The organism is Bordetella flabilis (assembly GCF_001676725.1).
GTDB lineage: Bacteria > Pseudomonadota > Gammaproteobacteria > Burkholderiales > Burkholderiaceae_B > Bordetella_C > Bordetella_C flabilis.
Genome location: NZ_CP016172.1, coordinates 3,876,305 through 4,329,813, shown reverse-complemented (window position 1 = coordinate 4,329,813; position 453,509 = coordinate 3,876,305). Strand labels below are relative to the sequence as shown.

The 453,509-nt window shown below is 65.6% G+C and carries 426 protein-coding genes and 2 tRNA genes (1 of these 428 cut by a window edge); 270 read left to right on the top strand and 158 right to left on the bottom strand.

Features of this window, described 5'->3' with window-relative positions; genetic code table 11:
• Positions 1-143, top strand: the end of a protein-coding gene (locus BAU07_RS19200) for a hypothetical protein (protein WP_066661037.1). It extends 1,084 nt beyond the left edge of the window; the window shows 143 of its 1,227 coding nt (coding positions 1,085-1,227); its start codon lies off the left edge, out of view; its stop codon occupies positions 141-143.
• A gap of 149 nt (positions 144-292) precedes the next feature.
• Here BAU07_RS19200 and BAU07_RS19195 read toward each other — a convergent pair whose 3' ends face one another.
• Genes BAU07_RS19195 through BAU07_RS19175 form a run of 5 tightly spaced genes read right to left on the bottom strand, consistent with a single transcriptional unit; the run spans position 293 to position 5,264 of the window.
• Positions 293-1,060 (bottom strand): SDR family NAD(P)-dependent oxidoreductase, encoded by a 768-nt coding sequence (locus BAU07_RS19195; RefSeq protein WP_066661030.1) that lies wholly within the window; start codon positions 1,058-1,060, stop codon positions 293-295.
• 20 nt (positions 1,061-1,080) lie between these two features.
• Entirely contained in the window at positions 1,081-2,382 is a 1,302-nt protein-coding gene (locus BAU07_RS19190) for an MFS transporter (RefSeq protein WP_066661012.1), read from the bottom strand.
• A gap of 49 nt (positions 2,383-2,431) precedes the next feature.
• Entirely contained in the window at positions 2,432-3,247 is an 816-nt protein-coding gene (locus tag BAU07_RS19185; protein ID WP_066661010.1) for an SDR family NAD(P)-dependent oxidoreductase, read from the bottom strand.
• Between the two features lie 8 nt (positions 3,248-3,255).
• Positions 3,256-4,020, bottom strand: a complete 765-nt coding sequence (locus tag BAU07_RS19180; RefSeq protein ID WP_066661008.1) for an acetoacetate decarboxylase family protein — start codon at positions 4,018-4,020, stop codon at positions 3,256-3,258.
• Positions 4,021-4,031: 11 nt separating this feature from the next.
• The gene (locus BAU07_RS19175; protein ID WP_084025870.1) at positions 4,032-5,264 is read right to left on the bottom strand and encodes an alpha-hydroxy acid oxidase; all 1,233 of its coding nucleotides are present in this window, start codon (positions 5,262-5,264) and stop codon (positions 4,032-4,034) included.
• Between the two features lie 304 nt (positions 5,265-5,568).
• Here BAU07_RS19175 and BAU07_RS19170 point away from each other — a divergent pair, with 304 nt between their 5' ends.
• Positions 5,569-6,552 carry a GntR family transcriptional regulator gene (locus BAU07_RS19170; RefSeq protein WP_066661005.1) on the top strand — a complete coding sequence of 328 codons (984 nt, stop codon included), beginning with the start codon at positions 5,569-5,571 and terminating at the stop codon, positions 6,550-6,552.
• On the opposite strand, the gene BAU07_RS19165 is transcribed toward BAU07_RS19170, so the two are convergent.
• Positions 6,542-7,081: a DUF2244 domain-containing protein gene (locus tag BAU07_RS19165; protein ID WP_066661003.1), complete on the bottom strand. Its 540-nt coding sequence runs from the start codon at positions 7,079-7,081 to the stop codon at positions 6,542-6,544. The genes BAU07_RS19170 and BAU07_RS19165 overlap by 11 nt on opposite strands.
• 17 nt (positions 7,082-7,098) lie before the next feature.
• Positions 7,099-8,724 (bottom strand): cytochrome c oxidase subunit I, encoded by a 1,626-nt coding sequence (ctaD, locus tag BAU07_RS19160; protein ID WP_066661000.1) that lies wholly within the window; start codon positions 8,722-8,724, stop codon positions 7,099-7,101.
• Positions 8,725-9,024: 300 nt separating this feature from the next.
• Here ctaD and BAU07_RS19155 point away from each other — a divergent pair, with 300 nt between their 5' ends.
• The 5 genes from BAU07_RS19155 (at position 9,025) to BAU07_RS19140 (ending at position 13,486) form a co-directional block, all read left to right on the top strand.
• The gene (locus tag BAU07_RS19155) at positions 9,025-9,822 is read left to right on the top strand and encodes a gluconate 2-dehydrogenase subunit 3 family protein (RefSeq protein ID WP_066660997.1); all 798 of its coding nucleotides are present in this window, start codon (positions 9,025-9,027) and stop codon (positions 9,820-9,822) included.
• Position 9,823: 1 nt separating this feature from the next.
• A complete protein-coding gene (locus tag BAU07_RS19150; RefSeq protein WP_066660994.1) occupies positions 9,824-11,590 on the top strand; it encodes a GMC family oxidoreductase in 1,767 nt (588 codons plus the stop codon).
• Positions 11,591-11,599: 9 nt separating this feature from the next.
• A complete protein-coding gene (locus BAU07_RS19145; protein WP_066660990.1) occupies positions 11,600-12,550 on the top strand; it encodes a c-type cytochrome in 951 nt (316 codons plus the stop codon).
• 157 nt (positions 12,551-12,707) lie between these two features.
• Positions 12,708-12,881: a hypothetical protein gene (locus tag BAU07_RS27395; RefSeq protein ID WP_198168821.1), complete on the top strand. Its 174-nt coding sequence runs from the start codon at positions 12,708-12,710 to the stop codon at positions 12,879-12,881.
• Positions 12,878-13,486 (top strand): hypothetical protein, encoded by a 609-nt coding sequence (locus BAU07_RS19140; RefSeq protein ID WP_198168820.1) that lies wholly within the window; start codon positions 12,878-12,880, stop codon positions 13,484-13,486. The genes BAU07_RS27395 and BAU07_RS19140 overlap by 4 nt, the downstream gene beginning before the upstream one ends.
• Here the strand turns inward: BAU07_RS19140 and BAU07_RS19135 are convergent.
• Entirely contained in the window at positions 13,425-13,775 is a 351-nt protein-coding gene (locus BAU07_RS19135) for a c-type cytochrome (protein WP_066660982.1), read from the bottom strand. The genes BAU07_RS19140 and BAU07_RS19135 overlap by 62 nt on opposite strands.
• Before the next feature lie 95 nt (positions 13,776-13,870).
• Positions 13,871-14,128 carry a hypothetical protein gene (locus BAU07_RS19130; RefSeq protein WP_066660978.1) on the bottom strand — a complete coding sequence of 86 codons (258 nt, stop codon included), beginning with the start codon at positions 14,126-14,128 and terminating at the stop codon, positions 13,871-13,873.
• A 206-nt stretch (positions 14,129-14,334) separates the two neighbouring features.
• Between BAU07_RS19130 and BAU07_RS19125 the strand changes: the two genes are divergently transcribed.
• The 8 genes from BAU07_RS19125 (at position 14,335) to BAU07_RS19090 (ending at position 22,731) form a co-directional block, all read left to right on the top strand.
• On the top strand, positions 14,335-16,695 hold the full coding sequence (locus BAU07_RS19125; RefSeq protein WP_066660975.1) for a PAS domain-containing hybrid sensor histidine kinase/response regulator: 2,361 nt from the start codon (positions 14,335-14,337) through the stop codon (positions 16,693-16,695).
• A gap of 202 nt (positions 16,696-16,897) precedes the next feature.
• Positions 16,898-17,611 (top strand): succinate dehydrogenase/fumarate reductase iron-sulfur subunit, encoded by a 714-nt coding sequence (locus tag BAU07_RS19120; protein WP_157122340.1) that lies wholly within the window; start codon positions 16,898-16,900, stop codon positions 17,609-17,611.
• A complete protein-coding gene (locus BAU07_RS19115; RefSeq protein ID WP_066660962.1) occupies positions 17,611-17,958 on the top strand; it encodes a succinate dehydrogenase in 348 nt (115 codons plus the stop codon). Before BAU07_RS19120 ends, BAU07_RS19115 begins: the two co-directional genes overlap by 1 nt.
• On the top strand, positions 17,955-18,311 hold the full coding sequence (gene sdhC, locus BAU07_RS19110; protein ID WP_066660955.1) for a succinate dehydrogenase, cytochrome b556 subunit: 357 nt from the start codon (positions 17,955-17,957) through the stop codon (positions 18,309-18,311). Before BAU07_RS19115 ends, sdhC begins: the two co-directional genes overlap by 4 nt.
• Positions 18,312-18,408: 97 nt before the next feature.
• Positions 18,409-19,419 (top strand): Bug family tripartite tricarboxylate transporter substrate binding protein, encoded by a 1,011-nt coding sequence (locus tag BAU07_RS19105; RefSeq protein ID WP_066660954.1) that lies wholly within the window; start codon positions 18,409-18,411, stop codon positions 19,417-19,419.
• 86 nt (positions 19,420-19,505) lie between these two features.
• Positions 19,506-20,381 (top strand): fumarate hydratase, encoded by an 876-nt coding sequence (locus tag BAU07_RS19100; RefSeq protein WP_066660953.1) that lies wholly within the window; start codon positions 19,506-19,508, stop codon positions 20,379-20,381.
• Positions 20,382-20,383: 2 nt separating this feature from the next.
• Positions 20,384-20,998, top strand: a complete 615-nt coding sequence (locus BAU07_RS19095) for a fumarate hydratase C-terminal domain-containing protein (protein ID WP_066660952.1) — start codon at positions 20,384-20,386, stop codon at positions 20,996-20,998.
• Positions 20,995-22,731, top strand: coding sequence for an L-aspartate oxidase (locus BAU07_RS19090; RefSeq protein ID WP_066660949.1), 1,737 nt, complete (start codon positions 20,995-20,997; stop codon positions 22,729-22,731). Before BAU07_RS19095 ends, BAU07_RS19090 begins: the two co-directional genes overlap by 4 nt.
• Before the next feature lie 96 nt (positions 22,732-22,827).
• Here the strand turns inward: BAU07_RS19090 and BAU07_RS19085 are convergent, their stop codons facing one another.
• Genes BAU07_RS19085 through BAU07_RS19075 form a run of 3 tightly spaced genes read right to left on the bottom strand, consistent with a single transcriptional unit; the run spans position 22,828 to position 26,379 of the window.
• Complete coding sequence (locus BAU07_RS19085) at positions 22,828-23,610, bottom strand: sulfite exporter TauE/SafE family protein (protein ID WP_084025869.1); 783 nt, start codon at positions 23,608-23,610, stop codon at positions 22,828-22,830.
• A gap of 25 nt (positions 23,611-23,635) precedes the next feature.
• Positions 23,636-25,288: a thiamine pyrophosphate-binding protein gene (locus BAU07_RS19080; protein WP_066660947.1), complete on the bottom strand. Its 1,653-nt coding sequence runs from the start codon at positions 25,286-25,288 to the stop codon at positions 23,636-23,638.
• Positions 25,289-25,341: 53 nt separating this feature from the next.
• On the bottom strand, positions 25,342-26,379 hold the full coding sequence (locus BAU07_RS19075) for a Bug family tripartite tricarboxylate transporter substrate binding protein (RefSeq protein ID WP_084025868.1): 1,038 nt from the start codon (positions 26,377-26,379) through the stop codon (positions 25,342-25,344).
• A 195-nt stretch (positions 26,380-26,574) separates the two neighbouring features.
• Between BAU07_RS19075 and BAU07_RS19070 the strand changes: the two genes are divergently transcribed.
• Both BAU07_RS19070 and BAU07_RS19065 read left to right on the top strand, forming a co-directional pair.
• Positions 26,575-27,735: a LysR family transcriptional regulator gene (locus BAU07_RS19070; protein ID WP_084025867.1), complete on the top strand. Its 1,161-nt coding sequence runs from the start codon at positions 26,575-26,577 to the stop codon at positions 27,733-27,735.
• Between the two features lie 170 nt (positions 27,736-27,905).
• Positions 27,906-27,982 (top strand) — tRNA-Arg (locus BAU07_RS19065).
• Positions 27,983-28,033: 51 nt separating this feature from the next.
• Here the strand turns inward: BAU07_RS19065 and BAU07_RS19060 are convergent.
• The 7 genes from BAU07_RS19060 to BAU07_RS19030 all read right to left on the bottom strand — a co-directional run bounded on the left by BAU07_RS19060 (position 28,034) and on the right by BAU07_RS19030 (position 33,792).
• Positions 28,034-29,212, bottom strand: a complete 1,179-nt coding sequence (locus tag BAU07_RS19060; protein WP_066660945.1) for a tyrosine-type recombinase/integrase — start codon at positions 29,210-29,212, stop codon at positions 28,034-28,036.
• 407 nt (positions 29,213-29,619) lie between these two features.
• A complete protein-coding gene (locus tag BAU07_RS19055) occupies positions 29,620-30,024 on the bottom strand; it encodes a hypothetical protein (protein WP_066660936.1) in 405 nt (134 codons plus the stop codon).
• Positions 30,014-30,874, bottom strand: coding sequence for a DUF1643 domain-containing protein (locus BAU07_RS27595; protein ID WP_232338166.1), 861 nt, complete (start codon positions 30,872-30,874; stop codon positions 30,014-30,016). The genes BAU07_RS19055 and BAU07_RS27595 overlap by 11 nt, the downstream gene beginning before the upstream one ends.
• A gap of 2 nt (positions 30,875-30,876) precedes the next feature.
• Complete coding sequence (locus BAU07_RS19045; RefSeq protein ID WP_066660935.1) at positions 30,877-31,242, bottom strand: VVA0879 family protein; 366 nt, start codon at positions 31,240-31,242, stop codon at positions 30,877-30,879.
• Positions 31,239-33,146: a DNA cytosine methyltransferase gene (locus tag BAU07_RS19040; protein ID WP_066660933.1), complete on the bottom strand. Its 1,908-nt coding sequence runs from the start codon at positions 33,144-33,146 to the stop codon at positions 31,239-31,241. The genes BAU07_RS19045 and BAU07_RS19040 overlap by 4 nt, the downstream gene beginning before the upstream one ends.
• Positions 33,143-33,616, bottom strand: a complete 474-nt coding sequence (locus tag BAU07_RS19035) for a class I SAM-dependent methyltransferase (RefSeq protein ID WP_066660931.1) — start codon at positions 33,614-33,616, stop codon at positions 33,143-33,145. The genes BAU07_RS19040 and BAU07_RS19035 overlap by 4 nt, the downstream gene beginning before the upstream one ends.
• Positions 33,613-33,792, bottom strand: coding sequence for a hypothetical protein (locus BAU07_RS19030; protein WP_157122338.1), 180 nt, complete (start codon positions 33,790-33,792; stop codon positions 33,613-33,615). The genes BAU07_RS19035 and BAU07_RS19030 overlap by 4 nt, the downstream gene beginning before the upstream one ends.
• Before the next feature lie 117 nt (positions 33,793-33,909).
• Between BAU07_RS19030 and BAU07_RS19025 the strand changes: the two genes are divergently transcribed.
• Positions 33,910-34,140: a hypothetical protein gene (locus BAU07_RS19025; RefSeq protein WP_066660927.1), complete on the top strand. Its 231-nt coding sequence runs from the start codon at positions 33,910-33,912 to the stop codon at positions 34,138-34,140.
• A 26-nt stretch (positions 34,141-34,166) separates the two neighbouring features.
• Here the strand turns inward: BAU07_RS19025 and BAU07_RS19020 are convergent, their stop codons facing one another.
• The 9 genes from BAU07_RS19020 to BAU07_RS27820 form a co-directional block, all read right to left on the bottom strand.
• A complete protein-coding gene (locus BAU07_RS19020; protein WP_066660925.1) occupies positions 34,167-34,775 on the bottom strand; it encodes an ASCH domain-containing protein in 609 nt (202 codons plus the stop codon).
• Positions 34,776-34,777: 2 nt separating this feature from the next.
• Positions 34,778-35,116, bottom strand: a complete 339-nt coding sequence (locus tag BAU07_RS19015) for a hypothetical protein (protein WP_157122336.1) — start codon at positions 35,114-35,116, stop codon at positions 34,778-34,780.
• An 83-nt stretch (positions 35,117-35,199) separates the two neighbouring features.
• A complete protein-coding gene (locus BAU07_RS19010) occupies positions 35,200-36,036 on the bottom strand; it encodes a ParB/RepB/Spo0J family partition protein (protein WP_066660920.1) in 837 nt (278 codons plus the stop codon).
• Between the two features lie 543 nt (positions 36,037-36,579).
• Positions 36,580-37,242, bottom strand: a complete 663-nt coding sequence (locus tag BAU07_RS19005; protein WP_157122334.1) for a deoxynucleotide monophosphate kinase family protein — start codon at positions 37,240-37,242, stop codon at positions 36,580-36,582.
• Positions 37,239-38,129: a DUF2303 family protein gene (locus BAU07_RS19000; protein WP_066660916.1), complete on the bottom strand. Its 891-nt coding sequence runs from the start codon at positions 38,127-38,129 to the stop codon at positions 37,239-37,241. The genes BAU07_RS19005 and BAU07_RS19000 overlap by 4 nt, the downstream gene beginning before the upstream one ends.
• Entirely contained in the window at positions 38,130-38,477 is a 348-nt protein-coding gene (locus BAU07_RS18995) for a hypothetical protein (RefSeq protein ID WP_066660914.1), read from the bottom strand.
• A gap of 24 nt (positions 38,478-38,501) precedes the next feature.
• Positions 38,502-38,708, bottom strand: a complete 207-nt coding sequence (locus BAU07_RS18990) for a hypothetical protein (protein ID WP_066660912.1) — start codon at positions 38,706-38,708, stop codon at positions 38,502-38,504.
• Between the two features lie 277 nt (positions 38,709-38,985).
• Positions 38,986-39,246 carry a hypothetical protein gene (locus BAU07_RS18980; protein ID WP_066660908.1) on the bottom strand — a complete coding sequence of 87 codons (261 nt, stop codon included), beginning with the start codon at positions 39,244-39,246 and terminating at the stop codon, positions 38,986-38,988.
• Positions 39,247-39,441: 195 nt separating this feature from the next.
• Positions 39,442-39,777, bottom strand: coding sequence for a helix-turn-helix domain-containing protein (locus BAU07_RS27820; protein ID WP_179283299.1), 336 nt, complete (start codon positions 39,775-39,777; stop codon positions 39,442-39,444).
• Between the two features lie 83 nt (positions 39,778-39,860).
• Between BAU07_RS27820 and BAU07_RS27815 the strand changes: the two genes are divergently transcribed.
• On the top strand, positions 39,861-40,073 hold the full coding sequence (locus BAU07_RS27815; protein WP_066660906.1) for a helix-turn-helix domain-containing protein: 213 nt from the start codon (positions 39,861-39,863) through the stop codon (positions 40,071-40,073).
• Positions 40,074-40,146: 73 nt separating this feature from the next.
• Complete coding sequence (locus tag BAU07_RS18970) at positions 40,147-40,593, top strand: phage regulatory CII family protein (RefSeq protein ID WP_066660905.1); 447 nt, start codon at positions 40,147-40,149, stop codon at positions 40,591-40,593.
• Positions 40,594-40,834: 241 nt separating this feature from the next.
• On the opposite strand, the gene BAU07_RS18965 is transcribed toward BAU07_RS18970, so the two are convergent.
• Positions 40,835-41,185, bottom strand: a complete 351-nt coding sequence (locus BAU07_RS18965; protein ID WP_157122332.1) for a hypothetical protein — start codon at positions 41,183-41,185, stop codon at positions 40,835-40,837.
• A 416-nt stretch (positions 41,186-41,601) separates the two neighbouring features.
• Between BAU07_RS18965 and BAU07_RS18955 the strand changes: the two genes are divergently transcribed.
• The 30 genes from BAU07_RS18955 (at position 41,602) to BAU07_RS18815 (ending at position 67,009) form a co-directional block, all read left to right on the top strand.
• A complete protein-coding gene (locus BAU07_RS18955; protein WP_157122330.1) occupies positions 41,602-42,075 on the top strand; it encodes a hypothetical protein in 474 nt (157 codons plus the stop codon).
• Positions 42,072-42,479: a hypothetical protein gene (locus BAU07_RS18950; RefSeq protein WP_157122328.1), complete on the top strand. Its 408-nt coding sequence runs from the start codon at positions 42,072-42,074 to the stop codon at positions 42,477-42,479. Before BAU07_RS18955 ends, BAU07_RS18950 begins: the two co-directional genes overlap by 4 nt.
• A gap of 419 nt (positions 42,480-42,898) precedes the next feature.
• Entirely contained in the window at positions 42,899-43,078 is a 180-nt protein-coding gene (locus BAU07_RS27590) for an HNH endonuclease (protein ID WP_232338165.1), read from the top strand.
• Positions 43,079-43,268: 190 nt separating this feature from the next.
• Positions 43,269-43,769, top strand: coding sequence for a P27 family phage terminase small subunit (locus tag BAU07_RS27585; RefSeq protein WP_084025865.1), 501 nt, complete (start codon positions 43,269-43,271; stop codon positions 43,767-43,769).
• A gap of 38 nt (positions 43,770-43,807) precedes the next feature.
• On the top strand, positions 43,808-45,478 hold the full coding sequence (locus BAU07_RS18935) for a terminase large subunit (RefSeq protein WP_232338164.1): 1,671 nt from the start codon (positions 43,808-43,810) through the stop codon (positions 45,476-45,478).
• Positions 45,478-46,773, top strand: coding sequence for a phage portal protein (locus BAU07_RS18930; protein WP_066660891.1), 1,296 nt, complete (start codon positions 45,478-45,480; stop codon positions 46,771-46,773). The genes BAU07_RS18935 and BAU07_RS18930 overlap by 1 nt, the downstream gene beginning before the upstream one ends.
• A gap of 24 nt (positions 46,774-46,797) precedes the next feature.
• Positions 46,798-47,682 (top strand): head maturation protease, ClpP-related, encoded by an 885-nt coding sequence (locus BAU07_RS18925; RefSeq protein WP_066660887.1) that lies wholly within the window; start codon positions 46,798-46,800, stop codon positions 47,680-47,682.
• Positions 47,683-47,691: 9 nt separating this feature from the next.
• Positions 47,692-48,927: a phage major capsid protein gene (locus BAU07_RS18920; RefSeq protein WP_066660884.1), complete on the top strand. Its 1,236-nt coding sequence runs from the start codon at positions 47,692-47,694 to the stop codon at positions 48,925-48,927.
• A 71-nt stretch (positions 48,928-48,998) separates the two neighbouring features.
• Positions 48,999-49,328 (top strand): hypothetical protein, encoded by a 330-nt coding sequence (locus tag BAU07_RS18915; RefSeq protein WP_066660880.1) that lies wholly within the window; start codon positions 48,999-49,001, stop codon positions 49,326-49,328.
• Positions 49,329-49,330: 2 nt separating this feature from the next.
• Complete coding sequence (locus BAU07_RS18910) at positions 49,331-49,672, top strand: head-tail connector protein (RefSeq protein ID WP_066660877.1); 342 nt, start codon at positions 49,331-49,333, stop codon at positions 49,670-49,672.
• Positions 49,669-50,028 (top strand): phage head closure protein, encoded by a 360-nt coding sequence (locus BAU07_RS18905; RefSeq protein ID WP_084025863.1) that lies wholly within the window; start codon positions 49,669-49,671, stop codon positions 50,026-50,028. Before BAU07_RS18910 ends, BAU07_RS18905 begins: the two co-directional genes overlap by 4 nt.
• Positions 50,021-50,560 (top strand): HK97 gp10 family phage protein, encoded by a 540-nt coding sequence (locus BAU07_RS26895; protein ID WP_084025862.1) that lies wholly within the window; start codon positions 50,021-50,023, stop codon positions 50,558-50,560. The genes BAU07_RS18905 and BAU07_RS26895 overlap by 8 nt, the downstream gene beginning before the upstream one ends.
• The gene (locus tag BAU07_RS18900; protein ID WP_066665554.1) at positions 50,550-50,903 is read left to right on the top strand and encodes a DUF3168 domain-containing protein; all 354 of its coding nucleotides are present in this window, start codon (positions 50,550-50,552) and stop codon (positions 50,901-50,903) included. Before BAU07_RS26895 ends, BAU07_RS18900 begins: the two co-directional genes overlap by 11 nt.
• Positions 50,904-50,965: 62 nt before the next feature.
• The gene (locus tag BAU07_RS18895) at positions 50,966-51,619 is read left to right on the top strand and encodes a phage tail protein (protein WP_066660874.1); all 654 of its coding nucleotides are present in this window, start codon (positions 50,966-50,968) and stop codon (positions 51,617-51,619) included.
• On the top strand, positions 51,619-51,930 hold the full coding sequence (locus BAU07_RS18890; RefSeq protein WP_066660871.1) for a phage tail assembly chaperone: 312 nt from the start codon (positions 51,619-51,621) through the stop codon (positions 51,928-51,930). Before BAU07_RS18895 ends, BAU07_RS18890 begins: the two co-directional genes overlap by 1 nt.
• Before the next feature lie 62 nt (positions 51,931-51,992).
• Positions 51,993-52,238: a DUF1799 domain-containing protein gene (locus BAU07_RS18885; protein ID WP_066665553.1), complete on the top strand. Its 246-nt coding sequence runs from the start codon at positions 51,993-51,995 to the stop codon at positions 52,236-52,238.
• Between the two features lie 2 nt (positions 52,239-52,240).
• Positions 52,241-55,072, top strand: a complete 2,832-nt coding sequence (locus BAU07_RS18880) for a phage tail tape measure protein (protein WP_066660868.1) — start codon at positions 52,241-52,243, stop codon at positions 55,070-55,072.
• A complete protein-coding gene (locus tag BAU07_RS18875; protein ID WP_066660861.1) occupies positions 55,072-55,407 on the top strand; it encodes a phage tail protein in 336 nt (111 codons plus the stop codon). Before BAU07_RS18880 ends, BAU07_RS18875 begins: the two co-directional genes overlap by 1 nt.
• Entirely contained in the window at positions 55,408-56,688 is a 1,281-nt protein-coding gene (locus BAU07_RS18870) for a hypothetical protein (protein WP_066660860.1), read from the top strand. It begins immediately after the preceding gene.
• Positions 56,685-57,230 (top strand): hypothetical protein, encoded by a 546-nt coding sequence (locus tag BAU07_RS18865; protein WP_066660859.1) that lies wholly within the window; start codon positions 56,685-56,687, stop codon positions 57,228-57,230. The genes BAU07_RS18870 and BAU07_RS18865 overlap by 4 nt, the downstream gene beginning before the upstream one ends.
• Before the next feature lie 2 nt (positions 57,231-57,232).
• Positions 57,233-57,958, top strand: coding sequence for a phage minor tail protein L (locus BAU07_RS18860; RefSeq protein WP_066660858.1), 726 nt, complete (start codon positions 57,233-57,235; stop codon positions 57,956-57,958).
• 9 nt (positions 57,959-57,967) lie between these two features.
• Positions 57,968-58,744, top strand: a complete 777-nt coding sequence (locus tag BAU07_RS18855) for a C40 family peptidase (RefSeq protein ID WP_066660857.1) — start codon at positions 57,968-57,970, stop codon at positions 58,742-58,744.
• A gap of 12 nt (positions 58,745-58,756) precedes the next feature.
• Complete coding sequence (locus BAU07_RS27205) at positions 58,757-59,179, top strand: hypothetical protein (protein WP_157122324.1); 423 nt, start codon at positions 58,757-58,759, stop codon at positions 59,177-59,179.
• A 46-nt stretch (positions 59,180-59,225) separates the two neighbouring features.
• The gene (locus tag BAU07_RS18845) at positions 59,226-59,819 is read left to right on the top strand and encodes a tail assembly protein (protein ID WP_066660849.1); all 594 of its coding nucleotides are present in this window, start codon (positions 59,226-59,228) and stop codon (positions 59,817-59,819) included.
• 167 nt (positions 59,820-59,986) lie between these two features.
• Positions 59,987-63,382, top strand: a complete 3,396-nt coding sequence (locus BAU07_RS18840) for a TipJ family phage tail tip protein (protein ID WP_232338163.1) — start codon at positions 59,987-59,989, stop codon at positions 63,380-63,382.
• A gap of 14 nt (positions 63,383-63,396) precedes the next feature.
• A complete protein-coding gene (locus BAU07_RS18835; protein WP_066660845.1) occupies positions 63,397-63,813 on the top strand; it encodes a hypothetical protein in 417 nt (138 codons plus the stop codon).
• A gap of 250 nt (positions 63,814-64,063) precedes the next feature.
• Positions 64,064-64,594 (top strand): glycoside hydrolase family 19 protein, encoded by a 531-nt coding sequence (locus BAU07_RS18830; RefSeq protein ID WP_066660843.1) that lies wholly within the window; start codon positions 64,064-64,066, stop codon positions 64,592-64,594.
• The gene (locus BAU07_RS18825) at positions 64,594-65,070 is read left to right on the top strand and encodes a hypothetical protein (RefSeq protein WP_066660841.1); all 477 of its coding nucleotides are present in this window, start codon (positions 64,594-64,596) and stop codon (positions 65,068-65,070) included. The genes BAU07_RS18830 and BAU07_RS18825 overlap by 1 nt, the downstream gene beginning before the upstream one ends.
• Before the next feature lie 483 nt (positions 65,071-65,553).
• The gene (locus BAU07_RS27200) at positions 65,554-66,072 is read left to right on the top strand and encodes a hypothetical protein (protein WP_157122320.1); all 519 of its coding nucleotides are present in this window, start codon (positions 65,554-65,556) and stop codon (positions 66,070-66,072) included.
• Between the two features lie 145 nt (positions 66,073-66,217).
• Positions 66,218-67,009 (top strand): DNA adenine methylase, encoded by a 792-nt coding sequence (locus BAU07_RS18815; RefSeq protein ID WP_066660837.1) that lies wholly within the window; start codon positions 66,218-66,220, stop codon positions 67,007-67,009.
• Here BAU07_RS18815 and BAU07_RS18810 read toward each other — a convergent pair whose 3' ends face one another.
• The 5 genes from BAU07_RS18810 to BAU07_RS18785 all read right to left on the bottom strand — a co-directional run bounded on the left by BAU07_RS18810 (position 67,010) and on the right by BAU07_RS18785 (position 70,308).
• Positions 67,010-67,426, bottom strand: coding sequence for a type II toxin-antitoxin system HicB family antitoxin (locus BAU07_RS18810; RefSeq protein ID WP_066660835.1), 417 nt, complete (start codon positions 67,424-67,426; stop codon positions 67,010-67,012).
• A 61-nt stretch (positions 67,427-67,487) separates the two neighbouring features.
• On the bottom strand, positions 67,488-67,667 hold the full coding sequence (locus tag BAU07_RS18805; RefSeq protein WP_066660815.1) for a type II toxin-antitoxin system HicA family toxin: 180 nt from the start codon (positions 67,665-67,667) through the stop codon (positions 67,488-67,490).
• A 68-nt stretch (positions 67,668-67,735) separates the two neighbouring features.
• Positions 67,736-68,725, bottom strand: coding sequence for a non-homologous end-joining DNA ligase (ligD, locus tag BAU07_RS18800; RefSeq protein WP_066660812.1), 990 nt, complete (start codon positions 68,723-68,725; stop codon positions 67,736-67,738).
• Between the two features lie 3 nt (positions 68,726-68,728).
• On the bottom strand, positions 68,729-68,908 hold the full coding sequence (locus BAU07_RS18795) for a DUF3606 domain-containing protein (protein ID WP_066665552.1): 180 nt from the start codon (positions 68,906-68,908) through the stop codon (positions 68,729-68,731).
• A gap of 713 nt (positions 68,909-69,621) precedes the next feature.
• Positions 69,622-70,308, bottom strand: a complete 687-nt coding sequence (locus tag BAU07_RS18785) for an SOS response-associated peptidase (protein WP_066660806.1) — start codon at positions 70,306-70,308, stop codon at positions 69,622-69,624.
• Positions 70,309-71,178: 870 nt separating this feature from the next.
• On the opposite strand from BAU07_RS18785, the gene BAU07_RS18780 reads away from it, so the two are divergent.
• From BAU07_RS18780 to BAU07_RS18745, 7 genes are all read left to right on the top strand, one after another.
• Positions 71,179-71,415, top strand: coding sequence for a type II toxin-antitoxin system Phd/YefM family antitoxin (locus tag BAU07_RS18780; protein ID WP_066660803.1), 237 nt, complete (start codon positions 71,179-71,181; stop codon positions 71,413-71,415).
• The gene (locus BAU07_RS18775) at positions 71,412-71,807 is read left to right on the top strand and encodes a type II toxin-antitoxin system VapC family toxin (RefSeq protein ID WP_066665551.1); all 396 of its coding nucleotides are present in this window, start codon (positions 71,412-71,414) and stop codon (positions 71,805-71,807) included. Before BAU07_RS18780 ends, BAU07_RS18775 begins: the two co-directional genes overlap by 4 nt.
• 633 nt (positions 71,808-72,440) lie before the next feature.
• The gene (locus BAU07_RS18770; RefSeq protein WP_157122318.1) at positions 72,441-73,250 is read left to right on the top strand and encodes an SDR family oxidoreductase; all 810 of its coding nucleotides are present in this window, start codon (positions 72,441-72,443) and stop codon (positions 73,248-73,250) included.
• 123 nt (positions 73,251-73,373) lie between these two features.
• A complete protein-coding gene (locus BAU07_RS18765; RefSeq protein WP_066660797.1) occupies positions 73,374-74,294 on the top strand; it encodes an NAD(P)-dependent oxidoreductase in 921 nt (306 codons plus the stop codon).
• Positions 74,295-74,524: 230 nt separating this feature from the next.
• A complete protein-coding gene (locus tag BAU07_RS18755) occupies positions 74,525-75,397 on the top strand; it encodes an isocitrate lyase/PEP mutase family protein (RefSeq protein ID WP_066660793.1) in 873 nt (290 codons plus the stop codon).
• A gap of 90 nt (positions 75,398-75,487) precedes the next feature.
• Positions 75,488-76,453, top strand: coding sequence for a Bug family tripartite tricarboxylate transporter substrate binding protein (locus BAU07_RS18750; protein ID WP_066660790.1), 966 nt, complete (start codon positions 75,488-75,490; stop codon positions 76,451-76,453).
• 140 nt (positions 76,454-76,593) lie between these two features.
• On the top strand, positions 76,594-77,577 hold the full coding sequence (locus BAU07_RS18745) for a LacI family DNA-binding transcriptional regulator (protein WP_066660787.1): 984 nt from the start codon (positions 76,594-76,596) through the stop codon (positions 77,575-77,577).
• Positions 77,578-77,665: 88 nt separating this feature from the next.
• Here BAU07_RS18745 and argC read toward each other — a convergent pair whose 3' ends face one another.
• A complete protein-coding gene (argC, locus tag BAU07_RS18740) occupies positions 77,666-78,595 on the bottom strand; it encodes an N-acetyl-gamma-glutamyl-phosphate reductase (RefSeq protein WP_066665549.1) in 930 nt (309 codons plus the stop codon).
• Positions 78,596-78,713: 118 nt separating this feature from the next.
• Between argC and BAU07_RS18735 the strand changes: the two genes are divergently transcribed.
• Positions 78,714-79,604 (top strand): LysR family transcriptional regulator, encoded by an 891-nt coding sequence (locus tag BAU07_RS18735; protein WP_066660778.1) that lies wholly within the window; start codon positions 78,714-78,716, stop codon positions 79,602-79,604.
• A gap of 263 nt (positions 79,605-79,867) precedes the next feature.
• Here BAU07_RS18735 and BAU07_RS18730 read toward each other — a convergent pair whose 3' ends face one another.
• From BAU07_RS18730 to BAU07_RS18715, 4 genes are all read right to left on the bottom strand, one after another.
• Positions 79,868-81,277, bottom strand: coding sequence for a heavy metal sensor histidine kinase (locus BAU07_RS18730; RefSeq protein WP_066660775.1), 1,410 nt, complete (start codon positions 81,275-81,277; stop codon positions 79,868-79,870).
• The gene (locus BAU07_RS18725; RefSeq protein WP_066660772.1) at positions 81,274-81,948 is read right to left on the bottom strand and encodes a heavy metal response regulator transcription factor; all 675 of its coding nucleotides are present in this window, start codon (positions 81,946-81,948) and stop codon (positions 81,274-81,276) included. The genes BAU07_RS18730 and BAU07_RS18725 overlap by 4 nt, the downstream gene beginning before the upstream one ends.
• Before the next feature lie 134 nt (positions 81,949-82,082).
• Complete coding sequence (locus BAU07_RS18720; protein ID WP_066660769.1) at positions 82,083-82,856, bottom strand: alpha/beta fold hydrolase; 774 nt, start codon at positions 82,854-82,856, stop codon at positions 82,083-82,085.
• Between the two features lie 142 nt (positions 82,857-82,998).
• Positions 82,999-83,340: a hypothetical protein gene (locus tag BAU07_RS18715; RefSeq protein WP_066660766.1), complete on the bottom strand. Its 342-nt coding sequence runs from the start codon at positions 83,338-83,340 to the stop codon at positions 82,999-83,001.
• 353 nt (positions 83,341-83,693) lie between these two features.
• Between BAU07_RS18715 and BAU07_RS18710 the strand changes: the two genes are divergently transcribed.
• From BAU07_RS18710 to BAU07_RS18695, 4 genes are all read left to right on the top strand, one after another.
• Entirely contained in the window at positions 83,694-84,608 is a 915-nt protein-coding gene (locus BAU07_RS18710; RefSeq protein ID WP_066660763.1) for an NAD(P)-dependent oxidoreductase, read from the top strand.
• 134 nt (positions 84,609-84,742) lie between these two features.
• Entirely contained in the window at positions 84,743-86,134 is a 1,392-nt protein-coding gene (locus BAU07_RS18705) for an MFS transporter (RefSeq protein WP_084025861.1), read from the top strand.
• A gap of 10 nt (positions 86,135-86,144) precedes the next feature.
• Entirely contained in the window at positions 86,145-87,056 is a 912-nt protein-coding gene (locus tag BAU07_RS18700; protein WP_066660760.1) for an NAD(P)-dependent oxidoreductase, read from the top strand.
• Positions 87,057-87,079: 23 nt separating this feature from the next.
• Entirely contained in the window at positions 87,080-87,838 is a 759-nt protein-coding gene (locus BAU07_RS18695) for a carboxymuconolactone decarboxylase family protein (protein ID WP_084025860.1), read from the top strand.
• 22 nt (positions 87,839-87,860) lie between these two features.
• Here BAU07_RS18695 and BAU07_RS18690 read toward each other — a convergent pair whose 3' ends face one another.
• On the bottom strand, positions 87,861-88,655 hold the full coding sequence (locus BAU07_RS18690; RefSeq protein WP_066660755.1) for an N-acyl homoserine lactonase family protein: 795 nt from the start codon (positions 88,653-88,655) through the stop codon (positions 87,861-87,863).
• 273 nt (positions 88,656-88,928) lie between these two features.
• On the opposite strand from BAU07_RS18690, the gene BAU07_RS18685 reads away from it, so the two are divergent.
• Entirely contained in the window at positions 88,929-89,255 is a 327-nt protein-coding gene (locus tag BAU07_RS18685) for an NIPSNAP family protein (protein ID WP_066660752.1), read from the top strand.
• 531 nt (positions 89,256-89,786) lie between these two features.
• Here the strand turns inward: BAU07_RS18685 and BAU07_RS18675 are convergent.
• From BAU07_RS18675 to BAU07_RS18665, 3 genes are read right to left on the bottom strand one after another with little or no spacing between them, the layout of a single operon-like run.
• A complete protein-coding gene (locus BAU07_RS18675) occupies positions 89,787-90,527 on the bottom strand; it encodes a GntR family transcriptional regulator (RefSeq protein WP_066660737.1) in 741 nt (246 codons plus the stop codon).
• On the bottom strand, positions 90,508-92,058 hold the full coding sequence (locus BAU07_RS18670) for a fumarate hydratase (protein WP_066660733.1): 1,551 nt from the start codon (positions 92,056-92,058) through the stop codon (positions 90,508-90,510). Before BAU07_RS18670 ends, BAU07_RS18675 begins: the two co-directional genes overlap by 20 nt.
• A gap of 29 nt (positions 92,059-92,087) precedes the next feature.
• Positions 92,088-93,068: a Bug family tripartite tricarboxylate transporter substrate binding protein gene (locus BAU07_RS18665; RefSeq protein WP_066660732.1), complete on the bottom strand. Its 981-nt coding sequence runs from the start codon at positions 93,066-93,068 to the stop codon at positions 92,088-92,090.
• A gap of 164 nt (positions 93,069-93,232) precedes the next feature.
• On the opposite strand from BAU07_RS18665, the gene BAU07_RS18660 reads away from it, so the two are divergent.
• Entirely contained in the window at positions 93,233-93,475 is a 243-nt protein-coding gene (locus tag BAU07_RS18660; RefSeq protein ID WP_066660730.1) for a hypothetical protein, read from the top strand.
• Positions 93,476-93,490: 15 nt separating this feature from the next.
• Here BAU07_RS18660 and msrA read toward each other — a convergent pair whose 3' ends face one another.
• Entirely contained in the window at positions 93,491-94,216 is a 726-nt protein-coding gene (gene msrA, locus BAU07_RS18655; protein ID WP_066660727.1) for a peptide-methionine (S)-S-oxide reductase MsrA, read from the bottom strand.
• 243 nt (positions 94,217-94,459) lie between these two features.
• Between msrA and BAU07_RS18650 the strand changes: the two genes are divergently transcribed.
• From BAU07_RS18650 to BAU07_RS18630, 5 genes are all read left to right on the top strand, one after another.
• Positions 94,460-95,182: a response regulator transcription factor gene (locus BAU07_RS18650; protein WP_084025859.1), complete on the top strand. Its 723-nt coding sequence runs from the start codon at positions 94,460-94,462 to the stop codon at positions 95,180-95,182.
• Positions 95,183-95,201: 19 nt separating this feature from the next.
• Positions 95,202-96,740 (top strand): sensor histidine kinase, encoded by a 1,539-nt coding sequence (locus BAU07_RS18645; protein ID WP_066660718.1) that lies wholly within the window; start codon positions 95,202-95,204, stop codon positions 96,738-96,740.
• A gap of 160 nt (positions 96,741-96,900) precedes the next feature.
• Positions 96,901-98,529, top strand: a complete 1,629-nt coding sequence (locus BAU07_RS18640) for a glucosamine inositolphosphorylceramide transferase family protein (protein ID WP_066660715.1) — start codon at positions 96,901-96,903, stop codon at positions 98,527-98,529.
• A 556-nt stretch (positions 98,530-99,085) separates the two neighbouring features.
• Complete coding sequence (locus tag BAU07_RS18635; RefSeq protein ID WP_066660712.1) at positions 99,086-99,865, top strand: response regulator transcription factor; 780 nt, start codon at positions 99,086-99,088, stop codon at positions 99,863-99,865.
• A 246-nt stretch (positions 99,866-100,111) separates the two neighbouring features.
• The gene (locus tag BAU07_RS18630) at positions 100,112-100,774 is read left to right on the top strand and encodes a helix-turn-helix transcriptional regulator (RefSeq protein ID WP_066660710.1); all 663 of its coding nucleotides are present in this window, start codon (positions 100,112-100,114) and stop codon (positions 100,772-100,774) included.
• A 191-nt stretch (positions 100,775-100,965) separates the two neighbouring features.
• Here the strand turns inward: BAU07_RS18630 and BAU07_RS18625 are convergent, their stop codons facing one another.
• The 12 genes from BAU07_RS18625 to BAU07_RS18570 all read right to left on the bottom strand — a co-directional run bounded on the left by BAU07_RS18625 (position 100,966) and on the right by BAU07_RS18570 (position 114,000).
• On the bottom strand, positions 100,966-102,213 hold the full coding sequence (locus BAU07_RS18625; RefSeq protein WP_066660707.1) for a glycosyltransferase WbuB: 1,248 nt from the start codon (positions 102,211-102,213) through the stop codon (positions 100,966-100,968).
• Positions 102,210-102,770: a putative colanic acid biosynthesis acetyltransferase gene (locus BAU07_RS18620; protein ID WP_066660704.1), complete on the bottom strand. Its 561-nt coding sequence runs from the start codon at positions 102,768-102,770 to the stop codon at positions 102,210-102,212. Before BAU07_RS18620 ends, BAU07_RS18625 begins: the two co-directional genes overlap by 4 nt.
• Before the next feature lie 16 nt (positions 102,771-102,786).
• The gene (locus tag BAU07_RS18615) at positions 102,787-103,674 is read right to left on the bottom strand and encodes a glycosyltransferase family 2 protein (protein WP_066660701.1); all 888 of its coding nucleotides are present in this window, start codon (positions 103,672-103,674) and stop codon (positions 102,787-102,789) included.
• Positions 103,671-104,825 (bottom strand): glycosyltransferase, encoded by a 1,155-nt coding sequence (locus BAU07_RS18610; protein ID WP_066660698.1) that lies wholly within the window; start codon positions 104,823-104,825, stop codon positions 103,671-103,673. Before BAU07_RS18610 ends, BAU07_RS18615 begins: the two co-directional genes overlap by 4 nt.
• Positions 104,818-106,173 (bottom strand): O-antigen ligase family protein, encoded by a 1,356-nt coding sequence (locus BAU07_RS18605; RefSeq protein WP_066660695.1) that lies wholly within the window; start codon positions 106,171-106,173, stop codon positions 104,818-104,820. Before BAU07_RS18605 ends, BAU07_RS18610 begins: the two co-directional genes overlap by 8 nt.
• 9 nt (positions 106,174-106,182) lie before the next feature.
• Positions 106,183-107,100 carry a glycosyltransferase family 2 protein gene (locus BAU07_RS18600; RefSeq protein ID WP_232338162.1) on the bottom strand — a complete coding sequence of 306 codons (918 nt, stop codon included), beginning with the start codon at positions 107,098-107,100 and terminating at the stop codon, positions 106,183-106,185.
• A 10-nt stretch (positions 107,101-107,110) separates the two neighbouring features.
• On the bottom strand, positions 107,111-108,427 hold the full coding sequence (locus BAU07_RS18595) for a lipopolysaccharide biosynthesis protein (protein ID WP_066660689.1): 1,317 nt from the start codon (positions 108,425-108,427) through the stop codon (positions 107,111-107,113).
• Between the two features lie 33 nt (positions 108,428-108,460).
• On the bottom strand, positions 108,461-109,414 hold the full coding sequence (gene fcl, locus BAU07_RS18590) for a GDP-L-fucose synthase (protein ID WP_066660686.1): 954 nt from the start codon (positions 109,412-109,414) through the stop codon (positions 108,461-108,463).
• A 7-nt stretch (positions 109,415-109,421) separates the two neighbouring features.
• The gene (gmd, locus tag BAU07_RS18585; RefSeq protein WP_066660683.1) at positions 109,422-110,534 is read right to left on the bottom strand and encodes a GDP-mannose 4,6-dehydratase; all 1,113 of its coding nucleotides are present in this window, start codon (positions 110,532-110,534) and stop codon (positions 109,422-109,424) included.
• Positions 110,535-110,682: 148 nt separating this feature from the next.
• On the bottom strand, positions 110,683-112,107 hold the full coding sequence (locus BAU07_RS18580; protein ID WP_066660680.1) for a mannose-1-phosphate guanylyltransferase/mannose-6-phosphate isomerase: 1,425 nt from the start codon (positions 112,105-112,107) through the stop codon (positions 110,683-110,685).
• The gene (locus BAU07_RS18575) at positions 112,104-112,604 is read right to left on the bottom strand and encodes a GDP-mannose mannosyl hydrolase (protein WP_157122316.1); all 501 of its coding nucleotides are present in this window, start codon (positions 112,602-112,604) and stop codon (positions 112,104-112,106) included. Before BAU07_RS18575 ends, BAU07_RS18580 begins: the two co-directional genes overlap by 4 nt.
• A complete protein-coding gene (locus tag BAU07_RS18570) occupies positions 112,594-114,000 on the bottom strand; it encodes an undecaprenyl-phosphate glucose phosphotransferase (protein WP_066665545.1) in 1,407 nt (468 codons plus the stop codon). Before BAU07_RS18570 ends, BAU07_RS18575 begins: the two co-directional genes overlap by 11 nt.
• Before the next feature lie 242 nt (positions 114,001-114,242).
• Here BAU07_RS18570 and BAU07_RS18565 point away from each other — a divergent pair, with 242 nt between their 5' ends.
• The 5 genes from BAU07_RS18565 (at position 114,243) to BAU07_RS18545 (ending at position 121,576) form a co-directional block, all read left to right on the top strand.
• Entirely contained in the window at positions 114,243-115,379 is a 1,137-nt protein-coding gene (locus tag BAU07_RS18565) for a polysaccharide biosynthesis/export family protein (protein WP_066660672.1), read from the top strand.
• Positions 115,380-115,471: 92 nt separating this feature from the next.
• Positions 115,472-117,721, top strand: coding sequence for a polysaccharide biosynthesis tyrosine autokinase (locus BAU07_RS18560; RefSeq protein WP_066660670.1), 2,250 nt, complete (start codon positions 115,472-115,474; stop codon positions 117,719-117,721).
• A 9-nt stretch (positions 117,722-117,730) separates the two neighbouring features.
• Complete coding sequence (locus BAU07_RS18555) at positions 117,731-119,128, top strand: phosphomannomutase/phosphoglucomutase (RefSeq protein WP_066660669.1); 1,398 nt, start codon at positions 117,731-117,733, stop codon at positions 119,126-119,128.
• A gap of 55 nt (positions 119,129-119,183) precedes the next feature.
• The gene (galE, locus tag BAU07_RS18550; protein ID WP_066660668.1) at positions 119,184-120,221 is read left to right on the top strand and encodes a UDP-glucose 4-epimerase GalE; all 1,038 of its coding nucleotides are present in this window, start codon (positions 119,184-119,186) and stop codon (positions 120,219-120,221) included.
• Between the two features lie 176 nt (positions 120,222-120,397).
• A complete protein-coding gene (locus BAU07_RS18545; RefSeq protein ID WP_066665544.1) occupies positions 120,398-121,576 on the top strand; it encodes an AI-2E family transporter in 1,179 nt (392 codons plus the stop codon).
• Positions 121,577-121,825: 249 nt separating this feature from the next.
• Here the strand turns inward: BAU07_RS18545 and BAU07_RS18540 are convergent, their stop codons facing one another.
• The 4 genes from BAU07_RS18540 to BAU07_RS18525 form a co-directional block, all read right to left on the bottom strand.
• Positions 121,826-122,683, bottom strand: coding sequence for an NAD-dependent protein deacetylase (locus tag BAU07_RS18540; protein WP_066660666.1), 858 nt, complete (start codon positions 122,681-122,683; stop codon positions 121,826-121,828).
• Positions 122,684-122,689: 6 nt separating this feature from the next.
• A complete protein-coding gene (epsC, locus tag BAU07_RS18535; RefSeq protein ID WP_066660657.1) occupies positions 122,690-123,634 on the bottom strand; it encodes a serine O-acetyltransferase EpsC in 945 nt (314 codons plus the stop codon).
• 158 nt (positions 123,635-123,792) lie between these two features.
• Positions 123,793-124,629 carry an inositol monophosphatase family protein gene (locus BAU07_RS18530; protein ID WP_066660655.1) on the bottom strand — a complete coding sequence of 279 codons (837 nt, stop codon included), beginning with the start codon at positions 124,627-124,629 and terminating at the stop codon, positions 123,793-123,795.
• Between the two features lie 304 nt (positions 124,630-124,933).
• Entirely contained in the window at positions 124,934-125,746 is an 813-nt protein-coding gene (locus BAU07_RS18525; protein ID WP_232338161.1) for an SDR family NAD(P)-dependent oxidoreductase, read from the bottom strand.
• Between the two features lie 135 nt (positions 125,747-125,881).
• On the opposite strand from BAU07_RS18525, the gene BAU07_RS18520 reads away from it, so the two are divergent.
• Positions 125,882-126,904 (top strand): TRAP transporter substrate-binding protein, encoded by a 1,023-nt coding sequence (locus BAU07_RS18520; protein WP_066660653.1) that lies wholly within the window; start codon positions 125,882-125,884, stop codon positions 126,902-126,904.
• A gap of 8 nt (positions 126,905-126,912) precedes the next feature.
• A complete protein-coding gene (locus BAU07_RS18515; RefSeq protein ID WP_066660652.1) occupies positions 126,913-128,796 on the top strand; it encodes a TRAP transporter large permease in 1,884 nt (627 codons plus the stop codon).
• A gap of 51 nt (positions 128,797-128,847) precedes the next feature.
• On the opposite strand, the gene BAU07_RS18510 is transcribed toward BAU07_RS18515, so the two are convergent.
• Positions 128,848-129,756 (bottom strand): DUF72 domain-containing protein, encoded by a 909-nt coding sequence (locus BAU07_RS18510; protein ID WP_066660642.1) that lies wholly within the window; start codon positions 129,754-129,756, stop codon positions 128,848-128,850.
• Between the two features lie 146 nt (positions 129,757-129,902).
• Positions 129,903-130,352 carry a PA2169 family four-helix-bundle protein gene (locus tag BAU07_RS18505; protein ID WP_066660636.1) on the bottom strand — a complete coding sequence of 150 codons (450 nt, stop codon included), beginning with the start codon at positions 130,350-130,352 and terminating at the stop codon, positions 129,903-129,905.
• A 282-nt stretch (positions 130,353-130,634) separates the two neighbouring features.
• On the opposite strand from BAU07_RS18505, the gene BAU07_RS18500 reads away from it, so the two are divergent.
• Entirely contained in the window at positions 130,635-132,722 is a 2,088-nt protein-coding gene (locus BAU07_RS18500; RefSeq protein WP_066660634.1) for an ATP-dependent helicase, read from the top strand.
• 59 nt (positions 132,723-132,781) lie between these two features.
• Here the strand turns inward: BAU07_RS18500 and BAU07_RS18495 are convergent, their stop codons facing one another.
• A complete protein-coding gene (locus BAU07_RS18495; protein WP_066660632.1) occupies positions 132,782-133,012 on the bottom strand; it encodes a hypothetical protein in 231 nt (76 codons plus the stop codon).
• Complete coding sequence (locus BAU07_RS18490; protein ID WP_066660630.1) at positions 133,009-134,043, bottom strand: DUF72 domain-containing protein; 1,035 nt, start codon at positions 134,041-134,043, stop codon at positions 133,009-133,011. The genes BAU07_RS18495 and BAU07_RS18490 overlap by 4 nt, the downstream gene beginning before the upstream one ends.
• A 168-nt stretch (positions 134,044-134,211) precedes the next feature.
• On the opposite strand from BAU07_RS18490, the gene BAU07_RS18485 reads away from it, so the two are divergent.
• The 7 genes from BAU07_RS18485 (at position 134,212) to BAU07_RS18455 (ending at position 143,318) form a co-directional block, all read left to right on the top strand.
• Positions 134,212-135,249, top strand: coding sequence for a magnesium and cobalt transport protein CorA (locus BAU07_RS18485; protein ID WP_084025857.1), 1,038 nt, complete (start codon positions 134,212-134,214; stop codon positions 135,247-135,249).
• Positions 135,250-135,568: 319 nt separating this feature from the next.
• Entirely contained in the window at positions 135,569-136,105 is a 537-nt protein-coding gene (locus tag BAU07_RS18480) for a thermonuclease family protein (RefSeq protein WP_232338359.1), read from the top strand.
• 126 nt (positions 136,106-136,231) lie between these two features.
• Positions 136,232-138,472 (top strand): ABC transporter substrate-binding protein, encoded by a 2,241-nt coding sequence (locus tag BAU07_RS18475; protein ID WP_066660627.1) that lies wholly within the window; start codon positions 136,232-136,234, stop codon positions 138,470-138,472.
• A complete protein-coding gene (locus BAU07_RS18470; protein WP_066660625.1) occupies positions 138,469-139,446 on the top strand; it encodes an ABC transporter permease in 978 nt (325 codons plus the stop codon). Before BAU07_RS18475 ends, BAU07_RS18470 begins: the two co-directional genes overlap by 4 nt.
• A 5-nt stretch (positions 139,447-139,451) precedes the next feature.
• Entirely contained in the window at positions 139,452-140,978 is a 1,527-nt protein-coding gene (locus BAU07_RS18465; protein ID WP_084025856.1) for an ABC transporter permease, read from the top strand.
• Positions 140,975-142,684, top strand: coding sequence for an ABC transporter ATP-binding protein (locus tag BAU07_RS18460; protein WP_066660624.1), 1,710 nt, complete (start codon positions 140,975-140,977; stop codon positions 142,682-142,684). The genes BAU07_RS18465 and BAU07_RS18460 overlap by 4 nt, the downstream gene beginning before the upstream one ends.
• Before the next feature lie 169 nt (positions 142,685-142,853).
• Positions 142,854-143,318: a DUF1178 family protein gene (locus BAU07_RS18455; RefSeq protein WP_066660622.1), complete on the top strand. Its 465-nt coding sequence runs from the start codon at positions 142,854-142,856 to the stop codon at positions 143,316-143,318.
• Between the two features lie 22 nt (positions 143,319-143,340).
• Here BAU07_RS18455 and BAU07_RS18450 read toward each other — a convergent pair whose 3' ends face one another.
• The 4 genes from BAU07_RS18450 to BAU07_RS18435 form a co-directional block, all read right to left on the bottom strand.
• A complete protein-coding gene (locus tag BAU07_RS18450; RefSeq protein ID WP_157122314.1) occupies positions 143,341-144,168 on the bottom strand; it encodes a hypothetical protein in 828 nt (275 codons plus the stop codon).
• 714 nt (positions 144,169-144,882) lie between these two features.
• Positions 144,883-145,443 carry an elongation factor P gene (gene efp / locus BAU07_RS18445; protein WP_066660613.1) on the bottom strand — a complete coding sequence of 187 codons (561 nt, stop codon included), beginning with the start codon at positions 145,441-145,443 and terminating at the stop codon, positions 144,883-144,885.
• A 173-nt stretch (positions 145,444-145,616) separates the two neighbouring features.
• On the bottom strand, positions 145,617-146,729 hold the full coding sequence (gene earP / locus BAU07_RS18440; RefSeq protein WP_066660610.1) for an elongation factor P maturation arginine rhamnosyltransferase EarP: 1,113 nt from the start codon (positions 146,727-146,729) through the stop codon (positions 145,617-145,619).
• Positions 146,730-146,742: 13 nt separating this feature from the next.
• Complete coding sequence (locus tag BAU07_RS18435) at positions 146,743-147,945, bottom strand: DUF2863 family protein (RefSeq protein WP_066660607.1); 1,203 nt, start codon at positions 147,943-147,945, stop codon at positions 146,743-146,745.
• Positions 147,946-148,090: 145 nt separating this feature from the next.
• Here BAU07_RS18435 and BAU07_RS18430 point away from each other — a divergent pair, with 145 nt between their 5' ends.
• Complete coding sequence (locus BAU07_RS18430) at positions 148,091-148,861, top strand: DODA-type extradiol aromatic ring-opening family dioxygenase (protein ID WP_066660604.1); 771 nt, start codon at positions 148,091-148,093, stop codon at positions 148,859-148,861.
• A gap of 288 nt (positions 148,862-149,149) precedes the next feature.
• Positions 149,150-150,124: a Bug family tripartite tricarboxylate transporter substrate binding protein gene (locus BAU07_RS18425; RefSeq protein ID WP_066660601.1), complete on the top strand. Its 975-nt coding sequence runs from the start codon at positions 149,150-149,152 to the stop codon at positions 150,122-150,124.
• Between the two features lie 147 nt (positions 150,125-150,271).
• Here the strand turns inward: BAU07_RS18425 and acnA are convergent, their stop codons facing one another.
• The 13 genes from acnA to fdxA all read right to left on the bottom strand — a co-directional run bounded on the left by acnA (position 150,272) and on the right by fdxA (position 163,661).
• Positions 150,272-152,977: an aconitate hydratase AcnA gene (gene acnA / locus BAU07_RS18420; RefSeq protein WP_066665540.1), complete on the bottom strand. Its 2,706-nt coding sequence runs from the start codon at positions 152,975-152,977 to the stop codon at positions 150,272-150,274.
• Between the two features lie 253 nt (positions 152,978-153,230).
• Complete coding sequence (locus BAU07_RS18415; RefSeq protein WP_066660598.1) at positions 153,231-153,545, bottom strand: protealysin inhibitor emfourin; 315 nt, start codon at positions 153,543-153,545, stop codon at positions 153,231-153,233.
• Complete coding sequence (locus BAU07_RS18410; RefSeq protein ID WP_066660596.1) at positions 153,542-154,597, bottom strand: M4 family metallopeptidase; 1,056 nt, start codon at positions 154,595-154,597, stop codon at positions 153,542-153,544. Before BAU07_RS18410 ends, BAU07_RS18415 begins: the two co-directional genes overlap by 4 nt.
• A 98-nt stretch (positions 154,598-154,695) precedes the next feature.
• The gene (locus BAU07_RS18405) at positions 154,696-155,673 is read right to left on the bottom strand and encodes a branched-chain amino acid ABC transporter permease (RefSeq protein WP_066660594.1); all 978 of its coding nucleotides are present in this window, start codon (positions 155,671-155,673) and stop codon (positions 154,696-154,698) included.
• A complete protein-coding gene (locus tag BAU07_RS18400) occupies positions 155,670-156,554 on the bottom strand; it encodes a branched-chain amino acid ABC transporter permease (RefSeq protein WP_066660584.1) in 885 nt (294 codons plus the stop codon). Before BAU07_RS18400 ends, BAU07_RS18405 begins: the two co-directional genes overlap by 4 nt.
• A gap of 107 nt (positions 156,555-156,661) precedes the next feature.
• Positions 156,662-157,876: an ABC transporter substrate-binding protein gene (locus BAU07_RS18395; RefSeq protein WP_066660582.1), complete on the bottom strand. Its 1,215-nt coding sequence runs from the start codon at positions 157,874-157,876 to the stop codon at positions 156,662-156,664.
• Positions 157,877-157,931: 55 nt separating this feature from the next.
• Entirely contained in the window at positions 157,932-158,648 is a 717-nt protein-coding gene (locus tag BAU07_RS18390; protein WP_066660579.1) for an ABC transporter ATP-binding protein, read from the bottom strand.
• Positions 158,645-159,418, bottom strand: coding sequence for an ABC transporter ATP-binding protein (locus BAU07_RS18385; RefSeq protein WP_066660577.1), 774 nt, complete (start codon positions 159,416-159,418; stop codon positions 158,645-158,647). The genes BAU07_RS18390 and BAU07_RS18385 overlap by 4 nt, the downstream gene beginning before the upstream one ends.
• A gap of 146 nt (positions 159,419-159,564) precedes the next feature.
• The gene (gene nth, locus BAU07_RS18380) at positions 159,565-160,209 is read right to left on the bottom strand and encodes an endonuclease III (RefSeq protein ID WP_066660575.1); all 645 of its coding nucleotides are present in this window, start codon (positions 160,207-160,209) and stop codon (positions 159,565-159,567) included.
• A gap of 15 nt (positions 160,210-160,224) precedes the next feature.
• The gene (rsxB, locus tag BAU07_RS18375; RefSeq protein WP_066665539.1) at positions 160,225-160,920 is read right to left on the bottom strand and encodes an electron transport complex subunit RsxB; all 696 of its coding nucleotides are present in this window, start codon (positions 160,918-160,920) and stop codon (positions 160,225-160,227) included.
• Positions 160,921-160,988: 68 nt separating this feature from the next.
• Entirely contained in the window at positions 160,989-162,212 is a 1,224-nt protein-coding gene (locus BAU07_RS18370; protein WP_066660573.1) for a polyhydroxyalkanoate depolymerase, read from the bottom strand.
• Positions 162,213-162,457: 245 nt separating this feature from the next.
• Entirely contained in the window at positions 162,458-163,294 is an 837-nt protein-coding gene (locus tag BAU07_RS18365; protein WP_066660571.1) for a ferredoxin--NADP reductase, read from the bottom strand.
• Positions 163,295-163,337: 43 nt separating this feature from the next.
• Positions 163,338-163,661 carry a ferredoxin FdxA gene (gene fdxA / locus BAU07_RS18360; protein WP_066660569.1) on the bottom strand — a complete coding sequence of 108 codons (324 nt, stop codon included), beginning with the start codon at positions 163,659-163,661 and terminating at the stop codon, positions 163,338-163,340.
• 349 nt (positions 163,662-164,010) lie between these two features.
• On the opposite strand from fdxA, the gene pncB reads away from it, so the two are divergent.
• Together pncB and BAU07_RS18350 are read left to right on the top strand one after the other, a co-directional pair.
• Positions 164,011-165,207: a nicotinate phosphoribosyltransferase gene (gene pncB, locus BAU07_RS18355; RefSeq protein WP_066660566.1), complete on the top strand. Its 1,197-nt coding sequence runs from the start codon at positions 164,011-164,013 to the stop codon at positions 165,205-165,207.
• Between the two features lie 70 nt (positions 165,208-165,277).
• Positions 165,278-165,631: a RidA family protein gene (locus BAU07_RS18350; RefSeq protein ID WP_066660563.1), complete on the top strand. Its 354-nt coding sequence runs from the start codon at positions 165,278-165,280 to the stop codon at positions 165,629-165,631.
• Between the two features lie 18 nt (positions 165,632-165,649).
• On the opposite strand, the gene BAU07_RS18345 is transcribed toward BAU07_RS18350, so the two are convergent.
• Positions 165,650-166,483, bottom strand: coding sequence for a M90 family metallopeptidase (locus BAU07_RS18345; RefSeq protein WP_066660561.1), 834 nt, complete (start codon positions 166,481-166,483; stop codon positions 165,650-165,652).
• A 168-nt stretch (positions 166,484-166,651) separates the two neighbouring features.
• Here BAU07_RS18345 and BAU07_RS18340 point away from each other — a divergent pair, with 168 nt between their 5' ends.
• From BAU07_RS18340 to BAU07_RS18315, 6 genes are all read left to right on the top strand, one after another.
• Positions 166,652-168,880, top strand: coding sequence for a RelA/SpoT family protein (locus BAU07_RS18340; RefSeq protein ID WP_066660558.1), 2,229 nt, complete (start codon positions 166,652-166,654; stop codon positions 168,878-168,880).
• A gap of 93 nt (positions 168,881-168,973) precedes the next feature.
• The gene (gene argE, locus BAU07_RS18335; RefSeq protein ID WP_066665538.1) at positions 168,974-170,125 is read left to right on the top strand and encodes an acetylornithine deacetylase; all 1,152 of its coding nucleotides are present in this window, start codon (positions 168,974-168,976) and stop codon (positions 170,123-170,125) included.
• Between the two features lie 203 nt (positions 170,126-170,328).
• Positions 170,329-171,528 carry a tryptophan synthase subunit beta gene (gene trpB / locus BAU07_RS18330; protein ID WP_066660555.1) on the top strand — a complete coding sequence of 400 codons (1,200 nt, stop codon included), beginning with the start codon at positions 170,329-170,331 and terminating at the stop codon, positions 171,526-171,528.
• An 18-nt stretch (positions 171,529-171,546) separates the two neighbouring features.
• On the top strand, positions 171,547-172,404 hold the full coding sequence (gene trpA, locus BAU07_RS18325) for a tryptophan synthase subunit alpha (RefSeq protein WP_066660551.1): 858 nt from the start codon (positions 171,547-171,549) through the stop codon (positions 172,402-172,404).
• 37 nt (positions 172,405-172,441) lie between these two features.
• On the top strand, positions 172,442-173,317 hold the full coding sequence (gene accD / locus BAU07_RS18320; protein WP_066660549.1) for an acetyl-CoA carboxylase, carboxyltransferase subunit beta: 876 nt from the start codon (positions 172,442-172,444) through the stop codon (positions 173,315-173,317).
• Between the two features lie 308 nt (positions 173,318-173,625).
• A complete protein-coding gene (locus tag BAU07_RS18315; RefSeq protein WP_066660547.1) occupies positions 173,626-174,177 on the top strand; it encodes an acyloxyacyl hydrolase in 552 nt (183 codons plus the stop codon).
• A 223-nt stretch (positions 174,178-174,400) separates the two neighbouring features.
• On the opposite strand, the gene BAU07_RS18310 is transcribed toward BAU07_RS18315, so the two are convergent.
• Positions 174,401-177,598: an Rne/Rng family ribonuclease gene (locus tag BAU07_RS18310; protein ID WP_066660545.1), complete on the bottom strand. Its 3,198-nt coding sequence runs from the start codon at positions 177,596-177,598 to the stop codon at positions 174,401-174,403.
• 541 nt (positions 177,599-178,139) lie between these two features.
• On the opposite strand from BAU07_RS18310, the gene BAU07_RS18305 reads away from it, so the two are divergent.
• The 4 genes from BAU07_RS18305 (at position 178,140) to msrQ (ending at position 181,563) form a co-directional block, all read left to right on the top strand.
• Entirely contained in the window at positions 178,140-179,108 is a 969-nt protein-coding gene (locus tag BAU07_RS18305; protein WP_066660544.1) for an RluA family pseudouridine synthase, read from the top strand.
• 1 nt (position 179,109) lies between these two features.
• Positions 179,110-179,763, top strand: a complete 654-nt coding sequence (locus BAU07_RS18300) for an HAD-IA family hydrolase (RefSeq protein WP_066660543.1) — start codon at positions 179,110-179,112, stop codon at positions 179,761-179,763.
• Between the two features lie 142 nt (positions 179,764-179,905).
• Positions 179,906-180,871, top strand: coding sequence for a protein-methionine-sulfoxide reductase catalytic subunit MsrP (msrP, locus tag BAU07_RS18295; protein WP_066660538.1), 966 nt, complete (start codon positions 179,906-179,908; stop codon positions 180,869-180,871).
• A gap of 20 nt (positions 180,872-180,891) precedes the next feature.
• Positions 180,892-181,563 (top strand): protein-methionine-sulfoxide reductase heme-binding subunit MsrQ, encoded by a 672-nt coding sequence (gene msrQ / locus BAU07_RS18290; RefSeq protein ID WP_066660527.1) that lies wholly within the window; start codon positions 180,892-180,894, stop codon positions 181,561-181,563.
• A 143-nt stretch (positions 181,564-181,706) separates the two neighbouring features.
• Here the strand turns inward: msrQ and BAU07_RS18285 are convergent, their stop codons facing one another.
• The 3 genes from BAU07_RS18285 to BAU07_RS18275 are packed head-to-tail and all read right to left on the bottom strand — an operon-like array spanning position 181,707 to position 183,996.
• The gene (locus BAU07_RS18285; protein ID WP_066660521.1) at positions 181,707-182,627 is read right to left on the bottom strand and encodes an N-acetylmuramoyl-L-alanine amidase; all 921 of its coding nucleotides are present in this window, start codon (positions 182,625-182,627) and stop codon (positions 181,707-181,709) included.
• Entirely contained in the window at positions 182,624-183,376 is a 753-nt protein-coding gene (locus tag BAU07_RS18280; protein WP_066660518.1) for an SAM-dependent methyltransferase, read from the bottom strand. The genes BAU07_RS18285 and BAU07_RS18280 overlap by 4 nt, the downstream gene beginning before the upstream one ends.
• Positions 183,373-183,996 (bottom strand): Maf family nucleotide pyrophosphatase, encoded by a 624-nt coding sequence (locus BAU07_RS18275; RefSeq protein ID WP_066660516.1) that lies wholly within the window; start codon positions 183,994-183,996, stop codon positions 183,373-183,375. The genes BAU07_RS18280 and BAU07_RS18275 overlap by 4 nt, the downstream gene beginning before the upstream one ends.
• A gap of 362 nt (positions 183,997-184,358) precedes the next feature.
• On the opposite strand from BAU07_RS18275, the gene BAU07_RS18270 reads away from it, so the two are divergent.
• The 18 genes from BAU07_RS18270 (at position 184,359) to recO (ending at position 200,200) form a co-directional block, all read left to right on the top strand.
• A complete protein-coding gene (locus BAU07_RS18270; RefSeq protein WP_066660509.1) occupies positions 184,359-184,958 on the top strand; it encodes a YceD family protein in 600 nt (199 codons plus the stop codon).
• Between the two features lie 52 nt (positions 184,959-185,010).
• Positions 185,011-185,193, top strand: a complete 183-nt coding sequence (rpmF, locus tag BAU07_RS18265) for a 50S ribosomal protein L32 (protein WP_066660506.1) — start codon at positions 185,011-185,013, stop codon at positions 185,191-185,193.
• Positions 185,194-185,255: 62 nt separating this feature from the next.
• Entirely contained in the window at positions 185,256-186,320 is a 1,065-nt protein-coding gene (gene plsX, locus BAU07_RS18260) for a phosphate acyltransferase PlsX (protein WP_066665537.1), read from the top strand.
• Positions 186,320-187,309, top strand: coding sequence for a beta-ketoacyl-ACP synthase III (locus BAU07_RS18255; RefSeq protein WP_066660504.1), 990 nt, complete (start codon positions 186,320-186,322; stop codon positions 187,307-187,309). Before plsX ends, BAU07_RS18255 begins: the two co-directional genes overlap by 1 nt.
• Positions 187,310-187,335: 26 nt before the next feature.
• The gene (fabD, locus tag BAU07_RS18250; RefSeq protein ID WP_066660502.1) at positions 187,336-188,271 is read left to right on the top strand and encodes an ACP S-malonyltransferase; all 936 of its coding nucleotides are present in this window, start codon (positions 187,336-187,338) and stop codon (positions 188,269-188,271) included.
• A gap of 17 nt (positions 188,272-188,288) precedes the next feature.
• The gene (gene fabG, locus BAU07_RS18245; protein WP_066660500.1) at positions 188,289-189,020 is read left to right on the top strand and encodes a 3-oxoacyl-ACP reductase FabG; all 732 of its coding nucleotides are present in this window, start codon (positions 188,289-188,291) and stop codon (positions 189,018-189,020) included.
• Between the two features lie 225 nt (positions 189,021-189,245).
• Positions 189,246-189,485 (top strand): acyl carrier protein, encoded by a 240-nt coding sequence (acpP, locus tag BAU07_RS18240; protein WP_019936251.1) that lies wholly within the window; start codon positions 189,246-189,248, stop codon positions 189,483-189,485.
• Between the two features lie 181 nt (positions 189,486-189,666).
• Complete coding sequence (fabF, locus tag BAU07_RS18235) at positions 189,667-190,896, top strand: beta-ketoacyl-ACP synthase II (RefSeq protein ID WP_066660499.1); 1,230 nt, start codon at positions 189,667-189,669, stop codon at positions 190,894-190,896.
• Positions 190,897-190,907: 11 nt separating this feature from the next.
• On the top strand, positions 190,908-191,387 hold the full coding sequence (locus BAU07_RS18230) for a hypothetical protein (RefSeq protein ID WP_157122312.1): 480 nt from the start codon (positions 190,908-190,910) through the stop codon (positions 191,385-191,387).
• Positions 191,384-191,983 carry an RNA polymerase sigma factor RpoE gene (gene rpoE / locus BAU07_RS18225; protein WP_066665536.1) on the top strand — a complete coding sequence of 200 codons (600 nt, stop codon included), beginning with the start codon at positions 191,384-191,386 and terminating at the stop codon, positions 191,981-191,983. Before BAU07_RS18230 ends, rpoE begins: the two co-directional genes overlap by 4 nt.
• Before the next feature lie 12 nt (positions 191,984-191,995).
• Positions 191,996-192,514 (top strand): sigma-E factor negative regulatory protein, encoded by a 519-nt coding sequence (locus BAU07_RS18220; RefSeq protein ID WP_066660496.1) that lies wholly within the window; start codon positions 191,996-191,998, stop codon positions 192,512-192,514.
• The gene (locus BAU07_RS18215) at positions 192,514-193,614 is read left to right on the top strand and encodes a MucB/RseB C-terminal domain-containing protein (RefSeq protein ID WP_084025855.1); all 1,101 of its coding nucleotides are present in this window, start codon (positions 192,514-192,516) and stop codon (positions 193,612-193,614) included. Before BAU07_RS18220 ends, BAU07_RS18215 begins: the two co-directional genes overlap by 1 nt.
• Positions 193,615-193,651: 37 nt before the next feature.
• Positions 193,652-195,148 carry a DegQ family serine endoprotease gene (locus BAU07_RS18210; protein ID WP_066660487.1) on the top strand — a complete coding sequence of 499 codons (1,497 nt, stop codon included), beginning with the start codon at positions 193,652-193,654 and terminating at the stop codon, positions 195,146-195,148.
• A gap of 126 nt (positions 195,149-195,274) precedes the next feature.
• On the top strand, positions 195,275-197,068 hold the full coding sequence (lepA, locus tag BAU07_RS18205) for a translation elongation factor 4 (protein ID WP_066660485.1): 1,794 nt from the start codon (positions 195,275-195,277) through the stop codon (positions 197,066-197,068).
• 20 nt (positions 197,069-197,088) lie between these two features.
• Entirely contained in the window at positions 197,089-197,973 is an 885-nt protein-coding gene (lepB, locus tag BAU07_RS18200; RefSeq protein WP_066660483.1) for a signal peptidase I, read from the top strand.
• 1 nt (position 197,974) lies between these two features.
• The gene (gene rnc / locus BAU07_RS18195; RefSeq protein WP_066660473.1) at positions 197,975-198,733 is read left to right on the top strand and encodes a ribonuclease III; all 759 of its coding nucleotides are present in this window, start codon (positions 197,975-197,977) and stop codon (positions 198,731-198,733) included.
• Entirely contained in the window at positions 198,730-199,620 is an 891-nt protein-coding gene (gene era / locus BAU07_RS18190) for a GTPase Era (protein ID WP_066660468.1), read from the top strand. The genes rnc and era overlap by 4 nt, the downstream gene beginning before the upstream one ends.
• Positions 199,613-200,200, top strand: coding sequence for a DNA repair protein RecO (gene recO, locus BAU07_RS18185; RefSeq protein ID WP_066660463.1), 588 nt, complete (start codon positions 199,613-199,615; stop codon positions 200,198-200,200). The genes era and recO overlap by 8 nt, the downstream gene beginning before the upstream one ends.
• 10 nt (positions 200,201-200,210) lie before the next feature.
• Here recO and BAU07_RS18180 read toward each other — a convergent pair whose 3' ends face one another.
• From BAU07_RS18180 to BAU07_RS18155, 6 genes are all read right to left on the bottom strand, one after another.
• Positions 200,211-201,554, bottom strand: a complete 1,344-nt coding sequence (locus BAU07_RS18180; RefSeq protein WP_066660460.1) for an NTP/NDP exchange transporter — start codon at positions 201,552-201,554, stop codon at positions 200,211-200,213.
• A gap of 61 nt (positions 201,555-201,615) precedes the next feature.
• The gene (locus tag BAU07_RS18175) at positions 201,616-202,536 is read right to left on the bottom strand and encodes an aldo/keto reductase (RefSeq protein ID WP_066660457.1); all 921 of its coding nucleotides are present in this window, start codon (positions 202,534-202,536) and stop codon (positions 201,616-201,618) included.
• 119 nt (positions 202,537-202,655) lie between these two features.
• Positions 202,656-203,369: a Bax inhibitor-1/YccA family protein gene (locus BAU07_RS18170; protein WP_066660454.1), complete on the bottom strand. Its 714-nt coding sequence runs from the start codon at positions 203,367-203,369 to the stop codon at positions 202,656-202,658.
• 217 nt (positions 203,370-203,586) lie between these two features.
• Positions 203,587-203,874, bottom strand: a complete 288-nt coding sequence (locus BAU07_RS18165; protein WP_066660451.1) for a hypothetical protein — start codon at positions 203,872-203,874, stop codon at positions 203,587-203,589.
• Positions 203,875-203,904: 30 nt separating this feature from the next.
• Positions 203,905-204,369 (bottom strand): DNA polymerase III subunit chi, encoded by a 465-nt coding sequence (locus tag BAU07_RS18160; RefSeq protein ID WP_066660448.1) that lies wholly within the window; start codon positions 204,367-204,369, stop codon positions 203,905-203,907.
• A 29-nt stretch (positions 204,370-204,398) separates the two neighbouring features.
• Complete coding sequence (locus BAU07_RS18155) at positions 204,399-205,904, bottom strand: leucyl aminopeptidase (RefSeq protein ID WP_066660439.1); 1,506 nt, start codon at positions 205,902-205,904, stop codon at positions 204,399-204,401.
• 123 nt (positions 205,905-206,027) lie between these two features.
• On the opposite strand from BAU07_RS18155, the gene lptF reads away from it, so the two are divergent.
• The 4 genes from lptF (at position 206,028) to BAU07_RS18135 (ending at position 210,513) form a co-directional block, all read left to right on the top strand.
• Positions 206,028-207,158, top strand: coding sequence for an LPS export ABC transporter permease LptF (gene lptF / locus BAU07_RS18150; RefSeq protein WP_084026088.1), 1,131 nt, complete (start codon positions 206,028-206,030; stop codon positions 207,156-207,158).
• 245 nt (positions 207,159-207,403) lie between these two features.
• Positions 207,404-208,897 carry a CoA-acylating methylmalonate-semialdehyde dehydrogenase gene (locus BAU07_RS18145; protein ID WP_066660436.1) on the top strand — a complete coding sequence of 498 codons (1,494 nt, stop codon included), beginning with the start codon at positions 207,404-207,406 and terminating at the stop codon, positions 208,895-208,897.
• Positions 208,898-209,005: 108 nt separating this feature from the next.
• Positions 209,006-209,950 carry a CysB family HTH-type transcriptional regulator gene (locus BAU07_RS18140; RefSeq protein WP_066660433.1) on the top strand — a complete coding sequence of 315 codons (945 nt, stop codon included), beginning with the start codon at positions 209,006-209,008 and terminating at the stop codon, positions 209,948-209,950.
• A 245-nt stretch (positions 209,951-210,195) separates the two neighbouring features.
• The gene (locus tag BAU07_RS18135) at positions 210,196-210,513 is read left to right on the top strand and encodes a DUF2325 domain-containing protein (RefSeq protein ID WP_066660430.1); all 318 of its coding nucleotides are present in this window, start codon (positions 210,196-210,198) and stop codon (positions 210,511-210,513) included.
• A 159-nt stretch (positions 210,514-210,672) separates the two neighbouring features.
• Here BAU07_RS18135 and BAU07_RS18130 read toward each other — a convergent pair whose 3' ends face one another.
• Complete coding sequence (locus tag BAU07_RS18130; RefSeq protein ID WP_066660428.1) at positions 210,673-211,350, bottom strand: C40 family peptidase; 678 nt, start codon at positions 211,348-211,350, stop codon at positions 210,673-210,675.
• Positions 211,351-211,671: 321 nt separating this feature from the next.
• On the opposite strand from BAU07_RS18130, the gene BAU07_RS18125 reads away from it, so the two are divergent.
• From BAU07_RS18125 to ltaE, 11 genes are all read left to right on the top strand, one after another.
• On the top strand, positions 211,672-213,546 hold the full coding sequence (locus BAU07_RS18125; protein ID WP_066660426.1) for a propionate--CoA ligase: 1,875 nt from the start codon (positions 211,672-211,674) through the stop codon (positions 213,544-213,546).
• Complete coding sequence (locus BAU07_RS18120; RefSeq protein ID WP_066660421.1) at positions 213,543-213,950, top strand: GlcG/HbpS family heme-binding protein; 408 nt, start codon at positions 213,543-213,545, stop codon at positions 213,948-213,950. Before BAU07_RS18125 ends, BAU07_RS18120 begins: the two co-directional genes overlap by 4 nt.
• Positions 213,947-215,317, top strand: coding sequence for an MFS transporter (locus tag BAU07_RS18115; RefSeq protein ID WP_157122308.1), 1,371 nt, complete (start codon positions 213,947-213,949; stop codon positions 215,315-215,317). Before BAU07_RS18120 ends, BAU07_RS18115 begins: the two co-directional genes overlap by 4 nt.
• 87 nt (positions 215,318-215,404) lie before the next feature.
• Complete coding sequence (locus BAU07_RS18110; protein WP_066660418.1) at positions 215,405-216,415, top strand: 4-hydroxyproline epimerase; 1,011 nt, start codon at positions 215,405-215,407, stop codon at positions 216,413-216,415.
• 10 nt (positions 216,416-216,425) lie between these two features.
• Complete coding sequence (locus BAU07_RS18105; RefSeq protein ID WP_066660414.1) at positions 216,426-217,034, top strand: LemA family protein; 609 nt, start codon at positions 216,426-216,428, stop codon at positions 217,032-217,034.
• Positions 217,035-217,267: 233 nt separating this feature from the next.
• The gene (locus BAU07_RS18100; RefSeq protein ID WP_198168817.1) at positions 217,268-217,933 is read left to right on the top strand and encodes a TPM domain-containing protein; all 666 of its coding nucleotides are present in this window, start codon (positions 217,268-217,270) and stop codon (positions 217,931-217,933) included.
• A gap of 84 nt (positions 217,934-218,017) precedes the next feature.
• The gene (locus BAU07_RS18095; protein WP_066660411.1) at positions 218,018-218,635 is read left to right on the top strand and encodes a TPM domain-containing protein; all 618 of its coding nucleotides are present in this window, start codon (positions 218,018-218,020) and stop codon (positions 218,633-218,635) included.
• Positions 218,636-218,916: 281 nt separating this feature from the next.
• Positions 218,917-220,896: an acetate--CoA ligase gene (gene acs, locus BAU07_RS18090; RefSeq protein WP_066660409.1), complete on the top strand. Its 1,980-nt coding sequence runs from the start codon at positions 218,917-218,919 to the stop codon at positions 220,894-220,896.
• A gap of 16 nt (positions 220,897-220,912) precedes the next feature.
• Positions 220,913-221,665, top strand: a complete 753-nt coding sequence (locus tag BAU07_RS18085; protein ID WP_066660407.1) for an SDR family NAD(P)-dependent oxidoreductase — start codon at positions 220,913-220,915, stop codon at positions 221,663-221,665.
• A gap of 111 nt (positions 221,666-221,776) precedes the next feature.
• Complete coding sequence (locus tag BAU07_RS18080; RefSeq protein ID WP_232338160.1) at positions 221,777-222,670, top strand: DMT family transporter; 894 nt, start codon at positions 221,777-221,779, stop codon at positions 222,668-222,670.
• A gap of 17 nt (positions 222,671-222,687) precedes the next feature.
• On the top strand, positions 222,688-223,704 hold the full coding sequence (gene ltaE, locus BAU07_RS18075) for a low-specificity L-threonine aldolase (RefSeq protein WP_066660404.1): 1,017 nt from the start codon (positions 222,688-222,690) through the stop codon (positions 223,702-223,704).
• 73 nt (positions 223,705-223,777) lie between these two features.
• Here ltaE and BAU07_RS18070 read toward each other — a convergent pair whose 3' ends face one another.
• From BAU07_RS18070 to BAU07_RS18060, 3 genes are all read right to left on the bottom strand, one after another.
• Positions 223,778-224,674 (bottom strand): FCD domain-containing protein, encoded by an 897-nt coding sequence (locus BAU07_RS18070; protein ID WP_066660401.1) that lies wholly within the window; start codon positions 224,672-224,674, stop codon positions 223,778-223,780.
• 350 nt (positions 224,675-225,024) lie between these two features.
• Positions 225,025-225,906, bottom strand: a complete 882-nt coding sequence (locus tag BAU07_RS18065) for an NAD-dependent epimerase/dehydratase family protein (RefSeq protein ID WP_066660398.1) — start codon at positions 225,904-225,906, stop codon at positions 225,025-225,027.
• A 22-nt stretch (positions 225,907-225,928) separates the two neighbouring features.
• Positions 225,929-227,575 (bottom strand): electron transfer flavoprotein-ubiquinone oxidoreductase, encoded by a 1,647-nt coding sequence (locus BAU07_RS18060; RefSeq protein WP_066660397.1) that lies wholly within the window; start codon positions 227,573-227,575, stop codon positions 225,929-225,931.
• 99 nt (positions 227,576-227,674) lie between these two features.
• On the opposite strand from BAU07_RS18060, the gene BAU07_RS18055 reads away from it, so the two are divergent.
• The 21 genes from BAU07_RS18055 (at position 227,675) to BAU07_RS17955 (ending at position 252,269) form a co-directional block, all read left to right on the top strand.
• Positions 227,675-228,142, top strand: a complete 468-nt coding sequence (locus tag BAU07_RS18055) for an acyl-CoA thioesterase (protein ID WP_415830262.1) — start codon at positions 227,675-227,677, stop codon at positions 228,140-228,142.
• 140 nt (positions 228,143-228,282) lie between these two features.
• Entirely contained in the window at positions 228,283-228,981 is a 699-nt protein-coding gene (locus BAU07_RS18050) for a CoA transferase subunit A (RefSeq protein WP_066660393.1), read from the top strand.
• An 11-nt stretch (positions 228,982-228,992) separates the two neighbouring features.
• Complete coding sequence (locus tag BAU07_RS18045; RefSeq protein WP_066660391.1) at positions 228,993-229,658, top strand: CoA transferase subunit B; 666 nt, start codon at positions 228,993-228,995, stop codon at positions 229,656-229,658.
• Positions 229,659-229,951: 293 nt separating this feature from the next.
• Positions 229,952-230,728: an endonuclease/exonuclease/phosphatase family protein gene (locus tag BAU07_RS18040; RefSeq protein WP_418214867.1), complete on the top strand. Its 777-nt coding sequence runs from the start codon at positions 229,952-229,954 to the stop codon at positions 230,726-230,728.
• 49 nt (positions 230,729-230,777) lie between these two features.
• Positions 230,778-232,004, top strand: coding sequence for a cardiolipin synthase ClsB (gene clsB / locus BAU07_RS18035; protein WP_066660387.1), 1,227 nt, complete (start codon positions 230,778-230,780; stop codon positions 232,002-232,004).
• On the top strand, positions 231,985-233,013 hold the full coding sequence (locus BAU07_RS18030; protein ID WP_084025853.1) for a lysylphosphatidylglycerol synthase domain-containing protein: 1,029 nt from the start codon (positions 231,985-231,987) through the stop codon (positions 233,011-233,013). The genes clsB and BAU07_RS18030 overlap by 20 nt, the downstream gene beginning before the upstream one ends.
• A 380-nt stretch (positions 233,014-233,393) precedes the next feature.
• A complete protein-coding gene (locus tag BAU07_RS18025) occupies positions 233,394-234,275 on the top strand; it encodes a MurR/RpiR family transcriptional regulator (RefSeq protein WP_066660385.1) in 882 nt (293 codons plus the stop codon).
• Positions 234,272-235,249: an isoaspartyl peptidase/L-asparaginase family protein gene (locus BAU07_RS18020; RefSeq protein ID WP_066660382.1), complete on the top strand. Its 978-nt coding sequence runs from the start codon at positions 234,272-234,274 to the stop codon at positions 235,247-235,249. The genes BAU07_RS18025 and BAU07_RS18020 overlap by 4 nt, the downstream gene beginning before the upstream one ends.
• A 47-nt stretch (positions 235,250-235,296) precedes the next feature.
• Positions 235,297-237,273: a dipeptide ABC transporter ATP-binding protein gene (locus BAU07_RS18015; RefSeq protein WP_232338356.1), complete on the top strand. Its 1,977-nt coding sequence runs from the start codon at positions 235,297-235,299 to the stop codon at positions 237,271-237,273.
• Positions 237,274-237,341: 68 nt separating this feature from the next.
• Positions 237,342-238,898 carry a glutathione ABC transporter substrate-binding protein GsiB gene (gsiB, locus tag BAU07_RS18010; protein WP_066660380.1) on the top strand — a complete coding sequence of 519 codons (1,557 nt, stop codon included), beginning with the start codon at positions 237,342-237,344 and terminating at the stop codon, positions 238,896-238,898.
• A 93-nt stretch (positions 238,899-238,991) separates the two neighbouring features.
• A complete protein-coding gene (gsiC, locus tag BAU07_RS18005) occupies positions 238,992-239,912 on the top strand; it encodes a glutathione ABC transporter permease GsiC (RefSeq protein ID WP_066660373.1) in 921 nt (306 codons plus the stop codon).
• Between the two features lie 7 nt (positions 239,913-239,919).
• Positions 239,920-240,825 carry a glutathione ABC transporter permease GsiD gene (gsiD, locus tag BAU07_RS18000; protein WP_066660370.1) on the top strand — a complete coding sequence of 302 codons (906 nt, stop codon included), beginning with the start codon at positions 239,920-239,922 and terminating at the stop codon, positions 240,823-240,825.
• A gap of 5 nt (positions 240,826-240,830) precedes the next feature.
• Entirely contained in the window at positions 240,831-241,928 is a 1,098-nt protein-coding gene (locus tag BAU07_RS17995; protein ID WP_084025852.1) for a DmpA family aminopeptidase, read from the top strand.
• A 97-nt stretch (positions 241,929-242,025) separates the two neighbouring features.
• Positions 242,026-242,844: a M55 family metallopeptidase gene (locus tag BAU07_RS17990; protein WP_066660361.1), complete on the top strand. Its 819-nt coding sequence runs from the start codon at positions 242,026-242,028 to the stop codon at positions 242,842-242,844.
• Positions 242,845-242,852: 8 nt separating this feature from the next.
• Positions 242,853-244,652, top strand: coding sequence for an aminopeptidase P family protein (locus BAU07_RS17985; RefSeq protein WP_066660358.1), 1,800 nt, complete (start codon positions 242,853-242,855; stop codon positions 244,650-244,652).
• Positions 244,653-244,764: 112 nt separating this feature from the next.
• The gene (locus tag BAU07_RS17980; RefSeq protein WP_066660355.1) at positions 244,765-246,420 is read left to right on the top strand and encodes a CTP synthase; all 1,656 of its coding nucleotides are present in this window, start codon (positions 244,765-244,767) and stop codon (positions 246,418-246,420) included.
• The gene (gene kdsA / locus BAU07_RS17975; RefSeq protein WP_066660352.1) at positions 246,417-247,271 is read left to right on the top strand and encodes a 3-deoxy-8-phosphooctulonate synthase; all 855 of its coding nucleotides are present in this window, start codon (positions 246,417-246,419) and stop codon (positions 247,269-247,271) included. The genes BAU07_RS17980 and kdsA overlap by 4 nt, the downstream gene beginning before the upstream one ends.
• A gap of 52 nt (positions 247,272-247,323) precedes the next feature.
• Positions 247,324-248,610 carry a phosphopyruvate hydratase gene (gene eno / locus BAU07_RS17970; protein ID WP_066660350.1) on the top strand — a complete coding sequence of 429 codons (1,287 nt, stop codon included), beginning with the start codon at positions 247,324-247,326 and terminating at the stop codon, positions 248,608-248,610.
• A 72-nt stretch (positions 248,611-248,682) separates the two neighbouring features.
• Positions 248,683-249,018 (top strand): cell division protein FtsB, encoded by a 336-nt coding sequence (gene ftsB, locus BAU07_RS17965; protein WP_066660347.1) that lies wholly within the window; start codon positions 248,683-248,685, stop codon positions 249,016-249,018.
• A 165-nt stretch (positions 249,019-249,183) separates the two neighbouring features.
• A complete protein-coding gene (locus tag BAU07_RS17960; RefSeq protein WP_084025851.1) occupies positions 249,184-250,623 on the top strand; it encodes an IPT/TIG domain-containing protein in 1,440 nt (479 codons plus the stop codon).
• 335 nt (positions 250,624-250,958) lie between these two features.
• Positions 250,959-252,269, top strand: a complete 1,311-nt coding sequence (locus BAU07_RS17955; RefSeq protein WP_066660342.1) for a beta-propeller fold lactonase family protein — start codon at positions 250,959-250,961, stop codon at positions 252,267-252,269.
• A gap of 45 nt (positions 252,270-252,314) precedes the next feature.
• Here BAU07_RS17955 and BAU07_RS17950 read toward each other — a convergent pair whose 3' ends face one another.
• The 5 genes from BAU07_RS17950 to BAU07_RS17930 form a co-directional block, all read right to left on the bottom strand.
• Complete coding sequence (locus tag BAU07_RS17950; RefSeq protein ID WP_066660340.1) at positions 252,315-253,322, bottom strand: TadE family protein; 1,008 nt, start codon at positions 253,320-253,322, stop codon at positions 252,315-252,317.
• Between the two features lie 99 nt (positions 253,323-253,421).
• Positions 253,422-254,342: an Hsp33 family molecular chaperone HslO gene (hslO, locus tag BAU07_RS17945; protein WP_066660338.1), complete on the bottom strand. Its 921-nt coding sequence runs from the start codon at positions 254,340-254,342 to the stop codon at positions 253,422-253,424.
• Positions 254,343-254,423: 81 nt separating this feature from the next.
• On the bottom strand, positions 254,424-254,945 hold the full coding sequence (locus BAU07_RS17940) for a gamma carbonic anhydrase family protein (RefSeq protein WP_066660331.1): 522 nt from the start codon (positions 254,943-254,945) through the stop codon (positions 254,424-254,426).
• 16 nt (positions 254,946-254,961) lie between these two features.
• Positions 254,962-256,629: an acyl-CoA synthetase gene (locus BAU07_RS17935; RefSeq protein ID WP_066660329.1), complete on the bottom strand. Its 1,668-nt coding sequence runs from the start codon at positions 256,627-256,629 to the stop codon at positions 254,962-254,964.
• Positions 256,630-256,765: 136 nt separating this feature from the next.
• Entirely contained in the window at positions 256,766-257,653 is an 888-nt protein-coding gene (locus tag BAU07_RS17930) for a UDP-2,3-diacylglucosamine diphosphatase (protein WP_157122304.1), read from the bottom strand.
• Between the two features lie 236 nt (positions 257,654-257,889).
• On the opposite strand from BAU07_RS17930, the gene yddG reads away from it, so the two are divergent.
• Positions 257,890-258,801: an aromatic amino acid DMT transporter YddG gene (gene yddG, locus BAU07_RS17925; RefSeq protein ID WP_232338159.1), complete on the top strand. Its 912-nt coding sequence runs from the start codon at positions 257,890-257,892 to the stop codon at positions 258,799-258,801.
• A gap of 11 nt (positions 258,802-258,812) precedes the next feature.
• Here the strand turns inward: yddG and BAU07_RS17920 are convergent, their stop codons facing one another.
• On the bottom strand, positions 258,813-259,358 hold the full coding sequence (locus BAU07_RS17920) for an RDD family protein (RefSeq protein WP_066660324.1): 546 nt from the start codon (positions 259,356-259,358) through the stop codon (positions 258,813-258,815).
• A gap of 113 nt (positions 259,359-259,471) precedes the next feature.
• Positions 259,472-259,651 carry a hypothetical protein gene (locus BAU07_RS17915; RefSeq protein ID WP_232338380.1) on the bottom strand — a complete coding sequence of 60 codons (180 nt, stop codon included), beginning with the start codon at positions 259,649-259,651 and terminating at the stop codon, positions 259,472-259,474.
• A 182-nt stretch (positions 259,652-259,833) separates the two neighbouring features.
• Here BAU07_RS17915 and pxpB point away from each other — a divergent pair, with 182 nt between their 5' ends.
• On the top strand, positions 259,834-260,595 hold the full coding sequence (pxpB, locus tag BAU07_RS17910; protein WP_232338158.1) for a 5-oxoprolinase subunit PxpB: 762 nt from the start codon (positions 259,834-259,836) through the stop codon (positions 260,593-260,595).
• Positions 260,592-261,629, top strand: a complete 1,038-nt coding sequence (locus BAU07_RS17905; RefSeq protein WP_066660321.1) for a 5-oxoprolinase subunit C family protein — start codon at positions 260,592-260,594, stop codon at positions 261,627-261,629. The genes pxpB and BAU07_RS17905 overlap by 4 nt, the downstream gene beginning before the upstream one ends.
• Here the strand turns inward: BAU07_RS17905 and BAU07_RS17900 are convergent, their stop codons facing one another.
• The 7 genes from BAU07_RS17900 to BAU07_RS17870 all read right to left on the bottom strand — a co-directional run bounded on the left by BAU07_RS17900 (position 261,630) and on the right by BAU07_RS17870 (position 270,869).
• The gene (locus BAU07_RS17900; protein WP_066660318.1) at positions 261,630-263,138 is read right to left on the bottom strand and encodes a THUMP domain-containing class I SAM-dependent RNA methyltransferase; all 1,509 of its coding nucleotides are present in this window, start codon (positions 263,136-263,138) and stop codon (positions 261,630-261,632) included.
• A gap of 144 nt (positions 263,139-263,282) precedes the next feature.
• Positions 263,283-263,705: a CopD family protein gene (locus BAU07_RS17895; RefSeq protein ID WP_066660309.1), complete on the bottom strand. Its 423-nt coding sequence runs from the start codon at positions 263,703-263,705 to the stop codon at positions 263,283-263,285.
• 95 nt (positions 263,706-263,800) lie between these two features.
• Positions 263,801-265,060: a glutamate-5-semialdehyde dehydrogenase gene (locus BAU07_RS17890; RefSeq protein WP_066665526.1), complete on the bottom strand. Its 1,260-nt coding sequence runs from the start codon at positions 265,058-265,060 to the stop codon at positions 263,801-263,803.
• 80 nt (positions 265,061-265,140) lie between these two features.
• Positions 265,141-266,193, bottom strand: a complete 1,053-nt coding sequence (gene holA / locus BAU07_RS17885; RefSeq protein ID WP_066660307.1) for a DNA polymerase III subunit delta — start codon at positions 266,191-266,193, stop codon at positions 265,141-265,143.
• Positions 266,194-266,206: 13 nt separating this feature from the next.
• On the bottom strand, positions 266,207-266,896 hold the full coding sequence (locus BAU07_RS17880) for an LPS-assembly lipoprotein LptE (protein WP_066660304.1): 690 nt from the start codon (positions 266,894-266,896) through the stop codon (positions 266,207-266,209).
• Between the two features lie 11 nt (positions 266,897-266,907).
• Positions 266,908-269,571, bottom strand: coding sequence for a leucine--tRNA ligase (leuS, locus tag BAU07_RS17875; RefSeq protein WP_066660303.1), 2,664 nt, complete (start codon positions 269,569-269,571; stop codon positions 266,908-266,910).
• Positions 269,572-269,657: 86 nt separating this feature from the next.
• Positions 269,658-270,869, bottom strand: a complete 1,212-nt coding sequence (locus BAU07_RS17870) for an MFS transporter (protein WP_066660301.1) — start codon at positions 270,867-270,869, stop codon at positions 269,658-269,660.
• Positions 270,870-271,291: 422 nt separating this feature from the next.
• On the opposite strand from BAU07_RS17870, the gene BAU07_RS17865 reads away from it, so the two are divergent.
• Positions 271,292-271,543, top strand: coding sequence for a KGG domain-containing protein (locus BAU07_RS17865; protein WP_066660299.1), 252 nt, complete (start codon positions 271,292-271,294; stop codon positions 271,541-271,543).
• Positions 271,544-271,670: 127 nt separating this feature from the next.
• Here the strand turns inward: BAU07_RS17865 and BAU07_RS17860 are convergent, their stop codons facing one another.
• Positions 271,671-271,982 (bottom strand): hypothetical protein, encoded by a 312-nt coding sequence (locus BAU07_RS17860; RefSeq protein WP_066660297.1) that lies wholly within the window; start codon positions 271,980-271,982, stop codon positions 271,671-271,673.
• Positions 271,983-272,240: 258 nt separating this feature from the next.
• On the opposite strand from BAU07_RS17860, the gene BAU07_RS17855 reads away from it, so the two are divergent.
• The 3 genes from BAU07_RS17855 (at position 272,241) to BAU07_RS17845 (ending at position 273,845) form a co-directional block, all read left to right on the top strand.
• A complete protein-coding gene (locus BAU07_RS17855; RefSeq protein ID WP_066660295.1) occupies positions 272,241-272,666 on the top strand; it encodes an organic hydroperoxide resistance protein in 426 nt (141 codons plus the stop codon).
• 70 nt (positions 272,667-272,736) lie between these two features.
• On the top strand, positions 272,737-273,204 hold the full coding sequence (locus BAU07_RS17850; RefSeq protein ID WP_066665525.1) for a MarR family winged helix-turn-helix transcriptional regulator: 468 nt from the start codon (positions 272,737-272,739) through the stop codon (positions 273,202-273,204).
• Complete coding sequence (locus BAU07_RS17845; RefSeq protein WP_066660293.1) at positions 273,195-273,845, top strand: GntR family transcriptional regulator; 651 nt, start codon at positions 273,195-273,197, stop codon at positions 273,843-273,845. Before BAU07_RS17850 ends, BAU07_RS17845 begins: the two co-directional genes overlap by 10 nt.
• A 158-nt stretch (positions 273,846-274,003) precedes the next feature.
• Here the strand turns inward: BAU07_RS17845 and BAU07_RS17840 are convergent, their stop codons facing one another.
• Both BAU07_RS17840 and BAU07_RS17835 read right to left on the bottom strand, forming a co-directional pair.
• Positions 274,004-274,825, bottom strand: a complete 822-nt coding sequence (locus tag BAU07_RS17840; protein WP_066660291.1) for an amidohydrolase family protein — start codon at positions 274,823-274,825, stop codon at positions 274,004-274,006.
• Between the two features lie 59 nt (positions 274,826-274,884).
• A complete protein-coding gene (locus tag BAU07_RS17835; protein ID WP_066660289.1) occupies positions 274,885-275,871 on the bottom strand; it encodes a Bug family tripartite tricarboxylate transporter substrate binding protein in 987 nt (328 codons plus the stop codon).
• A gap of 407 nt (positions 275,872-276,278) precedes the next feature.
• Between BAU07_RS17835 and BAU07_RS17830 the strand changes: the two genes are divergently transcribed.
• On the top strand, positions 276,279-277,862 hold the full coding sequence (locus tag BAU07_RS17830) for an aldehyde dehydrogenase (NADP(+)) (protein WP_066660288.1): 1,584 nt from the start codon (positions 276,279-276,281) through the stop codon (positions 277,860-277,862).
• A gap of 126 nt (positions 277,863-277,988) precedes the next feature.
• On the opposite strand, the gene BAU07_RS17825 is transcribed toward BAU07_RS17830, so the two are convergent.
• The 4 genes from BAU07_RS17825 to BAU07_RS17810 form a co-directional block, all read right to left on the bottom strand.
• Positions 277,989-279,860: an ABC transporter substrate-binding protein gene (locus BAU07_RS17825; RefSeq protein WP_066660285.1), complete on the bottom strand. Its 1,872-nt coding sequence runs from the start codon at positions 279,858-279,860 to the stop codon at positions 277,989-277,991.
• A 69-nt stretch (positions 279,861-279,929) separates the two neighbouring features.
• Positions 279,930-280,100, bottom strand: coding sequence for a 50S ribosomal protein L33 (gene rpmG / locus BAU07_RS17820; protein WP_066346920.1), 171 nt, complete (start codon positions 280,098-280,100; stop codon positions 279,930-279,932).
• A 35-nt stretch (positions 280,101-280,135) separates the two neighbouring features.
• A complete protein-coding gene (gene rpmB, locus BAU07_RS17815) occupies positions 280,136-280,372 on the bottom strand; it encodes a 50S ribosomal protein L28 (protein WP_066660282.1) in 237 nt (78 codons plus the stop codon).
• A 305-nt stretch (positions 280,373-280,677) separates the two neighbouring features.
• Positions 280,678-281,895, bottom strand: a complete 1,218-nt coding sequence (locus BAU07_RS17810) for a Bcr/CflA family multidrug efflux MFS transporter (protein ID WP_157122302.1) — start codon at positions 281,893-281,895, stop codon at positions 280,678-280,680.
• Between the two features lie 143 nt (positions 281,896-282,038).
• Between BAU07_RS17810 and BAU07_RS17805 the strand changes: the two genes are divergently transcribed.
• From BAU07_RS17805 to BAU07_RS17760, 9 genes are all read left to right on the top strand, one after another.
• Complete coding sequence (locus tag BAU07_RS17805) at positions 282,039-283,292, top strand: class I SAM-dependent methyltransferase (RefSeq protein ID WP_157122300.1); 1,254 nt, start codon at positions 282,039-282,041, stop codon at positions 283,290-283,292.
• A 113-nt stretch (positions 283,293-283,405) separates the two neighbouring features.
• On the top strand, positions 283,406-283,780 hold the full coding sequence (locus tag BAU07_RS17800; RefSeq protein WP_066660274.1) for a tautomerase family protein: 375 nt from the start codon (positions 283,406-283,408) through the stop codon (positions 283,778-283,780).
• A gap of 99 nt (positions 283,781-283,879) precedes the next feature.
• Positions 283,880-285,061: an acetyl-CoA C-acyltransferase family protein gene (locus BAU07_RS17795; RefSeq protein ID WP_066660271.1), complete on the top strand. Its 1,182-nt coding sequence runs from the start codon at positions 283,880-283,882 to the stop codon at positions 285,059-285,061.
• 4 nt (positions 285,062-285,065) lie between these two features.
• Positions 285,066-285,836, top strand: a complete 771-nt coding sequence (locus tag BAU07_RS17790; RefSeq protein ID WP_066660268.1) for a class I SAM-dependent methyltransferase — start codon at positions 285,066-285,068, stop codon at positions 285,834-285,836.
• 253 nt (positions 285,837-286,089) lie between these two features.
• Entirely contained in the window at positions 286,090-286,956 is an 867-nt protein-coding gene (locus tag BAU07_RS17785) for a GntR family transcriptional regulator (RefSeq protein ID WP_084025845.1), read from the top strand.
• Complete coding sequence (locus tag BAU07_RS17780) at positions 286,907-288,244, top strand: malonyl-CoA decarboxylase domain-containing protein (protein ID WP_066660264.1); 1,338 nt, start codon at positions 286,907-286,909, stop codon at positions 288,242-288,244. Before BAU07_RS17785 ends, BAU07_RS17780 begins: the two co-directional genes overlap by 50 nt.
• Before the next feature lie 255 nt (positions 288,245-288,499).
• Entirely contained in the window at positions 288,500-289,321 is an 822-nt protein-coding gene (locus BAU07_RS17770) for an enoyl-CoA hydratase/isomerase family protein (protein ID WP_066660259.1), read from the top strand.
• A gap of 5 nt (positions 289,322-289,326) precedes the next feature.
• Positions 289,327-290,868 (top strand): malonate--CoA ligase, encoded by a 1,542-nt coding sequence (locus tag BAU07_RS17765; RefSeq protein ID WP_066660256.1) that lies wholly within the window; start codon positions 289,327-289,329, stop codon positions 290,866-290,868.
• Positions 290,869-291,065: 197 nt separating this feature from the next.
• Positions 291,066-292,040 carry a Bug family tripartite tricarboxylate transporter substrate binding protein gene (locus BAU07_RS17760; RefSeq protein WP_066660253.1) on the top strand — a complete coding sequence of 325 codons (975 nt, stop codon included), beginning with the start codon at positions 291,066-291,068 and terminating at the stop codon, positions 292,038-292,040.
• Between the two features lie 47 nt (positions 292,041-292,087).
• Here BAU07_RS17760 and BAU07_RS17755 read toward each other — a convergent pair whose 3' ends face one another.
• On the bottom strand, positions 292,088-293,044 hold the full coding sequence (locus BAU07_RS17755; RefSeq protein WP_066660250.1) for an aldo/keto reductase: 957 nt from the start codon (positions 293,042-293,044) through the stop codon (positions 292,088-292,090).
• Positions 293,045-293,321: 277 nt separating this feature from the next.
• Here BAU07_RS17755 and BAU07_RS17750 point away from each other — a divergent pair, with 277 nt between their 5' ends.
• The 10 genes from BAU07_RS17750 to pgsA all read left to right on the top strand — a co-directional run bounded on the left by BAU07_RS17750 (position 293,322) and on the right by pgsA (position 303,184).
• On the top strand, positions 293,322-294,314 hold the full coding sequence (locus tag BAU07_RS17750; RefSeq protein WP_084025844.1) for an ABC transporter substrate-binding protein: 993 nt from the start codon (positions 293,322-293,324) through the stop codon (positions 294,312-294,314).
• Positions 294,315-294,332: 18 nt separating this feature from the next.
• Entirely contained in the window at positions 294,333-295,220 is an 888-nt protein-coding gene (locus BAU07_RS17745) for an ABC transporter permease (RefSeq protein WP_066660247.1), read from the top strand.
• Position 295,221: 1 nt separating this feature from the next.
• Entirely contained in the window at positions 295,222-296,016 is a 795-nt protein-coding gene (locus BAU07_RS17740) for an ABC transporter ATP-binding protein (RefSeq protein ID WP_066660244.1), read from the top strand.
• A gap of 3 nt (positions 296,017-296,019) precedes the next feature.
• On the top strand, positions 296,020-297,174 hold the full coding sequence (locus tag BAU07_RS17735) for a patatin-like phospholipase family protein (protein ID WP_066660241.1): 1,155 nt from the start codon (positions 296,020-296,022) through the stop codon (positions 297,172-297,174).
• Between the two features lie 143 nt (positions 297,175-297,317).
• Positions 297,318-298,229: a winged helix-turn-helix domain-containing protein gene (locus BAU07_RS27580; protein ID WP_232338157.1), complete on the top strand. Its 912-nt coding sequence runs from the start codon at positions 297,318-297,320 to the stop codon at positions 298,227-298,229.
• A 91-nt stretch (positions 298,230-298,320) separates the two neighbouring features.
• Positions 298,321-299,049 carry a pyridoxine 5'-phosphate synthase gene (locus BAU07_RS17725; protein ID WP_066660238.1) on the top strand — a complete coding sequence of 243 codons (729 nt, stop codon included), beginning with the start codon at positions 298,321-298,323 and terminating at the stop codon, positions 299,047-299,049.
• Between the two features lie 112 nt (positions 299,050-299,161).
• A complete protein-coding gene (acpS, locus tag BAU07_RS17720) occupies positions 299,162-299,605 on the top strand; it encodes a holo-ACP synthase (RefSeq protein ID WP_066660235.1) in 444 nt (147 codons plus the stop codon).
• Between the two features lie 42 nt (positions 299,606-299,647).
• Positions 299,648-300,703 carry a beta-N-acetylhexosaminidase gene (gene nagZ / locus BAU07_RS17715; protein ID WP_066660231.1) on the top strand — a complete coding sequence of 352 codons (1,056 nt, stop codon included), beginning with the start codon at positions 299,648-299,650 and terminating at the stop codon, positions 300,701-300,703.
• Positions 300,666-302,489: an excinuclease ABC subunit UvrC gene (gene uvrC, locus BAU07_RS17710; protein ID WP_066660226.1), complete on the top strand. Its 1,824-nt coding sequence runs from the start codon at positions 300,666-300,668 to the stop codon at positions 302,487-302,489. The genes nagZ and uvrC overlap by 38 nt, the downstream gene beginning before the upstream one ends.
• Positions 302,490-302,611: 122 nt before the next feature.
• Positions 302,612-303,184 carry a CDP-diacylglycerol--glycerol-3-phosphate 3-phosphatidyltransferase gene (gene pgsA, locus BAU07_RS17705; protein WP_066660221.1) on the top strand — a complete coding sequence of 191 codons (573 nt, stop codon included), beginning with the start codon at positions 302,612-302,614 and terminating at the stop codon, positions 303,182-303,184.
• Between the two features lie 50 nt (positions 303,185-303,234).
• Here the strand turns inward: pgsA and queF are convergent, their stop codons facing one another.
• A complete protein-coding gene (queF, locus tag BAU07_RS17700) occupies positions 303,235-304,059 on the bottom strand; it encodes an NADPH-dependent 7-cyano-7-deazaguanine reductase QueF (RefSeq protein WP_066660218.1) in 825 nt (274 codons plus the stop codon).
• 163 nt (positions 304,060-304,222) lie between these two features.
• On the opposite strand from queF, the gene BAU07_RS17695 reads away from it, so the two are divergent.
• Together BAU07_RS17695 and BAU07_RS17690 are read left to right on the top strand one after the other, a co-directional pair.
• The gene (locus BAU07_RS17695; RefSeq protein ID WP_066660215.1) at positions 304,223-305,149 is read left to right on the top strand and encodes an ABC transporter ATP-binding protein; all 927 of its coding nucleotides are present in this window, start codon (positions 304,223-304,225) and stop codon (positions 305,147-305,149) included.
• Positions 305,146-305,907 carry an ABC transporter permease gene (locus tag BAU07_RS17690; RefSeq protein WP_066660212.1) on the top strand — a complete coding sequence of 254 codons (762 nt, stop codon included), beginning with the start codon at positions 305,146-305,148 and terminating at the stop codon, positions 305,905-305,907. Before BAU07_RS17695 ends, BAU07_RS17690 begins: the two co-directional genes overlap by 4 nt.
• Positions 305,908-305,989: 82 nt before the next feature.
• On the opposite strand, the gene lon is transcribed toward BAU07_RS17690, so the two are convergent.
• The 8 genes from lon to BAU07_RS17650 form a co-directional block, all read right to left on the bottom strand.
• On the bottom strand, positions 305,990-308,311 hold the full coding sequence (lon, locus tag BAU07_RS17685) for an endopeptidase La (protein WP_232338354.1): 2,322 nt from the start codon (positions 308,309-308,311) through the stop codon (positions 305,990-305,992).
• 116 nt (positions 308,312-308,427) lie between these two features.
• Positions 308,428-308,835 (bottom strand): Hsp20/alpha crystallin family protein, encoded by a 408-nt coding sequence (locus BAU07_RS17680; protein ID WP_066660206.1) that lies wholly within the window; start codon positions 308,833-308,835, stop codon positions 308,428-308,430.
• 279 nt (positions 308,836-309,114) lie between these two features.
• Complete coding sequence (locus BAU07_RS17675) at positions 309,115-309,312, bottom strand: hypothetical protein (RefSeq protein ID WP_066660203.1); 198 nt, start codon at positions 309,310-309,312, stop codon at positions 309,115-309,117.
• A 55-nt stretch (positions 309,313-309,367) separates the two neighbouring features.
• A complete protein-coding gene (locus BAU07_RS17670; RefSeq protein WP_066660200.1) occupies positions 309,368-310,123 on the bottom strand; it encodes a hypothetical protein in 756 nt (251 codons plus the stop codon).
• Between the two features lie 141 nt (positions 310,124-310,264).
• Complete coding sequence (locus BAU07_RS17665; RefSeq protein ID WP_084025843.1) at positions 310,265-311,020, bottom strand: peptidoglycan DD-metalloendopeptidase family protein; 756 nt, start codon at positions 311,018-311,020, stop codon at positions 310,265-310,267.
• Positions 311,021-311,110: 90 nt separating this feature from the next.
• Positions 311,111-312,556, bottom strand: coding sequence for a DegQ family serine endoprotease (locus BAU07_RS17660; RefSeq protein ID WP_066660198.1), 1,446 nt, complete (start codon positions 312,554-312,556; stop codon positions 311,111-311,113).
• 103 nt (positions 312,557-312,659) lie between these two features.
• A complete protein-coding gene (locus tag BAU07_RS17655; RefSeq protein WP_066660196.1) occupies positions 312,660-313,988 on the bottom strand; it encodes an ATP-binding protein in 1,329 nt (442 codons plus the stop codon).
• Entirely contained in the window at positions 313,985-314,644 is a 660-nt protein-coding gene (locus BAU07_RS17650) for a response regulator (protein ID WP_066660194.1), read from the bottom strand. Before BAU07_RS17650 ends, BAU07_RS17655 begins: the two co-directional genes overlap by 4 nt.
• A gap of 172 nt (positions 314,645-314,816) precedes the next feature.
• On the opposite strand from BAU07_RS17650, the gene otsB reads away from it, so the two are divergent.
• Both otsB and otsA read left to right on the top strand, forming a co-directional pair.
• Positions 314,817-315,563 (top strand): trehalose-phosphatase, encoded by a 747-nt coding sequence (otsB, locus tag BAU07_RS17645; protein ID WP_066660192.1) that lies wholly within the window; start codon positions 314,817-314,819, stop codon positions 315,561-315,563.
• Between the two features lie 94 nt (positions 315,564-315,657).
• Positions 315,658-317,073 (top strand): alpha,alpha-trehalose-phosphate synthase (UDP-forming), encoded by a 1,416-nt coding sequence (gene otsA / locus BAU07_RS17640; RefSeq protein ID WP_066660182.1) that lies wholly within the window; start codon positions 315,658-315,660, stop codon positions 317,071-317,073.
• 36 nt (positions 317,074-317,109) lie between these two features.
• Here the strand turns inward: otsA and BAU07_RS17635 are convergent, their stop codons facing one another.
• Positions 317,110-317,361, bottom strand: a complete 252-nt coding sequence (locus tag BAU07_RS17635; protein ID WP_066660179.1) for a hypothetical protein — start codon at positions 317,359-317,361, stop codon at positions 317,110-317,112.
• A gap of 203 nt (positions 317,362-317,564) precedes the next feature.
• Between BAU07_RS17635 and BAU07_RS17630 the strand changes: the two genes are divergently transcribed.
• Together BAU07_RS17630 and BAU07_RS17625 are read left to right on the top strand one after the other, a co-directional pair.
• The gene (locus BAU07_RS17630; RefSeq protein ID WP_066660177.1) at positions 317,565-319,604 is read left to right on the top strand and encodes an amylo-alpha-1,6-glucosidase; all 2,040 of its coding nucleotides are present in this window, start codon (positions 317,565-317,567) and stop codon (positions 319,602-319,604) included.
• Between the two features lie 32 nt (positions 319,605-319,636).
• Entirely contained in the window at positions 319,637-322,384 is a 2,748-nt protein-coding gene (locus BAU07_RS17625; protein WP_066660175.1) for an MGH1-like glycoside hydrolase domain-containing protein, read from the top strand.
• Here the strand turns inward: BAU07_RS17625 and BAU07_RS17620 are convergent.
• Positions 322,373-322,987, bottom strand: a complete 615-nt coding sequence (locus BAU07_RS17620; protein ID WP_066660174.1) for an LON peptidase substrate-binding domain-containing protein — start codon at positions 322,985-322,987, stop codon at positions 322,373-322,375. The genes BAU07_RS17625 and BAU07_RS17620 overlap by 12 nt on opposite strands.
• On the opposite strand from BAU07_RS17620, the gene BAU07_RS17615 reads away from it, so the two are divergent.
• Positions 322,972-324,699 (top strand): glycine betaine ABC transporter substrate-binding protein, encoded by a 1,728-nt coding sequence (locus BAU07_RS17615; protein ID WP_232338156.1) that lies wholly within the window; start codon positions 322,972-322,974, stop codon positions 324,697-324,699. The two genes, BAU07_RS17620 and BAU07_RS17615, sit on opposite strands and share 16 nt — an antisense overlap.
• A gap of 96 nt (positions 324,700-324,795) precedes the next feature.
• Here the strand turns inward: BAU07_RS17615 and BAU07_RS17610 are convergent, their stop codons facing one another.
• Together BAU07_RS17610 and BAU07_RS17605 are read right to left on the bottom strand one after the other, a co-directional pair.
• Positions 324,796-325,722 (bottom strand): Bug family tripartite tricarboxylate transporter substrate binding protein, encoded by a 927-nt coding sequence (locus tag BAU07_RS17610; RefSeq protein WP_066665520.1) that lies wholly within the window; start codon positions 325,720-325,722, stop codon positions 324,796-324,798.
• A gap of 232 nt (positions 325,723-325,954) precedes the next feature.
• Entirely contained in the window at positions 325,955-327,082 is a 1,128-nt protein-coding gene (locus BAU07_RS17605) for a mandelate racemase/muconate lactonizing enzyme family protein (protein ID WP_066660172.1), read from the bottom strand.
• A gap of 153 nt (positions 327,083-327,235) precedes the next feature.
• Between BAU07_RS17605 and BAU07_RS17600 the strand changes: the two genes are divergently transcribed.
• The 4 genes from BAU07_RS17600 (at position 327,236) to bglX (ending at position 331,702) form a co-directional block, all read left to right on the top strand.
• Positions 327,236-328,147 (top strand): LysR family transcriptional regulator, encoded by a 912-nt coding sequence (locus BAU07_RS17600; protein ID WP_066660170.1) that lies wholly within the window; start codon positions 327,236-327,238, stop codon positions 328,145-328,147.
• A 96-nt stretch (positions 328,148-328,243) separates the two neighbouring features.
• Complete coding sequence (locus BAU07_RS17595) at positions 328,244-328,828, top strand: NUDIX domain-containing protein (protein ID WP_066665518.1); 585 nt, start codon at positions 328,244-328,246, stop codon at positions 328,826-328,828.
• On the top strand, positions 328,825-329,244 hold the full coding sequence (locus BAU07_RS17590; RefSeq protein ID WP_066665519.1) for a DUF1810 domain-containing protein: 420 nt from the start codon (positions 328,825-328,827) through the stop codon (positions 329,242-329,244). Before BAU07_RS17595 ends, BAU07_RS17590 begins: the two co-directional genes overlap by 4 nt.
• Positions 329,245-329,386: 142 nt before the next feature.
• Positions 329,387-331,702: a beta-glucosidase BglX gene (bglX, locus tag BAU07_RS17585; protein ID WP_066660167.1), complete on the top strand. Its 2,316-nt coding sequence runs from the start codon at positions 329,387-329,389 to the stop codon at positions 331,700-331,702.
• Positions 331,703-331,807: 105 nt separating this feature from the next.
• Here bglX and folE read toward each other — a convergent pair whose 3' ends face one another.
• The 3 genes from folE to BAU07_RS17570 all read right to left on the bottom strand — a co-directional run bounded on the left by folE (position 331,808) and on the right by BAU07_RS17570 (position 334,619).
• The gene (gene folE, locus BAU07_RS17580) at positions 331,808-332,353 is read right to left on the bottom strand and encodes a GTP cyclohydrolase I FolE (protein ID WP_066660164.1); all 546 of its coding nucleotides are present in this window, start codon (positions 332,351-332,353) and stop codon (positions 331,808-331,810) included.
• A gap of 151 nt (positions 332,354-332,504) precedes the next feature.
• Positions 332,505-333,599, bottom strand: a complete 1,095-nt coding sequence (locus BAU07_RS17575; RefSeq protein ID WP_066660162.1) for a hypothetical protein — start codon at positions 333,597-333,599, stop codon at positions 332,505-332,507.
• Between the two features lie 102 nt (positions 333,600-333,701).
• Complete coding sequence (locus BAU07_RS17570; protein WP_066660160.1) at positions 333,702-334,619, bottom strand: LysR family transcriptional regulator; 918 nt, start codon at positions 334,617-334,619, stop codon at positions 333,702-333,704.
• 210 nt (positions 334,620-334,829) lie between these two features.
• Between BAU07_RS17570 and aceB the strand changes: the two genes are divergently transcribed.
• Positions 334,830-336,413: a malate synthase A gene (gene aceB / locus BAU07_RS17565; RefSeq protein ID WP_066660159.1), complete on the top strand. Its 1,584-nt coding sequence runs from the start codon at positions 334,830-334,832 to the stop codon at positions 336,411-336,413.
• Positions 336,414-336,492: 79 nt separating this feature from the next.
• Here the strand turns inward: aceB and BAU07_RS17560 are convergent, their stop codons facing one another.
• Positions 336,493-336,906: a gamma-glutamylcyclotransferase family protein gene (locus BAU07_RS17560; RefSeq protein ID WP_066660157.1), complete on the bottom strand. Its 414-nt coding sequence runs from the start codon at positions 336,904-336,906 to the stop codon at positions 336,493-336,495.
• Positions 336,907-337,113: 207 nt separating this feature from the next.
• Here BAU07_RS17560 and clpB point away from each other — a divergent pair, with 207 nt between their 5' ends.
• Positions 337,114-339,705 (top strand): ATP-dependent chaperone ClpB, encoded by a 2,592-nt coding sequence (clpB, locus tag BAU07_RS17555; RefSeq protein ID WP_066660152.1) that lies wholly within the window; start codon positions 337,114-337,116, stop codon positions 339,703-339,705.
• Positions 339,706-339,876: 171 nt separating this feature from the next.
• Here the strand turns inward: clpB and BAU07_RS17550 are convergent, their stop codons facing one another.
• The 3 genes from BAU07_RS17550 to glnE all read right to left on the bottom strand — a co-directional run bounded on the left by BAU07_RS17550 (position 339,877) and on the right by glnE (position 345,267).
• Entirely contained in the window at positions 339,877-341,415 is a 1,539-nt protein-coding gene (locus BAU07_RS17550) for an acetolactate synthase large subunit (protein WP_066660150.1), read from the bottom strand.
• Between the two features lie 118 nt (positions 341,416-341,533).
• Entirely contained in the window at positions 341,534-342,226 is a 693-nt protein-coding gene (locus BAU07_RS17545) for an epoxyqueuosine reductase QueH (RefSeq protein ID WP_066660148.1), read from the bottom strand.
• A gap of 113 nt (positions 342,227-342,339) precedes the next feature.
• Entirely contained in the window at positions 342,340-345,267 is a 2,928-nt protein-coding gene (glnE, locus tag BAU07_RS17540) for a bifunctional [glutamate--ammonia ligase]-adenylyl-L-tyrosine phosphorylase/[glutamate--ammonia-ligase] adenylyltransferase (protein ID WP_084025842.1), read from the bottom strand.
• Positions 345,268-345,353: 86 nt separating this feature from the next.
• Here glnE and BAU07_RS17535 point away from each other — a divergent pair, with 86 nt between their 5' ends.
• On the top strand, positions 345,354-348,992 hold the full coding sequence (locus BAU07_RS17535; protein ID WP_066660142.1) for a YhdP family protein: 3,639 nt from the start codon (positions 345,354-345,356) through the stop codon (positions 348,990-348,992).
• A gap of 22 nt (positions 348,993-349,014) precedes the next feature.
• Here the strand turns inward: BAU07_RS17535 and rho are convergent, their stop codons facing one another.
• Positions 349,015-350,271, bottom strand: coding sequence for a transcription termination factor Rho (rho, locus tag BAU07_RS17530; protein ID WP_066660140.1), 1,257 nt, complete (start codon positions 350,269-350,271; stop codon positions 349,015-349,017).
• Between the two features lie 82 nt (positions 350,272-350,353).
• Positions 350,354-350,680, bottom strand: coding sequence for a thioredoxin TrxA (gene trxA / locus BAU07_RS17525; protein ID WP_066660138.1), 327 nt, complete (start codon positions 350,678-350,680; stop codon positions 350,354-350,356).
• A 233-nt stretch (positions 350,681-350,913) separates the two neighbouring features.
• Here trxA and BAU07_RS17520 point away from each other — a divergent pair, with 233 nt between their 5' ends.
• The 8 genes from BAU07_RS17520 (at position 350,914) to BAU07_RS17485 (ending at position 360,499) form a co-directional block, all read left to right on the top strand.
• On the top strand, positions 350,914-352,929 hold the full coding sequence (locus BAU07_RS17520; RefSeq protein WP_066660136.1) for a DNA topoisomerase IV subunit B: 2,016 nt from the start codon (positions 350,914-350,916) through the stop codon (positions 352,927-352,929).
• Positions 352,930-353,000: 71 nt separating this feature from the next.
• On the top strand, positions 353,001-355,310 hold the full coding sequence (gene parC / locus BAU07_RS17515) for a DNA topoisomerase IV subunit A (protein ID WP_066660134.1): 2,310 nt from the start codon (positions 353,001-353,003) through the stop codon (positions 355,308-355,310).
• Between the two features lie 380 nt (positions 355,311-355,690).
• On the top strand, positions 355,691-356,257 hold the full coding sequence (locus BAU07_RS17510; protein ID WP_066660131.1) for a MarR family winged helix-turn-helix transcriptional regulator: 567 nt from the start codon (positions 355,691-355,693) through the stop codon (positions 356,255-356,257).
• The gene (gene ectA / locus BAU07_RS17505) at positions 356,254-356,796 is read left to right on the top strand and encodes a diaminobutyrate acetyltransferase (protein WP_066660128.1); all 543 of its coding nucleotides are present in this window, start codon (positions 356,254-356,256) and stop codon (positions 356,794-356,796) included. The genes BAU07_RS17510 and ectA overlap by 4 nt, the downstream gene beginning before the upstream one ends.
• A gap of 97 nt (positions 356,797-356,893) precedes the next feature.
• Positions 356,894-358,201 carry a diaminobutyrate--2-oxoglutarate transaminase gene (gene ectB / locus BAU07_RS17500; RefSeq protein ID WP_066660121.1) on the top strand — a complete coding sequence of 436 codons (1,308 nt, stop codon included), beginning with the start codon at positions 356,894-356,896 and terminating at the stop codon, positions 358,199-358,201.
• Positions 358,198-358,596: an ectoine synthase gene (locus BAU07_RS17495; RefSeq protein WP_066660119.1), complete on the top strand. Its 399-nt coding sequence runs from the start codon at positions 358,198-358,200 to the stop codon at positions 358,594-358,596. The genes ectB and BAU07_RS17495 overlap by 4 nt, the downstream gene beginning before the upstream one ends.
• A gap of 11 nt (positions 358,597-358,607) precedes the next feature.
• A complete protein-coding gene (thpD, locus tag BAU07_RS17490; protein WP_066660117.1) occupies positions 358,608-359,531 on the top strand; it encodes an ectoine hydroxylase in 924 nt (307 codons plus the stop codon).
• An 89-nt stretch (positions 359,532-359,620) separates the two neighbouring features.
• Positions 359,621-360,499: an MOSC domain-containing protein gene (locus BAU07_RS17485; RefSeq protein ID WP_066660115.1), complete on the top strand. Its 879-nt coding sequence runs from the start codon at positions 359,621-359,623 to the stop codon at positions 360,497-360,499.
• 24 nt (positions 360,500-360,523) lie between these two features.
• Here BAU07_RS17485 and sugE read toward each other — a convergent pair whose 3' ends face one another.
• Positions 360,524-360,841: a quaternary ammonium compound efflux SMR transporter SugE gene (sugE, locus tag BAU07_RS17480; protein ID WP_066660114.1), complete on the bottom strand. Its 318-nt coding sequence runs from the start codon at positions 360,839-360,841 to the stop codon at positions 360,524-360,526.
• A 126-nt stretch (positions 360,842-360,967) separates the two neighbouring features.
• Between sugE and BAU07_RS17475 the strand changes: the two genes are divergently transcribed.
• The 16 genes from BAU07_RS17475 (at position 360,968) to trmD (ending at position 379,257) form a co-directional block, all read left to right on the top strand.
• Positions 360,968-362,014: a CDP-6-deoxy-delta-3,4-glucoseen reductase gene (locus BAU07_RS17475; protein ID WP_066660112.1), complete on the top strand. Its 1,047-nt coding sequence runs from the start codon at positions 360,968-360,970 to the stop codon at positions 362,012-362,014.
• Positions 362,015-362,189: 175 nt separating this feature from the next.
• On the top strand, positions 362,190-363,446 hold the full coding sequence (locus tag BAU07_RS17470) for a D-amino acid dehydrogenase (protein WP_066660109.1): 1,257 nt from the start codon (positions 362,190-362,192) through the stop codon (positions 363,444-363,446).
• 4 nt (positions 363,447-363,450) lie between these two features.
• A complete protein-coding gene (locus BAU07_RS17465) occupies positions 363,451-364,791 on the top strand; it encodes an extracellular solute-binding protein (RefSeq protein ID WP_066660107.1) in 1,341 nt (446 codons plus the stop codon).
• A gap of 344 nt (positions 364,792-365,135) precedes the next feature.
• Positions 365,136-366,053 carry a TrbG/VirB9 family P-type conjugative transfer protein gene (locus BAU07_RS17460; RefSeq protein WP_066660104.1) on the top strand — a complete coding sequence of 306 codons (918 nt, stop codon included), beginning with the start codon at positions 365,136-365,138 and terminating at the stop codon, positions 366,051-366,053.
• 62 nt (positions 366,054-366,115) lie between these two features.
• Positions 366,116-367,684 (top strand): hypothetical protein, encoded by a 1,569-nt coding sequence (locus tag BAU07_RS17455; protein ID WP_232338154.1) that lies wholly within the window; start codon positions 366,116-366,118, stop codon positions 367,682-367,684.
• Positions 367,685-367,687: 3 nt separating this feature from the next.
• Complete coding sequence (locus tag BAU07_RS17450; protein ID WP_066660102.1) at positions 367,688-369,043, top strand: type 4b pilus protein PilO2; 1,356 nt, start codon at positions 367,688-367,690, stop codon at positions 369,041-369,043.
• Positions 369,030-369,548 carry a hypothetical protein gene (locus BAU07_RS17445; protein ID WP_066660101.1) on the top strand — a complete coding sequence of 173 codons (519 nt, stop codon included), beginning with the start codon at positions 369,030-369,032 and terminating at the stop codon, positions 369,546-369,548. The genes BAU07_RS17450 and BAU07_RS17445 overlap by 14 nt, the downstream gene beginning before the upstream one ends.
• A 37-nt stretch (positions 369,549-369,585) precedes the next feature.
• Positions 369,586-371,325, top strand: a complete 1,740-nt coding sequence (locus tag BAU07_RS17440; RefSeq protein ID WP_084026084.1) for an ATPase, T2SS/T4P/T4SS family — start codon at positions 369,586-369,588, stop codon at positions 371,323-371,325.
• A complete protein-coding gene (locus BAU07_RS17435; protein ID WP_232338152.1) occupies positions 371,318-372,517 on the top strand; it encodes a general secretion pathway protein in 1,200 nt (399 codons plus the stop codon). The genes BAU07_RS17440 and BAU07_RS17435 overlap by 8 nt, the downstream gene beginning before the upstream one ends.
• A 97-nt stretch (positions 372,518-372,614) precedes the next feature.
• Positions 372,615-373,220, top strand: a complete 606-nt coding sequence (locus tag BAU07_RS17430; protein WP_066660100.1) for a type 4 pilus major pilin — start codon at positions 372,615-372,617, stop codon at positions 373,218-373,220.
• Between the two features lie 25 nt (positions 373,221-373,245).
• Positions 373,246-374,325 carry a type II secretion system protein gene (locus tag BAU07_RS17425; protein ID WP_066660098.1) on the top strand — a complete coding sequence of 360 codons (1,080 nt, stop codon included), beginning with the start codon at positions 373,246-373,248 and terminating at the stop codon, positions 374,323-374,325.
• 119 nt (positions 374,326-374,444) lie between these two features.
• Positions 374,445-377,069, top strand: coding sequence for an alanine--tRNA ligase (gene alaS / locus BAU07_RS17420; RefSeq protein WP_066665515.1), 2,625 nt, complete (start codon positions 374,445-374,447; stop codon positions 377,067-377,069).
• A gap of 23 nt (positions 377,070-377,092) precedes the next feature.
• Positions 377,093-377,356: a sulfurtransferase TusA family protein gene (locus BAU07_RS17415; RefSeq protein WP_066660096.1), complete on the top strand. Its 264-nt coding sequence runs from the start codon at positions 377,093-377,095 to the stop codon at positions 377,354-377,356.
• Between the two features lie 121 nt (positions 377,357-377,477).
• The gene (gene rpsP, locus BAU07_RS17410) at positions 377,478-377,738 is read left to right on the top strand and encodes a 30S ribosomal protein S16 (RefSeq protein WP_066660095.1); all 261 of its coding nucleotides are present in this window, start codon (positions 377,478-377,480) and stop codon (positions 377,736-377,738) included.
• Between the two features lie 83 nt (positions 377,739-377,821).
• Positions 377,822-378,469, top strand: coding sequence for a ribosome maturation factor RimM (rimM, locus tag BAU07_RS17405; RefSeq protein WP_066660094.1), 648 nt, complete (start codon positions 377,822-377,824; stop codon positions 378,467-378,469).
• Positions 378,469-379,257 (top strand): tRNA (guanosine(37)-N1)-methyltransferase TrmD, encoded by a 789-nt coding sequence (gene trmD, locus BAU07_RS17400; protein ID WP_066660093.1) that lies wholly within the window; start codon positions 378,469-378,471, stop codon positions 379,255-379,257. The genes rimM and trmD overlap by 1 nt, the downstream gene beginning before the upstream one ends.
• An 87-nt stretch (positions 379,258-379,344) precedes the next feature.
• On the opposite strand, the gene BAU07_RS17395 is transcribed toward trmD, so the two are convergent.
• A complete protein-coding gene (locus tag BAU07_RS17395) occupies positions 379,345-382,221 on the bottom strand; it encodes a valine--tRNA ligase (RefSeq protein ID WP_066660090.1) in 2,877 nt (958 codons plus the stop codon).
• Positions 382,222-382,365: 144 nt separating this feature from the next.
• Here BAU07_RS17395 and ndk point away from each other — a divergent pair, with 144 nt between their 5' ends.
• The 20 genes from ndk to BAU07_RS17295 all read left to right on the top strand — a co-directional run bounded on the left by ndk (position 382,366) and on the right by BAU07_RS17295 (position 404,288).
• Positions 382,366-382,791: a nucleoside-diphosphate kinase gene (gene ndk / locus BAU07_RS17390; RefSeq protein ID WP_066660088.1), complete on the top strand. Its 426-nt coding sequence runs from the start codon at positions 382,366-382,368 to the stop codon at positions 382,789-382,791.
• Between the two features lie 21 nt (positions 382,792-382,812).
• Positions 382,813-383,979, top strand: a complete 1,167-nt coding sequence (gene rlmN / locus BAU07_RS17385) for a dual-specificity RNA methyltransferase RlmN (protein WP_066660087.1) — start codon at positions 382,813-382,815, stop codon at positions 383,977-383,979.
• Positions 383,976-384,467 carry a helix-turn-helix domain-containing protein gene (locus tag BAU07_RS17380; RefSeq protein WP_066660086.1) on the top strand — a complete coding sequence of 164 codons (492 nt, stop codon included), beginning with the start codon at positions 383,976-383,978 and terminating at the stop codon, positions 384,465-384,467. Before rlmN ends, BAU07_RS17380 begins: the two co-directional genes overlap by 4 nt.
• A gap of 76 nt (positions 384,468-384,543) precedes the next feature.
• Complete coding sequence (gene ispG / locus BAU07_RS17375; RefSeq protein ID WP_066660084.1) at positions 384,544-385,830, top strand: flavodoxin-dependent (E)-4-hydroxy-3-methylbut-2-enyl-diphosphate synthase; 1,287 nt, start codon at positions 384,544-384,546, stop codon at positions 385,828-385,830.
• A 51-nt stretch (positions 385,831-385,881) separates the two neighbouring features.
• A complete protein-coding gene (gene hisS, locus BAU07_RS17370) occupies positions 385,882-387,165 on the top strand; it encodes a histidine--tRNA ligase (protein WP_066660081.1) in 1,284 nt (427 codons plus the stop codon).
• Between the two features lie 59 nt (positions 387,166-387,224).
• A complete protein-coding gene (locus BAU07_RS17365) occupies positions 387,225-387,863 on the top strand; it encodes a YfgM family protein (protein WP_066660079.1) in 639 nt (212 codons plus the stop codon).
• A 5-nt stretch (positions 387,864-387,868) separates the two neighbouring features.
• Positions 387,869-389,026 (top strand): outer membrane protein assembly factor BamB, encoded by a 1,158-nt coding sequence (bamB, locus tag BAU07_RS17360; protein WP_066660078.1) that lies wholly within the window; start codon positions 387,869-387,871, stop codon positions 389,024-389,026.
• 20 nt (positions 389,027-389,046) lie between these two features.
• Positions 389,047-390,450 (top strand): ribosome biogenesis GTPase Der, encoded by a 1,404-nt coding sequence (der, locus tag BAU07_RS17355; protein ID WP_066660073.1) that lies wholly within the window; start codon positions 389,047-389,049, stop codon positions 390,448-390,450.
• Between the two features lie 17 nt (positions 390,451-390,467).
• Positions 390,468-391,538 (top strand): histidinol-phosphate transaminase, encoded by a 1,071-nt coding sequence (gene hisC, locus BAU07_RS17350; protein WP_066660059.1) that lies wholly within the window; start codon positions 390,468-390,470, stop codon positions 391,536-391,538.
• Between the two features lie 125 nt (positions 391,539-391,663).
• Positions 391,664-391,900: an RNA chaperone Hfq gene (hfq, locus tag BAU07_RS17345; protein ID WP_057652584.1), complete on the top strand. Its 237-nt coding sequence runs from the start codon at positions 391,664-391,666 to the stop codon at positions 391,898-391,900.
• A gap of 174 nt (positions 391,901-392,074) precedes the next feature.
• Entirely contained in the window at positions 392,075-393,181 is a 1,107-nt protein-coding gene (gene hflX, locus BAU07_RS17340; protein ID WP_066660049.1) for a GTPase HflX, read from the top strand.
• Entirely contained in the window at positions 393,147-394,439 is a 1,293-nt protein-coding gene (gene hflK / locus BAU07_RS17335; protein ID WP_066660040.1) for an FtsH protease activity modulator HflK, read from the top strand. The genes hflX and hflK overlap by 35 nt, the downstream gene beginning before the upstream one ends.
• A gap of 17 nt (positions 394,440-394,456) precedes the next feature.
• A complete protein-coding gene (gene hflC, locus BAU07_RS17330; protein WP_066660037.1) occupies positions 394,457-395,407 on the top strand; it encodes a protease modulator HflC in 951 nt (316 codons plus the stop codon).
• 221 nt (positions 395,408-395,628) lie between these two features.
• Positions 395,629-396,786, top strand: a complete 1,158-nt coding sequence (locus BAU07_RS17325; protein ID WP_066660031.1) for an ATP phosphoribosyltransferase regulatory subunit — start codon at positions 395,629-395,631, stop codon at positions 396,784-396,786.
• A gap of 71 nt (positions 396,787-396,857) precedes the next feature.
• Complete coding sequence (locus tag BAU07_RS17320) at positions 396,858-398,153, top strand: adenylosuccinate synthase (RefSeq protein ID WP_066660029.1); 1,296 nt, start codon at positions 396,858-396,860, stop codon at positions 398,151-398,153.
• A gap of 12 nt (positions 398,154-398,165) precedes the next feature.
• Positions 398,166-398,708 (top strand): phosphoribosyltransferase, encoded by a 543-nt coding sequence (locus BAU07_RS17315; protein ID WP_066660026.1) that lies wholly within the window; start codon positions 398,166-398,168, stop codon positions 398,706-398,708.
• A gap of 153 nt (positions 398,709-398,861) precedes the next feature.
• Entirely contained in the window at positions 398,862-399,074 is a 213-nt protein-coding gene (rpsU, locus tag BAU07_RS17310; protein ID WP_006218592.1) for a 30S ribosomal protein S21, read from the top strand.
• A 13-nt stretch (positions 399,075-399,087) separates the two neighbouring features.
• Entirely contained in the window at positions 399,088-401,097 is a 2,010-nt protein-coding gene (gene dnaG, locus BAU07_RS17305; protein ID WP_066660023.1) for a DNA primase, read from the top strand.
• Positions 401,098-401,875: 778 nt separating this feature from the next.
• Positions 401,876-404,149, top strand: a complete 2,274-nt coding sequence (gene rpoD, locus BAU07_RS17300) for an RNA polymerase sigma factor RpoD (protein WP_066660019.1) — start codon at positions 401,876-401,878, stop codon at positions 404,147-404,149.
• A 60-nt stretch (positions 404,150-404,209) separates the two neighbouring features.
• Positions 404,210-404,288, top strand: a tRNA-Ile gene (locus tag BAU07_RS17295).
• A 150-nt stretch (positions 404,289-404,438) separates the two neighbouring features.
• On the opposite strand, the gene BAU07_RS17290 is transcribed toward BAU07_RS17295, so the two are convergent.
• The 3 genes from BAU07_RS17290 to BAU07_RS17280 all read right to left on the bottom strand — a co-directional run bounded on the left by BAU07_RS17290 (position 404,439) and on the right by BAU07_RS17280 (position 407,676).
• Positions 404,439-405,269: a hypothetical protein gene (locus BAU07_RS17290; RefSeq protein ID WP_066660014.1), complete on the bottom strand. Its 831-nt coding sequence runs from the start codon at positions 405,267-405,269 to the stop codon at positions 404,439-404,441.
• A 247-nt stretch (positions 405,270-405,516) separates the two neighbouring features.
• Entirely contained in the window at positions 405,517-406,635 is a 1,119-nt protein-coding gene (locus BAU07_RS17285; RefSeq protein WP_066660011.1) for a hypothetical protein, read from the bottom strand.
• Between the two features lie 150 nt (positions 406,636-406,785).
• Positions 406,786-407,676, bottom strand: coding sequence for an inositol polyphosphate kinase family protein (locus tag BAU07_RS17280; protein WP_066660008.1), 891 nt, complete (start codon positions 407,674-407,676; stop codon positions 406,786-406,788).
• 300 nt (positions 407,677-407,976) lie between these two features.
• Between BAU07_RS17280 and BAU07_RS17275 the strand changes: the two genes are divergently transcribed.
• Positions 407,977-408,897, top strand: coding sequence for a glycosyltransferase family 9 protein (locus BAU07_RS17275; protein ID WP_066660005.1), 921 nt, complete (start codon positions 407,977-407,979; stop codon positions 408,895-408,897).
• Positions 408,898-408,941: 44 nt separating this feature from the next.
• Here BAU07_RS17275 and BAU07_RS17270 read toward each other — a convergent pair whose 3' ends face one another.
• The gene (locus BAU07_RS17270; RefSeq protein ID WP_066660003.1) at positions 408,942-409,895 is read right to left on the bottom strand and encodes a LysR family transcriptional regulator; all 954 of its coding nucleotides are present in this window, start codon (positions 409,893-409,895) and stop codon (positions 408,942-408,944) included.
• 343 nt (positions 409,896-410,238) lie between these two features.
• Between BAU07_RS17270 and BAU07_RS17265 the strand changes: the two genes are divergently transcribed.
• From BAU07_RS17265 to BAU07_RS27195, 17 genes are all read left to right on the top strand, one after another.
• On the top strand, positions 410,239-411,222 hold the full coding sequence (locus tag BAU07_RS17265; protein WP_066660001.1) for a Bug family tripartite tricarboxylate transporter substrate binding protein: 984 nt from the start codon (positions 410,239-410,241) through the stop codon (positions 411,220-411,222).
• 36 nt (positions 411,223-411,258) lie between these two features.
• Positions 411,259-412,734 carry an aldehyde dehydrogenase family protein gene (locus tag BAU07_RS17260; RefSeq protein WP_066659999.1) on the top strand — a complete coding sequence of 492 codons (1,476 nt, stop codon included), beginning with the start codon at positions 411,259-411,261 and terminating at the stop codon, positions 412,732-412,734.
• Between the two features lie 45 nt (positions 412,735-412,779).
• A complete protein-coding gene (locus BAU07_RS17255) occupies positions 412,780-413,763 on the top strand; it encodes a Bug family tripartite tricarboxylate transporter substrate binding protein (protein ID WP_066659996.1) in 984 nt (327 codons plus the stop codon).
• A gap of 28 nt (positions 413,764-413,791) precedes the next feature.
• On the top strand, positions 413,792-416,767 hold the full coding sequence (locus BAU07_RS17250; protein ID WP_066659993.1) for a xanthine dehydrogenase family protein molybdopterin-binding subunit: 2,976 nt from the start codon (positions 413,792-413,794) through the stop codon (positions 416,765-416,767).
• Positions 416,764-417,582, top strand: coding sequence for an FAD binding domain-containing protein (locus BAU07_RS17245; protein ID WP_066665514.1), 819 nt, complete (start codon positions 416,764-416,766; stop codon positions 417,580-417,582). The genes BAU07_RS17250 and BAU07_RS17245 overlap by 4 nt, the downstream gene beginning before the upstream one ends.
• Positions 417,579-418,097: a (2Fe-2S)-binding protein gene (locus BAU07_RS17240; RefSeq protein ID WP_066659991.1), complete on the top strand. Its 519-nt coding sequence runs from the start codon at positions 417,579-417,581 to the stop codon at positions 418,095-418,097. Before BAU07_RS17245 ends, BAU07_RS17240 begins: the two co-directional genes overlap by 4 nt.
• Positions 418,098-418,100: 3 nt before the next feature.
• Positions 418,101-419,660 carry an AMP-binding protein gene (locus tag BAU07_RS17235; protein WP_066659988.1) on the top strand — a complete coding sequence of 520 codons (1,560 nt, stop codon included), beginning with the start codon at positions 418,101-418,103 and terminating at the stop codon, positions 419,658-419,660.
• A 47-nt stretch (positions 419,661-419,707) separates the two neighbouring features.
• Positions 419,708-421,156 carry a UbiD family decarboxylase gene (locus tag BAU07_RS17230; RefSeq protein ID WP_066659985.1) on the top strand — a complete coding sequence of 483 codons (1,449 nt, stop codon included), beginning with the start codon at positions 419,708-419,710 and terminating at the stop codon, positions 421,154-421,156.
• Positions 421,153-421,755, top strand: a complete 603-nt coding sequence (locus tag BAU07_RS17225) for a UbiX family flavin prenyltransferase (protein ID WP_066659981.1) — start codon at positions 421,153-421,155, stop codon at positions 421,753-421,755. Before BAU07_RS17230 ends, BAU07_RS17225 begins: the two co-directional genes overlap by 4 nt.
• Before the next feature lie 58 nt (positions 421,756-421,813).
• Positions 421,814-422,620 carry an enoyl-CoA hydratase/isomerase family protein gene (locus tag BAU07_RS17220; protein ID WP_066659978.1) on the top strand — a complete coding sequence of 269 codons (807 nt, stop codon included), beginning with the start codon at positions 421,814-421,816 and terminating at the stop codon, positions 422,618-422,620.
• An 18-nt stretch (positions 422,621-422,638) separates the two neighbouring features.
• The gene (locus BAU07_RS17215) at positions 422,639-424,357 is read left to right on the top strand and encodes a GMC family oxidoreductase (protein WP_066659974.1); all 1,719 of its coding nucleotides are present in this window, start codon (positions 422,639-422,641) and stop codon (positions 424,355-424,357) included.
• 31 nt (positions 424,358-424,388) lie between these two features.
• Positions 424,389-425,765 (top strand): MFS transporter, encoded by a 1,377-nt coding sequence (locus tag BAU07_RS17210; protein ID WP_066659972.1) that lies wholly within the window; start codon positions 424,389-424,391, stop codon positions 425,763-425,765.
• Between the two features lie 3 nt (positions 425,766-425,768).
• On the top strand, positions 425,769-427,007 hold the full coding sequence (locus BAU07_RS17205) for an alpha-hydroxy acid oxidase (RefSeq protein ID WP_066659971.1): 1,239 nt from the start codon (positions 425,769-425,771) through the stop codon (positions 427,005-427,007).
• Positions 427,004-428,731: a thiamine pyrophosphate-binding protein gene (locus BAU07_RS17200; RefSeq protein WP_066659970.1), complete on the top strand. Its 1,728-nt coding sequence runs from the start codon at positions 427,004-427,006 to the stop codon at positions 428,729-428,731. Before BAU07_RS17205 ends, BAU07_RS17200 begins: the two co-directional genes overlap by 4 nt.
• A gap of 94 nt (positions 428,732-428,825) precedes the next feature.
• A complete protein-coding gene (locus tag BAU07_RS17195) occupies positions 428,826-430,856 on the top strand; it encodes an OPT family oligopeptide transporter (protein ID WP_066659969.1) in 2,031 nt (676 codons plus the stop codon).
• A gap of 115 nt (positions 430,857-430,971) precedes the next feature.
• Complete coding sequence (locus tag BAU07_RS17190) at positions 430,972-431,280, top strand: hypothetical protein (RefSeq protein WP_066659961.1); 309 nt, start codon at positions 430,972-430,974, stop codon at positions 431,278-431,280.
• A 212-nt stretch (positions 431,281-431,492) separates the two neighbouring features.
• Entirely contained in the window at positions 431,493-431,645 is a 153-nt protein-coding gene (locus BAU07_RS27195; protein ID WP_157122293.1) for a hypothetical protein, read from the top strand.
• Between the two features lie 59 nt (positions 431,646-431,704).
• On the opposite strand, the gene BAU07_RS17185 is transcribed toward BAU07_RS27195, so the two are convergent.
• Entirely contained in the window at positions 431,705-431,944 is a 240-nt protein-coding gene (locus tag BAU07_RS17185; RefSeq protein WP_157122291.1) for a hypothetical protein, read from the bottom strand.
• Positions 431,945-432,224: 280 nt separating this feature from the next.
• On the opposite strand from BAU07_RS17185, the gene BAU07_RS17180 reads away from it, so the two are divergent.
• From BAU07_RS17180 to BAU07_RS17170, 3 genes are all read left to right on the top strand, one after another.
• On the top strand, positions 432,225-433,481 hold the full coding sequence (locus BAU07_RS17180) for a D-alanyl-D-alanine carboxypeptidase family protein (protein ID WP_084025839.1): 1,257 nt from the start codon (positions 432,225-432,227) through the stop codon (positions 433,479-433,481).
• A 238-nt stretch (positions 433,482-433,719) separates the two neighbouring features.
• Complete coding sequence (locus tag BAU07_RS17175) at positions 433,720-435,321, top strand: MDR family MFS transporter (protein ID WP_066659959.1); 1,602 nt, start codon at positions 433,720-433,722, stop codon at positions 435,319-435,321.
• Between the two features lie 3 nt (positions 435,322-435,324).
• On the top strand, positions 435,325-435,780 hold the full coding sequence (locus BAU07_RS17170; RefSeq protein WP_066659956.1) for a MarR family winged helix-turn-helix transcriptional regulator: 456 nt from the start codon (positions 435,325-435,327) through the stop codon (positions 435,778-435,780).
• A 37-nt stretch (positions 435,781-435,817) separates the two neighbouring features.
• Here the strand turns inward: BAU07_RS17170 and BAU07_RS17165 are convergent, their stop codons facing one another.
• Genes BAU07_RS17165 through BAU07_RS17155 form a run of 3 tightly spaced genes read right to left on the bottom strand, consistent with a single transcriptional unit; the run spans position 435,818 to position 439,308 of the window.
• Positions 435,818-436,555, bottom strand: a complete 738-nt coding sequence (locus BAU07_RS17165) for a GntR family transcriptional regulator (protein ID WP_066659953.1) — start codon at positions 436,553-436,555, stop codon at positions 435,818-435,820.
• Between the two features lie 3 nt (positions 436,556-436,558).
• Positions 436,559-438,262, bottom strand: coding sequence for an AMP-binding protein (locus BAU07_RS17160; RefSeq protein ID WP_232338151.1), 1,704 nt, complete (start codon positions 438,260-438,262; stop codon positions 436,559-436,561).
• Positions 438,259-439,308 carry a cyclase family protein gene (locus BAU07_RS17155; RefSeq protein WP_066659946.1) on the bottom strand — a complete coding sequence of 350 codons (1,050 nt, stop codon included), beginning with the start codon at positions 439,306-439,308 and terminating at the stop codon, positions 438,259-438,261. Before BAU07_RS17155 ends, BAU07_RS17160 begins: the two co-directional genes overlap by 4 nt.
• Before the next feature lie 296 nt (positions 439,309-439,604).
• On the opposite strand from BAU07_RS17155, the gene BAU07_RS17150 reads away from it, so the two are divergent.
• Together BAU07_RS17150 and BAU07_RS17145 are read left to right on the top strand one after the other, a co-directional pair.
• A complete protein-coding gene (locus BAU07_RS17150; protein ID WP_066665512.1) occupies positions 439,605-440,540 on the top strand; it encodes a Bug family tripartite tricarboxylate transporter substrate binding protein in 936 nt (311 codons plus the stop codon).
• Complete coding sequence (locus BAU07_RS17145; RefSeq protein WP_066659943.1) at positions 440,537-441,259, top strand: SDR family oxidoreductase; 723 nt, start codon at positions 440,537-440,539, stop codon at positions 441,257-441,259. The genes BAU07_RS17150 and BAU07_RS17145 overlap by 4 nt, the downstream gene beginning before the upstream one ends.
• 87 nt (positions 441,260-441,346) lie before the next feature.
• Here the strand turns inward: BAU07_RS17145 and BAU07_RS17140 are convergent, their stop codons facing one another.
• Positions 441,347-441,505, bottom strand: a complete 159-nt coding sequence (locus BAU07_RS17140) for a DUF3309 family protein (protein WP_066659940.1) — start codon at positions 441,503-441,505, stop codon at positions 441,347-441,349.
• Positions 441,506-441,827: 322 nt separating this feature from the next.
• Here BAU07_RS17140 and BAU07_RS17135 point away from each other — a divergent pair, with 322 nt between their 5' ends.
• On the top strand, positions 441,828-442,106 hold the full coding sequence (locus BAU07_RS17135; RefSeq protein ID WP_066659937.1) for a DUF1488 family protein: 279 nt from the start codon (positions 441,828-441,830) through the stop codon (positions 442,104-442,106).
• Between the two features lie 27 nt (positions 442,107-442,133).
• On the opposite strand, the gene BAU07_RS17130 is transcribed toward BAU07_RS17135, so the two are convergent.
• Positions 442,134-443,567 (bottom strand): aminotransferase-like domain-containing protein, encoded by a 1,434-nt coding sequence (locus BAU07_RS17130; RefSeq protein WP_066659934.1) that lies wholly within the window; start codon positions 443,565-443,567, stop codon positions 442,134-442,136.
• A gap of 201 nt (positions 443,568-443,768) precedes the next feature.
• Between BAU07_RS17130 and BAU07_RS17125 the strand changes: the two genes are divergently transcribed.
• Positions 443,769-444,092 (top strand): hypothetical protein, encoded by a 324-nt coding sequence (locus tag BAU07_RS17125; RefSeq protein WP_066659929.1) that lies wholly within the window; start codon positions 443,769-443,771, stop codon positions 444,090-444,092.
• A gap of 5 nt (positions 444,093-444,097) precedes the next feature.
• Here BAU07_RS17125 and BAU07_RS17120 read toward each other — a convergent pair whose 3' ends face one another.
• Both BAU07_RS17120 and BAU07_RS17115 read right to left on the bottom strand, forming a co-directional pair.
• The gene (locus tag BAU07_RS17120; protein ID WP_066659926.1) at positions 444,098-445,723 is read right to left on the bottom strand and encodes an NAD(P)/FAD-dependent oxidoreductase; all 1,626 of its coding nucleotides are present in this window, start codon (positions 445,721-445,723) and stop codon (positions 444,098-444,100) included.
• A gap of 118 nt (positions 445,724-445,841) precedes the next feature.
• Positions 445,842-446,039, bottom strand: coding sequence for a hypothetical protein (locus BAU07_RS17115; protein ID WP_157122286.1), 198 nt, complete (start codon positions 446,037-446,039; stop codon positions 445,842-445,844).
• A gap of 162 nt (positions 446,040-446,201) precedes the next feature.
• Here BAU07_RS17115 and BAU07_RS17110 point away from each other — a divergent pair, with 162 nt between their 5' ends.
• The 4 genes from BAU07_RS17110 (at position 446,202) to BAU07_RS17095 (ending at position 447,413) form a co-directional block, all read left to right on the top strand.
• Positions 446,202-446,339, top strand: a complete 138-nt coding sequence (locus tag BAU07_RS17110; protein WP_066659922.1) for an entericidin A/B family lipoprotein — start codon at positions 446,202-446,204, stop codon at positions 446,337-446,339.
• Between the two features lie 117 nt (positions 446,340-446,456).
• Complete coding sequence (locus BAU07_RS17105; protein WP_066659916.1) at positions 446,457-446,672, top strand: hypothetical protein; 216 nt, start codon at positions 446,457-446,459, stop codon at positions 446,670-446,672.
• A gap of 53 nt (positions 446,673-446,725) precedes the next feature.
• Positions 446,726-446,920, top strand: a complete 195-nt coding sequence (locus BAU07_RS17100; protein ID WP_157122284.1) for a hypothetical protein — start codon at positions 446,726-446,728, stop codon at positions 446,918-446,920.
• Positions 446,921-446,945: 25 nt separating this feature from the next.
• Positions 446,946-447,413 (top strand): BPTD_2524 family lipoprotein, encoded by a 468-nt coding sequence (locus BAU07_RS17095; RefSeq protein ID WP_232338353.1) that lies wholly within the window; start codon positions 446,946-446,948, stop codon positions 447,411-447,413.
• Between the two features lie 78 nt (positions 447,414-447,491).
• On the opposite strand, the gene BAU07_RS17090 is transcribed toward BAU07_RS17095, so the two are convergent.
• On the bottom strand, positions 447,492-447,746 hold the full coding sequence (locus BAU07_RS17090; protein WP_066659904.1) for a hypothetical protein: 255 nt from the start codon (positions 447,744-447,746) through the stop codon (positions 447,492-447,494).
• A 66-nt stretch (positions 447,747-447,812) separates the two neighbouring features.
• Positions 447,813-448,067: a hypothetical protein gene (locus BAU07_RS17085; RefSeq protein WP_084025838.1), complete on the bottom strand. Its 255-nt coding sequence runs from the start codon at positions 448,065-448,067 to the stop codon at positions 447,813-447,815.
• Between the two features lie 104 nt (positions 448,068-448,171).
• Here BAU07_RS17085 and BAU07_RS17080 point away from each other — a divergent pair, with 104 nt between their 5' ends.
• On the top strand, positions 448,172-448,720 hold the full coding sequence (locus BAU07_RS17080) for a hypothetical protein (protein ID WP_066659902.1): 549 nt from the start codon (positions 448,172-448,174) through the stop codon (positions 448,718-448,720).
• Here the strand turns inward: BAU07_RS17080 and BAU07_RS17075 are convergent.
• On the bottom strand, positions 448,708-449,334 hold the full coding sequence (locus BAU07_RS17075; protein ID WP_066659899.1) for a TetR/AcrR family transcriptional regulator: 627 nt from the start codon (positions 449,332-449,334) through the stop codon (positions 448,708-448,710). The two genes, BAU07_RS17080 and BAU07_RS17075, sit on opposite strands and share 13 nt — an antisense overlap.
• A gap of 71 nt (positions 449,335-449,405) precedes the next feature.
• On the opposite strand from BAU07_RS17075, the gene BAU07_RS17070 reads away from it, so the two are divergent.
• Positions 449,406-450,683: an MFS transporter gene (locus BAU07_RS17070; protein WP_066659896.1), complete on the top strand. Its 1,278-nt coding sequence runs from the start codon at positions 449,406-449,408 to the stop codon at positions 450,681-450,683.
• Positions 450,684-450,761: 78 nt separating this feature from the next.
• A complete protein-coding gene (locus BAU07_RS17065; RefSeq protein ID WP_066659893.1) occupies positions 450,762-452,054 on the top strand; it encodes an aspartate carbamoyltransferase in 1,293 nt (430 codons plus the stop codon).
• Between the two features lie 98 nt (positions 452,055-452,152).
• Here the strand turns inward: BAU07_RS17065 and BAU07_RS17060 are convergent, their stop codons facing one another.
• A complete protein-coding gene (locus tag BAU07_RS17060; protein ID WP_066659886.1) occupies positions 452,153-453,055 on the bottom strand; it encodes a recombination-associated protein RdgC in 903 nt (300 codons plus the stop codon).
• A 153-nt stretch (positions 453,056-453,208) separates the two neighbouring features.
• Between BAU07_RS17060 and BAU07_RS17055 the strand changes: the two genes are divergently transcribed.
• A complete protein-coding gene (locus tag BAU07_RS17055) occupies positions 453,209-453,427 on the top strand; it encodes a hypothetical protein (RefSeq protein WP_066659884.1) in 219 nt (72 codons plus the stop codon).
• Positions 453,428-453,509: the final 82 nt, after the last annotated feature.

Here is a 453,509-nt window from a genome sequence, read left to right as displayed (position 1 = left end):
GCGGAGATCCCGCCAAGGGCATGCGCAAGGCGGCCGCCGCGGTCATCGCCGGTGAGGACAGTGCTGTCGGCAAGATCAAGAAGCTGGTCGGCGCGGATTCCGGCAGCGCCTTCGAAACCGCGATGCGCGCGCTGGATGCCTGAGCAGATCCGAGCGCAGCGGTACAGCGCCTCGGCCCGTTACCCGTGGCGCCATTGTCCGCGACAGGGCCCGTGCCCTTATGGCGCGGACCGGCGCACCTTTGATTCGTCGTTCATCGCGGTGCGCACGGACATTGCCTAGCTGAAACACACTACCCGCGCAGTACGCCCGCCGCCATGAAGCCGCCATCCACGTCGAGGACGTGGCCGTTGATGTAGGTGGCCTCGTCGCCGGCAAGAAAAACAGCGGCCCTGGCGACTTCTTCCGGCGTGCCATAGCGCGCGGCCGGGACGACATCGAGCCAGGCCCGCCGTGTCGCTGCGGAATGCGCGTCGCGGGTCAGCGGCGTCTCGATGGGTCCGGGCGCGATCGCATTGACGCGGATGCCGTGACACGCCAGCTCCACCGCCATGATGCGCGTCAACTGCGTCACGCCCGCCTTCATCGTGCCGTAGGCGGCCCGGCCGGTATTGCCACGGCTGCCCGATACGGAGCCGATATTGATGATGGAGCCCGCGACGCGGCGCGCCACCATGGCGCGCGCCACGCCCTGGGCCATCAAGAACGTCCCGCGCAGGTTGATTGCGTACATCCTGTCGAACAGGCTGACGTCGGTCTCCAGGAAGGGGGTGGTGGCGCCGATGCCGGCGCTGTTGACCAGCACGTCGATGTCGCCCGCTTCCAGTACGGCGTCCAGGACGGCCGCGATCGCGTCTTCACGCGCCAGGTCGGCTGCATGGGCGTGGGCGGGCCTGTCGCCCGCCACCGTGGCGAGCTCTGCCGCGACGCGGGCCGCGCCGGCCTCGTCGCGATCGACCAGCACGATATGGGCGCCCTCGTGCTGGCAGGCGTGCGCGATGGCGCGGCCGATGCCGCTGGCCCCGCCCGTAATCAGTACACGCTTTTCGGCCAGTCTCATGGCGGCTCCGGCGGCGTCCGTCAGCGCAAACCCGTGCGCAAGGTTTCCCGGTATGCCGTGGCGGCGACCAGCGTCAGGATGGCCGCCGCGATGACGAACCAGGCGGGCGACTGCAGATCGCCGGTGCGCGACACCAGGTAGGTGGCGATGAAAGGCGCCGTTCCGCCGAGCAGGGTCACGGGGATGTTCAGGCTTACGGACAACCCGGTATAGCGCAGCTTGGTCGGCAGTATTTCGGCCATGGCGCACAAGGCGGTCGCCGAGTGCGGCGCGAAGGCCAGTCCCATCAGGCAGAGCGCCAGCACGGTCTGGGTGAAGTCATTGGGATCGAGCAGGTGGAAGGCCGGATAGGTCACCAGCGCGATCGCCAGCGAGCTGGCGATCATCAGCGGTCGCCGGCCGACGATGTCGCTCAGGTAGGCGAAGAACGGCAGCAGGCAGCAGTAGAAGATCAGGCTGTACAGGTTGGCGCGTTGGGCGTCGGCCAGGCTGAAGCCGCGCACGACCGACAGATAGGTAGGCGAGTAGATGTAGTAGATATAGATGCACGCCGACGGCGCCGAAATCAGGCCCATGCCGATCAGGATCGCGCGCCATTCCTGGCGCAGCCCCGTCAGCAGCGGAGATTTCTCCACGTCATGGGTCTTCTGCACCGACGTGAAGTGGGGCGTTTCCTCCAGCTTCAGGCGCAGGTAAAGGCCGACGAATCCCAGCGGCAGGCCGGCCAGGAAGGGCAGGCGCCAGCCCCAGCTGTGCAGGTCCTCGGAACTCAGCAGGCTGGTCAGCAGGGAGGCCACGCCGCCGCCGACGAGCAGCGCCAGGCCGATGGTGAACGTCTGCCATCCGGTATACAGGCCACGCCGGTTGGGCGGTGCATATTCGGAGATGAAGGACGTGGCGCCGCCGTATTCCCCGCCGACCGATACGCCTTGGACCAGGCGGGCAATGGTCAGGATGATGGGCGCGGCCAGGCCGATCGATTCGTAGGTGGGCATCAGGCCGATGACGGTGGTCGATCCCGCGATCAGCAGGATCGCTGCCGACAACGGGACCTTGCGGCCGTAGCGGTCGCCCAGGTGGCCGAACAGGATGCCGCCCAGGGGCCGGGAGGCATAGCTGATGGCGAAGACGGCGAAGGTCAGCAGCAGGCTGGCAGCCGTGTTTCCCGCGGGGAAGAACAGCTTGGCGATGACCGAGGCGAAATAGCCGTAGATCACGAAGTCGAAGTACTCGATGAAATTGCCGATGCATGCCGCGATCAGGGCACGCTTGTGCTGCGCGGTAACGGGCGGCGCGCCGGCCGCCAGGACGGTGGTATTCATGTCGTTCTGTCTCCAGGTCTTGTACCTAGGGCTCGAGGCCCCGTTCGTGTCAGGCCACGGTGCTGCCGGCGTCCACCACCAGGGCGGCGCCATTGATGTGGCGGGATTCGGCGCAAAGCAGGAAAGCCACCGTGTTGGCGACATCTTCCGGACGTCCGTAGGGCAGGCGTACCGCGCGCGCGATGCCGATACTGCCGGTCGCATCGTCGTCGGCGCGCGCCTGGGCGGCCATCGCATCGATGGCTTCGATCATCGCTGTCTGGGTCGGCCCCGGGAGCACCGCATTCACGCGCACATCCGAGCCGGCGCATTCCAGTGCCGCCGTCCTCACCAGGCCCAGCACGGCGTGCTTGCTGGCGACATACGCCGCCAGGTGGGCGCGCCCGCGTATGGAGGAGGTCGACCCCATGGCGACGAAGCTGCCGCCATGGCGGCGCAGCGCCGGCAATGCGTGCTTCAGGCAGAGATAGGTGCCGACGACATTGACGTCCAGCACCTGCCGGAAGATGTCATCCGGGTAGTCCTCCATGGGCCGCACCACGCCCGGCACCCCCGCATTGGCGACAAAGCCATCGAGGCGGCCATGCCGCCGCAGCGCGGTATCGACCAGTGCGGCGGCCGTTCGCGGGTCGGCTGCGTCGCCCGCGGCGATATCCACGGCGGCGTCCTGGGGAAATCCGGCGGCTCGTTCGGCGTCCGGGGACGGCCGGGCACTGCGCTCGCAGGCATCCCGGGCCCGGGATGCTTCGGACTCGGTGCGGTCGGCCAGCACCAGATGCCAGCCCTGGGCAGCAAGTTTGCAGGCGATGGCGGTGCCGATGCCGCCGCCTGCCCCCGTGACGATCGCGACTGGGCGGGTGACCATGGCCGTCCCTAGGGAAGCAGGCGGGTGATCAGGCGCCGGTCTTCGACGGCGAAGCCGCCGCCGTAGACGTCGGAGGTCATGAAATGCGCGCTCAGCACTTCCGGCCGCAGGTCCGCGATGGGATCGTAGGCGCTGGCATGCAAGGTCCAGTCGATACGGCCGCCTACCGGCGCCGAATAGCGCAGCGGCGTGCGGCGGTAGACCACATCGGCGTACGCCACGGCCGGCCGCTCGGGATGAGGCAGGCGGCGTACATGGATTTCGCCGCCCGGTTGCTCCGCATCGTCGGTCAGCATGACCAGGGGGGCCTGCGGGTCCGGTGTAAAGCTGAAATCGACCAGGGGCACCTTGCGGCGACGGACCCAGCCGGACACTTTCCCGTCCGGCGTTTCCTCGAAGGCATAGTCCGTGTCCTTCTTGGTGTAGCCGAACAGCTCGCGACCCGCGCAAATCCCCATCGGGTCGCTGCAATACATGTAGATGTGCGTCTGCGTGAACAGGTCCTGGTAGCGCACCGGCACGGTCACCATCAGGTCGAACATCTGGCCCGCATGAATGGCCAGCGTATGGCCGGGCGAAAGCATGAAGCGGAAGGCGACGCGGTCATTCACCAGTTCGAAGGGCGTGTCGCTCAGGAGCGCCCGCACCTTGGCCGGATCCACCTGCGTGATGACTTCCAGCGTGCGCAGCGGGCATTCCCATTCCACCGGATACGCCGGCGAATAGGGTGGGTTGACCCCGCTGTTTTCGTGCATCTTGTAGTCGCCGAACATGGAACTCCTCCTTATGAGCAAGCCGAAAGACGATAGGCCGGTTCGGGCTCGCCAAGCCGCATGGCGGGCGCGTCGGCCGTGGATAGGGAAGGGAACAACCGATATGACGCGATGGCGTCTGCGTCGATCGCGTCCGCGGCCGTGATGCCGCACAGCGCCATCGTCGACTCGAATTCCTTGCGCAGCAGGTCCAGGCATTGCGTGACGCCATCCTGCCCGCCGGCCCCCAGGCCATACAGGTAGGCCCGACCGATCATGACGCCTCGTGCCCCGAGCGCCAGCGCCCGGACAATGTCCTGTCCGCTGCGGATGCCGCCGTCCATCAGCACCTCGGCGCGGTCTCCCACGGCCTGCGCGATCGCCGGGAGGGCACGGATGGAAGAAGGCGCGCCGTCGAGCTGGCGGCCGCCATGGTTGGACACCACAATGGCGTCCGCGCCCGCCTGCACCGCCAGGCAGGCATCCTCCGGGTCGAGGATGCCCTTGACCACCAGCTTGCCCTGCCAGCGATCCCTGACCCAGCGCACATCGTCCCAATCGACCGTGCGATCGAACTGGCGGCTGACCCAATCCGCGAAGCCATAGGTATCCGACACGCCGTCGGCATGGCCGACGATATTGCCGAAGGTGCGGCGCGGAGTACGCAGCATGCCCACGCACCAGCGCGGGCGGGACAGCATGGCCAGCAGGTTGCCTACGGTGAGCCTGGGCGGAACGGCCAATCCGTTGCGGATGTCCTTGTGGCGCTGTCCTTGTATGGGCAGGTCCAGCGTCAGTACCAGCGTGCTGCAGCCGGCGGCGCGCGCCCGGTCGATCAGCCGCGCGATGAAGGCGCGGTCTTTCATGATGTATAGCTGGAACCAGAAAGGCTGGCCCACGTGCCGCGCGATGTCCTCGAGCGCGCAGATGCTGACGGTCGACAGGGTGAAGGGCACGCCGGCCGCCGCGGCGGCCCGGGCGGCCAGGATTTCGCCATCCGGGTGCAGCATGCCGGCCAGCCCGGCGGGCGCCAGCGCCAGTGGCATGCTCGCCCCGTTGCCCAGCAGAGTGGTGCCGGTGCGGATATCGGCCACGTTGCGCGCGACGCGCTGTCGCAGCGTCAGGCGTGACAGGTCGCGGGCGTTGGCGCGATAGGTGGCCTCGGTCCACGAGCCGCTGTCGACATAGTCGTAGAAGATGCGCGGTACGCGGCGGCGCGCGATGCGTTGCAGATCGTCGATGCAGGTGACCGCGGGATGCTTCATCCGCGCGCTCCCGCGCCCGTGTACCTGGCCCGTGTCATGCCGTCTCCCATGTGCCGTTCCGTGTCGGTCCGTCCCGGGTGCGCCGCCTTGTTTTGCCAGCGCCGTCACGTTCCGGGGTTAGAATGTACATTGCATGCTATGTACGTTTGCAGATTAAAAGCGGTGCGTGCACATGTCAATACCCCACCGCGCGGGGAGGGCGGCGCGGCGGAAAGCCCCGGGCCGATGCGATACCATCTCGCATCGGCCCGGCGGTGCCGCTGCCGGTCGCCTGAGAGAAAGACCTTCAACTCGAACGTGAGCCATGTCGGGACTTGCAGAAAAGCAATCCATCCAGGACCGCGCCTATGGGCTGCTCAAGGAAATGATCGGCGATGGCCGCCTGTCGCCGGGCGAGCAACTGCTGGAGGCCCAGGTCGCCAAGGCGTTCGGCATCAGCCGCTCGCCGGCGCGGCATGCCTTGAAGACCCTGTGCTCGGAGAAACTGATACGCGAGGCGCAAGGCAGGGGCTATGAAGTCGCCGGCAAGGGCCGCAAGGCCTCCGCGCCACGCCGCCGCGCGGTGCTGGACACCGTCAAGATCCCCGCGGTGACGCAATGGGAGCGCATGTACGGCCAGTTGGAGCAGGAGCTGTGCGCGCGCGCGATCTTTTCTTCGGTACGCATCGTGGAGGAGCGGCTCGCCGAGCATTTCGGCGTCAGCCGCACTGTGGTGCGCGACGTCCTGGCGCGCATGCACAGTGTCGGCCTGGTGTCCAAGGACAACCTGGGGCGGTGGGTCGCGCCGCGCGTCACGCCGGAAAAAACCCACCACCTGTACGAACTGCGTTGGCTCCTGGAACCGCAGGCGCTGCTGCAGGCCGCGCCCCATGTGCCCGCGCAATACCTCGAACAGGCGCGGGCCACGGTAGTGGAATCCCTGGACGGTTTTCCGCGGGAAGGGTTCGACACCGACGTCATCGAGCACGACCTGCACGTGCGCCTGCTCGGCCATTGCCCGAATGAAGAGATCCTGCATGCGCTGGCGCGCACGCGCGTGCTGTTCGTTCCTACCCGTTATCTGTTCGATCCGGTCCTGCATATCCCCTTGGCGCTGATCGAGGATGCATTGCGCGAACACCTGCGGATCTATCAGCTCCTGCTGGACAGGAAAGCGCAGCAGGCGGCCAGTGCGCTGCGCGATCATCTGAAACTGGCGGACGACCGCTGGTTGCAGCGCTTCCAAGGGGCTGCCCGGCAGCCCCGCGAAGCGCTGCCGCCTTATCTCGTCAGTGCGCTCACGTCGTGATGTCGCGCAGGGCGCGGCGCAGTTCGCCTTCGAACGCGTCCCGCATCGCCGCCGAGGTGTACGCAGCCAGCTGGACGCGGGTGGCGCCGTGGTGCAGCCATAAGGTGTCCGGCGCCTCGGCCGGCTTGATAAGCCTGATCCGGCCCGCATCGAACATATAGCAGGTATGCACCAGGCCGCGGTCGATCTCCACGCGCACGCGCCGGTCCTGGGTGACCGCCACGATCTCGCCGTCGATGGCATGGCGGGCGTAGGCCAGGGCCGCGACGGCGATGACCACGAGCTCGGCGCCGCAGAACAGGGGGACCAGCCAGATGCCGCGTACCCAGCACGCCAGGGCCACCAGGGCAGCGAGGCTCATCAGCAGCGCGATGGCGGCGAGGTACTGAGGGGGCCGCAGGGAGCAATTGCGCTTGAGCCGCCACGCGCGCGGGCCGGCCGGGTCGCCTCCGCGCGTCCACCACACCGCGCCGGGAGGCGGAGCGGCGGACAGCAGCTCGTCGATATCCTGGGTGAAGCGCCTCATCATCGTGCTCGCAGGGGTTGCTACCTGACCTCGGGTGGCGTTTCAAAGGTGTGGAAGGGAGCGGGCGACGGCACCGACCATTCCAGCCCTTCGGCCCCTTCCCACGGGCTGGCGCCGGCCGGTCGACCCTTGCCCGCATAGCAGCGCAACACTGCGATCATAAACAGAATCTGCGACAGCCCGAACCACCATGCGCCTATGGTGGCAACCTGGTGCCAGGTCGTGAACTGCGGGGCATAGTCGACATAGCGGCGCGGCATGCCCGCGAGGCCGAGGAAATGCATGGGAAAGAAGGTCACGTTGAAAGAGATCAACGTCGACCAGAAGTGCCACTTGCCCAGCGTCTCGCTGTACATGTAGCCGGTCCATTTGGGAATCCAGTAGTAGGCGCCTGCAAACAGCGCGAACAGCGAGCCGGCCACCAGCACATAGTGGAAATGCGCGACGACGTAATAAGTGTCATGGACCTGGATGTCGATAGGCGCCATGGACAGGATCAGGCCGGTAAAGCCGCCGATGGTAAACACGAAGATAAAGCCGATGGCGAACAGCATGGGCGTTTCGAAACTGAGCGAGCCGCGCCACATGGTGGCCGTCCAATTGAAGACCTTCACGCCGGTTGGAATGGAGATCAGCATGGTCGCGTACATGAAGTAGAGCTGGCCCGTGATCGGCATGCCGGTGGTGAACATGTGGTGCGCCCAGACGATGAACGATAGGACGGCGATGGCCGCGACCGCATACACCATCGAGGCATAGCCGAACAACTGCTTGCGCGCGAAGGTCGGCACCACCGCCGATATGATCCCGAAGGCGGGCAGGATCATGATGTAGACCTCGGGATGGCCGAAGAACCAGAAGAGATGCTGGTACAGCACGGGGTCGCCGCCCGCGGCGGCATTGAAGAAATCGGTGCCGAAATGGCGGTCGGTGAGCACCATGGTGATGGTGGCGGCCAGGATGGGCATGACGCCAAGCAGCAAGAACGCCGTGATCAGCCAGGTCCAGCAGAACAAGGGCATCTTCATCAGCGTCATGCCCGGCGCCCGCATGTTCAGGATCGTGACGATGATGTTGATCGCCCCCATGATGGACGATGCGCCCATCAAATGCAGTGCGAAGATCGCCAGGTCCATGCCAGGGCCCATTTGCAGGGACAGGGGCGCGTACAGCGTCCAGCCGGCCGCCGTCGCGCCGCCTCCCACGAAGAACGATCCCGTCAGCAGGATGGCGCCGACCGGCAGCAGCCAGAAGCTGAAATTGTTCATGCGGGCGAAGGCCATGTCGGCGGCGCCGACCTGCATCGGCACCATCCAGTTCGCGAAGCCGACGAAGGCCGGCATGATGGCGCCGAAAACCATCACCAGTCCGTGCATGGTGACGAACTGGTTGTACAACTCGGGCTGGAAAAACTGGATGCCGGGCTCGAACAGTTCGGTGCGCAGCAGCAAGGCCAGTGTGCCGCCCTCCAGCAGCATGACGAACGAGAAGATCAGGTACATCGTGCCGATGTCCTTGTGGTTGGTCGCCATCAGCCATCGGCGCCAGCCGTGGGGAACACCGTGCTCATGGCCATGTCCGTGCTGGTGGCCGTGTTCCTGTCCGGGCGCGTGTGCGAGCCCTCGTCCATCCGTATAGGTGCTCATCGGCATCTCCGGTCAAAGGCGCGCCGGCGCCGCAAGCGGCGCGCCCATTCCGCGTCCACGGCCGCGGCCGTTCGGTCCGGTTGTGTGCGGCGTGCATTGCCTTGTCGCACTCCGCCTGTCGCGCCGCAGTCATATGATCCGCGCATTCGCTACAACGCGAAGTAAGACATACTCAGCGTCTGGGCAGGGCAGCCGGGCACGGCCGGCACAGCCGTCGCCTGCGCGGCGACGGCATTGTGCGCCTTCCCGAGGCGATGGGAACACCGGTTGCGCGAGCCGGCTCCGCTTCAGGAGCCCTCTATGACCCCTTCCCGACGTACCTTCCTCAAAAGCGCCGGCCTGGCCGCGGCCACTGTCTCGACCGCGCCGGCGGTCCTGGCCGCGACCCCGCCGCAAGACGCGCCTGCTCCCTATATATTCCTGACGCCGGAAGAGGCGGCCTTCGTGGAGGCGGCGACCGCGCGCCTGATTCCGGCCGACGAGGCGGGGCCCGGCGCGCGCGAGGCGGGCGTGCCGAACTATATCGACAAGCAGTTGGGCGGCGCATGGGGCGCGGGGGAACGCCTCTATCGCAGCGGCCCGTGGCGCCAGGGCGAACCCACCCAAGGCTATCAGTTGCCGTTCACGCCGGCCGAGCTGTTCCGCAACGCCTGCCGGGCGCTGCGCGACGAAGCGGCCAAGGGCGCCGTGCCTTTCGAGAAGCGGGACGCGGCAGCGCAGGATGCATATCTGCGCGACCTGCAGGAAAGCAAGCGCGACCTCAACGGCGTGCCCGCCAACGTGTTCTTCGAATCCTTGTGGGCCCTCACGGTGGAAGGTTTCTTCAGCGATCCTGTCTACGGCGGCAACAAGGACATGATTGCCTGGAAGATGCTGGGCTTTCCCGGTGCCTATGCGACCTACTACCACCTGGTGGACCAGCATGGCATTGCGTTCAACCGCGCACCGATGAGCCTGGCGGAGGACAGCCGCGGCGTGATCCACATCCACCCCGACGTGCCGGCCTCCCAGGGCAACGCCCAGTCGGGCATGCCGGGAATGCCGGGAATGCCGGGCCACGCTTCCCCCGCGCCGGCCGGCGCACAAGGGGGACGCTGACATGGCGACCAAACTGCCCGAAACGGATGCCGTGCTGATTGGCGTCGGCCTGGTGGGAACCATCCTGGGACGCGAGCTGATGCGAGCGGGCCTGCATGTCGTGGGGCTGGAGCGCGGCGAGCCCCGCTACACCGTGCCCGATTTCCAGGGCCCTTACGTGCACGACGAACTGCGATACTCCGTGCGCAAGGCGCTGATGCAGGACAACACCAAGGAGGCCATCACCTTCCGCAATAACACGCGCCAGGAATCGCTGCCGATCCGACGGTGGGAAAGCTTCCTGCCGGGTACCGGCCTGGGCGGCGCGGCGGTGCACTGGAACGGCCAGACCTATCGTTTTCAGGACACCGACCTGCGTATGCGCACGCGCACCATCGAGCGCTATGGCAAGGACTTCATGGCGCCCGACCTGTTCGTACAGGACTGGGGCGTCGATGCGGCGACGCTGGAGCCGTATTTCGATCGCTTCGAATACCTGCTGGGCGTAAGCGGCAAGGCGGGCAACCTCAAGAGCGGCAAGGTGGCGGGCGGCAATCCCTTCGAGGACCCGCGCACGCGCGACTACCCCACGCCGCCCATGAAGGAGCCGTATGGCTCGGCCATATTTCGCAAGGCCGCCGCCGAGCTAGGATACCACCCGTATCCGCAGCCATCGGCCAATCTCAGCCAGCCGTACACCAACCCCGAAGGCATGACGCTCAACACCTGCATGTTCTGCGGCTTCTGCGAACGCTATGGCTGCGAGCATTACGCCAAATCCTCGCCCCAGACCGTGCTGCTGCCCGTACTGCTCAAGGACAAGAACTTCGAGCTGCGCACGCAATGCCAGGTCTTGCGCATCAATATGGACGCCGCCGGCAAGCGGGCGACCGGCGTGACCTATGTGGATGCGGCCGGACGCGAGTTCGAGCAGCCCGCCAACCTGGTGATCCTGGGCGGTTTCGCGCTGAACAACGTGCGCATGATGCTGCTGTCCAAAATCGGCCAGCCTTACGATCCGGCCACCGGCCAGGGCGTCGTCGGCCGCGGCTACGCCTACCAGACGATGAGCTCGGTCCAGGTGTTCTACGACCAGAGCGTAAACATCAATCCATTCATGCGGTCGGGCGCCTGCGGCACGGTCGTTTCGGATTTCGTCTCGGACAACTTCGACCATGGGCCGCACGGTTTTGTCGGCGGCGCGTATTTCGGCGAGGTCATGACGAACGGCCGCCCCATCGAGTTCCACCCCACTCCCGTCGGCACGCCGTCGTGGGGCTCGGCGTGGAAGAAAGCCGTCATCAAGCACTACAACCACACCTCCGTCTTGAACGTGCATGGCAGTTCGGTCTCGTGTCGCGCCAATTACCTGGATCTGGATCCCACCTACCGCGACGCCTGGGGCCTGCCCCTGTTGCGGATCACCTTCGACTTCCACGAAAACGATCTGAAGATGTCGCGCTTCCTGACCGACCGGGCGCTGGAAGTCGGCAAGGCGATGGGGGGCAAGGAGGTGCATGGCGCGGCCCGCAAGGGACCGTACACCGTGACCCAGTACCAGACCACGCACAACACCGGCGGCACGGTGATGGGCGACGATCCGTCCACCAGCGTGGTGAACCGCTATCTGCAAAGCTGGGATGTGCCGAACCTGTTCGTGATCGGCGCCTCGAATTTTCCGCAGAACGCCTCGTATAACCCGACCGGGACCGTGGGCGCCCTGGCGTATTGGGCGGCGGACGCGATCGTGTCGCGCTACCTGAAATCGCCAGGTCCGCTGGCCGCATGAGAGGACACCATGACAACCTGCAAAACCCTATCCGGGTCGGTGGCGGTGATCCTGGCGAGCCTCCTTGCGCCGCCCGCCCTTGCGCAGACCGGCGCGGCGGGTAGCGCCGGCGCTGTGCCGGACCTCGCCGCCGGCGAGCGGATCGCGACCACGGGCAACCCCGCCAAGGGTGTCATCGCCTGCGTGACCTGTCACGGCGCACGGGGCGAAGGCAATGCGGCGAGCGGCTTTCCGCGCCTGGCGGCCCAATCGGCCTGGTACATGTCCGAGCAATTGGACAGCTATGCCGACGGCCGGCGCAAGAACCCCATCATGGAACCGATCGCGAAAGGACTCAGCGACAGCGAACACCAGGCGGTGTCGGCCTATTACGCCGGTCTGAAATCGCCGGCGTCTTCAGCATCCCCGGTTTCTCCGGCGGCTCCGGCCTCCGGCGGTGCTGCGCCGCCGGGGGCGGCAGGCGCGAAGCCCGCGCCGCAGGCCGCCAACCGGGGCCAAACCCTTTATGTGTCCGGCGACGAAAGCCTCCGTGTGCAGGGCTGTGTGAACTGCCATGGACCCGGTGGCGCGGGCGAACCGCCGGCCTATCCGTATCTGGCCGGCCAGCATGCTTCCTACCTGGCCGCGGCCCTGCGCGAATTCAAAAGCGGCGCGCGCACCAACGACGCCAGCGGGCAGATGCCCTATATCGCGCGCCAGCTCAGCGACAGCGATATTGATGCGGTATCGGCGTATCTGGCGCAATTGCCCTTGCCCCAGCGCGATGACGCCGCGGCCGCCGCCATCCGGCAGCGTGCGCGCGAAGGCGCGGACACGCCATCGGCCCGGCAGAGCGGGCCATCGGCCCCCACCGGCACCGGCACCGAGCAGGGCGCGCCCCTGACGGGCGGCAGCCAGGGGCCGGGCGGCGGAGGCGGCGACTCGGGCACGGGGCCTTCAGGCAGCAGTACCGGACGCTAACGTGAAAAGACGCTGGTCGAGCCGGGCTGATGTGAACAGACCCTGGTCGCGCCGCACTGGCGCACCCCAGGCCATTGCAGGGATAACGGTCTGCCCCAGGCGCCGTTCCTCCACGGACGACGACTGCCAGCCCGCCCCATTCATCGGGAGAACCACCATGCCGAACGCGACCGATCAACCCATGAGCCCCGGCGACCAGGCGCCGCCCGGCACGCCCGGCACCGGCGAGGTGCCGTGCCCGGATTGCGGCGGAACCGGCAGCAAGGGAGGCGGCATCTGCACGCTGTGCGCCGGCACAGGAAAGATTGTCAAGGCGGTGGGCGGCGCATGATGTCCGCGGAAGCGCGCCGCGCGGCCTATGGACGCGCGCTGGCCCGGCGCTGCGACGAACTCGGGGGCGACGCGGGGCGCCACGGTGCTGAACGGGGGAAGGGCCTGGCGCGCCTGGCCTGGTACTCCGGTGGCGTGGCCAGCGTGGTGTCCATGGCGGTGCTGGCGTACTTCGGGCACCGCGAGATCCGCAGCGCGCTGGCCACGGCCAATGCCCCCAGCCACTGGATATGGCGCGACGAGGCCCTGCGTGCCCGCGGCTTCACGCTGCGCCACACGGTAGCGGGCTACGTCATCCACCACGCGTCCTCGATTCTCTGGGCGTCGGTCTTCGAGCGGCTATTGCGGGATCCGCCCCACCACCCGGCGCGGGCGGGCGGCATTGCCCTGGCGGTGGCAGCCTTGGCGGCAACGGTGGATCTGAAGCTGACGCCACAGCGGTTCACGCCGGGTTTCGAACACCACCTCAGCGCCGGCGCGCTCGCCGTGATGTATGGCGCGTTCGGCGCGGCGCTGTTCGGCGTACACGCCTTGCGTGGCCGAGTCAGCGGCTGGGCGCGCCAGCCAGCACCCACTCCACAAGGACCTGTACATCGGCATCGCTGAGGCCGGGGTTCGGCGGCATGGGCACCGGCCCCCAAACGCCGGCGCCACCGGCCTTGATTTTCTGCGCCAGATGCGCACGGGCGCCCGCATCGTCCTTGTACTTGCTGGCGACGTCCTGGTACGAAGGCCCGACCAATTTCTTGTCGGCGGCATGGCAGCCCAGGCAGGCGTGCTGGGTAGCCAGTTGCGTGGCGCGGGCGACGTCCGGCGCGGCATGCGCGGCGGACAACGTATAGCCGAGCAGCAGCAGGGCGGTGAGGGTGGCGGAATGTGCGGCGATCCTGGGCATATCGGCTTCCTGATCAGGTGGACCGACGCAACGGCGTCGGGACAGGCCGTCGGCCAGCAGCCCGCATGCCTGCTGGTTCCCGCGGTGCGGCCATATCAGGTCACGGCCAACACCGGTTCCCCATCCTGTCTGACGGCGCATACGCCCAGCAATACATAGTGCGCGTGGCGTTCGGCTTCTTCCCGCGTCAGGAACAGCTGTGTGGCGGCGGCTCGCCACGCCAGTTCCTCTGGCTCCTCGTGCCTGCCCTGGCGCGACGTCGCGATGGCGACCGTATAACGGTGTTCGCCTTCGCACGTGACCCTGCAGAAGACGCGGTGGCCGTCGACCAGGATTTCCCCTTGCTGTGCCATGTCGCCCCTCCCCGGACCAGAGTGAGCGATGACGTTACGCCATTTTGCGCAAAACTGTGCTACTAACGGTGATCGGCGCGTTGTGCTCTCTGCGGTAAGACTGGGATGCCATCCTTTGGGTGCCATCCGTTGCGCGGCATTGCGCGGCACGGCCGGAAATTTGCTGATGCTTGCGCGGACGATGTGCAGACGCGGACGGAGGCACGATGAGCCAGGCGAAAGGCGAGCGCCGCAGGGAAGAGGAAGGAAATGACCGGGTCGCGCGTGCGCTGCTGAAGAGCGCCACCGATTTCGCGATTTTCACGATGGACCTGGACTTGCGGATCACCACGTGGAACGTGGGCGCGCAGAATGTGTTCGGGTGGACGCGCGAGGAGGCCCTCCGCCTGTCGGGGGACGTCATCTTCCTGCCGGAGGAGCGGGCGCAGGGCGTACACCGGCAGGAAGCCGAGACGGCACGCCAGCAGGGACGCGCCGAAGACGAACGCTGGCATGTGCGCAAGGATGGCTCGAAGCTATGGGCTTCCGGCCTGACGATGCGTATGGAAGACGAGCGCAGCGGTGAGCACACCGGCTACATCAAGGTCGTGCGCGATCGCACCGGGCAGCATCTCGCCGAAACGCAGGCCAGGGCCGTGGACGTGCGGTTCCGCGCCCTGGTGGAAAGCTCGCCGCAGATGACCTTCTTCGCCGACCCGGAGGGCCGCATCATCTACACCAGCCCCTACTGGGCCCGCTATACCGGCCGCGAGCAGGGCGACCGCCCGCCCGGCGACTGGACCGAGTTCATACACCCGGAAGACCGCGAGCCCATGCAGGCGGCGTGGCGACAGGCGCTGCAGACCGGTGTCGGTTGCGAGATGGAGATCCGCTTCCTGTGCGCCGCCAGCAATACCTGGCGCTGGTTCATGGCGCGCGCCGCGCCGATCGGCGGCCAGGCGCGCGAGAGCGGCTGGCTTCTCATCGCCTTCGACATCGACCTGGTAGTGGCCGCCCGTAATGCACTGCGGCATAGCCAGAAACTGCTGCTCAACGAGGTGGCGCGGGGCAAGGCCGAGCGCGACCGGACATGGCAGCTCGCCAACGACCTGATGGTGGTGACGGACTTCGACGGCTATATGCTGGATGCCAACCCCGCGTGGACGACCCGCCTGGGATGGCGGCATGAGCAACTGCTCGGCAGCAACGTGCTGGCCTTCGTCCACCCCGACTACACCGCCCTGGCGCAGACCCAGTTGCATCGCCTGCACCGTGGCCATGCCACGTCGCGTTTCGTCTGCGAGTGCAGGCATCGCGACGGCAGCTATCGGACGCTGTCGTGGACCGCGGTGCCGGGCGATGGCCTGGTCCACGCGGTGGCGCAGGACGTAACGGCCGAAAACGAGGCGACGGCGGAACTGGAAGTGGCCCAGGAAGCGCTGCGGCAATCGCAGAAGATGGAGGCGGTGGGCCAACTGACGGGCGGCATCGCCCACGACTTCAATAACCTGCTCACCGGCATCATCGGCGCGCTGCAGCTCATGCAGAAACGCGCGGAGCGCGGCATGCTGGTCGACGTCCCGCGCTATACCGAGATGGCCATGGAGTCCGCCAAGCGGGCCGCGGCGCTCACGCACCGCCTGCTCGCATTCTCGCGCCGTCAGCCGCTGGCGCCCAAGCCGACCCAGCCGAACGTACTGATCCGCTCGCTCACGGACCTGTTCGAGCGGACATTGGGCGAGAAAATCGCGCTGAAGATCCGTCTCCACGAAAGTCTGTGGCCTGTGCTGTGCGATGCGCATCAGTTGGAGAACGCCATCCTCAATCTGGTGTTGAACGCGCGCGATGCGATGCCCGATGGCGGCACCCTGACGATCGCCACCAGCAATACCGGGCTGGACGAGCGCGGCGCCACGCGCGCCGCCATCGTCAATGCCGGCGACTACGTGTGCATTTGCGTCTCCGATACCGGGCAGGGCATGCCGCACGACGTCGCGGCCAAGGCATTCGAACCCTTCTTCACGACCAAGCCGCAGGGCGAGGGCACAGGCCTGGGCCTGTCCATGGTCTACGGCTTCGTGCGGCAGTCCGGCGGCTATACGCGACTGGAAAGCCAACCCGGCGCCGGCACGGCGGTGCGCTTGTATCTGCCACGGCTCACGACGCCCATTCCGGAAGACGAGGAGCCGCCGCCGGCCGAACCCGTTGCCGCGGTGCGGCGGCGCCATCCGCTCGTGCTGGTCGTCGAGGACGACGCCCGCGTGCGAGAGCTGCTGTTGGAAGTCCTGCGGGAACAGGGCTGCCGCGTAATGGAGGCCGCTGACGGCCTGACCGGATTGCAACTGCTGAAGGACACGCCCGACATCGAGCTGGTGATCAGCGATATCGGGCTGCCCGGCATGGACGGGCGCCAGATGGTCGAGCGTGCGCGGCGCCGCCAGCCCAAGCTGAAAGTCGTCCTGATGACCGGCTATGCGCAGAGCCTGGCCTTGACGGAAGGCCTGCGCGACCCCGACATGGAACTGGTCACCAAGCCCTTCGGCATCGATGACATCACGCGTCGCCTCATGGCGGTGCTGGCGGAGTAGGCAGGGGGGAAGGCGCCGACCATCGCGGCTGCCCCTGGCCGCTGCGATCCGCACCGCAGCGCCGCCCGCGCCGGTTTCTATAAATGGTTCCTTTATCTGGACGCCATAAATATTCTCTTTTTCTTTCGAATATGGCATTCCACAATACCGGCACGCCTGGGGCGGCGGTGCGCGCCTGCGGGGAATGGGGATGCCGAACACCATGGACACGTTGCAAGTGAAGGTATGGCGCAGTGCGGGAGACGGTGGGTTCGTCACTTATCCGGTGCCGCGGCATACCAGCCAGACCGTACTGGATGTGGTGACCTACATCCAGCGTGAACTCGAGCCCGATCTCGGCTACCGCTATGCCTGCCGGGTGGGCATGTGCGGATCCTGCGCGATGACGGTCAACGGGAAGGCGCGGTGGACCTGTCGCACCCACGTGTCCAAGGTGGCGGCCGATGGCCGCCTGGAAGTCGCCCCGCTGTCGAACCTGCCGGTCATCAAGGACCTGGTGACCGACATGAGCGCCTTCTTCGACAAATGGAGCCAGGCCAAGGGCACTTTCGAGGGCGCGCAGACACGGCATGATGATTTCGCCCGCGTACCGCCCGCCTCGCCGCAACGGCAGGCCGTGGACGCCGGCATCGAATGCATCGGATGCGGCGTCTGTTATGCCTCCTGCGACGTCGTCACCTGGCGCCCGGATTATCTGGGGCCGGCAGCGCTGAACCGCGCCTGGACCCTGATGAACGACGAGCGGGACGTGCAGGGCTCCGAACGCTTGCGCGCGGTGGCCGGCGATGCGGGGTGCCATTCCTGTCATACGCTGGGCAGTTGCACCGAACGCTGCCCCAAGGCGCTGGCGCCCACCGCCGGTATAGCCGGGCTGAAGCGCATGGCGGCCAAGGCCGCCATGAAAGGAGAGCTGTGATGGCCGCGTTGAGCGTCCGGACGCAGGCGCGCCTGTGGTACCTGCAGCGTGTGAGTGCCATGGTCATGGCGGTGTTCGTCGCGGTGCACATCGGCATCATCGTCTACGCAGTACGTGGCGGATTGAGCGGCGGCGAGATCCTGGCGCGCACGCAGGGTAGCGTGGGCTTCGCGGCCTTCTACGGTTTGTTCGTGCTGGCGTGCGCGGTGCATGTGCCTATCGGATTGCTGCGCATCGCCGAAGAATGGCTGCGCTGGCGCGGGCCCTCGGCGGCGGTCGCGGCGCTGGCATTCGGCCTGTTGCTGGCCGGCATGGGCCTGCGCGCCGTGTACGGGGTGGTCGCATGATGCGCCGCAACGACGTGCGCGCGCGCAATCATCCCGCGTACTGGGCCTTCCTCGTGCACCGGTTGTCCGGCCTGGCGCTGGCGCTGTTCCTGCCCCTGCACTTCTGGGCGCTGGGCCAGGCCATCGCCGGAGAGGCGGCGTTGGACGGATTCCTGCGCTTCGCCGATCGTCCCTTGTTCAAGTTCGCGGAATGGGGACTGGTCGTGCTGCTGTCCCTGCACTTGATGGGCGGGTTGCGGATTCTGGTGATCGAATTCGCGCCCTGGCACCACCTGCGCAAGGATTGGCTGGCGGTAGGCCTGGGCGCGAGCGCATGTACCGGCCTGGCTTTCCTGCTGGCGCTGGTGCATTGACGTCAGGGTGTGGAGGTGCGAATCTGTCGCGCCGCACCCGCTTGCGGTACGAGCCACGCCATAGATGCGTGGCCACAATCCAAATGGAGACAAGCACATGCACGCCTATCTGTACACGCTATCCAGACATCCCAGGCATTGGCTGCACACCTGTATCCTGGCTTTCGCCATGACCGCGACAACCCTGTCGGGCGTGGTCTATGCCGACGAGCCGTGGCCCAGCAAGCCGGTGCGCATCGTGGTGCCCTTCACCGCCGGCGGCACCACGGACGTGGTGGCCCGTGTGCTGGGCGCACGCCTGGGCGAAATGTGGCATCAATCGGTCATCATCGACAACCGCCCTGGCGCCGGCGGCGCCATCGGCGCCACGATGACGGCCAAGTCGCCGCCGGACGGCTATACCTTGCTGATGGCTTCGGGCAGCATGTTCACCGTCAATCCTTACCTGTACCGCAATCTGCCCTACACGCTGAAGGACTTCGACTACATCACGAATGTCGCCAGCGGACCGATGCTGGTGCTGGTGAACGATGCGGTGCCGGCGCGCAGCCTCAAGGAACTCATCGCCCTGGCGAAGTCCCAGCCGAAGAAGCTGAATTTCGGCTCGGCGGGCAACGGCAGCCAGGTCCACATGGCCGCCGAAGCACTGGCCGAAGCCGCCGGCATCGACATCACGCATGTGCCGTACAAGGGCGAAGCACTGGCCTATAACGATCTGCTCGCAGGACAGGTGCAGATGGTGGTTGGCAATATCGCCGCGGCCTCCACCTTCGCGAAAAGCGGCCGTGCGCGGGCGCTGGCCGTCACCGGCCCGGCACGCTCGCCGATGATGCCCGACGTGCCGACGGCCAAGGAGGCCGGCCTGCCCGGCTATGAAACCGTGGGTTGGTTCGCCCTGGTCACGGCGGCCGGGACACCGCAGGACATCATCGACAAGGTGCAGCGCGATACCGCCAAGGTGCTGGCCGAGCCGGCGATCCGCGACAAGCTCGCCAGCCAGGGCATGACCGCCGTGGGCAACACGCCGGCGGAGCTGCGCAAAGGCATCGAGACCGAGTCGGCGAAATGGAAGACGGTGGTCAGCCATCGCAATCTTTCCATCGATTGAGCCGGCCAGGCCATGGCGGTGCGGCCCGGCCCCTGTCCGGGCCAGGCCATGGCCGCACGCACCGTACCGTAACCGGAGAAATACGCATGAAGCCAGACCTCGCGGCGGTCGAAGAAGCCGCCAAAGCACTCTACATCCGCGCGCTCAAGATGCTGCCGCCCGATATCAAGCAGGGCATCGACACCCTGGCCTCGCGCGAGCGCTCCGAAGTCGCCCGCGGCGTGCTTGAGACCATGCGTACCAATATCCGTGTGGCGGAGGACAACGACAACCTGCTGTGCCAGGACACGGGGATACCGATCTACAACGTCTCCATCGGGCGCGACGTGGATGTGGACGGCCATGCCCTGAAAGAGGCCATCCGCAAGGGCTGCGAACGGGCCACGCGGGAACACCCGCTGCGTTCATCGGTGGTGCATCCGCTGACGCGCCGCAATAACCATACGTCATGCGGCATCGAGGTGCCGGTGATCCACATCGACTTCGACGACACGCCCGAGCGGCTGTCCATCGAGATGATCCCCAAGGGCAGCGGCTCGGAGAATAATTCCTTCCTGAAGATGGCGGTGCCGGCCGAAGGCGTGGACGCCATCAAGACTTTCGTCGTGGACTGCGTCATCGCCGCCGGCGGCAAGACCTGTCCGCCGACCATCGTTGGGGTAGGGGTGGGCGGCACGTCCGACCTGTGCGTGGCGCTGGCCAAGCGCGCCGCCACCCGGCCCCTGGGCAGCCATTGCGAGGACCCGGAGGGCGCCGCCCTGGAAGCCGCCTTGTCCGAGGCCGTCAACCAACTGGGCGTCGGGCCGCAGGGCCTGGGCGGCGATGGCACCGCCTTTGCCGTGCATATCGAGCTGGCGGCCACGCACATCACCATGAACCCGGTCGCCGTGAACATGCAATGCCATTCGGCGCGCCGCTCGCGCGCGGTCTTCACGCCCCAGGGCACCGCCTACGGATTCTGACCATGGCCCATCATGAACTCAGCATGCCCATCACCGAGGCGCAGGTCCGCCAACTGCGCGTGAACGATACGGTGACCTTGCAACGCACGCTCTACGGCATCCGCGACGCGACGCAAATCCATATGTTCGATCGTGGGCGTACCACGCGCCTGGACTTGAACGGGCACGCGGTCATCCACACGGCGCCCAATGTACGCAAGGTCCCGGTCAGCGACGACTTTCCGGCAGGCTACCAGCCGGTCTGCATCGGGACGACCACCTCCGACCGCATGGAGCGCTTCACGCAACCGCTCATGGCGCAGTATGGCGTGCGGCTGATCATCGGCAAGGGCGGGCTGCGCCAGGCGTCCCAGGACGCCTTCCGGGAACTGGGCGGCGCCTACCTGGCCATCATCGGCGGCACGGCGGCGCTGGAGACCACCTGGATCGAGCGGATCGAGGATGTCGACCTGGACGACCTGAACCCGGAATCGCTGTGGCGCTTCCGCATACGCGATTTCGGTCCCTTGCTGGTCGCCATGGACAGCCATGGCGGCAGCCTCTACGACACGGTCAAGCAGGACACCGCGGATCGCCGCGCGGCCGTGCTGGCCAGCCTCGGAGTCGCCGCATCATGAGTCCGGCCGTACCGATCAAGCGGATGAAGACCGATATCCTGATCCTGGGCGCCGGCGGTGCCGGGTTGTTCGCGGCCCTGCATGCGCACCAGCGCGCCCCCGGGCTGTCCATCACGGTGGCGGTCAAGGGCCTGCTGGGCAAGTGCGGCTGCACGCGCATGGTACAGGGCGGCTATAACGTGGCGCTGGCGCCGGGCGACTCGGTAGAGCGGCACTTCATGGATACCATCGAAGGCAGCAAATGGCTGTCGAACCAGGACCTGGCATGGACCCTGGTCAGTACCGCCATCGAACGCATCCATGAACTGGAAAACGAACTGGGGTGTTTCTTCGACCGCAATCCGGACGGCACCGTGCACCAGAAAGCCTTCGCCGGGCAGACCTTCGACCGCACGGTGCACAAGGGCGACCTGACCGGCATCGAGATCATCAACCGCCTGTCCGAACAGGTATGGCGCCGCGGCATCGGGCGGCTGGAAGAGCATCGCGCGCTGGCGCTGATCAAGACGGCGGATGGACAGGCGCTGGCGGGCGTGCTGATGGTGGACGTGCGCAGTGGCGAATTCGTTTTCGTGCAGGCGCAAGCCGTCCTGCTGGCGACCGGCGGCGGACCGACCATGTACAAGTACCACACGCCGTCCGGCGACAAGAGCTGCGACGGCCTGGCCATGGCCCTGGCCGCGGGGCTGCCCTTGCGCGACATGGAGATGGTCCAGTTCCATCCCACGGGCCTGCTGGCCGGGACGGAGACGCGGATGACGGGGACCGTGCTGGAGGAGGGCCTGCGCGGCGCTGGCGGCTACCTGCTGAACGGCGACAAAGAACGCTTCATGCATCGCTATGACCCGCGCGGCGAACGCGCCACGCGGGATATCGTGTCGCGCGGCATCTATGCGGAAATGCGCGCCGGCCGCACCACCCCGAATGGCGGCGTCTACATCCAGATGGAACATCTTGGCGTGGACCAGGTCCGCAAGCAGTTCAAGGGCATGGTCGAACGCTGTGCCGACTGTGGCTTCGACCTGGCCGGCGGCCTGGTGGAGGTCGTCCCGACCGCGCATTACATGATGGGCGGCGTGGTCTTCGAGCCCGATTGCCGCACCGCATTGCGCGGGCTGTTCGCCGCCGGCGAGGATACGGGCGGCGTGCATGGCGCCAACCGCCTTGGCGGCAATGGCGTGGCCAACTCCACGGTGTTCGGCGGCATCGCGGGCGACAGCATGGCCGAATGGGTGGGCCGCGAGGGCGCCTGGCAGATTGCCGACGAGCACGCCATCGAGGTCGCCGTCCGCGACGCGCTGGCGCCTTTCCAGCGGCCTGCGCAAACGCTGAATCCCATCCGGGAAGCCTTGTACGACTGCATGTGGACCGATGTCGGCATCATGCGCGATGCGCAGGGGCTGTTGCGCGCGCGCGGCACGCTGGCGCAGTTGCAGGATCGCCTGTCCGGCGTCGGCGTGGCCGGTGGCGAGCGCGCCTTCAATCCGACCTGGCATGACTGGCTGAACCTGCGCAGCCTGATTACCGTCAGCCAGGTCATCACCGAAGCGGCGCTCGCGCGCGAGGATTCGCGGGGTGCGCATTTCCGCGAGGACTTCCCGCAGGCCGGCGAACTGGCCGGCTCGGCGTATACGGTCGTGCGCCGGCAGGACGACGCCACGCACATTACGCGCGAGCCGGTCCATTTCACCCGCGTCGCGCCGGGCGAAACGCTGCTCAGGAATGCCGCCTGAACTGCGCGGGGCGGCCGGCGTGGTTCGTCACGCGACTGCTTGGGCCGCGGCTTCGCCCGGCATCCGGGGCCTTCGGCGGTCGCGGCGGGCCTGCGCTCAACCGGCGAGGGCCCGTACCAGCAGGCTCGCACTGCCGATGATCAGCACGGTCCATAACAGCCGCCCGATGTAGGCCGGCTTGACGCGGTGACGCAACCACGTCCCGCATCGCAATCCCACCAGGCTGCAAGGCAATAGCCACGCGGCAAGCGCCAGGACGGCGGGGTCGAGCAGCAAGCCGGTGGCGGTGAACATGACCAGCCGGGTCAGGCCGGTGAGCATGATCAGCGTGCCGATCGTCGCCCGCAGTTCGTTGCGATCGCGCAGCCGACCGGCCAGATAGATGGTGTACAGCGGCCCTCCGGTTCCGAACATCGCTGTAAAGCCGCCGCCGCTGATGCCCAGCGGGATGGCCCAGCCGGGGGCGAGCGGCCGGAAGATATCGCTGGCGCGCAGCCGCCACAGCGAATACAGCAGGACACCCGCGCCCAGCACGATCAACAGCGGCCGTTCCGGCACCGACATCAGCAGTCCCAGGCCGATCAGCATGCCGAGCAGCATCCAGGGCGCCACGCGGCGCAGTTCAGCCATATGCACCGCGCTGCGGCTGCTGGCGCCCACCAGCATGCCGCCGATCATGTCGCAGATCAGCATGATGGGCACCGCGTGGTGCAGCGGCATCAGCTGGGTCAGCATGGGCATGGCCACGATCGCCGATCCGAAGCCCGTCATGCCGAAGATCGTATAGGCCATGGCGATCGCCGCCCCGGCCCCCAGCAGGGCCAGCGGCCCGATACCCGTGGCCGCGGGCCCCAGATGCACCACCAGGAAATTCCACATCGCCAGGGCGTCCTCGTGCTGCGGTTCAGGCCGTGGCTGGCGTGGCGGACGGACGGCTTATGTTGGGCGCGGCCAGTCCCTCGATCATGATGTTCAGGCACGCGGGCAGGCCCGAACGACGCGCTTCATCCACCGCGGCCGCCACCTGTCGCGGATCCGTGACCTGCCGGCCGAAGCCGCCGAAGGCCGCGGTCACGGCGTCATAGCGGGCGGGCAGCAGTTCGCAGCCGATGAGGCGGTCCGGCCCGTAGTCGCGCAGCTGGATCTGGTATTCCGCGTTCCAGCGCGCGTCATTGCCGACCACGGCGATGAAGGGCAGCTTGTAGCGCACGGCCGTGTCGATCTCAGCCGTGTGGAAGCCGAAGGTGCCGTCGCCCATCACCGTAACCACCGGCGCATGCGGCCGCGCCATGCGCGCGGCCAGCGCAAAAGGCAGCGCGGCGCCGATGGAGCCGGCGACGCCGTTGATGACGCGGGTCGGCGCGCTGAGGCAGGCCTGGGCCCACTGGCCGATTTCTCCGCCGTCGCAAATCAGCACGGAATCCGGGTCGCTGTCCAGCAGGCGCTGCAGCGGCGCAAGCGCCTGCACGGGATGCATGCGGTCCGGCATCGACGAGCTTGCCGTCTGCCAGTCGGCCGGCCGGTAGGCCACGGCATCGTGCACGTCGCGCGTCCAGGCGTCGTGCCGTCCGCCTGTCGGGGCCGCGGCCTGGATCAGCGCCTGCAGCGCCGAACGGGTATCGGCCAGCGCGCATTCCAGCAGTCGCGGGCCGACAGCGCGGCGGGTGCGTTCGAATTCCGCGGCTTCGGCATCCACCTGCAGGAATACGCAATCCGCCGCCAGAGCCGGTGCCTTGCCGAACTTCAGCGTGAAGTCCAGGCGCTTGCCCAGCAGCAGGATGCAGTCGGCCTGCGCCAGCACCTGGGCATAGGCGCCGAGAGCGGGATCGCCGATGCCGCGCGGGCTTTCCATGCCGATGACAGCGATACCGCAGGCGGCTTCCAGTTCGCGCGCACGGTCCCGCGCCGCACCCATCATCGCCGCCGGACCGGTCAGGATAAGCGGCCGTTGCGCCGCTTGCAGCCGGCGCAGCAGCGACGCCGCCACCTCGGGCGCAAGGGCCTGCGCGATCGCATCGAAGGACTGCGGCGCATCGGCCGGCGCGGCGCAGGCGGACTCCAGGGCGTCCGTGGGCAGGCCCAGGCTCACCGGCCCGGGGCGGCCCGAACGGGCGATACGGATCGCCGTGCCCACCTCCAGCGCCATGCGATCCGCGCTGGCCACCGTGCCCGACCATTTCGTCAGCGGCGCCGCCACCTCGGCCTGTCGCATCTCCTGGAAGGCGCCCATGCCGAGCTGGCCGTTCGGGGCATGCCCGGACAGCAGCAATACCGGCGCCTCGGCCATCTGCGCCGTGTAGAGCGCGGACACGGCATTGGCATGTCCGGGGCCGCCGGTGACCATGGCGACGCCGATCTCGCCGGTCAGGCGCGCCCAGGCGTCGGCCATGTGCACCGCGGCCCCTTCGTGCCTGACGTGGACCAACTGGATATCGGCGTCCAGGCAGGCGTTGAACACCGGCATGATGTGGTTGCCCGACAGCGTGAAGATGCGTTTGACGCCGGCACTGGCGAGAGTCTGTACCAGCGCGTCGGCGCCGTTGCGGGATCGGGTCATGATGCGGTTTTCCTCCTGTGATCGGTGGCGGGCGTCGCGGCGCAGTCACCGGCTTATTTGATCTGTATGCCGAGCTTGGTGCCGAGGTCGCTGAACATGCGGTACTGCTCCGACACGAATTGCGTCGTGTCGCCGGGCGACAGGATATTCGGTATCGAACCGATATTCTGCACCCCGGCCACCCAGTCCTTGTCTTCGGCGAGCCGGCCCAGCAGATTGGCCCAGCGTTCCACCAGCGGGCGCGGCATCCCCGGCGGGCCGTACAGCGCGCTCCAGCCGTTGACCCGTTCCAGTTGCGGGAAACCGGCCTGGCGGGCCGTGGGCACGTCCGGCAGCTCCGTCAGCGGCCTGGCGGTCGTCGTCACCAGCGCACGCAGCCGCCCCGCCTTCACATTGCCGATCAAGGCCGTGACGTTGTTGCAACTGAATTGCACTTCCTTGGACAGGACGGCCGCGGTCGCCTCGCCACCGCCCTTGTAGACGATTTCGGCGGCGGCATGTCGCGGCAGGCCCGCTGCATCCAGCAGCACCTGCGTAGCGAGGTTCAGCGCGGTCGCCGGGCCGGAAGTGCTGTAGTTCAGTTTGCCCGGTTGGGCCTTGATGGCGTCCAGCAGATCGCGCAGCGTGCGGTAGGGGGCGTCGCCATTGACGACGCAGACCATGGGGTTCAGGTCGAGCAGGCCCAGCGGCGTGAAGTCGTTCCACTTGTACTTCAGGCTGGGCTGCAGGGCAGGCAGGATAGCCTGGGGCCCGACGCGCGCCAACAGCAGGGTGTAGCCATCCGGCGCCGCTTCGCGCACGTACTGCGAGCCGATGGCGCCGTTCGCGCCTCCCTTGTTCAGGACCACCAGGGGCTGCGGCAGTATGCCGTGCGCTGCCTTGGCCAGATTGCGTGCCGCCAGATCGGCATCGCCGCCCGCGCTGAAGGGCACCACCACGGTAATGGGACGGTCCGGGTAGGCGGCGTCCGAGCCTTGGGCATGCAAGGGCGCACTACAGGAGATGCTCGCTGCAAAGGCCAGCAAGACCCGAGCGATAGGGCGGCGGGCGGCTGCCCGAGGTCGCGAAACGCGTACAGGGGTGGGTTCCATGCGGTCTCCTCCGATGGTGCGTGTCGTCGCCACAGGGCGCGACGCGTCGGCTGTTATGGCTGTTGTTGTGCGGGCCGCGCCCGCCGTGCGCTGCGGCAAGGAGGCCCGCCCCATTGTTCAGTTTCGGTCTATAAAGTAAAAGCTAGTAATTCTTCGGTCCAGCGAAAGGATTCGTTCATTGATCCAGGCTCCCCCATGTCGTCCATACGCACGCTGAAAACCTTCCTTGCGGTGGCCCGCCACGGCACGTTCGCCGCCGCCGGCAAGCACATCGGCCTGACGCCGGCAGCCGTCGGACTACAGATACGCGCCCTGGAAGAAAACCTGAACTGCCAGCTCTTCGATCGCAGCGCACGGGCCGCCGTGTTGAACCCGGCGGGCCGGGCGCTGGTGCCGGAGATCGCCGACATCGTGCGGCGCTACGACTCGCTCGGGGCGGAGGCCGGCGGCGATGGCATGGCCGGGACGGTCGTCATCGGCGCCCTGGTGTCGGCCCTGATGGGCGCCTTCGCCGACGCCTTGTGGACGGTGCGGCAACGTTATCCCAGGCTGGACGTAAGGCTGTTCGCCGGCCTTTCCAGCGATTTCGCGCTGCGCGTGGAACGCGGCGAACTGGACGCCGCCATCGTGACGCAGTCGCCGCGGCCCCTGTCGTCCAACCTGCTGTGGACCCCGCTCTATACGGAACCCATGATCCTCATCGTGCCCCGCAAGCCGCATTTCCGGCTGGCGGCAGGCATCGACGCGGTGCTGGCGGAATCGCCCTTCATGCGCTTCGACCGCAACACCTGGACGGGCAATCTGGTCCAGGAAGTGCTGGACCGGCTCCGCGTGCAGGTCCGGGACAGCATGGAGCTCAACTCCGTGGAGGCCATCGTGGAGCTGGTGCGGCATGGCTTTGGCGTGTCCATCGTGCCACGCCTGGCCAATGTGGCATGGGCCGAGGACCGGGCCTTGCGGGTCATTCCGCTGGGGGACGTCGATATCCAGCGCCGGGTGGGGCTGCTCGAACGCGCCGGCCATAGCCGCGCCACGTTCACCGACGCCATCAAGCTCTACTTCAGCCAGGTGTCGCAGGGTGGGGCGGCCGGTGGCCCGGGTCGGGACTCCGCGCGGCCGGGCGCCTCGGCGGCGGAAACCGGCAAACCGCCAAAGACGTCCGAGGAACCAAAGGAGCCAAAGGAACCAAAGGGGCAAAAGGAACTAAAGGGGCAAAAGGAACTAAAGGGGCAAAAGGAACCAAAGGGGCGAAAGGGACCAAGGGGGCTTGCGGGAGGCCGGCGACCACAGGGCTCCCGGGCGGCGCCGCCCCGTCCGCGGGATCCCGGCGGACGGCGTCGCGGGACGACGAAATGACCCAGCCCGCAACCGTGGTCCGGCCTACCGTGCCGACGACGGCGTGCCGGGTTTCTGCTATAGTCACGGTCTTCCTAGCCCTGCTGGCACGCCGTTCCCTGACGGAGGCCCATACAGCGGGGGACTTGAAGATCAAGATTTTTGTGCTAGAATCTTGCCTCTTTACCAAAGCGCCCGTAGCTCAGTTGGATAGAGTACTTGGCTACGAACCAAGGGGTCGTGGGTTCGAATCCTGCCGGGCGCGCCAGAATTTGTGAAGCAGTATCAGTGACTTAGAGCGGCCTGACGGTCTCCCCCGTCAGGCCGCTTTTCTTTCGCTGGGGGACTTCTGGGGGACTTGCTGCATCTGGATTGAGCGGACGAGGGCCAGTAGGTTGGCCGAATCGCCTGCTTCCCCAGGCTGCTTGATGAGTTCCAGCGCCTCATATAGCTCTCGAACCATGGCAATCGCGTAGTGATTCGTCATTCCCGCTTTGCTATGCCATAGGATCTCGTCCTGCGTGCGGGGCGCAACACCGGCATCCCGAAGGCGCATGCCGACGGTATGTCGCAGATCATGAACGTGCAGGTCGCCAAGGCCCGCCTTCGATCTTGCGTTCTGCCAAGCTGTGTTGTTCATCGATCCCACGGGTCTATGCTTGGCCTTGGTCTTTGAGCCGATCTTCGTCCGTTGCGCATAGGTGAATACACGGTCTGGGTGACGCCCGCGCTGGCTCTCAATGATCGACTGTGCCACGCTGTTGCACACCACGATGCGCTCCGCCTTCCGGCCTTTAACGTGTCTTCGCGGCACGACGAACACGGACACGATCAGGCCATCGGCCAATGGTACGCGCGCCTCCCAGTGCCAGCTCAGGTGCACCAGCGGGTCCTCTCGCAAGCCGGTGTTCAAGTTGAAGAGTGCCATCTTCTCCAGATGGGGTGGCATCAGAGGCAGTAGCGCCCGCTGTTCCGCCCACGATATGGGCCGTGGTGGACGCTTGTCGCTCTCATCCAGCATGGTCAGCTTCGGCGGATACTCCAACCAGGTCATGCCGTTCGGGTGGCGCCACACTGTCGCTGCGCGGTTGCAGATCGTCTGCACGATTGAAAGTGCGTCATTGATGGTTCCATTTTTGACGCCGTCCGCTATCCGCCGCTTCAGGAATGGCTGGAGGGTTTCATCCGATATTTCGTCGAGGGTTAAAGAGCCGCATTCTTCCACTACCGGTGTGAGCAGATAGCGGTCTGTCTCCCAAGAAGGCATTTCCTGTTTGAGAGTCAGGTGGTGTGCTGCAGCGAAGTCCAGCGTAGTTTTCGGGCGTTGTCCCAATGCGGTGCCGGCGCCGATCCTTGCTTTGGCGTCGATCAGGAATGCTTCCGCATCTTCATACCGCGCGAAACTGCGCTTGCGAATGCGCTGCTTTCGGTAGTAGGCATCAACCTCATACGTGCCATCGGCTGCGGGGTAGATGCCGGTCGTTTTGGAACGTCCCATGGTGTTCTTCCTTCAGGTTGCGCAGGACGCCCATTGCCCGCGGTAAGTTTATAACGATCCCAGGCGGCGTCCAGGTCGGCTCGTTCGTACACGATCGACGTCCCTGCGGGAATACCCTTGCCCGCCAACAGCGGCGCAATATGAGTGTCAAAAAAACGGCGCTTGATGCCAAGGTATTCCTGGGCTTCGCCGGTGCTGAAACAGCGCTTCTCCATTACGCGGCCTCCCAAGGAACTCCGGTGCCGCCGGCCGCCACACACTCCCCGTGGACCAGGCAAGATGATCCGGAGGTCGCTGGCGGCGTCCCCTCGGGCTGGCCGGGTCCACGCTGCATCTCTTCGAACGAGATGGGAGCGCCGCAGCGACACAGCTTTGGCCAGCATGGCCAGCAGTTCCAGACGTTGCCGTCACTGGACATCATCCCCTCCCAGCGCAGCGGCAGCGCGACGAAGATCACCTACGTATATGTTGTGCCGACTATCGATCCAACGGTTGTCCTTGATGTCTATCGTCCAGTCGGGCGCGGCAGCGGAGAACGGCCGCAGCGCCGCCTCCAGTTCCGCGATGCGGTCCAGCAGCGAAAGGACAGCCTTGGGGCTGGCGCGCTCGATGAACTCCTGCACGCCCGGGGCCATTGATACATCAGGCCACTTATCATGCGGATGCACTGTACCGCTCAGCGCGCCGCCGTCGCGGGTGTTCTGGCCGTTCTTGAACGTCAGGCGCCGATACGAGTTGGAGGTCCACCATTGCCAGTCCAGGCCGCCCGCCGCCTTCGCCGCTCTCCTGAGCAGTTCCTTGCTATCGTCCATCGCTGACCTCCCAAGGAATGAGCGGCGTGTCGTAGGCCAACATCAGCGGGTGTTTTGGGTCGCCGCTGGCTGTGAGGCCGAAATGCATGATCGGCTTGCGGGTGCCGCGGAGCAGCGAAAGTAACTCGTCAATCTCGTTGTGCATCGCCCGCGGCACCTTCTTTCGGTCGCCCCAGCAGGGCACCAGCACATCGGCCTCGGCGGCCATGGCCAGGATGTGGCGCTCGTTTTCTAGGCCAATGTCGCGCCAGCGCGTCGATCTGGCCAGCAGACGCACATCTGTCGCGCGCAGCGGCCATACATTGCCGACGATGAACCGGCTGGCGCCCCACCGCTTCGTGAAGCCGATCCACTTCCGCACCGTGGCATCGTCCATGCTGGCGTCCGCCGTGCTAGGGTTGATCCCGAAGAAGGCGTATACCGGGCCCACCATGCCGACAGTGCGCTCGAGGCGGTAGCGGTACGTGCCGCATGGCGAAAGGATTGCGCTCATCGTCGTTCCCGGCGCGTGGCGGCACGTCAGGCGCGCAACCTCGGCCGGATTTTCATTCCGCCATTGAGCCCAGGATGGGTCCGTCAGCTTGTGCTGCGTCCATTCCATGACGTCCGGCTTCGCGGTGAACGTTTGGCCGTCTCCGGCGGCGCAGTGCGCGCACAGACTGCCACCACCATGGGCATGGCAGAAATAGAGGCCGCAGCCGTCGTCGCCGCCATAGGGTTGCTGATGGCCGCACACGTGCGCGAGGCCGCGGTCGATCTGCTCACGGCAGCCGGGGTGATCGCATTCCGCGGGCACGCCGTAGCCGATATCGCGGCGCCAGTTCTCGTCGTATCCGATAGACCAGCCCATGGCTACAACCCCTTGCTGGCGCGGTGGGCCTGCGCCTCTTCGAGCATTGCCAGTTCGAAGCGCGGATGGTGCAGCCCGTCAGGCGTTATCACCTCTAGGCGGTGGGTCCGGAAGAGGCCGCCCAGGGTCCAGTCGCACGGCAATCCATCTGGCTGCCGCCGTGGCCCTGCTGCCCCGGTAAATCGACCGATGCAGGAGAAGCCGAGATACCGTTCCACCGCATCAAAATCCGGACCAGCGTCTGCGGCGATCAGCTCGCGCGCGGTTTGAAGGGTTGCGCACATGGGGCATTTGAAGACGATCACTTCGGCGCTTTTTGCCTGTGCCTTGCAGGCGGCGTGGAACTCGTCCAGAGTCATGGTGTTCATGCTGCGACCCTCTTTTCCTTTGCTTCCCGTGGCGTCCATGCCGACAGATCCGACACGTTGGCGCGGACGAGGGCCGCCGCAAGCGGCGGGCATACGCTGTTGCCGCACATCCGCACCTGTGCGTGCTTGGGAAGCCGGCGGCCGTTGATGGTGGGGGCGATGATGTAGTCGCCCGGAAAGCCCTGGGCGGCGTACAGCTCGTGCGGCTCCAGCATTCGCATGCCTATGTCGGCGATGACATATTCCTGGCCGGCGACCGTCACCAGGCCGATGCGGTCCTTGGTGGGGATGGTGTGCATCGGGTCCCGGCAGTCCTGATCCTGGCCGCCTTCGCTGTAGTACTTCACCAGGAACGCGCGCACGTCAGCGACATGGCCGCCGCCGGCGGTCAGCGTTGGCATGGGCTCATCGGTGGCTTGGCCGAACTGGTTATTGCGCAGCTTCGCCAGGTGCGACGTCACGACGCAGGTGTCGGCCTTCGCCGTCAGTGTCTGCGCCGGCTCGCCAGCATCGCGCGGGCGGCTTTGCCCGGCCCGACCGCCGCAGCCGACCAGCTGCGCAGCGACCACCGCGTGGTGGTCCACGGTGGTGGCCGTGTGCATAGGCCCACCCAGCGGCAGGCCGGGCCCGTCATAGTTGCCGCCATAGTGCTTGGCCAGGAAGGCGGAAACCAGGGCATGCTTCCGGCCCTGCGCAGTGACGGTGCCGAGCGGCTTGTGCAGGTCCAGGCACCGAGGCGCTTGGCCCGGCCGTTCGCCGAAACCTGCCTGCACCAGCGTTGGAGCAACGATGCCGGTGCCGTGCTTCCCGGTCAGCGTAGCGATCGGAGCATCAAGCGGCCGGCCTCGGAAATCGTCGCCCCCGTGGTTTACCTTAACGAGGCTGGGTGCCACGATCCCGACCGCATGCGGCGCGCCAGCGGGATTCTCCTTGGGACCCGCCGTAATGGTCGGCATCGGCTCGCCTAGGGCGGCCCCGGTCGATCCGGTCCGGAACTTCGTGATGTGGGGCACAACCACGTGCCGATGGTTTTCCGTCGTCAGCGCGCCAAACGGGCGGTTCGCCGGCACGGGCTTGCCCGAATAAACCGGACCGCCGGCGCCGACGATGAAAGGCTGCGCCGCGTCGATCACATAGCGTCGGATCCCCCGCGCGATTCGCCTCAGGGTGGCCTCGGCAAGGGGGCGCTGGCGCTCGAAGATCGACGGGCAGGGGATAGACCAGTCGATGCAGTCAGCCGCGGTGCGCCACGGCTTGCGTTGACCGGCCTGCACCTCGGGAGACGTGGGCGCGCCGTGCGTCGGCTCAGGCCATACGATCGGCTGACCATCGCATCGGGCGATCAGAAACAGGCGCTTGCGGATGGTCGGCGCGCCGTAGTCGCAGGCGCGCAGCTCGCGGTGTTCGACGGCGTACCCCTTCTCCTGCAGCTGGTGGATGAAGGACCGGAAGGTCTGGCCCTTACGCGCCGGGCAGGGCTGGCCGCTTTCCAGCAAGGGGCCCCAGGTCCGGAATTCCTCGACGTTCTCCAGCATGATGACGCGCGGGCGCACCAGCGCGGCCCAGCGCAGAACAATCCAGGCCAGGCCGCGTATGCGCTTGTCGCGGGGCTTGCCGCCCTTGGCTTTACTGAAATGCTTGCAGTCGGGGCTGAACCACGCCAGCCCGACCGGTCGGCCTTGGGTCGCCTCCACTGGATCCACGTCCCACACCGATTCGCAGTAGTGCCGCGTCTGCGGGTGGTTGATCTCGTGCATCGCCACGGCTTCGGGGTCGTGGTTGATTGCGATATCTACGCAGCGGCCAAGGGCCATTTCGATGCCGGTGGATGCTCCGCCGCCGCCGGCGAAGTTGTCCACGAGAATCTCCGGGTGAACGTCCAAGACGAACTGGTTGCGGATCATGCTACGTCCTTCATGAAGGTGATCCAGTGTGTATCGACGCGCTTGCCCGACTTGTGCCCAAAAAGAGGCCTCGCCATGGCCAGCGGCAAAATCTTGCTCACTGGGATCTGGGTTTCGTTCCATTTGAAAATTAGGAGGCCTTCGGGCTTGAGGACGCGGAAGCATTCGGCGAATCCGCGGCGCAGGTCGTCCTGCCAGTCATCGCCCAGCAGTCCGTACTTGGCCCGCAGCCAGCTATCCCGGCCGGCCCGGCGAAGGTGAGGCGGATCGAACACCACCAGGCGGAACGATTCATCGGCGAACGGCATCGCGCGGAAGTCCATGTTCAGATCCGGCGTGATGTTGAACGCGCGGCCGTCGCATAGGGTGTGCTGCTCGCTGCGGATGTCGCCGAATAGGACCCCCTGGTGCTGAGGGTCGAACCAGAAGCTGCGGCCGCCGCAGCAGGGGTCAAGGATGGCGGCGGTCATGCTGCGATCCTCCGATGTTGCTCGCGGCGCCGCTTCTCGGCGTAGGCCTTCCATTCGGCTTGAATCTCCTGATGCTGCTCCCAGCTCAAGCCGGGAAAAGGCCATGCCTCATAGGTCAGTTGTTCCGCGGACTTCGGCTGCTGTGGCTGTTGGTCGAATAGGGCGAGCTGGTCCACGTCAATCCTCCTGGCCCGGAAACGGCACATCGCGGCCCGGGTTCTCGTGCTTCCTGCCGCTGTTGCGGGACATGGCGGGGGAGCAGTACGATCGGCGGTTACGCAAAGGGGAGAACCATGGCCAAACCGGTAATCACACCGCAGCAGTTCATCGCCGAAGCAAATAAGCGGCTTCCGGCTAACGTGCAGTTGTTCCTGACACCGCGAGGCGCCACAATCGAGACGGCGACTGGGTACGACTGGACCAATCGAGACAGCCTTAACGCCGTCACTGCGGTCAAATTGGTGGTAGACCAGTTGGCCGAGCAATACGAGGTCCACCCGGCCTTGACCGTGGGCGGAGGATAGGGCAAAGGAGTTCTGTGGTAGGGCATTCATGCCTCGACCCTCCTAAACTCCACTACCCACACCCAGGGATTGGCGTTCCAGGACCGCGGTCCGTTGATGTCCAGCCAGAGGCTGCGAAAGTCATCGAGCGAAGACGAGTGGGGAGAGCTGCACCCGCACGGCTCAGGCTCGCTGCAGCTTAGGCAACCCCGAGCCAGTATGCCCTCGGCGCGCGCGTCGGCTGCGGTTATCTGCTGCAACCGTTCCACGCGCACGCCGGTAATCTCGAGGGTGATGCGGCTTGCGGCGCGGAGCATGTGGATAGAAGGAATCCACTTTTCCCCTGGGCTCAATTCGTGGCCATCCGCTGCGAAGGCTGCAACGTGCGAAAAGACACGTGGGCCCGTGGGATCTTCTGGGTTGATACGCCACGAGTTGAGGTGCGTTTCTCGCACCCAGAGCCGGTCGCCGATCTTCCCGTACCAGCTATTTCGATACTCCCCACGATTGATCTCGCCGGCCAGCTCGCACGGTGCCAGCGCGCAGCCGATATCGCGGTCCTTCGCGGGCTTCACAACACGGCGCGTCTGGGTCTTTGTGCCGGCCAAGATTGCCCGAACCATGGGAGCACTGAACAGGATGGGACGCTCGCGCATGGCTATACCCCCTCTTGCACGTTTGCGTCTTCGATTCGGTCCAGACGCTTCATCGCAAGGTATAGGTCAGTAACACTCAACCGGCCGAGCAGGGAGTCCATCGAATTGATGGCAACGCGAATCGGCGCCGACTCGTGCTCGGACAGCTTCAGTCCGGCCTCGACTTTGCGCATCACTTGGTTTAGCGCAGAAGCCCCGCCCGCGATCAGCCTTGCCTCTTGCTGATGCCGAAAGTCGTTTTCGAGCGCCAAGCCCACAACGTTGAAGATTCGCGCCAGGTTGTTGAACGCCTCGCTGTTGGGTTGGTTATCGAGGCACCACAGCGAGGTGTGCAGCAGCATGGAGAACTCGTCGCGGAGCGGCGCGCATACTGGGATGCGCTTAAGCATTGCCCTGTGTCGCCGGGCTTGGCGGTGGCGGTTGCTCATGGTGCGTCCTGGGCGGTGGCAGCAAAGCGGGGCAGGGTGGGCTCTAGCCCCAGCACCCAACGAAGGGCGTGCAACGACTCACCAGTCGAGCCTTCGATCGCTTGTGTGATTTCCTTCTTGGTGCGTGCCTTTGGCTTGTTGCTGTCGATGACCTTGGCCTGGCGTCGTGCCCGCTCGTGGGGCTTGACTCCTTCGCCAGCCGCGATTAGTTCGGCGACTTTTGCGCGCTGTACCTCGGGCGACATCCGCGCGAGTGCTTTGGCATGGGCCAGCCGGATCTTGCCGGCGTCGACGGCGTTCTGGACGGCGGCGCAGCATTCAAGCAGCTGAAGCGACTCGCGGACGGTCTGTGGTTTGACGCCGAAAAGAATCGCGATATCCTCTTCGGACCGGCCGAGGGATAGTTGTCTTGCCATCTTTTCCGCGCGCGAGATAGGTGTTTCCTGCTGGCGGATAGCGTTTTCGCTGGCAGTTGCAGCGGACAGCACGAGGGCGCGTTCCCGGAGACTCAATTTGCGGACAAAGCCCGGGATCAGCCGCATCGCCTCTCCGCGCTCTCGACGTCGGCGGTTCGCCTCACGGCAATTCTTCACCCGCTGCCGGCCAGTCACGACCTCGATCTCTCCGGTTTCCGGATTTTTGGTGACTTCGATCGGTACCAGGACGCCCTGATAGTCGATATTGCGCACCATGTTCTCATCGAGCGGCAGGTGCACGCGCGAGTCGTACAGTGGATTGGACTCGTCCGTGACAAGCACGAGCTCGTCAGGATCGAATGAGAGTAGGTTGCCTTTGCCCTTGGCGCCGTAGGCATCAATGCTGTTCTTTGCCATGAATTTCCTCTCGCTATTTATCGAGATAAGGTAGTGATTCACCGAGGTCGGTGTTGCCGGGGATGCTGCTGGCTATAGACTTGATGGGAGGCTGGCATGCCGCAGCCCTCGCCCCATTCAAGCGGAGCGCATTCGAAAGGGTGAGCTGGGTATGAGGGTGCGGACGGCGCGGCGGAACCACTTGAAGGGGGGCGTCCGGAGGGGCCGACCGCCTTTGTGCCTGGCGGGCTTGAGCCGCATTGCGTCTGGCGTGAGCTTGCTTCCAACGACCGTATGCGCCGGTCGGGGTCGTCGCCTTCCCGCTGATCCCATGCCCGATGCAGGTCCAAACCTTTCCCGTGTTCTCGAGCTCGACGGTGAATCCATCCGCATGCGCGCGGGCGAGAGCAGTCTGAGCAAGTGCCTGGGGCCCGCCGTTCTCATTGACGTAGATGTTTCTCGCACGGTGCGCCGTGATGCCAATCGCCGCGGCAATTTCTGGGAATGTCTGCCCCTCCTCACGGCGGCGCACGATATCGGCGTTGCGGTCTGCCTTACGCGTGCTCATGGTTGCGCCTGGGGACTCGGTGCGGTCGGGCGGCCACGCGTCCACAAGTCATGGACTTCGCGCATGAGTGCTGCAATGTCGCCGTCGTTATGTACGACATGGGCCGGCGATATCGCTTCAAGTTCGATCTCGCTGCGATGATTACCTGGGATTTGATCGGCGACAGCGCGACGGACGCGCCACACCTCGCCCCCCATATGCTTGATGAATGACGCTTCGTTCGAAAAGCGCACGTCGGTGACGACTATCCGGCGTACGCCCCGCCGCATCAGTGCATCGATGGCGTCATGGGCCAGCAGAGTCCAGTATTCTTCGCCATCCAAGGCGCGCCGGTACTCAGTCGCCCACCACCGCATGATCTGGCGGGGAGACCGCGGTGCGGATATGCACACACCGGCGGATGCCATCAGGTGGATGAATCGCGCATCGTCGGACCGGCCGATGGCCAATGCATGTGTGAGCTGCTCTTTTGTGATCCGGTTGCTGAGATCGCGGGGGTCTACACCGAACGAACGCGAAATTTCAGCCCGCAATGCATCGGCGAATGCGATCTTCGAAAAGCCGTAGGCGGCTGCCATGAGGTCGGCGCATGTGTCCTTGCCGGCGCCCGCGCGCCCGCATAGTCCAATCAGCCGAAAGCCATTGCGGGTTGAGGTCATTGGCCGAGCGTCCCGAAGAGCGGGGTGATACCCGTTTTTTCCCCGATCTGAGCCAGAACTTCGTCCACCGCATGGTCAACCAGCCGGTCTGGGCGGACCAGGTCATACCAGAGCGCCAGGGTGCCGGAGGCTTGGCGATATCGGAGCTTCGCTTCAAGCGGATAAGCGTCGCCGCGCCAGAATGGAGCCAGGCCCAGGCGGAACCGCTCGAAGGCCTGCATGCGAGTCACTGTCGCATCGTCGTCCTTGTCGGTGTACTCCAGCTGTATGCCGCCTGACTGCAGCCGAACATTGGACCGGATGCGCTTGTCCGATGACGCCTCAAATGCCAGCGCCATCTGCAACATTTCTCCCCCGGTTGGGAATCCGGCGCCGCCATCGGTGTCCGAGCCGGCGAAGCAGTGGATGTTGTCCTCGATAAACGAGGCGAACTCGACCTGGGACATCTTCTCGCCGTTCTTTCCCATCCAGGTCTTCCATTCGGGGCTGGCGGCGGGCGTGAACACTGCACGGAAGTCCTGCCACCCGGGGCTGGTGTCCGGGGCCCCGAACTCATGGTCATTGAATACGGCGGTGACGATAAGCGGAGTAGCCGCGTTCGCGGCATCCACCTTGACGTAGATCTGGGTCTGCGGCTCCTTGTGCTGCAGGACGTACTGCACGAACGAGTCGACAGTCCGCAATTGAACCGTTCCCCGCTTACGTGGCGGCGTAGCTGCAAGTGCGGCTAGCGCGACGTCGGTTTCAAGGCGATAGCCGTGCGGGACCGCGAAAAGGCGGCCGAAGTCCGTCTCGGCAATTTCTTCGGGCCTTTGGGCCAGCCGCGCAGCAGTCTCGGCAATGTTGGGGTCGGCAATGGATGTCAATTCGCCGTTGGGGTTGGGCATTTACTGTCCTCCGATGGAGCGTAGGGTGGCGCTGCCGGCTTGCGGCGGCAGCTGCTTGAGATCGAGGGCTTGCTGTCGCGGATCGCTCGGCGATAGTCGGCCCTCGGGGGTGGGGTACATCAGGGTGGTGAGCGGTGCTTCTTCGGGCTCGACTGTCGTGATCTTGTCGAGGATCTCCAAGGCGCCCGAGCGGCTGACCTTCCTGATCGTCAGTTGCAGCGTCAGCTTTCCGGCTTTACCGGTAGCGTCCACTGCCTGCACGACTGAAGCGAGGCTGCTTTGCAGGTCGGCAAGGAGGCAGCCCGCGCGCAGGTGCCCCAGGGTTTCTTCGATGGTGGGCGAAGACATGGTGGTCCTTTTGAGAGAGGTAAATCAGTCGCTGTCGCCGGCCTGGGCGCGCTTGACGTCAAAGCGTGGCCGCAGAATGGTCGGGCGACGTTGAAGGTCGGGGAGCACAGCGGCAGTGTTTTGGAGCGCGATGCGAAGCGCGGGGAATCGAAGCGCCGCGTCCAGGTCGCCCGTGCATCGGGCGGCCCGCATGGCCTCTTGGAGCGCTTCGCGGGTGACCTGGGAGGACATCGTTATCTCCGCGCGGAGAGAACTGGCGCGTCGAATACCGGTGCGATGACGGAATCGCCATCGGCATTCATTGAAAGGCACCCGTATTGGCCGGTGGAAGCGCGTCGCCAGAGCGTTGCGTGCGTTCCGCAGCTGCGCGCCATCATTGACTCCCGCTTCTGGTCGTAGGCACGGAACAATTTGGCGTCCCGGGCGCCGACGACTTGCCCCGCAACGAAACTTGCGCCGACAAGTGCCGCGACGAGGAGCGCTAACCCGAGTTTGTGCGAGCCCATGGTCAGTTGCGCTCCTGACCCTGGCGGACCAACTCGTTGAAAGAGTGCGGAGCGCCTTGTGTGCTGGATGGGTCCGCGATGACGAGGAGCTTCGCGTAATGCGAGCGCTGCTCGCGGCGGCCTTCCAAGTAGGACTCCAGAGCAACCCTGTATTCGGGGACCGTGAGCACGCCGAAATGGCTGGCCGCCCAGCGTTCGAAGTCCTCGTGCTCGGAACTTTGGTCTGGACGGGTGGTTGCTGCGTTGTCGGTTGCTGTTTTCACGCCGTATCTCCATGTGCTGTGGTCAGGCGACATGGAAATAATACGGATGTATTTTTATTAGGTCAATACAAAAGTATTTTTAGCGGCCGTGGGTCCGTTGCCCTATGCGGTCAAGTCTTTGTCCAGAACTCGGGATTGGTCCAAATAACGCGGTCGCTCAGCCTCCACCAGCGGCCGAACCGCTGGGGCGGGGCGTCATGCCCTTTTGGCGGCGGCTATTCGCGCCAGTTTCAGGCGCACGATAGCCGCAATCTCCTCTCGGTCATCCGTAGATAACCCCGCGTAGTCCTCTGGCGTTATGTCCGCAGGAAATGGCCAGAATGGAGCCGTCTCCCCACGGCCCGTCTCTAGCCATTCTGGGCGTACACCCAGCACTGCGGCAATCCGTACCAGGTAGCGGGATCCTTCGTTCCGTCCCGCTTCTATATGTCCGATCGTGCCTTGTGACAGTCCGACGCGCTTAGCGAGGTCGCCTTGCGTCAAGCCTTTCGATTTGCGTGCCTCGCGGATTCGGTCGCCGATGGAGCTCATGTCCCGATTGTCGGGGACAGAGCTAATACATCGGTATTCAAGTTCCGGTTGCTGAGAAAAATACATAAGTATTAGAATGCGCCATGGACACGAAAGACGTCGTCGCGGAATTGCGCAGCCTGGGTAAGTCCCAGGCTGCGATTGCAGCAGAGTGCCAACTCTCCCAGGGCGCCATCTCGCACATAGAGACAGGGCGAAGGAAGGAGGTGCGGGCGAGTACGCACGCCAAGTTGATGGCGGCCCTGCGTAAAGCCCGGCAGGCGCATGCCGCTGGACTTGCCGCAAATAAACCTTAGCGGCCGCGGTTGTTCTGTTGCAGCGCATCGTAACCGCGCTGCTCATCAGTAAATACGTTCGGAGACAGTGCACATGAACATCCTCGATGCGGCGTACGCAACGGTCCACGACTACCCCGGTGGAAGCGAGTCACTCGGGCCGCGGGTGAACGTCTCTGCCGCGGTGCTACGCAACAAGGTCAACCCGAACAACGACACCCATCACCTTACGGTGGCCGAGGCGCAACGCATAGTCGGCGTCACAGGCGATATGCGAATGATTGAGGCCTGGGCCCGCGAGCATGGCCGCGTGGTGGTCAAGGTTCCAGGCGCAGACGAGTGCGTGTCGGACATGGATGTTTTGACCGAGGTCGTATCGATGAACGTGCAGGTAGGGCACTACATGCAGGCCATTCATGCGGCGCTTGCCGACGGAAAGGTCGACAAGGCGGAGATCGCCACGATCCGAGAGAAGGCGATGGAAACTCAAGCAGAGGTCGCGCGGCTGGTCGCTTGTCTCGAAGGGATGGCAGAATCGTGAGCGCTCCGCTGGTCAGTCCGAGAGAGCGAGTCGGAGGCAGGCCTCGCGGCACGCTCGGCCCCTTAGCACGCCAAATGCTCGATGCTATTGCTACTGATGGCAATACAGCGCTCGAGCTCGCACAGGCATTGCAGATCAGCGTTCGCGCGGCTCGGTACACCTGCTGCCGCCTGGAAGCCGCCGGCTTGCTGAGGGACGGCGGGCGAGTGCCCGTCGCAGGTGCTCGACGGCCCGCGATCCGCTATATGCGGCCCGACCCGCGTTTGCCCGGCATATCTTTGCCCGCCGGGTTCTTCACCGCATGACGGCCGATCTTTTCGGCGCGCCTGCGCCACTTCGCCAGCCCGCCGGCAGGAAGCCGGCGACGACAGACGATAAGCGCTGGGTGCCCCCGATCAATCGAATGGTGCAATTGCCGGGTGGCCCAGCCTTCTATCACGTGGGCAGTCGGGCGCTCACGCGCGACGAGCTGTACCGGCTGACGGATTTTCGCCGTGCTGAACGTGAACGCCCAAACGACGACATCATTGTCATTCTCGATTGCCATCACGAGCCAGCCAGGGTGTACCTGGTTGCGCTGCCAATAAATCATCCCTCTCGCCTCGGTGCAGACGGGCGCCCTGATCCTTTGCGTCAGCCATTCTGGAAGCACGGAGAAGTGCTGCATATCCGGCCAGCAGGCCGTGCACCTCCGTAACTGTATCGGTAGGAAGGGGCGAAGAGGCTGAATACGCGGTTACCCCTTCCGAAATGGCTCCAAACCGGTCCCGAGGAGCAGCGTGGGTGCGAAAGGCTAGAGCGCGGGAGGGGCGTCTGTACGGACGTCGACAGTCTGGCCGACCACGGGGGCGTACACCGCTCGTGGGCCCTTCTGCATACGGTCGGCTCCGGCGCGGCAATGCAACAGGTCGAGCGCGATGGGTAGGGGGTGCTCCGCCCATCGCACCGATCTCACCAGCACAGCAATCGACATTGAACCAATGGTGTATCAGGGACACGGGGTATCTCATGAACGTTCTAAAGCTCTTCCCAGATGAAAAATCCGCGCGGGCGAAGCAATCAGACCCGGCGCCGGCGCATTCGTTCGAGCAATTTTGGGCCGCATGGCCGCGCCGGACCGCGAAACGTGCGGCGCAGAAGGCCTGGGCGCGCATGACACCAGACGAGCAGGCGCAGGCCATGGAGGCGCTGCCGCAGCATGTCAGATACTGGCGCGTCACAGGAACCGAATCGCAGTACATCCCGCACCCGGCCACTTGGCTTAACGGGGCACGCTGGGAAGATGAAATCGAGTTGCCACAGAAGGCCGCGTCGGCACAACGAGAATCGGGCCCGGGCTGGTGGACGTCGCACTCGCTCATGGAACGAAAGGGGCGGGATGTCGGGGTGGGGCCTGCCCGCGCGGGCGAAACGACCGACCAGTACCGCGCCCGGATTCAGCAGGCCATCGAGGAACAGGTGCGCTTTGGCAAGGTGGCGTGATGCAGCGGATCGAGTGGGTGCACCGGCGATTCGAGCAGTGGGCGCTTTGGGCGCATGGAACCGGAGGAGCCTATGGCGCGGCCGCGATGTTTAACGTGAACCGCGTGGACCAGACAGATGACGTCCGCGCCGGCATGCGTAACACCGATCCCGCGTTCAATGCTGAAGCCTTGGAGACGGATCGCGCTGTTGCACAACTGCCCGACGATTTGAAGCGGGCCGTAATCGGCGCGTACGTCTGGGAAGGCGGCATGCAGGTCGTCGCGGAAAAGCTTAAGTGCACGCGCGCGACGCTGCACCGGCGACTGTGCTGTGCGGACAGGCGTGTTATCGAATGGATCGACGCCCGCCGGGCGAGGGAAGCGGAGCTTCGCAAGAGGGGGGTTTTTGCAACTTATACATGACCCCCCATAATCCGCTACATTCCTGCGGAGCCCGCGACCTGAGAGAGATTCAGGCGCGGGTTTTTCGTTTGGCAGTGCCCGTAGGCGCAATCGGCAGGGCTTCCCCATGAGCCCGAGTCCCCCGCTGTGGCCCGCAGTTGAATTGCGTCAGGGCTTCTAACATGCCAACTGCTCGTCCACGTCCTTGTCGACACCCGGGGTGTGGGGCATTGGTGCGCGGTGGTGGGCTTTGCCCTGTCCATGATGCCGCGCGCCAGCGATTGCAACGCGAGCAGGACCAAGCACGGGGCAGTGCGGCCGCACGTGGATACACGTCCCGGTGGCGGAAGGCAAGCCAGACTTTCCTCAAGCAAAACCCACTTTGCGTGCACTGTGCCGCAGCAGGTCGAATCGAAGAGGCGCGGCTGACGGACCATGTCGTGCCGCATCGTCTGGGCCAGGCACTGGACGCGGGCAATCAAGACCTCATCGCGGTGGCGCAGCGCCTCTTCTGGGACACGTCGAACTGGCAGGGCCTGTGCTGGTCTTGTCACTCGATCAAGACGGCGCGGGAGGACGGCGGCTTCGGGCATCCGGCCCTGCGGCGTCATGGCTATTGATGGCCAGGCAGGCGGGACACGGCGGTGCACGTACGGTAGGGGGGTTGAAAGTTCGCGAGTTCGCGACTGAGACCGTCTGCCAAGCTGCGAATTTATGGCGACAGATTTTAGGAGGGGGGGGGTCAAACGGACCTCCTCGGATGAATAGGCGTGAGGCGTACCTCCTGCGCTGAGCGCGGTAGAGGCACACATGAACGGCAATCCTCCGAATCTGACCGTGATACCGGGCGGCGGCGGAAAGTCGCCGGCGGCGTCGGTCACCCAGGTTCGGTCACCGGACCGTCCGCCCGGCGACCTGACTGCAGACGAGATCAAAGTTTGGGACTACATCTGCGCCCAGCTGCGTGAAGCAGGGATCGAGCACACGACGTTTGGCTTGGCCGCCGTGATCGTGTGCAAGCTGTACGTGGATTGGCTTCGCGCGACGGCCGAGCTCGAAGAGATAAAGGTTGAACAGGGCGGCTCGTACATGGTCAAGACCCCCAACGGCTACGAGCAGCCGCACCAGGCCTTCTATGTCGCGCGAGATCTGCGCAAAGAACTGCTTACCTACCTACCGGAATGCTGCCTGACGATTCCATCCTTCGCGAACGTCCGAAGCAAGCTGGGCGGCGGCGGGCAGCTAGATCTGCCGTTCGCCGCCCTGGTGGACCACGCGAGCGCGGATCGAAAAAGCTACTCGAACGGGTAACCCCGCTTGCGATCCACGTCTGGGACACCGACTACGGTTTGCCGGTTCTGCGAGGCGAAATCCTGGTCGGGCGGCTGACGTACCTGGCGGTTGCTCGGCATTATCAGGACCTGTTGGACGGACCAGCGCGAGGGCTGGAGTTCAGCCCGGGACATGCCAGGCACGTCATCGACTTTATCGAGCAGCATTTCATCCATATCCGTGGGCCACTCGCTCGGAAGCCAGTCCTGCTGGACCCGTGGCAGAAGTTCTGGACCGCGGTGCTGTATGGGTGGATCAAGGCGGACACCGGGCTGCGCCGATTCAACACTGCGTATGAGGAAGTCGCACGGAAAAATGGGAAGAGCACGTGGAAGGCACCCCAGGCCGTCTACCTCTTCATGATGGACGGCGAAGTGGGCGCCGAGGTGTACACCATTGCCACGACGCGAGATCAGGCCATGGCGATCTTCAAGCCGGCGCTGGACAACGTGAAGCGCTGGGCACGTCAGTCGCCCGGTATTGCAAAGAGCTTCAAGATCCACGACGGGAAAAACCAGGAACAGATCACCTTCGATTCGTCTGAGCTGCGCCCCCTGCCTGCGAACGCCGATGCACTGGACGGCAAGAATCCGCACGCCACATTCGTCGATGAGCTGCACGCGCATAAGACGCCGGAAGTGTGGGAAGTCATGGAAAGCGCCCGCGGCTCACGTAGTCAGCCCTTGCAGTCTGCGATAACCACGGCTGGCTTCATCCTGGACGGTGTCTGCATGGATGTTCGGAGCTACCTGGTCAGCCTGCTCGAAGGAAGGCGCCAAGACGACTCGTTCTTTGGGTACATCTACACGCTGGACGAGGGCGATGATCCACTGGCGGAGCGCAACTGGCCCAAGGCGAACCCGGGGCTGGGGCTATCGAAGACGTGGGAGTACATGCGTTCGATGGCGAGGAAGGCAGCCGCACTTCCCAGCGCGATGGCGAACTTCAAGACCAAGGATTTGAATATCTGGTGCAACGACGCCGAGGGTTGGATCGACCTGGACGTGTGGGACAAGGGCGGCAAGAGATTCGACCCGCTCGAACTGCGGGGCCGGCGGTGCTTTGGGGGTATGGACCTGTCAGCGACCCGTGACCTGACGGCGCTGTCTTTGGTGTTTCCTCCAAATGACGAGGACCCGCACTGGTATCTCCTGGCCTGGGTCTACTGCCCGCGCGCAAAGGTGACCGAGCAATCGAAGGACGACGCGACTCCCTACGAGAAGTGGGAGCGCAGCGGGCACTTGACGGTGACGGAGGGTGATATCACGGACTACGTGCCAATGCGAGACCAGATTCTTGCCATCCGAAACTTGTACGACCTGGTGGAGATGGCCTACGACAAGTGGAACGCGACGCATCTGGTCAACGAATTGGACGAAGAAGGCGTACCGCTCGTGGAGGTGCCGCAAAACACGGCAGGCATGTATCCAGGATCGAAACGGCTGGAAGAGCTGGTGTACGGAAAGCGGCTGCGGCATGGAGGTAATCCGGTGTTGCGCAGCGCTGCGGCCAATGTGTCGCTGCTGTACGACACGAATGGCAACTTCAGGCCGGATAAGAAGAAATCCAGCCCGCGGGGCCGGATCGATCCGATCGTGGCAACTGTGTTGGCGCTGAGCCGCGCCGCTGTCTATGTCCATGAGGACTTGGACGGCTTTGTAAACGATCCTGTCATGGTGGGCGTCTGATGACACAAAAGAATCCGGGCCGGCTGAAGTCGGCCCTCATCAATTGGCTCGGAATTCCGATTCAGTTGACCACAAGCGAATTTTGGCAGGAATGGGTCGGGTCGTCGTCCAGCGGAAAGACTGTGTCCGAACGGACCGCAATGCAGATTTCCACCGTGTGGGCATGTGTCAGGCTCATCTCCGAGACGGTCCCCACGCTGCCTTTGAAGATCTACCGTCGCAGGCCGGACGGCTCCCGCGAGATTGCAACGGACCATCCGCTGTATCGAGTGCTGTGCAGGGCCCCAAACAAGGAGATGACGCCGTTTCGCTTCATGCTCATGATCGTGGCTTCGCTTTGCCTTAGGCACAACGCGTTCGTAGAGAAAGTTCGCATTGGTCGAAAGATCGTCTCGCTGGTGCCGCTGCTTCCTCAGTGCGTCACGGTCAAGCGCCTCAGCACCGGCGCCCTAGAGTACACGTACACCGAACCCGGCAAAGCGGAGCGGAAATTGGCCGAGGACGATGTGATGCATATCCGTGGCTTCGGCTTGGACGGCGTGTGTGGCGCTGATCCGCTGCGATTCGGCCGGGACGTCATCGGCTCGGCGATCGCGGCAGACGAGGCGGCAAGCGTAGTGTTTGCGAATGGCTTACAGACGGCGGGTGTGCTCACCCATGAGGCCGGTCTGCTGAAGCCAGCGCAACGCGACGAGCTACGGAAAAACCTCAAGGAGTTCGCGGGAAGCAAGAACGCGGGGAAGATGATGATCCTGGAGGCTGGCCTGAAGTACCAGGGGATCAGCATGGATCCGGAAGCGGCCCAGATGCTGGAGACCCGCCGATTCAATGTTGAGGAGATCTGCCGATGGTTCAAGGTGCCACCCTATATGGTGGGGCACACCGACAAGCAAAGCTCCTGGGCTTCCAGCGTGGAAGGCATGAACCTGCTATTCCTGGTCCATTCGCTGGCGCCCATGCTGGAGAACATTGAACAAGAGGTGCAACGCTGCCTCTTGGGCGCGGACAACGACGAGTTCTATGCCGAATTCAACACGACGGGCCTGTTGCGCGCCGACAGCGCAGGTCGAGCTCAGTTCTACATCCATGCTTTGCAAAATGGCTGGATGAGCCGAAACGATGTTCGCAAATTGGAGAACCTGCCGCCGGTACCGGGTGGAGACATCCTGACGGTTCAGTCCAACCTTATTCCGCTGAATCAGGTTGGGGCCGACGTACCGCCAGCCCAGCAGGCCCAGGCCGCCCTACGTGCATGGCTACTTCAGGGCGACGAACGCGAAGACAAGGCCGCGTAGCGGTCGAGCCACAAGGAACCCCTTATGAAAATTACCCGACTGCCGGGACTGCCGGAGGCCGCGATGCGTCCAGGCGTGCACTGCGAGATATCGGAACAGGTGCTGGCGCGCTGGAATCCGAGCATACAAGCGGCCGACGCCACCACCGACAACACCATTTCGGTGTTGGATGTGATCGGCCAGGACTATTGGACCGGTGAGGGCGTGACGTCCAAGCGTATCGCGGCGGCATTGCGGACCATCGGGGCTGACAAGCCCGTCACCGTAAACGTCAACTCGCCCGGCGGCGATATGTTCGAGGGTGTGGCGATCTACAACATGCTCCGCGCCCACAAGGGCGAAGTTACCGTCCGGATCCTCGGCATGGCTGCTTCCGCGGCGTCCATCATCGCGATGGCTGGCGACATCATCGAGATCGGGCGTCCGTCGTTCTTCATGATCCACAACGCATGGATTGTGGCGATTGGAAACCGGAACGACCTGCGAGATGCGGCGGAGTGGTTGGAGCCATTCGACCGTGCAATGGCCGACGTCTATGTAGCGCGTACGGGCCAGGATATCGGGACGATTCAGGCGATGATGGACAAGGAAACCTGGATCGGCGGAAACGACGCCGTGGACCGCGGATTCGCCGACTCGCTGCTTGATACAGAAGAGATCCAGGAATCATCGTCCACGCGGGCTCAAGCGCATGCGGCCGCCCGACGGCTGGATGTTGCACTCGCCAAAGCGGGCATGCCCCGCACTGAGCGGCGCAAGCTGCTGCAAGAAATCAAGAGCGGTATGCCTGGCGCTACCGAAACGGGCACGCGTGACGCTGCCAATCCCGCAGCCGCTTTGGCTGCACCGATGGCTGACCTGGAGCTGGCGATGGCTCGGCTCAGGCTGGCGGCAACCCTTCGACCATAGGAAATCACCATGTCCGACCACTCGGAACTTATCAACCTGCTCAACGACGTTACGAAGAAGCTGAACTCCAGTAGCGAGGAGTTCAGCCGCAAGGCCGAAGATGCGATCAAGGAAGCCAAGAACGCCGGCACCCTTTCTGCCGAAACGAAAGCTGCGGTGGACAAGATCGCCAGCGAGTTCAATGGCCTGCGCGCCGTGCAGGAACAGCTGAAGGCGGAACTTGGCGAGGCCGAGCAGGCCATCGCGCGTATTCCCGGCGGCGCCGGCAGCCAGGCCACGCTCAAGAGCTGGGGCCAGCAGTTGATCGAAAGCGAGAGTTTGAAAGACGTCAAGGCCCGAGTCAGCAGCAATGAACGGCTGCGCGCGAGCTTCGCCGTAAACGCGGCCCTTCTGAGCCCGGGCGTCGCGGAGGGTGTCGTCGAACCGCAGCGGCTGCCGGGCATCGATATGGCACCAAAGCAGCGCCTCTTCATCCGCGACTTGATCGCGCCGGGTCGCACCACCTCGCCGGCGATATTCTGGGTTCAGCAGACCGGTTTCACCAATCGTTCTGCTGTGGTGGCAGAAAATACCAAAAAGCCGGAATCGGAAATCACGTTCGCCACCAAGATCACGCCCGTGGCAACGATTGCGCACCTCTTCAAGGCGTCCAAACAGATTCTGGATGACTTTGCGCAGCTGCAGAGCCTTGTCGACGCTGAAATGCGCTTCGGCCTCAAGTTCTCCGAAGAACAGGAAATTCTGTTCGGAGACGGCACGGGCGTTCACCTGCACGGAATCGTGCCGCAGGCGTCCGCGTTTGACCCGGCGTTCACGCTGGAGAATCAGACGACGATCGACGATCTACGCCTGGCCATGCTGCAGGCGCAGCTGGCGCGCATCCCGGCGACGGGCCATGTTCTGCATTTCATCGATTGGGCCCGTATCGAGCTGACCAAGGACAGCCTGGGTCGCTACATCATTGGCAATCCCCAAGGCACGGCGGCACCGTCGTTGTGGAATTTGCCCGTGGTAGCGACCGAGATTGCTGCGTTCCAAGGCAAGTTCCTTACCGGCTCGTTCGCCTACGGCGCGCAGTTGTTCGACCGCGAGGATGCGAACGTCGTTATCTCCAGCGAGAACAACGACGACTTCGAGAAAAACATGATCACCATCCGCGGCGAAGAGCGCGTGGCCCTGGCGGTCAAGCGGCCTGAAGCGTTCATCTACGGCACGCTGACCGCTCCCGTCGCCCCCGGCGCTTAAGCCCTACCGCGCGGATTGTCCAACCGACGTGGGCGCCCGTGCGGCGCCCACACTCTTTTCAAGGTGATGCAATGAGCGATGCAGTCAAGGTCAAGACGCTCCGCCCGGTCCTCTTTGAGGGAACCGCCCGAACTGAGTTCACAACTACCGAACAGCACCGTCGCGAGCTCGTGGCAAGGGGGCTGGTCCAGCCGGACACGGCGGAAGCCATTCCCGAAACGGCGGTTGACTCTTCCACGCTTCTTTCCAAAACCGTGCCCGACGTGATAGACCAGGTCGGAAGGATCGGCGACGTGGAACAATTGACCGCTCTCCTGGACGCCGAGAAGTCCGCGAAGAACCGAAAGGGCGTCCTCGATGCGATCGAGGCGGCAATCGCCGCGTTGGGAACGAGGCAGTAGCGATGGCACTCGTCACGCTGGAGCAAGCCGTCGCCCACTTGCGGACTGACAGCACCGAGGATATCTCGATCTATTTGGGTGCTGCCGAGATCGCCGCCATGGAGTTCCTGAACCGTAGAGTTTATGAGGACGAACCCGCGATGGCTGCTGCAGTCCTCGCCGGTAAGGCGGGCGAGGATCCCATGGTTGTGAACGACATGATCAAAGCGGCAATCTTGCTGCTCCTTGGTCACCTTTACCGAAATCGCGAAGACGTGATTTCAGGTCAGACGGCTGCAGCGGTGCAACTGCCCATGGGGTCTAGGGCGCTGCTCCAGCCGTACCGTATTGGGATGGGCATATGAGCTTGGCAGCGGGTGATCTCACGCGCCAGATCCGAATTGAACAGCGCGTCTCCGGACAGGACGAGGCGGGGCAGCCCGTGGACGTATGGGAGCCAGTCGCCACTGTGTGGTCAAAACCTGTCGGCCAAACTGGCATGGGCGCTATCACCCGCATCCAGGAGAACGTCGCAGCCTCAATCAACGCCTATAGCTTCCGCATCCGGTTCCGAGAGGGGTTGGATGCCGGAATGCGCGTGATCCAACTGAAGAATGGCCAACCCATGGGAGATCCATTCGACATCCGGCAAGTTCGCATGGACTACGCGAGGCGGGACTGGACGGATTTGGTGTGCGAGCAGGGCGGTAGCAATGGCTAACGGAACGACTGCAAAGTTCGACACATCGGGCTGGGACGCTGCATTGGGAAAGCTGATGGGACCCGCTCGCGAAAGCCTCGCACGCTCGATGGCGGTTGCCGGCGGACAGGTACTGCGCGATGAGGCGAAGGCTCGCGCGCCAGTTGCGGCCGGCACCCTGCGCGACTCTATCTATCTCGCCTTCGAGGATGGCCGATCTACGCCGACCGTTATCCGGTATGCGGTGTCTTGGAATTCAAGTAAGGCCCCTCATGGACATCTGGTCGAGTTCGGCCACTGGAGATACAACAGGTTCATCGATGGTAAGCCGCAGAAAAGCCTGCTAGGCGGGAAAACCCGCGGCAATGGCCCTCAAGACCACGGCGGGCATGGCGCTTTAGATGATCCCGTTTGGGTTCCTGCCTATCCATTCTTGCGTCCGGCGTATACAGCGGCTCAGGGCCGCGCTAAGGAAGCGATGATAGAGCGAGGCAGGCAGCGGCTACCAGAACTGTTGCGTGGCACAGCAAGCGAGGGTCGCGATGAGCTTTGAAGGTGATTTTCACTCCCTGCTTGAGTCTTTCGCTGGCGGTAGGGTCTATCCAGACGTGACGCCTGCCGCCCCGGACTACCCTCTGATCGTCTACCAGCAAGTAGGCGGCTCCGCGAAGTGGTATGTCGAAAAGGCGCAGCGGGACAAGGATCATGCGCGGATCCAAGTCTATGTGTGGAGCCGCACCCGCTTGGAATCTAACGCCATTGCCCGCCAAGTGGAAGCCGCCATCTGCGCCAGTGAGTTTGCGGCTGAGCCCTACGGCGCTTTCACGGCGGTGTACGAGGAAAACCTGAATCTCTACGGAACCCGGCAGGATTTCGGCATTTGGCATCAACGGTAGATCAACGACCGCTTTCAACCCGCCCGGCCACGTGCCGGGTTTTTCTTTTGTGAGAGGAACCCATGTCTTCCATTTTCATCAACGGCACGAAATACGCTGTGTCGACGACACTGGCGGCGGCTATCCCGGTTACGGCGGTGTCCAATGCCAACCCCGCCGTGGCAACTGCCGTGGCGCCTCCTGCTGATGGCTCTATCCTGGTTATCGGGTCTGGCTGGTCCGAGCTCGATGGGACCGTGGCGCGCTCCGCGGCCGCCGATGCGGACAGCTTCACCCTTGAAGGGGTGAACACGACCAGCACCACACGCTTTCCCTCCGGAGAGGGCGCCGGCAACGTGCGCATCGCCTCTGGATTTGTGGGGATGGACCAAGTTACCGACGTGCAGACGGCCGGCGGGGATCCGCAATACTTCACATATCAGTACGTCGAAGACGCGAGCAGCCGGCAGCGCCAGAAACCGACCTTCAAGAATCCGATCACGCTGACGTTCTTGATGGACTATGACCCGGACAAACCGTGGTATGACGCCCTGATCGACGTCGATTTCGCGCGAGAGCCGGTGGTGGTCCGCGCCACGCTGCCCAACGGAGCCGTGATCCTCTACTACGGCTATCCGTCCTTCAACAAGGTTCCGACCGGTGCGGTGAACGTGAATCTTCAGAACACGTTCACGCTGTCCCTGCTCGCTGATCCGATCCGCTACGAGGCCGCCTGATGAGTTTCAAAGTCAAAGCGGATCCGACTTTTGACGGGACGATCACTATCGTAGGTCAGGGGCGCGAGCAGAAACTCGAAGTCACCTTCCGGCACAAGACCAGTACCCAGTACGCGGAGCTGCTCGCCAAGATGCGCGACGGAGATCTGGACTCCAGCGGCCTGGTCCTGGAGATCCTCGAGAAGTGGGACGCGGATGTGGCTCTGGATCGTGCCGGCGTCGAATTGCTTCGGGAGCATCAGCCCGGGGCAGATTTCGCGATCATCAATGCGTACGGCGAAGCCTTGGCGGTGGCCCGCAAAAAAAACTGACGGAGGCGGTGGAGGCGTTCTATTGGGCGCCGCCCACCGCCGAAGACTGCGCCAGATCTGGCATGCGCCTGGAGGATTATCCCCGACCCGTGGTGGAGCTTTGGCCGGACAGTGAATTGCCATTCAGCGTGTTCGCACGTAATCACACACAGTGGCGGATGGGCTTTTCAGGGCCAGTCGGGCTTGACTATGCGGTGATCTACAGGGATCTAGATCGTTTGCGGCTGACAGAAGATGAGTATGACGAAGCGATGGATGCAATCCGCGTCATAGAGCGCGCCGCCTTAGAGTATTTCCACAAGAGTTGAACATGGCAGAAGAAAGTCTAGGCTCCGCGAAGCTTGAAATCGTTGTTGATACGTCACAGTTCGACTCGGCGATCAAGGCAGCGAAGCGCAGCGTCAGCGATATGTCGACTGCCGCTCAAGCTGAGTACGCGAAGCTTAGTGCAGCACAGAAGCGCCAGGTCGATGGGCTGATCCGCCAAGCCGATACGCTGGGTTTGACGAGGCAACAGCAGATTGCCTACAACGCAGCACTGAAGAACGTCCCCGTAGCCATTCTGGACGAGCTCAAGACGAAGCTTGCAGCGACGGGTACGGCTGCGGCTGCGGCCGGGAAGCAACTTAATAGCTACGGGCTTAGCGCTGCCCAGCAGGCGGCGGCGCTTCGCGGCGTGCCGGCGCAGTTCACCGACATTGCTGTAAGCCTTCAGGGCGGTCAGAATCCCCTGACAGTCTTGCTCCAGCAGGGCGGCCAATTGAAGGATATGTTTGGCGGGATCGCGCCCGCGGCAAGGAGCCTTGCAGGCACCATTGTCGGCCTCGTAAATCCCTACACGCTGGCCGCAGGAGCTGTCGCGGCATTGGCGGCGGCCTATAGCGCTGGTTCCGGTGAATCGCAACAGTTTCAGCGTTCTCTGGCGCTGAGCGGCAATGTCTCGGGGCAGACCGCGAGCCAACTCTCCGACCTAGCCACCAGCATAGGCGGTGTCACCGGGTCCCGCGGTAAGGCAGTGGATGCGCTCAACCAGATTGCAGCCGCTGGCGCTGGTGCCGGCCAGAACATTGGCGCTATAGCCACTGCTGCGGTGGAGATGAATCAAGCCACCGGCAAGGCCATCGACGCCACGCTGAAGGAATTCGATTCTCTACGGACCAAGCCTGCCGAGGCCCTCGCGGCACTCAACGAGAAGTACAACTTCCTGACGGCAGCGGTCTACGAGCAGATTGCCGCTCTTGAACGGCAGGGTCGCACCCAGGAAGCGGTCTCTCTGGCGCAGGATACCTACGCCGCCGCCGTAAAGCGCCAAGCTGACGACGTAAAGCGAACCCTCGGGACGCTTGAGACCGCATGGAACACAATCACCTCCGCAGCCGGCAACGCATGGGAGGCGATGAAAGGTGTCGGTCGAGCTCCTACCGCCAGCGACCTCAACGCCCGTCTGCAGGACGCAAACGCACGGCTGGCGCAACTGAACGCCACCCAGGGTTTCGGCACGAATGCCGGCGGAGCGGCGTTCGGTGACGGTGGCAGAGCATCGAGGGGTGCCGCACGAAACATTGAGCGTGAACAGGCACGCCTGATCGCCGAAATCCAAATGCTTCAGCAGCAGGCGGATGAGGCGGCGATTATCGGTGTCGGCAAGCGCAGGGAAGCCGAAAAGATTGCAGCCCAGCAGCGGCTGGACGCTTTGAAGCAAGAGACCCAGACCAAGAAGGAACAGCGGGACAAGGAGATTGCGCAGGTTCAGCGGGACGCCCAATTGACTGGGATGAGCCTGATGGATCAGCAAAAGCTGATCGAACAGATCAATGAGAAGTACAAGGACCCCGCGGTCAAGCAGTACACAGACGATGCTGCCACGAAACTTCTACAGAGTTTCCGAGAGGGTGATGCTGCCCTCAAGGCGCAATTGGATAGCCAGGAGAAGCTTGGAACCTGGGCACAGAAGCGGGCTGAGTTCGAACAGCAGATTGCTGACCTGAAAACCAAGTCGGTTCTGACGGCTGACCAGAAGAGCCTGCTCGCCCGGCAGGACGAATTGCGCGCTGCGCTCGACATAAACGTCGCAGACGAGAAGGCGCTCAAGACTCGGCAGGAGAGCGTCCGGCTCGCGGCTCTGGAGCAATCCCTATCGTTGCAGCTTGCAAACGATAGGCAGCAGTATGGCGACCAGCTTGCAGCGTTTGGTCTGGGGACTAAAGAGCAGCAGCAACTTAGGTCTCGGCAAGGTTTGTACAGAGACTATTCCCGCCAACTAGACCAAGTAACGCTACAGCGCACGAGCGGGCAGATCAGCGAGGACGGTTTTCAACAGCAATCTGCCGCTTTGCGCCAAGCCTTGAATGATCGCCTCGGCGCACTGACCGACTTCTACGTGGAGCAGGACAAACTGCAAGGAAGTTGGGTGTTGGGGTTCGAACATGCGTACGCCGACTTCGTGGATCAAGGCGCCAGCGCTTACGAGCAAGCAGGCCAGGCATTCAAGTCCGTCACCGGTGGGATGGAGGAAGCGTTCTCAAACTTCGTCACCACGGGGAAACTCGACTTCAAGAGCTTGGCTAACTCCATCATTTCCGACTTGGCCAGGATTGCAGCGAAGCAAGCCATCGTTGGTGCGATTGGGAGCATCGCGGGAGCTATTGCTGGCGGTGGGAGCTCGGGGCTTGGCTCGGCAACAGCGGGCGATCTTTCCTCTGCGGGGATGGTGAACGGCGTTTCCTCGTCGGCTGGTGACTCCGGAATCATGTACTTCGATGATGGCGGCTATACCGGCCCTGGGGGCAAGTACGAACCCGCTGGGATCGTGCACAAAGGCGAGTATGTCCTTAATGCAGAGGCTACGTCTCGCCTAGGCGTGGCGGCCCTCGACAAGATCAACCGCGGCTACGCGGACGGCGGGTATGTGACGCCCCTGCGCACCTCGATTTCCAGTGGTCCTAGCGCTGGTCCAGGCGGCACGACGGTAAACCTGACGGTGAACTACCAAGCGGATGGTCAGGAGTCCCAGGAGGGGCAAGCCAACGACTTCGCCAATGGTTTGTCGGATGTAGTGCGCACATACATTGACCGGCAGATTGCAATGTCCTGGAAGCAGGGCGGCTCGAGTTGGAATGCCGTCAACGGGAGGCCCGCCTGATGGAAACATTCGCTTGGAAAACCATTGGGCAACCTGTCGGGACCATTACCCTCCGGACCCTATCGGCACAATTTGGCGACGGCTACAAGCAGGATGCGGCAGACGGAATCAACGCAAAGGTACAGACCTGGCCGATTCAATGCGTCGGGCTGACCCGCAGCGAGGCAAATCTGATCGTGGCCTTCTTCGACCGGCACGCTGGCTACAAGGCATTCCAATGGACCCCGCCTATCGGTGGGCCTGGGCTCTACAAGGTGGTTGGCTACAGCCCCAGTCCAGTGGGCGGCGGCGTTTACACGATCTCGGCAACCTTTCAACAGGCGTTCGCAGCGTAAATGGCTATTCAACAAATCAACGTCGGAACCGCCCCAAATGACGGAACCGGCGATCCAATCCGGACCGCGTTCGTCAAGGCGAATGCGAACTTTCAAGACCTTGACGGGCGTGTGGCCGCTGCTATCCCGACGAGTCAGCGAGGCGCAGTAAACGGCGTGGCGCCGCTGGGAGCAGACGCCAAGGTGCCGGCGGTTAACTTGCCGAGCTACGTCGACGACGTTGTCGAAGTACAGAACAACGCGGCTCTGCCTCAGCCTGGCGAGTCCGGGAAAATCTACGTCGTACTGAACGATTCAAGCGGCCTGAATAACGTTCAATATCGCTGGAGTGGTTCCGCATACGTTGAAATCGTTGCCAGCCCTGGCACGACCGACAACGTGCCTGAAGGGGTCACCAACAAGTATTTCACCGAAGCACGCGTACTGAGTGTCGTGTCGAATCGGTTGCGCGTTTATACGTACGCCGGCAGGCCCACGACCGATGTTGGTCCGATATACATAGTCGGTCTTGGTCCGTGCGAGTTCAATACTACGTTCAATGGGTATCTTCCGTTGGTGAGGTACGCCGACTGCTATGTGGAGGGGGGTGGGGCGGCCAATTCCGTTCGACTGTCGCGGTTCAGGGGCAGCCGACTGACCGTGCTAGACAAACACTTGCCGATCCCTGGATCTGGGGTTGAGATAGTCCCTACTGGAATAGTTCAGGGATCAGTCAACTATCTGTATGCGTACGACAACAGCGGTTCTTTGGGGCTGGAGTACAGCACTACGCCCGGCGCGGTGTACGCTGCTACCGGCGACGTGGTGAAGCCGGGCGATCCCTCCCGGCTGCTGGTTGGGTTTTTTACCATGGAGAGCAATCAGATCATTGACTCGCTGTCCGCGCGCTGCATTGGCAGTTTCTTCAATCGCCGTCCCAAGACTGTGACATCTTCGGTCCCAAGTGCGGCTACTGCCTCCACGACTCCAGTCTTTGCAACTGGACGACGCATAATGTGCTGGGCCGGCGAAACTCTCGACATGAAGGTAAGCGGAGCGGGAACAACCTCGCAAGCCCTGCAGGCCGGCTATTACGCGCTGGCCATCGGCACTACGAACATAGTGAGCTACCCAGGCATCGTACAGCCCAGTACTGCCAACCAGTTCTCAACTGCTTCTATGGACTTTGGGTTCACCAATACTGGTGATGCCGCGCTATCGGCCGGGGTGACCGTGTGGGTAGCATCCGGCTCGGTAGGCTGCCAATACCAGCTCAACTTTTCGGCCACGACACGACTATGAGCAAACAAATCGGTCCATCCTTTCTCGACGAATTGCGCTTGGCGGGAGTGTCCGACTGGCGCTTCGTGTGGTTTCCCGATGGCACCATTAATTTCGATGACCAGATGCCGCAAGAGGCCCGTCAGGAGGTGCTGTCAGTCTACGACGCTCACGTCCCAGTAGACCTGAACGTGGTGAAGCGCGACCAGGTCGCCCTGATCAACGCCGCCGCGCAATCCGCTATCGACGACATCATGTCGGTCTACCCAGACTTCGAAAGACTGACGTGGGCTACGCAGGCCGACGAAGCGAGGGCCTGGCAGGCCGCCGCGGAAGAAGACCGCGTGCCGGCGCTTGTTCCCTGGTGCGCGAACGCGGCGGCGAACCGGTTGGACACCGAGGGCAACCCCATGCCGCTGTCCGAGTTCATGGCGCGCGTCTCCGCCAAGGCGGACGCCTACAAGACGCTGTCGTCCCAGATCGCCGGTAAGCGCCAGAGCTACGAGGACGCCATCAGTGCTGCCACGACAGTGCAGGCAGTGAAAGTGATTGTCTGGGAGTAGCCGTGGGCATCTATTCGGACGTACAGAAGCTAGAGCCTGGCGCACTGGTAGAGCTCTTCACGCTCGACATGACCGCCATTGGTGGCGACATCATGCGATTCCATGGCTACACCCAAATCGGGCCGATCTGGTGGCAGGGAAACCAGTTTGACCCCTGGGCAATACAAGCGCAGGGTTTCGAACAAACGGGCCAGGGCCAGCAGCCGACGCCTACGCTCTCAGTTGGGAACATTGGGAGGGATGCGGAAGGAAATCCCATTCCCGGCGTCATATCGTCGCTATGCCTTGTGTTGGATGACCTCGTGGGTGCCACGATCACAGCGACCAGAACGCTCGGTCAATATCTTGATGCGGCCAACTTCCCGGGCGGTAACCCAACAGCGGATCCAAATGAACAGCTTCCGCCCGAGAACTGGATTATCCAGCAGAAAACAGCCGAGACGGCGGAGGTTGTGGAGTTCGAACTTTCGAGCCCGCTCGACTTCGCTGGTAAGCAGCTCCCGGGCCGGCAGATCATCGCCAATGTCTGCGGCTGGCTGCAAAAGGGGGGCTACCGCGGGCCGTATTGCGCCTATACGGGATCGCGGATGTTCGACATCCAAGGCAACCCCGTGAGCGACCCGGCGCTTGATAGATGCTCTGGGCTCATAACGGACTGCAAGAAGCGGTTCGGCGAGTACGAGATTATCAACTTCGGCGGCTTTCCTGCGGCCGATCTCATTCGCTGAGGGCGCAACATGAATCGCAAGACGATAGTGGCCATCCGCGCCCATGCCATCGCCGAATATCCCCGAGAGGCTTGCGGCCTGGTAGTGCTCGACGGCCAGACCGAAAGGTATATGCCTTGCCGCAACACTGCTGCCGGGACGGAGCATTTCATCCTTTGCCCGGAGGATTACGCAGCGGCGGAGGATGCCGGCCAGATTATCGCGGTCATTCACTCCCATCCGGACCAGAGTGCGGAGCCCAGTACGGCGGACTTGGTTTCGTGCGAGGCGAGCGGGCTGCCGTGGTATATCGCGGCGGTGGCAAAGGGCGTCGACGGAGTGGTGACGGCTGGCGAGATCCGCGGATTGGCCCCAGAAGGCTACCAAGCGCCCCTTCTTGGCCGCCCATTCGCGCATGGGGTTCTTGATTGCTATACCCTGGTGCGGGACTGGTACAAGCGGGAGCAAGGCATTGATCTACCGAATTTCGCCCGCCGCGACGATTGGTGGAACCAAGGCGATAACCTGTACGTCAAGCACTACGAAGAGGCCGGTTTCCGGCCAATGACGGAGGCCGAGCCGCTGCAAACCGGCGATGTGATCGTGATGCAGTATCGGTCACCCAATGACCCGAACCATGCTGGCATCTATCTGGGTACAGCGACTCTGAAGGAGTGTCCAGACCTACACCCGGTGCCGGATGCCATGCTGCACCATCTGTATGGGCGGCTTTCCGAGCGAGTGGTATATGGAGGTCATTGGCAAGAAATGACTCGGCTACGGTTGCGTTATAGTCGCGGAAAATAACGGGAGGCTGACATGCGAGCATTTCTCTGGGTAGCTTCATTGGCGATTCTGGCCGGATGTTCCACCACGCCGCCGGCAGAAAGCGATGTAAAGGTTGCTGGCGCGGAGCAGGTTTTGATGTTCGGTTCCCCGCCATCTGGTTCCTATACGACCGTCGTCGTGACCCGCGACAAAGGATACATTGGCAGCGGCTGCGCCATGGGGTTTTTCGTCGATGGGAAACTAGCTACGTCGCTCGCGCCGGCTGAGCGGGCGACTTTGTATATTCCGCCCGGCCCGGTTGTCTTTGGTACGGCGTACGTGGGCCGTGGCCTCTGTGATGGAACTGGAGGTCGGCGGGAGCGCGACGCGGTTCTTGTGCCAGACACAAAGAAGGCATATCGGATATTCAGCGACCAAGACGGCAACATCGACGTATTGCCTACCACGCTTTAAAAGCGTAAACGATCTGGAGAGGGCCGCCGCAGGGTGGCCTTTTTTTATGTCCGAGAAACTTAGAACGATACGGCTGTACGGCTCCTTAGGCACCAAGTTTGGAAGGTCTCACCGCCTGGCGGTGTCCAGCACCGCAGAGGCTATCCGGGCGTTGTGCGTGTTGCTGCCCGGCTTCGAGAAGGAGCTAACGAATAGCGAGTCAAAAGGCGTTGCATACGCTTGCTTCATCGGGCGCAGGAACATCGGGGAGGATGCCCTAGAGTTTCCGGTAGGCGAGGAACCAATCCGCATTGCACCAGTTATCACCGGCGCCAAGCGTGCAGGCTTATTGCAGACCATCGTAGGGGTCGTTCTCGTCGTTGTAGGCGCCGTGTTGACATATACCGGCGTCGGGGCCGCGGCTGGTGCGCCCTTGATGAAGATCGGTGCGGTGCTTGCCTTAGGTGGGGTGGTGCAAATGCTTTCTCCACAACAACGTGGACTCAGCGCCAAAGACGGACCAGACAACGGCGCCAGCTACAACTTCAATGGGCCGGTAAATACTACTGCGCAAGGAAACCCAGTCCCGTACTTCGCCGGAGAAGGGATTGTTGGCAGCGTAGTTATATCCGGCGGCATTTACGCGGAAGATCAGGTATGAAGAGCGGGAATTTCAAGCAACAAGAGCCGCCTTCGGGCGCCTTTCTTTATCCCCCTTCGTCTAGCGTCCCCCTGATTGGATACGGAGGTGGAGGCAAAGGAGACGACGGAGGCAGTTCGCCGGACGAAGCACCTGACAGCCTTCATAGCATTGCATACGCCCGCGTCGTGGACCTCATCGCGGAGGGAGAAATATACGGTCCAGTGCATGGCCCTGGGGGCGCGCTCAAGGACGTGTATCTGGACGGAACTCCCGTCCAGAACGAAGACGGTTCGATGAACTTCGGCAACGTCCAAATCGATTTTAGGTCGGGCACCCAGACGCAAGACCCCCTTCCGGGATTTCCCGCATCTGAGAACACAATTGCGCTCAATGTAGCCCTGACTTCTGCGCAACCATTCATCCGCTCGTACACGAACCTTCAGTTGTCGGCGGCTCGCATTACTCTTGCTGTAGGGGGTCTTAGTCAGGCCGACACATCGAACGGAGACATCAACGGCTACAGGGTCGAATACGCTATTGACCTGAGCACAGACGGCGGTGCATATCAACAGGTGCTTAGCTCTGCCTTCGACGGCAAGACTACCCAGCGTTACGCGCGTTCGCATCGGATAGATTTCCCCCGAGCAACGCAGGGCTGGAATATCCGCGTGCGCCGAATCACGCCGAACGCGAACAGCAGCACCATTCAAGACTCGACGTTCGTCGACTCCACTTCGGAGATCATCGACGCGAAGCTACGCTACCCGATGTCGGCACTTGTCGGCATCAAGGTAGACGCCTCGCAGTTTCAAAGTATCCCGACGCGAGCCTACCGCATGCGCGGTCGCATCCTGCGCGTGCCGTCGAACTACGACCCCGAGGCAAGGACCTACCTGGGCACTTGGGACGGTACCTTCAAGATGGCGTGGAGCAATAACCCCGCCTGGGTCTTCTATGACCTTGTGACGAATGATCGCTTCGGGCTCGGCGATGTGATTCCGCCGTCCTGGACCGACAAATGGGGTCTGTACCAAATCGGGCGGTATTGCGATGAATTGATCCCTGATGGTTTCGGTGGCATGGAGCCCCGTGCCACCTGCTTCGTCTATCTTCAGACTCGGGCCGATGCATGGAAGGTCATGCAGGATATGGCGTCCGTGTTTCGCGGTATGTCCTATTGGGCGTCAGGGACGATTTCTGCTGTGGCCGACATGCCTTCGGACCCGGTATATACGTTCACGTCGGCCAACGTCATTGATGGCAAGTTCAACTACGTCGGATCAGGCCTGAACACTCGCTACACCGTTGCGTTGGTGTCATGGATCGACATGACGGACATGGGACGGCAAAAGGTCGAGTACGTCGAGGACCGAGACGCCATTGCGCGGTACGGGATCAGGCAGATCGAGGCGACGGCATTTGCGTGCACCTCCAGGGGCCAGGCACATCGCGTTGGCAAGTGGCTGTTGCTTACGTCCCGCCTCGAAACCCGGTCGGTCACATTCTCTGTGGGATTGGATGCGTGCCGAGTTCGCCCGGGGAGCATCGTTCGCGTCGCGGACCAGCACTTCGCGGGGCGGCGTATCGGTGGGCGCATTCACGAGGCTACCTCGACCGTCGTAACGGTGGACGCCAACACGCTTGTACGGCCCGGCGACCGCCTTACGGTGAACTTACCTAGTGGTGTTTCGGAAACGCGTACCGTGGCTTCTGGCGTCGGTACCGCGCTTACCGCCGACATGACAACCATGACGGTGGACATGACGGAATGGAGCGCCGACATGGAGGGTCTGCCCGGCGCGGTGATACACATCACCGTCACGGTCCCCTTCTCGGAGGTGCCCGAGCCCGAAAGTACGTGGACGCTCGATTCAAACGACCTGTCGTCCCAGCTTTACCGAGTCTTGTCCGTGACTAGAAAGGAAGGCTTGTTGGCCGACATTTCGGCTATCGAGCACAACCCGTCGAAGTTCGACAATGTTGACTTTGGTACGCGGCTTGATTTTCCCCCCATAACAGTCGTACCTCCAGGTGTCCAGGCCCCACCCACCAATGTCCAGATCAGTGCCTACTCTGTTGTCGCGCAAGGCGTCGCGCAACAAACGGCGGTGTTCACCTGGACGGCCGCTGCGTCCGCGATTGCATACGAGGTGCAATGGCGGCGCAACAATTCGGATTGGGTTCCTGCGGGACGAGTTGGGACCACTCGGCTGGAAATCACGGGGATTTACGCTGGGGCGTACGTGTGTCGCGTTCGCGCTATCAATGCCATCGGCGCAACGTCAATCTGGGCAACCTCGACCGAAACACAGCTTGACGGCATACTTGCTCCACCTCCGGCAGTAACAAGCCTGACGGCGAGTTCGATCGTCTTTGGCATCCGTCTGAAGTGGGGCATCCCTCCCGGTCCGACCATCGTGGAGCGGACGGAAATTTGGTATGGACAATCTCCAGACCGAAGCCTTGCCATTAAGTATGGGGACTTTGCTTTCCCCCAGGACTCAACGACGCTCATGGGGCTTGCCGCTGGCGTCACGCTGTATTTCTGGGCGCGCCTAGTAGACAAGAATGGTCTTCCTGGCGAATGGTATCCGGTAGGCGCAGGGGTGCAGGGTACTTCGAGTTCGGACGCCACCGCGATTCTTGACTACCTCGCGGGCCAGATTGCCGCGACTCAGCTCGCCCAATCGTTGCTTCAAAGAATCGACTCTGGTGGAAACGCCGCGGTGATTGCCCAGGCGATCATCAATGAGTTGGCGGCGATGTACACCATCAAGACCCAGCTTACGGTAGGAGGGCAGCCTTTCCTTGCTGGCATCGGTGTGGGTGTAGAGAACAACCAAGGCATCATCACGTCGCAAATTTTGCTTTCAGCGCAACGCGTAGCGGTCCTTGATGAGTCTTCGGGCGCTTTGAAGACGCCGTTCGTGATTCAGAACGGCCAGACGTTCATCAACCAGGCATTCATTGGTGACGCATGGATCAACAATGCCATGATCGCCAATGCATCTATCACGTCGGCGAAGATCCAGAATGCACAGATACAGAACGCCCATATCGTCAACGCGAATGTGGACAGGCTCAAAATTGCGGGCCAGTCAGTCACAACATCTGCAGCCTTCGACTTCGGCTACTGGAGTGGACAGGTTTGGGACGGCAACTGGCGTAACCGAGGGAGTGGAAGCATCACGATTCCCGAAAACGCGCAGTTGATGGTGGTGATCCAGAACAGTTTCGATGATGGATTCACTATGAGCATTCCCACCGCGCTGTACGGGCCGAACAAGAGGAACTTCGACTTTCGAATCCTCCTGAATGGAGGGGATTTCGGTATGGCGGAGGTGCCGCGACAGGCTACACCTGTTTACCAGTACAACCCCGCTGGAGAGGGCGGTACCGACCAAATAGACCTTGTGAGCTACACCGTGGTGCCCGTATCCGATTGGTCATTCAGCTTTATGTGCTTCAACGTTGCGGGTCCGATTTCGGTCACCTTGCAGTATCGCTTGCGGCAGGAGACATCAGAAGCTCGGAGCATCAATTCCAGGACCCGCATGTTTCTTTTGTCCGCCTACCGATAAGTGAGGATGCACCCATGGATAGCCAAGAACCCTCCGTCGTGCCGGAAGAGGAAGTGCCCCTTCCTGTTGTGCAGCACTTCATCTGCTACGACCAGCAGACTGGCCGAATCATGTCTCAGTGCTCGGTCGCGGGCGACACGCTGAAGTTCATGCAGGAGTCGGGCGTTCCGATGATCGAGGCGGTGGCGGACCCGGCCGCCAACTACGTCAAAGATGGCATGGTAGTACCCAAGTTGGATAACCCGACCGTCGCGCAAGGTGGGGCGCTGGTGGGTCTGCCTGTGCCGTGCCAGATTCAGATCGGTACCAAGCTCTACGACTGCAACGAGGACCGCGCTGAGCTGGAGTTCGACGCCCCAGGAACATACCGAGTGCGCGTTATCGCCTGGCCCTACTTGGACAAGGAGTTCGTCTTTGAAAATCCAGCATAAGACAGTGGAGGGGGAGCAACAGCGCGCCGCCGCCCGTGTACGCCGTACCGCAAGGCGCGATGCGGGTGCGCTGGCGTCTGTGGTCGCTTCCTTAAGTCGGTGTCTACAAGCAAATGGCATCGTGCTGCCGGATGAGGTTTCACGGTGGCTCGGAGACCGGGACGCGCCTGAGCCCGGGGAGCCGGACACAGGAACATCGCGCATCGACCCCTAACCCGCTACGGCGGGTTTTTTTACGCCTGGAGAAAGCATGTTGAAGCAAGACTTCGCCGCGGCAGCGATGCTGTCAGTTTCCCTGGCGGACAAGTGGTATGAGCCTGTGGAGCGGGCAATGATGGAGTTCGCCATCGTGTCTCCCATGAGGGCAGCGGCCTTCATCGCACAAATCGGCCACGAGAGCGGCGGATTCCAGGACACGCGGGAAATTTGGGGCCCCACGCCAGCGCAAGAGCGGTATGAGGGCCGCCAGGACCTTGGCAACGTGAACCCGGGGGACGGGAAGAAATACATGGGGCGTGGGCTGATCCAGATCACGGGGCGGGCGAATTATGCCGCCGTCGCCCTCGGCCTGGGCCTCGATGTCTTGAGCAACCCAGGCCTGTTGGAGCGACCCATTCTCGCGGCGCGGTCGGCCGGCTGGTGGTGGTCCAGGAACGGATGCAACGAGATTGCCGACTCTGGTGACTTCGAGGCGCTTACCCGGCGAATCAATGGCGGCCTGAACGGCTATCCAGACCGCCTACACCGCTACAACATCGCCCGTGCGGTCCTGGGGGCGTAATGGACACAATGACGATGATGATGGCCACTATCGCCGCTGACGCCTCTTCCGCTGCGCTTTCAGGCGACACGTTGTCAATCCCACAAATCGCCGGGTATGTCGCTGCGGTGCTGATTGGCGGCGGGGCGGCGTGGAAGGTATTGCCCATTCTGCTGGCACGGTTGGCCGTATCGCTTGCAGGGGCGAAGTCAGAGAAGGATGCCATCGAGCGCTTGGAGGGGCAGCTTGCGGTTGAGCGGCTCGCTACCGAGGCAGCAAGGCAGGCGGCAAACGACGCCTACAAAGAGCGAAACGACATCCTGCGCGACCTGGGCAAAGTGCAAGCCGAGTTGGCCGGCCTGACGGAGCGCTCCAGGCAGCAGGCGGAAACCATAGAGCGCCAAAACCAGTTGATCGAGAAGCAGAGTCAGAGGATCGAGGCTCTCACCGGGCAGGTCCAGCAGCTACAGGAGGCCATCCATGGCAAAAGTCTTTGAATGGTGTGCGTGCCGGCATCCACGGCTGGCGCACTGGTGTCGGGCAGCCTATGCGTTCGGGCTGGTCCTTGCCATATTTGGCAGCGGTATTGCGGTGGGGTCCCTGGGCGCTTGGTCGAGGGCCCAGCAGGTAATCACAGCGCAGCGCGAGGATTACCAAGCCACGCTCACCCTGCTGTCTGGAAAGGTAGCCACAGCCGCAACGGCGACCCGTGAAGCAGCGTCGAAGGCTGCGGCGGCAGCCGAGACGGTAATGACCGCTTCGGAGACCGCAAAGAGTGCAACCGAGATCGCCCAGGAAGCGGCGGTTACGGCAAAGAGTGCCGCTCGAACCGCTGGTCAGGCCAGCGGCACCGCTAAGGCCGCGTCCGCCAATGCGGGGAGGGCGGCGGCCGTGGCAGAGGGGGCTGCGGGGACGCTTGACCGCGCCCTAAATCCGCCGCCCGCTCCGCCGGCTGAAGTTCCAGACTGGTTGAACACGCCATGATGGGCCTTGTAAATGCGGCGCTGCCACGCTGGATGTGGGTTGCTGCTGGGGGCGGGGCTCTTGTGGGCGGATTGGCGCTCGGCGGCTGGTGGCTACACCACGCGGGCTACCATCAAGGTCGTGCAGATGAAAAGCAAGCCGCACTGGCCGCACAGCAGGCCGCTCAGGAAGCCATGCAACAGGAGAAAGACCATGCGGATGCCAAATACCGCGGTGCCTTGCTGGCCCGCCAAGCTGTCGAAAAGAAACTGGAGGACGTGCAGGGCCGCAATACTGCCTCTGCTGCTCGTATCGCTGGCCTCTTGCAGCAGCTACACGACCGTTCCGAAGATACCGACGCCGGCGGCAGATCTCATGGCGCCGGTCCCGACTGGATCGGAATATTTGGGCAGTGTGTTGCCAGAGTTGAACGCCTCACAAGCCGACTTGGACAGGTGGGGGCAGACGCTGCAGGATTCGCTGACAAGGTAAATGGCCTACAGGACTACGTCAGGGCCATCAGCAGAGTGCCGTAGACACCTGCATTCGCAGGGACAAGAGGGGCGCCCAACGGGCGTGCGCGAACACGACCGGCAAGCGCCAACATGCAGAGCAAGCTGCAAGCCAGCCAAGGCCCCCCACTCACGCGTGAGCGGGCCGAGGTTAACAGATTGGTTTGCAATGACTCAACCCATCATCCCTTGGATCGGAGGCAAGCGGCGCCTGGCCGATCGCATCCTCCCGTATTTCCCAGAGCACAGTTGCTACGTCGAACCATTCGCTGGCGGTGCGGCTCTGCTATTTGCTCGCGGCCTGCCTGCCGAGGTGGAAGTGCTGAACGACATCAACGGCGAGCTCGTCAACCTCTACCGGGTTGTGCAGCATCACTTGGAGGAATTCGTGCGCCAGTTCAAGTGGGCGCTTTCGTCTCGTCAGGTATTCAAATGGCAGAAGGAGACCCGTCCAGAGACCTTGACCGATATTCAGCGCGCAGCTCGCTTCTACTATCTGCAGCAAAACGCCTTCGGTGCCCGCGTGGAGAGTCAGAGTTTCGGCACTGCAACCACGAGCCCACCGGGACTGAATCTGCTCCGACTCGAAGAGAGTCTCTCCGCGGCCCATCTACGGCTCGCGAGCGTCTATATCGAGAACCTGCCATGGTACGAGTGTGTCGAGCGTTACGACCGATCGCACACGCTGTTCTACATGGACCCTCCGTACTGGAAAACAGAGGGATATGGTTTCGACTTCCCCTTCGAAGAATACGAGCGGATGGCGGCGCTGCTTCCCAGCTTGAAAGGCCGGGCCGTTATCAGCCTAAACGACCATCCTGATATCCGGTCCGTCTTTCGGGATTTTCCAATTGAACGGACCGATCTCCGTTACACGGTTGGTGGAGGCGCCGGCGTGGAGCGTGGCGAACTCCTCATATTTAGCTGGGATATCGCCTCACAGCCGGCGAGCCTGCTGTGACTACGATACCGATAGTTCAAGCTCTTTGCCCATTGTGGCCAGCGCTTGCGCAATCGTGTCGATCTTGGTGGCGTGCTCCAGGTTTACGATGCGGTTCACTTCTTGGGGGCGGGTGCCCATGCGGCGCGCGAGTTCGGCCGGCGTGACGTGCTGGGCCAGCATTTCGTTGAGCAACAGCACCTTGGCCGAAACGCTGGCCGGTAGCGCCACCAGCACCTCACCGTCCCGAGCCTTGGATGGCGGAGGTACGGGGCGGCGGTCCTCGAAATAGAAGTCCATGGCTACCAGCAACGCATCCGCGGCCATTTCGCGTGCTTCTTCCACCGTCTCGCCCGCTGAATTGGCTTCCGGTATATCCCGGAACGTAACGAGGTAGCCAACCGTGTCCGGTTCAATCTTGGCTGGATAACGCAACATAATTCTCTCCCTGCATGGGGTGTGGTGAACGGCGAGCAGGAAGCCCCTTGCGGGGCCTCCCTTACTTCTTCAATCCAAGCTGCTTCAGGATCGTTCGCCTCAGCCCTTCGCCGATCTCCTGGCTACCGTGCCGAGGCAGGGTGGTTTGCTTGCCCTGGAAGTAGACTTTCGTGTGGCCTTTGCCTTCTTTGAAAGTCGCTCCCTGGTCCGCGAGCCACCGTCTGAACTCGCTCTGCTTCACCGCACCTCCCTTATCCGTTGAACATGGGGGAAGTATAAACAAAAATGTTTATAAAAACAAGGGGAGGTTTAGCGTATCCTTCTCGCGCGTTCGCCGGTCACCTTGCGCGCGGGCTTATCTTCGCGCACGCCTTGGAACGACGCCTGCCGCAGGATGCCGCCGTCTGTAATCGTCGTGTATGCCACTTCAACGACAAGCTCAGGCCTGACCCAATGCATGGTCGGCTTCGAATTGCCGCCCCAGCGGTCCGACAGCACGGGCTTTTCGATGAACGGCATTTCCTCGGTAGCCAGCGGCGTCAGGCGCTTCATCAGCATGTCGAGGGTGCTTCCGCTGAACCCAGTGCCTACGCGGCCTGAATAGCGCAGCCTGTCGCCTTCTCGCAAGCCAACGAGCAGGGCACCGAAGGCGTTGCGTGATCCGCCTGGATTGGTCCATCCGCCCACGACGAATTCCTGCCTGGGCCGGCATTTGAGCTTGATCCATGTGTCGGTGCGCCCCGCGCGATAGGGCGCGTCAAGGCGCTTGCCGATCAGGCCTTCCAGCTTCCGCTCGCACGCCTGCGCGAGCAGCGACACGGCATGGTCCCTGGATTCCACCTCAGCGACCGTGCTGCATATGATGGCTGCGTTCTCAGGCACCCCGGCCAGGACCGCCTGAAGCGCCTTTGCGCGCTCAACGAAGGGGTACGCACGCAGGTCCTTCCCGTTCCAATACGGGATGTCGAACGCCACATACTGCACTTGTTTCGCCACGCTCTTGTCCATGGCGTTCTGCAGGCGCTGGAAGCTGCTCACGCCGTGCTCGTCCATCACCACGATCTCGCCGTCGAGCCAGCCGGTACCGGTGAGTTTCAGCGCCTCGATGCGCTGCACCAGATCGGCAAGCTTCGGCGTCCAGTCCTTCGCCTCGCGGCTGAAGAACCGCACGCCTGATCCGTCGATGAGACATAGCATGCGGTAGCCGTCGAACTTCAGTTCGTAGGCGTAGCCGCTGGGTGGCGGCCCGTCCACGAGCGTGGCCAGCGGCGGCTTGATGAAGTCCGGCGGCTCTGGCATGGCCTACTTCTTCAGGATCGCGCGGACCTTGTCCACGGAATTGCTGCCGGCGTCCTTCACGGCCTGGCGCAACTGCTCCGGCGTGACGCCCAGCTCCTTGGTCCAGTACCGAAGCTCGTGCTCCTGTTCCAGGCTGATCCGTGAGCGATCGCGGGGCCCGCGGTCTTTCAGGTCGTCGGACATCTTCTTCTCCTTGTTGAATGCGGGAATACCGCGGAGCAAGGTGCGTGCCGTCCCCGTGGAAACTCGTTCCATGGCGGATGGCGCCCTCGTTCGCTCGGACTTGTAGGCCCGGAGGCGATCGCTCAAGGCTGCATAGAGGACGCGAATCACCACTGCGAAGACTAGCGGCCAGGTCGCGATGTGGATGTGGATGTGCATGGTGCCGGCTCCGGCTGTTGGGATAGCCGACATGCTGAGATTGGCCGATCGAGGTAAGCGCACATGATGTTGCGATGTGCCAACGATAGGCCGCAGAGCATCATGATCGCCGTCCGCCACGTGGTGTGCGCGGCGGCGGCCATGGCCAGGGTGGCCCTACGAATTGCGGGAACATTTCCGTTCCCAGCACAGGGCGGCGCTCGGCGGCCAGGCGCGCCGCCTGCCGCGTCCTGATGGAAAGCTCACGCTTTATGGCGGGTTCCGCCTCCAGGGCGACGCGAAGGTTGTTCAGGCCCAGGCCGACCGTGTAGTCAACGGGCTGGCCACGCATACGGTCCAAAAGGTCGTAAGCCTCGATCAGGCGTCCATGCAGCCGCGAGACTTCCCACAGCAGGCGCCGCACTTCGGGACACGGATTCGCATCCCAAAGCGCACGCAGCTCCCTATGGAAGAGGGCGGGATACCTGGAGGCCATGACTCTAAAACCACTGTACGGCCATCCAGTATATGCCAGCCTATTCCTCGTCGGTCGACACAGCCGTTTTGGTGACCGGCTCGGCCACCAATTGCTCAGCAGGGTACGGGTTCAGGAAGTCCGTGGTATCGGCCGCGGATGCCGTCAGCCAGTCGCCATACACACCATCCGGCAGGATCACGACCATGCGCTTTTCGTCGCCTGACTGGTGGTAGTCCTTGAATAGCGGGTGCTGGTCGGCGTTGATGGTGAGCATCGTGTAGCTTTCGACCCATTCCCCGGTCGCGGAACGCCACTTGTCCCACAGGCCTGCAATCCCGAGCGGCGCTCCGTCAGCCCGCCGGAATTGTGTGGCGACGGCCTTTCCGCTGCGCCAGTCTGGCTCGAAGATAGCCTCCGCTGGGATGATGCAATGCTGCGCGCGGCGCCAGGCGTTATCGAACGGATACTTCGTGGCTGCCGTCTCCGACCGTGCATTGATAGGTGCCTTCTTCCCGGCTTTGGACAGGTCATCCGCTTTGGCGCGGGCCGAGATCAGGCCCCAGTGGCCGACAACCGCCTCCCGCTCCGGTACCGCCTCGTCGCCCGACTCCCATTCGGCCGGCCGGCGCACGAACACGCCAGGGTAGCGCGGCCACATATCCGATTTCGGAATCGGGATGCCGCGGGCGCGGAAGTAGCGCTCCATCTGCTCGGCTTTCTTCAGGGCGGTGTAGTGGCTGCACATTGGTCGATCAGCATAGGCCGCGCGTTTTTAAAGGGCCGTTTACACAATGGCGGTTGATTCGGCTATAGCAAACTACTACCATTTGGGTATAGGGAATTACGTTAATGGTGATTCTGTCTATTTGACGCAGAATGGGCGGACCGTCACGGATAAACGACTCGGGGCAGCCGTCGCTGCCCCGAAGTAAAGTCAAGCTACTGACCTGATGAAGGTCGCCGGTAGCCAATCATGCTCGTATCCTCCTTTCCTGCACACCGTAGCAGGGTTTGGTGCCTCTCGAAGGCGAGTGTGAATCTGAGGGCCCGCACGCCAATGCGGGCTTTTTCTTTGGCTTCAACGTCTCGAACCACAAGATGTTGTGCCATCACCTCGACTGCTCACCAAATTCTAGTGTCGGTTCGGTGGGTCTACAAGCGTGAAGTGAAACGCGATACTTCTTTAAGTTGTCACCAAAAATTTCATTCACCGGGCGCAACGTCGAGCGTCGAAGTGCCTACTTCGATTTATGCACGGGTCTCTGCGGAATTGAATGCAAGGGAGCGCTGGGCATCAGTGGGGACTTCTGGGGGACTTGCATGTACAGGACTGCACATAAGAGTGCCAAAATGGGCAATGGGCACATCTGCAAGTTCTTTAGAATCAAGGCGTTAGACTAGCGCGCAAGGCTACGAACCAAGGGGTCGTGGGTTCGAATCCTGCCGGGCGCGCCAGAATTTGCAGTGAGATCAAGGGCTTCGAGAGAAATCTCCAAGCCCTTTTTTCTTTGCCTGAATATTTGGCTAGGCACGCCAAGCCCCTGTCGATCATAAAATGACCTGTTGTACTGGTCATTAGCGTAAAATGGCGATATGACCAACCAGGAGGTGTGCCATGGAAGGACACTGTGTATCCAAAACTGAGTTCAAGGCGCGTGCCCTGGAATTCTTCCGGCAAATAGAGGCGACGGGCGAGTCATTGATCGTGACCGACCACGGCAAGCCGGCGCTGGAAATCCGACCTTACCGGCCTCTTGAGCGCGACCCGGTCGAAGTGCTCCGAGGCTCCGTGGTCAAGTTCGACAATCCGACTGAACCTGTAGGCGAGGACGATTGGGAGGCTGCGCGGTGATTGTCCTGGATACCCATGCCTTGATTTGGTGGGTGAGCGGCGATCCGCAGTTGGGCGCGAACGCGAAGGCGGCAATTGCCGGTGCCCGGCGGGATGGGCAGATTCTGCTCTCCGCGATCACTGCATGGGAAATTGCCATGCTGGTGCGCGGAGGGCGGCTGGATTTGACCCAGGACGTGATGACCTGGCTTGACACGGTTGCCGATTTGCCGATGGTGCGTTTTGTGCCCGTGGACGCACGAATCTCGGTCCAATCGGTCGATCTCCCGGGCCAGTTTCACAAGGATCCGGCCGACCGCATCATCGTAGCCACGGCCCGGCATTTCGGTGTGCCGCTCGTGACGGCGGATCTGAGGATCCGCGATTATCCGCACGTGCAGTCGATCTGGTGAGATCGGACCACATCGGTTCCAAAAGCGAAGGCCGCCCAAAGAGGCGGCTTTCGCTTCTGGACGATGAGCAGTGGAGGGGGCGACGGGCTCCTTAGCCTGTTCCTGCGCGGCCCCGCTCGGATTTCCGTCCAACCTTCCATCCTCGCCGGAATGCCCCTAGGCGGCCTACAACAGAGCAGGCGCCGCGCCATGTCGGCGCAGGAGAGGAGGAGAGACATGCAGATCCACGCCGCTTTGCCGACCCACGTGTCCGCTTTACGGCCTGTGGCCCATGAGGCCAGCCTTATGAACGGCCTCTCTGCCGAGCCTCGGGCCGCGCCGATGCGATGCGTGAAGGCGCGGCCGCGCAGCCTCCGCGCCCAGGATAAAGGCGGACTGTGCGACTTCATGGCCGACCCATCCACGCGTTCATGTCCGCTCCATCGAGCTGCAGGCATCGCGCCGCATACTCCCACAACACGAAGCCGCGATCTTGGATGTCGCATAATTTACTATGATTGTATGATTGCATGAATATCGGCTTGCGACTCGCCGGGTCCCCATCGCCCCGCGTAACGTCCAGCAAACAGGCGACGTCCGCATGGACCCATGCACGTCGAAGCAACAAGGAGTGAGACCAACATGGCAACAGGCATGCAAGCAGACGAAGCACTCGCGCCCGGGTTGCGCGGCCGGCGCGCGCTGGTCACGGGATCTGTCGCGGGTCTCGGCTATGCCATCGCACATCGACTCGCGGCCGCCGGCGCGGACGTCGTGCTGCATGGCCTGGAGCCGGAGGCGGTGGCGCGCGCCGCCGCCGATCGCCTTGCGGGCGACACGGGCGCGCGCGTGCTGCTGTCCCGCGCCAACCTGAATGACGTCGGCCAGATCGAGTCCATGATCGATCAGGCCCGCCAGGAGCTGGGCGATATCGACATCCTGGTGAATAACGCGGTAGTCCGGCATTTCGCGCCCATCGAAACACTACAGCCGGCGCAGTGGGATGAAGCCCTGGCGGTCAACCTTTCCGCCGCGTTCCATGCCGTGCGGCTCGTGTTGCCGGCGATGCGGGCGCAGGGTTGGGGCCGCATCATCAATATGTCGTCCGTCTATGGGGCGGGCGCGACCGCGGATCGCATCGGCTATATCACCACCAAGACCGCGCTGGTCGGCATGACGCGCGCCATCGCCGTCGAGACAGCGCGTGCGGGCGTGACATGCAATGCGCTGATGCCCGGCACTGTGCCCAGCCCGCCCATCGTGCAGCGCATTGCCGGCATCGCGGCGAGGCAGGGCATCTCCAGCGCGGAGGCCGAGGCGCAGTATATGGAGGCCCGGCAGCCCACGGGGCGCTTCGTGTCGATGGACAGCGTGGCGGCCATGGCTTTGCTGCTGTGCTCGTCCGCCGGCGCCGATATCACCGGCGCCATGTTGCCGGTGGACGGCGGCTGGACGGCGGTCTGACTCGCATGCCCCGCCGCGGGCTGCATATGGGCGCGCGGCGTATGTGGGGAAGAAGTCCCCAAGTCTGGTGCGAATCATAATACAATCCTACAACTATTGACGCACGAGTGAGTGGAGACAGTAATGAGCGAACATGCAAAACCGGAATTGGGGTTCGTGGGCATAGGCCGCATGGGGGCGCCCATGGCCCGCCGCCTGCTGGAGGCCGGCTACCCCTTGACCGTCTACGACACACAGGCGGATGCCGTACAGGCGCTCGTGAGCCTGGGCGCGCGGGCCGCGAGTTCGCCGCGCGCCGTGGCGGACGCGGCGGCCATCGTCCTGGTCTCGCTGCCCAAGCCGGATGTGGTCATCGAGGTCGCGCTGGGCGCCCAAGGGCTGTTGCATGGCGAGGCGGTGAAGGTGGTGGTCGATCTGTCCACCTCCGGGGCCCAGGCCGCGCAGCGGCTGGCGCGGGGACTGGAGGAACGCGGCATCGCGGCGGTCGATTGCCCGGTCAGCGGTGGGGTTGCTGGCGCCACCAAGGGCAGCCTGGCCTTGATGGTTTCCGGTCCGCGTGGCGCCTGCGAACAGGTCGCGCCGGTCCTGGACACCCTGGGACGCCAGTTCTACATCGGCGAGCAGCCCGGCCTGGCGCAAACCATGAAGGTCATCAATAACCTGGTGTCCGTGACGGCGCTGGCCGTGACGTCCGAGGCCCTGGTGATGGGTGTCAAGGCCGGCCTGGACCCGGACGTGATGGTGCAGGTCATCAATTCCGGATCCGGCCGCAGCAATGCCTCCGAGGACAAGATCCCCAAGTATGTGCTGACGCGAAGCTTCGGCTTCGGTTTCGCGCTGGGGCTGTCCGCCAAGGACGTGGGGCTGTGCCTGACGGAGAGCGAAGCCATAGGCGCGCCGCTGCGCGTCGGCAGTGCCGTGCGCGACCTGCTCAACGATGCGCAGGCTCGGCTGGGCGCCGACGCCGACATGACGGAAATCGTGCGATTGGCCGAGGAGGCCGCCGGCGTCGAGGTGCGCGGGAAGGCGGCGGGACAGGGCTGAGGGGCGCGGTCAAAAAGGCGCCTGCTCAGGCTGCTGGCCAGGGCCGGCGCGACTGCCCCGGAGGGCGGGCTCGTGCAAAGGCGCCGCGCCGAGCAGGATCGGGACCGCCTGGCGCTGGCCGCCCGAGTCCAGCGCGCCCGCGCGTTCCGGCTGGAAAAACTTCTTGAGAAGCGACCATGGTATCGATACCATGAATTCCACCCAAACCACTTCGACATCCAGGACGCCTCATGACCCGCAATGAAAAATTTCGCGATTTGCTGAAGAAACCGCCCTTCGTCTGCATGGGCGCCCACGATGCCGTCACGGCCATGCTGGCCGAGCAGGCCGGCGCGCCCGCCATCTACGTCAGCGGCTTCGTCGCGTCGGCCATTGTGGCGGGCAAGCCCGATGTGGGACTGCTCTCCCAGACCGAGATGTTCGACCACATCCGCCGCATCTGCCGTGTGACCAAGGTGCCGGTGTTCGCCGACGCGGACACCGGCTATGGCGGCGTGCTGGATGCGCAGCGCACCATCCAGCTCTGGGAGGAGGCGGGCGCTTCCGTGCTGCACCTGGAAGACCAGGCCGTGCCCAAGAAGTGCGGCCACTTCGCCGGCAAGCAGCTCGTTTCCAAGGAAGAGATGCAGCAAAAGCTGCGCGCCATGCTGGATGCGCGCACCGACCCCAACTTTTTCGTTGTGGCGCGTACCGACGCCATCGCCGTTACGGGACTGTCCGACGCGCTGGACCGCCTGGAAGCCTACGCGGCCACCGGAGTGGACGGTTTGTACGCCGACGCCCCCGAAAGCGTCGACCAGATGCGCGAGATCGTGCGCCGGCTGAAGCCGCTGGGCAAGCCCATCCTCTTCAACATGGTGCGCTCGGGAAAAAGCCCCTATCTTTCGCTCAAGGAAGTCCATGACATCGGCTTTGACTACGCGCTGTGCCCGGTCGAGCCCATGCTGGCGATGCACAAGGCCGTCAAGGAAATGATGGAAACCTTCATGCGGGAAGGCTGCTCGACCAACGCCATCGCCGACCGCCTCACACCCTTCGAGGAATTCAACAGGTTCGTGGGGCTGGACCGCATCACCGAACACGAATCCAGGTACGCCAAATAGGCGTGCCCCACATCGCTTTTCCAACCACACACGACGTGCGCTGGCGTCGGCCCTTCCTGGCCGGCCCACGGCGCCAAGAGGAGACAAACCATGAAGCATTGGATACCCGCGACGCTTATCGCACCCGTTCTGGCCTTCGCCGCGACCACGGCCCATGCGCAGGCGGACAATTTCCCCGACAAGCCGGTCACCCTGGTGGTGCCGTATTCGCCGGGTGGGGGCAGCGACAACATCGCGCGTGCCACCGCCCACTTCCTGTCGCAGCACTGGAAGCAGTCCGTCATCGTGGAGAACAAGCCCGGCGCCGACGGCGTGATCGCGACCCGGCAGGTCATGCGTGCCGCGCCCGACGGCTACACGATGCTGATCTCCATTCCCGCTATCGCGGCACTCAAGTACATCAACAAGTCGCTCGACGCCGACCCCTTGGCGGAGCTGCGCCCGGTCAGCATGCTGGCGTCCGGGCCCACCGGGATCGTGGTCAAGAGCGGTACCAATATCCAGAGCATCGATGACCTCAAGCGCGTGTGCGGCAAGAATCCCGCCAGCTGCAGTTGGGCCAGCGGCGAGCCGTTCACGCTGCTCGCCGGCACCGGCCTGGTCGACAAGATGGGCCTGTCGGGCATGACGAACGTGCGCTACGCCGGTACATCGGCGGCGGTGAATGACATCATTGGCGGCCGCGTCACCATGGTCGTGACCGGCCTGTCCTCGGTGGTGCCCCACCACAAGGCGGGCACCATGAAAATCCTTGCCTTGAGCAGCGACAAGCGGCTGGAGCAGGTGCCGGATGTGCCGACCTATGCGGAGAACGGCTTGGGCGATGTCGATTTCATCAACAACTGGTACGGCATATTCGTGCCTGCCAAGACCCCGGATGCCGTCGTGAAGAAGATCGCCGAAGGCATGCGGCTGGCTGCACAGGATCCGCAGGTGCTGAAGGTGCTGCAGCCCTTGTTGATCCAGCCGGTCGGCAGCACGCCGGAGGCCTTCGCCGCGACGGTCAAGCGTGCCCAGGCAACCGTCGACAAGCTGTCCAGCCATCTGACCCAGTAGGTTGCGGTCGGGCGCCGGCGGGCGCGTTCCCGCCGGCGGTTCGCGTAGAATTCCCGCGGCAGGCGCATCCCGGCGGTATCGGCACGGCGGCGCAACGGGAAACGAGATTGGGCCGGAAAACAAGCAACCCTGAAGTCTCCATGAAAGACGTGGCGAGCCTCGCCGGCGTGTCGCCGATGACGGTGTCGCGCGCCATGCGCACGCCCGGAAAGGTGTCCCCGGATGCTCTCGCGCGTGTACGGAACGCCATCGAACGCAGCGGCTACGTGCCGAACCTCGTGGCCGGAAGCTTGTCGTCGAATCGCACCAATCTGGTGGCGCTGATCGTGCCCAGCCTGCGCAACGCGCTGTATGCCGAGATGATCCAGGGGATTTCCGACGTGTTGCGGCGTCACGGCTTCCAGTTGATGATCTCCGACAGCGGCTATTCCGACGAGCAGGAAGAGAATCTCATCGCCGCCTATGTAGCGCAACGCGTCTGCGGCCTGATCCTCCACAACACCCGCCACACGGCCCGCGCTGTCCAGATACTGAAGAACAGTACCGTGACGTGCATCGAGACCGGCAACCTGGCCGCGAACCCCATCGATGTCGCTGTCAGCTACTCGAACTATGCCGCCGGGGCGGCGATGGCGGACCACCTGGCCGGTCGCGGGTATCGGCGCATCGGTTTCGCCAGCCTGCCGGTGCGAGGCAACGACCGCCTGCGCGAGCGCCGGCGCGGCTTCCTGGCACGCTTGCGCAAGCTGGGGCTGGAGGTCCGCCCGGAACTGATCCTGGAAGCAGGCGCCGGCCTGGAAAGCGGCGCGCAGGCACTGGCGCGCATTGTAGATACGGACCCGCGTGTGGACGCGGTGTTCTTCGCGGGCGACGTGCTGGCCGCGGGCGCCCTCTTTGAATGCCAGCGCCGCGGCCTGGCGGTACCCACGCGTATCGCCGTGGCCGCCTCGGACGACAACGACCTGATGCAGCACACGATCCCGCCGCTGACGACCGTACGTTTCCCGCGCTACGAGATAGGCGTACGCAGCGCCGAGATCATCATCGCGCGCGCACAGGGACAGGCGCCCGCCAGCAGATCGGTGGACCTCGGCTTCGAGGTCATCCAGCGTGGCAGTACCTAGTGTCCTGTTCCGCCGATTCGGATGCGAAGCGGCCCCGCTTCCCCCAAGCGATGCCGTCTCCTGCGAAGGCTCCGGCGCGGCGAGTCGGTCAAGTCCCGGCCATCATCAGGTCCAGGTTCTGGACGACCGCGCCGGACGCGCCTTTGCCCAGGTTGTCGAAGACCGCCGATAGCAGGACTTGGCCGCGTTCCGCATTGACGAACACGCCCAACCTAAGGTCGTTGGTGCCATTCAATGCCTGGGGATCGAGATGGGTCATCGCTCGCGCCTCCGCGAGCGACATCACCTGGACATGACGGCCGTCCGAATAATGCTGCGCAAGGCACGCGTGCAAGCGGTCGCCGTCGACCCCGGCCGGGAGCAAGCGCAACTCGATGGGCACGGTAAGGACGATGCCCTGGCGGTAGGCGCCATAGGCCGGCACGAAGAACGGTCGAATCGAAAGTCCCGCGTGGAGCTGGATCTCGGGCGTGTGCTTATGCTCCAACGCCAGGCCGTACACCTGGGATGGCGCCACATCGGCCGCAGCGCCCGACTCGTGCGCCTCGATCGCGGCCCTGCCGCCCCCCGAATACCCGGAGATCGCGGAAACGGCCACGGGATAACCGCGCGGCAGCAGCCCGCTCTGCACGAGCGGCCGCAGCAGGGCAATCGCGCCGGTCGGATAGCAACCCGGATTGGTGACGCGCCGGGCCTGCGCGATCTGTTGCGCGTGTCCCGGAGCCATTTCGGGAAAGCCATACACCCACTCCGGCTGCGTGCGATGCGCCGAGCTGGCATCGATCACGCGCACATCCGGATTGCGGATAAAGCCGACGGCCTCCCGTGCGGCCACGTCCGGCAGGCATAGGATCGCGATGTCGCAAGCGTTGATCGCCTGCGCACGACGCTGTGGATCCTTGCGGTCCTCAACCGACAGCGTCAACAGCCGCACGTCGCTGCGATTGCGCAGGCGATCGTGGATCTGCAGGCCCGTGGTGCCCTGGTCGCCATCGATAAATACAGTCGGAAAACTCATGATGTCACGCTCACGCATTCAGTCCCGTGGTAGGCAGCACATCTTCCGCCACCGGGTAAGATAGGGAAAGTTGAATTTATTAAACGTCTGGTTCATTTTTCATGAATAAGGAACCCGAATGCGCGAGATCAGTCTGGACCGCCTGCGCACGCTCGTGGCGATTGCAGACCACGGCTCCTTCGCGGCCGCGGCCCGGCTGCTGCATCTTGCGCCGCCGACCATCAGCCTGCACATTGCCGACCTCGAGAGCCGTATCGGGGCCTCCTTGCTGTCGCGTCAGCGGGGCAATGTACGACCCTCGGCGGCAGGCGAAATGCTGGTGGAGCGGGCGCGCCGGCTGCTGGCCGAGGTCGAATCGACCCTGGACGACGTCAGCCGGCAGGCGCAGGGGCTAACTGGCCGCGTACGCCTGGGCGCCTCGACGGGCGCGATCGCGCATCTGCTGCCACAGGCCATCGCCCGGCTGCGTCGGCGGCACCCGGACATCGACGTGCAAATCGCGGTGCTGACGTCCCAGGAAACGCTGGCGCGCCTCGCACAAGGCAAGCTCGACGTCGGCCTCGTCGCGCTGCCGCAGGGGCCGGTCGCCGGACTGTCCATCCTGCCTTGGCGCCGCGACCCCGTCATGGCTTTCCTGCCCGCCGACTGGCGTCCCCCAGGCCGGGTTGCGCCGGCCTGGCTCGCCGAGCGGCCCCTGATCCTCAACGATGCCAGCACCCGCCTGGCGCGCCTTACATCGGAATGGTTCGCGCTGGGCGGCTACCGGCCCGTTCCCCGCATCGAACTCAATTACAACGACGCCATCAAAAGCCTGGTCGCCGCCGGCTATGGCGCGGCACTGCTGCCGCACGAGGCCGGTGCGCGCCAACCCGACCCACGCATCGCACTGCGGCGCCTGCGTCCGGCCCTCTGGCGGGAGCTCGGCATCGCACACCGCGCTCAACCTGCCGAACGCGCGACGCAACACGTCCTCGACGCCCTATGGGAAAGAAACCCCGCGCCAGGCTAGTCGCCGTCCAATGATCGGTTCGCGCACGCCACTTGGCCCGGCAGAATCGAATCCCTGGCGGCTGTCCACCGACCGGCCCGCAATCCAGGTCGTTAGCGCACGAATCCGCATGCGCCGCGCGTTCGCGGGCATTGCAAACTCTTGCTCCCACACCGCTGCCGATCGGAACGGCAAGAATCGATCCGTTCGCGGAAACCGTGGATACACGTTCGCCGGACGCCCAAAAAAACCAACATCTCGAGCAAAAAAAAACGCGCCTACCTTTACCCCGAACGCGCAGGAAACAGCAATGTGAACCGCGTCACACCACCTTCGCTCGTCGCCCGCCACGTCCCGCGATGCAGCGACATGATGCTGCGGACTATCGACAACCCCAAGCCACTGGATTCGGACGACCGATGCCGTGACGGATCCGCGCGATAAAAACGGTCGAACAATCTTTCCAACTGGGTCGGCGCGATGGTAGGCCCGCGGTTTTCCACGTACAGCGTCGTGCCGTCCGGTCCCTGCTCGGCAACCGTCAGCACTTCGGAATCCGCCTCGGCATACCGCACGGCATTCGCCAGCAGATTCGCCAACGCACGCCGCAGCAGCAGCGGGTCCGCATACACCGTCCCGGTCCCCTGGAACGTCAACCGGATACCGCGTTCGTCCGCCGGGCCTTCGAAATACTCCGCCATGCGTTCGAACTCGTCATCCAGCGGCAGCAGCTTGCGTTCGATCGCATGGTCGGCGTGTTCCGCGCGGGCCAGGAACAGCATGTTGTCGATCATCTTCGACAGCCGCTGCAACTCCTCGAAATTCGACCCCAGCAAGCGCTGGTAGTAGGCCATGTCACGTCGCTGGCTCAGGCCGACTTCCGTCTGTCCCAACAGGTTCCCGATCGGTGTGCGCAAATCGTGCGCCATATCGGCCGACACCTGGCTCAACTGCGTGAAGCCCCGCTCCAGGCGGTCCAGCATGCCGTTCAGTGCGCGGATCACCGCTTCAAGTTCTCGCGGCGCGTCGCCGGCATCGATACGCGTGGCGAGGCTGCCGATGCCGATCGACGACGTCTGCTCGGCCAGCCGGCGCAATGGTCGCATGCCGCGCCTGGCCAGGCCGTAGGCGATCAGCGCGGCCAGCACGGCGGCTCCCGATGCGAACAACAGGATCTGGTTGCGATAGTCGCGCAGCAAGCGCGTCCGCTCGGTCATCAGCCGGCCCGAAATGATCTGCAGCTCGCGCCCGGCGTCGGCAGCCTGCGCGTTGGCGGCGACGAAGATGAAGGGAGTCCCGTTGCTTTCCGTCTTGTGATGCACCGCGTCGAGCGACAGCGGCGTGGTGGTGGGTACCGGCGTCACCTCCGGTACGGCGGCGCGCCCGGGGTTGACCTCGATCAGGGGCGCTTCGCCCGGGAAACGCAGCACCAGCAGCGACTCGGTATTGCCCAGCATGTTGGCGAACAGGTGCGGCTTCTCGTTGATGAGGTTGCGCACGTCCACGTCCTGCATCAATGTCCGGATCTGGTCCACCCGCGTGACCAGCGCGGCGTCATCGCGCACCATCAATTGCGCTTCCAGGTTGCGGTACAGCACATAGCCGACGATGGCGAGCACGACGAATGCCAGCAGCGCGAACAGCAGCGCCAGGCGCGACGTCACGGAATGCGCACGCACGGCGCCGCGGCTCATGCCTCGTGCTCGCAGCGATAGCCCACGCCGTGCACGGTATGGATCAGGCGAGTCGGAAAGGGTTCGTCGATCTTCTGGCGCAGGCGCCGTACCGCGACGTCGACGACATTGCTATCGCTGTCGAAATTCATGTCCCAGACCCGTGATGCAATCAGCGACCGTGACAGCACCTGGCCCTGGTGCGTGACGAAAAACTGCAGCAGGTTGAATTCCTTGTTCGTCAGGGTGATGCGCGTTTCGCCCCGCACCACGCGACGCTTGGGAACGTCGATGCGCAGGTCCCCGACCGCCAGCATGTCTTCGGCGGGCTGTTGCTGGCCGCGCCGCAGGATGATGCGGATGCGGGCCAGCAATTCCGCGAACGAGAACGGCTTGACCAGATAATCGTCGGCACCCAGCTCCAGACCCTTGAGCCGGTCTTCCAGCGTGCCGCGCGCGCTAAGGAAAAGAACCGGGGTATTCATGCGGCCGGCCAGCTTCTTCATCACCGTCCAGCCGTCCATGTCCGGCATCATCACGTCGAGCAGGATCAGGTCATAGCGCAGCTCCTGCGCCATGTGCAATCCGTCGATGCCGTTGCCGGCCACGTCCACGACATAGCCGGACTCCGTCAGCCCGTTGTACAGATACTCGCCGGTTTTGGCTTCGTCTTCGATGACCAGGATTCTCATAGTGCTGTCCGTTATTGCCCATGCGGCATCGGGTATTGGCCATCGGCTGCCTGCGTCGGCGCCATATCCGGTCCAGGACCGCAGGAAGGCGCCGGTCATTCCGGCCAGGCGCCTTCCCGGGAACCAGGGCCGGGTTATTGCCCTGACTGCTGGGCGGCCTGCTCGATCAGGGCCGCGACTTCCTTGGGATGGGACTCATACACGGAGTGGCTGGCGCCGGGGATTTCCACCGTATGGCTATGCGCGCGCGCCGCATACATGCGTTCGAGATCCGGATTGATGATCTTGTCCGCCTTCGCAACCATATACCAGCTCGGCTTGTTCTTCCAGGCCGGGTCGGGGATCTGGGCGGTGAAAACTGCCGCCGAGGTCGGCATTTGCGCATGCGCCTCGAACTCGGCCTGGGCGCGCGGCAGGTCGGCGGCGAAGTCTGCCGGATAGTCGGCGGGGTTCAGGTACAGGAAGTTGTCAGGCGTCTTGACGACGGCCTTGGTGGAGTTCGGATATTTCTTGCCGTTGCTGGCTTCGGTCTCGCCGACGTCCAGCGCGTGGGCGGCGATGTAGACCAGGGATTTGACGTGATCGTCGTTGCCCGCTTCGGTGATGATGGCGCCGCCGTAGCTATGGCCGACCAGCACGCAGGGGCCGTCCAGTCCGTCCAGTACGCGGCGCGTCGCCGTGACATCCTCGGCGAAGGAGGTCAGCGGTTCCTGTACCAGCGTGACGTTGTAGCCGTCCTTGGTCAGGATGTCGTAGACGGGCCGCCATCCGGCGCCGCCGACGAAGGCGCCGTGGACCAGCACGACATTCTTGATGGGCGCGGCCAGGGCCGGGGCGGCGCCGGCGCCCAGCAGGGCAAGGGCGGTGACAGCCTGTACGGCCGTGGTGCGGAAAGAGGGAAGACGCATGACAACTCCTGGCTAAGGGGATCGGGTTAATTAATGATGGAAGTCCATCGCGATGCCAGTCTAAGAAGCCGCCGCCAACAGAAACGTGACCCAGCCATTACAAAAAAATGACGTCCGCGCTGTCCGGGACGGGCCGATGTCGCTAGCGCCGAGGCCGCTTGGTCTTGCCCTTGTCCTTCTCCATGGGTTCGAACAAGGCTTCCTTCCACATCCCGCGTTCACGGACACAGGGTTCGTCCGCCAGGTTGCGCAGAAATTCTTCCCATACTTCGCACAGCGCGCCATTGGGTTGCGGAAAGCGTTCCCGCAACTGTTCGGCCCGCAGCAGCATGGCGCGCATGCGCTTTATCTCGTGGAGCAAGGCCAGGATGTCCGCCCACACCGCCGTGTCCTGGTAGGAACAGGGGGCGCGTGTCGCCGAGGGTTCATAGCGCGCCCGGATCCGGGTCAAGGTTTCAGTGGGCAAGGGAGGTTTGAAGGCCATGGCGATACTGGATAAATGCTGGATGTATATCCAGTATATTCAAAGCCGGAAATGGGGCCGCGCAGGCGAGCCGCCCATGCCGCCAAGGCTGAGCAAGGCGCGAAGGTATCGGGCCTGAGCGGGGCCCAGGCCTGGCGCCATATCCCCTGCGCGGGCCTGCCTGGCGGCACCGCCCGCGGCCCCTGGGGACCTACCAGGCGACCGCTCGGCGCCTGCGCCGCCCGAGATCCTGCCCAACAGTGATAGCCAGGGTAAACCCTATATCAATAATATTGACGGATTGTATGACGAGAAGATAGTCTGTGCCTGGGTCCGGGTCGCCCGGACCGCACATCGCACACAAGGTAACTCAGATGACGCAACCCCAACGCATCGGCTTCATAGGTCTGGGCATGATGGGCGCCCCCATGGCAAGGTGCCTGGCCAATGCCGGCCACATGCTGTTTCTCTCCGATGCCGATCCGGCGCGTGCCGCGGGCTTGCAGACCGAATTGAACGCGGCGCCCCTGAGCGAGGATAACGCCGGCACGCTCGATGTCCTGATCACGATGCTGCCCAATTCCAAGATCGTTGAAAGCGTCCTGCTGGACGAGGCGGGCGGTGCTGGCTGGGCACACCGCCTGAAGCGCGGCGCCGTTGTCATCGACATGAGTTCATCCGAACCGGCCCGCTCGCGCACATTGGCGGGCACCTTGCGTGCCGCAGGCCTGTCATACCTTGATGCCCCCGTCTCCGGCGGCGTCAAGCGCGCTACGGACGGCACGCTGGCCATACTGGTGGGGGGGGACGCCGGCGTGCTGGAACGTTGTGCGCCGCTGCTGCGCGCGATGGGCAAGAGCGTCCTGCATATCGGCGAAGCCGGCGCGGGGCACGCCGCCAAGGCCCTGAACAACTATGTCTCGGCCGCCGGCCTCATGGCCACGGTCGAGGCCTTGCACGTTGCCGCCCGTTTCGGCATCGACCCGGCTGTCATGGCCGACGTGCTGAATGCATCGACGGGCCGCAGCAATACCTCCGAAAACAAGGTGAAGCAGTTCATGCTGAGCGGCAGCTATGCATCGGGCTTTGCCATGCAGCTGATGAACAAGGACCTGAAGATCGCCCGGGCGCTCGCGCGGGACATGGATTATCCCTTGCGCGTGGGCGACACCGTGACAGCAGTGTGGGACGAGGTATCGCAGCACGCCTCCCCCGCGACCGACCATACCGAGATGTATCGCATGCTCGCCGCCGCCGGCGACGCCGACGCCACGTCGCGCCGCGGCTGACAGATGCCTGGCAGCCGCGGTTTTTCGCGGCAAGCCCCGATTTCCCCGCTACATCCCCTCCGGGAATACGTCCCACGACGAGCCCGGCCGGCAAACCACGACAAGCGTCGACACAGACGCACACGGAGACCGCAATGAGCACCCCTTCCAGGACTTCTCTTTCGTCCCCTGCCGCCTTCGCCGGAGGCGCGCCGGCGCGGGACGTCGATACCGCCATCGAAGAGAAACGCCGCAATGCGATCAAAGGGGCTTTCTTCTCCGAATTCATAGACATGTTCGATATCTATCTGCCGGTGGTGGTGCTGGCGCCCGTGCTGTTTTATTTCCAGCCGCGCGACCTGGCTCCCGGAACGGCGACTATCCTGGCCTCGCTGGTGTTCATCACCACGCTGCTTGGCCGCCCCATCGGCGCACTGTTGTTCGGCATGGTGGCCGACCGTGTAGGTCGGCGCAAGGCCTCGATTTATTCGGTGTCCGGCTTCGGAGTGGTGACGCTGCTGATCGGCTTGCTGCCCGGCTACGAGCAGATCGGCATCGCGTCCTACCTGCTGCTGGTGCTGCTGCGCTTCGTCGACGGCATCTTCCTGGGCGGCGGTTATACCGGCGCGATGCCCCTGGCCATCGAGTACGCACGCAAGGACCAGCGCGGCTTCGTCGGCGGACTGATACTCGCGGGTTTTCCGGCGGCCTATGTGTGCATCAACCTGGTGGCCATGCTGATGTTCGCGCTGTTTCCGCTGGACGGCCCGCATTCGCCGTATGCGCAACTGGGATGGCGCATTCCGTTCGTGATAGGCGCGGTATTGGCCGGCGTGCTCGCCTGGTACTACGTGTACAAGGTCTCCGAGTCGGAAATCTGGCAGAGCGAAGTCAAGCGGGGCGGCGCGGCGCAGTCGCAAGCCGTGGAAAAGCTTCCTCTGATGGATCTGGTCCGCGGCAAGAGCGGGCGCAGCCTGCTGCAGGTGCTGCTGCTGATGACGGGCTTCTGGTTGACGCAGAACCTCATCACCATCTTCATGCCCACCGGCCTGCTGGTGCAGACCCTGCACCTGAGCGGCTTCCAGATGACGACGACGCTGCTTATCTGCTACGCCGTCCTCTTCTTTACGTACATCGGTTCGGGCATGCTGGGCCAGCGCATCGGGCGCCGCCGCTTCTTCGTCGTGGTCGGGCCGCTGATCGCCACGGTCGGCGCCTGGATCATGTATGTGCTGTCGACCGGGACGGGTATGTCGCTGCCGGTCATCGTGCTGCTGGTTTGCGTGCTGTCCGTGCTGGTGACATCACCCTGGGGCGTCATCGTGACCTACGTCAATGAACGGTTCGTCACCGATGTGCGCGCCACCGGCTTCGGGGTGGGATTCAGCCTGTCGGTGATCATCCCATCGTTTTATGCGTTCTATATGAACTGGCTGGGTCGCTTCATGCCGATGAGGGTGACGCCGGTGGTGCTGCTGATCATCGGCGGCTTGATCGGGATGCTGGGTGCCTTGATGGGGCCCGAGACCCGTGATGTGGATTTCTAAGGGAAGCATCATGCGCAAGGACAAAGTTGGTTTCATCGGTCTGGGCAATATGGGCGGCCGCATGACGCGTCGCCTGGTGGATGCCGGTATCCAGGTCATCGGCTACGATGCGGACGCCACGCGAGCCCAGGGCTGCGGCGCAACCCCCGCGGGCAGCATGCGCGAGGTGGTGGAGGCGGCGGACGTCGTCCTGATGTCCCTGCCCGACAGCCGCGTCGTCGAAGCGGTGGTGGAGGGCGAGGGCGGCGTGCTGGCGCATTGCCGCGCCGGCCAGGTGGTGATCGACATGAGCACGGCGGCCGCGAGTTCCACCATTCGGCTGCAGGGGCGTTTCAGGGACCGGGGGGCGTACTACGTAGATGCGGGGATATCCGGCGGCGCGGCCGCCGCGGAGAAGGGCGCGTTGACGTTGATGATCGGCGGCGACCCGGACATCGTCGAGGCCGTGCGCTGGGTATTCGCGCCCATCAGCACCAAGGCCTTGCGCATGGGCGACAGCGGCGCCGGCCACACGACCAAGCTGCTGAACAACTTCCTGAATGCCGTGAGCCTGGCCGCCACCGCCGAAGTCATGGTCGCGGGCAAGAAGGCCGGGCTGGACCTGCATCGCCTGCTGGAAGTCCTCAATAGCAGCAGCGGCGTGAACTTCGCCACACAGAACCGGTTTCCGCGCATCGTCGACGGCGACTATCTGGAGGGCGGGCTGACCAGCAAGCTGATGACCAAGGATGTCGTCCTGTATGTGGACCTGGTACGCGAGCTGGGCGTGTCATCGCTGAACGCCGCCGGTCCATTGTCCTGCTTCGGACTGGCGACGGCGCTGGGCTATGGCGACCAGATCAGCAACCGGGTGGTGGATGCGATAGGCGACGTGTCGGGCGGCGTTCGCCTGAAGGATGGCCAGCGGGACCAGGCGCGATGAACCAAGGGCAGGGAGACAGGAACATGGAACTGACCGAACAGCAACGCAGCCTGAAGGACGCGTTCGTGCGCCTGCGCGGAAGCTGGAGCGAGGAATGGGAGAGCATCCTGCGGCTCGATCCCGGCTTCTTCGAAGCGTATCTGAACCTCGCCGCGGTGCCCTGGAAGAAGAACCACCTGGAAGACAAGGTCAAGGAATTCATACACATCGCGGCCGATGCGGCGGCGACGCATCTCTACCGGCCCGGCATCAAGGACCATATCGAGGCCGCCATCCGCCATGGCGCGACCCGTGAAGAACTGATGGAAGTCATCGAGCTGACCAGCACCCTGGGCATCCACGCCGCCAACCAGGGCGTGCCGGTCTTGCTGGAGGTCCTGCAGGAAGAGGGCCTGCGCAGCGGGCCGGCGGCGCTGGACCCGCAACGCGAACAGCTCAAGCGCGACTTCCGCAAGAACCGCGGCTATTGGCATGAGACTTTCGACGGCCTGTTGGAGCTGGATCCGGAATTCTTCCAGGCTTACCTGGATTTCTCTTCGGTGCCCTGGCGCACCGGCGTGCTGCCGCCGAAGGTGAAGGAATTGATCTATTGCGCCTTCGATGCCTCGGCTACGCACCTTTACCTGCCGGGGCTGAAGCTGCATATGCGCAACGCCATCGGCTACGGTGCGACGGCGTACGAGATCATGGAAGTCCTGGAAATCGTCAGCCCGCTCGGCATCCATGGCGCGGCGGTCGCCGCCCCCATCCTGGAAGCGGCGTGGGCCGCGCGCCCGCGCTAGCGCGCGCCGCCACGGCCCATGCTCATTCGCGGGGCGGCACGTGCAGCACGGCGACCTGGCCGGCCAGCTCGGGCCGCGGCGGCGGATACCGCAGCAGTACCTGGGGATCATGCCCGGGGACGATATGCGCGTGCGTGTCGGCCAGGGCGTCCAGCCTGCGGTGGCCCTCCAGCATTTCGCCTACGTTGAACACCGCGGGAAAGGGCCTGCCTTCTTCCATGTTCCGGTAGTAATGCGTCGCGTCGGAGGCCAGCACGACCCAGCCGCGCGCGGTATGCACGCGCACCACCTGCAGTCCCTGGGTATGGCCGCCGACGCGATGCACCGTGATGCCGGGGGCGATTTCGGCGTCGCCGTCATGGAAATGCACCCGCCCGCGATAGACCTGCTCGACCATCTGGAGCACGTCGCGCAGGTTGAAGCTTTCGGCAATGCAGCGGTGCGTCATGTAGCGGCCGGTGGCGAATTCCATCTCGCGGTCCTGCAGGTGGAAGATCGCATTGGGGTAGGCCGCCAGGTTGCCGACGTGATCGTAGTGCATGTGGGTGACGATCAGTTCGCGCACGGAATCCACATCGACGTCCATCAGCTTCATGGCGTCGCGCATGGGATGGATGAGCTTGCGGCCGCGCGCGCGCGCCTCGTCGGCATCGAAGCCGGCGTCGACCACCCAGACGCGCGAGGCGTCGCGGATGAGCCATACGAAGTAGTCCATCGGCATGGGGCCGTTGTGCGGGTCGCCCCCCAGGAAATTGGCGCTGGCCGTGCGCTGGTGCTCGCCGTACTTGATGGCGAAGACTTCGTAATTGGGAAGCATGGCGGGTCTCCTGGTCCGGATGTCGGGATCGTGCGCCAGCATGCGGCAGCGCGAGGCGCGCTCCGCGTCCGCGCGCGGGGGTCTGGCGCATCATAGGTGTCGTAACACAGTCAGTCAATAAGACAATCGTCAAGCCGGCTTGCCGGGGGTATGATGCATCGCGCCCGGCCGCGCGCCTGCCCAGGCGCGCGGCCGGGCGGGGGCGTCCACACTGCGGCGCCCGCGCTAGGCGGAATGACCAACCGGGCGTTCCGGATCGATGGAGATGAACCGATGATTGTGGAAATGCGTGTGTATCACTGCGCCCCCGGCCGGTTGCCGGCCCTGAACGAGCGTTTCAGCACCATAACGCTGGGGTTCTTCAAGAAGTACGGCATCGAGCAGATCGGCTTCTGGACCACGGTGGCGGGTCCCAGCAACCAGGCGCTGACCTATCTGCTGAAGTGGGAAAGCCTGGCCGAGCGCGAGCAGAAGTGGAACGCATTCCAGGCCGATCCGGAATGGATCCGCCAGCGCAACGCGACCGAGGCCGAGAAGATCATCGTCGAGCGGGTGGAGAACCAGTTCCTGGCGCCGACCGCGTACTCTGCCCTGCGCTGACGCCGCCGGTCCCCGCGTATATCGAATGTCCGTCCCGCCGTCCGTCCCATCCTTTCCGGCCGGGCGGCGCGGTCACCCTGCGTAGCACTCGCCACCCCCAGGACGGCCGGACGCCCGAAAGCTCGCGTGTCTGCGCTGGCTGGGTACGCGGCTTGCTGCCCGAACTATTCCGTTCGGGAGAAGCAAGATGGAAACAGGTCGCGAAGGGCGCATGGTCATGCATGGTGGGAGTCTTTACCATTTCCGAACCCTGGAGCAGGCGGCAGGCTTCTTTCGCGGCCTGCAGGAAGGCAAAAGTATCGAATCGTGCCGCCAACGCTGGCGTCCCAGTATGGTCCGCGTGGCGGTGGGCGCGGCGCCCCGGCAGGGCGATCGTCCGCCACGGCCCGATGCGTCTTGCTGATCCAGGCAGGCAGAAACTACATGGCGCGCGCCCTGCCGTAGCTTGGGGGCGGGGCGCAACGCCGCCGCTGTGGCGCTGTCCGCATCACCCCCTGTCGCGTATCGCCGCAAGCCTGGAAGGCCAGGCCGCTACCGTGGCGTGTCGCTCTGGCGTTCCAGCACGGTGGTGTAGCTGAAGCGGTCCGCCGGGTGCAGGCTGACCGCCACCTCGAACAGGCTGCCCGACTGGTCGTAGTACTGACGGACGAACTCCAGTGCATGGGCGTCCGGTTCGGTCCCCAGGACGGCCGCGAGTTTGGCGGGCACGCCCACCGCCCGCACCGTCTGGCGCACTTCCTTCACCACCCGCCCGGTCGCCTGGCAGATGAGATCGCACACCAGCGCCTGCTGGGTATCGAGGGCGCGGCGTATCCGGGTGCCTTCTTCGTGCGGCACATACAAGTGCGACCACGCCAGCGGATAGTCGGGGGACAGCGGATTCATGCGCGAGGTCTGGATATGCATCCACCGGGCGCCTGGCGGCAGCCCCAGTTGCGCCGCCAGCGCCACGTCGACCACGATGGTGCGGGCGCTGTGGACCACTCTTTTCGTATCGGCCCCGTACTGGACCAGTTCTTCCACGGTGGAAATGGTTGGCCCGTATTCCGTGGCGCGCGGCGTCGCGGCTTCCACCCGCGTGCCGGCGCGCTTGCGCCGCGAGATCAGGCCCAGGCCCTGGATGTGGTCCAGAGCTACCCGCACAGTCCCGCGACTGACCCCATACTTGGCCGCCAGTTCCATCTCGGCGGGCAGGATGCCGCCCACGGGATAGACGCCGGAAGCGATGTCTTTGATAAGGGTCTTGGTCAGCTCAGCGTAGCGCGGCTCCATCGGATGGGGCGGCCTTCTCGGGGAAATTCGACCGGGCATTGTATATCGCGAACTTGTGCACGGACCCGCCTTGCGCGTCCAGCGCGACGGTGACCGGCATATCCCGCACCTCGAACTCGTAGATGGCTTCCATGCCAAGATCCTCGAAGGCAAGCACGCGGGCCGCGCGGATCGCCTGGGAGACCAGGTAGGCCGCGCCACCGACCGCGATCAGGTAGGCGCCGCCCGCCCGGGTGATGGCCTGTGCGGCCTGCGGGCCACGTTCCGCCTTGCCTATCGTGACCAGCAGGCCGGTACGCGCCATGAGCGCGGGCATGAACTTGTCCATGCGGTTGGCAGTCGTGGGACCAGCGGGCCCGACGGCCTCGCCGGCCACGGGATCGACCGGGCCGACGTAATAGATGGCGCGATTGCGCAGCTCCACGGGCAAAGGTTCGCCGCGTTCGAGCATATCGGCGAGGCGCTTGTGCGCCGCGTCGCGGGCGGTCAGCAAGGTGCCCGACAAGAGCAGCGTTTCACCCGCGCGCCATTGCGCCACGTCCTCGCGCGTCAGTGTGTCGAGGTCGACGCGCCGGCCCTCATCCAGCGGCAGCGCGTCGGGCAGGCCGGCCCACAGACCGGGATCCGGCGGCGTCAGCCGCGCCGGGCCAGAGCCGTCCAGCTCGAAGCTCACGAACCGGGTCGCCGCGCAGTTCGGCACCAGCGCCACGGCCTGCAGTGCCGCATGGGTCGGCGCTTCCGCGACCTTGACGTCCAGGACGGTAAGGTCGCCCCCCAGGCCCTGCGCCCCGATGCCCAATGCATTGATGCGTTCGTAGAGCTCCAGGCGCAGGGCTTCGGCCGGTGTCGACGCGCCGCGGGCACGAAGCACATCGATATCGATCGGCGCGAACAGCGCCCGCTTGGCGATGAACATGGCCTGTTCCGGACTGCCGCCCACGCCTATGCCCAGGCTGCCTGGCGGGCACCAGCCCGCGCCCATGCCCGGCAATTGGCTGACGACCCAGTCGGCGACCGAGTCGCTCGCGTTGAGCATGGCGTAGCGCGCCTTGACGTCGCCGCCGCCGCCCTTGGCGGCGACGGTCAGGTGCAGGCCGTCCCCTTCGACCATCTCGACGTGCAGGATGGCGGGTGTGTTGTCGCGGGTATTGATGCGCGCGCCCAGGGGCTCGCGGATGACTGAAGCGCGCAGCGGATTCTCCGGCCAGTTGTACGCGCGCGCCACGGCCTGGTTGGCCAGCGCCTGCAGGCTGGGTGTCGGGCCGTCGCCTTGCGCAAGCACTCGCGCGTCCATGCCCAGCCGCGCGTAGACGTGCACGATGCCGGTGTCCTGGCAAAGCGGCCGCCGCGCCCGCGCGCTCAGCCGGCTGTTGATAAGCAGCTGCAGCATCGCATTGCGCGCCGCGGGCTGCGTTTCGGCATCGTAGGCGCGGCGCAGCGCCCGCACGAAATCCGCGGGATGGTAGTAGCTGACGAATTGCAGCGCATCCGCGATGCTGGTGACGATGTCTTCGGCGTGTATGGTGCGCATGGGAATCCGTCGCGGGACTGGCCGGCCGGCTACTGCCGCGGAATGTTGGCCTGCTTGATGACTTCGGCCCAGCGCTTGACCTCTTCGGCCGTGAAGGCCTGGAAGGCGGCTGGCGCGTACTGGGCGGGGTCGAGCAGTTGGATGCCCTGTTCGCTCATCTTGCCCGTGAACGCATTATCCTTCAACGCGTGTTGCCACGCGGCGTACATCGTCTCGATGACCTTGGGCGGTGTGCCCTTGGGCGCGTACAGGCCATACCAGGTGGATGCCTCGAAGCCAGGCACCGCCCCTTCTGTCATCGTCGGTACGCCGGGGAATTGATCCATGCGCGTGGCCGAAGTCAAAGCGAGCGCGCGCACCTTGTCACCGCGCGTCTGCGGCAGCGCGGTGTTGGTCTGGTCGAACATCGCGTCGACCTGCCCGCCCATGAGGTCGTTCATCGCGGGGCCTGCGCCCTTGTAGGCGATGGGCGTGATCTGGATTCCCGCCTTGCCGGCGAACATGGCCGCGACGAGGTGCGACGTGGAGCCGACGCCGGCGTTGCCGAAGTTCAGCTTGCCGGGGTTGCCGCGGGCGTAGTCCACCAGCGTCTTCACGTCTTTGTAGGGCGAGCTGGCGCCGACCAGCAGTACCAGCGGTGTATCGGGAAAACGGAAGACCGCGTTGAAGTCTTTCACCGGGTCGTACTGCAGGCGTTCGTAAAGCGAGGGCGCGGCAGCCATGTAGCCCACGTGGCCCACCAGGAAGGTGTAGCCGTCCGGCGCCGATTTCGCCGCCTTCGCCGCGCCGATCGTGCCACCCGCGCCGGCGACGTTCTCGATAAGGATGGTCTGCTTCAGCTCCTGTCCCACACGGTTGGCGACGTTGCGCGCCATGGCGTCGGTCGGGCCGCCCGCGGCAAAAGGCACTATCCACGTAATGGCACGGGAAGGATACTCATCGGCGGCGACAGCGCTGGTGCCGACCGTCGCGCCCAACACGAGCGCCGCTGCGAGAATACGGGATTTCATTGCTCCTCCATGGTTTTATATGTACATATGAAATTAAATGTCTGTACATATTAGGAGGGCCGGACCGCACTGTCAATATCGCGGGCGAGGCATGTCCCTTGCTATGCCGCCATGAGCGCCGACCGGCGCATCGCCTTCATCGCCTTTACGCACGGAGGAACACCATGGACCAGCAGAAGGATCGCAACGGGCCCCGCCAGGACGGTATGTCGGCCCCCGATATCGAAAAGCAGGAGCGCGCCATGCCGGCGTCATCGTCTCCATCGAAAGAAGGGCCGCTGCGCCATCGCGCCACTCGGATGGACGGCAATCCCGGTCCCGTGCCCAGCGACGACAGCCCCACGGGCTTGAAGCCGCGCGACGATACGCCCGGGATTCTCGAGCGCAAGGAAGGTCCCAAGCCCTAGCCTGGGCGCAGCCCCCTAGTTCTGCGCGACCAATACCGGCTGGTCGCGGTAGGCCTGGGGAAACAGGCGCTGCAGATTGGCCACCTTGGGCAGATCGTTGTAGACGATGTAGGGATGGCGCGGGTTGTTCACCAGGAAATTCTGGTGATAGGCCTCGGCCGGGTAGAAGCCTTTCAAGTCTTCCAGCGTGGTCACGATGGGCTTGCCATATACGGCGGCCTGCTGCAATTGGGCGATATAGGCTTGTGCCACCTGCCGCTGCATGGGGTTCGCGACGAACAGCGTCGAACGGTACTGCGTCCCGGTATCCGGCCCCTGGCGGTTCAACTGCGTCGGGTCGTGCGCCACGGAAAAATAGATCTGCAACAGCTTGCCATAGCTGATCTGGCGCGGGTCGTAGGTGACTTGCACCGACTCCGCATGGCCCGTGCGGCCGCTGCCGACCTGCTCATAGTGCGCCGTGCCGGCCGCGCCCCCGGCGTAGCCGGACAGCGCCTGCGTGACGCCGCGTACATGCTGGAACACACCCTGCACACCCCAGAAACAGCCTCCGGCGAAGACGGCGGTTTCGGTGGTGGCGGTGGCGGGCGGTTCGTCGATCGCGGGCGCCGGAATGTCGACGGCGTCCTCGGCGGCCGAGGCGGGCGCCTGGAGGGCCAGTACGGCGGCGAGCGCGAGCGTCGCGCCGGCGGCCAGGGCGATGAAGGGCCATTTGCGATGGGCCTGGACGGATAGGGACATGATGACTCCTGGTGCGGTACTGCCGCACGGCGCGGCGCGGGCGGAGGGGCGCCCGGCCCGGGCCAGGCCGGAGGCGGGCGCCGCTCTCTCAGTGCATTGTCACGCGGCCCGCGTCCCGGCGTCTTCACGAAAACTTAAATAAACCGTGATACTGAGCAGCACCGTGGCGCGGGCCTGGCGCGCCGGGTGAAAATACCGGCGCGCCGTGCCGGCGCCGCTTTCGTTTCCTGTCCGATAAAGCCCATGACATCGCCCAAACGCATCCTGATTGTCGAAGACGATGCCGATATCGCCGACCTGTTGCGCCTGCATCTGCGCGACGAAGGCTACGAGGTCGTCCACGCCGCCGAAGGCGATGGCGGCCTGCGCCTGCTCGAGGCCGGCGGCTGGGATCTGCTGGTACTGGACCTCATGCTGCCGGGTGTCGACGGCCTGGAGATATGCCGCCGGGCGCGCGCGATGACGCGCTATACCCCCATCGTCATCACCAGCGCGCGCTCCAGCGAAGTGCACCGCATCATCGGCCTGGAGCTGGGCGCGGACGATTACCTGGCGAAGCCGTTTTCCATGCTTGAGCTGGTGGCGCGCGTGAAGGCGCTGCTGCGCCGGGTGGACGCGCTGGCGCGCGACGCCAGGATGGATGGTGGTGTCCTGCAACTGGCCGGTCTGCGCATCGACCCGCTGTCGCGCGAGGCGTCCGTCGACGGCAAGCCCGTGGACCTGACGCCGCGCGAGTTCGACCTGCTCTACTTCTTTGCGCGCCATCCCGGCAAGGTGTTCTCCCGCATGGATTTGCTGAACCAGGTGTGGGGCTATCAGCACGATGGCTACGAGCACACCGTCAACACCCATATCAACCGCCTGCGTCTGAAGGTCGAGGCCGATCCCACGGAGCCGCGCCGCATCCTTACCGTCTGGGGACGCGGCTATCGATTCGCCAGCCCCGATGTGGACGACGGGGCATGATTCTTCACAGGATGTACCCATGAGACTTCTGAGCCTGTCGCAGCGACTGTCGCTCGTGTTCGCCTTGTTGCTGCTGGCGTGCAGCGGCGCCTCGGCGTGGCTGCAGATCAATGCCAACCGCCTGCGCGAAGAAGAGACCGTACAGCGCCTTTCGAGCGGCCTGGCGCAGCATATTGCCGACAGCGCGCCGCTCATGGATGCCGGTGGCCTGCGGCCGGAGGCGGTACGCGAGCTCTTCGACAAACTGATGGCTGTCAATCCCAGCGTCGAGGTCTATCTTCTGGCGCCGGACGGACGCATCATCGGCGACGCCGCGCCCAGCGGGCACATCAAGCGTGACCGGGTCGATATCGCGCCGGTCCGGCGCCTGCTCGCGGGCGCACCCATGCCGATTTTCGGCGACGACCCGCGCAGCGATTCCGGCCGCAAGGTGTTCAATGCCGCGCCGCTGAAGGTCGAGGGGCAGGAGCGCGGCTACGTCTACGTGGTGCTGCAGGGCGAGGCGCGCGATGCGCTGGCCGCCAATCTGGCCGCCAATGCCGTCATGCGCACGACGCTATGGTCCATGGCGCTGGTCGCGCTGTCCTGCCTGATCGCGGGCCTGGTGGCGTTCGCCCTCATCACGCGACCCTTGCGTCGCCTGACGGCTATCGTGCGGACCTTCGACGGCAACGAGGGCGCGGCCACCGCCACCTTGCAGGCGGCGCCGATGGCGGCCATGCCTCCACCCGGTGGCGACGAAATCGGCGTGCTGGAGCAGGCCTTCCGCCAAATGGCGGCGCGCATCGCCGAGCAGTGGCGTGAGCTCAACCGGCAGGACCAGCAGCGCCGTGAACTGGTTGCCAATATTTCGCACGATCTGCGTACGCCGCTGACGTCCATGCACGGCTATCTGGAGACCCTGCTGGTCAAGGCCGACACGCTCGACAGCGACGAGCGTCGCCGCTACCTCGAGATTGCGCTTGGCCAAAGCCGCAAGGTAGGCCGCCTGGCTCAATCGCTGTTCGAACTGGCCCGGCTGGAGTCGGGATTGATCCAACCGGACAGGGAGATATTCGTACTACCCGATCTGGTTCAGGACGTCTTCCAGAAGTTCGAACTGGCGGCCGAGGCGCGCGGCGTCCAACTCTCGGCCCATTTCGATCGAGATCTGCCGGCGGTGGAGGCGGACGTCGGGATGATCGAGCGCGTGCTGACCAATTTGCTCGACAACGCCATTCGCCATAGTCCTCCCGGAGGAACGGTTGATGTCCGCATGGCCTCGGCGGGCGGCCTCGTCATGGTCACCATCGCGGACGACGGGCCGGGCATTCCCGAGCCTTTGCAGGCCGGCCTCTTCACCCGGGCCTCCGTTTGGCGCGCCGACCGCGCACAGACGGGCGGCCTGGGCCTGCTCACCGTGCACCGCATCCTGGCCCTGCACGCCTGTGCCATCCGCCTGGTCGCTGGCGTCCGGCGCGGCGCTGCCTTCGAGTTCGACCTTCCGGTGGCCCAAGCGGCCTCCCCCGATGAGCAGGGACGGGGCCGGCCCGGGGCGCCGGCTCCCGCGCTCGACTAGCCTGTCCATCCATAGATGTAGCCCCGTGCTTTCGACCTAATGTGCTCGCAGCGGTGATCGCTCGTCCGTCCTAGGATGAACGCCTTCTGGAGCTCACGCATTACTGCGCGCACTATCTTCGCGAAGTAGATATGACGTGAACGCTCAACTCGGATACGACATGGACAAAAAGACCGTTGCGTTGCTCGTGAATGCCACGAACCAGGCGGGGTGGGTTCACGATGTTGTGCAGTGGCTGTCGCGTGAAGAGGACTTTCACGTAGCGGCCTTGATCGTCGCCCGGTCGGAAACGCCGCCGGCGACACGCAACCTGCCGTGGACCCTCGACCCGCTTGGCACAGTGGCTCGGCTCGAAAGCAGGATGCTCGAAACCCGGCACCGCGCCCAACTGCAGACGCGCGATCTCAGGGAATCGGTGCCCGAGGGCACGCCTGTGCTGAACCTTGAGATAACCCAGGGGCCGCGCGGCTCCATCGCCGCCGACGCCGATCAACTGCGCGGGCTGATGGAACTACACCTGGATGTCATCCTGCTGCTCGGCGCGCCGCCGATAAGGGGCGAACTGGCTTCATTGCCGGCCCACGGCGTGTGGACGCCGGTGCATTCGGACCTCAAGGACCAGCACGATCCCTCCCACGCGGGCTTCTGGGAGGTCTACCAGCGCGCGGACCACACAACCGTCAGGCTATGGCGGCTGGGCGCGACCGAACAGGCCGACGAGCTGCTGGACGCGCGCAGCTTCAACACGGAAATGTTCTGGCTGAAGAACCGCGCCCGGGCCCTGAGCCTGACCAACCTGATGATTTTCGATACCCTGAAAACCGTGGAGCGACCGCAGCGGCGCAAGCAGCCCGCCGCGGGCCTGCAGATCCACACCGCGATGGTCCGTCCGCAGCCCGCGCAATGGGATGGTGCCGCCTACCTGGCGCGCCAGGCCTGGCTGGCATCCAGCCTGGTGCTGCGGCGGGCAATGAAGCGCAATGTGCGCTGGCGCATCGGCATGTGCCCCACCGGGCGGCAGGAGTTCGTCACCTCGGACGCGGCCGTGCTGGTGCCCCCGAAGGGACGATTCTTTGCAGATCCTTTCGTCTATACCCGCAACGGGCAGCCCTTCATATTTTTCGAGGATTATTATTTCCGCGAACGTAAAGGGAAGATATCGGTGGCGACGTATGTCGACGGCGCGTTCCGGTTTTTAGGCGTGGTGCTGGACCTGCCGTACCACCTGAGCTTTCCCTACATTTTCGAGTACGACGGGGGCACCTACATGGTGCCCGAAACGTGCGGTAACCGATCGATCGAATTGTGGAAGTGCGTCGAGTTTCCGCTGAAATGGGAGCTGCACGCCACCCTCATGGATAATATTTCCGCGGTCGATACGATCGTATTTCCGTACGGCGGCCATTGGTGGCTGTTCACGAATATCGACCGCACCGACGGCCAAAGCCACTGCGACGAATTGTTCGCCTTCTATGCCGATCGGCCGGATGCGACGCAGTGGACGCCGCATGCCCTCAATCCCATCATCAATAGTCCCATCAAGGCCCGCAACGCGGGAATGATCCTGGCGGCTGACGGCGGTGTGATCCGTTGCGCCCAGACCCAGGGCTTTCTGCACTATGGAAAAGGGGTGTCCCTGAATCGCATCGAGGTGTTGACACCTGATACGTATCGGGAGATCGACGGGCCGGTGCACTACCCCGAATTCCTGCGCAAGCCACTCGCCTCCATGCACCATTGGCATCATCACGGTGGGCATACCGTGTTTGACTTTGCATTTATGGAATAACAAGTACCGGCAATCGCTACCTCATGTAGCGTGCCGGTGGATCCTGACTTCCGCAGCGCAAATGCGGCGGTTCGTTGCTGTTAAAGGCGCGCCCCGCCGTCTCATCTCGCCAAACCTCCCTTGAATTACCGCACGGAGCTCAACATGAAGACACATCTCGCCCACCGGCACTTGCAAACGCTTGCACGTCGACTCCAATGACAACCTTTTCGGTTCCGCTTTTAAACCAGCTCCACGCAGGCGCATTTCGGACGCTTGTTTATTCGCGCAAAAAAAATCAGTAACGGCGGTTTGTGGTACGTGGTTGATACTAACGGATGACTTCGCTTCCTGTCGGTTTATGTCCATTGGACAAGCTTGATTTTGAGCGAGGCTGACCATAACATGAGTGCGTCATCCAAACGATGACTACCCAAGTTTCGGTCGGTTTCGCCATCATCTCGTCCATTGGTCGGCAGGGCACACCGAACAAGAAAACTAACCGCCGTGTGTTTGCGCTACGTACCATTCACTGCTGCACTCTTGTCGCATCTAATGATGTCTTATGGGGAAAGCTATGTCGAAAATGGTCTTGATCGAAGCTCATCCACTGCTTAGGCTGGGCTTGAGGCAAATTCTGGGCAAGGTTGAAGGCGTTTGGGAAATCGTCGGCCTGGACCTTGCCAACCTGGATGAAGCCGCCGAACTCAATCGCGGTGCCGAACTGCTTATCTTTGGCTTGCCCATCGAAACGGAAACGGGTTGGCAGGCCCTCGCCGATGTGCGCCGTGTGCTCGCGCCCAAGCGCATCCTGCTGCTGGTGGACACCATGCCGATGCAGGCGCTGTCGCGCTTGCCGGAAGGCAGCATCCATGGATGCCTGATGAAGACGGCCTCCATCGAAGTGCTGGAGGCGGCCATACGGCTGGTAATGGCGGGCGGCCAATGCTTTCCGAGTGGCCAGATCAGTCCAGCGGCGGCCGTGACGGAAGCTCCCGCCAGCACGTCTGCTGCGCACGTGCCATCGTCCAATGGGATCCTCGCCAACGGCGACGCCGACCATGCCGGCACGCCGAAGATGGCGATGCCTATAACGGCCGGTGCGCAGTTGCTGAAGATCACGCCGCGGCAATATGAGGTCCTGGTTCTGCTGTCGCGCGGTTATCCGATCAAGACCGTGAGCCGCATGTTGAACATCTCCGTAGCGACTGCCAAAACCCACGCATGCACGCTTTATCAGCGTCTGCAGGTGAAAAACAAGGGCGAAGCGGTATATACGGCCTTGCAGCGTGGCGCGACGCTCGATTGGGATGCGAACAGCGCCAACGGGGCGAGCTATGAGCGCAGTCGCTTGTAGCGCGTCGTAGGACACGCTGCGCGCGGTGTGCGCTTAAAAGCAAGCCTCACGAGAAATCGCGGCTTGCTTTTTTGCTTCTGGAATATGGCCATGCTCCACCATACCTCGGCCGTCGTCCGCAAGGCGGAGAGGCACGCAAGCGTGCCGCTGATACGATGGCACAGGCTGTTCCCGAGCGAACCCTGGTCAATCCGATCTTGTGTTTCTGCTGGGACGCTCCGCGCACCGTGAAGAGGCTCCCGGCGAATGACTACCGTCCTGATCGAGGAATATGCCATCCTGCGCATTGCCATCCAGCACATTTTGGAAACGGCACGCAGCCCTGAAAGCGTCATGGCGATGGCGCCTCAAAAACTTAATGAGATGTCGTTATCGCTGGTGCGACCTGTAGAGCTTCTGGTGCTCGGCGTGGCGGGCGTGGCGGAAGCGGATCTGCACACGCTGGGGACATCGCTCTCGCTGCTTGCGCCCCGTCACACACTGGTGCTGCACGACGCCCTGGATGCCCGCTTCATGCTGGAAGCCGCCAAGGCCGGCGTGTGCGGCCTGCTCCCCAAAGTATCGACGCCGGAGGCCATCACCGCGGCCGTGCACCTCGTATTGGCCGGCGGCCAATGCTTTCCTCGCACTATCGTCGAGGCCACGCAGGGCGCGCCCCATCTGCCGGGACGCGGTCATGCCGCCATACGGATGCTGACGCCGCGGCAGGAAGAGATACTGCGCCTGCTGGCCAAGGGCAAGACCATGCGCGAAATCAGCCGGGAAATCGGCATTTCCGTGGCCACGGTCAAAAGCCACGCCCGCACTCTGTACTGGAAACTGAACGCCCGCAACCAGGCCGAGGCGGCTTATATCGCCGTGCAGGAAGGCCTGCTGCGCGAGCCCGGGCCGGAAGAGCCCGCGAACTGAGATGGCGTCGCGGCGGCCCGCCGGTCCGTTATCGGGGGCGGGCGGCGGTATCGCCAGGCCGGTACGCTCGCACGCACGCGGGGCGTGCCGGGTTCGCCACGGGAAGCGCCTCGCACTTGAACGCGCGGTGATGCTGCGCTGGCCCTGGCGGCGGGTTCTGCGCGCCCATGGCCGTGCGGGCAACGCCTCGATCAGAAGGCCCTGGGCATCGGCGCCCGCGGCGCGCACAGCGTGGCAAGTTCCTGCTCGAAGGCAAGCAGGACATTATCGGTATGCAGCTGCGACTGCGCGTAGCGCCACGCGGCATCGCCCAGGGCCGCGCGCCGCTGCGGATTCCGCGCCAGCCTCAGCAGTGCGCGGGCCATGGCATAGGGATGCTCCGGCGGGACCACCGTGCCGCATTGCGCGACCACCGTGGCCAGTTCCGTATCCGGTGCCGCGCCGCAGATCACCGGCCTGCCGCTCGCCAGCATGCCGGTAAGCTTTGATGGCATGACCAGGTCGGCCGCGCCGGCACGCTGAGGCAGCAGATGGACATCCGCGCACGCGAGCAGGGCGGCCAGCCGGTCGGCCGGCTGCAGGGGCAGGAAATGTACGCGCGCGAGCTCCGCGCAACGCCGGTGCAGGTCGGCGCGTTGCGGACCGTCGCCGCAGAACACGAAGTGGATCTCGGTGCGGCGGCGCAGGATGCGGGCGACGTCGGCCAAGGTGTCCAGGCCCTGCTTGCCGCCCATATTGCCGGAATACATCGCGACCACGGCGTCGGCGGGAATGCCCAGCTCGCGCCGGTAATCATGGGCCGTCCTGCCCGCGCGCGCAGCGGCCACGTCTATCCAGTTGGGGAACAACGCCAGCTTCGATTCATCGACGCCCTTCGCGATCCCGCGTGCACGCATGCGGGACGAAATTGTCGATACGCGATCGAAGCGTCGCATCAGCCAGCGCTCCAGCGTGCTTACCATGCGCCGCAGCCCGCGGCCCTTGAGCAGGCCCAGCTCGAATGCCGCGTCCACCTCGTAGTCCTGGATGTGCAGCCATGCCTTCGCCCCGCACAGACCCGCGGCCGCGACGGCGCCGGGCGCGCAGAACAAGGCCGGCTCGACCACCAGTATCACGTCCGGCCGGCGCAGCCCGCACAGAGCCAGGAGCGGGAGGCTGGACAGGGCGAAGGTGGCCAGGTGCAGCAGCCGCTTGACGCCTCCCGGCGCAGCCGGAACCCAGAGGGGCGCCCGGTAGACCTTGACGCCCTGCCATGTATGGGTGGCGTAGCGGCCCGAGCGGTAGCCGGGCTGCACGCGCCACTGCGGGTAGTACGGCGGGGCGGCGATGGCCGTGACATCATGGCCGCGCGCGGCCAGCCACGCCGCCATCTCGCCGGTGTATTTGCCGGTGCCGGTCAGTTCCGGCGCGAAATTCAGCCCGTAGATGACGATCTTCATGGCTGTGCCGGCACACGTTCCCGGATGGGGCGGCAGGGCGTGCCATGGCAGATCATGTTGGGCGGCATGTCCTTGAAGACCGAGCTGCGTGCCCCGATCACCGCGTTGCGGCGTATGGTCACGCCAGGCGCGACGAAGACATCCGTGGCGATCCACGAGCCGTCCTCGATCACGATGGGCCGCCCGCGTATCGGGAACTCGGGCAGGCAGGCGTCGTGGTCGCCGGCGCACAGGTAGCTACGCTGGGAAACCACCGCGTGCGTTCCGATGTCGATGCGCGCCAGGCTGTAGAGCACGACGTCGTCCCCGACCCAGGAATAATCGCCGATGCGTACCTTCCAGGGGTAGGTGATCTTGGCAGTGGCGCGGACCAGCACCTTGTGGCCGATCTCGGCGCCGAACAGGCGCAGCAGGAAACGGCGGAAGCCATAGGCGAACTGCGGCGAATAGCGGAAGGCCGTGCTATGGACCATCCACCAAAGCTGCACGTAGAGCGCGTTCCTGCCGCGGAATCCGGCGGGCACCTGGAAGAGATTGAGGCGCTGAAAAGTATCCATGTCGGTTCCTAAGCCATTACCGCGTTGCACCAGGCACGGAACGGGCATCCGTTGCCACCGCGGGGGGAGTCATCGTTTCCTTGATCTCGCGCGCCTTCAGGCCGATCTGCCAGTAGTACATGGCGCGCGCAACCGCGAAGTCCAGGCCGGCCTTGCCGTCCAGGAATCCGAAGCACAGCACGTAGCTGTGCAGGAAGGCGGCAGGCGCCTTGAAGGGCAGCGCATTGAAGAGCCGCTTCAACGTGGCGCGGATCCCGACATTGGCTTCGCGTGGGTCGTTCAGCAGGCCCTTGACGCGCAGGTTGGCTTCCCAGTCGGAGTAGCGGTTGTGCTTGTCGAAGTAGTGGTACAGCGTGTCGTGGTCGTGATGGACCATGCGGTGCTTGAGGACCAGTACCGGGCCTTCCACGTGCGGCTGATAGTGGCCTTCGACCTCCCACATGTTCGCCACGTCCAGGTCGTTGTAGTCCAGGAAACGGCCCCGCGAACGGTGCATCAAGGCAAGCTTGTACACGCGGTGTCCATGGGACAGCCGCCTGCCGCAGAAGACATAGTCGAAGCCGATGAAGGCACCGCCCGCCCCTTGGGCGAAACGCGGCAGGCTGCCGGCGATTTCCTGTGCCAGGGCAGGCGTCATTTCCTCGTCCGCGTCGACGTACAGCACGACGTCGTGCGAAAAGGGCAGCTTGTCGAGGCACCACTGCTTCTTCTTCGGGTACTTGCGGTCCCATTGGAAGGACACCACGCGGGCGCCCAGGGCGGTGGCCATCTCGGCGGTGCGGTCGCTGCTGTCCGAGTCCACGACGAATACTTCGTCGAAGTCGGACAGTGCGCGCAGGCACTTCTCGATGTTGCGTTCCTCGTTCTTCGTCATGACGACGACGGATACCGGTATGCGGTTCATGTGCGTGCTCCTACGCGGTTCAGCGCTTTTCTTTGCAGCAGCGGTTCGAAAAGATCCACCACATTGCGGCAATGGCGTTCCAGGGAGAAGTCGGCGGCACGCTGGGGCCCCAGGTCCGCCAGGTGCTCACGGCGCGGCAGGTCGTTCGCCAGCGCACGGATGGTGCGGGCGACCGCGGCCGCGTCTCCCACCGGCACCAGCTCGCCGAACTTGCCTTCGTCCAGGATCTCGGCGGGGCCCGACGGACAGTCCGCGGCCACCACGGGAACTCCCAGGCAAAGGGCCTCCACCAGGACGATGCCGAAGCTTTCCCGCTCGGAGACGGACAGGAAGATATCGGCGCCCGCCAGCATGGGGAAGGGGTTGTCCACATGGCCGATCAGACGCACAGGGCTGCCCGGAAGCAGCCTGGCGATGCGCGTTTCCAGCTCCGCGCGCTGCGGGCCTTCGCCGATGATGGTGAAAACGATATTCGGGTCGTTCAGCAGTTTGGCGGCGTCGATCAGGGTCTGGAATCCCTTGTTGTGGACCAGCCGCCCGACCGCCACGACGTGCAGCTTGCCGTCGTCGGGCAGGGACGAGGTCCCGGCCCGCGCCTGGACCCGCACATCGTCCAGCGGGATCCCGTTGTAGATATGACGGCATTTGTCGTGCAGCGAAGGGACCATGGCGACCAGGTCGCGCACCACGCCGCGCGACACGCCGATGACGTCGTCGTGCGCACCGTAGCAAGCGCGCAGCAGCAGGCGCTTGAGCCCGCCCATGCTGGTCGAGCGGTAGTGGGCCGACGGGCTGTTGTGTTCGAACGCGACCGAGCGGAAGCTGCCCGGCATCAGCACGCGCGCCGCGGCCACCAGGATGTTGCAGAACAGGCCATGGGAGCACACCACCGCCGGCTTATCGCGACGTATGGTGTACAGCAACCTGAGCAGGGCCCAGGGCATCGAAAGCTGCATGGCGCGATTGCCCAGCTTGCGGGCGATGCTGCGCGTCACGCGGGCCTTGCTTGGACTGAACTCGTGCTCGATCTCCCGGACGCAGAAAAGCGAGGTGGACAGGCCATGCTTGGGAAGTTCCTCCAGCATGAAGTAGACGCAGCGGCCTACTCCGCCTCGATGCAGGTCGGGGGCGACGAAAAGGATATCAACCATGGTGCGGCAACCTCGGGAAGGCGGGTTTGCCGGGCGCTTGCCCGGGAATGTTCGGACGCGGGTCGCGGCGCGGCGGCCACGTGGGAGCGACCGGTTGGACCGGCGCGACCGGCCGGACGTCTTCAGCTTGGTAAGGGGCTGGCGCGGGACGGTAGTTACGCAGCAGGGACAGGCAATAGCACAGCAGGAAGCCGGTGAGCGCGGTCTTGGGCGCGTAGGCCAGGCCGCCGGACATCGAGTCGATCAGTATGTAGATGGGTGCGCAGGCGATCATGTAGCGCCGGTGCATATCCAGCAGCGGATCGCTGTAGCGGCGCGCCAGCGACATCAGGAGCAGCAGCAGGCAGGGGCCCATGATGACCACGGAGCCCACGATGCCGAACTTCATCAGGTAGAAGGCCCAGGAATTGTGCGCGAAGGTGCTCAGCTCGAAACCTTCTTCGCCCATGACCCAGCTACGGAATCCCGCGCCGTGGCCGAAGACCGGCTTTTCGCGGAACAGCGTCATCTGGCCTTCGTATTCCTGCACCCGGGCGCCATAGCTGGAGTCCTCGTCCAGGGCTTCCACCGTAAGCACGCGCTGCGCCAGGACGTCCAGATATCCGATCGCCGCGAAGACGATCAGCCCGCCCACGATGGCCGGAGCGAAAAGCATGGTGGCCTTGCGCATGGCGCCGACGCGGCCGCCCAGGACCACCGCGATGGCCACCGTGACGCCCAGTTGCAGGTACTGGCTTCGATTCAGCGAAAAGACCAGCGCCATGAACATGTACATCATGAGCACATAGGCGGTGCGCGACTTCAGCCCCAGGGCCTCGCGGAAGTACAGGATCGACACGATGGACATGGGCAGCGCCCAGATGCCCAGGTTCACGTCGCGCACGGGATCCACGGTACTGAAGCCCACGGCCTGCTTGGCCAGCATCAGCGTCGAAACCGTGATTCCGCTGATGACGATGGCCCATTGCAGCTTGCGATAGGCTTCGGGGCTGTCGATGTCCTTGTAGCAAAGATAGGGCGTCGCCAGGAAATAGAACACGATGCGCAGGTCGCGCGCGACGTCGCCCGGCTGGATGCCGGGGGGCGGCGGCGCCATGATGAGCAGGTAACCGGTGGCCAGCAGGTTCAGCCCCAGCAGCAGGGTGATGCGCGGCGGCGGCAGGCTGTAGGCGTCGGCGTCGGCCAGACGCAGGAATTTGACAAACAGGATGGCGACGAAGATCAGGTCGAAGATCGACAGCTTGAAACCACCCACGGCGATCACCAGGGCTTCGTTGCTCAGCGCCAGGGCGCTGAAGACGAAGGCGCACAGCAGGGGCAGGGTGGATATATGCCGGTAGCGTTGCATGGCGTGCCCTTAGTGCGCGTGCCAGTCGTCGCGACCGGCCACCTTGTGGAGAATCTTGTCGAACAGGTAGTCGATGTCTCCCTGCCGCGCATGCGCGGCCACCTTGGCGGCCCGGCACGACAAGCCGAACAGCGGACCCAGCCCACCTTCTGCGATGCGGATCTCGTTGACGATCTGCCCGCGCTCCCGCTCCAGCACGTCCTGCATCAGCGCGGTCTTGGTTTCGTCGTGCGTGGTGTATACGCCCATCGCGCTGGGGACGATCATGTTCGGTCCGTCCTGCAGCAACCGGCTCCATAGCTCGAGGTCCATGCAGTAGCGCATTTCCTCCTTGAGCAGGCCGTGCCGCTGCAGCGTGTCGCGGCGGAACAGGGCGACCTGGTTCGGGATGGAAGCCTTGATGACGGTGAGCTTGGCGCGTGTCAGCGGCGTATAGAACACCTGCCGGAAGATATGGTTGTCCGCATCGGCGATGAAGAGATGGCCGTTGACGATGGGCGGGCGGTGGCGCGCCGCGACGCGTGCCAGCTTGAGGAGGGCGCCCGGATAGTAGAGGTCATCCGAATTCTGCCAGCCGACATAGTCGCCGGTGGCCATGGCGAAGCCCTTGTTGATGGCGTGCGACTGGCCGCGGTCGGGCTGGCTCTCCCAGTAGGCCAGGTAAGGCTCGTATTTGCGAATGATGTCCACACTGCCGTCGGTCGATCCGCCATCGATGATGATGTATTCCAGGTTGGGATAGCCCTGGTTGAGCACCGACAGAATGGTGCGCTCCAGGAACTTGGCCTGGTTGTACGACGGCGTCACGACTGTAATCCGCGGCAGCCCGGCATCGGGCGGGGGCGGGGGGATATGCAGGCGACTGACAAAATCGACCAGGATACGAGTGGATTTGAGATGGCGCTTGCGCATCAAAGACCTCAGCATGTGCTCGAAACTACCGTGTAGCGGTTTGGGCGGGAATGTAGGGGCGGGGGCGAGACTGGCGCAGCGCCATGTAAATGCCGGCCAGCGTCGTCACCGAATACGCAATGCGGGCCCAACCGGCCGCGCTTTCGCCGAGGGGCGCGACCAGCATGAACAGCATGCAGACCATGCTCAGGCCCGCCAGTCCGTTCAGCACGGCCACCGCCTTGCCGTTGCCCATGCCCAAAAGGGAAAAGTGCGCCACCACGTTCAAGGACAGCAGCCCGGCCGCCGCGATGAGCAGGCGGAAGGTGGCCAGGTGCGCATCGCTGTAGGAATGTCCCAGCATCAGGGCCAGCAAGGGCGCGCTGATGGCGAGCGCGGCCGCCGTTCCGACCACGGACAGGGTCAGGTTGACGGCCATCAGGCGGCGGACCTCGCGTGCGACCGCGTGCACTCCGTCGGGGAGGGCGGCCAGGCGACTGATGCGCGGCATGGTCTTCTGGAAGATGGCCACGGACGCCGTATGGATCATCTGGCCGATCTGCGCGCCCACGGTGTAGATCGCCAGCGTGGCGGGACCCAGCAGCGATCCAACGAGGATGCGGTCCACCGAACCGAAGGCAACGGCGCTCAGGCTGTTCAGCCACGACCACCGCGAAAAACGGAAGGCCTCGCCCATGGCCCGGCGGTCCATCAGCGGCCGGACGCCATAGTGACCCTCCTGCCGCGCGAACAGGTGCATCTTGACCAGGCCGGTGACCAGCAGGCCGCCGGCCTGGGTCAGGCTTGCCAGCGTCGGGGATTGGGTCAGCAGCGCGATGGTGCAGGTCAGCGTGTATGCGATGAGCCGCCCGCTGACCTCGCATACCGCCGTGGTGGCGAAGGCTTCGCGCCCCTTCAGGCAGCCGGTGAACAGCTGGTCGAACTGCTGGCTCAAATACACGGCGAGCGCGGGCAGGGCCAGCGTGGCGACCGGGATGCCGCCGAAGGTCGCATGCGGCCACACCGTCGACACCAGGCCCCAGCCCGCCAGCGCGACGGCGGCGACGAAGGCGAGCGCGCAGGCGACCAGCGCAAAGCTGACGCTGGCGCCCCGCATGGCGCCGCCCGGCTCGTGCAGGCGTTCGGAGACCAGCTTGGTTCCCGTTACCGCGGCGCCCAGGTTGGCGACGTTGCCGAAGCCTGCCAGCGCCATGATCATGGCGAACTGGCCGAAGCCCACCGTGCCGAGCTGGCGCAGGAGCACCGGCGTGGCCGCCAGTGCGATCAGCGGCCCCAGCCCGTATTCCATCAGCCCCCAGAACGAGGCATTACCCGCGATGTACTTCCTGACGAGCGCACGCATGAGCGCAACTCCCCCGTGTGGTTGCGCGAAGCCTCAGGCCAGCGGTAGCGCCTGCCCGGCGGCATGGCGCAGATAGTGGTGGTAGGTGGCCTCTATGCCCTGGCGCAGCCCCATCTCGGCGCGCCAGCCCAGCGCCTCGATGCGGCTGACGTCCAGCAGCTTCTGCGGCGTGCCGTCGGGCTTGCCGGTGTCGTAGGCGAGTTCGCCGTGATAGCCGACGGCCTGCGCCACCATGGCCGCCAGTTCGGCGATCGACACATCCTTGCCGACGCCTACGTTGTAGATGCCTTCGGCCTGGTCGGATTCCATGAGCATCACGCAGGCCCGCGCCAGGTCGTCCACATACAGGAACTCGCGGCGAGGCCGTCCGGTGCCCCAGATCGTCACATAGGGCGCGCCCTGCTCGCGCGCTTCATGGAATTTACGGATCAGCGCGGGCAGGACGTGGCTGTTCTGCAGGTCGTAGTTGTCGTTGGGCCCGTACAGGTTGGTCGGCATGGTGCAGATATACCGGGTCCCATACTGGCGGTTATAGGCCTCGCAGAGCTTCAGCCCCGCGATTTTCGCGATGGCGTAGGGCTCGTTGGTCGGCTCCAGCGGACCCGTCAGCAGCGCGTCCTCCCGCATCGGCTGGGGCGCCATTTTCGGGTAGATGCATGAGGAGCCGAGAAACAGCAGGCGCCTGACACCCGCCGCGTACGCGGCATGGATGACATTGCATTGCATCATCAGGTTGCGGTACAGGAAGTCCACCGGATAGGTCTGGTTGGCCAGAATGCCGCCGACCTTGGCGGCCGCCAGGTACACCGTGTCCACCCGCTGCGTGCAGAAGAAGCGGTTGACCTGGTTCTGGTTTTCCAGGTCCAGCTCCTGATGCGTGCGGGTGACGATGTTCCGGTAGCCGCGGCGTTGCAACTCGCGCACGATGGCGGATCCCACCATGCCGCGTTGGCCAGCGACAAAGACGTGCTGATCGAGGTCGGCCATGGCTCCACTACTCCTTGTAAGCGTAGACTTCGTAGCCGTTCTGCTCGACCAGTGCGTCGCGCTGGGCCTCCTTGAGGTCGCTGGCGATCATTTCCTTGACCAGGTCGTCGAAACTCGTGCGTGGCGTCCAGCCGAGCTTCTCGCGCGCCTTGGTGGGGTCGCCCAGCAAGGTATCGACCTCCGTGGGACGGAAGTAGCGCGGGTCCACCCGCACGATGACCTGGCCCGGCTTGACGGCCTCGTAGGCCGGGCTGAGCAGGACGGTGGCGGTTTCGTTGACGCCTTCGCCTTCCCAGGCGAGCAGCAGTCCAAGTTCGCGCGCGGCCACATTGATGAAGTCGCGCACGCTGTACTGCATGCCGGTGGCGATGACGAAGTCTTCGGGTTTGTCCTGCTGCAGCATCAGCCACTGCATCTCGACGTAGTCGCGCGCATGGCCCCAGTCGCGCAGGGAGGAAAGGTTGCCCAGGTACAGGCAGCTTTCAAGGCCGAGCGCGATGCGGGCCAGCGCACGCGTGATCTTGCGCGTGACGAAGGTCTCGCCGCGGCGCGGGGATTCGTGGTTGAACAGGATGCCGTTGCATGCGTACATGCCGTAGGCTTCGCGGTAGTTCACGCAAATCCAATAGGCGTACAGCTTGGCGACGGCATAGGGGCTGCGCGGGTAGAACGGCGTGCTCTCGCGCTGCGGGACTTCCTGCACCATGCCGTACAGCTCGGACGTCGAGGCCTGGTACAGACGCGTGCGGTCCTCCATCTTCAGGATGCGCATGGCTTCCAGGAGGCGCAGCGTGCCCAGGCCATCCGCATTGGCGGTGTACTCCGGTTCCTCGAACGAAACGCCGACGTGGCTTTGCGCGGCCAGGTTGTAGATCTCGTCCGGCTGCACCGCCTGCACGATGCGGATCAGGCTGCAGGCGTCGGTCATATCGCCGTGGTGCAGGACGAAGTTGCGCGGCGTCTGGTGCGGATCCTGGTACAAGTGGTCGATACGAGCGGTGTTGAACATCGAGGCGCGGCGCTTGATGCCGTGCACTTCGTAGCCCTTGCCGAGCAGGAACTCGGCGAGATAGGCGCCGTCCTGGCCGGTGATTCCGGTGATCAATGCCCGCTTTGGCATGGTTGTGTCCTTAAGGCTGAGTGTCCGAGAAGGTTACTGAGGCCGCGCCCGCCGGGATATCGGCCGGAAGGTGTAAGGCGCGGCAAGGAAATGGGCGTAATAGCGAAAAGAATGCCGCCCGCCCGCGGGCGGGCGGGAGTGCGGCGGTTCAGACCCGCCCGTACATGTCCTCGAAACGCACGATGTCGTCCTCGCCCAGATAGGCGCCCGATTGCACTTCGATGAGCTCCAGCGGGATCTTGCCGGGGTTCTCCAGGCAGTGGACTTCCCCCAGCGGGATATACGTGGACTGGTTCTCCGTGAGCAGGAAGGTGCGGTCGCCGTTGTGGATACGCGCCGTGCCGGATACCACGACCCAGTGCTCGGCGCGGTGGTGATGCATCTGCGAGGACAGCCGCGCGCCAGGCTTAACGGTGATGCGCTTGATCTGGTAGCGCGGGCCCTGGCCGATGGAGTCGTACGACCCCCACGGCCGCCGCACTTCGCGGTGGTGAGCCATTTCGCTGCGGTGCTGGACGCGGAAGGTTTCCACCACGCGCTTGACGTCCTGGGTATGGTCCTTGTGGACGACCAGCACCGCATCCGCCGTTTCGATGACCACGATGTTGTCCAGGCCGATGGTCGCCACCAGCCGATTGGTGGAGTGCACCAGGCAGTTGCGCGAATCCTCGATCAGCACATCGCCCGTGGCGGAGTTGCCGTCCGGGCACTTCGCGGCGATATCCCACACCGCGTCCCAGGCGCCGACATCGCTCCAGCCGGAGTCCAGCGGTACGGCAACCGCGCTGTCGGTGCGCTCCATGACGGCGTAGTCGATGGAGTCGCTGGGGCAAGTGGCGAAGGCCGTGGCATCCAGTTTGAAGGCGACGTCGTCGCCGATGCCGTCGCGCAAGGCGGCGCGCACGGCATCCAGCATGGCCGGAGCGAAGCGCTCCAGCTCGCGCAGGAATACCGATGCGCGGAATGCGAACATGCCGCTGTTCCAGTAGTAGCCACCGTCGCGCAGGAACTGCGCCGCTCTCTCGGCGTCGGGCTTTTCGACGAAGGCCTGCACCTTGTGCCAGGCCTGCTCGCCGGGTTGCGTGCGCAGATAGCCGTAGCCGGTCAGCGGCGCGGTGGGACGTATGCCGAAGGTCACCAGGGCGCCTTCGCAGGCGGCCCGGTGCGCGGTGCCGAATGCCTCGCGCAGGGCCTCGCCTTCTTCCATCACATGGTCGGAGGGAACGACCAGCATGACGGGATCGTCGCCGTCGCGCATCGCGCGCAGCGCGGCGGCGGCGATCGCCGGCGCGGTGTTGCGGGCGCAGGGCTCCAGCAGCAGTTCGGCCTGGATGCCCGCCAGTTCCTGGATCTGCTCGGCCGCGATGAAGCGGTGCGCATCGTTGCACACGAGCAGGGGGCGCGTGGAGCCGGCGTTGGCGGCCAGGCGCATGACCGTGTTCTGCAACAGGCTGCGTTCTCCGGTCAGGCGGATGAACTGCTTGGGCAGCAGCTCGCGCGAGAGCGGCCACAGACGCGAGCCGGATCCGCCGCACAGGATGACGGGGCGGAACTCGGGATAGGGTCGAGTCATTGATGTTGCTCCGTGAAATAGGCCTTGGTGTAGGGGTGGACGTCGGCGTCGGCCGCCGCATCCTCGGGGGCGTCCCAGCGATAGCCCAGATGCTGGGTGGCGGGCAATGTCACGCCGAGAGGGCCGGCGGGCAATTGCAGGTGATAGGCCAGCACCACATAGTGGGTTGGCATGCCGGCTTCACCGGCGAAGTTGACGTCGTAGAAATGCTCGTACACGCCCTGCAAGCGCCATAGCTGAGGCGGCAGCGCCATGCCCAGTTCCTCGTGCATGAGGCGCCGCAGCGCCAGGGACAGGGTCTCACCCTTGCGGATGCGCCCGCCCGGCACGAACCAGTGGCCGGACGCGGGCGGGTTGCCGCGCAGGCCCAGCAGATAGCGTCCCCTGCCGTCGCGTACCAGCAGGTCGATGGAGACTAGCGGCAGCATGTCCACCGCCTCGCGGAACCGTTCCGTGCTGAGCCGGCCCGTCGACGGCCGCGGCTGTTCAGTAGACATTTTTTCCGGTCCAGCCCGACACCGCGGTCTTGGCGATGATGCGCAGATCCATCAGGAAGGTCCAGTTCTGGATGTAGTACAGGTCGAACTCGACGCGGTCGCGCATCTTGATGACCGTGTCGGTCTGCCCTCGATAGCCGTTGACCTGCGCCCAGCCCGTGATCCCGGGCTTGACGCGGTGGCGCATCATGTAGCGGGCCACCACATCCTTGTATTGCTCGTTGTGTTCGAGCGCATGCGGACGCGGCCCGACCACCGACATTTCGCCGCGCAGCACGTTGATGAACTGCGGCAGTTCGTCCAGGCTGGTGCGGCGCAGGAAGGCCCCGATAGGCGTGACGCGACGGTCGCCACGGGTGGCCTGCGTGACCGTGCCGTGCTCCTGGTGCACGGTCATGCTGCGGAACTTGTAGACCTGGAATACTTTGCCGTCCACGCCCAGCCGCGCCTGCGTGAACAGGACCGGGCCGCGCGATGTCAGCTTGATGGCCAGGGCGATGGACAGCAGCAGCGGCGAAAGTCCAAGCAGGACGAAGAAGGCGAACACGCGGTCGAAGACTTCCTTGGCCACGCCGCGTATGCCGGCGGCCGGCAGGCTGTTCAACTCGATGGCCGGCACGCCCAGGAACTCGTCGACACGATGGCCGAGCAGTCGTACCGACATGACATCGGGAATCCAGCGCACGTCGATGGGGTCATGGCGCAGGTGGTAGATTGCCTCGCGCACCAGCTGGCTGGCCTCCACGGGCAGGGCGATCCATACTTCGCGCACTTCGTGCTGGCGGATGAACGCGGACAGTTCGCTCAGCGCATGCAGCCGGTGCACGTTCGAAGGCAGGTTCTCCTTGGTGTTGACGTAGACCCCCGTGATTTCATAGCCGGTGCTGGGGGCCGCGGCGACGCGGCGCCAGAGGTCGTGACCGAGCGTTCCGAAGCCGATCATGACAACGTGCTTGCGATCCAGCCCGCGGTCGCGCGCCTTGCGCAGCAGGCCATGTACCAGCAGGCGTATCCCGATCAGGCCCGCCATGGTTCCGGCGAACCAGCACAGCGCCCATAAGCGCGATATGGACCCGACCTGGTGATTGAGGAAACTGACCAGGATGCCGAGCGCGAACACCGCGGTCCACGCCGCGACGCTGCGCGCGGCCAGGTCGAACAGGCTGCGGCCGCGCCATGATGTGTACAGACGGAATGCGGGAAACAGTGCCACGCTGCCGAGGCTGCATAGATAGACCAGCATCGCCTGTATCGAGGCCGTTTCCGGTCCTTGGCGGGCGTCCAGCCATGTAGTGGCGGCCAGCCCCACGGATGCCACGATGGCGGCATCCGTCAAACGAAACAGCAGGTTGGTGTCTGCCAGCCTGCCCGATACGTTCACCGATGACGTGTCCATGAATCGCTCCAGGCCCATGCGTCCGCCGCGGCCGGTTGGCCGCGCGTCGCCGCGTGTGGCAACCCGAACGATCATAGGGAGCGCCCATGCACGTCGAAACGTCCAAAGGGCTTATGCGAGGTATTAGGCCATCAGCCCAATGTGCGGCACCGCCGAAATCGCGTGGAATGTCGCAACCCGTTACGCGGCCGTAGTACCGCGAAACAGTAGGCCGACAGCCGGCCCTTAACAGTGGAACGCCAATGAATACGATCTTTCGCAAGCTTTGCCGAGCCGGTATGTTGGTAGCGCTCGTATCTACGCTAGCCGCATGCGCCTTCTCTCCTGGCATGCGCTATCAATCGGATTTTCTGGTCGATCCGAACGATCCGAACTCGCGCGTCGAGGTCAAGCAGATCACGCCGCAGCTTGCCATGGAGCAGGCCCGCTTGCAGGAACAACCGGTCGGTGACAACGTTCGTAAACTAATCGGGGTCGCCAGGCCTTACGTGATCGGGCCGGGCGACATCCTTTCTATCGTGGTGTGGGACCACCCCGAACTAGTTCTTCCGACGCAAACCTACAGCATCGGGACAGGACCCACGGAGGTGACCTTTGGCGATACGGGGGCTGGTATTCCGGGCTATCCCGTGTCATCGGATGGCACCATTCAGTTCCCCTATGTCGGCCTTATGAAGGTGGCCGGGATGACGGAGGCCCAGGTGCGCAATGCCCTGATACGCAGCTCCGCCAACTATATTCAGGATCCTCAAATCACGGTGCGCGTGCTAGGTTATCGCAGCAAACGCGTATACGTGGAAGGCGAGGTGAAGACGCCCGGCCCGATGCCGATCACCGATGTCCCGATGACATTGACGGAGGCGATCAACCGGTCCGGCGGCGTGCTTCCCACAGCGGATCGCAGCCGGGTCTATGTGACGCGCAACGGTCAGACGGTACGCGTCGATCTGCCCGCGCTGACGCAGGCAGGTATCGACCCGAACTCGATACTGCTGCAGTCCGGCGACATCGTGCGCGTGGTGCCGCGTGACGAGAACAAGGTGTACGTGATGGGAGAAGTAACGCAGCCGCTGGCGCTGATGATGCGCGACGGTGTGTTGACGCTCGGCGACGCGCTGGGCGAGACCGGCGGCCCCAGCCAGCTGACCAGTAATCCGACCAACATCTATGTTGTCCGTTCGATGCCCAACGCCACACCGGAGGTGTTCCACCTAGACAGCGCTTCGCCGCAGGCCATGGCGGTCGCCCAGAAGTTCCCCCTGCAGTCGAAGGACGTGGTGTTCGTCGACGCGGGCAACCTGGTGCGATGGAACCGCTTCATCTCGCTGTTGTTCCCGAGCGCGCAGACAGCCCAGACGGTTCATTCGATCAATCAGTAATCCCTCCGCGCGCGGCCCGCATGGCACTGCGATGCGGGCCGCGGCGTGTGGATACGTTCTGCATGCTCTTCCTTCCTACTAGCGAGTCGACAATGAAGCAGCCTCCTCTCCAGCTCGAATACGCCGGTGCCCGTACGCCCGACACCCCGATGATGTCTTACGTGGACGTATTGCTGGCGAACCGTTTCATGATCGTGGTGGTCACGGTGCTCGCCGCCTTGATCGGTGTGGCCGTCTACATGTTGAAGGCGCCTGTGTACCAGTCGGATATCGCGGTTCAGGTGGAAGAAGAAGTGCCCACCGCGGCCCGCAGCATGCTCGGCGACGTGTCGTCCATCTTCGATGTCAAGCAGGCCGCGTCGGGCGAGATGGAAATCCTGCGGTCGCGGCTGGTCGTCGGCCATGCCGTCGACTATTACCAGCTCTACGTCCACGCGACGCCGGATTACTTCCCGGTGGTGGGCCGCTGGCTGGCCAAGCACCAGGAGAGCTTTGCGTTGCCGCCCGCCTTGCTGCAGGCTATCCCCGGCGGGTATGCCTGGGGGGGCGAGCGCATCCAGGTGAACCGTATCGATGTACCGGACGACCTGATCGGCAAGAAACTGCGCGTGGTCGCGCTGGGCGGCGGCGCCTATGAGTTGATCGATCCGGTGCATGACCGCCGCTTCGAGGGCCGCATCGGCCAGCTCGAACGCTTCGAGGTGCCGGGTGGCGCGATCGAGGTGCAGATCGACGCCCTGCAGGGCCGGCCCGAGACGCATTTCACGATCGTGCGCGATTCCCGCCTGGAAGCCATCGAGTCGCTGCAGGCGCGCATGGGAATCTTCGAGCGCGGACGCCAGTCCGGGGTGATCGGCGTCACGCTGCAGGGACAGGACCCGGTCCTGACCGCGGCGGTGCTGAATGAAATCGGCCAGGAGTACGTGCGCCAGAATACCAACCGGAAGACGGCGCAGGCGGAGAAGTCGCTTGCATTCCTCGACCAGCAATTGCCGGTGCTCAAGAAGCAGCTGGAGGAATCGGAGGCCCGTTATAACGCCCTGCGGAATTCGCGCGGCACCATCGATCTCGGTGAAGAGGCGAAGCTGGTACTGGGCCAGTCCGTCGAGGCGCAGAACCGCATTTTCCAGTTGAAGGCGCGCCGCCAGGAACTGGTGACCCGCTTCGCCGGCTCGCATCCCAGCATCGAAGCCATCGACCGCCAGATCGCCTCCATCACCGGCGACCTGAACAGGCTGAACACCAAGATCCGCGGACTGCCGGATCTGGAGCAGGACGTGGTGCGCCTGACGCGCGACGTCAAGGTGAACACGGATCTCTACACCGGGCTTTTGAATAATGCCCAGCAGTTGCGCATGATCCGCGCGGGCAAGGTGGGGAATGTGCGGGTGGTGGATACCGCCGTGGCGGCCGAGAAGCCGCTCAGCCCGAAAGCGCCGATGGTGATAGGCGTGGCGGCGCTTGCGGGCCTGGTGCTGAGCGTTATCGTGGCTTTCCTGCGCAATGCGCTGTTCGGCGGACTGACGGATCCGGACGAGATCGAACGCTACACCGGCTTGCCGGTGCTCGCCACCGTGCCCTTCAGCGAGTTGCAGAACCGGCTGTGGCGCCGCGCCCGTCGCAAGAATGCGCGCATCCCGGCGTTGCTTGCGCAGAGCAACGGCAGCACCCCCCCGATCGAAAGCCTGCGCAGCTTCCGTACGGTGCTGCAGGTCGCCATGCGCGATTCGTCGAACAACATTGTCGTGTTCACCGGTCCCATCGCCGGCGTCGGCAAATCCTTCCTGTCGGCCAACTTCGCCTTCATCCAGGCGGCGGTTGGCAAGCGGGTGCTGCTGATCGACGCGGACTTCCGCCGCGGTACGCTGAACCGGTATTTCGCCACCTCGGCGGAGAACGGCTTGTTCGAAGTGCTTGCGGGGACCGTGCCGCTGGAGGCCGTCACCAAGCGCAACATCATGAACGGCGTGGATTTCATCTCCACGGGCAAGGTCACCTTCGACCCGTCTGAGCTGCTGGCGTCCGAAGCCTTCGGGGAATGCCTGCACGCCATGGCGGCGGATTACGACATCGTCATCGTCGATACCGCGCCGGTGCTGTCCTCTTCCGATGCCGCGGTGGTGGGCGCGCATGCGGCGGCAGTCATGATGGTGGTGCGTTCCGGGATGAACACCGTGGGCGAGATCCGCGAGACCGCCAAGCGTCTGCAACAGGCCGGTGCGCCGGTGGCGGGCGTGGTCTTCAACGGACTCAAGCTCCAGTCGGAGGGCCTGGGCTATCGCTCCAAGTACGGACCGTATCGCTATTCGCGTGCGTCGTACTACGGCGAAAACCAGCCGTAGCGGGGCACCATGGATTCATCGGGTGTGCCGAACCTGGAGTTCCCGGCCGAGGCGTTTCGCACGGACGATATTCGGGGGCGGGTGGGCCGCGATATCGACGCCCGCTTCGCGCATGCCCTTGGCGTCGCGCTGGCCGGATACGCGGCCGAACTGGACTGCCGCGCCATCGTGATAGGCAAGGACGCGCGCCTGAGCAGTGTGGAGCTCGCGGCGGCCCTCCAGGCCGGGGTGCGCGAAACCGGCATGACGGTGGTGGACATCGGCATGGCGACGACGCCACTGGTGTGGTTCGCGGCGCGCCTGACGGATACCGGCGCGGCGGTGTCCGTAACGGGCGGGCACGACAGCGATGCCTACAACGGCTTCAAGGTCATGCTCGACGGCGTCACGCTGGGCCGGCCCGCATTGCGCGCCTTGCGTGGCCGCATGCAGTCCGCGGGCGCCGGTGCGGAAACGCCCGGCGCACGGGCACAGATCGACGCGGGCCATTGCTACATATCGCGGCTGGCGAGCGATGTGCGGCTGGACCGCGCGATGAAGGTGGCGGTCGATTGCGGCCATGGGGTTGCGGGCGTGCTGGCCCCGGATGCCCTGCGCGAACTGGGCTGCGAGGTCACCGAGCTGGCGTGCGAGATGACCGGCGACTACCCCGCCGAGGCGGCCTCCCCCGGCGGCAGCCGCCAGCTGGCCGAACTTGTCGCCCACCTGCGCTATACCGATTGCGAACTGGGCCTGTGCATACCGGGTGACGGCGACCGGCTCATGGTGGTGAGCAGATCCGGCGCGACCATCTGCGCCGACCGGCTGTTGATACTTCTTGCGCGCCAGGTCCTGAGCCGGCGTCGCGGCTGCGTCATCCATGACGTCAAGAGCAGCCGCAACCTGGCCCGGGAAATCCAGGCATTGGGCGGAACCGCGGTGGTGAGCCGCAGCGGCGACGCTCATATCGGCGAGAAGATGCGCGAGACCGGGGCGCTGCTAGCCGGCGAGATGAGCGGGCGCATCCGCTTCAAGGATCGCTGGTACGGGTATAGCGACGGCCTGTACGCCGCCGCGCGCCTGCTGGAGATCCTGTCGCGCTACGAGGATGCCTCCGCGGTGCTGGACAGCCTGCCGCAATCCTGCGTGACGCCGGAGCTATGCCTCGACACGCCCGACGGCGATCACTTCCAGCTGGTCGAGGCCCTGCGCACGCAGGGCCATTTTCTGGGCGCGCGCGAAATCATCCATCTGGAGGGCGTGCGTGTCGAGTACGAAGATGGTTTCGGCCTTGCCCGTCCGTCCACCGCGCGGCCGGCGGTCATGCTGCGTTTCGAAGGCGACAACGGCGTAGCCCTGTCGCGCATCCAGGAGGATTTCCGGCGCCAGCTGCTGAGCGTGGCGCCCGGGCTGCGCCTGCCGTTCTAGGGCCGGTGCGGGGCCCCTTCCCAGTGTGTAAAGGCCTAGGCAAATAGGAGCAGGCATGGCATATCTCTTGGTCACGGGCGGCGCCGGCTATATCGGCAGCCACACCCTGATAGAACTCGTCGGGGCGGGCTACCAGCCCCTCGTCGTCGACAACCTGTGCAACGGCAGCCGTGACGCGGTGCGCCGTGTCGAACGGATCACCGGTGCCGAGATCCCGCTGGTGCAAGGCGACATACGCACGCCCGGATTCCTCGAAACCCTGATGGCGGTGCAGCGGCGCGAGGGCAAACCCATCGAGTGCGTGCTGCACCTGGCCGGCGTGAAGGCGGTGGGCGAATCCGTGAACGATCCGCTCAAATACTTCGACAACAATGTGGCGGGCACCATCGCCTTGCTCGCCGCCATGCAGGCCAATGACGTGCGCCGCCTGGTCTTCAGTTCCTCGGCAACGGTGTACGGCGTGCCGCGCTTCCTGCCCTTCACGGAATCGCATCCCCTGGCGCCGACCAACCCCTACGGACGCACCAAATTGATGGTCGAGGAAATGCTGCGGGACACCTGCGCGGCCGATGCCGCGTTCAGCGCGGTCACGCTGCGCTACTTCAATCCCATAGGGGCACATCCCAGCGGCCTGATCGGCGAAAACCCGCGCGACACGCCCAACAACCTGTTTCCCTACATCACCCAGGTAGCGGTGGGCAGGCAGCCCTACCTGAAGGTGTTCGGCAACGACTACGACACCGAGGACGGCACCGGCGTGCGGGACTATCTGCACGTCATGGACCTGGCTGCCGGACATGTCAGGGCGGTGGACTATGCGCGCGCGCATAGCGGGTTCGTCGCGGTCAACCTGGGCACGGGCAAGGGTACGAGCGTGATGCAGCTGGTGCGCACCTTCGAGCGCGTCAATGGCCTGCGCATTCCCTGCCAGATCGAGGCGCGCCGCCCGGGCGATGTCGATCGCGTCTGGGCGGATGCCAGCCTGGCGAGGCGGCTGCTGCGCTGGGAAACCCGGCACGGCGTTGAAAGCATGTGCCAGGACGGCTGGCGCTGGCAGCAATCCAATCCCCAGGGGTACGGCGCCATGCGCTGACGCCGCGGGCTGCCTGGGCACGGGGCTTGCTCTGCGGTCCCGTCTTCGCGGCCGTCGCCGTCTGGAACGTCCGGTATGCCACTGCGTTTTCGTCCCGTGCCATGAGTCCCCAGCCTCGCATTCCGCCCCGGCGTACAGGCCGTCCGGCCGCCGCGCATGCGCCTTCAGGTCCCGGCGTGTCTGGGCCGGGCGGGCGTGCACCTGAGACCCATCCCGCCCCGGCGCGGGCAGCGGCGCCGGCGGGGGACGCGGCACAGGCCGCGGCGACCGTCGCGCCTCCGCCGCGCGCCTTCGATCGGCGTCATGCGGCACTGTCCATCATCGCCGTACTCGCCGTGGTGTTCGCCTTGCAGCTGGCGCGCGACTTCGTCATCCCGCTGGTGATCTCCATCGTCCTGTCGTACGCCCTGGAACCGCCCGTGTCCTTCCTGCATCGCCGCCTGCGGCTGCCGCTGGCCCTGGCGGCCAGCGTGGTGGTGGCGGCGCTGGTGGCGCTTATCGTGGTTGGCGTGCTGTCCTTGCGTGGACAAGTATGGTCCATCGTCGATAGCCTGCCGCAGACGGCACAGAAGGTGTCCCGTACCATCGAGGGCTTCACAACCGGCAATGGCTCCATACTCGACAAGCTGCGCTCGGCGACGAATGCCGTCAGCGCATCCGAAAAGCAGCCGGCGGGCGGCGCGCGCGTGGTCGTGGAGCGTCCTGCCGACAAGCTGGAGGCCATGCTGCTGGCAGGCTCCATGGGTGTCGCCGCCTTCCTGGGGCAGGGCCTGATGGTGATCTTCCTGGTCTTCTTCCTGTTGCTGTCCGGGGATATCTTCAAACGCAAATTCATCAAGATATGCGGCCATACCCTGACGGAGAAGAAGATCAGCGTGCACATGCTGGACGAGATACACCGCTCGATCCGGCTGTACATGATGATGATGGTGGTGACCAATGTCCTGCTGGGGCTGTTGACCTGGGTGGCGTTCCGCTGGATAGGCCTGGACAATGCCGGCACATGGGCGGTGGTGGCGGGCGCCCTGCACGTCATTCCGTATTTCGGGCCGCTGCTGGTCGCCGTTTTCACCGGCGTGGCGGCCGTCGTGCAGTTCGGCGAGGTTGGGCCGGCCTTGCTGGTGGTCGGGGTCTCGCTGATGATCGCCTCGCTGATTGGATTCGTCGTGCAGACATGGATGACCGGGCGCATCGCCAGAATGAACCCCGTCGCCGTTTTCGTCATCCTGCTGCTGTTCACCTGGATATGGGGGATCTGGGGCACTTTGCTGTCGATTCCCATCGCGGTCATCGTCAAAGTGGTGGCGGATCACGTCGAGGGTTTTCAAGGCGTGGCCGAATTCCTGGGCGAGTAATCGCGTTGCGACCCCGCCCGGATGCATGGCATGCCGTTGTCCGGCCCGCATTGTTATCCCCAGCTTCTGTGGACAACCCTATGGATAGCATGGGCACAGGAGACAAAAACCCAATTGGAACAAGGGCTTGGCCCGGCAGGTCAAAATCGTCTCAGGTCCGGGAGCGGCGCCTGGGACGTCGTCCGGCCGGCGGTCAAGGTGCCCGTCCCCGGTATTTTGGCAATCGCTTTCCTGCCCATGCGCGCCCGCTCAGGCGGGCAATACAGGGTCGCGCACAGGCGTCGCGGGGAGCATGTCCAGGAGGCGGGACAGGGCTTCGCCGCAAGCCTGTTCGATTTTCAGGCTGAACAGCGTATCGGCGCGGGTCCGACCCAGGTTGATGGCGGCGATGGGCAGGCTGGCTCGGCTGGCGGCAGCGACGAATCGGTAGCCGGAATAAACCATCAGGGACGAGCCGACCACCAGCACCGCCGTGGCCCGGGCCAGTCCATCCTCGGCGCGCGCCACCCGGTCGCGCGGGACGGCCTCGCCGAAGAACACCACATCGGGTTTAAGGATGCCGCCGCACAGGGGACATGGCGGAACGCGAAAGCTGGAAAAGTCCAGGCCGTCCAGGTCGGCATCGCCATCCGGCGCATCGGTCGCGTCCAGGTCCTGCCAGTCCGGGTTCAACGATACGAGCTGATCCTGCATCGCGGTGCGGGGCAGCGTATGTCCGCACTCCATGCATCGCACCTGGTCCATGCGGCCATGCAGGTCCACGACCTCGCGGCTGCCCGCGGCCTGGTGCAGCCCGTCGACGTTCTGGGTCACCAGGACGGAAAACCGTCCCTGCAGTTCCAGTTCGGCCAGCGCCGCGTGTGCGGCATTGGGCGCCACGTTGCCGAACATCCGCCAGCCGATCATGCCGCGCGCCCAGTAGCGCGCCCGCGCTGTCGCGTCGTCCATGAACGTGCGGAAGTCCATCGGCGGGCGGCGCTTCCACGCACCCTCGCTGTCGCGGTAATCCGGAATGCCGGACCCGGTGCTGCAGCCCGCGCCCGTCAGCACGAACAGCCGGCGATGCGCCAGCACGAAGTCGCGCAGCGGATGCAGATCGCCCGCCATGGCTGTTCAGCCACCCAGGCCGGCGTCGGGCGACGCGTTCAAGGTCCCGGCTTGCGTGACGTTCGAGCCTGGCGGCACGTCGCGCGTCAGCCATACGTTGCCGCCGATGATGGAGCCGCGGCCGATGGTGATGCGCCCCAGGATGGTGGCCCCGGCGTACACCACGACATCGTCCTCCAGTACGGGATGGCGCGGCAGTCCCTTCTTGAGCCCGCCGTCTTCCCCGGGCGGGAAGCGCTTGGCGCCGAGCGTCACCATCTGGTAGAGCCGCACGCGGTCGCCGATGATCGCAGTCTCGCCGATCACCACTCCCGTGCCATGGTCGATGAAGAAGCTGCGTCCTATGGTGGCACCGGGATGGATGTCGATGCCGGTATCGGCATGCGCGATTTCGGCGACGATGCGAGCCAGCAGGGGAACGCCCAGGCGATACAGTTCATGCGCCAGCCGGTGATGAATCATGGCCAGCACGCCGGGATAGCACAGCAGGACCTCGTCCACGCTGCGGGCCGCCGGGTCGCCCTGGTACGCGGCTATCACGTCGGCGTCCAGCCGACGCCGTATCGCGGGCAACTGCGCGCCGAATTCGCGCACGATTTCCACCGCGCGCTGTTCCGTCTCCGGGCGTATGGCGCCGCGGTTGCGTTCCACGTAGTTCAGTTCCAGCCGTACCTGGTGCAGCAGCGCATCCAGCGCCGTGCCGATGGTATGGCCAACGTAGAAGTCCTCGACCTCTTCGCGCAGGTCGATGGGACCCAGGCGCATCGGGAACATCGCCCCACAGAGATCCTTGATGATCTGGCGCAGGCTTTCCTGCGAGGGAAATTCGCGTCCGCCAGCGTCGCGCAGGCGTCCCAGCGGCAGCCGCCATTCCGTTCGCACGGTGCGGAGTTCGGAGACGATGCGATCCAGGTTCCAGGAGGCGACGCTGTGGTTCAGGGGTGCATTCATGGCGCTGAGACGGCAAACGGGATTAGGGCGGCCGCGCAAGCGGCGACGCGCGGGTCCACGGCGGGTTCAATCGCGCGTGGACGGGTCTTGGTGCCTTAATGTACCGCGCCGCTCGCGGCATTGCGCCGGCAAACCTTGCGGTGGGCAGGGTTTATGGCTCAGTCAGCGCCCAGCAGGAGCCGGCGCGCGGCTTTCCAGCTGCCGGCATCCGGCGCGTAGAGCAAACCGCCGCTGCGGTGGGTCGGCTTGTACGCCGAGCCGTCGAAATGCGCGCAATAGCCGCCTGCCTCATGGTGCAGCAGCCATCCCGCCGCGTGGTCCCATGGCATCAGCTTTCCATACAGCAGCACATGCGCATGGCCGCTTGCGAGCATGCGGTATTCATGCGCCGAACAATTGAAGATGGTGGCCGACGCCAGCCCGAGGCTGTTGGCGTGCACCGTGCTGCGCAAGGGATCGTCCAGATGCTGCGTGGCAACCAGGCCGGTCATCTGGTCCACCGGCACGGGCGGGGCGACATGCAGCGGTGTCTGCACGCCGTGTTCGTTTTCCAGCCACGCGCCTTCGCCGCGCACCGCCATGGCGCTGTCCCGGCACATCGGGTCGTAGATGACGCCGGCCATGATTTCGCCGCGGCTCACCACGGCGACCATGACCCCGAACAAGGGCAGGCCCGCCACGTAGTTGCGCGTGCCGTCGATCGGGTCGATCAGGAAGGCCAGCTCCGCGTCGATCCACACGTTGAGCAGCGCGGGGTTGCGCGAACAGGCTTCCTCGCCCACCAGCACCGCGCCTGGGTAGGCACGCGCCAGGCGTTCGCCGATGTAGCGTTCCGCCGCTTCGTCGGCGTCCGTGACCAGATCGAGCGCCGAGGTCTTGTTGCGCACGGCATCGACGCCGAGATTACGGAATCGCGGCATGATCTCGGCGCCCGACGCTTCGGCCAGCAGCGCGGCGAGGCGTCGGGTTTCTTCACGGCTGAACGATCGAAGCATGGCTATCCCTTGGAGCGAATGCGAATCTACCATGGCATGGCGTTCTTTCGCCCCGGTGTGGTTGCGGCCGGCGGCCGGACGCTCCTGGGCCCATTCTGAGCGACGCCGGCAAGTGGTTGAGGCGCAAGGCTTTTTGCCGTCTACCCCAACACTATCCCAAGGGTTGTCCACAAAACATGGGGATAAAGCGCAGGGCCGGCGCTGGGCGGAAGCTGCGCGCCAGCGGCAAGTCCTTGCCCCTCAAGGGTTTTTTGGATTTGCCCGAGGGCTATCCCTAGGCTTGTCCACACAATGTGGGGATAAATCACGGGCGCACCAGGCCGCCCGCCGTAAAGCCGCCGTCGACGGAAACGACCTGGCCGGTGACGAAGCCGGATCGCCGGTCGTCCAGCAGCCAGGCGATGGGCCCGCACAATTCGTCGGGCTGCGCGTAGCGCTTCTGCGGCACGTGCTGCAGCCAGCGCTCGCGCGCTTCGGGCGTGTGCATGCGGCTGACCAGCGGCGTGTCGACAGGACCCGGCGCGACGGCGTTCACGCGGATGCCATATTCGGCCAGCTCCACCGCCATGACCTGGGTCAAGGTAATCACGCCGCCCTTGGACGCGCCATAGGCCGCCCGGCCAAGGTTGCCGCGGATGCCGGAGACCGAGGTGATGTTGACGATGGAGCCCTGGCCGCGCAACCGCATGCGGCGGGCCGACTCGCGCGCCACGATGAAAGTGCCGACCAGATTCACTTCGAGCGTCTGGCGCAGCAGCGCGGCGTCGGTCTCGAGGAAAGGCACATCGCGGCCGATGCCGGCGCAATTGACCAGGCCGGCCAATACGCCGAAGCCGTCGTCGATCTCCTCGAGGACCGCGGCCACGGCGGCTTCGTCGGTGACGTCCATGTGCACGCAACGCGCACGCTCGTGCGGCAGGGCGGCCCGCGCCGCTTCGATGTTCCGGGCCGCCACGTCCGCCGCGACGACCTTCCATCCTTCGCCCAGCAGACCGTGGGCCACGGCCAGGCCGATGCCCGACGCGCCTCCCGTCACCAAGACCACCTTGGCATTGCGCTCCATGTCTTCCTCCTTGTCGTTATGGGTGCCGCCGGCATGCGCCGCGCGGACATTCATATGATCTAATACTTTCGCCACGCGCGGGGAGGGCCGTGATTCTGGTTGCAGTGCCGCGGCGCGTTGGCGATACACCGGGGTCGTCGCCATGCGACGCCTGGAGCATGGGACCGGAGACAAACAAAAGGACATAGGATGGATACGACCCGACGCAAGTTGATGCTGGCCGCCGCCGGCGTGGGTGCAGGCGCGATGCTGGCTGCGACGCCGGCGCGCCGCGCGATCGCGGCACCCGAGTTTCGCTACAAATACGCCAACAACCTGCCCGCCACGCACCCCATGAACGTTCGTGCGAGAGAGGCAGCCGAAGCCATCGGCAAAGAGACCAACGGTCGCTTCGAGCTGGCGGTGTTTCCCAGCAGCCAACTGGGCTCCGACACCGACACGTTGAGCCAATTGCGATCCGGCGGCGTCGAGTTCTTCACGCTGTCGGGCCTGATCCTGTCCACGCTGGTGCCCGCCGCGTCGATCAGCGGCGTGGGTTTCACTTTTCCGAACTACGATGCCGTGTGGAAGGCCATGGACGGCGAGCTGGGTGCCTATGTGCGGCAGCAAATCCAGGCCAAGGGCCTGCTTGTCATGGACAAGATCTGGGACAACGGCTTTCGCCAGGTCACGACCAGCACGCGTCCCATCAATGGTCCCGCGGACTTCAAGGACCTGAAGATCCGCGTGCCTGTCAGCCCCTTGTGGACCTCCATGTTCCAGGCCCTGGGCGCGGCGCCCACCAGCATCAATTTCAACGAGACCTACTCCGCGCTGCAGACGCGGGTGGTGGACGGACAGGAAAACCCGCTGGCGATCATCCAGACCGCCAAGCTGTATGAAGTACAGAAATACTGTTCCATGACCAACCACATGTGGGACGGCTTCTGGTTCCTGATGAACCGCCGTGCCTGGGAAAAACTGCCTGCCGACATCCAGGCCATCGTGACGCGGCATATCAACGAGGCCGGCATCAAGATGCGCGCCGATGTGGTCGACCTGAACGGCAAGGTCCAGACCCAGCTGGCGCAGCAAGGCATGGTCTTCAATACGCCGGATCCGGCACCGATACGCGAAGCCTTGCGCAAAGCCGGGTTCTACAAGGAATGGCAGGCCAAGTACGGCGAGAAGACCTGGGGCGTGTTCGAGCAGTCGGTCGGCAAGCTGTCGTGAGGCGCGCCATGCCAACGCAGGCCGCAGAGCCTGCCGCTGCGCCGGTAAGCGGCGCGGCGGCGGCGCCTCGTTCGTATGCGGCGTCGCTCCACGCCGCGCTGGGCCGGTTGGTGGAAATACCGGCCGCAGCGCTGGTCGTGGCGGAGATCGTCATTCTGTTCGCCGGCATCGCGGCACGCTATGTCTTCCATGCGCCGCTGGTGTGGTCCGACGAACTGGCGTCCATCCTGTTCCTGTGGCTTGCCATGCTGGGGGCCGTGGTGGCCTTCCACCGCGGCGAACATATGCGCATGACTGCCATCGTCAATCGCGCTACGCCGGCGACGCGCGCCTTCCTGGACCTGGTGGCGATCGCGGCGTCCCTGGCCTTTCTGTTGATGATCGCCATGCCGGGCTACGAGTATGCAGTGGAAGAGCAGTACGTCACCACCCCGGCCCTTGAAATCGCGAATGTCTGGCGCGCCGCCGCGTTACCGGTCGGCACGGCCTTGATGATCGCCTTCGCCGTGCTGCGCCTGGCCGATCGCGTGCGCTGGAAGCTGGCGCTCGCAGCGCTGCTGCTGGTGGCCGCGATCGTCGGCGCCATGACGGCGCTCCAGCCGCTGTTCGCCGGCCTGGGCAATGCCAATCTGGTGATCTTCTTCGTCGGCGTCGTGGCGATCTGCGTGTTTGCCGGTGTGCCGATCGCCTTTTGCTTCGGCTTGGCCACCTTCGGTTATCTGGCATTGACCACCGGGACACCGATGATGGTGGTGGTGGGGCGCATGGATGAAGGCATGTCGCATCTGATCCTGCTGGCCGTGCCGATGTTCGTGTTCCTGGGCGTGCTGATCGAAATGACGGGCATGGCCGAGCGCATGGTGGGATTTCTCGCCAGCCTGCTGGGGCATGTGCGTGGCGGGCTTTCCTATGTACTGATCGGTGCGATGTATCTGGTGTCGGGCATCTCGGGCGCCAAGGCGGCCGACATGGCGGCGGTCGCGCCCGTGCTTTTTCCGGAAATGCGCAAGCGCGGGGCGCAAGATGGCGAACTGGTGGCGCTGCTTTCGGCCACCGGCGCGCAGACGGAAACCATACCGCCCAGCCTGGTGCTGATCACCATCGGCTCGGTAACAGGGGTATCCATCACCGCCCTGTTCACCGGCGGTTTATTGCCAGGGGTGGTCCTGGGATTGATGCTGTGCTTCGTGGTCTGGCGCCGCAGCCGCCACGAGCGCGCCGACGTGGCGCGCGCCAGCGGCAGCGAAATCCTGCACGCGCTGATGATCGCGCTGCCCGCGCTGGCCTTGCCGTTCGTCATCCGCGCGGCCGTGGTCGAGGGTGTGGCCACGGCAACGGAAGTCTCGACCATCGGCATCGTCTATTCCGCGCTGGTGGGATTGCTGGTCTATAGGCGCTTCGATTGGAAACGTCTATGGCCCATGCTGGTGGACACGGCGTGCCTGTCGGGGTCGATTCTCTTGATCATCGGCGCCGCGACGAGCATGGCCTGGGCGCTGACCCAATCCGGCTTCTCGCACCAACTGGCGGAGATGATGGCCCAACTGCCGGGCGGTGCCGTGACCTTCATGGCAGTGTCCATCGTGGCTTTCATCATCCTGGGCAGCGTGCTGGAGGGCATTCCGGCCATCGTGCTGTTCGGGCCCTTGCTGTTTCCCATCGCGCACCAGATGGGCATACACGAGGTGCACTATGCGATGGTGGTGATCTTGGCGATGGGCATCGGCCTGTTCGCGCCGCCCTTCGGGGTGGGCTATTACGCGGCGTGCGCCATCAGCCGGGTACCGCCGGACCGCGGCATGCGGGCCATCGTGGGCTACCTGGTATCGATCGCCGTGGGGCTGGTCATCGTGGCCGCCGTGCCGTGGTTGTCCATCGGCTTCCTGAAGTAGCCAAGTGACGCGCGGGGCTCGTGCGTGGGGGCGTCGACCGCGCACAGCCCCCTAGGCAACGGGGGCATCGAGATCGCGCAGGGCCTGCGCCAGGCCTTGTGCATTGCGCATGCCCTGATCTTCGAAATTGGTGTTCAGGATCACGTGCGTGCGCCCGGCGCGCTGCGCCAGTGTGCGCACCTGCCGCGCCAGCGCCTCCAGTTCCGCCGTGGTGTATTCATAGGTGAAGCGACTGGACGATGCGTCGCCGCCGCCTCCCCATGTGCGCGCGTTGCGCCCGTGCAGGCGTACGATCGCGAGGTCGGGGCGGGTGGTCTCCCACACCGCCGGAACGGTGTTCTCGAAACCCTGCGGGGCGTCCACGACGGTATGGATGGCACGAAGTTCGCGCAGGAACTCCAGCGTCCCAGCCGCCCGCGCCGGTTCGAACCAGCTGCGATGCCGGAGTTCCACCGAGGCGACATGGTCCTCCAACTGCGCGACGCAGTCCGCCACCCGCGCCTGGCCGCGGGGGTCCGCGCGTATCCAGGGCGGGAACTGGAAATGCACGGCGCCCAGTTTGCCGGCCATGCGTAGCGGCTCCATCGCGAAGATGAAGCGCCGCCACGCCTCTTGCCGGATATCGCGTGGCACCTGGTCGATAAAGACGGCGTCGCCCGCGCTGTCCGGCAGTTCGCGCCGCAGATCCGCGTCCAGGGCCGACAGCGGCGTCTGATGTCCCGTGAACAGGCGGAACGCCTTGATATTGAAGACGAAGCCGGGCGGGGTTCGCGTGGCCCAGGCTTGCGCGTTGAACGCCGAGGGCAGGGCGTAGAAGCTGGAGTCGACCTCGGCGATGGGAAAGCGCGACGCGTAATGCCGCAGCCGCGCTTCGGGCGTCACGGCGTCAGCGGGGTAGAAGCGACCGCAGGCAAGCAGGGTTCTGTCGGTCCACGAGGCGGTGCCAACGAGTATGGACATAGCCGCTACGATAGCCGAAGCCCCCGATGCGCGGTACGTCGCGTCCAGTGCGCGGGCTTTACTGCATGGGGTGGCGCCGCTGTGGCGCGGGGCCGCCATGGCGCGCTTGAAGCAGTATGGGCGCCACGGCGGGAACGACGTTCAGGTCAGGCGTTGTCGCGATAGCGGTTGCGCAGATCGCGGATCTGGTCGTGGTTGCGAAGCACCCCTTCGTATTGCTTCTGGACCAGGGCGCGGATGTCTTCGGGCAGGGGTTCGCGCAGGGCTTCCGTGTAGTCATGCTTGGCGACGTCCTCGCCGCGCTCGCATTCCTCCAGGATCGATGCGTCCGATCGGCCCGTCACCGCGGACTTCAGGTGCACCCAGCCCCGGTGTACCGCGCCTGCGACGCTGCCGCCCGTTTCCGGCTTGCCCCCCAGCCGGGTGACTACGGCTTGCAATTCCGCTGCGCCGGCAGCGCAGTCGTTGGCCCGGTTCTGGAACAGCCCGCGCAATTCCGGATTCTTCGTGTCCTCGGCAGCCGCGAGAAAGCCTTTTTCCCCGTTCTTGCTGGTTTCGACCAGGTCATTCAGTAGTTTGACGATACGGTCCGCCATGGAATTCTCCTTTATGGGTTGAACAAGCACGCCGCCCCACATGGCGCGTGTCGCAATGCACAGCAAGCGACATACCTATGGCCGGTTGCGGCGCGCGACCCGGCGGCGGCCGTTGAACTGAGGTTTTATCCAGTATCATTGCCGGGCCGAGGCTCCTGCAGCTCATCCGCTCCCAACCTGGAAACAGCGTCACCCTGGCGCCTTCGCGCGGGCGACCGGTCGGTCCGAAGGCAGTTGGCCAGGGCGATCCCTTCATCCCGTCATTTTCCATAGCCGCTCGTCATGTCCCAGCCCTCCGCCGTCTCCGGCGCCGATGCACCCGATCCCCTGGCCGACCTCAATCCGCGCCAGCGCGAGGCCGCCGACTACGGGGTGCGCGCGGCCGAAGCCGGGCCACTGCTGGTCATCGCCGGCGCGGGCTCGGGCAAGACCAGCACGCTGGCGCACCGGGTGGCGAACCTGATACTGAACGGAGCGGATCCACAGCGCATGCTGCTGCTGACCTTCTCGCGCCGCGCGGCCATCGAAATGGAGCGGCGTGTGGGGGGCGTATTGCAGAAAGTGCTGCGCATGCGGGCGGGACAGGTGCCGCCCGCCCTGCCATGGGCAGGGACTTTCCATGCCATCGGCGCCAAGCTGCTGCGCGAATGCGCCACCCGTATCGGGCTGTCCGAATCCTTCACCATCCACGACCGTGGCGATTCCGAAGACCTGATGGGAATGCTGCGCCATGAACTCGGCTTGTCCTCGACGGAGTCGCGGTTTCCCTTGAAAGGGACCTGCCTTTCGATCTACTCGCGCGTCGTGAACAGCCAGTCACCGCTCGATGAGCTCTTGCACGAGGTGTTCCCTTGGTGCGCCCAATGGGAAGCCGAGCTCAAGCGCCTGTTCCGCGCGTATGTCGAGGCCAAGCAGGCGCAGCAGGTGCTGGACTACGACGACCTGCTGCTTTATTGGTCAGAGATGATGACGCACGACGCCATCGCGCAGGATGTGGGCGGGCGATTCGACCATGTGATGGTGGACGAGTACCAGGATACTAACCGGCTGCAGGCGGCCATTTTGTTGGCCATGAAGCCGGATGGCCGGGGCTTGACCGTGGTGGGCGATGACGCGCAGGCGATCTATTCGTTCCGCGCCGCGACGGTGCGCAATATCCTGGATTTCCCCGGCCAGTTCGCCGCGCCCGCCAAGGTCGTGACGCTGGAGCGCAATTACCGCTCGACGCAGCCCATCCTGGACGCCTCGAACGCCGTGATCGCGCTGGCGCGCGAACGCCACGCCAAGCAACTGTGGACGGAACGCAAGTCTTCGAACAAGCCCAAGCTGGTCACCGTCAGCGACGAGGCCGGCCAGGCCCGCTGGGTGGCCGACCAGGTACTGGCGCAGCGTGAGGCAGGCGCCACCTTGAAATCCCAGGCGGTGCTATTCCGCGCATCCGGGCACAGCGCGGCCGTCGAGCTGGAGCTGACCCGGCGCAACATCCCGTTTGTGAAATTCGGCGGCCTGCGTTTCCTGGAAGCGGCCCACGTCAAGGACTTGATGGCGCTGCTGCGCTGGGCGCAGAACCCGCGCAGCCGCATGTCGGGATTTCGTGTCGCGCAACTCGTGCCGGGTGTGGGTCCCGCCACCGCGGCGCGCCTGCTGGATGCGATGGACGCGGCCACGGACCCCGCGGCCGCCCTGGCCGCCTTCAAGCCGGGAAGCGCCGCCCGCGAGGACTGGCAGGGCTTTGCCCAGGCCTACCGCGACCTGTCGGTCCCAGGGCTGACTTGGCCGGCGGACCTCGATATCGCGCTGCGTTGGTATGCGCCGCACCTGGAACGACTGTACGAGGACGCCAGGGTGCGCAAGGCGGACCTGGATCAACTGGCCCGTATCGCGGCCGGCTATGCGTCGCGCGAACGTTTCCTGACCGAGCTCACCCTTGATCCGCCGGACGCCACCAGCGCCGAATCGGGCCCGCCGCTGCGCGACGAGGACTATATGATCCTGTCCACCATACATTCGGCCAAGGGGCAGGAGTGGAAGTCGGTGTACGTGCTGAATGTGGTGGACGGCTGTATTCCCTCGGACATGGCCACGGGGTCGAGCGAGGAAATCGAAGAGGAACGGCGCCTGCTGTACGTCGCCATGACGCGCGCCAAGGAAGACCTGCACCTGATCGTGCCGCAACGGTTCTACGTGCACCAGCAGACCGGCATGGGCGACCGGCACGTCTACGGCTCGCGCACCCGTTTCATTCCGGACGAAATGTCGCCGCTATTCGAGCCCTTGCCCAAGGCGCCGGACTTGCCGCCGCTGCGCAGCGCCGCGGCGGCGCCGGTGGCCCAGGTGGATGTCGGCGCCCGTCTGCGCAAGCTGTTCTAGTGCCGGGGCGCCGGCCGGGCGGGACGCGGCCGCCAGGCCGGTGCCGTCAAGGCCCTGTATCAGTTCTTCTTGGCTCCGCCCTTGTCCTGGCTGGACTTCCAGTCGACGTCATCCTTGGATGTGCGGACCTTCTGCTCGGCCTTTTCCGCGACGCCTGGGGAAATCGGGTCGCTGGCGGGAAACGTTTCCTCCACGGCCTCGTCCAGCGCTTCCTGGTAAGTGCGCACATCGTCAGTCTTCTTCTGGTCTGCCGAATCCTTGCTGCTGCCTTTCTTGGTGTCTTGTGTCATGACATGCTCCTGGCTGTCGCGGCGGGATCGCCCGCATTTGCCGCCGCGAATTTCCTGGGGATGGGAGAGGAGGGAACTGTGCCTTCCGTATGCACATCAGCAACCGCCGTGCCGTCCCGCGCCGGTTCGATGGGCTGCATGGGCAGCTTCAACGCCGCCATGAGGGCACGGGCGTCGCGTGGCGCCATGACCTTCATGTCGTTGTCGAAATAACAGTACACGTCCCGCGGGCCGCGGTTCCGGGTGCGCGGGCCTGCAAGGCGGGCACCGCGCGGCGTGGCGCCGCGCGCCCAGGCGTCGATGCGCCGCGCCCAATCGGCGATGGCTTCCGCGGTGTAGCCGCTGCTGTAAAGCACCTTGTCGCCATGCAGGCGGATATACGCGAAGTCCGCCGTGGCGTCCTCCAGCAAGGGCCATTTGCCAGCCGTATCGGCCGTGACGAGCGCGACGTTGTGACGCCGCAGCAGATCGACGAATTCCGCGCACGCGAAACTGGGATGCCGTATCTCCAGCGCATGGCGCAAGGGCCGCCTGGCGTCCGTATCGACCAGGCTGCGGCCACGCATGCGCGGCCCATGCCGGTGTGCGAGACGGGCTGCGGCCTCCGTATCGGGCGGCAGCTTGTCCAGGAAGGCCTCGAGGCGCGCGGGGTCGAATTGCAGGGTGGGCGGCAATTGCCAGAGCATGGGCCCCAGCTTTTCGCGCAGGGCCAGCACCCCGGAAGCCAGGAAGTTGGCGAGCGGCTCGTCGATGTTATTCAGGCGCAGGATGTGGGTCAGGAAGCGCGGCGCCTTGACGGCGAAAACAAAGCCGCCCGGGGTGGCATCCCGCCAGTCGGCGAAGTTCTGCGGCTTCTGCAGCGAGTAGAAGGTCCCGTTGATTTCCACCGTGCATACCTGGTGCGAGGCGTAGGCGAGTTCGTGCGACGCCGGCAGATCCCCGGGATAGAAGTTGCCGCGCCACGGATCGTAGCGCCAGCCGGAGATGCCGATGCGGATGGCGGCCGGGCGCTTCTGGAGACGTTCAGCCATGCGTGGGTTCCCTGCGGGACAATAGGCGGGACAGGGTGCAAGCGCTGTGCCCATCGGCGCGATGCGCGGCCGACCCCCGGTGCTATCATCGTCCGCGGCCGCACAGCGAGCGCGGACACCGCGACGCAAAGGCCGGCCATTGCATGCGATACAAGGCGAGGACGCGGTATGCCGGATTCCGAATCGAAACAGCCTGCCGACGGGCTGGCGGCACAGCCGGGCAGCACGGGGTACAACGGCGAGGTGGTGGCGTCCGTGGCCTATGTGCACGGCCGCCGCAGCGCCGACGTGCCGATCTCGGATATGCATGGCTACGTGGGCCAGAATGAACGCCTGCTATGGGTCGGCCTGAAGAACCCGCATCCCGACCTGGTGACGCGCGTCGGCGAGGAATTGCAACTGGGAACCAAGGCGCTCGAAGAAATCCGCGAGCCGCATCGGCGGCCCAAGATCATCGACTACGGCAATGTGGTGCTCGTGGTCGCCGTCACGGTCGAAGTGGAAGGCGACCGGCCCATGTTCGGAGAAACCCAGCTATTGATCGGCGACGGCTTTCTCTTGACGATACGGCGCGGGTCCACGGCGCCGCACAGCACCTTGCGCGAGCGGCTTGAAGCGGCGCCGGACCTGCTGGCGCGCGGCAGCGACTACATCGCGTCGGAATTGCTGGACCTGCTGGTGGACCGGTATGTGCAGGCCGTGACGCGTCTCGAAGGCGTGGTGGAGAACGCCGAGCAGAAGCTCCTGATACGCGGCGCCAAGGACTCGGACATACGAAGGCTGTACCGGCAACGGCGCGACCTGCTGCGCATCCATAATGCGATCGCGCCGATGGCCGAGATCTGCCGGCGCCTGGCGCGGGTCGAAATGACGGCGATCGACGCGCATGCCAGGCCGTATTTCGCCGAGGTGGCGGACCGCGTCGCGCGGGTCGACGAGCTGGTATCCGCGCTGCGCGACGCACTGGCCTTCGCCTTCGAGGCCAGCCTGATGATTGGCCAGTCGCAGCAGAACGATACGACCCGCCGCCTGGCGTCCTGGGCGGCCATCCTCGCGGTGCCGACCGCGGTGGCAGGCATCTACGGCATGAATTTCCAGCACATGCCGGAACTGACCTGGGAATACGGCTATCCCATGACGCTGGCCGGCATAGGCCTGGCGTGCGGGCTGCTGTATTGGCGCTTCCGGCGCGCCGGGTGGTTGTAGCCACGGCTGCACGAGGATGCGCGGGCGGTCGGCAAGGCGGTAATCGCCGGGGATCACGGTGGTGCAGTCGTCATGGCTGACGATGGCCGGCCCGCTGAGGCGGTGGCGGAGCGCCGATATCATTCGCGGTGCCATAACGGCCGGCAGGAACGCCGGCCGGCCGCTATCCGGACCCGAGTGGCACGGCGGTCGCACGGTAATATGCGGGGCTTTGTTGTGGAGGTCCATCATCGCCCCTCGTCGCGCCATTTCATCCGCCTTCGCGGGTCCTGTGCGGATCCTGCTGCGGCGGCTGGGTGTTTCCCGTCCCATCATTGCACTGGCCGTCGCTTTGCTCGGCGGCGGCGTGGCGTATTGTTCCGCAGGCCGGGCTCCCGCGCCGGCCGGTCCCGGTTATCAATTGCAGGGTCGCATCGTGCATGTGGCGGACGGCGATACCGTCACGTTGCTCGCCAGTGACGGACAGCACCGCATCCGCCTCGCCAGTATCGACGCACCCGAACTGGGCCATGGCAAGGAAAAGCCGGGCCAGCCCTTCGGTCAGGCCGCCCGCCGCAGCCTGGACGGGATGGTGGCCGGTCGCATACTGACCGCGCGCTGCTACGAAAAGGATCGATACGGGCGGGATGTGTGCGACCTGCCGGGTCCAGATGGACAAACGGCGAACCGCGCGCAGGTCGCCGCCGGTTATGCCTGGGCGAACACCGTGCGGCGCGGAGAATACCTGCGCGACCGCGGTCTGCCGGATATCGAGCGCGCCGCGCGCGAGGCCGGCAAGGGCATGTGGGCACGGCCAGGCGCCGTACCGCCATGGGTGTGGCGCCACGCCTGCTGGAAGGAGGGCAAGTGCGGGTAGGCCTGTCTCCATCCACCCCGCGGTTGGGCCGGCCAGTCCGAAATGCAAGGTAATCCGTCCTATTATTGAGGCCGGTTTGCTATTCTTCACCCCAATATCGACTCGTGCGCAGGAACGGGACCATTCATGGGGAGTATCAGGCGGCTTGGGGCCATGGCGGCGATGTGCGTCATGGCCGTGCTGGCGGGATGCGGGCCGCACAGCCCTATCAATAGCCCATATCCGGCGGGCGCGGAGAAAGAGAACACGCTGTTCACGGCGTTCACCCGCAATTCACCCAAGTTCCTGGACCCGGCCAGTTCCTATTCCGTGGACGAAACGCCGTTCACGTACAACGTTTATGAGCCCCTGTATGGCTACGACTACCTGCAGCGGCCGTATCGCCTGATTCCCCGCGCGGCGGCGCGCATCGATGCGCCCGTCTACCTGGATGCCCAAGGCAGGGTGCTCCCGGAGGACGCGCCGGGGGAATCGATCGCCGAAAGTGTCTACGAAATCGCGATCCGGCCCGGCATCCGCTTCCAGCCGCATCCCGCCTTCGCCCGCAAGCCCGACGGCGGCTATGTGTACTTCCCCTTGGCCCCGGGCGAACTGGACGACAAATCCGCCATCCCCGACTTCCCCCAAACGGGCACGCGCGAGCTGACCGCGGACGATTATGTGTATGCCTTCCGGCGGCTCGCCAGTCCCCGGCTGGTGTCGCCCATCTATTCGCTGATGGCCGACTATATCGTCGGCATGAAGGCGTACGGCGACCAGTTGCGGGCCCAGGACCAGGAAGAGCGTGCCCGGATGGGACCGGGCCAGCACAGCCTGCCCTGGCTGGACCTGCGGCAAAGGAGTTTCGAAGGCGTGACCGCCGTCGATCCGCATACGTTGCGCATCCGCGTGAAGGGCAAGTATCCGCAGTTCAAGTACTGGCTGGCGATGACGTTCACCGCGCCGGTGCCCTGGGAGGCGGAGCGCTTCTACAGCCAGCCTGGCATGGCGACGCGCAACCTGTCCTTGAATACCTGGCCGGTGGGCACGGGCCCCTACATGATGGTGGAGTCCTTGCAGAACCGCCGCCACGTCCTGGCGCGCAACCCGAACTTCCACGGCGAACCCTATCCTTGCGCGGGCGAGCCACGCGACCAGGCCGCCGGGCTGCTGGCCGATTGCGGCAAGCCGACGCCCTTTATCGATCGCGTGGTGTTCAGTATCGAGAAGGAATCGACGCCCTTGAGCGGCAAGTTCATGCAGGGCTATTACGATATTCCTCAGCTCGAACGGGGCGAGTATGGCGTGGCCATGCTGGTGGCGGCGGGCGACTCTCCCGCCAAGGCCGCGCGCTACCGCGAGCACGGCATCCAGCTGCCGACCACGGTGGAGACCCAGAACTGGTACATGGGCTTCAACTGGAACGACCCGGTCGTGGGCAAGGGCGATACGCCGGAACGTCAGGAACGCAATCGCAAGCTGCGCCAGGCCATCAGTATCGCCTTCGACTGGGAAGAATACATCGCCATCTTCGAGAACAGCCAGGCGGAGGTGGCCTACGGGCCCGTGCCGCCGGGAGTCCTGGGCTACAAGGCCGCGCCCGAAGGGGTAAATCCGGTCGTCTACGATCTTGTCGACGGCAAGCCGCGACGCAAGTCCATCGAAGTGGCCCGGCAGCTGTTGGCGCAGGCCGGCTACCCCAACGGCCGCGACGCGGTGACCGGGGCGCCGCTGGTGCTGCACTATGACGCCATGACCGGCATGGGCGCGAGCCCGATGTTCGACTGGATGCGCCGGCAGCTCGACAAGCTCGGCATCCAGCTGGACGTGCGGTCCACCGATTACAGCCGTTTCCAGGACAAGATGCGGCGCGGCACCGCGCAGCTTTTCTTCTGGGGCTGGAACGCCGATTATCCGGACGCGGAAAACTTCCTGTTCCTGCTGTATGGCCCGAATGCGAAGGCGGCGTCCGGTGGGGAAAATGCCGCCAACTACGTGAATCCCGAATTCGACGCGCTGTTCGACCGCATGAAGTTCCTGGACGATGGGCCGGAGAAGGCCGCGATCATCGACCGCATGGTGGCGATCGTCCAACGCGACGCACCGTGGATGTTCGGCTATTTCCCGATGTCCGGCGGCGCATACCAGCAGTGGGTGGGCAATGCCAAGCCGACGCAGATGGTACGCAATACCTTGCAGTACATGAAAATCGACCCCGCCCTGCGAACCGCCAAGATCCGTGAATGGAACCGGCCGCTATGGTGGCCGCTGGCGCTGCTGGTGCTGGTGGCCGTGGCGGTGGTATGGCCGTCCTACCGCGCCATGCGCCGCCGCGAAAGGGAAACCGCCTTCGGCCACGCCGGCGCGCCGGTGAAGGAGGCGCCATGACTGCATACATCATCCGCCGCCTGCTGTACGGCGTGCTCATTCTGGTCGGCGTGAATCTGTTCACTTTTCTGCTGTTCTTCGCCGTCAATACACCGGACGATATGGCGCGCTTGTCCATCGGCGGACAACGTATCAGCCAGGACGCCATCGAGAAATGGAAGGCGGAGCGCGGCTATGACAAGCCCCTGTTCTTCAATGAGGCCGCGCCCGGGACGCAACGCTTCACGGATACGATCTTCTATCGCCGTTCCGTCCCGCTGTTGCGCATGGACTTCGGTGCCTCGGATGCGGGCCGCGATATCGGACGCGAGATCCGCACGCGCATGGGGCCGAGCCTGGCCCTGGCGCTGCCCACTTTTATCCTGGGGCTGTGGGCGAGCATCGCGTTTTCGCTGCTGCTGGTGTTTTTCCGCGCCACGCGGCTGGACTTCTGGGGCGTCGTGACCTGCGTGGTGCTGCTGTCCATATCAGGACTGTTCTACATCATTGCGGGGCAGTGGATGTTTTCCAAGATTCTGCGGCTCGTTCCATATTCCGGTTTCGCCGGCGGCTGGGATGCGCTCAAATTCCTGGCCTTGCCGGTGCTGGTGGCGGTGGTATCGCGGCTGGGACCGGAAGCGCGCTTCTACCGCACGCTGTTCCTGGAGGAAATAGGCAAGGACTACGTGCGCACGGCAAGGGCAAAGGGCTTGACCGAATCCGTCGTGCTGTTCCGCCATGTGCTGCGCAACGCCATGCTGCCCATCCTGACCGGCACGGTGGCGACCTTGCCGCTGCTGTTCATGGGCAGCCTCATCGCCGAGTCGTTCTTCGGCATTCCCGGACTGGGCAGCTATACCATCGACGCCATCAATGGCCAGGACTTTTCCATCGTCCGCGCCATGGTGTTCCTGGGCTCGGCGCTGTACATCGTGGGGCTGATCCTGGCCGATATCTCCTACACGCTGGCCGACCCCCGCGTGCGATTCGAGTGAGCGCCATGCCGAAAATCGTTTTGCTCTGGACCGATGTGGCGCTGTACCTGATCGTGGTGGCGGTCCTGGCATACGCCTGGCACGTCAAGCGCAGTCCCACGCTGCGGGCGACCTGGCTGCGGGTGGCGCAGGATGGGCCCGCCATGTGCGCCGCGGCGGTCCTGGTCGTCTTCGCGGTGATCGGCCTGCTGGATTCGGTGCATTATCGGCCGCGCTTGCCGCCCCTGCCCGGCGCGGGCGCCGACGCCCCCGTGGCGTATGCGCCGTCCGCGCGCTCGCTGCTGGACGCCATACTGGCGGATACGGTCTTGACCCGCCCGGAGAAGACCTATTCCGCGCCGCTCGCGGCGCGCCAGTTCACCAAGGAAACCATGCTGGTCGACGGACGTCCGGTGCGGGATTTTCCGCGCCTGCGCGCGGGCGCGGCCCACCTGAAGGACCCGGATGCGGGGCGGGTGGCCGATGTGCTGGCGCGTGCCGGCGCCGGGCTGGCCGCTGGTGTGGCGGTGGCGCTGGGACTGGCGGCGCTGGTTTGCCTGTCCATGGCGCGGCGGCATGGCGGGTGGCGGGCCGCCGTGCGCCATGTGCTTCAGGGCGATACGGAGGTGCGCTGGCGCGCCATGGGGATCACGCTGCTCGCCCTATGCGCCGTTGGCGGCGTGCTGGCGGGCCTGGCCACCGGCTACCATCCCCTGGGTACGGACCGCACGGGCAACGACGTGCTGTGGCAGGCCATCAAGAGCATACGCACGGCGCTGGTGATCGGCAGCCTGACCACGCTTGCCATGCTGCCGCCGGCCATGGTGTTCGGCATCGCCGCCGGATACTTCAAAGGCAAGGTGGACGACGCCATCACCTACCTGTATACGACGCTCACTTCGATTCCCGGTGTGCTGCTGGTGGCGGCCTGCGTGCTGATGATGCAGGTCTACATCGACAACAACCCGACGCTCTTTCCGACTTCGGCCGAACGCGCGGACCTGCGTCTGTTCCTGCTGTGCCTGATCCTGGGCCTGACGGGCTGGGCGGGCCTGTGCCGGCTGCTGCGCGCGGAGGTACTGAAGCTGCGCGAACTCGAATACGTACAGGCCGCGCGAGCGTTCGGCGTGTCGCAATGGCGCATCATGAGCCGCCACCTGGTGCCCAATGTGATGCACATCGTACTGATCACCGTGGTATTGGAGTTTTCCTCCCTGGTCCTGTACGAGGCGGTGCTGTCGTATCTCGGCATCGGCGTGGACCCCACCATGAATTCCTATGGGTCGATGATCGATTCAGCGCGCCTGGAAATGTCTATGGACCCGATGATCTGGTGGAACCTGGGCGCGGCCTTTGTCTTCATGCTGGCGCTGGTGCTGGCGGCCAACCTGTTCGCCGATGGCGTACGCGCGGCCTTCGATCCGCGCGCGCGCAAGTTCCGGCCGCGCCGCGCGCCCCTGGTGGCGCCGTCGCCCACGGCCGGCCTGTTCGCCGTTTCACCCGTGGCGGCGGAGGCCCGGGAGGCCGCTCGCGATCCGGGAGAAGGTCGATGAGCGCCGTGGCACCTACCTTGCGCGTCACCGACTTGCGCGTCGAAATCGCCGGCGAGCGCGGCATTGCCGCGGCGGTGAAACGGCTCAGCCTGGCGATCTCGCGCGGAGAGACCTTCGCGTTGGTGGGCGAATCCGGATGCGGCAAGAGCATGACCGCCTTGGCCCTGCTGCGCCTGCTGCCGGACGCGGGCCGGATCGTCGCCGGCCAGGTAGACCTGGCCGGGGAAGATCTGAACCGGCTGCCTGAAAGCGACATGCGGCGTGTCCGCGGCGGCCGTATCGGCATCATCTTCCAGGAACCGTCCACCAGCTTGAACCCGGTGATGCGAGTGGGCGACCAGATCATGGAGACCTTGCGCGCGCATACGCCGCTGCGTGGCGCGGCCGCGCGCGCGCGCGCCATCGACTGGCTGCGGCGCGTCGGCATACCGGAGCCGGAGCGACGTATCGACGACTATCCGATGCAGTTCTCCGGCGGGCAGAAGCAGCGCGTCATGATTGCCATCGCCCTGGCGGCCGAGCCCCTCTTGCTGATCGCCGACGAGCCGACGACCGCGCTGGACGTGACGGTGCAGGCGCAGGTGCTCGATCTGCTGGCGGATATCCAGCGCGACATGGGCATGGCGATGCTGTTGATCACGCACGACCTGGCGGTGGTCCGCAATGTGGCACAGCATGTCGCGCTGATGCGGGCCGGCGAGATTGTCGAGTGCGCGCCGGCCCATGACTTCTTCACGGCGCCAAGGCACCCGTATGCACGCCAGCTCTTCGACGCCATTCCCGCCTTCGAAAAGCGCGGCCGGCCCCTGTCCGGGCCTGCTCCCATGGCGACGTCCGCGGTGATTGTCCCGGCCACCGAGCGCCCCACGGCGGCGGCGTCGCCCGAGCCGGACAGGGTGCCGGGACCGCCGGTGCTGGACGTGCGCGACCTGGCTGTTCATTATCCGGTACGCAAAGGAGCGCTGCGGCGCGTGCGGTCCTGGGTCAAGGCCGTGGACGGCCTGAGCTTCACGTTGCACGAAGGCGAAACCCTGGCGCTCCTGGGCGAATCGGGCTGCGGCAAGACGACCACCGGAAAGGCGCTGCTGCGGCTGATCGAGGGCGCCCGCATCGACGGACGGGCCATGCTGGGCGGTGTCGACCTGATGCGCGCGCGGGGCAGCGCTCTGGCCCGTCTGCGCCAGGATATCCAGATCGTATTCCAGGACCCTTTTGCGTCACTGAATCCCCGCATGCGGGTAGGCGACATCCTGCTGGAAGGCGTGATGGCGTTGCGCCGAGAGCTGACCCGCAGCGCCTGCGGCGACCGGGTCGCCGGCCTGCTGCAGCGGGTCGGCTTGCCGGAAGACACGGCCATGCGCTACCCGCACGAATTCTCCGGCGGCCAGCGGCAGCGTATCGCCATCGCGCGGGCGCTGGCCGTGGAGCCCAAGGTACTGATCTGCGATGAACCGACATCCGCCCTGGATGTCTCGATCCAGGCGCAGATCCTGGACCTGCTGAAGGACCTGCAGCGCGAGCTCGGTATTGCCTACGTGTTCATTACGCACAACTTCGGCGTGGTCGAGTATCTGGCCGACCGCATCGCGGTCATGCATGGCGGCAAGATCGTGGAACTGGGCGCGACCGCCGAGGTATTGCAGCATCCGCGGCATGAGCTGACACGCCGCTTGCTGGCGGCAGTGCCGAGGCTGCAGTTCGCCTGACGCGGACCGGCTTGGCGTGGATTATGTTGCAATGCAGCAAACGGCGCCGGGGTTTACTATTCGCCAGGACGACATCGGGCGCCCGGCGCCGTCTCACCCAGGCGTCCCGCACAACGGCCTGTCATGTCGGTCCCTTGTTTTTCGGCGCCTTATCGCCATATTGCCGCTTATGAAAGTATTCGATCTCCAGTGCGATGCGCAGGGCCACGTCTTCGAGGGCTGGTTCGCCTCGCATGAAGACTATGACGCGCAGCAGGCTCGCGGGCTGGTTTGCTGCCCGGTGTGTGCGTCGGACAAGGTGTCGAAGCGGCTGTCCGCGCCGCGGCTCAACGTATCGCACTTGAAGTCGGATAGCGGCGCCCGTCCGGCACCGGGTGCATCGGCGTCGACCGACGATCCGGTGAACATGGCGCGCCTGCAGGCGGCCGTTCTCCAGCAGGTCCGCGAGATGGTGCGCAAGGCGGAAAACGTGGGTCCACGGTTCGCGGAGGAGGCCCGGCGTATCCACGAGGGTGAAGCCCAGGAGCGGCCGCTGCGCGGCACCGCCACCCCCGAGGAACGGCGCGCCCTGGCCGAGGACGGCATCGACTTCATGGCCTTGCCGGATATTTTCGACGACGAGCGCTTGCAGTAGGCGTTGGCCGTGGGGCCTTGCACTAGCGGCGCGGGGACGGCGTGCCGTCAAGCAGGTGAGATGGAACGGTGGATGCCCTTGGCGTCAACGCGACAGCCCCGTAGGCATCCGGCCCGGCGACGACATAATCGCTTTCCAGCGCGGTGGCGCCGCCCTGGCGCAGGCGCAGCACGTTCACGGCATGGAGCGGTCCGTCATCGTCGGCGGCAACCTGGTAGTGTCCCCCGCCCACGGGGTAGACGCTCCAGTAATCGCCGCACATCCGCAGTTCGCCGAGATAGGGCGATCGGGGCATGCCCATGTACTGCGAGTGGCTCGCAAGCTGGAATTCCAGTGCGATGTGGCTTCGCATGCAGACCTCCCACAACTGCTGTTGCATCTGCGCCATCGAGCGGGCGCCAGCGTACGGCCGGCGGTATCCGTCGGCCTGCGCCGCCGCTGTCCCCCTGAGCGAACGCGCGGGCGTGACGGTTCGATCACGGGCGGCGGCAAGCGGCGCGGCGGCGTCCACTTCAGGCGAGGGCGCCCGGCTGACGGGCGGGATACCGGATGGTGCTGGAGAGGAGGGACGGGGTGGCGCGAGGGCGGCCGGCGCGGGAGACGCCCCATCCAGCCATTGCAGCGCCCGCTTTCCCGCCTGCGTCAGTGCGCCGTCGCGGGTGAAGTACTGGCGCACCGTCCCGAATTCGATGCCGAACAGTTCGCAAAACTGGGTGCGGCTGATTTTCCCGGGTACACGGTAGGGACCGATCAGTTCCTGCGCCCGGCGGAAGTCCGAGCGCGCCAGCGTGGAGTTGCGCGCGGTCGCAGCGAGCCCTTCACGTTCCCGGTCCTCGAGCGTATGGGCCATGCGCTGATCGATCAGGGCGCCCACGCGGGTCAAGTTGCCGTTGGGGCCGACGTAGGCCCGGAGCGCAGCCCTTGGCAGGTTATGGCGCGTGGCGAAGGAGGTAAGCGTTTCCTCGCCGCGCGCGATCTGCCCGCTCGCGCGTTGGATGAGCTCGCGCGTGATTCCGCTACGTCTCTCCCGGCACGATGACGTGGCGGCGATGATCCGCGGCGGGGATGCGGGCCCCGACGACCCTGGACGTTCCCATGGATCGCCGTTGGCCGCCTGTGGGCGGCTTCCCGTAACGGATGGGCTTGCGAGGCCCGGATGGCCGGCAGGCCCCGGCATGCGCAAAGGGGCCAGGGCCGGGCGCTTGCCTACGGAGCGTTCAGCACGTCCTTCAGGGTTGTGTCGCGCGCGAAAGGGCGGAGTGGGCGGGATGGGCGCGTTGGGCGCGGGGGCGCCCGCAAGCGTGCGTTGGCTGTGTAGGGCGTCGACAGGGTGCATATGAGCGGCTCCATACCTGCAAGTGCCCGCCGCGAGGAAACGCGGGGAGCGGCGCCTTCCTCATCCTGGGATGAACGATGCGGGCGGCCTGCTTGGGTACGGGGCGCATCGCGCAGGTTCCGCGCGTTGCCCAAATGAATGACCCGCGGTCCGGGGGATCCGCGGGTCATTCATGTCCTGCATGTCATGAGGCCTGCCGTGCGGCGGGCCCATACCGACGCCGGCGGGTCAGCGGTTCACGCGGCTGCGGTATTCACCGGTGCGCGTATCGATTTCGATCTTGTCGCCGATTTCGCAGAACAGCGGCACGTTGATGTCGAAACCGGTGTTGATCTTGGCGGGCTTGAGCACCTTGCCCGACGTATCGCCGCGGACACCCGGTTCGGTGTACGTGATTTCGCGCACGACGCTGGTGGGCAATTCGACCGAGATCGCACGGCCGTCGTAGAAGACGACCTCGACGGGCATGCCTTCTTCCAGATAGTTGAGCGCGTCACCCATGCTGTCGGCTTCGATCTCGTACTGGTTGTACTCTTCGTCCATGAACACATACATGGGATCGGCGAAGTAGGAGTACGTGCACTCCTTGCGGTCCAGCACCACGACGTCGAATTTTTCGTCGGCCTTGTAGACCGATTCGCTGCCGGCGGCCGTCAGCAGGTTCTTGAACTTCAGCTTGACCACGGCCGCGTTGCGGCCCGACTTGTTGTATTCGGCCTTCTGGACCACGAGCGGATCCTTGCCGACCATGACCACGTTGCCGACTCGCAATTCCTGAGCGGTTTTCATCGATTTAAAACTCCGGGATATTCCTGGTTTCTACCCGGTCCGCCAATGGCGTCAGAACGGGCACGTCAAATTACTGCGCCTTGGGGCAAAGGGCGGTCCAGCGGTCTTCCCTGCGGCCCGGGTCGCCGAGCGGCGCGGAACTGAATGGCGATCGCCCCGCAAAACCCGGCATTCTAGCATTTATGCCGAAGTTCGGCACAGAAGCTCACCAGGTTCGAGGCAAGGTCGGGCCGGCCGCGGTACTCCGCCTCCCACGCGCGGGCGCCCTCGCGCCATGCCTGCCAGGCAGCAGGAGCCGTGGCGGCGTCCCACGCCGCGGAGAGCTCTTCCGTGGCGGCGCCGGTATTCCAGGCGCGTATGAGCGCTTGGGCCGGTGGGGGCGCGCCGTAGCACCGCAGCCATGCATCCAGCTTGTCCAGGTGGACCCCATCGGCCTGCGGGTAAATCTGCCATACCAGAGGCCGGGCGGCCCAGGACCCGCGCACCAGCGAATCTTCGCCACGCACGAAATTCAGGTCGGCGCACCACAGCAGGCGGTCGTAGTCGTCCTGCGGCAGGAAGGGGATGCGGACAATGCGCAATGCCGTCCCCGCAGCCGCTGCCTGCGCTTCCAGTCCTGGCGCCACTCCCTCTGGAACCAGGACCACGGTCGGCTTGCGGTCGCGGCGCAACGCGGCCGCAAGGCTGGCCAGCGGGGCATCCGGATAGCAGAACAATGTGACGAGCCGGACCGCCGCCCGGGCGGCCACGACCTGCGCCGGGACGCCCAGCGCGCCCAGCAGGGCATGCTGCGCCTCTTCCGAGCACTGGAAGCGGTCCCGCGCGAGGGGCAGGTCCGGTTCGCGCAGCAGGCCCCCGGTTGCCGGCGTGAAGCCTGGAAAGAAGAAGTACTTCATCAGCCCATCGCTTTGCGGCGACGGCAGTCTATGGCAGGACTCCACCCACGGCTCCGCGCTCAGATACTCCAGATTGATCCAGGCGGGCCGCCGTTCGCGCATCGCCAGCCGGAAGGCCGGCGGGGGATCGCAGGCGAACGCCTCGATCACCACGTCGCCGGGCACGACGGAAGGCGGGGTGGGCGACCACCATACGATGCGCACACCATCGATGTCCTGTTCCGGCGCGGAGGCATCGCAACGCGGCTCCAGGAGCCGGAAGGCAGGCAGGTCGTCGATCCACAGGCGTACCTGCCAGGCCGCCGCCTGGCGCAGCCGGCGTGCCAGGCGCCAGCAAACGCCGATGTCGCCGTAGTTGTCGACGCGCTTGCAGAAGATGTCGGCGCGCATGGCGGCGCGGTGGCTAGTGGAACTTGGCGGGCGCGGCTTCCGCGTCTTCGGGCAGCTCCGCGTGCACCATTTCCCCGAGGGGGTTGGGGAAGTAAGGCGTACCGCAGTCTTCACAGTAGTCGGCCGGCAGCACGCCCGGGATGCGGCGGACTTCGTTCACGCCCAGCTCTTTCAGCAGGGCGGCGATCTCCTCGACCGGATCCGGCTTTTCTTCTTCGCCGGCGGTGTCGTCCTCGCGGCCGTACAGGGGCCAGACACAGCCATAGATCACGTCATTGCTGTTGCGCGCCGTAAAGGAGACGCGGTATTCGTCCACGCGTCCCTCGCCGCAACCGGCCACCACGGCGCGCAGGCGGGACGGCTCCAGGTTCACCGCGCCTTCCAGCCAGGTCACCGCGGCGCGCAGGGCGAGCGGCCGCACGCGGCGATCCGCCTCGCGGTTGCTGACGTAGTAGGCGTCGGGCAGCAGGCACTCGAAGCCGCAGCCCGGCAGCAATGTCGCCAGCGTGGGCTGGGCCTGAGCCACCCATTGCGACAGGCAGGCTTCGCGCGTGGCGCCGGCGTCGGCAGGGCTTTCCTGCCAGCGGAATATGGCGGTACCCTGCGGGACGGCGACGGCGCCGACGATATAGCGGGTGTCGGCCAGCATGTTGGCGGTTTCCGCGTCCTCCGACAATGCCGGTTTCACCGTTTCGGCGCCTAGCGCCTGGCTTCCAAGACGCTGCAGCCAGTGCCAGGTCTCGGAAAAAGTGCGCGGCATCTGATCTATGCTGACCAGGAAGGGCATGAGCGTCGACCGGGCGCCTTGCGCCAGCACATGGCCGTGCAATTGTGCCGACAGCGTCTGCAACGTGCCCGGCGGGATGGGGCCGGTCGGAATGGTGTAGCGGGTCCATGCGACCATGGGCGCGACGATGAGCAGCACGTCGTAGCGCGTGCCGTTCTTTTCGATCGCGGTCGATTCGGTAAGGGTTTCGGCCTGCTCGATCAGGACTTCGTACGCGCCCGGCTGCGTCTGCGACAAATGATCCAGCGCGGCCTCGAGCGGTGCGTCATTGCCGGCGCGCAGCAGCTTGGGGATGGCGGCACGCAGTTGTTCTTCCCAGAACAGGTCTTCCACGCGGCTGCCGGAGCTGTTCAACGCCAGCGCAAGCGACACCAGACGCGAAGCGTCGCGCGTCAGGCGGGGTGGGGTATGGCTGCGGGGACGGGGCATGACTTCCAGTGGACGGACGGGGAACCGGATAGTTTACCGCCCCGGCGCCGGCCTGACCTGTTTAGAGGCCACGACCCCGTGATACGCGGCGTGCCGCGCCGCGTCATCGTGGCGGTACGATACCCCCATCTTCGAAGGAGCCCAGATGCGCTGGCCTGTTCTTTTCGTATCCCATGGATCGCCCATGCTGGCGGTCGAGCCGGGCCGCACCGGCGCGACGCTGGCCGCATGGTCGCGCGCGCGGGCGCGGCCCACCGCCATTCTGGCGATCTCGCCTCATTGGCGTGAACCCGGCCTGGTTGTCGGCACGCGCGCGCGGCAGGAGGCATGGCATGACTTCGGCGGGTTCCCGCAGGAGCTCTATCGACTCCAGTACGGTCCGCCGGGTTCGCCGGACCTGGCCCAGCGTGTCCAGGCGCTGTTATCCGGGCAGGGGTACGCAGTGCGCGAGGATGCCGCGCGTCCGCTCGATCATGGCGTCTGGGTTCCCTTGCGCTACCTGTATCCCGATGCCGACGTGCCGGTAACGCCCCTGGCCCTGGATGCCCGCCTGGATGCGGCCGGGCAGTATCGCGTCGGCGTGGCCTTGCGCGCCTTGCGCGACGAGGGCGTGCTTATCCTGGCCACGGGATCTATGACGCACAACCTGCGGCATGTCGCGGCCGGTCACGATGCTCAGCCGCTGCCCTACGTGTCCGGCTTCCAGCAGTGGTTCGCCGATCGTTTCGCCCGGGCCGACACGCCCGCGCTGCTCGACTGGTCGGCACAGGCGCCCGACGTCCGCGCGGCGCATCCGCACGACGATCACCTCATGCCCCTGTTCGTCGCGTGGGGCGCGGGTGAGGGCGCGGCGACCCGGCTGGTCGATGAAATCGCCTACGGCGCTCTGGCCATGGACGCCTATCAATTCGACTGACGGGGATGCGGCCCGCATCCTTGCTGTAGCCGGTGGCCGTGATCCATGGCGGCAAGCAGGCTGCAACGCCGCACTTCGGAAGTGGGTCCCGAAGCGGCTTTCAATAGGGTGCAATGTCGTCGTACCTCATGCGCCGGCTGCAGCGGCGTATGTGGGACGTCCGGGCCATGCGGGCGCGCCGCTCCTCCCATAATGGGATTGACGCCCGCGTCCATCCCCGGCAGAATCGACAATAACTTATACGATGTCCTATAACAGAGCCGTGAACTCGCCCGAGGAGATAAACCCATGCCCCTGACCCGCCGATATTTCCTGGCCGCTGCCGGCGCTGCCGCCCTGTGCGGCGCAGCCCCCCTGCGTGCCCAGCAGACCTGGCCAACGCGCAATGTACGCCTTCTGGTGCCCTACCCGGCGGGCGGATCTTCGGACATCATCGCGCGCGCCATCAGCCAGCATTTGTCCGAAGCACTGAAGCAGACCGTTATTGTCGACAACCGGCCCGGGGCGAATGGCAATCTGGGCGCGGCCCTGGTGGCCCAGTCCGGCGAGGAAGGGCACACGCTGCTGCTTTGCGACGTGGGCGCGCTGATGATCAGTCCGTCGGTCTATACCAAACTGACCTTCGATCCCAACAAGGATCTGCGGGGCGTCACCATGCTGGCCTATTCGCCCCATATCCTGGCCGTGCATCCGTCCGTGCCGGTGAATACCCTGCCCGAGCTTGTGGCCTTGTCCAAGCGCGAACGCCTGAATTTCGCGGTGACGGCGATGGGCAGCGCGCCCCATGTGGCGGGCGTGGCGGTGGAGCAGGCTACCGGTGCGAAATGGGAGTACGTGCCCTACAAGGGCGGCTCCCAGGCGATCACCGACACGATAGGCGGACAGACGCAGATCATCATGAACGGGATGCTGGCGACGCTGCCGCACATCCAGAGCGGCAAGCTCAAGGCCATCGCGGTGTCCAAGCGCACGCGCATGCCCCAGGTGCCGAATATCCCGACCATCGCCGAACAAGGCGTGCCCGGCTTCGAATCCGGCACCTGGCAGGGATTGATGGCGCCTGCATCCATGCCGCCGGAAGTCGTGGCCCGCCTCAGCCAGGACCTGGCACGCATCATGAATATCGCCGACCTGAAGGCCAAGCTGGGCGAGCAGGGCGCCGAAGTGGTGACCATGCAGCCGGCCGAAATGGATACCTGGCTGGTGGCGGAGCGCAAGCGATGGGCGGCCGTGGTGCAAAAGGCCGATATTCGCCTGGATTGACCGCACCCGGGCGTCGTCGCGCGCTGCCGGGCTGTCTGCGGGCGACCACGGCATCGTACCAATGACAAGGGGTCGGGCATGCGCCCGACCCCTTGTTGACTTCGACACGGCCAGGCCGCCGGCGCGCCGGCGGCCCTGCGTCCGGCCTCAGGCGGCCAGCAACTGGCGCAGCACGAAGGGCAGGATGCCGCCGTGCTTGTAGTAGTCCACCTCGATAGGCGTATCGATGCGCAGCAGCACCGTGACCTCCTGCTTCGAGCCATCCTTGCGGTGGATCGTCAGCGTGACGTCCTGCTGCGGCCGGATGCCGTTCTCCAGGCCGGACACGTCATAGGTCTCTTCGCCGGTGATGCCCAGCGACTGCACGCTTTCGTCCCCCTTGAACTGCAGGGGCAACACGCCCATGCCCACCAGATTGCTGCGGTGGATGCGCTCGAAGCTGCGCGCGACGACGGCCTTGACGCCCAGCAACTGGGTCCCCTTTGCCGCCCAGTCACGCGATGAGCCGGTGCCATACTCCTCGCCGCCGAATACCACGGTAGGCGTGCCCTGCTCGATGTACTTCATCGCGGCGTCGTAGATGGGCATCTGCTCGCCCGAGGGTTGGAAGATCGTCTCCCCGCCTTCGAAGCGGCTGCCGTCGTCGCGCGGCGGGATCATGAGGTTCTTGATGCGCACGTTGGCGAAGGTGCCGCGCATCATGATTTCATGGTTGCCACGCCGCGAGCCATAGCTGTTGAAGTCGGCCTTCATGACGCCGTGTTCCTTCAGCCACTTGCCCGCGGGCGAGCTTTCCTTGATCGAGCCCGCCGGCGAGATGTGGTCGGTGGTGACAGAGTCGCCGAAGATGCCCAGCGCCCGGGCACCCTGGACGGTCGGCATGGGCGCCAGCTCCATGCCGAAGTCCTTGAAGAAAGGCGGCTCGGCGATGTAGGTGGAATCGGGCCAGTTGTAGACCTCGCCCGTAACGCCCTTGATGTTCTCCCACAGCTGGCCGGGATTGGTGCGCACCTCGCTGTAGTTGTCCTGGAAGGCCTGCGGGTCCAGGGCGTACTTCAGCAGGCTTTCCACCTCTTCGGTCGTGGGCCAGATATCGCCCAGCCAGACATCGCCGTGCTTGCCCTTGGCGACCGGTTCGGTCATCAGGTCGCGCGTCACCGTGCCGGCGAGCGCGTAGGCCACCACCAGGGGCGGCGAAGCGAGGAAATTCGCCTTGATATTCGGGTGAATGCGCGCCTCGAAGTTGCGATTGCCGGAGAGCACGGCGGCGCAGACGAGGTCGTTGTCGTTGATCGCCTCATTGAACTCGGGCGCCAGGTCGCCGGCGTTGCCGATGCAGGTCGTGCAGCCATAGGCAGCCACATTGAAGCCCAGCTTTTCCAGGTAGGGCAGCAGGCCGGTCCGGGTCAGGTATTCCGTGACAACGCGGGATCCCGGGGCCAGCGAGGTCTTGATGTTCTTGGGGACCTTCAGCCCGGCCTCGACCGCCTTCTTCGCCAGCAGGCCGGCAGCCAGCATCACGCTGGGGTTGGAGGTATTGGTGCAGGACGTGATGGCGGCGATCAGGATATCGCCGTTGCGCAGCTTGCTTCCCGTGCTGGTGGTGAACACCTGCTTCAGCTTGTCGGCGGGCTGGTTGAAGCCATTCTCGGCCACCGGCTTGGAGAAGAGGTCGATGAAGGTGTTCTTGACGTTGCCGATCTCGATACGGTCCTGGGGGCGCTTGGGGCCGGCCAGCGAAGGCGCCACGGTGGACAGGTCCAGCGTCAGCAGCTTGGTATAGCCGATGTCCTTGGCCTTGGGGACGCCGAACATCTTCTGGGCCTTGAAATAGGCCTCGAACGCAGCGATCTCCTCTTCCGTGCGGCCGGTGCCCTTGAAGTAGTCGATCGTGCGCTCGTCGACGGGGAAGAAACCCATGGTGGCGCCGTACTCGGGCGCCATGTTGCCGATGGTGGCCCGGTCCGTCACGGACAGGCTGGCGGTGCCTTCGCCGCAGAATTCGACGAACTTGCCGACAACTTTTTCGCGCCGAAGCATTTCGGTGATGGTCAGGACCAGGTCCGTGGCCGTCACGCCGCCACGCAAGCGGCCCTTCAGTTCCACACCCACGACGTCGGGAGTCAGGATATACACCGGCTGGCCGAGCATGCCCGCTTCCGCTTCGATACCGCCCACCCCCCAACCCACCACGCCGATACCGTTGATCATGGTGGTGTGGCTGTCGGTTCCCACCAGGGAGTCCGGGTAGTAGACGTTGTTGGCCTTGTCCAGGTGCACGCCGCGCGCCAGGTATTCGAGGTTGACCTGGTGCACGATGCCGAAGCCCGGGGGCACGACGCGGAAGGTGTCGAAGGCTTCCATGCCCCACTTCATGAACTGATAGCGCTCCTTGTTGCGCTGGAACTCCAGTTTCATGTTCAGGTCCAGGGCGTTCTTGGTGCCGAAGTAGTCGATCATCACGGAGTGGTCGACCACCAGATCCACCGGAACCAGCGGCTCGATGCGCTTGGGGTCCGTTCCCATGGCCTGCGCCACCGAGCGCATGGCGCCGATATCGGCCAGCAGCGGGACGCCGGTGAAGTCCTGCAACACCACGCGCGCCACGACGAAGGGGATTTCGTCTTCGCGCTTGGCGGTCGGCTGCCAGTTCGCCAACTGCCTGACATGCTCTTCGGTCACCTTCTTGCCGTCGCAATTGCGCAGCACGGACTCCAGCACCACGCGCAGCGAGACCGGCAGGCGCTGCACGTCCACGCCCAAGGCCTTGCCCAGCGCCGGCAGCGAATAGTACTGACAGGTCCGATTGCCGATCTTGAATGTTTTCAGTGTGTCGAACGTGTTGTGCGGCATGATGAACTCCATGGTAGGCGACCGCTAAAAAGCAGCCATTTTCATGCGTTTTGGGGCAGTTGTCATTCTAGGCCTGCCCGCGGGTCGGTTCAATATGTCTTATATCTTATGTCTTATATAAGACATTACAAAACAGGAAAAGTTCACGGCGCTCCCGCCGCGGCGCCCCGGCGCGAAATTGTCGCGCCGCAAGCGCGATAGCATAGCCAAAATAGATGGCAGATCGGTCACAGGCGCCGCCCGGATGTCTCCGTCACGGGGTTCCTTCGCGCCACAGGGTCACCAGCGTGTGCGGCGCGCACGTTTCGGGGACGTCGAAACGCAGTGGTTCGTCCTGGTCCTCATAGCGAATCTCAACCGTGAAATAGCGCTGGTCGCCCGCGCCGCAGTCTGGCTGCGCGGCGTTCGCCGCCTCGTCCAGGATCGCGCATAGCGCCACGCGCCGATCCACAGGGCAATCCCGAAGCGCGATCCTGCGCGGACGGGACAGCGTGGGGATCGCCGCGACGCCGCCCTGGCGCAGCACGCGGGCGTCGACAGCCTTGTCCCAGGCGGGCAGGGCATTCATGACGGCACCACGCCCACGGTTTGCCAGGCGTCCCGCACGGCTTCCATGGCGCTGTTGCCGGCGTCCGCCGCATGCCGCAAGGTCAGGCCGGCGAAAGTCGGGAAATCCGCTTCCCGGGATAGCGACGGGTCGCACAGGGCGTCGTACCACACGCGTCCGGCGGCCTCCCACGCATGGCCGCCGAGCGCCTGGGCCGCCAGGTAGAAAGCCCGGTTCGGAATGCCGGAATTGATATGCACGCCGCCGTTGTCGTCCTGCGTATGGACGAAGTCCCGCATGTGGTCCGGCTGGGGGTCCCGTCCCAGGACCGGATCGTCATAGGCCGTCCCGGGGGCCGCCATCGAACGCAAGGCCCGGGCTTGCACGGCGTCGGTGAACAAGCCCACGCCCACCAGCCAGTCCGCCTGCGCGGCCGTCTGCCGCAGGTGGTACTGCTTGACCATGACACCGAACACGTCGCTGATGGATTCATTGAGCGCGCCGGCCTGCCCTTGGTAGACCAGGGCGGCTTCATGGTCGATGATGCCATGCGCCAGCTCGTGCGCGACGACTTCCATGGCGATGGTGAAGCGGTTGAAGACCTCGCCATCGCCGTCGCCGAACACCATCTGCTCGCCATTCCAGAAGGCGTTGTCGTAGTGAACGCCATAGTGGACGGTGCCGACCAGGGCCATGCCGCTTCCGTCGATGGAGTTGCGGCCGTAGACCTCCGCAAACAGCGCGCGCGTCGCGCCGAGATAGGCGTAGGCTTCGTCGGCCGCATCATCGCCCGTGGCGGGCTGCCCTTCGGCGCGGACCAGCTTGCCGGGCAGCGCGGTGCCCCTGTCGGCCGTATGGACATATCGCGGGGCCGCCTGGGCCGGCCGCAGGGCTGGGGCGGCAAAGGCGCGCGCCTGGGCCGTCTGGCGCAGGCTGCCCGGTGCGCCGTCCAATCCCAGCGTATCGGCCGCGCTGGCGCGAACGTGCGGGCTGCCCAGGTGGATGAGCCGATCCAGCAGGTAAGGCGGCAACAAGGCGCGCGCCGGCCGGCACGGGCGGGGGGACGGAAGCATGATGTGGCCCTCAGGGATACCCTGAGCATAATGCCGCTACGGTCCACAAAGCGAGCCCGGCATGCCGCCCGGCCGCGCTTGCGCCTGCCAGCCTGCCCTCAGGCAGCCTTGCGTCGCCGCAGCAGGGCCTGGAACTCCCCGACAATGCCGCGCCGGAAGGCCATGACGCAGAGCACGAAGATCAAACCGATGACGATCGTCACCGATTCGCCCAGCTGCTGGAACCATTGCACGCCCGTCCAGCGCGTCAGCGCGCTGGCGAAGTCGCCGACCTTGTTCTCCAGCAGCACCACGATGAAGGCGCCGATGACCGGGCCCAGGAAGGTCCCCATGCCGCCGATCAGCGTCATCAGGATGACCAGTCCCGACATCTGCCAGGTTGCATCGGACAAGGTGGCCGAGACGAAGACCAGGGTCTTGGCCGAGCCGGCCAGCCCGGCAATGGCGGCCGACAGCACGAAGGCGAGCAGCTTGAATCGATCGACGTCGTAGCCTAGCGAGATGGCGCGTGGCTCGTTTTCGCGCAAAGCCTTCAGAACCTGACCGAACGGGGAATTCACGGCGCGCCAGATGATGGCGAAGCCGATGATGAACAGCGCCAGTACCAGGTAGTAAAGGTTGAGGTCGCTGCCAAGGTCGATCACGCCGAACAGGTGGCCGCGCGGCACCCCTTGGAGACCGTCCTCGCCGCCCGTGAAGGGCGCCTGCAGAAAGTAGAAATACACCATCTGCGCCAGCGCCAGCGTGACCATTGCGAAGTAGATGCCGCTGCGGCGTATCGCCAGGCCGCCCATGACCAGGCCCAGGAGGGCTGCCACCAGCACGCCGAACAGCAGTCCGGCTTCCGGTCCGAAGCCCCATACCTTGATGGCATGGCCGGTTGCGTACGCCGCGCTTCCAAGGAAGGCGGCATGGCCGAACGACAGGAGGCCGGTGAAGCCCAGCAGCAGGTTGAAGGCGCACGCGAACAACGCGTAGCACATCACTTTCATGGCGAAAATGGGATACACCCCGGCGAAGGGCAGCAGGGCCGCCGCAATGGCCAGGACCACATAGCCAACGATGTGTCGATTCATTTTTCTTTTCCGAACAGCCCCGCCGGGCGCAGCAGCAGCACGATGGCCATGATGACGAAAACCACGGTGCTGGACGCTTCCGGCCAGAAGACTTTGGTCAACCCTTCGATCACGCCCAGTCCCAGGCCCGTGACGATGGCGCCCAGGATGGAGCCCATGCCGCCGATCACCACCACGGCAAACACGACGATGATCAGGTTCGAGCCCATCAAGGGCGATACCTGCAGCACGGGGGCGGCCAGCACGCCGGCGAAGGCCGCCAGGCCCACGCCGAAACCATAGGTCAGCATGATCATGCGCGGCACATTGATGCCGAACGCCTCGACCAGCTTCGGGTTCTCCGTGCCGGCGCGCAGCAGCGCGCCCAGCCGTGTACGTTCGATCACGAACCATGTGGTCATGCAGACCACCAGGGAAGCCACCACCACCCAGGCGCGGTAGTTGGGCAGGACCATGAAGCCGAGGTTGGTCGCCCCGCGCAGCAGGTCCGGCGTGGCGAAAGGCTGGCCGGAGACGCCATAGACGCTGCGGAACAATCCTTCGATCAGCAGCGTCAGGCCGAAGGTGAGCAGCAGCCCGTAGAGATGGTCCAGCTTGTACAGGTGGCGCAGCAGCAGGCGTTCGATGACGATGCCGAACAGGCCGACGACGAGCGGCGCGAGGATCAGCATGACCCAATAGTTCAGGCCCAGGTAGGCCAGGCCCATCCAGGCCACGAAGGCGCCCATCATGTAGAGGGCGCCGTGGGCGAAATTGATGACGTTGAGCAGACCGAAAATAACCGCCAGGCCGAGGGACAGCATGGCGTAGAAGGAGCCGTTCACCAAGCCCAGCAGCAATTGCCCGAACAGGGCCTGCATGGGGATGCCGAATACATTCATCTTATGGAAATCCTGCGCCGGTTATGCGATCGCTAGCAAGGGCATGCGGCCGGCGCGGCAGGACCTCGCCGCCTGGCGCAGGCCCTGCCGCGATCCGCTTTTATTTATTATTTCTTCACCAGCGGGCAGGTCGACTCGGACAGCTTGGTGTAGACCTGGTCGCCCGGCAGCGTCGCGACGACCTTGTAGTAGTCCCAGCGTCCCTTGGACTCCTTCGGCGTCTTCACCTGCATCAGGTACATGTCGTGGACCATGCGGCCGTCTTCGCGGACATAACCGCCCTGCGCGAACATATCGTTGATCTTGTTCGACCGCATCCACTTCAGGATCGTATCGGCATCGTCGGTCCCGGTCGCCTTCACCGCGTTCAGGTAGAAGCTCACCGATGAATAGTCGCCGGCCTGCAGCATGGACGGCTTGCGGCCGACCTTGGCTTCGAACTTCTTGCTCCACGCGCGCGAGGCATCGTTCTGGTCCCAGTACCAGCCATCGGTCAGGTACAGGTTCTGCGTCGCTTGCAGTCCCAGGGAGTCGATGTCGTTGATGAAGACCAGCAGGCCGGCCATCTTCATGGTCTGGGTCACGCCGAATTCGTTCGCGGCCTTGATCGAATTGATGGTATCGCCGCCGGCATTCGCCAGGCCCAGGATCTGCGCCTTGGACGCCTGCGCCTGCAGCAGGAACGAAGAGAAATCGGAGGCACCGAGCGGCGCGCGCACCTGGCCCTTCACCTCGCCGCCAGCGGCCTTGACGACGTTGGCGGTATCGCGTTCCAGGGCGTGGCCGAAGGCATAATCGGCGGTCAGGAAGAACCAGCTCTTGCCGCCGTCCTTCACGACGGCCGAACCGGTGCCGCGCGCCAGCGCCACGGTGTCGTAGGCATAGTGCACGGTGTACGGGGTGCACTTGGCGTTGGTCAGGTCGGAGGCGCCGGCGCCGATGGCGATGAAGGGCTTTTTCTTTTCGGCGGCGACACCGGCCATGGCGAGGCTGGTGGCCGAATTCGTGCCGCCGATCAGCACGTCCAGATTCTGCTGGTCGAACCATTCGCGCGCCCGCGCCGAGGCGATGTCCGCCTTGTTCTGGTGGTCCGCCGTGACCAGCTCGATTTTCTTGCCGTTGATATTGCCGCCGGCGTCCTCGATGGCCATCCGGATCGCCTCGATGCCGGCCTTGCCGTCGATGTCGGAGTAGACGCCCGACATGTCGGTGATGAACCCGATGCGGATGACGTCGTCGGAAACGCCTTGTCCCTGGGCCGGCAGCGTCATGAATCCAAGGCCGGCCAGTGCCAGCGCGGCGGTAAGGGTATGCAGCTTCATTTAAGACTCCTCTCCCTCTTGTAGGGGGTTGCCGGTGTTCCGGCGGATGGCAGGTTCAGACGCCCAACAGGTCGTTGAGCGTTTCCTGTTTTTCGCTGAGTTGCGAAGCGTCGAAGTGTTCCACGATCTGGCCATGCTCCATGACGTAGAAACGGTCCGCCAGGGGCGCGGCGAAACGGAAGTTCTGTTCCACCATCACAATGGTGTAGCCGCGTTGTTTCAACGTCGTGATCATGCGGCCCAGCGCCTGCACGATAACCGGTGCCAGCCCTTCCGATATCTCGTCCAGAAGCAGGAGGCTGGCGCCGGTGCGCAGGATGCGGGCGACGGCCAGCATCTGCTGCTCGCCGCCCGACAGCCTCGTACCCGGGGAATGACGGCGTTCGTGCAGGTTGGGGAACATGTCATAGATTTCCGCCAGCGACATCCCGCCGCCCAGCGAGCCGCCCACGACGGGCGGCAACAGCAGGTTTTCCTCGCAGGAGAGGCTGGCGAAGATGCCACGCTCTTCCGGGCAATAACCGACGCCCAGGTGGGCGATGCGGAACGTCGGTAAACCGATCGATTCGGTGCCGTTGATGCGTACCGAACCGCGCCGGCTGCCTGTCAGGCCCAGGATCGCGCGCAGCGTCGTCGTGCGGCCGGCGCCGTTGCGTCCCAGCAGCGTTACGACCTCGCCCTGGCCGACGCGCAGGTTCACCCCGTGCAGGATGTGCGATTCGCCGTACCACGCCTGCAGGTCGGTGATCTCCAATGCCGCGGCATTGTTCATGCGTGCGCTCCTTGCAGTTCGCCGGAGGTCGTTCCCATATAGGCCTGCATCACATCGGGATTGCGCGAAACCTCCGCATAGTCGCCTTCCGCGAGCACGGCGCCGCGGGCCAGCACGGTGATGCGATCGGCAATGGACGACACCACTTTCATATTGTGTTCGACCATCAGGATGGTACGGCCCGCCCCCACGCGCTTGATGAGTTTCGTGACTCGATCGACGTCTTCGTGGCCCATGCCCTGGGTCGGCTCGTCCAGCAGCATCAGTTCCGGCTCCATGGCCAGCGTGGTCGCGATCTCGAGCGCCCGCTTGCGGCCATAGGGCAGGTTCACCGCCGTTTCATCGGCGAAAGCGCCAAGGTCGACTTCGTCCAGCAGCGCGCGCGCCGGCGCATTCAGCGCCTGCAGCCGTTTCTCGCTTTTCCAGAAATGCAGCGACAGCCCGGTCTTGCGCTGCAGCCCGATGCGCACGTTCTCCAGCACGGTCAGGTGCGGAAACACGGCCGATATCTGGAAAGACCGGATGATGCCGCGCCGGGCGATCTGGGCCGGCCTTTCACCGGTGATGTCCATGCCGTTGAAAACGATGCGGCCGGCGCTCGGCGCCAGGAACTTGGTAAGCAGGTTGAAGCACGTGGTCTTGCCCGCGCCGTTCGGGCCGATCAGCGCATGGATATGCCCACGCCGGACCCGCAGGTCCACGCTTTTTACCGCGACAAAGCCGCGGAACTCCTTGGTCAGGCCCTGAGTCTCCAGGATGGTGTCCTGCATATCGCACCAGTGTTTGTATTTGTTGCGGCGAGTATGCGGACGGCAAGGGCAAAATTCTATGCGGGTTTTACATAGGTTTTTTCTAACGAAAAAGGGGTCTTGACAGAGGCCGCGCGGCCCGTGCGGTGGTGCCTCTGGACAAGCCGCTACTTGGGCACGGCGGGCGTCTTGCGGCCGTACTCGCACAGGTCGGCGATGCCGCATTGCGGACACTTCGGCGTGCGCGCCACGCATATATAGCGACCGTGCAGGATCAGCCAGTGATGGGCGTCCTGCAGGTATTCCGGCGGCACCAGCCGGGTGAGTTTCTGCTCCACTTCGAGCACGTTCTTGCCCGGCGCCAGCCGTGTGCGGTTGGAAACTCGAAAAATATGGGTGTCCACCGCCATGGTCGGCTGCCCGAATGCCGTGTTCAGCACGACATTGGCGGTTTTGCGCCCCACGCCGGGCAGCGCTTCCAGCGCTTCGCGGCTTTGCGGTACTTCGCCGCCGTGCCGCTCCAGGATGAGCCGGGCCGTCTCCACGGCATTCTTGGCCTTGGTCCGATACAGGCCGATGGTCTTGATGTAATCGGCCAGGCCGGCTTCGCCCAGCTCGAGCAGTCCTTGCGGCGTGCCGTAATGGGGAAAGAACTTGCGGGTGGCGATATTCACCGATTTGTCGGTCGCCTGGGCCGACAGCAGTACGGCGATCAGCAACTGGAAGGGCGTGGCGTATTCGAGCTCGGTGGTGGGCGTGGGGTTGGCGGCTTGCAGGCGGGCGAAAATCTCGCGGCGTTTCGCGGCATTCATCGGCGTGTGCTTTCCTTACTTCGGCGTGGCGAGCCGGCGCGCACGGGCGCGGGCCAGGGCGTCATCGATGGCGGCCCGCCTGCGGGCGGCGGCATCCTCCGGCGCGGGTTCGGCCGGCCGCAATGTCGCCGGCATGGGCGCCGGGCCCGCGTTTACGCTGGCCGCGGGGGCGGGATGGCCGCCAGCAGGCTCCCGCCGATCCGCGCGCCGGCCAGTCGTGCCGCCGTCTTCCTGCAGGCGGCGCGCGCGGCGCTCATGGCGGTCGCGCGAGCGCCGTGCATCATCGGTTGTCCAGTCCCTGCCGCTGGGCACCATGACGATGCAGTCCACCGGACAGGGCGCCACGCACAGGTCGCAGCCCGTGCACAGCGCCTCGACCACGGTATGCATGCGCTTGGCGGTGCCCACAATGGCGTCCACCGGACAGGCGTCGATGCACAAGGTACAGCCGATGCAATGCGTTTCGTCGATGACCGCCACCGTGAGCGGGCCCGGCGTGCCGCGCGACGTATCCAGGGGCAGCGAGGGCGTCCCCAAGAGTGCCGCCAGCGCCCGCACCCCGCTTTCCCCGCCCGGCGGGCAGCGGTTGATGTCCGCCTCGCCGTGCGCGATCGCGGCGGCATACGGCCGACAGCCCTCATAGCCGCATTTGGTGCACTGAGTCTGCGGCAGCAGGGCGTCGATATGGTCGGCGAGAGTGGCGGTGGGCATGAAACGAAAAAGGGGCCGTGGCGGCCCCCGCATGGCGTGGCGGCGGCCGTGGCCGCCGCGGTGCGCCATCAGGCGTGTTGGCGGATGAATTCCGTGATTTTAGGGCAGATCATCTCGCGCCAGCGGCGGCCGGAGAAAATCCCATAGTGTCCGCAATTGCGCGCCATGTAGTGGGTCTTGCGGTCGGCCGGGATGCCGCTGCACAGGTCCTGCGCGGCGCGGGTCTGGCCTTGGCCGGAGATGTCGTCCAGTTCGCCTTCGATGGTCATCAGCGCGACGCGCTTGATGTCAGCGGGCCGGACAAGCTGTCCATCCACTTCCCAGGTCCCCTTGGGAAGCCGGTATTCCTGGAAAACCATTTTGATCGTGTCCAGGTAAAACTCCGCCGCCATGTCCAGCACCGCGTTGTATTCATCGTAGAACCGCCGGTGCGCTTCGGCATCGCCGTCGTCGCCGCGCACCAGGTCCAGGTAGAAGTCGTAGTGCGACTTCAGGTGCCGGTCCGGGTTCATCGCGACGAAGCCGGCATGCTGCAGGAAACCCGGGTACACCGGACGCCCCGAACCTGGATAACGGCTGGGCACGCGGTGGATCAGTTGGTTTTCGAACCAGGAGTACGGCTTGGTCATCGCCAGGCGGTTTACCTGCGTGGGGCTCTGGCGGGGGTCGATGGGGCCGCCCATCATGACCATGCTGCGCGGTTGACAGGGATCGTTGCGGGACGCCATCAGCGAGATCGCGGCGAGCACCGGAACCGTGGGCTGGCACACCGAAATGACATGCGTGTCGGCGCCGAGGAAGCGCAGGAAATCCTGCACGTAGCGCACGTAGTCGTTCAGGTGGAAGGGGCCCTCGGACATGGGGACCATGCGCGCGTCCACCCAATCCGTTACGTACACGTCATGCTGGGGCAACAAGGCGCGCACGGTATCGCGCAGCAAGGTCGCATGGTGGCCGGACAAGGGGGCCACCAGCAGTACGCGCGGATCCTTGCGCTTGGCCATCCCCTGGCGCGCGAAATGGATGAGCCGGCAGAAGGGCAGATCCATCGCGATCTCTTCGGTGACGCGCACCTTTTTGCCGTCCACCTCGGTAGTGGGCAGGTCCCAGGCCGGTTTTTCGTATTCCTTGCCGATGCGGTGCATCAGTTCGTAGCCGGCCGCGAGCTGGCGCGAAACCGGCGTGTAGGCCCAGGGACTATAGGGATGGGAAAACAGCTGCGAACCGACGTCCGTGAAGGCGGCGAATGGCGTCAAAAAGGCGCGCTGCAGCTCATGCAATTGATACAGCATCGAGTGTTCCTTTCCAGACCGGAGGCTCCGAATGAGCCCCACGCCGCCCGCGAGCCGAGGTCCGCGGGGCGACTTGACCCACCCATTTTACGCACTGCTACACATAGGGCACGGCTGGGCAACGCCTGCGCGGGCAATCTGTTGTCAAAATGGGAATTTCGCTCTTCAGTAAAAAAGAGCGGGTCGCCGCCTTCCTTGGGGAGCGTGGCAACGACGCTACAGCGCAATTGGCGTGCCGGCGGCCGTTACCAATAGTTTTCGACCGCCAGGTTGCCCGGAACGCCGCGGCGCCCGGGGGCGAAGCCGCGAGCCGCGAGCAGTTTGCGCGCGTCGCCGAGCATCTCAGGGTTGCCGCAGAGCATGACCCTGGCGCGGTCGGGGTCCAGCGTCTCGCCCACCAGGCTTTCGAGGCGGCCATCGGCGATCAGCGTGGTCAACCGTTCGCGGGGAACGCCTGGTAAAGCGTCGCGGGTCGCGACGGGGAGGTAGATCAGCTTGCGCGGGTCCGCGCGATGGATCTCCCCGAACTCCGGCAAGGTCGACCAGCCTTCGATCTCCTGGCGGTAGGCCAGCTCGTTGGCATAGCGCACCCCGTGGACCAGGATGATGCGGCGAAAGCTGGTCCAGGTTGCCGGATCCCTCAAGATGGACAGATAGGCCGAAAGCCCGGTACCCGTGGCCAGCAGCCACAGGTCGTTCTGTCCCGCGCCGGCCTGCTGGGCGGGCGAGGCGCCCGCCGGGGCCGCGAAGCGGTCTATCGTGAGAAAGCCGTAGGGATTCTTTTCCACGTACAGCGTATCGCCGGGCCGCAGGGCAGCCATGCGGGGACTGAAGGCGCCTTCCGGCACCACGATGGAGTAGAACTCCAGTTCATTGTCCAGCGGGCCGGACACCATGGAATAGGCGCGCCACAGGGTGGGTTCCCCGTCGCAGGCCGGGTCTTCCGGCAACCCCACCCTGGCGAACTGGCCCGCCTTGAAGACAAAGGCAGGGTCCCGCGTCACGCGCAGGGAAAACAACTTGCCGGGCACCCAGGTACGTACCTCGGTGACGGTCTGGCGCGTGTACTTGCTTTCGGTCATGGGCGGGGGTGTCCGCCGCATGGGCTGACGGACGGGCAGGCAGTTATTTTTCCAGGTATTGCAGCTTGTCTGGCTTGCCGTTCCATTCATCCGCGTCGGGCAGCGGCTTCTTGGCGCGGCTGATGCTGGCGAACTCCGGGGAAAGTTCGGCGTTCAGTGCGATGAACTTCATCTGGTCCTGCGGGACGTCTTCTTCCGCATAGATGGCGTTGGCGGGACACTCCGGGATGCAGACCGCGCAATCGATGCACTCGTCCGGATCGATGACCAGGAAGTTCGGACCTTCCCGGAAACAATCCACCGGGCACACGTCGACGCAATCGGTGTACTTGCACTTGATACAGTTTTCGGTGACGACGTGGGTCATGCGGCAACTCCGAGGTGCACTTTCTATTCCGCTAAAAGAGGGATTTTACCCAATCGCGCAAGCCAGCCTGGCGGATAACCCTGAACGGGGTAGTGTCGCCGGCCTCGACGCGGTGGCCGGCACCGGCGAACCAGCGTGGTGGGCAAGGGCATCGCTCGCCAGCGGAAAGTGCTGTGCTATGGTTCAGTACGCTGCGTCGGCGACGGCCGGGCCGCACTTGGCGGCGACGCTGTGCGTGAACGCGCCTGCCTGTGTGTGCGCCGGTCGGCGGCCGGCATGGCCGCCGCCTTCCCTGGAGGCGAGTGCAGAGGCGATGAATCAAGCGACAAAAGAAGCGACCACGCGAACCATGATAATCACCTCGCTGTTAGACACGGACCTGTACAAGTTCAGCATGATGCAAGTGGTGTTGCATCACTTTCCCGCTGCGCAGGTGGAATACCGCTACAAGTGCCGCACGCCCGGTGTGAACCTGCGGCCGTATATGGACGAGATCCGCGAGGAGATCCACAGCCTGTGCCAGCTGCGTTTCACCGACGACGAACTGGGCTACCTGGGCGGATTGCGGTTCATCAAGAGCGATTTCGTCGATTTCCTCGGCCTGTTCCACATGCCTGAACGCTGCATACGTGTGGACGAAGGCGAGCATCCCGGCGAAATCTCGATCGAGGTCAAGGGGCCCTGGCTGCATACCATCCTCTTCGAGATCCCGGTCCTGGCCATTGTCAACGAGGTCTATTTCCGCAACACGCGCACGCATCCCGACCTGGAAGAGGGCCGCGCGCGGCTGCAGTCGAAAATGAGCCTGGTGGTGGACGATCCCGATATGGTGGATTTCCGCGTGGCCGAATACGGCACGCGTCGCCGCTTCTCCAAGACCTGGCATGAAGAAGTCGTCGCCACGATGAAAGCCACCATGGGCAAGATGTTCGCCGGCACCAGCAATGTGTACCTGGCGCGCAAGTACGGCGTGCTGCCGCTGGGAACGATGGGGCATGAATATCTGCAGGCCTGCCAGGCCCTGGGCCCGCGCCTGCGGGACTCGCAGGTCTATGCGCTGGAGGTATGGGCCAAGGAGTACCGCGGCGACCTGGGCATCGCGCTGTCCGATGTCTACGGCACCGATGCCTTCCTGCGCGATTTCGACATGTACTTCTGCAAGCTGTTCGACGGCGCGCGGCACGATTCCGGAGATCCGTTCGTGTGGGGCGAACGCATGATCGAGCACTACAAGGCCAATCGCGTCGATCCCCGAGCCAAGACACTGGTGTTCTCGGATGCCTTGACCTTTCCACGCGCGATCGAACTGGCGCGGCGCTTCGCCGGCCGCTGCCGCGTCTCGTTCGGCATCGGCACCAACCTGACCAACGACCTGGGCCATGAGCCCCTGCAGATCGTCATGAAAATGGTCCGTTGCAATGGGCAGCCCGTCGCCAAGGTGTCGGACGCGCCGGAAAAAACCATGTGCGACGATCCGGCCTACCTGGCCTATCTGCGCCAGGTATTCCAACTGCCTCCCATTCCGGTGAACGGCGCCGCCAAGTAGGCGGCCGTCCCTTGGCGGACCTGCCCGAACGCGGCGATAATCTGCCGTTTCCAACCGCGAGGATACGTGCATGAACCCCATCAAACGCGTCAACGTCGAAAAACGCCTGTCCGACATGGCCATTTATAACGGCGTGGCCTATCTGGCCGGCCAGGTGCCGGACGATGCCACGCTGGACATCACGGGCCAGACCAGCCAGGTCCTCGCCACCATCGACCGCCTGCTGGCCGAGGCCGGCACGGACAAGAGCCGTATCCTGATGGCGCAGATTTTCGTCGCCAACATGAAGGAATTCGACGGCATGAACAAGGCCTGGGATGCCTGGGTCGCCGCCGGCAATGCGCCGCCGCGGGCCACGGTGGAGGCCCGCCTGGCCAATCCCGACTACAAGGTCGAGATCGTCGTCACGGCCGCCGTCGGCTGATCGCGGCGCCGGGGCCCCTCAGGCCAGCCTGGTCATGGGGTCCTGGCGATAATAGGCGCGCAGCAGGCCGTACCATTCCGGTAGGGCCTGCGCCAGCGGCGCCGGCGCGACAAAAAAGGCTTCCGAACTGACGGCAAAAAATTCCGCTTCATCCGTGGCCGCATAGGGATCCATGGGGAGTTGACCGTACCAGTGATCGGCTTCCGGCCCTTCCGGATCCACGTCCGGCGGGATCGCGTCTTCCACGGCCTGAAGCGCCTCCGTGTAGCGGTCCAGGCTTTCCTCCAGCACGCGGCGCCACAGGCGCGCATCCAGCTCGGCATGGCTGGCCAGGCCCGGCATGCCGTCGGCTTCGCCGCCGGACAGGTCCAGTTTGTGGGCGAATTCGTGGATCACCACATTGAAGTCGCCCTCCGCGATGCGGGCGTCTTCCCACGACAGCACAACCGGTCCGCCATCCCATGCTTCGCCCGCGGCATCCTCCACGTATTCATGCACCACGCCAAGCTCGTCCTCACTGCTTCGCGGGATCATGAACCCCTCCGGATAGACGATGATCTCGTCCCAGCCTTCATACAGGGCGGTGGGCAACTGCAGGATGGGCAGCGCGGCTTGCGCCGCGATGGAAAGGCGCATGAAGTCGGTCAGGATCAGGCCCTGCGCGCCGTTCAGGGTCTTGCTGGCCAGCAGCCATGCCGCCCTGGCATGCAGCGCCGTCCGCTCATCCGGGCCCAGGGCCTGCAGGAAAGGGTAGGCCCGCAGCACTTCTTCCCATAGCGCGGGCGGAATTGCCGCCTGCACCTGCGCAACGCGCGCGGCCGGGGCGCCACGTCCAAGCAGCCATCGCAGCATGGGCTTGCTTCTCCAGAAAATGCGCGTGTCGGAACCTTGCCGGGGGGCGCCGTGCAGGGCCCGTTGACCGCCGCGAGGTTCCTCGATGCCGTTTCGTATAAATGGGTTGAGACCTTAGTGTAGAGTGTCGGGATTCGCCCACAGGCGGTTTTTTCTTGTGCCGCGCCGATGCCCGCGTCTCCCGATCCCGACACCCTGACGCCCCTGGATGCCGCCTGGCTCGACGACGCCGCGGCAGGCCTGGATGCGGAATGGCGGGATCGCCTCGGCAAAGCCGCGGCATGGGCGGCCCCGCGCTTCGGTGACGAATGCGCGTTGACCGGCGAACCCCTGATCCACCACGCGGCCGGCGCGACGCGCATTCTGGCCAACCTGCATACCGATGGCGCCACCCGTGTGGCGGCCGTGCTCGCGGCGCTGCCGGCAGACCTGTCAGCGCCGGCACCGTCTGCGCGCCACGATCCCGTTGCGGCCGAGTTCGGCGACGATGTCGCCCGCCTGGTGCAGGGCGCGCGCGCCCTGTTGCGCCTGGGCGCGTTCGCACGTCTGGCCAGCGACAGCGCCGCGGATAGCGGTAACCAGAAAGAGATGCAGCGCAAGATGCTGCTGGCCATGGCGGCGGACCTGCGCATCGTCCTGATGCGGCTGGCCTCGCGTTTGCAGAGCCTGCGCTGGCATGCCGCCGCCAAGGTCGCTTGCCCACCCATGCTGGCGCAGGAAACGCTGGACCTGTATGCGCCGCTGGCCAATCGCCTCGGCATCTGGCAACTCAAGTGGGAAATGGAAGACCTGGCGTTCCGCTTCCTGGACGGCGACCGCTACAAGGAAATCGCGCGCCTGCTGGAAGAAAAGCGGGTGGAGCGCGAGGCCTTCATCGTCGACGCCATTGCCCGCATGCAGGCCGTCTTGAGCAAGGCGGGCATCGAGGCCGAGGTCAGCGGCCGGCCCAAGCATATCTATAGCATCTGGAACAAGATGCGCATCAAGGGGCTGGACTTCAGCCAGATGTTCGATCTGCGTGCCCTGCGCATCATTGTCGAAGACGTGCGCAACTGTTATGCGGCGCTGGCGCTGGTGCATGAGCTTTGGACCCCGTTGACCGAAGAGTTCGACGACTACATCTCGCGCCCCAAGCCCAATGGCTATCGCTCCTTGCATACGGTCGTGGTCGACCAGGACGGGCGTCCTTTCGAGGTGCAGATCCGCACCCGCGATATGCACCAGTTCGCCGAATATGGGATGGCGGCGCACTGGCGGTACAAAGAGGCCGGGGTGAAGGGCGGCCAGGTCGCCGCCTCCAGCGAATACGACCGACAGTTGTCCTGGATGCGGCAGTTGCTGGCCTGGAATGCCGACATGGACGCCGGTCCGGACCGCGGGACCGTGCCGGGCGCCGCGGCCGGGGCGGCCGATCACATCTATGTCCTGACGCCGCAGGCACGCGTGATCGAGCTGCCGGCAGGCTCCACGCCGGTGGATTTCGCGTATCACCTGCATACGGACCTTGGGCATCGCTGCCGGGGCGCCAAGATCGATGGGCAGATGGTGCCCCTGCAGACGCGCCTTGCCACCGGCCAGACCGTGGAGATCGTCGCTGCCAAGGCGGGGGGGCCATCGCGCGACTGGCTCAATCCGCAGCTGGGCTTCCTGGCCAGTCCGCGCGCGCGCGCCAAGGTGCGCAACTGGTTCAACGCCATCGAGCTGCAGCAACGCATCACGCAGGGCCAGGCCCTGGTGGAAAAGGAGTTGCAGCGGCTGGGCAAGACCGCCGTCAACCTGGAGCAACTTGCGCAGCAATTGGGCTTCGCGCGTGCCGACGATCTGTATGTCGCGGCGGCGAAGGACGAATTCAGCCTGCGGCAGATCGACGCGGTGTTCCAGCAGCCGGCCATCGAGCCCGAGGAGCCCGGCGTGGTCACGCACGCCAGCCGGGCGGAAAGTACGGAGAAGGGCGGCAAGAGCGGCGTGCTGGTGGTCGGCGTGGGTTCGCTGATGACCCAGCTGGCGCGCTGCTGCCGCCCGGCGCCGCCGGATGCCATCGTCGGTTTCGTGACGCGCGGACGCGGCGTCTCCATTCACCGCGCCGATTGCCATAGCTACGCCGCCTTGGCCGAGCGCGAGCCGGAACGTATCATCGACGTGGCCTGGGGGGAGACCGGCAACACGGTCTATCCGGTCGACATCAGCGTGCGTGCGCATGACCGCTCGGGGCTGTTGCGCGATTTGTCCGAAGTCTTTGCGCGGCTGAGGTTGAATGTCATCGGCGTCAATACGCAGAGCCGCAACTCCCTGGCGCACATGGTCTTCACCGTTGAAGTACATGACGGCGACGCGCTGCACCGCGCCCTCGCCGCCCTGGCCGAGGTCCCTGGGGTGACCGGAGCGGCGCGCAAATAAGGACGCGGCCGCACAGCCGTAGACGCGCGCCAGGGCGGCATCCTACACTGGCGTTCTTTGAGACTAGGTACGACAAGCGCCATCATGACCGTCATGAATACCCGCCGCTGGCTGGAAACCCTGGTCGCTTTCGACACTACCAGCCGCAATTCCAATCTCGCCCTGATCGAAACCGTGCGCGACTGGCTCAAGGGCCTGGGCGTGCAGGCATGGCTGGTGCATAACCCGGAGCGCACCAAGGCGGATCTGTTCGCCACGCTGCCGGCCCAGGATGGCGGCGAGCAGGGCGGCATTGTGTTGTCCGGACACACGGACGTGGTGCCGGTGGACGGACAAGCCTGGACGGCCGACCCGTTCGCGCTGCAGGAACGGGACGGTCGCCTGTACGGGCGCGGCGCCTGCGATATGAAAGGCTTCATCGCCGCGGCGTTGGCCATGATCCCCGAATTCCTGGCGATGCCGCGCAGGAAGCCCCTGCATCTGGCCCTTTCGTTCGATGAGGAAGTAGGCTGCGCCGGTGCGCCGTTCATGCTGGCCGACCTGCGCGAGCGCGGCATCCGGCCGGAGGGGTGCGTGGTGGGCGAGCCCACGGGCATGCAGGTCGTGGTCGCGCACAAGGGCATCAACCTGTACCGCTGCCGGGTGCATGGCAAGGCGGCGCACTCTTCGCTGACGCCGCACGGCTGCAATGCCATCGAATATGCCGCTCGCCTCATCTGCCATATACGCGACGTGGCCGATGCGTACAAGGCCAAGGGGCCGTACGACGCATTCTATGACGTTCCCTTCAGCACCATGACGACCAACCTGATCCAGGGTGGCATCGCGGTGAACACGATTCCCGACACCTGCGAGTTTTCCTACGAATTCCGCAATTTGCCGGGCATCGCCCCGGGAGACATCCAGTACGAGGTGCAGCGCTATGTCGATGAGGTCCTGCTGCCGCGCATGCGGGCCGAGTTCCCCGAAGCCCGCATCGAACTGGAAGCCGGTCCGGCCGCGCCGGGCCTGGAGGCCTCCGAGCAGGCGGCGATCACGCAACTGGTGCGGGCATTGACGCGCGATACGGCGACCCGCAAGGTCGCCTACGGCACCGAGGCCGGCTTGTTCCAGGGCATCGGTATCCCCACCGTCGTATGTGGTCCCGGCCATATCGCCCAGGCCCACAAGCCGGACGAATATGTGGCGCTGGACCAGTTGAGCGCCTGCGAAGCATTTTTGCGACGTGTCGGCCTATCCATATAATGCGGCGGGCACGGACTGCAGGTCAGGTAAAATAGCCGGTTGCTAAATTGGCGGCGAAGGCCACCGACGTCGCGCGTCGTTCAGGGAGTTTCCTGCGTCAAGGGAGTTCCCTGCTTCAAGGGGATTCCCTGTGTCAAGGAAGTTCCCTGCGTCGCGCCGGACCGGGCCGCCCGCTTTCCCGGTATGCCGGGAGGGAGAAGCTGGTGAAACCTTACGATTTTCCTGACGCCCAAGGGCATTTCGGTCCCTATGGCGGCGTGTTCGTGGCGGAAACGCTGATGCACGCGCTGGACGAATTGCGCACGTCCTATGACCGGTATCGCGTCGATGCGGATTTCATCAAGGAGTTCGAATACGAACTCAAGCATTTCGTCGGCCGCCCCAGCCCCGTCTACCACGCCCGCCGCTGGTCCAGCGAATTGGGCGGCGCGCAGATCTGGTTCAAGCGGGAAGACCTGAACCATACCGGCGCGCACAAGGTCAACAATTGCATCGGCCAGGCCCTGCTGGCGCGGCGCATGGGCAAGCCGCGCGTGATCGCCGAAACGGGCGCTGGGCAGCATGGCGTGGCCACGGCCACCGTCGCCGCGCGCTATGGCATGGAATGCGTGGTCTACATGGGTAGCGAGGACATCCGCCGCCAGGCGTCGAATGTCTATCGCATGAAGCTGCTCGGCGCCACGGTCGTGCCCGTGGAGTCCGGCTCGCGCACCTTGAAGGATGCGCTGAACGAAGCCATGCGCGACTGGGTCACCAACGTCGCCAACACTTTCTATATCATCGGCACCGTCGCCGGTCCCGATCCCTATCCTCGCATGGTGCGTGATTTCCAGACGGTCATCGGCAACGAATGCCTGCGGCAGATGCCCGAAGAAACGGGACGCCAGCCCGACATCGTCGTCGCGGCGGTGGGCGGCGGTTCCAACGCCATGGGGATCTTCCATCCTTATATTCCCTACGAGGATGTCAAGCTGGTGGGCGTCGAAGCCGCCGGGGAAGGCATGGACTCGGGCAAGCACGCTGCCTCGATCGCCGCCGGACAGGTGGGCGTGCTGCATGGCAACCGTACCTATGTGATCCAGAATGCCGACGGCCAGGTTCAGGAGACGCATTCGGTGTCGGCTGGCCTGGATTATCCCGGCGTCGGACCGGAACACGCCTGGCTGAAGGACAGCGGCCGCGCCAGCTATGTCGGCGTGACCGACGACGAGGCGCTGAAGGCCTTTCACGACTGCTGCCGCATCGAAGGCATCATGCCGGCGCTGGAATCGTCGCATGCGATCGCGCACGCGGTGCGGCTTGCGCCTACGTTGTCGCCGGACACGAACATCCTGGTCTGCCTGTCGGGTCGCGGCGACAAGGACATGCACACCGTCGCCGAGCGCGCCGGCCTGATCTTGTAATTCCACGGGCCCATTAGCATGACCCCCCAACAAGACCGTATCTCCGCGGCTTTCGCCCGCGCCCGCAGCGATGGACGCGCCGCGCTCATTCCGTATATCGCGGCCGGGGATCCCAGTCCGGCCGGTTGCGTGCCGCTGATGCATGCGCTGGTCGCGGCGGGCTCCGACGTCATCGAACTCGGCGTGCCGTTTTCCGATCCCATGGCCGATGGCCCCGTCATCCAGCGCGCCACCGAACGCGCCATCGCGCAGGGGATGAACCTGCGCCGCGTGCTGGACGCCGTCGCGGAGTTCCGCACGCGGGACGACCAGACTCCCGTGGTGCTGATGGGGTATGCCAACCCGATCGAACGCATGGGGCACGCGACGTTTGCCGAAGCGGCACGTGCGGCGGGCGTCGATGGCGTGCTCGTCGTCGACTACCCGCCGGAAGAAGTGCAGGAATTCGCCGAGCTGCTCGGCCACCACGGCATTGCGCCGATTTTCCTGCTGGCGCCCACATCCACCGACGCCCGCGTCGAGGCCATCGGCCGCGTGGCGCGCGGTTATGCCTATTACGTATCACTCAAGGGCATCACGGGGGCCGGCCATCTGGACACCGATGACGTCGCCCGGCGCCTGGCCCACATCCGACGCCATGTACAGGTGCCCATCGGGGTGGGCTTCGGCATACGCGATGCCGCCAGCGCCCAGCGCGTCGCCCAGGTGGCGGACGCGGTGGTCATCGGCAGCAAACTCATCGAAACGATGGAAACGGCGGTGGCCTCGGCAACGGCCGATCAGCGCGATGCAGCCGCCACGGCCGCCGCGCAGGACTGGCTGCATGGTATACGTCTGGCCCTCGAGCAGGTCAAACGCCCCACGGCGGCAGCCTGACGGCCGCGCATCCTTATCAGGACAATAAACAAACACAATGAGCTGGATCGAAAAACTCCTGCCCCCGCGCATCAATAAAACCACCGAGCCGAGCGCGCGCCGCGTGCCGGAAGGGCTGTGGGTCAAGTGCCCTGCCTGCGAGTCGGTGCTCTATAACGAGGACCTGGCGGCCAATCTGCACGTCTGTCCCAAATGCGACCACCATATGCGTATCGGGGCCCGCGCACGGGTCGACTCGCTGCTGGACCTCGAAGGCCGCGTGGAAATCGCGCAGAACATCCGTTCGGTGGACACGCTCAAGTTCAAGGACACGCGCAAGTACCCGGAGCGCATACAGGAAGCCGCCAAGCAAACTGGCGAGACCGACGCACTGGTGGTCGTCAGCGGTTCGATCCGCGGCATGCCGGCGGTGCTGGCCTGCTTCGAATTCGAGTTCATGGGCGGTTCCATGGGCTCGGTGGTGGGCGAGCGCTTTGCCCGCGGTGCGCAGGCCGCGCTCGATCAGAAGACCGGCTTTGTGTGTGTCGCTGCCTCCGGCGGCGCCCGCATGCAGGAAAGCCTGCTGTCGCTGATGCAAATGGCCAAGACCAACGCCATGCTGACGCGCCTGGCCGCCGCCGGGCTGCCTTTCATCAGCGTGTTGACCGATCCCACGATGGGCGGCGTGTCGGCAAGTTTCGCCTTCATGGGGGACGTGGTCATCGCCGAACCCAAGGCGCTGATCGGCTTCGCTGGTCCGCGGGTGATCGAGCAGACGGTGCGGGAAAAATTGCCCGAAGGTTTCCAGCGTTCAGAGTTCCTGCTGCAGAAAGGCGCGATCGACATGGTCGTCGATCGCCGCCAACTGCGCGAGGAAATCGCGCGTCTGCTGGCTTTGCTGACCCGGCAGTCGGCGGACGTCCTGGCGGCCTGAAAGGCTCCCTCCGGACCGCGCGCCTTTCATGGGACATGGCGCGCGCCGCACCCTGCGGGTCGATTCCCCTGATTACCCCTTCGCTCCCCCCCGGCATGTGCATGGCTGGGGGCGGCGGCATTGCGCTGCAGCCGTGCCCATGATCGCCATGACCGGGTATTCGACGGTTTCGCCGCATCATTGGTCGCCAAGGTGGAATTCTGTTTTTCATCCAATCCCAGGCCGAATTGCAACAGCGTCCGTGGTCCGGCTTGCCGTTTTCTGATAAGTTAAGCGTCATTTTGATTTCTTTTCGCCGGAGCTTCTCCATGAATAATGGTCACAAGAACAAGATCCTCGCTGGCGCCCTGGCTGCCTTGGCATTGGCGTGCGCGACGCCGGCTGCCCAAGCGCAGGACGTCGGGTCGCGCGGAGGGGTAAGCCTCCAGATGGGGGTAGGGGAAAAATACAATCGCGCCACGGCGAACTACGAGACGGCGCCGTTGTGGAACTACACCTTCGGCGGTAACTGGGGCCGACTGGACCTGACCGGTGAACTGGGCGTGTCGTACTGGTGGGCCCACGAAGGCGCACATCCCAGCAATGCCTGGCAGTTCAGCGCCATCCCGATGTTCCGCTGGTGGCTCACCGACCGTTTCTTCCTGGAAGGCGGTGTGGGCCCCACCGTGTTCAACAAGACGCGCTTTGCCGACAAGACCATCAGCACGGCGTTCCAGTTCGGCGACCATATAGGCGTCGGCTTCCAACTGACCCCGCAGAGCCGCCTGAGCCTGCGCTATTCGCACTTCTCCAATGCCAGCATCAAGACGCCGAATCCCGGCCTGGATGTGACGCAGCTTACCTATACCTATCTGTTCTAAGCCCGCGCCACGGCTGTTCCGATGCGAACAGGCCGCGGGCCCGCCCGCCACGCAGCAACGGCCGCGTGGCATGCGGCCCGCACCGGTGTGAAGTCCGCTCCGGGATGACCGGTATCGGCATGAAAAAGGGGCTGTTCCTTATGGAACAGCCCCTTTGCCTTCTACCGTCTGGCTGCTAAGCGCTGCACGGCCTCGCGGGGAGACCGTGCAGCCGCGCGACATGTCAGTGCCGCGTTTCCACCTGTACCAGCGGTTCGCGCGACACCGGCGCCACGGGCTTGCGCTCGCGACCCAGTCGCACGGGCGTTGCGCTGGCGGCCATGCGCTGCTGCGTCTGCGCGTGGCGCTGCGGATCCGTTTCGACCCAGGTCAGGCCGGCGGCGTTGACGACGTCCTGCAGGCTTTGTTGCGGAGCCCGCGGCACGGCGGGAGCGGCCTGAGGAGCCGCGTCCTGCGTCACCGGCGCTGCGCCGGCCGGTGCCGCAGGGACCGCCGGGGCGGCATGCGGCACGCCTTCGTCCGCTGCCCGCACCGGGGTGGGGACAGGGGCAGTTTCCGACGCAGGCGACTGCGGGACAGCCGGCCACGGCGACACGGGTGCGGCTTCGGCAGCGGCGGCTTGGGTGCCTTCCTGGGCAGGCGCCGCCTGAGCCGGGACTGGCGCGGCGGGCGCCGCTTGCGCCGGTGCGGACTCGGCGAACCGAGGCGCGGTGTCCTCGGCCGCGGTCCCGGCCTGGACAGGCTCGGGACGTACCGATGGGGCCGACACCCCGGTGAAAGGCGCCGGCTGGGCGGCGAAGGGCTGGGCCTGCGTCGCGGTCGGGGCGCCGGAAACGGCCGGGGTGTCTTCTTCCGTGAATCCCGCCGGGGCGCCCGGTGCGGCCGTTACGGTACCGTGTCCGGCCGGTCGTGCCGGCGACGGCTCCGGTTGTGCGACGGGCGCGGGATGTTCCCGGCCTTCGCTGACGGGCGTGGCAACTTCCGACAGGGCGGCCTGGGCCTCGGCGGCCAGGTTGTCCTCGCCGTCCATGGCTTCGTCCTGACCGGCGTCGGCAGACACAGTGCCGCCTTCTTCCTGCGCGCGGCGGCCACGGCGACTACGACGACGGCGACGCTTGCGTTCCGGATCGGCGCCGGCTTCCGTCGCGATGGGCTGGCCGTGTTCGTCCAACTCCACGGGGCCTGCTTCCACGCTGGTATCCAGGCGTTCGTCGTCGGACTCGGGTGGCAGCGCCGCGGCGACCGTCTCCGCCAGGGCGGCGACCATGCTTTCCTGCTCGCTCATCGGTGCATCGGACTGCCCATCTTCGCGGCGGCCTCGCCCGCTGCGTCCGCGGCGACCACGCCCGGTACGGGCCGGTGCCGCCTCGTCGGCGGATTCCGGCGCCAGGGCGCGTTCCGGATGGGCCTGGGCCTGGGCGACGGCGTCGCGCTCGGCGCGTTGTTGCCCTTCGGCGCGCGCGGGGCGCTCACCTCGTTCCGCGCGGTCTGTCTCGTTGCGGCGGCCGCCTCGCACGTGATGGCGCGGCGCGTCCCCTTCGGCGGCTTCCGGCCGGTTCTCGGAGCGGCGGTTACGGTTGCGGTCGGAGCCATGGCGCTCGCCACGGCGGTCCTGTCCATCGTGCGTACGCGACTTCGGACGGGTGGTGGAGCGCTTGCTGTCCGCCTGGGGGGCGGGGGCCGGCGTGGCGGCGGGGGTGGCGCCGTCTCCGGTAAGCCAGCCGACCATGCGCTTGAACAGGCCGCCCAGGCCGGTCGATGCGACCGCCGGGGTCGCCGCCACCGGGGCGACGGGCGGCGTGCTCGACACCGGTGCCGGTTGCTCAGGCGTAATGCCTTTCACCAGGGCCTCGGGGCGGCTCTTGATTTCCTGCTCGCGCGGCGCCCAAGCCACTTCGGTGGCCGGTGCATCGGCCAGTTCGAAACTGGTCTTCATCTCTTCCAGGCGCGGGTCGTCGTGGCGCAGGCGTTCGATGTGGTGGTGCGGCGTTTCCAGGTGCTTGTTCGGGATCAGCACCAGGTTGACCTTCAGGCGGGCTTCCATCTTGGCGATATCGGCGCGCTTCTCGTTCAGCAGGAAGGTGGCGACATCGACCGGTACCTGGGCATGCACCGCCGCCGTGTTCTCCTTCATCGCCTCTTCCTGCAGCAGGCGCAGGACGTGCAGGGCGCTGGATTCCGCATCGCGGATCACGCCGGTGCCGTTACAGCGCGGGCAGGTGATGTGCGAGCCTTCGTTCAGGGCCGGACGCAGGCGCTGGCGCGACAGTTCCATCAGGCCGAAACGGGAAATCTTGCCCATCTGGACGCGGGCGCGATCGAAATGCAGCGCATCACGCAGACGCTGTTCCACGGCGCGCTGGTTCTTGCTGTCCTCCATGTCGATGAAGTCGATCACGATGAGGCCACCCAGGTCGCGCAGCCGCAGTTGGCGCGCCACTTCGTCGGCTGCCTCCTGGTTGGTGCGCAGGGCGGTTTCCTCGATGTCGGCGCCACGGGTCGAGCGGGCCGAGTTCACGTCGACGGCAACCAGTGCTTCGGTATGGTCGATGACGATGGCGCCGCCGGAAGGCAGGGTGACGGTACGGGAGTACGCCGTTTCGATCTGGTGTTCGATCTGGAACCGGGAGAACAGCGGCACGTCGTCGCGATAGCGCTTGACCCGCTGCACGTTGTCCGGCATGACCACGCTCATGAAGGCGGTGGCCTGGTCGGCGATTTCGTCGGTATCGATCAGGATCTCGCCGATTTCAGGCGAGAAGTAGTCGCGGATGGCACGAATGACCAGGCTCGACTCGAGATAGATCAGGATTGGCGCGGAGTTGTCGCGGGCGGCGCCGTCGATGGCGGTCCACAGTTGCAGCAGATAGGAAAGATCCCACTGCAGCTCTTCCACGTTGCGGCCGATACCGGCCGTGCGAGCGATGATGCTCATGCCCGGCGGCAGTTGCAACTGCTCCATGGTGTCGCGCAGTTCCTGCCGGTCTTCGCCTTCCACCCGGCGCGAGACGCCGCCGCCGCGTGGGTTGTTCGGCATCAGCACCAGATAGCGGCCGGCCAGCGAGATGAAGGTGGTGAGAGCCGCGCCTTTGTTGCCGCGTTCTTCCTTTTCCACCTGGACGATCAGTTCCTGTCCTTCGCGCAGCGCATCCTGGATGCGGGCGGTACGGACGTCGACGCCTTCCTTGAAATACGTGCGGGCAATTTCCTTGAACGGCAGGAAACCGTGGCGGTCTTCGCCGTAGTTGACGAAGCAGGCTTCCAGGCCGGGTTCGATGCGGGTGATGATGCCTTTGTAGATGTTGCCTTTACGCTGCTCGCGTCCGGCGGTTTCGATGTCCAGATCGATGAGCTTTTGCCCATCGACAATGGCAACGCGCAACTCTTCTGGGTGCGTTGCGTTGAACAGCATTCGCTTCATGAGAGGGTTCTCCGTAGTCATGACACGCCGATATCGGCGCGTGACCTCGGGTCACCCGGGCTGCGGACTGCGACACAGCAAGCGTTGCGGACCGTACCTGGGCGGCGCCCAGGCGTATCCGCGCCGGTCAGGCGGGCACTTCGTGCCAAACGGCACGCGGTTCTGTCAGCAGGGGAGTCAGGTTCACGTGTTGTGGTTGACGAATAATTGCTGTGAACGACAGACGCGGCGAGAGGGTACGGCGCGCGCCTGGTGCTTTATATACGACGGGTCTTGCTACGCTTCAGAGCCGCGCGCGGCTGGCAACGGACCTGCTTGAGTACGCGTCGGGACCCTTGTCCCGCGTGCTCGGCAGGGCGCGGTTGCGCCGGCGACCGGATGACCCCGGCGCTGAATTTGGCAGGCGGTACAATAACGGCCTGCGCACCGGACGGAATCGCCCCCTGACGGAGTTGCTCAGGAACGTGCATCTGAACGTGCATCTCTACGCCAGGCGGCCATGCGGCCTTCCAATTCAGCCCCTTAAGGCTGTCCCGATTATATGCGGCTTTTCGCAATGCGCAAAGACACTTCTCCCCCCTCGTCCGGGCCCGCCGTACGCCTGGTCCAGGTGGCCGAAGCGCACAGCGGTCAGCGCCTGGATAATTTCCTCTTCCGCCTCTGCAAGGGCGTGCCCAAGAGCCATATCTATAAAGCGATCCGCGATGGCCAGGTTCGGGTGAACAAAGGGCGCATCGCCGTGGATCACCGCCTGGAAACGGGGGACGTGGTGCGGGTGCCGCCGCTGCGGCTGCCGCAGCCGGGGGAAGCCCGGCCCGTGCCGCCCGCCGAATTTCCGGTCGTCTACGAGGACGACGCCATGCTGGTGGTCGACAAGCCGGCGGGCATCGCCGTGCACGGCGGCAGCGGCGTGGCCTTCGGGGTCATCGAGCGGCTGCGCGCGGCGCGCCCGGAGGCGCCGATGCTGGAACTCGCGCACCGCCTGGATCGCGAGACGTCCGGCTTGCTCATGGTGGCCAAGAAGCGCAACGCGCTGCTGGGGCTACACGCGATGCTGCGCGAAGGGCGGGGTACCAAGCGCTATTACGCCCTGGTGTGCGGCGACTGGGTCAACGACCGCCAGCACATCAAGCTGCCGCTCAGTAAATGGACCACCGTATCGGGCGAGCGCCGGGTCCGCGTGGACAAGGACGCCGGGCAGGCCGCCCACACCATCGTTACGTTGAAACAACGGTATGGCAAATTCAGCCTGGTGGAGGCGGAGCTGCGCACCGGCCGCACGCACCAGATCCGTGTCCATCTGGCGGCCATGGGCTTTCCCATCGTCGGGGACGACAAGTACGGAGACGATGCCATACGGTTATCCTTCGCCCGCAAGGGCTTCGCGCGCATGTTCCTGCATGCGCATCACCTGGACCTGCCGCACCCCCTGACCGCGGAACCGCTAGCACTGGAGGCACCCTTGCCGCAAGCCTGTACGGACATCCTGAAAACGCTGGAGGGCGGCTGATATGCCCTATACGTTGGTCGTCTTCGATTGGGACGGCACCCTGATGGATTCCACGCACAGCATCGTGGCGGCCATCCAGGCGGCCTGCCGCGACCTGGAGTTGCCCGTGCCTTCGGCGTCGCAGGCCAGCTGGGTGATCGGCCTGTCCCTGGAAAGCGCCCTGCGGCGGGCGGTGCCGGGGCTGACGAACGCGATGCTGCCGCGCTTCCTGGAGCGCTATCGCGTGCATTACCTGCTGCGCGACCCGGAACTGAAACTGTTCGAGGGCGTGGCCGAAATGCTGGCGGAGCTGGCGGCGCGCGATGTGCGCATGGCGGTGGCCACCGGCAAGAGCCGTGTCGGCTTGACACGCGCGCTGGCGGCCAGCGGCCTGACCGAGGCGTTCCAGGCCACGCGCTGCGCGGACGAGACCTTCAGCAAGCCCAATCCCACCATGCTGCACGAAATCATGGAAGAGCTGGACGTGGCGGCGGATCGCGTCGTCATGATCGGCGATACCTCCCACGACCTGCAGATGGCGGCCAATGCCCGGGTGCATGGCGTGGGGGTGGCCTACGGTGCGCATACGCGCGAAGAGCTGGAAGCCCATACGCCCCAGGCGGTGGTGGAATCCGTGGCGGCGCTGCGCGAGTGGCTGCTGCAGCGCACCGGCTGAGCGGTACCGGTTCCCGCGCCGACAAGCCGGCCGGGCGTGTATCACGGAAAATTGAACCCACGGCTTCGAACGGGCGCGGCAAAATCCTGTCATAACCGCGTTGGGCCATGATGGCCCGCCGATATGCCAGCCGGAGATCGCCATGCTGATACGAAAACCATCCGACGTCCTGCCCTCGGAAATCACGCCGGAACGGGTGTGGCGCTCGCGCCGGGCCTGGATGCTGCGAGCGGCCGCCGGTACGGCCGCCCTGGGCATGGCTGGATGGGGCGGCCGCGCCGCCCATGCCGCGGCCCCCGCGCTGGCGCCCCTGCCGGGCACGCCGAACGGGCAGTTCGCCATCATGGACAAGCCTACCTCCTATGACGACATCACGTCGTACAACAATTACTACGAGTTTGGCGTGGACAAGGGCGATCCGGCGCGACACGCTGCGGCCCTGCGCACGCGTCCCTGGACCGTCAGCGTCGAGGGCGAGGTGCAGAAACCGCGTACCTTCGATATCGATGCCCTGCTGAAGCTGGCGCCGCAGGAAGACCGCACCTATCGCATGCGCTGCGTGGAAGGCTGGTCCATGGTCATTCCCTGGGTGGGTTACCCGCTGGCCGCCTTGCTCAACGAAGTCCAGCCCACGGCCAATGCCAAGTTCGTGCAGTTCATCAGCGTGGCGCAACGCGACACCATGCCGGGGCTGCGCTACCCCGTCATCGACTGGCCGTATACGGAAGGCTTGCGCCTGGACGAAGCCATGCACCCGCTGGCGCTGCTGACCTTCGGCCTGTACGGCAAGATCCTGCCGAACCAGAACGGCGCGCCGCTGCGCATCGTGGTGCCCTGGAAATACGGGTTCAAGTCCGCCAAGTCGCTGGTGGCGATCCGGCTGGTGGAGAAGATGCCCGTCAGCGCCTGGATGAAGGCCGCGCCCAGCGAATATGGGTTCTACGCCAATGTGAATCCCAATGTGCCGCATCCGCGCTGGAGCCAGGCGACGGAGCGGCGTATCGGCGAGGATGGCCTTTTCAGTCCCAAGCGCAAGACCCTGATGTTCAACGGCTACGACCAGGTCGCCTCGCTGTATGCCGGCATGGATCTGAAAGCGAACTATTGAGGCGCGGAGCGCCCCCAGCCATGGCTCATCCCCCATCCAGACCCCGCCAGCTTTCGGCGGCCACCGTAAGCCGGTTCAAGCCCCTGCTCTTCGCGCTGGGGCTGTTTCCACTGGCACGGTGGATATGGTTGGGCATGAACAACGGCCTGACCGCGAACCCGGTCGAGTTCCTGACCCGCTCCGCCGGCACCTGGACCTTCGTCTGCCTGCTCGTGACGCTGGGCATCACGCCGTTGCGGCGGCTGACGGGGCAACCCGCCCTGGTTCGCCTGCGCCGCATGTGCGGGCTGTTCGCTTTCTTCTATGGTTTTCTGCATTTCATGTCCTGGGTGGGCTGGGACCGGGGCTTCGACCCCGCCTCGATGTTGCAGGACGTGGGCGAAAGGCCTTTCATCACCGTGGGTTTCGCCGCCTTCGTGCTTATGTGCCTGCTGGCCGCCACGTCGACCCAGGGCGCCATGCGGCGGATGGGCAAGCGCTGGCAGCGCCTGCATCGGGCGGTCTACCTGATCGGCATACTGGCCCTGTTGCATCTGCTCTGGCACAAGGCAGGCAAGCACGACTACGAGCAGCCCCTGGCCTACGGCAGCGTGCTGGCGGTCCTGTTGCTGTGGCGCGTCGTGGCGTGGGTGGTGGGGCGCCGCAAGGCAGGGGCCGCATTGACGGCCCATGCCGGCGTGGGCCGGCCCTAGGGCCTTCGATGGCTCGTGTCGCCGCGGGGCTTTGATGCCGCGTGCGCCATGGGCTTCGGCGCCTGTGCCCAATGGGCGTTCGACGCCTGTGTCCTACAGCGGTTCGACGCCGGTACTGCTACAGGGCTTCGACGCCCGTACTCCTACGGGGCTTCGACTCCGGTCCCGATGGCTGCCGGCGCCACGCTGTCGCCCCGGCCGGGCCGGTCCACCGGGCCACTGGCAAGGGCCGAGCCCTCGGTAGGCAAGGCCAGCAGGATGGCGGCCGTTGCCGCGTCCGCCGTGCCATCGCAGCGCTCCGGTCGATAGTGCATCTGGAAGGCCGCGATGACGCGGGTCGTTTCGGCATCCAGCGCGCCGCTGCGCGGTACCGCGTACCCCACCCGCTCGAGCTGTGCCTGGAACCAGGCAGGGCCCGGAACGCCGTTGGCCTCGAACTGCGCCTGGTAGCCGCGGGCGGCGGTTTCGTCGTACCAGCGACCCAGGCCGGCCAAGGCGAACCGCTTCCAGGGAAAGAGCGGGCCCGGATCGCTCTTGCGCTGGGGGGCGACGTCGCTGTGCGCGACGATGTTTTCCGGGCGCACGCCATGGCGCTGCGCGATATCCCGGACCAGCGCCATGACCGCATGCAGCTGTGCCGGGGAATAACCCGCCCATTGCAGCGTGCCGTCCGGCGCGGGGGACTCGCCGCCGTTCACGATTTCGATACCGATCGACGCGTTGTTGATGGATGTATGGCCGTACCAGCTGCTCTTTCCGGCGTGCCAGGCGTTGCGGTCCTCCGGCACCAGCTGGTAGACCTTGACGGGACGGCTGTCCGTGACCAGGTAATGCGCGCTGACGTCCCCGCGCGACAAGGTCAGCAGCGACGCGGTGTTGCCGGCGGCGGTGTAGTGGATCACGATGAAGCGTACGCGGCTGTCCTGGCTGACGGCCGAGATCGACCGGTCCACATCCACGCCGGCGGGGTAGCGGGGCGCGCAGCCCGCCAATGCCAGCATGGCGCACAAGACCAGCCCGGCGGGGACCAGGCGGTGGCGACCCGGGATCAGGCGGCCGCTCATCGGGCCAGGTAGAGGAACAGGGTGGGCTTTTTATCCAGGTCTGGCGCCGGCTGCGTTTTCCAGTCCGCCACGGTGCGTGTACGGACCCACTCGTCGGCGGTGGTCAGGGAGCGCGCCACGCAAAGCCGCGTATTGCCGCGCAGGCAACCGAGCAGGGCGGTGAACATGGCGGCGTTCCGGTAGGGGGTCTCGATCAGCATCTGCGTCTGGTCTTCCCTCGCGGATACCTGTTCCCAGTTGCGCAGTTGGCGTATCCGTTCGTTGGGTTCGACCGGCGCGTATCCGTGGAAGGCAAAGCGTTGCCCGTCCAGGCCGCTGGCCATCAGGGACAGCAGAATGGAAGAGGGTCCCACCCAGGGCCGCACCGTCAGTCCCAGGCCATGGGCGACTTCCGCCACGCGCGCGCCCGGGTCCGCCACGGCCGGGCAGCCGGCTTCCGAAACCAGTCCTATCTCGCCACCATCCCGCAGGGGCCGCAGCCAGGCATTGATCTGCGCGGCGTCGGTCTTGTCCGTGAGCGTATGGATGGTGATTTCCTGGAGGGGGCGGATGGTGCCGATCTGCTTCAGGAAAGCGCGTGCAGTCTTGGCGTTTTCGGCGATGTAGGTATCCAGCCGTGCCGCCAGCGCGCGCACCTCGGCGGGGAGCCAGCGGTCAGGGGGCGCTTCGCCGAGGCCCACCGGAATAAGGTGCAGTTCGCCGGGTCCCGAGCCGGCGCCGGACGGCCCGGCGGACGGGGCCGCCGTCACGGATGGCTCCCGGACGGCACCGCCGGCTGGCCATGGGCCGCTAGCGGGGCCTGCAGCGGGTCCAGCCCGAACTGCGCCAGCATGCCGGTCAGCGCAATCAGCGGCAGACCGATGATCGCGGTCGGATCATCGCTGTGCATGCTGTCCATCAAGGCGATACCCAGGCCCTCCGCCTTGGCGCTGCCGGCGGTATCGAAGGGGGTTTCGGCGTGCAGATACGCGTCGATGGCCGCGTCCGAGAGGGGGCGGAAGCGGCAGCGAGTGACGATGTCGGCATGTGTCGTGCGCGTGCCGTCCGTCACGGCCAGGGCGCTGTGGAACGCCACCTCCTGCCCTGACAGCATGCGCAACTGGGCCCGCGCCCGCTCGAAGTCGCCGGGCTTGCCGATCGGCGCGCCATGCACGGTCGCCACCTGGTCGGAACCGATGACGACGGCGCCGGGATGGCGCGCGGAAACGGCCGCGGCCTTGGCGATGGACAGGCGCACGGCCAGATCGCACGGCGCCTCCCCCGGGCGGGGCGTTTCGTCAACCTGGGGGGCGACCGTGTCGAAGGGCAGGCGCAGGCGCGCGAGCAATTCGCGTCGGTAGGGCGAGGTGGAGGCAAGGATCAGGGGCATATGAGGTTTGACGGTCCTACGTAAGTCACGGTATTATCTAACGTTTTCGCGGAAATTTTGTCCCCGGCAGATCCCGGGCTCATCCTGGTCCGCCCGCTTGGAGGCTTGGTTCCGTCAGCCTTCGGTGGAAGCCCGGGCTGCAAAGTATCCGGCTGTATAAAGCATGGGGCCGGAAAGCAGGGGCCGGAAAGCAGGGCCCCACAGCACGGGGAACCCGTACAGGGCAACGTGAAGATGCACGGGGACGGGGCAACGCGCGAGAGCGCAGGCCAATCATGGGCAAAGGCGAAAGCAGCGGTAGTGGAAATAAAGGTGTCGGCCATACGGCCGGCGCCAGCACGGGCGGCGGAAACACTGCCCGGATGAGTGGTCGCGCGACCGGGACGATAGATGCGTTCAGCTTTGCGCGGCTGGGCAAGGAAGCTTCCGGCGCTCTGCCTCTGGTTCGCTTTGCGCGGGCGGTGGAAGGTCTGCCGCCGCAGCCTGCGGGCGAAGCCGGCGAGGTGCGCTGGGCGGCGCGGGGCGAGTTGGGGCGGCAGGGCGAGCCGCTGCTCCATCTGTCCGTCCAGGCTCATCCGGTGCTGGTCTGTCAGCGGTGCATGGAGGCGTTCGTACATCCCATTGATGCAAGCGTCACGCTGCATCTGGTGAAGTCGGAAGCCGAGCTCGATGAAGGCATGGGCGACGTGGATCTGGATGGCGACGGCGACGGCGACATGGCCGACGCGGGCGGCATCGACCGCCTGGACGATGTGCCTGAAAAAGTGTTGGGTTCGCACCATTTCGATCTGCTCGCGCAGGTCGAAGACGAACTGGTTTTGAATATTCCTTATGTGCCCAGGCATCGCGTGTGTCCGGGCGCGCCGCTGAAGACGAGCGCCGGCGATCCGGGGCCCGAAACCGAGGCAGGCAAGCGTCCATCACCGTTCGCGGTGCTGGAAAAATTGAAGCAAAAAGATTGAGGTCAACACCGGGCCGCATCGCGTACAATGCGCCCCGTTTCTAGGAGTCATCATGGCTGTTCAACAAAACAAGAAGTCCCCGTCCAAGCGCGGCATGCATCGCTCGCACGATTTTCTGACGACGCCGCCGACGGCCATCGAGCCGAACACGGGCGAAATGCACCTGCGTCATCACATCAGCCCGAACGGTTTCTATCGCGGCCGCAAAGTCATCAAGACCAAGAACGACGAATAAGCCGTTCCGGCCCGCCTGACCCGGATCCACATCGTTACGGCTGGCGCTGATACTTGGCTCCCGTGATACGCATCGCTATTGACTGCATGGGCGGCGATATTGGCCTGCCCGTGACCATACCCGCGTCCATCGACTTCGCCCGGCAGTTTCCCGACGCACAGCTCCTGCTCGTCGGGTTGCCTGACGCGATCGGGAAGGCATTGGATGCCACGCGTGGCGCGCCTCGCGAGCGCATCGAGATCGTGCCTGCCTCGGAAGTCGTCAGCATGGACGACTCCGTCGAGGTGGCGTTGCGCCGCAAGAAGGATTCGTCCATGCGCATCGCGGCGCAAGCCGTCAAGGACGGCCGTGCCGACGCCTGTGTATCGGCTGGCAATACCGGTGCGTGGATGGCGATCTCGCGCTATGTGCTGAAAACGCTGGACGGCATCGATCGTCCAGCCATTGCCACGTCCATTCCGAACCAGCTGGGGCGGTCCACGACCGTGCTGGATCTCGGCGCCAACGTCGACTGCACCGCCGAACACCTGCTGCAGTTCGCCATCATGGGGGCCGCGCTCGCCCAGGCGCTGGACCACCGTGAGCGCCCCACCGTCGGGCTTCTGAACATCGGCGAAGAAGTCATCAAGGGCAACGAAGTCGTCAAGGAGGCCGCCGAATTGCTGCGGGCCAGTCCCTTGAACTTCTACGGCAACGTCGAGGGCAACGATATCTTCAAGGGTACCGTCGACGTCGTGGTCTGCGATGGCTTTGTCGGTAACGCGGTGCTCAAGTCCGTCGAAGGGCTGGCCCGGATGCTGAGCAGCATCATCCGCGAAGAATTCAAGCGCAATCCGGTCACGCTGCTGGCGGGTGCGATCGCCTCGCCTGTCCTGAACCGCCTGCGCAAACGGGTCGATAACCGCCGGTACAACGGCGCGGCCCTGCTGGGTCTGCGCGGCGTGGTCATCAAGAGCCATGGCTCCGCGGACGCCTATGCCTTCGGTTTCGCGCTGCAACGCGCGCGCGAAGCCGTCGTCAGTAAACTGCTGGAACGCACCAACCTCAGCATGGCGCAGATCACGCAGGGCGCACACAACAATGCCGCGACGGTCCCCGTGCCGCGCGTGGCCGGGGACTCCGCCTGATGAAAACCAATCCGCAGTATTCGGTCATCGCCGGTTCCGGCAGCTATCTGCCCCCGCGCGTGGTGTCCAACGATGAACTCGCCGCCGAGCTGGCGACCCGCGATATCGTCACATCGGACGTCTGGATCGTCGAGCGCACCGGCATACGCCAACGCCATTTGGCCGAGCGCGGCGTTACCACCAGCGAACTCGCGACCGAGGCGGCCGTGCGCGCCATCGAGAATGCAGGCCTGCAGGCCGCCGATATCGATCTCATCGTCGTCGCGACGTCTACGCCGGACTACGTTTTCCCCAGCACGGCGTGCCTGGTGCAAAGCAGGCTGGGCATCAAGGGCTGCGCGGCGTTCGACGTGCAGGCCGTCTGCAGCGGCTTCGTGTATGCACTGACCACCGCGGACAGTTTTGTGCGGGCCGGCCGTGCCCGCCACGCGCTGGTTATCGGCGCCGAGGTCTTCTCCCGTATCCTCGACTGGAACGATCGCTCCACCTGCGTGCTGTTCGGCGACGGAGCGGGGGCCGTGGTGCTGAGCGCGTCGGACACGCCGGGCATCCTGGCCGCGCAACTGCATGCCGACGGCAGTCAGACCAAGATTCTCTGTGCCGCAGGCAACGTCGCGTATGGCGAAGTGGTCGGCGACCCTTTTCTGCGCATGGACGGGCAAGCCGTGTTCAAGCAGGCCGTCACGGTGCTGGAGCGTTCCGCGCGCGACGTCTGCGACGAAGCGGGCGTGTCGCTCGATGCAGTGGACCTGCTGATCCCGCACCAGGCCAACGTCCGCATCCTCAACTTCCTGGCACGCAAGCTGAGCTTGCCGGCCGGCAAGCTGGTCGTGACCGTGGACAGCCATGCCAATACGTCGGCGGCCAGTGTGCCGCTGGCGCTGGATGTCGCGCGCCGCGACGGCCGTGCGCGTCCCGGACACCTGGTGCTCATGCAGGGCGTCGGCGGTGGCTTCACTTGGGGCTCGGTGCTGGCGCGCCTGACCTAGATCCAACGACAACCGCACTCTCCACGATGAAAATCGCTTTTGTATTTCCCGGACAGGGGTCGCAATCCGTCGGCATGCTCGACGCATGGGCCGGCAATGCGGCTGTGGCCGATACGCTGGCGCGCGCTTCCGGCGCGCTGGGCCAGGACCTGGACGCCCTCATTGCGCAAGGTTCCGCCGAGCAGCTCAACCTGACCACCAATACCCAGCCCGCCATGCTGGTGGCCGGCGCCGCCCTGTACGCGGCCTGGTGCGCCGCCGGCGGTCCCAGGCCGGACATCGTCGCGGGGCACAGCCTGGGCGAGTACGCCGCCCTGACCGCGGCGCAGTCGCTGCGGCTCGAGGACGCGGTGCGGCTGGTTCGCATCCGTGCCGACGCCATGCAGGCAGCCGTCCCGGTCGGAACGGGCGCCATGGCGGCAATCCTGGGCCTGGATGACGACGCGGTGCGCGCCGCCTGCGCCCAGGCGGCGCTAGGCGACGTGGTGGAAGCGGTCAATTTCAATGCGCCGGCCCAGGTTGTGATTGCCGGCCACAAGGCGGCCGTGGAACGGGCCTGCGAAGCCGCCAAGGCGGCCGGCGCCAAGCGGGCGCTGCTGTTGCCGGTGTCTGCCCCTTTCCATTCCAGCCTGCTGCGCCCGGCGGCCGCGGTGCTCGACAAGGCCCTGGCCGAAGTGCGGATATCAGCGCCCACGATTACGGTCCTCAACAACGTGGACGTCGCGACGCCGACCGATCCGGCCGCCATCCGTGATGCGCTGGTACGCCAGGCCTGGCACCCCGTGCGCTGGGTTGAAACAATCCGCGCCATGAAGGCGCAGGGCGTCACGCATGTCATCGAGTGCGGTCCGGGCAAGGTCCTGACCGGCCTGGTCAAGCGTATCGACGGTGAGCTCAGCGGCCTGGCCGTCACCGATCCGGCATCGCTGGATGCCGCCCTGGCAGCCGTCGGCGCCAATTGAGAAGGAAGGCCAAATCCATGGAATTGCAAGGAAAAATCGCGCTGGTCACCGGAGCGACCCGCGGCATCGGCAAGGCCATCGCGCACGAACTGGCCGCCCGCGGCGCCACGGTTGTCGGCACGGCCACCTCCGCCAACGGCGCCGAAACCATCAACGAAGCGCTGGCGCCCCTGAATGGCCGCGGGGTCGTCCTGGACGTGAATGACGCCAAGGCCGCGGAGGCCCTGGTCGAAACGCTCGCCAAGGAAGGCGGGCCGCATATCCTCGTGAACAATGCCGGCATCACCCGCGATACTTTGGCCATGCGCATGAAGGACGAGGACTGGGACGCCGTCATCCAGACCAACCTGGGCGCGGTTTTCCGCTTGTCGCGCGCCGTCATGCGGGGCATGATGAAAGCCCGGTGGGGGCGGATCATCAACGTGACGTCGGTGGTTGGTTCCAGCGGCAACGCGGGCCAGGCCAACTACGCCGCGGCCAAGGCGGGCGTGGCCGGCATGACGCGGGCACTGGCGCGCGAGCTGGGTAGCCGTAATATCACCGTCAATTGCGTGGCGCCCGGTTTCATCGACACGGACATGACCCGTGTCCTGGGCGAGGCGCAGACCGGCGCCTTGCTGCAGCAAATCCCCGTCGGCCGCCTGGGCGCGCCGGCGGACATTGCCCACGCGGTGGCGTTCCTGGCCAGTCCCCATGCCGGTTACATTACCGGCACGACGCTGCACGTCAACGGCGGCATGTATATGTAATCCCGAACGATCTGTTATCGTTCCGCGCCAGGCCGGCGGCATCGGGCTTGCTTTTTGCAGACCTCTCCGGCCTTACGCGCGGTTCGTTGCACCGGCGCCGCCATCGGCGCCGTTACGTGTCCCGGACGGCCATCCGATCGGGAATCCATTTTTGTCACGGCCCGGCGTTTGCATTGCGCTGCGCTTGGCTATAATTCGCGGGATTTTTCCCAATTGGAGATCTGCATGGAAAGCATCGAACAGCGCGTCAAGAAGATCGTCGCTGAACAGCTTGGCGTCAATGAAGCCGAGATCAAGAACGAGTCTTCCTTTCTTGACGACCTCGGTGCCGATTCGCTCGACATGGTTGAGCTGGTCATGGCCCTCGAAGATGAGTTCGAGACCGAGATCCCCGACGAAGAGGCCGAAAAGATCACGACTGTGCAACAAGCGATCGACTACATCAATTCGCACAGCAAGCAATAACGCGATCAGCCTGTTTTTCCCTTGCGGCGCGGCAGGTGTCGCCATGCGGGGAACCGGGGCGGTTTTTGGAGTGTGCCGCGCGGACATCGCGCGGGGCGGCAGTCACCGCCCCGGCGGCGACGCTTTCCGCGCAAGCGGCGTGTTCCAGACCGCCTTTCTTTTGTCTGTTTAGGAGTCATCCGTGAAACGACGCGTCGTCATCACCGGACTTGGCATCGTGTCCCCCGTGGGCAATGACGTGCTCAGCGCCTGGGACAATATCGTCAACGGACGTTCCGGCATCAGCCGCATTACCCGTTTCGATCCTTCCGCGCTGACCACCCACATCGCCGGCGAAGTGCGTGGCTTCGATGTCACCCAATATGTTCCCGCCAAGGAAGCCCGGCAGATGGATACCTTTATCCATTACGGGGTGGCAGCGGGTGTCCAGGCCTGGCGCGACAGCGGCCTGGAGGTGACCGACGCCAATGCGGAACGCATCGGCGTAATCATAGGTTCCGGCATCGGCGGCCTGCCGCGCATCGAAGAAACGCAGACCGATCTGCTGGAGCGCGGCCCGCGGCGCATTTCGCCGTTCTTCGTGCCCGGCGCGCTGATCAATCTGATTTCCGGCCAGCTTTCCATCATGTACGGCTTCAAGGGCCCCAGCTATGCCGTGGTTTCGGCATGCACGACGGGCCTGCACAGCATCGGCGACTCCGCCCGCATGATCGAATACGGCGACGCCGACGTGATGGTCGCGGGTGGCGCCGAGTCGACGGTCTCTCCGCTGGGCATCGGCGGCTTTGCGGCGATGCGCGCCCTCTCCACGCGCAACGACGATCCGGCCACCGCCTCGCGTCCCTGGGACCGCGACCGCGACGGTTTCGTGCTGGGCGAAGGCGCCGGCGTGGTGGTGCTTGAAGAGTACGAACACGCCAAGAAGCGCGGCGCGCGCATTTATGGCGAATTCGTCGGGTACGGCATGAGCTCCGATGCGCATCACATCACGGCGCCGGACAAGGACGGCCCGCGACGTGGCGTCATCAATGCGCTGCGCAACGGTGGCCTGAATGCCGACGACGTGCAGTACGTGAACGCGCACGGGACCTCCACCCCGCTGGGCGACAAGAACGAGTCCGACGCACTCAAGCTTGCCTTCGGGGACCATGCGCGCAAGCTCGTCGTCAATTCCACGAAGTCGATGACCGGCCACCTGCTCGGTGCCGCGGGAGGCATCGAAGCCGTCTTCACCACGCTCGCTGTCTATAACCAGGTTTCACCGCCGACCATCAACCTGTTCAACCAGGATCCGGAGTGCGACCTCGACTACTGCGCCAACGAAGCGCGGCAGATGACGATCAACGTCGCGATGTCCAACTCCTTCGGCTTTGGTGGCACGAACGGTTCGATGGCTGTGCGCCGTATATAAAAGGGGCGTGAGTGCACGCTGACTGGACGTTGCGGGTACCGGTGGTGCGGCCGCGCGGGGCGGCATGGATCGACGGCGCGGTTACCGGCGCCATCGTGCTGGCCATCGCATTCGCGCTCTACTGCCTGGCCCTTCCTCCGTTGCTCCAGGCCGGCCTGTGCGGCGCCGCCCTGTTGTGCGCGCTCATGTGGGCCCGCCCGCGTTCTCCCGTCAGCGCCGTGAAGATGACACGTGATGGCGCCTTCTACGTGCGCATGCGGGAAGGGTGGCGTCCGGTCGAATGGGTCGCGCGCTGGCGTGGGCCCCGCTGGTTGACCCTGCGGGCGCGGCTGCCTGACGCCTTTTGTAACGGCCCTGGCCGCTCGGGGCGCCACGTCACCTTTACTGTTTGGCAAGATGGGCTGCCGCCGTCCGCCTGGCGCCGGGTGTGCCTGCTGACCAACCGGCGGCTGTGCCGCTCGCCTGGGCGTCGCGCCGCGGGGGCGTCATGAGCGAACGCGACATCGACGCCGAACTGGTCGCCCGTGTGCAGCGTGGCGATAAAAAAGCCTTCGACCTGCTGGTCCTGAAGTACCAGCGCAAGATCATGCGGCTGCTCTCGCGCATGATCCGGGACCCGGCGGAAGTCGAGGATGTCGCCCAGGAAGCCTTCATCAAGGCCTATCGCGCCTTGCCGCAATTCCGCGGCGACAGCGCCTTCTATACCTGGCTTTACCGGATCGCCATCAACACCGCGCGCAACTGGCTGGCCTCCAATGGCCGCCGTCCCAGCACGCCCAACGCCCTCGAAAACGAGGACGGTGAAACTTTTAACGAAACGGACAACCTAAGCGATATCAGCACCCCGGAATCCATGGTCGCCAGCCGCGAAATCGCGGAGACGGTCAACGCGGCCATACAGGGCCTGCCCGAGGAATTGCGCATGGCTATCGTTCTGCGGGAAATTGAAGGTATGAGCTACGAAGACATCGCGCAAAGCATGGGTTGTCCGATCGGTACAGTCCGGTCGCGGATATTCCGGGCCCGGGAAGCGGTGGCCGCGCGCCTGCGTCCGCTGCTCGGGAACGATCCCGATCGTCGTTGGTAAGGAGCTGCAGTCATGCAACGAACATCTGCTTCCGTGCGCGCCGAGGACACCAGTTGGGAAGAATCGGTGTCGGCCTGGATGGACGGTGAAGGCACCGAGGAATGGCTGGACGGGCTCGACGTCGCGGAAGGGAAGGAAACCTGGGACACGTATCACCTCATCGGTGATGTCCTGCGCAATCCCGAGCTCTCGATCGACCCGTCCCCGGCATTCCGCGCCCGTCTGTCGGTCGCCCTCGCCAACGAGCTGCCCATCGTGGCGCCTCGCCGGCGCCCGGCGCTGCGGCCCGTATGGCGTTTCGGCCTGTCCGGATTCGCGGCAGCGGCCGCGGTGGCGTCCGTCGCCTGGGTGGCCCAGCCGTACATGTCGGGCAGCGCCGACGCGCCGACCGCGGAAACGCGTGTGCTGGCCGACGCCAGTACGGCCACTACGGACGATTCAAGCTTGAGCGACTATCTGGAAGCGCATCGCCAGCTGGCCGGTCCCACGGCCATCCGGCAGGTGTCCTTCGATGTCGGGACGGGGCGCTGATGACGGATGCGCTGGCTGTTGTGCAGCCGCTCCGTCCGCCCGTACGTCCGGCCTTGCGCTGGCGGTGCGTGCGCAATGGATTCGGTCTCCCAACGCTGACGACCCTGGCGGCCGTGCTGCTGTTTGCCGCGACCACGCGCCTTTCCGAGGCGCAGATGGCGCCGGTGGGGGGAAGTGTCCCGGTTTCCGAGGCGGAGGCCCAGGCCTTGCTCGCGCGCATCCAGGACGCGGCGCGCAAGCTCGACTATGCGGGCATCTTTACCTACCAGCAGGGCGACACCATACAGTCTTCCCGCGTGGTCCATATGGTCGACGGCAGCGGCGAGCGCGAGCGCCTGGAGGTTTTGGACGGTCAGCCGCGCGAATACCTGCGCCATAACGACGACGTCAAGTGCCTGGTGCCCGACCGCAAGACCGTGCTGATCCAGCACAAGCGTGCGGAGGAATTTCCCGGCCTGCTGCTCGGTTCGCCGGCCGGTGTGACCAAGTACTATCGCGTACTCACCCAGGCGCCCCTGCACCGGGTGGCCGGGCGCGAGTGCCGCATCATCACCATCGAACCGCTGGACAAGGAGCGCTATGGCTATCGCCTTTGCGCCGACACCGAAAACGACCTGTTGCTGAAGGCACAGACGCTGGCCGGACCCAGCACGGTGGTGGAGCAGGTCGCATTCACCGTCCTCCGGGTGGGCCAGGCCGTGGACCCCAAGCAGCTGGAGTCGCGCTGGAGCGTACAGGATTGGAAGGTCGTGCAGTCGGCCATGAAGCCCGTGGATCTGGGGGCCGAGGGGTGGCGCATTCCGTTTCCGCCGGGGTTCGCGCCGGTTTCGCAGGTCGCACGGGTCATGGCGCACGGCGATGCGGTCAGCCAACTGGTGCTGTCGGATGGGCTGGCCGCCATCTCGGTGTTCATCGAGCCTTATGATAAAAAGCGCAATCGGCATCAGCCGCACGGCGCCTACCGGCGCGGGCCCATCAATGTGTACGGCATGCGGGTTGCGGATTATTGGATGACCGTTCTCGGCGAAGTCCCGGCGTCCACGTTGGAACGCCTCGCCAAAGCTACCGAATATGTCCCGCCCCCCGCGGCGCCGAAGTGAACAGCAAACCCCGAAGAGGGCTTGCGCGGAGCATTGAATGAATTTGTCCAGCTTGTCGAACACAACCGTGCGGCGGCTTCTCGCCGTATTGCTGACCGGCGCCATGGTGAGCGGCGCCTTATTCAGCGGCGCCGCCGGCGCCGCGCAGACCGAAACCAGCACGCCGACCATGATGGTGCCCGACTTCACGTCCATCGTGGAGAAGGCCGACCCGGCGGTCGTGAACATCCGTACCACCGCCACGGTGCCGGTGCGCAGCGGGCCGCAGGACCCCTATGACCTGTTCCGCTTCTTTTTCGGCCCGGACTTCCAGCCGCCCGGCATGCCGGAGCTGCCGGGACAGCGCCCGCGCGATCGGCAGCAGCAGCCGCAGCAGCCCCAGGAACGCACGGTGCCGCGCGGCGTGGGGTCGGGCTTCTTCATTTCGGCCGATGGCTATGTCCTGACCAATAACCATGTGGTCAGCGACGCCACGGATATCTTCGTGACGCTGACCGACGGCCGGGAGTTCAAGGCCAAGGTGGTGGGCACGGACGACCGTACCGACGTGGCGCTGCTCAAGATCGACGCCAAGAACATGCCTTTCCTGCCGATCGGCGATGACAGCAAGATCAAGAAAGGGCAGTGGGTGCTGGCCATCGGGTCGCCATTTGGCCTCGATTCCACGGTAACCGCCGGTATTGTCAGCGCGATCAATCGGGATACGGGCGAGTATCTGCCTTTCATCCAGACCGATGTGGCGGTCAACCCCGGCAACTCCGGTGGCCCGCTGCTGAACCTGTCGGGCGAGGTCATCGGTATCAATTCCCAGATCATCTCGCGCAGCGGCGGCTTCATGGGGATTTCCCTGGCCATCCCGATCGACGAGGTCATGCGTGTCGTGGATGAACTGCGCGCGACGGGCAAGGTGACCCGAGGCCGCATCGGTGTCCAGATCGGCGAAGTCACCAACGAGGTCGCCACCGCGCTGGGCCTGGGCCGGGCCGAGGGCGCCCTGGTCAGCAGCGTGGAGGCCGACAGCCCCGCGGATGCCGCCGGCGTGCAGCCTGGCGATGTCATCCTTCGCTTCAATAACAAGGCCATCGCGCGCTGGTCCGACTTGCCCCGCATGGTTGGCGAAACCAAGCCGGGAACCGTGGCGCCGCTGCAGGTCTGGCGCAAGGGCAAGAACGTGACGCTCAGTGTCAAGGTCGCGGAAATCCCGCAGGCCAAGGCCGCCGCGGCCGAAAAGACCCCCCCGCAGAAGGAACCGGCCGCCGCGAGCGCCCTGGGCCTGAGCGTCGTGTCCGTCCCGGTGGGGACCCAGAGCAAACTTAAAATCAAGGGTGGCGTGATGGTGCGCGGCGCGCAGGGTCCTGGCGCCCAGGCGGGCATCCAGGAAGGCGACATCATCATGGCGCTGAACGACACCGACATCACCAGCCCCGAGCAGTTCGTCGAAGTGGCCAAAAAGGCGGACCGGTCGAAGCCGATCGCCTTGCTGGTCCGGCGCGGCGACCAGACGCAGTGGGCAGTGGTGCCCCCGGGCAAGTAGCTGCAAGACCGGCTAAAATGGCTGGTTGCCGCAAGGAGGGGGCGCTTGGCGCCCCCTCCTTGTTGTTGCGCGCCTGATCTTCCCCCATCCAACATCCAACGTCGCCCCGGTCGTCCAACGTCGTCTATGCAGCATATCCGTAACTTTTCGATCATCGCCCATATCGATCATGGCAAGTCGACCCTGGCCGACCGCCTGATCCAGCGCTGCGGAGGGTTGGCGGATCGCGAGATGTCGGCCCAGGTCCTCGATTCCATGGATATCGAGCGCGAGCGCGGCATCACCATCAAGGCGCAGACTGCCGCGCTGCAATACAAGGCCCAGGACGGCCAGGTCTATAACCTGAACCTCATCGATACCCCGGGCCACGTGGACTTTTCCTACGAGGTCAGCCGTTCGCTGTCGGCATGCGAAGGCGCCTTGCTGGTGGTGGATGCCTCGCAAGGCGTGGAGGCGCAGACGGTGGCCAACTGCTATACGGCCATCGAACTGGGCGTCGAGGTCCTGCCTGTTCTGAATAAGATGGACCTGCCGCAGGCCGATCCGGAGGGCGCGCGGCAGGAGATCGAGGACGTGATCGGTATCGATGCTTCGCGCGCCATCGCGGCGAGCGCGAAAACCGGCATGGGCATCGACGACATCCTGGAAACCATCGTGGCCCACGTGCCGCCTCCCAAGGGCAGCCCGGCCCAGCCGCTGCAGGCGCTCATCATCGATTCATGGTTCGACAACTACGTCGGCGTGGTCATGCTGGTGCGCATCGTCAATGGCGTGCTCAAGCCCAAGGACAAGATTCTGCTGATGGCTTCCGGCGCCACGCACTTGTGCGAACAGGTCGGCGTGTTCACGCCCAAGTCCGTGCCGCGCCAGCTTTTGAGCGCGGGGGAAGTGGGCTTTGTCATCGCCGGCATCAAGGAACTTGCGCACGCCAAGGTCGGCGACACGGTCACCCTGGTCGGCCAGCCCGCGGCGCAGGCGCTGCCCGGCTTCAAGGAGGTCAAGCCTCAGGTGTTCGCCGGCTTGTACCCCGTGGAAAGCAGCGAATACGACCAGCTGCGCGACTCGCTGGAAAAGCTCAAGCTCAACGATGCCGCGCTGATGTTCGAGCCGGAAGTGTCGCAGGCGCTTGGCTTCGGTTTCCGTTGCGGCTTCCTGGGCCTGCTGCACATGGAGATCGTGCAGGAGCGCCTGGAGCGCGAATTCGACATGGACATCATCACCACCGCGCCTTCGGTGGTGTACGAGGTCGAGCAACGCGATGGCGTGGTCCTGAGCATCGAAAGTCCTTCGCGCATGCCGGAAGTCGGCAAGATCGCCGAAATCCGCGAGCCCATCGTGAAGGTCACGCTGTTCATGCCGCAGGAATACGTCGGCCCGGTCATGACCCTGTGCAACAACAAGCGGGGCGCACAGGTGAACATGAGCTATCACGGACGCCAGGTGCACCTGGTGTACGAGATCCCGCTGGCCGAGATCGTGCTGGATTTCTTCGACAAGCTGAAGTCCGTCTCGCGCGGTTATGCGTCCATGGATTATGAATTCCTGGAATACCGCACGGCCGACGTGGTGCGGGTGGACCTGCTGATCAACGGCGACAAGGTCGATGCCTTGTCCATGATCGTCCACCGCAGCAACGCGCGGTATCGCGCCCGCGAAGTCGTGAGCCGCATGCGCGGGCTGATCCCGCGGCAGATGTTCGACGTGGCCATCCAGGCCGCCATCGGGGCCGAAGTCATCGCGCGCGAAAACGTGAAGGCGCTGCGCAAGAATGTGCTCGCCAAGTGCTATGGCGGCGACATCACGCGCAAGAAGAAATTGCTGGAAAAGCAAAAGGCCGGCAAAAAACGCATGAAGCAGGTCGGCAGCGTCGAAATTCCGCAAGAAGCCTTCCTGGCCATCCTGCAAGTGGAAGATAAATAAGAGCGAGAAGGGCATTACCTATGAGTTGGAACTTTGCGCTGATTCTGTTCGTCCTGCTGGTCATCACGGGCATCATCTGGCTGCTGGACGTCGCCATACTGCGCAAGGCGCGGCGGCGCAAAGGGGAAGCCGCCGCGGAACGCTTCGACGCCGCCACGATAGGTGATGCACAGGAAGCCGAACGCCTGCGCCGCGAGGCGGTGGACGTCGCGACGCGTCCGCCCTGGTGGGTCGAGTATGCCGTCAGCTTTTTTCCGGTCATCCTCTTCGTATTCCTGCTGCGATCCTTCGTGGTGGAGCCTTTCCGCATTCCCTCCGGTTCCATGCTGCCCACGCTGGAATCGGGCGACCTGATCCTGGTGAACAAGTTCAGCCGTGGGATCCGGCTGCCCATCCTGGACAAGAAGATCGTGAATACCGGTGCGCTGGAACGCGGCGATGTCATCGTCTTCCGCTACCCCGTGGATCCGGACGTGGACTACATCAAGCGCGTCGTGGGCCTGCCGGGGGACGAGGTCGCCTACCTCGACAAGAAACTTTATGTAAACGGCAAGGAAGTGCCGCGTACGCGGGACGGCAATTATTTCGAGCCGGACCGGGTGGCCTACGTGGCGCGCTATAAGGAACAGTTGGGCGACGTTACCCACGATATCCTGATGGATGAGGATAAATACCAGGAGTACGGCCCCATTTGGCAATATCCGCACCTCCAGAACTGCCAATACAGCCGCAACGGGGTCCGTTGCAAGGTCCCGGAAGGGGAATATTTCGCCATGGGCGATAACCGCGACAACAGCGCGGACAGCCGCTATTGGGGATTCGTTCCGGACGGTAATATCGTGGGCAAGGCCTTCTTCATTTGGATGAATTTCTCCGATCTAAGCCGGATCGGTCGATTCAATTGACATGTCGCTCGACGCGCTCCAATCCCGCCTGGACCACCGTTTCCGCGATGCAGCGCTGCTGGAGCAGGCGCTGACCCACCGCAGCCATGGTGCCCGGCATAACGAACGACTCGAATTCCTGGGCGACGCCGTCCTGAATTTCGTGGTCGCTTCTTTGCTGTTCGAGCGCTTCAGCAAGATCGACGAGGGCGACCTGTCGCGCCTGCGCGCCAACCTGGTCAAACAGGCGTCGCTGGCGGATATCGCGCAAAAGCTCGATCTGTCGCAGGACCTGCGCCTGGGGGAAGGCGAGCTCAAGAGCGGCGGTTTCCGCCGGCCGTCCATCCTGGCCGATACGCTGGAAGCCCTTTTCGGCGCCGTCTTCCTGGACGGCGGCTTCGACGCCGCGCGTCGCGTGATCGCCAAACAGTACCAACCCATACTGGCCACCGTAGATCCCAAGACGCTGGGCAAGGACGCGAAGACGCTACTGCAGGAATTCCTGCAGGGACGCAAGATGGCGCTGCCCGTCTACACCGTGATCGCCACGCATGGCGCCGCGCACAGCCAGCAGTTCGAAGTTGAATGCGCCATCGCGCCGCTGGACATCAAGGTGGTCGCACCGGGCGCCAGCCGGCGCGCCGCCGAGCAGTCCGCCGCCAAGCTGGCACTGGACGCGGCCTTGGCCGCCAGCCCGCCCAAGGCCGCGCGCCGCGCGCCGCGTGCCCGCAAGACGGCCCAACTGTCACTGCCCGTGGCCGTGGCCCAAGAGATCAAATGACCCAAGCTCCTTCCCGATGCGGCTTCGTCGCCATCGTGGGCCGCCCCAATGTGGGCAAGTCCACGCTGAACAACGCGCTGATCGGCAGCAAGATTTCCATCGTCTCGCGCAAGGCGCAAACGACGCGGCACCGCATCCACGGCGTGCTCACCCGCGGCCAGGACCAGTTCATCTTCGTCGACACGCCCGGCTTCCAGACGCGCCATGGCGGCACCATGAATCGCATGATGAACCGTGTCGTGACGCAGGCGCTGGCCGATGTCGATGTCGTCGTGCATGTGGTCGAGGCAGGGAAGTGGTCCGAAGGCGATGCCAAGCTGCTGCCCTTGTTGCCGGCTGCCGAGCGCACCATCCTGGCGGTGAACAAGGTCGACGCCATGAAGGACCGGGACACCCTGTTCCCCTATGTGGCCAAGGTCACCGCGCTGCATGAATATGGTGCCGTCGTTCCCGTCAGCGCGGCGCGCAACCGGCAACTGGACGACCTGCTCGACGAGGTCGCCAAACGGCTGCCCGAGGGCGAGCATATGTTCGAGCCGGATACCCTCACGGACCGGCCCATGCGTTTCATCGCGGCCGAACTGGTCCGCGAGAAAATCTTCCGGCTGGTGGGCGACGAACTGCCTTACGGCTGCACCGTCGTCATCGAGCAATGGGAAGAAAACGACAAGGGTGCGCGGGTCGCGGCCTGCGTCATCGTCGAGCGCGATAGCCACAAGCCCATCCTGCTGGGCGCCGGTGGCCAGCATATGAAACGCATCGCCACGGAAGCACGCCAGGAAATCGCCAAGATGCTGGACAAGCCGGTGCACCTGGAGGTGTACATCAAGGTGCGTAAAGGCTGGTCCGATCGCGAAGACGCGTTGCGCGACCTGGGTTATGAGTAAACGCGGAACCCGCGTCCAGGACAATCCCGCCTATATGCTGCACGCGACGCCCTGGCGGGAAACGTCGCTGATCGTGCAGGCTTTTTCCCGCGACCACGGCTGCCTGGCCATGGTGGCCAAGGGCGCCAAGCGACCTTATTCGGTGCTGAGGCCGGTATTGTCGGCCTTCCAGCCGCTGGCCCTGTCCTGGAGCGGTGCGGGCGAGGTCAAGACCCTTACCCGGGCGGAGGTCGCCGGTATCCGGCCGTTGGGCGGTACGGCGCTGATGTCCGCGTGGTACATGAACGAATTGCTGCTGCGCCTGCTGCCGCGCGAGGACGCGCATCCGGTGCTCTATGACGCCTACGACACGGCCCTGACGCAGCTGGCGGGCCGCACGCGGGCCGCCGGCGCGCTGCGGCGGTTCGAATGGACCCTGCTGCGGGAAACCGGCTATGGCGTCGATGAGCCGGTGCCCGATTTCGACGACCCCGTCATCGAGCCACGTTTGCGCCACGAACTGCGCCAACGGCTGGCCGAGAATCTCGCCGGGCGGCCGCTGGCGACCCGGCGCGTACTGATGGACCTGCAGCGGCTCTAGGAAGCTGCCGTCAAGCATGCCGGGGTCGGCGCGCGTCGGTGCGCCTGCCCAACGCATAGCCGCACGCCGCCCACAGCATGGCGCATACGGCGCCCACCAGGGCGACCAGGCCGACACCGTGGCCCAGTGCGTCGACGCCGGTCTTGACCCAGGCGCTGGCGGCGTCGCCCGCCCGGTAGACCACTGTATCGATGAAGTTCTTGGCCTTGTACTTGGCTTCGGCGTCGACCGTGGTGAAGACCATTTCCCGCCCGGGCCGGACCAGCGCATATTCCCCCACCCGGCGCAGCACCATGACCACCGCCAGCACGGCAAAGGTCGGCGCCACGGCCAGCACCAGGAAACCCGCGCAGATGACCACCGGGACGGAGGTCAGCAGGAAAGTGACGCCGAACCGTTGCGCCAACCGTCCGGTAAGAAACAGTTGGGCCAGCATGGAAAGGGCCTGCACGGTGAAGTCCAGGGCGCTGAAGACCCGGATGCGCTCGGTGGACGACGTGAAGGTGTCGGCGACCAGCCGCGCCTGTTCCATGTAGAGGAAGGTGCTGGCGGTCGCCAGCAGGATGACGAAGGCAGCGACACCAAGCAGCAAGGGCGAGGTAAACGTGCGCGTGGCGCCCGCCAGGATCCCCCCGCCGATGGGGCGCCCGGGGGAGTCGGCCCCCGGGGCATCGGTGTCCGCCTCCGCGCCGCGGTCTGGCGCGCCGGCACCGCTGTGTGCGCGCCACCGCATCAGCCAGGACTTCAGCGGCAGGGTCAGCCCCAGCAGGATCGCCGACAGCAGGATCAGCCCCGACGTTCCCAGGACGCCGGCCAGCGCGGCGCCGAGGACCGGTCCCGCCAGGCCGCCGGTGCTCGCGCCGGCCGCAATGAATGCGAACAGGCGCTTCGCCTGCCCCGTGCGGAAGACATCGGCCATCAGGCTCCAGGCCACCGAAACCACGAAGAGGTTGAAGACGGACAGCCACACATAAAACGCCCGGGCGCCCCACGCATTACCGGGTTGCTGGTGCAGCCACGCGGAGAATCCGACCAGGGTCGCGGCAAAGAAGGCGTACGCCCAGGTGACGAAACTGGCGCGCGGTACGCGCCGCGCCAGCCAGCCAAAGCAGGGCACGGCCGCCAGCATGACCAGAAAGGTGGCGGTAAACAGCCATTGCAGCTTATCCACGCCCGCCGCGATGCCCAGCGTTTCGCGGATCGGCCGCAGGGTGAAATACCCGGTGAACAGGCAGAAGAAGAAACCGAAGCCGCAGAGGGCCGCCAGGCCTTCGCCCGGCTGTATGTTCAGCGCGCGGCGCAGGCCTTCGATAGAGAGGCGGCTGGGCGTGGCAAGGGGCGGGGTATCGGCCATGGCCTGTTCGATGTCGCGAGGGGATGGGAGCGGTGGACGGGGCGGGGCGTCCACCGCCCGTTCAGGCGAACAGGGCGGCAATACGCTCGCGCATGGCGGCGTCGGGAAGGCGCCCGTAGCCCGCCAGCAGATTGTCCGCCATGTTGCGCGGCTTGGACGTGGCCGGAATCACTGCGGTGACGGCGGGGTGGCCGATGATGAACTTCAGGAAGATCTGGGCCCATGAGCCGCAATCGAGCTCGGACGCCCATTCCGGCAGCGGCTTGCCCCTGACCTGGCGAAACAGCGATCCATCCTGGAAAGGGCGGTTGATGAGTACCGCCACGCCGTGCGCCTGGCAGGCGGGCAACAGCCGCTTTTCCGCACCGCGGGCCGTGACGGACAGGTTGATCTGGACGAAATCCAGCTTCTCGCGCTCGACCAGGGCAGTCAGCTCTTCATGCGCGGACGCGGTGTAGTGCGTGATCCCGATATAGCGGGTCAGGCCCTCCTGCTTGAGCTCGCGCAGAAGGGCCAGTTGCGTAGCCGTGTCCACCAGGTTGTGTACCTGGATCAGGTCGAGCCTGGGCGTGCGCAGCAGGGCCAGCGAGTTGCGGACCTGCCGCATCCCGGCATCGCGCCCCGTCGTGCCGATCTTGCTTGCCAGGAACACGCCGTCGCGGGCCCGGGCCCGGGCCAGCAGCTCGCCGGTAACGGCTTCGGCTTCGCCGTAGCTGGGCGCGGTATCGATGACCGCGTTCTTCCCGGCCGACGCCAACAGGTTTTGCAGGACTTCGTGCAGGGGCGCGAGCGCGGCGGCATCCTTCGGCGAGACATCGAAGGTATCCGCCGTGCCCAGTCCAACCACGGGCAAGGTATCCCCGCTGCCCGGGATGGGGCGCCGGTGCATGGGACCCTGCGCGGCGTGCGCGGGATCCAGCATCCAGGCGGGCGTCAGTGCGGCTAGCGGGGCATACTGCAGAAAGCGTCGTCGGCTGGGCATCGGCGAATCCCCCAAAGGAAAAGGGGCTTGCGAATCGCTGGAATCGCAAGCCCCGGAACGGTGGCCGGGAGACGCGCTCCCGGCTCGGCTGGTGTCCTTTCCTGCGGCCGTTCGTGCCCCTAGTTCCGGTTGCCGCCGCTGAACACGCTGAGCAGCATCAGCAGGTTCGAGAACACGTTGTAGACGTCCAGGTAGATGGCCAGGGTGGCGGAAACGTAGTTCGTTTCACCGCCGTTGACCACGCGCTGCAGGTCCACCAGCATGAAGGCCGAAAAAATGACGATGGCCAGCACGGAGATGGTCAGCATCAGGGCGGGCAACTGCAGGAAGATGTTGGCCAGCGCGGCGACCAGGATGACGATGGCGCCGGTGAACAGCCACTTCTGCATGTTGGACAGGTCGCGCTTTATCGTCGTGGCCATTGTCGCCATCGCGCCGAAAACCACCGCCGTGCCGCCAAAGGCAATCATGATGAGCTGCGAGCCATTGCCCAGCCCCATGACGAAGCCCAGCAGGCGCGACAGCATCAGCCCCATGAAGAAGGTGAAGGCCAGCAGCAGTACCACGCCCAGGCTGGATTCCTTGTTCCGCTCGATGGCGAACATCAGGCCGAAAGCACCCAGCAGGAAGACGATGGCCGACATGCCCGGGCTGGCGCCCATGACGCGGTTGATGCCGGTGTACAGGCCGACAGCCGCGCCCAGGACCGTGGGGATGAGCGACAGGGCGAGCAGCCAGTAGGTATTGCGCAGGACGCGATTCCGGACCACTTCGCCCGGCGCGCCGGCGTAAGCGCCCGCGCGGTTGAAGGGGGAAGGACGATAATCGTTCATGTTTCGAGCTCCTGAAAGGGGCCATAAGGGAAGGCCACGGTGCTTGGACGCAAAGTGAGCCTGACAGTTCCCTGAATATTAAACCGGATCAATAAAGATTGAAGCCCGCTCCGGACTGCCGGGATAGGCGGAGCGGACGCCGCCCGCAATTCCCGCTCCTATTATGAGGCCCAGGGCGCCGGATAAGCCATGCACACTGTGAATAAAAGGGGCGGACTCAGCCCGGGCGCAGTCGTGTCACCACGCGTTCGACCAGCGCGGGAAGCTCGGCCTCCAGCGTCTGCCGCACGTGCGCCATGGCCTGATCCAGCGCCTGCTGCACGGTATGTTCCAGTTCGGCCTGCAGGGCGGCGCGCAGAACGGGATCGGGCGGCAGCCCCGCGTTGGCCGTCGCCGGCGTCCCGGCGGCAGGCGCCACGACATCGGTCAGGACCGGCGGTTCATTCAGGTTGTCCGCCCGGTGGGTAAGCGTCGGAATGCCCGGATCGGATTCTCGATATTCCATATTGGCTCCTTGGGCCGCGTGGGCGGCGCGTCAGTCTGCGGGCTTGGCGCCAATCGCGTGGCTGTGGGGCGTTTCTCCCTGCGCCTGGTAATCGCGCCAGCGCTGGCGGGCCGGCTGGCGGTCGTCGCCGTCGGCGGAGACGATCTCCAGTATGCGCGCGAAGGCCTGGTAATTGGGCGGACAGGCATCGTCGAGGTTCAGCAGCCAGGCGGGCGGGCGCCCGGCCGTGGCCGATGGCGCCCGGTCCGCCAGTGGCGCGGGATCCGCGGCGGTCAGGACGACCGGCGTTTCCGGCGCCAGCGGGTCCGTGGCCAGGACATGCGGCACGAAGGAGATGTCGTCGAAGGCCCAGAGCATGCGGTCGAAGGCGTTGAGCCGCACGGGATCGGTGCAATACACCACCAGTGGCTGCCCGGCCAGGTATTGCTTGCGCGCTACCTGGCAGGCCGTGCGCAACCGGTCCGGGGCGCCGAAGGCGAAGTCGATACGGGCCATGCCGCCAGGGTCTCCGATGTTGCGCGGGCTCAGAGCTGATTCAGCAGGAACTGCATCAGCATCGGCACCGGCCGCCCGGTCGAACCCTTCTCCTTGCCGCCGCGCCATGCCGTGCCGGCGATATCCAGGTGCGCCCACCGGTAGGCCTTGGCAAAGCGCGACAGGAAGCAGGCCGCCGTCACGGCGCCGGCCGGCGGTCCGCCGATATTGGCCATATCGGCGAAGTTGGACTTCAATTGTTCCTGATAGGCGTCGTCCAGCGGCATGCGCCAGGCGGTGTCCAGCGACTCGCGTCCCGCTTTCAGCAAGGCGTCGGCCAGGGCATCGTCCTTGGAGAACAAGCCGCTGTTGACATTGCCCAGCGCGACCACGCAGGCGCCGGTCAGGGTGGCGATATCCACGACCGCCGAAGGCTTGAAGCGTTCGGCGTAGGTCAGCGCGTCGCACAGGATCAGGCGGCCCTCGGCGTCGGTGTTGAGGATTTCGATGGTCTGGCCCGACATGCTGGTCACCACGTCGCCGGGCTTGTTGGCCGTTCCGCTAGGCATGTTTTCGCAGCTGGGGATCAGGCCGACGACGTCCATGGGCAATTCCAGTTCGGCCAGGGCGCGGAAGGTGCCCAGCACACTGGCGGCGCCGCACATATCGAACTTCATCTCGTCCATGGTCGCGGCGGGCTTGATGGAGATGCCGCCCGAATCGAAGGTGATGCCCTTGCCGACCAGCACGACGGGACCGTCGGCTTCCTTGGCGGGTTTTTTCGCCGGCTTCGCGCTGTGGCGCAGGACGATGAAGCGGGGGGCTTCCTGCGAGCCTCGCGCCACCGACAGGAAGGAGCCCATGCCGAGCGCCTCGATCTGCTTGCGGTCCATGACCTGGACCTTCACGCTCTTGTACGCGCGTTCCAGCTTCTTCGCGGTTTCGCCGAGGTAGGTGGGGGTGCAGAGGTTGCCGGGCATGTTCCCCAGCGTGCGCGCCAATTCCATGCCGTTGGCGATGGCGTTGCCTTCGCGCAGCCCGGCCTGTGCCTGGGTGGCATCCGACCGTTCGATGCAATGGACGATTTTCTTCAGCTTGGGACGGGCATCGCGGTCCGGTTTGCCCAGGCTGGCGTCGTAATGGTAGGTGGCGTGGCCGGCCGCCACTGCAGCCAGGCGGGTACGCGCGCGTATCGTGCTTCCTTCGATGGGGATCGACGCCAGCGTCGAGGCGCCCTCCGTCAACTGGGCCGAGACGCAATAAGCCGCAAAGGCCTGCTCCGCGTTCGAATGCACGCGGGCGCTGTATTCTTCCTGCTTGCCCAGTCCGACCAGGACGACACGCTGGGCCGCCACGCCGGGCAAGGACCGCAGTACCAGCGTGGTGCCGGGGCGCGCACGGAATTCCGTCTTGACGACCGTGCGCAACGCGCCGTTGCTGGCCCGGTCGATCAGATCGGCCGCGGGCGTCAGCACGCCTTCGGCAAATACACCCACCGCCAGCGCGGCGGTCTTCACCTGATGCAGGGATGCGGTGCTGTGTGTGCTAAATTCCATTGACATTGAAGGCGTTCCCGTGTGCGTCGATAAGTGCTTCGATAGTCGTTTCGACCGCCGCGTCGACAGGCGCGTCGATAGGTGCGATCGACGAATGCGGTCGATTATCCCGCATATTTTCCCATGTCTCTATTCAAACGATCGGTCGTCAGCGAGATCACGAGTCACGCCGGCGTAGTGTTCTCCACGCTGCTGGTGGTGTGGCTCAGTGTGCTGCTGGTGCGGCTGCTGGGCGAGGCGGCCGGCGGTTCGATCGGCCCCGACGTCGTACTGGGCCTGGCCGCGTTTTCGACGATCACTGCCTTGCCGACCATTCTTTCGGTCGCCCTGTTCATTGCGGTGTTGACCACGGTCACGCGCAACTACCGCGAATCCGAGATGGTAGTGTGGTTCGCCAGCGGCCTGTCGCTGGCCGATTGGCTGCGGCCCGTGATGCGCGTGGCCATCCCGGTGGCCGCTCTGGTGGCGGTGCTTACTTTGGTGGCGTCGCCCTGGGCGTACCGGCAGATCGGCGAATACCGGGAGCGGTTCGAACAGCGATCCGACCTGTCCAAGGTGACGGCCGGACAATTCGGCGAATCGCAGGATGGCGCGCGGGTGTTCTTCGCGGAAGAACCGGTCAACCCGGGCGACGAACTGGGGCATGTCTTCGTGCGCGCCATCGATCCGGAATGGCTTAGCGTGTTGACCGCCGCCAGCGCGCGTACGGAAACGGAGCCCAACGGCGACCGCTTCCTGGTGCTGAGCGCCGGCCACCGTTATGACCTGAAGCCGGGAACGGCGGAATTCCGCATGGTCAACTTCGGACAATATGGCGTGCGGCTGGAAAGCAAGTCCACCACCGACCCCGCGGCCGACGCGCGCGCCGCCGCCGAGCGTTCCAGCAAGGCGCGCGGCACGGTGCAACTGATGGAAGACAACACGACGAATGCGTGGTCGCAGGTGATGTGGCGCATATCCTTGCCGCTCGCTGCCCTGAACCTGGCGATCATGGCCATCCCGCTGGGCGCCGTGAATCCTAGGCTGGGCCGTTCCGGCGACCTGCTGATCGCCGGCCTCGTGGCCTTGCTGTACATGAACCTGATCAACCTGTTCCGCGCCTGGATCGGCGATGGCCGCATTCCGTTCGGCGTGGGGTGGTGGTTGATCCACGCCGTCGTCCTGGCCTGCGCGGTCTTGCTGTTATTGCGCAGGTTGCGGGTCAAGGCGCCCAAGTCGGGCGGTGGCAAACCGCCGGCGGCGGTGTCGGCGTAAGCGGCAGGTTCCCTGGGTGACCTCCGTGGCCCGGCCAACGCCGCCGGGCCACGTACGCCCATCCGACCTTGACGGTTCCGATGGGAAGCGACATGGATCCGGGTGCAGTGGCGTGCCGCAGTGTCCATCCAGCTCGCACATGCCGCCCCGTTGCCCCGGCCATCTTCCACGTCTACACTGGCCGACGATGCGCGGGGCCGGACATCCACGTACGGTATCCGTGCCGATTCCCATAAGGAGGAGACATGAACGAGATCGCGCGTATCCCGCTGCTGATCGGTGGCGAACGAGTCCAGTCCACGACGACGCAATGGCGCGACGTCGTCAACCCGGCGACGCAGGACGTCGTGGCGCAAGTGCCCTATGCCACCCGCGAGGAACTCGACCGCGCCGTGGCCAACAGCCGCGAAGCCTTCAAGACGTGGCGCAACAGCGGGCAGGGCGCCCGCATGCGCGTAATGCTGAAATTGCAGCAACTGATGCGCGAGAACACCGGCAAGCTGGCCGAGATGATCACGCGCGAACATGGCAAGACCTTGCCGGACGCAGAAGGCGAGGTCGGCCGCGGCCTCGAGGTTGTCGAACATGCCTGCTCGATCGCCAGCCTGCAACTGGGCGAGTACGCCGAGAACGCGGCGTCCGGCATCGATGTCTATACGCTTATCCAGCCGCTGGGCGTGTGCGCCGGCATCACGGCGTTCAACTTCCCCGTCATGCTGCCGTGCTTCATGTTCCCGATCGCGGTGGCCTGCGGCAATACCTTCGTCCTGAAGCCTTCGGAACAGGATCCATCCTCCGCCTTGTTCCTCGCCGAACTCGCGCTGCAGGCCGGCTTGCCGCCCGGCGTACTGAATGTGGTCCATGGGGGCGCGGAAACCGCCAACGCCCTGTGCGAGCATCCCGATATCAAGGCCGTGTCCTTCATCGGCTCCACGCGTGTGGGCACGGAGATCTATCGTCGCGCCTCCGACGCCGGCAAGCGCTGCCAGGCCATGATGGGGGCGAAAAACCATTGCGTCATCCTGCCGGACGCCGACCCCGAAGTGGCGCTGAACCAGCTGCTGGGCGCGGCCTTCGGCGCGGCCGGGCAGCGCTGCATGGCGACCTCGGTGGCCGTGTTTGTCGGGGCGTCGCGCGATTGGCTGCCCGACTTCGTGGCCCGCGCCCGGAAGCTGAAAATCAACGCCGGCACCGACCGGCAGGCAGACCTCGGGCCGCTGGTTTCACCGGCGGCCAAGAGCCGGGTGGAAGGCCTTATCCAGCAAGGCGTGGACGAGGGCGCCGAGCTTCTGCTGGATGGCCGCGGGCTGCAGGTTCCAGGATTCGAACGCGGCAATTTCGTCGGCCCGACGGTGTTCGCGGGGGTGCGCGGCAACATGAAGGTCTACACCGAGGAGGTGTTCGGTCCGGTGCTCTGCGTGGTCGGCGTCGATACGCTGGAGGAAGCGGTGGACTTCATCAATGCCAACCCCAACGGCAACGGGGTGGCGCTGTTCACGCAGGATGGCGGCGCGGCCCGCTATTTCCAGAACAATATCGATGTGGGCCAGGTCGGGATCAACATTCCCATTCCGGTTCCCGTCGCCTGGTTCAGCTTCACCGGGTCGCGCGGTTCCAAGCTTGGCGACCTGGGGCCGAACGGCAAGCAGGCCGTGCAGTTCTGGACCCAGACCAAAACCGTCACGGCGCGCTGGGCGGCGCATGGACGGGGCGTCAATACCACCATCACCATGCGATAAGCGCGATAGTCCCCGCGCATGTACGGTAGGGCAGAAGCATAGATGATTAAGTAATTTAGATATCCTTCTTTATTACTTATAATTAGGTCCCCACCCTAGGACCTCTCCATGAATCTGCAACAGTTCCGTTTCGTGCGCGAAACCATACGCCGGGACTTCAACCTGACCGAGGCGGCGCGCATGCTGTACACCTCGCAGCCCGGCGTGTCCAAGGCCATCATCGAATTCGAGGATGAACTGGGCGTCAAGATTTTCGAACGCCACGGCAAGCGCATCAAGGGCCTGACGAAGCCGGGCCTGGCGGTATCGCAAGTGATAGACCGCATCATGCGGGAGGTGGACAACCTGAAGAAAGTCAGCGACGAGTTCGCCCGGCGGGACGAGGGTGGACTGGTCATTGCCTGCACCCACACCCAGGCGCGCTACCTGTTGCCGCGCGTCATCCCGGCGTTCCGCCGGCAGTTTCCCAAGGTCCATTTGTCGCTGGCCGAGGGCAGCCCGGCGCAACTGGCTGAAATGGTCCTGCATGAACAGGCCGACCTGGCGATCGCGACGGAGTCGCTGGCGCTGACGCCGGGGCTGGCCACGCTGCCCTGCTATACCTGGGAACACACGGTGGTGGTGCGTCCCGACCATCCGCTGGCCGAACTTACCTCCAGCGAAGCCAAGCGCCTGACCTTGGCGCAACTGGCCGCCTATCCCCTGGTCACCTACGACCGCGCCTTCACTGGCCGGACGGCCATCGACGAGGTCTTCGCCTCGCACAACGTGCATCCGGACATCGTGCTGGAGGCCATCGATGCGGACGTGATCAAGACCTATGTCGACGTGGGCCTGGGCATCGGCATCATCGCCGGCGTGGCCTACGATCCGCGTCGCGATACCGGCCTGGTAGGATTGCCCGTGGGACATCTATTCGGCACCCACACGACCCGGGTAGGGATCAAGGCCGGCGTTTTCCTGCGCGACTACGTCTACACCTTCATCGAAATGCTGACGCCGGCCCTCACGCGGCAGGTGGTGAACGACGCCGTGCAGGGCGTGAAGGCGTAGTGGGGCGCCGGGGCCGTCCCGGCGCTGCGTAAAAAAGCGGCGGGCGCGATGGCGCCGCGGCCGCCATGGGCAAGAGCAGGGAAGGGAAGCAACAGCAGGAAGCAAGAGCAGGAAGCGGCGTCCCCGCCGCTATGCCACGACCGTGGCTCATAGCAAAATTAAATGAGAATTCATCTCATTTACTTGCCCGAACAAACAAGAATCATTATCATCAAGCCACGATCAACGACGCAACGAGGTACGTCATGACGGCGGCACTGAGCGCAGTGGTAGTTGGCGCGGACCGGTTGGGCAACATCCCCGATCTGCTCAAAGGGCACAACATCGCGATCACGCACCACATCAGTGGGCGGGATCCTTCCCACCAGAAGCGGGGGCTGCAGTTGCCCACCGGCACCCAGCTGGTCATTCTGCTGACCGATTTCCTGGGGCATAACGTAATGAAGACCTTCCGCCAGTCGGCACAGCGATCCGGTATCCGGGTGGTGGCGTGCCGGCGGTCCGTCTGCAGCATGCAGCAGGCATTGGCGCAATGTGGCCTGTGCGGGGCGCGCTCGGCCTGAGCTGTCCCGAGCGCAGCGAGTCGGGGCAGGTTGCCCGTTCATACGTCAGCGGTGTACTCATTCCGGAAGTGGTCGATGAAAAAAATGGCGGCGCCGTATGGCGCCGCCATTTCCATTTCAGTGCCGGAGGCCAAGGCCGCCGGCCTCATGTGCGCGGGGTCAATTCTGCGCGCGTGCCGAGGCGATCAGCGTCGTGTCGAGGCGCCGCGCGCCGTTGTAGCGCTTGTTCCAGTACGCCATGTCCATGCGTTCGACACGCACCACGCCGCCCGCGCTGGGCGAATGCACGAAGCGGTCATCGCCCAGGTAGATGCCGACGTGCGAGTACCGCCGGCCCATCGTATTGAAGAACACCAGGTCGCCAACTTGCAGGTCGGCGCGCCTGACCGGGGTTCCCAGTTGGTAGATCTCGGCGGCGTTGCGCGGCAGTTTCAGTCCCAGCGATTGTTCGGCGACATAGCCGACCAGTCCACTGCAATCGAAACCGGTACTGGGCGAGCTGCCGCCGTAGCGGTAACGGATGCCCAGGTAGTTCAGGGCCTCCCCGGCCAGCAGGGTGTTGTCGGTGGCGGCGCCGCCGGGGTAGCTGGACGCGCGCGGCGAACGCCGTAGCTTCTGCGCCAGCAGCATGCCGATGGGATCGTCGCTCTGGCTGGCCCAGCCGGCTTCGTAGCCTTCCTGGTCGAAACCGCGGTAGGCCGCGGTATCGTGCGTGGTCGTATTGGCGCATCCTGCCAGGATGGCAGCGCCCACCATCAGCAAGCTCAGGCGCAGGAGGCGTCCGTGTCGGGTCAGGAATCGATATATGGGGAGCGCGCGGTAGTCGTATGGAGGCATTGTTCGCTTGAAGGCGTGGCTGGGCACGCCTGGAAGACGACGGACGACCGCCGTGTAAAAAACTATTTCGGGCGATTCTACCAAAGATGCGTATACCGGTGTGGGGAACTGCGTATACACCGTAACTCACCCAGCGAAGATTTCGGGACGCTGCGTAAGATGGATAGAATCGGCGTGAAAAACCGCAAAGAGCATGTAGCGTGAGACGGAGGCCCGCGCGCCGCACAGGCAACAGCGCTGCAACTTTCCGCCGCGCAGACTCGGACAACACGTAAAGTTCGTCAGAAACTGCAACAGATCCGAAGATAACAGGAGACAGCGATGCAAAAAACCCGGGTTTTCCATTACTCGTCCGTGGCGCATCGGGAGGAATTCTGGCGGCGCGAGGCCGGACGGATCCATTGGGACGAGCCGCCGGAGACCATTCTGGACTTCAGCAACCCGCCCTTTGCCCGCTGGTTCGTCGGCGGGCGCACAAATCTGTGTTTCAACGCGGTCGATCGCTGGCTCCCCCAACAGGCCGATAGACAGGCGCTGATCTGGGTGTCCACGGAGGTCGACCAGGAGCGCATCTATACGCAGATGCAGCTCTTCGAGGAGGTGAACGCGGTGGCCGCCATGCTGCGCGAGCAGGGCGTGGAGCCGGGCGACCGGGTGCTCATCTACATGCCCATGGTACCGGAGGCCATCTTCGCCATGCTGGCCTGCGCCCGCCTGGGGGCGGTCCATTCCGTGGTGTTCGGCGGGTTCGCTTCGCACAACCTGGCGCAGCGCATCGATGACGCGCGGCCGAAAGTCATCGTTTCCGCGGACGCGGGTTCGCGCGGCGGCAAGGTCATGCCCTACAAGCCCTTGCTGGACAAGGCGCTGTCGCTCAGCACGGCCCAGCCCGACGCCGTCATCCTGCTCGATCGCGGACTGGCGCCGATGGAGCGTGGGCCGGGGCAGCACGACTACGCGGCCCTGCGCGCCCGTCACGACGGCGCGCGCGTGCCCGTAGCGTGGATGGAGTCGACCGCGCCCAGCTACATCCTCTATACGTCCGGCACGACCGGCAAGCCCAAGGGCGTGCAGCGCGACACGGGCGGGTATGCCGTGGCGCTGGCCGCGTCGATGGAATACCTGTTCGACGGCAAGCCGGGCGAGACTTTTTTCTGCACCAGCGACATCGGCTGGGTGGTGGGGCACTCCTATATTGTGTATGCACCGCTGATCGGCGGGCAGGCAACGCTGGTCTACGAAGGCACGCCCGTGCGTCCGGACGGCGCCATCCTGTTCAAGCTCATCGAGCGCTTCAAGGTCAACACGCTGTTCTCGGCGCCCACCGCGGTGCGCGTGCTCAAGCGGCAGGACCCGGCGCTGCTGCGCAGGCACGACCTATCCACGCTGCGCGCCGTCTACCTGGCCGGCGAGCCGCTGGACGAACCCACCGGCCGCTGGATCGCGGATGCGTTGGGCAAGCCGGTCATCGACAACTATTGGCAGACCGAAAGCGGCTGGCCCATCCTGTCCGCGCAGCCCGGCGTGGAACGCGTGCCGGCACGCTACGGCAGCCCGTCCTTTCCCTGCTATGGCTTCGACGTCCGCGTGGTGAGCGAAAGCACTGGCGAGGATCTCGGGCCGGGGCAGAAGGGCGTCGTGGCCATCGTGCCGCCGCTGCCGCCGGGGGCGATGACGACGATCTGGGGCGACGACGAGCGTTTCGTGCGGACGTATTTCGAATCGATCCCCGGACGCCAGCTGTATTCCACCTTCGACTGGGGCATGGTGGACCCGGACGGCTATTGGTACATCCTGGGCCGCACGGACGATGTGATCAATGTGGCGGGCCACCGGCTCGGTACGCGCGAGATCGAGGAATCGATCAGCAGCCACCCCAAAGTGGCGGAATGCGCGGTGGTCGGCGTAGCCGATGCGCTCAAGGGGCAGGCCGCGCATGCGTTCGTGGTGCTGAAGGATATGGGCGACATCGATGCTGCCGCCCTGGAAGGGGATATGATGCGCCTGGTCGAAGAGCAGCTGGGCGCGGTCGCGCGGCCGGCACGTATCCGCTTCGTCGGCGCATTGCCCAAGACGCGGTCGGGCAAGGTGCTGCGGCGTGCGATCGTGTCGGTGTGCGAGGGACGGGACCCGGGCGACTTGCCGACCATCGAAGATCCGCAGGCCCTGCAACAGATCAAGGAGTCGCTGACATGAATAGCAAACCCGTACTGACCGCCGAGGACGTCAAGAAGATCCTCGCCGCCGCCGAAGCCCACGCCCGGCAGAACGACTGGCCGGTGACGATCGCGGTCGCCGACGACGGCGGGCACCTGCTAGGCATGCTGCGGCTGGACGGCGCGGCGCCGGTCAGCGCCCATATCGCACCCGCGAAAGCGCATACCGCGGCCGTGGGTCGGCGCGAATCCCGTGTGTACGAAGAGAGCATCAACAACGGCCGCTATGCCTTCCTGTCGGTGCCGCTGATGACCGGCATGCTGGAAGGCGGGGTGCCCATCGTGGCGCAGGGCCAGGTCGTGGGCGCGGTGGGCGTTTCGGGCGTCAAGGCGACAGAGGACGCGCAGATCGCCGCTGCCGGTATCGCGGCCCTGGGCCTATGACGCAGCCCGCGCCGCCGGTCGGGACGGACACCGGCATGGCGGCACCCGAGGGCAGCCTGAACCCCGGGGTGACACGGCGCGAGGTCTGGTCGTGGGCCATGTACGACTTCGCGAACTCCGGCTACACCACCGTTATCCTGACGACGGTCTTCAGCGCCTATTTCGTCGGCGTGGTGGGTGGTGGCGCGCACTGGGCCACGCTGGCTTGGACAGGGGCGCTGTCGGTCTCCTATCTGGCCATCATGCTGACCATGCCGGCGCTAGGCGCGCGGGCGGACGCACGCGCCGCCAAGCGCAAGCTGCTGTTCGCCAGCACCGCGGGCTGCATCGTGGCGACGCTCGCGTTGTCCCGTGCCGGCCCCGGCGATGTATGGCTGGCACTGGTCGGCATCGCCATATCGAACTACTTCTACTGCATGGGTGAATCCGCCGTCGCGTCCTTCCTGCCGGAACTGGCGCGGCCGCACGCGCTGGGCCGGGTGTCGGGCTGGGGCTGGAGTTTCGGCTACTGCGGCGGCATGCTCAGTCTGGGCCTGTCCCTGGCGATCGTATCGATGGCGCAGGCGCGCGGCGAGACCGCGCCGCAGTTCGTGCCCTGGGTGGTGGTCGCCACCTGCGTCGTCTTCGCGCTGTCCGCGCTGCCCGCTTTCCTGTGGCTGCGCGAGCGCGCCTCGCCGCGCGGGCACGCGCGGGCGACGCCCGACATGCTGGGACAACTGCTGCGCGCCTGGCGCGAGACCGGACGCCATCACGCCCAGTTCCGGCGCCTGCTGATGTGCGTGGCGTGCTACCAGGCCGGCATCGCGGTGGTCATCACGCTGGCGGCCGTATATGCCGAGCAGGCCATGGGCTTCAAGATGGCCCAGATCATGCTGCTGGTGTTCCTGGTCAATATCGCCGCCGCCGCGGGCGCCTTCCTGTTCGGATATTTGCAGGACCGCATCGGCCATAAGCGGGCGCTCGCCATCACCCTGTGCGGCTGGATCGCGATGGTGCTCATCGCCTATGCCGCGGTTACCGTGACGGTGTTCTGGGTCGCTGCGGCGCTGGCCGGGCTGTGCATGGGGACCAGCCAGAGCGCGGGGCGCGCCATGGTGGGCGCGCTGGCACCGGCGAGGCGGTCGGCCGAGTTCTACGCCCTATGGACGTTTTCCGTGCAACTGGCGGCCGTGGTGGGGCCGCTGACCTACGGGCTGGTGACCTGGCTCACCCATGGCAATCACCGGCTGGCCATCCTGGTCACCGGGCTTTTCTTCGTCGGCGGCCTGGCTCTACTGAAACGCGTGGACCTGGCCGGTGGCGTGGCCGAACGCGAGGCCGCGGACGGCCGGGGCGAGACGGCGCCGTGGCCCGATGGCGCTGTTTGACGCTATGATCGATCGCGACGGTACGCCGGGCGGCCCCGGACGCGGCATCGTGCCGCGTTGCTGTCGTGTCCCCTTGCATCGCTTCCCATGACATCCCATACCTTCTTCTGCGTGGACGGCCACACCTGCGGTAACCCGGTGCGCATGGTCGCGGGCGGCGCGCCCGTGCTCCACGGCGCCAATATGGTCGAAAAGCGGGCGCATTTCCTGCGCGAATACGACTGGATACGCACCGGCCTGATGTTCGAGCCGCGCGGCCACGACATGATGTCGGGCGCCATCCTGTATCCGCCGACCCGGCCGGATTGCGACATCGCCTTCCTTTTCATCGAAACATCGGGATGCCTGCCGATGTGCGGTCACGGCACCATCGGCACCGTAACCATGGCGCTGGAACGGGGCCTGGTCACGCCGCGCGAGCCCGGCGTGCTGCGCATCGATACGCCGGCGGGCGTGGTCGAGGCGCGCTACGAGCGCAACGGCGCCTACGTCGATAGCGTGCGTATCACCAATGTGCCCTCCTTCCTGTACGCCACCGGGCTGGAAGCAAAAGTTGAAGGCCTGGGCCTGGTCAAGGCCGATGTGGCCTATGGCGGCAACTTCTACGCCATCGTGTCGCCGCAGCAGGTCTTTCCCGGCCTCGAACACGTCCAGCCTTCGGATCTGTTGCGCTGGAGCCCCCGCCTGCGCCAGGCCTTCTCCGGCAAATACCAGTTCGTGCATCCGGAGAACCCCGCCATCAACGGCCTGTCTCACGTGCTGTGGACCGGGACGCCGCAGCACCCCGAGGCGCACGCGCGCAACGCTGTGTTCTACGGCGACAAGGCCATCGACCGTTCGCCGTGCGGCACGGGGACATCGGCGCGCATGGCACAATGGGCTGCGCAGGGCAAGCTCGATACCGGTAGCGATTTCGTCCACGAGAGCATCATCGGCACGCTGTTCCGCGGCCGGGTGGAGTCTCGTACCCGTGTCGGCGAGCTGGACGCGATCGTGCCGTCCATCGAAGGCTGGGCGCGGATGACCGGCTACAACACCATATTCATTGACGACCGTGATCCTTTGATGCACGGCTTTCAGGTCAAAGACCGGGTATAGGGAGATCGCAATGGAAGTACGGCAATCGTTCATCCCGCATTGGCGGCTCGTGGCCATGCTGCTGCTGGCCTCGCTGCTGTCGGGCTGCGGCATGAACAACATTCCAACCTATGACGAGCAGGTCAAGGCGGCCTGGGCGCAGGTGGAGAATCAATACCAGCGTCGCGCCGACCTGATCCCGAACCTCGTCGAAACCGTCAAGGGCTATGCCAAACAGGAACAGGAAACCCTGACGGCGGTTGTCGAGGCCCGGGCCAAGGCAACCTCGATCCAGGTGGACGCCAATACCATCAACGACCCGCAAAAGCTCCAGCAGTTCGACCAGGCGCAGCAGCAGCTGAGCGGTGCGCTGAGCCGCCTGCTCGTCGTGTCGGAACGCTACCCGGACCTGAAGTCGAACCAGAATTTCCTGTCGTTGCAATCGCAGCTGGAAGGGACGGAGAACCGCATTGCGGTCGCGCGCCGCGATTACATCGCGGCAGTGGAGCGCTACAACACGGAAATCCGCACATTCCCAGGGCGCCTGTGGCATATGGTGCTGTACCGGGACCTGCCCGTGCGCGAGACCTTCAAGGCCAGTGCGCCCCAGGCTGACAAGGCTCCGGCCGTGAAGTTCTGATGAAGGCGCTTCAGTGTCTCGGCGCGGGGCTGCTGATTGCGGCGTGCGCGCACTCCGTCACGGTACAGGCGCAGACGGCGTCGCCGCCCCCCGCTGCGTCGAAATCCACTCCATCGCCGGCTCCGGCTCCACAAACTGCTCCGGCTCCTGCTCCTGCTCCGGCTCCGGCTCCGGACCCGGCATCCGGCGTCGGTACGTCTTCGGCCCCGGCGCCGGCGCTGACGGGCCGCGTGGTGGACGAAGCCAAGCTGCTGGATCCGACCACCGTCGCGCGCCTCACCGATATGCTGGCCGCGCACGAACGCGCCACGGGGCAGCAGGTCGTCGTGGTCACGCTGGCGTCGCTGCGCGGCGTTCCCATCGAGGATTTCGGCTATCAGCTCGGCCGCCGCTGGGGCATCGGGCAGAAGGGCAAGGACAATGGCGCCCTGCTTATCGTGTCACGCGATGATCGCAAGGTGCGCATCGAGGTCGGCTACGGACTGGAAGGGCAACTCACCGACGCGATATCGTCGGCCATCATCAACCAGATCATCGTCCCGGCGTTCAGTCAGGGCAATTACAACAAGGGCATCCTGGATGGCACCGCCGCCATCGTCAAGGTGCTGGGCGGCGATCCGGACGCCGTGCAGGTCCAGCCGCAGGTCGCCGCGGAACGCGAAGGGCCCACGTCCATTCCTGTGTTTTTCATCCTGCTGTTCGTGGTCCTGGCCGTGATGTCGCGTCTGGGCGGACGTCGCCGGGGCGGCGTGCTGCCCGGCATGATTCTGGGCGGCATGCTGGGTAGCCGCGGCGGCTTCGGCGGCTTCGGCGGCAGAGGCGGCGGCTTTGGCGGAGGGGGCGGCTTCAGCGGCGGCGGCGGCGGATTTGGCGGGGGCGGCGCGTCCGGCAACTGGTAGAGCTGGCAAGGCGCCGCGTCGCCGGTGGTTCTCCGCGACAGGCGCGGGCCGCATGCCGCCCAGACATCGATGCGTACAGGACATATGACACTGCTAAGCGAAACCGAACTGCAACAGGTGGCCCGGGCCATTGCCGGCGCGGAGCGCCACACCGATGCGGAAATCGTCACGGTGCTGGCCGCACGTGCCGACGACTACGCTTATATCCCCTTGCTGTGGGCCAGCCTGATCGCCTTGACCGTGCCGGGGCTGCTGAACTACGGCATCGTCCTGTTGGGCCCGCATGAGTTGTTGATGACACAGTGGGCGGTGTTCGTGGTGCTGGCGTTGCTGTTTCGCGTGCCGGCCGTCACGACGCGCCTGATTCCGCGCCATGTGCGACGCTGGCGCGCGGCCAATCTGGCGCGTCGCCAGTTCCTGGAACAAAACCTGCATCACACCCGCGGCGAGACCGGCATGCTGATTTTCGTGTCGGAAGCCGAGCGCTACGTCGAGATCCTGGTGGATCGGGGCATCAGCGCGAAGCTGCCGGACGCCACCTGGGAGCCCGTCATCGCCACCTTCACGGAGCATGTGCGGCGCGGCGAGACCCTGCAGGGCTTCATCAAAAGTATCGAGACCTGCGGCGCCTTGTTGGCGGAGCATCTGCCGGCCACCACCCCGCGGGACGAACTGCCCAACCGCCTGGTCGTTCTGGCGTAACGGCGCCGTACCGCCCTGGGCGGTTCGGGGCGGGTGCGCCGGCACGCGGATGAGCCGCAGGACCCGAGGCCGCCGCAGCGCCGCAGCCGCCGAAGCGGCCGATGTGGCGGACGCGCGGAAGTGGCGCAAGCGGACGGCTGGAAGAGAGCCGGATCGCCAAGGCTGCTGCTATTCTTATGCACAGCAACAACACACGTATGCCAGGCGCTGCGGCGGGTGCCGCTGCACCGCCCTGGCAGCATAGAAAAACAGGCTCACAAGCATCGTCTCAGGAGACCGCCATGTCCAACGCCATCCAATCCGTGCTGGTAGAAAATCGGGTATTCCAGCCGCCCCAACGCGCCTCGGAAGGGGCCACCATCCCGAACCTGGACGCGTACAGGAAGCTGTTCTCCGAGGCCGAGCAGGATCCGCAAGGCTTCTGGGGGCGCCAGGCGCGCGAACACCTGGCCTGGACCAAGCCGTTTACACAGGTACTGGACGATAGCGATCCGCCGTTCTACCGATGGTTTGCCGACGGGGAATTGAATGTCTCGGCGAACTGCCTGGACACGCATGTGCAGAACGGCAACGCGGAAAAGATCGCGATCATCTTCGAGAGCGACGATGGCAAGGTGGACAAGGTCAGCTACGCCGATCTGCTGGCGCGCGTGTGCCGATTCGCCAATGGGCTGAAGTCGCTGGGCTACAAGAAGGGCGACCGCGCCATCATCTACATGCCGATGTCGGTGGAGGCCGTGGTGGCGATGCAGGCCTGCGTGCGCCTGGGCGTGACGCACTCCGTGGTCTTCGGCGGCTTTTCCGCCAAGAGCTTGCAGGAACGTATCGTCGATGTCGGCGCCACGCTCGTCATCACCGCCGACGAGCAGGTGCGGGGCGGCAAGGTCATCCCGCTCAAGCCCGCTGTCGAAGAAGCTTTCGGCATGGGGGGCTGCGATGCCGTGCGCCACGTGGTTGTCTATCGCCGCACCGGTGGCCAGGTCGCCTGGCATGCCGGCCGGGATCTCTGGATGCACGAGGTCAGCGCCAACCAGCCCGACAACTGCGAACCGGTCGCCGTGGAAGCCGAGCATCCGCTCTTCATCCTGTACACCTCCGGCTCCACCGGCAGGCCCAAGGGCGTGCAGCATGCGTCGGCCGGCTATCTGCTGTGGGCGCTGCTGACCGTCAAGTGGACCTTCGACAGCCGTCCCGAGGATATCTATTGGTGCACGGCCGACGTGGGCTGGATCACCGGCCATTCCTACATCGCCTATGGGCCGCTGGCGGCCGGCCTGACCCAGGTCGTCTTCGAAGGCGTACCGACGTATCCCGACGCCGGCCGGTTCTGGGAAATGATCGCCCGCCACAAGGTCACCACCTTCTACACGGCGCCCACGGCCATCCGGTCGCTCATCAAGGCGGCGGACGCCAATCCAGGCACCCATCCCGACCGCTACGATCTGAGCAGCCTGCGCATCCTGGGCACCGTCGGCGAGCCCATCAATCCCGAGGCGTGGATGTGGTATCACCGCAATGTCGGCAAGGAACGCTGCCCCATCGTCGACACCTGGTGGCAGACCGAGACGGGCGGCCACATGATCACGCCGCTCCCGGGAGCCACCCCGACCAAGCCTGGCTCCTGCACGCTGCCGCTGCCTGGTGTCGCGGCGGCCATCGTCGACGAAACCGGCGCCGATGTTGACCAAGGCAACGGGGGTTTCCTGGTCATCAAGAAGCCCTGGCCGGCGATGATCCGCAATATATGGGGCGACCCGGAGCGCTTCAAGAAGAGCTACTTCCCACCGGAGCTGCGCGGTTATTACCTGGCCGGTGACGGGGCGCAGCGCGATGCGGACGGTTATTTCTGGATCATGGGCCGGATCGACGACGTGCTGAACGTATCGGGACACCGGCTGGGCACGATGGAAGTGGAATCGGCCCTGGTGTCCCACCCCCTGGTGGCGGAGGCGGCCGTGGTGGGCCGTCCGGACGACACGACCGGCGAGGCCGTGGTGGCATTCGTGGTGCTCAAGCGCGCGCGTCCGGAAGGCGACGAGGCAACCGCGGTGGCGAAGGAACTGCGCGACTGGGTGGCCAAGGAAATCGGCCCCATCGCCAAGCCCAAGGACATCCGCTTCGGCGACAACCTGCCGAAGACACGGTCGGGCAAGATCATGCGTCGTCTGCTGCGCGTGGTGGCCAAGGGCGAAGAAATCACCCAGGATGTGTCGACGCTGGAAAACCCCCAGATTCTCGAACAGCTCGCCAAATCGGTATAGCCGACAGGAGTCCATGATGGTTGTTTTCGTAACTGGCGCGACCGCCGGCTTCGGTGAAGCGATCACCGAACGTTTCATCGCCGACGGGCACCATGTCGTCGCCGCTGCCCGGCGCGCCGACAAGCTGGACGCGCTGCGCGCGCGCCTCGGGGAACGTCTGCACCCGCTGGTGCTCGATGTATGCGACGCCGAAGCCGTGGCGGCGCTGCCACGAACGCTGCCGAAGCCCTTCGCGGACGTGACAGTGCTGGTGAACAACGCCGGCCTGGCGCTCGGCATGGAGCCGGCCCAGCGCGCCAGCCTGGACGATTGGCAGCGCATGATCGACACGAACGTCACTGGCCTGGTCCATATCACCCACGCACTGCTGCCGGGGATGGTGCAGCGCAATGTCGGCCATGTCATCAACATCGGATCGGTGGCCGGCACCTATCCCTATGCCGGCGGCAACGTCTATGGCGCCAGCAAGGCCTTCGTGCGGCAGTTCAGCCTGAACCTGCGCGCGGACCTCATCGGCACCGCATTGCGGGTTACCAATATCGAGCCGGGCATGGTGGGCGGGACGGAGTTCAGCACGGTCCGTTTCAAGGGTGACGCAGCCAAGGCCGCCAGCCGATACGAAGGCGTGACCTGCCTCACCGCGGCCGACATTGCCGAAGCGGTCGCCTGGGTCAGCGGCCTGCCGGCGCACGTCAATATCAACACGCTGGAAGTCATGCCGGTGTCGCAGTCTTTCTCGCCGCTGTCCATAACGCGCGACGTCCGTTGAGCGCCGGGGCGGGCGTCGCGATGCCGGCGCGCCGCCTGTGCAGGATTGTCCTGCCGGGTCACAGTAGAATGCCTGCTTCCCCGGCCCTGGCGCCGGCGCAAGCGAGGTTACATGGAAGGGCGGCAGGGCACCGTCGACGGCGCCGCATGGCTCCTGATGATCGTCACCGTGGTGACGTGGGCCGGCAGCTGGATCGCGATGAAAATGATCGTGCCGTATATCGGCCCGTTCGATTTCGTCGTGCTGCGGTATGTGTGCGGCGGGGCGGTGCTCCTGGTCATCGCGCTGGTTCTGCGTCGGCCGCTGGCCATGCCATCGTGGCGCTATACGGTCCTGGTGGGCCTGACGCAGACCGCCGCCTTCCAGGGCCTGGTGCAGACCGCCTTGGTGCATGGCGGTGTGGGCAAGACATCGCTGATGGCCTACACCATGCCGTTCTGGGTGGTTCTCTTCAGTTGGCTGCTGCTGGGTGACAAACCCGGCCCGCGCCATTGGTACGGCATCGCCCTGGCGGCGATCGGCCTGCTCTGCGTGATGCAACCCTGGCGGCCCATCGGCGATGGCGTCAGCATCATCCTGGCCTTGTGCAGCGGACTGTGCTGGGGATTGGGAACGGTGCTGGCCAAGAAGGGCTTTAACCGGCACCAGCCCGACATCATCGCGTTCACCGGATGGCAAATGTTCCTGGGCGGCGCCGTCATGGTGCCTGTAGCCCTCGCCGTGCCGCAAATCCACACGGTGTGGAACACCGAACTCGTGCTGGGCATGCTCTACATCATCCTGGCCGCCTCCGCCGCCGGCTGGCTGCTGTGGCTGATCGTGGTGCGCCGCGTACCCGCGTCGGTGGCCGGGCTGTCCGGGCTGGGCACGCCCGTGATCGCGGCATTGCTTGCCTGGCTGTTCTTCGATGAGCGGCCCGCCCCCGTGGAGGCGTTGGGCATGGTGCTGATTCTGTGCGGCCTGATAGTGGTCGCACGCGCGGCCAGCCGGCCGCGTGCTTCTTGAATGTGAAAGGAAACGACATGATCGATTTGCGCAGCGACACCGTGACACGGCCTACCGCCGCCATGCTGGCGGCCATGGGGGGTGCCCCCGTGGGCGACGACGTGATGGGAGACGATCCCACCGTGCAACGCCTGCAGGCGGAAGTGGCTGCCCGGGCCGGCAAGGAGGCGGGTCTTTTCTTTCCCTCGGGGACGCAGAGCAACCTGGCCGCCATCATGGCGCATTGCGGTCGTGGCGACGAATATCTTGTAGGCCAGCTAGCACACACCTACAAATACGAAGGCGGTGGCGCGGCGGTTCTGGGCAGCGTCCAGCCGCAGCCCATCGAGCATGCCGAGGACGGCAGCCTGCCGCTGGAAAAACTGCGCGCCGCCATCAAGCCCAAGGGCGATCCGCATTTCGCGCGTACCCGGCTGCTGGCGCTGGAAAACACCTTCCACGGGAAGGTCATCCCGCAGGCTTATGTGGAGCAGGCGGCCGCGCTCGGCCGCGAGCATGGCCTGGCCGTGCACCTGGACGGGGCCCGCGTATTCAATGCGGCGGTTGCGTCGGGCCAGGATGTGGGGATGTTGTGCCAGCCCTTCGATTCGGTGTCCATCTGCTTTTCCAAGGGGCTGGGCGCACCGGTGGGTTCGGTGCTGGTCGGTAGCCGCGACTTGATCGAGACAGCCCGGCGCTGGCGCAAGGTGCTTGGCGGTGGCATGCGGCAATCCGGTATCCTGGCGGCCGCCTGCCTGTACGCGTTGGCGCATCACATCGACCGTCTGGCGCAGGATCACGCCAACGCTGAACGGCTGGCGCAGGGGCTGCGCGGTATCCCCGCGCTGACGGTGCTGGGCCAGGCCACCAATATGGTGTTCGTCGACGTGCCGGCCCGGCATTGCGAGGCGCTCGGCGCCCATGCCCGGTCGCAGGGCGTGCTGCTGAAGGCCGTGTATGGCGGTCCGACGCGGCTGGTCACGCATCTGGACGTGACCGCTGGCGATATCGACACTGTGGTGCGCACTGTCCGGGATTATTTCGCGCGCGCCTGAAGGGCGGGGCGGCGTCACGCAATGGACATGGGTCCATGGTGTTGCTTCGTGACCCTGGCGCGGCGCGGCCGCGTCAGGCGACCCGAAGCACCTGGGTCAGGTGCCGGCGCATCAGCGCGGCCGCCCAATCGCGGTCGTCGTCTTCCAGTGCCTGGATGATCGCCAGGTGCTCCTGCAGCGATTCGCGAAAGCGCGGCACGCTGCGATAGAAGGCGCTCTGCTTTTCGAGGCGGCGCAACTGGTTCTGTTGCTGGATGGTTTGCAGGAAAAACCGGTTGCCGGAGAACCGGCCCAGTGTCTCGTGGAACTCCGAATTCAGCGCAAAGAATGCGTTTGCCGCGATATCTCCGTCACCGTCGCGCAGCAGCGCTTCGTGCACCGCGCGCAGGTGTTGCAGCGCGGCCGGGTCGCTCTTGAAGGTGGGCTCCAGCAATGCCCCGCATTCGACCGCGGCGCGAAACCGGTAGCTCTCGCGACGCGCCTCGGATTCCATGAGCGAATGGTTGAAGCGCCAGCCATGGCCCTTGCGCTTTTCGATCAGCGCTTCGGCGCTCAGGCGCACCAGGGTCTTGCTCAGGACGCTGCGGGTGACGCCGTAGCGCTGCTGCAGGTCGCGGTCGCTGAAACTGTCGGGCAGGTTCCGTTCGGCACGGTCTTCGATCAGCCGGAAGTACAGCTCATCGGCGGTCATGGCCGACGATTGCAACTGCAACAGCGGTGGCGGGGTGCCCTCGGGAATCGGCCGTACGTAGTAGCCGCTATGCGCGCGCGAGTCGATGAATTGTTCCGCCGCCAGCAGCTTCAGCGCCGCGCGTACGGGCGTGCGTGAGACCTGGTAGCGTCTGGCCAGCGACTCCTCGGACAGATGTGTGCCAGGCATGTGCAGGCGTGAAATGATGTCGCTGGCGATACGCCGCGCGAGATCGACCTGCAGGCCCGTCGGCCGGGCGTCATGATTCGGGTTCTGCATGAGGGGTCCCCGTGAGCGTCAGCGTGCTGTTGCCTACTGCGGTGCTTCCCATGGCAGTCGCGCGAGCGGATGGCGCGCGGCTACAAATACTGCAGAACAACTATAGGTATCAACGATTTGCGTCGGATCAGCATACGCGGATTGCGCCACGATGGCGATATTCGCAGTCCAGGCGTGTGGCGCCCGCGACACGGGGAAGGCCCTATGCGGATTATGCCGATGCATCTTTGGCCTGATGAGTCGTCCGCCTGGAGGGTCGTCCTGACAAGGGGTCAGCCTGATGGACGGTCGCGTGACCCGACTTCGGCCCGATGGACCTTCGGCCGATGAACCGCCAACCGGATGAAGCTTCACGCGGATTCGGCAAGCAGCGCCGCGTACCCGGCGCGCGCGTCCGGCCATGCCGGCGTGTAGCCGCTGGCGCGCAGGCGGGCGTTGCTCAGGCGCTTGCTGCCGACACCGGCGGGCGGAGGGCCACCGGCCGGCGGTGCGCATCCGATCCGTTCGGCCAGATAGTCATAGAGCACGTCCAGAGGCAGCGGCGTGTCGTCGCTGCCGACGTAGACGGATTGCGCGTCGGGCAGCAACAACAGATGGGCGATGGCGCCTGCGGCATCGTCGGCATGCATGCGGTTGGCCCAATGGACCTGGTCGCGCGGCACGCGGGCCTGGCCCGCGCGCAACCGGCCGATCAGTTGCAGCCGTCCCGGTCCATAGAGACCCGACAGGCGCAGCACGGTGCAGGGCAGGCCTTGCCGCTGCAGCCATTGCTCGGCCTCCCAGAGCACGGCGCCATTCATGCCCAGTGGTGCGGGCTTGGTGGCCTCGTCGACCCAATCGCCGTTGTGCTCGCCGTAAACCGCGGACGACGAGACGAACACCAGCCGGCGCAGCGTCCGCCGGTCCAGGCGCTGGAGCACGTGATGCAGCCCTTGGACGAACACGGCGCGGTAGGCGTCCTGCGTGCGCGCGCCGGGGCTCAGGGCGACCACCACGCGGGTCAGGCCGTCGGGAAGGTCGCCCAGGGTTTCCGGGCGTGTCACATCGGACCTAAGCCAGCGGATGCTGGCCGCGGCGTCGCCGCTGCCCGCTTCCGCAGCGGGAGGGTGGCGGCGCAGGGCCCAGAGGCTGGTCGCTATGGGATTTGCGGACGCTGGCGGCGCGGCCAGCAGGCGCCGCGCAACGCGCAGCCCGAGATCGCCGCCACCGACCAGCAGAATGCGTTCTTCCATGGGTGCGGCGTCCGGGCTTGCGCTACATGCCGTTGTAGACCGGGCCTTCGCCGCCTTGCGGCGCCACCCATACGATGTTCTGCGTCGGATCCTTGATGTCGCAGGTCTTGCAGTGGACGCAGTTCTGGGCGTTGATCTGCAGCCGGTCGGCGCCGTGGTCGTCCTTGACGAACTCGTAGACCGCCGCGGGGCAGTAGCGGGCCTCCGGGCCGCCGTAGCGGGCCAGGTTGACCGCTACGGGCACGTTCGGGTCCTTCAGTGTCAGGTGGACGGGCTGGTTCTCGTCGTGGTTGGTATTCGAAACGAACACCGAGCTCAGGCGGTCGAAGGTGAGCTTGCCGTCGGGCTTGGGATAGTCGATCCGGGCGCACTGCGACGCCGGCTGGAGACAGGCGTGATCCGGCTTGGTACGGTGAATGGTCCAAGGCATGTTGCCCTTGAGCAGCCATTGCTCCACGCCCGTCATCACGGTGGCCAGCGTGCGGCCTTTCTTGAACCATTGCTTGAAATTGCGCGCCTTGCGCAATTCCGCGTGCAGCCAGGAGGACTCGAAGGCGGCGGGGTAGGCGGTCAGCAGGTCCTGGCGTCGGTCGGCGACCACGGCTTCGAAGGCGGCCTCGGCGGCCATGGCGCCTGTCTTGATGGCGGCATGGCTTCCTTTGATCCGCGAGGCATTCAGGAAGCCCGCGTCGCAGCCGATCAGTGCGCCGCCCGGAAACACCAGCTTGGGCAGCGACAGCAGGCCGCCCGCCGTCAGTGCGCGCGCGCCGTAGGCGATGCGCTTGCCGCCCTCGAAGGTGGCGCGTATGGCAGGGTGGGTCTTGTAACGCTGGAATTCCTCGAATGGCGAGAGCCACGGGTTGGCGTAGTCCAGGCCCACGACCAGCCCGACGGCCACCAGATTGTTGTCGAGGTGATAGAGGAAGGAGCCGCCATAGGTATCGGCATCCAGCGGCCATCCCGCCGTGTGCACGACCAGGCCGGGACGCGACTGGGCCGGGTCCACTTCCCACATTTCCTTGATGCCGATGGCATAGCTTTGCGGGTCGCGGTTTTCCTCCAGGCGGAAACGCTCCAGCAATTGGCGTCCCAACTGGCCGCGCGATCCTTCGGCGAAGAGGGTGTAGCGCGCGAGCAGTTCCATGCCCGGCTGGTAGTTCGCGGTATGGCTGCCGTCGCGGGCCACGCCCATGTCGCCGGTCACCACGCCGCGCACCGCGCCCTGTTCGTCGTAAACGATGCCCGCCGCGGCGAACCCGGGGAAGATGTCCACGCCCAGGGCTTCGGCCTGTTCGCCCAGCCAGCGCACCACGTCGCCCAGCCGTACGATGTAGTTGCCCTCGTTGCGGAAGCAGTCGGGCAGCATCCAATGCGGCGTCGCGCGCGCGCCGGTGCGGCTCAGGAACAGGAATTGGTCCTGGGTCACCGGCACATTCAGCGGCGCGCCTTTTTCTTTCCAGTCGGGGATGAGCTCGGTCAGCGCGCCGGGGTCCATCACGGCGCCGGACAGGATGTGGGCGCCCAGTTCGGCGCCTTTTTCCAGCACGCACACGCTGACATCGTGATTCCTGTCCGCCGCCAATTGCTTCAGGCGTATAGCGGCCGCCAGTCCCGCGGGGCCTCCACCGACGACCACTACGTCGTATTCCATCGATTCGCGTTCTGACATGCGCCTTGTCCCCTGATGCGATTTGGGCTGGAAGTATGATCTGATCAACGCTGGATTGTATTGCAGCCGGCCCACCCGCCCGCCGCGTGGTGCCGGCCCATGCCACAGGAGTTCGCGCAGCTCATGACCGTACCCGATACCGCCGCACCGCCGCCCGGCAGCACCCATGTCGTCGACGTGCCCCTGCGCTGGGGCGATTCCGACGCCTTGAACCATCTCAACAACACCTTGTATTTCCGCCTTATGGAAGAGGCGCGCATGCAACTGCTGTATGGTGCCGGCCTGAGCCTCCCCGCCGACGCGGGGCCCATCCTGGCGCACGCATCCTGCGATTTCCTGCGGCCGTTGACCTATCCCGCCGAGGTCCGCGTCACCCATACCCTGACGCGCGTGGGCCGTTCCAGCATGGAATTCGAGCTGACGCTTGATAAGCGGGGCGACCCGCGGGGGCCTTATGCCCGGGGCCGCAATGTCCTCGTCTGGATGGATTACCAGGGCAACCGCGCCGAGCCCTGGCCGGCACACGTGCTGTCGGCGCTCGATGGGGTGATGCGCCGGCCCGGTTGAGCGCGAGGCGGGGGAACGCGGTGCCGGCGCGTTTGCCCGTAAAATCCACCGCGTCGATAAGACGTAAAACATCAAACCGACCGTCCGCGGCCCGACCGGCACGGACGGGCCGCTAATTCCACTATTCTGGAGCTGGAGCGATGGACAAGGTTTATGCGAGCGCCGCAGAGGCGCTGGCCGGTGTCGTCAAGGACGGCCAACTGATCGCCGTCGGAGGTTTCGGCCTTTGCGGCATCCCCGAGGCGCTGATCGCCGCGTTGCGCGATTCGGGCGTCAAGAACCTGACTTGCATCAGCAATAACGCGGGTGTCGACGGCTTTGGCCTGGGCCAGTTGCTGGCCACCCGGCAGATCCGCAAGATGATCGCGTCGTATGTGGGTGAAAACAAGGAATTCGAGCGGCAGTTCCTGGCCGGTGAGCTCGAACTCGAATTCACGCCGCAGGGCACGCTGGCGGAGAAGCTGCGCGCCGGCGGCGCGGGCATACCCGCCTTCTATACCCGCACCGGCGTGGGCACGCTGGTGGCCGAGGGCAAGGAAGTGCGTGAATTCGATGGCCAGCAGTACATCATGGAACGCTCGCTGGTTCCCGATGTTTCGCTGGTCAAGGCCTATGCCGCCGACCGTACCGGCAACCTGGTCTTCCGCAAGACTGCGCGCAACTTCAATCCCAATGTCGCCATGGCAGGCAAGATCACCGTCGTCGAAGTCGAGAAACTGGTGAACACCGGGGACTTCGATCCCGACCAGGTACATCTGCCCGGTATCTTCGTGCATCGGATCGTCCTCAACCCGAATCCGGAAAAGCGCATCGAGCAGCGCACCACCCGCACCGCCTGAGGAGAAACGACATGGCATGGACTCGTGATGAAATGGCCGCGCGCGCCGCGCGCGAATTGGAAGACGGCTTCTATGTGAACCTGGGCATCGGATTGCCGACCCTGGTCGCCAACCACGTGCCGCAGGGCGTGGAAGTTTGGCTGCAATCCGAAAACGGCCTGCTCGGCATCGGCCCCTTTCCGACGGACGACGAGGTCGACGCGGACCTGATCAATGCCGGCAAGCAGACGGTGACCACGCTACCGGGGTCGTCCATTTTTTCGTCCGCAGACTCGTTCGGGATGATACGGGGCGGCAAGATCAACCTGGCCATCCTCGGCGCCATGCAGGTCTCCGAAAAGGGCGACCTGGCGAACTGGATGATTCCGGGCAAGATGGTCAAGGGCATGGGCGGGGCCATGGACCTGGTGGCGGGTGTCGGCAGGGTGGTCGTGCTGATGGAGCACGTCGCCCGAAAGAAAGATGGCACGGAAGATATCAAGCTGTTGCCCGAGTGCACCCTGCCGCTGACGGGCGTCGGCGTGGTCGACCTGATCATCACCGATCTGGGCGTAATGGAGGTCGGCGAAAAGGGACTGAAGCTGATCGAACTGGCGCCTGGCGTCTCGGTGGAAGAGATCAAGGCCAAGACGCAGGCCGCCCTGGATACCAGCGGGGTCCAGGCGCACGCGGCATGACAGGCTTGGCATCGCGCCGGTGTGCGCCCGGTCTGCCGGGCTGACACCCCGCGGGCGGCGCCGTCCCGGGAACGCCGCCAGCGGAATATCTTCTGCAACCGGGCGCCTGCTCGCTGCACGCATCAACGGCCCCCGGGGGCCGTTTTTCATCCGGCTTGCCGGGCGCCGTTGCTCATTGGCGCCCCGTGCGCCGTTTCTGGTTCCGGGATTCCCGGCACCTGATTCGCTGGCGCTACGCGCTCCTCCTTCTCTTCCTGGGCACGGTATTTGCGCCACCCGGTCTCTCAACCTGGATGCGGGATGGTATGCCTGTAGCGAACGCGCCGCTTGCCCTGAAAATTCTGACCGTGAATGCCCACAAGGGGTTCACGTTCTTCAATCGCAGATTCATCCTGCACGAGCTCAGGGACGCGGTGCGCGCGGTGGCGCCGGACCTGGTCTTCCTGCAGGAGGTGCTGGGCGCGCACGAGGGCCATGCCTCGCGGTTCAAGGGCTGGCCCGACACCTCGCAGTACGAATTTCTTGCCGACAGCATCTGGAGCGACTTCGCCTACGGGCGCAACGCGGTTTATCCGCATGGGCATCACGGGAACGCGGTGTTGTCCAAATTCCCCATCATCGAATACGAGAACATGGACGTGTCCGTCGGCCATCACGAAAAGCGCGGCCTGCTTCATTGCGTGATCCAGCCGCCCGACCGGCCCGGCCGCCTGCACGCCATCTGCGTCCACCTCGGATTGCAGGAGGGCCATCGCCAGCAGCAACTGGAGCTGCTGTGCGACCGCATCGATCATCAGATTCCCGACGGCGAACCCGTGGTCATCGCCGGCGATTTCAACGACTGGCGGCTGCGGGCGCACGGCAAGCTGAGCCGCTGCGCGGGCTTGAAGGAGATATTCGTCGCGACCCAGGGCGTGGCCGCGCGTACCTTCCCCGCACGCTGGCCACTGCTTCGGCTCGACCGCATCTACGTGCGCAACATGCTGCGGTTCCGGCCGCTCGCCCTCGCCACCCGTCCCTGGACGCACCTGTCCGACCACGCACCCCTTGCGGCGGAGGTGGTCGTATGACGATGCGGATGCGGAACGGCATGGCAGGCGGCACGGGCAGGGAGGTTCTATGAGCGCGCGGTGGATACCCGGCAACGCTTTCACCTTGCTGGAAAACGGCGAGGCGTACTTCCCGCGCGTGTTCGAGGCGATCGCCGGCGCGCGGGCCGAAGTATTGATCGAGACCTTCATTCTGTTCGACGACAAGGTCGGGCAGGCCCTGCGCCAGGCGCTGATCGATGCGGCGGGACGCGGCGCCCGCGTGAGCCTGTTGATCGATGGCTATGGGTCGGAAGGGCTGTCGGAGGAATTCCTCGGCGGCCTGACCCGGGCCGGTGTGGATATCCATGTCTTCGACCCGCGCGCCCGCGTTTTCGGCCTGCGTACCAACGTTTTCCGCCGCATGCACCGCAAGATCGTCGTCATCGACGGCGAACTGGCCTTCATCGGCGGCATCAATTTCTCGGCGGACCACCTGGGCGATTTCGGGCCCCAGGCCAAGCAGGACTACGCTGTCGAGGTGCGCGGACCCATCGTGGCCGAAATCCATCGCTTTGCCCGCCGCACCATCGAGCCGGGGCGGCGGCGCCGCTGGTGGCCGCGCCGTCCCGCCCGTCCCGATGCGTTGCGACCGGTCGGCGACGCCGAAGCCATGTTCGTCGTGCGCGACAACGACCAGCACCATACCGATATCGAACGCCACTATCGCGCCGCCATACGGCTGGCGCGCCATGAGGTGGTCATCGCCAATGCCTATTTCTTTCCCGGCTATCGCCTGCTGAGGGAACTGCGCAATGCTGCAAAGCGGGGCGTATGCGTGCGCTTGATCCTGCAGGGCGAACCGGACATGCCGATCGTCAAAGTGGCCGCGGGCATGCTGTACGACCACCTGACGGCGGCCGGGGTGCAGATTTACGAATACCGGCAGCGTCCGCTGCATGGCAAGGTCGCGTATGTGGACGGGGCATGGGCCACCGTAGGCTCGAGCAATCTCGATCCTCTCAGTCTGGCCCTGAACCTGGAGGCCAACGTCATGATCCGCAGCACGGCCTTCGCGGCGACCCTGCGAGAGAGGCTGGAATGGCTGATCGACAACCATTGCCGCCAGCCCGAGCCCGCGCCGCCCGGCAGCCGCAAGCTGCGCCGCCTGTTGTGGGGCGTGGTCGTGTACCACTTCCTGCGTCGGTTCCCGTCGTGGACGGGATGGCTGCCAGCGCATAAACCCAGGCTGCACACGCTTACCGCGCCGGTGGAGACCGCCGCGCAGGAGGATACGCATGAGCAGCGAACGGCCTAGCGGCGAGGTCCGCGCAAGCGGGGAACACACCCAAGGCGGCGGGTTCATGCAGGCGCTGCGCGCGCGTTGGCCCTTGCTGCGCAAGCTGGCCGTCATCGCCTTCGCGTTACTGGTGATCGGATTGCTGGTGGACCAGGCACGCAATGTCGAATGGGACAAAGTGCTGGAGGCGGTGGAGGCCAATACCTGGCCCGTCCTGCTGCGGGCCAGCGGCGTGGCGGTGCTCAGTTACCTGATCTACAGCTGCTTCGATCTGCTGGCCATCCCGTATCTGGGCCACCGCATCCCGCCCATACGCGTGATGGCGGTGGGTATCGTGGCGTATGCCTTCAATCTCAATATGGGTTCGCTCGTAGGCAGCGTGGGATTCCGCTTCCGGCTCTACCTGAAGCTGGGGCTCGAGGCGGCCGAAATCACTCGCATCGTCGGTCTGAGCCTGACGACGAACTGGCTGGGATATCTGTGGGTCGCCGGCGCCCTGTTCGTATCCGGCGTGCTGCCCATTCCGGACGATTGGGAGATCGGCAAGGGCGCGCTGCGGCTCATCGGGGTGGCGATGCTGGCGGCCGGTATGGCCTACGTGGGGCTGTGCGGCTGGTCGCGCAAGCGATCGTGGTCGGTGCGCGGGCATGATCTCTACCTGCCTACGCTGAAGATCGCGCTGGCGCAGAGCGTCCTTGGCGGCGCATGCTGGGCGTCCATCGGCGCCGTGGTGTGGGTGCTGATGCGTCACGATGTGCCCTATCCCCTGGTGCTGGGGGTGCTGCTGCTCAGCGGGATCGCCGGAGCGGTCACCCACATCCCGGGCGGCCTGGGGGTGGTCGAGGCGGTCTTCGTGGCGATGCTGGGCGGCACGGTGCCGCACTACGAGATCCTGGGCACGCTGCTGACATACCGGGCGATTTACTACCTGGGGCCCTTCGCCATCGCCGCCCTGCTGTATTTTTTCCTGGAGGCGCGCATCCGCAAGGGTGTCCATCTCCCCCCTGCGCCGGAATCCGCGACCTGAGCTCCCGGCCCGAACCCGTCGCCCCGACGGGCGCCGCCCCAGCCGGCACCGGGGTTCCGGGGCGAATCCGCAGCACGGATCGCCGGCCCGGGCCGGCGGCGCGAATCCGAGCCCGAACCTGAAGCCGCCTTCGGCGGAGCCCGCCTTTGCGTCTGCTCCTCGGCGAAAGCCCTTCATCTCGTCCCGGACCGGCGCGCGGGCGGGATGGAGTCGAGGGTTATCCCGAGTGTGAAAATAAATTTTCATTAATACAATGCTCGCGGAAACTTATTTACATTTCACGAGATATCAACGCCGTCCAGGCCGCCGCCGGCCGGCGCCGCGGTGATCCGTCCGGGCTTCATCCCGCCGACACCGCCTTCAAGCCCTCATCGTCGTCCATGAACCAGCCCTGTCCCACCATCGCCGAGCGTATCGCCGGCGCGCAGCCCGCGTTGAGCCGGACGCAGCACCGGCTGGCGGAGTACGTGCTGTCGCATCAGTTCCGGGCGGCCACCATGACCATTGATGAGTTCGCCGCCGCGAACAATGTGTCCGTGGCGACGGCGAACCGCTTCGCCCGCGCGCTGGGCCTGCCCGGGTATCCGCAATTCCGCGCGGAGTTGGCGCGCGGTTTCGAATCGGCGCTGGCGCCCGTGGAAAAGCTGCGCACGACGCTCGCGCATCCGGCCAGCGCGGCCGAGGTTTTCGCCGCCACGTTGCGCGAAGACATTCGCAACGCCGAACGCTCGCTGCAATCGCTGGACGCCAACGCCTGCGAGCGCGCGGTGGAGGCGGTGGTCAGCGCCGAGCGTATCTGCGTCATGGGTTTCGGCGCGAGTGGTTTCCTGGCCGGGCTACTGCACCGCGCGCTGTACATGCATTGCCGTTCGGTTGAATTGCTGGCCGGCCTGGGTGGCGTTTCCCAGGCGGCGCGGCAGATCTCGCGCATGGCCGCCGGCGACCTGCTCATCGCCATCGCCTTTCCGCGCTATCTGAACGACACCGTCACGCTGGCCAACGCGGCGCGCGCCGCGGGCGTGTCGGTCCTGGCGCTGACCGACAAGGCGACATCGCCGCTGGCGCCGACCGCGTCGGTGGTGCTGTACGCGCATTCCGAACGACAACTGTCGCCCAATTCCGAAACCGCGGCGCTCGGCCTGATCGAAGCCCTGGCCGCCGCGGTGGCCTACCGGGCCAAGGACTCCGTCGCCGCGGCGCTCGGGGCGACCCAATCCATCATGCCGTGGCTGCTGCACGGCTCAGGAGAACGAAAGCGATGACAACACCCATAGTGGCCATCCACGGCGGCGCGGGCACGATGTCCCGCGCGGCGATTTCGGCCGAGCAGGAGCGCCAGTACCTGGACGCCCTGAACGACGTGCTGGCTGGTGCGCAGGACGTGCTCGCGCAAGGCGGAAGCGCGCTGGATGCGGTCACCGAGGCGGTGCGGCGTCTGGAAGACTGCCCGCTGTTCAATGCCGGCCACGGCGCGGTGTTCACCAGCGCGGGCACGCACGAGCTGGACGCGTCCATCATGGACGGCGCCACGCTGCGTTCGGGCGCCATCGCCAACGTGAACTGCGTGCGCAATCCGGTGTTCGCCGCGCGCCGCGTCATGGAAGACAGCAAGCACGTTTTCTTCGTCGGCAAGGGCGCGGAAGACTTCGCACGGGAGCAGGGCCTGGAGATCGTGGACCCATCGTACTTTTCGACGCCGGCGCGCTACGAGCAACTGCTGCGCGTACAGCGCGAAATGCCGGACGCCGCGGTGCTGGACCACGACGGCCAGGCCATGGTTGCCAAGGAGCAGCCGGCCGCCGCGCCCATCGACGCCGACCGCAAGTTCGGCACCGTGGGGGCCGTCGCGCTGGATGCCCGAGGCAATCTGGCCGCCGCCACGTCGACCGGCGGGATCACCAACAAGCAGATCGGGCGTGTCGGCGATGCGCCCTTGATCGGCGCTGGCTGCTACGCCGCCAACCAGACTTGCGCGGTGTCGACCACCGGCACCGGCGAGATGTTCATCCGCATGGTTGCCGCCTATGACGTCGCGGCCCAGATGGAATACCGCGGCGTTTCGCTGGAAGAGGCGGCCAACGCCGTCATCCACGACAGGCTTCCGCGCATTGGCGGCAAGGGCGGTTTGATCGCCGTCGACGCGCAGGGCCGGGTCGCGCTGCCTTTCAACACCGAAGGGATGTACCGCGGTTATGCGCGCGTGGGCGAGGCGCCCGTCGCGTCCATTTACCGATGACGCCGTGCCGGCGGAACGGGCATCGTTGATTTCAGGGGATCATGAATATGGCCGATAGCAGGATGGCCGACCGGGAAACAGGCAGCCGCAGCGATGGGCTGGCCTTGCCGGAGAACCGCGTCGCCCAGGTCCGTGACCTGACCGTGCGGTTTGCCAGCGCCGAGCGTACCGTCGAGGCGGTGCGCAATCTTTCCTTCCACGTCGATCGCGGCGAGACGCTCGCCATCGTCGGCGAGTCCGGTTCTGGCAAGTCGGTGACCTCGCTTGCCCTGATGCGGCTGGTCGAGCATGGCGGGGGCCGCATCGCAACCGGCAGCATGCGCCTGCGCCGACGCTCCGGCCAGGTCATCGAACTTGTGGGCGCCAGCCAGCGCGACATGCGCGGCGTGCGGGGCGCCGACATGGCGATGATCTTCCAGGAGCCGATGACCTCGTTGAATCCGGTCTTCACGGCCGGAGAGCAGATCGCCGAGTCTATCCGCCTGCATCAGGGCATGGACAGCGCCGCCGCGCGCGCCGAGGCATTGCGCATGCTCGAGCAGGTCCGCATTCCCGAGGCGCGTTCCATCATGGGCCGCTATCCGCACCAGTTGTCCGGCGGGATGCGCCAGCGCGTCATGATCGCCATGGCGCTGGCATGCAAGCCGGCCCTGTTGATCGCGGATGAACCGACTACGGCGCTGGATGTGACCATCCAGGCCCAGATCCTGCAATTGATCCGCGCGTTGCAGGACGAGATGAATATGGGCGTGATCTTCATCACGCACGACATGGGCGTCGTGGCGGAAGTGGCCGATCGCGTGCTGGTGATGTATCGCGGCGACAAGGTCGAGGAAGGGCCGTCGACCCAGATATTCGGGGCGCCGCAGCACGTTTATACACAAGCCTTGTTGTCGGCCGTACCGCGGCTGGGCTCGATGCAGGGCACCGACCTGCCCGAGCGGTTCTCGCTGGTGCGGGTCGACGATGCGAAGACCGCCGAGCCGGCGTCCACGGACGGCGGGACGCCCGCCGTATCGGCCGCCGCCGGTACAGGCAACTCGTCCGCCGCGCCGGCGGGCGAAGCCAGGCAAGCGCCCTACGCCAGTGGCGAACCCATCCTGCGCGTGCGCGACCTGGTAACCCGTTTCGACCTGCGCGGCGGCATCCTCAGCCGCGTGCGCGGCAGGGTTCACGCGGTGGAGAAGGTCAGCTTCGACCTTTTCCCCGGCGAAACCCTGGCGCTGGTAGGCGAGTCGGGGTGCGGCAAGTCGACCACCGGCCGTTCCCTGCTGCGCCTGACCGAAAGCCAGGGTGGCAGCATCCTGCTGGAAGGGCGCGATATCGGCAAGCTGCAGCGCGCCGAGCTGCAGAGCCTGCGCCGCGACATCCAGTTCGTGTTCCAGGACCCGTTCGCGTCCCTGGATCCCCGCGTGACGGTGGGCTTTTCCATCATGGAGCCGCTATTGGTGCACGGCGTGGCCAAGGGACAGGCGGCGGAACGCCGTGTCGCCGAGCTGCTGGAACGCGTCGGCCTGCCGCCCGAGATGGCGCGCCGCTATCCGCATGAATTCTCGGGCGGACAGCGCCAGCGCATTTGCATCGCGCGGGCGCTGGCGCTCAATCCCAAGGTGGTTATCGCCGACGAGTCGGTGTCCGCCCTGGATGTGTCCATCCAGGCCCAGATCATCAATCTGCTGATCGACCTGCAGCGTGACCTGGGCATTGCTTTCCTCTTCATCTCGCACGATATGGCGGTGGTCGAACGCATCAGCCACCGGGTCGCGGTGATGTATCTGGGGCAGATCGTCGAGATCGGCCCGCGCCGCGCGATCTTCGAGAATCCGCAGCACCCGTACACCCGCAAGCTCATGGCGGCAGTGCCCATCGCCGATCCGGCCCGGCGCCACTTGAAGCGCACGCTGTCCACCGAAGAGCTGCCCAGTCCGATACGCAAGCCGGGCGACGAGCCCATCGTTGCCCCGCTGATCAATGTCGGGCCAGGGCATTTCGTCGCGCGCCACGCCGTGGGCGGGGCGTATTGACCTGCTTCGTTCGTGACACCCCGCTCCGCCTTTTTCCACCACCCTCCATTCACACAGGAGTGCATCACATGAAAACATTGCGCCCCACCCGCCTCATGGCCGCCGCCGCGCTGGCCTTCGGGGTGGCCGCGTCGCCGCTGGCCCATGCCAGCAAGGACGTGACCTTCGCCGTTGCTATCGCGCTGGAAACGCTCGACCCCTACAACACCAACAGCACCCTGAACCAGGCGGCCGGCAAGGCCTATTACGAAGGTCTCTTCGAGTTCGACAAGGACCTGAAGATCCAGCCCTTGCTGGCCACCGGCTATGAAGTCAGCCCCGACGGGCTGGTGTACACCATCAAGCTGCGCCAGGGCGTCAAGTTCCAGGACGGCACGGACTTCACCGCCGATGCCGTCAAGGTCAACTTCGATCGCGTCTCCAACCCGGCGAACCGCCTGACCCGCTACACCCAGTTCAACCAGGTCGACAAGACCGAGGTGGTCGACCCCTATACCGTCCGCATTACGCTGAAGCGCCCGTTCTCGGCCTTCATCAATGCGCTGGCGCATCCGGCCGCCATGATGATCTCCCCCGCCGCGCTGCAGAAGTGGGGCAAGGACATCGGCTTTCACCCGGTCGGCACGGGGCCGTTCGAATTCGTCGAGTGGAAGCCTGCCGAATACCTGAAGGTCAAGAAGTTCGACGGCTATTGGAAGAAGGGCTATCCGAAGGTCGATACGCTGACCTTCCGCACGGTCACGGACAACAACACCCGCGCCGCGGTCGTGCAGACCGGCGAAGCGCAGTTCGCCTTCCCGGTGCCCTATGAGCAGGCCGCCAGCCTGGCGAAGAACGACAAGATCGATGTGGTCGACCGCAAGAACTCGATCATGGCGCGCTACATGTCGATGAACACGATGCAGAAGCCCTTCGATAATCCGAAGGTGCGCCAGGCCATCAACTATGCCATCAACAAGCAGGCATTGACCAAGGTTGCGTATGCCGGCTATGCCGACGTTTCCACCGGCGTGATTCCGCAGGGCGTGGAGTATGCCTACAAGATCGCCGACAAGGGCTGGCCCTACGACCCCAAGAAGGCGCGCGAGCTGCTGAAGGAAGCCGGCTATCCCAATGGCTTCGAAAGCACGCTGTGGTCGGCGTATAACGACGGTACCTCGGTGAAGGTCGTCCAGTTCCTGCAGCAGCAGCTGGCGCAGGTCGGCATCAAGGTATCGGTCGAGGTGCTGGAATCCGGCCAGCGCGTCCAGCGCGTGCAGCAGGTGCAGAAGCCGGAAGACGCCAAGGTCCGCATGTACTACGCGGGCTGGTCGTCGTCCACGGGCGAGGCCGACTGGGGCCTGCGTCCGCTGCTGGCCACGGACGCGTTCCCGCCGCAGTTGAACAACACGGCCTACTACTCGAACCCGAAGGTGGATGAGGACATCAAGAAGGCCCTGGCCACCACCAGTAAGGAAGAGAAGACCGCGCTGTACAAGGACGCCCAGCAAACCATCTGGAATGACGCGCCCTGGGCTTTCCTCGTCACGCAGGGCAATGTCTACCTGAAGACGAAGAACCTGAGCGGCGTGTATGTGATGCCCGATACCAGCTTCTGGTTCGGCGACGTCGATCTGAAGCAGTAAACGCTTGGACAAGGCGCGCCGCGGGGCGACCGCGGCGCGCCGGTTTCATTGCATGTCCGTGCGGCCGCCACGCGACCGCACGCAGGAATCCAAATGCTGACCTATATCGTCAAACGCCTCCTGGGCATGATCCCCACGCTGCTGCTGGTCGCCGCGGTGGTGTTCCTGTTCGTCCATATGCTTCCCGGCGACCCGGCGCGCCTGGCCGCCGGCCCGGAAGCCGATGAGCAGACCGTCGAGCTGGTGCGCCGCGAGCTGGGGCTGGACCTGCCGCTGCCCCAGCAGTTCGTGCGCTATTTCGGCAACATGCTGCAAGGCGACCTCGGCGTATCGTTGCGCAGCAAGCGCCCGGTCAGCACCGAGATCGCGGACCGCTTCGTGCCCACGCTGTTGCTGACGCTGACCAGCATGGTCTGGTCGGTGCTTTTCGGCATGATCATCGGCGTGGCCTCCGCGGTGTGGCGCAATCGCTGGCCCGACCGCCTGGGCATGACGCTGGCCGTCTCCGGCATTTCCTTCCCGGCCTTCGCGCTGGGGATGATGCTGATGCAGATATTCTCCGTGAACCTGGGCTGGCTGCCGACCGTGGGCGCTTCCAGCTGGAAGCATTACGTGCTGCCGTCGATCACGCTGGGCGCCGCCGTGGCCGCCGTCATGGCGCGGTTCACGCGTTCGTCCTTCGTCGAGGTGATCCAGGAGGACTTCGTGCGCACCGCGCGCGCCAAGGGCCTGGCGGAATCGCTGGTCATCACCAAGCACACCCTGCGCAACGCGCTGATCCCCGTGGTCACCATGATGGGCCTGCAGTTCGGCTTCCTGCTGGGCGGGTCCATCGTGGTCGAAACCGTGTTCAGCTGGCCCGGCCTGGGCCGGCTGCTGGTGGACGCCGTCACGCAGCGCGACTATCCGGTCATCCAGGGATTGGTGCTGTTGTTTTCCCTGGAGTTCATCGTGATCAACCTGGTGGTCGACGTGCTGTACGGCGTGATCAACCCCAGCATCCGGTACAAGTGAGGCGGCCATGACGCAACTCGACACTACAGCCTCCCTCTCCGGCGCGCCCGCGCGCGCCGACGATGTCCGCACGCCCTTCAGCGAGTTCTGGCGCAAGTTCAAGAAGCAGCATCTGGCGGTCGCGGCGGGCGTCTTCGTCCTGCTGCTCGTCCTGGTCGCGGTGCTGGCGCCCTGGATCGCGCCCTTCGATGCGGAAAATTTCTTCGACTACGACAACCTGAATGCCGGCCCCTCGCTGACGCACTGGCTCGGGGTTGATTCCCTGGGCCGCGATATCTTCAGCCGCATCCTGATGGGAGCCCGCATCTCGCTGGTCGCCGGCTTCGTGTCGGTGGCGCTGGGCGCCATCGTCGGCACCTTCATGGGCCTGATGGCCGGCTATTACGAAGGCTGGTGGGAGCGGGTCACCATGCGCATCTCCGATGTGCTGCTGGCCTTTCCCGGCATGCTGCTGGCGATCGGCGTGGTGGCCATCCTGGGCTCCAGCATGGCGAATGTGGTGGTGGCGGTGGCGGTCTTCAGCGTGCCCGCCTTCGCACGCCTGGTGCGGGGCAACACCCTGTCCATCAAGCACATGACCTATGTGGAAGCGGTGCGCAGCATCGGCGCCTCCGATTGGACCATCATCACGCGCCACATCCTGCCGGGAACCATTTCGCCCATCGTCGTCTACGGCACGATGCGCATCGGAACGTCCATCATCACCGCGGCCAGCCTGTCCTTCCTGGGCATGGGGGCCCAGCCGCCCACGCCGGAGTGGGGCGCCATGCTGAGCGAGGCGCGCGCCGACATGGTCACATCGCCGCATATCGCCGTCTTCCCGGCCCTGGCGATCTTCCTGACGGTGCTGGCCTTCAACCTGCTGGGTGACGGCCTGCGCGACGCGCTGGATCCCAAGATCGACCGGCGGTGAGCACCATGGATGTATCGCCCGACAGCGGCCGCGCCGCGCCGCGCGCAGGGGTGCTGCCTGCCGGTCCGCGCGATAGCTTATGCGACGTCGGCGGCGTGACCGTGGGTCACCACACCCTGGCCGCCGGCCCCGTCCAGACCGGCGTCACGGTGGTGCGGCCGCACGGCGGCGACGTCTACCGGGACAAGGTGCCGGCCGCCGCGACGGTGCTCAACGGATTCGGCAAGAGCGTGGGCCTGGTCCAGGTCGACGAATTGGGCGTGCTGGAGACGCCGATCGCGCTGACCAATACGTTCTCGGTCGGTACGGTCATGAACGCGCAGATCCGGCAGGCCGTTGCGGCCAATCCGGAGATTGGCCGCGCATGGCCGACGGTGAATCCCTTGGTGTTCGAGTGCAACGATGGCTACCTGAACGACATCCAGGCCATGGCCGTTACCGAAGCCGATTACGTGGCGGCCCTGCGATCGGCCAGCGCCGACTGCATGCAGGGCGCCGTCGGGGCCGGCCGCGGCATGTCCTCGTTTTCGTTCAAGGGCGGCATCGGCACTGCGTCGCGCCAGACGCGGGCCCTGGACGGGCTGTCGTGGACCGTGGGCGCGCTGGTGCTCTGCAATTTCGGCCGTCTTCCGCTGCTCACGGTGACCGGGCGGCCGTTCGGCCGCTGGCTGGAGCACGAGCGTGGGCAGGGCGCCCTCCCGCCGGGCGATGACGGCAGCAGCCCGGAAAAGGGATCGATCATCCTGCTGCTGGCCACCGACGCGCCGCTGGACGCCCGGCAATTGCGCCGGCTGTCGCTGCGCGCCGGCGCCGGGCTGGCCCGCACCGGGTCGGTTTTCGGCCATGGCAGCGGCGATATCGCGCTGGCCTTTTCCACTGCCTATACGGTGCCGCACCTGGCTGAACGTCCCATGCCGGCCATGGCCATGCTGCACGAGACGCGGATCGATCCATTGTTCGAAGCGGCCGCCGAAGCCATCGAGCAGGCCATCCTGCACGCCCTATGGCATGCCGATACCGTCGGCGGCCGCGACGGCCATGTGCGTCTGGCCCTGCGCGAGGCCATTCCGGCCTGGCGCCAATGGCTGGCGCGCGCGCCTTGACGCCCGGGCGCCACGGCGAGCCCGCGCAGCCCAGGCGCTCGCTGTCCGTGCCGCCGGCTTTCCCCTAAACCGCACTCTGGATCCGATCCCTCATCCCATGCGCATTCTCATTTCCACCGACATCGAAGGCGTCGCGGGCGTCTTCCATTCCCAGCAGGTCACCGCCGGTAATCCGGAATACGAGCGGGCGCGCGCCTGGATGACCGGGGAGGCCAACGCCGCCGTGGTGGGCGCCTTCGAAGGCGGCGCCGACGATGTACTGGTCAACGACTCGCACGGCGGCTATCGCAACCTCTTGCCCGACGGCATCGACGAGCGCGCGCGCCTGGTGTTGGGCAAGCCGCGCTACCTGGGGATGATGGGGGGCCTGGAGGAAACTTGCGACGCCGTCTTCATGGTCGGCTACCACTCGCGCGCCCAGGGCCGTGGCGTGCTGGCCCATACCATCAATGGTTTTTCCTTCGCCAAGGTGCGCGTCAATGGCATGGAACTGGGCGAGGCCGGCCTGTACGGGGCCGTGGCGGGCGAACTGGGCGTGCCGGTCGCGCTGGCCAGCGGCGACGATGTCTTCATCGGCGAGACCCGCGAACTGTTTCCCGGCGCCGTGTGGGTGCAGACCAAGATCGCGCGGGGGCAGGGCAGTGGCGTGTCCCTCTCGCCCGCGGCCGCGCGTACCGCCCTGCGTGAAGGGGCGCGCGAAGCGATGCGCAATGTCGGTTCGCTGCGGCCCTGGCGTATCGAACCGCCTATAGAATGCGTGCTGCAGACGCAGAACTCGGCGCTGGCCGACCTGTTCTGCACCTGGCCCGCGCTGGAACGCGTGGACGGCGTCACGCTGCGCTTCACGACCGGCAGCATGCGCGACGCGGTGCGCACGCTGAACAGCCTGGCGGCCATGTCATTCATGTTGCGCTAAGGATCCCCATGTCGAACCCCGATGCCCGTATCGCCGCCTTGCGCCAGGCCATGGCCGCGCACGGCCTGTCCGCCTACATCGTGCCGTCGGCCGATCCGCACCTGTCGGAATACCTGCCGGGGCGCTGGCAGGGCAGGCAGTGGCTGTCCGGCTTCACGGGTTCGGTCGGCACGCTGGTCGTGACGGCCGATTTCGCCGGCTTGTGGGTCGACAGCCGCTATTGGGTCCAGGCGCAGGCACAGCTGGCAGGTACCGGCATCACGTTGATGAAGCTCGGTGGTCCCGACGTACTGCCCCATACGGAATGGCTGGGGGCGCATGCGCGCCCAGGCGACCGCGTGGGCGTCGACGGGCAGGTGCTGGCCATGGCCGGCCATCGGGCCCTCACGGCGGCCCTGGCCACCACGGGCGCGGCCCTGGACATCGGGCATGACCTGCTGGAGGCGGTCTGGCCCGAGCGCCCCGGGTTGCCGGCCGCGCCGGTGCGCGAGCACCGGCCGCCTTACGCCTGCGTCGCCCGCGCCGACAAGCTGGCGGGCGTGCGCCAGGCCATGCAGGGCAAGGGCGCCACCGCTCATTTGGTCAGCACCCTGGACGACGTCGCATGGCTGTTCAATCTGCGCGGCGCGGATGTGGACTACAACCCGGTCTTCGTGGCGCACGCGCTGGTTCTCCTGGACCGCGCGGAACTGTTCGTGGCGACGGGCAAGATCGATCCGGCCCTGCGCGCCGTACTGGCGGCGGATGGCGTCGCGGTGCGGCCGTACGAGGAGCTGGCGGCCGCCCTGGGGGCACTGCCGGGCGACAGCGCGGTGTTGCTGGACCCCGCCCGCGTCACCGTGGGCGTGCAGTCGGCCCTGCCGGCGCAGGCGCGCCGCATCGAGGGCATCAACCCCAGCACGCTGGCGAAATCGCGCAAGACCGACGCAGAACTCGTCCATGTGCGGGCGGTGATGGAGCAGGACGGCGCGGCCCTGTGCGAATTCTTCGCCTGGTTCGAGGGCGCCCTGGGGCGCGAGACGATCACCGAACTCACCATCGATGAAAAGCTGTCCGCCGCCCGCGCACGGCGCCCGGGCTTTGTGTCCCTGAGCTTCGGCACCATCGCGGCCTTCAACGCCAACGGCGCCATGCCGCACTACCGGGCCACGGCCGAGTCGCATGCCACCATCGAGGGCGACGGGCTGCTGCTGATCGACTCCGGCGGGCAGTACGAGGGCGGCACGACGGACATTACCCGCGTTGTGGCGGTGGGGGCGCCCAGCGAGGCGCAGAAGCACGACTTCACCCTGGTGCTCAAGGGCATGATCGCGCTGTCGCGGGCGCGGTTTCCGCGCGGCGTGCTGTCGCCCATGCTGGACGCCATCGCCCGCGCGCCCATCTGGGAGGGCGGCGCCGAATACGGACACGGCACCGGCCACGGCGTGGGCTATTTCATGAACGTTCATGAAGGGCCCCAGGTGATTTCGCATCGCGCGCCGGTGACGCCCCATACCGCCATGGAGCCCGGCATGATCACATCCAACGAGCCGGGCATCTATCGCCCGGGCCGCTGGGGGGTACGCATCGAGAACCTGGTCTGCAACCGTCCCTGGCAGGCGACGGAGCTGGGTGAATTCCTGGCTTTCGAGACGCTGACGCTCTGCCCGATCGATACCCGCTGCATCGAGGCCGGGCTGTTGCGCGCGGACGAGGTGGCCTGGCTGGACGCCTACCACGCCCAGGTACGGGAACGGCTCCTGCCGCACGTGCAGCAGGCCGCCCGGGACTGGCTGTTGGCCCGCACGGCGCCGCTCGCGGGGCGTTGAGCCGCGCCGCGTTGTTACTTCGCGACGCCAGGGGAAAAAACAGGATTCGCCGACCTGCCGGCTATAATCCAAATTTCCCGCACGCGCCCGGCCGCCCCGGGCGCTCAACACGATGACCAAATACGTATTTGTCACCGGTGGCGTGGTGTCTTCCCTGGGGAAAGGCATCGCCGCCGCGTCCCTCGCCGCGATCCTGGAATCGCGCGGCCTGCAAGTCACGCTGCTCAAGCTCGATCCGTATATCAACGTCGACCCCGGCACGATGAGTCCCTTCCAGCATGGCGAAGTATTCGTCACGGAAGACGGCGCCGAGACCGACCTGGACCTGGGCCACTACGAACGCTTCATCACCACGCGCATGCGCAAGGTGAACAACTTCACCACCGGCCAGATCTACGAGTCGGTATTGCGCAAGGAACGGCGTGGCGACTACCTGGGCAAGACCGTCCAGGTCATTCCGCACATCACGAACGAAATCCAGGATTTCATCGCACGCGGCGCGGAAGCCTGCTGGGACGGCAACACCGACGTGGCCATCGTCGAGATCGGTGGCACGGTGGGCGATATCGAATCCTTGCCCTTCCTGGAAGCCGCGCGCCAGATGAGCCTGCGCCTGGGCCGCAACAATGCGGCCTTCATCCATCTGACGCTGGTGCCGTTCATCGCCTCCGCGGGAGAACTGAAGACCAAGCCCACGCAGCACTCGGTGCAGAAACTGCGCGAAATCGGTATCTACCCGCACGCCCTGCTGTGCCGCGCCGACCGCCCCATTCCGGACGACGAGCGCGCCAAGATATCGCTCTTCTCCAACGTGCCGCTGGATGCCGTCATCTCGGTGTGGGATGCCGACTCGATCTACAAGATCCCCTCCATGCTGCACAAGCAGGGGCTGGACAACCTGGTGTGCGAGGCGTTGGGCCTGACGCCGCCGCCGGCGGATCTTTCCATGTGGGATGACCTGATCGATGCGCTGGAGCACCCGGTCCACCAGGTCACCATCGGCATGGTCGGCAAGTATGTGGACCTGACCGAATCCTACAAGTCGCTGACCGAGGCGCTGGTCCACGCGGGCATCCACACGCGCTCGCGCGTGAAGATCGAATACATCGACTCGGAAGACCTGGAAGCCCATGGCACGGAGGCGCTCAGCCACTTCGACGCCATCCTGGTTCCGGGCGGCTTCGGCAAGCGCGGCACGGAAGGCAAGATCGCCGCGATCCGCTATGCCCGCGAACACGGCGTGCCTTACCTGGGCATCTGCCTGGGGATGCAGCTGGCCGTCATCGAATTCGCCCGCCACGTGGCGGGCCTGGGCGGGGCCAACAGTACGGAATTCGATCCGGCCGCGCCGCATCCGGTGGTGGCGCTGATCACCGAATGGTTGGACCGCGAAGGGCGGGTTGAAAAGCGCGACCTCACTTCCGACCTGGGCGGCACCATGCGAAAGGGCGCCCAGCGCTGCCCGGTCAAGCCAGGCACGCGCGCGGCGCAGATCTACGGCGCCGAGGTCAACGAGCGCCATCGCCACCGCTACGAAGTGAACAATGTATATGTGCCGCGTCTGGAAGAGGCCGGGATGGTCATCAGCGCGCGCACGCCCACGGAGAACCTGCCGGAAATGATGGAACTGCCGGCGCATCCCTGGTTCGTCGGCGTGCAGTTCCACCCGGAGTTCACCTCGACTCCCCGCGACGGGCATCCCTTGTTCTCGAGTTATATCCAGGCTGCCATCGCTCATCAGGAGCGTCGTGGCAAGGAGACGTCATGAAGCTCTGCGGTTTCGAAGCTGGATTGCAGCATCCCTTTTTCCTGATTGCGGGTCCCTGCGTCATCGAGTCCCGTGAACTGGCGTTCGAGACCGCGGGCAAGCTGAAGGAAATCACCGGCAAGCTGGGGATACCCTTCATCTACAAGAGCTCCTTCGACAAGGCCAACCGCAGTTCCGGCAAGTCGTATCGCGGGCCGGGCATGGACGAAGGACTCAAGATCCTGGACGACGTCCGCGCGCAGTTGGGCGTGCCGGTACTGACCGACGTCCACGATACGCCGCAGGTCGCGGACGTGGCGGCAGTGGTCGATGTGCTGCAGACGCCGGCCTTCCTGTGCCGTCAGACGGACTTCATCCGCGCCTGCGCGGCGACGCTGAAGCCTGTGAATATCAAGAAGGGCCAGTTCCTCGCGCCGCATGACATGAAGCAGGTGGCGCTGAAGGCGCGCGACGCGGCCATCGAGGCGGGCGGGGACGGCAACACCATCATGGTGTGCGAGCGCGGAGTCTCGTTCGGCTACAACAACCTGGTGTCCGATATGCGGTCGCTGGCCATCATGCGCGAAACGGACTGCCCGGTGGTGTTCGACGCCACGCATTCGGTACAGTTGCCGGGCGGGCAGGGCACCTCGTCCGGCGGGCAGCGCGAATTCGTGCCGGTCCTGGCGCGCGCGGCCGTGGCGGTCGGCGTGGCCGGACTGTTCATGGAAACCCACCCCAATCCGGCTTGCGCGCTTTCCGATGGCCCCAATGCCGTGCCCCTGCATCGCATGGCCGAGCTGCTCGAATCGCTGGTGGCGCTGGACCGCATCGTCAAGGCGGCGCCCTTCATCGAAGCCAGCTTCGACTAGCCCGCGCGCCGGGCAACGCAACGCTTTTTCATTGTCTTAGGGAATAACAACCATGAGTGCAATTGTCGACATCATCGGGCGCGAGATCCTCGATTCGCGCGGCAACCCGACCGTGGAATGCGATGTGCTGCTGGAATCCGGCGCCATGGGCCGCGCGGCGGTGCCCTCCGGCGCCTCGACCGGCGCGCGCGAAGCCATCGAACTGCGCGACGGCGACAAGAACCGGTACGGCGGCAAGGGCGTGCTGCGCGCCGTGGAGAACCTGAACACCGAGATTTCCGAAGCCCTGATGGGCCTGGACGCGCAGGAGCAGACCTTCGTCGACCGTACCTTGATCGAACTCGACGGCACGGACAGCAAGGAGCGCCTGGGCGCCAATGCCATCCTGGCTGCCAGCATGGCCGTTGCCCGCGCCGCAGCCGACGAATCCGGCCTGTCGCTGTATCGCTATTTCGGCGGCAGCGGCCCGATGAGCATGCCCGTGCCGATGATGAATGTCATCAACGGCGGTGCGCATGCGAACAATACGCTGGATCTGCAGGAGTTCATGATCCTGCCCGTGGGCGCCGGCAGCTTCCGCGAAGCCCTGCGCTGGGGCGCCGAAGTGTTCCATGCCCTGAAGAAGCTGATCAACGCCCAAGGCATGTCGACGGCGGTGGGCGACGAAGGTGGCTTCGCGCCCAACGTGCCGAATCACGAAGCGGCTATCCAGCTCATCCTGAAGGCCATAGACGAAGCCGGCTATGAGGCCGGCAGCCAGATCGCCCTGGGCCTGGACTGCGCCAGCTCCGAGTTCTTCCGCGACGGCAAGTACACCTTGCAGGGCGAGGGCGGCATTTCGCTCAGCTCGCAGGAATTCGCCAATCTGCTCGCCACGTGGTGCGACAAGTATCCGATCATCTCCATCGAGGACGGCATGGCCGAAAATGATTGGGACGGCTGGAAGCTCCTGACCGATCAGCTCGGCAAGAAGGTGCAACTGGTCGGGGACGATCTGTTCGTGACCAACACCCGCATCCTGAAGGAAGGCATCAACAAGGGCGTGGCGAATTCCATCCTGATCAAGATCAACCAGATTGGCACGCTGACCGAAACCTTCGCGGCCATCGAAATGGCCAAGCGCGCCGGGTATACCGCGGTCGTATCGCATCGCTCCGGCGAAACCGAGGACTCGACGATCGCCGATATCGCGGTGGCGACCAACGCCATGCAGATCAAGACCGGCTCGTTGTCGCGTTCCGACCGCATGGCGAAATACAACCAGCTGCTGCGCATCGAGGAAGAACTGGCCGAGGTGGCGTCCTATCCGGGCCGGGAAGCCTTCTACAACCTGCGCTAAAGCGCTGCGGCGCCGCGGCACGCCCCAGCGCGGCGTGCCGCGCCCGTCAACCCCTTCCATACGGATCCGCGCATGCGTTTGCTGTTCCTGGTTCTGCTGGCCCTGGTTTGTCTGATCCAATATCCCTTGTGGTTCGGCAAGGGGGGCTGGTTCAAGGTATGGGACCTGCAGAAGCAGATGGCCGCGCAGCAAGCAGTGAATGAAGGCATGCGCGCGCGCAATGCTGCGCTCGACGCTGAAGTCCGCGACCTTGAAACGGGAACCGGCGCGCTCGAAGAACGCGCACGCAGCGAACTGGGCATGATGAAGGACGGCGAAGTGTTCGTTCAGATCGTGCCGGCCGGCACGCCCTTGCCGGTCAAGCCGCCCGCCGCGCCACCTGCCCAGAACACTCCTCCGCGGCGCTAGCCGCGAGTCCGGATCCGGACGCCAGCCGCCCCGGGATACAAGGGGCGCGACGTACTTGGCGCGACGTAATTTCTGAATAGCCGGTATTGTTGGCCCGCTCGGGCACGCACATAATCCCTCCAGTCATTGGCGCGTGAATGCACGGCCAGGCCAGGGAGATTGAACATGCACGATCGGCGTTCTCATGGCCGGTGTTCTCATGATCGGCCCCTCGCGTTGCTGCGCAATGTCCATTCCGGGGCAACCGGCTTGCTCGCCGCGTGCCTGTTGATCGCCGGTGTTTCGCCGGCCCGGTCGAGTACGTCGGCGGGTTCCGTAAGCGGCTATGAGGACTCCCCGCTGTCCATCGCGGTGGTTCCGAACAGCCAGAAGGCATACGCGACAGCCTCGTTTTCCCCGGGTAGCCCGATCGCGGTTATCGACACCGGCAAGAGCGCTGTTACGGGCTACGTCAGCGGCTACTACAATCTTCTACCCGGATATGTCGGAGTCTCGCCCGACGGCCGCGTCGCGGCGGCGCTGGATTATCAAACCAGCGCCATCTACATCATCGACACCGCAACGGACGCGGTGGTCGGCCAAGTCGCATTCGCAACCCAGCCGGATCCCGGCAATGGCTATTTCTCCACGGTGGCGTTTTCGCGCGATGCCAAAACCGCTTATGCCACCTATAGGGTGCTGGGCAAGGACGACCCCGGACTTACCGTAATCGATGTAGAGAACAAAAAGGCCACCGGCAGCATCGACGGCTGGGGCATCTCTATCGCCAGTTCTCCCACGCAGGACAAGGCCTACCTTACCGCCGGCTCCGAAGTGGCCGTCATCGACACGAAGCAAAACGCACGGCGGGGTTCGGTCCAGAACATGCAGCAATACGTGCGTGGCTTCGGGGCATACGCAGCAGCCTTTTCCCCCGATGGCCGGACTGCCTATATAGGAGGAAGCGACGGCAACCAGAATCCGGCCATCGTCGTGGTGGACGCGGCCAAGGACACCGCGACCGGCGCCGTGGACCTGAGCGAATGGGCGGGTTGCGGTTGGGGCGGGCCTTCCGTATTCGACGTCATCTTCGCGCCTGATGGAAAGACCGCCTTTGCCCAACTGGGTGGTGCGGGCTGTAGGAATCCAGATCAGGGCGGTACGCTGGTGATCGATGCAACGACGAACACGCCCGGCGGCACGATCCCGGGGCTTCCGCTCGGCGGCTGGACCCGGTCCTGGTCCAACGGAACGTCGGTCCTCGCTGCGAGCCCGGACAGCAAGCGCGTCTACCTGGCGCTGATAGGGCAGTTCAACGGTGACCGGGACTACATCGCCGTGGCGAACCTTGTGCCCGCAATCGCCAAAACGGCATTGCCATCGAGCGGCCCGGCCAAAGGCACCCAGGTGACGATCCGCGGGGCGAATCTGCAGGGCACGACGGCGGTGTATTTCGGGGGCGCCGACTACCAGGGCAAGGATCTGGTTGTCGTATCCGATTCCGAGATCACGGTAACGGCGCCGCCACACCCGGTAGGCGTGGTCGATGTGACCGTCGTGAATCCGGGGGGCAATGCCACCATGCCCAACGGTTTCACCTACATCACCATATTGCCCGCGCCATAAGCTTGCGATCCTTGAAGCCGGTTCGTCGGGGTCCGCTTCCCACGCCAGCGAGGCGTTGCGCGCCTGCGCCTGTACCCCACATATGAACCGATATAAACGGGCGCCGCGGCATTCGATACGGCAGCATGTGGGTCACTCAGGTTTACAGCAAATTACCTGCTGCGCGTTAGGCCGCGGAACTAGACTATGCGCGCAGGGATCACCAAGGGCAGCCGCTGGGTAAAGAGAAGGCGCATGCGCTTCCACTCCGTGGCCACTGCCCGTCGAACAAGGTGAAACAGATGGCCCGCTTGCTTCGTATGCCGATTTGGCTTGGGATGACGTGGAAAACTGCCATGGGGCCTGCCCTGGTCACGCTCGCTGTCGTCGCGGCCATGGTGCTGCCAGGGCTCGCGCAGGCTACCCTGGGCAACAAGGCCATCGGCAATGTTTTCGCATACGAAGGCCAGGATCCCAATCGAATCGCCTTTACGCCGGACGGAAGCAAAGCCTACGTCACCAACGCCTTGTCTGATACCGTGTCGGTGATCGACACGCGTCAGGGCGCGGAAACCGGCATCATCAAACTGCCCGCGGGAAGCACCCCGGCCAATATTGCGGTCTCTCCGGATGGACGCAAGGCGTACGTTCTCAACCTGGGTTCGCATACGGTCGCAGTCATCGATACGACGACAGATACCGTGGGCAAGCAGGGGAATGTGCTGAAGTACCAGGGCAGCAATCCCTACGGTATTGCTTTCCATCCGGATCCGGCCAGGCACCTGGCCTATGTCACGAACAACGACGCCAGCGCGACCGTATCCGTGATCGACACATCGAGCGATACGCAAACAGGCACCATCGCCGGCTACGCCCCGGGCCAAGGCGCGCATGGCGTGGCCTTCTCTCCGGATGGAACAATGGCTTATGTCGCGACCGCGACGTCGGTGGCGGTGATCGACGTCGCGAACGCCAGGCAAAGCCGACAGATCGCGGGCTATGCCGGGACCACACCTCTCAATGTCGCTTTCGTGTCCAACGCGAAAGCCTATGTCACCAACCAGGAGTCGGCCAGCGTGTCCGTCATCGATGCCGCAAGCAACAGGCAAATCGGCACCATCGAGGGGTTTACCGGCACGTATCCGGCCGTCGTGGCCGTGGCGCCGAATGGCGCCAGCGCCTATGTGACGGGCTATGGTTCGGATTCGGTGTCGGTGATCGACACGGGCAAGGACAGGCAGACCGGGACCGTCGATATGGGCCAGTTCAAGGGCCTGCACCCCAACGGTGTGGCGTTCCGTCCGGATCCGAACCCCGACAAGGCCGGAGATATCGCCTATGTGGCGAACAATGGCTCGAACAGTGTCTCCATCATCCAGGTCGAGCGAGCTGCCGCCATCATCGCCACGATACTGCCCGCCACGGGAACGACCCTGGGCGGGACCAATGTCACCATTACCGGATCCAATCTGACCGACAGTACAGGCGTCACCTTTGCAGGCACGCCGGGGACCAACCTCAACGTGGTCTCCAACACGGAACTGACCGTGGTGACGCCGCCCGCCCCGGGCGGCATGCCCGCGGCCGTCGACGTGGTGGTGCAGAATGGCGGGGGCCAGGGGGAAGCCAAGGGCGGATACACCTACACCACGCTGTTTTCCCGCTAGCGCTTGTTCTCACGCCGGCACGCGCATCGATCGCACCGGCGTCCTTCATTCGACGCAACACAGCAGGACGCCGCAGGCAGCGGGGTGCAGGTCGGACGCCGCATCGCCGGCTGGTCCGGGCGCCGTCAGCCGGCTCGCGACGGTAGGCGCGACAGAAGCCTGGGGCGGCGGCCATGCCCTTGGAGCCGGTGCCGTTGGCAAGCGTCGTTCGGACCCGGCGCCCACGGGGGCGGCAAAAGGCGCCCACCGTCCGTCCTGCTGCCCTGGGCGCCGCGTCCTGGGGTCCGCCGTGCCCAGGGCCGCCCGCGCCGCCCGGTACGAGCCCTGCGGCGCGGGCCAGTGGACCGGATGCGACTGCATCGGCAGCGCCATTTCCATGACCATCGTCAGCATGCCGGCGCGCAGGGCGGCCTGGTCCATGGGTGCTGCCGCGCCGATCGCACGTAGCACGGCCCGCACCGCGGGCACCAGGGGGGCATGGATATAGGTCAGCCGCAAACGCAGCGTATTGGCCTCGAAGATCGTCTGTCCCGACAGCGGTCCGCGCCCGTCGTGCCAGCCCTGGGATCGCCTGCGCGCATGCTGCTCCGCCTGGTAGTCATTATTGATGACCGGCAGGCCGCGCGCGCCGTCGACGCGCAGCGCGGCGTCGCCGAAATCCGCGTACGCCGTGCCGGACGGCGCGAGGATATCGATGCGCCATGGCAGCAACCCCGTGCGGCGGGTAACTTCCAGCAGGTCGGCCCGCATGCGGGCGTGCGCGCTGCGGTGCTGTCCCGGCGGGACGAACAAAGGCAGCAGGCCGTGCTCGAACGCGTCATCGATGACCTGCGGCCGTGCGTGCGCGGTGGCGCCGGCGCGTGCGGCGTCGAGCAGGGCCAGGTTGAGGATTTGCCGCACCACGTGCCATCGCGCCGCTTCGACCACGAGCAAGCCAGCGACGAGCAGCGGCAGGGCGGCCGTGGCGAACTCCACCATCGCGGCGCCGTGCTGGCGCGGCGGATATCGCGGGATGGCGCACGCTTGCGTGGCAAGGGTAATACCGAAAAGCATGGCGCCAGTGTGCGCCGCGCGCCTGCATGCGTCCATTACGGCAACTACGCGTGATAAACGCATGCACCGCGCCGGACGCTTCGATACCCGACGAGTCGGTCAGTGGACCGTGGGCGGGTCCTGTTCGGGGAAGGTACGGGAGCCGGAAAACAGGCCCGCGCAATCGACGGCGTCGAACACATAGGGCTTGCCGCAGAAATCGCAGGCCACCTCTACCTTGCCCCGTTCCGACAGGATGTCTTCCACCTCGGCGCGGCCCAGCATGCGCAGCATGTCCGACACCTTGGTGCGGTTGCAGGGACAATGCCAGCGCACGCCCAGGGGGTCGAACGCGATGAGCGTTTCTTCCCAATACAGGCGATGGATCAGGGTGTCGACGTCGGTTCCCAGCAGTTCGTCCGGCTTCAGCGTCGCTGCCAGCTGGCCGGCCCGGTTCCAGGTTTCCTCGGCGGCGCCGGGTGTGTGCGCGCTTCCGCCTTGCTCGGGCAGTCGTTGCAGCAGCAGGCCGGCTGCATGCTGTTCGTCCGATGCCAGCCAGAGACGGGTTTCGAGCTGTTCCGACTGCTGCATGTAGTGGCTGAGCGCATCGGCGACCGTGTCACCGACGATGGGAACGATGCCCTGGTAGGGCTGCTGGCCCGGCGCCTTGCGTTGAGGGTCCAGCACGACGATGAAGCGACCGTTGCCGCCCGGGTTCATCAGGCTTTGCATGGTGCCGGTATCCGGAACGACATGGTCCTGGCGCAGTTTGACGGTCGCGCGCAGGCTCAGGTCGGCGCGGCATTCCACGACAAGCAGGGCGATTGGACCATCGCCCTGCACCTGCATGACCAGGGAGCCTTCGAATTTCAGGTTTGCAGCCAGCAGTGTCGATGCGGCGATGAGTTCGCCCAGCAGGCGTCTCACCGCGATGGGATAGTCGTGATTCACCTGCGCGGCGCGCCAGGTTTCGTGCAGACGTACCGCTTGCACGCGTACGGTACGGTCTTCGAACAGGTATTTCTTCAGAAGATCGGTCATACAGGCATGTTAGCCGATTCACCCCTCCGAACCGGCCGTATGCGGATATGTCCCCATGGTCGAGCAGGGGCGGCCCCGCAGCTAGCCCAGGCGCTTGAGCGACCGCTTGTACTGGCGCGCGCGTTCGACATAGCCAGCGGTGTTGTGGTGCATGCGCGCGATTTCTTCTTCGGTGAGCTGGCGTACGACCTTGCCTATGCCTATCACGAGGCTATTGTCCGGGATGACCCGGCCTTCGGGAATCAGCGCGCCCGCGCCGATCAGGCAATTGCGGCCGACCACCGCATCGTTGAGCACGATGGCCTGGATGCCCACCAACGCGCCTTCGCGGATCGTGCAGCCGTGCAGCATGGCCTGGTGCCCAACGGTGACACGGGACTCGACGGTCAGGCCATGGCCTTCGTCCACGTGCAGGACGGAGGATTCCTGGATATTGCTGCCGGCGCCGATGATGATGGGCGCGTTGTCGCCGCGTATGGTGACTTGCGGCCAGATGCTGACGTCATCGTGCAACGTGACGTCGCCGATGATGTCGGCGCTATCGGCAATGTATGCGCTGGCGGCGATGCGCGGCGCGATGTCGTCCAACTGGTAGATGGCCATCAGGGTCTCCGTCGCGTCAGGCGGGCTGGCCGCCGGACGCCTTGTCCTCTTCACGCTGCCGCAACAACCGGCGCTGAACCTTGCCGGTCGTCGTCATGGGCAACTCATCGATGAATTCGATTTCCTTCGGATATTCGTATGGCGCCAGCCGTTGGCGAACGTGATCCTGCAGCCCCTGCACAATGGATTCCTGCGGCTGTCCGGCGTACTCCGGCGTCAGGACCACATAGGCTTTCACCAGGGCGCCGCGTTCCGGATCGGGCTTGGGCACGACCGCGGCGTTGGCCACGGCGGGATGCCCAAGCAGGCAGCTTTCGATTTCTCCCGGGCCGATGCGGTAGCCCGCCGACTTGAATACATCGTCGCTGCGGCCCGCATACCAGAGGTAGCCGTCCTCATCCAGGCGGGCCAGGTCGCCGGTTCTGCACCAGTCGCCCGAAAACTTGGCCGCCGTGGCGGACGGGTTGCGCCAGTAGCCGAGGAACAGGATGGGGTCGGGATCGCCGTGGATGTCGTAGCGATTCAGCGCGATGTCGCCGACTTCGCCGGCCCTCACCGGGTTGCCGTCCTCGTCGATAACGGCTACCTGATGCCCAGGGTAGGGACGTCCCATGCTGCCCGGCTTGGCGGGCCAGCGCTGGTTGCTGTTGCCCACCAGGTAGTTCATTTCGGTCTGGCCGAACATTTCGTTCGGCGTGATGCCGAGCGCGGACCGGCACCATTCGAATACGGTTTCTCCAACGCTTTCGCCCGCGCTCATCAGTCCGCGCAATACCAGGCGGTACCGTTCGCGCGGCGCCGGCACGGACTTCATCATCGCCTTCAGGGCGGTGGGGAACAGGAAGGTATTGGTGACCTGGTAGCGCTCCATCAGTTCGAAAGCGCGCTCGGGGGAAAAGCGCCCGCGCGTGCCTACAATCGGATGGCCGAAATACAGCGTAGGAAGCAGGGCGTCCATCATGCCGCCCGTCCAGGCCCAATCGGCGGGCGACCAGAACACGTCGCCCTGCTTGGGGAACCAGTTCTGCGAGGCGACGAACCCCGGCAGGTTGCCGATCAGGGCGCAATGCGGCAGCAAGGCGCCTTTGGGCGCTCCTGTCGTGCCCGAGGTATAGAGCAGGATGGCCGGATCGGTGGCCAGGGTGTTGATGCGCTTGAAAGCCGAAGGCTGGCGCGCCAGAAGGCTGCGCCAGGGCAGGACGCGTTCATCCGCGAAGCCGATGCCGATGATTTGCTGCAGGGCAGGGCATTGCTCCGCCACCGACAGCAGATTGGCGCTGGACGCCGCATCGACGACGGCGACGCGGGCTTCGGCGTCGCGCAAGCGGCTTTCGAGGGCCTCCGGGCCGAACAGTCCCGACAAGGGGACAATGACGGCGCCCACGCTATAGGTCGCCATGTGGACCACGGCGGTCTCTGGACGTTGTCCCAATACAACAGCTACGCGGTCGCCTTTGCCGACTCCCATGCGTACCAACCCGTTGGCCAACTGGTTGGCGGCTTCGGCCAGGCGCCGGTAGGTCCATACTTCCCGATTGCCCGCTTCGTCTTCGTAGTAGATGGCGATACGGCGCGCATCCACGGTGCTTTCCGCCCAACGGTGGCAGCAGACTTCCGCGATATTGAACTGGGTGGGTACGAGCCAGCGGAATGATTGATAAAGCGCCTGGTATTGATCGTTCATGGCCCTGTTGTGAGCGGTTACAACGATGGGACTCGTCGGCATTGCTTTTGGGGCCGGATTGCCCCAGACGCAAGCATGACCTAGAGGGCCATGAACTGCAACATGCGCGTGTTCCGGCTCACAGGGCCTAGGGTTTTTACGGATTGGACCCGTCAGGCAGTTTGCTCTGGCGCCGCAAGGCCGAGGGCAGGGCCGGCAGCGAGATCGGGCGCGGAGTCCGTGCCGCCGGTGTGGCCGGGGTGCGCTCGGCCAGCGTCGCGGCCCAGTCCATGAGGTGCAGCTGCCCGGTGTGGTCTTCGGCCAGCGCCGACAGGCTTTCGACCCAATCGCCGTCGTTGCAATAGAGCACACCGTCGATATCGCGCAACTCCGCCTTGTGGATGTGGCCGCATACGACGCCGTCCAGGCCGCGCCGGCGCGCCTCCCCCGCCAGCGCCTGCTCGAAGTCGGTAATGAACGCCACCGCGTTCTTGACCTTGTGCTTCAGGTATTGGGACAGCGACCAGTAATGCAGCCCCAGGCGATGGCGCATGCGGTTGAAATAATGGTTCAGCCATAGCGCGAATTGGTACAGGGTGTCGCCCAGATGCGCCAGCCATTTGCTGTGCTGGATGACCCCGTCGAACTGGTCGCCATGCAGCACCAGCAGGCGCCGCCCATCCGCCGTGACATGCACTTCTTCGTCCACGATCTCGATATCGCCGAAGGCGTAGCCGATGAACTCGCGCGCGAATTCGTCGTGGTTGCCCGGCACGAACACGACTCGCGTGCCTTCGCGGGCCTTGCGCAGGATGCGCTGGATTACATCGTTGTGCGCGCGTGGCCAGTGCCAATGCTTGCGCAACTGCCAGCCGTCGACGATATCGCCGACGAGGTACAGCGTTTCGGCTTCGTTATGGTCCAGGAAATCGAGGAGGAAATCCGCCTTGCATCCCGCCGTGCCAAGGTGCAGGTCGGAAATCCACACAGTGCGCCAACGCGTCGGGCGGAGCTCGTTCACATTTCCCTCTGTGCACGCTGTCATGAACGAATGAAATCACCCGGCGATGACGGCCATGTGAAACCAGCATGGCGCTTTCATGACATGCGCCGATGGGTTTTTTGCGCCGGCGACGTGCGAAGCAGGCGCCGCTGTACTAGTATCGGCCCTTCTTCCCCGCCCATATTCGTGTTTTCATCCGTCCTTGCGGTCCAGCTCTCGGGCCACGCTTCGACCATGCCTTTTGCCCCTGCCGCGCGCCGATATCGAGGCCGCCTGCCGTGACAGCCATCGTTGCCTCTTCCCTTTCCGATCCCGTCGTACGCCGGGCGACCACCATCGGCCTGCTTGCCATCGTCTGCTGGAGCGCTACAGTCGGCCTGGTGCGCAGCATTGCCGAGGCCCTGGGCCCGGCGGGGGGCGCCGCCACTTTCTTTACCGTGAGCGCGGTGCTGCTGACCTTGTGCCGCGGCCTGCCCCGCATCCGCGCCTTCCATCCCGGCTACCTCGTGGGAGGCGGGCTGCTGTTCGTGGCATACGAGGTCTGCCTGGCGCTGTCGCTGGGCTACGCGCATACGCGCGCCCAATCGCTGGAACTGGGCATGATCAACTATCTATGGCCCAGCCTGACCATGCTGCTGGCGGTCTGGGCGGGCCAGGCACGCGCGCGCCCGTGGTTATGGCCCGGCGCGGCACTGTCCTTCCTGGGCATCGTGTGGGTGTTGACCGGCGATGCGGGATTGTCCTTGCATCAATTCGTGCTCAACCTGCAGGACAATCCGATCGCGTACGGACTGGCGTTTTTAGCGGCGGCCTTGTGGGCGGTGTATTCCGTTCTTACGCGCCGCCATGGCGGCGGCCAGAATGGCGTGCCCCTGTTCCAGTTCGCCGTGGCGGCCACGTTATGGGTGCATTACGCACTGAGCGATGAGCCGCCTTTGTCGTTCTCCTGGTCGAGCGCCTTGCAGGTCCTGTTGCTTGGCACCTTGACGGCGACGGGCTACAGCTGCTGGAACCACGGTATCCAGAAAGGGAATATGGCGTTGATGGCCGTGGCGTCGTACTTCACGCCCGTACTGTCGATGCTACTGGCCTGCGTGTGGCTGGGCACCATCCCCACATTGGCCTTCTGGCAAGGCGTGGTGATGGTGACCGCAGGTTCGCTGGTGGGCTGGCATGCCACCCGCGGCTGACGGCAACGGCTTCAGGCGCGCAGCGGTGCCTTGGGCGCCTTGTCGGCCCGGCGCGGAGCCGGCGATGCGGTGATCAGGCGAGTGCCTGCCCAGCGATCATGCAGGAACTGACCGTCGGCATCGAACCACGACCCCACGAAGATCGAAAACGGCGCGGCGACGATGAACATGAGGGTCGCCGGCCAGTGCGATATCCTGGAAATCCACCAGACGGCGAGGGCCGCCGCGAGCGGCAGGATCCACGCCAGCACATAGCGCAGCATCAGGCGGGGCAGGGCCGGGACGTTGCCCGCCTGGTCCACGAGCCGGATGTGCCAGGTCTTCATGGGCAAGGTCTGGCCGGTGCGGCGCCAGCACAGGATGAAATAAACCCCCAGCGCCAGGAACAGCCACCCCTGGCGCACATGGCGCAGCATCAGGGCATTGCGGCTCTGGGTCAGGGTGTCGAACAGATAGCCCGCCAGGAAGACCACCCCGAAGAGCAGCACGGCTTCGTACATCATGCAGGCGAAACGGCGCAGGCGGCGCGGCGTCGCGTTGGAGGGCACGGAATTCATAGCGCCGTATTATCCGTCAGCCGCGGGCAAAAAAAAGCCCGCCCTAGGGGCGGGTTCTAAAAGGGGCTTGTGCAGCCCCCAAGGGGAACGGTACCTGCGCCGGGCGCAGCGCTTCAGGCGCGGGCGGCTTCGCCGCTGTGACGCGCGCCAGAGGCACGCAGCGAGCGGGCCAGCTTGGCGATGATCTTGCCCAGCGCGCGCAGCGGGCGCGGCCGGAATTGTTCTTCGATGGCTTGGCGCATCAATTGACGTTCCAATTCATCGGTCAGGCGGAGTGGTTCGCGTTCGTTCACGATAATATCCTGGGTGCTGAAAGCAAGCGCCGCGTTCCATCCCAATGGTATCTATTTTCGCGGCGCTCTACGGGATAACCCGAATTATAGGGGTTAACCCTAGAGGGTGCAAGTCGCTAAAAAACGACAACTCCCAGTCCTGTTGCGGCGCCGCAGCATAGGGCGAAGAGAAAAGGGGCCGCATGACATTGCGCGGACCGTACAATGCCGTCATGGATCATGTCGCGTCGGCATCCTCTTCCCCATGGCGCATCGAACCCGTGGGCGACCGCTGCCTGCTGGTGTCATTCGCGGACCAGGTCAGTGCCGCCGTCAATCGCAGGGTGCTGGGCTTCGCCGCCGACCTCCTGCGCGATCCCCCGGATGGGGTGATCGATGTGGTCCCGGCCTTCACCACGGTCGCGCTGCATTACCGTCCCGAACTGTGTGCCACGGCAGACCGGCCGCCCTACGAGGCGCTGGCTGCGCAGGTGCAAAGTCGGTTGCAGCGCGGCATTCCCGATCCGGACCTGGATACGCGCGTCGTCGAGATTCCCGCCTGCTACGGCGGTCAGTACGGCCCGGACCTGGACGATGTGGCGGCGCGCTGCGGCTTGTCCACCGATGAGGTCATTGCGCGCCACTGCGCTTCGCCTCTGGTCGTCTACACGTTCTTCTTCGCGCCGGGCAATCCGTTCGCCGGCGGGCTGGATCCCCGCCTGGCGGTGCCGCGGCGCCCTACGCCGCGCACCGAAGTCCCTGCCGGTTCGGTGGCCATCGCCAACGGGATGTCCACCATCTATCAATTTGCCATGCCGGGTGGATGGAATCTGATCGCCCGTACCCCGTGGAATCTGTTCGACCTGACGCAGGATCCGCCCGTACGGCTGCGCCTGGGCGACCGCCTGCGCTTCCTGCCTATTTCTCCGACCGAATTCGAGCGCTTGCGCGGAGCCCGGCCATGATGCGGGTCCTGAAACCGGGCGCCTTGTCGCAATTGCAGGATCTGGGCCGCTATGGACAGCAGCGTTTTGGTGTTCCTTTGAACGGTGTGATGGACGAGTGGTCGCATCGCGTGGCCAATATCCTGGTCGGCAATCCGGAAAGCGACGCGACGCTGGAGTGCACCCTCACCGGTCCCGTACTGCGCTTTACCCATGACCGCCTGATCGCGCTCTCGGGCGCGGATATGCAGGCCAGCGTGGACGGCATGGCCGTGCCCCTCAACCAGCCCGTGCTGATCCGGGGCGGCGCGACGCTGCATTGCGCCGAGCGACGACGCGGCGCGCGCGCCTACCTGGCGGTGAGAGGCGGCTTCGACGTGCCGGAGGTCATGGGCAGCCGGAGTACCTTCGTGCGCGGCGGCTTCGGTGGTTTCCACGGGCGGCCGCTCGCCAAGGATGATTGCCTGCCGCTGTGCCATGCCGATAACGGGTATCCCGGCGCCACGCGTTTGCTGGTGCAATGCGGAACGCCTTTCGTCAGCGCCGCGCAATTCAGCATCCCAGCCTGCGAAGGATCGCTGGACGCGCTGCGCATCATGCAGGGTCCGCAGTGGGAAGCCTTCACGGACGAAGCCCGCGGCGCGTTCACCGGGGCCGCGTTCGAGATAAGCAACCAGTCCGACCGCATGGGCTACCGCCTGCAGGGGCCTCGCCTGGGCCTGCGGCACCCGCTGGAAATGGTGTCCGAGGCGGTGTCATTCGGTACCGTGCAGGTGCCGCCGGACGGCAATCCCATCATCCTGATGGCGGACCGCCAGAGTGCCGGCGGCTATCCGAAGATCGCCTATGTCGCCAGCGTGGATCTGCCTCACCTGGCGCAAGCCATGCCGGGCGAGAGGTTGCGCTTCGCGACGATCACGCTGGCCGAGGCGCAGGCCCTGTACATGGCCCGCGAACAGGCCCTGGCGGTGTTGCGAGAGGCCGTTGCGCGCGCCATGCGGCCGCAGCCGCCAGCCGATCCGTGCGTCGCCGCCCTGGCGACGGAGTCGCACTGATCAGGAGCCGGCGCGCTTGTCGCGATAGCTCGCATCCACCAGTTCGAAGCCGAACAGGCGGCAATCCAGCGCCCCGTTGTGCAAGGGAACGCGGCGCAGCGGCTTCAGGCGCATCTGCTGCGGCAAGGTCATGTCGCTGGAAATGACATGCAGTTGCCAGCCGGCGAACTGGCGTTTCAGGCAGGCGGCCCACTCGCGCCAGAAGTCCTCGTCCTGTGCGGCGGGCAGGCGTTCGCCATACGGCGGGTTGGTGACGATCCAGCCCGTTCTCGCGGGGGCCTGCAGCGTACGCGCGTCACCCACCTCGAAACGCACCGTGTCCGGCTGCAGCCCCGCGCGCTCGGCGTTGCGCTGCGCGTGGCCGATCGCTTCGGGATCGATGTCGTAGCCGACCAGCGGTGCGTCGAGCCTGGGCAGTATGCGGCTGCGCGCATCGTCCTTGATGTCATGCCAGCGGCGCATATCGTGGCCGCGCAGGCGCTCGAAAGAGAAAGGCCGAGCGATCCCCGGCGGTACGCCCAGGGCGATCCACGCCGCTTCGATCAGGATGGTGCCACTGCCGCAAAAAGGGTCGAGCAATGCCGCGCCGGGATCCCAGCCGGCCAGGGCCAGCATGCCGGCAGCGAGGTTTTCGCGCAACGGGGCTTCGCCCTTGTCCAGGCGCCATCCCCGCTTGAATAGCGACTCCCCGGAGGTGTCCAGATACAAGGTCGCGGTATCCGCGGTCAGGAAGGCGTGCACGCGCGCGTCGGGCCGCACCGTGTCGATGTCGGGACGCGCGCCTTCGCGGTCGAGCAGGCGGTCGCAAATGCCATCCTTTACGCGCAGATTGCAGTATTGCAAGCTGCGCATGGGGCTCTTGATGGCGGACGTGTCCACACGCAGCGTGCGCTCGGCGCCGAACCAGCGTTCCCAGGCGGTCGCATAGGCGAGGTCGAGCAGGTCGTCCTCTTCCTGTACCGGCCCCTGTGCCACCTGCACCAGGATGCGCGTGGCCAGGCGGGAATAGAGGTTGGCCCGCTGCACGCCCGCCCAGTCGGCGCTGAAGTGCGCGCCGGCGCGGCCGGCACGTGCATCGTCGTAACCCAGAGCCTGGAGTTCGATCGTGAGTACTTCCTCGAGTCCCTGTGGGCAGGGCGCGAAAACATGAAAGCGTTCGTTGTCGCGGCGGGCGGTGTCACGCGCCCGCATGCGCGGCTGCTCGGGCTGATCCGGCACGGCGGGGGCCGCCTCGTGCGCCGGGACGCTCGCCGGCCCCGCCGCTGGCCGGCGGTCGGCGGCGGGCTGCCGCCGCAGGAAGCGGCGGTCCTTGTCGGGCCGTGGTGTTTCGGGCGTGGCGGCCGGGGCCTGGGGCGCGGACTTCTCGCGCTGCTTTTCCTGTTGCGCCACCAGACGCGCCCGTGCGCCGCCGCGCTTGCGCTTGCCGGCGTCCTCGGCAGGCGCCGTATCGCGCGGGCGCTTGGCCAGGGTGAGCGTTTTGCGGGGGCGTTCGGAATCGTCGGTCGTCATGGCGTGGTAAGCAGAATGAGGGGGCGCAGTGGGCAGCGAGCGGAAGGGAACCGCACATCAGCCGCGCCCGCGGCCCATGGGCATTCCGGCACCATGGTGTCGCGCAAGCGGTCCGGTGCGAGGCGGCGTGCCGCGTCGACAGCCTTAGAAAGGCTTTACGACCACCAACGCCACTACGATGAACAGCAGCACCACTGGAATTTCGTTGAACCAGCGGTAGAAGGTATGGGTGCGCGTATTGCGGCCCTGCTCGAACTTGCGCAGCATGACGCCACAGGCGTGATGGTAGCCGATGATCAACAGGACGAAGAACAGCTTGGCATGCATCCAGCCGTTGCCGGGGCCCATGCCGATGCCGTAGCCGACGTAGAGCCACAGCCCGAAAATGACAGCCACGATGGCGAGCATGGTGGTAAAGCGGAACAGGCGCCGCGCCATCCCCAGCAGTACGCCGCGCACCGCCGGTGCGTCCTGCTGCGCCAGGTTGACATAGATGCGGGGAAGATAGAACAGCCCGGCGAACCAGGCGGCGATGAAGACGATGTGCAGGGTCTTGATCCAGAGCATGGCGCCGCTACCTCGAGGAAAACCGGCATTGTAGGCCAGCGGCCCTGCCGCGCCTTGCCTGCCGCGCCTTGCCTGCCGGGCCGGCACGGCGGATGTCAGCCGCGCAACTGCCCCTCGCCGCTCAATACCCACTTGTAGGTCGTCAGGCCTTCCAGCCCGACCGGCCCGCGCGCATGCAGCCGGTTGGTGGAGATGCCGATCTCCGAGCCCAGGCCGTACTCGTAGCCATCCGCGAATACGGTGGGCAGGTTCACATAGACCGAGCTGGAATCGACTTCGCGCTGGAATCGCTGCGCAGCGCCCAGATCTTCGGTGACGATGGCATCCGTGTGGCCCGAGCCCCACCGCGCGATGTGCTCGATGGCGTCGTCAAGGCTGTCGACGATGCGCACGGCCAGGATAGGACCCAGGTATTCCTCCGCCCAATCCGCGTCCGTCGCCGGACGCGCCGTGGGCACGAGTTGCCGGCTGCGCTCGCAGCCGCGCAGTTCGACGCCGTGCGCGATCAGCGCATCGGCCAGCGGGGGCAGGATGGCCGGTGCCGCCGCGGCATGGACCAGCAGCGTTTCCATCGAACCGCACACGCCATAGCGGTACGTCTTGGCGTTGAAGGCGATGGCGTGCGCTTTCTGCGGATCGGCGGCGGCGTCGATGTAGACGTGGCAGTTGCCATCCAGGTGCTTGATCAGCGGCACGCGCGCTTCCGCGGCCATGCGCTGGATCAGGCCCTTGCCGCCGCGCGGCACGATGACGTCGATGTGTTCCGTCATGGTGATGAGCTTGCCGACGGCCGCCCGGTCGGGCGTATCGACCACTTGTACCGCGTGTTCGGGCAGGCCGGCCTCGCCCAGCCCCTGCCGCACGATGGCGGCCAGTGCCAGGTTGGACCGCAGCGCCTCGCTGCCTCCGCGCAGAATCGCCGCGTTGCCGGATTTCAGGCACAGCGCGGCCGCGTCGACCGTGACGTTCGGCCGGGACTCGTAGATGATGCCGATGACCCCCAGTGGGACGCGCATCTGTGCCACCCGCATGCCGTTGGGGCGCACGGTGGTCGGGCCGGTGCTGCCCACGGGGTCGGGCAGGGCGGCCACCTGGCGCAGGCCCTCGGCCATCAAGTCCAGGGTCCTGTCCGACAGGGTCAGGCGGTCCAGCAGCGCGGGCGTCAGGCCATGTTCACGCGCGGCATCCAGGTCCTGCCGATTGGCGCTTTTCAAGGTATCCCGGTTCGCCGCGATGGCGTCGGCCATGACACGCAGGGCGCGGGACTTGGCGGCGCCCGTGGCGCGCAGCAACTCGCGCGAGGCACGGCGGGCGTTTTCGCCCAGAACGATCATGGCGTGTTCTACGGTTTGCATGGACATGATGGGTCGGCAGGCGCGTCCAGGAAAGCCTGGCGTGCGGGTTCAGCGTGGACAGCGTAGTGTATCCGTATCGTTCAGGCGTCGCGGCGCCCGGCGGCGGCCACGCGCAGCGCCAGGCGCGCCATTTCTTCCCAAGGGTCGGTAAGCCGGCCCGGGACCGGCAGGCCCTTGATGATGCGGTCGACGTCATGCGCATGCTGCACGGCCGCCGGCCATGCGCGCGCGGGCACACGGGACAGCGCCTGCAGGGCAAGGCGCTCGTGCGCGCCGAAGATGCGCATGCGGCGCATCGCCGCGCCGCTGTCCTGGCCGCTGGCGCGGGCCTGGGCCACGCGGGCCAGTATGCGGATTTCCTCGCCGACTGCCCACAGCACCAGAGGCAATGCCTCGCCTTCGGCGCGCAAGCCATCCAGCATTCGGACGGTGCGGCTCACATCGCCGGCCAGCATCGCGTCGCGCAGGCCGAAAACGTCGTAACGCGCGACGTTCAGGACCGCGCGCTCGACGGCTTCGGCTTCCAGCGCGCCTTCCGGATAGAGCAGGGCCAGCTTCTGGATTTCCTGATGGGCGGCGAGCAGGTTGCCCTCCACCTTGTCGGCCATCCATTGCAGGGTGGCGCTGTCCGCCCGCTGGTTCTGGCGGGCCAGGCGCTCGCCGATCCAGGCCGGCAGCCGGGCCCGTTCAATGGTCGGGACGTCGACCATGATGCCGCGCGCCAAGGCCGCGGCCCAGCGGCTGTCGCGCGTGGCCTTGTCCAGCCGGGGCAGTCCCACGACGATGATCGTGTCGGCGTCGCCGCGGTCGGCCTGCTCGGCCAGGCGCGCCAGCATGTCGCCACCGGCCTTGCCCGGCTTGCCCGTCGGAATCTTCAGCTCCAGCAGGCGGCGGTCGCCGAACAGGGAGACCGTCTGGGTGGCGGCAAGGACCGCGCTCCAATCGCTGCGCGCGTCCATGACCATGGACGTACGTTCGGTGTAGCCGGCCGCGCGCGCCGCCGCGCGCAGGGCGTCCATGGTCTCGGTGACGAGCAGGGGTTCGTCGCCGCTCACCGTGTACAGGGGCGCGAGCTTGCCGCCCGCCCGTTGCAGGTGTGCCGCGAAGCGGTCGGCGTCCAGCGACTGCGCCATGGGTGCGGAATGCTTAATAGGGATCCAGGCCGGCCGGACCGTTGGTGATGCTGGGCGTTCTCCAGGGTTCCGGTATCCGCGGCTGCGGGGGGGGATTGGTGTCGTATACCGGACCTTCGGGATCGCCGGGCTTCTGCTGGGCCGCTTTCTCGGCGGCCAGGCGCACGTCGGGAGAGGTCAGCCGGCGCACGATCCGGCTGACCAGGCTTTGCTCCATATTGCGGAACAGCGCTTCCGCCTGACCTTCCTTGGCCTGCACGAACTGGTCGTTGTACGGCATTTCGCGGTAGGTCTCCAGCGTGGTATCCGGCAGCAGCGCGCGGCCCTTGGCGTCGATGACGCGGAAGGTGAAGACCAGCCCCAGTTCGTACTCCTCTACGCGGCCCTGGGCATTGAGCGAAACTTCCCGCATCGACCGCGCGTTGGCGATCTGCTGCAGTTGCGCCTCGGCCTCCTTGGGCGTGTCGACCAGCCGGGTATTGGGCGATGTCGCCGTGATGGCGCGTCGCACCTCGGCGCCGAAGCGACTGTTCTTGGGAATGCTGACATACAGCGTATCGAAGGGCAGCGGCGTGGCGCCCCGCATTTGGAATCCGCACGCCGAAAGCAGCATGAGCAGCGCCAGGCCTGCGGCGCGCAGCACCCGTCCACGGCCGTCCGATTGCCCGCGAGATGCGCGATTTTCTTGCCTGGCGAAATTCATGCGAGACCTCATTAACCCACCACGTTGACCAATTTGCCGGGCACCACGATAACGCGTTTCGGCGGACGGCCCTCCAGGAACCGCTCGACGGCTTCGTGCGTCGCGGCCTGCGCCTCGATCTGCTCGCGCGAAGCTGCCGCGGCCACCCGCAGCGCCCCGCGCAGCTTGCCGTTGACCTGGAGCATCAGTTCGATTTCATCGGCCACGAGCGCGCCCTCGTCGACCTGCGGCCAGGGCGCGTCCAGCAGGTCGCCATAGACGGCGGCATAGCCGAGCTCTTGCCAAAGCTGCCAGGTAATGTGCGGCACGACGGGGTAGAGGACGCGCAGCAGCACGCCCAGCGACTCGGCGCGCGCCGCATCGGCCAGCGGATCGCCGTCCGGCAGGGTGGCGCTTTCGATGGCGTTCAGCATCTTCATGCAGGCCGACACCACCGTGTTGTACTGGATACGCTGGTAGTCGTAGTCGGCCTGTTTGAGCAACGTATGGATTTCCCGGCGCAGGTCCTTGGCGGCTGCGGGGGCGTCCTGCCAGGCGCTCGCGGCCGCGGCCAGGCCACGCTGGACGGCGTCGCGCTGGCCGCAGGCGTGCGACCACAGGCGTCGCAGAAAGCGATTGGCGCCTTCCACGCCGGAATCCGACCACTCCAGGGTCTGCTCCGGGGGGCTGGCGAACATGACGAACAACCGCGCGGTATCAGCGCCCAGCGTGTCGATCAAGGATTGCGGGTCCACGCCGTTGTTCTTGGACTTCGACATGGTGCCGACGCCGCCGTAGCTGACTTCGCTGCCGTCGGACTTGCGGCGTGCGCCGGTGATGGCGCCCTTGGCGTCGTAGACGTTTTCGACTTCCTCGGGCCAGAAGTATTCGATGCCGCCGTGTTCCGTCTTGCGCGAATAGATATGGTTCAACACCATGCCCTGGCACAACAGCCGTGTAAAAGGCTCGTCGAACTTCACCATGCCGAGATCGCGCATCACCTTGGTCCAGAAACGCGCATACAGCAGGTGCAGCACCGCGTGTTCGATCCCGCCGATGTACTGGTCCATCGGCATCCAGTAGTCGTTGCGGTCGTCCACCATGGCATTGTCGTTGCCGGGCGAGGTGTAGCGCATGAAATACCACGCCGAATCGACGAAGGTGTCCATCGTGTCCGTTTCGCGGCGTGCCGGCTTGCCGCAGCGCGGGCAGGCGCAGGACAGGAAGGCTTCGTTCCTAGCCAGCGGGTTGCCGCTGCCGTCCGGGATCAGATCTTCCGGCAATACCACCGGCAGGTCCTTCTCCGGCACCGGTACCGGCCCGCAGTCATCGCAGTGGATGATGGGTATGGGCGTGCCCCAATAGCGCTGGCGCGAAATGCCCCAATCGCGCAGGCGCCACGTCGTCTGTTTCTCGCCCAGGCCCTGGCCGGAGAGGTCGGCCGCGATGGCGTCGATGGCTTGCTTGCTCGACAGGCCATCATACTTGCCGGAATGGACCAGGCGGCCGCTCTGCTTGTCGGCGTACCACTCCTGCCACGCATCGGTGGAGTAGTCCTTGCCCGCCACGTCGACCACCTGGCGGATTTCCAGCCCGTACTTGCGCGCGAAGGCGAAGTCGCGTTCGTCGTGCGCCGGCACGCCCATGACCGCGCCGTCGCCGTAGCTCATGAGGACATAGTTCCCCACCCATACGTCCACGGGCAGGCCGGTGAGCGGATGCGTCACCGCAAGGCCGGTCGGCATGCCTTCTTTCTCGCGCGTCGCCAGTTCGGCTTCGGTGGTGCCCCCCAGCTTGCAACGTTCGATGAATTCGGCCAGCGCGGGGTTGTCGCGCGCCGCGAGGGCCGCCAGCGGATGTTCCGGGGCGACGGCGCAGAAGGTCACCCCCATGATCGTGTCCGCGCGCGTGGTGAAGACATAGAGCCGGCCGTCCTGGACAAGCTGGCCGCTTTCGTCGCGAATGGCATGCGGGAAGGCGAAGCGCACGCCTTCGCTCTTGCCGATCCAGTTCTCCTGCATCAGGCGAACGCGCTCGGGCCAGCCCGGCAGGCCGGTCCTGACCTGTTCGAGCAGTTCTTCGGCGTAGTCGGTGATGCGCAGGTAGTAGCCGGGAATCTCGCGCTTTTCGACCAGCGCGCCAGAACGCCAGCCGCGGCCATCGATCACCTGTTCATTGGCGAGCACGGTCTGATCCACCGGATCCCAGTTCACGACCTGGGTTTTGCGGTAGGCGATGCCTTTTTCCAGCATCTTCAGGAACAGCCACTGGTTCCACTTGTAATACGCCGGGTCGCAGGCGCTCATCTCGCGCGACCAGTCGATCGCCAAGCCCATCGCCTGCATCTGCTTCTTCATGTAGGCGATGTTGTCGTAAGTCCATTTCGCGGGCGGCACCTTGGACTTGATCGCGGCGTTCTCGGCCGGCATGCCGAAGGCGTCCCAGCCCATGGGCATCAGCACGTTGTAGCCGCGCATGCGCAGTTGCCGCGCCATCATGTCGTTGATGGTGTAGTTGCGCACATGGCCCATATGCAGTTTGCCGCTGGGATAGGGCAGCATCGAGCATGCATAGAACTTGGGCTTCTCGGCGCCGCTGGCGTTGACGGCGTGCTCGCTGACGCGATAGACGTCGTTCTGGCGCCACGCCTGCTGGGCGGTGGATTCGACGGCGTTGGGGTTGTAGCGTTCCTGCATGGGCGGGTATGGACCGGTGACGAAGAGTGGGCCGCCGCGCCCGGGACGGGGCGGCAGACGGTCAAAACCCTCGATTATAGATTCTGCTATGCGGGGTTAGACGCGGGGGCGTTTTCGACCACCCGGGCGTTGCGGGAAAGGGTGCCGTACAGAAGCGAAAGGACGGCCAGGGCGCCGCCCAGGATGCACACACCGCGCCAGCCGGCGTGGGCGTAGGCGTTGGCGGAAGCGAAGGAGCCAGCGGCGCCGCCTATGAAATAGCTCGTCATGTAGCCGGCCGTGATACGGCTGCGGGCGTCCGGGCGCAGGCGGTAGATGCAGGCCTGGTTGGTGACCTGCAGCCCCTGTATGGCGAGATCGAGGACCAGGATGCCGCCCAGCAGCGCGGCGAGCGACCCGGCGCCGGCGGAAAGGGCCAGCCAGGACGCCAGCAACAGCCACAGGCCCAGGCGGGTGCAGCGGTTGATGTGGCCGCGATCCGCCATATGCCCGAAGGACCGGGCGGCAAAGGCGCCGGCCGCCCCGGCCAGCCCGAAAAGCCCGATGGCGCCTTCGGAATACCCGTATGGCGGATTTGCCAGCAGGAAGGTCAGGGACGTCCACAAGGCGCTGAACTGTGCGAACAGCAGGGCGCCGAGCAGGCTGCGCGCGCGAAACAGCGGCTCCTGGACCATGAGCGTGCCGATGGACCGGAGCAGCGCGCCATAGCTCATGGCGGTATTACCCGGATAGCGGGGCAGTACCCGCCACAGGGCCCCCGCCAACACCACGAGCAGGATGGCGGCGAGCCAGTACACGGTGCGCCAGTTGCCCAGGTCCGCCAGTGCGCCGGCGGCGGTGCGTGCCAGCAGGATGCCAAGCAACAGGCCGCTCATGACCGTCCCGACGACCCGGCCGCGTTCCTGCGGCGCCGCCAGCGTGGCTGCGAACGGCACCATGACCTGTCCCACCACGGAAAACAGGCCGGCCAGCGCCGTGCCGGCCAGCACCACGCCGAGGTTGGGCGCGAAGGCGACCAAGGCCATGCCGACCGCCGTGCACAAGGTCATGGATACGATAAGGCTGCGGCGTTCGAGCAGGTCGCCGAGCGGCACCAAGAGCAGCAGTCCGACCGCGAAACTCAATTGCGCCGTTGTGACGATGGCGCCGGCGGCGGCCGTGGACAAGCCGAATTCCAGGCCGATGGTATGCAGCAGCGGCTGCGCGTAGTAGTCGCTGGCGACCACCAGGCCGCTGGCGATGGACATCAAAAGGACGATGGCCGGGGTCAGGACGGCATGCGGGGTATGACGGGTCATGGTTGGAAAAAAAAGGGAAACGGCGGAGGGGAAAGCGCCGAGCGACCGTGCCGATCACGCACCAGGCCGCCGCGGCGCTGGCGTCGCGGGATGTGCCGCCGAGGCCGCCTACAGGCTGGCCGATCATAGCAACCGCACCTGTAAGCAGCCTGAGTGATTCGCATCGATGGCCCGCATCGGATGACGGGTCCGCCGTTGTGCGCGCGGGCCGGGTGCGCGCATGAAGCCGGGCCCGCGACATGCGTACCCCGGGGCTGTACTGGCCCTATGACCGTTGCGTTGCGGTAATCGATACACGCGGCGGTAACCGCTGCTGATCATTGCTCGGCAACGGGTAACGGCCCAATCCCATTGCGCCGATAGGCACGGCCGTTGCGATGCCGCGCCGGCCTCAAGGCAACCACCACCTACAGGGGACCGATATGACCGATAACCAGGATCAAAAGGAAAAGGAACGTCGCAAGCCCCGTGGCTTCGCCGCCATGGGAGCGGAATTCCAGCGTGAAATCGCGGCGCAGGGAGGCAGGGCGGCGCATCGGCTCGGCAAGGCGCACCGCTTTACCCCGCAGGAGGCGCGCGCCGCCGCAACCAAGCGGCATGCGGCGCGCAATGCCGAGCGCGCGAAGGCGGAGGGCGCCGCGCCCGTTGCATCCGAACAGGCCGAAGACCGCTAGCACGATGGCGCGGCGCGGGGCTGGTCCGTGTCCGCGCGCGTTCCGTCCCTCGCGTTTCGTTGATGTGTGCGCCCACCGCCTTCACGCGGGGCGGCGCACAACACCGGAACCGGCCTGGCGCATTCATCTATGGAATGGGGAGCTTCAGCGTGCCCGCGTCGGGATCGGCTTCCCAGCCGGTCACGCGGAACTCGCGCGCCTCCATATAGCCCTCTGCATTGAAACGCACCTGCGTCGGCACCCATGAGACGTCGGCGAGCTGTTTTGCATCAATGCCACGGGCAAGGAGATAGCCCGCTTCCGTGCCTTCGTCACGCGCCGGGGGCACGTCGCTGGATGGCGACCAGAGCACGGACTCGCATGCCAACGTTGCCTGCCGTTCCGGCTGGCCGGGTTCGCGGCCGATCAGGGTAATTTCCTCGACTTTCCAGTTTTCCATTGCGTTCCGTCCGCGTAGCCCTGAATGGGGCGGTATGCATCCCGACTGCAATCGGTGTACCTGCGCGGCATTGCGCCTGGCCACATCGGCCGCGCGGGCACGCGTCAGGGCTGCGGTCCAAGCACCACAAGACGGCCGGATAAATCGCTTGCAATTGAATAGTGCGCGATTTAATATTCATTCCAGGCGCTGTGCTCGCCTCTGAAAATCTACCGGCCGGTGGCGCTGTGCCCCGTCCAGACCCTACAGGAGCCTTCCATGTCTATCGAAAAAGTGCTGTATCGTGCCCAGGCCACCGCCAATGGCGGCCGTGATGGTCGTGCCGTCTCGTCGGACGGCGTGCTGGATATCCAGCTCAGCACGCCCCGTGAGCTGGGCGGCGCAGGCGGCCCGGGAACGAATCCGGAGCAACTGTTCGCCGCGGGGTATTCCGCGTGCTTCCTTGGCGCGCTGAAGTTCGTGGCAGGTCGTGAAAAGGTCGCGTTGCCGGCGGAAACCAACGTGACCGGTTCGGTGGGCATCGGCGCTATCCCGACAGGCTTTGGCATCGAGGTCGAACTGCGTATCGCCATCCCGGGACTGGACCCCGCTCAGGCGCGCCAGCTCGTGGACAAGGCGCACATCGTTTGCCCTTACTCCAACGCGACGCGCGGCAATATCGACGTCACGCTCACGCTGGTCTGACGCTGCCAGGGCCGGCACGCGCCGGCCCGTGTGGTGGCATGTCGATCGTGCACGATTTAATATGTCGGCCATGGCCCAATCTTCCTCGTCACGCGGCAACGATGCCGCCCTGCTGCTGGAAAACCAGCTTTGCTTCGCGCTGTATTCGACCAGCCTGGCAATGAGCAAGGTGTATCGGAAGCTGCTCGCCGGTATGGGCCTGACCTATCCGCAGTACCTGGTCATGCTGGTCCTGTGGGCCGAGGACGAACTCACTGTCTCGGCCATCGGGGAACAGCTTTTTCTCGACTCCGCCACGTTGACGCCCCTGCTGAAGCGCCTGGAAGCGGCGGGCCTGGTCAGCCGTGCTCGCGCGGCGCAGGACGAGCGCCAGGTCATCGTATCGCTGACAGAGCAGGGGCGGCAGTTGAAGAGCCGCGCCAAAGCCATTCCGCCCGGGGTGGGCAAGGCCGTGGGTTGCAACGCCAGCGAAGCGGCGGCGATGATCAAGCGCCTGGACGCGCTGCGTGCCGCGTTGCAGGAATCGACATGCCAATAGCGAAGCAGAACACCCAGGCCAACCTGGCGTACCAGGAGCTGAAGAAACGCATACTCATGGGTTTTTTCGGCGCCAGCGGGCGCCTGCGTGAAATCGAGGTGGCCGAACTGCTGAACATGGGCCGCACGCCGGTTCGCGAAGCGTTGAAGCGCCTTGAAGATGAAGGCCTGGTCACGCACGAGCCGCGACGCGGCCTGGTCGTGACGTCGCTGGACCAGCAGTCGGTGACCGAGCTCTACGCCATGCGGGAACTATTGGAGGGCGGGGCGGCCCGCTTCGCGGCCAAGCATGCCAGCGAAGCCGAAATCGACAACATGGCGCATATCCTGCGCGAAGGCCGGGAGGGCGGCGACCCGGTCGCTGCCAATCTGGCGTTCCACCAGTCCATCTACGGCGCCGCGCACAATAAATTCCTGATCCGGGCGCTGCGGTCGCTGACGGACTCCACTTACCTTCTGGGACGCAGTACCCTGGAAACGCCCGGCCGGCCCGAGGCCGCCCACGACGAACACCTGGCGATCTATGAAGCCATCCGCGATGGCGATCCATTGCGGGCCGAGCAGGTGGCGCGCGAACACATACGCAATGCCCTGCTGGAAAGACTGAAGATCCTGCGCGCCCAGCAGGCGTCGGAAAGCTAGGCCCGCTTCACACGGAAAGCCGCTCGCTGCTCATGGTTCCTATGGTCCTTATGCTGCTCATGGGCACGGACGGCGGACCGGCATGAATGAGCGCAGGTGTTCCACTGCGCGGGGCGTTCGACGTTGTCGCCGTGCAGACCCGCCCCGCGTTGCGTCGCTCAGTCGTACAAGGCGAGCGGGTTATGCCGCAGGATGCGATTGCAGGCCTCATCGCTGACCGCCTGGCGCAGCAGGCCCAACAGGTCGCGATAAGGCACAGGCTGGCCGTGAGCGGGATCGAAAAACCAGGTATGGGGCCAGTCCGAAGCCCATACCACCCGTTCGGGATAGCGGTCCGCAAGGTCCCGCAACAGTTCGCCGAAGTGGTCCATCCAGGCCTCCGGCGGATAGCCATAGCGGTAGAAGCCCGAAGCCTTGATCCATACGCGTCCCGTATCCAGAAGCCGGAACAGGGCGGTGCGCGTGGCGGCATGGTCGGGACCATCGGCCGCGCCGCCCAGGTGGTCAATCACGACGCGCGGGCCATCGGCACGCACGTGGTCGAGCAGATCATCCAGGGCCTGCGGAGCCACGAAGAATTGGGCGTGCCAGCCGGCGGCATGCAGGCGCGGCGCCAACTGCCCATACGTGCGCATGCCGTTTCCGGAGCCGGAGACCGCATTGAACCGCATGCCGCGCGCGCCCTGCGTGCGCCAGGCCACCAACTGCGCTTCCGGCGTGTCGTCCGCTATCACCAGCACTCCGCGCGCGCGGCCGCCGGACTCCCGAAGCGCGTCCAGCAGCAAGCCATTATCGGTTCCGTAGACGCTCGGCTGTACCAGCACGAAGCGTTCGATACCGTGCGGCGCGCCCGTGTGCGCAAGGTCCCGCCAGGAACGCGGCGGCGGTGCGTAGCCCGAACCGGGCAGCACCGGCCTGGTCGCTGCATCTTCGAACACGTGTGTGTGGCAGTCCCAGGCGGGAGGGGTGGGCTGTGTCATGCCGTCATCTCATGGTGTAGCGGGCTCGGGGCGTGCATCGCGGTTGCCTGGCCAGTCCATCAGTCCAGCCGTACGCCGGTTTCCTTGATGATTTCCTGGTACTTGCCGCGTTCGGCGCCGATGAACTGCGTGAATTCCTGGACCGAATTCGGTTTGACGGCCGCGCCTTCCGCTTCCAGCCGTCGCTTGGTTTCGGGGTCGGCGATGATGGCGTTGATCTCCCGGTTCAGCGTTTGCACGATATCGTCCGGCGTGCCCTTGGGGGCGAAGATGCCGCCCCACAGGCTGAAGGAAAACCCGGGAATTCCGGCTTCGGCCACGGTCGGGACGTTGGGCAGGGCCGGCGAGCGCACCGCCGTCGACACCGCGATCGGCTTCAGCGTGCCGCTCTTGAAATGCGGCAACACGCCAGGCGCCCCGGAGAAAAACATGTCGACGTGATTGCCCAGCAGATCGCTGAGCGCCGCGCCGCCTCCCTTGTAGGGAACGTGCGTGAGCTTGGCCCCGGTCTTCAGCGCCAGGGCTGCCGCGGCCAGGTGGCCTGGCGTGCCGGTGCCCGAGGACGCGTAGTTCAGGCCTTGTCCGCCTTTCTTGCTCAAGGCGACCATCTCCTGGATGGTGTTGAACGGTTGCGACGGATGCGCCGACAGCACCAGGGGCGAGTCGCCCACCAGCACCACGGGCATCAGGTTCTCCGGTTTGTAGTTCAGATTGCTAGACAACAGCGGCGTGACGACGATTTCTCCAGTCTGGCCGAGCAGCAGGATGCTGCCGTCGGGCGGGGCGTCCGCAACGTAGCGCGCGCCAATGGCGCCGCTGGCGCCAGCGCGGTTCTCCACGATGAAGGTCTGGCCCAGGCGGCTGGTCAGTTTTTCCGCGATGAGTCGCGCAAACACATCACCGGAGCCGCCGGGCGCGTACGGCACGATGATGCGCACCGTCTTGTCGGGGTAGGCGGCGTGGACGCCGGCATGCAGCCCCATGGTGGCCGCGCCGCAAAGGGCCGCGGCGAGGAAGCGGCGCATGGCCCGGGTGAATGACTTCATTGCGGTGTCTCCTTGGGTGCCTCGAGGCGGCTGGACGCAGCGTGGTTGGCCGTTCTGGTGGATGTCCCACGCGGCGTGGCGCGCCACCGCACCGCACCCCGTGGACATTATTTAGATATATTTTTGCATACAAAAAAGGACGGGACAATCGCCGCCCGCTCGGGAGCAGCCGCGCCGGCCCTTCTGCATGCCGTGGGTACGCCGCGCGCGGTCATCGCGATGCAAGTACCACGGTGGCCCGTTTGGACGCGGTCCTGCGGACAGGCGGCACGGCATGAGGGGCGGGGAAGGCGTGCAGCGGCGGGCCCTCGTGTCGCAGGGGTATCATCGAATGTTCGCGGCGAAATGCTGGCGGCGGCCTGACGGCCCCGTTCAAGTGGCGCCCACTGCACAACAGGAGAAAGCGTGTGAACACCACCATAACCGGCGAAATTCTTATCGGCCAGCGTGCCATCGACAACGGCCAGCGCACGCTGAAGGCCGTCAATCCCGCGACGGGGGAAACGCTTGCCCCGGATTTTGCCCAGGCCGGGCCGGCCGAGGTAGAACAGGCGTGCGCGGCCGCCTGGGCCGCGTTCGACACGTATCGTGAAACCCGCCTCGAAGACCGGGCGCGTTTCCTGGAAGCGATCGGCGATCAGATCATGCAACTGGGCCAGGCGCTGGTCGATCGCGCCGTGGCGGAGACCGCGCTGCCGGCGGCCCGTATCGAGGGCGAACGCGCCCGCACGGTGGGCCAGTTGCGCCTATTCGCCCAGGTTGTCCGCGCCGGCGAGTTCCTGGATGTGCGCGTCGATACCGCCATGCCGGATCGCCAGCCCTTGCCGCGTCCCGACCTGCGTTTGCGCAATATCGCGCTGGGTCCGGTCGCGGTGTTCGGGGCGAGCAATTTTCCGCTGGCGTTCTCGGTGGCGGGAGGCGACACCGCATCGGCGCTCGCCGCGGGTTGCCCGGTCATCGTGAAGGGCCATCCCGCGCATCCCGGCACCGGTGAACTGGTGGGGCGGGCCATCCAGGCCGCTGCGCGCGAGTGCGGCATGCCGGAAGGCGTGTTCTCGTTGCTGCTGGGCGGCATCGAAACCGGCACTTCGCTGGTGCAGGATGCCCGCATCAAAGGCGTCGGATTCACCGGTTCGCGTACCGGCGGCCTGGCGCTGGTCGATATCGCGTCCAAGCGGCGCGAGCCCATCCCGGTCTTCGCCGAAATGAGCAGCATCAATCCGGTATTCCTGTTCCCCGCCGCGCTGGCGGCGCGTGCGGAGGAACTCGGCAAGGCTTTCATCGGCTCGTTGACGATGGGCGCCGGCCAGTTCTGCACGAATCCCGGTATCGTCGTCGCGCTGGACAGTCCCGACCTGGACCGCTTCCTCAAGGCCGCCGATGCGACGCTGTCCAGCCATGTGCCCAGCGCCATGCTGACGCCGGGCATCCATGGCGCCTACCAGAAGGGTGTCCAGGCCCTGGAAACGGCGCAAGGCGTGCAGCTTTGCGCGCGCGGCGGCACCGGCGAAGGCCCCAACCGCGGCGCCGCCGCGGTGTTTTCGACCGCCGTCAGCAATTTCCTGTCGCAGGAAGCCTTGCAGCACGAGGTTTTCGGAGCATCGAGCCTGGTGGTTCGCTGCCAGCGGCCCGAAGACATGCGCGAGATCGCCGAGCGTATCGAAGGCCAGCTCACGGTGACCCTGCATATGGAAGAGGCCGACTACGAACTGGCGCGTGGCCTGGTGCCCATTCTGGAACGCAAGGCCGGTCGCATCCTGGCCAACGGCTGGCCCACCGGGGTCGAAGTGGCCCACGCCATGGTGCACGGCGGACCCTTCCCCGCGACCTCGGACAGCCGGTTCACGTCGGTCGGCACGCTGGCGATCCGTCGATTCCTGCGTCCGGTGAGCTACCAGAGCCTGCCGTCGCAACTGCTGCCGGAAACCTTGCGCTCCGAAAACCTTGGCCGGGTGTCGCGGCTCGAGGACGGCAAGCGCTTGCTGCCCTGAGCGGCTGCCCGGGGCAACCGACAGCCCCGATGACGGCCGCACATATCGTGCCCTCCGGCCTTATCGCCCCGTCCGACCTTGTCCATCGCCGGGCTCGCGTGTAGGTCTTCCGGCTGGCCGCCCGCGTCAGCGGCGCGGCGTCCGGGGTGCCGCCTCCAACGGCGGGTGCACCTGGTCTGGCCAGTCGGGCAGGGCCGGTGGAAGGGGCCCCGGGGGCGTCCCTTCCACGCGGAAGGGGGCATCGGCGCGCGGGGACGATGATGAGGTCGACGCGGTCGGTGATGCCGGCGCCGGCACGGCCGATGCGGCGGGCGCCGCGGGGTCGGGGCGGGCCGCCCGTAGCCGCCTTTCCAGATCGGTGACGGGATGCTTGCCCACCCATGCGCCCTGGGGCTTGCCAGCCTGAACCGCGCCCGTGGACCGGGCGTCGTTGTCCGCTGCCGTCGGCGATGCCGTTGATGTGGTCGCAGTCGATGATGTCGTGGGCGCCGCGTGTGCCGCGGTCTGCGCTTCCTCCGCGCCGCCTGTCAGGCTTTCCCGGGCCCGCGTGTCCGCCGTCCCGGCCTGGCTGGCGGACGGCTGGCCCCGTGTTCCGTGCAGGCCTGCGCCTGCCGTCGCGTTGTCCTGCGCGCGCAGCTTGCGGATCTGTTCATCGAGCGGTTGCAGGCGGGTGCCGCTGGCGTACGCGAAGCGCTCCATCCGTGGCTTGCCGTCCACGTGCCCGATGTAGCCCAGATAGGTGCCCAGCGTGGATTGATGATCCAGGCTGCGGTAGACGATGGTGCCGAAGGGCGTCTCCACGCTCAGTCGCGGAAACACCGACACCAGTGCCTGCCGGTCGGCGATGCCGGCCTGCCTGAGACCCTGCGCGATGGATTGCAGCGCGGCGTACCCCAGCACCGCCGCGGTACCCGGCGTTTCGCCGTAGCGCGCCTGGTAGGCCTGTACGAAGGCCTGGCTCGCGGGCGTGTCGACGGTCCCGGCGGGGTAGCCCGTGACGATCCAGCCGTCGGGCACGCCGGCATCCAGGACAGCCAGGTTTGGGGGGTCGCCGGTAAACAGCGATACCACCGGAAGGCCGTCGAAAAGTTGCGCGGCCAGGCCCGCATGCACCAGGCTGGCGAGTCGGGCGCCGGTCAGCATATTGAAAAGCGCCTCCGGCTGCGCGGCCTTGAGGGCCGTGACCGTGGCGGCGGCGTCGAACTTGCCCTGGGCCACCGCCAGGTCGGCGACGAATTCAGTCTTGGACTGGAACGTCCGCATCAGGCCCTTGAAGGCCTCCACCGTGGCGCGGTCGGATTCGGTGTCCTCGTAGACCAGCGCCCAACGCAGCTTGCGCTGCCCCAGTGCCTTGGGGGCGACCGCGGCCGCCTGCATCCATGCGGCGGGCCGCAGGCGGAACGTATGGCGATTGCCTTCCTGCCAGGTCAGGCGCTGGGTAAGCGGGGCCACGGCCAGGTAAAGCACCTTGCTGGCGTCGGCGTACCGCGACAGGGCAAGCGCCACTTCGGAGGAATATCCGCCGAACAGCGCCACCACGCCGTCGCGGTCCACCAGCACCTGCGCCGCTTGCACCGCGTCGTCCGGCTTGCCGTGGTCGTCGCGCGAGCGCACGTCCAGCTTGCGGCCCAGCACGCCGCCCGCGGCATTGATCTGATCCAACGCCAGCATCCAGCCGCGGCGATACGCGGTCGAGAAGCCGGGCAAATCCTTGTAGGTATTGATTTCGCCGAGGACCACCGGCGGTGGCGCCGGCGTCACCGCCGCGCGTGAAGTCCGGCCGCCGCCCGCTGACGCGGGGCCGGCATGGCCCACGTCCGGGCATGCCAGGCATAGCGCCAGCGCGGCGAGGGCCATGGAACGGAATGGATATCCGCGCCCATGGGAGGCCGCCATCCGCAGGGCCAGCCATAGGGCCACCGCCATGCTGCCGCCAGGCACCTGCGCGACGGCGCGGCGCCGCGACGGATGGCTACCGCGGCGAAAAAAAACCGACATTGCTGTCGGTTCTTTCCGTGGGATGTACAGGGTCATCCTGCTCTGCCCGCCCGATGGTACGTGGGCTGGTTACTTGAGCTTCGTTTCCTTGTAGTCCACATGCTTGCGCGCGACCGGATCGAACTTCTTGATCAGCATCTTTTCCGGCATCGTGCGCTTGTTCTTGGTGGTGGTGTAAAAGTGCCCCGTGCCGGCCGTCGACTCGAGCTTGATTTTTTCGCGGTTACCTTTGGCAGCCATGTCGTACTCCTGAATTATCTAAGGACGAGTCGCGCTCAGATCGCTTCGCCGCGAGCGCGCAGCTCGGCCAGCACAGCGTCGATGCCCTTCTTGTCGATGGTGCGCAAGGCCTTGGTGGTGACACGCAGGCGAATCCAGCGATTTTCGCTTTCGACCCAGAACCGGCGCGATTGCAGGTTGGGCAGGAAACGCCGCTTGGTCTTGTTGTTGGCGTGGGAAACATTGTTGCCCACCATCGGGCGCTTGCCCGTAATTTGGCATACGCGTGCCATGAATGCACCTCAATTCAATCTTGCCGCGTATGGTTCGAAAGACGGGAGCTCAGCCGCCAGCGAGACGCTGGCCATCCCGTATTTCTAGGATGCCGGCCGGAAATCTGTCGCGGTTCAACCTGCGCAATTCAGCAAGTTCGCGGCGATTCCGGGCCCGGAGTGCTTGTGCCCGCCGCCCTCCGCCAATGCATCGGCGGGGTGGAAGTGCCCGGCTACAAAGCATAGTAGCTGGCACGGGTAAATTCGTAAGCCTGCGATTCTACTACGAAAAAAGCGGCGGCAGCAAGCGAACGCCGGCGGCGGGATCAGGCAGCATCAGGCGCGCCGCCCGTCCCATGGCCCCGGGCCACGCGCCCGCACAGCCAGGACAGGCAGGCACACGCCGCCAGCACGGCGGTCAACGGAAGCGGCGTATCGCTCTGCCAGAAGCTGACGCACAGTCCCGCCAGCGCCCCGCAGGACAGTTGCAGCGTGCCCAGCAGCGCAGACGCCGCCCCCAGCCGCCTGCCCTGCTCCGACAGGGCCAGGGCGGCGGAATTCGGGTTGACGAAGCCCTGGCTGCTCATGTAACCCATCAGGCATGCCATCAGCAGCGGCAGCGTCATCCAGCCCGCCAACGTCAAGGCGACCGCAACCACGCTGGCGAGGGCCAGCGATACCAGGGCGCGCCGCTGCAGGACCTGCGGCGGATGGCGCCGCAGCAGGCGGGCGCTGACCTGCGAGCCGACAATCAGGCCGGCCGCGTTCAGGCCGAAGAGCAATCCGTAGTGCTGCGGGTCCACGCCATACAACTCGATGAACACCCGCGGCGAACCGACGATGTAGGCGAACATGCCGGCCTGGCCCAGGCCGCCGGCCAGGCTGTGGGCCATGAAACGGCGATGGCGCAGCAACGCCCAGTAGTTGCCGGCGATGGTGCGGAAACTCAGGCGGATGATGCGTTCCGGCGCCAGCGATTCTTTCATGTTGAAGAGCATCGCCGCCAGCAGGGCGACGCCAGCCGCCAGCATGAGGGCGAAAATTCCACGCCATCCCGTCAGCAGTAGAAGCTGACCGCCTATCAGGGGGGCCAGGATGGGCGCGAGGCCCATGATAAGCAGCAGCAGCGACATCGCGCGCGCCGCTTCCTGAGTCTCGTAGTGGTCACGGATGACGGCGCGCGGGATGACGATCCCCGCCGCACCGCCCAGCGCCTGCATCGCGCGCCATGCGGTCAGGCTTTCGATGTCCACCGCCAGCGCGCAGCCTAGCGAGGCGACCACATACAGCGACAGGCCCACCAGGAGCGGAGGCTTGCGTCCGTAGCGGTCGGCCAGCGGCCCATAGAATATCTGTGCTGCTGCCAGGCCGATCAGGTAGGCGGCCATGGTCCGCTCCACATCGCCCTGGCTGACGCACAGGCCGGCGGCGATCGCCGGGAAGGCCGGCAGGTAGAGGTCGATGGAAAACGGCCCGATCGCCGTCAGGGCGCCCATCAGGATGAGCCAGCCGGGCAGTCCGCGTGTCGGAAGTGAAGGGGGCATTGGGGGAGCGGGATGGCCTTTGGGCCGGGGGCGAGACGGCAGACGTGCGCACGCGATCCCAAATGTAACACGGCTGACCATGGTTCAAATCGGAAACAAATTCCGATAAAGTCCGCAAGTTATTCATTCCGAGGTTGACTGTCGTGAATCCTGTGTTGTCTGCAGTGGAACGCAAGCTGCAATCTATTTCGATCCCGGTCCAGCTCGAAATGCCGGACGGCACCAAGGTCGGCTCGAGCAGCCCCAAGGTACGCTTCGCTGCGCGCAGCAAAACCGCGTTGGCTCACCTGGCCGCCGGGGAAGTGGGCGTTCTGGGCCAGGACTACGTCGAAGGACTGGTGGACATCGAGGGCAATATGCACGATGTCATGCGTGCCGCCGCGGAGCTGCTGCCCGACTCACCCGTGGACGCCGCGCGCGGCGGCTGGTTTACCGACCTCGCGCGACGCGTGCTGTCCGTCTGGCGCCATTCCATCGAGCGGGACGCCAAGCAGATCGAGTTCCATTACGACCTTTCCGACGACTTCTATGCCTTGTGGCTGGACCCGCGCCGGGTTTATTCCTGCGCGTATTACCGCACGCCGGACATGTCGCTGGCCCAGGCGCAGGAAGCCAAGCTCGACCATATCTGCCGCAAGCTGCGGCTGGCGCCGGGCGAGCGTTTCCTCGATGTGGGAGCCGGCTGGGGCGGGCTGCTGATGTGGGCGGCGGAAAACTACGGGATCCAGGGCACCGGCATCACCCTGTCGCGCAACCAGCACGCGCACGTCAATCGCCTCATCCAGGAAAAAGGCCTGCAAGGGCGCGTGCGCATGGAGCTGCTGGACTATCGCAAGCTGGACGAGAGCCAGCCTTTCGACAAGATCGCCTCGGTCGGTATGTTCGAACACGTCGGGCGCGCGCAGCTTCCGGAGTATTTCGCCAAACTGCGCCGCTTGCTGCGCCCGGGCGGACTCATCATGAACCACGGCATCACCGCCGGCGGCGTTCACAACGCGCAGCTGGGCAGCGGCATGGGCGAGTTCATCGAGAAGTACATCTTCCCCGGAGGCGAACTGACGCATATCAGCCGCGTGATGGAATCGATGGCCGAAGGCGGCCTCGAGGCGGTGGATGTGGAGAACCTGCGGCCGCACTACGCCCGCACGCTGTGGGCATGGAGCGATGCCCTGGAACAGAAGCTGGACGAGGCGGCCAAGGTATTGCCGGGCGAACAGGGCGCGCGTTCGCTGCGTGCCTATCGCCTGTATCTGGCGGGCTGCGCCATGGCTTTCGAGCACGGCTGGATCGCCCTGCACCAGATCGTCGGGCAAGGGCTGGCCACCGGGCGTGCCGATGAGCTGGATCACCCGGCCGATATCGCCTACCCCTGGCGGCGCGACTACATCTACGCGTGACGGCGCAAGGCGGATCGCCGCGCAAGCGATTACCATATCAATGACGCCCGGCGTCACGCGGGACGCCGTCCACGGACGGCGTCCGTCCCTTCCCGATATGCCCCGGAATCCCCATGCCCATTCTTCATGTACACGTCGTGACCGGCTGGCCGGCCGACAAAAAGACCGCGCTGCTTGAAACCGCTTCCCAGGCCGTCGTCGAAAGCCTGGGTGCCCCGTTGCGGAGCGTGCGCATCATGCTGCATGAAGTGCTTCCGGAACACATCATCGTCGCCGGCGAAGTGGGCAGGCAATCCGTGGTGTTTCATGTCCATCTCATCGCGGGCCGCAGCGAAGCGCAGAAGGATGCGCTCTACGCGGCCCTGAACCGGGCCGCCATCGAGGCCCTGGGCGTGTCGGGCGAGGACGTACGCGTGCTGCTGGACGATGTGCCCAACACCGACATGGGCATGGCCAACGGCGTGAGCGCGAAGGCCATGGGCCGGTAGGCCCGTTCGCAGGACCCGGTCCGCCGGGCTTCCCTATCGGTGCATTGCCGGCCGCCGCGCTGCCTTGCGCTGCGTGCCGGTTTTTACAGGAGACCCGTCATGAAAGAAGTCATCATTGCGTCCGGCGCCCGCACCGCGGTGGGCACCTTCGGCGGCGCGCTGAAGGATGTGCCGCCCATCGATCTGGGCAGCACCGCGATGCGGGAAGCGCTGGCCCGTGCCGGCGTCGACGGGGCCGAGGTCGGCCACGTCGCGGTGGGCCATGTCATCAACACCGAAACGCGCGACATGTACCTCTCCCGCGTGGCGGCGCTGAATGCCGGCATCGGCAAGGAAACGCCCGCATTCAACGTCAACCGCCTGTGCGGCTCGGGGCTGCAGGCCATCGTGTCGGCCGCCCAGACCATCATGTTGGGCGATGCCGAAATCGCGGTGGGCGCGGGCGCTGAAAACATGAGCCGCGGGCCTTATATCTCGCCTGCGCAGCGCTGGGGCGCACGCATGGGCGATACGACGATGTCGGACATGATGGTGGGCGCGCTGACCGATCCTTTCGACCGTGTCCATATGGGCATCACGGCCGAGAATGTGGCGTCCCGCTACGAGATCAGCCGCGCGGACCAGGACGCGCTGGCGGTGGAATCGCACCGCCGGGCCGCCGCCGCGATCGACGCCGGATACTTCAAGGAACAGATCGTTCCCGTGGTCATCAAGACCCGCAAGGGAGAAGTCCGCTTCGAGGTCGACGAGCATGTCCGCCGCGACGTGGATCCCCAGGCGCTCGGCAAGCTCAAACCGGTATTCCAGAAGGACAATGGCACGGTCACCGCGGGCAATGCCAGCGGCATCAACGACGGCGCGGCCGCGGTGGTGCTGATGAGCGGCGAAGCCGCCGGCAAACGCGGCGTCACGCCGCTGGCACGTCTGGTGGCCTATGGCCACGCGGGCGTGGATCCGGCCTATATGGGCATCGGCCCCGTGCCGGCGACCCAGGCGGCGCTGAAGAAAGCCGGCCTGACGATCGACCAGCTCGATGTCGTCGAAGCCAACGAGGCCTTCGCCGCGCAGGCGTGCGCGGTGACGCGGCAACTGGGCCTGGATCCGGCCAGGGTCAACCCGAACGGCAGCGGCATCGCGCTGGGCCATCCGATCGGCGCGACCGGCGCAATCATCACCGTCAAGGCGCTGTACGAATTGCAGCGGACCAAGGGCCGCTACGCCCTGGTGACGATGTGCATCGGCGGCGGGCAGGGGATTGCCGCCATTTTCGAGCGACTCTGAGTCCATGCCGCCACGCGCCACGCCGTCCGACCAGGATGTTCCCACGCTGTCGGAATCGGACGGCGTGCGCTATCTCCATTTCGACAGTCCCTGGATCCAGGGCGCCATGCGCATCGCGGATCCGGCCGAGCTGGTGCTCGAGTACACCGGCCAGATGATGGCCTGGCTGCTGTTCATGGAGCCACCCCGGGACGGTGCCATCGGCCTGCTGGGCCTGGGCGCCGGTTCGCTGGCGCGCTTCTGCGTGAAGCACACGTCGGTGCCGGCTGTGGCGGTGGAGTGGAATCCCAGCGTCACGGCAATTTGCCATGCCTTCTTCCGCTTGCCGGGGCCGCCGCGCCTGGTCGTGGAACATGGCGATGCCGGCGCATGGGTGGCCGAACCGCGCAACGCGGGGCGGTGTCCCATCCTGATGGTGGACCTCTACGACGCGCAGGCGCGCGGGCCGGTACGCGATTCGGTGCGCTTCTACCGGGACTGCCGCCGCGTCCTTGGCGATACCGGTGTCCTGGCGGTGAACCTGTTCGGCGAGCATGCCAGTTTTCCGCGCAATATCGACAACCTGTCCGCGGCCTTCGACGGCAGGCTGGCCCTGCTCCCCGAGATCGACGCGGGCAACCGCATCGTCCTGGCGTTCTCCGGCCCGCCCATCGATGTTCCCGTGACTGCGTTGCTGGACCGCGCGGCGACGGTGGAATCCGTTTACGGGCTGCCCGCGCGCCGGTGGGCGCGAGCCCTGATCGGACAATCCAGCGGCGGCCGGCTGGTTTACTGAGGCCGCACGCGGAAGGACCCGCGGCGGTTCATCGGCCCTCCGCCAAAAGATAGGTTGCGCCACCCGGCAGGGGGAGTAAGATCATTTGTCCGTAATTATGAATTACGCGGGCACATTGCCCGGGAACCCGGCCGCGGCATGCAAGCTGCGTGCAGTGCGGGCGGCGCCAGGGTTACGGGGCCGCCCGCGTTGCCCTCAAGCCGCCGCCGTGGCGACTGCCTTGCGAGTGAGCACGACGATGAACGCCCCTGCGATGCCTCTGCCCATCGTGCGCCAGGCCCTGTACCTGGAGGCCGCCGAGCGGCTGCGCGAAATGATCCGCACGCGCGCCCTGGCCGCGGGGGAGTGGATAGACGAACTGGCCGTGGCCGCGCAACTGGGCATATCGCGCACTCCGCTGCGCGAAGCCTTGAAGCTGCTGGCCAGCGAAGGGCTGGTGCGGCTGGAGCCGCGCCGCGGGTGTTTCGTCAATGAATTGTCCATGCGCGACCTGGACGACATCTTCCCCTTGATGGCCATGCTGGAAGGCCGTTGCGCTTTCGAGGCCGCACGCAAGGCGCGAGCGCAGGATATCCGTCGCCTGCGCGCCATGCACGAGACCTTGCAGGGGCACGCCGCGGCAGGGCGCGTGGACGCGTACTACGAAGCCAACTACGCCATCCACGAGACTATCCAGGCCCTGGCCGACAACCGCTGGCTCTCGGACACCATCGGCAACCTGCGCAAGGTACTCAGCCTGTCCCGCCACAAGAGCCTGACCCTGCCCGGGCGCATCGAGGCCTCGTGCGCCGAGCATATGGCCATATTCGCCGCCATCAAGGATCACGACCCGGAGCGGGCCGAAGCCGTGGCCCGTGTACATCTGCTGCGCCAGCTCGACGCGCTGCGCGCGCTGCACGGTGGCGAGCAGGCGGCGCCGGTCGCGCGCATGCCGCTGGCCACGCCCGGTGATTCCGCCGTTCCCCTGCCTGTTTCCGCACCCGTTTCTTCGCAATCGAGGTCCGCCAAAACGCGCACCCCGGTGGGCGCGCCCGACGCGCCTTCCTTGCCCACTGCCAAGGAGTTAGCCCATGACCGCCCCCGAAGCACTCGTTCCCGCGCGCGCCGCGCGCTCGCCTGACAAGGGCGTTCCCCCCAAGGACCTCGTCGTTTCGCCCGCGTCCGATACGCAGGCCGATGGCCCCGAGGCGGAGGCCGGCCTGATGGCGCGGCTCGGCAGGCTGTGGGAGCGAGAGCCCTTCCGCAACGAAGCGGCCTTGCGCCCTTTGTTCGGCCCGCGACTGACGGACGTGGCGGCCAACCGCCTGGCCCATGCCTGGTGCCAGGCTTATACCGCCGCCGAAGGCAAGGCGCGGCGCGCCATGCTGGCCCTGCTGGCCGCCGCCAGCGCTGGGCAGGAGCAGGCGGAGGAAGCCGCCGCGCGCTTGTTCCGGCGTTTCAACAACCAGCCGGACGGCCTGCGCTTTCTGGTCGGACTGCGTGCCGACATGCTGCGCTGGCGCAAGCAGGTGGCGGGGCTGCCGGCGCTGGACAAGGCCCTGGAAGGCCTGTTGTCGGCGTGGTTCGACGTCGGGCTGCTGGACCTGCGGCGCCTGACCTGGGATTCACCCGCATCGCTGCTGGAGAAGCTCATCGTGTACGAGGCCGTGCACGAGATCCAGTCCTGGGACGACCTCAAGCACCGCGTTGCGGAGGACCGGCGCTGCTATGCCTTCTTCCACCCGCAGATGCCGGATACCCCGCTTATCTTCGTCGAGGTCGCCTTCTCGGCCCAGATGACCGATAACGTCCAGGCGCTGCTGGACACGGGTCTGCCGCCCCAGAACCTGGACAAGGCGCGCTGGGCGATCTTCTATTCCATTTCCAACACGCAGCCTGGCCTGCGGGGCATCAGCTTCGGCAATTTCCTGCTCAAGCGGGTAATCGACCAACTGCTGGAAGAGCTGCCCAAGCTGAAGTCCTTCGCCACCTTGTCGCCCATCCCGGGCTTCGCGGAATGGCTGGGCAAGCTGTCGCCGGAAGAGGTCGAGGCGATCGTGCGCGACAAGTCGCGCGAACGTGCCCGCCGGGGTGTGCCCGATGGGGGGCGTTGGGTGTCCCGGCTGCGCAAGGCTGCCGCAGGCGCCGGCAGCGAGGTGGTGCAGCGCGCCGGCATGAAGCTGGCAGCGGCCTATTTGCAGTCCATGAAGGCCGGGGCGCCGCTGGACCCGGTCGCGCGTTTTCACCTGGGCAACGGCGCGCGCATCGAACGTATCAACTGGGCGGCGGATCGTTCATCCAAGGGGCTCGCGCAGTCCGCCGGCCTGATGGTGAACTACCTGTACGAACTCGATGCGCTGGACGACAACCTCAGCCGCCTGAACGACGGCAAGCCCGCCGTCAGCCGCGCCATCGCACGCATGGGCTGATGGCCAGGCTGGGCGGCGGATAGCCCTGGTATGCCGACATGGCGGGCAACGTCCCGCCTTCGCCGTTGCCGTCCTTCCTTCGCGCCGTTTTGGCGTGCCGGCGTTTTTGTGTTTTGACGTTTCGCCGCCATCGGGCGAACTTGGCCAAGCCGGGATGATGAATAATCTTGTACGAACCGGAGCCGGTGAACGACAATCCGGCCAGACTCGCACCGCCGACCTCCCGCACACGCGGACGGATGGAATTCCAACGACATGACGCGCGCCGATCCGCTCTCTGATGCCTCCCCCCCGGATGCCGGGGGCCGCGTCGTGTGCCGCCGGGAAGGCGCCGTGGCCCATGTCGCGCTATCGCATCCTGGCCGGATGAACGCCATCACCGTGGCGATGTGGCAGGAATTGGCACACTGCTTTACCGGACTGGCGGCGGATGCCTCCTTGCGGTGCATCGTGGTCGCGGGGGAGGGCGGGCATTTCGCCGCGGGCGCCGATATCCGCGAGTTTCCCGAGGCGCGCCGCGACACGGCGTCCGTCGTTCACTACCACCGCCGCGTCATCGCCCCCGCCCTGCGGGCCATCGAGCAATGTCCGCATCCGGTGGTCGCGCGTATTGACGGGGTGTGCGTGGGCGGCGGGCTGGAAATCGCCTGCCAGTGCGACCTGCGCATTGCCACACGGTCGGCGCGCCTGGGCGCGCCCATCAACCGCCTGGGGTTTCCCATGGCCCCCGATGAAATGCGCGGCGTGCTGAAGGTCGCCGGGCGCGCAGTGGCCTTGGAGCTGTTGCTCGAGGGCCGCATCCTGCCGGCCGACGAAGCCTGCGCCAAGGGCCTGCTCACGCGTGTGGTGCCCGAAGCGGAGCTGGACGCCGAAGTGGCCCGCTGCGTGGGTCGCATCGCGGCCGGCGCGCCGCTGGCCGCCCGCTTGAACAAGCGCATCGCCGAGCGGCTGTCGCGCGACGAACCGCTGCAGGAAGACGAATACGACCGGTTTTTTTCTTACGCCGAGAGCCGCGACCATCAGGAGGGCGTGCGCGCCTTCCTGGCGGGCGAAGCGCCGACCTTCACTGGAGACTAGACATAGTGAGCAATGCCAACCTGTATGCGGTGCTCGAAACGGGCTTCCCGCAGGATCGAGGCCGGATCGCCATTGAAACGCCGACCTTGCGCTACAGCTGGGACGACATCGACCGGGCCAGCGCCTGCCTGGCCAATCTGCTGAAGTCGCTCGACCTGCCCAAGGATGCCCGCGTGGCGGTGCAGGTGGAGAAGTCGCCCGAGGCCTTGCTGCTGTACCTGGCCACCCTGCGTGCCGGCCTGGTCTACCTGCCGCTCAATACCGCGTACCGGGCAGCGGAAATCGAGTATTTCCTCGGCAATGCCGAGCCGGCCGTGGTGGTGTGTACCAGCGCCAACCTGCCCTGGATGCGCACGCTGGCCCGGAAGAGCGGCGTGCCGCACCTCTTCACGCTCGATGACGACCGGACCGGCACGCTGCTCGATGCCGCCGGCGCCATGCCGCAGTCCTTCAGGACCGTGGCGCGCGATGCCGATGACCTCGCCGCCATCCTGTATACGTCCGGCACCACGGGGCGCAGCAAGGGCGCCATGCTGTCGCACGGGAATCTGGCCTCCAACGCGCGCGTCCTGCACAGCTACTGGGGCTGGCGCGCCGACGATGTCCTGCTGCACATGCTGCCCATTTTCCATGTGCACGGGCTGTTCGTCGCTTCGCACGGCGCCTTGCTGGCGGGCGCGAAAATGATCTGGCTGCCCAAGCTGGACATCGAGCAGGCATTGCATTACCTGCCCGTATCCACGGTCATGATGGGCGTGCCCACCTACTATGTGCGCCTGCTTGCCGATCCCCGTTTCGATCGCGGCGTGTGCGAGCGCATGCGGCTGTTCATTTCCGGCTCGGCGCCCCTGCTTACCGAGACGTTCACCGAGTTCCAGGGCCGCACCGGCCATACGATACTGGAACGCTACGGCATGAGCGAAACCGTCATGCTGACGTCCAACCCCTACGATCCGGTCGAAGGCGCGCGCGTCGGCGGCACGGTGGGCAAGCCGCTGCCCGGCGTGCAGGTTCGCGTGGTGAGCGATGCAGGCAGGCCATTGCCACCCGGGGAAATCGGCAACATCCAGGTGCGAGGCCCGAATGTCTTCCGCGGCTACTGGCGCATGCCGGAAAAGACGCGCGAAGAGTTCACCGAGGACGGCTGGTTCAAGACGGGCGACGTCGGCCGCTGGGGCGGCGAGGCCAATGGACATCCGGTTCCGGTCGATTACCTGAGCATCGTCGGGCGCAGCAAGGATCTCATCATCTCGGGCGGTTTCAATGTCTACCCGAAGGAAATCGAGTCCGTCATCGACGACATGCCCGGGGTGGCGGAGTCCGCCGTGATCGGCGTGCCGCATCCCGACTTCGGCGAGGCAGTCATCGCGGTCGTCGTGCCGCGCGAGGGCGCCGTGCTGGATACGGCGGCGATCCAAAACACGCTCAAGGAGCGCATTGCGAACTTCAAGGTGCCCAAGCGTATCCACGTGACCGAACAATTGCCGCGCAACACCATGGGCAAGGTACAAAAGAACGTATTGAGGGAAACCTACGCATCGCTCTGATGCGCCATGGCAGGGTGCCGGGCCGGCGTATCGCCGCCGCACAGGCACCCTGCCGCCGAACATTGCCCGCCAAGGAGGACGCAGACCACCACCCGTATCGACGTGCGTAAGGATACATAGAACAGCGGCCCGCATCGCGCGCCGCATCGACAGATGGGCGATATCCCATCCTGCGCAGCACCCGGAGGAGAAGACTCATGACTTACCGTAGCAGAATCGCGGCGCTCGCCGCCGCATTGCTGGCATGCGCGCTGGCGGCCCCGGCATCCGCCGACTGGCCGGAGCGCCCCGTCACCATCATCGTGCCCTTTCCCGCGGGCGGCGGCACCGATACCTTCGCCCGCCCGCTCGCCCAGCAGCTGGGCAGCCAGTTGGGCCAGACCGTGGTCATCGACAACAAGGGCGGGGCAGGGGGCACGGTGGGCGCCGCCGTGGCCGCCAAGGCGCGCCCCGACGGCTATACCTTCTTCATGGGCGGCGCTCACCACGCCGTCGCGCCCGCGCTGTACAAGCAGCTCAGCTATGACATCCAGAAGGACTTCGTGCCCGTCGCCCTGGTCGCGCAGCCCCCACAGGTCGTGGTCATCAATGCGTCCAAGCTGCCGGTCAAGACATTGCAGGAGTTCATCGCGTATGCCAAGGAGCGGCCCGGGCAGATCAATTACGGCACCGCGGGCAAGGGCAGCACGCACCACCTGGCCGGCGAGCTGTTCGCGATGCAGACCGGCATCAAACTGGTGGACGTGCCGTACCAGGGTGCCGGTCCCATGCTGTCGGCGCTGATCGGCGGGCAGGTCGATATGGCGTTCGACGGCCTGGGTTCGTCTTCGGGGCACATCCGCGCCGGCAGCATCAAGCCGCTTGCCGTGGCGGCGGCCCAGCGTTCGCCCAGCTTGCCCGATGTGCCGACGGCGAGCGAGGCCGGCGTGCCGAACTACCAGGTATCCACCTGGTACGCCCTGTGGGCGCCGGCAGGCACGCCACAGGCGGCGGTCGACCGCATGATCCGCGAGGTCACGCTGGCGCTGAATACGCCCAAGCTCAAGGAACAATGGGCGACGAACGGATCGGCCACGCCCAACCTGACCGGCCCGGCCTTCGGCAAGTTCGTCGACGACGAGGTGGCGCGCTGGGGCAAGGTGGTGAAGGATTCGGGGGTAACGCTGGACTGACCCCTGCGCCCGGCGCACGGGCTACTGTGCGCCGGCACCGCCGGCTTTCAGCGCCAGGTACTGGCCTCGTCCAGTTTGCGCATCACGTCCGGCGGCAGGGACAGGTACGCCGCCTTCACCAGATCGTCCAGTTGCTCCAGGGAGGTCGCGCTGGCGATGGGCGCCGTGATGCCGGGCTGCGCCATCGTCCACGCCAGGGCGACCTGGGTATGGCTGGCGCCGGTCGTCTCCGCGGCTTCGTCCAGCGCGGCGAGGATGCGCAGGCCGCGTTCGTTCAGGTAGGTATCGACGATCTTCTTGCCGCGCACGCTCTTGGCGGCATCGGCGGCGCTGCGGTACTTTCCGGAAAGAAAGCCGCTGGCCAGCGCGTAGTAGTTGATCGTGCCCAGGCCCTGGGCCGTCACCACGGCCTGCAAGCCGCTTTCGTACGGCTCGCGGGCGTACAGGTTGTACTCCGGCTGTATGGATTCGTAGCGCGGCAGCCCGTTGCGCTCGCTGATGATCAAGGCTTCGGACAGGCGCGCGGGGGTGTAGTTGGAGGCGCCGATGGCGCGGATCTTGCCCTGGTCGCGCAGTTTGCCGTAGGCCGCCAGGGTATCTGCCAGCGGCGTATCGGCGTCGTCCCGATGCGACTGGTACAGGTCGATATAGTCGGTCTGCAGCCGCGCCAGGGAATCTTCGACGGCGCGGGCGATGTAGGCAGGCGCCAGGCCGCGCGCGCCGGGGCCCATTTCCATGCCCACCTTGGTGGCCAGGACGACCTTGTCGCGTTTGCCGGAACGGGCCAGCCACCGACCTATGATGACTTCCGATTCTCCGCCCCGGTTGCCGGGCGCCCACCGTGAATAGACGTCCGCGGTGTCGATGAAATTGAGTCCGGCATCGACCATGGCATCGAGCAGGGAGTAGGCGTCCGTTTCCCCGACGGTCCATCCGAACACGTTGCCGCCGAAGGCCAGGGGCGGCACGGAAAGGCCTGATCGGCCCAGTTGACGTTGTTGCATGGTCAGTCGCTCTCTACGGAGGGTTGGGTTGCTTGCCGGACGGCCACCGCTCAAGGGGTCAGTTTTTTCTTGTTGTGGGTCTGATTCTTTCGTCCAAGTATATCGGTCGAATGGCCAGTCGATGTACTAACACGGACCTTCAGGGATTTCCCGCGCCTGATCGTCCTGTTGTCCAAGTTAGACTATGCACTTTTGCGGGACGGGTGGCCCTGCGCGGGGCCAGTGGGCGCGTCCGCCCGACCGTCCCTGGCGTTATCCGAGGTCGAGGAGCCTTCTCATGTCAAGAAAACAATCCGCCGTGCAGGCTACCGTGGTTGCCGCGTTCGCGCTGGCCGCCGTGCTGCAATCAGGCGGAGCGGCACATGCCGCCCCTTCCGCGCAGAAATCCGTGGCTGTCATGGCCATCGTCGAACATCCGGCCCTGGACGCAGTGCGTGATGGCATCAAGGACGAGCTGAAGGCCAAGGGCTACGATGCCGCCAAGAACCTGAAGTGGCAGTACCAGAGTGCGCAGGGCAATACCGGTACGGCCGCGCAGATCGCCCGCAAGTTCGTCGGCGACCGGCCCGATGCCATCGTGGCCATCGCCACCCCGGCGGCGCAGGCGGTGGTGTCCGCCACCAAGGACCTTCCCGTCGTCTACGCGGCCGTGACCGATCCGGTGGCTGCGCAACTGGTTCCTTCGATGGCTGCCTCGGGCACCAATGTCACCGGTATTTCGGACGCCCTGGACCTGGAACGCCAGATCGAGCTGATCCGCAAGATCGTTCCCAACGCCAAGCGCGTCGGCGTGGTGTACAACCCGGGCGAGGCGAATTCCGTGGTAGTGGTCAAGCAGATGCAGGAAGCGCTGCCCAAGAGCGGCATGAGCCTGGTCGAAGCAGCGGCTCCACGCACCGTGGACGTCGCGGCGGCGGCACGCAGCCTGATCGGCAAGGTCGACGTCATCTACACCAGCACCGACAACAATGTCGTGGCGGCGTACGAGTCGCTGGTCAAGGTGGGCAACGATGCCAAGATCCCGTTGATCGCCGCCGATAACGACAGCGTCAAGCGCGGCGCCATCGCGGCGCAGGGCGTGGACTACTACCAGCTGGGCCACCAGGTCGGCGACGTGGTGGTGCGCATCCTCAAGGGCGAAAAGCCGGGCGCCATTCCGTCGGCCACCGTCAACAAGGTACAGCTGTTCGTCAATCCGGCGGCGGCGCAGGCGCAAGGCGTCACGTTGCCCGAATCGCTCATCAAATCGGCCGCGCAGGTCGTCAAATAAAAACAAAGATTCACGACGATGTCCCTGTTCTCATTGTTGGGCGCGCTGGAGGTCGGGCTGGTCTTCAGCCTGGTCGCGCTGGGCGTCCTGATCTCTTTCCGCCTGCTGCGTTTTCCCGACCTGACTGTCGATGGCAGTTTTCCCCTGGGGGCGGCGGTGGCCGCCACGATGATCTCCGCGGGCTTCAGCCCCTTTGCCGCAACGGGTTGCGCCATCGTGGCCGGCGCCGGCGCCGGCCTGGTCACCGGATGGCTGAACGTCAAGCTGCGCATCATGGACCTGCTGGCCAGCATCCTGGTCATGATCGCGCTGTATTCGGTCAACCTGCGGATCATGGGGCGCCCCAATGTTCCCTTGATTACCGAAGCGACCGTGTTCACCGTTTTGCAGCCCGCATGGCTTAGCGACTATGTCGCGCGGCCGGTGCTGCTGCTGATCGTGGTGGTGATCTGCAAGCTGCTGCTGGATTGGTTCCTGTCGACGGAACTGGGGCTGGCCTTGCGCGCCACAGGGGCCAATCCCCGCATGGCGCGCGCGCAGGGCGTGAATACGGGGCGCCTGATCCTGGGCGGCATGGCGCTGTCGAACGCGCTGGTAGCGCTGGCCGGCGCGCTGTTCGCCCAGGCGCAGGGCGGCGCGGATATTTCCATGGGGCTGGGCACGATCGTGATCGGCCTGGCGGCGGTCATCGTCGGCGAAAGCCTGCTGCCAGCGCGGCGCATCGCACTGGCCACGCTGGCAGTCATCCTGGGGGCCGTGGTTTACCGCTTTTTCGTCACGCTGGCGCTGAACAGCGATTTCATTGGCCTGCAGGCGCAGGACCTGAACCTGGTGACCGCCGTGCTGGTGACGATCGCGCTGGTCATTCCGCGGCTGCGGCGCCGCCGTGCGGGGCAGGGGGGCTGACATGCTGAGCGCACAGGATCTCCACATTACTTTCAATCCCGGCACGCCCATCGAGACGCGGGCCTTGCGCGGCCTGACGCTGGAAATCCCCACCGGCCAGTTCGTCACCGTGATCGGCTCCAACGGCGCCGGCAAGTCGACTTTCCTCAATGCAGTCTCTGGCGACCAACCGGTCGACAGCGGCCGCATCGCCATCGATGGCGACGACATGACGCGGCAACCGTCCTGGCGGCGCGCTGGGTATGTCGCGCGGGTCTTCCAGGACCCCATGGCGGGCACCTGCGAAGACCTGACCATCGAGGAAAACATGGCGCTGGCCCAGGCGCGCGGGGCCTCGCGTGGCGCGGCACGGGCGGTCAAGGCGTCCATGCGCGCGCTCTTTCGCGAGCGCCTGGCGACCTTGGGCCTGGGCCTGGAGCAACGGCTGGGCGATCGCATCGGCCTGCTGTCCGGCGGACAACGGCAGGCGGTGAGCCTGCTGATGGCGGCCCTGCGTCCCTCGCGCCTGCTCCTGCTGGACGAGCATACGGCTGCACTGGATCCCCGCACCGCGGATTTCGTGCTGCAGTTGACCGCACGCATCGTCGCCGAAAGCCGGCTCACCACGTTGATGGTGACGCACAGCATGCGCCAGGCACTGGAGGTCGGCGATCGCACGGTGATGCTGCACGCGGGCCAGGTGGTGCTGGACGTCTCGGGGGACGAGCGCAAAGGCCTGACGGTGACCGACTTGCTCGCCATGTTCGAGCACGTGCGTGGCGAAAAGCTTGCCGACGACGCATTGCTGCTGAGTTGACGCATGCGCCGTTCCGCCAAGAGCAAGTGCGCGTATGGGACGGTCGCCCTGGTGCTGCAGGGCGGTGGCGCCCTGGGCTCGTACCAGGGCGGCGTCTACGAAGGACTGCACGAGCAGGGCTTGCGGCCGGACTGGGTGGCGGGCATTTCCATCGGCGCCATCAATGCCGCCATCATCGCCGGTTCTCCCGTGGACGAGCGCGTGGAACGCCTGCGCGGTTTCTGGGAAAGCATCTGCCGGCCCTACGGTTATGGCGCGTGGCCGTGGGGCGATTGGCTGGCGGGCCTGTTCCAGGGCATACCGATGGGGTTCGGATCGCCATCGATGAACGGCCGGCTGGCCGCCGCCAGCGCCATCATGCAGGGCCAGCCGGGCTTCTTCAAGCCGCGCTTTCCGCCACCGTACCTGCAGCAAGGCCTGGCGGCCACCAGTTACTACGACACCGCGCCGCTGCTCGAAACCCTGCGCACCTACGTCGACTTCGATCTGCTGAACAACGGGGCGGTGCGCGCGAGCTTCGGCGCCGTGAATGTGCGTACCGGAAATTTTGCGTATTTCGACAGTACGCAGACCCGCTTGACGCCGCAGCACATCATGGCGTCGGGGGCCCTGCCGCCCGGCTTTCCGGCGGTGGAGATCGATGGCGAGTTCTATTGGGACGGCGGCATCGTTTCCAATACGCCGCTGTATTACGTGCTTTCCAATAGCCCGATGCGCGATACGCTGGCGTTCCAGGTCGATCTCTGGCCGGCGCGAGGTCCGTTGCCCAATAGCTTGGAAGAGGTGGCGGAACGGCAGAAGGACATCCAGTATTCCAGTCGTACCCGCCTGGTTACGGACAATCTGAAGCGCAATATCAAGCTGCGCGAAGATCTGCAGCGCGTGCTCGCGCTGCTGCCCGAGCACCAGCGCAATGCGCCCGAGCTGGCCGAGATCCGCCGCGATGCCATCATTCCGGCGATCAACGTGGTCAACCTGATCTACGAGTCCAAGAACTACGAGCGGCATACCAAGGACTACGAATTCGGCAGCGAAGCCATGCGCGAGCACTGGGCCTCGGGCCTGGTCGACGTGCGCGCCAGCCTGCGGCGTCCCGGTGTGCTGGACTTGCCGGCCGACGGGCAGCGCTTCGTCACGCACGACATCCACCGGGAGTAGCCGCGCCTTTGGCGAGCGGGCAACCAGGGGGAGGACCGCGGTACTAGGAATGGTCTGAATTACCGCGCCGTGAGGGAAGGCGAAGAGGGGCCGATGGTAGCTTTCGCTGCACATCGATCATCCTCGTAACCTTATGGAATGTCATGGAATCCTCCAACCTCACAGAAAATGCGTCGCTCTCCCTTGCGGTATGGGAGCCGGACGATGACGCGCGCAATCGCATGGTGCGCCTGCTGGCGCGGCTGGGCTTTCATGTCCACGGCTGCCGCGATGCCGCCGGCCTTTTCCAATGGCTGGATGTGCGCGATGCCGACCTGGTCCTGGTGGGCGAAAGCGCGCCCGTGAGCCAGGTGGTCGACGCCGTGTTGCCACGTCTGAGTGCGCAGTACGGCGCCGGCATCCTGGTCCAGGCGCCCAGCGCGGAGCCGCAGACCCGCCTTAGCGCGCTGCATGCGGGCGCCCACATGTGCCTGGACCGGCGCTACGAGGCCACGGAGCTGGCCGCTCTGCTGCGGGCCCAGGCGCGCCGGGCAACGCGGCAGCGCCGGCGGCCTGCGCAGGCGTCTGCATTGGCCCGTGCGCCCGCCAGCACGCCCGCCGCCGTGGGCCTGGTCGGCGCCGCCGACATCGCGGGGCTCCTGGGCGGCACTCCCGCAGGCCAGATGGCCGGCTATGCATTGAACGCGGCGCCGGGAGCCGGCATGGTGGCCGGCGCGGCCGCCATCTCGGGCTCGGCCGGCCTGGTGCGGCCGGCGCCGCGCGGCCAACCCTGGCGGGTGCTGTATCAGGGCTGGGTGCTGGTGACGCCGACCGGAAAGCGGATCCATCTGACCAGCACGGAGCGCGCGTGCTTCGCCTGCCTGCTGGACAACCCCAAGCGGGAACTGTCGCGCGCGGCAATGCGTGCCTTCATGACGGCGACCAACCTGCGTTCGGTCAATGTGGCCATCAGCCGCCTGCGCAAGAAGGTGCAGGACAGCGGCGACCGCCTGCCGCTGCATACCGTCCATGGCATGGGCTATGTTTTCGTTGGAGATCTCGCTACGCAAGAGTAGCGGCGGCCGCGCGATAATATCGGCTTGTTCCGATTCCGGCCGCCCTGGGTGGGGGCGGTGCGCCGGAACCCGAAGGCGACACACAAACGCGATGATAGACCTGGGCGTAAACATCGATCACGTAGCCACGCTACGCCAACAGCGGCATACCGAGTATCCGGATCCCATCGAAGCCGCGCTGCGCGCCGAGGACGCCGGCGCCGACCTCATTACCCTGCATTTGCGCGAAGACCGGCGCCATATCCAGGACGCTGACGTACACCGCCTGCGCCCCCTGCTGCGCACGCGGATGAACCTGGAATGCGCCGTCACGCGGGAGATGCTGGATATCGCCTGCGGCGTGCGGCCGCACGATGTCTGCCTGGTGCCGGAGAAGCGCTCGGAGCTGACGACCGAAGGGGGGCTGGACGTCGCCGGCGCGCGGGCGGCCGTCACGGACGCGGTGGCGCAATTGCACGAGGCCGGTATCCGGGTGTCGCTGTTCATCGATCCGGACCCGGTCCAGATCGCGGCCGCCGCGGAAACCGGTGCGCGCGTTATCGAACTGCACACCGGGGCCTATGCCGAAGCCCATGGCGCGGCCGTCGACGTGGAATTGGAACGCCTGGGCCAGGCGATCGGCGAAGGCCTGCGGCAAGGGTTGCAGGTCAATGCCGGCCATGGGCTGCATTATGGCAATGTACAGCCCATTGCCGCACTCGACGGCATCGCCGAACTGAATATCGGCCATGCCATCGTGGCGCGCGCGGTATTCGACGGCTGGGAGAAGGCGGTACGCGACATGAAGGCCCTGATGGTGCAAGCACGGGCGAGCGTCTGAGCCCCGCAGCGGTGTTCACCGCCGGCGGCGTCCATTGCGGCAGCGCCGGGCCGGGCACGGCGCCGTGCAGGCAGGGCAAAGCCCATCACCGGTCGCGTATCATCTGCCTATCATGCAGACGCCCCCTTCTTCGCTCGATTCATCCGTGCTTCCCGCCGCGATCGCGGGCATCGGGATGGATCTCATCCGTATCGACCGCATCGAGCGTGCCTTGCAGCGGCACGGCGACCGCTTTGCCGAAAAAATCCTGGGCGAACAGGAATTGGCCAAGTTCCGCGCCCGCCGGGCGCGCGACCCGCAGCGGGGCGTGCGTTTCGTGGCGACGCGGTTCGCGGTCAAGGAAGCGTTTTCCAAGGCCATCGGCCTGGGCATGCGCATGCCCATGAGCTGGCGCCGCGTACAGACGCTCAACGCCCCCGGCGGGCGGCCCATCCTGGTGCTGGCCGAGCCCCTGCTGGCCTGGTATACGGCGCGCTACGGGGCGGCACATGTGTCGCTGACCGATGAGATCGATATGGCCGCCGCCTACGTCATCGTGGAGCGCCATCCTTCCTGAGCTATCCGGCCCCGCGGCCGGCCTTCAATGAGAGTCCCTTCGATGTCACGCAAAAAGAACAAGCCGCTGCCGCCGGGCCCCGTCATGGTGGATGTGGCCGGGCCGGTCCTCACCAAGGAAGAGAAGAAGCGGCTGCGCCATCCGCTGGTCGGAGGCGTCATCCTCTTCGCACGCAACTTCCAGGACCGGGATACGCTATGCGAACTGACTTCACGCATCCATAAGGTGCGGGAAGAGCCGCTGCTGATCGCCGTGGACCATGAGGGCGGCCGCGTGCAGCGCTTCCGTACGGACGGTTTCACGCCGCTGCCGCCCATGCGGCGCCTGGGCGAGATCTGGAACAGGGATCCGCTGGGCGCCATGCGGCTGGCCACGGAGACGGGCTACGTGCTGGCGGCGGAGCTGCGCGCCTGCGGGGTCGACATGAGCTTTACGCCGGTGCTGGACCTGGACTATGGGGTCAGCAAGGTGATCGGCGACCGCGCGTTCCATCGCGATCCCCGTGTGGTGGCCATGTTGTCGCGTGCCCTCATCCAGGGCCTGGCGCTGGCCGGCATGGCGGCGTGCGGCAAGCATTTTCCAGGGCACGGCTTCGTCGGCGCCGATTCGCACGAGGAGATACCCGTCGATCCGCGGACGCTGGAACGGATACTGCGCGAGGACGGCGCCCCGTACGGCTGGCTGGGCGACAACGTCCTGGGTTCGGTGATGCCGGCACACGTCATCTACCCCAAGGTGGACGACCAGCCAGCCGGCTTCTCGCGCCGCTGGGTGCAGGACATCCTGCGCGAGCGCATGGGCTACGATGGCGTGGTGTTCTCCGACGACCTCACGATGGAGGGCGCGTCGGTGGCGGGCGACATCCATGCCCGGGCCCAGGCCGCGCTGCAAGCGGGTTGCGACATGGTCCTGGTGTGCAATCATCCCGACCTGGCGGATGACCTGCTGGCCCGGCTGGTCCACGAAACCGCCCCCGAATCCATCGAACGTATTCGCCGCCTGATGCCGCGCTTCCCCGCACTTGGGTGGGAAGCCCTGCAGCAAGACCGCCGTTACCAGCATGCCCGAAGACTTCAATCTCAAATCGTTTCTGGCTGACCTGCCGCATCTGCCGGGCGTGTACCGGCACATCGACACCAACGGCGAGGTGATGTATGTCGGGAAGGCGCGCGACCTGAAGAAGCGCGTGTCTTCCTATTTCCAGAAAACGCTGACCAGCCCGCGCATCGCCCAGATGGTGGGCAAGGTGGCGCAGGTGGAGGTCACCGTCACGCGATCGGAAGCCGAGGCGCTGATCCTCGAAAACAATCTGATCAAGAGTCTGCGGCCCCGCTACAACATCCTATTTCGCGATGACAAGTCCTATCCCTATCTGCTGATCACCGCGCACGATTGGCCGCGTATCGCGTACTACCGCGGATCCACCAACAAGCCTGGGCAGTTCTTCGGCCCTTTTCCCAATGCCTGGGCCGTGCGCGAAACGATTCAGATCCTGCAGAAAGTATTCAGGCTGCGGACCTGTGAGGACACGGTATTCGCCAACCGCTCGCGGCCTTGCCTGTTGCACCAGATCGGGCGCTGTTCCGCGCCCTGTGTCGGCGCGGTGGCGGCGCAGGACTACGCGCACGATGTCGAGCGTGCCGGACGTTTCCTGAACGGCCAGGCCAAGGAAGTGATGGAAGATATCGAGGCGCGCATGCTGCGCGCCTCGGAGGCCCTGCAGTTCGAGACCGCCGCCATGCTGCGCGACCAGATGGGATCGCTGGCGCGCGTGCTGCACCAGCAAACCATGGAGGACATGGGCGGCGAGGATTGCGACATCATCGCCGTGGCCATTGCCGGCGGAAGGGTCTGCGTAAATCTGGCCATGGTGCGCGGCGGACGCCACCTGGGCGACAAGCCCTTTTTCCCCGCCCATGCGGAGGGCGAGGCGGCACCCGACGTGCTGGAAGCCTTCATCGGCCAGCATTACACCGACAACCCCTTGCCGCCTACCCTGGTCTGTTCCCATGCCTTGCCCGACAGCGAGCTGCTCGCGCTCCTGGCCGAGCAGGCCGGCAGCCGCAGCCGGATGCTGACGCGGCCCCAAGGTGTGCGGCGCTCCTGGCTGGAGCAGGCCACGCGCAACGCCGAGATGGCGCTGGCGCGGGCGCTGACCGAATCCGGGGCGCGCGCCGCGCGCACCCTGGCGCTGGCCGAGGTGCTGGACATGGAGACCGATGAGGCGGCGCTCGACAGCCTGCGTATCGAATGCTTCGACATCAGCCATACGGCCGGCGAGGCGACCCAGGCCTCGTGCGTGGTGTTCGAGCGCCACGAGATGCAACCTTCCCTGTACCGGCGCTACAACATCGCCGGCATCACCCCGGGGGATGACTATGCCGCCATGCGCCAGGTACTGACGCGCCGTTTCGCCAAGGTGGCCGATGGCGAAGCGCCTTTGCCCGGGCTCGTCCTGATCGACGGCGGCAAGGGGCAGGTCGAAGTCGCCCGCCAGGTTTTCGCGGAACTGGGCCTGGACGTGCATGTGCTGGTCGGCGTGGCCAAGGGCGAAGGCCGCAAGGTCGGGCTGGAGACCCTGGTATTCGCCGATGGCCGGCCTCCCGTGGCGCTGGGCGCCGAATCGGCCGCCCTGATGCTGATCGCCCAGGTGCGGGATGAGGCGCACCGCTTCGCCATCACCGGCATGCGGGCGCGCCGGGCGAAAGCGCGCAACGTCTCCCGCCTGGAGGAGATCGAGGGCGTGGGCGCCCGGCGCCGACAGCGCCTGTTGGCGCGTTTCGGCGGTTTTTCGGGGGTATCGCGCGCCAGCATCGAGGACCTGGCCTCCGTGGACGGGATTTCACAGGAACTGGCCGAGCGCATTTACGACGCGCTGCATTGACGCCGCGGCCCCCGCGAACGATACGACCGGGCCGGCGCGACCGGCCGGCGCATCGGCCGTCAGGCCCTCGGCCGGGATCATGGCAGCCGGAAAGTTGGGGGCTGATGTAGCATACGGGCACCATGCCTATAAACGTTCCCATAATCCTGACGTGGCTGCGCATCGCCATGATTCCGCTGGTGGTCGGCCTCTTCTACCTGCCCTCCGGCTGGATCGAGGAATCCAATCGCGACATGGTGGCCGCCGGCGCCTTCGTCGTCGCCGCGCTGACCGACTGGTTCGATGGCTGGCTGGCGCGCCGTTGGAACCAGACTTCGGCCTTCGGCGCCTTCCTGGATCCCGTCGCGGACAAGCTGATGGTCTGCGCGGCATTGATCGTGCTGCTGGACCTCGGGCGCGTCGATGCCTTCGTATCCCTCATCATCATCGGTCGCGAGATCACCATTTCCGCGCTGCGCGAGTGGATGGCGAAGATCGGCGCCAGCGCCAGCGTGGCCGTTCATCGGCTGGGCAAGTTCAAGACGGCGGCGCAGATGGTGGCGATTCCCTGCCTGCTGTATTACCAGCCGGTGCGCGGCATCAGCACCCAGGTGCTGGGCGGCATCCTCATCCTGATCGCCGCGGTGCTGACCGTGTGGTCCATGCTGTACTACCTGCAGCGCGCCTGGCCCGCCATACGCGAGAAGGGCCTGTAGGCCTGTCTGCCGGGCGAATTGCCGTCCCGGCATCCCGCCACGCCGGCGTCCTACTGGCGGGCGGTGCGGATGTCGGCCGGCGCGGCCATGCCCGGCGTCGCTCGCCAGGGATTGATATCCAGCCCTCCGCGGCGGGTATAGCGGGCGTAAACACATAATGCGGAAGGTGCGCAGGCAGCCATGATGTCCATGAACATGCGCTCGACGCAGTGTTCGTGGAATTCGGTGTGCTGCCGGAAGGACACGATATAGGACAGCAGGGCGGCCCGGTCTATCCTGCGTCCCCGATAGCTGATCTGCACGCCGCCCCAGTCGGGCTGCCCGGTGACCGGGCAATTTGACTTCAGCAGTTCGGAGGTGAGCGTTTCCTCGACGATGCCGGCATCGGGCGCACAGCGGAGCAGCGCCGAATCCGGGGTGTACCGGTCGATGTCGATGTCCAGATCGTCCAGCGTTTCGCCGGGGAGCACGCCGACGCGTGCGTCGGCGAAGCGGTCGGATGGCAACAGTTCCAGCCCGACAGGCGTGCCCACGGCAGCGCTGACATCCGCCACGACGCGTTCGATATAGGCCCTGGCATCCGGCAGGCGCGTCTGGTTCAGCGAATTCAGGTAGAGCTTGAACGACTTCGACTCCACGATGCGTGGACTGTCGGCGGGTACCGTAAACCGGCCCAGCGCGACCTGAGGCTTGCCGCGCGCGTTCAACCACGACAGCTCGTAGGCGTTCCAGATATCCTGGCCGGTGAAAGGCAAGGGTGTCGCGATGCCCAATGCGCCGCGGTTGGCGGCGCGGTCGATCGGAAACAGCAGTGTCGCGTCATAGTGATCGGGGTAGGCGACGTCATGCCCGAGGGGCGCGTTGGCGAGACTCATGGCGAGCACGGGTACACAAGTGCAAAACGTCATTTTAGGCCGGCTTTCCGCGTGGCAGCCGGGATTGTTCGGGCGTGTGGATATCTCATGTCGGCGTGCGCGAGCGCGGGCCGCCGCACCGTGACGGTTAGAATCGCCCCATTGCGCTTCACGAGAGACCGGTGTGGATTCCATTATTTCTGTCAGAGGCCTGTCCAAGACGTACGCGTCGGGCTTTCAGGCATTGAAGAATGTCGATCTCGATATACGTCGCGGCGAGATTTTTGCCCTCCTGGGGCCCAACGGCGCCGGCAAGACGACGCTGATCAGCATCATCTGCGGCATCGTGAACCCATCCCAGGGCACAGTGCTGGCCGACGGCCACGACATCATCCGCGATTACCGCGCCGCCCGCGCCAGCATAGGACTGGTGCCGCAGGAGCTGTCCACCGACGCCTTCGAAAGCGTCTGGAGCACAGTGACCTTCAGTCGCGGGTTGTTCGGCAAGCCGGCCAACCCCGCCCATATCGAGCGTGTGCTGCGCGACCTGTCGCTGTGGGAGAAGAAGGACTCGCGCATTATGGCCTTGTCCGGGGGCATGAAGCGGCGCGTCATGATTGCCAAGGCCTTGTCCCATGAGCCGACGATTCTGTTCCTGGACGAGCCGACGGCGGGCGTGGACGTGGAGTTGCGACGGGGCATGTGGGAAATGGTGCGCCGCCTGCGCGACCAGGGCGTCACCATCATCCTGACGACGCACTACATCGAGGAAGCCCAGGAAATGGCTGACCGGGTGGGGGTGATCCGCCAGGGCGAGATCATCCTCGTCGAGGAAAAGGACGCACTGATGAAAAAGCTGGGCAAGCGCCAGCTTACGCTGACCTTGAAGGCGGCCTTGCCGGTGCTGCCGCCCTCATTGGCCGGCTATCAGCTGGAACTGGCGGGCGCCGGGCACGAACTGGTCTACACCTACGATAACCAGGAGGGCGGATCGGACATTGCCACGCTGCTGCGCCGGCTGGACGAGGCGGGCATCGAATTCGTCGACCTGCGATCCTCCGAAAGCTCCCTGGAAGAAATCTTCGTCAGTCTGGTAAGCGCCCGATCATGAACATCTACGCCATCCGCGCCATCTATCTGTTCGAAATGCACCGCATGTGGCGCACCCTCATGCAAAGCGTGGCTTCGCCGGTCATTTCCACGGCCCTGTACTTCGTGGTCTTCGGGTCGGCGATAGGCTCGCACATGGTCAATATCGACGGGGTCAGCTACGGCGCCTTCATCGTGCCGGGCATGATCATGCTGGCCCTGCTGACGCAAAGCATCTCGAACGCGTCGTTCGGCATCTATATGCCGCGGTTCACCGGCACGATCTACGAGATCCATTCCGCGCCCATCTCCTATGTGGAGATCGTCATTGGCTATGTAGGCGCCGCCGCGTCCAAGTCCATCATCCTGGGCATCATCATGCTGGTCACGGCCCGCCTGTTCGTGCCGTTCGGCATCGCGCATCCGCTGTGGATGGTGGGCTTCCTGGTGCTGACATCAGTGACCTTCAGCCTGTTCGGCTTCATCATCGGCATCTGGGCCGACGGCTTCGAGAAACTGCAGGTGATCCCCTTGATGGTCGTCACCCCACTGACCTTCCTGGGCGGCAGCTTCTATTCCATCAACATGCTGCCCGATTTCTGGCGGGCGGTGACGCTGTTCAATCCCGTGGTCTACCTGGTCAGCGGTTTCCGCTGGAGCTTCTATGGCGTGGCCGACGTCAGCGTGGCGGTGAGCCTGGGCATGACGCTGCTGTTCCTGGTGGTATGCATGGCCGCGGTCCGCCGGATATTCCGGACAGGCTATCGCCTGAAGACATGAGTCCCTGAGTACGGGCATCGCGGCAGCGGCCGCAGCGCCGTCGGCGGGTATCGTCCGTAGCGGGGACGATACCCGCCTCCCCTCAATGCAGCGTTTCGATGGTCGCGTCGGCCTGTTCCGGGACTTTTTCGGTCGCCAGGGCCACCTTCAGCGCGTCCTCGACCCGATCCAGCAGTACGACCCTGAGCTTGTCCCGCGCCTCCTTCGGGACGTCGTCCAGGTCCTTTTCGTTGCGGCGCGGCAGCATCACGGTCGTAATGCCGGCGCGCAGCGCCGCCAGGGTCTTCTCCTTCACGCCGCCGATCGGCAGCACCAGCCCCCGCAAGCTGACCTCGCCGGTCATGGCGACCTCCGATCGCACCGGCGTTCCCTTCAGCAGCGACGCCAGGGCGACGAACATGGCCACGCCCGCGCTGGGCCCGTCCTTGGGCGTCGCGCCCGCCGGTACGTGGACGTGGATGTCCACTTTGTCCAGCGGGTCGCCGCTCCAGGTCTTGGCCAGCGTCAGCGCCGCCTGGGCCGATTCCTTCATGACATCGCCCAGTTGGCCGGTCAGGATCAGCCTGCCGCTGCCTGGCACCTTGCTCGCCTCGATGAAAAGGATATCGCCGCCCACCGGCGTCCAGGCCAGCCCCGTGGCGACACCCGGGACGCTGGTGCGCAAGGCGACCTCGTTCTCGAAGCGCCGCGGGCCCAGGGACTCCGCCAGGTCGTCCACTTCCACGTCGACGTTCTCGGACTTGCCTTCGGCGATCTGCATGGCCGCGTGTCGCAGGATGGAGCCGACTTCCCGCTCCAGGTTGCGTACGCCGGCCTCACGGGTGTAGTCGCGCACGATGGCGGCCAGCGCCGCATCGCTGATGCTGGCCTGCTCGGGGCGCAGGCCGTTCGCCTCCAACTGGCGCTTTACCAGGTAGCGGCGCGCGATCTGGATTTTTTCTTCCTCGGTGTAGCCGGGAAGCTGGATGATCTCCATACGGTCGCGCAGCGGCCCGGGGATGGTATCCAGCACATTGGCCGTGCAGATGAACATCACGCGCGACAGATCGAAATCCACGCCCAGGTAGTTGTCCCGGAATTTGTGGTTCTGTTCGGGATCCAGCACTTCCAGCAGCGCGCTGCCGGGATCGCCGTGGAAGCCGCCAGCACCCAGTTTGTCGATCTCGTCGAGCATCATCACGACGTTGTTGGTTCCGGCGCGCCGCATGGCCTGGATGATGTTGCCGGGCAAGGCGCCCAGGTAGGTGCGGCGGTGGCCACGGATTTCCGCTTCGTCATGCACACCGCCCAGCGCCACGCGCTGGAAGGCCCGCCCGGTCGCCCGTGCGATGGACTGCCCGAGCGAGGTCTTGCCGACGCCCGGAGGCCCGGAAAAGCACAGCACCGGGCTCTTGCCCTGGGGATTGAGCTTGCGCACGGCCAGGTATTCGAGGATGCGCCGCTTGATCTTTTCCAGGCCGAAGTGGTCTTCGTCCAGGATCTGCCGCGCTTGCGCGATGTCGATGGGCGGTTGCGGTTCCTGCTTCCAGGGCAACTCCGTAAGCCATTCCAGGTAAGTGCGGAGCATCGCGTACTCGCCGCCGCCTTCGCTCATGCGCTGCAGGCGCTTCAGCTCCTTGCGTGCGTTGCCCAGCACTTCCTCCGGCATGCCGGCGTTCTCGATGGCGTTCTTCAGTTCCTCGATCTCGGCCGCGGTATCGTCGCCTTCGCCCAGCTCTTTCTGGATCTGCCGCAGTTGCTCGCGCAGGACGTGTTCGCGTTGGCGTTCATCGAACTGCGCACGGGTCTTTTCGCCGATTTCGCGGCTGAGCTTCAGCACGTTGACGCGCGCCGACAGCAGCTCGATCACCTTGTCCAGGCGCCGCGCGAGGTCGAAGGTCTCCAGGATGTCCTGCTTTTCCGCGGGCTTTACATCGATGAGGTTGGCGACCATGTCCGACAGGACCCCGGGCGAGGAGATCCCTTGCACCACGGCGGCCAGTTCATCCGGCACGTGCGGCAACAGGCCGATGGCGGCGACGGCCTGCTCCTTCAACTGCAGGAAGCGCGCCTCGATCTGCGGATCGGTGTTTTCGGCTTGTTCCACCATGGCCACGCGCGCGACCATGTAGGGCCAGCCTTCCAGGAATTCCAGTACGCGGAAGCGGGACTGGCCTTGCACCACGATGTGGTGAGAGTCGTCCTGGCCGGTGATGTAGCGGACGATGGGGCCCTGCGTGCCGACCCAGTAGAGGTCGGACGGCCCGACCTCGGTCTTGGAAGCGTCGCGCTGAAGCAGGAAGCCAACCGGCAATTCGCTTTTGACGGCTTCCTGCGCGGCGCTCACGGAGCCCGGGCGCCGCACGGTGACGGGAGAGAGAACGCCGGGGAAAAGCACGGCGTCGCGCAGGGGGACGAGAATCATCGCGTCCTGCGGCAGGGGCTTGGTGGCGCGTTCGGTCTGGTCGCCCGCAGGCGCGGTGCCGCCGCTGGCGCGGGGCAGATCGTCGCCGGACCGCACTTGCATCGTGGGCCAAAGCTTCATGGCGTTTCCTTTCTTTTGCTAAGCGTCAATACGAGGCAGCCGTCGGACATCTCGGGCGTGTTCGGTTCGAGAGAGGCGAGCGGAAGGACGATTCTGCGTTCGAAGCGCCCATAGGGAATTTCGACGCGGTGGATGTGCGCCGCGCGGGCCGCGGGCAGGCGCCGCAGGCCGGCGACGGTGATGCCGTCCGTCTGGAACGTGACGGTGATGGCCGATGCGGGGACGCCCGGCAGTGCCACGTACACGATGATGGCCTCCGCCGTTTCAACGACGTCGATGGGTGGCTCCCAGCAGTGCGGGTCGGCGGCACAGGCACGGAAGAACTGCCGATGCAGGCGGTCGGCCTGTTCGAGCATGGACAGGGCGTCACCCCACATCCAGGATGTCAAGTCGCGTGATCTCATGGTGTTGCCTTCGGTATGCGGACTACATGGCGACGCCCGGTAGCGTTTCAAGGGCAGCGGCCGGGGAATGGACGCGCGGGGGTCGGGGCAGCATTTTGCGTACCGCTGCTGACCTGCGGCAACGGCGGCGATCGCGGCGACCGTGGCCCGCGCCGTGGGGAGGAGAGACGAGGCGTGCTTGCCGCGGCGCGGCGGCAGTCGAATGAGGGAGCGTGCGCGGCTTCGCGCTTCAGGCCGTGCGCAGCGGAGAAACCGGTGAGCGGCGGGGAAACCCCCGTTTCACGCGCCGGGTCTGCGGGCGCGCGAGGGGCGCAGCGTGTAATACACGATAACGACGAGCGGCACGGCCAGGGCCGCCCACGAGGCCCAATGCCAGACCTCGGTGCCAAGGAGAGCGGCCAGCAGGCCGAAGACGGTAAGCACTACCAGGACCAGTGGCGCGCGCCAAACGAACCAGAATTTGTAAGACCCCCACATGGTGGCGTCACCCTCGAAATATGATGGACGCCATTATATAGAATAGGAATCGTTATCAGTCTTCCGGCTTGCGGCGCCAGAACCACCAGATCACCGCCAGCACGCCGCCGGCCATCAGCAGGGTGCCCGCGGCCAGGTATACCGGGCGCGCGCGCGCCGCCATGTCCTGGTAGTGCCTCGCCGCCGTGGAGCTTACCCCGGTGGGCAGCCACAGGGGGTCGACGCCATAGGCGAAGGCAAAGACCGCGCCGCCCAGCAGCAGCAGGAACAGCGCTATCCAGCCCAATTCCGGGATGCGGCTTCCTCGCATGGACGGGGCCGCCTTGCGCGCCGGGGCCGCGGCGCCGGCTTTGCGGGCCGCCGCCGCTGTAGCTTTGTCGGCTTTTGCCTTAGCCGCTTTTACCTGCGCCTTGTCGGCCGCTTTCGATTTTGCCTCCGCCGGATCGGACGGGGGACGGGTAAGCCGTCCCACCAGGCCGGCCAGCACGCCAAAGCCCGCCAGGGCGCCGAAGATCGCCGCCGGCGACAGGGTATTGCCACCGGCCAGCCAGTGGGCGGTACCGCCGACGAGGGCGGAAGCCCCCAGCCCGTCGTACAAACGATGGCCCAGCCATAGCATGGCTGCCAGGGCGGCCACGACGATGGCCGCCACGCATGCCGCGCCCGCGATATCGCCCTTGCGCTCCTCTTCGAACGCGACGACGGCGATGCCCACCAAGCGCACGCATAGAAGCGTGGCGACGACGAGCACCGCCACCACCATCAGGGACAAAGAAAAACCGTAGAGAAAACGAGCCAGAACCAGGGCCATGTAAGCGTGGGGAATCCGAGCGGGGCAATGCGAAGGCGTGCAAGGTAGCATATCCGCCCCGCCACCCTGTTGCACAAGTGGGTCTAGAGGACGGTTGCCTGGTCTTCCGGCTTATGCAGCAAAAGGGCAGATGCGCCGCGGCTAGCGCGGCGGAAGGGCACGCGCCGGGTCCACCGGCTTGCCGCCCTGGCGCAGTTCGAAATACAGCTCCACTCGCTTGCTGTCCGAATTGCCCATTTCGGCGATTTTCTGGCCTTGCGTCACGCGCTGCCCCTGCTTGACGACCAAGGTGCGGTTATGCGCGTAGATCGTCAGGAAGTCGGACGAATGGCGGATGATGACCAGGTTGCCATAGCCGCGCAGGCCATTGCTGGCATAGGCGACGGTCCCCGCCGCGGCGGCGATCACGGGTGTGCCGGGGGCGTTCACGATACGCAGCCCGTGCGACGATGCGCCGAAGCGCTGCGCCACGGAGCCTTGCGCCGGCCAGATCAGCGCGATGCCGCGCAGCGGCGTTTTGTCGGCGGCAGCGGCGGCCGCCCCCTTGTCCGGCTCCGACTTTGCGCCGGAACGGGCCGGGGGCCGGGGCGTTGCCTTGGCGCTGCCTTCCGGCGGCTCCACGCGCAGCACCTGTCCGGCGTCGATATGGTTGGCGCTGTCCAGGTTGTTCCACCGCATCAGATTGCTCACGCTCTCGTTGTGGTCGCGCGCGATACGGGTCAGCGTATCGCCGGACTTGACGCGGTAGTAACCGGGTCCGACCCGGGGCGCGGCACACGCCGCCAGCAGGCATGCCAGGACGGCGCCGCAGGCGAGGCGCCTGAGGCGCCGGTGCGGAAGAATCCGGCCATGGCCGGCAAAGGACGTGGAGGCTTCGGAAGTCGCGGGTACTGGCACTGGCAAAAGCGGGTTTCAGGGTGGAGTGCGGGGGACGCCTTGATGGCGTCCCCGCGAAGGGTACCAAGAAACGCCGCGCTTCGCCGTGGTTCAGCCCATCTCCACCGGCACGAAGATCTTGTCGCCGCCGCGCTGGACCAGCAGGGCCGCGGTCTTGCCGGCTTTGGCGATGGCGCTGCGGACTTCGCCCACCGTGCGGGTCGGGACGCCATTGACGGACAGGATGACGTCGCCCGCCTGGATGCCTGCCTTGGCTGCGGGACCCTCGGCCTGCTGGACCAGCAAGCCCGGCGTGCCGGCCTGCGCCTGCTCATCCGGCGTCAGCGGCCGCAGTGCCAGGCCGAGTCGCGGATGCTGCTGGCCCGGGCTGTCGTCGGATGCGAGGGTTTCCTGCTTGCCGTAGGTGCCCAGCGTGGCCGTCAACTGCTCCGGCTTGCCGTCGCGCCACACATCCAGCTTCACCCGCTGCCCCGGCGAAGCCAGGCTGATGACCGAGGACAAATCGCCCGAAGAGATGATGGGGCGGCCGTCGATGGCGCGGATCACGTCGCCGGATTTGAGGCCCGCCTTATCGGCCGCGCTGCCTTTCTGGACGCTGGCGATCAGCGCGCCGGTCGGGCTATCGAGCTTGAACGAATTGGCCAGGTCCTGGTTCACTTCCTGCGCGGTGACGCCCAGCATGGCATGGGTCACCTTGCCATGGGCCACGATTTCATCCTTGATCTTGTTTGCCACGTCGATGGGGATGGCGAACGACAAGCCCTGGTAGCCGCCCGTGCGGGTATAGATCTGCGAATTGATGCCGACCACTTCACCACGGGCATTGAACAGCGGCCCGCCCGAATTGCCGGGATTGACGGCGACATCGGTCTGGATGAAAGGCACCGACGTATCGTCCGGCAGGGAGCGGCCCTTCGCGCTGACGATGCCCGCCGTGGCGGTGTTCTCCAGCCCGTAGGGCGAACCGATGGCCAGCACCCAGTCCCCCACCTGCAAGGCGTTCACGTCGCCCATGCGCACGACGGGCAGGTTGGAGGCGTTGATCTTGATGACGGCGACGTCCGTCATGGGGTCGCTGCCCAGCACTTTGGCGCGGTACTCGCGGCGGTCGGTCAGCTTGACGGTGACTTCCTTGGCGCCCTGGACGACGTGGGCATTGGTCAGGATGATGCCGTCCGGGCTCACGATGAAGCCCGATCCTTCGCCGCGGGTGGGCACCTCGCGCATCTGCCCCGGCGCCATCTGGCCGGGGATGCCGAAGAATTGCGCGAAGGGGTCTTCGTCGGACAGCGACACCTTCTTGGTCCCCGTCACGCTGATGTTCACGACGGCGGGGCCGTATTGGCGCGTGATCTGCGCGAAGCTCGGCAGCACGGCGGCACCGACGCCCGGCTGCGCCTGCTGGATCAGGGTCGGGGCGGGCGCGCTCTGCGCATGGCTCGTATCGATGGCGGCCGTGGCGGCGGCGCCGCCGATCGCGCCGGCGGCCAGCAGGGCCATGGTCAGGCGGGTAGGGGATAAGGCGGTATTCTTCATCAGGGTCCTCGACAGGCGGTTTGAACACGGCGCCATATTGCGGCCGGACCCTTAGGCGAAACTTAAGACCCGCATTTATCTGCGCTCGCCGGTACGGCGGCCCTCAAGCCTCCTCGGGAAACGCCACGCGCACGCGCAGCCCGCCCAGCGTGGGCGCGTCTTCCAGCGCCACCGTGGCGCCATGGCGGCGCGCCACGGCCTGGACGATGGACAAGCCCAGGCCGCTGCCCACGGCGTCGTGGTTCTGGGCCCGGTAGAAGCGATCGAAGACCCGCTGCCGTTCCGCGGGCGGAATGCCGGGGCCGTTGTCGTCGACGATCAGCGTGACGCTGTGGCCATGCGTTTCGATGGCCACGTCGATGCGGCCGTGTGCGGGCGCGTATTTCACGGCGTTGTCCAGCAGGTTGCGCGCCAGCAGCGATAGCGCGTCCGGATCGGCGCGCACCCAGGCCTGCGTAGCGCCCTCCATGCCGATGTCCATCGATTTGGCGTTGGCTTCGGGCAATATGTCCGAGATGGCCTGACGCATCAATTGCACCAGTTCCACCCGCTGGGGCGGCGCCTGCGTGGCGGCCGCGTCGTGGCGCGCCATGGACAGCAACTGCTCGATGAGCCGCGAGGCCCGTTCGATGCCGGCAGCGAGCCGCTCCACGGCGATACGGTGGCCCGCCTCGTCGCTGGGCCGCTGCAAGGCCTGCAATTGCAGGCGCAGCGCGGCCAGCGGCGAGCGCAGTTCATGCGCGGCGTCGCCGACGAAACGTTTTTGCGCGGCGAAGGCCTCGCGCGTCCGCTCCAGCAGCAGGTTGAGTTCCTCGACCAGCGGGCGGATTTCGTCGGGCAGGCCGGATTCGGCCACGGGGGAAAGCGCCTCGGGCTGGCGCGCCGCGAGTTCGGCGCGGATGCGTTCCACGGGGCGCAGCGACGCGCTGACCACCCACCACACGACCAGCATCAGCAAGGGCGCCGCGGCGGCGATCGGCCCCACGCTGCGTAGCGCCAGCGCCCGCGCAGTCTCCTGCCGAACGCTGACATCCTGCGCCACCTGCGTCACCTGGAAGGGAGTGGCCAGGGCATAGACGCGATAAGTCGACGTGTCGACCTTCACCGTGGAAAAGCCGAGCACGACGGGGTCGGGCAAGAGCTTGCCCGATGCGGACTTGAACAGCCGTGCCCCGTCGGCCGTCCAGATCTGGATGATCAGGTCGTCCGCGGGCGCCTGGTTGGGGCCGGCCGACGGCACGGCGCTCAGCAATCCGTCGCCGGTGGTCAGCGACGCGGCCGTGCGTTGCAATTGCGTGTCGAAGATTTCGTCCGTCTGCTGCAGCGTGCTGCGGTAAGCGACGATGCCTTGTACCAGCGCCGCCAGCAGGATGGACGCGAACAGGAAGAAGATCAGCCGCGCACGCAGGGAAGCGCCGAACGGAATATTCATGTCTTGGGAATGACGTAGCCGACCCCACGCACGTTCTGGATAAAGCGCTGGCCGAGTTTTTTGCGTAACCCGTGAATATAGACCTCGACGGCGTTGCTGCTGATTTCTTCCTGCCAGCTGTACAGTTTTTCTTCCAATTGCGCCCGCGAAAGAATCATGCCGGGACGCGCGATCAGCGGTTCGAGTACCGCCCACTCGCGCGCCGTGAGGGTCACGGGTTCGCCGTTCACGCGGGCGGAACGGTCATGCGGGTCGATGCTGACGCCGGCATGCTCGAACACCGGCTCGGCGCGCCCGGCGCTGCGCCGGATCAGCGCGCGCATGCGCGCCAATAGTTCGTGCATGTCGTAAGGTTTGATGACGTAGTCGTCCGCGCCGGCGTCGAGTCCGGCAATGCGGTCGGCAACGGCATCGCGCGCGGTCGCGATCAGTACCGGGGTACGGTTGCGGCGCGTGCGCAGGTCGCGCAGCAATTGCAGTCCGTCGCCATCCGGCAGTCCAAGGTCGAGCAGGACGAGATCATACGGGCCCGTGCGCAGCGCCAGGTCGGCGCCCTTGGCATGCTTTTCCCAATCCACCGCGTAGTTTTCGGCGCGCAGGCCGTCGAACACGCTCTCGCCGATCATCCTGTCGTCTTCCACCAAAAGAATACGCATGCGATTCCTCCTTCCGCGACCCATGGCGTTGGAGCCTGGCCGGGGTCCTAAGTTCCGGTGCGTAGGATCGCATAAGGGGTCTGTTCTCGTTTTGTAACGTCCCGAAGCGGCTTTTCGTTACACCCGTGCGCTATAACGTTACGGTCATATCCTGCGAACGAGCAGGCGAGAGATGAATAGCGTGGATCGCACTTCCATACCCGTCACAACGGAAAACCTGGACAAGCATGCATTGTTGTTCGACCTGGACGGAACGCTGGCGCCCATCGCCGCGACGCCGCAGCAGGCGCACGTGCCCGCCGAGACGTTGCAGGTCCTGGGGCGACTGCATAAGCGCGCCGGCGGCGCGCTGGCGATCGTATCGGGGCGTCCCCTGGCGCAGATCGACAGCCTGGTCCACCCGCTGGTCCTGTGCGGCGCGGGCCTGCATGGCGCGCAGTGGCGCGAGCCGGACGGCAAGATACATGAACTGCCGGTCGACACCGGCGCGGTGGCATCCATGGTGCAAAGCCTGAGTCCCATGGTGGAACGGTGGCCGGGACTGCAACTGGAACACAAAGGGCTGTCGTTGGCGCTGCACTATCGGAACGCGCCGGACCACGAACACGATGTACGCATTGCGGCCGAATCGGCAGTCCAGTCCCATGCCGACCGTTTCGTGCTGCAGCCAGGGAAGATGGTCGTGGAAATAAAGCCGCGCCAGGCGAGCAAGGCAGCGGCCATCAACCGGCTGATGGGATTGGCGCCTTTTGCCGGACGTGTGCCCTTGTTCGCCGGGGATGACCTGACGGACGAGGCCGGCTTCCAGGCCGTCAAGGCGCTCGGGGGCGTCACGATCAAGATAGGAGAAGGCGACACCGCCGCGGACTTCCGGCTGCCCACGCCCGCCGCATTGGCCAGCTGGCTGGCGCTTTTATGAGCGTGCGCGTGACCGAGGCGGAAAGGGGCCGCCGGATTGCCTTGGCAATCGCCGGGATGCGCGTGAAACAAAACCAAAACCAAGGAGGTCGGCCATGAGCAGACTCATCGTTGTGTCGAACCGCGTCGCCCCGATTGCGGAAGGCAAGCCCACCGCAGGCGGACTGGCCGTAGGCGTATTCGACGCGCTGAAGCAAACGGGTGGCGTCTGGTTCGGATGGAGCGGCGACATCGTCGATGGTTCCATCTCGCCGGAAGAAATCCACAGCGAAACGCGCGACAACATCACCTATGCCACGGTCGCCCTGTCCCGCACCGACTACGACCAGTATTACCGCGGTTTTTCCAACGGCACGCTATGGCCGATCTTTCATTACCGGCCAGACCTGAGCCGCTACGACCGGCGCGAGTATGCCGGCTACTGCCGCGTCAACCACTGGCTGGTCGCGCGCCTCAAGCCGCTGCTGCGCCCGGATGACCGCCTGTGGATACACGATTACCACCTGCTGCCTTTCGCGCGCGCCTGCCGCGAGGCGGGCATCGAAAATCGCATCGGCTTCTTCCTGCACATTCCTTTTCCCGCCGACTCCGTGATGGCGACCGTGCCGCCGCATCGGGAATTGATGGAAGCCATGTGCGCCTATGACCTGGTGGGTTTCCAGACCGATGCGGACCGCCGCGCCTTCATGGACTATGTGTGCCGCCGCCTGGGCGCCGCGCGGCGGGGGGACCGGCAAGTGGAACTGGCGGGGCATCGTATCGGCGTCGGGGTGTACCCCATCGGCATCTATCCCGATGAAATCCAGCAACTGTCGCTCAAGCACAGCCGCTCGCGCCAGATCACCAACCTCAAGCAGGGCTTGCAGCAACGGCGCCTGATGGTCAGTGTGGACCGCCTGGACTACAGCAAGGGCCTGGTCGAGCGCTTCACTGCCTTCGAGCGCCTGCTGGAAATGACGCCCGCGCACCGCGGGCAGGTGACGTTCGTGCAGATCGCGCCGCCTTCGCGTTCCGATGTGGAGCAGTACCGGCAGATCCGCCGCCAGCTGGAAAGCGCGGCGGGCCGCATCAATGGCCGCTGGTCCGACCTGTCCTGGACGCCGCTGCGCTACATCAACAAGTCGTACGACCGCTCCATGCTGATGTCCCTGTTCCGCGCCTCGCAGGTGGGGTATGTGACGCCGCTGCGCGATGGCATGAACCTGGTCGCCAAGGAATATGTCGCGGCACAACCGCCCCACGATCCCGGCGTGCTGGTGCTGTCGGAATTCGCCGGGGCGGCCGAAGAACTCGGGGACGGCGCGTTGCTGGTCAATCCCTACGACCCGGACGGCATGGCCGAAACGCTGGACCGGGCGCTGACCATGCCCCTGCCGGAACGGCTGGCCCGCTATCGCGTCATGTTGGCGCGCTTGAACGACAACAACCTGTCGCGCTGGCGCGATCGTTTCCTGAACGATCTGCAAGGCGACGCGATGGCCCCTGAAGTGCGCCCTGACGTGGCGGCCTGACTTGTCGACTTGACGGCGCCTCCGCCAGCGACTTCTTTAACGCCGATGCGCCGAAATGGTGTAGCGTTCCAGGCGCGCACGCGCCATGGCCTTGCGCACTTCTTGCACCGAATCGGCGAATTCATCGATGAAATCGAACAGGCCTTCCACGGAGTGGTACAGGAAAGCGGCGGCCGGCGCGGCCACGCGGCGGTGCGCAAAGCGCGCGGTCGTACGGGCGCGCTGCTTGAGCGCGACACCGTTCGGATGGGAAAGCGTAGCGATGGCAGCCAGGCGGCGGGGACCCATGGTGCGACTCCTGTCAAAGGCAAAACGAAGGGGGATGCGACCATGATAGGCACTGGTTTTGACGCGCCGCAACATTATTCTGGCGGGTGCTGGAATCCGGTTGCAAATAAGCGTCGAATTGCTTTTTCGCGGTGCACGTGGGCCAGGAAAAACACCGCAATGGTGCATTGCAGCGAGGTGAGCGTACCGACGGGGCCTGCGGCATGACGGCCGCCCTGGATGCCGGCGGGGCCCGCGACGTCCCGGTCGCCTGGAACGAGTGGCTGGAGGCCGATGGCCAGGGCGGTTTCGCCTCCGGCACGGCCAGTGGACTGCGGACCCGCCGCTATAACGCCTTGCTGCTTTGTGCCACCCAACCCCCCGCCGGACGAGTGGTGCTGGTGAACGGGGTCGAGGCCTGGATCGAGACAGCGGGACGGCGGCAGGCCCTGACCCGCCAGTGCTACGCGCCCGACCTCATCGTTCCCGCCGACGCGGCGCGTTGCGTGTCTTTCGATCTCCACCCCTGGCCGACGTGGCGGCTGGCGCTGGACGACGGCCGGGTCGTGCGCATGGCATGTGTCGTCGCCAAGGATACCGCCGAAACGGTGCTGCGCTGGGAGCTGGAGCCGGGTCCAGGGGCGGCCGCCGTGCAGGCAGGCCTGACGCTGCGGGTGCGCCCGCTGTTGTCGGGACGGGACTATCACGCCTTGCATCGCGAAAACAATGTCTTCGATTTCAACGCGCAGGTAGACGGACAGCAGGTCCGCTGGCGCCCTTATGGGGGGCTGCCGGCAATCGTGGCACGCACCAATGGACGCTATACCCAGGAACCGGACTGGTATCGCAACTTCTGCTATGTGCGCGAACGCGAGCGCGGGCTCGACGATATCGAGGACCTGGCGACGCCGGGCGTGTTCGCCTTCGACCTTGCTGCCGCGCCCGCCGTCATGGTGCTCCACGCGGAGGACGGGAGGCGTGCGTCCGCCGCGCTCGACAAGGGCGGGCAGGCCGGCCCCGATACCGCACCGGCTGAAGACGCGCTGTTGTTGGCGACCCGCCGCATGGCGGCGGAAGCGGCTCGGCGTGCGGCCTTTGCCAGTCGGCTCCATCGGTCGGCAGACGCTTATGTCGTCTCGCGCGATAAAGGGCTGACCTTGCTGGCCGGCTTCCCCTGGTTCACGGACTGGGGCCGCGATACCTTCATCGCGCTGCGCGGCCTGTTGCTGGCGACGGGCCGGCTGAAGGAAGCGCGCGATATCCTGCTGGCGTGGGTGCCATATCTGTCCGAGGGCATGCTGCCGAACCGCTTTCCGGACGACGGCGGCGCGCCGGCGTACAACGCCGTGGATTCCGCGCTGTGGTTCATCGTATCGGCGCACGAGTACCTGGCCACCGGGCATGCCGGCCCGGAGGACAGCGCGCGCCTGCAGGACGCCTGCGATGCCATTCTGGCGGGCTATGCCGCGGGCACGCGCCATGGCATACGGGCCGATGCCGACGGCCTGCTGAGCGCGGGATGCCCGGGCCTGCAGTTGACCTGGATGGATGCCAAGGTGGGCGATTGGGTGGTGACCCCGCGCATCGGCAAGCCGGTGGAGGTGCAGGCGCTGTGGATCAACGCCTTGCGTATCGGCCAGGCATGGAACAGCGGCTGGCGAGCGTTGGAGCAGCGCGCCACCGCGGCCTTCCTCCAGCGCTTTCCCAAGCCCGACGGCAGCGGCCTCTACGACGTGGTCGACGCGGACCATGAGCCCGGCCGCGCTGACGGCAGCATCCGGCCCAACCAGATCTTCGCCGTGGGGGGGCTGCCGCACGCCGTGCTGGCCGGCCCCTTGGCGCGCGCCGTCCTGGCGCAGGTCGAGCGAGAGCTCTGGACGCCCCTGGGCTTGCGCACGCTGGCGCCGGGCGATCCCGGGTATATCGGGCACTACCGCGGCGGACCTCTCGAACGGGATGCGGCATATCACCAGGGCACCGCCTGGCCGTGGCTGCTGGGCTCCTTCCTGCAGGCGTGGTTGCGCGTGCGGCGCAAGGAGGGCAACCTGGATGCCACCGCGTTGGCTCGGGCGCGCGAGCGCTTTCTGGCGCCGCTGCTGCGGCATCTGGACCAGGCCGGCCTGGACCACGTTTCAGAGGTGGTCGACGGCGATGCGCCGCACCGTTGCGGCGGTACGCCGTTCCAGGCCTGGTCGGTGGGTGAATGCCTGCGTATGCAGGCCATGCTCGATGAACTTGAGGGCGCCGCCGCCGGAGCGGAGTAAATTCACGGTTTTCCTTCCTGCAAGGACGCGCCATGCCGCCGGAGCAAGCCACCCCATTGTCCCAGACCGCCGAGGGCCAGCGGCTGCGCGAGGCCGACACCGCGCCGTGGCGGCGCTGGGGGCCCTACCTGAGCGAACGCCAATGGGGCACCGTGCGGGAGGACTACAGCGATAACGGCACGGCGTGGGATTACTTCCCGCACGATCACGCGCGCAGCCGCGCCTATCGCTGGGGCGAAGACGGTATCGCCGGCTTTGGCGACGATCGCCTGCGGTGGTGCATGTCGGTGGCCTTGTGGAACGGCCGCGATCCCATCATCAAGGAGCGCCTGTTCGGCCTGACCAACGCCGAGGGCAATCATGGCGAGGACGTCAAGGAGCTTTACTTCTACCTTGACGCCACACCCACGCATTCCTATATGCGGATGATGTACCGGTATCCGATGTCCGCGTTTCCCTATGCGGATCTGGTGGCGGAGAACGCGGCGCGCGGCCCCGACCAGCCGGAATACGAGATCCTGGATACGGGCGTGTTCGACGACCAGCGCTATTTCGATGTCACGGTGGAGTATGCCAAGCACGCGCCCGACGATATCGTCATGCGCGTGACCGTCGAAAACCCCAGCGCGGAAGATGCGACGCTGCACGTGTTGCCCCAGCTGTGGGCACGCAATACGTGGTCGTGGGATGGCGTATCGGCCAAGCCTTCGCTCGAATTGGTGCCCGACCGCGCCGGCATGGCGGTACTGGCTCAGCATCCCGCCTACGAACCCATGGTGGCCTCGGCCCGCGCGCCCGGCACGGTGCAGTGGCTGTTCTGCGAAAACGAAACCAATGTGCGCCGGCTGTTCGGCAATGAGGGGCCGGGCCCGTTCAAGGACGGCATCAACGATTACGTCGTGCATGGGGCCGCCGACGCGGTACGGCGCGATGCCGGTACGCGCGTCGCGGCACATACCGTACTGCATCTGCCGCCGCGCGGTCGCACCGCAGTGTATTTCCGCCTGCAGCCCGAGGCGCGGCGCGATGCCGCAGCGGTCGATATGGACGCCGTGATCGCGCTGCGGCGCGCCGAGGCCGATGCCTTCTATGCCTGCCTGCAGCAGGACATCGAAGATGCGGACGCGCGGCTGGTGCAACGGCAGGCGCTGGCGGGGCTGTTGTGGTCCAAGCAGTATTACGAATTCGACGTGACGCGGTGGCTGGACGGTGATGCCGCGCAACCGGCGCCTGCGGCGCGCCGCCGTCGAGGCCGCAACGCGGAGTGGCGCCACCTGTGCAATGCCGAAATCATTTCCATGCCGGATAAATGGGAGTATCCCTGGTATGCCTCATGGGACCTCGCCTTCCAGGCGGTGGCCCTGGCCCTGGTCGATCCCGCCTTCGCCAAGAATCAGCTCCTGCTGCTGGTGAAGGACCGCTACCAGCATCCGAACGGACAACTGCCGGCCTATGAGTGGGCATTCGGCGACGGCAACCCGCCCGTGCATGCGTGGGCGACATGGCGCGTCTACGAAATCGACCGCGCCTGGAACGGCGTGCCGGACCACGACTTCCTGGAACTGATCTTCCACAAGCTGCTGTTGAACTTCGGCTGGTGGGTGAACCGGCGCGACGCCGACGGACGCAATATCTTCCAGGGCGGTTTCCTGGGCCTGGACAATATCGGTATTTTCGACCGCTCCGCGCCACTGCCCACCGGCGGGCACATCGACCAGGCGGATGGCACCGCCTGGATGGCCGCCTATGCGCTGGACATGATGCGCATCGCGCTGGAACTGGCCACGGTGAACAAGACCTTCGTCGATATCGCGGTCAAGTTCTTCGAGCACTTCCTGTACATCGCCGAGGCCGTCAACAGCGGCGACGAATGCGAAACCGGCCTGTGGGACGAAGACGATGAGTTTTTCTACGACTCGCTGCACCTGCCGGGCCAGCCGGCGCTGCCGATGCGCGTCCGCTCCATCGTGGGCCTGATTCCCCTGTTCGCCGTTCAAGTGCTGGAGGAACGGGTACATGGCCGTCTGCCCGGCTTCAAGGAACGCCTGCGCTGGTTCCTGCGCCATCGTCCCGACCTGGCCAAGCTGGTTTCGCGCTGGACGGAACCGGGCAAGGGCAATTCCGCGCTGCTGTCGCTGCTGCGCGGACATCGCGTCAAGGCGCTGCTGCGGCGCGCACTGGACGAATCGGAATTCCTGTCTCCGTACGGGGTGCGCGGCCTGTCGCAGGCCCATCGCGAGCATCCGTTCGAACTGCGGCACAACGGCCAGAGCTTCGGTATCCGTTACCAGCCGGGCGAATCGGATTCGCGCGTATTCGGCGGTAATTCCAACTGGCGCGGACCGGTGTGGCTGCCGGTGAACTACATGCTGATCGAGGCGATGTACGAGTTCCACCGCTATTACGGCGAGGAGTTCAGGGTTGAATACCCGACCGGCTCGGGCCGGCGCCATTCGCTGCGCGAGATCGCCGATGCGCTGGCGCGGCGCGTGACCACGCTGTTCCTGAAGGACGGGCAGGGAGAACGCCCGTCCATGGCCGGTTATCCGCTGTTGCAGACTGATCCCGCCTCACGCGACATGGTGCTGTTCCACGAGTTCTTCCACGGCGACACCGGCCGGGGCCTGGGCGCGTCGCACCAGACGGGGTGGACCGCCCTGGTCGCCTTGTTGCTGCAGCCGCGCCGGCGCGAAGCCAGCGGGCATGTGCCCGATGTCAGCGCCGGGATGCCGGTGGGCGAGGCCGACGCTGTTCCGCTGGAGGCGGACTCACGGCAGTAAGTCCCGTTCCTGCAGCAGGACCTGGACGCGCGCCAGGCGCTCGGTAGGGTCGACCACCAGCAGCAGTTCCTGCTTGACCTGCATGGCGATCGGCAGGATCTCGCCCCAGCGGTTGGCCACCCAGCCGGACTCATCCAGCCGGAACGGCGGCGCCAGGGGCATGAGGGCAGGCGGCGTGGCGCGGCGTTGCAGGTCCGCGATCACGGCGCCCAGTGCGTTGGCGCTGCGCTGCAATGGCGGAGGGATCTCGTGCACGGGGTCATCGTCCAGAAGCTCGATCTCGCCCGTCCACAAGCCGAACTTGCCCTGGCTGGCGGACAACAGGCGGAAGCGGCTGGTGCCGGCACACACAACCTGCAGCAGGCCCGGCATCGGGCTCACAGATTCCACGATGCCCGCCAACGTGCCCGCGCCAGCCAGCGTTTCCTTGCCTTCCGGTGTGCGGACCTCGCGGCCGGCCAGCAAGGGCACGATTCCGAAAGACGATCCTTCGGCGACGCATTTGGCGATCATGTCCAGATAACGGATCTCGAACACGCGCAAATGCATGACGCCATCCGGGAATAGGGCGTTGCCAAGGGGGAACAATGGAATCGTCGCCATGCGGCATGATGGCACAATTGCCGTTTCCCGTTATCCATGCCGCGCTCATACGCCCGCCTACCCGGATGATCCCGCCCGTCCTGCCGTTTGTGGCGCCCCTGCCGGCGTGCGCGCCCACCGCTGTCCGCCTGCTCGCGCGGTTCCTGCTCGCCGTGGTGGCCGCCTTATGGCTATGGCCTGTTGGCGCCGCCGCCGCGGACGCCGGCACATCGCCCACCCTTCCATCCGCGGCCTCCCCGGATGGCGCCGGCGCCCCGGTGCCGCGCATCGGCTCCAAGCGTTTCACCGAGTCGTACATCCTGGCGCAGCTCCTGGCGCAGCAGACCCTCCGCCAGACCGGGCGCGCACCCATCGTCCTGCAAGGGCTCGGCAATACCGCCATCGTCTACCAGGCGCTGCGTGCGGGCAGCATCGACCTGTACCCGGAATACGTGGGGACCATCGCGCTGGAAATACTCAAGAGTCCCAACCCGATGTCGCTGGAGCAGATGCGCGCGCCCTTGGCGGCGCTGGGGCTGGGGGTGGATATTCCCTTCGGGTTCAACGACGGGTATGCGCTGGCCATGCGGGCGAGCGACGCCGACCGGCTCGGCATACGCACGCTCAGCGACCTGTCGCGCCATCCGGAACTGCGGCTGGGCTTGTCCAGCGAATTCATCGGCCGCGCCGATGGATGGGGCGGACTGGCACGTCGCTATGGGTTGCCGCAGAAGCCCACCGGGCTGGATCACGGCCTGGCCTATGACGCGATCCAGAAACACCAGGTGGATGTGATCGACATCTACACCACCGACGCCAAGATCGACGTGCTGGGCCTGCGTACACTGGTCGACGACCAGGGCTATTTCCCGCGCTACGACGCCGTGGTCCTGTACCGGCTGGATGTGCCGGCGCGGTTCCCCGCGGCCTGGGCCGCCATGCGCACGCTGGCCGGCACCATCGACGAGCGGGCCATGATCGCGATGAATGCGCGTGCGGAGCTCGACGGCGTCCCGTTCGACGTGATCGCGCGCGATCGCCTGGCCGCGCCCGACGCTACGCCAGGCGCAGGGGACACCGAAAGCTACGGCTTCTGGCGCAAGCTCACCGGCCCCGATCTGGGCCGCCTGGCATGGCAGCACCTGATGCTGGTGTCCGTCGCCGTCGGCATCGCGGTGGTCGTCGCCGTGCCGGCTGGGGTATTCGTGTACAGCCGCCGGCGCCTGCGCGCCATCGTGCTGGGCATGACGGGCCTGTTGCAAACGGTGCCGTCCCTGGCCATGCTGGCCGTGCTGATTTCATTGACGGGTCGCATCGGCGCCGTGCCGGCACTGGCTGCGCTGACGCTGTATGCGCTGTTGCCGGTAATGCGCAATACCTGCGCCGGCCTGGACGAGGTATCGCCCGGCATGCGCATGGCCGCGACGGCGCTGGGCATGACGGCGGCCCAGCGCATGACGCTGGTCGAATTGCCCCTCGCACGCGCGACGATCGTGGCAGGCGTGCGCACGGCCAGCGCCATCGCGATTGGCACGGCCACCATCGCGGCGTTCATCGGCGCCGGCGGTTTCGGCGAGCGCATCGTAACGGGGCTGGCCTTGAACGACAGGCAGATGCTGCTGGCGGGCGCCTTGCCGGCCGCCGCCATGGCCTTGATCAGCGAACTGCTGTTCGAATTGCTCGAATGGCGGCTGCGCCGCAGCAGCGGCAAGGCCGGCCCCGCGCACGCCTGAGTCCCGGAATGCGATCCAGGCCCGTATGCATGGCGGCGCCGGCATGCCGGCCCACCGCCCGCGCCGGCGTATCGAGATCGAACCGGGACAGCCTGGCTACTCCGCCTTGGCGCCCATCTGCTTGACCAGGGCGCTCCACTTTTGCTGTTCCGCGCGGGTGAACGCGCCGAAGGCCTCGGCGGTGCCGCCCACGGGGTCCGCGCCTTCAGCCGTCATCTTGTCCTTCAGGCTGGGGAGCGCATCATTCACGGCCCGGTTCAGGGTGGCGATGGCGGCCGGGGGCGTGCCCCTGGGCGCGAACAGGCCGAACCAGGAGCCCGCTTCGAAGCCCGGAAAGCCGCTTTCGGCGATGGTCGGCACGTTCGGCATGGACGCCGACCGCCGGCTGCTGCTTACCGCGATGGCGCGCAGCTTGCCGGCCTTGATCTGGCCGATAACCGAAGGAATCGTGGCAAACATGAACTGCACCCGTCCGCTGAGCAGGTCGTTCAAGGCATCGGCGCCCTTGTAGGGAATGTGGGTCGAGTCCACGCCGAGCTTCTGCATGAGCATATAGCTGGCCAGGTGCGACGATGTGCCGATGCCCGTCGAGCTGTAGTTGATCTTGCCGGAATTGGCCTTGGCGTAGGCCACGAACTCCTTCACGTTGTGTACCGGCGCATCGGGAGGCACGACCAGCACATTCGGCACGTCGGCGAACTGCACGACCGGGACCAGGTCGACCAGCGGATCGTAATTGAGCTTGTTCAGGCTCGAGTTGACGGCGATCGGTCCCACCGAGTCCGCGACCAGCGTGTAGCCGTCCGGATCCGAACGGACTACATATTCCGTGCCGATATTGCCGCCTGCGCCGGGGCGGTTCTCGATGATGAACGATTGCTTGAGCGATTCCGCCAGCTTGTTGGCGATGGCGCGCGTAAGAATGTCCGTGGTGCCGCCGGCCGTGAAGGCCACCACGATCTTGACCGGTTTATCCGGATAGTCGGCCCGCGCGGGCGACGCCGCCAGTGCGATGGCTGTCATGGCCAGGCCGCCGGCGATCCGCCGCAGCAGGTCCCCGGCACGATGCCGGGCGCCGGGCGCCCGCGCCGTCTCATGCATCGCTACATGGATGTCCTGCGTACCCTTTTCCACCGCGTTGCGATATGCCTGTGCCATTGTCTTCCTCCTGTTCTGTTATCCGCCCTGGCGCCGCGGCGGGGGAGGCCGCGGCGTTCTGGCATGGCGCCGCGCGTGACGCAACGGCGTCCAGAGTTTAGCCCCGCACCGTAGTCCAGGCGCCATGGCGGGCCACTGCTGCTTCGTCGAAACCGAAACCCAGCCCCGGTTCGGTATGCAAGAGCACGCGACCGTTCTTGTGCTCCAGCTGGCGGTCCACCAGCTTGCGGAAATTCAGCACCTGGTCGTCCCAGAAGAATTCTACGTAGCGGGCGTTGGCGGTGGCGGCGACGAGCGGCGCATGGACGTCGTGGAACCAGTGCGGGCACAGGACCACGCCATAGGAGGCGGCCGTGGCCGCGATGCGCTTCCATTCCGTGATGCCCCCGCACACCAGCGCATCGGTCTGCAGGATGGCGGCCGCGCCCTGGTCCAGCAGTTCCTTGTGGTACCAGCGGCCGTAGCCGATCTCGGCGGTGGCGATCGGCACGCGCGTCAGTTTGGCCAGGCGGGCATGGTTTTCGATGTCATCCGGGAAAAAGGGCTCTTCCAGGAAGTAGGGGTCGTACTGCTCGAAGCGGCGCACATACTGCATGGCCTGCGTGACGTCGGTCCAGGCGTTGTTCAGGTCCAGCATGAGCTCGACGTCCGGCCCGACCGCTTCGCGCGCGGCGCGCAGGCGCGCCTCTTCCTCCTTCGGCGTCAGGCGGCCGGCCTTCATCTTGACGGCCTTGAAGCCTTTGGCGACGTAGCCGGCCAGTTCTTCTCCAAGGTGCTGCGGCGTCTTGCCGTCCAGGTAGTACCCGCCGCTGGCATAGGCGGGGACGCTTTCAAGTTCGTACGCGCCCAGGTACTTGTGCAGGGGCAGCCCCACACTGCGCGCGTTCAAGTCCCACAGCGCGGTGTCCAGGGCGCTGAGCGCGCGCATCACCGTGCCCGCACGGCCCTGCAGCAGGGCCTCCCGGTACATCGTTTCCCACAAGCGTTCGACAGCCAGCGAGTCCTGTCCGATGAGCAGCGGCGCAAGCAATTGTTCGACGGCCACCGTAAACAATGCGCCGCCCGCGCTGCCGACATAGCAGAAGCCGATGCCGGTGGTGCCGTCCGTGGATCGGACCTTGACCAGGCCGTAGTGACGGGTGCTGACGGTGCGCGTGGAAAACGAGGTGACCTTGTCCAGCGGCACGGCGGCGCTGCAGACTTCGATGGCTTCGATGCGGGGCATGATGAACTCCGGTAAGTGGAGACCCGATTCTTCCCCATATGAGTAAAAGGAAAAACCGCCTTTTGGCATCTTGTGAAGATGTAAAATCCTTTTTCTGGCGCGGGACGCGGGCGTGTCCGTCCCGCGCCGCCCGCCCCCTTTGTTCGCATCTCCATGGATACCCGCTTTCTCCAAAGTTTCGTGCAGGTGGTGGAATCCGGTTCGATCGCCGAGGCGGCGCGGCGTCTGGACCTGACGCCCGCGTCGGTGGCGCAGCGCCTGAAGGCACTGGAGGCATCCCTGGGCAGCCGCCTGGTGGCCCGTTCGGGCCGCACCGTGCGGCCGACCGCCGCGGGCAGCCGTGTACTGGAAAGGGCCCGCCAGGTGCTGGACGAGGTGCGCGACCTGAAATCCGCCGCGTCCGACACGGACCTTCCCGCCGGGCCTTTGCGGCTGGGGGCGACACCCACGGCCCTGACCGGCATCATGCCGGCCATCCTGAAGCGCTGGGTGGCGCGCCATCCCGATGTCGAGATCTACATCGAACCGGCCCCCTCGACGGTGCTCTATGGCCGGGTGCTGGCCGGCGACCTGGACGTGGCGGTGCTGGTGCACCCCATGTTCGAGTTGCCCAAGGGTTATGCCTGGCGCGCCTTGCGCGAGGAACCGTTGATGCTGCTGACGCACGCCGACCTGCGCGTGCGCGACGTGATGGCCGTGGTGGCGCGCGAACCCTTCATACGCTACGACCGCGGCGTGGTGGGCGGCAAGCTGGCCCATGACTGGCTGCGCGGCCATGGCGTGCGTCCGCATGTTCGCTTCGAGCTGGACGGCATCGACTCCATCGCCAAGCTGGTGGCCGAAGGACTGGGCGTGTCCGTCCTGCCGGACTGGACCGTGACCGGCCCGCCCGACCCCGCGCTTCGGCGCTGGCCTTTGCCGGCGCCGCGACCCAGCCGCACCGTGGGCATGCTGTGGCGTCCGGCGTCGGTGCGAGCCCCCCTGGTCCAGGCATTGGTCGACATGGCCATGGATACGCGGCCTCCCGGCACCCCCGGGCGCCGGGCGCGCCAAGGGATGCAATGACGCCATGCAGGCCCGGCACGGCTCGTGCGAGGGGCCATCCCATTTGAACGGCCCCCAACTGGTACAGTGGAAGGCCCCTACGCCGTGGATCGAATCGTGGATACGGAAAACGACGCCCATCTCGTTGAAAAACCCCTGAAGCAGGAAACGTTGTTCGAGGGCAATTTCCTGCGCGCGCGCCGCGACACGGTGCAACTGCCCAATGGCCACACCTCCACCCGCGAGTACATCGTGCACCCGGGCGCGGTCGTTGTGGTCCCCCTGCTGGACGACGGCCGGGTGCTGGCGGTGCGCCAGTACCGCTATCCCGTGGGGCGGGTCATGCTGGAATTCCCGGCGGGCAAGCTGGATGCCGGCGAGGACCCGCTCGAATGCGGACAGCGGGAACTGCTGGAGGAGACCGGCTATCACGGCGGCGAATGGGCGCACGCGGGCGCCATGCATGTCGCCATCGCGTACTCGACGGAGATCATCCACATTTTCTTCGCGCGCGGCCTGCGCGAGGGACAGGCGCAGCTCGACGTCGACGAGTTCGTCGATCTGCATCCTATGACGGTCGACGAACTGTATGCCGCCTGCCGCGACGGCGCGATCACCGATTCGAAGACGTTGGCGTGCACGCTGTGGCTGCAGAATATGCGCAGCGGCGCGTGGGAGCTGACATGGAAACCTCCGACCTGAACGACCCCTACGGCCTGCAGCGCTTCGTCATGGCGCAGGATCCGGTATTCGACGCGGTCTGCGCCGAACTGGCTGCCGGCCGCAAGCGCAGCCACTGGATGTGGTTCGTGTTCCCGCAGATCCAGGGCCTCGGGCGCAGCGAGATGGCACGCCGCTACGGCATCTCGTGCCTGGACGAGGCCAAGGCCTACCTGCGCCATCCGGTGCTGGGCCAACGACTGCGCCATGCCTGCGCCTTGGCGGCCGGCGTGCCGGACGGCGCGGCGGCCGATATATTCGGGCCCGTGGATGCGGTCAAGTTCCGGTCATCGCTGACGCTGTTCACCTGGGCCGCGCCCGACGAGGCCATCTTTCGCAGCTGCCTGGACCGCTTCTTCGACGGGCAGGCCGATCCGCTGACCTTGTCGCGGCTCTAGCGCCACCGCTGCTGCGCGACCGCCGCATGATGGCCGGCGCGCTACCGGCGTGCCCGCTGCCATATGTGGCACACTTGCCCTCCTGCCTGCAACACGCACGGGTGCGGGTCAGCCGCCCAATGCTTATCCACGAGACCCACGCATGAAAAAGCTTCGTTTGCTGCTACCTTTGCTGATCGCCCTGGCCGCGGCCCCGGCAACCGCCCAAACGAGCGATACCGCTTCCGCTGCCGCCCCGGTCCGCAATCAAGCCGCGCGCGAGGCCTTCCTGGACCGGCTGATGCAGCGCATGACGGTGGATGAGAAAATCGGGCAGCTGCGCCTGGTCAGCGTGCCGGCGGGCGCGAATCCGGACAAGCCGCGACTGCTCGCCGATATCCGGGCCGGCCGCGCGGGGGCCATCTTCAACACGGTCACGCCCCATGACATCCGCGTATTGCAGGATGCGGCCATGCAGAGCCGGCTGAAGATTCCCCTGTTCTTCGCCTATGACGTGATTCATGGGCAGCGCACGATCTTCCCGATCGGCATGGGGCTGGCCTCGACCTGGAACATGGACGCCATCCGCCAGACCGGCCGTATCTCGGCCATCGAGGCGAGCGCCGACGGCCTCGATATGACGTGGTCGCCGATGGTGGATATCTCGCGCGATCCGCGCTGGGGGCGCACTTCGGAGGGTTTCGGCGAGGACACCTACCTGACCTCGCGGATCGGCGCGGCGCTGGTCAGGGCATACCAGGGTGACGACCCGGCCGCGCGCGGCAGCATCATGGCTGTGGTCAAGCATTTCGCGGCCTATGGCGCCGTCGAGGGCGGACGCGACTACAACACGGTGGACATGAGCCCGCAACGCCTGTTCCAGGATTACCTGCCGCCGTACAAGGCCGCGGTGGACGCCGGTGCGGCCGGGGTCATGATCGCCTTGAACGCCTTGAACGGCGTGCCGGCCACCGGCGACAAGTGGCTGCTGCAGGATGTCCTGCGCAAGCAGTGGGGGTTCAAGGGCATTACCATCAGCGACCACGGCGCCATTCTGGAGATGATCAAGCACGGGGTGGCGGCGGACGGCCGCGATGCCTCGCGGCTGGCCATCACGGCGGGCGCCGACATGAGCATGAGCGACACCATGTATGGTGAAAACCTGCGCCCGCTGCTGGACAGCGGCCGTGTCCGCATGGCCGACATCGATCGCGCCACGCGCGACGTGCTGCGCGTGAAATACGACCTGGGGCTGTTCCAGGATGCTTACCGGCGTATCGGTTCGCCGCAGGACGACCCGCCCGATATCAATGCCGAAAGCCGGCTGCACCGCGGCGCCGCGCGCAGCGTCGCGCGCGAAAGCCTGGTCCTGCTGAAGAACCAGGGCGATGCGCTGCCTTTGAAGAAGCAGGGCACCATCGCGGTGATCGGTCCGCTGGCCAAGAGCCAGCGCGACATCATGGGAAATTGGTCGGCGGCGGGCCAGGCGGACCAGGCCGTGTCCGTATTCCAGGGCATGGCCAACGCCTTGGGCGACCGTGCGCGCCTGCTTTACGCGAAGGGCGCCAACGTCATCGATGACCCGGAAATCGTCAAATACCTGAACCTGTATGAGCAGGACGTCGAGGTCGATCCGCGCACCCCGGCGCAGCTGGTGGACGAGGCCGTGGCGACTGCGCGCCAAGCCGATGTGGTCGTGGCCGTGGTGGGCGAATCACAGGGCATGGCGCACGAGGCATCCAGCCGCACCGACATCGTGCTTCCCGAAAGCCAGGCCCGCCTGCTGCGGGCCCTGAAGGCCACGGGAAAGCCGCTCGTGTTGGTCCTGATGAACGGTCGCCCCTTGTCGTTGGTATGGGAAAGCGAAAACGCGGACGCCATGCTGGAGACCTGGTTCGCCGGGACGGAAGGCGGCAATGCCATCGCCGACGTGCTGTTCGGCGACTACAACCCATCCGGCAAGCTGCCCATGACCTTTCCGCGCTCGGTGGGGCAGATTCCGCTGTACTACAACCACCTGAATACGGGACGTCCTTTCGACCCGCAAAATCCCGACAAATACACGTCGCGCTATTTCGATGCGCCGAACGGCCCGCTGTTTCCCTTTGGCTATGGCCTGAGCTACACCACCTTCGGCGTGTCCGACGTGACACTGTCTCGCACCTCCATGCCGCGCGGCGGCAAGGTCGAGGCCAGCGTGACAGTGACGAATACGGGCACGCGCGATGGCGCGACGGTGGTACAGCTGTACATCCAGGATCCGGTCGCGTCGATAAGCCGGCCCGTCAAGGAGCTGAAGCACTTCCAGAAGGTCCTGTTGAAGGCCGGCGAATCGCGGCAAGTGAGCTTCACGATCGACGAGAAGGACCTGAGCTTCTACAACGCGCAATTGCAGTATGGCGCCGAGCCCGGCTTGTTCAATGTGTATATCGGGCTGGATTCGCAGGACGTGAAGCGAGGCAGCTTTACGCTGCGCTAGGGACTGTCCGCTGGTGCCGAATCGGGCGCATGGGCGGCGCGCGCGGACCGCGCGGCTGCCGCTGCGCCGTCGCCATGCCGGCGCGCACGCCGGGCGGCCGGCCCGCTAGCGCACCAGGTTCATGAACTCCGCGCGGGTGGCGGCGTTTTCGTGGAACTCGCCCAGCATGACCGAAGTCACCATGGACGAGTTCTGCTTTTCCACGCCGCGCATCATCATGCACATGTGCTGCGCTTCGATGATGACGGCGACGCCCGCGGCGCCGGTGACGTGCTGCACCGCTTCGGCGATCTGGCGGCAGAGGTTTTCCTGGATCTGCAGGCGGCGCGCGTACATGTCGACGATGCGGGCCACCTTGGACAGGCCCAGCACCTTGCCGTTCGGCAGGTATCCGACATGCGCCTTGCCGATGAAAGGCAGGATATGGTGTTCGCAGAGCGAGTAGAGCTCGATGTTCTTGACCAGCACGATTTCCCGGGTGTCGGACGAGAACAGCGCGCCGTTGACGATTTCGTCCAGGTTCTGTTCATAGCCCCGGCACAGGTAGCGCATGGCCCTGGCGGCACGCTGCGGGGTATCGCGCAGCCCTTCGCGGGTCGGGTCTTCGCCCAGTTGTTCCAGAATGGCGGTGTAGTGTTTTTCCAGCGACATGATCGGGCCTGGGTGCGGTCGGGCAAAAACGATACGATACCAGTGGTGTCAGGCTAGCGGTATCGAGCGTCAGGAAGGGCGGAACTTTCGGGAGACTGGACGGCGACGCGGCGCATGACGCTTCCCGTCGGCCCATGGCGCGCACGCCCGGCTAGCCGTCGGGCCGCAGCCGCGGGGCGGTGCAGGTAGCCGCGCCGGGCGGCATGCTGACCTCGCGTCCGAGCAGGGCCCGCGCGCCGCAGATCGAACCGTACATGCCGCGCTGGTCGTGGCCCACGCCGACCACCTCGTAGGCGCGGTGCACGCTGCCCTTGAGCGTCGGCAGCCAGGCTTCGTAGCGCAGATAGCCACGCCCGCGTGCCAGGCGTGTCGCGCCCTGGGCTTCCGCCGCGCAGCGCTTGTCCAGCAGGCGATGTTCGGGATTGTTGTCGGCGTCGCCCAGCAGATAGGTGACCTGGCGACGCGCGTAGCGCGTGGCCAGCCGCGCGGGATCCGGCACATGCACGCCGTGCGGCGGATGGTCCACGCCATAGCGGTAGTCATTGAAATCGGGGCAATTGCCGCGGTTGTATGGGCCGAAGCCGCCGTCCCCGCGGGGGCGGTCGGTCGTGAAATACAGGTAGGAGGACGGGTTGGCCACCACGTAGCGCATCGCCACGCCGCGCGCGCGCAGCGTCTCGTCGATATCGTTAAGGACGGCGTAGCGCTGGATCAATTGCGCGCCGGCGGAATGCCCCGCCAGCACGATGTCCTGCAGGTCGGGCATTTCGCGGCGGTCGGCCAGGCGCCGCAACAAGTCGTCCAGCACGTCGAAGGACCCGATCGGCCCGGCCCGGCCGGCCACCTTCGCGCTTTCCTCGCCGTCGACCCACCGGGCGCGCTGCCACGCCGGCATGCCGGCAAAGCCGCGGTCCACCGTGCTGACGAAGCGGGGCGCGAGCACCAGCGTGTCCTGCAGGGCGTCCGGGTCCTGCCAGAGCACGCCCGCCCCGGTTTCGTAGTAATGATCCGCATCGCGGCGTATGCCATGCACCATGATCACCACGTGACGGATATGGGCGAGGTTTCCCGGCGTCAGGGATCGACTGGCGTAGACGGCGAAGGGATAACGGTGCGCACGATGTTCGAGCTGAATCGTCTGCCAGGGCGGAGCCCCCACGCGCGGCGGACCGTTTTCGATCTGCGCCAGGGCGGGCGCGGCCATGCACAGCGCCATCAGCATGCAGAGGACCGGGCGGATCATCATCGTCGGGCGTGAGCGTCGGGCGCCATGAGAAGTGTCCGGCGCATTGTATGCCCCGGCATGTGGCAACAGGCTGAACGCGGGCCATGCGGCCGCCAGGACGTCCTAGCCCGAGACCGGTTCGCCCCAATACCCAGGGTCGGCGTAGGCAGCACGCAGCACGTCGACAAAGGCGCGCACGCGCGCGGGCACATGCTTGCGTTCGGGCAGGATGGCGTAGATGCCGTTGGGCGGTGCGCAATACGCGTCCAGTACCGTTTTCAGGCGGCCGCTGGCCAGGTCCTGCTGCACTTCCCACATCGATCGCCAGGCCAGTCCGCAGCCGGCCAGCGTCCATTGGTGCAGCACGCTGCCGTCGCTGCATTCCAGCCTGCCCGAAACGCGGTAGGCTGCCACCTGCCCGTTTACCCGGAAGAGCCAGCCCCGGGACTGGTTGGCCTGGTTGCCGAAGGACAGGCAGTGGTGGCCTTCCAGTTCGGCGGGCGTGCGCGGCGTCCCGTGTCGCGCCAGGTAGGCCGGCGCGGCCACCACGACACGGCGATTGTCGGCCAGGCGGATGGCGACCAGGTCCGAATCGTCCAGGTCGCCGATGCGTACGGCGCAGTCGTAGCGTTCGTCGACCAGGTCCACCAGGCGGTCGCTCAGGTCCAGCGTGACGCTGACGTCGGGATACCGGTCGGCATAGCCGGGCAGCAGGGGGGCGACGTGGCGCCGCCCGAAGCCGGCCGGGGCGGTGATGCGCAGCAGGCCCGTGGGACGCGCGCTGCCCTGGGCCACCACGCTTTCGGAGTCCTCCAGGTCGCGCAGGATGCGCTGGGCGTCTTCCAGCAAGGTGCCGCCTTCCGCGGTCAGCGAAATGCGCCGGGTGGTCCTCACCAGCAATTTGACCCCGAGGCGGGATTCCAGTGCATCGATGCGGCGACCGATCATTGCCGGCGCCACGCCTTCGGCGCGCGCCGCCGCCGACAGGCTGCCCAGCGCCGCCACATCGACGAAAGTCTGCAGTTGCTTGAAGCGGTCCATCGCGGCAACGCCCGGGTGAAAGGTGGACGGCGAGGGCGGGAGGGTGCCGGCGGGCCGGGTGCCTGAAGCACACTCGCGGCCGGGTCCTCCGTATGTCACCCGCTCGCCACCTATGATTAAAAATAAAAGATGAATCTACTTTTATATTCTTTTTAATTCAATATCCCCTTCGTACACTGGGTGTGCCTACGATTCTTCCGCGGAGACATCATGACCCTGAACCTGCCCGCCGGCGTCGCCATCGACGCCCCCATCGAACCCGGTTTCGAGACCGTGCTGACGCACGATGCGCTCGCCCTGGTGGCAGACCTGCACCGCACCTTCGAGGCGCGCCGCCAGGAGTTGCTCGCCGCTCGCGCGGTCCGCGCCAGGAAACTGGATGCCGGCGAGAAGCCGGATTTTCTGGCCGAAACGCGCCATATCCGAGAGGGCGACTGGACCATCGCCCCGATTCCGCAGGACCTGAAGTGCCGCCGCGTCGAAATCACCGGCCCGGTCGAGCGCAAGATGGTCATCAATGCCTTGAATTCCGGCGCCGACAGCTACATGACGGACTTCGAGGATTCCAACACGCCCAACTGGCATAACCAGATTACCGGGCAGATCAACCTGGTGGAGGCGGTGCGCCGCACGATCCGCCTGGAGCAGAACGGCAAGACCTACGCCCTGAATGACAAGACCGCCGTGCTGCTGGTGCGCCCGCGCGGCTGGCACCTGGATGAAAAGAACGTCAAGGTGGACGGCAAGCGGGTGTCGGGCGGCATCTTCGACTTCGCCCTGTATTTCTTCCACAACGCCAAGGAGTTGCTGGCGCGCGGCTCGGGGCCTTACTTCTACCTGCCCAAGATGGAAAGCCATCTGGAAGCCCGCCTGTGGAACGACATCTTCGTCCGCGCGCAGAAGGCCCTGGGGGTTCCGCAGGGCACGATCAAGGCGACCGTGCTGGTGGAAACCATCCTGGCGGCCTTCGAAATGGATGAAATCCTGTACGAGCTGCGCGAGCACAGCGCGGGCCTGAACGCCGGCCGGTGGGACTACATCTTCAGTTGCATCAAGAAGTTCAAGGTGGAGCGCGACTTCTGCCTGGCGGACCGGGCCCGCGTCACCATGACGGCCCCGTTCATGCGCGCCTATGCCTTGCTGCTGCTCAAGACCTGCCACCGCCGCAACGCACCCGCCATCGGCGGGATGAGCGCGCTGATCCCCATCAAGAGCGACCCGGTCAAGAACGAGCAGGCCATGGCCGGCATTCGCGCCGACAAGACCCGCGATGCCACCGACGGCTATGACGGCGGCTGGGTGGCCCATCCGGGCCTGGTCTCCGTCGCCATGGAGGAATTCGTCAAGGTCCTGGGCGATGCCCCGAACCAGATCGGCAAGCAGCGCCCGGACGTCGACGTCAAGGCCGCCGACCTGCTCGATTTCCAGCCGGAAGCGCCGATTACCGAGCACGGCCTGCGCATGAACATCAACGTGGGCATCCACTACCTGGGCTCCTGGCTCGACGGCAACGGCTGCGTGCCGATCCATAACCTGATGGAGGATGCGGCGACGGCGGAAATCTCGCGGTCCCAGGTCTGGCAGTGGATCCGCTCGCCCAAGGGCGTACTCGAGGACGGGACCAAGGTGACCGCAGAGCTGGTGCGCAAGCTGATCCCCCAGGAACTGGCCAAGGTACATGAAGTGGCGGGGTCCAGCGCCGCCTATGACCGTGCCGCGCAGATCTTCGAGACGATGAGCACGCAGGAGGAATTCGCGGAATTCCTGACGCTGCCGCTGTACGAAGAGGTCTGACGCGCAGCGTCTGCGGCGGGCAGCGCGCCCGTCCACCCGCGCCCGCCGTCCGGTCCCCGGGCGTGCGGGCGTTTTGCATTCACGGCCGATCGCGCAGCCGGCGGTGATGGACCCAATCGGTGGCGTCCGTGCAGACCGCATCGCCGATATGCGCGGCGTCGATGGGATAGTAGTGGCAGTCCAGCCCACGTCCCGCCACCGACAGGCGCACCATGCGCCGCACGAAGCATGACGACCCTCTCGGGTCGTATTCCTCGATGGCGTCCATCACTGGAAGCAGGGCCGGGTCGATACGGTAGACGTCCCCGGTCACCGCTGCGCCCGCGGGGTCGGGCAGCAGCCCCGGCCAATCGCCGAAGTCGTAAAGCCGGCCTGGTACGCTTGCCACGCCCACATATTCCGGCATGGGCAGGCCGGCGCCGGCGGCTGCGCGGGCCAGATCGTTGATCTCGCCGCGCCGCAGGGTCCCGTAGACAAAGACGTAGGTGCTCATTGCGTCATGGTGTGGAAGAAAGGTACCGGGCGGCGTGCCCCCTGGCCTAGCGACGGGCGCCGTGCCCGGGTGGTGCAATCCAAATCCGGCCGGCCGCCTCCATGCCCCTGATGCCTCCAGGGTATTGAAATCCCGGCGCGCGCCCGCATGTGGGGTACATCGAGCCGGCCAGCGGTCGGCCTCCAACCTGACAAACCGACCTCCATTATGCGATTCGACAAGCTCACCACCAAGTTCCAGCAGGCCTTGGCCGATGCGCAGAGCCTGGCCGCCCGCAACGACCATCCTTACATCGAGCCCCTGCACGTTCTTTCCGCCCTGATCGGCGATCCCGACAGCGGTGCGTCCAGCCTGCTCGCGCGGGCCGGCGTGGCCGTCAACCGGCTGCCCGCGACCATCGAGTCCGCGCTGAAATCCCTGCCCCGCGTGCAGGGCGAAACCAATGTGCAGATCAGCCGCGACCTGCAGAACGTGCTGACGCGCACCGACAAGGAAGCGGCGCGGCGCGGAGATACCTACATCGCCAGCGAACTCTTCCTGATCGCGCTGGCCGACGACAAGGGCGAGGCCGGTCGCATCCTGCGCGACGCGGGCCTGCAGAAGAAGGCGCTGGAGTCGGCCGTGGACGCGGTGCGCGGCGGCGAGGCGGTGCAGGGCGCCGAGGGCGAATCGAACCGGCAGGCGCTGGCGAAGTACACCCTGGACCTTACCGAGCGCGCGCGCGAGGGCAAGCTCGACCCGGTCATCGGCCGCGACGACGAAATCCGGCGCACCATCCAGATCCTGCAACGCCGTACCAAGAACAACCCGGTGCTGATCGGTGAACCTGGCGTGGGCAAGACCGCCATCGTCGAAGGGCTGGCGCAGCGTATCGTCAACGACGAAGTGCCCGAGACCCTGCGCGGCAAGCGCGTCCTGTCGCTCGACATGGCGGCGCTGCTGGCGGGCGCCAAGTTCCGTGGCGAGTTCGAGGAACGCCTGAAGGCCGTGCTCAAGGAATTGGCACAGGACGACGGCAGCAATATCGTCTTCATCGACGAACTGCACACCATGGTGGGCGCGGGCAAGGCCGAAGGCGCCATCGACGCCGGCAATATGCTCAAGCCGGCCCTGGCACGCGGCGAGCTGCACTGCATCGGCGCGACTACCCTGGACGAGTACCGCAAATACCTGGAGAAGGATGCCGCGCTGGAGCGCCGCTTCCAGAAGGTGCTGGTGGGCGAGCCGGACGTGGAGTCCACCATCGCCATCCTGCGCGGCTTGCAGGAGCGCTATGAGTTGCACCACGGCGTCGAGATCACCGACCCGGCCATAGTTGCCGCGGCCGAGCTCTCGCATCGCTACATCACCGACCGCTTCCTGCCCGACAAGGCCATCGACCTCATCGACGAGGCCGCCGCCCGCATCCGCATGGAAATCGACTCCAAGCCGGAAGTCATGGACCGGCTGGATCGACGCATCATCCAGCTGAAGATCGAGCGCGAGGCCGTCAAGAAGGAAGCCGACGAGGCGTCCAAGCGGCGCCTGGGCGTCATCGAGGACGAACTCGAGAAGCTGCAACGCGAGTACAACGACTACGAGGAAATCTGGAAGGCGGAAAAGGCGGCCGTACAGGGCAGCCAGGCCATCAAGGAAGAAATCGAGCAGGTGCGCGCCGAGATGGCGGAGTTGCAGCGCAAGGGCCAGTTCGACAAGCTGGCCGAACTGCAATACGGCAAGCTGCCGGAGCTGGAGGCGCGCCTGAAGTCCGCCGAGAAGGGCGCCGAACAGGCGGACGCGGGCGACCGCCCGCGCCTGCTGCGCACGCAGGTCGGCACCGAGGAAATCGCCGAGGTCGTGTCGCGCGCTACCGGCATACCGGTATCCAAGATGATGCAGGGCGAGCGCGACAAGCTGCTGCAAATGGAAGAGTTCCTGCACCGCCGCGTGGTGGGCCAGGACGAGGCGGTGCGCCTGGTGTCCGACGCCATCCGGCGTTCGCGTGCCGGCCTGTCCGACCCGTCGCGGCCCTACGGTTCCTTCCTGTTCCTCGGCCCGACCGGGGTGGGCAAGACCGAACTGACGCGGGCCCTGGCAGACTTCCTGTTCGATTCGGAGGAGCACATGGTCCGCATCGACATGAGCGAGTTCATGGAGAAGCATTCCGTGGCTCGCCTCATCGGCGCGCCCCCCGGCTATGTCGGCTACGAGGAAGGCGGCTACCTGACCGAAGCCGTGCGCCGCAAGCCGTATAGCGTGATTCTCCTGGACGAAATAGAGAAGGCGCATCCGGATGTGTTCAACGTGCTGTTGCAGGTGCTGGACGACGGCCGCCTGACCGACGGCCAGGGCCGCACGGTGGACTTTCGCAACACGGTGATCGTGATGACGTCCAACCTGGGCTCGCAACACATCCAGACGATGGCGGGCAAGCCCTACGAAGTCATCAAGGAGGTCGTGTGGGACGAGCTCAAGCAGGCGTTCCGGCCGGAGTTCCTGAACCGGATCGACGAAGTGGTGGTCTTCCACGGGCTGGAAGCGCAGCATATCGAGTCGATCGCGCGCATCCAGCTCAAGCGGCTGGCCGACCGGCTGGAGAAGCAGGAAATGCGTCTGGAAGTGTCCGATGCGGCGCTCGCCGAGCTCGCCCGTGCGGGTTTCGACCCGGTGTTCGGCGCGCGTCCGCTCAAGCGCGCCATCCAGCAGCAGATCGAGAATCCGGTCGCGCGGCTCATCCTGGAAGGCCGTTTCGGTCCGCGCGACGTCGTGCCGGTGGACTGGCGCGACGGCAAGCTGGTGTTCGAACGGACCTTGCAGTAAGCCCCGGCGTGTAGCGGCTGCGTGCCGGGCACCCGTCGGTGCCTGCCCATCGAGAAGAAGGGGGACGAAAGTCCCCCTTCTTCGTCTGGAGCATGTCCCGCCATGCGCGCGCAAACCGGCCGGCGTGCTCGAGCGCGCGTGACTGGGGCGCTGCCCAGGGGCGGCGCCGCGTCAGATCACCAGTTCGATCAGGAAGGGGCCCTTGCGGCGGTTTGCGCTGGCGAAGAGATCCGCGAACTTTTCCATCGTGTCGGCCTGCGCGGCCTCCACGCCTAGGCCGTTGGCGATCTTGACCCATTCCAGGTTGGGCCGCGTCAAGTCGAGCATGTCCATCGCCGTTTTGCCCGCGGCGGCGCCCACACCCTGCAATTCACCGAGCAGGATCGCGTACTTGCGGTTGGCCAGGATGACGGTGGTCACGTCCAATTGCTCGCGCGCCTGGGTCCAGAGCGCCTGTACGGTGTACATGGCAGACCCGTCGGCCTGCAGCGATACGATGCGCCGGCCCGGCGCGGCAATGGCCGCGCCAGTGGCCAGTGGCAGGCCATTGCCGATGGCGCCTCCGGTGATCTGCAGCCAGTCGTGCGGGGCCGTATTGACGGTGCCAGGGAAAAAGGCCCGGCCGAAGCTCACGCCTTCGTCGACGATGACCGCATTCTCGGGCAACAGCGCCGCGACGGTCTGGGCCACGCCTTCGGAAGTCGCGGGGCCGCGCGCGGTCTCTATCGTCGCGCGCTCGGCGGTCGGCGCGGCCTGCGTGGCGTTCAGGGCGTCGGCCAGCCGCGCCAGCGCGTCCAGCGGGTCCTGCTCCTCGCGTGCCAGGACGTGGATCGTGCAGTCCGACGGGTACATCACGGCGGGCTTGTCCGGATAGGCGAAGAAGGCCACGGGGGCCTTGGCGCCCACCAGGATCAAGTGCTTGACGCCCTTGAGCGCCGCCACGGCCGGTTCCACGGCGTAGGGCAGGCGGGTCACGGGATAGCGCCCCGCGCCCCGCTCGATGCGGCGGTTCGACGTGGGCGCCAGGGTTCGCGCGCCCGTCTTCAGGGCAATGCGTCCGGCCGCGGCCAGCGGCGCTTCGCGCAGCGCCGCGTTGCCCAGGAAGAGCACCGCGGGTTCGCCGGTGCGCAGGATACGGGCGATGGCGGCGACGGTTCCTTCATCGACACAGCCGGCCGGCGCGGGCGCCAGTGGTTCGGCCACCACGCCGCCGGCGTTCCAGCAGGTGTCCGACGGCGCGATCAGGGTCGCGATCTGGCCCGGCGCGGTGCGCGCCGCCTGTACTGCGGCGGCGGCGTCGCGGCCCAGCGTCGCCGCGTCCACGGCGGTACGCGTCCATGCGGACACGGGACGCGCCCAGCCTTCCGTATCGGCGGTGAGTGGCGCGTCCAGGGGCCGGTGGTGCGTAGCCTGGTCGCCGACAATATTGACGATGGACGAATTGGCGCGCCGTGCGTTATGCAGGTTGGCCAATCCATTGGCCAGGCCGGGGCCGCAGTGCAGGAGCGTGGCGGCCGGCTTGTCGGCCATGCGGGCGTAGCCGTCGGCGGCGCCCGTGACCACACCCTCGGCGAGCGCCAGCACACAGCGCATGCCGGGAATCCGGTCCAGCGCCGAGACGAAATGCATTTCGCTCGTGCCGGGGTTGGCGAAGCAGGTGTCGATGCCGCTTTTCAGCAGGGTGTGGACCAGACTTTCGGCGCCGTTCATTTCGTCCTCATGGTGTGATGAACACAGGATGAGGGCAGAGTGTACGCCCTGGCCAAGGGGTAGGGCGGCCATGCGGCGGCCGCCGGCTGGGGCGGCGCCGTGCCGTCCGTGGACGCAGCTACCGCGCGCCGTCCTCGGCCAGCGTCTCGTCGTTGACCAGGCCTTCCCTGCCGTAGAACTTCACGCCGATATGGATGCGTTCCCGGCCCTGTGCGCGGCGGTGGCGGTTGGTGTCGCGCAGCGAGTACACGCAGCCGCAGTACTCCTGCTGGTAGAAGTTCTCGCGTTTGCTGATTTCGATCATGCGCTGCGACCCGCCGCCCTTGCGCCAGTTGTATGTCCAGTAGACCAGTTCGGGATAGCGTGCCGCCGCGCGCTCGCCGCAGCCGTTGATCTGGTTCATGTCCTTCCAGCGCGAGATGCCGAGCGAACTGGTGATGGTATCGAAGCCATGCTCGTGGGCGTACAACGCCGTGCGCTCGAAGCGCATGTCGAAGCAGGCCGTGCAGCGCGCGCCGCGTTCCGGCTCGTTCTCCATGCCCTTGACCCGCTCGAACCAGTTGTCCATGTCGTAGTCGGCGTCGATGAACTCGATGCCGTGTTTTTCGGCGAAGCGGATGTTCTCCTGCTTGCGGATCTCGTATTCCTTCACCGGATGGATATTCGGGTTGTAGAAATAGATGGCGTAGTCGATGCCGGAGGCATGCATCGCTTCCATCACTTCACCGGAACAGGGCGCGCAGCAGGAGTGCAGCAGCACCTTGCTGCGGCCTTCGGGAAGTTCAAGCGTGGGGCGGACGAGTTCGGACATATCGAGTGGGACCTGTATGCGGGCGGGCCCTGCCTGCGAGCGGCGGGACGCTACGCTGCCTGGCAGCGACGGGCTGCGCGCGGCGCGGTTGCCGCCCGGCGCAGACCGCTATTTTACGACGCGGCGATCGACCCGGTCCCCAGCACTGCATCCCACAGGCGCCGGACGGCATCCCGTTCGGCGGTCAGCGCCCCGGGGGCGGCCCGCGCCTTCTCCTGGCCTTGCAGCCGCATCTGGTGCTGCACGCGCCGCAGGGTGCGGTATGCGTCCGCCGCCTGCATGGCCACGTCGCCATCGATCAGCCCTTCGCGGGCCGCGATACCCAGCAGCGCGATATTGCCCAGGTTCTCCACCAGTACCGGATGCGCCGCCGCTTGCGACAGCACCAGGTATTGCGTCACGAATTCCACGTCCACCATGCCGCCGCGGTCATGCTTGACGTCGAACTGCTCGGTACGGTTCGGATGGCCCGCGCTGATTTTTTCGCGCATGGACAGTACCTGCTGGCGCAGCGCGGCGGCGTCCCGGTTTTGCAGCAGTATCTCGCGCCGCACCGCCTCGAAGCGCGCGCCGACTTCCTGGTCGCCCGCCGCGAAACGCGCCCGCGTCAGGGCCTGGTGCTCCCAGGGCCAGGCATGCTTGCGCTGGTACTCCGCGTACCCTTCCACCGACACCGCGAGCAGCCCGGCGTCGCCGTCCGGGCGCAGCCGCAGGTCGACTTCGTAGAGGCGGCCGGATGATGTCATGGTCGACAGCCACGATGTCATGCGCCGGCCAAGTTTGGCATAGATCTCGGCGGCATCCTCGCGCCGATCGTCGTAGATGAAGACGATATCCAGGTCGGAGGCGTAGCCCAGTTCCTTGCCGCCCAGCTTGCCGTAGGCGATGACAGCGAATCGCGGTGCGGCGCCGGCCTGCTTGTTCACCAGCGGCCAGGTGCGGTTCAGCGTTTCGGCCAGCAGCATGTCGGCCAGCGCGGACAACTGGTCCGCCAGTTTTTCCACCGTCAGTTCGCCCTCCAGATCCTGCGCAAGCAGCTGGAAGCTGGCTTGGCGCTGGACATCGCGCATCAGGTTCATCTGCCGTTCGATATCGGGGCTGCCGTCCGGCAGCAGGCAGGCGTCCAGATCCGCCGCCAGCTGACGCGCCATCTGGCCGAAGTCCAGCGGTTCCAGCAGCGCGCGCCAGTCGATCAGGCTGTCGAGCAGCAGGGGATGCAGCGTCAGGTATTGGGCGGCCCAAGGGCTGGCGGCCATCATGCGGGCGATGCGGGCCAGCGTGTCGGGGTATTCGGCCAGCAGCGCCAGGTAGGCGCTGCGCTGTGCGATGGCTTCTATCAGGTCGAACAGGCGCACCAGCGCCGCGGCCGGGGCGCTGGTGCGCGCGGCGGCGCGCAGGACCATGGGCAGCAGGGTCTCCACGCGCCGCCGGCTCGTGTCCGGCAGCGTCCGCAGGCGAGGGCTGTTCAGCAGGGACGCGACACGGCCGGACAACTGGCTGGCATCGTCCTGGAACGAGGCATTGAGCTCATCGGTGAGCAGGCTTTCCAGATCCATGTCGCTGTCCGCGGCCTGGGTCGGCTGGCTTGCACGACCGGCGCCGGCGGGCCGGACGGCGGCATCCGCTTCCGCGCTTTCGTTGGCGCTGACGCCAGCCAGCCGGAAAGCGTTCCTGAAGGTCTCCTCCACGAAGTCGCGGTGGGCGGAAAGTGCGCGCTCGAACGCGTCCGGCTCCAGCCCCAGGGCGGCGGCCAGAGCGGCCCGCTGAGCCGGCTCGGCCGGCAGCAGGTGCGTCTGCTCATCCTCGCGGTATTGCAGGGCATGTTCGACGCGCCGCAGGAAACGGTAGGCATCTTCCAGCCGCGCGGCGTCTTGCGGGGGTATCAGTCCGGCATCGCGCTCGCAGTGCAGTGCGGCGAGCAGGCCGCGCACTTGCAGGGCCGGCATGCGGCCGCCGCGGATCAATTGGGAAAGCTGCACCACGAATTCGATTTCGCGTATGCCGCCTTCGCCCAGCTTGATGTTCAGGGCGCTGTCCATGCCGTTGCGCGCCAGGGCCCGGCGTTCCCAGTCCAGGCGTATGCGTTCGCGCAAGGTCCGCAGCGCGGCCAGCGCGTCGAAGTCGAAATACTTGCGGTACACGAACGGGATGCGCAGGCTCTCCATCTGCCGCAACTGCGCGTCCGGGTCGCTGCCTTCGAAGGCCTGCGCCGGCAGGCAGCGTGCCTTCAGCCACGCATAGCGTTCCCATTCGCGGCCCTGGCCCACCAGATAATGCTCCAGCGCATCCAGGCTCCACGCCAGCGGTCCGCCATCGCCATCGGGACGCAGCCGCAGGTCGGTCCTGAACACATGCCCGTTGGCGTCGCGCTCCGATATGACGGGCATCATGCGGCGCGTCACGCGGCCGTAGAACTCATGGTTGCTCAGGCGCCGCGGTCCGGGCGTTTCGCCCTCTTCCCCATAGAGCATGATGAGATCGATGTCCGACGACACGTTCAGTTCTTCCCCGCCCAGCTTGCCCATGCCGATGATCAGCATCTCCTGGGGAGCGCCGGTCAAGGGGTCGATGGGCGTGCCGTGCGTGGCCGCCAGTTCGGTCGCGACACTGCGGTAGGCGTTGGCGACGGCCAGGTCCGCCAGGGCGGTCATGGCGCCCACCACTTCCTCCAGCGTGGCCTGCCCGCCCAGATCCCGCACCATCAGGGCGCAGAACACACGCTCGCGCAGGCGTCGCAGCACCGCCCGGCAATCGGCCACGGGCAGGGGCGTGCTGTCGTCCTGGCCGGCCAGGTCGTCGCGCCAGCCCTGGAGGACCGCGCGGGTCAAGGGCTGCGCCACGCCTTCGCGTCGCAGCCATTCGGCGAGCTCGGGCCTGGCATCCAGGGTACGGCGCAGATAGCCGGACCATGCCAGCGCCGCCGCGAAGCGCGCGTCGGCATCCACCGGAGGACCGGTGTCCGGCGTCCGGGCGGCGGGCTGTGCCGGGTCCGTGGAGGACGGGCCGAGGGGGGCTTGCAACGGAGTGGAAGAGGTCGACATGGATGGAGAAAGGTGGCGCAGACGCGACGAAACATTTCGGGTATAAGGGGACGATACTGCAAGACCACACTCCCTGCTAAGCAAACGTGCGCGTTCCCCTGAATCTTCTTCGCAGCCTGCTCTGGACCCTATGGGTCGTCTACGTGGCCGCGGCCGTAGGCTTGCTCGCGGCGCGCTATTTCGTGTTGCCGCGCATCGATCAGTGGCGGCCGCAGATCGAGCGATACGTCAGCCAGGCCATCGGGGCGCCGGTGCGCATCGATCATATCGCCGCCGATTGGAGCGGCCTGAATCCCCGCCTCGCGCTGGCGGGTGTAAGGATCGACGACAGCCAGGGCGCGGCCGTGCTGACCTTGCCTTCGGTGCGTGCCGTGCTGGCCTGGCGCAGCATCCTCAATCGCGAGCCCAGGTTGCTGCTGCTGCAGGCGGACGGGCTGGACCTGACGCTGCGGCGGGACAGCGCCGACCGTCTGTGGGTCGCCGGGCAGTCCATCGATCTGGCCGCGCAGGACGATCGCGACGCCAGCCGGCATCCCGCCATCCGATGGCTGGCGCGGCAGCGTGAGATCGTCCTGCGGCGGGCCACCGTGCGCTGGATCGACGAAGCGCGCGGCGCACCGGAACTGGTGCTCGAGAACGCCAGCTTCGTCATGCTCAACGGGCCCTTGTCGCATCGTTTCGCCTTGCAGGCGCGGCCGCCGCAGGCCTTGGCGGCCGGGCTGACATTGCGCGGCGAGATCGAGCGGTCGCTGTTCAGCCGCGACCCCTGGAACATGGCGAGCTGGCACGGACAACTGTATGCCGACATCGCGGATGGCGAGCCCACGGCGTGGCGCCCCTGGCTCGCCCTGCCTCCATTGGAAGGCCGCATGGCGGCACGCGCCTGGTTGCAGGTCGACGGCCGCCACCTCGGCGGGGTGACGCTCGACGTGGTGGGCCGTGGTCTCGGCTGGCGTTGGCCGGATGGCGTCCAGGCGGGGGCGGACCGGCTGCGCGCGCGCATCGAGGGCTTGCCCGGCGACCTGGAGCAGGAGGGCGACCTTCCCTTGCTGGCGCGTAGCGCCGACCGTAGCGGCATGTCGGTGCGTGGGCGCGCGACGGGCGTCAAGGCGCTCTTGCCAGGCGTATTCGAGCAGCCCGAACTGGGGCTCGATACGTCCCAGCTCGACGCCACGGTGCGCCGGCGGCCGGACGGCGCGCTCGGCCTGGATTTGCGCGATCTGCAGCTTGCCAACGGCGACCTGGACCTGCAGTTGCAGGGGCGCTGGGACGCCCGCGGCGCCGGCGATTCCGGCACGGCGGACCTGCAGGGCACCCTGCGCCGCGCCACCATGAGCGCCATCCATCGCTATATGCCTCTCAGCGTGACCGACGCGGCACGCGAGTGGCTGGCGAGCGGCCTGCAAGCCGGCGTGGCCCGCAATGCCCAACTGGTGCTGCAGGGTGATCTCGACGACTTTCCCTTCACCCAGCCGGGGCAGCGGGGCCGGTTCCACATCGGCGGCGCGTTTGTCGGTGCGACGGTGGACTATGCGCCCGCGGGCCAGGATCACAAGGGCTGGCCCGCCATCCTCGGGCTGGACGGCAGCTTCGCGATCGACGGCGCCACCCTGACCTTGGAGGGCAAGCCCGGCGGCATGCTGCGTCCCGCCAATTTGCAGACCGCCGCCGTCCAGCTCGGCGCGCTGAAGGCGACCATACCCAATATGGAGCACAACGCCGAGCTCTACCTGCAGGGTGAAACGTCCGGGCCGGTCGCGGCCTATCTTTCGGTGGCGGAGACCTCTCCCCTGGGCGCGTTGCTGGACAATGGCTTGGCACATGCCCGCGGCAGTGGCGACTGGCGGATGGCGCTGGCGCTGCGCGTACCGTTGCTGAACACGGATGACACGCGGGTCGAGGGTTCGCTGTCCTTCAACGACAACGAATTTTCGCTGTCGCCCCAAGTGCCCGTGGTTACGCAGTTGCGCGGCATGCTGGCGTTCACCGAGAAGGACGTACGTGCGCACGATGTGCAGGGCCAGTTCCTGGGCGGTCCGCTCAAGATCACCGGCAGCCTGCTCGACGCGCGCAACGGCCTGCGCTTCGAAGGGCAGGTCACCAGCGCCGCGCTGGCGCAGTTTCTCCGTGTCCCTGCGATGGCGCGTTTCGCCGGCCGCACGGCCGTACGCGGCAAGCTGCTTTATTTCCGCGGCGGCCGTATCGACGCGACGCTGGAGTCCGACCTGGCCGGCATGGCCATCGACATGCCGGCGCCGCTGGGCAAGCCTGCGTCGGGCACGCTGCCGCTGCGCGTGCAGTGGAGTCCTGCCCAGAACGCCGGTGCGCGCGACCGCAACTGGCTGACCGCCAGCGTGGGCCAGAACATCAACCTGTTGCTCGAGCAGGACCCCGCGGAAAAGCGCTGGACCTTCGCCCGAGGGGCCCTGGGCGCCGAGCAGGCCGCCACATTGCCCGAGCGCGGCTTGAGCATCAAGCTGAATCTGCCGGAACTCGATGTCGATGCCTGGCAGGAGGTGGCGGACGGCTTTGTGTCGGCGCCTCCAGCCAATCCGAAGGGGAGGCGCGCGGCAAGCACGCCCTTGTTGCCACCGCCCGAACAGGTGTCCATCGTCACGCCGCGCATGCGCGTGGCCGGCATGACACTGAACGACCTGAAGCTGTACGCGGTGCGGCCGGCTCCCGCGCAATGGCGCGTCGATATCCTGGCGCGGCAGGCGGACGGCGCACTGATGTGGCAGGAAGCCTCCGGCGCCATCGCGGGGCGGGTCACCGGGCGCTTCAAGTATCTGGCCTTCGGCGATGAAGGCAGCGACCAGCCGTCCGAGGAAACCGGCGCCGGCGACGACCTGGAAGACATCCCGGCGGTCGACGTACGGGCGGACACGCTGCGCCTCTACGGCAAGGATCTCGGTTCGCTGGAGGTCATCGGCACGAACGTGGAGCGCGGACAGCGCTGGCGCCTGGACAAGCTGCGCATCGCCAACGATGACGCGTCACTGGACGCCACGGGCTTCTGGCGCCTGAGTGGTGCAGAACGGGGCCTCACGGTGGATGCCGCCGCCAAATGGAACGACCTCGGCAAACTGCTCACGCGCCTGGGCCTGCCGGATACCGCGGCCGGCGGCACCGGGACCGCGGAAGGCAAGCTGACCTGGAACGACTTGCCGTGGTCGCATAACCTGGCCGGCATCGACGGCAATCTGACCCTCCGCATGGACAAGGGCCGCTTCGTGCATGTGAATTCGCGCACGGCTCGGCTGCTCGAACTGCTGTCCATGCAGTCGCTGCAGCGCCTGGCCAAGCTGGAGCTGAATCCGACGAACCTGTTCCGCGACGGGTTTCCCTTCGATACCATCCGGGCGCACTTCAAGGTGTCCCGCGGGGTCATCCATACCGACGACTACAAGATCAATGGTCCGGTCGCGGCCATTGTGCTGGCCGGCAGTGCCAGCATGGTGGACGAGACCTGGGATTTGAAAGCCGTGGTGGTGCCGAACCTGGATGCCAGCGGCGCCGCCGTGGTGACGGCGCTCGCGGTGAATCCGCTGCTGGGATTGGGCGCCTTCCTGACCCAATGGGTGCTGAAGCACCCATTGGCGCGGGCGATGACGATGCAGTACGCCGTGACGGGAAGCTGGAACGATCCCAAGGTTGCCGTCATCGAAGCGCCGTTGCCGGACGAGGGCGGGGGCGGGATCCCGAAGGATCCCATCGAGCACTAGGGCCGCACAGGCCCCGTGCCCTTTACTTCTTCATCATGTCGAAGAATTCGGCATTGGTCTTGGTGGCGCGCATCTTGTCCAGGATGAATTCCATGGACTGGATTTCATCCATGTCGTGGATGAATTTGCGCAGCACCCATACCTTCTGCAGCAGGTCCGGACGAATCAGCAGTTCTTCGCGGCGCGTGCCGGACTTGTTCAGGTTGATGGACGGGTAGACCCGCTTTTCCGCCAGGCGGCGTTCCAGGTGCACTTCGGAGTTGCCGGTGCCCTTGAACTCTTCGTAGATGACTTCGTCCATGCGGCTGCCGGTCTCGATCAGGGCCGTGCCGATGATGGTCAGCGAACCGCCTTCCTCGACGTTACGGGCCGCGCCGAAGAAGCGCTTGGGCCGCTGCAGGGCGTTGGCGTCGACACCGCCGGTCAGCACCTTGCCGGACGCCGGGACCACGGTGTTGTAGGCGCGCGCCAGGCGCGTGATGGAGTCGAGCAGGATCACCACGTCCTTCTTCAATTCCACCAGGCGCTTCGCTTTTTCGATGACCATCTCGGCCACCTGCACGTGGCGCGTGGCCGGTTCGTCGAAGGTCGACGCGACCACTTCGCCGCGCACCGTGCGCTGCATTTCGGTCACTTCCTCCGGCCGTTCGTCCACCAGCAGGACGATCATGGTGGCATCGGGGAAGTTGGTCGTGATGGCGTGCGCAATGTGCTGCATCATCACCGTCTTGCCCGACTTCGGGCTGGCGACGATCAGGCCGCGCTGGCCCTTGCCGATGGGCGCGAAGATGTCCAGGATGCGCCCGGTCAGGTTCTCTTCGCTCTTGATGTCCCGTTCCAGCTTCATCACCTGGTTGGGATGCAGCGGGGTCAGGTTCTCGAACATGATGCGATGCTTGATCGCTTCCGGCGGCAGCCCGTTGACCTTGTCGACCTTCACCAGCGCGAAATAACGCTCGCCGTCCTTGGGCGTCCGCACCTCGCCTTCGATGGAGTCGCCGGTATGCAGGTTGAAGCGGCGGATCTGCGACGGGGAAATATAGATGTCGTCCGTGCTGGCCAGGTAGGAGGTATCCGGCGAGCGCAGGAAACCGAAGCCGTCCGGCAGGACTTCCAGCACGCCGTCGCCGAAGATCTGCTCGCCCTGCTTGGCGCGCTTCTTCATGATGGCGAACATCAGTTCCTGCTTGCGCAGCCGGCTGGCGTTCTCGATTTCCAGGGAGGCGGCCAGTTCCAGCAACTTGGAGACGTGTTGCGCCTTTAGTTCATTCAGGTGCATTGCGATGAATTTGGGGAAGGTAAAGAGGAGAGGGATGGCGGCGGGCCACGGACGGGCCCGCGCGAGAAGGGGACAGCTCGGTCTACAAGGCGCTGTCCAGGAATGAGGTGAGTTGGGACTTCGACAGCGCACCGACCTTGGTGGCGGCCGCTTGTCCGTTCTTGAACAGCATCAGCGTCGGAATGCCACGGATGCCGTACTTGGCGGGCGTGTCCTGGTTTTCGTCGACATTGATCTTGGCGACCGTGAGGCGGCCCGCGTATTCCTTGGCGACTTCTTCGAGGATAGGCGCGATCATCTTACAGGGACCGCACCATTCGGCCCAATAGTCCACCAGCACGGGGAGGTCGGACTTCATGACTTCGGCGTCGAAGCTGGCGTCGGAAACGTGCTTGATTTGGTCACTCATGACTTTTCTCGTTGCTTTACGGCGGGGAGACGCGGCTCGACCCGTCATTTGAGTTTGGCAGGATTAAAGCATACCACTGTCCATCCGAACAGGCGTCACTGGTTTTTGTGTAGGATAACCAGCCTCGCGGCGAGGGCGGCCGGCGCCGACAGCCCCGTTCCCTCGCCACAGCGTTATTCAGCCCGGTGGCCGGCGTTGCGCATCCCTTGCGCATCCCACCCCAAGCCGCGCCAATGCTGGGTCTTTCCTTAGAATGTCGGTTTTTTTCCACAGATGTTGGGGATAACTTGGCCACTCCACGTTATACAGAGGCGTCCATCCGGGTCCTGAAGGGCCTGGAGCCCGTGCGTCAGCGCCCGGGCATGTACACCCGCACCGAAAACCCCCTGCACGTCGTGCAGGAGGTCATCGACAATGCCGCCGACGAAGCCCTGGCGGGCAACGGCAAGCATATCCAGGTCACGCTGCATGCCGATGGCAGCGTATCGGTCGACGACGAAGGACGCGGCATTCCGGTGGGCATGCACCCCGAGGAAAACGCGCCCGTCGTGGAACTGGTGTTCACGCGGCTGCACGCCGGCGGCAAGTTCGATAAGCAGGCCGGCGGCGCCTATGCCTTTTCCGGTGGCCTGCATGGCGTGGGCGTATCGGTGACCAATGCCCTGGCCACCCGGCTGGAAGTCATCGTCTGGCGCGACGGCGGCGTGCACCGCATGGTGTTCCGCGACGGCGACGTGGCCGAACCGCTGGAGCCCTATACCGGCGTGGGCAAGAAGAAATCGGGCACCCGCGTGCGGGTCTGGCCCGACCCCAAGTATTTCGATAGCCCCAACATACCCGTCGCCGAACTGACCCATTTGCTGCGCAGCAAGGCCGTGCTGTTGCCGGGCGTCCGGGTCACGCTGACCATCGAGAAGACCGGCGACAGCAAGTCGTGGCTGTACGAGCAGGGCCTGCGCGGCTACCTGACCGAGGCCCTGGACGGTGCGGAGCTCATGGTTCCCATGTTCGAGGGCAGCCAATATGCCGGGGCCGACCACGAGACCTTCGCCGAAGGCGAGGGCGCGCACTGGGTGGTGGCGTGGACGGAGGACGGCAACGCGGTGCGCGAATCGTATGTGAACCTGATTCCCACGCCGGCGGGCGGCACCCACGAATCCGGCCTGCGCGAAGGCCTGTTCGCGGCGGTCAAGAGCTTCGCCGAACTGCACAGCCTGCTGCCCAAAGGGGTGAAGCTGCTGCCTGAAGATGTCTTCGCGAGAGCCAGCTTCGTCCTTTCGGCCAAGGTGCTGGACCCGCAGTTCCAGGGCCAGATCAAGGAGCGGCTGAACAGCCGCGACGCGGTGCGGCTGGTCGGCGGTTTCACGCGCGGCGCGCTGGATCTGTGGCTGCACAGCAATGTGGAATACGGCCGCAAGCTGGCCGAACTGGCCATCCGCCAGGCACAGGCGCGCGCCCGTTCGGCGCAGCGCGTGGAAAAGCGCAAAAGTTCGGGCGTGGCGGTGCTGCCCGGCAAGCTCACCGACTGCGAATCCAGCGATGCCTCGCGCACGGAAGTATTCCTGGTCGAAGGCGACTCGGCCGGAGGCTCGGCCAAGATGGGACGCGACAAGGAGTTCCAGGCCATCCTGCCGCTGCGCGGCAAGGTGCTCAATTCCTGGGAGGTCGAGCGCGACCGGCTGTTCGCCAATAACGAGATCCATGACATCGCGGTGGCCATAGGCGTGGACCCGCACGGCCCGAACGACACGCCGGACCTGTCGGGCCTGCGCTACGGACGTGTTTGCATCCTGTCGGATGCCGACGTCGATGGTTCGCACATCCAGGTACTGCTGCTCACGCTGTTCTATCGGCATTTCCCGCGGCTGGTGGAGGCCGGCAACGTCTATGTCGCCCGCCCGCCCCTGTTCCGCGTCGACGTGCCGGCGCAGGGCAAGCGGCCCGCGCGCAAGGTCTATTGCCTGGACGCCGGGGAACTGGAGGCCGTGCAGGACAAGCTGCGCAAGGAAGGCCTGCGCGAGGACAGTTGGAGCATCAGCCGCTTCAAGGGTCTGGGCGAGATGAGTCCGGAACAACTGTGGGAAACCACCATGAACCCGGACACCCGCCGGCTGCTGCCGATCAGCTACGGCGATCTCACCGCGGAGGAAACGACGCGCGTGTTCGACATGCTGATGGGCAAGGGCGAATCGGCGCAGCGCCGTTCCTGGCTCGAAGAGAAAGGCAATCTCGCCGAGCTCGACATCTGACTATCCACGCATCCGCGGCCTGATATCGGGCCGCGGCGCATCCGCCGCCCGGCGCAACTTACCGCGACACCATGACCGACAGCAATCAACCTGGCCTGTTCGACACCGAATCGGGTGATGCCGCCATCACCCTGGGGCGTTATGCCGAACAGGCGTACCTGGATTACGCCGTATCCGTCGTGCGGGGCCGCGCCTTGCCCGACGTGGGCGACGGCCAGAAACCCGTGCAGCGACGCATCCTCTATGCGATGCAGGCCATGGGCCTGGGCCCCAACGCCAAGCCCGTCAAATCCGCCCGCGTGGTGGGCGACGTGCTGGGCAAGTACCACCCGCACGGCGACCAGGCGGCCTACGACGCCATGGTCCGCATGGCGCAAAGCTTCACCCTGCGCTATCCCCTGGTGGACGGGCAGGGCAACTTCGGCTCGCGCGACGGCGACAACGCCGCGGCCATGCGCTATACCGAGGCCCGCCTTACCCCCATCGCACGTCTTCTGCTCGACGAGCTGGAAGAAGGCACGGTCGACTTCATTCCGAACTACGACGGCAGCCACCAGGAGCCGCAGATGCTGCCGGCGCGGCTGCCGATGATGCTGCTGAACGGGGCTTCCGGCATCGCGGTGGGCATGGCCACCGAGATTCCGTCGCACAACCTGCGCGAGATCGCGCAGGCCTGCGTCGCCTTGCTCAAGCAACCGAGGCTCGCGGACGAGGAACTCTATGCCATGGTGCCCGGCCCCGACTTCGCCGGGGGGGCGCAGATCATCACTCCCGCCGAGGACATCGCCCAGATCTACAACAGCGGCCGCGGCTCGCTGAAGGCGCGGGCACGCTGGCAGTTCGAGGAACTGGCGCGGGGGCAATGGCAGTTGGTAGTCACGGAGCTGCCGCCCGGGACATCCGGCCAGCGTGTCCTTGAAGAGATCGAGGAACTGACCAATCCCAAGGTCAAGGCGGGGAAGAAGGCATTGACCGCCGAACAGCAGCAGGCCAAGGCGCAAATGCTGGCGCTGCTGGATGCCGTGCGCGACGAGTCGGGCAAGGATGCCGCCGTGCGCCTGGTGTTCGAGCCCAAGACCTCGCGCGTTGATCGGGACGAGTTCGTCAATATCCTGCTGGCGCAAACCAGCATGGAGAACAGCGTTCCGGTCAACCTGGTCTGCATCGGCACCGACGGCCGTCCGCGGCAGAAGCCGCTGCGCGAAATCCTGCTGGAATGGCTGGCCTTCCGTACCGATACGGTGACCCGCCGCACGCGCCACCGGCTGGACAAGGTGATCGACCGCATCCATGTGCTGGAAGGGCGCATGGTGGTGTACCTGAATGTCGACGAGGTCATCCAGACCATCCGCGAGTCCGACGAACCGCGCGCTGCCTTGATGGCACGCTTCAAACTGAGCGAACGCCAGGCGGAGGACATTCTTGAAATGCGCCTGCGGCAACTCGCCCGCCTGGATGGCATCAAGGTCGAACAGGAGCTGAGCAGCAAGCGCGAAGAGCAAGCCAAGCTGCAGGAGCTGCTGGACAATCCCGCTTCGCTCAAGCGCCTGATCGTGCGCGAAATCGAAGCGGACGCCAAGCAGTATGGCGACGGGCGGCGCACGCTCATCCAGGCGGCCGAGCGCGCCGTCATGGAAACACGCGTGGTGGACGAGCCGGTGACGGTGATCGTATCGCAGAAGGGTTGGCTGCGCGCTCGCCAGGGGCATGGGCACGATGCCGCGCAGTTCGGCTTCAAGCAGGGCGACGACCTGTACGGAGCTTTCGAATGCCGTACTACGGATACCCTGATCGCGCTGGGCGACAACGGCCGCGCCTATACCGTGGCCGTCGCGGCCCTGCCATCGGCCCGCGGGGATGGCCAACCTGTCACCACCATGGTCGACCTGGCATCGGGGACGCGCATCGTGCACATGATCGCCGCGGCGCCGGATACGCGCTGGTTGTTCGCGACCCAGGGCGGGTATGGCTTCATCGCCAAGCTGTCCGACATGACCAGCCGCCAGCGCGGTGGCAAGCAATTCGTGACGCTGGAGGACGGCGACGCGCTGTTGCGGCCGGTGCCGGTCTTCCCGGGCGCCCATCAACTGGCGCTGCTGTCTGCCAAGGGCAAGTTCCTGCTCTTCGGCCTGGACGAGGTCAAGGTGCTGGCCGGCGGTGGCCGCGGCACCATCCTGATGGGCCTGGATGCCAACGACCGCATGTCCCAGGTGGTGCCCATCGGGCCGGCGGGGCTGCGCGCCACCGGTACCTATCGCAACAAGCAGGTGGAGGACATCCTGGTCGGGACCGACCTCGCCGCCTATGTCGGCAAGCGTGCCCGCAAGGGGCGACAGCTGGATGTGCGGCCCAAGCAACCGGTGCTGTCACCCGTCTTGTAAGGGACGACGGCCGCGCCGTGCCTGTTCGCGAGGACAGGTCGGCACAGCGCGGCATAGGCGCCTCCGAAATCCGTACCGCACCCCAAAGCCCGGACCTCGTCCGAGCTTTGGGGTTTTTTTTCGCGCCGACGCCCTGCAACTTTGCTGCAGGCGGCTTCCCAGAATCTCATTGTGCCGATATAATTCGTACTCAAATCAATTCGACAGAAGTAAGTTCGGTTGAATTAACTTTGATAGTACAAAGTTCTACTGAAATGAATTGACTCGAAATGATCTGATCCGGGCTGGACGGCCCGGTGAATCGGACCTGAATCGACGTGAATCGGCCTGAAGCAGCCGGGTCGAAATCGAATCGGGTCGAAAGGAATACAGCGATCTCGATGACAGACGATATCCATGCCCCCGCTACGGTCCCCGCGCCGGTGCCGCACCAATACGACCTGCGCATCCTGCGCGCGTTGCGGCGGATCACCCGCTCCATCGCGCTGCATTCGCGGCAACTGGCGGCGGTCAGCCATATCACCGCGCCCCAGCTCATGTGCCTGCGCACCGTGATCGCGCTCGGCCCGCTGACCTCCACCGCCATCAGTCGCGAGATCCATGTCAGCCCCAGCACCGTGGTCGGCATCCTGGACCGTCTGGAAGACAAGGGCCTGGTTCGTCGGGAACGCGGCAGGGAAGACCGTCGCACGGTATTCGTCACCGCGACGACGGCCGGGGTCGAACTCGCCCGCGAGGCGCCGTCCCCACTGCAGAAGCACCTGGCAGACGCGCTCAATGCCTTGCCCGAACTGGAGCAGGCAACTATCACCCTGTCGCTGGAACGCATCGTCGCGCTGATGGAGCAGGACGGCCAGGCCGCGCCTGTGGACGCGCATGATGCGGCCTCGCCCATTCTCGATATGCCCACTGGCGGTCCGGCGCCGGAATCCGGTCTGGTGGTATGACGGTAGCGGCCACCCACACCCCGCCCACCCCTCGATCGAGCGTTTCCCACACGTTGCGCGCGCCGCGTATAGAAGACGGCGCGGCCATCCATCGCCTGGTCTGCGAGTGCCCTCCGCTGGACCGCAACTCGATCTATGCATACCTGTTGCTCTGCGCCCATTTCCGCGCCACCTGCGTGGTGGCCGAGAGCGGCGGCGGCAGCATCGACGGCTTCGTGTCGGCCTACGTGCCGCCCGAAACGCCGCAACATCTGTTCGTATGGCAGGTCGCCGTGCATGAGCGCGCGCGTGGACTAGGCCTGGCGCGCCACATGTTGCATGCGCTCCTGCGTCGGCCGGGCCTGGCGGATATCCGCCATCTGGAAACCACGGTCGGGCCGGACAACGTGCCCTCGCGCCGGACCTTCGTCGCGCTGGCCGCGGACCTGGGCGCGCATCTCGTGGAGCAGCCGTTCTTCGACAGGCAGCTTTTCGGGCAGGCCGATCACGACGACGAGATGCTGCTCCGGATCGGCCCGTTCGCGTCGATCCCGCCTTGAGCGGGTGCCCCGGCATCCCGCCATATTCACGGAACACCACGCGCCGCATGGCGGTGCGCGGTTTCCCGCTTTCCACCATCAGAAGGGAGAACAACACATGGACTTGAAAATCTTCGATCGCATGGAGTCAGAGGTACGCGGCTACATACGCTCTTTTCCGGTGATTTTCAGCCAGGCGCGCGGTTCGCTGCTGATCGACGAGGAAGGCACCGAGTACATCGATTTCTTCAGCGGCGCCGGCACGCTCAACTACGGACACAACAATCCGCTGTTCAAGTCCCGGCTCATCGATTATCTGGCGTCGGATGGCGTCGTCCATGGCCTGGACATGGCCACCAGCGCCAAGAAGTACTTCCTGGAGACCGTGGACCGCGTCCTGCTGGCGCCGCGCAAGTGGCAATACACCCTGCAGTTCACCGGGCCCACGGGCACCAATGCCGTCGAGGCGGCGCTGAAGATCGCGCGCCAGGTGAAGGGCCGCTCCAACATCATTTCCTTCACGCATGCCTTCCACGGTGTGAGCGGCGGATCCTTGCAGGCCACCGCCAACGCCAAGTTCCGCGATGCCGCGGGCTATGCGTTGGGCAATACCACCTTCATGCCCTATGACGGCTATTTCGGTCCCGACGTGGACACGATGGCCTATCTGGAACGCATGCTGGACGATCCGAGCAGCGGCATGGATAAGCCCGCGGCCGTGATCGTCGAAACCGTGCAGGGCGAGGGCGGCGTGAACGTGGCGACGCTGCGCTGGCTCAAGGAGCTGGAAAAACTGTGCCGCCGGCATGACATGCTGCTCATCGTGGACGATATCCAGGTGGGTTGCGGCCGCACCGGCACGTTCTTCAGCTTCGAAACCGCCGGCATCCGGCCCGACATCATCACCCTGTCCAAGTCGCTGTCCGGCTTCGGCTTGCCCATGTCGCTGGTGCTGATGAAGCCGGAGCTGGACGTCTGGAAGCCGGGGGCTCACAGCGGCACCTTCCGCGGCAACAACCTGGCTTTCGTGACCGCCGCCGCCGCGCTCGATACCTATTGGGCCGACCAGGCGTTCACCCACGAAGTACTGCGCAAGGAACGGCTGGTTCGCGATTGGCTGGAGAACCTTGCGCACAGCTATCCCGGCAGTGGGCTGGCCGTGCGCGGACGGGGCCTGATCCAGGGCCTGGTGACGACCGCGCAACCGGAAATGGCCAACCGCATCGCGCGCAAGGCATTCGAGCGCGGCATCGTCATCGAGACGTCCGGCGCGCAGGACGAAGTCTTGAAGGTGCTGCCGGCCCTGACCATCGAGGACGAACTGCTCAAGCGGGGCCTCGATGCCATCGAGGCGAGCGTGGCCGACGTGCTCGCCGAAGCTGGGCAATCCGCCCGCATACTCAAATTTGGAGGAAAGCGCCAATGATCGTACGCAACGTCAACGATGTGATCGGGACCAAGGACGAAGTCCGTACCGACACCTGGATGAGCCGCCGCGTGTTGCTGAGCAAGGACGGCATGGGCTTTTCCTTTCACGAAACCACCATTTTCCCGGGTACGCGGACGCATATTCACTATCGCAACCACCTGGAAGCGGTCTGGTGCATCGAAGGCGACGGGGCCGTCGAGACCATCGCCGACGGCAAGCGCTACGAGCTGGGGCCGGGCGTGGTGTACGCGTTGAACGAGCACGACGAACATTGGCTGTGCGGCGGTGAGAAACCGCTGCGGGTCATTTGCGTCTTCAACCCGCCGCTGACCGGACAGGAGGTGCATGACGAGAACGGCGTGTATCCCTTGGCCGAAAAGGCCGCCGCCTGAAAGGAGATGCCATGATTTCACCCGCCAAAGACCGGTACGCGTCGCGTACCGACCGCAGTGCCGCCATCGTCGCGCGGCACGATCCGGTCGTCTACGGTGACGGCCGTCATGCGCAGGCACTGTCCGAGCAACAGGTGCAGTCCTACGATCGCGATGGCTTCCTCATGATCGAGGACCTGTTGCCCGCCACCGAGGTCCAGGCCTTGATGGACGAGGTCGGCCGCATGGCCCGCGATCCGGCCATCACGCGGCGCGAAGCCGCGATCACCGAGCCGGGCAGCAACGCGGTGCGTTCCATCTTCATGGTCCATCGGCTGAGTCCGCTGATCTCGCGGCTGGCCCGCGATCCCCGCCTCATCAATGTGGCACGGCAGATCCTGGGCTCGGAGGTGTATATCCATCAGTCGCGCGCCAATATGAAGCCCGGCTTCAAGGGCAAGGAGTTCTACTGGCATTCGGACTTCGAGACCTGGCATGTGGAGGACGGCATGCCCTCCATGCGCGCGCTCAGTTGTTCCGTGCTGCTGAGCGACAACAACGCCTGCAACGGTCCGCTGATGCTGGTACCGGGCTCGCACCGCCATTTCATCTCATGCGTGGGCGAGACGCCGGACGACCATTACAAGCAATCGTTGAAGAAACAGGAATATGGGGTGCCGGACCCTGTCAGCCTGCAGTTGCTGGTGGAGCAGGGCGGTATACGCGCGATGACGGGGAAGGCCGGTTCCGTGGTGTTTTTCGACTGCAACACCATGCATGGGTCCAACAGCAATATTTCGCCGTGGCCGCGCGCGAACGTCTTCATGGTCTACAACAGCGTGGAAAATGCCCTGGGCGCGCCCAAGTATGGCTTGTCGCCACGGCCCGAACATATCGCCACCCGGGCCAGCTTCAATGCCCTGACACCGTTGAAGGCCTTGCAACTGGTCGGGTAGCCGAGCGCCTGATCCGCGGGAGGCGAGGGCGCGCCGGGGCCGTTTATTGATATGCTACGCCGGGTCCCGATTTTCCCGGCGCAGCCATCATGTCCCTGCATATCCGCAGCCTTCATATCTACCCGGTCAAGTCCTGTGCCGGCATCGACCTGGAGACCTCCCTGATCGATACGGCAGGTTTTGCGCACGACCGGCGCTGGCTGGTCATGTCCGGCACGCGCTTCCTGACCCAGCGCCAGGTGCCCGCCATGGCACTGGTCCGGACCCGCTTGACCGCCACGCAATTGCGCCTGGAGGCGCCCGGCATGCCGGCGTTCGATGTCCCGCTGGACGGCTCTGGTCTCGCCGCGGCCGAGGAACCGGTAACCGTATGGCGCGACACCTTTGCGGCACGCGCCGAAAGCAACGCGGCCGCGCAGTGGTTCAGCGACTACCTGCAGCGTCCGTGCCGTTTGTTCAAGGTCGACATCGGCCGTGCTGCACGCGCCACCAATGCCGATTGGATCGGCCGCTGGCGGCAGGCCCATCCCGACTTGTCCGCAGGCTTCGAGGGCGCGCACCTGTTCGGGTTCGCCGACGGCTATCCGGTGCTGGTGGCGAACCAGGCATCGCTGGACGAGTTGAATCACCGCCTTGCCGCCCGCGGCAAGGAACCCGTGCCCATGAACCGCTTCCGGCCCAATATCGTGATTGGCGGCGAGGATTTCGCCGCCTACGACGAGGACCATACCGCCTTGCTGACCTGCGGCGATGCCGTCAGGATGGCCTTGGTCAAGCCCTGCACCCGCTGCAACATCCCGGATGTGGACCAGGCGACCGGCGCCCGCGGCGACGAACCGGGCATGACCCTCACCGCCACGCGCAGCTTCGAGCTCGGTGTGGTGTTCGGCCAGAACGCCATTGTGGACGCGCCGCCCGGCGCGACGCTGCGTGTCGGCGACCCCGTGACCGCCGAACTGGATTTCTGAGCCCGCCCGCGGCAGGCGGCACCGCTAGGCGCCGGACAGCTTCAGGCCGACCAGGCCCACCAGTATCAGCGCGATACTGATCAGCCGCAGCGCGCTGGCGCTTTCGCCGAAAAGGATCACCCCCGCGACGAACGCGCCGATCGTGCCGATGCCGACCCAGACGGCGTAGGCAGTGCCCAGGGGCAGCGTACGCATCGCAATGGCCAAGAGCCATACACTGATGATCATGCCGACGATAGTAATGATGGAAGGCACGATGCGAGTGAACCCGTCCGTGTATTTCAGCCCCACGGCCCAGACCACTTCACACAAGCCCGCCAGTACCAGAATGAACCACGTCATGGAGTCGACCTTCCGGCGCGTGCGACAGATGAGGTTCCGGGGGCGCCTTCCCCGAAGCGGCAAAAATTATAGAATGTCCGATTCGGCCCTAGGCTTGGGTTCGTCTCCACACCTTTCTATCGCACCATGAGCTTTCAGGTCACTATTTCGCCCAGTCAACACCAGTTCAACGTCGAAGCGGGGCAGACCGTGCTCGATGCCGCGTTGGCGGCCGGTATCGTGCTGCCGTACAGCTGCCGCAGCGGCGCGTGCTCGACGTGCAAGGGCAGGGTGCTGTCCGGGGAGTACGATGCGGGACCTTACCCGGCGCAAATCCTGGCGCCCGAAGAACTTGCGTCCGGCTATACCTTGTTCTGCCAGGCGCGTCCCAGTTCCGATCTGCAGATCGAATCCACCGAGGTGCGGCTGGCCAGCGACATCCAGATCCGCAAGCTTCCGTCGCGTGTGCAGGCCATCGAACGCGTGGCGCCCGATGTGGCGGTGATCCGGCTGCAATTGCCGGCTTCGGAGACATTCCGATTCTATGCCGGGCAGTACATCGAACTTATCCTCAAGGAGGGGCGCCGCCGCAGCTACTCCATGGCCAGCCCGCCGCATGCCGGCAGTCCCCTGGAACTGCATATCCGCCATATGCCCGGGGGCCATTTCACGGACCATGTGTTCGGTGCGGGCGCAACGCAGATGAAAGAGCGGGAGATCCTGCGCATCGAAGGGCCGTTCGGCTCTTTCTTCCTGCGCGAGGACAGCGACAAACCGGTAGTCCTGCTGGCCAGCGGCACCGGCTTCGCGCCCATCAAGGCCATCGTCGAACACATGATCCACCAGCAGATGCGCCGTCCGGTCGTGCTGTACTGGGGCGGCCGCCGGCCGCGCGACCTGTACATGGACGCGCTCGCGGCCTCCTGGACAGGGGCGCTGCCGGACTTCCGGTATATCCCGGTGGTGTCCGACGCAGTGCCCGAGGACGGCTGGACCGGCCGGTCGGGCTTTGTGCACGAGGCCGTCATGCATGACCTGCCGGACCTGTCCGGCCACCAGGTGTACGCTTGCGGCGCCCCGGTCATGGTCGATGCCGCCCGGCGCGAGTTCAGCACCCAGTGCGGCCTGCCTGCCGAGGAGTTCTATGCCGACGCCTTCACGTCCGAAGCGGACCTGGCCAAGGCCAGGTCCTGAACACCACGATGCCGGCCGCCGCCACCCGGGCCATCCGCACTTGTAACGACGGGTGTTCAACGTTCTTTGTCCGGGCATCCGCCGCGCGACAAGGTAAACTCCGTTCCCAGGATTTCGGAGGGTCAAGCGATCACGGCTGGCATCAGCCGCGCTCGTACTCAGGAGCTTCGCGCGCATGAAAGTAGCGGTTTTGGGTGCAGGCATCATCGGTGTTTCAACGGCGTGGTGGCTACGCGAATCCGGGCATGATGTGGTCGTCCTGGACCGGTGCACCGGTCCCGCGCAGGAAACCAGCCTGGCCAACGGCGCGCAGATCTCGGTCTCCTATGCGGAACCCTGGGCGAATCCGCAAGCGCCGTTCAAGCTTGCCAAGTGGCTGTTCCGCGAGGACGCGCCGCTGCTCTTCCGTCCGCAACTGGATTGGCGCCAATGGGCCTGGGGCCTGGCCTTCCTGCGTGAATGCCTGCCCGGCCGCCTGGCGCCCAATATCCGCGCCATGGTCCGTATGGCCGAATACAGCCGTTCCACCTTGCGCGCGATGCGCGTCGACCTGGGTATCGAGTACGAACACCTTGAACGGGGCATTCTGAATTTCTATCGTGATCCCCACGAATTCGAACTCTCCCAGAAGGCCGCGGGCGTCATGCGCGACTTCGGCGTCGAGCGCCGCATCCTGAGCGCCGATGAAGTGGTTGCCATCGAGCCCGCGTTGGCGCCGCAGCGTGGCCGCATCGTCGGCGGCGACTTCACGCCCGAAGACGAAAGCGGCGACGTGCACCTGTTCACCGTGGCCCTGGCCGAGCGCTGCGTCGCCGCAGGCGTCGACTTCCGCTATTCCACGCGGGTCACCCGCCTGATTTCGGTCGGCGGCCGCGTGGAAGGCGTGGAAATCCTTGAACCGGACGGCACCTACGGCACCGTCCAGGCGGACGCCTATGTCGTCGCCATGGGCAGCTATACCCCCTTGCTGGTGCGGCCTTTGGGCGTGCCCTGCAACGTGTATCCCGCCAAGGGCTATTCCGCCACGTTCCCCATACTGGATCCCCTGGCAGCGCCTACGGTCAGCCTGACCGACAGCAGCCACAAGGTGGTTTTTTCGCGCCTGGGCAACCGGCTGCGCATGGCCGGCACGGCGGAACTGGCGGGATATTCCCGTGCGCTCAATCCACAGCGTTGCGACGCGATGACGAACCTCGCACGCGATCTCTTCCCCGGCGCGCTCGATTTCGAGCGCGTCACCTATTGGTCGGGTCTGCGCCCGTCCACTCCGTCGAACGTACCCCTTATTGGCCGTACCCGCATTCCCAACCTGTATCTCAATACGGGTCACGGGACATTGGGCTGGACCATGGGGGTGGGTTCGGGCCGGGCTTTGGCCGATCTGCTCAGTGGACGACGGCCGGAACCGGAATTCCCTTTTATCGGCATGTAGACCTATGAAGAAATTGCACGAAACGGGCGTGGCCCGCGCAATCCGCGCCGGTGGGCGCGTCTGGATCTTCGGCGCCGCCTTGATGGCGGCGAGTGTCGCGCATGCGGCGCCGGTACAGATCCAGGTCTGGCATACCCTGACCGATGCCAACAAGGCTGAATTCGAAAAACTGGTCAAGCAATACAACAAGGAACAGAGCAGCGTCGAGGTGCAGTTGCGCGACTTCGCTACGCAGCAGGCGCTGCAACAGGCGGCCACTTCGGCCGTCGCGGCCAAGAAGGCGCCCAACCTGGTCCAATTGCAGGACAACCATTCGCCCGAAGTCGTGGCCGAACACAAGGCCATCAAGCCACTGTACGAGCTGCTGGCCAAGTATCCCATCAAGGATCTGAACTGGTTCCTTCCGTCGACCACCAGTTTCACCCGCGACAGCCGTGGCCGCCTGCTGGCGTTTCCGTACATGGCAGAAGTTCCGGTCATGTTCTACAACGTCGCGCTGTACAAGAAAGCGGGCCTGAATCCTGCCGAGCCGGCACGCACCTGGAGCGACCTGCAAGGGCAATTGCTCAAGCTGCGTGATGCGGCGGACGTGGAATGCCCCTATGCCTCGGGCGACCAGGTCGAAGTGCACCTGGAGAACCTGGCCCCGGTGAACAACCAGCTCTACACCAGCAATGGCAACGGCGTCGAAGCCGTCAAGGGCAAGCCGTTGCCGGCGGCCCTGCAATTCGACAGCCTCTACATGCGCCATGTTTCGCTCATGGCGAGCTGGAAGCGGTCGCTGCTGTTCACGCAGCACAGCGACGACGACAAGCCGGATGAATCCTTCGCCAAGGGCCAGTGCGGCGTATTGACGGCGGGATCGAGCGCGCTGGGACGACTGCTCAACGCCAAATCGCTGTCCTTCGGCGTGGCGCCCTTGCCGTACTACGAGCAGGTCACCAAGCAGGCGGGCAAGCCCTTCGTCAGCGGCAGCGCGCTGTGGGTCATGGAGGGCCATCCCGCCACCGAAGACAAGGCTACGTCGGAATTCCTGGCCTGGCTGGCCAAGCCCGTGGTGGCGGCGGAATGGCACCAGCGCACCGGGTATCTGCCCTTGACGGAAGCCGCGTTCCGCGCGTCCGACGTTTCCTTCTATAGCCGCGTCCCGGGTGCCCAGCAAGTCGTGGACAGCATGCGCAGCCAGCCGGCGCCCAACAGCCGTGGCTTCCGCGTGTCCAACTACGACCGTATCGAGCCCATCCTCAGCCGCGAGCTGACCGACGCCATCGACGGCAAGACGCCGCCGGTCGCGGCGCTCAATAGCGCGGCGGCGCAAGCGCGCACCATCGTTCAGCAACGCTGAGCGTTCGACGCACGTCGGGGCGGCCCGGCGCGCGTCTCTGCATCGGGTTGGCCTGTTCCGGTTGTCCGTAAGCCCTCACCGCATCCTGTGCAAGCAGGATGCGGTGAGGGCTTTTCGCATGCACGGATATCGCCCCGGTAAGGGGGTGGGCGTCTGTGCTGTGGACGGGATGCGGTGGCATGTCGCTGCGCCGGCGTCCGTACTTCCCGCCATGCCATGGCGCATCGTCGCAGTGCCGGCGGTGACGTCCGCATCCATGCGTAGATTTGCGTCTGGTGAGGTCTTCGTGGTCGGGGCACCATCCCTGGGTCGCGCTCGTTGGCGGCGCGCATCCGGGGACCCGCATGTACCGATTGCTGAAGACGCTGCTCCTGTTGCCATGGCTGGCCGCATGTGCGCCGCCTGCCTGGCTTGGCGGCGCGTCCTCGGAGGGCCCGCCGGGACCGCTGCCCGGCTCTCGCTTCGACTTCGATTGGCGCCTTTCCGGCGATCGGCCGGTCGCGCCATTGCAGGTGTTCGACGACGGCCGCCAGACCTGGCTGCAATTCGCGCCCGGCCAGACCGTGCCGGCGATTTTTACCGAGCAGGGCGGGGTCCTGCGGCCGGCGTCCTACACGCGGCACGAGCCCTACATCGTCGTTCAGGGCAAGTGGGCCGCGCTGGTACTGCGCGGGGGGGCTCTGCAGGCGCGTGCGGATTACCTTGGCGCGGCCGGGCAGGGCGCCTTGCCGGGTGTCGGCGCGTCGACGGCAATGCCGGCGGCGGCGTCCGGTTCCGGAGCGGGCCGGCAGGCGTCGCCGCTCCCCATGGCGGCGCGCCCTGGCGGGTCCGGTACCGCATCCGGTACTGGATCCGGTGCCGCGGACGCAAAGGGGACACCTGCCACACCCGCCCCGCGAGACGCACGGTCAACCCGGGCGGCACTGCCCGGGGCGCAGCTCGCGACCGCAGCACCTGTACACACGAAGTCTTATCGCGTCGGGCCGGGCGATGAAAACATGCGCAGGGCGCTGGGACGCTGGGCGACGCTCGCGGGGTGGACCTTCCAACCCGAACACTGGGCCGCGGATGTCGATATTCCGCTGGCGGGTAGCGCCGATTTCGCCGGGGACTTCAAGCAATCCGTGCGGGAACTGCTGGCGACGACCGAACTGGGCGAGCGGCCTTTGCAGCCCTGCTTCTATGCGAACCGGGTGTTGCGCGTCGTGCCGCTGTCCGAAGCCTGCGACCGTACCGCCGCCCGACCTGGGGCGGCATCATGAACGCATCGTGCGCATTCATACGGCGTGTGCGACGCGGTATGCGACAGGGCGCGGCGCTGGGGATGGCAACGCTGTGCGCCGCTTGTGTCACACCGGAACGTGCCGCCTCGGTGCTGGACCGCTATGGCCAGGCCCAGGCGGGCAATGAAGCCCGGCGTGCCGGCTTCCTGCGGTCGCTGACGGATACGCAGGCGCGTCGCGCCGCGCAGGACGTGGACAAGCCCTGGCTGGCCGGCCGAGCGCGACCGCTGGCCAGGGAAGTGACGTTGCCGGCGGCACTGCGCAAGAACGTCGATACCACGCTGATGTTCGCCGGCGGTCAAGCCGACCTCGCCGTGCTCGCGGAACGCATCGCCCGCGCCACCGGCATCGGCGTCAAGGTGCGGCCGGACGCGCTGCTGCCCGCGGAACTCTTCCTGCCCCGACTGGCGGCCGCACCGGCGGCCGTCACGGCCCTGCCTACGCAAGCTTCGTTGCCCGATGGCTCGCAACCCTTGCCGCGCGTGCTCGACGCCTTGGCGTGGCGCCTGGGGGTGTACTGGCGCTACGCCGACGGCGCCATCGAGTTCTACCGTACTGAAACCCGCGTCTTCGACGTGCGCGCCCTGACTCTCAACGCGCGCGCCGACGCCCGGCTGGGGCGCGCAGGCAAGTCCGGCGCCGAAGGCTTCGAGAACACGTCGAACACCACGCTCTCGAGCGGCGACCAGGACGCCATGGCGTCGGTGCGGGCCCGCATCGAAGCGTTCCTGACCCGCGCGGGCACGGTCACCGTCGCGCCAGGAGCCGCAAGCTCTCTCGTGGTGACCGATACCCGCGATGCGCTGGACCAGGTCGCACGTTTCCTGCATCGCGAAAACAAGGCCCTGACCCGCCGCGTGCGCCTGGTGTTCGAAGAAGTCACGGTGGTTTCCCGCGATACGGCGCAAGCCGGCATAGACTGGAATGCGGTGTACCAGGGCGCACGGGCCGCGGCCTCGCTGGCCATGGCCGCCGATGCCGGCGCCGCGGCCGGACTGGCCTCGGCGACCGCCGGCAGCGGACCCTTCGGCGGCAGCAAGGCCATACTGTCGGCCTTGAGCGACATGGGGACGGTCGTGCGCCACAGCAGCGTACCCATGCTTACGCTGAACCGGCGTCCCGTGACGCATGCGGTGCGGACGACCTTCTCCTATATCGACCAGGTACAGGGCATGAGCGCCGCATCCCCCGGCTCGGCGTCCGGCGTCCTTCCCGGCGTGCTGCCGTCCATATCCGTCAGCCAGAAGCAGGAGACGGTCGGTTCCTTCCTCACCCTCGTGCCGGACGCGCAGGAAGACGGTCAGATCCTCCTGTCCATCGCCTACGACAACACGGCGGCGCAACCGCTTAAAAGCGTGACCTTCGGCAAGGTCGGCAACCAGTTGGAAATCCAGCAGGTCACCATCGACGGCAACGGCATGGTGCAGCAGGTCGAGCTGCGCGCGGGCCAGCCGATGATCATCTCCGGATTCGAACGGCGCGAAGACGAATACGACCGGCGGCGCCTGACGCCGTCCGCGCCGCTTGTGCTGGGTGGAAGCGATCGCGCGTCCATGCGGCGGGTAACCACGCTGGTCATCGTCACGGCGCAAGTGGAAGAAGGATTCTGACCCATGACGAACACGCCTCGGCCCGATAGCGAATCCCATGCTTTCCGGCCCGTCCCGCAAGCGGTGGGCGACCATACGCTGGTTTCCCTGCAGGACGAAACCGTGCTGGTTTTCGGCTTGCACTGGTCGGCCATCGTCGGCAGCCGTGTCGATGCCCTGGCGCGCAGGAAGGCGCGCGAAGCCCGCGCTACCCATTACGTGCATGGCGGCAGCGGTGCCGCAGCCGTGGGTTGTGCCCGCTTGCGCACGCGCGGCAAGACGGGGCAAAGGCTGCGCAACAAGGCTTGCTATGCCGCTGCGCAAGTCTTCGCGCGCATGCATCCCCACGGTGTGGCGGCGGGCGTCCTGTGCATGGACGGCACGCGCACCTGGCTGGCGGCCACACGCGACGGCGCCGTCATGGCGCGCAGCGATCGTATCTATCCCGATGAAGCGGCCGCACAGGCGGCAGTGGCTGAACTCGAGCTCCTGCATCCCGGTCTTGCGGGCGCCGTGCACCGGCTCTCGGTCGACGACCTGGCGCGATCACTGGATCCGGCGGCGGCCATGTGGCGCATCGGTCTCCCGTGGGGGCGCGTGCCGGCGCCCGCGCAAGGTGTGATCCTGCTGCTGGCATTGGCGCTGCTGCTGCCGCCGGCATGGCGTGCCTGGCAGCGTGGCCCCGGCGCGCCGCCACCCCCGGTTGCGGTTGACCCCGCCCGGGCGTGGCACGACGCATTGTCGCGGGCCGCGGCCACGATACACATCCACGACGCCGGGCAACTCGGCCGGGTCTTCCAGATCTTGCGCCAACTGCCCACCGCATTGCAGGACTGGACCTTGCAGTGGGCCCGCTGCCGGCCGGATGGGAGTGGCTGGGCATGTCATGCGCGCTACGGCCGTACCACGCCGCACGCGACGAACCAGGCCTTGGCGGAACGCCTGCCCGCCTCAGTACGTGCCTTGTTCGCGTCGCTCGACGAGGCCGACGTCCTGTGGCAGGTGACCGGCGTCACGCATGCCCTGCAACCCGCGGCCTTGCCGCACATGTCGCAGACGGACTTGCGGTTCGCCAGCGTTCTCCAGGCGATACGTCCCGCCTTCGCGCGCATTGCGCTCGGCGCCCCCGCCGCCTTCGCTGTGGCCCCGCCACGTGACCCGCAGGGCCGTCCCTTGCCAGCGCCCCCTGATCTGCCGCGCTTGCGGAGCCGCCCCATCGTCCTGGAAGGTCCGCTGCGTTCCTTCGCCTTGCTGGCGCAGCCTCCAGCGACGGCGTCATGGTCGGAAATCGCGTTGGTCGTGCAGGTGGACCGACCGCCCGACATTGCCCAGAGCCCATTGATGGCACAGATCCAAGGAGTCGTCTATGAACGCGAATAGGCGTGGCGGACGCCGCACGCCGCGTGCGCTGCTTCTTCTCGGCATCGCCGGCGTCCTTCCCGCCGCCGCGCAAGCGGACCCTCAGGCACAGGCGCATCCACAGCCATCCGACGCCGCGCAGGGCGTCATCGAAATGGAATCCGTGGCGCCGGCATGGCCCGAGGCCGACACCGTCCACGAACTGCTGCGCCGCGAGACACGGGCGGCCCTGGCCAGGCGGCGGGGGCCAGGCCTTCAGGGGCCGACGCACGCCGCGGATAGTGACTCACAGACGGCGCAGCCGGCCGATCGTATCGATTTGTCCGCCATTTACGGCGTAGGCAAACGCCTGCATGTCGAAGTGGTGCTCAACGGCCGGCGCCTGCGCTATCGGCATGGCCGCAAGTGGCCGGACCAGGCGCCCGACGGCGTCGGCGTCTATGCGCTGCGCGCCATAGAAGGATCCTGCGTCCGGCTCGATGGGGCGTCGGGCAATCGCCATGTATGCCTGGCGCCCACCCCTTGAGGAGAACCGCATCGTGTTGGTAAAACGCATTCCCGCCATGCCCGTCGGCAGCCCGGTATCGCCTGTGGCGCGTACCTCGCCCGGACATTCATCGCGGGTGGCGATCTTGTCCACCCAGGATGACATCGCCCGCATCGTGCCGCCCTTTGCGCGGGCATTGAGCGACGAGTTCGACCTTGCCGCCCTGTCCGGCCGGGTATGTCCGATCGCCTTGCAGGACGGCACGGTCGCCATCTTCGCGCTGGCCGACTACGCGGCCGGCGACGCCATCGACGAAGTCGAACGCATGGTGCTGCGGCGCGGACGCCGCCTGGCCAGTCCCTCACGGTATGTGTTGCCGGCCCCGTTGCTGCTTAGCGTCGCCCGGGGCCAGTTGACCTTGCAAAGCCTGCGCGACCGCCGCCTGGTGCTGTCGGACCGCCACAAGTCGGCGTTGGCGTCCGGCTTCTGCGAGATCGTGGCCTGGGGCGTGCGCCATGGCGCCAGCGACGTCCACCTGAATGTCCGCCATCGTCGCGCCGAATCCGAGGTTCGATACACCATAGGCGGCAGCTATATCGCCCCGGCCCGCTTCCGGCACATCCCGACCGCGACGCTGATGGAGATGCTCGCCGTGGCATGGATGGACGTGCGGGGCGGCAACGGTGCGGTTTTCGATCCCCAGGCCGAGCAGCAGGGCCGGCTGCGCGTCGAAGTCGACGAACGGCCCATCATGCTGCGCTGGGCCTCCCTGGCCACCGATGACGGGCCCTCGGTATGCCTGCGCCTGCTGCGGCTCGACGCGGCGGTTGACGACATCTCGTTGCGCGAGCTCGGCTATCTGGACACGCAGGTGGACATGCTCGAGCGCGCCCGCATGTCGGAAGGCGGCGCCATCGTGCTGGCGGGTGTGGTCGGTTCCGGAAAATCCACCACCATCGCCACGCTCATACGAACGCTGCCCGATAACCGCAAGGTCATCACGCTGGAGGATCCCGTCGAATACCTTATCGGGAATGCGCTGCAGAATACCGTCGTGCGCTCGCTCCACGATGGCGATGCCGGTGCGTTCGATGCCAAGCTCAGGACCGTCAAGCGCTGCGCCATGAACGATCTTCTGATCGGCGAGATCCGCGACGAGCAGACGGGACGCGCCTTCATGGATCTGGCCGGATCCGGAGTGAAAGTCTATACGACCACGCATGCCGCCTGCGCCCGCATGATCCCGGAGCGCCTGGCCTCGGACTTCATCCGCGTGTCGCGCGACTTCCTGGCGACGCCCGGCGTCCTCAAGCTGCTGGTGCACCAGAGTCTGCTGGCGCGGCTTTGCCCGCATTGCGCCTTGCCGCTGAGCTCCCTGCATGCCGGGCGGAACGGCGAAACCTGGCGTGCCTGGACCCGCCGCTTCGTCGATTTGTACGGCCTGCGGGAGCAGGCGCTTCGCATACGCAACGATGCCGGCTGTCCGTACTGCATCCAGGATGAGTTGCCGCACCTGAACGGCACGCGCGGCCGCACCGTGGTCGCCGAAATGATCGAGCCCGAGCATGACGAGGTCTTCCTGCAATGTGTGCGCCAGCGCGACAACCTTGCGCTGCGCCGCCACTTGCGGACCCGGCGCGTGGCGCCGTACGACAGTCCCGATATGGAAGGCAAGAGCGCCATGGAGTGCGCCGTCTACAAGGCGTCCATCGGCGAAATCGACCCGCGTGATATCGAAGCGGGCTTCGAGCCTTACGCGACAGTGCAACGGGAACGGGCGGCACTGGACCGGTGCGAGGGCGACCGCCGTGCCTGACCGCTTTCATGCATGCGCCCGCCGCGTAACGGGCCGCCTGACCGGTTATGTGCAGATGCTGGCGGCCTGTGCGTCGCGCGGCGGCGCCTCGCTGCATATCGATACGCTGCGTTGGCGTTGGGATGCGCTGCGGTTCTCCGGCGAGCGCGGCGATTACTACGAATATCTGGCGGATATGGTGGAGGGACTGCAGGGGCGCAAGAGCCTGCGCGACCTGTTTGACGACGACGCCCACCGATACGGCGCGGGCAGCGTGCGCGGCAGGTTGGCGCGGCGCTGGTCGCGGGCGCTGGAAGCCTGCGGCGGCAATCTGGCCCTGGCTTGGGCGGGTAGCATGCCCGCGGAAGATCTGGCCATGCTGCACGCCATACAGGCGGGAGATGCGGGCGCCCTCGGCGCCACGTTGCGGGACCTGGGGCGCGCAGCCCGCGTGGTCGAAGACGCATCCCGCACCTTCCGGGAAGCCCTGGCGGCCGGCATCGTTGCCGTGGCCGTCGCATGGGCACTGGCCTGCGCTGTGCCATACCTGACGGTGCCGCGCCTGCAGGCGGTGTTCCAGATGGTGCCGTCGTCGCACTACGGCACGTGGACCCGCGGCCTGTTCGGCTTCGCGCGCGCATTGCACGGCCATCTTCCGGTGCTGGCGGCCGGCGCGGCCGGCTGCATCTGGCTGGTCCTGTGGTCCCTGCCCAACCTGACCGGGCCGTTGCGGGAGCGCCTGGAGTCGTGGCTGGTCTGGCGACTTTACCGCGATGTGAATGCCATTCGTTTCCTGTGCATGCTGACGGTGCTGGTGCGCCAGCACGGTCGCGCCGACATGCGGCTGCGGCAGGCGCTGGCGCTGCAGGCGGCGCAGGCGCGGCCGTGGCTGGCGTGGCACCTGGACGGCATGGTCGGGCGCATCGATGCCGGTATGGTAGGCGTCGACAGCCTCGACACCGGCCTGATCGACCGCCAGACATGGTGGTACCTGAACGATATGGTGGCCGCGCATGGCATGGCCCGCGGCATCGCCCGGGCATCCCTGCATATCGAAGGGCCGGTCCTGCGCCGTGTCCGTTTTCAGGCGCAGGCCTGGCGCTGGACCTTGCTGCTCGCCGCCGTGGCCGCCGTCCTGGGAATTGCCCTCTGGCATTACGCGGTCATCGATGAACTGCGCCGTGCCATGACCAGCTTCTATGCAGCGGGCTAGGGCATGAGGACGGCCGGATGGCCCTTGCCGGCGCGCCCCACACACAGGTACCCCGATATTCATCCACCGCCCACGTTCCACGCACCAGGAGCACAGCATGCCCTCCCGCCGTCAGCGCATTCTTCAGCGCGGTTTCTCGCTGATCGAAGTCTCCATCGTTACCGCCATCGTCCTGCTTATCGCCATTGTCGGGATCCCGGCCATCGGCAGTTATGTCGTCGAGAACAAGGTGCCCAAGGTCGGCGAAGAACTGCAGCGTTTCGTCGCGCGCGCCAAGGCAAACGGGCAGGGGGGAGGGCTCGCGCCTTATCGCAACCTGCATAGCGGCATCCTGGCCAATGCGCTACGTGACTCCAGCATCTTCTCGGTCAATGGCAACGACGCCGCCGCGGTGGTGGCGCACGGCCTGGGCGGCAACGGCACCGCCGGCAACGGGACGATCGCGCTGGCGCCTGCCTCCATCGCCGGTGGCGGGCCGGGGTCGGCGTTCACCTTGACGCTGACCAATGTGAACAACTCCGCATGCCCCGGGCTCGCATCCGTCATGCAGCGCGTATCCGAAATCATCTCGGTCGAAGGGCAGGGCGGGCCGGTGGTGGTCAAGGACAGCAGCGTCTCGCCCGCCCGGGGATACGACGCCATGCTGGCGCAGGCGCAGTGCGCGGCCGGCGACGCCAACACCTTCGTCTTCACGGCCCGCTGACGTGGCCGCTCTTGGCAAGCTTCCCTTGGCCGCGAACTTCGCGCGGCAGGCCGGCTGGCCGCGCCGGCACGTCGCCCCGGCCGGGCAAAGGGGCTTTGCGCTGCTGGAACTGGCGATCGCCGTTGCGGTCGCCAGCCTGTTGGCGATCTGGGCAGCGGACAAGCTCGCCCGTGACGTCGAGGACGCCGCCCAGCGCGCGACGGGCCGCTGGTTTTCCGAAATACGGCGTGCGCTCGACAGCATGTTGGCGCGCCATGGCGATCTTCTCGTGGCGGGCCACGTCGCTCGCTCGGAAGATGGGCGCCCGCGTTATGCCGATTCCTGGTCGCCGACGATCACGGAGTTGAAGGACAACGGCCATTTGCCGCAGGCCTTTCCGCTCGCCGGTCCAGCCGGGGTTCGAGCGTCAATCCGCGTCGCGCGCAGCGGGGCCTGCCCGGGAGCTGCGTGCCGGCTGGACGCGCTCGCCTATAGCAGCGCCCCCTTGCTGCACGCCGGCTCCGGAAAGCCGGACTTCTCGCGTATTGCGGGGGTGCTGATGGCCACCGAAGGATCCGGCGGCAGTGTGTCCGAGCTGGCTCCGGACCGCTTGCGCGGCGGCGCCCTGGATCTGCCCAATCCGCCGCTGCCCGGCATGGCGGCGTTGCCGCCCGGCACGGTAGCCGTCTGGGCGGGGCGGGAAGCCGGCGCCAAGACGGCCTACCTGCGGCCGCATGACACGCGCGACCCGGACTTTCGGGGAGATGTGTCGGCGGCCGGATCGGTGGCGGCCACCGGCCGGCTGGTCGCAGGGGAACACCTGAAGCTGGGCGCGGTCGCGGTGGCCCAGGAACCGTGTCCCGAAAACGGCCTGCTGGCACGGGATACCGCCGGCGGGTTGCTTAGTTGCGTGGCGGGGGTGTGGTCCGCACCCGGCGGCTTTGGCGGGGCGTTTTCCTGGAACACAGGGTCCGGCTGCACCGAGCGCCAGGGTGCCTCCAGCCTCAATCCCCGGACCGGCCGTTGCAGTTGCCCGCCAGGCTTCAAGCCGGTGCTGGTCGCCGCCGGGGGCGTGGGCGATTGGCTGGCGCAGGGCTGGACGGAGGGCTACGTGTGCGTTCGCTAGCTTTCCCGCGGTCGTTCCGGGTGCCCTCTGCCGTCAAGGCGGGCCGGCTTGTTACCGTCTTCAAACGGACGCAACCCTCTATAATCGACGATTCGCCTATGCCGACCGATTCATCCACGATGAAATCCTCCGAGATTCGCCAGAAGTTCCTGCAATTCTTCCAGTCCAAGGGGCATACCATCGTCCCTTCCTCGTCGCTCGTTCCCGGCAACGATCCGACCCTGCTCTTCACCAATTCGGGCATGGTGCAGTTCAAGGACGTCTTCACCGGCAAGGAAACGCGCGCCTATACCCGCGCGACCTCGTCGCAGCGCAGCGTACGGGCCGGCGGCAAGCACAACGACCTGGAAAACGTCGGCTATACGGCGCGCCACCATACTTTCTTCGAAATGCTGGGCAATTTCAGCTTCGGGGACTATTTCAAGCGCGACGCCATCCAATACGCCTGGGAACTGCTGACGGCCGTATACAAGCTGCCGGCGGAAAAACTCTGGGTCACCGTGTATCACGAAGATGACGAGGCCTACGACATCTGGGCCAAGGAGATCGGCGTGCCCGCCGATCGCATCGTGCGCATCGGCGACAACAAGGGCGCCCGCTATGCCTCGGACAACTTCTGGCAGATGGCGGAGACCGGCCCGTGCGGGCCGTGCTCGGAAATCTTCTACGACCATGGCCCGGAAGTCTGGGGCGGTCCTCCGGGATCCCCGGAGGAAGACGGCGATCGCTACATCGAGATCTGGAATCTCGTGTTCATGCAGTTCGAGCGGGATGCAGCGGGCAATATGTCCAGGCTCCCCAAGCCCTGCGTCGATACCGGGATGGGTCTGGAGCGTATCTCGGCGGTGCTGCAGCACGTCCATTCCAATTACGAAATCGATCTGTTCCAGAAGCTGATCGCGGCGGCGGCTCGCGAAACGCGTACCCGCGATCTGGGCGACAACTCGCTCAAGGTCATTGCCGACCATATCCGCGCCTGTTCCTTCCTGATCGTCGACGGCGTTATTCCGAGCAACGAAGGTCGGGGCTATGTGCTGCGGCGTATTGTCCGGCGCGCCTTGCGGCATGGTTACAAGCTGGGGCAGACGCAACCTTTCTTCCATCGGCTGGTCCCCGACCTGGTGGCGGAGATGGGCCAGGCCTATCCGGAACTGGCGCAGACGGCCGAGCGCGTCGCGCAGGTGCTGAAGCAGGAAGAAGAGCGCTTCGGCGAGACGCTCGAGCACGGCATGAAGATCCTCGAAGCCGCACTGGCCGACGTCTCCAAGGGCGGCGAGATGGATGGAACGACGGTCTTCACCCTGTACGACACCTATGGATTTCCCGTCGACCTGACGGCCGATATCTGCCGCGAGCGTGGGGTGCAGGTGGACCTGGCCGGCTTTGACGCCGCCATGGCGCGCCAGCGCGAACAGGCCCGCGCCGCCGGCAAGTTCAAGATGGCGGAAGGCTTGTCCTACTCGGGCGCCGAAACGCGCTTCGAAGGCTACGAACGGATCGAACTGGACGGCGTGCGGGTCGTCGCCCTGTACGCAGACGGTACGTCGGTGGATCGCATCGAGGCGGGCAAGGATGCCGTCGTGGTGCTGGACGCCACGCCGTTCTACGCGGAATCGGGCGGCCAGGTTGGCGATACCGGTCTGCTGGAGGCCGCCGGCGTGCGGTTCGCAGTCGCCGACACCCTCAAGGTACAGGCCGGTGTCTTCGGCCACCATGGCAAGCTGGAATCCGGCACGCTGGCGGTCGGCGACACCGTGCTGGCGCGCGTGGACGCGGTCCGGCGTGCCCGCACGGTACGCAATCATTCCGCCACCCACCTCATGCACAAGGCGCTGCGCGAAGTGCTGGGCACGCACGTGCAGCAGCGCGGCTCGCTGGTCGACCCGGAAAAGACCCGTTTCGACTTCGCCCACGATGCGCCGATGACGGCGGACCAGATCGCCCGCGTCGAGGCCATCGTCAATGCCGAGATCCTCAGCAACCACTCCACGCAAGCCCGCGTGCTGCCGTATGACGAAGCGGTCAAGGGCGGCGCCATGGCCCTGTTCGGCGAGAAATACGGCGACACCGTGCGCGTGCTGGACATCGGTTTCTCGCGCGAGCTGTGCGGCGGCACCCACGTCACCCGGACCGGCGACATCGGCATGTTCAAGATCGTGGCCGAAACCGGCGTCGCCGCCGGGGTGCGCCGTATCGAAGCGATCACCGGCGACAACACGGTTGCCTGGGTGCAGGCGCAAACCGCCTTGCTGAACCGGGCAGCGGGCGTCCTGCGGGTTCCCCCGGCCGATCTGCCCGATCGCATCGCGCAGGTGCAGGAACAGGTCAAGGCGCTCGAAAAAGACCTGGACCAGGCCCGCAGCAAACTGGCTTCCAGCGCCGGCAACGACCTGGCCGCGCGCCACACCGTGGAGATCAAAGGCATCAAGGTGCTGGCGGCCGGCGTCGAAAGTGCCGATCCCAAGGCCTTGCGCGGCATGGTCGATCAGCTCAAGGACAAACTGAAGCCGGCGGTCGTCCTGCTGGCCGGCTCGGCGGACGGAAAGATCAGCGTCGTGGGCGGGGTCACCGCCGACCTCACCGACCGGATCAAGGCCGGCGAACTGGTGGGCTTCGTCTCCAGCCAACTGGGCGGCAAGGGGGGCGGACGTCCCGATATGGCCATGGGCGGCGGCAGCGATATGGCGGCCCTGCCGGGCGCCATCGCCAGCGTGCGCCAGTGGGTGGACGAGCGCCTGTCATGACGGCGCCAGAGGTCAGGAACGCGATGACGCCCAACGATACCGATACCTCCGCGGCGGCGCCTGCCGCGGACCTGGAAGTCGACGCCACGGGGCTGGCATGTCCGCTTCCTATCCTGCGGGCGAAGAAAGCCCTGGCGCAGCTGGCCAGCGGGCAGGTGCTGAAGGTCATCACCACGGACCGCAACGCCATCCGGGACTTCCAGGCCTTCGCCCGCCAGACGGGCAATGCCCTGGTGCTGCAGCAGGAAAGCGAGGCGCAAGGGGTGCATTACCTGCGACGCCGCTGATTCCGCCGGCCGACCGGCCGGATAGGGCGGCATACCAACGCCCTCCGCACGGCGATTTGCCGTCCGAGGGCCAACAGTGCTAGAATCTACTGTTTTTCACATCTAATTCAAGGGATTACCTATGGTGGTGATTCGTCTGGCCCGCGGCGGGTCGAAGAAGCGTCCGTTCTACAACCTGGTGGCCACCGATTCGCGTAACCGCCGCGACGGCCGCTTCATCGAGCGCATCGGCTTTTACAATCCGGTCGCCAGCGAAGGCACGGAAGGCCTGCGCATTGCCCTGGATCGCGTGCAGTACTGGACCGGCAACGGCGCCCAGCTGTCGCCTGCCGTGGCTCGTCTGCTGAAAGACTACTCGGCCAAGGTCACGGCTTCGGCCTGATCTGCGCCCATGGGCGTGCTCCGTGCCGGCGAGCCGGGCAGGGCGCTATGCCCGTGTCAGGTCTCAATGATCCACGCCCCGCAATGAGCAACGTTCCCAAGCCCGCCGAGGCGCCTGCCGACTTGATCGAGCTTGGACGCATTGCCGCGGCCTACGGGGTCAAGGGCTGGATCAAGATCCAGCCCCACTCGGCAGATGCCGACGTGCTGCTCTCCGTTACTTCGGATTCCCCTGCTTCCTCGCCACCAGTGTGGTGGCTGATGCGTCCTGTCGCGCCCGCTACGCCGGGCAAGACAGCGCCTGCCCAGCCCTACCCGGTCAAGGCCGCTCGTGCGCATGGCTCGCACATCGTCGCGCAACTGGCCGGTATCGACGATCGCGACCAGGCCGAGGCCCTGCGCGGCATGAGCGTCTGCATGCCCCGCCAGGCCTTTCCTGCTCCCGACGAAGACGAGTACTACTGGGTCGACTTGATCGGCTGTACGGTCTGGGGCCAGGAAAACGGCGAGTCCGCCGTGCTGGGGGTGGTCGACGAGGTCCTCGACAACGGCGCCCACGCCTTGCTCAGGGTGCTGCGACAGCGCCATTTGCCCGGCCAGCCGACGCCCGAACCGATACTGGACGCCAAGGGGCGGCCCGTGGAAGTCCTGGTGCCATTCGTCCAGGCGCATGTCCAGGCGGTTGACCTGGCGCAGCGGCGTATCGACAGCGACTGGCCGCTGGATTTCTGATGCGCTTCGACGTCGTTACCTTGTTCCCCGACATGTTCGCGGTCGTGCGGGACTTGGGGGTGACGGGCCGGGCCCATACCCAGGGTCTTTGGGCGCTGCATGCCTGGAACCCGCGCGACTACACGCATGACGCGCATCGCACTGTCGACGATCGTCCCTATGGCGGCGGTCCCGGAATGGTGATGATGGCCGGACCCTTGTCGGACGCTGTCGATGCCGCGCAGCGCAGCCGGGCCGCCACGGAGCCGTCGCCGGCCCCGGTGATCCTGTTGTCCCCCACGGGGCCACGCTTCGATCAGGCGCGCGCGCAATCGCTGGCGGCGGGTGCGGGCGCCGTGCTCATATGCGGCCGCTACGAGGGCGTGGACCAGCGCTTCATCGACCGCCAGGTCATCGAGGAAATCTCGCTGGGCGATTTCGTGCTGTCCGGCGGGGAGCTGGCCGCGATGGCCATCATCGATGCGACCGTGCGGCTGATGCCGGGCGTGCTGAACGATGACGAATCGGCCATCCAGGATTCCTTCAATCCAGCCCTGTCCGGCCTGCTCGACAGTCCTCATTACACCCGTCCCGAGGTCTACCAGGGCACCCCGGTGCCCGCGCCGTTGCTGTCCGGCCATCATGCCCGGATCGCGCGCTGGCGGCGCGAACAGTCGTTGCGGTTGACGGCCACGCGTCGGCCCGACCTGATCGTGCGGGCGCGCGCCCAGGGCTGGCTCACCGCGGAAGACGAGCGCTTCCTGCAAACCCTGGTCGACGGGGACCTTTCCGCGCCGACCCGGGGTTGATCCAGCAGCCTAAAGAAAAGCAAAAGGAAAAGCGGCATCCCGCATGGGATGCCGCTTTTCCGTTCGCCTGCCGTCCGGGCGGCAGGCTCAGGCCGCCAGTTTCGCCCGTTGTTCACGTACCTTGTTCAAGGTTTCGGCGAACTGCGCCAGGCGGGCCTTTTCCTGCTCCACGACCGCAGCCGGGGCACGTTCCACGAAGCTGGCATTCGACAATTTGCCGTTGGCCTTGGCAATCTCGCCTTCCAGGCGGCTGATCTCCTTATCCAGCCGGGCCCGTTCGGCTTCGGCGTCGATCTCCACATGCAGCATCAGGCGCGAATCGCCGACCACCTGCACCGGCGCGCCCACATCGGGCAGGGTGGCCACGACCTCGACCTGGGTGAGGCGAGCCAGGGCCGCGAGGTAAGGCGCATTGCGGTGCAGGATATCCGCGCGGCCCTGGACGATCAGCGGCACCTTTTGGGCGGGCGACAGGTTCATCTCGCCGCGCAGGGCCCGTACAGCCTCGATCTGAGCCTTCAGTTCGGCCACGTCGCCCTCGGCCTGCTTGTCCACAGCATCGGCGTTCGGCCGCGGATAAGGCTGGACGCTGACGCTGTCCGTGGCGCCCGGCGCGCGCTTGCCCGCCACCACGGACACCTTCTGCCAAAGCTCTTCGGTAATGAAGGGAATGATGGGGTGCGCCAGCCGCAGCACCGCTTCCAGTACGCGGATCAGGGTGGCGCGGGTGCCGGCCTGCTGCGCCGGCGTGCCGGTCTGCAACTGCACCTTCGCCAGTTCGACATACCAGTCGCAATACTCGTCCCAGATGAAGCGGTACAGGGCATTGGCGACGTTGTCGAAGCGATAGTCCGCAAAGCCGCGCGCCACCTCCGCCTCCAGCTCCTGCAACTGGCTGACGATCCAGCGGTCGACCATGGACGTTTCGCCGTCGCCCTGGGCGACATCGTGGCCTTCCGTGTTCATCAGAACGAAGCGGGTGGCGTTCCACAGCTTGTTGCAGAAGTTGCGGTAGCCTTCGCAGCGCTTCAGGTCGAAGTTGATATTGCGGCCCAGCGTGGCATAGGCCGCCATGGTGAAGCGCAGCGCGTCCGCGCCGAAAGCCGGGATACCGTCGGGGTACTGGCGCCGCGTCGCCTTCTCGATGGCGCCCGCCTGCCTGGGATTCATCAGGCCATAGGTGCGCTTGGCGACCAGTGTTTCCAGGTCGACACCGTCGATCAGGTCCACCGGGTCCAGGGTATTGCCCTTGGACTTGCTCATCTTCTGCCCGTCGGCATCGCGGATCAGGCCATGCACGTACACGTGCTTGAAAGGAATCTGGCCGGTCAGGTGCGTGGTCATCATCACCATGCGCGCAACCCAGAAGAAAATGATGTCGAAGCCGGTGACCAGCACACTGGACGGCAGGTAGCGCGCCAGGTCCGGCGTCTGTTCCGGCCAGCCCAGCGTGGTGAAGGGCACCAGGGCGGAGGAAAACCAGGTATCCAGCACGTCGGGATCGCGCTCAAGCGGACCTTCGACGCCGGCCGCGCGCGCCTGGTCGATGGCCTCGGCTTCGGTATGGGCCACGAAGATACGGCCATCCTCCGCATACCAGGCGGGGATCTGGTGGCCCCACCAGAGCTGGCGCGAGATGCACCAGTCCTGGATGTTGTTCAGCCACTGGTTATAGATCGTCGTCCAGTTCTCGGGGTAGAAGGTGATGCGCCCGTCGGCGACCACTTCCAGCGCGACGTCCGTGATGCTCTTGCCGGGATGCAGCGTGCCCTCGGGGGCGGGCTTGCTCATCGCGACGAACCATTGGTCGGTCAGCATGGGCTCCAGGACGACGCCGGTGCGGTCGCCCTTGGGCTGCATCATCTTGTGCGGTTCGACCTTGACCAGATAGCCCTGGTCCTGCAGGGCCGCCACGACGGCCTTGCGCGCCTCATAGCGTTCCAGGCCGCGGAAGGCTTCCGGGCCGTTCTCGTTGATATGCGCGTCCGGCGTGAAGATGACGATCATCGGCAGGTTGTGCCGCAGCGCGCAGGCATAGTCGTTGAAGTCGTGCGCGCCGGTGATCTTGACGCAACCCGTGCCGAACGCGGGATCGACGAAGTCGTCCGCGATGATGGGAATGTTGCGGTCGCAAAGCGGCAGCTCCACCAGCTTGCCCAGCAGATGCTTGTAGCGCGGGTCGTCAGGATGCACGCACAGCGCCCCATCGGCCAGCATGGTTTCCGGGCGGGTGGTGGCGATGGTCATGCCGCGCAGCGTCACCGTGCGGCCCTCGGCGTCGACGATGGTCTGCGGTCCGTCGACGAAGGGGTACTCGATATGCCACATGAAGCCGTCGGTTTCCTCCGCCTGCACTTCCAGGTCGGACACGGCTGTCAGCAGCTTGGGGTCCCAGTTGACTAGGCGCTTGCCGCGGTAGATCAGCCCTTCGCGGTACAGGCGTACGAAGGTTTCCACCACGCCGCGCGACATGCGCTCGTCCATGGTGAAATATTCGCGCTTCCAGTCGGCCGAGGCCCCCAGCCGGCGCACCTGGCCGGTGATCGTGTTGCCCGATTGGCGCTTCCACTCCCATACTTTTTCGATGAATTTGTCGCGGCCGAGGTCGTGGCGGGAAACCTGCTGGGCGTCCAGCTGGCGTTGCACCACGATCTGGGTCGCGATGCCGGCATGGTCCGTCCCCGGAATAAGCACCGTATCGTCGCCCGACATGCGGCGATAGCGCGCCAGCCCATCCATGATGGTCTGGTTGAACGCATGGCCCATGTGCAATGTCCCAGTCACATTGGGCGGGGGAAACTGGATGGTGTAGCTGCCGGTAGATGCTGCGCCGGCCTGCACGTGCCGGCCCGCATCGAAGTAGCCGCGCCGGTCCCACTCGGCGTACCAGCGCGCCTCGATCTCGGCGGGTTCGAAGCTTTTCGACAGTTCCTGCGACTCGTTCTGGGGTGCGGCTTTGTTCATTACACGGTTCCGGCTGACTGCGCCCCAAAGGCGGTTTAGGCCAGGGCAAACCTGCAATTTTAAGATGTAGCGGCGAATCGCGGCGTGCTAGAATGCCCGGTTACTGTAAACCTGTTAGAAGTCCCTGTTTTTATTGGAGTTTTCATGTCCATCGAACGCACCCTCTCGATCATCAAGCCCGACGCCGTGGCGAAGAACGTCATCGGCCAGATCGTGGCCCGTTTCGAGCAGGCCGGCCTGAAGGTAATCGCTGCGCGCATGCAGCAATTGTCGCGCGCCGACGCAGAGCGCTTCTACGCCGTGCACAAGGCTCGTCCGTTCTTCAAGGACCTGGTCGACTTCATGGTCTCCGGTCCGGTGTTCGTGCAAGTGTTGGAAGGCGAAGGCGCCATCCAGAAGAACCGCGACCTGATGGGCGCCACTGATCCCAAGAAGGCCGAGGCCGGCACGATCCGTGCGGATTTCGCCGACAGCATCGACGCCAATGCGGTGCACGGCTCCGACGCGCCTGAAACGGCCGCCGTCGAAATCGCTTTCTTCTTCCCGGAAATCAATATCCACAGCCGCTGATCGCGGCACCACGCGAGCGTCATGAACGAGATCGAACGTGTCAATCTGCTGGGCCTGGATGGCGCCGAGCTGACCGCCCTGGTGGGGCGGTGGGGCGGCAAGCCTTTCCGCGCGCGGCAACTGCAGCGCTGGGTTCACCAGCGCGGCGCCGACACGTTCGACGCCATGACCGACCTGGCCCGCGATTTCCGCGGGCAACTGGCGCAGGAATGCGTGGTCCAGGCGCCCGCGGTGGTCACCGAGCAGAAGTCTGCCGACGGCACACGCAAGTGGCTGTTCGACGTCGGCCAGGGCAATGCCATCGAAACCGTCTTCATCCCGGAGGACGACCGCGGCACGCTGTGCATTTCCAGCCAGGCCGGCTGCACGGTGGCCTGCCGTTTCTGTTCGACCGGTCACCAGGGTTTCAACCGCAACCTGCACGCCAGCGAAATCATCGGCCAGCTGTGGTGGGCCCGCAAGGTGCTCGAAGCAGACCTGGCCAGCGCACGCCTGCCGGCTGCCGGGGCGGGCGGTGCGGTGCAACCGGACAGCCGTGTCATCAGCAACGTCGTCATGATGGGCATGGGCGAACCGCTGCTCAACTACGACCAGGTGCTGACCTCGTTGCGGCTCATGCTGGACGACAACGCCTACGGGCTGTCGCGCCGCCGGGTGACGGTCTCGACATCGGGCGTGGTTCCCATGATGGACCGCCTGGCGCAGGATTGTCCGGTGGCGCTGGCCGTCTCGCTGCACGCGCCCAACGACGCCTTGCGCGACGAACTCGTGCCGCTGAACCGCAAGTATCCGCTCGCCGAGCTGCTGGCGGCCTGCAATCGCTACCTGGCGCACGCGCCGAGGGACTTCATCACCTTTGAATACGTCATGCTCGATGGCGTCAATGACGCCGACGAGCATGCGCGGGAACTGATCCGCATCGCCGCGCAGGTTCGATGCAAGATCAATCTGATTCCCTTCAATCCGTTTCCCCAATCCGGCCTGAAGCGCTCTCCTTCGGCACGTGTGCGGATCTTCGCGCAACGCCTGATGGACGCCGGCGTTATCACCACGGTGCGCAAGACCCGTGGCGATGACATCGATGCGGCCTGCGGCCAGTTGGCCGGTGAGGTGCGCGATCGCACCCGGATTACCGAGCGTATCGCCGCACAGCGGCAGGCCATCCCCATCAAGCAGGTGCACGCATGACCGAGACTCCCGCTACGCCCGTTTCCTCGCATCCTGGTCTGGATCCAGCCAGCGAGCGGGGCGTGGGCGGCGCGCTGCGGGCATTGCGGGTCAGCAAAGGCTGGTCGCTGGACGAAGTCGCCGGACGCATCAAATTCGCGCCGCGCCAGATCGAAGCGCTCGAGGACGAGCGCTGGTCCGACCTGCCCACCGGCATCTCGCTGCGCGGCCTGATCCGCAGCTATGCCCGGCTGCTGGGCGCCGACCCCGAAGCCATCATCGCGTCTCTCGAACCGCATATGCGTGCCGCCGCGCCGGCGCGCCTGACCCAGGGCAGCCTGCACGCGCCGCGAGGCGCCATGCCGACGGAAGAGGAACGCAGTTCGTCTTCGTGGGGCTGGCTGATCGTCATCCTGCTGGTGCTCGCAGCGGCCGTGGCCTACGGGTTCTGGCAAGGCTGGCTGCCCACGCACTGGATGCCGGGTTGGCTCACGCGCTCGGGGCAATGACGCCGGGCTCGTCGCGTACCGGCTATTTTCGGACGCTTACGTCCATCCATCTTCCCGCTTTCGTAGCTTCTTCGCCATGCAAGAATCGCCTCCGCCCTGCCAGGATCAAGCGCCGCCTCCGGTAGGGGCGGCGCCGCGCCATTCGACACGCGCGGTACGCGTCCAATGGGGTTCGCGTGCCGTCACCATCGGCGGCGATGCCCCCGTGGTCGTGCAGTCGATGACCAACACGGACACCGCGGACGCGATCGCCACGGCCATCCAGGTGCGCGAGCTGGCCCAGGCCGGTTCCGAGCTGGTGCGCATCACGGTGAACACGCCGGAGGCCGCGCGCGAGGTCGCCGCCATCCGCGAACAACTGGATCGCATGGGCGTGGCGACGCCGCTGGTGGGCGACTTCCACTACAACGGCCACAAGCTGCTGACCCAGTTTCCGGAATGCGCCCAGGCCTTGTCCAAGTACCGTATCAACCCGGGCAATATGGGCGGCGGCAAGAAGCGTGACGACAATTTTGCGCAGATGATCGAAGTCGCCTGCCGTCACGACAAGCCGGTGCGCATCGGCGTGAACTGGGGCAGCCTGGACCACGAACTCATGGCGCGCAAGATGGACGAGAACAGCCGCCGCGCGTCGCCCTGGGAAGCCCAGGCCGTGATGCGCGACGCACTGGTCGTCTCCGCCATCAGCAACGCCCGGCGTGCCGAGGAACTGGGCCTGCCCGGCGACAAGATCATCCTGTCCTGCAAGGTCAGCCATGTACAGGATTTGATCGCGGTCTATCGCGATCTGGCCGCGCGTTGCGACTACCCCCTGCACCTGGGCCTGACCGAGGCCGGGATGGGCAGCAAGGGCATCGTGGCGTCGACGGCGGCGCTGGCGGTGCTGTTGCAGGAAGGCATCGGCGACACCATTCGCATCTCGCTCACCCCCGAGCCCGGCGGCGACCGCAGCCGGGAAGTGATCGTGGCGCAGGAGATCCTGCAAAGCATGGGGTTGCGGGCATTTACGCCCATGGTGGTTGCCTGCCCGGGATGCGGCCGCACCAGCAGCACCGTATTCCAGGAACTGGCCGACAGCATCCAGTCCTATCTGCGCCGGCAGATGCCGATATGGCGCGGGCGCTATCCCGGCGTCGAGTCCATGAATGTCGCTGTCATGGGATGTGTGGTGAACGGGCCAGGCGAAAGCCGCCACGCCGACATCGGGATCAGCCTGCCCGGCACCGGCGAGGTGCCGGCGGCGCCCGTATTCATCGATGGCGAACGCACGGTCACGCTCAAGGGCGATCACATTGCCGAAGAGTTCCAGGCGATCGTCGAAAATTATGTCGCGCGCCGGTACGGCGCGCCTGTCTCACAATAAAACCAAAGGTACGGCGCGAACCGGCGGCTCTGCTCCGGCGCGCCTCATGACATGACGCAAGGTTTCCAGAAAGTCGCCGCCATCCGCGGCATGAACGATGTCCTGCCCGGCGTGGGCGCGCGTTGGGAGCAGTTCGAGGAGATCGTACGAAACTGGCTGCACGCCTACGGCTACCGCAATGTCCGCACGCCCGTGCTGGAGCACACGCGTCTGTTCGCGCGCGGCATCGGCGAGGTCACCGATATCGTCGAGAAGGAGATGTACACCTTCACGGACGCGCTGAACGGCGAATCACTGACCATGCGGCCCGAAATGACGGCCGGCATCGTGCGCGCCTCTATCGAGCACAATCTGCTGTACGACCGCCCGCACCGCGTGTATTCGCTGGGGCCGGTGTTCCGGCACGAGCGCCCGCAGCGCGGCCGCTACCGCCAGTTCCACCAGATCGACGTCGAGGCGCTGGGATTCACCGGGCCCGACGTCGACGCGGAGCTGATCGTCATGCTGGCGCGCCTGTGGAAACTGCTGGGCCTGACCGATGTCCGGCTGGAACTGAATTCGCTGGGCCAGCCCGCCGAACGCGCCGCGCACCGCGCGGCCCTCATCGAGCACCTGGAGCGGCATCGCGACGTGCTGGACGAGGACGGGCTGCGCCGGATGTACAGCAATCCGCTGCGCGTGCTCGACACCAAGAACCCGGCCATGCAGGCCATGGCCGACAGCGCGCCGCGCCTGTTCGATTTCCTGGGGGATGAATCCCGCGCGCACTTCGATGGCGTGCGCCAGCGGCTGGACGATGCCGGCATCGGTTATCGGCTCAATCCGCGCCTGGTCCGTGGACTGGACTACTACAACCTGACGGTCTTCGAGTGGGTCACCGACCGCCTCGGCGCCCAGGGCACGGTATGCGGCGGCGGCCGGTACGACGGCCTGATCGAGCTTTTGGGCGGCAAGCCGGCGCCGGCGGTCGGGTTTGCCATCGGCATGGAACGGCTGCTGGATCTATGGGACCAGACGGCTCCGCCCGCGGCGGTGCCGGAATGCGAGATCTACATCGTGCACCAGGGCGACGATGCGCAGCGGCTGGCCGCCAAAGTGGGGGAGCAACTGCGCGATGCCGGCCTTTCCGTTATCGTCCACGCCGGCGCGGCCAGCTTCAAATCGCAATTCAAGCGTGCGGATGCCAGTGGCGCCCGCGTAGCGGTTATCCTTGGCGCCGACGAGGTGGCCAGCGCGACGGCGGGGGTCAAGCCGCTGCGTGGCACGGCCGATGGCGCGGGCCAGGAACAGGTGCCGCTGGCACAGCTGGCGCAGTTCGTGCGCCAGCCGCAGTGAGGCGGCGCGGCGGTTTTTCGCGGTATTCCAAAAATGTTGGTGCGGCAGGATAGGTGAGCATGGCATACGATCTTGAAGAGCAGGAAAAACTCGACGCATTGAGGGCCTGGTGGGCCCGCTACGGCATGCTGGTCGCCATTGTCGTCGCCGTCGCCGTGCTGGCGTGGGGCGGCTGGACCGGATGGCAGGCCTATCGTGGCCACGTCAGCCGGCAGGCGATGGGCTATTTCGAAGCCCTGGAGGACGCCACGCGCCTGGGGGGCGCCGATGGGGCGGCGCGCATCAAGGCGGCCGCGGGCACCCTGCGCCAGGACTATCCCAATACCGGCTATGCCGCGCGTGGCGTGCTGGTCGCGGCGCAGGCATTGCAGGCCCAGAACGACCTGCAGGGCGCGCGCGAACAGCTGGAATGGCTGGCCGCGCAACCCAAGCAGCCGGCCTTGCGGCCGGTGGCGAAACTGCGCTTGGCGGGGCTGTTGCTGGACCAGAAGCAATACGACGCCGCCCTGGCCCAATTGCAGGATCCCCCGCCGGCCTTCGCCGCGTTGTTCGCCGATCGCCGGGGCGACATCCTGGCCGCCCAGGGCAAGGTCCAGGAAGCCCGTGCGGCATGGCAAAGCGCCATCGACGGCCTGGGAACGGCCAACGCCTTGACGCCGGTCGTGCGCTTGAAACTCGATGCCTTGAGCGGAGCCTGATCCAGATGTCCATGTTTGCTTTCCGTCGCCCCTTAGTCGTGGCCACCTGCGTCGCGGCACTGTTGAGCCTGGGCGCATGCTCGCTGTTCTCCAAGAGCGATACGCGGTACGACCCCGCCCCGCTGACCGACTACAAGCCCGGCATGTCGGTGCGCCAGTCCTGGTCGGTTTCGGTCGGCAGCGGCGGCGGGCTGGGCTTCTTCCCGACCGTGGTCGGCGATGCCATCTATGCCGCCGCGCCTGACGGGACCGTGGGCAAGTACGACCTTCTGAGCGGACGCGCGCTGTGGCGTACCGACGCCAAGGCCGACCTCACCGCCGGTGCCGGCAGCGATGGCACCACGACGGTCGTCGCCAGCAACGGCGGCGACGTGATCGCCTTCGATGACAGCGGCAAGCAAAAGTGGAAGGTTCGCGCCAGCAGCGAAGTCAGCGACCCGCCCCTGGTCGGCAATGGACTGGTCATCGTCCGTACCGGCGACTACCGCATCACCGCCTTCGACGCCCGCAGCGGCGACCGTGTCTGGAGCGTGCAGCGCCCCGGTCCCGCCCTGGCCCTGCGCACCACCTCGCAGATGGTCATGGCCGAAGGCCTCGTCATCGCCGGCCTGCCCGGCGGCAAGATGATGGCCATCAATTCGGACTCCGGCAACGTGCAGTGGGAAGGCACGGTTGCCACGCCCAAGGGCGGCAGCGACCTCGAACGCCTGAACGATGTGGTCGGCGCGCCGCGCATCGTCGGCTCCCTGATGTGCGCCGTCGCCTATCAAGGCCGTATCGTGTGCTTCGACGTGTCCCAGGGCGGCCGGACGGTATGGGCCAAGGACTTCTCGGGCGTGGTCGGGCTGGCCGCGGACGAAACCGCCGTCTATGCGCCGGACCAGCACAGCGTGGTTTACGCCTTCGGGCTGCGCGACGGCACGAACCTGTGGAAACAGGATGCCCTGCGCAACCGTCACCTGACCGCACCGGTCGCGTTGGCGCAGGCTGTCGCGGTCGGCGACTATGATGGCTACGTGCATTTCCTCTCGCGCAGCGACGGCCAGCTCCTGGCCCGCCTGTCCGTGGGGGGCGGCGCAATCGTGTCGCCGCTGCAAACCACGTCCCAGGGCGTGCTCGTCCAGACCGGCAACGGCAATCTGGTCATGATCGGTACCAACTGAACTTTACAAGTCTTTCATCCGTGTCCTTCAAGCCTGTCGTTGCCCTGGTCGGTCGTCCCAATGTCGGGAAGTCCACCCTTTTCAATCGCCTGACGCGGTCGCGCGCGGCCCTGGTCGCCGATTTTTCCGGCCTGACGCGCGATCGCCATTACGGCGAGGGCAGGGTGGGGGACTACCCCTTCATCGTCATCGACACCGGCGGGTTCGAGCCGGTCGCCAAGGACGGCATTCTGCGCGAAATGGCACGCCAGACGCGCCAGGCGATCGCCGAGGCCGACGTCGTCATTTTCCTGGTGGACGGCCGCGCCGGCGTCAATGCGCACGACCACGAAATCGCCGACCTGTTGCGCCGGTCGGGGCAGCAACGGGTCCTGCTGGCGGTCAACAAGGCCGAGGGAAGGGGCATGGCGGCGGCCACCGATTTCCATGAGCTCGGGCTGGGCCAGCCATGGCCGATCTCCGCGGCGCATGGCGACGGCATCGTCGACCTGATCGAGCAGGCGCTGGACGGGCTGGTCGACCGCGAACCCGAAGCGGCTGACGACGACATCGACGTATTGGAGGCAAGCGCCGACGGCGCCCTGCCGGAAGGCAAATTCGAGGCGCCCCCGCCCGACCATCGCATCAAGCTCGCTATCGTCGGCCGCCCCAACGTCGGCAAATCCACGCTCATCAACACCTTGCTGGGCGAAGAGCGCGTCATCGCGTTCGATCTCCCGGGGACGACGCGGGACGCCATCGAGATCGACTTCGAGCGCGAGGGCAAGCGCTACACCCTGATCGATACGGCGGGGCTGCGCAAGCGCGGCAAGGTCTTCGAGGCGGTCGAAAAGTTCTCCGTCATCAAGACCTTGCAGGCCATCGAGGCCAGCAATGTGGTCCTGCTCATGCTGGACGCGCAGACGGAAATCTCCGAGCAGGATGCCCACATCGCGGGTTTCGTGCTGGAAACCGGACGCGCGGTTGTCGTCGCTATCAACAAATGGGATGGCCTGGATGCCGAGCAGCGCGAACGCATCCAGCGCGAATTTGAACGCAAGCTGCGTTTCCTCTCCTTCGCGCGCATGCACACCATTTCGGCGCTGAAGGGCGCCGGCGTCAAGAACCTGCTGAAGTCGGTCAACAGTGCCCATGCAGCCGCATTCGCCAAGTTGTCCACGCCCAAGCTGACGCGTGAGCTGCAGGCCGCGGTCGAGCAGCAGCCGCCACCCCGCAAGGGCATATTCCGGCCCAAGATGCGCTACGCGCACCAGGGCGGCCAGAATCCTCCGCTGGTCATCGTCCACGGCAACGCCCTGGACGCGATCCCGGATTCGTACCGCCGCTATCTGGAGACGCGTTTCCGCAATGCGTTCGACCTGGCCGGTACGCCGCTGCGCATCGAGTTCAAGTCCTCGCACAATCCCTACGTTCAAGACAAATAAGCAGCAAGGAGCGACGGATGAGCCGCTATTGGAGTCCCGTGGTCGCCGGGCTCAGCCCCTATGTGCCGGGGGAGCAGCCCAAGCTGGCCAATCTGGTCAAGCTCAACACCAATGAAAATCCCTTCGGGCCTTCGCCCAAGGCGCTGGCAGCGCTGAGGGAGGCTTGCGACGACACCTTGCGCCTGTATCCCGATCCGGGTTCCGATGTCCTGCGCCAGGCGATCGCCAGGCGCTTTGGCATCGCGCTGCCGCAGGTTTTCGTGGGCAACGGTTCCGACGAGGTGCTGGCCATCGCCTTCCAGGCCTTGCTCAAGCACGATGCGCCCTTGCGTTTTCCGGACATCACCTACAGTTTCTATCCGGTCTATTGCGGCTTGTACGGCGTACCCTACGAAGTCGTCCCGCTCACGGAAGACTTCCGCATCGATGTGCGGGATTACCTGCCCGGCGCACGGTCGCCGGCCGGCGCGATCCTGTTTCCCAACCCCAACGCGCCGACCGGCCGCGCCTTGCCCCGCGCCGATATCGAGCGCATCGTGGCGGCGAATCCCGACGCCGTCGTGGTCGTCGATGAAGCCTATGTGGACTTCGGCGCCGAGTCCGCGGTGCCGTTGATCGATCGGTACGAGAACCTGCTCGTCGTTCATACCTTGTCGAAGTCGCGCTCGCTGGCCGGGCTGCGCGTGGGCTTTGCGATGGGCAGCGCTGCACTCATCGAAGGCCTGGAGCGGGTCAAGAACAGCTTCAATTCCTACCCCGTCGACCGGCTCGCCGCCATCGGCGCGACGGCCGCCATCGAGGACGAGGCCTACTTCGAATTCACGCGTTCGGCCGTCGTGCAGACGCGCGAGGCGTTGGCCGCATCGCTCGGTACGCTGGGCTTCGACGTACTGCCTTCCGCCGCCAACTTCGTGCTGGCCAGGCACCCCGCCCGCGACGCCGCGGCATTGGCTGCTGCACTGCGGGAGCAAGGCATCATCGTGCGCCATTTCAGCCATCCGCGCATCGCGCAATTTCTGCGGATTTCGGTGGGAACCGCGGCCGAATGCGACACCCTGGTGCGCGCGCTGCGCACGATTTTGGTGTGAATTCTGGCGTGAACTTTTGGTGTCATTTCGCGTCACATCATTGAGTGGCACCGCCCGGGAAAACCCTGTAGAGTACAGATTTCGGCGTCTGCCACCAATCAAAACAACACCATGGAGCCTGGCCAATGAGCAATAAAGGGCAAACTCTGCAAGATCCGTTTTTGAACACGCTACGCAAGGATCACGTACCCGTGTCCATCTATCTCGTCAACGGAATCAAGCTACAGGGGCAGATCGAATCCTTCGACCAATACGTCGTGCTGCTGCGCAATACCGTGACCCAAATGGTCTACAAGCATGCCATCTCAACCGTGGTGCCGGCGCGTCCGGTCAACTTCCAGGTGGAAATTCCTGCTGAATAATCTTTCGACGGGCCGCTGCGGCCAACGTGCCGGCGGCGGTCCTGCCGGCCGTCCCGGCGGTCCTTGTTCCAGTCCGCTTCATGGCCTCTTGGGCTCCTGTGCCCGCCGCACCGTTCGTGTCGGCGGGCATTTTCACTGTGCGGCCGGAATGCCGGTACGCGCCGGGAGGTCCTCATGCGCGCGCTGATCATCAGTGTCGATCTGGGTAATCCCGATTTCGAAGCGCATGCGCAGGAATTCGCCATGCTCGCGCGCGGCGCCGGCGCCGAAATCGCGGACACGTTGCTGGCGCGGCGCGACCGTCCGGACGCCAAATACTTCATCGGTTCCGGCAAGGTCGAAGAGGCCGTGCTGCTGGCGAAGGCCCATGATGTCGACATCGTCCTGTTCGACCACCCGCTTTCGCCTGCGCAGCAGCGCAACCTCGAGCGCGAATTCAACCTGCGCGTGGTCGACCGTGTCGCGCTGATTCTCGACATCTTCGCGCTGCGTGCCAAGAGCCACGAGGGCAAGCTGCAGGTCGAGCTGGCCCAGCTGCAGCACCTGACCACCCGGCTGACCCGTATGTGGACCCACCTTGAGCGCCAGCGCGGCGGTATCGGCATGCGCGGGCCCGGCGAGTCGCAGCTGGAAATGGACCGCCGCATGATCGGCGCGCGCGTCAAGCTGTTGCGCGAGCGCCTGGACCGGGTCGAGCGCCAACGCGTTACCCAGCGCCGTTCGCGCGCGCGCGGAGGTGCGCTTTCCGTATCCCTGGTGGGCTATACCAACGCCGGCAAGTCCAGCCTGTTCAACGCGCTGACGCGGGCCGGCGCCTACGCTGCGGACCAACTCTTCGCAACGCTGGACACCACCACGCGCCGGATCTGGATCGAAGGCGCCGGTCCGGTCGTCATCTCCGATACGGTCGGGTTCATCCGCGACCTGCCTCCGACGCTGATCGCCGCATTCCGCGCGACCCTCGAAGAAACCGTGCAGGCCGACCTGCTGCTGCACGTCGTCGACGCCGCCAGCCCGCAACGCGACGAACAGATACTCGAAGTCCAGAAAGTTCTCGGCGAGATCGGTGCGGGGAACATCCCCGTCATCATGGTCTACAACAAGATAGACCTGGTGGGATTGCCCCCCAGGGTTGAGCACAACGCGCATGGTACGATTGCGCGGGTGTTTGTAAGCGCCGCCGAGCGCGCCGGGCTGGATGCGTTGCGCGCGGCAATCGCACAGACTGGTCAGATTGCGGGAAATAATGCGTCGAATATCCAAACTGTTCAATCTGAATGACCCGGGTTGGGGTCGCGGTAATCAAAATGGATCGGAGCCGCCTCGGCGCCCGAAAGGCGGGGGCGATGGCCCTCCCGATCTGGACGAGGTATGGCGCGACTTCAATAATCGCATCGCGGCGCTGTTCGGTCGAAAAGGCAACCAGGGTGGCCGCAATGACGGCACGGGCGGCGGCGGGGGATCCGGCGGCCGGCACGCCCGCATCGGCGCGGGCCTGATTGCCGTCATCCTGGTCGCGTTGTGGCTGGCCAGCGGCTTCTACATCGTCCAGGAAGGCCAGGTCGCCGTGGTCACGCAGTTCGGCAAGTACGAAAAGACTGCGCAGGCCGGCTTCCAATGGCGTCTGCCTTATCCCATCCAGAACCAGGAAATCGTCAATATTTCCCAACTGCGCACATTCGAGGTCGGCTTCCGCGGCAGCTCGCGCAACAAGGTCCTGCCGGAAGCGCTCATGCTGACGACGGACGAGAACATCGTCGACATGCAGTTCGTGGTGCAGTACCGGTTGCGCGCGGACGGCGCGCCCGATTACCTGTTCCGCACCCGCGATCCGGACGAGGCCGTACGCCAGGCGGCCGAGACATCCATGCGCGAGGTCGTGGGCAAGCAGCCCATGGATTATGTGCTGTACGAAGGCCGCACCAACGTCGCGACCCAGGTCCAGGACTTGATGCAGCAGATCCTGGATCGCTACCACACGGGCATCCAGGTCAGCACCGTGGCCATCCAGAACGTGCAGCCGCCCGAGCAGGTGCAGGCCGCGTTCGACGACGCCGTCAAGGCCGGGCAGGATCGCGAACGCCAGATCAACGAAGGCGAGGCCTACGCCAACCAGGTCGTGCCGCTGGCGGCCGGCCAGGCCTCCCGCATGACGGAGGACGCCGAAGGCTACAAGGCCAAGGTGGTCGGCGACGCGCAGGGTAATACCGCGCGCTTCACCAGCATCGTCAATGAATATCGCAAGGCCCCCGCGGTCATGCGCGAGCGCATGTATCTGGAAACCATGGAGGAGATCTTCTCCCGTGCCAGCAAGGTCATGATCGACACCCGGGGTGGCAACAATGTCATGTACCTGCCCCTGGACAAGATCATGCAGCAGGCCGCGCAGGAAGCCGGCAAGCCGCCGGCACCGGGCAGCCTCAGCCTGCCCGGCGCCAGCCAACCGACCATCCCGCAACCGCCTCGGCCCACTGGGCAGCCATCCGGCAATACCGGCAGCGGCAGCAACACGCTGTCTCGCGACCGCTTGTCGCGCTAACCGGAGGAGCCCTGATCATGCAACGTTTACTGCCTATCCTGGTCGGACTACTCATCGTCCTGGCCGCCTTGTCTTCCTGCGTCTTCATCGTGCGCGAGCGTGACTACGCCCTGGTGTTCTCGCTGGGCGAAGTGCGCAAGGTCATCAGCGAGCCGGGCCTTTATTTCAAGGCGCCGCCGCCGTTCCAGAACGTCGTGACGCTGGACAAGCGCATCCTTACCATCGAGTCGACGGATGCCGAGCGCATCCAGACCGCGGAAAAGAAGAACCTGCTGATCGATTCGTACGTCAAGTGGCGTATCGCCGATCCGCGGCTGTACTACGTGACCTTCGGCGGCAACGAACGCGCCGCGCAGGAGCGCCTGCAGGCGCAGATCCGCGATGCCTTGAACGCCGCCGTGAATGTGCGGACTGTCAAGGACGTGGTATCTGCCGAGCGCGAGAAGGTCATGACGGAAATACTGACCAACGTGGCCAAGCGCGCGACGCCTCTCGGCGTGCAGATCGTCGACGTGCGGCTGCGCCGCATCGAGTTCGCGCCCGAGATTTCCGAGTCCGTCTATCGCCGCATGGAGGCGGAGCGCAAGCGCGTGGCCAACGAACTGCGGTCCATCGGCGCGGCCGAAGGCGAAAAGATCCGCGCCGAAGCCGATCGGAAGCGCGAGGAAATCATGGCCACGGCCTATGCCAAGGCCCAGGCCATCATGGGTGAGGGCGACGCCAGCGCCAGCAGCATCTATGCCGAGGCCTACGGCAAGGATCCGGTCTTCTACACCTTCTACAAGAGCCTGGAAGCCTATCGTTCCTCGTTCGCCAAGCTGGGCGACGTACTGGTGGTCGACCCCAGCTCGGAGTTCTTCCAGTTCTTCAAGTCTTCGGTCGGCGTGCCGGGCGCGCCCAGCGGCACGCTGGGCGGTATCCCCGGCAGCACCTCGGCGGGCAGCCCGCCGCCTGACACGCGGAAATAGGAACCCATGCGGCGCGGGGCCGCATGGGCTGGCGGCAAGCCCTGAACCATGTACAATACCCCGTAAGCTTTAAAACATTCCGCAGCGGCTGAGCGGGCTTACGCCCCTCAGCCGCTTTTCGTTTGGCTGTCGTTCGGGTATTCACGTTCGGCTGTTCGCGTCCGGGTGCCTTCCGGCACGGCGCACGTATTTTGATTAGGCTTCATCAGGTAACTAACATCATGGGCAACTGGCTGCTGCCCGAGAGCCTGGCGGACATCCTGCCCGCCGAGGCCCGGCGCATCGAGGAATTGCGCCGCGAACTGCTCGATCTGTACCGCACCTACGGTTTCGAGCTGGTCGCGCCGCCCTTGGTCGAATACATCGATTCGCTACTGTCCGGTACCGGCACGGACCTGGACCTGCGTACTTGCAAGCTGATCGACCAGCTTTCCGGGCGCACCCTCGGAGTCAGGGCCGACATGACGCCGCAGGTATCGCGCATCGACGCGCACCTGCTCAACCGAGCCGGCGTTACCCGCCTGTGCTATTGCGGCACAGTGTTGCACGCGCGTCCGGCGGACTTGCTGTCCGGCCGCGAGCAGTTGCAGATCGGGGCCGAGATCTACGGGCACGCGGGCGTCGAGGCGGATATCGAAATCATCCGCCTTGTCCTGGATACCATGGCCACCGCCGGCGTGCGCAACCCGCGGCTGGATCTCTGCCATCCGGGCGTGGTGCGCGCGATCATCAATTCGGATCCGGCCGGGCCGGCGCATGCCGAACAAATCCATACGCTGCTGCGCGACAAGGACGTGCCCGGGCTGGGCGACCTCGGCCAGCGTGCAGACGGCCCCCGCGCCGAGACCATACAGGCGCTGCGCACGCTGACTGCGCTCTATGGCGATGCCGCCACGCTGGCGCGGGCGCGCCGCGAACTGCCGGCCTTGCCTGGCATCGCGCAGGCGCTGGACGCGCTCGAGGCCTTGCTCGAGGCTTTGCCGGAGTTGCGCGCCGGCATCGATCTTGCCGACGTGCGTGGCTATGGCTACCACTCCGGTGTCACGTTTTCGCTGTACGCCGAGGGCTGGCACGATGCGCTGGTCAGCGGCGGTCGCTACGACGATGTCAGCCGCGCCTTCGGGCGTGCCCGGCCGGCGACCGGCTTCAGCCTGGATCTGCGCAAGCTGGCCGCCGGACTGCCGCCTGCCGAACCCTCACGCGCCGTACGGGCGCCCTGGGGGCGGGACCCTGCCTTGGTCGCCGCAGTGCGGGATCTGCGCCAGGCAGGGGAGATCGTCGTGCAGGTCCTGCCGGGCCACGAACACGACCAGGACGAATTCGTGTGCGACCGCGAACTGGTCCAGCACGATGGCGGCTGGACGGTGCGCAAACTTTGAACCATCCCCTCTCGGCGAGAGAGGGCCTGGGAATCGGTGGGTTCCCGCGAAACTCGACATTCAATTCGATCATGAGCAAGAACGTAGTCATCATCGGCACCCAGTGGGGTGACGAAGGCAAAGGCAAGATCGTCGACTGGCTGGCGGAATCCGTCCACGGCGTCGTTCGGTTCCAGGGTGGGCACAACGCCGGTCACACGCTGTGGATCAATGGCAGGAAGACCATCCTGCGCCTGATCCCGTCGGGCATCATGCATCCCGGTGTCACTTGCTACATCGGCAACGGTGTGGTGCTGTCGCCGGAGGCGCTGCTCAAGGAGATCGAGGAACTGGAGGCCGCGGGCCTGGATGTGCGCTCGCGTCTGCAGATCTCCGAAATCTGTCCCCTGATCCTGCCGTATCACGTCGCCATAGACCAGGCGCGCGAGAGCCGCCGCGGAGAGTCCAAGATCGGTACTACCGGCCGCGGTATCGGCCCGGCCTATGAAGACAAGGTTGGCCGCCGCGCCCTGCGTGTGCAGGACCTGTTCGACCCCGAGGTGTTCGACCAGAAACTGGACGAGCTGCTCGACTACCACAACTTCGTATTGACCAAATACCTGGGCGCGGAAGCTGTTTCCGCCAACGAGGTGCGCGACCAGGCCATGGCCCTGGCGCCGGCTATCGCCCCGATGGTGCAGGATGTTTCGAGCAATCTCTTCGCCGCGCAGAAGGCGGGCAAGCGGCTGTTGTTCGAAGGCGCACAGGGAGCGCTGCTGGACGTCGACCATGGCACTTATCCCTTCGTCACCAGCAGCAATTGCGTGGCAGGTGCGGCCTCCGCTGGCGCCGGTGTCGGTCCGCAGTCGCTGGACTATGTGCTGGGCATTACCAAGGCCTATACCACCCGTGTGGGTTCCGGCCCGTTCCCGACCGAGCTGGCCGACGAAATAGGCGCCCGGCTGGCCAACGTCGGCAAGGAATTCGGTTCCGTCACGGGCCGGCCGCGTCGCTGCGGCTGGTTCGACGGCGCCGCACTCAAGCGTTCCGTGCGCTTGAACGGCATCACGGGCCTGTGCATCACCAAGCTGGATGTGCTGGACGGACTGGAAACCATCCGTCTTGGAGTCGGGTACCGAGTCAATGGCGAATTCCGCGATGTGCTGCCTTACGGCGCCTGCGCGGTCGCCAAGGCCGAACCGGTCTTCGAGGAATTGCCGGGCTGGTCCGAGTCCACCGTCGGCATCACCGACTACGACAAGTTGCCGGCGGCGGCCCGTACCTACCTGGAACGCGTGGCCCAGGTGTGCGAAGTACCCATCGACCTGGTTTCTACCGGCCCGGACCGCAATGAAACCATCGTGCTCCGGCATCCGCTGAAGGGATAGGAGCGGCGTCCCATGACTTTGCCTCCCAGTACAGATAAAGACCTCTGGGTCAGTTGGGACGAATACCACCGCCTTATCGAGCAACTGGCGTTGCGCGTGTACCGGTCGGGTTGGGCGTTCGATCAGATTCTCTGCCTGGCGCGGGGCGGCGTACGGGTCGGGGACATTCTTTCGCGCATTTTCGACGTGCCGCTGGGCATATTGGCCACCAGCAGCTATCGCGAGGCGGCAGGGACGAAGCAGGGCGAACTGGACATCGCCCAGTTCATCACCATTACGCGGGGCACCCTCTCGGGGCGCGTGCTGCTGGTGGACGACATGGTCGATACCGGGCTGACCTTCAACCGGGTGTTGGAGCATCTGCGGCAGCAATTTCCCGCCATCACGGAGCTCCGCAGCGCGGTGCTGTGGTGGAAGGGCCACGCCAAGGTCGCGCCCGACTATTACGTGGACAAACTGCTCAGCAATCCGTGGATCCACCAGCCGTTCGAGGACTACGACAGCCTGCGGCCGCACCAACTGGAAGCCTGGGCAAGGAAAGGCTCGACGGGTTGATTCCCGCCGTGCTAAAATTTCCGGTTACCACTGACCGATCCATGGGGCGTCGCGCTCATATGTGCGTGTTGCATATGTGTTTTGTGCGCGGTTATCCATGGGCTTGACGGATTCATGGCAATTGCCATGAACCGAACTCTCTAACTGAAGCCTATGCCTATTGTTCGCCTGAAGGAAAACGAACCGTTTGAAGCCGCGCTGCGCCGCTTCAAGCGCACCATCGAAAAAACGGGTCTTCTGACCGAACTGCGTTCGCGCGAGTTCTACGAGAAGCCCACGGCCGAGCGCAAGCGCAAGCACGCCGCCGCGGTGAAGCGCCACTACAAACGGATTCGTAGCCAGCAGCTGCCCCCCCGCCTGTATTGATTCCTGAATCGTATTGATTCCTGAGTCATTCATACAGGAACTACTCGCCCGAGTCGACGTCGTCGATGTGGTCGGGCGTTACGTGCAGCTGCGCAAGGGTGGAGCCAATCTACTTGGCTTGTGCCCTTTTCATAACGAAAAAAGTCCTTCCTTCACGGTCAGCCCCACGAAGCAGTTCTATCACTGTTTCGGATGTGGGGCCCACGGCAGCGCCATTACGTTCCTGATGGAACATACCGGCGCCAGCTTCCCCGAAGCGGTGCGGACCTTGGCGGGCTCGGCGGGCATGCCGGTTCCTGACGAGGACCGCAGCCCGCGCCAGCGCGCGGAATCGGCGCGGCGCAAGGAAGAGGTCTCCCGTCATACCCAGGTGCTGGAAGCGGCCCAGGGCTACTACCTGAAGCAGTTGCGGGCCTCGGCGCCCGCCATTCGCTACCTGAAGCAGCGTGGCCTTACAGGTGAGGTCGCCCGTCATTTCGGGCTGGGGTGGTCCGGCGGCGATCGCCAGGGGCTGGCCCAGGTATTCAGCCGCTATGACGATCCGGTGCTGGTGGAAGCCGGTTTGGTCATCGAGGCGGACGACGGCCGGCGCTACGACCGTTTCCGGGAGCGCGTCATGTTCCCCATCCGTAATGGGCGCGGCGTGCTGATCGGTTTCGGCGGGCGCATCATCGGCAAGGGCGAGCCCAAGTACCTGAACTCTCCCGAAACCCCGATCTTCTCCAAGGGGCAGGAGCTCTACGGCTTGTGGGAGGCACGGCAGGCCATACGGACCGAAGGCCAGGTCATTGTGGTCGAAGGTTATATGGACGTGGTGGGCCTTGCGCAACTCGGCATCGGCAATGCCGTGGCCACGCTGGGAACCTCCACCACCCCGGATCATGTAAAGAAGCTGCTGCGCGCCAGCGACCGTGTCGTGTTCAGCTTCGACGGCGACAAGGCGGGCCGGCGTGCCGCCTGGCGCGCGCTGCAGGCTTGCCTGCCGGTGCTGCGCGACGACATCAACCTGCGCTTCCTGTTCCTGCCGGCCGAGCATGATCCCGACTCCTATGTGCGCGAATTCGGAGCAGAGGCCTTCCGCGCCAGCCTGGGGGAGGCCGCCGCCTTGTCGCGCTTCCTGCTCGACGAACTGGCCTCCCGCCACAACCTGGCGGAGGCGGAAGGTCGCGCGGCCTGCATGCATGAAGCCCGCCCCTTGCTGGGCGCAGTCCCGGCGTGCGGGCTGAAGACGCAGATTGAACGGGAATTGGGCAAGCTGGTGCAGCTCACGCCGGAAGAGGTAGCCCAGGCACTGGCACAGCCAGCGGCAGTCGTTTTTCCGGCGCCGGTAGCCTCCAGCGCACGGGCGCCCGGTGCGGCCGCGTCCCCCGGTCAGCAAGAGGTGCCCGCGCCGTGGGATACGGGCGTCCCGGACGACTCCGAGGTCCCTCCCGACTTCGCCTACGACCCGATTCCGGACGGCGGCCCGCCGCCGTCCTGGGGTGGTGGCAAGCCGCAGAAGGAAAAGTGGGGGCGGTCGAAGTCCGGTCGCGACGGAAAATGGGGACGCCGACAGGACGACGTGGGCGGGGTCATCGCGCCTCGGCGGCCGGTGCCCACGCTGGCACGTCGTCTGCTGCGATTGCTGCTGTCCCATCCGGAATTGGTGGACACCATGGGCGACCAACAGCTTGAAGTATTGGACCGAGGGCCCCATCTGGGTATGGTCCGAGATTTGATCGTACTGGCTCAGCGCAGCGGCGCCCGGCACCTGGGTGCTCTACTGGAAGCGGCGGAGCCCGAATCGGACATCGAACTGGTATTGCGCAGCATGAGTGCGGATCTCCTGGGGGAGGAAGAGCTACCCGATCCCCAGGCGGAATGGGACGATGCGCTGCATCGAATCGAATTCGATGCCATCAAGGGCGAAATGGCGGAGCTGGTGCAATCCGGCCTGCGGGGAGACCAGGAGCGCGAGCGATACCAGGAACTTTCCAGGCGTCTCGCAGCAATTAAGCATGCCGGAACCGGCTCAATGGGTTAAAATCAAGGGTTTTCCTGGCTCCGTGCTGCCGTATGCACAGAACCTACATGGCGTGTAGTGGTCTAAGACGTACTGGTCTGAGGCTGAGACGTAGTGGGCTGAGACGTAGTAGTGGGCGTAGTGGACTGAGCCCGCAGTCGGGCAGTGGCCTAAGGGCGGCAGCCCGCCAGGGATGATACCGGATGCACGGGAACGTCGTCGGCACAGTTTATACGGAAGGTAGCCGCCTTGATCCATGTGGCGGCGCAAAGCGAAGTAAAGATCGTAAGTAAGTAAAAAGTCGGCATGCGGATCCGGAAATTCGGGCGCATGGCGGCAACAGCATTACCGCGTGGCTGTCCTCACGCCCGAACGCCGATGGCCGCGTATGCTGCCGACCGCGCCGGCGCGGTCCGGTGCAGTGGGCGCGGCGGGCAGTAAATGCAGTGGCCCGGACTCTTGCGGGCCAGGCAGTAAGGAGTAGCAGCAGCACCAGTTGACCGGCAGGGCGGACCCGCAGTACCGCACCGTCGGCCGGCGGTTGGAAGGAAGTTGCGGCAGATGTGCCGGAGAATCGCGCGTAGAAATGACATGCTGCAAGGTGCCATATCGATGGCCAGCAGCGCCGCCCTTCAGGGCCATTCCCGCGATATCCGATCGTTTACGTGGCGTACCGACCGATCAGAAAACACTGTCTACAGTTTTAAAGTGCGCGTCTTGACTCGGACCGGGGCAGAAGCTCCGGCCGTCGATAGCGGTGCGGCGGGCCAGGCGGCCTGCAACGACCACGGAAGCGACTATGAACAAATCCATCGGCAAAACCTCCTCTGCAGTTGAATTGGGCGACGAAGCCAAAACGGCGAAGCGCGCCGCTAGCAAGGCGGCGGAAAAGACATCGGCCAAAGCGGCCGTCAAGGTTGCGCCCAAGTCCGCTGCCGTGAAGCCGACCGCGGCGAAAAAGCCGGTCAAGGCCGCAGCGGAAACGCCGGAGAAGGTCGCCAAGGCGGCCGCGAAGGCGAAGAAGGCGGAAGACAAGCTGGCCGAACTGGTCGGCCGTCCCGGCCCCGTGCCCAGCGGCCGTCGTCCGGGCCGTCCCGCCAAGAACCAGAACAACGACAATCCCGATTTCGACGACGCCGGCGACGGTGAAGGCGAAGTCTTGCCTGAACTGAAGCCTGTGAAGCGCGGCGGCAAGCGCGGCAAGGGCGATCCCAAGGATCTGATCGCCCGTGGTCCCGTCACCCCGGAAGAATACGAAGCCCGCCGCAATCGGCTCAAGCAGCTCATCAAGCTGGGCAAGGACCGCGGCTACCTGACGTACGGCGAGATCAACGATCATCTGCCGGACGACCTGGTCGACGCGGAAGCCATCGACGGCATCATCAGTACGTTCAGCGACATGGGCATCGCGGTCTATGACCAGGCGCCCGACGCGGAAACCCTGTTGATGAGCGAAAACGCGCCCGTCGCGTCCAACGACGATGACGTCGAGGACGAGGCCGAGGCCGCTCTCACCACGGTGGATTCCGATTTCGGCCGCACCACCGACCCGGTGCGCATGTATATGCGCGAAATGGGATCGGTCGAGCTGCTGACGCGCGAAGGCGAAATCGAAATCGCCAAGCGCATCGAAGATGGCCTGAAGCACATGGTCATGGCCATCTCGGCCTGCCCGACGACCATCAACGAAATCCTGGCGCATGTCACCCGTGTCCGGGAGAGCCAGGCGCAGATCGACGAGGTGGTGGACGGTCTGGTCGACCCGGAAGACGGCGAGGAATACGCCGGTGCGGGTGTGACCGCCGAAGAGGACGAGAACGACGACGGCCCTGCCGGCGGCATGAGCAGCAAGCAGTTGGAAGACCTGCGCGTGAAGGCCCTGGCCAAGTTCGACGAGGTGAGCAAGCATTTCGACAAGATGCGCGCCTCCTACGAGCACGAAGGCTACCGGTCCGCCGGTTACCTGAAGGCCCAGGAAGCCATCCAGAATGAACTGATGGGCATCCGCTTCACCGCCAAAATGGTGGAACGCCTGGCCGACACCCTGCGCAACCAGGTCGAGGAAGTGCGCCAGCTGGAACGCGCCGTCCTGCACACCTGCGTGGACCGCGCCGGCATGCCGCGTTCGCATTTCATCAAGGTGTTCCCGGGCAACGAAACCAACCTGAACTGGGTGGTGGAAGAAGTCGCCGCGGGCCATCCGTATGCTGAAACGCTGGAACGCCAGGTGCCGGCCGTGCAGGAATTGCAGCAAAAGCTGATCGACCTGCAGTCGCGTGTCGTCCTGCCGCTGAAGGACCTGAAGGAAGTCAACAAGCGCATGGCCACCGGCGAAGCCAAGGCCCGCAAGGCCAAGCGTGAAATGACCGAGGCCAACCTGCGTCTGGTGATCTCCATCGCCAAGAAGTACACCAACCGTGGTTTGCAGTTCCTGGATCTCATCCAGGAAGGCAACATCGGTTTGATGAAGGCCGTGGACAAGTTCGAATACCGACGCGGCTACAAGTTCTCCACGTATGCGACGTGGTGGATCCGCCAGGCCATTACGCGGTCCATCGCCGACCAGGCGCGGACCATCCGTATCCCGGTTCACATGATCGAGACGATCAACAAGATGAACCGGATCAGCCGCCAGATCCTGCAGGAAACGGGCGCCGAGCCTGATCCGGCGACGCTGGCGCAGAAGATGGACATGCCGGAAGACAAGATCCGCAAGATCCTGAAGATCGCCAAGGAACCGATCTCCATGGAAACGCCCATCGGTGACGACGACGACTCGCACCTGGGCGATTTCATCGAGGATACGGCCACGCTGGCGCCTTCCGACGCGGCCCTGCACGGCTCCATGCGCGACGTGGTGAAAGAAGTGCTAGACTCGCTGACTCCGCGCGAGGCGAAAGTCTTGCGCATGCGCTTCGGTATCGAAATGAGCACCGACCAGACGCTGGAAGAAGTCGGCAAGCAGTTCGACGTCACCCGCGAACGGATCCGCCAGATCGAAGCCAAGGCGTTGCGCAAGCTGCGCCATCCGAGCCGTGCCGACAAGCTGAAGAGTTTCCTCGAAGGCCAGTAAGGCGCGCCGCAAAGGTGAAAATCCGGCCGTGAATACGGCCGGAGCCGGTTGAAAAACCAAGGGCCTCTAGCTCATGCCTGGTTAGAGCAGCGGACTCATAATCCGTTGGTGCCGAGTTCGACTCTCGGGGGGCCTACCAAAAACTTGTATGCCTATACTCACGCCGCTTTCAAAGCGGCGTTTCTTTTGCGTGTCGGGCATGGGTCATGCACGGCCGCGGCCCACAAGGGTGGCGGCAACGGACTGCGGGTCCGTTGCGGTTCTTCGTTGCCCGTGCTCGCGGCGTGCCTCAGCACCCACCATGTCCATGATGATGGCCATGCTTGTGGTCGGGATCGGCTCCAGACTCGTCAGGTATCGTGGCAGGATTCAGGCGGGTGGCCGCGTCGATGGGATAGCTTGCATAACTGGGCCATAGCTGGTTCGGCGCAGCGTCTTTGCTCGTGGATTGATAGAACATCACTTTATAGTCGCTGGCGGACGAAATTTGCGCGTTCTGTTTCTGGGTGACGAACAAGGTCGACTCCCATGTCTGGCTGTCGGGCGGGTAGACATACGCTGCGGCGGCGGTGATGTCGGCGCCTGAGACCGGCCATCCGGCTTGGGTCTCCGTACCCGTGGTCAGCAAGGAGACCTTGCTGCCCTGTCCAGGTTCCACCGATTGCCCCGAGGCATACTGCCCGTTCTTGAGCAAGAAAAGTTGGGTGGCCACATTCGGATCCCTGGACCTGCCCACGACAGCGCCGTCGATGTCTTGCGCGAACAGGGGCGGCACATCGTAGTAGTCCGTTATGAGGCCGAATTCCCACGTATTGTCATTGCAGTTTTGAATCGCGCAGCTGTCGCCTTTGAAGAAAACCAGCTTGCTGGATTTTTCTTCGTAGTAGACCGCGTCAACGCCTGTGGCAAATGTGTTGCCTTCACCGTCTCCCTCGCCAGCGGCGCCGCCGCCCGGTGCGTAGTCGGCCAGTCGCGGCCATGTCCGCGCTATCGGCGTGGGTCGCTGGAAAACGTCCCGGGGCCCGTTGATGCCGTAGTCGTCAACGACGACATATTTTTCACCGCAGAAGAGATACAACAATGTCTGGTCGTTCGTCGATGCGCTGTCCGTGGTTGCCATGGCCGGCTCCTTGCTGGTGGTGGGAAAAGAACGAACCAGGCCAGTCTATTGGCGGGCATCCTGCGCGCCTTTCAAAACCCTGGCGAGTTGTTTTGATATGCTGACTTCCCACATGTCGGTGGGCCAGCGCCGACCTGCAGCGCCGGGTCCGCCGCCGCAGTCACGGCGCCTGCCCCAGCGCCGCGCTCGGCGATCATCTGTGCATCCTCGGCGAGGCGTCGACGCGTGCCGAACGGCTTGGGGCCTCCTAGTGCCCTGAGCCGCCTTCGAGGCCGCCTCCGGAGCGATCCCCGCGCGACCTGTCGCCATCAGCGTGTTTGCCGGAGCAGCCTCCACATCCTTTGTGGCCGTCGTTGCCGCACCCGCTCGGGTAAGGGTGCTTCGGCCAGGACGAGGGCGGGTAGCATGCGTCGACCACTTTATTGAGCAATGCAGTCATATTGCAGATGGTCTGGAGTATGGCGGGAAGCTGGCAGCACAACGAATGTCCCGTGCCGTCATGCGGTTTACCGGAATGTGGATTATTGGAATCCGGACCGCCGGAGTGCGGATCGCCGGAATCCGGACCGCCGGAGTGCGGATCCCCGGAGCCGTGACGGCACATGCTGGGATCCAGCCGTACAGCCGCATCGATGGGCGCGCCGTTGAAGCTGGGCCATAGCTCATTCGGCCGAGCATCTTTCTGTGTGGATGTATAGAACATGACTTGGTAGTCACCGGGAGACTGGCTGCCTTCGTGATGGGTGAGGAACAGGGTCGACTCCCATACCTGACTGCCGGGCGGGTACACGTACTCTGCCGCGACGGTGGTGTCGTCGTCCGTGGGGACGGGCCAGCCGGCCTGTGTCTTCGTAGACGAGTACGTCAAGGGCATCGGGTGGCCCTTCTGGGGGGGCTTCGATGGTCCTGCCGCATACTGTCCTTTCTTGATCAGGAAAAGATCGCCGGCCACATTGGGGTTGCTCGATCTTCCTACGACGGCGCCATCAATGCCGTCTGCAAACGACACCGTCGCACTGCTCCCTGCGACTTGGTAGTAGTCCGTTATGAGCCCGCTTTCCCACGTCGGCTCCTGGCCAAGGGAGTAGTCGGCAACTACGCAGCTTGCGCCCTTGAAGAAAACAAGCCGCTTGGAAGTCGTCTCGTAGTAGACGGCGTCCAGGTCGGACGCGAATGTGCCGCGTGCTGCGCCATCCCCGGCCGGCGCGGCGGTATGCCTTTTGAGTTCCGGCCAGGTCTCCGTGATGCGGATCGGCCCCGCATATACATCGCGCGCGTGGTAGTCATCGATGACGTAATAATTACTACCGCAGAACAGAAACAACATTGTCGAATCTTTCGTCGATGCGTTGTTCGTGGTCGCCATGGTCGGCTCCTGTTGGGATGGTACAGCGGGGTTACGCCAGTTTATGGATGCCCCGTCCCGGACCGGTTTTAAAACCGTGCGACATTGTTTTGATTGCGCGCGCAGCAGCTTTCGCGCGGCGAGACCGCGATGACCCAAGACCTCGCGCCCTCAGGCACGACCGCGAGGATGCGGCGGCGTGTTGCGCGAGCCGTTGATCGCGAACCAATCGATAAGGTGGCACATGCCCTCGTCCAGGCGCTGCTTGACCTTGAGGTAATACGTGTGCGGCCACGCGGCATCCAATACCGGGTGGGCGAGATCGATAAGCTTTACCTGCGTTCTGGCTGGATTGTCGACGTCGATCGCGATAAAGATGCTGCTTCCGATAAACCCGACGCGGGCGGTCTGCAGCTCGCTGCGCACGCTGGCGAGCAGCGCAACGATGGTCCTTATGGTGGCGTCCCGGTCCTTGACCTCAGCCAGTGCCATCGTCAGGCCCGCGTCGGTATATTCGCTGCGGTGTAGCAGGTCCGCCTGGATCTTGCGCCCTCGCACCTTGACGCCCTCCACACGGAATCCGCGGCTCGACCCGTGCAGTGCGCGCGATCCGGTGTAGTAATCCATTGCCGTGTGCTTGATCTTTTTCCACGTCGGATGAGGATGGCCCGCGCGCATCAGCTCGTGCCGCGAGGCCGTGGATTGGCCGATCTTCAGATCGATCTCGATCTTCCTGTGCTCGGGAATATCCGCCCCGATCCTTCCGAAGACGATAACGCGTTCGTTGAGCCGGGCCGATTTCAAGAGCGCTGAAACGCGGATCAGGTCGCTCGAGTTCAGGCCCTGGGTCTGCGCCCAGGCATCGCGCCAGACCGCCAATACGTCCTGGCATAGTGCGCCCTGCAATTGCGGGCCGAATCGTTCATAGGCTTCGGCTTCGGACACGGTGGTCCGTTTGGCCAGGCGGGTATCGGACAGAACCGCAAACGACTGTGCGTGCCCGGCTGCCCCGCCTCCCCTGGTTGGATCTTTGCTGTTCACCTGGGTATTCCTGGTTTTCATGGCCACATCATCGTCCCGGAGGATAGAAGAGCCAGGTTTGGCCCACAGCCAGAAAGATCTGAGTTCATTCAGCAGAAATTAAGGTGATGGCGGTCGCGCTGGCGTGTCTGGCGCCACGCGGGTTTGCCGGACGCGGGCTTCAATAGCGGCAATGCGCGCGCCACCCGGGCATTCGGGATGGTCAGTGCGGGGTTCACCGGGCGCCGCCGTGGCGTCGCGGCGGGCGAATTTTGAGGGTAAGCTTGCGGACCGTTGATACCGGTGCAGACGCACCGGGTTCGTCTCGCCGGCCGCATTCACATGACTGACTTCCATTCCGCCCGCCGTATCGCATTGGTGCTGTCCGCGCGCCTGGGCGATTCCCTGCTGATGATGTCGCTCGCCAATAACCTGGCGCGCGGCGGGCGGGACGTGGCGGTATTCAGCGCGCAGATAAGCAGGCTGGCGCGATGGTGTCCGGACCTGGATATCCGTCCCGTGCCGACCGTCGATCCAGCGGCCGAGTTGGGCGAGTTCGATGTGGTGGTCCAGATGCATGCCGACCGCCCCTTGCCGCGTGCGGCCATCCAGGAAGACAGGTTTGCCTGTTTCGACGAGTGGCGTGCGCGGGCGGCGGCCCGCTTGCGGGAACACGGGCGGCCCGCGCTGGTGGGCGAGCTCGCACTCTACGCGCGCGACGTATTCGGCGTGGCGGCCTGGGATGACTCGAACGGCCTGGTAGCGCCGCAGGGCCTGCGCCATCGCATGCATCGGCAGCGCGTCGTCATCCACCCGACCGCGGGTTCGCCCGATGGCTGCTGGCCGCGTGCCAAGTATGAAAAGCTGGCCCAGGCGCTCGCGCGCCGGGGGCTGCAGCCCGAATTCGTCGTGGAGCAGCACGAGCGCGCGGCATGGCTGGATGGGGCGGACCCGCATGCATTCCGCTTCGTCGACGCCGCGTCGCTCGACGCATTGGCCGCTTACCTGTACGAATCGGGATGGTTCATCGGTTCGGATTCGGGGGTGGGGCATTTGGCGTCCACCTGCGGCATACCGACCGTGACGATCACCGAGCGCTTGCGCAATATGCGCCGATGGAAACCCGCCTGGGCCGAAGCCGAGGTCGTGCGGCCGCTATGGTTGCCGGGCAACGCACTGCGGCGCCGTTACTGGCGCGCCGCCACGACGGTGCGGCGCGTGCTGCGGGCCTTCGACGCGCTGCGTGCGCGGGTGGGCGGATAGCCTGCATGTGCACGTGGTCCGCCCGCGACGGGCGGCCTGCGGCGCTATGTCATGCCGCGTTTCGGCGTGGTGTTCGCATCGGGCTGCTTGTCCGGCGCTTCCTCGTCGGCGAGGCTGCGCACATGTTTCGTCAGCACGGCGACGAATGCCGCGGCTTCCGCGCTCAATGTCCGGCGCGGATGCGTCACGCAGGCGACCTGGCGGATAAGGCGCGGGGATACGACATCGTGGCATCGCAGTCCGCCGCGCGTTACGTGATTGCGAACGGCCACACGCGGCAATAGCGTCGCATAGCGCGTACGTTCCACCAACTTGATGATGGACACGATGGAGTCCATTTCGAAGATCGGGGACAGGTCGATATCTTCGGCCTGCGCGAAGCTTTCCAGGATGCCGCGCAGGCCATGCTGCCGCGTCGGCAGGGCGAGTTCCAGCGCGGCCGCCTCGCGAAACGGAATCGTCGCGGCCAGATTGTGGGGATGCGTGGCCGACGTCACCATGATGACGTCTTCGTCGGCGACATGCTCGACATTGAGCGAGAGCGGCCGCCTGGGCTTGTTGATGAAGGCGGCATCCAGCTGGCCACCCGCCACCAGGTCCGCCAGCGTCGCGCTGTAGCCGTCCGTGACGGTGATCGTGACCTTGGGGTGCTGTCCGGCGAATTCCTCCATGGCATCCGACAGCACCCCTTGCGCCACCGAGGCGATCATCCCCACGTTGACATGGCCGTTTAGTTCGCCGTCGGTGCGCAGAACTTGTTCACGCGCATGGGCGAAGTCGCGCATGATCGGCAGGAATAGCCGGTACATCTGGCGTGCGGCCGATGTGGGCTGCATGCCTTGCTGGCTGCGCTCGAACAGCTTGCGTCCCAGTTCGTCCTCGAGCCTGGCGATCTGCATGCTGAGCGCCGGCTGCACGATATTCAACCGTCGCGCCGCGCGCGTCACCGTGCCTTCCTCGAACAGGCAAATGAAGTATTGGATCTGGCGAAATTCCATGGCTCTGGTTCAGATTCCGGGTGCGTGAGAACGCCGCAGCATCACCTTCGTTAATAGATGGGCGTCGGGCTGCGGCCACATAATCCCACGAATCGCCAGCGCGCGCGGGAAGTGACTGCTGCCTCTTCGCGCAACTACGCGGGTCGCGGCGTCCCGCTGGTGTATCAGGTTAACTGATCAACATAATCATTAAATATTAATTGACCTGATATATACCCCTGCCTAGACTTCTTTCCACAAAACGAGGCATTTGCCACCCCGGCATTGCGCAAGACCAGGACGGCTCTGCCGGCTTGCGTCTGGACAAAAACTACCGCCGCCCTGGCGGATCAAGGAGACCAAGGTGATCAAGGCGACCAAGCCCATCCTGCGTGTGCTGACCGCGGCAGCAGTCCTGCTGACTCCCCTCTGGGCCTGCGTGGCGCAGGCCTATCCGGACAAGCCGATCCATATCGTGGTGCCGTATCCGCCAGGGGGCTTCAACGACACGCTCGGCCGCGTGGTGGCGAACAAGCTGAGCCAGGCATGGGGACAGGCCGTCGTCGTGGACAACAAGCCCGGCGCAGGAACCATCGTCGGGACTTCCCTGGTCGCGAAGGCGGCGCCCGACGGCTACACGTTGCTGGTCGTGCAGTTTCCGTTCGCGGCCAATCCCTGGCTCTATCGCTCCCTGCCGTATGACACCCGCAAGGATTTCGCGCCGCTGGTATTGGCGGGGCAATCGCCCATGCTGCTTACCGTGCGCCGGGACTCCAAGGTCACGTCGGTGCAGGACCTGATCCGGGCCGCCAAGGCGGCCCCGCGCGCGATCAACTATGGCTCCTCGGGATCAGGATCGTCCAACCATCTCGCCATGGCGCTGTTCGAACGCATGGCCGGCGTCGAGATGACGCAGATCCCCTACAAGGGCAGCACGCCCTTGCTCACCGACCTCGCCGGCGGCCAGGTCGAGGCGGCGTTCGACGCACTGCCTCACGTCTTGCCCTTCGTGCAGTCCGGAAAGATACGGCCCATTGCCATCGCGGATTCGCGGCGCTCGCCGCTGATGCCCAAGCTGCCGACGGTGGAAGAGTCCGGTGTACCCGGATACGAGGTGTCCTCCTGGCACGGCTTCGTGGCGCCGGCGGGTACACCCGCGCCCATCCTCGACAAGCTCAACAAAGAGATCAACGCCATCCTGGCCATGGATGACGTGCGCATTGTGTTCAAGGAGCAGGGGGTCGTGCCGGCCGGCGGCAGCCGCGCCGACTTCTCGGCCTTCATCGAGAACCAGATGACGAAATGGGAAAAGGTCGTCAAACAGGCCGGCATCGAGCCGCAGCAATAGCAGTGCATGCGGAAGCAACGCAGGAGACGGCGGTCGATGGAAACACTGGACGTATTGAACCTGGTCGGCGGACATTGGCTGCCGGCGCAAAGCGGCCGCACGGGCCTGCGGCGTGATCCCGCCGACGGCACGGAAGTGGGCCGCTATGCCGACAGCGATGCCGACGATGCGCACGCCGCCATCGCGGCAGCCCGGCGCGCGTTCGACACGACGGCGTGGGCGCAAAGCCCGCGCATCCGGCAATCGGCCATGCTGCGGTGGGCGGATCGCATGGAAGCGCAGGCTGATGCGCTGGCCCGCCTGCTGACACGGGAAAACGGCAAGGTACTGGCGCAGTCGCATGGAGAGATCGCCGCGGCGATCTCGGAGATCCGCTATTACGCCGGTCTTGCCCGCTATTTGCCCGGACACGTCTTCGAGGTCGAGCCGGGCGTGTTCTCCACGCTGCTGAAGGAGCCCGCCGGCGTCGCCGGCCTCATCATTCCGTGGAATGCGCCGGCTGTCCTGTTGATACGCGCGCTGGCGCCCGCACTAGCCGCCGGCTGCACGGTGGTGATCAAGTCTGCCTGGCAAACCGCCCGGCTCAGTGGCCGCATCGTGCATGCGCTGGTGCACGACAACGCCGTGCCGCCCGGGGTCGTCAACGTCCTGACCGAAAGCGGCAGCGGCGCTGCGCAGGCCCTGGTGGCATCGGCGGATGTGGATGTCATCAGTTTTACCGGCTCCAACGCCGTGGGTCAGTGCATCATGGCGGCCGCCGCGCCGACCATGAAGAAGCTGTCCTTGGAGTTGGGCGGCAAGTCGTGCTGCCTGGTCTTCGACGATGTCGACGTGCAGTGGGTCGCGCCCCGTCTGGCGGCGGCGGCCACCATCATCTCCGGGCAGCAGTGCACTGCGGCGCGCCGGGTGCTGGTGCATGCTTCGCGCTACCAGGAGATGAAGGCCGCGCTGGCCGCGGCGCTGTCCGCGATACGGGTCGGGCCGGGGGCTTTGCCGCAGACCCAGATGGGCCCTCTGATCGACGAGCAGGCATTGGAGCAGGTGCAGTCCAGCATCGAGCAGGCTCAGCAATGCGCCGATGAGGTCGTGCTGGCGGGGCGGCGACTGGAGGGGCGGTTCGCCGCCGGATGCTTTGTGTCGCCCGCCTTGATCGCGCATCGCGACACGAGCGCCTTTTTCATCCAGGAAGAGATATTCGGACCGCTGCTGGTGCTGGAAAAGTTCGAGGACGAAGCCGACGCGATCGCGCGTGCGAATCACAGCGTCTACGGCTTGTCGGCCAGTGTCTGGACCCATGATGGCGCGCGCGCCATGCGCGTGGCGCGCGCCCTGCGCAACGGCACGGTATGGATCAACGACCACAACAAGCTGTACGCGGAAGCGGAGACGGGGGGCTACCGGCGCAGTGGCATCGGGCGGCTCCACGGTTTCGATGCCCTGGTCGATTTCACCGAGATCAAGCATATCTACCAGGACGCGGGCGTGGTGCCGCATCGCGATGCGACCGCATGATGGTCGCATGTCCGTGATTGACACGTAAAGCAACGGAGACAAGGCATGCCAGGAACATTGCGGACATTGGGGACATGGCTATCGGCGGCGGCGCTCGGGGCCGCGCTACTGAGCGGCGGGCCCGCCCGCGCCGACTATCCCGAAAAGGCCGTGCGCATCATCGTGCCGTACACGCCCGGCGGCTTCAACGACACCATGGCGCGCCTCTTCGCGAAGCATCTGCAGGACTCCATGGGCCAGCCCTTCATCGTCGAGAACAAGCCCGGCGCGGGCACCGTTATCGGCACCGAGGCCGGCGCCCGTGCGGCGCCGGACGGCTACACCCTGGTGATCGTCGGCTTTCCCCTGGTGGCCAACCAGTACCTGTACGGCAAGCTGCCCTACGACGCCAGGAAGGACTTCGCCCCGATCATCGTCGGCGCCCAGACGCCCAATTTCCTGGTCGTCAAGGCGTCTTCTCCGATCCAGTCGCTTCCGGAATTCGTCAGCCGCGCCAAAGCGCAGCCGGGCAAGCTGAACTACGCGACCGCCGGCACCGGTACGTCGAATCACCTGACGATGGCCTACTTCCAGGAAGAAGCCGGCATCCAGCTGGTGCAGGTGCCCTACAAGGGCAGTGCCCCCATGGTGACAGACCTGCTGGGCGGGCAGGTCGACACCATGTTCGACAACACGCCCAACGTATTGCCGCATATCAAGGCGGGGAAGATGCGAGCGCTGGCCGTCACCGGCGCCAAACGGTCGCCGCTGGCCCCGGATATTCCCACGGTGGCCGAGCAAGGCTACCCGGGTTTCGCGGTGTCGGTGTGGTATGGCCTCGCCGCGCCGGCCGGTACGCCGCCGGCCATCGTGGCCAGCCTGAACGCCGCGCTCAACAAGGCCTTGCAGACGCCCGAGGTACAGCGCGTCTTTGCCCAACAGGGCGTCGAACCGGTGGGCGGTTCGGTGGAAGACTTCCGGCGCTTCTTCGATGCGCAGATGGACAAATGGGCCGCGGTGATCCGCAAAGCGGACATCAAGGCGGACTGAGCACCAGACCAGGCAGGCGGACGCGGCAATGGACGCAAGGACGGAAACTGTGGTCTCCACCGCACCGGGGCACGTGGGAACACCGCGCCGCAGGGTGGAGGACCAGGCCATTCTGACGGGCCGCGGCCAGTATGGGGACGATGCGGGCATACGTCCCGGGACCTTGCATGCCGCCATTGTGCGTTCGCCCCACGCCCATGCGAAGCTGGCCAGGGTGGATGCCACGCGGGCGTTGGCCTTGCCTGGTGTGCGGGCCGTGCTGACGGGCGAGGATATCGCCGCGTGGTCGCGTCCATTCGTGGTCGGTGTCAAGCAGCCGATGGAACAGTGGGCGCTGGCCATGGACCGCGTGCGCTATGTGGGCGAGCCGGTAGCCGTCGTGGTCGCGGAGTCGCGCTACGTGGCGGAGGATGGCGCGGACCTCGTCGAAGTCGCCTACGAGACGCTGCGCGCCGCGGTGACGGTGGACGACGCGATCGCCGATGACGCGCCCGTGCTGCACGAGAAAGTCGGCAGCAATGTCGTCAGCGATCGCAGCTTTCGCTATGGCGACCCGGAAGCGGCCTTCGCGCAGGCCGCGCACCGCGTCGGCTTGACGGTGCGCTATCCGCGCAATTCCTGCACGCCCATCGAGTGCGCCGTGGTGCTGGCCGAATACCTGTCCGCCCAGGATGGCTATGACGTGAGCTCCAACTTCATGGGGCCGTTCTCCCTGCATACCGTGATGGCGTTGGCGCTGAAGGTGCCGGGCAACCGTTTGCGGCACCGTACTTTCGCGGACTCGGGCGGCAGCTTCGGCGTCAAGCAGGCGGTCTTTCCCTACGTGGTGTTGATGTGCCTGGCGGCGCGCAAGGCTGGCGCGCCGGTGAAATGGGTGGAAGACCGATTGGAGCACCTCGCCGCGGCGACCTCGGCCACCGGGCGCCTGTGCCATATCGAGGCGGCGGTCTCGGCCGAGGGCCGCATCCAGGCGCTGTCCTATGACCAGTACGACGATTGTGGCGGCTACCTGCGCGCGCCCGAGCCGGCGACCTTCTATCGCATGCATGGCTGCCTGACGGGCGCCTACGACATCCCCAATCTGGCGGTGCGCAACCGCGTCGTGCTGACCAACAAGACACCGGCCGGGCTGGTGCGCGGCTTTGGCGGCCCGCAGGTGTATTTCGCGCTGGAGCGCCTGATGCAGCGCATTTCCCGCGAACTCGATATCGAACCCCTCGAACTGTACCGGCGCAACTTCATAGACCGTAATGCCTTCCCATATCGTGCGGCGGCAGGCGCGCTGATCGATTCCGGCGATTATCACGGCGCGCTGGAGCTGGCGTGGCGTGGCGGCGGCCTGGAAGAACTTCACCGGCGTCGCGACGAGGTTCGGGCGCGCGGCGGTCTGTATGGCATCGGTTATGCGGCCATCGTCGAGCCCTCGGTTTCCAACATGGGGTACATCAGTACCGTCATGCCGGTCGAGGCACGTGAGAAGGCCGGTCCGAAGAACGGCGCCATCGCGGCGGCTACCGTGTCCGTGGATCCGCTGGGCGGCGTCAGCGTAGTGGTGGCTTCCGCACCGGCGGGCCAGGGCCACCGTACCGTCTGTGCCCAGGTGGTGGCCGATGTCCTGGGGCTGGACCCGGATGCGGTCGTGGTGAACATCGAGCTGGACACGCAGAAGGATGCATGGTCGGTGGCGGCGGGCAATTATTCCAGCCGCTTCGCCGGTGCGGTGGCCGGAACCGTGTACCTGGCGGCGTGCCGCCTGCGCGACAAGCTCGCGGCCATCGCCGCGGCCCAGTTCCGCTGCACGGCGCAGGACATCGTCTTCATCGACGGCACCATAGGGCCGCGCGCCGCCTCGCAGGCGGCGATGCCATTCACGCGCCTGGCCGCGAATCCGCACTGGGCACCGGCCCTTTTGCCCAAGGGTATGGAGCCCGGACTGCGCGAGACCGTGTTCTGGACGCCGCCGCAACTGATGGCCCCGGATGCGCAGGACCGCATCAATACATCCGCGGCGTATGGCTTCGCCTTCGACGTATGCGCGGTGGAAGTCGATGCCGACACGGGACGCGTGCGTATCGACCGCTATGTCACCGCGCACGACGCCGGTCGCATCCTGAACCCTGCGCTGGCCGACGGGCAGATCCGGGGCGCGTTCGCGCAGGGGCTGGGCGCCGCGCTGATGGAGGAGTTCCGCTATGGGCCCGACGGAAGTTTCCTGTCCGGCACGTTCGCCGACTACCTGGTGCCCACCAGCTGTGAGGTGCCGGAGCCCGTCATCCTGCATATGGAAACGCCCAGCCCGTTCACCCCGCTGGGCGCCAAGGGCCTGGGCGAAGGCAACAACATGAGTACGCCCGCCTGCGTGGCCAATGCCGTGGCGGACGCGCTTGGGGCCGTCGACGTTACGTTGCCGCTGACGCCGTCCAAGGTCATGGCCATGCTGGGCATCGCCGACCCGGCGCCATCCACGGGCGCCACGCCCACGCCCGCGGCGGGCGGCCGCGGCGGCAAGGCGCTGTCCGCGCAGGGCGAGGTGCGCTTGCCGGCGGCGCCGGCGGATGTCTACGCCGTGCTGATGGATCCTGTCGCGCTGGCCAAAGTGATACCCGGCTGCAGCGCGCTGGTCCCCGAGGGCGAGCACCGCTATCGCGCTGACGTCACCGTTGGGGTGGGAATGATCAAGGCGCGCTACGCGGCACAGGTGTCGTTGACCGACTTGAATCCGCCGCACAGCTTGCGACTGTCCGGCACGGGGATCTCCAGTGCCGGCACCGCCAAGGGCAGCGGCGTCGTCACGCTGGAAGCGGACGGCAGCGGTACCCGGCTGCGCTACGACTATGAAGCGGAAGTGTCGGGCAAGGTGGCCGCCGTCGGCAGCCGCATGCTGGAGGGCGCCGCGCGCATCGTCCTGCGGCAATTGTTCGATCAACTGGGCCGGCAGGCCGGTGGTGGCGGCGGTACGCCCTGGTGGCGCCGGCTGCTGGCCCGATGGGGGCGCAAGGCATGAAGCCGCAGGAATTCGACTACATACGGGCCGACCAGGCTCAGGATGCCGTGGACGCCCTCGCGCAGTTCGGCGGGGACGCGCGCATCCTGGCGGGCGGGCAATCCCTGATGGCGGTGCTCAATATGCGACTGGCCCAGCCGGCGGTGCTGGTCGATATCTCCCGTGCCCCCGACCTGGATTACGTCAAGGTGCAGGACGGGTGCCTGGTCGTCGGCGCGGCCGCCACGCAGGCCAGTGTCGAATGGCGTCCGGGGCTGGGCGACGAAGTCCCGCTGCTCGCCCAGGCCTTTCCCCATATTTCGCATTTCCAGGTGCGCAATCGCGGCACCGTCTGCGGATCCGTCGCCCATGCGGATCCCAGCGCCGAGCTGCCGCTGGTGCTGGCGGCGCTGGGCGGCCAGATCGTACTGCGCAGTCGCCGCAAGCGCCGCATCGTGCCGGCCGCCGAGTTCTTCCAGGGCATGTTGATGACTGCCCGCACGCCCGAAGAGTTGCTGGAGGAAGTGCGCTATCCGCTGGCGGCGCAGGGCACGCGCTACGCATTCGAGGAGTTCTCCGCGCGCCATGGCGACTTTGCCATGGTCGCCGTGGCGGCGGTGGGCGATGGCCAGGGTCTTAGGCTGGCGGTGGGCGGTGTCGCCGACCGGCCAGTCGTGCGCCGCTGGCCGCGCATGGCGGTCGCGGACCTGGCCAGCGCCGTCAACGATTTTGCCTGGCAACTCGACGCCCAGGACGACGCGCATGCCAGCGCCACATTCCGCCGCCATCTGGTGCGGCGGTTGGGACTGCGCGCGCTGGAAAAGGTGATGACATGAAAAAATTGTCCCGCGACCATACGCACGCCGTAAACGTCACATTGAATGGCCGTGCGCGCCGTGCGCCATGCGAGCCAAGGACGCTGCTCTCCGATTACCTGCGTCACGGCCTGGGCGCGACCGGCACCCACGTGGGCTGCGAGCATGGCGTCTGCGGCGCGTGCACCGTCCTGATCGACGGTGTGGCGTCCCGGTCCTGCCTGACGCTCGCCGTACAGGCGGAGGGGCGGCTGATCGACACCGTCGAGGGGCTGGCCGATGCCGACGGCGGCTTGAACGACCTGCAGGAAGCATTTCGCCGCAACCACGCGCTGCAATGTGGCTTCTGCACGGCCGGGATCCTCATGTCCTGCCAGGACTACCTGGGCCGCAACCCCGATCCGAGCGAACAGCAGGTGCGCGACATGTTGTCGGGACATCTGTGCCGCTGCACGGGCTACACGAACATTGTCAAGGCGGTTCTGGAGACGGCGGCGGCCCGTCGTGCCGGATCGCAATCGCGGGAAGGGGAATAACACATGCTGGATCTCGGCAAGACATTTCTGCAGAGCGTCGAACGCAGTCCCGATGCGCCGGCCATCGTCGACGGGGCGCGCACGCGGACCTATGGGCAATGGCATGCCGACATCGCGGCAGTGGCGGCAGGTCTGGCCGCCATGGGGCTGCGGCGCGGCGACCATGTCCTTGCCGTGCTCCAGAACCGTTTCGAAATGGCCACCCTGCACTGGGCATGCCAGTTCATGGGCCTGGTCATGACGCCGCTGAACTGGCGCGCGAAGGCCGACGAGGTCGACTATTGCGTGCGGGATGCCGAGGTCCGCGCGATCTTCTTCGAACCGGTCAGCGCGGACGCCGTACTGGAAAGCGCGGCGGCCGCCAGCCTTCCCAAGGTGGCGGTCAACGCCGCGGCGGGCGGTGACTCCGATTTCGAAACGCTGCTGGATAGCCATCGCGGCGCACCGTCGGCGCCGTCAGCCGGCGCCGACGACATGTCGCTGATGCTGTACACCTCCGGCACGACCGGCAAACCCAAAGGCGTGCCGCGCCGGCATCGGCACGAGCGGGCCGCGGCGCTCGCTCATGTGGCGCAGAACCTCTATGGCCGCGGCGAGCGCACGCTGGGCGTGATGCCGCTGTACCACACCATGGGTGTGCGGTCCCTGCTGGCGATGGCGATGGTGGATGGCCTGTTTGTCTGCATGCCCAAGTTCGACGCGGGCCAGGCCCTGCGGGCCATCGGCGAGCACAATCTGACTTGCCTGTATCTGGTGCCCACGCTCTATCACGACATGCTCGCGTATCGCGTGCAGCATGGCGGCGATGTGTCGTCGGTGACCAAACTCGGCTTTGCCGGCGCGCCCATGCATGACGCGCTGTTGCGGCGGCTCAATGATGTGTTCCGGCCGCAGCTCTTCGTCAACCACTACGGGTCTTCCGAGGTCTACACCTGCGCGGTCGAGCCGGACGCGACGCGCAAGGCCGGCAGTGCCGGCAAGGCGGGAATCAATACGCGCATCCGTGTCGTCGCGCTGGGTGCCGCTTCTTTGGACGCGATCCTGCCGCCGGGACAGGAAGGCGAAATCGTTGCCGACCTGGCCGGCGACGAGGCCTTCGAATGTTATTGGAAACGGCCGGATGCCGACGCCAAATCGATACGAGCCGGATGGTATCGAACCGGCGATACCGGCTACTTCGATGCCGACGGCGACCTGTTCGTCACGGGACGGGTGGACGACATGATCATCAGTGGGGGGGAGAACATCTCGCCCGTGGATATCGAGTCGGTGTTGTCGCTGCATCCTGCGGTCGACGAGGTGGCCGTAGCCGGCCTGCCCGACGAGCGCTGGGGCCAGCGCGTGGTGGCCTTCGTCAAGCGCCAGGCCGATGTGGACGCCGCTGCGCTGGACAGCCATTGCCGAAACTCGGACCTGCTCAATTTCAAGCGGCCGCGGGAATACGTTTTCGTCCAGGCCATCCCAAAGTCGCCGGTGGGCAAGGTCCTGCGCCGCAAGCTCGTCGCCGGCGAGTACGAGCCCGATCCTGCCTCGGTGCGCGGCGCCCAGGACCCGAAGCAATGAGCCGCGGCTCCGCCGCATAGCCCACCACCACTTGCCGAGCAATGTCCATGAACAAAGTCCAGCACACCCCTCCGCATACCGACCTGCGCGGCTGGCTCAGCCATCTGGCCGCCACCGGCCGGGTGGCAGCCATCAAGGAGGGCGCGGCCCTCGAACACGAACTGGCAGCCATCGCCAAGCGCCTGGATGGTCGTCAGGCGGCCTATTTCCCCAAGCCCGGCGGCCGTGATATCCCCGTGATCTCGGGTTTCATGTCGCGCCGCGCCTGGATCGCGGAAGCCATGGGCGTGCCCGAGTCTGAGCTGCTCGGCGCCTTTCGCGAGGCCGCGGCCACGCCGCTCCCGTGGCAGGAAGTGCCAGCCGGCGAGGCGGTCTGCCAGCAGGTCGTCCATCGGGAGCCCGACGTGCGCGCCTTGCTGCCCGTGCCCACCCACAGCGAACACGACAACGGTCCGTATATCACTGCCGGCATGGTGATCGCCCGCAATCCCGCGACCGGCGTGCAGAACGTGTCCATCAATCGCATCCAGGTCCATGCCCGGGACCGCATGGCCATCCTGATGCTGCCTCGCCACCTGTACGCCTTCTACAAGGAAGCGGAACGGCTGGGGCAGGCGTTGCCGGTTGCCATCGTCATCGGCGCCGACCCGCTGACCCTCCTGGCGTCGCAGGCGATCGCGCCCATCGACCACGACGAACTGGAGATTGCCGGCGCGCTGCATGGACGTCCGCTTCCGGTGGTCAAATGCCTGACCAACGATGTGCGCGTTCCAGCCGATGCCGAGATCATCATCGAGGGACGCGTCCTGAACGGCGTGCGCGAGGCCGAAGGGCCGTTCGGCGAATTCCCCAAGTACTACAGCGCACGCGAGGAGCGCGAAGTGATCGCGGTGGATGTCATCACGCACCGTGCTTCGCCCATCTACCACACCATCGTTCCCGCCGAGATGGAGCACCTGCTGCTCGGCTCCATCCCGCGCGAAGCCACGCTCCTGGCGTATTTGCAGCGCAGCTTCCCGGGGGTATCGGACGTGCATTTGTCCATCGGGGGCGTAGGGCGGTATCACCTGTACGTGAAACTCCGCAAGACCCACGAAGGGCAGCCCAAGAACGTCATCCTGTGCGCCTTTGGTGCCCACTACGACATCAAGCAGGTCGTGGTGGTGGACGACGATGTGGAGGTGCATGATCCCCAGCAGGTCGAATGGGCCGTCGCCACGCGCTTCCAGGCGGACCGGGACCTGGTCGTGATATCGGGCGCGCAGGGCTCCGTGCTGGACCCCTCGACCACGGTGGCAGGCAGCGCCAACGACGGGGTCGCGCCTGCGCACCTGCAGGGCATCAGTGCCAAGATGGGCCTGGATGCCACACGGCCGGTGTCGTATCACGAACATGTTTTCACCAAGGTCCGCGTCCCGGGCGAGGACACCGTGGATTTGCAGGCCTGGATAGAGGCGGGCGGAACCGTCGACTTCACGCCGGCGGCCGCGCCATGACCGCAGCAGCACGTTCCAAGCGCCTGGTGGTCGCCATCACGGGAGCCAGCGGCGCCATCTATGGCGTGCGCATCCTGGAGCAACTGCGCCGGCATCCGGATTGGGAGAGCCATCTCGTGCTGTCGGCGTCGGGAGCCCTGACCGCGGCCCAGGAGCTTGCGCTCAAGCGCGCCGATATCGAGGCCCTTGCCGACGTCGTCCACAACGTCAAGGATATCGGCGCTTCCGTCGCCAGCGGTTCGTTTGCGACCGAAGGCATGGTAGTGGCGCCATGCTCGATGAAAACGCTGGCGGCCGTCGCCTTGGGCATGGCGGACAACCTGGTCAGCCGCGCCGCCGACGTGGCATTGAAGGAGCGGCGCCGCGTGGTCCTGGTGGCGCGCGAGACGCCGCTGAACCTGGCGCATCTGCGCAACATGACCAGCGTGACCGAAATGGGCGGGATCGTGTTTCCGCCCGTGCCGGCCTTCTACAACCAGCCCGCATCGCTGGACGACGTGGTCAATCACACCGTGGGCCGCGTTCTCGACCTGTTCGGCATTCCACATGAAAACCTGCTGGAACGCTGGGACGGTTTGCGCAAGCCTTTCGGGCCTTGACATCGAGGCGGGGCCACCCCGGTACGAACACAAACCCATACCCTGAAGGAGCATCACCGTGACGTCACTGCGACACCCCGCCGAAACCCTGCTGGCCAAGCTGGACGGCTTTCGCGTCGATATCGACGCGAATGGCCAGCGCGCCGATATCGTGCTGAACCGCCCGCCGTTCAATGTCGTGTCCATGCCGCAGCGCGACCAGTTGCGCGCCGTCTTCGAGGCACTGGATGAAGACGAACGTGTGCGCATCATCGTCCTGCGTGCCGAAGGCCAGCACTTCTCCAGCGGAGGCGACATCAAGGGATTCCTGGAGGCGTCTCCGGAACACGTTTCCAAGCTGGCATGGAACGTCGCCGCGCCGGCGCGCTGCAGCAAACCCGTCATCGTCGCCAATCGCGGATATTGCTTCGGTGTCGGCTTCGAGCTTTCCCTGGCCTGCGACTTCCGCATGGCCAGCGAGACCACGCTGTACGCGTTGCCCGAGCAGAAGCTGGGGCAGATTCCCGGCTCCGGAGGATCGGCACGCTTGCAGAAGATGGTGGGCATAACGCGGACCAAGGACGTCGTGATGCGGTCGCGCCGGATCACCGGCCAGCAGGCCTACGACTGGGGCGTGGCCACCGAAGTGGTGCCCGACGCCGAACTGGAGTCGGCGACGGACAAGCTGGTGGCCGAACTGCTCGGGTTCTCCCCGATCGCTCAACGCACCGCCAAGAAGCTTTTGAACGATACGGAGGATGCATCCCTGTCCGCATCGATCGAACTGGAGGGGCACTGCTACAGCCGCCTGCGCAGCTCCGACGATTTCCGCGAGGGCGTGGAGGCCTTCCATGGCAAGCGCGCGCCGGCGTTCCGCGGCAGCTGAATCCTGAGGACGCCAGTCATGGAAGCCGTGGGAGAACGCTACGACTACGTGATCGTCGGCGGTGGTTCGGCCGGGTGCGTGCTGGCGCATCGGCTTTCCGCCCGCCCGGGGTGCCGCGTGGCCCTGGTGGAGGCAGGCGACGATACACCGCCCGGCGCGGTCCCGGACGAGATTCTCGACAGCTACCCCATGCCCGTGTTCTGCGGGAATAAATGGATCTGGCCTGAACTGACGGCGACCGCCACCCGTGCTGCGTCGCGCCGCGTATACGAGCAGGGACGCGTGATGGGCGGCGGCTCCAGCATCAACGTCCAGTCGGCCAATCGCGGGCTTCCGCGGGACTACGACGGCTGGGCCGAGGCGGGCGTGCATGGCTGGGCCTGGGACGATGTGCTGCCGTATTTCCGCAAGCTGGAGCGGGACCTCGATTTTCCCCATCATGCCTTGCACGGCGCCGACGGACCGGTGGCGATCCGCCGCATCCAGCCGCCGGACTGGCCCCCGTTCTGCCATGCTTTCGCGCTAGGTTTGCGGCGCCAGGGACTCGCGGCGCTGAAGGACCAGAACGCAGAATTCGGCGATGGCTATTTTCCCGCGGCGTTTTCCAATGAGCACGACAGGCGGGTGTCGTCGGCCACCGCCTATCTCGACGTCGCCACGCGGGCGCGGCCCAATCTGCGCATATTCGCCAACACCCGCGTGCAACGTATCGTTATGGAGGGAAGCGCCGCGCGCGGCGTGGTTGCCGTGGACGCCGCCGGACGGACCTTGCGCCTGCTTGCCCGGGAAACCGTGGTCTGCGCAGGCGCCTTGCAGTCCCCTGTCTTGCTGATGCGCGCCGGTATCGGGGATGCTGCAGCACTGTCACGGCTGGGTATCGCCAGCACCGTGCACCTGCCCGGCGTGGGGCGGAACCTGCAGGACCATCCGACATTGACCTTCTGCCATTTCCTGGCCCCGCGCTGGCGCATGCCGCTGGAACGGCGTCGCGCCAGCATGCTGGCTGCTCGCCTGTCTTCCGGCGTGCCGGGTTGCGAGTCGTCGGACCTTTATCTTTCGAGCGCCACGCGCGCGGCCTGGCACGCGTTGGGCAATCGGCTGGGTTTGTTCTTCCTGTGGTGCAACCGTCCGTATTCTCGTGGCCGGGTGGACCTGCTGTCGCCCGATCCCGACACGGCGCCGCGCGTGGATTTGAACCTGCTGGACGACGATCGCGACGCCGCGCGCCTGATGGCCGGCGTGCGCATGCTGGCCCGTGTCGTATCCGCCATGGGGGTGAGCGGCGACGAGCACGACTTTTTTCCGGCGGCGTTCTCGCCGCGCGTGAAGGCCTTGAGCCGGTTCAGCCCGGCCAATGCGCGACTGACCCGCGTGCTGGGTGCCTTGCTCGATGCGCCGGCGCCGTTGCGACGCGCGCTGATGGGACGATTCTTCAACGGCGGGCGCCGCATGTCGGCGCTGATGAGCGATGAGATGGCCCTGGCCGCATTCGTCCGCCGCAATGTGTTCGGAGTATGGCATGCCAGCGGTACGTGCCGGATGGGCGATGCCAAGGATGCCCATGCCGTCACGGACACGCAGGGACGCGTGCACGGCGCACAGGGACTGCGCGTGGTCGACGCGTCGTTGATGCCGCGCCTGCCCTCGGCCAACACGAATATTCCGACGATCATGATCGCGGAGAAGATTGCCGACGCCATGGGGCGATCGGCGGTGCTGCCTACGCGCACGGCCTAGCCGGTGTGCGTCCATAACCTGGGAGATGAAGATGTCCATTAGCGCGCAGCACGCCGCGGCGCATCCCGCGGCCGGCAACAGGCAGGTGGTCGGGGCCGTCGTCGCATCCTGCCTGGGATGGGCCCTGGACCTGTTCGATCTGTTCGTCCTTCTCTATGTCGCACCGGTGGTGGGTCGGCTGTTTTTCCCGTCGGAACACGCCATGCTATCTCTGGCCGCGGTGTACGCGTCGTTCGCCGTGACCTTGCTCATGCGACCGCTGGGATCGGCGTTATTCGGTTCCTATGCCGACCGCAAGGGCCGCAAGGGCGCGATGATACTCGCGGTGGTGGGCGTCGGCCTGACGACGGCCGCATTCGGCCTGTTGCCGACCGTGGCGCAAGTGGGGCTGCTGGCGCCGGTGCTGTTCATTGTCCTGCGGCTGGTGCAAGGCATCTTCGTGGGTGGTGTCGTGGCGTCCACGCATACCATAGGCACGGAATCCGTCGCGCCCAAGTATCGCGGCGCCGTGTCGGGGCTGATCGGCGGGGGAGGGGCGGGCATCGGCGCCTTGCTTGCTTCGCTGACGTATATGGTGATGTCCTATCTCTTTCCGGGCGAACAGTTCGACCAATGGGGCTGGCGCTGCATGTTCTTCACCGGCATCATCAGTTCGGTGCTGGGCGTGTTCATCTTCAACCGCCTGGAAGAATCTCCGCTCTGGAAGAAACTCGCCGCCGAAAAGGCTGCGCGCGCCGAGCAGGCGCGGCGGCAGGGGACCGTGGACCTTGCACGCTCCCCGGTACGTACGCTGTTCTCACGCGACTACCGTGCCGTGCTGGGCGTGAACCTGCTGCTGACCGCCGGTGGCGGCAGCGCCTACTACCTGACCTCGGGCTACCTGCCCACGTTTCTGAAGGTCGTCAACCAGGTCCCCAGCGGTGTGGCGGCCGCGATCCTGATGATCAGCAGCGTGGCCGTGGTGATCGCCGCCATTGGCGTCGGCCACCTGAGCTCCATCCTGGGCCGCAAGCGCACTTTCATGCTGGTAGGGGTGATCCAGGTCGTCGCCTTGCCGCTGCTGTACCTCCAAATGCCGGCCGCGCCCGGTGCCATGACGGTGGGCCTGTACGCGGTGATCCTGAGCGCGCTCGGCAGCTCCGGCTATGCCCCCATCCTCATCTTCCTGAACGAGCGCTTCCCCACGGCGATACGCGCCACCGGGACGGGGCTTTCCTGGAATATCGGATTCGCCATCGGCGGCATGATGCCCACTTTCGTTTCGCTGGTGGCGAAGACGCCTGCGGACCTGCCGGTGACACTGGCCATATTCGGCGCAGGCATCAGCCTGGTCTTCCTGCTCGGCGCGTTCATCGTGCCGGAAACGCTCGGACGGCTGGAAGGCAGTCCGGCAGCTGGAAAGGCCTGATCCATGCGGGTCGAACAGGCCCTGTCCATCGCCGACCTGCAGCAGGCGGCCCGCCGCCGCCTGCCCCCGGGCATCTATGGCTACGTGCATGGCGGTAGCGAGGACCAGAGCTCCCTGCGCGCCAACCGCGAAGCGTATGACCGCTGGCGCTTCGTGCCGCGTCCGCTGGTCGATGTGTCGTCGCGCGCACTATCGGTGACCTTGCTGGGTCGGCACTACGCCGCGCCGCTCGGCATCAGCCCCATGGGCGTGGCCGGGCTGTGCGGTTTCGATGGCGACGTGGCCATGGCCGCGGCGGCGCGGGAGGCGGGGGTTCCCTTCGTGCTTAGCGCGGCCTCCACCACGCCGCTGGAACGCGTGGTCCAAGCCTATCCCGACCTGTGGTACCAAGGCTACTTGCCCGCGCGCGGCGATATCGTCGAACCCCTGCTGCAACGCGTGTGGGCGGCTGGTGTGCGGGTCCTGGTGGTGACGGTGGACGTTCCTATCGCGTCCGTGCGCGAAAACGAGTTGCGCAACGGTTTCAGCATTCCGCTAAGGCTGGGGCCGCGCCTCGTGTGGGGCGGCCTGTGCCGCCCAACCTGGATGGTGTCGACCTTCGCGCGAACGTTGCTGAGGCACGGCATGCCGCATTTCGAGAATTTCACCGCCACCCGCGGCGGTCCCATCATCAGCGCCGCCAAGGGCGATCATCGCGCCGGCCGCGCCGCCATGACCTGGCGTGAGATTGCCTGGATACGCGAGAAATGGCAGGGGAGGCTGCTGGTCAAGGGCATCCTGCATGCCGCGGACGCGGGCAAGGCGCGCGCCATCGGTCTCGACGGAATTTTCGTGTCCAACCATGGCGGACGCCAGCTCGATGGCGCGTTGGCCAGCCTCGACGCCTTGCCGGCCATTGCCGAGGCGGCGTCCGGCATGACGGTGCTGCTAGACGGCGGGGCACGGCGCGGTACGGACGTACTCAAGGCCATGGCGCTTGGCGCGCACGCGGTATTCGTCGGGCGGCCGGCCATGTACGGGCTGGCCGCGGGCGGGCGCCGCGGGGTCCTGCATGCGCTGAGACTGTTGTCCCGCGAGATCGACGTCGACCTCGCGTTGCTGGGTTGTCCCGACGTTGCCCAACTCGGCCCGCATCATCTCTGCCGTGCCGATACGCCTGCCGTGGGAGCCCAACCGGCGGCGCGCCTGCACGGCGATACGCACGACCTTTTGTCCGAACGCCTGATAGAGGAATCCAAATGACCGCGACGAACGCCGCAACATCCTTGTCCACGCCGCGCACGGGCGGGCAGATCCTGGTGGAGGCCTTGCGTGTGCACGGCGTCGACACGGCTTTCTGCGTACCGGGCGAAAGCTTTCTCGCGGCCATCGACGCCTTCTACGAAGCGAGCGACGTAATGCGGCTGATCGTGTGCCGCCAGGAAGGCGGCGCGGCCCACATGGCCGAAGCGCATGGGAAACTGACCGGGCAGCCCGGCATCTGCTTCGTGACCCGAGGTCCTGGCGCGACCAACGCCAGCATCGGCATCCACACCGCACGGCAGGACTCCACGCCGCTCATCGTGTTCGTCGGACAGGTTGCGCGCGACGCGCTGGGCCGAGAGGCCTGGCAGGAGATCGACTACCGGCACATGTTCGGCCAGATCGCCAAGTGGGTGGACCAGATAGATGATCCGCGACGGATCCCGGAGTATGTCAGCCGCGCCTTCCACGTCGCCATGTCCGGCCGTCCGGGTCCCGTCGTCCTGGCGCTTCCGGAAGATATGCTGGCCGAATCGGCGCTGGTCACGGACGCGCCGCCATACCGGCTGGCCCAGGCGGCGCCTGCCCCCGAGGCGATGGAGGAACTGCAGGCGCTCCTGGCCCAGGCCGAGAGACCCTTGGTCATGCTGGGTGGCGGCGGCTGGACCCGCGAGGCCAGCGAACACATCGCCGCTTTCGCCCACGCCCACGCATTGCCGGTGGCATGCGCATTCCGGCGCCAGGACCTGCTGGACAATCGCCACGATTGCTATGTCGGGGAGGCCGGCCTGGGCATGGACCCCAAACTGGCCGAGCGCATCCGCCAGGCCGACCTCGTCCTCGCGATCGGGGCGCGGCTGGGGGAGACCACCACCAACGGCTATGCCTTGTTCGATGTGCCGCGGCCCCGGCAGAAGCTCATACACGTTCATCCGGACCCCGAAGAACCGGGACGCGTATACCAGGCGGATCTCGCCATCAACGCAGGCATGCCGCCGTTCGCGCGCGCCGCCTCCCGTCTGTTGGCGCCCGCGCAGGCGACAGCCAGCCGGTCCGCGTGGCTCGATGCCGCGCGCGCGGATTACCTGCGCAACCTCGAACCCGGCGCGATGCCGGGCGAGGTGGATCTGGGCGTCATCGTCAAGCATCTGCGTGACACCTTGCCCGGCGACAGCATCATTACGAATGGCGCAGGCAACTACACCCTATGGGTGCAGCGCTTCTACCAGTACCGCGGGCTGCGTACCCAGCTCGCTCCGACCAGCGGCACCATGGGCTACGGCGTGCCGGCGGCCATCGCCGCCAAGCTGCATCATCCGGATCGCACGGTGGTGTGCTTCGCGGGCGACGGATGCTTCCTGATGAACGGACAGGAGCTGGCCACGGCCGCGCACTATGGCCTGGGCGTGGTCTTCATCGTCGTCAACAACGCCATGTATGGCAGCATCCGCATGCACCAGGAGCGCCACTATCCAGGCCGCGTATGCGCGACGGACCTGACCAATCCGGACTTCGTGGGCCTGGCGCAGGCGTATGGCGCGTACGCGGAACGGGTGACGCGCACCAACGATTTTCCTGCCGCCTTCGACCGGGCAGCGCGCGCCGGCCGGCCCGCGCTGCTCGAACTGCGGGTCAGCCAGGATGCATTGTCCCCGCGCGCGACCATTGCGGGCCTGCGCGCCAAGGCGGCTCCCCAGGACACCCTCGGCGCGCCCGCAAGCTGAGCGAATTTTGGATAATCGCGGACCTTCATGGGAAGGTTCGCAGCGGGGCTAAAATGCGCGGTTTCGCCGATCCCGGAATCGCAGCCCCTTCACCATGACAGTCGACACACGCATCCCCGACCATCTCGCACTGCCCGAGCTTACGTTGCGCGGCATCATCCTCGGGGCGCTCATCACCGTGATATTCACGGCCTCCAACGTCTATCTGGGTTTGAAGGTAGGCTTGACCTTCTCCTCGGCCATTCCGGCCGCGGTCATTTCGATGTCGGTGCTGCGTCTGTTCCGGGATGCCAACATCCTGGAAAACAACATGGTGCAGACCCAGGCTTCGGCCGCCGGCACCTTGTCGTCCGTGATTTTCATTCTTCCGGCCCTGGTCATGATGGGGCACTGGCAAGGCTTCCCATTCTGGCTGACGCTGGCCGTATGCGCGGCGGGCGGCATGCTGGGCGTCATGTTCACCATCCCGCTGCGCCGCGTGATGGTGGTGCAGAGCGACCTGCCGTATCCCGAAGGGGTGGCAGCCGCGGAGATCCTTCGTGTCGGCACCGCCGCATCGGAGTCATCCGGGCGGGGCGGGACCGGGATGGCGGAGATCGCCGCCGGCGGCCTGGTGGCCGCCGCGGTCAGCTTCGCCAGCAGCGGCCTGCGGGTGCTGGGTGATGGTGTCAGCATCTGGCTCTCGGCGGGCGCCGCGATCTTCCGCATCCCCATGGGCTTTTCCCTGGCGCTGCTCGGCGCGGGGTATCTGATCGGCATCGTGGCCGGCCTTGCCATGCTGACCGGCCTGATCATCGCATGGGGCGTGGCGGTGCCCGTGTTGACCACCGTGCATCCCATGCCGGCAGGTGCGTCGGCGGCAAGCTACGCCACCAGCCTGTGGTCCTCGCAAGTGCGCTTCATCGGCGCCGGGGTGATCGGCGTGGGTGCGATATGGACGCTGGCCACGCTGGCGGCGCCCATGGCGCGCGGCCTGAAGGTTACCTTCTCCGCCATGGGCGGCGCCAACCGCAACGCAGGCGGTGACATACCGCGCACCGAGCGCGATATGCCTGGCTTCTGGATCGCCGTCGTCAGCCTTGTAATGGTGGCTATCCTTGTGGTGACATTCCGCGCGTTCCTGTCCGGCACGTCCATCGCCGCGGGGACAAGCTGGACGTTGGTCGCGTATGCCGTGCTGTTCGCGTTCGTATTCGGCCTGCTCGTTGCCGCGGCATGCGGCTATATGGCCGGCCTGGTCGGATCGTCCACGAGCCCGATCTCCGGGGTGGGGATCGTTGCCATCGTCCTGGTGTCCCTGCTGATCCTGGCCATCGGCAACGGTGATGGCCTCCTGGCTACGGAGGGCGGCAGCAAGCTCGCCATCGCGCTCGCCATCTTCACCACATCGGCCGTGGTCGCCGTGGCCTCGATCTCGAACGACAATCTTCAGGACTTGAAGACCGGCTGGCTGGTCGGCGCGACGCCGTGGCGCCAGCAGGTGGCGCTGCTGATTGGCTGCGTGGCGGGCGCCGTGGTGATTTCTCCCGTCCTGGAGCTCCTTTACAACGCCTATGGCTTCGCCGACGCCATGCCGCGTGCCGGCATGGATGCGTCCCAGGCGCTGTCGGCGCCGCAGGCAACGCTGATGCTGGCGATCGTGCGGGGCATCTTCACGCATCAGTTGAACTGGTCCATGATCCTCGTGGGCGTGGCCGTGGGCGTGGCGCTGATCCTGGTCGACCAGGTCCTCAAGCGCACATGCCGCATTGCGCGCATGCCGGTACTCGCGGTGGGCATCGGCATCTACCTCCCGCCTACCGTCAGCGCGCCCATTGTCATCGGCGCGGTGCTGGCGTGGCTGGTGGGCCGCGCGCTGCAGCGGCGGCAGGCAGCGGGCTGGATCCACGGTGACGATGCGGCCGCGGCCGAGCGGCGCGGCGTGTTGATTGCCTCGGGCCTCATCGTGGGCGAGAGCCTGGTAGGCGTATTGATGGCGGTGATCATCGGCGCCAGCGGCAGCGAGGCGCCGCTGGCGCTGGTCGGGGCAGGCTTTGCCACGGCTGCTTCCTGGCTGGGACTCGCGGTTTTCCTGGGCGTTGCGGTCCTGTTCGGACGCCGCGTGCTGGCAGGCGGCAGGGCCTGACGCCGGACGGCCTGGCACGCGGATTGCAGCCCGGCGGAGTTCAGATCCCGGCGCGCGACGGGCCGCATAGCTGTCGTTCGCCGGGGCGCAGTTCCACCGTCGCAGGAGCAGACCCATGGCCGTGTACGTCATCATTGCCGCTCGCCGGGACAAGACTTCCGGGCGTATCACCCATCTCCGGATGGGCGAGGCCGACCCAGCCATTCCCGGTTGGAAGTCCCGCCCGCACGAAGCGCCGGTCACCGCCGCCCTGAAGGCCATACACGGCGGCGACAGCGTCGTCACGTCGTTCGATGTCGATGGTGTGGCCGTCGTCGGCAAGGAAGCCCGGGTGCGGGTGTATGACGACGGAACGGAAGACCTGGAGTCCGTGTCATCGGGAGATCCGGAACTCAAGGGCGTCGAGGACTTGCCCGAGTTCTGATGAGGGTCCGCGCGTTGGCGCGTGGACAGAAGGCAAGCCAAGCGTTGCGGTGCCCTTGACATGGCCTGACCTGCCCTGGGGCACAGGCCGCATGCGCCATCCATGCGGCAATTGCGGCTCCAGTGCGTCGGCATCGAGTCTGGTTACAACATGCTGCCCCTTGATCGCCGGACCTTTCTACAATTCCGCCACATTTACTGTCGGAGAGAGGGATGAAAGTTCTATTGGCGATGCTCGCGGCGGCCACTTTGCTGTCGGCCTGTGCGGTTTACACACCCAGCGGCGCGGTAGTGGTCGACCCCCATGGCGGAGGCGGCGGAGGCGGGTTCTGCCCACCCGGACAGGCCAAGAAAGGCAACTGCTAGTGCCGGCCTGCGTGGCCGGCTAGGCTTCGGTCGCGGCGGCGCTGATAAGCAGCTGAATCTCACGCGTGGTAGCCAAGCCGCAAGGGCGGGGCCTCGTGCTCGGCGAGGCGGCGATTCGCTTCTTCCACCAGTTCGTATTCCGCCGCCCGCAAGGCGGCGGCCCCGCTCAGTCCGGTGCTGCGTTCCACGCGACGCAGGACATCGCCGGTACAGCGGCACGCGATGTATCGGTGGCCGGTCTCCAGCCAGAAGGTGGCGCCATCCTCCACCATCGATATTTCCCAGATTGCCGCCATCATGTCCTCCCGAAGTACAGGTTCGCGACAGGGTTTAAGATTGCGCCCACGCATCCGGTGCAATACATACGTCGCATCAGGTATCCATCTGGAGTCTATGCAGACTCATCGGTGCCGGGTATCAGATCGACGTACTAAGGCACACGCACGAGCGCCGCGGGCCTTCATCGGCCGCATGGTGCAGGCGGCATCGGACAGGCGTTTTGTTTGCGAATGAACCTTGGCGACCTGGCACGGACTAAGCTCCGTCCCGCGGATCCGCCGCGTCAATAACGTGGAAGCTATGTACAAGAAGACAGTCGCTGTGTCGCTCGCCTTGATCGGAGCCTGCGCAGTGGGCGCGGCGTTGGCCGCCGCGCCGTCGGCCGCGCCGCAGCCCCCGGTCGTCCCACAGGCCGGCACGGCCCCGTCCGCGGCCTTGCCGCCGTCGCCGCAGGCGCCTGGGCTCGATGCCAAATCCTGGCTGTTGCTGGATGCGACCAGCGGCCAGGTCATTGCCTCGCAGAACGCCGACGAACGCGTGGAGCCGGCGTCGCTGACCAAGATCATGACGGCCTACCTGGTCTTCCAGGCCTTGAAGAACAAGACCCTGCAGCTGGATCAAACGGTGACCGTTTCGGTGCATGCCTGGAAAGTGGCGCCGGGGAGTTCGAAGATGTTCATCGAGCCTGGCCAGCACGTCAGCATCGACGACCTGCTGTCCGGGCTGTTGATCCAATCGGGCAACGATGCCGCGGTGGCGTTGGCCGAGGCCACCGCCGGCTCCGAAGACGCCTTCGTCCAGCGCATGAACGAAACCGCGGCGCGCATGGGACTGAAGTCCACGCACTTCGCCAGCCCGCATGGCCTGCCCGATCCGCAGACCTATTCGACGGCACGCGACCTTGCCGCCTTGAGCGCCCGGCTGATCCGCGATTTTCCTGACCTGTATGTGCGGTATGACCACGTCAAGCAGTTTCGCTTCAACAACATCACGCAGCCGAACCGCAACCGCCTGTTGTGGATCGACCCGACGGTGGACGGCGGAAAGACAGGCCATACCGAGGCGGCGGGTTATTGCATGATCGCTTCGGCCTTGCGTCCGGGCGCCGCAGGGCAGCGCCGCCTGATCGCGGTCGTCATGGGCACGTCCTCGGACAAGGCGCGCACCGCCGCCACCGGCATGCTGCTGAATTGGGGTTTCCAGAACTACGAGACCGTGAAGCTGTACGCCAAGGGGGATACCGTGGGCACCGCCACGGTCTGGAAGGGCGAGCAGTCCCAGGTCCAGGTCGGTTTCGACCGCGATATCTATGCCACCATTCCTCGCGCCTGGGTACCGCGCCTGCAGAAGGTGATCACGCGGCAAGGGCCGCTGGTCGCGCCACTGGCGGCGGACACCCAGGTCGGCACGGCCGATATGCAGGTGGACGGCCACTCCATCGTCAGTTATCCCGTGGTCGCCCTGCAGCCTGTCGCGCAGGCTGGCGTGCTGGGGCGCGGCTGGGACAGCATGCGCCTGTGGGTCTATGGGCTGATGAACGAGAAGCCGCCCGCATGACAAGCGGCCCCGAGGCAGGGGCCCAGGCGATGCCGCGTCGATAACTTCATCAATGTGCCACACCCCCACCCCGGTCTGCCCGGGCTGACGGACGGCGACAGTGAGGGGGCCATCTCCGGATACGGTGTGCGCGCGCACAGCAGGGCGATAAGGCAGGCGCTGCCGCACCCCGGTGGCGCCGCATCAGGTCGAATTGCGCTAGAATCGTTGATAGGTCAATTATTGATGCGTCCATAAAATGGCTCCCCGCGCTCCCGCCACACCGCATTCCGCCGGCCAGGTCCTGCCTTTCCGCCAATCGCTCATGGCGATGCTGGGCATGTGCTTCGTCGTCATGCTGGTCGCCATCGACCAGACGGTGGTCGGCACGGCGCTGCCCACGGTGGTGGCGGAGCTGAAGGGCTTCGACCTGTACGCATGGGTGGCCACTTCCTACCTGCTGACTTCGGTCATCACGGTTCCCATCTTCGGACGGCTGGGCGATTACTACGGTCGCAAGCCTTTCGTGATCTCGGCGATCGTCGTGTTCACGCTGGCCTCGGCGCTGTGCGGCGCCGCCACCAGCATGCCTTTCCTGGTGCTGGCACGCGCGCTGCAGGGTATCGGCGGCGGCATGCTGGTGGGCACGGCCTTCGCTTGTATCCCGGACCTGTTCCCCGATTCCTATGTGCGCCTGCGTTGGCAGGTCATGTTCAGCGCGGCGTTCGGTATCGCCAACGCGGTCGGCCCATCGTTGGGCGGCTTCCTCACCGAATACTATGGTTGGCGTTCGGTCTTCTATGTCAACATCCCGGTAGGCTTGCTGGGCCTGTGGTTCGTCACCCGGCACCTTCCTCATCTGCGCCATGGCGACCCCGGCAAGATCCGCCTGGACTGGCCCGGCGCGTTGTTGATCGCATTGGCCCTGGGGGGCCTGCAAGTGGTAGTCGAGCTGCTGCCGCGCGAAGGCCTGAGCAGCACGATGTTGCTGCTCGCCGCGGGCAGCCTGATCGCGTTCGGGGCGCTCGTCGTATGGGAAAAGCGCTGTGAACAACCTCTGATCCCCTTCGAGATGTTCCGCAATGCGAGCCTCGCGCCGCTGTTCATGCTGGCGCTGCTGGTCGGAGTGACCATGTTCTCGCTGCTGTTCTATGCGCCGCTATTGCTGCAAGGCGGCTTCGGCCTGTCGCCCAAGGATGCCGGCCTGTTGATTACGCCCATGGTGGTCTTCATCACCGTCGGCAGCATCGCCAACGGGCGCATCGTGACGCGGATCAAGAACCCCAACACCATGCTTTACCTGGGCTTTTTGCTCATGTGCGTGGCTACGGCAGGCATTATCTCCACGCATATCCATACCCCGCGCTGGCTGATCGCGAGCTATATGCTCGCGGCGGGCCTGGGGCTAGGGTTCATCATGCCCAACCTGACGGTCTTCGCGCAGGAAACCGCCGGGCGCGCGCATCTCGGTATTGCGACGGCCTTGCTACAATCGCTGCGCATGGTCGGCGGCATGGTGGGTACGGCAGTCGTCGGCACCATGGTCGGCCACAGCTATATCAGCAGCGTGCGCGAGTCCCTGGAGAGCAGCCAGGCGACACGCTGGCTCGGCGAGCTCGACGATCCTCAGATCCTGGTCAACCCAGAGGCGCAGGCGCATTTCCTGCAGCAGGTGGCGGCCATGGGCAAGGATGGCGCCGTATTCCTCGAGGCGGCGCGCGTCGCGCTGGTCAGCGCGATCCACGACGGACAGATGATCATTCTGGTTATTGGCATCCTGTCGCTGTGGTTCGTGCGCCGTGTCCCGCCCATACGCCTTACCCGGCGCACCAAGATGCCGACCACCGCGCCTGGAGAATGACCGATGCCGAAGCACCAGCAAGGCCTGCATACGGTGCAGATGCTGGGCCAGACCTATCGCGCCATGATGGCGGCTTTCGATGCCAACGTGGGCCATGCGCTGCCGCGCTGGCGCATCCTGCTGGCGCTGCACGAAGCGGGTCCGCTGTCGCAGAAGATCCTGGCGGAACGGTGCCGCCTGGATCCAGCCTCGCTCACCCGGCAATTGCAGTCCATGGAAAGCCTCGGTTGGATCAGCCGCGCAATCGATCCGCAGGATAACCGATTGATCAACGCCATGCTCACCGCACCGGGCAAGCGCGTGGTGGCCGAAGCACTGCCACGCCGCGCGGCTTTCTTCGACCGCGCACTCCAGGGTTTGTCCACTGAACAGGTCAGGGTGTTCAACGAAGTACTGGCCGTGCTGGAGCGCAATTTCAAGGCGGCGCAGCAGCCGGCCACCTCCGCCGCCGATCGCTGACTCGCGACGGGCATCCCGGCACATCGGCGCCCAGGCGTCACCGCAACAGGTCGAATTCCATGCGGACGTTGCGGAAGGGAAACTCGAGCCGCGCAAAATACACCACCCGCTGTGCAATGCAGGCGTAGCGCCGCAGCTCGGCGACGGGCGACGATACCGGGATCTGCAACCAGTCGGCGGATTCGCCTCCGGCTTCGACCACACGCAGGGATTGCTTCGCCTCGTTGAGCCGCGCCCCGTAGAACTGGTCCAGTACGGGCGCCACGGCGCTCTTCTTGATGCGCGTCGCGTGCCGTCGGAATATGTGGCTGTCGAGGTAGACCTCGCTGTAGCAGAACGGGCCCGCTTCCGTCGTGTGCAGGCGCCGCAAATACTGGAAGTGTCCTTCGCGGGCGGCTTCGCACGGCATGCCGAGCGCCTCGGGCAATGGCACTTCGGCCGATGACTCCACCAGTGAGACGGTGCCCAGCCGATTGCTCAATTCGACGGTCTCCGCCCAGTTTTTCGGTATCAGCAACGCGGGCGTGGCGGGCAGGCTTTCGTTCACGAAAGTGCCGGTTCCCCGCGCGCGCCGTATCAAGCCTTCGCCCTCCAGCAGGCCGAGCGCCTGCCGTACGGTAGCGCGGGAGATGCCGTAGGTCTGCACCAGGATGTCCAGGGCAGGAATTTGCTGCCCGGGTATCCAGGCGCGCTCGTGCACTTTGCTGCGAAAGATCGCCGCAGCTTGCAGGTAGAGCGGTTGCGGACTGCGGGAAAACAACGTGCCGGTAGACATGGTTCAAGGAGCCGGGCGATCGGCTTGCAGCAGTTCGTTGGCCAGTTCACGCAGGCGGCCTTTCTGTATCTTTACCGAGTTGGCGCTTTCCACGGTCGGGAACGACTGCAGGACATGGAAGCCTGCGGGCACCTTGAATCCCGCCATGGCCTGCCGGCATGCGTCCCGCCATCCCTGCGGGTCAGGTTCTGTGTCGGGTTCCAGCAGGACGAAGGCGAATGCCACGGTTTTGCCATCGCGGTCGGCGCCCACGACCTGGCAGGCGTGGATGCCGGGCAGGCTGGCCAGGAAGGCCTCGATCTCAGCCGGGTTCACCAGGAAGCCCGAGAGACGTAGCGTGTCGCCCAGGCGAGCCTGGAAAACGAAGTGCCGGTCGTTGACCGCGTAGCCAAGGTCGCCCGTGCGGAAGTAGCCGTCGTCCGTCAGCGCCTGCGCGCTGCTGTGGGTATCGTCCAGGTAGCCCAGCATCTGGCTGGGACTGCGGATCTCTATTTCGCCCGACTCCCCCGGTGGCAGCACGCGCCCCGTCCCGGGATCACGCACGCGGACCCGGGCTTCCGGATAGATCAGGCGGCCACCCGGCAGAAAGCGTCGAGCCGCGTCGTCCAGCGGCTGGGCCGCCACCAGCGCAATCAATTCGCTGGACCCGTACAGTCCGGTCAGGGCGATGCCATGCACGGCTGCCCGTGCCGGCAGCGTATCCAGGGCGGGCGCGAAAGTCGCGAAACCGAATAGCCGCACAGATGCGTAGTCATGGTCGGGCGCGGCGTCCAGCATGCGCAGCAGGGCCTCATTGTTCAGGTAGGCGTGCGTGACGCGATGCCGCGACACCGCATCGGCCGCGCGTCGGGCTTCGAATACCGCCTGGCAGACGACCGGCACGCCGGGCGCCAGCCCGCCCGCCAGGGCGGCGAAACCGAAGACGCCGCAGAACGGAGCCGTGCCCAGGATGCATGCCGTGGCGTCGTGCCCGAAGCGCCGGGCGACCGCGTCGCCATGGCGCAGCAGGGTACGCTGGTCGTGGACCACGAACTTCGGCAACGAGGTGGTGCCCGAGGTGGTGAAGCAGATGGCCGGGGCGTTCGGGGCTGCGGCGGGCGCGGCGGGCCCGTGCTGCATCAGGGCGCGCAGCCCGTAAGCCGGTATGCCGGCGAGGCGGCCTTCCCTCTGGACGTCAGAGAGCGCCGCTTCGTGCGGGCCGTTGCCCCCGGATGCGATTGCGGCGGAGCCGGATAACTGGCGCGACGCCGCGGGAAGCGCCTGTGTACCGGCCATGAACACGCCGCGCAGCCGCTGCAGGATGTGCAGCGGCACGTCATCCAGGATCGCATCGAAGCGAATATCTTTGAAATCCGGCCAATAGATCAACCAGTCCGCACCGCCCCGGCCCAGTACATCGGCCAGTTCCCGTGCCCGAAAGCGCGTATTCACGGCGAGGACCAGGGCGCCGATGCGTGCACAGGCGAGGAACGAGACGACCCAGTCCGCGCCGTTGGGCAGCCAGAGGGCGACGCGTTGGCCCGGTTTCACACCCAAGCTCGCAAGCCCGCCAGCCAGACGGGTCGCATCGTCGCGCAAGGACGATACCGTGATGGGTACGTCGTCGTCGATCAGTGCGATGCGCTGCGGTTCGGCGCGTGCCCACGCCTCCAGCCTTGCCGCGAAGGTATCGTGATCCCGCCATGCGGGCGGCGGCATGTGGCTCATACGGTGGCCACCGGCGTGACGGGCGAGCCCACCGCGCCGGGCAGGCGCAGCGGCGGCGCAGTCAGGAGAAAGCGTGTGCGCGCATGCGCGTGCAGCCACTCCGCCAGGTCCTTCAGGTACCAGAGTTCCGCCAGTGGTACGCCGAGCTTGAAAAGGCAATGATGGTGCAGGGGCAGAATGGACCGGCCGGGACCGGACGTGCGTGCAGGGTAGGCTTCGACCGCATAGTTGTCCGCGCAGATCGCCGCGATGCCGGATTCGGTAATCCACTGGAGCAGGGCAGGGTCCGCGCCGTCGAGCACCGCGCCGGCTTGCTCCAGGGCCCCGTGGTCCGGGCGGCCGCCCATGCGTACGATCGCTTCGGCAAAGCCGGTGCGCAGCACCAGCATGTCGCCCGCCTCGACGGATACGGCCTGCTGGCGCATCACGTCGCGCAAGGTGTCGTAGTCCACCAGCGTGCGGCCAAGGCCGAGGGCGCGTGCAAGATCCACCATGACGCCGCGGCCCTGCATGCCCTTGCGTGCATAGTTGTCGATACCCAGGCGGCGCGCATACGATCCGCCCGCCGCGCAGCACGCCGGCTCGGAATCCCCCTGTCCGCCCATGTGGTCGCCCCCCAGGATGTCGACGCCTGCCTCATGGCCGTTGTAGTACGCCAGCCGCTGCGTGCCGTCGCCCTGCGTGTCGAACAACGCCCCGACGTGGCTCAGTCCATCCCATTGGGTCGAGTACTGCAGCGTCAGCGTAACCTGGTCATCGTTCAATACATCGATGGCGCCTGCGTCTTCCCGCTGCACCGCGAAATTCACGTTGGGCTGGCCATCTCGCAGCGTGGGCGACAGCACGGGCGGATGGCGACGTGGATTCAACACATTGCCGCCGGGCAGATCCAACGGCAGGGACAGGCAGAACACCTTGCCGGCGCGAACCTCGCGTACCGCTTCCAGCACTTTGGCTTCGGTCAGAAGATTGAGGCGTCCGAGTTCATCGTCCGGCCCGAAATCCCCCCATGTCGACCCGTCGGGCCTGCGTTTCCATCGTGGCATGCTGGTTGTCTCCTGGCATCGTTTTATGGTTATATTCCGCTGGAACTATAGTACGTATTTAAGGACTTTACCGGGGTGCGCGGACGTTCGTACACCGCTCGCGTGGTGCCTCGCTGCCTCGCTGCCTCGCTGCCTGTCCCTGGGAGGGGCACGTCGAGTCCCTGCTACGTACTTCGGTTCACCAGCGCGTGCATTGCCACAAGAAAATTTCCGCGCAACGCGGAACATACCGGAGACCAAGCATGCCTCGATTTACCTGGGCGGCGCCATGGCGCCACGCCTTCGCCGCGCTCTGCATGGCGGCTTCCTTCGCCGCCAACGCCGCGGATTTCCCTGAACATCCCATCACCGTCGTCGTCCCTTACCCCCCGGGGGGCGCAGCGGATCTTTTCGGCCGCGCCATCGCCAATGCCTTGCAATCCAGCCTGAAGTCCACCGCCGTCGTGGAGAACCGTCCCGGTGCGGGCGGCAATATCGGCATGGCCTATGTCGCGCGCAGCAAGCCGGACGGCTACACCTTGGGGCTGGGAACCATTGGCACCCAGAGCATCAATCAGTTCCTGTATGCCAATATGGCCTTCGATCCGGAGCGCGACTTCGTTCCCATTGCACTGGTGTCCACTACGCCCAATGTGCTCGCCGTCAGCGCCAAGTCGCCTTATCGCACGTTGCAGGACGTGATCGCGGCAGCTCGCGCGGCAAAGGGCACGCGCTTATCGTACGGCTCTCCCGGCATCGGCTCTTCGGTTCATCTGACCGGCGCGTACTTCGAATCGATGGCCGGTATCAGTCTCCTGCATGTTCCCTTCAAGGGGACGTCGGCTTCGCTGCCTGCGGTGGCGGGCGGGCAAGTCGATCTGCTATTCGACAACCTGCCCGGCGCACTGGCGCAGATCAAGGATGGATCGCTGATACGCGGCATCGCCGTGACATCGGCGCACCGCAATCCTTCTGTGCCGGATCTTCCGACCTTCGCGGAGTCGGGCTTGCCCGGCTTCGACGTGACCGCATGGTTCGCGATCTACGCGCCGCGCGGCACGCCACGGCCGGTCGTGGACAAGCTGATCGCGGCGGCGCGCGAAGGCCTGAAAGCGCCCGAGGTCGCAGCGAGTTTCGCCACCATGGGGGCCGAGCCGGGTACGCTTTTCGGCGAGGACCTCGCGGCGTTCGAGCGCAATGAACGCAAGAAGTGGGGCGCCGTGGTGAAGGAACGTGGGATCACGGCGCAATGACGCGGCCCGCCGTACTCGTCACGGGCGGCAGTCGCGGCATAGGCCGGGCCATCGTGGCGCGGCTGGTGGATGACGGCTACGACGTCTTCAATTTCAGTCGCCGGCCGCCGGCCGTCCCGCTGCCAGGCGAGACGTTTACCTCGGTGGACCTGGGCGATGGAGAGGCCGCACGCCAGGCGGTGCAGGCGCTGGCTGCGCAGCGTAGCGTGACCTGCCTCGTCAACAATGCCGGCTTGGTCGAGGTGGCGCCCATCGAAGCCATTTCGCTGGAGTCGCTGCAACGCACCGTGGCCTTGAACCTGAGTGCACCCGTCATTCTTTTGCAAGGATTGCTGCCTGCGATGCGCGCGGCCGGCGCAGGACGTGTGGTCAACATCGGCAGCCGCGCCGCGCTCGGCAAACCGGGGCGCACCGTGTACGGCGCCACCAAAGCGGCGCTTGCCGGCATGACACGTACGTGGGCGCTGGAATTGGCCAGCGCCGGCATCACCGTGAACGCGGTGGCACCGGGTCCCATTGCCACGGAGCTTTTCGAGCTATCGAATCCGAACGACGGCAGCGCCATGGTGAACGTCCGCGACCGCATTCCGGCGGGCCGCCTGGGACGTCCGGAAGAAGTCGCCCATGCCGTCGCCATGTTTCTCGACGCACGCGCCGGCTTCATGACCGGCCAGGTACTGTATGTGTGCGGCGGCATGAGCGTCGGCGTGGCGATCTGAACGGCCGTCAACGCCCCCAAAGGTACCAAAAGAAGCGCCGGCACCCTCCCGGTTGCCGGCGCTCGCCGCCCCGCGCGGCGAGTATCCCTATATGGTCCCGGTGAGCAACAGAATAATGACGATGATCAGGACCAGTCCCAGGCCGCCGCTGGGATAGTAGCCCCAGCTCCGGCTATGGGGCCATGTGGGCAGCGCACCCAGGAGGAGCAGGATCAAAATGATCAAAAGAATAGTTCCTAGCGTCATGTCATTCTCCTTCTTCCGGTTTAGTGGACGGCGTGCCGTTCCGGCGTTGTGAAACCGTCCTACGGCAGCGCATAAGCAAAAACCGGACCCACGGTCGAGCAGGCTGCCTCGGCGGGGAGTTCGAATGATTCCGGGGACGCCCTGGTACCGCTGGCCATCCATACCTCCGGAAATCCCCAGTCGGCGTGCCGGATCACCACCCGGCAGAAAAGCAAATCATCCATAAGCACGGTGTTGTCCAAAAACGTCGCTACGGCATATGCGTTACACACTGCAACGTGCCGCTTCGCTACGATAAGTGAGACATTGCACGGAGAGCGATATGACCTACGATAACAACGCCATTAATGATCGTGCCGCGCATGTGATCTGGTTCGAAACATCGGCCGGCGCCCGCAAGATCAAGGCGGGCGTTTCCTGGGAGGTGCTCAGAGCGCGCTTCGGCGCCGGCGCCGAAGAGGAAAGTCTGCTCGTCGCCTATCGGGGCAACAGCCGCATGCTCCATGACCTGGCGCAACGCAAGTTCCTGGACAGTCATCCCCTGCCGGTACTGCTCAATCAAACGGATTTCCCGGGCGAGTGGGGCCACGGCGGGCGCTAGCGCCGAGGCATGGCGCCGGCTCCCTGCTTAAGACTTGGCACCCACAATGCGGCCTAACGCGCGTACGGCGGCGTTGACCTCGCTGCACATGGGATGCGCGCAGCTGATGCGCAGGAAGTGTTCGTAGCGATCCGAGTTGGAGAACATGCGGCCAGGCGCCACGCGGATGCCGGCGTCCAGCGCCGTCTCGAACACCTCCTTCGACGAACGTCCTTCGGGCATCTCCACCCAAAGCAACATGCCGCCGCGCGGCACGCTCAAGCGCGTCCCGCGCGGGAAATATTCCGCGATGGCGCGCGCCATGCCATCGCGCTGCGTCTTCAGGCGACAGCGTAGCCGCATCAAATGGCGGTCGTAGGCTTTGGACTGCATGACCTCGGCCGCGGCGATCTGCGGGGTGGCGCTGTTCGGGCGGCTCTGGACAAACTTCAGCATCGCCAGCCGCGCCTTCCACCTGCCCCCGATCATCCACCCCAGGCGGGAACCGGGCGCCAGGGTCTTCTGCATGGAGGCGCAGTAGATCACATTTCCATCCCGGTCCCAGGCCTTCGCCGCTCGCAGGGGTTCGTCGCAATCGGCCAGCGCGCCATAGGTGTCGTCTTCGATCATCGGAATGGCCTGGCGCTCGCATAGCGCCACCAGCCGTGCCTTGTCTTCGTCCGGCATGATGCTGCCCAGGGGATTATGCAGATTGGGCACCACCACGACGGCCTTGATATCGCCATGAGTCTGGAAGGCCAGGTCGAGCGCCTCGATGGACAAGCCGCGCTGAGGGCTGGTGGGGATTTCCAGCGCACGCATGCCCAGGCTTCCGATGACTTGCAGCAGACCGAAATAAGCGGGGGATTCGACGGCGATGGTATCGCCGGGGCCCGCCACGGCACGCAGCGCAAGGTTCAAGGCTTCTATGCAGCCGTGCGTGACGATGATGTCGTCCGGGGTCGCGTTGATGCCCGCATCCAGCGCGCGCCGTGCCAGTGTCGCCCGCAGATAGGGGTGACCCTGGTGCGGAGCCGGCAGCGCGAGCATGTCCGGATGGCGGCGCACCGCGCGCAACGTGGACTGCTTCAGGGCATCGACGGGGTAGGCGTCCGCCGGGGCAACGGAATTGGCCAGGTCGATGCGCGGTGGCTGCATCGCGCTTTTCGCGATGAAATCGGAGACACGATCATGGATCCCGACATACGAGGCGGCGTCCAGAACCTGTCGGGTGTCCGGTTCTCCCACAGGGAGCAGTTTGCTGCGTTGGGTCTTTAGGACGAAATAACCAGAGCGTGGCCGCGCTTCGATCAGGCCGTCGTCTTCCAGGCTGCGGCATGCCTGGAGTGCGGTGCTGATGCTGACCTGATGCAGCCGTACCAAGGTACGCACAGATGGCATACGCGAGGTGGGTGCGAGCACTCCAGAGTAAATAGCTTGTCGATAATGATCTGCCAAACGCTGATACAGGGGTTGTTCCATGGCGCAATCATGCGTATGCCAGCAAGGCGAGAACAGGTACAGTTAGGCCAGAATCCGACGGTAACAGAAACGCTCCGTGTCGGCTGGGCCTATGCACAAATCGTCATCCTGTGCCTGCAAGCAGAACAGAGGCCGCCATAAGCTCACTTCCTTGACGCAAGTCTGGAGGTGATCGTGAGAACGTTTAGGTCGGATCTTGAAATGTCGCTGTCATCTGGCGAAATACGTGTCGTTTATCTGCCACCACGCGCCGTTATTGTCGGTGTCAAAGGGCATGCTGCCGTGGTTGAAAGGGTGGACGGATTGGGCGAAGCCAGCTTCAGCCTGTGCACCCCTGTCCGGCAGGGGGAAACTTATGTCGTGGCGTATGGAGGGCAGGTGCTGTTGCGTGCGGCACAATGCACCCAACTGCGTGTCATCCTGCCCCAATCCCAGGCGCAGCTTTGGCGCAAGCGGCTGAGCCGCGTGTGCAAGGCCGTGCAACGCTCGGTCCATGCCTTGAGCCGGCGCGTGCAAGGCGCCTGAGTCTCCTACGCGGCCCGCGACGCGTGCCGTTCGACGATATCACGGGCGACCGCTTCCGCGACCTCGATACCATCGATGGCGGCGGAATAGATGCCACCCGCATAACCGGCCCCTTCGCCCGCAGGGTACAGCCCCGTGACATTGACGCTTTGATAGTCATCGTCCTTGCGCTTGATGCGCAAGGGCGACGATGTACGCGTTTCCACCGCGGTCAATACCGCATCCCCCATCGCATAGCCCTTGATCTTGCGGTCGAAGGCGGGCAGCGCTTCACGGATGGCCGCGATGGCATAGTCCGGCAAGGCGGTCGACAGGTCGGTCGGCGTCACGGCGGGCGTGTAGGACGGCTGCACCACACCGAGTGAGGTGGATGGCCTTCCCGCCAGGAAGTCTTCGACCCGCTGCGCGGGCGCCCGATAGCCACCGCCACCCAGTTCGAATGCGCGCGACTCCCAATGCCGCTGGAAGGCGATCCCGGCGAGCGGTCCGCCTGGATAGTCGTCCGGCGTAATGCCGACCACGATGCCCGCGTTCGCGTTACGTTCCGCCCGGGAGTATTGGCTCATGCCGTTGGTGACCACCCGGTTCGGCTCCGACGTGGCCGCGACAACCGTCCCGCCCGGGCACATGCAGAAGCTGTACACCGCGCGACCGTTGCTGCAGTGGTGCACGAGCTTGTAGTCCGCGGCGCCCAGGACCGGGTGGCGGACGTGCTTGCCGAAACGGTCGCGGTCGATCAGGCTTTGCGGATGCTCGATGCGAAAACCGATGGAGAGGGGCTTGGCCTCCACATAGACGCCGCGATCGTGCAGCATCTGGAAGGTGTCCCGCGCGCTGTGGCCAATGGCCAGGACCAGATGCGTACAGGGCAGGTATTCGCCGCCTGCCAGCGTAATGCCCCGGACGCGGCCTTGATCGAGGTCCAGGTCCTCGACACGGCTTTGGAAGCGCACCTCGCCGCCCAGCGCTTCGATATCGGCGCGCATTTTTTCCACCATGCTGACCAGGCGAAAGGTGCCAATGTGGGGTTTGCTGACGTACAGGATTTCTTCCGGTGCGCCTGCTAGGACGAACTCTTCCAGTACCTTGCGGCCGAGGTGCCGCGGATCCTTGATCTGGCTATAGAGCTTGCCGTCGGAGAACGTCCCGGCGCCGCCTTCGCCAAACTGCACATTGGACTCCGGATTCAGCACCTGCTTGCGCCAAAGGCCGAAGGTGTCTTTGGTTCGCTCGCGAACCGCCTTGCCCCGCTCGAGAATGATCGGGCGAAAGCCCATCTGGGCCAGGATCAACCCCGCGAACAGGCCGCAGGGCCCCATGCCAACCACTACCGGGCGTGCCGCCCGTGGGGCCGCGCTGGCGTTGGCGACAAACCGGTAGCGCATATCAGGCGTCGGCCCGACGTGGGGATCGTTTCCGAAGCGCGACAGCACCGACGCCTCGTCGGCGAGTTCGACATCGACGGTATAGACGAGCAGGATGCGATCGCGTTTGCGGGCGTCGTAGCCGCGCCGGTGGGTCTTCAGGGACAGCAGGTCCGTGCGACGGATGTCGAGACGGGATGTGATGGCCTCGGCCAGGGCTTGCTCGGGGTGGTCGAGCGGCAGCTTGACTTCTGAAATGCGTAGCATGATTGCAATCCGGCGCCGCTTATGGCGCATTGACCCGGCTCGCATGGCGCGGGCCGCAGGCGCCAGTGTAGTTCATGCAAGCGGACAAGCCGCACGGGCGGGCCCGTGCGGCGGGGGCTCATTCGCGCGGGGCGACGGCCTGGGGGGAGGGGGGCGAATCGGGTGGGTCGCCGGGTACCGGCGGATCTTCCGGCAGGGGCGGTTCGCCGGGCGCAGGTTCGCGGTGGGATGCCGCTTGTGCCGCTTCCAGGGCGTCGTCGACGATTGTCGCCGAATTGGGCGAACGCGGATTCAGGGTGTTGGGTGCGATGGGCATGGCGATCCCCTTTGATGTAAGGATCAGCTTACGGGCAAGTGCCATTCCCAGGGCGCCCAGGGGCATGGGCACGCGAGGAAGCGTCAGGCACGCTGCTTGCTTCCTGCGGCCGTCGATCGTGGAGTCGATGTTTAAACCAACCTGACAACCAAGGAAAGATCCATGAAAAACAAAGCCATACTCGCCGTTTTGCTCGCCATCGCTGCTTTGTCGGCCGGTTGCAACACAGTATCGGGTGCCGGCAAGGATATCGAGCGGGGTGGAGAAAAAATTCAAGGCGCGGCAGATCGCAATAATTGATCGGAATAATTGATCGCAGCCTACGCCGCGCCGGACGGGCGCCGGTCACCCGCGTGGTCGGCCCCCGTCCGCACGGCCTTATATCGTTGGTTAGTTTGGCCGACTGGAGGCAGAGCAATGTTTGGAACCAAGCCGACGCTCACACCGGAGCAGTTCCGGTGGCTGAAGGAATTGCGTTCGCGCGCATCCCTGGTGGGTTTCGATATCCCGCAGCCCGTGCGCGGGCAGCTGGAGGCATTGAATTACATTGAAGACCGGCATGGCAAATCCGCGATGACGCGGCCCGGTGCCATGGCTTTGGGCTCCTACCGTGGGCCGATGGCCGCACGCTGAAGACGCGGCGGGATCCCGCCGCGCGGTGACGTATTCGGATGGTGTATTTGAAGATGGACCAACATAAGTTGCAGCAGTATGGGGATGCCGAACGCCCGCGCGTCGGGCAACGGGGCGAACACCACGAAGTCATGGAAATGTTCGCCAATATTATTGCGGGGCGGGCGACGCCAAAGGAGCGGGAGCGCTACCTCGATGCCTGGCTGGCAGTGACCCCCAAGGTCGATACGGTGCTGGCCGGCTACTGAGTCGCCCACGGCCGGCGCCGGCGTGATGCATAATGCGGCGGTTCAGTTTTCGAGCCGTGGAGCATTTATGTCGGGATGCCGTCCGTTCATTGTCGCCGTACTCCTGGCCCTGGGCGGGTGCGCCGGTGGCATCCAGCCAGGTGGCAATTTCCCGAGCGAAACGTTCGACGTCGCCGCGCCCTATGAGGCCGCTATCCGGCGGGCGTCGGAATTCGTCAGGGTCTGCCATATCGATCCCGTACATCCCTACGGGGTGAAGTTCGGCGACAGCCGCTCTCTCGTCGAGAAAACCGCCACAGCGGAAATCGCGGTGTTTCAGATTCCGGAACCGGCGCGCCGCCTGGAGATCATCCGCGCACGGCCGAAGGGCAAGGTCGATTCCACCGTGACGGTGACCGTCTTTGGCGAGGGCGTCTGGGACGCGAAGGAAATCGCGGCGGCCAAGCAATCCATCCAGACCGCTACGCCGGTCTGCCGCACCGACAAATCGTAGGTTGCGATAAAGCGCCCCGGACAGTCGCGCCCGGGGCCTGCGGCTGGCCGCGCCGCAACGGGCGGCCGCCGCTGCGCCTCAGGGCCGCGGTTTTGCCGGCCCGGGCGTGGTTTCCGATAAGTCCGCGGGATCATTCGCATAGACATCATCTTCCGGACGAATGATGCCGGGATCGCCTGGATTGGAAATGGCGCGGTCGCTGCGCGGCATCCCCGCGACGACCGGCGCCTTGTCCGGCACGGGCAATACGCGCGTTCCGAGGCGCGCTTTCTCTTCGGGATCCTGCGTGGGCGATTGGGGGTCTCGGCCGGCTTGCTGGGATGTTGTTGACATGTAGAACTCCTGGGAAATCGATGGCGCTCGGCCAGAACCGTGGGTCCGCTGAGGAATCTGTTCGCCTCAAAAGATATTGGAGGTCCGGACGTTCTTTTTGTCCGGAGCCGGCTGCGTGTTGTCGGCCCAACTGGAATCGGTCTTCCGGTCTGCGACCGGTTGGGCGGCTTCATGCGCAGCATCGCTCGCATCATCGTGAGGCGGCTGTGGCAGGTTAGGGACGTCGACCGGGGAATCCGGCGGGAAAACCTTGCCTTCTGTACCGCCGTCGGTGCGGCGCCCCGCCATATTCGCCGTGTTACGAGAGGATGGCTGGTCCATGTATCGCTCCTGGTCGGTTAGAGAGATACCCGGCGCGCAAGGCGCGTTCCCGCGCAGGGCAATCCCCGCTATGCTTGCGTCTGCCTCAGCTCGCACCGCCGACCATGGACCATACTGAACATCCCCGCGCCGCCAACGCCTATCAAGCCTTGACCACGCATGCTTTGTCCGGCTTCCGCTTCCTGGGCTGGATCAACGGTATCGCAGCGCTAATGCTGCTGGCGTTTTCGCTCGGTGTAATCGGCGGCGACGTGGACGCCCCCGATCTGCGGCAGCCAATCGCTGCGTATGCCGTCGGCCTTGCGGCATGCGCGCTGGGTTTGCTCTTTTCGTATCTCGCGCATTTTTCCGTCTTCCGCCAAGTGGCGGCGGGGCGCGCCGGCAGAGGGCATTGGCTGCCGATGCTGCTGAGCGTGCTGGCCTACTGTGTCAGCGTGGCCGGATTCGTGATCGGATGCTGGGGCGCAGCGTCCGCCAGCGCAAACGCGCCGCAGGATGATGTAGCGTACCGCACGCATGGGACGGCAGGACAGCCTTTCAGCCGATATGCGCGCACGGGCGCCGACGTTCTCGCGGCCGTACGAAGTGGGGAAAGCGTTACCGGAGCCGCTGTATACGGCAAGGGTGCCGCATCCGCGGCTCAACTCAAGTAGGCGCCGATCAGTTTTTCCGCCGCGTCGGCCGCCACCTGCGCCGGGGCGCTGTCCGACTCGCCGAATAGCTGCGACGTGACGAAACAGCCTTCCAGCAGCAGCAACAGCGCATCGCCCAACGCTTCGGCGTCCGAGGCGCCCGCCTGCGCGGCGAGTTCGCGCAGGCGGGCGCGCAATTGCTGTTTGTTCTCCTCCGCGATCGCGCGTCCAGGATGGGTGCCCGCATGGCGCGGATATTCGACCGCCGTATTGGTCAGGGCGCAACCACGATATCCCGGGGCGGTCACCCGTTCAGCCACGTGGCGGAAATAGGCCACCAACTGTGCGCGCGCATCGCCGGCATACGGAGCGATGGCGTCTTCGAAGCGGCGGAAAAAAGCCGTGTCGTAATCTTTCAGGTAGGAAGCCGCCAGTTCATCCTTGGAGCCGAAGCTCCGGTACAGCGTGGGCTTGGTCGCGCCGGCACGCGTGGCGATCTCATCGACGCCCACGGCACGGATGCCGTCGCGGTAGAACAATTCCTTGGCCATGCGCCGTATGCGCTCGGCGGCCCGCGGCTGGCGCGCTTCGCCCGAGGCAGGCGGTAAAGACGAATCGGGAGAAGGACGTTGCATAGCGGACCCGCTTGACAGTGTTACCGGGCGGTACGTAAGATGCGGCGATCTGACACGTACCGGTAAGTAACATGACTATAGCCCGTTCCAGGCCTTTTGGACAGAAGTACGCCTTCGTCGTCGTGGCCATTGCTTTTGTCGCCCTCCTGGTAGGGGCGGGCCAGCGGGCCGCGCCGGGTGTTCTTATCGTGCCACTCGAGGAGGCCTTCGGTTGGGGACGGGACCTTACGTCTCTTTCCGCGGCGATCGGCATTTTCCTGTACGGCCTGGTGGGGCCGTTTGCCGCAGCGCTGATGCAGAGCTTCGGCGTGCGCCGTACATTGCTTGGGGCGCTGCTGCTGATGGCGGTGGCGACAGGGGCCAGCGCCTGGATGACGGAGCCATGGCAATTGATCCTGTCGTGGGGCGTTCTGTCGGGGCTCGGTACGGGGTGTGTGGCGGTGGTGTTCGGCGCCACCGTCATCAACCGGTGGTTCGTCAAGCATCGCGGGCTCATGATGGGCATCCTGACCGCCAGTACGGCCACCGGTACGCTGATTTTTCTTCCCGGGATGGCTGCGATGGTCGAAGCGGGCGGATGGCGGCCCGTGGTGATCACCGTATCCCTCGTATGCGTGGCGCTATTGCCCCTGGCCTGGTGGCTGATGCCGGAGCGGCCTTCGGATATCGGTCTGGTGCCCTACGGCGCGGATCCGGGGCACGATGCCACGCCGGCGCCGATTCACTCGAATCCGCTGAAGGCGGCCTTTTCGGCCTTGGGCCGCGCGGTGGGGACGCGCAATTTCTGGTTCCTGTTCGCCACCTTCTTCATCTGCGGTTTCACCACCAATGGACTGATCGGCACACACTTCATCGCCTTGTGCAGCGACCAGGGGATTCCGGAAGTCCGGGCGGCCGGCCTGCTGGCCATGATGGGGTTATTCGATCTGTTCGGAACGACCGCGTCGGGATGGCTGACGGACCGGTACGACCCACGCAAGCTGCTGTTCATGTATTACGGCTTGCGCGGCGCGTCACTGGTCTTTCTGCCGTTTTCCGATTTTTCGATCTATAGCCTGGGGATTTTTGCGGTTTTCTATGGGCTCGATTGGATCGCGACGGTGCCGCCCACGCTCAAGCTGGCCGTGCAGAGCTTCGGCGAACGCGATGCCCCGATCGTCTTCGGCTGGATCGTCGCGGGACATCAACTCGGCGCCGCCAGCGCGGCCTTCATGGCGGGCGCCCTGCGCCAGGCGCAGGGCAACTACCTGCTGGCTTTCGTGATTTCCGGCGCGACGGGGATCATCGCCGCCTTCATTGCCTTGCAGATACGCAAGCCCAAGGTGCGGCTGGCGGTCGCGGCTGTTTGACCGGGTATACGCAAAAAAAATTGGACGAAGGTCGGCGGCCTACGTAATATACGCAGAGCGTATACATTCGAGGCCGCCATGTCCATTTCCCAGCAAGCTTTCCTCCGCGATGCCATGCGTCGCCTGAACCTGACCCGCGATGTCTTCGCGGCCCGCATCGGCGTCAAGCGGCGCGCCCTGGATACCTGGCTGCTGCCGGAAGGCTCCCAAGAGTATCGGGCGATGCCCGAAGTGGTGGAACGCTTCGTCACCGAGATTGTGCAGAACGGCGTCTTGCTCGAAAAGTACACGCAGAGCACACAGGGCGGGCCGTTGCGTGACCGTATCAGCGCCGAAGGCAAGCATCAGTTGCTGTCGGTGGATCAGTTCACGCGGGAGTCGGTAGAGGATCTCTTCCGGGTGGCCGATATGATGCAACCCATCGCGCGCCGGCAAAAGGTGTCGCGCGTGCTGGAAGGCGCGGTCTTGGGCAACCTGTTCTTCGAAGCCAGCACCCGCACGCGCGTCAGCTTCGGCTCCGCCTTCTGCAGACTGGGCGGCTCGGTGTGCGATACGACCGGGTTCACGTTCTCGTCCATGGCCAAGGGCGAATCGATCTACGACACCAGCCGCGTGATGAGCGGATATGTGGACGCCATGGTCATCCGGCACCCCGAGCAGGGTTCCGTGGCGGAATTCGCCCGCGCCACCAATATCCCCGTGGTCAACGGCGGGGACGGTCCTGGCGAGCACCCGAGCCAGGCCTTGCTGGACCTGTACACCATCCTTACGGAGTTTTCGCGGCTGGGCAAGCTGCTGGACGGCGCGCATATCGCGATGGTCGGCGATCTGAAATACGGGCGAACCGTGCACTCGCTCATCAAGCTGCTGGCCTTGTACCGCGGCGTGAAGTTCAGCCTGATTTCACCGCCGGGACTGGAGATGCCCGCCTACATCATCGAGCAGGCCGCCCGCCACGGCAACGTGATCGAACAAAAGCAATCGCTGGCCGAAGGCTTGCCGGGCGCCGACGTCATCTACGCGACGCGTGTGCAGAAGGAACGCTTCGCCGACGAAGCGCAGGAAGGTTATGCCCCGGATTTCCAGATCAACCGCGCGATCATCGATACCTGCTGCGGTCCGGACACGATCGTGATGCATCCCCTGCCGCGCGACAGCCGGCCGGGCGCCAATGACCTCAGTGTCGACCTGAACCACGATCCCCGCCTGGCGATTTTCCGGCAGACGGATAACGGAATCCCCATACGCATGGCCATTTTCGCGGTCTTGCTGGGCGTGGAAGGGCTGGTGCAGCATTCGATGCGCGATGTGACGTGGCGCCACCCCTCGCATATCGGTCCAGACGACTCAGCGTTCCACGGCCTGGATTGAACGCCTGGCGGCGCGCCGTTGGTAACGGCGCGCGCAGCGTGGGGTTGCGGCGAGCCGAGTACATCCCCTTGCGTATGCCGCGCCAGTGCCGGGGTATCTCAGCTGTCCCGCTTTTCACCGCCCAGCGCGTCCACCAGTTCCGCCATCATCTTGGCGAGTTCGCCGGTCATCAGGGCCATGTCGCCGTCGAATTTTTCGTCGTCGTTGTGCGCCATGTTGTCGCTGTTTTCCTTCAGCACATCGAGCGGCGCGATGCGCTTTACATCCAGCGATTCCGTCAGCACGAAGGAAATCCGGTCTGCCCACGTCATGGCCAGGCGCGTGCACTGCTTGCCGGACTGGATATGCCTGCGCACGTCGTCCGCATCGATGGCGTGCTTGACGTAGCGGATCGCCGCTCGGCTTTCGCCCGAGGCGCGCAACTCGGTGTCCTGGTCGATGCTGAAATTCGCCGGCGCTTCGTCCGCTGCCAGCCACCCCGTCATGGCGGACGCCGGAGACTGGTTGACATACAGGCTTTCCAGCGGGAAGGGGTCCACTGTCTTGGCCAGCAGGCCCAGGACTTCATCGGCCTTGGCCGATGCCGCGGCGTCGACGACCAGCCATAAATTGACCGGATCGATCCACACGCGGGTATCCCGGTAGATGCTGAAGGCCTTGGGGAGCAATTCGTCGGTGACGCGCTCCTTGATTTCCTTCATCTGCTTGCGGCCGGGCTTGTAACCCTGCTGCTCTTCGACTTCCTGCGCGCGCGCCTTGGCCACCTGGTTGACCACCGTGGCGGGCAGCAGTTTTTTTTCGGCCCGCAGCGCCAGCAGCATCTGGCCATTGACGGTATGGACCAGGCCGCCATTCTCCCGTGGCGGGATCCATCCCAGGCTTTGCATTTCCAGGTTGTTTCCGGTCTGATACGCATGCTTGGCAAGCGCATCTTCGAGCTGGTCGCCCTGCATGGCCCAGGACGGGGAAAGGCGGTAGATCTTAAGGTTCTTGAACCACATGAGCGTCGGGCAAAAGCGGGGATTCTATACGACCGTCGCGCTACCGTCGCGCGACACGTTCTGTCACGGACACGAATGGGCTCCTGGAGTATCGTGCGCCGCAGCCCGAACCAGCGGTCACGACAACACCCACAACAGGAACGGGGAGGCCATATGAAACCCATCTCCTTCATCGGCGCCATCTTGATCGTCCTTGGCGTCGTCGCGCTCGTCTACAAGGGATTCAGCTATAAGTCCGAGGACACCCTGGTCCAGGTCGGTCCCGTCAAGGCGACCACCGAAACGACCAAGTCGGTTCCGATACCGCAGTGGGCGGGCATCGCCGCCATCGTCGCCGGCGTAGTCGCGATCGGCGTCGGCATGCGGCGCTGATCGGGTCCGCCACGGCGGCTCGCGAGCAGCACCGTCGCGGCCCGCTCCATGGCGCGGTGCCCCGGCGGCCTCCGGCGCGCCG

Bases quoted from the DNA above. Each gene is read 5' to 3' on its own strand.
- BAU07_RS18570 (WP_066665545.1), bottom strand. From the start codon at position 114,000: ATGGACACGTCATCGGTGAACGTATCGGGCAGGCTGGCAGACACCAAC.
- ltaE (WP_066660404.1), top strand. From the start codon at position 222,688: ATGATCGATTTGCGCAGCGACACCGTGACACGGCCTACCGCCGCCATG.
- BAU07_RS17445 (WP_066660101.1), top strand. From the start codon at position 369,030: ATGAACGCGAATAGGCGTGGCGGACGCCGCACGCCGCGTGCGCTGCTT.
- BAU07_RS18705 (WP_084025861.1), top strand. From the start codon at position 84,743: ATGAGCACCCCTTCCAGGACTTCTCTTTCGTCCCCTGCCGCCTTCGCC.
- BAU07_RS19175 (WP_084025870.1), bottom strand. From the start codon at position 5,264: ATGAAGCATCCCGCGGTCACCTGCATCGACGATCTGCAACGCATCGCG.
- BAU07_RS17175 (WP_066659959.1), top strand. From the start codon at position 433,720: ATGGCTCCCCGCGCTCCCGCCACACCGCATTCCGCCGGCCAGGTCCTG.
- rpoD (WP_066660019.1), top strand. From the start codon at position 401,876: ATGAACAAATCCATCGGCAAAACCTCCTCTGCAGTTGAATTGGGCGAC.
- era (WP_066660468.1), top strand. From the start codon at position 198,730: ATGACCCAAGCTCCTTCCCGATGCGGCTTCGTCGCCATCGTGGGCCGC.
- BAU07_RS17090 (WP_066659904.1), bottom strand. From the start codon at position 447,746: ATGTCAACAACATCCCAGCAAGCCGGCCGAGACCCCCAATCGCCCACG.
- BAU07_RS18645 (WP_066660718.1), top strand. From the start codon at position 95,202: ATGAGACTTCTGAGCCTGTCGCAGCGACTGTCGCTCGTGTTCGCCTTG.
- BAU07_RS17085 (WP_084025838.1), bottom strand. From the start codon at position 448,067: ATGGACCAGCCATCCTCTCGTAACACGGCGAATATGGCGGGGCGCCGC.
- BAU07_RS18745 (WP_066660787.1), top strand. From the start codon at position 76,594: ATGAAAGACGTGGCGAGCCTCGCCGGCGTGTCGCCGATGACGGTGTCG.
- BAU07_RS18845 (WP_066660849.1), top strand. From the start codon at position 59,226: ATGTCCGAGAAACTTAGAACGATACGGCTGTACGGCTCCTTAGGCACC.
- BAU07_RS17760 (WP_066660253.1), top strand. From the start codon at position 291,066: ATGACTTACCGTAGCAGAATCGCGGCGCTCGCCGCCGCATTGCTGGCA.
- BAU07_RS17395 (WP_066660090.1), bottom strand. From the start codon at position 382,221: ATGAACAAAGCCGCACCCCAGAACGAGTCGCAGGAACTGTCGAAAAGC.
- BAU07_RS18665 (WP_066660732.1), bottom strand. From the start codon at position 93,068: ATGAAATCCCGTATTCTCGCAGCGGCGCTCGTGTTGGGCGCGACGGTC.
- msrP (WP_066660538.1), top strand. From the start codon at position 179,906: ATGCTGATACGAAAACCATCCGACGTCCTGCCCTCGGAAATCACGCCG.
- BAU07_RS17605 (WP_066660172.1), bottom strand. From the start codon at position 327,082: ATGCCCCGCATCGAAGCCATCGAAGTCTGCAGCGCCGCCGTGCCGCTG.
- BAU07_RS18160 (WP_066660448.1), bottom strand. From the start codon at position 204,369: ATGGCCCGTATCGACTTCGCCTTCGGCGCCCCGGACCGGTTGCGCACG.
- epsC (WP_066660657.1), bottom strand. From the start codon at position 123,634: ATGAATGCACCCCTGAACCACAGCGTCGCCTCCTGGAACCTGGATCGC.
- BAU07_RS17185 (WP_157122291.1), bottom strand. From the start codon at position 431,944: ATGATGGCGGCAATCTGGGAAATATCGATGGTGGAGGATGGCGCCACC.
- BAU07_RS18920 (WP_066660884.1), top strand. From the start codon at position 47,692: ATGTCCGACCACTCGGAACTTATCAACCTGCTCAACGACGTTACGAAG.
- BAU07_RS19165 (WP_066661003.1), bottom strand. From the start codon at position 7,081: ATGATGAGGCGCTTCACCCAGGATATCGACGAGCTGCTGTCCGCCGCT.
- BAU07_RS17465 (WP_066660107.1), top strand. From the start codon at position 363,451: ATGAAGAAATTGCACGAAACGGGCGTGGCCCGCGCAATCCGCGCCGGT.
- BAU07_RS18815 (WP_066660837.1), top strand. From the start codon at position 66,218: ATGACTCAACCCATCATCCCTTGGATCGGAGGCAAGCGGCGCCTGGCC.
- BAU07_RS17950 (WP_066660340.1), bottom strand. From the start codon at position 253,322: ATGCTTTTCGGTATTACCCTTGCCACGCAAGCGTGCGCCATCCCGCGA.
- BAU07_RS17825 (WP_066660285.1), bottom strand. From the start codon at position 279,860: ATGTCGGTTTTTTTTCGCCGCGGTAGCCATCCGTCGCGGCGCCGCGCC.
- BAU07_RS18955 (WP_157122330.1), top strand. From the start codon at position 41,602: ATGAACGTTCTAAAGCTCTTCCCAGATGAAAAATCCGCGCGGGCGAAG.
- BAU07_RS18825 (WP_066660841.1), top strand. From the start codon at position 64,594: ATGGACACAATGACGATGATGATGGCCACTATCGCCGCTGACGCCTCT.
- efp (WP_066660613.1), bottom strand. From the start codon at position 145,443: ATGAAAACCGCTCAGGAATTGCGAGTCGGCAACGTGGTCATGGTCGGC.
- BAU07_RS17655 (WP_066660196.1), bottom strand. From the start codon at position 313,988: ATGAATATTCCGTTCGGCGCTTCCCTGCGTGCGCGGCTGATCTTCTTC.
- BAU07_RS19025 (WP_066660927.1), top strand. From the start codon at position 33,910: ATGGCCAAACCGGTAATCACACCGCAGCAGTTCATCGCCGAAGCAAAT.
- BAU07_RS18685 (WP_066660752.1), top strand. From the start codon at position 88,929: ATGATTGTGGAAATGCGTGTGTATCACTGCGCCCCCGGCCGGTTGCCG.
- BAU07_RS17070 (WP_066659896.1), top strand. From the start codon at position 449,406: ATGACTATAGCCCGTTCCAGGCCTTTTGGACAGAAGTACGCCTTCGTC.
- BAU07_RS18600 (WP_232338162.1), bottom strand. From the start codon at position 107,100: ATGCTGAGGTCTTTGATGCGCAAGCGCCATCTCAAATCCACTCGTATC.
- rpmF (WP_066660506.1), top strand. From the start codon at position 185,011: ATGGCTGTTCAACAAAACAAGAAGTCCCCGTCCAAGCGCGGCATGCAT.
- rlmN (WP_066660087.1), top strand. From the start codon at position 382,813: ATGAACGAGATCGAACGTGTCAATCTGCTGGGCCTGGATGGCGCCGAG.
- BAU07_RS27595 (WP_232338166.1), bottom strand. From the start codon at position 30,874: ATGGGCTGGTCTATCGGATACGACGAGAACTGGCGCCGCGATATCGGC.
- BAU07_RS19055 (WP_066660936.1), bottom strand. From the start codon at position 30,024: ATGGACGATAGCAAGGAACTGCTCAGGAGAGCGGCGAAGGCGGCGGGC.
- BAU07_RS17615 (WP_232338156.1), top strand. From the start codon at position 322,972: ATGGAATCGTCGCCATGCGGCATGATGGCACAATTGCCGTTTCCCGTT.
- BAU07_RS17165 (WP_066659953.1), bottom strand. From the start codon at position 436,555: ATGTCTACCGGCACGTTGTTTTCCCGCAGTCCGCAACCGCTCTACCTG.
- BAU07_RS17690 (WP_066660212.1), top strand. From the start codon at position 305,146: ATGAACATCTACGCCATCCGCGCCATCTATCTGTTCGAAATGCACCGC.
- BAU07_RS18430 (WP_066660604.1), top strand. From the start codon at position 148,091: ATGCGCTGGCCTGTTCTTTTCGTATCCCATGGATCGCCCATGCTGGCG.
- msrA (WP_066660727.1), bottom strand. From the start codon at position 94,216: ATGTCCCTATCCGTCCAGGCCCATCGCAAATGGCCCTTCATCGCCCTG.
- BAU07_RS19040 (WP_066660933.1), bottom strand. From the start codon at position 33,146: ATGATCCGCAACCAGTTCGTCTTGGACGTTCACCCGGAGATTCTCGTG.
- BAU07_RS17260 (WP_066659999.1), top strand. From the start codon at position 411,259: ATGGAAACACTGGACGTATTGAACCTGGTCGGCGGACATTGGCTGCCG.
- BAU07_RS18700 (WP_066660760.1), top strand. From the start codon at position 86,145: ATGCGCAAGGACAAAGTTGGTTTCATCGGTCTGGGCAATATGGGCGGC.
- BAU07_RS18080 (WP_232338160.1), top strand. From the start codon at position 221,777: ATGGAAGGGCGGCAGGGCACCGTCGACGGCGCCGCATGGCTCCTGATG.
- BAU07_RS19155 (WP_066660997.1), top strand. From the start codon at position 9,025: ATGACCCCTTCCCGACGTACCTTCCTCAAAAGCGCCGGCCTGGCCGCG.
- BAU07_RS17845 (WP_066660293.1), top strand. From the start codon at position 273,195: ATGCCAATAGCGAAGCAGAACACCCAGGCCAACCTGGCGTACCAGGAG.
- BAU07_RS17170 (WP_066659956.1), top strand. From the start codon at position 435,325: ATGCCGAAGCACCAGCAAGGCCTGCATACGGTGCAGATGCTGGGCCAG.
- BAU07_RS18415 (WP_066660598.1), bottom strand. From the start codon at position 153,545: ATGAATGCCCTGCCCGCCTGGGACAAGGCTGTCGACGCCCGCGTGCTG.
- BAU07_RS17510 (WP_066660131.1), top strand. From the start codon at position 355,691: ATGACAGACGATATCCATGCCCCCGCTACGGTCCCCGCGCCGGTGCCG.
- BAU07_RS27205 (WP_157122324.1), top strand. From the start codon at position 58,757: ATGCGAGCATTTCTCTGGGTAGCTTCATTGGCGATTCTGGCCGGATGT.
- BAU07_RS18755 (WP_066660793.1), top strand. From the start codon at position 74,525: ATGACCCGCAATGAAAAATTTCGCGATTTGCTGAAGAAACCGCCCTTC.
- BAU07_RS17135 (WP_066659937.1), top strand. From the start codon at position 441,828: ATGACCTACGATAACAACGCCATTAATGATCGTGCCGCGCATGTGATC.
- BAU07_RS17105 (WP_066659916.1), top strand. From the start codon at position 446,457: ATGTTTGGAACCAAGCCGACGCTCACACCGGAGCAGTTCCGGTGGCTG.
- BAU07_RS18105 (WP_066660414.1), top strand. From the start codon at position 216,426: ATGGAAGTACGGCAATCGTTCATCCCGCATTGGCGGCTCGTGGCCATG.
- BAU07_RS19195 (WP_066661030.1), bottom strand. From the start codon at position 1,060: ATGAGACTGGCCGAAAAGCGTGTACTGATTACGGGCGGGGCCAGCGGC.
- BAU07_RS18345 (WP_066660561.1), bottom strand. From the start codon at position 166,483: ATGCTGCGATGGCTGCTTGGACGTGGCGCCCCGGCCGCGCGCGTTGCG.
- BAU07_RS17835 (WP_066660289.1), bottom strand. From the start codon at position 275,871: ATGAAGTCATTCACCCGGGCCATGCGCCGCTTCCTCGCCGCGGCCCTT.
- BAU07_RS18990 (WP_066660912.1), bottom strand. From the start codon at position 38,708: ATGTCCTCCCAGGTCACCCGCGAAGCGCTCCAAGAGGCCATGCGGGCC.
- BAU07_RS18855 (WP_066660857.1), top strand. From the start codon at position 57,968: ATGAATCGCAAGACGATAGTGGCCATCCGCGCCCATGCCATCGCCGAA.
- kdsA (WP_066660352.1), top strand. From the start codon at position 246,417: ATGAAGCTCTGCGGTTTCGAAGCTGGATTGCAGCATCCCTTTTTCCTG.
- BAU07_RS27585 (WP_084025865.1), top strand. From the start codon at position 43,269: ATGAACGGCAATCCTCCGAATCTGACCGTGATACCGGGCGGCGGCGGA.
- acs (WP_066660409.1), top strand. From the start codon at position 218,917: ATGTCCAACGCCATCCAATCCGTGCTGGTAGAAAATCGGGTATTCCAG.
- BAU07_RS17240 (WP_066659991.1), top strand. From the start codon at position 417,579: ATGAAAAAATTGTCCCGCGACCATACGCACGCCGTAAACGTCACATTG.
- lon (WP_232338354.1), bottom strand. From the start codon at position 308,311: ATGATTCTCGTCCCCCTGCGCGACGCCGTGCTTTTCCCCGGCGTTCTC.
- BAU07_RS18435 (WP_066660607.1), bottom strand. From the start codon at position 147,945: ATGCCCCGTCCCCGCAGCCATACCCCACCCCGCCTGACGCGCGACGCT.
- BAU07_RS27200 (WP_157122320.1), top strand. From the start codon at position 65,554: ATGATGGGCCTTGTAAATGCGGCGCTGCCACGCTGGATGTGGGTTGCT.
- BAU07_RS17550 (WP_066660150.1), bottom strand. From the start codon at position 341,415: ATGAACGGCGCCGAAAGTCTGGTCCACACCCTGCTGAAAAGCGGCATC.
- BAU07_RS18925 (WP_066660887.1), top strand. From the start codon at position 46,798: ATGAAAATTACCCGACTGCCGGGACTGCCGGAGGCCGCGATGCGTCCA.
- BAU07_RS17060 (WP_066659886.1), bottom strand. From the start codon at position 453,055: ATGTGGTTCAAGAACCTTAAGATCTACCGCCTTTCCCCGTCCTGGGCC.
- BAU07_RS17670 (WP_066660200.1), bottom strand. From the start codon at position 310,123: ATGGCCCTGGTTCTGGCTCGTTTTCTCTACGGTTTTTCTTTGTCCCTG.
- trpA (WP_066660551.1), top strand. From the start codon at position 171,547: ATGACCCCCCAACAAGACCGTATCTCCGCGGCTTTCGCCCGCGCCCGC.
- BAU07_RS19120 (WP_157122340.1), top strand. From the start codon at position 16,898: ATGGACACGTTGCAAGTGAAGGTATGGCGCAGTGCGGGAGACGGTGGG.
- BAU07_RS18915 (WP_066660880.1), top strand. From the start codon at position 48,999: ATGAGCGATGCAGTCAAGGTCAAGACGCTCCGCCCGGTCCTCTTTGAG.
- BAU07_RS17790 (WP_066660268.1), top strand. From the start codon at position 285,066: ATGCCGCCACGCGCCACGCCGTCCGACCAGGATGTTCCCACGCTGTCG.
- BAU07_RS17315 (WP_066660026.1), top strand. From the start codon at position 398,166: ATGACTTTGCCTCCCAGTACAGATAAAGACCTCTGGGTCAGTTGGGAC.
- rimM (WP_066660094.1), top strand. From the start codon at position 377,822: ATGAGCAACGTTCCCAAGCCCGCCGAGGCGCCTGCCGACTTGATCGAG.
- alaS (WP_066665515.1), top strand. From the start codon at position 374,445: ATGAAATCCTCCGAGATTCGCCAGAAGTTCCTGCAATTCTTCCAGTCC.
- BAU07_RS18285 (WP_066660521.1), bottom strand. From the start codon at position 182,627: ATGAGCGGCCGCCTGATCCCGGGTCGCCACCGCCTGGTCCCCGCCGGG.
- BAU07_RS18275 (WP_066660516.1), bottom strand. From the start codon at position 183,996: ATGCCCCTGATCCTTGCCTCCACCTCGCCCTACCGACGCGAATTGCTC.
- BAU07_RS18070 (WP_066660401.1), bottom strand. From the start codon at position 224,674: ATGCAGAACCCGAATCATGACGCCCGGCCGACGGGCCTGCAGGTCGAT.
- BAU07_RS19145 (WP_066660990.1), top strand. From the start codon at position 11,600: ATGACAACCTGCAAAACCCTATCCGGGTCGGTGGCGGTGATCCTGGCG.
- BAU07_RS18540 (WP_066660666.1), bottom strand. From the start codon at position 122,683: ATGGCGGGCGATCTGCATCCGCTGCGCGACTTCGTGCTGGCGCATCGC.
- otsA (WP_066660182.1), top strand. From the start codon at position 315,658: ATGAGCAGACTCATCGTTGTGTCGAACCGCGTCGCCCCGATTGCGGAA.
- BAU07_RS17890 (WP_066665526.1), bottom strand. From the start codon at position 265,060: ATGCAAACCGTAGAACACGCCATGATCGTTCTGGGCGAAAACGCCCGC.
- BAU07_RS18670 (WP_066660733.1), bottom strand. From the start codon at position 92,058: ATGCGCACCATACACGCCGAAGACATCGTCACCAGCATCGCGGATGCG.
- fabG (WP_066660500.1), top strand. From the start codon at position 188,289: ATGGAATTGCAAGGAAAAATCGCGCTGGTCACCGGAGCGACCCGCGGC.
- BAU07_RS18565 (WP_066660672.1), top strand. From the start codon at position 114,243: ATGAATACGATCTTTCGCAAGCTTTGCCGAGCCGGTATGTTGGTAGCG.
- BAU07_RS19020 (WP_066660925.1), bottom strand. From the start codon at position 34,775: ATGCGCGAGCGTCCCATCCTGTTCAGTGCTCCCATGGTTCGGGCAATC.
- BAU07_RS19075 (WP_084025868.1), bottom strand. From the start codon at position 26,379: ATGGAACCCACCCCTGTACGCGTTTCGCGACCTCGGGCAGCCGCCCGC.
- BAU07_RS18065 (WP_066660398.1), bottom strand. From the start codon at position 225,906: ATGGAAGAACGCATTCTGCTGGTCGGTGGCGGCGATCTCGGGCTGCGC.
- BAU07_RS18905 (WP_084025863.1), top strand. From the start codon at position 49,669: ATGAGCTTGGCAGCGGGTGATCTCACGCGCCAGATCCGAATTGAACAG.
- BAU07_RS17460 (WP_066660104.1), top strand. From the start codon at position 365,136: ATGTACCGATTGCTGAAGACGCTGCTCCTGTTGCCATGGCTGGCCGCA.
- BAU07_RS27395 (WP_198168821.1), top strand. From the start codon at position 12,708: ATGCCGAACGCGACCGATCAACCCATGAGCCCCGGCGACCAGGCGCCG.
- BAU07_RS17115 (WP_157122286.1), bottom strand. From the start codon at position 446,039: ATGCCCATCGCACCCAACACCCTGAATCCGCGTTCGCCCAATTCGGCG.
- clsB (WP_066660387.1), top strand. From the start codon at position 230,778: ATGAGCGCGCGGTGGATACCCGGCAACGCTTTCACCTTGCTGGAAAAC.
- accD (WP_066660549.1), top strand. From the start codon at position 172,442: ATGAGCTGGATCGAAAAACTCCTGCCCCCGCGCATCAATAAAACCACC.
- BAU07_RS17860 (WP_066660297.1), bottom strand. From the start codon at position 271,982: ATGGAAAACTGGAAAGTCGAGGAAATTACCCTGATCGGCCGCGAACCC.
- BAU07_RS18155 (WP_066660439.1), bottom strand. From the start codon at position 205,904: ATGGAATTTAGCACACACAGCACCGCATCCCTGCATCAGGTGAAGACC.
- BAU07_RS17365 (WP_066660079.1), top strand. From the start codon at position 387,225: ATGGCATACGATCTTGAAGAGCAGGAAAAACTCGACGCATTGAGGGCC.
- BAU07_RS17770 (WP_066660259.1), top strand. From the start codon at position 288,500: ATGACGCGCGCCGATCCGCTCTCTGATGCCTCCCCCCCGGATGCCGGG.
- hisS (WP_066660081.1), top strand. From the start codon at position 385,882: ATGACGCAAGGTTTCCAGAAAGTCGCCGCCATCCGCGGCATGAACGAT.
- BAU07_RS18865 (WP_066660859.1), top strand. From the start codon at position 56,685: ATGAGCAAACAAATCGGTCCATCCTTTCTCGACGAATTGCGCTTGGCG.
- BAU07_RS17635 (WP_066660179.1), bottom strand. From the start codon at position 317,361: ATGGGTCCCCGCCGCCTGGCTGCCATCGCTACGCTTTCCCATCCGAAC.
- BAU07_RS18765 (WP_066660797.1), top strand. From the start codon at position 73,374: ATGAGCGAACATGCAAAACCGGAATTGGGGTTCGTGGGCATAGGCCGC.
- BAU07_RS18300 (WP_066660543.1), top strand. From the start codon at position 179,110: ATGCCCTATACGTTGGTCGTCTTCGATTGGGACGGCACCCTGATGGAT.
- BAU07_RS19060 (WP_066660945.1), bottom strand. From the start codon at position 29,212: ATGGGACGTTCCAAAACGACCGGCATCTACCCCGCAGCCGATGGCACG.
- aceB (WP_066660159.1), top strand. From the start codon at position 334,830: ATGACCCTGAACCTGCCCGCCGGCGTCGCCATCGACGCCCCCATCGAA.
- BAU07_RS18255 (WP_066660504.1), top strand. From the start codon at position 186,320: ATGAAAACCAATCCGCAGTATTCGGTCATCGCCGGTTCCGGCAGCTAT.
- BAU07_RS18555 (WP_066660669.1), top strand. From the start codon at position 117,731: ATGGATTCATCGGGTGTGCCGAACCTGGAGTTCCCGGCCGAGGCGTTT.
- BAU07_RS27580 (WP_232338157.1), top strand. From the start codon at position 297,318: ATGGAATCCTCCAACCTCACAGAAAATGCGTCGCTCTCCCTTGCGGTA.
- gsiB (WP_066660380.1), top strand. From the start codon at position 237,342: ATGAAAACATTGCGCCCCACCCGCCTCATGGCCGCCGCCGCGCTGGCC.
- leuS (WP_066660303.1), bottom strand. From the start codon at position 269,571: ATGCAGGAACGCTACAACCCCAACGCCGTCGAATCCACCGCCCAGCAG.
- BAU07_RS18215 (WP_084025855.1), top strand. From the start codon at position 192,514: ATGACGGATGCGCTGGCTGTTGTGCAGCCGCTCCGTCCGCCCGTACGT.
- pgsA (WP_066660221.1), top strand. From the start codon at position 302,612: ATGCCTATAAACGTTCCCATAATCCTGACGTGGCTGCGCATCGCCATG.
- BAU07_RS18770 (WP_157122318.1), top strand. From the start codon at position 72,441: ATGCAAGCAGACGAAGCACTCGCGCCCGGGTTGCGCGGCCGGCGCGCG.
- BAU07_RS18870 (WP_066660860.1), top strand. From the start codon at position 55,408: ATGGCTATTCAACAAATCAACGTCGGAACCGCCCCAAATGACGGAACC.
- BAU07_RS18490 (WP_066660630.1), bottom strand. From the start codon at position 134,043: ATGGCTGAACGTCTCCAGAAGCGCCCGGCCGCCATCCGCATCGGCATC.
- BAU07_RS18125 (WP_066660426.1), top strand. From the start codon at position 211,672: ATGCAAAAAACCCGGGTTTTCCATTACTCGTCCGTGGCGCATCGGGAG.
- earP (WP_066660610.1), bottom strand. From the start codon at position 146,729: ATGCGCGCCGACATCTTCTGCAAGCGCGTCGACAACTACGGCGACATC.
- BAU07_RS18170 (WP_066660454.1), bottom strand. From the start codon at position 203,369: ATGAACGATTATCGTCCTTCCCCCTTCAACCGCGCGGGCGCTTACGCC.
- ectA (WP_066660128.1), top strand. From the start codon at position 356,254: ATGACGGTAGCGGCCACCCACACCCCGCCCACCCCTCGATCGAGCGTT.
- BAU07_RS18635 (WP_066660712.1), top strand. From the start codon at position 99,086: ATGTCGAAAATGGTCTTGATCGAAGCTCATCCACTGCTTAGGCTGGGC.
- BAU07_RS17980 (WP_066660355.1), top strand. From the start codon at position 244,765: ATGACCAAATACGTATTTGTCACCGGTGGCGTGGTGTCTTCCCTGGGG.
- BAU07_RS18890 (WP_066660871.1), top strand. From the start codon at position 51,619: ATGAGTTTCAAAGTCAAAGCGGATCCGACTTTTGACGGGACGATCACT.
- BAU07_RS19000 (WP_066660916.1), bottom strand. From the start codon at position 38,129: ATGCCCAACCCCAACGGCGAATTGACATCCATTGCCGACCCCAACATT.
- BAU07_RS17660 (WP_066660198.1), bottom strand. From the start codon at position 312,556: ATGAAGAATACCGCCTTATCCCCTACCCGCCTGACCATGGCCCTGCTG.
- galE (WP_066660668.1), top strand. From the start codon at position 119,184: ATGGCATATCTCTTGGTCACGGGCGGCGCCGGCTATATCGGCAGCCAC.
- hslO (WP_066660338.1), bottom strand. From the start codon at position 254,342: ATGACCGATCTTCTGAAGAAATACCTGTTCGAAGACCGTACCGTACGC.
- BAU07_RS18485 (WP_084025857.1), top strand. From the start codon at position 134,212: ATGCCGGATTCCGAATCGAAACAGCCTGCCGACGGGCTGGCGGCACAG.
- BAU07_RS18930 (WP_066660891.1), top strand. From the start codon at position 45,478: ATGACACAAAAGAATCCGGGCCGGCTGAAGTCGGCCCTCATCAATTGG.
- BAU07_RS18310 (WP_066660545.1), bottom strand. From the start codon at position 177,598: ATGAAGCGAATGCTGTTCAACGCAACGCACCCAGAAGAGTTGCGCGTT.
- BAU07_RS17990 (WP_066660361.1), top strand. From the start codon at position 242,026: ATGCGCATTCTCATTTCCACCGACATCGAAGGCGTCGCGGGCGTCTTC.
- BAU07_RS18690 (WP_066660755.1), bottom strand. From the start codon at position 88,655: ATGCTTCCCAATTACGAAGTCTTCGCCATCAAGTACGGCGAGCACCAG.
- BAU07_RS18095 (WP_066660411.1), top strand. From the start codon at position 218,018: ATGACACTGCTAAGCGAAACCGAACTGCAACAGGTGGCCCGGGCCATT.
- BAU07_RS18735 (WP_066660778.1), top strand. From the start codon at position 78,714: ATGCGCGAGATCAGTCTGGACCGCCTGCGCACGCTCGTGGCGATTGCA.
- BAU07_RS17110 (WP_066659922.1), top strand. From the start codon at position 446,202: ATGAAAAACAAAGCCATACTCGCCGTTTTGCTCGCCATCGCTGCTTTG.
- holA (WP_066660307.1), bottom strand. From the start codon at position 266,193: ATGGCGCAGTCGCTGGACGCCGACCGCTTCGCGGCACACCTGCAACGG.
- BAU07_RS17800 (WP_066660274.1), top strand. From the start codon at position 283,406: ATGCCCATTCTTCATGTACACGTCGTGACCGGCTGGCCGGCCGACAAA.
- clpB (WP_066660152.1), top strand. From the start codon at position 337,114: ATGCGATTCGACAAGCTCACCACCAAGTTCCAGCAGGCCTTGGCCGAT.
- BAU07_RS18395 (WP_066660582.1), bottom strand. From the start codon at position 157,876: ATGAAGCTGCATACCCTTACCGCCGCGCTGGCACTGGCCGGCCTTGGA.
- BAU07_RS17055 (WP_066659884.1), top strand. From the start codon at position 453,209: ATGAAACCCATCTCCTTCATCGGCGCCATCTTGATCGTCCTTGGCGTC.
- BAU07_RS18410 (WP_066660596.1), bottom strand. From the start codon at position 154,597: ATGCTTCCGTCCCCCCGCCCGTGCCGGCCGGCGCGCGCCTTGTTGCCG.
- BAU07_RS17570 (WP_066660160.1), bottom strand. From the start codon at position 334,619: ATGGACCGCTTCAAGCAACTGCAGACTTTCGTCGATGTGGCGGCGCTG.
- hfq (WP_057652584.1), top strand. From the start codon at position 391,664: ATGAGCAATAAAGGGCAAACTCTGCAAGATCCGTTTTTGAACACGCTA.
- BAU07_RS18875 (WP_066660861.1), top strand. From the start codon at position 55,072: ATGGAAACATTCGCTTGGAAAACCATTGGGCAACCTGTCGGGACCATT.
- BAU07_RS18135 (WP_066660430.1), top strand. From the start codon at position 210,196: ATGACGGCGGCACTGAGCGCAGTGGTAGTTGGCGCGGACCGGTTGGGC.
- BAU07_RS18780 (WP_066660803.1), top strand. From the start codon at position 71,179: ATGGAAGGACACTGTGTATCCAAAACTGAGTTCAAGGCGCGTGCCCTG.
- gsiD (WP_066660370.1), top strand. From the start codon at position 239,920: ATGACGCAACTCGACACTACAGCCTCCCTCTCCGGCGCGCCCGCGCGC.
- acnA (WP_066665540.1), bottom strand. From the start codon at position 152,977: ATGCCGCACAACACGTTCGACACACTGAAAACATTCAAGATCGGCAAT.
- BAU07_RS18795 (WP_066665552.1), bottom strand. From the start codon at position 68,908: ATGTCCGACGACCTGAAAGACCGCGGGCCCCGCGATCGCTCACGGATC.
- BAU07_RS17900 (WP_066660318.1), bottom strand. From the start codon at position 263,138: ATGACGACCGACGATTCCGAACGCCCCCGCAAAACGCTCACCCTGGCC.
- BAU07_RS18750 (WP_066660790.1), top strand. From the start codon at position 75,488: ATGAAGCATTGGATACCCGCGACGCTTATCGCACCCGTTCTGGCCTTC.
- BAU07_RS17065 (WP_066659893.1), top strand. From the start codon at position 450,762: ATGTCCATTTCCCAGCAAGCTTTCCTCCGCGATGCCATGCGTCGCCTG.
- BAU07_RS18140 (WP_066660433.1), top strand. From the start codon at position 209,006: ATGAATCTGCAACAGTTCCGTTTCGTGCGCGAAACCATACGCCGGGAC.
- argE (WP_066665538.1), top strand. From the start codon at position 168,974: ATGAATACCCGCCGCTGGCTGGAAACCCTGGTCGCTTTCGACACTACC.
- BAU07_RS17290 (WP_066660014.1), bottom strand. From the start codon at position 405,269: ATGGCAACCACGGACAGCGCATCGACGAACGACCAGACATTGTTGTAT.
- BAU07_RS17320 (WP_066660029.1), top strand. From the start codon at position 396,858: ATGAGCAAGAACGTAGTCATCATCGGCACCCAGTGGGGTGACGAAGGC.
- gsiC (WP_066660373.1), top strand. From the start codon at position 238,992: ATGCTGACCTATATCGTCAAACGCCTCCTGGGCATGATCCCCACGCTG.
- BAU07_RS19140 (WP_198168820.1), top strand. From the start codon at position 12,878: ATGATGTCCGCGGAAGCGCGCCGCGCGGCCTATGGACGCGCGCTGGCC.
- BAU07_RS17985 (WP_066660358.1), top strand. From the start codon at position 242,853: ATGTCGAACCCCGATGCCCGTATCGCCGCCTTGCGCCAGGCCATGGCC.
- BAU07_RS17180 (WP_084025839.1), top strand. From the start codon at position 432,225: ATGTACAAGAAGACAGTCGCTGTGTCGCTCGCCTTGATCGGAGCCTGC.
- BAU07_RS17995 (WP_084025852.1), top strand. From the start codon at position 240,831: ATGGATGTATCGCCCGACAGCGGCCGCGCCGCGCCGCGCGCAGGGGTG.
- BAU07_RS18725 (WP_066660772.1), bottom strand. From the start codon at position 81,948: ATGAGAATCCTGGTCATCGAAGACGAAGCCAAAACCGGCGAGTATCTG.
- hflX (WP_066660049.1), top strand. From the start codon at position 392,075: ATGCGCGCGCTGATCATCAGTGTCGATCTGGGTAATCCCGATTTCGAA.
- BAU07_RS19010 (WP_066660920.1), bottom strand. From the start codon at position 36,036: ATGGCAAAGAACAGCATTGATGCCTACGGCGCCAAGGGCAAAGGCAAC.
- BAU07_RS17440 (WP_084026084.1), top strand. From the start codon at position 369,586: ATGCCCGTCGGCAGCCCGGTATCGCCTGTGGCGCGTACCTCGCCCGGA.
- BAU07_RS19045 (WP_066660935.1), bottom strand. From the start codon at position 31,242: ATGAACACCATGACTCTGGACGAGTTCCACGCCGCCTGCAAGGCACAG.
- BAU07_RS17620 (WP_066660174.1), bottom strand. From the start codon at position 322,987: ATGGCGACGATTCCATTGTTCCCCCTTGGCAACGCCCTATTCCCGGAT.
- BAU07_RS18040 (WP_418214867.1), top strand. From the start codon at position 229,952: ATGCGGGATGGTATGCCTGTAGCGAACGCGCCGCTTGCCCTGAAAATT.
- BAU07_RS18885 (WP_066665553.1), top strand. From the start codon at position 51,993: ATGCGCCTGGAGGATTATCCCCGACCCGTGGTGGAGCTTTGGCCGGAC.
- BAU07_RS18910 (WP_066660877.1), top strand. From the start codon at position 49,331: ATGGCACTCGTCACGCTGGAGCAAGCCGTCGCCCACTTGCGGACTGAC.
- BAU07_RS19115 (WP_066660962.1), top strand. From the start codon at position 17,611: ATGGCCGCGTTGAGCGTCCGGACGCAGGCGCGCCTGTGGTACCTGCAG.
- ctaD (WP_066661000.1), bottom strand. From the start codon at position 8,724: ATGAGCACCTATACGGATGGACGAGGGCTCGCACACGCGCCCGGACAG.
- sdhC (WP_066660955.1), top strand. From the start codon at position 17,955: ATGATGCGCCGCAACGACGTGCGCGCGCGCAATCATCCCGCGTACTGG.
- BAU07_RS18575 (WP_157122316.1), bottom strand. From the start codon at position 112,604: ATGTCTACTGAACAGCCGCGGCCGTCGACGGGCCGGCTCAGCACGGAA.
- acpS (WP_066660235.1), top strand. From the start codon at position 299,162: ATGCAGACGCCCCCTTCTTCGCTCGATTCATCCGTGCTTCCCGCCGCG.
- BAU07_RS17785 (WP_084025845.1), top strand. From the start codon at position 286,090: ATGCCTCTGCCCATCGTGCGCCAGGCCCTGTACCTGGAGGCCGCCGAG.
- BAU07_RS18560 (WP_066660670.1), top strand. From the start codon at position 115,472: ATGAAGCAGCCTCCTCTCCAGCTCGAATACGCCGGTGCCCGTACGCCC.
- BAU07_RS17650 (WP_066660194.1), bottom strand. From the start codon at position 314,644: ATGCGTATTCTTTTGGTGGAAGACGACAGGATGATCGGCGAGAGCGTG.
- BAU07_RS18830 (WP_066660843.1), top strand. From the start codon at position 64,064: ATGTTGAAGCAAGACTTCGCCGCGGCAGCGATGCTGTCAGTTTCCCTG.
- BAU07_RS17750 (WP_084025844.1), top strand. From the start codon at position 293,322: ATGTCAAGAAAACAATCCGCCGTGCAGGCTACCGTGGTTGCCGCGTTC.
- BAU07_RS17955 (WP_066660342.1), top strand. From the start codon at position 250,959: ATGGGGCCTGCCCTGGTCACGCTCGCTGTCGTCGCGGCCATGGTGCTG.
- BAU07_RS18970 (WP_066660905.1), top strand. From the start codon at position 40,147: ATGAACATCCTCGATGCGGCGTACGCAACGGTCCACGACTACCCCGGT.
- ligD (WP_066660812.1), bottom strand. From the start codon at position 68,725: ATGCCAGAGCCGCCGGACTTCATCAAGCCGCCGCTGGCCACGCTCGTG.
- BAU07_RS18625 (WP_066660707.1), bottom strand. From the start codon at position 102,213: ATGAAGATCGTCATCTACGGGCTGAATTTCGCGCCGGAACTGACCGGC.
- BAU07_RS17415 (WP_066660096.1), top strand. From the start codon at position 377,093: ATGACGCCCAACGATACCGATACCTCCGCGGCGGCGCCTGCCGCGGAC.
- nagZ (WP_066660231.1), top strand. From the start codon at position 299,648: ATGTCACGCAAAAAGAACAAGCCGCTGCCGCCGGGCCCCGTCATGGTG.
- BAU07_RS17850 (WP_066665525.1), top strand. From the start codon at position 272,737: ATGGCCCAATCTTCCTCGTCACGCGGCAACGATGCCGCCCTGCTGCTG.
- BAU07_RS19015 (WP_157122336.1), bottom strand. From the start codon at position 35,116: ATGCTGCTGCACACCTCGCTGTGGTGCCTCGATAACCAACCCAACAGC.
- rnc (WP_066660473.1), top strand. From the start codon at position 197,975: ATGTCGCTCGACGCGCTCCAATCCCGCCTGGACCACCGTTTCCGCGAT.
- BAU07_RS19070 (WP_084025867.1), top strand. From the start codon at position 26,575: ATGTCGTCCATACGCACGCTGAAAACCTTCCTTGCGGTGGCCCGCCAC.
- BAU07_RS17215 (WP_066659974.1), top strand. From the start codon at position 422,639: ATGGAAGCCGTGGGAGAACGCTACGACTACGTGATCGTCGGCGGTGGT.
- BAU07_RS18640 (WP_066660715.1), top strand. From the start codon at position 96,901: ATGGACAAAAAGACCGTTGCGTTGCTCGTGAATGCCACGAACCAGGCG.
- fabD (WP_066660502.1), top strand. From the start codon at position 187,336: ATGAAAATCGCTTTTGTATTTCCCGGACAGGGGTCGCAATCCGTCGGC.
- BAU07_RS18715 (WP_066660766.1), bottom strand. From the start codon at position 83,340: ATGGCCTTCAAACCTCCCTTGCCCACTGAAACCTTGACCCGGATCCGG.
- BAU07_RS27815 (WP_066660906.1), top strand. From the start codon at position 39,861: ATGGACACGAAAGACGTCGTCGCGGAATTGCGCAGCCTGGGTAAGTCC.
- lptF (WP_084026088.1), top strand. From the start codon at position 206,028: ATGTCTCTATTCAAACGATCGGTCGTCAGCGAGATCACGAGTCACGCC.
- BAU07_RS18515 (WP_066660652.1), top strand. From the start codon at position 126,913: ATGCCAACGCAGGCCGCAGAGCCTGCCGCTGCGCCGGTAAGCGGCGCG.
- BAU07_RS17630 (WP_066660177.1), top strand. From the start codon at position 317,565: ATGACGGCCGCCCTGGATGCCGGCGGGGCCCGCGACGTCCCGGTCGCC.
- BAU07_RS17230 (WP_066659985.1), top strand. From the start codon at position 419,708: ATGAACAAAGTCCAGCACACCCCTCCGCATACCGACCTGCGCGGCTGG.
- BAU07_RS18505 (WP_066660636.1), bottom strand. From the start codon at position 130,352: ATGGCGGACCGTATCGTCAAACTACTGAATGACCTGGTCGAAACCAGC.
- BAU07_RS27820 (WP_179283299.1), bottom strand. From the start codon at position 39,777: ATGAGCTCCATCGGCGACCGAATCCGCGAGGCACGCAAATCGAAAGGC.
- hflC (WP_066660037.1), top strand. From the start codon at position 394,457: ATGCAACGTTTACTGCCTATCCTGGTCGGACTACTCATCGTCCTGGCC.
- BAU07_RS17140 (WP_066659940.1), bottom strand. From the start codon at position 441,505: ATGACGCTAGGAACTATTCTTTTGATCATTTTGATCCTGCTCCTCCTG.
- BAU07_RS18455 (WP_066660622.1), top strand. From the start codon at position 142,854: ATGAAAGTATTCGATCTCCAGTGCGATGCGCAGGGCCACGTCTTCGAG.
- BAU07_RS19150 (WP_066660994.1), top strand. From the start codon at position 9,824: ATGGCGACCAAACTGCCCGAAACGGATGCCGTGCTGATTGGCGTCGGC.
- BAU07_RS19185 (WP_066661010.1), bottom strand. From the start codon at position 3,247: ATGGTCACCCGCCCAGTCGCGATCGTCACGGGGGCAGGCGGCGGCATC.
- BAU07_RS18900 (WP_066665554.1), top strand. From the start codon at position 50,550: ATGAGCTTTGAAGGTGATTTTCACTCCCTGCTTGAGTCTTTCGCTGGC.
- BAU07_RS18365 (WP_066660571.1), bottom strand. From the start codon at position 163,294: ATGACCGAAAGCAAGTACACGCGCCAGACCGTCACCGAGGTACGTACC.
- BAU07_RS17610 (WP_066665520.1), bottom strand. From the start codon at position 325,722: ATGACAGCCATCGCACTGGCGGCGTCGCCCGCGCGGGCCGACTATCCG.
- lepA (WP_066660485.1), top strand. From the start codon at position 195,275: ATGCAGCATATCCGTAACTTTTCGATCATCGCCCATATCGATCATGGC.
- BAU07_RS18055 (WP_415830262.1), top strand. From the start codon at position 227,675: ATGCCACAGGAGTTCGCGCAGCTCATGACCGTACCCGATACCGCCGCA.
- BAU07_RS18710 (WP_066660763.1), top strand. From the start codon at position 83,694: ATGACGCAACCCCAACGCATCGGCTTCATAGGTCTGGGCATGATGGGC.
- BAU07_RS17160 (WP_232338151.1), bottom strand. From the start codon at position 438,262: ATGAGCCACATGCCGCCGCCCGCATGGCGGGATCACGATACCTTCGCG.
- BAU07_RS19100 (WP_066660953.1), top strand. From the start codon at position 19,506: ATGAAGCCAGACCTCGCGGCGGTCGAAGAAGCCGCCAAAGCACTCTAC.
- BAU07_RS18350 (WP_066660563.1), top strand. From the start codon at position 165,278: ATGAACCCCATCAAACGCGTCAACGTCGAAAAACGCCTGTCCGACATG.
- BAU07_RS18175 (WP_066660457.1), bottom strand. From the start codon at position 202,536: ATGCCCAGCCGACGACGCTTTCTGCAGTATGCCCCGCTAGCCGCACTG.
- fcl (WP_066660686.1), bottom strand. From the start codon at position 109,414: ATGGCCGACCTCGATCAGCACGTCTTTGTCGCTGGCCAACGCGGCATG.
- BAU07_RS18495 (WP_066660632.1), bottom strand. From the start codon at position 133,012: ATGACACAAGACACCAAGAAAGGCAGCAGCAAGGATTCGGCAGACCAG.
- BAU07_RS18475 (WP_066660627.1), top strand. From the start codon at position 136,232: ATGGGGAGTATCAGGCGGCTTGGGGCCATGGCGGCGATGTGCGTCATG.
- BAU07_RS17625 (WP_066660175.1), top strand. From the start codon at position 319,637: ATGCCGCCGGAGCAAGCCACCCCATTGTCCCAGACCGCCGAGGGCCAG.
- BAU07_RS17840 (WP_066660291.1), bottom strand. From the start codon at position 274,825: ATGACACAGCCCACCCCTCCCGCCTGGGACTGCCACACACACGTGTTC.
- rpsU (WP_006218592.1), top strand. From the start codon at position 398,862: ATGCCTATTGTTCGCCTGAAGGAAAACGAACCGTTTGAAGCCGCGCTG.
- BAU07_RS18450 (WP_157122314.1), bottom strand. From the start codon at position 144,168: ATGGCCCATACGCTCGAGGACCGGGAACGTGAAGGGCTCGCTGCGACC.
- trxA (WP_066660138.1), bottom strand. From the start codon at position 350,680: ATGAGTGACCAAATCAAGCACGTTTCCGACGCCAGCTTCGACGCCGAA.
- BAU07_RS18025 (WP_066660385.1), top strand. From the start codon at position 233,394: ATGAACCAGCCCTGTCCCACCATCGCCGAGCGTATCGCCGGCGCGCAG.
- BAU07_RS17855 (WP_066660295.1), top strand. From the start codon at position 272,241: ATGTCTATCGAAAAAGTGCTGTATCGTGCCCAGGCCACCGCCAATGGC.
- BAU07_RS18115 (WP_157122308.1), top strand. From the start codon at position 213,947: ATGACGCAGCCCGCGCCGCCGGTCGGGACGGACACCGGCATGGCGGCA.
- hflK (WP_066660040.1), top strand. From the start codon at position 393,147: ATGCGTCGAATATCCAAACTGTTCAATCTGAATGACCCGGGTTGGGGT.
- BAU07_RS17810 (WP_157122302.1), bottom strand. From the start codon at position 281,895: ATGCCCCCTTCACTTCCGACACGCGGACTGCCCGGCTGGCTCATCCTG.
- BAU07_RS17120 (WP_066659926.1), bottom strand. From the start codon at position 445,723: ATGCTACGCATTTCAGAAGTCAAGCTGCCGCTCGACCACCCCGAGCAA.
- BAU07_RS18370 (WP_066660573.1), bottom strand. From the start codon at position 162,212: ATGCTGTATCAATTGCATGAGCTGCAGCGCGCCTTTTTGACGCCATTC.
- gmd (WP_066660683.1), bottom strand. From the start codon at position 110,534: ATGCCAAAGCGGGCATTGATCACCGGAATCACCGGCCAGGACGGCGCC.
- BAU07_RS17940 (WP_066660331.1), bottom strand. From the start codon at position 254,945: ATGGCCATCTACCAGTTGGACGACATCGCGCCGCGCATCGCCGCCAGC.
- BAU07_RS17285 (WP_066660011.1), bottom strand. From the start codon at position 406,635: ATGGCGACCACGAACAACGCATCGACGAAAGATTCGACAATGTTGTTT.
- fdxA (WP_066660569.1), bottom strand. From the start codon at position 163,661: ATGACCCACGTCGTCACCGAAAACTGTATCAAGTGCAAGTACACCGAT.
- recO (WP_066660463.1), top strand. From the start codon at position 199,613: ATGAGTAAACGCGGAACCCGCGTCCAGGACAATCCCGCCTATATGCTG.
- BAU07_RS18130 (WP_066660428.1), bottom strand. From the start codon at position 211,350: ATGCCTCCATACGACTACCGCGCGCTCCCCATATATCGATTCCTGACC.
- BAU07_RS17080 (WP_066659902.1), top strand. From the start codon at position 448,172: ATGGACCATACTGAACATCCCCGCGCCGCCAACGCCTATCAAGCCTTG.
- lepB (WP_066660483.1), top strand. From the start codon at position 197,089: ATGAGTTGGAACTTTGCGCTGATTCTGTTCGTCCTGCTGGTCATCACG.
- BAU07_RS17865 (WP_066660299.1), top strand. From the start codon at position 271,292: ATGACCGATAACCAGGATCAAAAGGAAAAGGAACGTCGCAAGCCCCGT.
- BAU07_RS18425 (WP_066660601.1), top strand. From the start codon at position 149,150: ATGCCCCTGACCCGCCGATATTTCCTGGCCGCTGCCGGCGCTGCCGCC.
- BAU07_RS17100 (WP_157122284.1), top strand. From the start codon at position 446,726: ATGGACCAACATAAGTTGCAGCAGTATGGGGATGCCGAACGCCCGCGC.
- BAU07_RS17095 (WP_232338353.1), top strand. From the start codon at position 446,946: ATGCATAATGCGGCGGTTCAGTTTTCGAGCCGTGGAGCATTTATGTCG.
- BAU07_RS17380 (WP_066660086.1), top strand. From the start codon at position 383,976: ATGACCGAGACTCCCGCTACGCCCGTTTCCTCGCATCCTGGTCTGGAT.
- BAU07_RS18650 (WP_084025859.1), top strand. From the start codon at position 94,460: ATGACATCGCCCAAACGCATCCTGATTGTCGAAGACGATGCCGATATC.
- rho (WP_066660140.1), bottom strand. From the start codon at position 350,271: ATGCACCTGAATGAACTAAAGGCGCAACACGTCTCCAAGTTGCTGGAA.
- uvrC (WP_066660226.1), top strand. From the start codon at position 300,666: ATGCCCGAAGACTTCAATCTCAAATCGTTTCTGGCTGACCTGCCGCAT.
- BAU07_RS19135 (WP_066660982.1), bottom strand. From the start codon at position 13,775: ATGCCCAGGATCGCCGCACATTCCGCCACCCTCACCGCCCTGCTGCTG.
- BAU07_RS18315 (WP_066660547.1), top strand. From the start codon at position 173,626: ATGAATAATGGTCACAAGAACAAGATCCTCGCTGGCGCCCTGGCTGCC.
- BAU07_RS18270 (WP_066660509.1), top strand. From the start codon at position 184,359: ATGAGTGGTCGCGCGACCGGGACGATAGATGCGTTCAGCTTTGCGCGG.
- BAU07_RS17210 (WP_066659972.1), top strand. From the start codon at position 424,389: ATGTCCATTAGCGCGCAGCACGCCGCGGCGCATCCCGCGGCCGGCAAC.
- BAU07_RS19090 (WP_066660949.1), top strand. From the start codon at position 20,995: ATGAGTCCGGCCGTACCGATCAAGCGGATGAAGACCGATATCCTGATC.
- BAU07_RS17475 (WP_066660112.1), top strand. From the start codon at position 360,968: ATGAGCTTTCAGGTCACTATTTCGCCCAGTCAACACCAGTTCAACGTC.
- BAU07_RS17725 (WP_066660238.1), top strand. From the start codon at position 298,321: ATGATAGACCTGGGCGTAAACATCGATCACGTAGCCACGCTACGCCAA.
- BAU07_RS17485 (WP_066660115.1), top strand. From the start codon at position 359,621: ATGTCCCTGCATATCCGCAGCCTTCATATCTACCCGGTCAAGTCCTGT.
- BAU07_RS17150 (WP_066665512.1), top strand. From the start codon at position 439,605: ATGGCGGCTTCCTTCGCCGCCAACGCCGCGGATTTCCCTGAACATCCC.
- bglX (WP_066660167.1), top strand. From the start codon at position 329,387: ATGAAAAAGCTTCGTTTGCTGCTACCTTTGCTGATCGCCCTGGCCGCG.
- BAU07_RS18995 (WP_066660914.1), bottom strand. From the start codon at position 38,477: ATGTCTTCGCCCACCATCGAAGAAACCCTGGGGCACCTGCGCGCGGGC.
- ectB (WP_066660121.1), top strand. From the start codon at position 356,894: ATGGACTTGAAAATCTTCGATCGCATGGAGTCAGAGGTACGCGGCTAC.
- BAU07_RS18605 (WP_066660695.1), bottom strand. From the start codon at position 106,173: ATGCAACGCTACCGGCATATATCCACCCTGCCCCTGCTGTGCGCCTTC.
- BAU07_RS17905 (WP_066660321.1), top strand. From the start codon at position 260,592: ATGATGCGGGTCCTGAAACCGGGCGCCTTGTCGCAATTGCAGGATCTG.
- eno (WP_066660350.1), top strand. From the start codon at position 247,324: ATGAGTGCAATTGTCGACATCATCGGGCGCGAGATCCTCGATTCGCGC.
- rpmG (WP_066346920.1), bottom strand. From the start codon at position 280,100: ATGGCTGCCAAAGGTAACCGCGAAAAAATCAAGCTCGAGTCGACGGCC.
- BAU07_RS17575 (WP_066660162.1), bottom strand. From the start codon at position 333,599: ATGATGATCCGCCCGGTCCTCTGCATGCTGATGGCGCTGTGCATGGCC.
- ftsB (WP_066660347.1), top strand. From the start codon at position 248,683: ATGCGTTTGCTGTTCCTGGTTCTGCTGGCCCTGGTTTGTCTGATCCAA.
- glnE (WP_084025842.1), bottom strand. From the start codon at position 345,267: ATGTCGACCTCTTCCACTCCGTTGCAAGCCCCCCTCGGCCCGTCCTCC.
- BAU07_RS18630 (WP_066660710.1), top strand. From the start codon at position 100,112: ATGACTACCGTCCTGATCGAGGAATATGCCATCCTGCGCATTGCCATC.
- BAU07_RS17125 (WP_066659929.1), top strand. From the start codon at position 443,769: ATGTCGCTGTCATCTGGCGAAATACGTGTCGTTTATCTGCCACCACGC.
- trmD (WP_066660093.1), top strand. From the start codon at position 378,469: ATGCGCTTCGACGTCGTTACCTTGTTCCCCGACATGTTCGCGGTCGTG.
- BAU07_RS17960 (WP_084025851.1), top strand. From the start codon at position 249,184: ATGCACGATCGGCGTTCTCATGGCCGGTGTTCTCATGATCGGCCCCTC.
- BAU07_RS17190 (WP_066659961.1), top strand. From the start codon at position 430,972: ATGGCCGTGTACGTCATCATTGCCGCTCGCCGGGACAAGACTTCCGGG.
- pxpB (WP_232338158.1), top strand. From the start codon at position 259,834: ATGACATTGCGCGGACCGTACAATGCCGTCATGGATCATGTCGCGTCG.
- BAU07_RS17780 (WP_066660264.1), top strand. From the start codon at position 286,907: ATGACCGCCCCCGAAGCACTCGTTCCCGCGCGCGCCGCGCGCTCGCCT.
- BAU07_RS17795 (WP_066660271.1), top strand. From the start codon at position 283,880: ATGAAAGAAGTCATCATTGCGTCCGGCGCCCGCACCGCGGTGGGCACC.
- BAU07_RS17735 (WP_066660241.1), top strand. From the start codon at position 296,020: ATGCGCCGTTCCGCCAAGAGCAAGTGCGCGTATGGGACGGTCGCCCTG.
- BAU07_RS18210 (WP_066660487.1), top strand. From the start codon at position 193,652: ATGAATTTGTCCAGCTTGTCGAACACAACCGTGCGGCGGCTTCTCGCC.
- BAU07_RS18030 (WP_084025853.1), top strand. From the start codon at position 231,985: ATGAGCAGCGAACGGCCTAGCGGCGAGGTCCGCGCAAGCGGGGAACAC.
- BAU07_RS18110 (WP_066660418.1), top strand. From the start codon at position 215,405: ATGACATCCCATACCTTCTTCTGCGTGGACGGCCACACCTGCGGTAAC.
- BAU07_RS17455 (WP_232338154.1), top strand. From the start codon at position 366,116: ATGGCAACGCTGTGCGCCGCTTGTGTCACACCGGAACGTGCCGCCTCG.
- BAU07_RS17235 (WP_066659988.1), top strand. From the start codon at position 418,101: ATGCTGGATCTCGGCAAGACATTTCTGCAGAGCGTCGAACGCAGTCCC.
- BAU07_RS17495 (WP_066660119.1), top strand. From the start codon at position 358,198: ATGATCGTACGCAACGTCAACGATGTGATCGGGACCAAGGACGAAGTC.
- BAU07_RS18085 (WP_066660407.1), top strand. From the start codon at position 220,913: ATGGTTGTTTTCGTAACTGGCGCGACCGCCGGCTTCGGTGAAGCGATC.
- BAU07_RS19170 (WP_066661005.1), top strand. From the start codon at position 5,569: ATGTCGGGACTTGCAGAAAAGCAATCCATCCAGGACCGCGCCTATGGG.
- BAU07_RS17205 (WP_066659971.1), top strand. From the start codon at position 425,769: ATGCGGGTCGAACAGGCCCTGTCCATCGCCGACCTGCAGCAGGCGGCC.
- BAU07_RS17225 (WP_066659981.1), top strand. From the start codon at position 421,153: ATGACCGCAGCAGCACGTTCCAAGCGCCTGGTGGTCGCCATCACGGGA.
- otsB (WP_066660192.1), top strand. From the start codon at position 314,817: ATGAATAGCGTGGATCGCACTTCCATACCCGTCACAACGGAAAACCTG.
- BAU07_RS17195 (WP_066659969.1), top strand. From the start codon at position 428,826: ATGACAGTCGACACACGCATCCCCGACCATCTCGCACTGCCCGAGCTT.
- BAU07_RS18465 (WP_084025856.1), top strand. From the start codon at position 139,452: ATGCCGAAAATCGTTTTGCTCTGGACCGATGTGGCGCTGTACCTGATC.
- BAU07_RS19130 (WP_066660978.1), bottom strand. From the start codon at position 14,128: ATGGCACAGCAAGGGGAAATCCTGGTCGACGGCCACCGCGTCTTCTGC.
- BAU07_RS17920 (WP_066660324.1), bottom strand. From the start codon at position 259,358: ATGAATTCCGTGCCCTCCAACGCGACGCCGCGCCGCCTGCGCCGTTTC.
- BAU07_RS17745 (WP_066660247.1), top strand. From the start codon at position 294,333: ATGTCCCTGTTCTCATTGTTGGGCGCGCTGGAGGTCGGGCTGGTCTTC.
- msrQ (WP_066660527.1), top strand. From the start codon at position 180,892: ATGGCTCATCCCCCATCCAGACCCCGCCAGCTTTCGGCGGCCACCGTA.
- BAU07_RS18050 (WP_066660393.1), top strand. From the start codon at position 228,283: ATGGACAAGGTTTATGCGAGCGCCGCAGAGGCGCTGGCCGGTGTCGTC.
- sugE (WP_066660114.1), bottom strand. From the start codon at position 360,841: ATGACGTGGTTCATTCTGGTACTGGCGGGCTTGTGTGAAGTGGTCTGG.
- BAU07_RS17275 (WP_066660005.1), top strand. From the start codon at position 407,977: ATGACTGACTTCCATTCCGCCCGCCGTATCGCATTGGTGCTGTCCGCG.
- BAU07_RS17880 (WP_066660304.1), bottom strand. From the start codon at position 266,896: ATGAATTTCGCCAGGCAAGAAAATCGCGCATCTCGCGGGCAATCGGAC.
- thpD (WP_066660117.1), top strand. From the start codon at position 358,608: ATGATTTCACCCGCCAAAGACCGGTACGCGTCGCGTACCGACCGCAGT.
- BAU07_RS18810 (WP_066660835.1), bottom strand. From the start codon at position 67,426: ATGTTGCGTTATCCAGCCAAGATTGAACCGGACACGGTTGGCTACCTC.
- BAU07_RS17200 (WP_066659970.1), top strand. From the start codon at position 427,004: ATGACCGCGACGAACGCCGCAACATCCTTGTCCACGCCGCGCACGGGC.
- BAU07_RS18045 (WP_066660391.1), top strand. From the start codon at position 228,993: ATGGCATGGACTCGTGATGAAATGGCCGCGCGCGCCGCGCGCGAATTG.
- BAU07_RS18305 (WP_066660544.1), top strand. From the start codon at position 178,140: ATGCGGCTTTTCGCAATGCGCAAAGACACTTCTCCCCCCTCGTCCGGG.
- BAU07_RS18620 (WP_066660704.1), bottom strand. From the start codon at position 102,770: ATGGATACTTTTCAGCGCCTCAATCTCTTCCAGGTGCCCGCCGGATTC.
- ispG (WP_066660084.1), top strand. From the start codon at position 384,544: ATGCAAGAATCGCCTCCGCCCTGCCAGGATCAAGCGCCGCCTCCGGTA.
- BAU07_RS17870 (WP_066660301.1), bottom strand. From the start codon at position 270,869: ATGACCCGTCATACCCCGCATGCCGTCCTGACCCCGGCCATCGTCCTT.
- BAU07_RS18390 (WP_066660579.1), bottom strand. From the start codon at position 158,648: ATGAACAATGCCGCGGCATTGGAGATCACCGACCTGCAGGCGTGGTAC.
- parC (WP_066660134.1), top strand. From the start codon at position 353,001: ATGACCGACAGCAATCAACCTGGCCTGTTCGACACCGAATCGGGTGAT.
- acpP (WP_019936251.1), top strand. From the start codon at position 189,246: ATGGAAAGCATCGAACAGCGCGTCAAGAAGATCGTCGCTGAACAGCTT.
- BAU07_RS17470 (WP_066660109.1), top strand. From the start codon at position 362,190: ATGAAAGTAGCGGTTTTGGGTGCAGGCATCATCGGTGTTTCAACGGCG.
- BAU07_RS19080 (WP_066660947.1), bottom strand. From the start codon at position 25,288: ATGACCCGATCCCGCAACGGCGCCGACGCGCTGGTACAGACTCTCGCC.
- BAU07_RS17245 (WP_066665514.1), top strand. From the start codon at position 416,764: ATGAAGCCGCAGGAATTCGACTACATACGGGCCGACCAGGCTCAGGAT.
- BAU07_RS18675 (WP_066660737.1), bottom strand. From the start codon at position 90,527: ATGGAGCCGCGCTACGCTGAGCTGACCAAGACCCTTATCAAAGACATC.
- BAU07_RS17600 (WP_066660170.1), top strand. From the start codon at position 327,236: ATGGATACCCGCTTTCTCCAAAGTTTCGTGCAGGTGGTGGAATCCGGT.
- bamB (WP_066660078.1), top strand. From the start codon at position 387,869: ATGTCCATGTTTGCTTTCCGTCGCCCCTTAGTCGTGGCCACCTGCGTC.
- BAU07_RS18880 (WP_066660868.1), top strand. From the start codon at position 52,241: ATGGCAGAAGAAAGTCTAGGCTCCGCGAAGCTTGAAATCGTTGTTGAT.
- BAU07_RS18060 (WP_066660397.1), bottom strand. From the start codon at position 227,575: ATGTCAGAACGCGAATCGATGGAATACGACGTAGTGGTCGTCGGTGGA.
- BAU07_RS18695 (WP_084025860.1), top strand. From the start codon at position 87,080: ATGGAACTGACCGAACAGCAACGCAGCCTGAAGGACGCGTTCGTGCGC.
- ndk (WP_066660088.1), top strand. From the start codon at position 382,366: ATGTCCATCGAACGCACCCTCTCGATCATCAAGCCCGACGCCGTGGCG.
- BAU07_RS19035 (WP_066660931.1), bottom strand. From the start codon at position 33,616: ATGACCGCCGCCATCCTTGACCCCTGCTGCGGCGGCCGCAGCTTCTGG.
- BAU07_RS18520 (WP_066660653.1), top strand. From the start codon at position 125,882: ATGGATACGACCCGACGCAAGTTGATGCTGGCCGCCGCCGGCGTGGGT.
- BAU07_RS18165 (WP_066660451.1), bottom strand. From the start codon at position 203,874: ATGGAATATCGAGAATCCGATCCGGGCATTCCGACGCTTACCCACCGG.
- BAU07_RS18120 (WP_066660421.1), top strand. From the start codon at position 213,543: ATGAATAGCAAACCCGTACTGACCGCCGAGGACGTCAAGAAGATCCTC.
- BAU07_RS18020 (WP_066660382.1), top strand. From the start codon at position 234,272: ATGACAACACCCATAGTGGCCATCCACGGCGGCGCGGGCACGATGTCC.
- nth (WP_066660575.1), bottom strand. From the start codon at position 160,209: ATGAATGCCGCGAAACGCCGCGAGATTTTCGCCCGCCTGCAAGCCGCC.
- BAU07_RS18400 (WP_066660584.1), bottom strand. From the start codon at position 156,554: ATGAATGTATTCGGCATCCCCATGCAGGCCCTGTTCGGGCAATTGCTG.
- BAU07_RS18145 (WP_066660436.1), top strand. From the start codon at position 207,404: ATGAACGAGATCGCGCGTATCCCGCTGCTGATCGGTGGCGAACGAGTC.
- BAU07_RS18510 (WP_066660642.1), bottom strand. From the start codon at position 129,756: ATGTCCATACTCGTTGGCACCGCCTCGTGGACCGACAGAACCCTGCTT.
- rpsP (WP_066660095.1), top strand. From the start codon at position 377,478: ATGGTGGTGATTCGTCTGGCCCGCGGCGGGTCGAAGAAGCGTCCGTTC.
- BAU07_RS17680 (WP_066660206.1), bottom strand. From the start codon at position 308,835: ATGAGATCACGCGACTTGACATCCTGGATGTGGGGTGACGCCCTGTCC.
- BAU07_RS18460 (WP_066660624.1), top strand. From the start codon at position 140,975: ATGAGCGCCGTGGCACCTACCTTGCGCGTCACCGACTTGCGCGTCGAA.
- BAU07_RS17895 (WP_066660309.1), bottom strand. From the start codon at position 263,705: ATGCTCTGGATCAAGACCCTGCACATCGTCTTCATCGCCGCCTGGTTC.
- BAU07_RS18610 (WP_066660698.1), bottom strand. From the start codon at position 104,825: ATGGTTGATATCCTTTTCGTCGCCCCCGACCTGCATCGAGGCGGAGTA.
- BAU07_RS18525 (WP_232338161.1), bottom strand. From the start codon at position 125,746: ATGAATGTCCGCGCGGCGCATGCCGGCGGCACCCATAACGACAAGGAG.
- BAU07_RS17520 (WP_066660136.1), top strand. From the start codon at position 350,914: ATGCTGGGTCTTTCCTTAGAATGTCGGTTTTTTTCCACAGATGTTGGG.
- BAU07_RS18730 (WP_066660775.1), bottom strand. From the start codon at position 81,277: ATGAGCCGCGGCGCCGTGCGTGCGCATTCCGTGACGTCGCGCCTGGCG.
- BAU07_RS18470 (WP_066660625.1), top strand. From the start codon at position 138,469: ATGACTGCATACATCATCCGCCGCCTGCTGTACGGCGTGCTCATTCTG.
- argC (WP_066665549.1), bottom strand. From the start codon at position 78,595: ATGAGTTTTCCGACTGTATTTATCGATGGCGACCAGGGCACCACGGGC.
- BAU07_RS17450 (WP_066660102.1), top strand. From the start codon at position 367,688: ATGACGAACACGCCTCGGCCCGATAGCGAATCCCATGCTTTCCGGCCC.
- BAU07_RS19125 (WP_066660975.1), top strand. From the start codon at position 14,335: ATGAGCCAGGCGAAAGGCGAGCGCCGCAGGGAAGAGGAAGGAAATGAC.
- BAU07_RS19085 (WP_084025869.1), bottom strand. From the start codon at position 23,610: ATGTGGAATTTCCTGGTGGTGCATCTGGGGCCCGCGGCCACGGGTATC.
- BAU07_RS17250 (WP_066659993.1), top strand. From the start codon at position 413,792: ATGGACGCAAGGACGGAAACTGTGGTCTCCACCGCACCGGGGCACGTG.
- folE (WP_066660164.1), bottom strand. From the start codon at position 332,353: ATGTCGCTGGAAAAACACTACACCGCCATTCTGGAACAACTGGGCGAA.
- BAU07_RS18220 (WP_066660496.1), top strand. From the start codon at position 191,996: ATGCAACGAACATCTGCTTCCGTGCGCGCCGAGGACACCAGTTGGGAA.
- BAU07_RS17255 (WP_066659996.1), top strand. From the start codon at position 412,780: ATGCCAGGAACATTGCGGACATTGGGGACATGGCTATCGGCGGCGGCG.
- BAU07_RS17755 (WP_066660250.1), bottom strand. From the start codon at position 293,044: ATGCAACAACGTCAACTGGGCCGATCAGGCCTTTCCGTGCCGCCCCTG.
- BAU07_RS17270 (WP_066660003.1), bottom strand. From the start codon at position 409,895: ATGGAATTTCGCCAGATCCAATACTTCATTTGCCTGTTCGAGGAAGGC.
- BAU07_RS17280 (WP_066660008.1), bottom strand. From the start codon at position 407,676: ATGAAAACCAGGAATACCCAGGTGAACAGCAAAGATCCAACCAGGGGA.
- BAU07_RS18500 (WP_066660634.1), top strand. From the start codon at position 130,635: ATGTCCCAGCCCTCCGCCGTCTCCGGCGCCGATGCACCCGATCCCCTG.
- BAU07_RS18530 (WP_066660655.1), bottom strand. From the start codon at position 124,629: ATGCTTCGATCGTTCAGCCGTGAAGAAACCCGACGCCTCGCCGCGCTG.
- queF (WP_066660218.1), bottom strand. From the start codon at position 304,059: ATGAGTCTCGCCAACGCGCCCCTCGGGCATGACGTCGCCTACCCCGAT.
- BAU07_RS17430 (WP_066660100.1), top strand. From the start codon at position 372,615: ATGCCCTCCCGCCGTCAGCGCATTCTTCAGCGCGGTTTCTCGCTGATC.
- BAU07_RS18895 (WP_066660874.1), top strand. From the start codon at position 50,966: ATGTCTTCCATTTTCATCAACGGCACGAAATACGCTGTGTCGACGACA.
- BAU07_RS17075 (WP_066659899.1), bottom strand. From the start codon at position 449,334: ATGCAACGTCCTTCTCCCGATTCGTCTTTACCGCCTGCCTCGGGCGAA.
- rsxB (WP_066665539.1), bottom strand. From the start codon at position 160,920: ATGCCCACCGCCACTCTCGCCGACCATATCGACGCCCTGCTGCCGCAG.
- BAU07_RS19180 (WP_066661008.1), bottom strand. From the start codon at position 4,020: ATGTTCGGCGACTACAAGATGCACGAAAACAGCGGGGTCAACCCACCC.
- BAU07_RS18385 (WP_066660577.1), bottom strand. From the start codon at position 159,418: ATGCAGGACACCATCCTGGAGACTCAGGGCCTGACCAAGGAGTTCCGC.
- BAU07_RS18405 (WP_066660594.1), bottom strand. From the start codon at position 155,673: ATGAATCGACACATCGTTGGCTATGTGGTCCTGGCCATTGCGGCGGCC.
- BAU07_RS26895 (WP_084025862.1), top strand. From the start codon at position 50,021: ATGGCTAACGGAACGACTGCAAAGTTCGACACATCGGGCTGGGACGCT.
- BAU07_RS19190 (WP_066661012.1), bottom strand. From the start codon at position 2,382: ATGAATACCACCGTCCTGGCGGCCGGCGCGCCGCCCGTTACCGCGCAG.
- BAU07_RS18340 (WP_066660558.1), top strand. From the start codon at position 166,652: ATGCCCGCGTCTCCCGATCCCGACACCCTGACGCCCCTGGATGCCGCC.
- BAU07_RS19105 (WP_066660954.1), top strand. From the start codon at position 18,409: ATGCACGCCTATCTGTACACGCTATCCAGACATCCCAGGCATTGGCTG.
- BAU07_RS18785 (WP_066660806.1), bottom strand. From the start codon at position 70,308: ATGTGCAGCCACTACACCGCCCTGAAGAAAGCCGAGCAGATGGAGCGC.
- BAU07_RS18835 (WP_066660845.1), top strand. From the start codon at position 63,397: ATGGATAGCCAAGAACCCTCCGTCGTGCCGGAAGAGGAAGTGCCCCTT.
- BAU07_RS17325 (WP_066660031.1), top strand. From the start codon at position 395,629: ATGGGCAACTGGCTGCTGCCCGAGAGCCTGGCGGACATCCTGCCCGCC.
- BAU07_RS17935 (WP_066660329.1), bottom strand. From the start codon at position 256,629: ATGAACGATCAATACCAGGCGCTTTATCAATCATTCCGCTGGCTCGTA.
- pncB (WP_066660566.1), top strand. From the start codon at position 164,011: ATGATAATCACCTCGCTGTTAGACACGGACCTGTACAAGTTCAGCATG.
- BAU07_RS17545 (WP_066660148.1), bottom strand. From the start codon at position 342,226: ATGTCCGAACTCGTCCGCCCCACGCTTGAACTTCCCGAAGGCCGCAGC.
- BAU07_RS18615 (WP_066660701.1), bottom strand. From the start codon at position 103,674: ATGAACCGCATACCGGTATCCGTCGTCGTCATGACGAAGAACGAGGAA.
- rpoE (WP_066665536.1), top strand. From the start codon at position 191,384: ATGAGCGAACGCGACATCGACGCCGAACTGGTCGCCCGTGTGCAGCGT.
- BAU07_RS17130 (WP_066659934.1), bottom strand. From the start codon at position 443,567: ATGGAACAACCCCTGTATCAGCGTTTGGCAGATCATTATCGACAAGCT.
- BAU07_RS18015 (WP_232338356.1), top strand. From the start codon at position 235,297: ATGGCCGATAGCAGGATGGCCGACCGGGAAACAGGCAGCCGCAGCGAT.
- BAU07_RS17145 (WP_066659943.1), top strand. From the start codon at position 440,537: ATGACGCGGCCCGCCGTACTCGTCACGGGCGGCAGTCGCGGCATAGGC.
- BAU07_RS19095 (WP_066660952.1), top strand. From the start codon at position 20,384: ATGGCCCATCATGAACTCAGCATGCCCATCACCGAGGCGCAGGTCCGC.
- hisC (WP_066660059.1), top strand. From the start codon at position 390,468: ATGAGCCGCTATTGGAGTCCCGTGGTCGCCGGGCTCAGCCCCTATGTG.
- BAU07_RS17740 (WP_066660244.1), top strand. From the start codon at position 295,222: ATGCTGAGCGCACAGGATCTCCACATTACTTTCAATCCCGGCACGCCC.
- BAU07_RS19005 (WP_157122334.1), bottom strand. From the start codon at position 37,242: ATGACCTCAACCCGCAATGGCTTTCGGCTGATTGGACTATGCGGGCGC.
- BAU07_RS18180 (WP_066660460.1), bottom strand. From the start codon at position 201,554: ATGGCCGATACCCCGCCCCTTGCCACGCCCAGCCGCCTCTCTATCGAA.
- BAU07_RS17930 (WP_157122304.1), bottom strand. From the start codon at position 257,653: ATGACAGCGTGCACAGAGGGAAATGTGAACGAGCTCCGCCCGACGCGT.
- BAU07_RS18580 (WP_066660680.1), bottom strand. From the start codon at position 112,107: ATGACTCGACCCTATCCCGAGTTCCGCCCCGTCATCCTGTGCGGCGGA.
- BAU07_RS18660 (WP_066660730.1), top strand. From the start codon at position 93,233: ATGGACCAGCAGAAGGATCGCAACGGGCCCCGCCAGGACGGTATGTCG.
- BAU07_RS18720 (WP_066660769.1), bottom strand. From the start codon at position 82,856: ATGCGTCTTCCCTCTTTCCGCACCACGGCCGTACAGGCTGTCACCGCC.
- BAU07_RS17560 (WP_066660157.1), bottom strand. From the start codon at position 336,906: ATGAGCACCTACGTCTTTGTCTACGGGACCCTGCGGCGCGGCGAGATC.
- BAU07_RS17675 (WP_066660203.1), bottom strand. From the start codon at position 309,312: ATGTGGGGGTCTTACAAATTCTGGTTCGTTTGGCGCGCGCCACTGGTC.
- BAU07_RS18595 (WP_066660689.1), bottom strand. From the start codon at position 108,427: ATGCGTGCGCTCGTCAGGAAGTACATCGCGGGTAATGCCTCGTTCTGG.
- BAU07_RS17155 (WP_066659946.1), bottom strand. From the start codon at position 439,308: ATGCCACGATGGAAACGCAGGCCCGACGGGTCGACATGGGGGGATTTC.
- BAU07_RS18965 (WP_157122332.1), bottom strand. From the start codon at position 41,185: ATGATTTATTGGCAGCGCAACCAGGTACACCCTGGCTGGCTCGTGATG.
- BAU07_RS27195 (WP_157122293.1), top strand. From the start codon at position 431,493: ATGAAAGTTCTATTGGCGATGCTCGCGGCGGCCACTTTGCTGTCGGCC.
- rpmB (WP_066660282.1), bottom strand. From the start codon at position 280,372: ATGGCACGCGTATGCCAAATTACGGGCAAGCGCCCGATGGTGGGCAAC.